Here is a 448547-nt window from a genome sequence, read left to right on the forward strand (position 1 = left end):
TCCTGTCGCTCGAAGTGCCGTCGGCGGCGGACGACCAGGCGGTGCCCGCAGGCGAGACCAAGACGCACTGCCAGCCCGGCATCCTGCCGGCCGCTGCGGCTGCCGCGCCGCTGCGGGGCTTCTCCGATCTCGTCGGCTGCGTGCAGAGCCGCATGCTGCCGACGCACGAGGTGCCGCCGCCACTCGGCCCGCCGCGGCTTCTCGTCACCTGAGTTTTCTCCGTTTTCGTTCATGACGCCCCGAGGGCATCGGCCGTGCGGCAGGAGTGATCCGCCGGGCACGCGATGTCCCGGCGGTCGCGGCGGGTGCCTGGAGGTCAGCCTCGGGCCGTGCCGTTGCCGGCGGCGTCCGTCCCTCCCGAGGAAGAAGACATGTCCATGGATCGTCGCAATTTTCTCTCCATCGGCCTCAGCGCCGCCGCCTGTTCGCTTGCCGGCCTGCCGGCCGCGGCCATGACCGGCGTCGGGGCGTCCGCCCAGCAGGCGCCCGACACTCTCGCCGGTCCGCCGCAGGATTTCGTCATCGATCCGATCTACATGCGCCAGATCGTGCCCTACGAGGGTCCCGGCCGCCCGGGCACGATCGTCGTGCGCACCAAGACGCGCTTCGTCTATCTCGTGCTGCAGAATGGCGAGGCGCTGCGCTACGGCTGCGGCATCGGCCGCGACGGCTTCTCCTGGTCGGGCGAGGCGACGGTGGCGCGCAAGGCCGTCTGGCCGGCCTGGTATCCGCCGCCCGAGATGCGCAAGCGCCAGCCGGAACTGCCGGTGATGATGGCGGGCGGCATCAAGAACCCGCTCGGCGCCCGCGCCCTCTATCTCTACCAGAACGGCGTCGACACGCTCTACCGCATCCACGGCACGACCGAAGCCTGGACCATGGGCCAGGCGGTCTCCTCCGGCTGCGTGCGGCTGATGAACGATGACATCATCGACCTCCACCAGCGCGTGCCGACGGGAACGCGGGTCATCGTGATCTGACCCGCGGTTCTGCGGTCGTCAGGTCCGTGGTGCGAGGCGAGGAGCCTTCCTCAGCTGCACGAGGACGGGGAGAGGAGGGCATCCTTCTGCAATCGTCCTTTTGCGGCAGGCGCAACGCCCCGGAGCATTGCGTCGCAGCGCTCCCTCTCGTCTTGGCCGGGCTTGTCCCGGCCATCCACGCCTTTGACGTTGCACAGGACGGCCAAGGCGTGGATGCCCGCGACGAGCGCGGGCATGACGCGGGGAGGGCAGGTCTGGAGGCTTCGGGGCTGGCATGAAAAAACCCGTCTTCTCGCGAAGGCGGGTTTTCTATCGGAAGGACGCGGTGGTTCAGCCCGCCTCGGCCAGCATCGAGAGCTGGCGCGGCGCTTCACCCGAGATGTCGGTGAGCGGCGTCGGATAATCGCCGGTGAAGCAATGGTCGGTGAATTGCGGGCGCGCCGGGTCGCGGCCCTCGTAGCCGACGGCCCGGTAGATACCGTCGACCGACAGGAAGGCGAGCGAATCGGCGCCGATATAGGCCCGCATCTCCTCGAGCGAATGGGTCGCGGCGAGCAGCTTGTCGCGCTCGGGCGTGTCGATGCCGTAGTAGTCCGGATGGGCGATCGGCGGGCTCGCGATGCGGAAGTGCACCTCGGTCGCCCCGGCATCGCGCATCATCTGCACGATCTTCACCGAGGTGGTGCCGCGCACGATGGAATCGTCGACGAGCACGATGCGCCGGCCCGCGACCACGCCGCGGTTGGCCGAATGCTTCATGCGCACGCCGATCTCGCGCACCGACTGGGTCGGCTGGATGAAGGTGCGCCCGACATAATGGTTGCGGATGATGCCGAGCTCATAGGGGATGTTGCAGGCCTGGGCATAGCCGATGGCCGCCGGCACGCCGGAATCGGGCACCGGCACCACGACGTCGGCCGAGGCCGGCGCCTCGCGCGCCAGCTGTTCGCCCATGCGCTTGCGAACTTCGTAGACATTGCGCCCGTGCACCATGGAATCGGGCCGGGCGAAGTAGATGTACTCGAAGATGCAGGGGCGCATCGGCTGGTCCGGGAAGGGCTTGATCGATTCGATCCCCTCCTCGGAGATGACGACGACCTCGCCGTTCTCGATATCACGCACGAACTTGGCGCCAATGATGTCGAGCGCGCAGGTCTCGGAGGCGAGGATGTAGCGCCCGTCGAGCTGCCCCAGCACCAGCGGGCGGATGCCGAGCGGGTCGCGCGCGCCGATGAGCTTCTTGTTGGTGAGGCCGACGAAGGAATAGGCTCCCTCGAGCCGCTGCAGCGCGTCGATGAACCGGTCCATGAAGCGGCCGCGGCGGCTGCGCGCGACAAGGTGCAGGATGACCTCGGTGTCGCTGGTCGACTGGCAGATGGCGCCGTCCTGCACCAGCTGGCGGCGCAGGGTGAGCGCATTGGTGAGATTGCCGTTGTGCGCCACCGCGAAGCCGCCGCCGTGCAGCTCGGCGAATAGCGGCTGCACGTTGCGCAGCGCCGTCTCGCCCGTCGTCGCATAGCGCACGTGGCCGATGGCGGCGGCGCCGGGCAGGCGGGCGATCACCGCCGCGTCGGAGAAATTGTCGCCGACGAGGCCGAGGCCCTTCTCCGCATGGAATTTCGTGCCGTCGTAGGAGACGATGCCGACCGCCTCCTGCCCGCGGTGCTGCAGCGCATGCAGGCCGAGCGCGGTGATCGCCGCCGCGTCAGGATGCCCGTAAATGCCGAACACCCCGCACTCCTCGTGCAGGGTATCCCCGTCGAAGTCGCTGTCCATCATGTCGTCCACCGCACGCACGGCAGCCCGCCGACCATGGGGTCATGGAGACGGGCGGTCACGCCTCATGTCGTGTCAAACCATTGTCGTTGCAATCCGCACTCACGTCATGCCGCATGTGCGAAAAGCGCGGGCTTCCTCAGTTGTTTCCCCCGGCCAGGGCGCGAATGCCCTGCCTGTCGCCCTGTTCGTAGCTGCCGGGCGTCTGCTGGGTGCGCTGCTCCGGCACCGCTTCGGCCGGCGGCTCCTCGGTCTCGCCTTCCGGCTTCGTCCGCTTGAGGCGCTGCAGGATCGCCGTTTCCGGATCGTCAGGCAGAAGGGCCATCAGGCTGTTGCCGGTCGACTGCAGGATGCCGCGCGTCTTGGCGTCGCGCGCCCATTCCGGCTGCATCTCGGGCGTGATCAGCCAGTTGAAGAAGAGGAAGGCGACGGCGCAGATCAGGAAGCCGCGGGCGGCGCCGAAGACGAAGCCGAGCGAGCGGTCCAGCGCGCCGATGCGCGAATCGAGCACGAGGTCCGACAGCTGCACCGTGATGAAGGACACGATGATCAGCGTGACGAGGAAGATGGCCGCGATGGCCACGACGAGCGCGATGGTCGGGTTCGAGATGTGCTGCTTCACGTAGGGCAGCAGCGCCGGATGCAGCATCAGCGCGGCAACCGCGGCAGCGCCCCAGGAGGCGATGGCGAGGACCTCGCGCGTGAACCCGCGCACGGTCGCCAGCAGGGCGGAGATCACGACGATGCCGAGGACGATGAGATCGAAAAGCGGAACTGGCATGAGCGCGCGCCGTTGAGCCTTGTCTTCGTTATGCCCTCGGCGCCTGATGCCGCTGGCCACGTTGCTGCCTCAGCGCGCTGTATAGCCCGCCGATGGGCTTTCGTCACCTGTCATGAACGAGCCGGGCATCCCTTTGCCGCGGCCCGGCCGCGACGTTGGCGACGAGATCCGCGATATGGGCCGTCCCGGTGAGGGCGAGCGACGCATCGCCCGCCTCGCGGATGGCCGCGGGCGTCACGGCGCGGCGGAAGCCGAGCTTGGCCGCCTCCTTGAGGCGCTGGGCGGCCTGGGCGACCGGCCGGACCGCGCCGGAGAGGCCGATCTCGCCGAAGAAGACCACCTCCGGCGGCAGCGGCCGGCCGGCGAGGGAGGACACGAGGGCGGCCGCCGCGGCGAGGTCCGCCGCCGGCTCCGTGATCTTCAGCCCGCCCGCGACGCTCAGATAGACGTCGTGCATGCCGAGCTTGAGGCCGCCGTGCGCCTCGAGCACGGCGAGCACCATGGCGAGGCGGTTCTGCTCCCAGCCGACCACGGCCCGCCGCGGCGTGCCGAGGGAGGTCGGGGCGACGAGCGCCTGGAACTCGACGAGGAGGGGGCGCGTGCCCTCCATGCCGGCGAAGACCGCCGCGCCGGGCGCCGCATGGTCGCGGCCGGCGAGGAAGAGGGCGGAGGGATTGGGCACTTCGGCAAGGCCGCTGCCCGTCATTTCGAAGACGCCGATCTCGTCTGTGGGGCCGAAACGGTTCTTGACCGCGCGCAGGATGCGGAAGTGGTGGCCGCTGTCGCCCTCGAAGGAGACGACCGCATCCACCATGTGCTCGACGACGCGCGGGCCGGCGATCTGCCCGTCCTTGGTCACGTGGCCGACGAGGATGACGCAGGTGCCGGTCGTCTTGGCGAAGCGGATGAGCGTCTGCGCGCTGCCGCGGACCTGCGTCACGGTACCCGGCGCCGCATCGACGAGGCCGCTCCACATGGTCTGGATCGAATCGATGACCACGAGCCGCGGCGCCGGCCCCTGCGACAAAGTGGCGACGATGTCCTCGACATTGGTCTGCGAGGCGAGTTCCACCGGCGCGTCGGTGAGGCCGAGCCGCTCGGCCCTGAGGCGCACCTGGCCGATGGCCTCTTCGCCCGAGATGTAGGCGATGCGGTGGCCGGCCCGCGCCAGGGCCGCGCAGGCCTGGATGAGCAGGGTCGACTTGCCGATGCCGGGGTCGCCCCCGATGAGGATGACCGAGCCCTCGACGAAGCCGCCGCCGGTCACGCGGTCGAGCTCGCCGATGCCGCTCGCCGCGCGCGGCGCCTGCGCTTCGCTGCCGGTGAGACCCTCGAGCGGGAAGACGCGCCCCTTCGCCCGCCCGCCCATCCGCGCCCCCGGAACGGGCATGGGCGGCGCGCTCGCCGTCTCCTCGGCGAGGCTGTTCCACGCCCCGCAGGCGTCGCACTTGCCCTGCCAGCGCGTATAGGAGGCGCCGCAGCTCTGGCAGATGAAGGACGGCGCGCGCTTGGCCATGGGACGCTCAATTCGCCGGATGGGAATGCAGGCGCGGCCGCTTGGCGCATGCGCGCCACGCTCCCTCCCTCCGCGAAGCGGTGGGGAGGGTCGGGGTGGGGGGCGCCTGCAGCTGAGTGCCGGCGAAACGCGCTCCGGGCCGAGGCCTGACGGCGGCGCTGGTCAAGGCGATGTATGGATCGCGAAACGAGCGGCGGAGGACGGCCTTCACGGTCTGGTTTCCTTCATGGCTTCAAAAGAAAGCTCTGTCGCGCTGTGGCGGCGACGCCCCCCACCCCTAGCCGCTCCCCACCGCCAGCGGGGGGAGGGGAAGCACTCCTGCCTTCGGCGTCCCTCTGGCTGCCAGCGGTTACTGGCCCGCCGGCAGGTAGCGGCGGTAGTACCGCTCGCCGAGGTCGGTCAGCATCTCGTAGCCGATGGTGCCGGCGCGCTTGCCGGCCTCGTCGACGGTGAGGCCGTTGCCGATGAGCGTGACCTTGTCGCCGCGCTGCACGGCGCCTTCGGGCACGGCGCTGACGTCGAGCGTGATCAGGTCCATCGAGATGCGCCCGGCAAACGGGCAGCGCACGCCCGCGACGAGCGCCTCGCCGCCGCTCTTGAGGTTGGTGCCGCTCGCCGTGCGCAGATAGCCGTCGGCATAGCCCACCGACAGCGTCGCGATGCGCCGCCGGCCCTGTGCCGTCCAGTGCCCGTTGTAACCCACCGTCTCGCCGTCCGGCGCCCAGCGCAGCTGGATGATGCGCGCCTCGAGCTGCACCACCGGGCGCATGGGATTGGCGCGCTCGGGCGTCGGGTTGCCGCCGTAGAGCGCGTAGCCCGGCCGCACCAGGTCGAAATGCGGCGCCTGCGGCAGGAAGATGCCGGAGGAGTTGGAGAGAGAGGCCGGCACGCCGGCAAAGCGCTCGCGCACATGCGTGAAGGCGGCGATCTGCCGGACGTTGATCGGATGCTCGGGTTCCTCGGCCGAGACGAGGTGGCTCATGACGAGGCTCGGCGTGAAGGCGCCGAGAAGCTCGGCGTCCTCGGCGAGCTGCAGCGCGGCCTCGGCCCTGAGGCCGAGGCGGTTCATGCCCGTGTCGACATGGATGGCCGCCGGCAGGCGGCCGGCGCCCGCCCGGCAGAAGGCTGCCCATTCCTCGACTTCCTCCTGCGAGCCCAGCACCGGCCGCAGGTCATGCGCCGGATAGGCGGCGGCGGTGCCGGGCAGGAGGCCGTTGAGCACGTAGATCACGGCATCCGGCGCCGCCGCGCGCGTGCGCCGCGCCTCGACGAGATGGGCGACGAAGAAGGTGCGGCAGCCGGCGGCGTAGAGCGCGGGGACCGCTTCGTCGATGCCCATGCCGTAGGCGTCGGCCTTGACGACGGCCGCCGTCTCGGCTCCGCCGGCCTTGGCGGCCAGGGTGCGCCAGTTGGCCACGAGGGCGGCCAGATCGATGGTGAGGAGCCCGCCTGCCTCGTCTTCGCCGATGGCGGGGCGCGGCTCGTTCGATGCACTGGTCACGATGTCCGGAGCCTCATGTGAATTTGGCCTCAGCGCCACTCAGAACTGCTCTGGCAGGCGGTCTTCCTGCGCGAGATTGCCGAAGCGCGTGACGTCGGCCTGGAACGACAGCTGCACGGTTCCGGTGGGGCCGTGGCGCTGCTTGCCGATGATGACCTCGGCCTTGCCGTGGGCCTGGTCCATCTCGGCCTGCCACTTGAAATGCTCCTCGGTGCCGGGCTTCGGCTCCTTGTTCTTGAGGTAATATTCCTCGCGGTAGACGAAGAGGACGACGTCGGCGTCCTGCTCAATCGAGCCCGATTCGCGCAGGTCCGACAACTGCGGCCGCTTGTCGTCCCGGTTCTCGACCTGGCGGGACAGCTGCGACAGGGCGACGATGGGCACGTGCAGCTCCTTGGCGAGCGCCTTCATGCCCGTCGTGATCTCGGTCAGCTCCTGCACGCGGTTCTCGCCCTTCTTGGACGAGCCGGAGAGGAGCTGCAGGTAGTCGACCACGAGGAGGTCGAGCCCGCGCTGGCGCTTGAGGCGCCGCGCCCTTGCCGCAAGCTGGGCGATGGACAGGCCGCCCGTCTGGTCGATGTAGAAGGGGATCGTCTGCATCTCCCGGGCGACGTCGCTGATCCGGTAGAACTCCTCCTCGCGGATGTCGCCGCGGCGGATCTTGTAGGAGGGGATGCCGGACTGCTCGGCGATGATGCGGTTGGCCAGCTGCTCGGCCGACATTTCGAGCGAGAAGAAGCCGACGATGCCGCCGTCCACCGCCTTCACCGCGCCGTCCGGCTGCTTCTCGCCGCGGTAGGCCTTGGCGATGTTGAAGGCGACGTTGGTGGCGAGCGAGGTCTTGCCCATGGCCGGGCGGCCGGCGAGGATGACGAGGTCCGACGGCTGCAGGCCGCCCATCATGCGGTCGAGGTCGTGCAGCCCGGTGGCGAGCCCGGAGAGCTTGCCCTCGCGCTTGTAGGCCGCGGCGGCGACGTCGATGGCCGCGGTGAGCGCATCGGCGAAGCGCTGGAAGCCGCCGTCGTAGCGGCCGGTCTCGGCCAGGCTGTAGAGCTTGCGCTCCGCATCCTCGATCTGGTCGCGGGGCGAGACGTCGACCGGCGCGTCATAGGCGACGTTGACCATGTCCTCGCCGATGCCGATGAGCTCGCGGCGGATCGCGAGGTCGTGGATCGTGCGGCCGTAGTCCTCGGCATTGATGATGGTGGTGGCCTCGGCGGCGAGCCGCGCGAGATATTGCGAGACGGTGAGGCCGCCGAGGTCGTGGTCGCCGAGGAAGGTCTTCAGCGTGATCGGCGTCGCGATCTTGCCCGCCTTGATGAGGCTCGACGTCACCTCGTAGATGCGCCGGTGCACCTCCTCGTGGAAATGGGCGGGCTCGAGAAAGTCGGAGACGCGGAAGAACGCCTCGTTGTTCACGAGGATCGCGCCGAGCAGCGCCTGCTCGGCGTCGATATTGTGCGGCGCAAGGCGGTAGCGCGGCTCATCGGGGCCGTCGAGCCGCGCTGCGAGTGAATTCACGGTTGCCATCGGTCTTCGGTCATCGAGTCGCTGGACGATGAGACTAACACGTCGGCGCGCCCGCCGAAGCCGCGCGGGCGCGAGGCGGCAAAAACGCGGTGCACAGTCCAGTAAAGCGGGGACGGCGTTAAGAAGTCGTTAACCTTTCGTTGACCGTGTCGCGCGGGTGACTCTGCCGCAGGGAGGCAGGGCATTGCCCATGACGCCGGCGTGTCAATGCAGGTGCGGGGGGCTCCCTCGTCATGGCCGGGCTTGTCCCGGCCATCCACGCCTTCGGGCTCGCGCAATCGTCAAAGGCGTGGATGCCCGCGACACGCGCGGGCATGACGGCAGGAAGGGACGGCTCCGGGTTTCAGCGGCCGTGGCCGTGGGGCTCCGCAGTCTCTTCCCCGTCCGCTACTCCCCGGCGAGCCTCAGCGGGCTGCGCTGGCCCTCGCGCCGGCGCAGCGCGGCCTCGCGCTCGGCGATGTAGGTGCGCGTCAGGGGCACGGTGTCGATCTTCTTGGCGAGCTGGATCTGGAACACCATCATGCCGTCGTGGCGGAAGGACATCTCCGAGCCCGCGAGATAGAAGTCCCACATCCGGGCGAAGCGCTCGTCGTAGAGCGCGACGGCCTCCTCCCGGCGGGCGTGGAAGCGCTGGCGCCAGGCCTTCAGCGTCTCGGCATAGTGCAGGCGCAGGATCTCGATATCCGTCACCATCAGGCCGGCGCGCTCGATGGCCGGCAGCACCTCCGACAGGGCCGGGATGTAGCCGCCGGGGAAGATGTACTTGGCGATCCAGGAATTGGTCGCGCCCGGCTCCTCCATGCGGCCGATGGAATGCAGCAGCATGACGCCGTCGTCGTCGAGGAGGCGCGCCGCCGTGTCGAAGAAGGTCTGGTAATAGGGCACGCCGACGTGCTCGAACATGCCGACCGAGACGATGCGGTCGAAGCGCTCCTCGACGGCGCGGTAGTCCTGCAGGCGGAAGCGCACCTTGTCGGTCAGGTTGCGCTCCTTGGCGCGCGCGCTCGCGACGCCGAGCTGCTCCTCTGACAGCGTGATGCCGACGACGTCGGCCTCCGCATAGGCGCCGAGATAGAGGCCGAGGCCGCCCCAGCCGCAGCCGATGTCGAGCACCTTGTGCCCCGGCTCGACGAGGAGCTTGGCCGTGATGTGCCGCTTCTTGGCGAGCTGCGCATCGTCGAGGCACTGGTCCGGCGTCTCGAAATAGGCGCAGGAATATTGTCTGTCGGCATCGAGGAAGAGGCTGTAGAGCCGCCCGTCGAGGTCGTAGTGGTGGGCGACGTTGCGCCGGGCCTGCGGCATCCGGTTCCACTGCATGATGCCGCGCAGCCACTTGCGCCAGCGCCGGACGAGGCGCACCGGCAGGGGCGGGCTCGCGAGGCGCAGGTTGATCATGCCGAGCGCGATGAGATCGGCGATGTCGCCCTTCTGCATCGTCAGGCGGCCGTTCATGTAGAGTTCGCCGAGGGCGAGGTCCGGGTTGGCGATCAGAGCCGCCACGTCCCGCCGGCCCGCGATGCGGATGCCGAGGGGAGGGCCGCTGCCGTCGCCGACGACGAAGGGCGGCGTGTCCGCCACCTGCACTTCGAGGGTGCCCTGCCGGATGAGGCGGCCAAGCAACGGTCGCAGCAACCTGTCCATACCTGCACCTCCTCCCGGCCTCGCGACCGTTGCAACTGTGCTGGAACGACAGAAAAAGGTTAGGAACGGTTGCCCAGAAAAGCAATGGGCGCCGATCACGGCGCCCATGAACTGTGAACATGGCTGAAGAAACGGGCGCAAAACCGGCGGCTTCATGCGCCGCCGGCCGCTGTTTCTTGGGCCTCGTCTTGCCTCAGACTTCCTCTTCGCCGGCGGCGTCGGCGAGCGCCGCGCCCACCTCGAGGCCGAGGTCGTCGAGGTTCGTCTCCTCACGCGTGAAGACGGCCTCGCCGCGCTGCTGGCGCTCGGCTTCCTCGGCGCTGCGGGCGACGTTGACGGTGATCGACACCTCGACCTCCGGGTGCAGCGCCACCGGCACGGTGTGGAGGCCGAGCGTCTTGATCGGCGCGTTGAGCACGATCTGCTGGCGCGAGACGGTGAAGCCGCCGGCCGTCAGCACCTCGGCGATGTCGCGCGTGGCGACCGAGCCGTAGAGCACGCCCGTCTCGCCGGCCTGGCGCAGGATGACGAAGCTCTCGCCGTTGAGCTTCTCGGCGACCTTCTCCGCCTCGCTCTTGAGCTCGAGGTTGCGGGCCTCGAGCTGGGCGCGCTGCTGTTCGAAGCGGGCCTTGTTGGCGGTGGTGGCGCGCAGCGCCTTGCCCTGCGGCAGGAGGAAATTGCGGGCGAAACCGTCGCGCACGCGCACGACCTCACCCATCTGGCCGAGCTTCGGCACGCGTTCGAGCAGGATGACTTCCATGGTGGTTCTCCTTACGTTTCAGGTTCGGTTCTGGCTGTCGGGAGCGACGGGCGGCGTGCCCGACGTGATCTGGTGTTCGGGCGGGCCGAAGAAGGCCGCCGCGACGCCGACGATGGCGAGCACCGGCAGCGCCCAGATGAGAAAGATGACGACGACGAGATAGACGAAGCTGAGGATCAGCGGCCGTCCGCCCTTGCCCATCGTCCAGCGGTGGATGGCCGCGAGGCCCTGCAGCGCGAAGGCGGCGGCGAGCGCGCCGGTGAGTGCCTGGGCGAGGACCCCGGCGAAGCCCGTCAGCATGAAGCCGCCGGCGAGCGCGAGCGCGAGCGCAAAGGGCGCCTGGCGCGGCAGCACCATCAGCGGCAGCGGCGGCCATGGCCGCGGCAGCCGGCCGGAGAGGCTCACCGCCTTGGCCGCGCCCCAGAGGTTGATGACCAGCATCGGCACGAAGGAGGCGGCGGCGGCAAGCGGCATCACGGCGACGATGGTGTCCACCGTCGCGACGGCCGAGAGGCCGCCGGGCAACTCGCCCGCGCCCTCGGCGGCGCCCTCGGCCCCGGCGCCGAGCTCCGCCCTCAGCACGGATTCGATGGCGCGGCGCATGGTCTCGACATAGGCCTCGTAGGACCAGCCGAGCGAGACGGCGCCGGCGAAGGTGACGAGCCCGGCGACCGCCGCCACCCACAGGAGCAGCCGGCCGATGGGGTACCATTCGGTGCGCCCGTCGCCCGTGGCGCGGCCGAGGAGGCCGAGATAGGCGAGCCACCAGGCGGGCAAGGCGACGCCGAGCGCGAAGGCCGGCGCAGCCGCCCAGCGCAGCGCGATGCCGATGGCGAGCGCGCCGACGGCGGCGGCGACGAGGCCGGCCCGGTGGTTCCAGCCAAGGGCTGCAATGATGACGGGAAGGGGGGCGACATAGGACAGCATCACCGCCAGCGGCGATCCGGTGATCACCACGGTGAAGAGGAGGGCCGATACGAGGCCGGCGCCTGCGCCTATGACGAGAGTGCTCATCATCGTCCTGCTGTCCCGCTGCCTTTCGCAGGGTTAGGGGCGGATCCGACGTCCGTCCCAGCAAACTCTCCACGAAAGCGTGACGGGAGAGCGACGGGGGTTTTCAGTTCGCTTGCTGCGTCCGGGCGGGCGAGGCGTCCACCCGGGCTTCATGCGCGGCACCCGGCGAGCCGGATGCCGCGTCGAACGTCACCTTACTTGATGACGTAGGGCAGCAGGCCCAGGAAGCGCGCGCGCTTGATGGCCTGGGCGAGCTCGCGCTGCTTCTTGGCCGAGACGGCCGTGATGCGCGAGGGCACGATCTTGCCGCGCTCGGAGATGTAGCGCGAGAGCAGGCGCGTGTCCTTGTAGTCGATGACCGGCGCGTTGGGGCCCGAGAACGGGCAGGTCTTGCGGCGGCGGAAGAAGGGGCGGCGGGGTGCGCTCGACATGGCTCAGTTCTCCTCGGACGCCGTTTCGTCTTCGCGGCGGTCGCGGCGCGGGCCGCGGTCGCCGCGGTCACCACGATCGCCCCGGTCACCGCGCGGGCCGCGGTCGAAACCGCCGTCGCGGTCGCGGCGCTCGTCGCGGTCGCGCTTCTGCATCATCGCCGAGGGGCCTTCCTCGTGCGCCTCGACCCGAAGGGTGATGAAGCGCAGGATGTCCTCGTTGATGCGCATCTGGCGCTCCATCTCGGCCACGGCCGCTGCCGGGGCGTCGATGTTGACCAGCGTGAAATGCGCCTTGCGGTTCTTCTTGATGCGGTAGGCGAGCGACTTGATGCCCCAGTACTCGGTCTTGCCGACGGAGCCGCCGTTCGTCTCGACGATGCCCTTGAACTGTTCGACGAGGGCCTCGACCTGCTGTGCGGAAATATCCTGGCGTGCCAGGAAGACGTGCTCGTAGAGAGCCATTGAGTGGCCTTTCCTTTACAACCGACGTTCTCTCCGGCGCTGAGCCCTTCGAGCCCTGTCGCCAAGGCCCGAGCGCGCTGTTCGAAGGCGGAGACACGGGACGCCGGGGCGGATGCCCCTCACGGGCCTCACCTCGGGAGCAGATCCCGTCGGCAAGGCACCGCCGTCCGTTCAGCCCCCGGCCGGAGCGAACGTGAAGCGGGGCCTTTAAGGGATTTTGAGGGGGATGGCAAGGGGGCGCTAAAGGGCGCAAAGCCAATCGACGCGGCTTTATGCGTCATCTCGCTCAATGATCTGCTCTCTCGGTCGAGCCTGCTACAGCGATGTCGCTGATTCCGGCGGTGGATTGGTGGTGGCGTTTAAAGATTCGTCGGTATTTGTCGAGGTATCGTCTCGCTTTATTTGCCCAAATAAAATGCTGACGGCGGCTGCCTCGATGTCAGGGTAATAAGATGGAACAACTATATCAAGCATCGGCCGTTCAATATTATCATCAGAATACCATCTTCTTGCTGTTCCGTTGCGATTCTTTCGTTTTCCTTTTTGAAAAATATCTCGGTACCTAAAGGGCGAAATTCCCATGAATGGGACGAAAGAAACTCTTTCGTGGCTCTCCTGTTCGATCTCGATCTCGTTGGCATGAAGTTCTTTTGCTCGGCTTTTTGGATAAGGTTCCATATAGACAACACGGTTTATGCCGCTTGCGATAATATGCTTGGTGCAGTTGTGGCAAGGAAAGGTTGTGCAATATAGTGTGCTACCTTTTATGCTTCTTCCTAGGCGTGCTGCGTCGCAGATGGCGCACATTTCAGCATGGACGACGCGCCCGTACTCGGTCAAATCCAGAATGGACGCGCCGAATAGCGCTCCTCTGCCGCGCTTAGCTTCTTCGCTTGTTATGGGTTTTTGTATAAGCTCTTCAACGATATGGGCGGGTGTTCCTATGCTCTTGGCTTTTCTTGACAAGAGTCCGTTGTCTAAAAAACGATTAACTAGATCGCGTAAAATTTCTTTTTTAACGAGTTCGTTTGGATCGTATCCAATTCTTACATCTCTAAAATCCGGCTCTTCCATATCCCAGTAGGTGCCGCCTGAGAATTTTGGAACCTCATTGCATCCCTGTGTGATAAGTTCACCATCTGTTGTGAAGATGGCGGCGCCGACTTGTCTGGACAAATCAGATGATCGCAACGAAGCTGATTTCGCTGCATACATTCCGTACTCATCTTTAGATGGAGAAATATCATTCCGCCCAAAGAAAGCATTTATAAAGCGCAAAATTGTGGAGTCCATTTCTCTCCGTTCTACTCCGGGAATGAATACGTCTGCCAAATGAAATGCTTCTCGTAGTTGCTGGCCATATGGTTCGGCCTCGCTCGCATCACGCTCAATCAACAGTTTGGCGCGTTCTGAGATTTCTTGTGGAGGTATAAGGCTGCCGCGCAACTTTGCTTCAATGCGTTGTGTTCGATCGTTTATCGACCCGTAGGCGGAAATCAGTATAAACTGCCTACCATATACATTCCTCAAAAAAATAACTTCGTCCGGCCTTTTTAGTTGGCGGATAATGTAAGCTTTTCCTTCTGGAACAGATTCGTCGTCGATAGTATGCTTCTTTCTAATTGCGGTAATCTCGTTAATTGCCATGGCAGACATTGCTGCGGCATTATCGTACTTTCGGCATAGAGAATTTGCATAATCCATCTTAAAATTGGTGACCGAAAAAAAGTCGTCCGATGTGGGCTCTAGAACTTCGGTTGGGAAATACCGCATAAGCTCTGTTAATTTTATCACTTCGGAATCGTATTGAACGCCTTTCAATGCGTTCACTAAGCTAGTCGTAATTTCATCTATATCAACGCCAATTGGCCCGGCTATACCAAAAATTAACTCTGGTCGACGAACAGTCTGAATGGTAGCAGTTGGCATCATCGTCTCCCCTGTGGATAAAGCCATCTACCGGTGGAATCGCGCACGCTGTATGATGTTGAAAAAACGATTCTTGGAAAAGGGTGCGCCATGAGCAACAATCAGCAAGGGTGGGAATTGGATTTCCACGCTATCCAAGCAACGGTTGAACGGGTCGCGCGACGGGTCAATGCTCACTTTGTGATCGATCCGGATAAGGCCGAGGAATTTCGGGCAGCTATTTCCAAGCGCGAAGAGAACCTAAATCAGGTTTACGGGGTTCTGCATGAGAATGTTAAGGCGTCTCGATGATCCCAGTCGCCTGAAATGGTAACATTACCAATTGCGGCTTTTGGGGCGCTTTGTGTCCCCTCAATAGGGGGCGGGTAAATTTGGGCTATTTAAGTCTGGTCTTCCGCTCCCTAAACCCCCGCCAATAATCCCCCGTCCCCTGTCGCACCACCACATCCTCCGCCCCGATCTCGAACGGCGTCAGCTCCGGCTCCGTCCGCAGCCGGATGTACAATTCCAAAAAATCCGTCTCCCGCATCAGCGCGAACAGGTCCTCGAACCGCTCGATGATGAAATGATCGCCAGCCGTCGTCGACGTAGTAGCCGGTGTACAGGATCCGGTTGACGTTCAGCGACGTCCGCGCGGGGCCGACGACCCCGATCTGCCCGCGGTCGTTCCCGCCTGCCCAGCCTATTTCCCCGGCGCAGCCGCCGCCGTCTCCCCTGGCGGCAAGATCCGGAACGTGAACGTCGTCACCTTTTCCCCTGGACCAAACGGCCCCGGAACCTCGTGGCTGACGGGCGGCAGGCTCTTGAGATAGGCCGCGATCGCCATGGCGTCGTCGGGCGTGAGATTGGCGAAGGCGTGCCAGGGCATGATCGGCGCGAGGATGCGGCCGTCCGGCCGCTCGCCGGTCTGGATCGCCGTCACGATCTGCTCCTTGGTCCAGCTGCCGATGCCGGTTTCGTTGTCGGGCGTGATGTTGCGGCCGACGAAGACGCCTTCGCCCGGAATCTCGAAGCCGACGTCGGAGCCGCCGAGAAAGCGCGACATGTCGGGTGAACCGAAGAGATAGCCCGGCGTGTGGCAGTCATTGCAGCCGCCGATGGTGACGAGATATTTGCCCCGCGCGACCTCAGCGTCCTCGGCGAGCGCCGGCAATGCCTGTGCGATGCCCGAGGCGGCCAGAAACACAAGAAGAATCCGTGACATGACTCTTCTCCCTCCGCTTGCCCGCGTCATGGCTGGGAAGGATAAAATTTAACATAAACTGAAATCTTCTTCCATGCCGGTAGCCGCAACCGGCCGGGCGTGCGTTACTTGAGATGCGACTTCGCCTGCGGAAACTCGCGCCAGTATTCGCCGGTCCCCCGTCGCACCACCACATCCTCCGGCCCGATCTCGAACGGCGTCAGCTCCGGCTCCGTCCGCAGCCGCGTGTACAATTCCAGAAAATCCGTCTGGCGCATGAGGGCGAACAGGTCCTCGAAGCGGTCGATGACGAAGTAGGTGGCCTGGAAGTCGTCGATGTAATAGCCGGTGCGCAGCACGCGTTCGAGGTCGAAGGCGAGGAAGTTGGCGGAGGGGTCCTCGACCACGTATTTCGCCTCGCCGTAGGAGGAGGCGATGCCGGCGCCGTAGGCCTTGATGCCCTCGGGCTTGCGGATGAGGCCGAACTCGATGGTGTACCAGTTGAGCCGGGCGAGGAACTTCACGCCCTTGTTGTCGCAGGCGACGAGCCCCGTGCGGCCGTATTCGCGCATGTAGTCGGCATAGGCCGGGTTCGTCAGTAGCGGCACGTGGCCGAAGACGTCGTGGAAGATGTCGGGTTCTTCGAGATAGTCGAGCTGCGCCCGGCTGCGGATGAAGGTGCCGGCCGGGAAGCGCCGGTCGGACAGCATCTGGAAGAAGGGGCGCGAGGGGATGAGGCCGGGCACGGCCACCACCTCCCAGCCGGTGAGGCGCCTCAGGCGCTCGTTCATGGCGCGGAAGTCCGGCACGCCCTCGGGGCCGATGCCGAGGGCGGCGAGCCCGTCGAGATATTCCTGGCAGATATGGCCTTCCAGCGTCTTGCGCTGGCGCTCGAAGAGGATGCCCCAGGTCGCGTGGTCCTCGGCGCTGTAGCGCTCCCAGTCCTGCGCGATGATGCAGTCTTCGACGCTCTGCGCGTTCAACACGGCGTGCGTGGACATCGCTTGCCTCCCTGACGTGCGGGAGCCGGCTACGGATGCGGCCTCGCGACAGGCTCCGCCGGCATAACGCACGAAGCGGCGTGGCAGGTCCGCCCGGCCCGCAGGACGTCCTTTTCGGATCATCGCGCCTTGCCCCCTCGGCGGCAAGGCTGCCCCCCGCGCGGCGGGATGGCTGGACGGCGCGACTTCGGCTAAACCCGTGAGAACAGGGCGGGGGCCCTTGCCGCACGCGAGCGGCCGGCGCCCGACGCCCGCCTGGAGAGCACGTCACCATGGCTTCCACTGTGAGACTGGGCGTCAACATCGATCACGTCGCCACCATCCGCAATGCGCGCGGCGGGGACCATCCCGATCCCGTGCGCGCGGCCCATGCCGCCGTCGCGGCCGGGGCGGACGGCATCACCGCGCATCTGCGCGAGGACCGGCGCCACATCCGCGACGAGGATATCGCGCGCCTCAAGGCCGAGCTGCCGGTGCCGCTCAATTTCGAGATGGCGGCGGAGGAGGAGATGGTGGCGATCGCCCTCGCCACCCTGCCGCACGCCGCCTGCCTGGTGCCGGAGAAGCGCGAGGAACGCACGACCGAGGGCGGTCTCGACATCGTGACCGGCTATGCGCATCTGCGGCCCATGGTCGCCGAACTGACCGGCGCCGGCATCCGCGTCTCGCTCTTCATCGAGCCGGACGAGGCCGTCCTGGAGACGGCGGCGGCGCTGCTCGCCCCGGTGGTCGAGCTGCACACCGGATCCTATGCCGAGGCGGTGCAGGCGGGGGACGAGGCGCGCATCGCCCACGAGCTCGAGCGCCTGCGCAGGGCGGCGGCGCGCGCCGCCCACTACCATATCGAGGTGCACGCCGGCCACGGGCTCACCACGGCCAATGTCGGGCCGGTCGCGGCGATCCCGGAGGTGGCCGAGCTCAACATCGGCCACTACATCATCGGCGAGGCCGTCTTCATCGGGCTCGAAGGGGCCGTGCGGGCCATGCGCGCGGCCATCGAGGCCGGGCGCGCCGGCGCGTAAGGGGTGCCATGATCATCGGCATAGGCTCCGATCTCTGCGACATCCGCCGCATCGAGCGCTCGCTGGCGCGCTTCGGCGAGCGCTTCACCCACCGCGTCTACACCGAGGGCGAGCGCGCGAAGAGCGACCGGCGGGCGGCGCGGGCCGCCTCCTATGCGCGGCGTTTCGCCGCCAAGGAGGCCTGCGCCAAGGCGCTCGGCACGGGCATGCGGCTCGGCGTCTTCTGGCGCGACATGGAGGTGGTCAACCTGCCCGGCGGGCGCCCCACCATGCGCCTGACCGGCGGCGCGCTGAAGCGGCTCGAGGAGATGACGCCGCCCGGCCACGAGGCGGTGGTGCACGTGTCGCTGACCGACGATCCGCCGCTGGCGCAGGCCTTCGTCATCATCGAGGCGCTGGCGCGGCCGGGTTGATCGTGCCACGCTCGCGCCGCAATCACATCCGCTATGGCCTGCGCCGGTTCGCGTTGCGGCGCGGGAGCGTATCGGCTAGACCGCAACGGATTCTTTGAACAGGCGCGGCCTGCGGCGGGCTTTCCGTCGGCCGTCACGAGCAATGGTTGGAGCCGCTCCACGTGGCGTCGAAAAACGTGGTCCGGTGAGGGTTCCCGAGAAGGCACGATCGATGGACGAGGCGCGCGTGGACGATACGAAGAAGAAAGCCGACCAGGGCGGCGTTCTCGAGACGGTCAAGGTCATCGTCCAGGCGCTGCTGATCGCCCTCGTGGTGCGCACCTTCCTGTTCCAGCCCTTCAACATCCCCTCGGGCTCGCTGATCCCGACCCTGCTGATCGGCGACTATCTCTTCGTCTCGAAATATTCCTACGGCTATTCGCGCTATTCCTTCCCCTTCGGGCCGCCGCTGTTCTCCGGCCGCATCTGGGGCTCGGAGCCCAAGCGCGGCGACATCGCCGTCTTCAAGCTGCCGAAGGACAATTCGACCGACTACATCAAGCGCGTCGTCGGCCTGCCGGGCGACACCATCCAGATGATCGACGGCGTGCTGCACATCAACGGCGAGGCGGTGAAGCGCGAGCGCGTCGGCAACTACGTCACGCAGGATTCCTGGGGCCGCGACATCGAGGTGCCGATGTACCGCGAGACGCTGCCCGGCGGCACCACCCATACCGTCATCGAGCGCGACGGCGACCGCGGCTACTGGGACAACACCTACGTCTACAAGGTGCAGCCCGGCCACTACTTCATGATGGGCGACAACCGCGACAATTCCACCGACAGCCGCGACGAGAACGCCGTCGGCCAGGTGCCCTTCGAGAACCTCGTCGGCCGCGCCGAGATCATCTTCTTCTCCATCGGGGAGGGAAGCGCCGGCTGGAAGGTGTGGGAATGGCCGTGGACGGTGCGCTGGGAGCGCATCTTCAACCCGGTGAAGTGAAAGACGGTGCAATAAGTTGGGCCGCAAATCCGCCGATACCGCCGCGCTCGAAGCGCAGCTCGCCTATTCCTTCGCCGACAAGGATCTCCTGAAGCGCGCGCTGACCCATGTCAGCGCCTCGCCCTCCGACAAGACGCGCTCCTACCAGCGCCTCGAGTTCCTGGGCGACAGGGTGCTCGGCCTGTCGGTCGCCGACATGCTGCTCGCCGCCTTCCCGGCGGCGGAGGAGGGCGAGCTGTCGCGCCGCCTCGCCGAGCTCGTGCGCAAGGAGAGCTGCGCCGAGGTCGCCCAGGCCTGGGACGTCGGGCCGCACCTGCACCTCGGCGACGGCGAGGTCTCCTCCGGTGCGCGCCGCAACCATGCTATCCTCGCCGACGTGTGCGAGGCCATCGTCGGCGCGGTCTTCCTCGATGGGGGCTACGACGCGGCGCGCGCGCTGGTCGAGCGGGCCTTCGCGGCGCGCCTGCATGCCCCACGCCGCCCGCTGCGCGACGCCAAGACGGCGCTGCAGGAGTGGGCGCAGGGGCGCGGCCTGCCGGCGCCGACCTATGAGCTCGTCGAGCGCTCCGGGCCGGACCATGCGCCCGAGTTCGTCATCGGCGTCAATGTCGAGGGCATGGTGCAGGCGCAAGGGCGCGGCACGGCCAAGCGCAATGCCGAGCAGGCTGCGGCCGAGGCCTTCCTGCTGCGCGAGAGGATCTGGACGGTGAATCAGGATGTCTGACGAGAACGCAGGCGAAAACGCTGCAGAAAACGCTTCTCCGGCAGGCGGGGCGACGCGCTGCGGCTTCGTGGCCCTGATCGGCGCGCCCAACGCCGGCAAGTCGACGCTCGTCAACGCCCTCGTCGGCACCAAGGTCTCCATCGTCTCGCGCAAGGTGCAGACGACGCGCGCCCTCGTGCGCGGCATCGCGCTCGAAGGCGAGAGCCAGATCATCTTCGTCGATACGCCGGGCATCTTCCGGCCCAAGCGCCGGCTCGACCGCGCCATGGTGACCTCGGCCTGGGGCGGGGCGGGGGACGCGGATGTCGTCTGCCTCCTCATCGACGCGCGCAAGGGCCTCGACGAGGAGAGTGAGGCCATCCTCGGCAAGCTCGCGGACATCCGCCAGCCGAAGGTGCTCATCCTCAACAAGGTCGACGTGGTGCAGAAGGAGAAGCTCCTCCAGCTCGCCGCCGACATCAACGCCCGCCAGCCCTTCGCCGAGACCTTCATGGTCTCGGCGCTGTCCGGCAGCGGCGTCGCCGGCATGCGCGCCAAGCTCGCCACCATGATGCCGCCGGGCCCCTGGCTCTACCCGGAAGACCAGGTGTCGGACGCGCCGCTGCGCATGCTCGCCGCCGAGATCACGCGCGAGAAGCTGTTCGAGCGCCTGCACGACGAGCTGCCCTATTCCTCCACGGTTGAGACCGAGCAGTGGCAGCAGATGAAGGACGGCTCGGTGCGCATCGAGCAGACGATCTACGTGGAGCGCGAGAGCCAGCGCAAGATCGTGCTCGGCAAGGGCGGCCAGGCCATCAAGACCATCGGCTCGCTCGCCCGGGCCGAGATCGCCGAGGTCGCCGAGACGAAGGTGCACCTGTTCCTCTTCGTCAAGGTGCGCGAGAATTGGAGCGACGATCCCGCCCGCTACCGCGAGATGGGGCTGGAGTTTCCGAAGGGCTGAGCCCCGCGGGGCGTGCCATCCGGGTGAGCCATGGAATGGCAGGACGAAGGCATCGTGCTCGGCGCCAGGCGCCACGGCGAGGCCAATGTCATCCTCGAGTTGATGACGGCGGCGCACGGCCGCCACATGGGCCTCGTGCGCGGCGGGCGCTCGCGCCGCCTGCAGCCCGTCCTGCAGCCGGGCAATAGCGTCGCCGTCGTCTGGCGCGCCCGCATCGAGGAGCACCTCGGCCTCTATGCGGTGGAGGCGACGGCCATGCGCGCCGCCCGCTTCATCGCATCCCCGCTCGCGCTCCACGGCCTCGGCACCCTGACGGCCCTGCTGCGCCTGATGCCGGAGCGCGACCCGCATCCCGGTCTCTATGAAGCGCTGACCGTGCTCATGGAGCACATGGACGATCCCGCCATCGCCCCGGCGCTCATCGTGCGCTTCGAGCTCGCCATGCTCGCCGAGCTCGGCTTCGGCCTCGACCTTTCGAGCTGCGCCGCCACCGGCGGCACGCAGGAGCTCGTCTATGTCTCGCCGAAGTCCGGCCGCGCCGTCTCGCGCGCGGCGGGCGAGCCCTACCGTGACCGGCTGCTGCCGCTGCCCTCCTTCCTGCGCGAGGGCGGCCTCGTCGACACGATCGGCACCGCCGACGTGCTCGCCGGCTTCCAGCTGACGGGGCTCTTCTTCGCCCGCCACGTCTACGAGCCGCGCGGCCTTACCGAGCCCGACGCCCGCCGGCGCCTGATCGAGTTTCTCGCGCGCGGCGAGGCGGCCGGACAGGACCCTCTCCCCACGAGCGGGGAGAGGGCAGGGTGAGGGGCGGCCATTCCCGCAAGGCCGATGTCTGCCTTGCTCCATCGGCCTTTGCCTCTTCCCTGGACCCGCTCCCTGCTGGCGGCAGGGCTATCGCCAGCGAACGAGCGACATTGATCCCTCCCTTCAGGGGAGGGTGGATCGGTCCGCAGGACCGAGACGGGTGGGGTCAAGGCCGGGAACGGTGCTTGCAATCTCAGCCGCGCGGCCCCCTCCGTCACCGCTTCGCGGTGCCACCTCTCCTGTGCGGGGGAGGATCAAGACCTCGACGTGCATATGCGATAGCTCGCCGCCGCTGGTGGGAGAGAGGACGCGGTTGCCCGGATCCCGCGAAGCAATGCTGCGGCAGCCGCAAACCACCCCGTCGCACTTGCGGTGCGGCGCCATGTTCGCTACCCGTTCCCCGAGAGAGGAATTGGGAATGGGCAAGCCTGTCGATCCGCCGTCCGGTGGCAGCATCGAGAACATCAATCTCAAGGACGCGCTCGAGGAGCGCTACCTCGCCTATGCGCTGTCCACCATCATGCACCGGGCGCTGCCCGATGCGCGCGACGGCCTGAAGCCGGTCCACCGGCGCATCCTCTACGGCATGCGTCTCCTGAGGCTCGACCCCGGCGCCGCCTTCAAGAAGTCCGCCCGCGTCGTCGGCGACGTCATGGGCCAGTTCCACCCGCACGGCGACCAGGCGATCTATGACGCGCTGGTGCGCCTGGCGCAGGATTTCGCCCAGCGCTACCCGCTGGTCGAGGGGCAGGGCAACTTCGGCAATATCGACGGCGATAACGCCGCGGCCATGCGCTACACCGAGGCGCGCATGACGGAGGTGGCGCGCCTTCTCCTGCAGGGCATCGACGAGGACGCCGTCGATTTCCGCGAGACCTACGACGAGGCCAACCGCGAGCCCATCGTCCTGCCGGCGGCCTTCCCGAACCTTCTCGCCAACGGCAGCCAGGGCATCGCCGTCGGCATGGCGACGTCGATCCCGCCGCACAATGTTGCCGAACTGTGCGATGCCGCGCTCTACCTCATCGGCCACCCGCGCGCGTCCTCGGAGCAACTCCTCACCTTCGTGCAGGGGCCGGACCTGCCGACCGGCGGCATCATTGTCGACGGGCGCGAATCGATCCTCGACGCCTACCGCACCGGCCGCGGCTCCTTCCGCGTGCGCGCGCGTTGGGAGAAGGAGGAGACGGGCCGCGGCGGCTGGGTCGCCGTGGTCACCGAGATTCCCTACGGCGTCGCCAAGGCCCGCCTCATCGAGAAGATCGCGGAGCTGCTGCAGGAGCGCAAGCTGCCGCTCCTCGCCGACGTGCGCGACGAATCGGCCGAGGACGTGCGCATCGTGCTCGAGCCGCGCGCCCGCACCGTCGATCCCGTCCTCCTGATGGAATCGCTCTTCCGGCTCACCGATCTCGAGAGCCGCGTGCCGCTCAACATGAATGTGCTGACGGCCGGCCAGGTGCCGCGCGTGCTCGGCCTGGCCGAGGCGCTGCGCGAGTGGCTCGATCACCGCCGCGAGGTGCTGCTGCGCCGTTCGCGCCACCGCCTCGGCGAGATCGAGCGCCGGCTCGAGATCCTCGGCGGCCTGCTCATCGTCTATCTCGACCTCGACAAGGTGATCCGCATCATCCGCGAGGAGGACGAGCCGAAGGCCGAGCTGATGAAGGTCTTCTCCCTCACCGAGGTGCAGGCCGACGCCATCCTCAACACCCGGCTGCGCTCCCTGCGCAAGCTGGAGGAGATGGAGCTGCGCAAGGAGTTCGACGAGCTCACCGCCGAGAAGAGCGGCATCGAGGACCTCATCGCCTCCGAGGACAAGCAGTGGAAGACGGTGGCCTGGGAGGTCCGCGAGGTCAAAAAGACCTTCGGGCCCGAGACCCCGCTGGGGCGCCGCCGCACCACCTTCGCCGTGGCGCCGGAGGCGGCCGCCATCGACCTCACGGAGGCCATGGTCGAGCGCGAGCCCGTCACGGTCGTCCTCTCCGAGAAGGGCTGGATCCGGGCGCTCAAGGGCCACGTGGCCGATTTCTCGACCCTGCAGTTCAAGGGCGACGACGCCCTCAAGGTGGCCTTCCACACGGAGACGACGGCCAAGATCCTGGTGCTCGCCAGCAACGGCAAGGTGTTCACGCTCGAGGCCTCGAAGCTGCCCGGCGGGCGCGGCTTCGGCGATCCGGTGCGCCTGATGGCCGATCTCGACGAGGGCGCGGATATCGTCGGCGCCTTCCCCTACCGGCCGGAGACGAAGCTGCTGCTGGTGTCGAGCGAGGGGCGCGGCTTCGTTGCCGCGGCCGATGCCGTCGTCGCCAACACCCGCAAGGGTAAGCAGGTGCTCAACGTCTCCGCACCCTACAAGGCGGCCGCCTGCGTGCCGGCGGAGGGCGACCATGTCGCCATCGTCGGCGAGAACCGCAAGCTGCTCGCCTTCCCGCTCGCGCAGGTGGCCGAGATGGCGCGCGGCCGCGGCGTGCGCCTGCAGAAATACAAGGACGGCGGCCTCTCGGACGTGAAGGTCTTCGCCCTCGCCGAGGGCCTGACTTGGAAGGACACCTCCGGCCGCACCTGGACGGTGGCCGGCGACGACCTGAAGGACTGGCTCGGCAACCGCGGCGATGCCGGCCGCCTGCCGCCGAAGGGCTTTCCGCGCAACAACAAGTTCGGCGGCTGACGGGCAGCGAAGATGCGCAGGTCGCGCCCCGTCAACCTGCCGGCGCCCTATCTGAAGCGCGTCGCGCTGGTGCCGGAGAAGGTCGGCGACTGGGCGGCCTATCCCTTCTGCCTGCCGATGTTCCGGGAGCGGGAATTCGAGATCGCCTTCACCCATCCCGTCACCGTCATCGTGGGCGAGAACGGGGTGGGCAAGTCGACGCTGCTGGAGGGCATCGCCGTCAAGGCCGGCTTCGGCCATTTCGGCGGCGCGACCGGCCACCGGCTCGGCAGCCACGACGATGAGGCGACGCTTTCCGACGCGCTCGCGCTCTCCTGGCTGCCGCGCATCACCCGCGGCTATTTCTTTCGCGCCGAGACCTTCTTCTCCCTCGTGCGCTACATGGTCGAGGCCGCGAAGGAGCCGCTGAGCGGCCCGCCGCCCGACTGGCTGGAGATGTCGCACGGCGAGGGCTTCCTCGCCTTCTTCCGCGAGCGCTGCGCGGGGCAGGGCGTCTATTTCTTCGACGAGCCGGAATCGGCCCTCTCGCCCTCGCGGCAGATCGAGTTCATGAAGATCCTGCGCGCCATGGAGCGGTCCGGCCGCTGCCAGGTGGTCATCGCCACCCACGCGCCGCTCCTCATGGCCTATCCGGGCGCCGACCTCAGGATGCTCACCCGCGCCGGCCTGTTCCCGACGCGCATCGAGGACACGGACCATTTCCGGGTCCTGCGCGAGTTCTTCCTCGACCCCGAGCTTTTCGTCGATTCGATGCTGGACGAGTGACGGCGGGGGCGGGACTGGAGAGTGACGCGCAGCCTCCCCGCATCACGGCCGGGCTCGTCCCGGCCATCCACGCCCTTCACCCCTGCGCGAGCGTCACGGCGTGGATGCCCGCGACGAGCGCGGGCATGACAGTGGAGACGGCTGCGCAAATGGAACAGGAAGAGTGAGGCACAACCTCTCCGCCCGTCACGGCCGGGCTCATCCTGGCCATCCTCGCTCTTCACCCCTGCGCGAACGTCACGGCGTGGATGCCCGCGACGAGCGCGGGCATGACAGTGGAGACGGCTGCGCAAAGGAAGCGGGAAGAGCGCGGCACAACCTCCCCGAGTCATAGCCGGGCTCGTCCCGGCCATCCACGCCTTTCGACCCTGCGCGGGCGTCGCGGCGTGGGTGCCCGCGACGAGCGGGCACAACGGTGGAGACGGCTGCGCAAAGGGAACGGGAGAAGTGGGGCACAACCTCCCCGCCCGTCATGGCCGGGCTCGTCCCGGCCATCCACGCCTTTCGACCCTGCGCGAGCGTGGATGGCGTGGATGCCCGCGACGAGCGCGGACATGACGGTGGAGACGGCTGCGCAAAGGGAGCGGGAAGAGCGTGGCACAACCTCCCCGCCCGTCATGGCCGGGCTCGTCCCGGCCATCCACGGCTTTCAACCCCGCGCGAGCGTCACGGCGTGGATGCCCGCGACGAGCGTGGGCATGACGGTGGAGACGGCTGCGCAAAGGAAGCGGGAAGAGCGTGGGGCACAACCTCTCCGTTCGTCATGGCCGGGCTTGTCCCGGCCATCCACGCCTTTCACCCCTGCACGAGCGTGGACGGCGTGGATGGCCGGGACAAGCGCGGGTATGACGGCGGAAGCGGTGGAAACGGCGAAATGGCGGAGACGGGGGAAGCGGTTCGAAAGGCCATGTGGCAGTCTTTCCCAATCCGCCTGCCTCACCCGTTTCCTCAATCCTCCGCCCACATGCGCGTCAGGTTCGCGGCGCATTTGGCAAGCAGGTCGTATTCCGGCGTCTTGCCGTGCTGTTCGAACAGCCGCGTGCGCGCAGTGTCGAGGTCGAAGAGCAGCTCCCGCCGCGCCCCGTCCCGCACGTAGCTGCGTGCCCAGCCGACGGCGGCGAGGCGCTCGCCGGTTCGCACCGGCTCGACCCGGTGCAGCGTCGTCGCGGGATAGGCGACGAGATGGCCGGCGGGCAGCTTGATCGCCTCCTCGCCCGCCGCGCTCTCGATGACGAGCTCGCCGCCCTCATAGGCCTGCGGATCGGCGAGGAAGAGCGTGAAGGACACGTCCGTGCGCAGCCCGTGCATGATCGGGTTGTCGACATGCGTGCCATAGGCCCGGCCGGCGCCGTAGCGGCTGAAGAGGATCGGAGTCAGCGCCTTGGGCCGGACCGCCGCCGCAAAGACGGGATTGGCGAGGATGCGCGCCGAGATCCTCTCGCGCAGGCCCCGCACGGCCGCGCCCTCCCGCGCCTGCTCGTTGTCCTTGACGAGCCGGGCGCTGCGGCCCGCCGTCGCACGCCCGTCCTCGAAGGGCAGGTGGGCCAGTGCTTCGCGGATCTGCGTGAGGTCTTCCGCCGTCAGGACATCGCCGATGAGGACGAGCATCTTTCATGTCTCCATTGACCGGAACGGGCATAGCAAATAGCTAAGATCATGAAAATGAATAGAAATTTTAATTTTAACAATTCCATTCTCTGAGCTGGAGAACAGCCATGATCAAGTCGCGGAAAGTCTGGGTCGGCCTCGGCGCGGCCGTGCTCGCCGGCGCCGGCGTCGGCGCCCCCGCCGAGGCGCAGCCGCTGGCGCGCGGCATCGAGCAGGCGGCGCCCGGCGAGGCGTCAGCGGCTCGCGATCTCGTCCTGCGCGTGGCGGAGAGCCACGCCGGCCATGCCGCGGCTGGGGATGGCGAAGGCGAGGGCGGCGGTGCCGAGCTGGCGCCGGACCTGCGCCTGACGCGCGATCTCGCCCTCATCAGCGGTCACCTGACCGTTGGCAACGAACTGGTCGAGGCGGGGCGCTGGAGCGAGGCGATGGTGCATTTCCTCCACCCGGCGGAGGAGCTCTACGGCGGCATCGCCGGCGATCTCAAGAGCTTCGGCATCCCGCCCTTCGCCGCGGCGCTCAAGGTGCTCGCCCAGACGGTGAAGGCGCAGAAGCAGGAGGCTTACGAGGGGGCGCTGAAGACGGTGCGCGATCGCCTCGCGGCCGCCGACGCGGCGGTGCAGGCGAAGACCGCCGACTGGCCGGGCCTGACGCTCGATGCCGTGCTCGAGGTGCTCAACACCGCCGGCGAGGAATACGAAGCGGCCATCGAGGACGGCAAGTTCAAGCTCGTGGTCGAGTATCAGGATTCGCGCGGCTTCATCCTTCAGGCCGAGCAGATGCTGGCGGCGGTCGCGCCCGACCTCGAGAAGAAGAACGCCGGGGCTTATGCCGCCCTGCAGCACGAGTTGGCCGAGCTGAAGAAGGCCTGGCCCAGTGCGGTCGCGCCGGGCAAGCCGGTGCTCGACGTCTCCGAGGTGCTCGGGCTCATCGCCAAGGCCGAGATCGAGATCGGCAAGCTGATGTGAGCGATGGCGCGCGCAGGCAGCAGATTCGGCGCAGCCTTTGATCGGGCGGTGCGGCGGCCGTGGCGCGCGGCCGCCGGCGCCTGCGCCGTCGTGTTCTGTGCCGGCCTGTCGGCGGCCGAGACGCCGCCGTCCGTAGCGGCCGATGTCCTCGCCGCCTTCGCCCGTCCTGCGCGGCGCCCCTCGGCGGAGGACGACGATGCGCGGCAGGTCGCGCTCGGGCAGGCGCTCTTCTTCGACACGCGCCTGTCGGGGGATGGCAGCCTCGCCTGCGCCTCCTGCCACGATCCGCAGCTCGGCTTCGCCGACGGCGTGCCGCTCGGCCGCGGCATCGCCGGCAGCCGCCTGCCGCGCCACACGCCGGCGCTGTGGAACCTCGCCTGGGGCCGCACCTTCTTCTGGGACGGGCGGGCGACGAGCCTGGAGAGCCAGTCGACCGGGCCCATCGAAAGCCCGGTCGAGATGGGCGCGAAGCTGGAGGAGGTGGTTGCCCGCCTCTCCGACGGTTCGGCGATGCGCGCGGCCTTCGCCGAGACCTTTCCCGAGCGCCCGGTGGTCGACGGGCTCAACCTGTCACGGGCGCTCGCCGCCTTCGAGCGCACGCTCGTCTCGCCGGAGACCCGCTTCGACCGCTTCGTGGCGGGCGAGCGCGATGCGCTGACGGCGGACGAGATCGCCGGCTTCCACCTCTTCACAGGCAAGGCCGGCTGCGTCGCCTGCCACAGCGGCTGGCGCTTCACCGACGAGGCCTTCCACGACATCGGCCTTCCCGGCGACGACCGCGGCCGCGGCGCCGCCCTCGGCCTTGCGGCGGCCGATCACGCCTTCAAGACGCCGAGCCTGCGCGAGATCGCCTGGACGGCGCCCTACATGCACGACGGCGCGCTGGCGACGCTGGAGGATGTCGTCGCCCATTACGAGCACGGCATCGTCGACCGGCCGACGCTGTCGGCCGACCTGCCCAAGGGGTTGTCGCTGAGCGAGGCGGAGCGGGATCAGCTCATCGCCTTCCTCGGCACCTTGTCGAGCGAGGATCCGCCGCGGTCGGCGTCGCTGCCGCCGCATGTGGAAGCGGCGCCGAGCAGCGCCGGGGCCGTGTCGGTCTCTACTATCGGCCAGGCCGGCAAGCGCTTCGCGCCGGATCACGTGCGCATCCGCGCGGGCGAGGGGCTCACCGTGGTCAACGACGACACCCGCACCCACAACGTGCGCGTCGACGACCCGCGCCTCACCTACAGTTCCGGCGCGCAGGAGCCCGGCGACAAGGTGGTCCTGTCCTTCGAGGAGCCCGGGCAGTTCCTGGTCACCTGCGGCATCCACCCCGAGATGCGTCTCACCGTCGAGGTCGCGCCGCAGGAGCCGGCGCCGAAATGAAAAGGGCGGGCCCGAGGCCCGCCCTTCCTGATCGGTCGTGTCGCGTGCTCAGCGCCGGCGGTCGAGCGCCACGACGCTCGCATAGGCGAGGGCCGACTTCAGCACCGTGCCGAGGATGAAGGGCACGAAACCGGCGGCGATCGCCTTCTCGAAGCCGATCAGCTGGGCGAGCCAGGCGACGCCCGGCACGAAGACGATGAGGTGGCCGACGAAGAGCGAGACCGCGAGCTTGCCGTAGTGGCGGTTCCAGCCCTGGTCGGCGAGCCAGCCGACGAAGGCGGCGGCGAGGAGGAAGCCCACGAGATAGCCGCCCGTCGGGCCCATGGCGTAGAGGAGCCCGGCATTGCCGCCGGCGAAGAGCGGCAGGCCGGCGAGGCCCTGCGCGAGGTAGGCCACCAGCGTCTCGCTCGCCAGGCGCCAGCCGCAGAGCGCGCCGACCAGCAGCACCGCATAGGTCTGCATCGTCATGGGCACCGGATACATCGGCACCTCGATCCAGGCCGAGGCCGCGATGAGCCAGCTGCCGAGGAGCACGACGGCGGCCCGGCGCAGGGCGGAGGAACCGACAAGACGCGCCAGGGGCGCGGCATGAGGGGTGGAGGTGGTGTACGACATCAAGGGACTCCCAATCGATGCCGCGACACTTCCTTGGCTGTGCGCCGTCGTCAAGCCCGTCGATGTGGGAAAGCTGGGGCAAGGGGCCGAAACCGGAGTGCGCCGTCGTGCCCCGGATGTTCGGCGGCATGCTGCTCATCGCGGCGCCTTCGGCGATTCATGCGCTGGTCCCCGGCTCGCATTCCGCTTCGCTGCATGTGTCCGGGGAACGGGCGTGTCGCGGGAACCCTCAGCCGAAGCGCACCCAGCCCTGCGGATAAAGCCGCTCCTGCGGCAGGAAGCGGGCCTTGTAGGCCATCTTGCGCGATCCCTCGACCCAGTAGCCGAGGTAGACGTAAGGCAGGCCGAGGCGCCGGGCCTTGGCGATATGGTCGAGGATCATGAAGCTGCCGAGGCTGCGCTCGCCATCATCGGGATCGTAGAAGGAATAGACCATCGACAGGCCGTCGCCGAGCACGTCGGTGAGCGCCACCCCCACGAGGTCGCCCGTGCCGCGGCCGTTGATGCCCGTATCCGGCCCGCGCCGCCGGTATTCGACGAGCCGCGTCGGCACGTGGCTGTCCTCCACCATCATGGCGTAGTCGAGCATCGTCATGTCCACCATGCCGCCGTCGGAATGGCGCGCCTCGAGATAGTGGCGGAACAGCGAATATTGCTCGGAGGTGGGGATCGGCTCGCCCATGGCGCCGACGAGGTCGGCATTGGCCCGGGCCACCCTTTTCAGGTTGCGCCCCGGCCGGAAGGCGTCGACGACGATGCGCACCGACACGCAGGCCTTGCAGTGCTCGCAGGCCGGGCGGTAGGCGATGGTCTGCGAGCGGCGGAAGCCGCCTTGTGTCAGGATGTCGTTGATCTCCGCGGCCCGCCGGCCGATGAGATGGGTGAAGACCTTTCGCTCTTCCCGCCCCGGCAGGTAGGGACAGGCCGAGGGCGCCGTCAGGTAGAACTGCGGCGCGTCGCGCGGTTGCGTCGTCACCTCGTTCCTCCCTCCGTCCGTTCATCGCCCGCGAGAGTATCCACTGACGATACCACTGCCCTGACGGCGCTCAAGCGCCGTTACCGCGCGTTCACGATCGTGAGCCCCGTGAGCACGTCGTGCAGCAGCCGCCGGTCGTCGCGCAGGAGGCCGACGAGGATGTCGATCACCAGCACCAGCCCGGTGCCGGCCGCGACATAGAAGAGGAGCGCGTGGACGGCCGCGGTGATGAAGTCGACCCGCGTACCGCCGGGGCCGATCACCCTGAGGCCGAGCATGCGCATGCCGATGGTCGACTGCCGGCTGCCGCCCACCGTGATCGCGCTGTAGAGCACGCCCGTGCCCGCCCCGACGAGCGGGAACAGGAACCAGGCGAGCCCGAAGGTGAAGACCCCGAGCACCGCAACGATGACGAACAGCATCACCATGAGCACGGCGATGACGCAGATGTCGACGAGATAGGCGAAGAGGCGTGGCGTCAGCACGCCTGCGGTGGCCTCGGGCGGCAGCGTCGGCATGTTCTCACTCATGGATCCCGTCCTGTCTTGAGGGAGGCGGCTGGTCGCGGTGCTTCACGGCGTCTCGCTCAGGCCGCGGGCATCGACCCGGCGCGGGGCGAGCCCGTCCGCCTCGAGCGCGGCGAGGATGGCGCGGGTGTGCTCGGCATCGCGCGTCTCGACCGTGAGGTCGATGGTGACCCCCTTGGCCGGGACATCGAGATAGAGGCGCCCGTGCGAGACTTCGAGGATATTGGCACCGAGTTCCCCCAGCCGGCTGGCGACGCGGCCGAGCAGCCCCGGCCTGTCACTCGTTGTAATGCGGAAGGAGACGATCCGTTCCGCCCGCTCAAGCTCGCGCACCATCACCGAGGCGAGGAGCCGTGCGTCGATGTTGCCGCCGCACAGGACGAGCCCCACCTTCCGGCCGCTGAAGCGCTCCGGCCGGGTGAACATGGCGGCGAGGCCGGCCGCACCCGCGCCCTCCGCCATGGTGCGCTGCTGGGTGGCATAGGCGTTGACCGCCCGCTCGATGGCCGCTTCCTCGACGAGGATGATCTCGCTCGCGAGCGCCCGCACGATCGGCAATGTCATCGTGCCCACGGTCTTGACCGCGATGCCCTCGGCCAGCGTCGGTCCGCCGATGGGCAGGTCGCTGCCGGCGATGGCATTGTGGAAGGACGGGTAGAGCAGGGCCTCGACGCCGACGACGTCGATCCCGGGCTTCAGCGCCTTCGCCGCCACGGCGATGCCGGAGAACAGGCCGCCGCCGCCGATGGGCACGACGAGCGTGTCGAGGTCCGGCATGTCGGCCAGCATCTCGAGCGCGATGGTGCCCTGGCCCGCCATGACGGCCGGATCGTCGTAGGGGTGGACGAAGACGAGCCCTTCCTCGGCGGCGATGGCCCGGGCCCGCTCGGCCGATTCGTACAGCGTCTCGCCGAAGAGGACGACGCGCGCCCCGTGCGCCCGGGTGTTCTCCACCTTCACGAGGGGCGTCGCCTCGGGCATCACGATGGTGGCGGGAATGCCGAGCCGCCGCGCGTGATAGGCGACCGCCTGGGCGTGATTGCCGGCGGACATGGCGATGACGCCGCGCCGGCGCTCGTCGTCGGTGAGGCGCGTCAGCTTCACCAGCGCGCCGCGCTCCTTGAAGGAGCCGGTCGCCTGCATGTTCTCATGCTTGACGAAGACCTCGGCGCCGGTGAGCGCCGACAGGCGCGGAGCGGGCATCATCGGGGTGCGCAGCACCTTTCCGGCGACGATGGCCGCCGCCGCTTCGACATCCGCGAGGGTGATGGCGTGCCGCTCAGCGGTCATTCCCGATACGTCCTCCAGCATGGCTTGCCAGCCGCTCCCTTAATCGACGCCGACCGCGCGGCCTATCGCAGATGCTGCGCGCGGTGGCTCATATCTCGCGCGGCACCAGGTGGCGTTCACCGAACAACCCGCCCGGCCGCAGCACGAGGAATAGCACGAGCAGGCAGTAGACCGCGATGTCGCGCAGCTCGATCGGCAGCGCCGCCGACCAAGCGGCCTCCACCGCGGCGATGACGAGCCCCCCGGCGAGCGCGCCGGCGACGGAGCCGATGCCGCCGACGACCGCCGCGACGAGCGCCTTCAGCCCGAGCGCCAGGCCGCCGGAAAAGCCGACGCCGCCATATTGCGCGACCATCAGGAAGCCCGCGAGCGCGGCAAGGCCTGTGGCGAGGGCGAAGGTGATCGAGAACAGCACGCGCCCGTCGATGCCGAAGAGGGCGGCGGCCACGGGATCGTCGGCATAGGCCCGCCAGGCGCGGCCGAAGCGCGTGCGCGCCAGGAGGAGCATGAGAAGCCCGGCCGCCAGCGCGCCCGTTGCCGTGACGAGGAGCGACATGGGCGTGACGGTGACGAGGAAATCGCGGGCGCCGGCGATGCCGAGCGTCGCATTCCAGACAGGCGGCACCCAGCGCCCGCTCTCGCCCTGGGCGAGGCGCAGGTATTCGGCGAGCGCGATGGAGAGCCCGACCGTCACGATCACGATCTGCTGGCCCTTGAGGCGCAGCAGCGGCGCCACGGCAAGCCGCCCCGCGACGAGCCCGTGCAGGGCTCCCGCCGTCACCGCGACCACGAGGCCCGACAGGAGGCCGGGCAGCGGCGTCACGGCGCCGCCGGCGACGGAGAGCGCGATGGTCAGCGTCGCCGCCATGCCGCCGAGCACGGCGAATTCGCCGAAGCCGAGCATGATGCGCCGCACGAGGCCGAAGATGAGCGCGTAGGAGGCGGCAAGGAGACCATAGATCGCCGCCATGGGCAGAGCGGCAAGGGCCTGCTGCAGGGCGTAGGCGAGGGGCGAGGGCAGCTGCAGCACGCGCGCCGAGGCCGCCCTCCGCTCCGGGTCGGCCGCGGCCGCCTCGGGCGTCTCGAGATAGAAGCGCTGCAGGAAATAGACCGAGGCGTCGTTGAGCGCGCCCCGCTCGGTCGTGATGCCGACGAGCCGCGCCTTGCCGGCGGCAAAGCCGGCCCCGGCGAAGCGGCAGGTGATGGCGCGCCGGCGCGTGCTGCGCGGGGTGTCGACTTCGTAATGGATCAGCACCTCGTTGCGGCCCGGCCCGGGGCGCGGCTCCGACAGGCGAAAGTTGGCGCCGTCGGCATTGAGGGCCGGGATCGCCTGCCGGCAGATGCGCGCCTGTTCCGCATCGACGCCGCGCCCGCAGCCCGCAAGGGCGAGGCAGGCGGCGAGGAACAGGAGGACGCGGCGCAGCATGGCCGCACTGTAGCGGGCGCCGCGCGCCGGGAAAGGGGCCTTTTAGAGCGCGCGGGCGAGCCTTTCCGCAACCCGGGGCGCGAAATACGTCAGGATGCCGTCGGCGCCGGCGCGCTTGAAGGCGAGGAGGCTCTCGACCATGGCCCGCTCGCCGTCGAGCCAGCCGTTGCGGGCCGCGGCCTCGATCATCGCGTATTCGCCCGACACCTGATAGGCGAAGGTCGGCACGCCGAACGTGTCCTTGGCCCGGCGCACGATGTCGAGATAGGGCAGGCCCGGCTTCACCATGATCATGTCGGCGCCTTCCTCGAGATCTGTTGCGATTTCGCGCATGGCCTCGTCGGAATTGGCCGGGTCCATCTGGTAGGTGCGCTTGTCGCCGACGAGCGTCGCGCTGGTGCCGATGGCGTCGCGGAACGGCCCGTAGAAGGCTGAGGCATATTTGGCGGCATAGGCCATGATCTGCACGTCCTGGAAGCCGGCCCCGTCGAGCGCGGCGCGGATCGCAGCGACGCGCCCGTCCATCATGTCGCTCGGGGCGATGATGTCGCAGCCGGCTTCGGCCTGCACCAGCGCCTGCCGCACGAGCAGGGCGACCGATTCATCGTTGAGGATGGTCTCGCCGGCGAGCACGCCGTCATGCCCATGGCTGGTATAGGGATCGAGCGCGACGTCGGTGACGATGCCGACCTCCGGCACGGCGCGCTTGATGGCGCGCACGGCCTGGCACACGAGGTTGTCGGGATTATGGGCCTCGCTGCCGGTCTCGTCGCGCAGGGCCGGGTCCGTATAGGGGAAGAGGGCGATCGCCGGGATGCCGAGCGCGGCCGCCCGCTCGGCGTCGCGCACGGCCATGTCGACCGACAGCCGCTCGACGCCCGGCATGGAGGCGACCGGCACGCGCAGCTTGTCGCCGGCGATGACGAAGAGCGGCCAGATGAGATCGTTCGTCGTCAGCACGTTCTCCTGTACCAGCCGACGGGCCCACGGCGCCTTGCGGTTGCGGCGCGGGCGCTTGACGGGCACCGGCAGGGCCGGCGCAGCGAGCGTCTCCCCGCCCGCACGCTTGCGCTCGTCGAGGGGGCTGACGGTCTTGGATGTCATGGTGTCGCTCTCGAAGTCTCGCTCGTGCCGCAGGTCGGGCGCTTCATGCAGGTCCGGCATGGCGCCGTCGCTGTCCATCGTGCCCCTTGCCCTAGCATGATCGCGCGGCGGCCCGGAAGACGTGCCGATGCCGCACAGGCATTCGCCGGACGCCGGGCCGTGCATTTTTCCCCGCCGTGCCCCGCGCCGGTGCGCGTTGACGCTCGGCACGGGTGCCGGCACCTTGCCCGTCGAAGACGTGCTCGATGCAAGAACTTATGGGAGGAGACGACGTGCAGTCCGATCAGGCGGCGGAAGCGGAAATCCTGTGCGAGCGGCGCGGCGCTGCCGGCGTCGTCACGCTCAACCGTCCGAAGGCGCTCAACGCGCTCACCCTCGGCATGGTGCGCGCCATGCGCGCCGCGCTCGACGCCTGGGAGAAGGATCCGGCCGTCACCCGCGTCGTCGTCACCGGGGCGGGCGGCAAGGCCTTCTGCGCCGGCGGCGACATCCGCCGGCTGCACGATCTCGGCCGGGAAGGGCGCATCGACGAGGCGCGTACCTTCTGGGGCGAGGAGTACAAGCTCAACGCCCGCATCAAGGGCTACGCGAAGCCCTATGTCGCGCTCATCGACGGCATCGTCATGGGCGGCGGCGTCGGCCTGTCCCTGCACGGCAGCCACCGGGTGGCGAGCGAGAAGCTGATGTTCGCCATGCCCGAGGTCGGCATCGGCTTCTTCCCGGATGTCGGCGCCACCTACGCCCTGCCGCGGCTGCCGGGGGCCGCCGGCACCTATCTCGCCGTGACGGGGGAGCGCATCGGCCTTGCCGATGCCTGCGCCCTCGGCATCGCCACCCACGCTGTCGCTTCGTCGGCCATGGTGCAGGTGCTGGACGACCTGTGCGCGGGCGGCGACATCGCGGCGGTGCTCGCCGCCCATGCCGTCGACCCCGGCGTATCGCCGCTCGCCGCTGAGCGGGCGATGATCGACCGCTGCTTCGCCGGAGCGGACATTCCCGACATCCTGAATCGATTGCTGAGCGAAACCGGCCAAGGCTCTGAAAATGCAGGCAGGCTGGCGGCGCTCATGCGCACCAAGTCGCCGACCAGCATGACGATCGCCCGCGAGCAGATGCGCCGCGGCGCCAGCCTCTCCTTTGCCGAGGCCATGCAGCTCGAATACCGGGTCGTGTCGCGCATCGCCGAGGGGCACGACTTCTACGAGGGCGTGCGTGCCGTGATCGTCGACAAGGACCAGGCGCCGAAATGGCGTCCGGAGCGCGTCGAGGAGGTGACAAGCGAGGCGATCGCGGCTTATTTCGCTCCATTACCGGAAGGCGACCTCGCCATCGATTGAGATGGCCGGCCCCTTCCGGGCGGAAAGGGGTGATGGCATGTTCCAGCGCAGCGGAGACGACGAGGCGCGTGGCGGCGGGCAGCCGGGCCGGCCGCCCGGCACCACGCGCGGGCTGCTCGACGCCATCGCCCTGCACGAGCGGGCTGCGGCCCTGCGCTGGGACCAGATGCTCGTCTGGTTCATGCGTGTCATGGCCTGCGCCTGGCTGGTGAAAGGCCTCGGCGCCTGGGCCGTGCTGCTCGGCTTTGGCCCGGGGGAGGGCGTCGCCTTCGAGGCGCGCTCGCTGTCCTTCCAGGCCACCATCATCTACTTCGCCGTCATCGACCTCGTGGCGGCCGTCGGCCTGTGGCTGACGAGCACGTGGGGCGGTGTGATGTGGCTTCTGGCCGTCACGAGCCACATCATCCTCGCCTTGTTCTTTCCGCGTATCGTCATGAGCAACGCCATGACGCTGAGCGCATTCGCCTCGCTCATCCTGCTTTATCTCGCGATTTCATGGAAAGCAGCGCGCCAGGAAGACTGATGTCTTGCGCGTGGCGCGCCTTCGTTTGCGGACTAATCGCAAGGCCAATGCGGCGACCGGCAATCTTTTCCCTTGCACCGGGCGTCGACGTCAGTTGCAATAAGCCGCAACCTGCAGCGAATGCGGGAAGGAGTATGCGAGGCATGTCCGCCGAGTAGCCGTAACGGTCAACGATTGTTGAGATTTGATTTACGACGTTTCGCAAAGATTTGATTCATCGTATTGTTTAAATTCGTCTTCATCGGCGCAGGCTATCGTACTCCTCATAAAAGGCTGGAAGATCGCAATCCGGCCTGCGTAACAGGCGATGGGGCGTATGATGGGGACTGTGATGAAAACGGTAGAGCCGACGCCGGTTCATTCCATAGACGCTGAAATCGGTCCGCTCTACTTGGAAGCTCTGACCCTCGTGGAGCGGCTGCACCGGCGTCTCCTGGACGTCATCAAGGACGAGTTCGAGCGCCGCGGGCGCACGGACGTCAATGCGGTGCAGGCTCTCCTGCTCTACAACATCGGCGACAAGGAGCTGACGGCGAGCGAGCTGCGCACCCGCGGCTACTATCTCGGCTCCAACGTGTCCTACAACGTGAAGAAGCTCGTCGAGATGGGCTACCTGCACCATGCACGCTCGCGGGTCGACCGTCGCTCGGTGCGCATCAGCCTGACCGATCGCGGGCGCGAAGTTCACGAGATCGTGTCCACGCTCTACGACAAGCACACGCGGACGATCGAGACGATCGGCGGCGTCACCGCCGAGGATTTCCGCAACCTCAACCAGGCCCTGGTGCGGCTCGAGCGCTACTGGACGGATCAGATCCGCTACCGGCTCTGACGTTCTCTTTCCCGCGGCTCGCAAGGCATCCGGCGGCTGGCACGGCCGCCGGATGTTGCATAATTGCAGCGCCCGGATTTTTGCGCGCGGCAGGGCCGAACCGTGGCGCCGCCTGCCACAAATTGGCCCGAGTGCTCCCCGACAGCTCACGCTTGATTAACCGTAGACGGTTTAATTAGGGTCAGTCGTCCGTACGGGCGGCGATGTGGCGGCGTTCTTGCGCGCCGCCGGCAGTCAGAGCGAATTCGACGATCGGGATCCCGCCAGTGCGCATTACGGTTTCCAAACTCAATGCCTCCGCCTTCGCCGGTGCCGTCGCCGTTGCGTGTGCCGCCCTGTCGGCTCCGGCCGCCGCCCAGCAGCCGATGGTGATCGCCTCGCAGGCCGAGTGGAGCCAGGGCTACGACGCGGCGCCGCGCATCCGCGTGCAGCGCTCCTTCATGCCCACCGTCTCGCACGAGGCGATCACGGGCACCGAGCAGGCCATTGCGCATTATCGCGACATCGCGGCGCGTGGCGGCTGGGGCCAGGTGTCGTCCAACCAGCGGCTGCGCGTCGGCGCCAAGGGCCCGGGCGTCGTCGCCCTGCGCGAGCGTCTCATCCTGTCCGGCGACCTCGAGCCGTCCGCCGGCAATTCGCCGGTGTTCGACACCTATGTCGAGGCCGCGGTGAAGCGCTTCCAGGCGCGGCACGGCCTCAATGCGACGGGCGTCGTCAACGGGCCGACCATCTCCGCGCTCAACGTGCCGGTCGATACCCGCCTGCGCCAGCTCGAGATCAATCTGGTGCGCCTGCGCGCCCTGTCGGGCGACCTCGGCGAGCGCTACGTGATCGTCAACATCCCGGCCGCGCTCGTCGAGACGGTCGAGGGCGGGCAGGTCGTCAGCCGTCACGCCGCCGGCGTCGGCAAGATCGACCGCCAGTCGCCGATCATGAACGCCAAGATCACCGAGATCAATTTCAACCCGTTCTGGACGGTGCCGGCCTCCATCATCCGCAAGGATCTCATCCCGAAGATGCGGCAGGACCCGAGCTACCTGTCGGACAACAAGATCCGCGTCTACAACGGTCAGGGTCAGGAAGTTCCGCCGCAGAGCATCAACTGGAACTCCGACGAGGCCACGCGCTACATGTTCCGCCAGGACCCCGGCGCGGACCTCAATTCGATGGGCTTCGTGCGCATCAACATTCCCAACCCGCACGGCGTCTACATGCACGACACGCCGGCCAAGGGCATCTTCGGCGACGACTTCCGCTTCGTCTCGTCGGGCTGCGTGCGCGTGCAGAACGTGCGCGACTACATCACCTGGCTGCTCAAGGAGACGTCCGGCTGGGATCGCGCGGCGATCGACCAGGCGATCGCCTCGGGCGAGCGAATCGACGCCCGCCTCGCTAGGCCGGTGAACGTCTACTGGACCTACATCACCGCCTGGGCGTCGCCGGACGGCATCGTGCAGTTCCGCGACGACGTCTACAACCGCGACGGCCTCGGCGTGCAGAACGTGATGGCCGCGGCCCAGGCGGAAGAGACCGAACCGGTCAACTGACCTCCCGTCCCGGTTCCCGAACAACGGCCCGCCCCTCGGCGGGCCGTTTGCTTTTGCGGCCCGCGCCCGTCCATGCAGCGGGTGCGACGCCGTTGAGCGTCCCGCGCCTGTTGGCGCCCGCCGAGCGAAGTGTTATGCACCTCTCGTGCGGGACGCGAGGACCCGCCCCCATATCGTAGGTCATCACACGAAAGGCTTGCGCCCCGGCTGGACGTCCCGTCCAGCGCCTCGGGAGGCGGGCGGCCCCCGATCGTCGGTGACCCGGATCAGGTGACCTGAAGTCGAGGTGAAGCCATGAGCGCGAGCAACGCCGTTCCGTCCCATCTGTCCAACAGCTTCTTCTCGGCCGGGCTGGCGGATGCCGACCCCGAGATCGCCCGTGCCGTCGCGCTCGAGCTCGGCCGCCAGCAGACCGAGATCGAGCTTATCGCCTCCGAGAACATCGTCTCGCGGGCGGTGCTCGAGGCGCAGGGCTCGGTGATGACGAACAAATATGCCGAGGGCTATCCCAAGCGCCGCTACTACGGCGGCTGCCAGTTCGTCGACATCGCCGAGGAGCTCGCCATCGAGCGCGCCTGCCGCCTGTTCGACTGCCGCTTCGCCAATGTGCAGCCCAATTCCGGCTCGCAGGCCAACCAGGCCGTGTTCATGGCGCTCGCCCAGCCGGGCGACGTGTTCATGGGCCTCGACCTCGCCGCGGGCGGGCACCTGACGCACGGGGCCAAGCCCAACATGTCGGGCAAGTGGTTCCGCCCGGTGCACTACACGGTGCGCGAGGACGACCAGCGCGTCGACATGGACGAGGTCGAGCGCCTCGCCCACGAGCACAAGCCCAGGATCATCGTCGCCGGCGGCTCGGCCTATTCGCGCCATTGGGACTTCGCCCGCTTCCGCCAGATCGCGGACGCTGTCGGCGCCTATTTCATGGTCGACATGGCCCATTTCGCGGGGCTCGTGGCCGGCGGGGCGCATCCCTCGCCGTTCCCGCACGCCCATGTGGTGACGACGACCACCCACAAGACGCTGCGCGGGCCCCGCGGCGGCATGATCCTCACCAATGACGAGGACCTCGCCAAGAAGATCAATTCCGCCATTTTTCCCGGCCTGCAGGGCGGCCCGCTCATGCACGTCATCGCCGCCAAGGCGGTGGCCTTCGGCGAGGCGCTCAGGCCCGAGTTCAAGGTCTATGCCCGCTCGGTGGTGGAGAACGCCAAGGTCCTCGCCGACACGATGGTGGAGGCGGGCTTCGCCGTCGTCTCCGGCGGCACGGACAACCACCTGATGCTCGTCGACATGCGCCCCAAGGGCCTCACCGGCAAGGCGGCCGAGGCGGCGCTCGGCCGCGCGCACATCACCTGCAACAAGAACGGCGTGCCCTTCGACACCGAGAAGCCGACGATCACCTCCGGCATCCGCCTCGGCACCCCGGCCTGCACGACGCGCGGCTTCGGCGTCGCCGAGTTCAGGCGTGTCGGCGAACTCATCGGCGAGGTACTCGCCGGGCTCGCCAAGAACGGCGAGGAGAACAACGCGGCGGTGGAGAATGCCGTGCGCGAGAAGGCTCACGAGCTGACGCGGCGGTTCCCTATCTATCCCTGAGGCCGCCACGGCCGGAGACGCGCCATGCGCTGCCCCTATTGCGGTAACCTCGACACGCAGGTGAAGGACTCGCGCCCGACGGACGACCATTCGGTCATCCGCCGGCGGCGCATCTGTCCCGACTGCGGCGGGCGTTTCACGACCTTCGAGCGCGTCCAGCTGCGCGAGCTCATGGTGGTGAAGCGCTCGGGCCGGCGCGTGCCCTTCGACCGCGACAAGCTGATGCAGTCCGTCTCCATCGCGCTGCGCAAGCGCTCGGTGGACGAGGAGCGGGTGGAGCGCATGATCAACGGCATCGTGCGCCAGCTCGAGAGCTCCGGCGAGACCGAGATCCCGAGTGAGAAGATCGGCGAACTCGTCATGGAAGGGCTGCGCAACCTCGACAGCGTGGCCTATGTCCGCTTCGCCTCGGTCTATCGCAATTTCCGCGAGGCCAAGGATTTCGAGGAGATCATTGGCGAGCTGGCCGGGGGGGAGATCATTCCCCTCAGGCGGGAGCACGAGGAAAGTTGACCGTGCCCGGACCAGCGGCCGCGCCGGAAGCCTTCTCCGCCGCGCCGTCTGCGCGTTCCCGAGAGATGCTCGATACGGGCTTCATGACGACGGCGCTCGCCCTCGGCGCGCGCAACCTCGGCCATGCCGCCCCCAACCCCTCCGTCGGTGCGGTCATCGTGGCTTCCACGGCCGCGGGCCCGCTCGTCGTCGGGCGCGGCGTGACCCATCCCGGCGGGCGCCCGCATGCCGAGCGCGTGGCGCTCGACCGGGCCGGCGAGGCGGCCCGCGGCGCGACCATGTATGTCACGCTGGAGCCGTGCTCCCACCACGGCCGCACGTCGCCCTGTTCCCAGGCCATCGTCGAGGCCGGCATCGCCCGGGTCGTCTCGGCGATCGAGGATGCCGATCCGCGCGTGCGCGGCCAGGGCCATGCCCAGCTGCGCGCTGCCGGCATCGCCGTCGAGATCGGCCTCGGCGAGGCGGAGGCCTTCCGCCAGCATCGCGGGCACTTCCTGCGCGTCACCGAGGGCCGGCCCGCCGTGCAGGTCAAGCTGGCGCAGACGGTGGACGGCATCGCCGCCCGGCCCGGCACGCGGCTCATGATCACCGGCCGCGCGGCGAACGACCGGGTGCACCTGATGCGTGCCCATGCCGATGCCATCATGGTCGGCGTTGGCACCGTGCTCGCCGACGATCCGCAGCTGACCGTGCGGCTGCCGGGCATGGACGAGCAGTCGCCCCTGCGCATCGTCGTCGACAGCGCCTTGCGCACGCCGGCGACGGCGGAGCTCGTGCGGACGGCGAGCGCGTGGCCGACCTGGATCGTCGCCACGGAGAACGCGCCGATCGCGGCGGAGCAGGTGCTGCGTGCTGCCGGCGTGGAGGTCATGCGCGTCGCCGCCGGGCCGGACGGGCGGGTGGATCTTGCCGCCATGCTGCAGCTCTTCGGCAGCCTCGGCCTGACGCGCATCCTGTGCGAGGGCGGGCCGGCCCTTGCGGAAGCGCTGGCGAGGGCCGATCTCGTCGACGAGGTGACGCTGATCACGGCCAGCCATGCCTATGACGGGCACGAGGCAGGCATCGCCGCGCTCGGCCCGGCGCTCGCGGCTGCGCTCGCGGGCGAGGGCGCGCTCGTGCGCTTCGGCGAGGCTCTGGCGGGCGAGGACCATCTGGCCTTTTGGGAAAGGACGCGTTGATGTTCACCGGCATCGTGACGGATGTGGGCGAGGTGATCGCCGCCGAGGACTTCCAGGGCACGCTGAGGCGCCTGCGCATCCATTCCGCCTACGATCCGGCCGGCATCGCCCTTGGCGCCTCCATCGCCTGCGGCGGTCCGTGCCTCACCGTCGTCGCGGTGGGCCCGCGCGAGGGCGGCTCGTGGTTCGAGGTCGATTGCGCCGCCGAGACGCTGGCGCGCACCACCGTGCCGCGCTGGCAGGCCGGCACGCGCGTCAATCTCGAGCGGGCGCTGAAGATCGGCGACGAGCTCGGCGGCCATATCGTGACCGGCCACGTCGACGGTGTCGGCGAGATCGTCGGCTGGGACGACATCACCGAGACCGGTGGGGCGGACGATCCCTGGGGGCCGAGCGCCCGGGTGACGGTGCGCGCGCCGCGCGCGCTCGCGCCCTTCATCGCCGAGAAGGGCTCGGTGACGCTCGACGGCACGTCGCTGACCGTCAACGGCGTTGCCGATGACACCTTCTCCGTGCTGCTCATCCCGCATACCATCGCGGTCACCACGTGGCGCGATCGCAAGGTGGGCGACGCGCTCAACATCGAGGTCGATCTGATGGCGCGCTATGCCGCCCGCCTTGCGGAGGCGCGAGCGGCGGGGTACTGACGCGAGCAAGATTTCCTGATCAACGAAGCCGCGGTCGCAACGGCCGCTGTCCCGACTGTCCGGGCGGGTTTCCCTCCCGCCGCGCAAGACGAAAAGAACATCATGGCCGGTCCACGCCAAGCCCAACTCCATGCTGCGCCCCTGCCGGGCGCCCGCGTCCTCGTCGTCGAGGCACGCTTCTACGACGAACTCGCCGACGAACTGCTGGCCGGCGCGCGCGCCGCCATCGCCGAGGCCGGCGCCGAGAGCCACATCATCACCGTGCCCGGTGCGCTCGAGGCTCCGGCCATGGTCGCCATCGCGCTCGATGCGGCCGAGGCCGCCGGCCGGCCCTTCGATGCGGTGGTCGTGCTCGGCTGCGTCATCCGCGGCGAGACCGGCCATTACGACATCGTCGCCGGCGAGAGCGCGCGCGCGCTGATGGACCTGTCGGTTTCGCGCCGCATCCCGCTCGGCAACGGCATCCTGACGGTGGAGAACGAGGCGCAGGCCTTCGCCCGCGCCCGTGTCGCGGAGATGAACAAGGGCGGCGGCGCGGCCGAGGCGGCGCTCGCCGTGCTGCGCCACAAGCGGGCGCTGGCGGAGGTATTGCGATGAGCCGCAGCGAGATGCGCAGCGCCGCCCGGCTCGCCGCCGTGCAGGCGCTCTACGAGATGGACATCGCCGGCACGGGTGTCATGGAGGCCGTCGCCGAGTTCGAGAACCACTGGATCGGCCGCGAGATCGAGGGCGTCACCTTCCGTGCGCCCGACGTGGACCTGTTCCGCGACCTCATCGCCGGCGTGGTGCGCGAGCAGAAGCTCGTGGACCGCCGCCTCGACGAGGCGCTCGCCAAGGGATGGCCGCTGAAGCGCGTCGAGGTGGTGCTGCGGGCCGTGCTGCGCGCCGGCGCCTACGAGCTCTTCTTCCGCAAGGACATCCCGGTCCGCGTCACCATCTCGGAATATGTCGACGTCGCCCGCGCCTTCTACGACGAGGACGAGCCGGGCCTCGTCAATGCCGTGCTCGACGCGCTGGCGCGCAGCGTCCGGGCGGCCGAGCTCGCGGCGCGCCCCTGAGGCGGGCATGGCGGGCGGCTCACCCTTCAGCGAAGACGAGCTGATCGCGCGCTTCCTCGCGCCGCTCGCCGGGGAGGGCGGCTTCGGCCTCAGGGACGACACGGCGCTCCTGTCGCTGCCGGAGGGCGAGGAACTCGTCCTGACGGTTGATGCCGTCGTCGCCGGGGTGCACTTCCTGCCGGACGATCCGCCGGCGTCCATCGCCCGCAAGGCCTTGCGGGTCAATCTCTCGGACCTCGCCGCCAAGGGGGCCGCGCCGCGCGGCTTCCTGCTCGTCCTTGCCCTGCCGCCCGGCTGGACGGAGGGGTGGATGGCCGATTTCGCCGCCGGCCTCGGCGAGGATGCGGCGGCCTATGGCTGTCCGCTGCTCGGCGGCGACACCGTGCGGACGCCCGGGCCCCTGACGCTGTCGATCACCGCCTTCGGTGCCGTGCCGCAGGGCACGATGGTGCCGCGCACGGGTGCGCACGAAGGTGACGCGGTGCTCGTCAGCGGCACCATCGGCGATGCCGCGCTCGGCCTCGCGCTCCACGCCGGCAAAGGCGGCGCCTGGGCGGCGGCCCTGACGGAGGAGGAGCGGGGCCACCTCGTCGACCGCTATCTCCACCCCCGGCCGCGGACCAATCTCGCCGCGGCCGTCCGGGCGAATGCGCGGGCGGCGATGGACGTTTCCGACGGTCTCGTCGGCGATTTCGCCAAGATGCTGCGTGCCGCCCGGCTCGGCGGCGAGATCGACCTTGCGCTTCTGCCCTTGTCCGCCGCCGCGCGCTCTGCGCTCGGCGCAGACGAGACCCTCGTCGAAGCCATCGCGACGGGCGGCGACGATTATGAAATCCTCTGCACGGTCCCCGAGAGCGGAATCGATGGGCTTGTGGAGGCTGCCCGCAGTGCCGGCACGCCGCTGACCCGGATCGGGACCGTGGGCGCCGCCGGTGGCGGGCTGACCATCCGCGACGGGGCGGGCGAGCGGCAGTTCGCCCGGGGCTCGTACGGGCATTTCTGAGGCGGTTGAAGCGAGGGCGGACGGTGGTTGAGATCGACGACAGGCTCGCCCGGCGCAACGCGATCATTCTGGCGGGAGCCCAGGCCTTCGGTGCCGCCAGCCCGCCCATCGTCGTTTCGCTCGGCGGCATCATCGGCGTATGGCTGGCGCCGGACAAGGCGCTGGCGACCCTGCCGGTGAGCCTGTTCAATCTCGGCGTCGCCGCCGGCACCATCCCCGCCGCCATGCTGATGCGCCACCTCGGCCGGCGCTCGGGCTATGTCGTCGGGGCGGTCCTCGGTGCGCTCGCGGGGCTCGTCGCGGCAGGCGGCATCTATGTCGGCGCCTTCCTGATCTTCTGCCTCGGCACGTTCCTCGCCGGCAACTACTCCTCCTTCGTCCAGAGCTACCGCTTCGCGGCCACGGACGGGGCGAGCTTCGCCTTCCGTCCGCGAGCCATCTCCTTCGTCATGGTGGGCGGGCTCATGGCAGCGGTCATCGGGCCGCAGGTCGCGATCCACACGCGCGACCTCTTCCCCGAGGCGCCGTTCGTCGGCAGCTTCCTCGGCCAGGGGGCGCTCGCGCTCATCGCCCTGCCCATCCTCTTCATGTTGCGGCCGGTGCCGATGCCGGCGGCTGCCCATGGCGGCGGCCGGCCCCTGTGGCAGATCGTGCGGGCGCCGCGCTTCATCGTGGCCGTCAGCGCCGGCACCGTCACCTATGCCCTGATGAGCTTCGTGATGACGGCCGCGCCGGTCGCCATGGTCGGCTGCGGCCATACGGTGGGGGAGGCGACGCTCGGCATCCAGTGGCACGTGCTCGCCATGTTCGGGCCGAGCTTCGTCACCGGCCGGCTCATCAACCGCATCGGCCACAGCGCCACCACCGCCCTCGGCCTGCTGCTCATCGCCGCGGCCGCGGGCGTCGCCCTGTCGGGGCTGGCGGTGGCGCATTTCTGGCTGGCGCTCGTCCTGCTCGGCGTCGGCTGGAACCTCGGCTTCATCGGCGCGACCGCCATGGTCACCGAATGCTATCGCCCGGAGGAGCGGGCCAAGGTGCAGGCCGCGAACGACTTCCTGATGTTCGGCACGGTTGCCGTCGCCTCCTTCTCCTCGGGCAAGCTGCTCGACGTCGCAGGCTGGGAGACGGTGAACTGGATCGTCTTCCCCCTCGTCACGCTCGTCCTCGTGATGATCGGTGCGCAGGAACTGGTGACCCGGCTGCGCGCGCGCCAGGTCTCCGCCTGAAGCATCAAACGGCCCAAAACGCCTCCAAACAGAAAAAAGCCGGGCTGCGCCACGTAAAGTCGTTTGCTTTGGCCCGGTTTTTTTGTTCACCTCAGCGTGAGCCCCAGAAAATGGCGAGGCTCGGGGGGTGAGACGTCGGCCATCCGGCCGTACGGCCGGAAACTGTGCGTGCAATCCTCCCGCTCACTAGGGATGGAAAAATGACCGCACTGATTTTGATCATAGCCGCGGGCGCGCTTTCTATCGTCTACGGCATCTATACCATTCAGTCCGTCATGGCGGCCGATGCCGGCAGCCAGCGCATGCAGGAAATCGCGAGTGCCATCCGTGAAGGTGCCCAGGCCTATCTGCGGCGCCAGTATTCGACGATCGGCATCGTCGGCGTCGTGCTCTTCCTCGCGCTCGCCTGGTATCTCGGGCTCACGGTGGCCATCGGCTTCGCGATCGGTGCGGTTCTTTCGGCAGCGGCCGGCTTCATCGGCATGAACGTGTCGGTGCGCGCCAACGTGCGCACCGCCCAGGCGGCCTCCCGCTCCCTTGCGGCGGGCCTCGACCTCGCCTTCAAGTCCGGCGCGGTCACGGGGATGCTCGTCGCCGGCCTCGCCCTTCTCGGCGTCGCCGGCTACTACACGGTGCTGACGCAGGCGATGGGCCTCACCGTCGCCGACCGCACGGTGGTCGATGCGCTCGTGGCGCTCGGCTTCGGCGCCTCTCTTATCTCGATCTTCGCTCGTCTCGGCGGCGGCATCTTCACCAAGGGCGCGGACGTCGGCGGCGACCTCGTCGGCAAGGTGGAGGCCGGCATCCCGGAGGACGATCCGCGCAATCCGGCGACCATCGCGGACAATGTGGGCGACAATGTCGGCGACTGCGCCGGCATGGCGGCGGACCTCTTCGAGACCTATGCCGTCACCATCGTCGCCACCATGGTGCTCGCCGCGATCTTCTTCGCCGGCCAGCCGGTGCTCGATTCCGTGCTGCTCTACCCGCTCGCCATCGGCGGCGTCTGCATCGTCACGTCCATCATCGGCACCTTCTTCGTCAAGCTCGGCGCCAACCAGTCGATCATGGGCGCGCTCTACAAGGGCTTCATCGCCACGGGCGTATTGTCGCTCGTCGCGCTCGCCATCGTCACCTGGCTCATCTTCGGCGGCTTCGGCACGACGCTGACCACCGGCGGCGGCACCAGCTTCACGGCGGGCGATCTGTTCTGGTGCGGGGCCATCGGCCTCGTCGTCACGGCCCTCATCGTCATCATCACCGAGTACTACACCGGCACCGACTACCGGCCCGTGAAGTCCATCGCCGCGGCCTCCGTCACCGGCCACGGCACCAATGTCATCCAGGGCCTCGCCGTCTCGCTCGAGTCGACGGCGCTGCCCGCCCTCGTCATTGTGGCCGGCATCGTGGCGACCTATTCGCTCGCCGGCCTCTTCGGTATCGCCATCGCCGTCACGGCGATGCTGGCGCTCGCCGGCTTCGTGGTCGCGCTCGATGCCTTCGGCCCGGTGACGGACAACGCCGGCGGCATCGCCGAGATGGCCGGCCTGCCGGGCGAGGTGCGCAAGTCCACCGATGCGCTCGATGCGGTCGGCAACACGACGAAGGCCGTCACCAAGGGCTATGCCATCGGCTCGGCCGGCCTCGGCGCCCTGGTGCTCTTCGCCGCCTACACCTCGGACCTCAACTTCTTCGTCGCCAATGCCGAGCGTTTTCCCTATTTCGCGGGCGTCTCGGTCGATTTCTCCCTGTCCAACCCCTATGTCGTCGTCGGCCTGCTGTTCGGCGGCCTCCTGCCGTTCCTCTTCGGCGGCATGGGCATGACGGCGGTGGGACGGGCCGGCGGCGCCGTGGTCGAGGAGGTGCGGCGCCAGTTCCGCGAGAAGCCCGGCATCATGGAGGGCAAGGACAGGCCGGACTACGGCCGCGCCGTCGACATGCTGACCAAGGCGGCCATCAAGGAGATGATCATCCCCTCGCTCCTGCCGGTGCTCTCGCCCATCGTCGCCTATGTCGTCGTGCTCGTCATCGCCGGCAAGAACAATGCCTTCGCGGCCGTCGGCGCCATGCTGCTCGGCGTCATCCTCACCGGCCTCTTCGTCGCCATCTCGATGACCTCGGGCGGCGGCGCCTGGGACAACGCCAAGAAATACATCGAGGAGGGACACCACGGCGGCAAGGGCTCGGATGCGCACAAGGCGGCCGTGACGGGCGACACGGTCGGCGACCCCTACAAGGACACCGCCGGCCCGGCCGTGAACCCGATGATCAAGATCACCAACATCGTCGCCCTGCTGCTGCTGGCGATCCTCGCGCATATGTAGGGAAGCGTCGCGCGCAAAAGAAAAACCCCGCGGCATCGCTGCCGCGGGGTTTCCTGTTCCCGGCAGGCGCCGCTCAGGCGCCGAAGGGGTTGAAGCTCGGCCCGCCGCCGCTGCCCGTCGCGCGCAGCAACTGGCCGATGAGCGACAGCTCCGAGCCGCTCGTGGGCGTCGTGCGGGTGATGAAGTCGAACACCACGCCGTCCTTGAGGCCGTAGTTGGCGACACGCTCGATCTTGAAGTTCCTGTCGAAATAGATGGCGAGCACGCGCTGCTCGACGAGCCGCGGGCGCATGAACTGCACCGGGCGCTCGAAGGTCTGGCTGATGTAGTAGAAGGTCTTGTTGCCGACCGTCGAGACGGTGGAGGGCGTGCCCATCCGCTCCAGCACCTTCTCAACGCTCGTGCCGGGCTTCATCTCGGCCACGACGCGCTCGTCGATCACATAGCCCTTGGTCAGGGTCTCGGTGGTGCTGCTGCAGGCTGCGAGCCCCATCGCCAATGTCGCGCCGACGAAACAACGCGCCGCGATGCGTTGGAAAGATAGAGACTTTCGCAATGCCATACCGTCCACCTGTGTTATGGGACCGGGGGCTCCGCCCCGGACTTGCGATGGGACCCGCCGATGCCGTAGCGCGCACGCGGGCCTTTTGCAAGGCGTGGTGAGAAGGTTAAGAAGGTCCGCATGATCTTGTCTTTTCTGCGTCGCCGGCGTCCCAACGACGTCATCGAGGACCTCTATCAACGGGTCGCCGGGGCGGCGCGCCAGCCCGCCCTGTTCCTGGAGCTCGGTTTTCCCGATACGGCGGAAGGCCGCTTCGAGGCGCTGGCGCTGCACGTCGCGCTCATCGTGCGGCGGCTCAACGCGCTGCCGGCGCCGGCGCCGGATGCCGGGCAGGATCTGGTCGACGTGATGTTCCGCGAGCTCGACCGCGCGCTGCGCGAGCTCGGCACCAGCGACCTTGCCGTGCCCAAGCGCATGAAGGCGCTCGCCGGCATCTTCAACGACCGCATGCGGCGCTATGCGGCCGCCGTCGATGCCGATGACGAGACGGAACTGCGGCGTCTCCTGGCGGTTCGTCTCGGTGAACCCGCCGAGCGCCACGCCGCGCTGGCCGCCTATGTGCGGGCGAGCGCGGCGCATCTCGACGGACTCAATTTCGATTCCCTGCTGCAGCAGTCGGCTCCGTTCCCGCCTGCCGCGCGATTCGGTGAAAGGACATGAACATGACCGCGGCGCCCGATGCGCTCCTGTCCCGCCCCGTCGCCGTTGCCGACATTCCGGCCTCCGGTCTCGAGGTCACGGTCGAGGCGAGCGACGCCGAGCGGGCGGAGCTTGCCAGACGCTTCGGCACCGGCCCCATCGCCAGGCTCGTCGGCTCGTTCAACCTGACGGGCACGAGCGAGCGCGTCCATGTGACGGGGACGGTCGAGGCGGGGGTGACGCAGACCTGCGTCGTTACGCTGGAGCCGTTCGCCAATAAGGTGTCCGAGGCGGTCGACGTCACCTTCATGTCGGCGCCGGCGCTCGAGCGCTGGCGCGCCGCCTTCGAGGTGCCGGAGGAGGACGAGACGCCCGCCGAGGACGAGCCCGACGAGATCCTCGGCGGGGCCGTCGATCTTGGCGCCGTCACGGTCGAGTTCTTCGCCCTCGGGCTCGATCCCTATCCCCGCAAGCCGGGTGCGCAGTTCGACTACGAGGGCGGCGACGAGGGCAAGACATCGCCCTTCGCCGTGTTGAAGAACCTGCCGCGGCGCGAGGAGGAATGAGCCCCGGCGGGCATTTTCGAGTTGCGGGTGACGTGCGCTTCGCTATTGTCCGCCGTCCCTCGCACATCGGGACGCATTTCGGGAGTTCGGGCTGAACCTATGTCACGACCGGTCACCATCGCACTCGACGCCATGGGTGGAGACCAGGGTGCCGCCGTTGTGATTCCGGGTGCGGCCATCGCCCTCGAGCGGCGGCCGGACCTGCGCTTCGTCATCTACGGCAACGAGGCCGCCGTTCAGCCGCTGCTCGATGCCCACCCCGCGCTCAAGGCCGTTTCCGAACTGCACCACACCGACGTTGCGGTGCGCATGGACGACAAGCCGAGCCAGGCGCTCAGGGCCGGGCGCTACAAATCGTCCATGTGGCGGGCCATCGAGGCGGTGAAGGACAAGCGCGCCGCCGTCGCTGTGTCCGCCGGCAACACCGGCGCGCTGATGGCGATGGCCACCTTCTGCCTCAAGCGGATGGCCAATGTGGACCGTCCCGCCATCGCCGCCCTGTGGCCGACGCTGCGCGGGGAGAGCGTCGTGCTCGATGTCGGCGCCACGATCGGCGCCGATGCGCAGCATCTCGTCGACCTCGCCGTCATGGGCGCCGCCCTCGCGCGCATCGTGCTCGACATCGAGCGGCCGACCGTCGGCCTCCTCAATGTCGGCGTCGAGGAGGTGAAGGGCAACGAGGCGGTCAAGGAGGCCGGCAAGCGCCTGCGCGAGGCCGACATCCGGCTCATCGACTACCGCGGCTTCGTCGAGGGCGACGACCTCGGCAAGGGCACGGTGGACGTGGTGGTGACGGAGGGCTTCGCCGGCAACATCGCCCTGAAGACGGCTGAAGGCACGGCCAAGCAGATCGCCCACTACCTGCGCGCCGCCATGGGCCGCACCCTGCTGGCGCGCATCGGCTATCTCTTCGCCAAGGGCGCCTTCGATGCGCTCAAGGAGAAGATGGATCCGCGCCGCTCCAACGGCGGTGTCTTCCTCGGCCTCGACGGCGTCGTCATCAAGAGCCACGGGGGCACCGACGCCCTCGGCTTTGCAAGTGCCGTCGAACTCGCTTACGACATGGCGCGCCACTCGCTCGCCGACACGATCCGCGAGACGATTGCGCAGGTGCACCCCTCGGCTGTGGCCGAGGCTTGAGGAGTTCTCTTAAAGTGTCCCGAATCCGGTCGGTCGTCCGCGGTTGCGGCTCCTATCTTCCCGAACGCGTTCTGACCAACGCCGAGCTCGCCGGAATGGTCGAGACCTCCGACGAGTGGATCGTTCAGCGCACGGGCATCCGCGAGCGGCGCATCGCTGCCGACGGCGAGACGACGTCGTCCCTCGGCCTTGCCGCGGCGAAGGCCGCCCTCGACGATGCCGGCCTCACGCCGGCCGACATCGACCTCATCATCTGCGCCACGTCGACGCCGGACTACACCTTCCCGGCAACCGCCACCCAGATCCAGTCCGCGCTCGGCATGGCCCACGGCGCGGCCTTCGACCTGCAGGCGGTGTGCTCGGGCTTCGTCTTCGGCGTCGCCACGGCCGACAAGTTCCTGACGTCCGGCTCGCACCGGCGCGCGCTCGTCATCGGCGCCGAGACCTTCTCCCACATCATCGACTGGCAGGACCGCACCACCTGCGTGCTCTTCGGCGACGGCGCCGGCGCCATCGTGCTCGAGGCCGGGGAGGGGGCGGGGACGAACGCCGATCGTGGCGTGCTGACCTCGCACCTGCGCTCCGACGGCCGCCATCGCGACAAGCTCTATGTCGACGGCGGGCCCGGCTCCAACCGTGAGGTCGGACATCTGCGCATGGAGGGCCGCGAGGTCTTCCGCCATGCCGTCGGCATGATCACGGACGTCATCGAGGATGCCTTCGAGGCCACCGGCACCACGGCCGAGGACCTCGACTGGTTCGTGCCCCACCAGGCCAACCGCCGCATCATCGACGCGAGCGCGCACAAGCTCGGCATCGCGCCCGAAAAGGTCGTGGTGACGGTGGACCGGCACGGCAACACCTCGGCCGCGTCGATCCCGCTGGCGCTCGCGGAGGCGCGGGCGGACGGGCGCATCAAGCAGGGCGACCTGGTCATGCTCGAGGCCATGGGCGGCGGATTCACCTGGGGCAGCGCCCTGGTTCGCTGGTAGCGCCGGGCCTCATCGTCCGCTTCGGGGCAGGCGTTTTCGTGCACGTCCTTCGTCAAACGAATGGGCGATTGCACCATTGACCGCGCCTGCCGCTGCCAATACCTTGCAAATTCATATAGATAATCCTGTTTTCTGAATCGGGGCGGGAAGGTGGTCATGGCCGGTCGCACGGTTACGCGCGCAGATCTCTGCGAGGCGGTCTATCAGAAGGTGGGGCTTTCCCGCACGGAATCGGCGTCGCTCGTCGAAATGGTGCTCTCCGAAGTCTGCGACTGCCTGGCGAGCGGCGAGACGGTAAAGCTGTCCTCGTTCGGCTCCTTCGTGGTGCGCGACAAGGGCCAGCGCATCGGCCGCAACCCCAAGACCGGGGTCGAGGTGCCGATCGAGCCGCGCCGGGTCATGGTGTTCAAGCCCTCGAACGTGCTGCGCGCCCGCATCAACGGCGAGCGCGTCGACGACGAGGAGTGAGCAGCCGCCGCATCGCGCCGAGGACCCGCGATGCGGCTGTGAGTATGCGGCAGGCGTCGCCGGCCTGGCAGGCGGGCGGGGCCGCAAGTGAGTAGGGGCGTGTTGTGGACAAAGGGCCGGACGCATTCCGGACGATCAGCGAGGTGGCGGAAGACCTCGATCTGCCACAGCACGTGCTGCGTTTCTGGGAAACGCGCTTTTCGCAGATCAAGCCGCTGAAGCGCGGCGGCGGCCGCCGCTACTACCGGCCGGACGATGTCGACCTCCTGCGCGGCATCCGTCACCTGCTCTACGGCGAGGGCTACACCATCAAGGGCGTCCAGCGCATCCTCAAGGAGGAGGGGGTGCGCTATGTGGAGACCATCTGGCGCCAGGACGGCACGGCACCCGCGCCGGTGCCGCGGGCCGACGCCGACAATGAGGACGACGCTCCCGAATACGCCGCTGCGCCCGAGGACGGGCCGTTTCTCTTCGACGACGGCTCGCTGGCTCAGACGCGAAAGGCACCGGCGCCCGCTGCTGCGATGCCGGCGGCGCGCAGCCCGGCCGCCGAGCCGGCACCCGCCCCGACGCCAACCGGAACCTCCGGCCTCACGGCAGCGCAACTCCGCGCCTTGCAGGCCGTATTGGCGGAACTGGCGGAATGCCGGCGTCTCCTCGAGGCCGCGCGCCACGGCCCCGACGGCGACGACTGAGCCTGAGCCGGTCAGCTCAGATAGCCGAGCAGCCACAGGATGATGATGATCGGCAGCGGAATGCCGATGATCCAAAGCAATGCTCCACGCAACATGGGGCTCTCCGTCTCGTTCTCTGGTCTGACAGAAAAGCCCGGCGGCACGGGATTTGTTCCTGCCCGCTGCGGGAAGCGGCAGGTCTCGAACGGCCACCGGCCGGCGGGACCGGCCAGGCCACGGCGTTCTCGTCGCTGGCTCGGACAGCTGGCCTGCGCCTGCCGGCCCGGGCGTTTCAGCCCACGCCGGTCTCGGTGTCCGCGGTGCGGCGGTTCAGAGCCCGCAGCAGGTCGAAGGCGAGGCGCGTCGCGACACCGTTGTCCATCAGGACCGGGAATTCGAATGGGGTGCCGGGGTCGAGGCGCAGCACCAGATCGCCGCTCGTCTCGTTCGCATCGAGCGTGAAGGAACGGACTTGCGTCGGCGCCGGGCCCGGCGGCCCATCCGGCGGGGATGCGTCGGCGCCGGCAACGAGGCGGCGCGCCTGGTTGGCGAGCGTGACGAGCACGCCGACGGGCATGCGCAGCTCCGTCCCGTCCTCGGCCCGAAGCATCACATCGCCGTTCGTCGTCCCCAGTTTCGCGCTGGCAATCTCTTTCACGATACCCTCGGCAAAATCGCTTGGTTCGAGCAATGCGCGGATCATAGCGAGCCCTCGGCCCGATGCTAGCCACGCGCCATTGCCGTAAAATGACGCAGGCGCGGAGGCCATCCCCGACGACCCGAAAGATCGTCGATGTCCCCATCATCGTTCCGCCTTCGGTCGTCACTCCACATGACAAGCGGCATGGCCCGATGCGGAATGCAGAACGTAGTAAATTCTGATTGCTTTATAACGCCACTCTCAGTTGTGTCATATAATAGCTGCCGTTGTTAAGTCGAATGGGTAATGGAATACAAGACAGGAGTACCTGATCCATGCCCAGCGGTATTCGCAGCTCTTCTCCGCCTCCGGCCTATTCGCTCGACCGGAATGATCCGGCCCAGTTCCGGGGCTGGTCGGACCGTCCACCAGCCTACAGCCCACCCGCCGCACAGCCGCGCGGGGCTGGAACGACCTCGGCCGACGCCGTCTGGCAGCAGAGAGGGCCGGTCGCGGGCGGAGGCATCCATCCGGCCGGCAGCCTCCGGGAATCGAACGTCTAGGAGGCCGGCGGCATCGTCGCCTGTGCCGCGGCAGTCGTCCGCGACAGGCTGCGCGATCGGGATATGCGGGGGCATCAGCGGCCCGCATATCCCTGCCGCTCGTGCGGCGGGAAACAGGCCGGAAACGAACGGCGAATGGACTGCGGATGCTTATGGATGGTTCGTGCCTCGAAACGGCACATAGACGCCGCTCGTCCCCCCTGGCCGCTCCTCGCGCGGGGACCGGCCGAAACCTCAAAATGAAGGAACACGACGGGTTTGAATGGTCGGAGCGGCGGGATTTGAACCCACGACCCCTAGTCCCCCAGACTAGTGCGCTAACCGGGCTGCGCTACGCTCCGACACCCGAAGGGCGTTGTTTCTCTAGGTGTTTCGTCGCGGGAATGCAAGCCCGGAGTTCTGGCGCCCAGCCGCGCCGGCGGCTCGCGTGACGCATCCGGCGTCGGAAAGCCCCGGAAAAGTCTCGGAACCCGTTCCGCTTCGAGGTCTGTGGATATCCCGCGCCGACGCGGGGGACGGGCGGAGGCTGCCGGGTGGCCTGCCGGCACGTTCATCGCCGCCCTGCGGCTGTCCGCGGCTCGCCCCGAGCCCCTTGGCTTCGCCGCAACGAACGCATCGTGCAGACACGGCGAATGGCAGCCGGAGACTATTACCAAAAAGTAATTCCTTTGTTCAGGAACCGTTCAGAACACTCCTCATAAACAAAAGGGGAGAAGAGGAGATGTTCATGAAAAAGATTGCCCTGGTTGTCGCATCTGCCGCCGTTCTTGTTTCAGGTGCGGCATTCGCCCAGCCCTATCCATCGCACCGCGGCCCCGATGTCCGCATCGAGCATCGCGATGTCCGGACGGAGCGTCGTGATGTGCGGATCGAGCGCCACGACCGGCATCCGCGGCATGTCGAGCCGCAGCATCGCCCCGGCAGGCCGCACTGGGCGAAGGGGCAGCGTTTCGAGTGGAAGAAGCATCGCCACCGTGAGATCCACGCCCGCGACTACCGCCGTTATCGCCTGCAGGAGCCGCCGCGCGGCCACCGCTGGGTCGAGGTCGACGGTCGCTTCATGATGGTCAATGTCGCAACCGGCATCATCGCGTCGATCTTCATGATGCACTGAAGCCGTCGCGCAGAACGCATGGAAAAGCCGCCCTCGGGCGGCTTTTCCTTTATGGCCTCGGCCCGTCCGTCACCGGCAGACGTGCCGGCGCCCGTCGTAGCCGAGATAGGTGCCCGTGCGCGGGTTGAAGGACTTGTACTTGCGCGAGCAATAGGCCACCCACGAGGAATCGTAGCGGCGCGGCGGGGAGGCGATGGCGCTGCTGGCAATCGCGCCCGCTGCGAGGCCGAAGATGCCCGCCGCCACCGCGGCGCCGGGGTCGTAGCCGTAGCCATAGCCGTAGCCGTAATACGGCCTGTAGTAGCCGCCGTAATAATAGGGCCGATAGCGGTAGCCCCCGTAGTACGGCCGGCCGTAATAGGGTCGGCCGTAGTAGGGGCGGCCGTAGTAGGGCCGGCCATAGTACTGGCCGCCATAATAGGGCCGCGCATAGGAGGGCCGGCCGTAATAGGCGGAGCCCCGCGGGCCATAATAGCCGCCGGTGACCTGCCCAAAGGGGGTTCCGGGCGGCACGCGGATCTGCGTGCCTCCTCCGCTCCACGCGCCCGGGCCTCCGATGTACCTGTTACCGGGGCGACCCCACTGGGTGTTCTCGATGAGCGTTGCGGCCGGCGCGGTGTCCATGCGAACGATCTGCGCGCTCGCAGGCATCGCAGGGAGCGCGAGCAGCGCTGCAACGGCCGTGATGGCGAGTGTCCTGCAGACGGGCATGGTGCGATCCTCCTCGCGGCAACTGCGGCGTCAAACGCCGGGGACAAGCCACCGGCCGACCGATTGCCTCGAGCGCCGATTGTCTCGGCCACGCTCCGGTGGCGCCCTTCTTCATGATAGAACGAACTGTGGCGGCAGGGCGAACGGGGGGATCACGTATGCGCGACCCTCCTGCAGACGGTGCGCGGGAGGGGGCGATGCGCGACGGCGTGATCCGTGCACGATGCGAGCGCATCCGGCGCCGGCGGCCTTCATGACGCACGCTTTTGCCGCGCCCGTGCGGCTCGGGTCTTCCCGGCCCGTGGCTGAATCCTCTAGGAATGATTCATGCAGGCGTTTCTGACGGATTATTGGCCGCACCTGTTCTTTGTCCTGAGCACGATGGCCGGCCTGGCCGCGGCCGCGCACGCGGCGATGACGAAGGACGAGGTGCGGGCGGCGATCGGCTGGGCGGGCGTCGCGATGCTGTCGCCGGTCTTCGGCGCCGCGCTCTATCTCGTTGCCGGCATCAACCGCGTGCGCCGGTCATCCGTCATGCGCAAGCGGGCGCGTACGCGCCGGGGGCGGGCCGCCGAGAACGAGGACAGCGCTGGCGACGCGCTGGCGCGCCTGCCGCTCGCGTCGCTGGCCCGGCTCGGCGACAACGTCTCCCAGTTCCCGCTGACGCTCGGCAACAAGGTCACCCCCCTCGTCGGCGGCGATGCGGCCTATCCCGAGATGATCGAGGCGATCCGGGGCGCCAGAAAATCGATCGCGCTCGCGACCTATATCTTCGACCACGATGCGGCGGGGCTCGCCTTCGTCGAGGCGCTCGTGGCGGCGAAGGAGCGCGGCGTCGCCGTGCGCGTGCTGATCGATGCGGTGGGCGCGCGCTATTCCAAGCCGCCGCTGCCGCTCCTGCTGCGCCAGCGCGGCGTCACCTCGGCGCTCTTCATGGGCAACATCATCGGCCTCAAGCTGCCCTATGCCAACCTGCGCAGCCACCGCAAGATCCTCGTGGTCGACGGCAAGGTCGGCTTCACCGGCGGCATGAACATCCGCGCCCATTTCCTCACCTCGGCCATGGGCGATCACACCGCGCGTGACACCCACTTCCGCTTCGACGGACCGGTGGTCGAGCACCTGCTCACCGTCTTCGCCGAGGACTGGCATTTCGTGACGCGGGAGCTGCTGGACGGGCCGATGTGGTTCGGGCGGGCGGCCCGGCTGGCGGGCGGGACGGAGGTGGCGGCGAGGGCGATTCCCTCCGGGCCGGACCACACGCTCGAATCGAACCACGCCATGATCATGGGCGCGCTCGCCGCCGCCGAGCGCCGGGTCATGATCTCCTCGCCCTATTTCCTGCCCGACCAGCAACTCGTCGGCGCCTTCGGCGTCGCGGCTCGCCGCGGCATCGAGGTCGACATCGTCATTCCCGACAGCAACAACCTGCGCCTCGTCGACTATGCCATGACGGCCCAGCTCGACCAGGTGCTGCGGCGAGGCTGCCGCGTCTGGCGTGCCCGCGGCGTCTTCGACCATTCCAAGCTCATGACGGTCGACGGCGTATGGAGCTACATCGGCTCGTCCAACCTCGATCCGCGCAGCCTCCGGCTCAATTTCGAGCTCGACGTGGAGGTGCACGACCCGGCGCTCGCCAGCTGGATCGAGGAGCACATCAGCGAGCGGATGGCCGATGCCGTCCCCGAAACCCTGCAGAGCCTCGCAGCGCGACCGCTGGCGGAGCGGCTGCGCAACCGGGTGGTGTGGCTGGCGTCGCCCTACCTGTGACGGCGTGCAGCGCGCGCCAGCGCACATCGTCCCGGGGCGTGGCGCTGCATGGTTCTTCCACGGCCGGCGCCGCTGCCGGCAAGAAAGGGGAGAGAAGCCATGATGATGCGCGAAGCCGCCCGCATAGCCCTGGAAGAGCTGCGTGAGACGGACGACGTTGCCTGGACGCATGCGGCCACCCAGCACCGCCACGTGCTGACGGAAGCCCTGCGCCTTGCCGCCCTGCGCCCTTGCGAGGCGCATCTCGTCGGCATCATCCAGGAGATCGACGAGGAGATCGGCTTCCCCACCGCCAAGGCCATCGCCTGCGCCGTGATGCGCGCCTTCCAGGGGCGGTGCGAGGAGGATCCGTTCGGCCGGATCTGAAACGCTGGAAAATTCGCAATGTCAGAATGTTACCCGCGAAGGCGGAATCAGGATGCGAGCTCGCGCCGGCTCGCTTCCTCCCGCGGCGTTGCGGCCGCAATGCCCCAGATGAGCCCGAGAAGCAGGTAGAAGTGGCGCCAGTGGTCGCTGTCGATCTGGATGCCTTGCAGCGCGGTGATGAAGAACACGCTCCAGATGGGCAGGAAGTGGCGCTGAAGCGGTCCGCGCCGCAGCGTCGTGCGCCAGCCGACGAAGAAGGTCGTCAGGATGAGCACCAGATAGGTGATGCCGCCGAGCCAGCCGTAGGACGCGAAGGCGTTGAGGAACACGTTGTGCGGCGCTGCGCCGTACATCTCGGAGGAAAACCGCAGGGGCCCGAAGCCGTTCGGCAGGTCGAGCAGGATCGGAAGGCTGCGGATCTGCCCGCCGAAGCGCCCGGTCGGGCCCATGTCGTAGGATTGCAGGCCCGCGCGTTGGGCGACCAGTTCGCCGATCTCGCCGCTGGAGAGGGCCGCGAGCACCACGACGACGACGGCGGCCGAGAGCATCGCCACCTGGCCCACGAGCCGCGAGCGCTGGCCGCTGCTGCGGCTCGTCAGATAGATGAGCAGCATGAGCAGGCCGACGCTGCCGATGGCATTGATCCAGGCGCCGCGCGACAGCGTCAGCAGCAGCGCCAGCGTCGGCACGGACAGTTTGATCAGGCTGACGAGGAGCCGGCCGCGCCCCGTCATGATGTCCTGCACCATGAAGGCGACGGCGAGCGTCAGGTAGGGCCCGAGCACGTTCGGGTCCTTGAAGGTGCCCGAGGCGCGGCCGTAGAGCGAGAAATGGGCGCCGAGGCCGGCGATGTTCAGGTAGCCGGCGATGCCGGCGATCGCCGCCACCCAGGCCGAGGCGACGAAGCCGCCGCGGATGGCGTTCAGCCGCTCGTCGCCGTCCTGGCACAGGATGGTGGCGAAGAAGATCGCCGTGACCATCAGATAGATCGAGATGGCGACGAAGGTGACCGACTTGTGGTGGTCGAGATAGGGAATGAGCGAGAAGACGCCGCCGAGATTGAAGACGAGCAGCAGAACGATGAGCGGCACGACGAGCCGTGGCAGCCGGATGCCGCCCGTGACCATGAAGCCGGCGAGGGCAACGAGGAACATCGCCTCATAGGGCGACGGCTCGATGATGGCCAGGGAGCCCGAGAAGGCGAGCAGCCACAGGAGCGCATGCTGCAGCCGGCGCGTGGAGATGCGCAGGCCGGCCGCGCCCGCGGCGGTGGTGTCGTCCGCGGCCGTCAATAGGCGTTCTCCGACTTGAGGAGGGCAGGCGGCGTCTTCAGGAGGATCACCAGGTCGAAGAGCACCGACCAGTTCTCGATGTAGAACAGGTCGTGCTCGACGCGGCGCTGGATCTTCTCCTCCGTGTCGGTCTCGCCGCGCCAGCCGTTGATCTGCGCCCAGCCGGTGATGCCGGGCTTGACCTTGTGGCGGGCGAAATAGCCGTCGACGACCTTGTCGTAGAGCCGGTTCTCGGCCTTGGCGTGCAGCGCGTGCGGGCGCGGCCCGACCAGCGAGAGGTTGCCCTTGAAGACGACATTGAAGAGCTGCGGCAGTTCGTCGAGCGAGGTCTTGCGGATGATGCGGCCGACGCGGGTGACGCGCGGGTCCCCCTTGGTGACGAGCCGCGCGGCCGTGGCATCGCTCTGGTCCACGTACATCGAGCGGAACTTGAAGACCTCGATGAGCTCGTTGTTGAAGCCGTACCGCTTCTGGCGGAAGAGCACCGGCCCGGGGGAATCGAGCTTCACCGCAAGCGCCGTGAGAAGCAGCAGCGGCGACAGCAGCATGAGCAGGATGGCGCCCACGACCTTGTCGAAGAGCCACTTGAGCACAAGGTCCCAATCGGCGATCGGCTTGTCGAAGACGTCGAGCACCGGCACCGAGCCGATGTAGGAATAGGCGCGCGGGCGCAGCCTGAGCTGGCTCATGTGGGCAGCGAGCCGGATGTCCGTCGGCAGCACCCACAGCTTGCGCAGCATCTGCAGGATGCGCGCCTCGGCCGTGATCGGCAGCGTGAAGATGATGAGGTCGACCTGCGTGCGCCGGGCGAAGGTGACGAGATCGTCGACCGTGCCGAGCTTGGGATAGCCGGCCACGACATCGGGCGAGCGGTCGTCGCTGCGGTCGTCGAAGAAGCCGCAGATGCGCACGCCCGTGTCGCGCTGCGCCGCCAGGGCCTCGATGAGCCGCTCGGCCGCCTCTCCGCCGCCGACGATGACGGTGCGCCGGTCGAGCCGGCCGGCACGCGTCAGATGCGTCACGGCGAGGCCGAGGACGAGCCGGACGAGGAAGAGCCCGGCAAGCCCGGAGCCGTACCAGCCGAGCAGCCAGACCCGGGAGTACTCCTCGCTCGTCTTGGTGAAGAAGAGGGCCGCGACGGCGAGGAGGAAGATGACGCTCCAGCTCGCCAGGACCCGGAAGGCCTGCGTCAGGACGGAGCGCATTGCCCCGATATGATACAGGCCCGCCGCCTGCAGCGCTGCGACCGTCGCGAGGGCGAAGACCGGCAGGAGCCCGAGGTAGGAGAGGGGATAGCCGTGGTTCGGCGCGATATAGATCGCGAGCGCGGCGTAGCCCGTGGCGAGAACCACGGCGATGTCGGCGAGGCGGGCCGCACCCGTGATGATCACGGGCGAATAGGTCGGCCGCACGGGCAGCGCCGCCATGCGCTCGGCGAGCGGCGACAGGCGTGGCTCCTTCTCGTCCGCGGAAGCGGGCCCAGGCTGTGCCGGTTCGGCCGCGGCGGCGTGGTCGAGCAGATCGCGAATATCAAAATTGGACATGCTTGAACTTCGGCAGGACAAAAGGGAGGTCTCGCCGAGGCAATCGCAAGTTGTATGCCACCGCTCGGGCGGGGCCCATTCCCGCGGCGATGGCCTAGCACGGGCGTCTGGCGAATGTCTTAACGCAGGGCCGCGCGGTAGGCGTCGAGCACCGAGGCGACCATCTGCGGCAGCGAGAAGCGCTCGCGCACGAAGGCGCGCAGCGCGGCGTCCTCGGCCTGGGCTTCGGCCTCCGGCATGTCGAGGCGGCGACGCAGCGCGCCAGCAAGGGCTTCGGGCGCATCGGCGGGGACGAGACGGCCCGCCTGCGGCCCGAAGATTTCGGGGATGCCGCCGACAGCGGTCGCGACGAGCGGCATCGCGGCGGCCGTGGCTTCCAGCACGACATAGGGCAGGGACTCGGCCCGGGACGGCACGACCATCACCCGCGCCAGCGCGAGCGCCTCGCGGATCGGCATGGGCCGCTGGAAGGTCACGGCCTCGCCGAGCCCGCGGTCCGCGGCATGGGCGCGGATGGCCTCCTCGTCCGGGCCGGCGCCGACGAAGACGGCGGTGAGCTGGCGGCCTTCGGTGCGCAGCTGCGCCAGCGCGTCGATCAGCGTGTCGATGCCCTTGAGGTGGCGAAGCTCGCCGATATAGAGCACGTCTCGCGTGCCGGAACGTGGCACCTCGTCGAACTCGGCCTCGTGGAGGCCGTTGTAGACGACGGCGGAACGGGCCGCGAGGGAGCCGAGCGCCTCGGCGGCGAGCCGTGCGATATAGGCGCTCTCGAACAGGAAGAAGTCGGTCCTGCGGGCAAGGGCGCGCTCGGCGGCCATGTAGAGCCGGTGCTGCGCCGTGCCCGGCGGGTAGTGGAAGCTGCCGCCATGCGGCGTATAGACGCGCGCGGGACGGCGCCTGTCGGTCCGCGCGGCCAGCCGGGCGTAGAGGCCGCCCTTGGCGCCGTGGCCGTGCACCACGTCGGGTCCGAGATGGGACACGAGCGCGCGCACGCGCAGGGCGCCCGCAAGGTCGCCGAGCCCCGGCAGGCGCGCCATGGGCAGGCGCGTGACGCCGAGCGAGAGATCGCCGCCGAGCGCGGCGAGGGTTGCTTCCGCCCGCTCGCCGCCGGTCGTGGCGTCGCAGACGATGCCCACCCGGTGGCCGAGCTGCGCCTGCCCGCGCGCGAGGTCGACGACGTGGCGGAACAGGCCGCCGACGGGCGCGCGCAGGACGTGCAGGATGCGCAGGGATGCGGGATCGGGCATGGTGTTTCGTCCGGGCTGGCGGCGGCTCAGAACCACCGCTCCTTGATGACGATGGTGTCGCCCGGCTTGATCGGATAGGTCGCCGGCAGCGGCCCGGTGACGGCCTTGCCCGGCGCCTGGCGGGTGACGAGCGCTTCGCTCTCCACCGCGCGGGGGGTGAAGCCGCCGGCGATGGCGGCGGCGGTCTGCACCGTCATGCCGGCCACGAAGGGATATTGGCCGGGATTGCGCACCTCGCCGAGGATGAAGAACGGCCGGTAGGCCTCGACGTCCACGCTGACCGACGGTTCGCGCACATAGCCGGCGGCGAGCTTGCGTTCGATGGCCTTGGCGAGCTGCTGCGTCGTCAGGCCACGCGCCGGGATGGTGCCGACGAGCGGCATGGCGATCTTGCCCGAGGCATCCACGGTATAGATATTGGACAGGCTGTCCTGCCCGAAGACGATGATGCGCAGGCGGTCGCCGCTGTCGAGCGTGTAGACCTGCGGACGGGGCACCGCCTCCACCGTCATCGGTTCACGCGACGTCTGGGTACAGGCGCCGAGCGAGGCGCAGAGGAGGGCGAGGGCGATGGCCGGAAAGCGCGACATGTGACCGTCATCGGAAACTGCAGGACGAGACGCATCTAACGCCGCTATGGTTAACAAAAGTTGATTTTTGCGTATGCCGATGGCCTTTGCCGTCCATCAGGCTGGCTTAACCTGGCGGCAACGCCTTGTGTGCAACGTTGAGGCGTTGCTTTTTCGTATTTTGAGGCGCCGATGTCGAAGGAAGTCGCGGCCGGGGGGGCTCCGGCCGGCGGGGACGATCTCGATCTGGGGGTGATCTGGCGCGCGCTGGTGCGGCGCCGGATGTGGATCGCGTTGCCGACCCTTCTCGCCTTCGTCGGGGCGTTCCTGATCGTCAATCTCATCACGCCGCGCTACAAGGCAGAGACGAGCGTTCTCCTCGTCAGCGGCGACACCTTCTACACGCGCCCGGAAGGCGGTGCCGGTGCCGCTTCCCAGTTCGACGAGGAAGCGGTGCAGAGCGAGGTGCAGGTCATCATGTCGCGCGATCTGGCGCGCGACGTCATCGGCAAGCTCGGCCTCGTCGGCAATCCCGAGTTCGACCCGGATGCGCGGGTGCTCGGCCTCAGCCAGCGCGTCATGCAGTGGATCGGCCTCGGCGGCTCGGGCAAGGCGCGCCCGCCAGAGGAGCGGGTGCTCGCCACCTACTACCAGCGTCTCAATGTCTTCCCGCTGCCGCGATCGCGGGTCGTGGCCATCGAGTTCTCGTCGGCCGACCCGGACCTCGCCGCCCGCGCCGCCAACACGATCGCCGAATCCTATCTCGACTTCCAGCGCGCCGTGAAGCAGAGCGCGACGCAGGCCGCCTCCCAATGGCTGGCCGAAACCATCGAGCCGCTGCGCAAGCAGGTCGCCGAGGCCGAGGCGAAGGTGGAGGATTTCCGCGCCCGCCACGGCCTCATGAGCGGCAGTGCCGGCGAGGTGACGCTGCCGGCCCAGCAGCTCGCCGAGCTCTCGGCGCAACTCTCCGCCGCCCGCTCGGTCCAGGCCGAGGCCGAGGCGAAGGCGCGTCTGATCCGCGACATGATCGCCTCCGGCCGGGTTTTCGACATTCCCGATGTCGCCAACAACGAATTCATCCGTCGCCTCCTGGAACAGCGCATCGCGCTGCGGGCGCAACTCGCCCTCGAGGAGCGGACGCTTCTGCCGGCCCACCCGCGCATCAAGCAGCTCAACGCCCAGATCGCGGACCTGGAAAACCAGCTCCGGCAGGAGGCCCAGCGCACCGTGCGTTCGCTGGAGAACGAGGCGAGCCTCGCCGCTGCGCGCGTCGAAAGCGTGCAGAAGGCCTTCGACACCCAGAGCGCCGTGGCCGCGAAGGCCAAGGAATCGGAGGTGGAGCTGCGTGCGCTCGAGCGCGAGGCGCGCACCCAGCGCGAGCAGCTCGAGACCTACCTGACCCGCTATCGCGAGGCGCAGGCGCGCGAAGTGGAGAACGCGAGCCCAGCGGATGCGCGCATCGTCTCGCGCGCCGTGGTGCCGGGCACGCCGAACTTCCCAAAGAAGGTGCCGATCATCGCCATCGTCACCCTGGTGGCCTTCTCGCTGGCGGCGACGCTCGTCATCGCGCTGGAACTCCTGTCCGGGCGGGCCTTCGTCCCGGCGGCCGCACCGCTGGCCTATCTGCCGCCGGCGCAGGCCGTCTCCGAGCCGCCGCGCGTCGAGCCCGCTCCCGCCGCGCCGCCCGTGGCGGACGAGCCGGTCGTTGCAGCGGCCGAAGCGCAGGCGCCTCCGCAGCCGCGCGATGAGGGGAGTGCTGCCGCGACGGCGGAGGCAGGCGCGGCCTCCGGAGCGCTGGCGCCGCTGCTGGCACGGCTCGGTGATCGTCCCGCGGAGGGACGGGGCCGGCGCGTGCTGGTGACGGAGGCCGCGGCCGGTGCCGGCGCCGCGCCGCTCGCGCGCACGCTGGCCGATGACCGCGTCAGGACCGAACGCACGATTCTGCTCGACCTGACGGCGGAGGGAGCGGCGCGCGGCGCCGGACGCCCCGGCCTCGCCGAGCTAGCGTCGGGCAGCGCTTCCTTTTCCGACGTCATCGGGCGTGATGCCGGCACCCGGTTGCACCACGTCTCGGCCGGCACGAACCTCGCCGCTGCCCTCGCCGCGAAGCCCGGCGCGCTCGAATTGCCGCTGCTCGCCCTCGACCAGACCTACGAGTGGGTGATTCTCGTCGTCGATGCGGCGGGTCTCGAGGCGCTCGCCGCGCATGTCCTGCCGCATGTCGACCATGCGGTGCTCGTCTCGGAAGAGGCCGAGCAGGCCGAGGCGACGCGCGCGGCCTACGGGCGCCTCGCCGATGCGAAGGCGCGCGACATCATCGTCGTCGTGCCGCAGGCGGACGGCGCGCGCGCCGCAGCCTGACGGCATCCTGTCAGGCTGCGGGAGAGGGCTTCAGCCGCTGGTAGAGCGCCGACAGTCTTTCCGACTGCTTGACGCGACGCTTGGCCCAGACCGCGGCCTTGAGCGGCGGGGCAAGGAGCCGTCCCTTCGCCGACACGGGGACGATGCCGTCGCGCAGCTCCATCACCTCCTTGCAGAAGACGCGCTTGTACGGCAGGTCGCCGACGCCGAGATCGAAATGCGTGAAGCCTTCGGCGGTCATCGCCTCGATCATGTAGACGAACAGGACCTCCGCCGGGCTCGAGCGCGAGATCTCCGGCCGCTGGTCGAAGGAGTGGAACATCACGCTGATATGCGTGCCCCAGACGGTGCCCGCCCGCGTCGCGACGATCTCGTCGCCGATGAGCAGGGCGTAGAGCCGGAGCGGCGGCGGGCTGCCGTCGGGCTGCGGCAGGCAGGCGGCCAGCAGAAAGGCCTGGATGCCCGGATCGGCGAAGGGATTGGCGATCTTCTGCGCGGCGAAGCGCTCGGCCTTCTGGGCGAGGAAGGCGGCAAGCGCGCGCCGCACGTCCTCCTCGCTCTCCATCAGGCGGGGAACGAATGCCCCGCGCTCCGACAGGGCCCGTTCCTTCGACTTGAAGACGCGACGGCGCTTGGGGCTCAGGATGCGCGTGCGCGCCTCGGCGGCCGGGAAGTCGACGGTGAGCTGATAGCCGTTGCTCGGGCTCGGCTGGGACATGACGGCGGCGAGCGCGTTCTCCTGTCCGTGCCAGGCCTGTGGCTGATGGCGGAAGGTGAAGAGGTCGATGCCGGCAGCCCGGCCGGCCCGCTGCAGCACTTCTGCCCATTCGTCCGCGGACGGCGCGGCCCCGTGGGCCAGGAGCGGCATGTGGAAATTGGCATGGCCGGCGCCCGGCATGGTCGCCATCGTCAGTCCCAGGCGGGAGAAGACGTCGAGCGGCAGCAGCGCCCGCACCGTGCCGGCGCCGTCGCGCACCCTAAGGAGCATCCGCTTCGGCCGCCGGCTCTCCTGCCAGCAATGGTCGTAGGCGCTGACCCAGGCATGGGACTGGTAGGGCGACATGAGCGCCTTGCGCTCGAAGTCGCGCCAGCAGGAGGCGATGGCCGCCGGATCGTCGAGGACGTCGACCTCAAGGCCGACGCTTGCGTCCTGCACTGCCGCCGGGGCATCGTCGAAGACGTCGAGGGTAGTCGTCATCGCTCCCATTCCTGCAAAGACCTGTTCCAGAATGACGCAATATTCCGCATCCGCGCCGGTGCGCGGGCGGTTCTGTCCTTCCTCTAGCAAGGAAACGGCCAAGGAAGCATGAATCTACGCAGCATGATCATCAGCTTCGGGATGCAGGCGATCAGCCTGACGGGGGCGGACCGCTGGCTGGCCGGCGCGGCGCGGGGCAGGGGGGCGATCCTGATGCTGCACCATGTGCGCCCGGATGCCGGCCGCGGCTTTGCGCCCAATGCCCTTCTGGAGGTGACGCCCGGCTTTCTCGACGAGGTGCTGACGCTCGCGAAGGCGGAGGGCTTCTGCTTCGTGCCTCTCGACGAGGTGCCGGAGCGGCTCGCCGATCCGCGTCCCGACGCCGCGCCCTTCCTGGCGCTGACCTTCGACGACGGCTACCGCGACAATGTCGTCCATGCGCAGCCGGTCCTCGAACGGCACGGCGCCCCCTGGACGGTCTTCGTCACCAGCGGTTTCGCCGACCGCACGGCACGGCTGTGGTGGCTGGAGCTGGAGGAGGCCGTGCGCCGTCTCGATCACGTGGCGGTCGACGATGGTGACCTCGCCTTCGCCCATCCGGCCCGGACCGATGCCGAAAAGAGCGCGGCCTTCGAGCAGCTCTACTGGGCGCTGCGACGCGGACCGGAAGAGCGGCTGCTCGCGGTCATCGCGGGTCTTGCCGAGCGGGCGGGCGTCGATGGCCGTGCGCTCGTCGAGGAACTCTGCCTCGACTGGGCGGAGATCGCGGCGCTGGCGCGCGTGCCGGGCGTCACCATCGGCGCCCACACGCTGACCCATCCGATGCTGGCGAAACACGATGCGGCGCGGGCGCGCGAGGAGATCGAGCGCTCCCGGGCCATCATCGCCGAGCGTGTCGGGCAGCCGGTGCGGCACTTCGCCTATCCCGTCGGCGATCCGACGTCGGCGGGACCGCGGGAATTCGCCATCACCCGGGAGGCCGGCTTCGCGACCGCCGTGACGACGCGTCCGGGCCATCTCTTCGTGGAGCACGCGCAGCATCTGACCGCGCTGCCGCGCGTGTCCCTCAATGGCCTCTACCAGACGAGGGCGGCGGCGCGGGCGCTCCTGTCGGGCGTGCCCTTCCTCTTGTGGAACCGGGGGCGCAAGCTCGACGTCGCTTGAACAGGTCTGCGCAAGGGATTCTCAAGTCTCGCTTTTGTCCTTGCGCTCCATCCATCGCACCAGCGGCAGCAGGGGAATGATCCAGCCGATGCCGACAACGGCGTAGAAGAGGAGCTCGACGCCCTTCGCCATCTCGGGCAGGCGGCTCTGCGCGAGTGCCATGACGACGAGCGCATAGACGCAGACGAAGATCAGCATCGCGATGGTGCCGACGAGCTTGCGTGTGCGCCGTTGCATGGGGGCTCCTCATCCGGTTCCAGGGTGCGGCGGTGCGGCTCGTTGTGCCGCCGCCTGCAAAGGCCTATGTCTCGCGGGACGAACGAGGCCGCAAGGGCCTTGCAGCCGCAGGAAGTAGACAGTTTCACGCGCCATGAACAGTGCCGTTTCCATTTCCGTCCCGCAGGTCGACCGGGAGGCCTCGCGCCGCATGGCGCCGGTCCGGGCATGGCTCTGGCTGCTCGCCGGCCTCGTGCTCGTCATGATCCTCGTCGGCGGCGCGACGCGCCTCACGGATTCCGGCCTGTCGATCACCGAATGGAAGCCGGTCACCGGCGCCCTCCTGCCGATGAGCGAGGAGGCCTGGCAGCGCGAGTTCGACCTCTACCGCCAGATCCCGCAATACGAGCTCGTCAACAAGGGCATGACGCTCGCCGAGTTCAAGTCGATCTATCTGTGGGAGTGGGGGCATCGCCAGCTCGGCCGCTTCATCGGGCTCGCCTTCTTCCTGCCGCTCGCGTTCTTCGCCTGGCGTGGGCAGGTGCGCGGGCGCCTGCTGCTGACCATCGCCGCCATCGGCGCCATGGGCGGGCTGCAGGCCACTGTCGGCTGGATCATGGTGGCCTCCGGCCTGAAGCCGGGCATGACGGCGGTCGCGCCGGTCAAGCTCATGCTGCACATGCTCATCGCCTGCGGCATCCTCGGCGCCCTCGTCTGGGTCGCGACCGGCCTCGGCCGCTTTGCGCCGGAGCATGCGCCGGCGCGCCTCAGGCGCACCGCCTCCCTGCTGATCGGTCTCACCGTGCTGCAGATCGCCCTCGGCGCGATCGTCGCCGGGCTCGACGCGGGCCTCTCCTACAACACCTGGCCGCTGATGGACGGGCGCCTCGTGCCCGCCGTCGGCACGCTCTTCCCGATCACGCCGTGGGCGGAGAACTTCGTCGAGAGCATCGCCCTCGTGCAGTTCAACCACCGCCTGGGCGCCTATGTGCTGCTCGCTCTCGCCCTGTGGCATGCGGTGGACGCTTTGCGCAGCATGCCGGGGAGCGCGACGGCGCGACGGGCCACGCTGCTCGCGGCGCTCGTCGTCGCCCAGGCGCTCGTCGGCATCACCACCCTGCTGCTCGTCGTGCCTTTGTGGGCCGCGCTGCTGCACCAGGGTCTCGCCGTGCTGCTGCTCGGCGCCTGCGTCCATCACCGGCGCCGGATGCCCGAGCTGGCGCCGCTCGCGGTGCCGGCCCGGGCCTGAGGCCGCGAGCCTTTTCCGCTGTGCGCCGCCGCGCCGGCAGGCTGGTGCAAGCCTTTCCCCGTTAATCCTCGGGCGACATCCCATCGGATGTCGACGGCTTTAGTCCGAATGGATGAGTCGTGTGCTCGCGCACGTCCGCGGGCGGCGGTCGCGCTCAGGATAAAGCTGCGTTAAGGTTCGCTTCAGGCGGACGACGGCCGTGGCTGATGGAGGGCACGTCGATGGCGGGCATGGTGACGATCTTCCACGCGGGTTTGTGGCCCGGGATCGCTGCATCCTGCATCTGCATGGCCGAGCTCGCGGAGGGCGCGACGCGCCGGCGCACGGGCCGCCCGCACTCAGCTGCACGCGAACTCTTCCAGCCGCGGCCGGTTGTCGCCACGGTGTCCGAGGCGGGCCGCCGCATCCGGCCGCCCGCCGATTCCAGCTATCACTGCTGAGGAGGCGGCGGCTCAGGAGGCCGCCGCCAGCGCCTGGTCGATGTCGGCGATGATGTCCGCCGCGTCCTCCAGCCCGATCGACAGGCGCACCACATTGCCCGCAACACCTGCCTTCGCCCGTTCCTGCGGCGGCATGTTGCGGTGCGTGGTCGTCGCCGGATGGATGGCGAGCGAGCGCGTCTCGCCGATATTGGCGATGTGCGAGAAGAGCTTCAGCGCCGCGATGAAGCGCGTCGCAGCCTGGTCCCCGCCCTTGAGCGCCACCGTGAAGACCGAGCCTGCCCCCTCCGGGCTGTAGCGGTCGGCGATCGCCTTGCCGGGATGGCCCTCGATGGAGGGATAGCTCACCTCCGCCACGGCCGGGTGGGCGGCAAGGTGCTGCGCCACGGCCTTGGCATTGGCGCAGTGGCGCGCCATGCGCAACGGGAGCGTCTCAATTCCGGTCAGCGTCAGGAAGGCGGTGGCCGGCGAGATGCCCGGGCCGAGGTCGCGCAGGCCATAGAGGCGGGCCGCGACGGCAAAGGCGTTCTTAGGGAAGGCCTCGGCGAGCACGATGCCTTCGTAGTCGCCCCAGGGCGCCGAGATGAGCGGGTAGCGCGCGTCGCCCGCCCAGTCGAAGCTGCCACCGTCGACGATGATGCCGCCGATGACCTGCCCGTGGCCGCCGAGGAACTTCGACGTCGAATGGAAGACGATGTCGGCCCCGTGCTCGAACGGCCGGATGAGATAGGGGCTCGCCAGCGTGTTGTCGACGATGAGCGGCACCTTGTGGCGCTTGGCGATGGCCGAGATCGCCTGAAGGTCCACGACGCTGCCGCAGGGATTGACGATGGATTCGACGACGATCGCCTTCGTCTTCCCCGTCACGGCGGCCGCGATGCTGGCGGGGTCGGTCGGGTCGGCGAAATGGACCTTGAGGCCATGGCGCTGCTCGAGGCGGCGCATGAGGCCGAGCGAGCCGCCGAAGAGGCGGCTGGCGGCGACATATTCGTCGCCGCTTTCCATGAGCGTCAGGAGGATGACGAGGAGTGCCGCCTGGCCGGAGCCGATGGCGACCGATAGGGTGCCGCCCTCGAGATCAGAGACGCGGCGCTCCAGCGCCGCCGTCGTCGGGTTGCTGCCGCGCGAATAGGAGAAGCCGATCTTGCGCAGGGCGAAGATGTCGGCCGCCTCCTCGGGATCGTCGAAGACGAAGCCGTTCGTCAGGTAGATCGGCGTGGTGCGGGCCCCCGTCGCCGGGTCGGGCGCCGCACCCGCATGCACCGCCCGCGTGGCAAAGCCCGTCTTGTTACACTCAACGCTCATGGGTCACGCTCCGCAACGGGCAGGCTCAGGCCGACAGGGCCTGGTCGAGGTCGGCGATGAGATCGGCCGGGTCTTCGAGGCCGATGGACAGGCGCACCACGTCCGGCCCGGCGCCGGCCGCCACCTTCTGCTCGTCGCTGAGCTGGCGGTGGGTGGTCGAGGCTGGGTGGATGACGAGCGAACGCGTGTCGCCGATATTGGCGAGGTGCGAGAAGAGCTGCAGCTTCGAGACGAGGTTGACGCCCGCCTCATAGCCGCCCTTGAGGCCGAAGGTGAAGACGGCGCCGGCGCCCTTCGGGCAGTAGCGCCTGGCGAGCGTGTAATAGCGGTCGCCCTCGAGGCCGGGATAGCTCACCCAGGCGATGGCCGGATGGGAGGCGAGGTGCTGCGCCACCGTGAGCGTCGAATCCGACACGCGCTGCATGCGCAGCGGCAGGGTCTCGATGCCGTTGAGGATGAGGAAGGCGTTGAAGGGCGACAAAGCCGGGCCGAGGTCGCGCAGGCCGAGCACGCGCGTCGCGATGGCGAAGGCGAAGTTGCCGAAGGTCTCGCCCAGCACCATGCCGCCGTATTCCGGCCGCGGCTTCGACAGCATCGGATAGCGCTCGTCGCCGACCCAGTTGAAGGTCCCGCCGTCGACGATGAGGCCGGCGATGGAATTGCCGTGGCCGCCGAGGAACTTGGTGGCCGAATGGACGACGATGTCGGCCCCGTGCTCGAAGGGGCGCCACAGATAGGGCGTCGCCATCGTGTTGTCGACGATGAGCGGGATGTTGGCCCGCTTGGCGATGGCCGAGATGGCGGCGATGTCGACGATGACGCCGCCCGGGTTGGCGATCGACTCGACGAAGATCGCCTTGGTCTTGGGCGTCAGGGCCCGCTCGAAGGTGGACAGGTCGTCCGGGTCGGCCCACACCACGTTCCAGCCGAAGCTCTTGTAGGAATGGTTGAACTGGTTGATCGAGCCGCCATAGAGCTTCTTCGAGGCGATGAACTCGTCGCCCGGCTGCAGCAGGGCGTGGAAGGTCAGGAACTCCGCCGCATGGCCGGAAGCGACGGCGAGCGCCGCCGTGCCGCCCTCGAGCGCCGCTACGCGCTCCTCCAGCACCGCGCAGGTCGGGTTGCCGATGCGCGTGTAGATGTTGCCGAAGGCCTGCAGGCCGAAGAGCGAGGCCGCGTGGTCGACGTCGTCGAAGACGAAGGAGGTCGTCTGGTAGATGGGCGTGGCGCGCGCGCCGGTCGCCGGATCGGGCTGGGCACCGGCGTGGATGGCAAGCGTATTGAACCCGGGCACACGGTCGGCCATGGAACATCTCCTCCGGCATTCGCTTTAAAAGGCGTTCGTTCGTAATAACGAACGACGCGTTTGCCGTCAACGAGGAGGAGAGAACGAGGAGCCGTGTGTACGCTGTCCGCTCAGATCTTCTCGCCGGGCAAGCGGCTGGCCTGCTTCACCCAGGCGGCGAACTGCTCTTCATCGAGACCGCCCTCGTGGATGTCGAGATAGCGCACGTCCTTGTGCTTGGACGCGCCGGGCGGAACGGGATCGAGCGACGCGCCGCGGAAGAATGTCACCTTCACGTATTTCGTGAAGCAATGAAAGCTCAGGAACCAGCCCTGGCCCTCCACGCCGTAGAAGGGTGAGTTCCACTTAACGGCCTTCGTGACGCCCGGGACGGCCCGCACGATCAGCGTGTCGAGGCGGCGGCCGAGCTCGCTCTTCCAGCCCGGCATGGCCGCGATATAGGCCTCTATGGGGGCATCGCCGTATCCCTTGGGGATCTGGGGATTGCCCCCGGAGAGAAGAACGACCCCGCCCGGCTGCGCCGCTTCCGTTGCAGCCCCGGTGGCGGTCTTCGTCCTTGCCGTTTTCGCAGGCTTGGCCGCTTTCGCAGGTTTGGCGGGGGGCTTCGTCATCCGTTCACTGCTCCTGCGGGATGTGGCGCATGGTACGCCACCGCGCGGCATGGGGCTGCACGAACATGTAGAGGCCCGTGGGAAACAGCAGGAAGAGCGGGACGAGCGCCAGGAGATAGACCCAGAAGCGCGGCTCCGTGCCGCCCCACATGGCGACGACGTTGGCGATGAAGCCCACGGTGAAAGCAACCGACAGCCACCGGTGGAAACGGCGGATCGACGCGCTCCAGTTCATCGGGAGGTCCTTTTTTTCTTCCGGGACGGCTTCGACGGCCGGCGGCCTCTGCCTCAATCGATCCGCGTCAGGACTTCTTCCAGCGCCGAGAGGAACCGCGGCCAGCCCGCCATGGCACCCCGGTAATAGGGCTGCTGATCCGGCCGGAAGCCCGTCTGCTCCATGCGCAGGTGGGTGCCGGTCTCCGTCGGCGTCAGCGTCCAGGTGACGACGCTCTCGAGGTCCTTGGTGTCCCACCTATAGGACAGCCGCTTGTCGGGCTCGACGGTCTCGACCCGGCAGTCGACCGCGCCCCAGTCGGCGGTGAGGTTGAAGCGGTGGTTCACCACCGGCTTGAAGTCGTTCTTCATGAGCCATTCCTCGATGAGGTGCGGCTGTGTGAGGGCGCGCCAGAGCTTTTCCGGCGGATAGGGGAATTCCCGTTCGACGACGACGGAAAGGCGTTCGGTGGCTGTGTCGCTCATTGGTCCATTCTCTTGAGCAGGTCTTCAAGGTCATCGAACCTGGCCTGCCAGAAACCCGACATCTGCCTGGTCCAGTCAACCAGCGGGGCGAGGGCGGCGCGCTGCGCGCTGTAATGCGTCTGGCGGCCCTCGTGACGGTCGCGCACCAGCCCCGCCCGCTTCAGGATCCCGAGATGTTTCGAGACCGCCGGCTGGGAGACCCCCGCCTTGGCCGTCAGCGCGGCGACCGTCTGGTCTCCGTCGCGGCACAGCCGCTCGAAGATGGCGCGCCGCGTCGGATCGGCGAGCGTCCTGAAGAGGAGGTCGTGGGCTTGCGATGTCACGATCGATAACTTTCCAGCTATGAATAATCCATAACTGGCGGGCTATGGATGAGTCAATGGGCTCCCTGGCCGAGGGCGCTGGCGCGTGCTCGATGGGGATGCTTCCGGCGAAGGCAGGCCGTCGATCCGCCGGGAATTGCCCTGGCGGGTCATTGGCGATTGGAAAGGGTGGGAAGGGGAACGGCTCTGCCGGAGCGTTCCGCCGTTCGCTCGAACGAACGGCCTATCGGTCGCCCGGCTTGAAGATGGTGCGCTTCTGGAAGCCCTTGTCGGCCATGGCCGGCTTCTTGGCCGAGATGATGCGCGAATTGATCCCCTGCCAGCCGATCTCGCCTGAGAGGCGCCCGTATTCGATCTTCGGGCAGCGGTTCATGACCACCTTGAGCCCCCGCGCCTCGGCCCGCTCGGCGGCCGCATCGTTGCGCACCGACAGCTGCATCCAGATGACCCTGGGCAGCGGCGAGAGCGCCAGCGCCTCGTCCGTCACCGGGCCCGCGGCCTCGGAGTTGCGGAAGATCTCAACCATGTCGACCGGGTGGGGAATGTCCGCGAGGCGGCCGTAGACCGTCTTGCCGAGCAGGGTCTTGCCGGCGAGGCCCGGGTTGATCGGGATGACGTCGTAGCCCCGTTCGAGGAGGTATTTCGTGACGATATAGCTCGGCCGGGCCGGATTGGCCGAGGCGCCGACGAGCGCGATCGTCTTCACGCTCTTCAGGATATCGCGGATATAGGCATCGGAATAGTTGTCATGCTCCACGGCGCCGGGCGCCGCGGCCCGGGTGGAGGAGGGGGCGTTCGGGATCATCGGCCCTGCCAGTTCGGTTCGCGTTTCTCGATGAAGGCGCCGATGCCCTCTTCGGCATCGCGCGCCAGCATGTTCTCCACCATCACGGCGCTGGCGTGCCGATAGGCGTCGCTCAGGCCCATCTCGAGCTGTTCGTAGAAGGCGCGCTTGCCGATCTTCAGGGTCAGCGGCGACTTGGCGGCGATGGTGCGCGCCATGGCGAGCGCCGCCGCGAGCGCCTCGCCTTCAGCGACCACGCGGTTGACGAGGCCGAAGCGCGCCGCGTCCTGCGCGTCGACCATCTCTCCCGTCAGCAGCATCTCCATGGCGTGCTTGCGCGGGACGTTGCGCGACAGCGCGACCATCGGCGTCGAGCAGAAGAGGCCGATGTGGACGCCCGGCGTGCAGAACCGTGCCGCCGCCCCCGCGACGGCGAGGTCGCAGCTCGCCACCAGCTGGCAGCCGGCCGCGGTCGCAACGCCCTCGACGGCGGCGATCACTGGCTGCGGCAGGCGCACGATGCGCTGCATCATGGCCGAGCAGGTGCCGAGCACTTCCGTGAAATAGGCGCGTCCACGGTCGGGATCCGCGCGGCGGGCGGTCATCTCCTTGAGGTCGTGCCCCGCCGAGAAGACCGGGCCCGCGGCCGCAAGGACGACGACGCGCACGTCCTGCCGGCTGGCGATGCCGTCAAGCTCCTCGCTGACGGCGGCCATCAGCGCCTCGCTCAGGCTGTTGCGGGCCTTCGGCCGGTTGAGCGTGAGGAGTGCGATGCCCTCCTCGGGCTCCTCCACGAGGAGCGCGGGCGTGTCGATCGTCGTCTCGGTATTCATGCATTCCTCGCCGGGCGCGGGCGCCGAAGGCCGGTTTGCCGATCTGCCTATTGTCGGCGGCGTCACGGCATGCTGCAACCAAGGCAATATGGTCGAGATCCATGAAACGGGAAGGGGGATGCGCGCATGGCGGCATGGGCAGAGTTGCAGCCGGTGATGAGCGTGGCCGAGCTCGAGGCGTTCCTGGACAGGGAATTTCCCCAGATCCACGCCGGCGGGCGCATCTATGGCGTCGAGGCGGTGGGGCCGATGTCGGCGCGCCTGCGCTGCGCCTATGACGAGCGCCACATCCGCCCGGGCGGCACCATCTCGGGGCCGACCATCATGGCGCTCGCCGATCTTGCTCTCTACGTCGCCATCCTCGGCGCCATCGGCCCGGTCGGCCTCGCCGTCACCACCAACCTGTCCTTCAACTTCCTGCGCAAGCCCGGCCGGCGCGACCTTCTCGCCGACTGCCGCCTGCTCAAGCTCGGCAAGCGCCTCGCCGTCGGCGAGGTCACCATCTTCTCGGACGGGGAGGAGGAGCCCGTCGCCCATGCGACAGGGACCTATTCCATCCCGCCGCGGTGAAGAAAATTGCGGTATTATAATACCATTATAGGTAAGTTATTGATATTTAACGGGTTGTCCGCGTTGACGCCTCGCCACCGCGCTTGACGCGGGCGCCGGCCTCATGTAGAGCACGCCCACCTTGAACGGCGCTGCCCCGTGCGGCGCCGTTGCAGTGTTCCCGCGGGGTCCTCGAGAAGGTCTCCGCATCATCTCGGAAGAGACCCATGAAGACCTATTCGGCAAAGCCGGCCGACGTCGAGAAGAAGTGGGTGCTCATCGATGCGAAGGGCCTCGTCGTCGGCCGCCTCGCCTCGATCATCGCCATGCGCCTGCGTGGCAAGCACAAGCCCTCCTTCACGCCTCACGTCGACTGCGGCGACAACGTCATCGTCATCAACGCGGACAAGGTGGTGCTCACCGGCCGCAAGCGTGAGCAGAAGGTGTACTACCACCACACCGGCTATCCGGGTGGCATCAAGGAGCGCACCGCCAAGTTCATCCTCGAGGGCCGCTTCCCCGAGCGCGTCGTCGAGAAGGCGGTGGAGCGCATGCTCCCGCGCGGCCCCCTGGGCCGCAAGCAGCTCGGCAACCTGCGCGTCTACGGCGGTTCGCAGCATCCGCACGAGGCTCAGCAGCCCGAGGCGCTGGACGTCGCCGCGCTCAATTCGAAGAACGTGAGGAGCGCCTGATCATGGCCGAGACCCTCCAGAGCCTTTCCGATCTCGGCCAGGCGGTTGCCCCGCAGGCCGTGTCCGAGGCGCCCGTGCACGAGCAGAAGCTCGACAAGCTCGGCCGCGCCTATGCCACCGGCAAGCGCAAGGACGCCATCGCGCGCGTCTGGATCAAGCCCGGCGCCGGCAAGATCGTCGTCAACGACCGTGAGCTCGACGTCTATTTCGCGCGTCCGGTGCTGCGCATGATCCTGCAGCAGCCGCTCGTGCTGACCGAGCGCGTCGGCCAGTACGACGTGATGGTCAACGTCACCGGCGGCGGCCTCTCCGGCCAGGCCGGTGCTGTGCGCCACGGCCTCGCCAAGGCGCTGACCCACTACGAGCCGGAGCTGCGCTCCGTCCTCAAGAAGCAGGGCTTCCTGACGCGCGACAGCCGCGTCGTCGAGCGCAAGAAGTACGGCCGCGCCAAGGCCCGCCGTTCCTTCCAGTTCTCGAAGCGCTGATCGCCTCGCGTTTCACGCTTTCCACGCGAAAAGGGCGGCCCTCGGGCCGCCCTTTTGTTTTCGGCTCTCGCCTGTGCGCACCAGGCGACTCATCGCCTATCCGCCGGCGGCCCCATCCCCATGGCATTGATCACGTCCTGCGGCACCCGGTAGTCGCGGTAGAGCTGGGCGCTCGAGCGCAGGCCGCAGGCCTCGCGCTGGACGACGAGGTGCCACAGCGCGGTGCCCGCCTGCCGCACCAGCCGTTTCCGGTCGGCGTCGGTGCCTCTGCCGGCATCGCAGGCCTCGATGGCGGCGAGCGCGGCTTCGAGCGCCCGCCCCAGACGCCCGAGGGCGGAGGCGCTTTCCTGCAGCATCTCCTGCTGCAGGGCGTCATAGGCCATGCCGGTTGTATCGGCGCGGGAGGTGAGGCGAGGGGGACGCAGGCTCATCGGCTGCCCGGCTCACATTGCCTTTATCGCTGCCGCATCACTTCGCGGCCACCGGCCGCTGCTCCCGCAGTTCGAAGCGCCCGGTCGGCCCGCCGGCCTCGCGCCAGGCGGCGAAGCCGCCGCCGAGATGGGCGACGGGCTTGAGCCCCATCCGCGCGGCGGTCGCCGCGCCGAGCGCCGAGCGCCAGCCGCCGGCACAGAAGAAGATGAAGCGCTTGTCCTGCGAGAAGACCGACTTGTGATAGGGGCTCTCCGGGTCGATCCAGAACTCCAGCATGCCGCGCGGGCAATGGAAGGCGCCGGGAATGGTGCCCTCGCGCTCCAGCTCGCGCGGGTCGCGCAGGTCCACGAAGACGACGTCGTCGCGGCCGTGCAGGGCGATGGCCGCCGGCGCGTCGAGGGTCTCGACCGCGCGCTCGGCCTCGGCGAGCATCTTTTTGTAACCCAGGGTGATGTTCTGCGGCATCGTCTCGATCCTCCCGTCGCCCGCGGCTGGCACGCCATGCTAGCGCGGTCGCCTCTTCCTTGGGGAGATCGCGGCGCGCAGATTGTTCCCGCACCGGCCATCGGGCACGATGTTCGTGATTGGACATCTATATGGGGATGGCACGTGGAGGTTTTCAGCCCGGCGGACTATGTCGCCCTCGGCTTTTTCGTCGTCGCCTGGATCGGCTACAAGATCGTCGTCGAGCACTCGCGCTTCGCCGAGCAGAGCCTCAACGTGATGATGAACAACTATCGCCACGTCTGGATGGCGCGGATGCTCGAGCGCGAGTTGCGCATCGTCGACACCACCATCATGGCGACGCTGCAGAACGGCACCGCCTTCTTCGCCTCGACCTCGCTCATCGTCATCGGCGGCGCGCTCGCCCTGCTGCGTTCGACAGACGAGGTGCTCACCCTCGTCGCCGACCTGCCCTTCGGCCTGCAGACCACACGCATCGCCTGGGAGCTGAAGGTCATCGGCATCGTCATCATCTTCGGTTACGCCTTCTTCAAGTTCTCCTGGTCCTACCGCCTGTTCAACTATGCCGCGATCCTCATCGGCGCGACGCCGGCGGCGGAGAAGGACAGGGCCGCAGATGCCGCGGCCCGGGCGGCCGCCGCGCGGGCGGGGCAGATGGCGGTCGTCGCGGGGCGCCACTTCAACCGCGGCCAGCGCGCCTTTTTCTTCGCGCTCGCCTATCTCGGTTGGTTCCTCAGCCCCTATCTCTTCTTCTTCTCGACGGCCGCGGTGCTCGTCGTCATGGCGCGGCGCCAGTTCTCGTCGGAGGCGCGGGCCGCGCTCGACGTGCGGGAACGCGATTGACGCGGCGGCCCGGGAGGGGCAGGCAGGAGCGATGACAGCCGATGCGACTCGCGACGCCGAAATCGCCACCCTCATGCTCACGCTCGCCGCTGAATGCGGACCGGGCAAGACGCTCGACCCCACCGCGGTCGCCCGCGCCCACGCCGGCCCGCACCCGGATGCCTGGGGCCCGCTGATGCAGCCCGTCCGGCGCGTCGCCGTGGCCCTCGCGCACGAGGGACGCCTCGTCATCTACCGCAAGGGCAAGCCGGTCGACCCTGACGACTTCCGCGGCATCTACCGCATCGGGCTGCCGCGCGTGGAGTGATCGTTTCCAATACCGCAGCGCGACGGGCGCGGCGCGTGCGCTGATTCCCTCTCCCGCTGGGCGGGGAGGCTCCCGCCCTCGATCCGCGCCGGGGATCATCCCCTGGGAAGCAGCGTCGGCGTGTAGCCCATCAGGCGGTAGGCCACGAGGCCGACCCATTCCTTGGCCGAGAGGTCCGCGAGGCGTAGCCCCTCCGAGAAGGTGCGGAAGGGGCGATAAAAGTCGTCCGGCTTGCCGTCGGCGTGGAAGTCGACGGGATAGGGCACCACATCGAAGCCGACGGCCTCGAAGCAGCCGACGGCACGCGGCATGTGATAGGCCGAGGTGACGAGCAGCCAGCGCTCGCCCGGCCGCGGCTGCACCAGGTCGCGGGTGAAGAGCGCATTCTCCCGCGTGTTGCGGGAGCGGTCCTCGTAGAGGACATTCTCCGTCCGCATGCCGACGGCCGTGAACAGCGCCCGCGCCGCATCGGCCTCCGTATATTCCTCTTCCGTCAGCAGGCTGGCCGAGCCGCCGGTGAAGACGATGCGGGCCTCGGGCAGAAGGCGCGCGAGCTCGATCGTCGCCGTCATGCGCGCGGCGGCATCGGTGAACTTGATCTGATGGCGGTTCATGCCGATGGCGCCGCCGAGCACGATGACGCCGGCGACGGGCTCGCCATCGAGGCGCGGCACGGCCGCGAAGCGGTCCTCGAGGACCCGCATCGAGATGCGGGCGAGCGGCGAGGCCCCGACGATCAGGAAGCCGATGATGCCGATGGCCACGAGGCCGCGGCCGAGGCGGCGGTAGCGCGAGAAGAGCAGCACGAGCCCGATAAGCGTGATGACGGTCAGCACGTTGCTCGGCGTGACGAAGAACCAGAAGATCTTCGAGAGATAGAAAAACATGGCTGCCCCGTATTGCCCGCCTGGTGCCCGCGATCAGCGGGTCTCGCTCAGCCGCCGCAGCAGCCGCTCGACATGGATGGTGCGCTCGGCCACCTCCCTGAGCTCGCAGCCCGCCTCGAAGACCGCCGCGCGCGGTGAGGCGGGGAACGCCTGCGAGATGAAGCTGCAGTTGAGGTCCGCATAGCTCTCCCAGGCCTGCTGCACGGCCGTGAAATGGGTGCGTGCCGCCCCGTCGAGCTTGCCGTCGAGGGCGGCGATCGCGCTCGTCATGCGCTCGCGCCAGACGGCGACCTCACGGCGTGAGCAGGCGATCTCCGCCGCGCGGCGATCGCCCTCGTCGCGCCGCGCGCAGACGAGCGCGATGGAGCCGATGCAGGCCGACGGGGCGCGGCCGCTCTCGCCGAGGCACTGGGCCATCGCGTCACGATCGGCGGCGATGACCTCACCGGCGCTTTTCAGCTCCGTCGCAGCCGCGGGGGCGGGAAGTCCCACCGCGGCGAGCGCGAGAAGGCCGGCAACCGCCGCGGCGGTGCGTCGGCCAGATCTCGGCATGGGAGGCTGCGGCATCGAATCCCGTTCCTGCATGGTGGGATCATGGCGTCAGGCTGCAGCCCCGCGTCAAGCGGCGATGCCTGCGCCGGACTGGCGAGAAGCCGCAGCGCCGGGCGAGAAGGATCTAGGCAACCGCCGCCGCTCGCGCCTCAGGCGGCCTTGTCCCAGGCGGGCGCCCAGGAGGGATCGATCATGCGCCCGTCGGGCCTGGCGAGGGCGCTGATGCGCGCCATCTCGTCCTCGTCGAGCGCAAAGTCGAAGATGTCGATGTTCTGCGCGATGCGCTCGCGGTTGGCGGATTTCGGGATGGCGACGACGCCCGGCTGCTGGACGTGCCAGCGCAGCACCACCTGGGCCGGCGTCTTGCCGTGCCGCTCGGCGATCTCGATGACCGCACGCTCGTCGAGCAGCTGGCCGCGGCCGAGCGGGCAATAGGCCGTGAAGGCGAGGCCGTGGCGACGGCAGGCGTCGAGGACCTTCGACTGGTCGAGGTAGGGGTGATATTCGCACTGGTTGGCCACCAGCGGCTCGTCCGAGCGCGCCACCGCCTCGTCGAGGAGCGCGACGGGGAAGTTGGAGACGCCGATGTGGCGCGTGAGCCCGTCGCGCCTCGCCCGGCCGAGCGCCTTGATCGTCTCCTTCAGCGGGATGCTGGCGTTCGGCCAGTGGATGAGCAGCAGGTCGACCGCGTCGAGGCCGAGGCGCCTGAGGCTCGCTTCGGCCGAGCGCATCACGTTGCTCTCCGAGAGGTCCTCGTACCAGACCTTCGTCGTCACGAAGAGCTTGTCGCGGGAGATGCCGGAGGCGCGGATGCCCTGGCCCACGGCCTCCTCGTTGCCGTAGCGGGCGGCGGTGTCGATGTGGCGGTAGCCCGCCTCGATCGCCCACTGGACGGCAGCGATGCAGGCGTCATTCGTTGCTTCCCAGGTGCCGAGCCCGAGAGCGGGAATGGCGGCGCCGTTGGCTTCGACGAGCGGAGCGGTCATGCGGGATACCTCGTTCGTTCGGACGTCGGTTGCGGGGCCGGCCGCGGGCGCGGCTCAGCCGGCGGCCTTGCTGTTGCGCAGCGCCTCGGCCTGAGCATAGAAGCGCTTTTCCCACTCTTTGTGATTGTCGAGCCCCTCGCGGATGAAGGGCGTGAAGACAGCGATGTTGAGCAGCAGCCAGTTGACGAGGTTCGCCGGGAAGCGCAGCGGCTTGACGAAGTCGACAAAGAGCACGACGCGCGTCTTGTCCGTGTGGTTCCAGGCCTCGTGGTTGTAGGCGTCGTCGAAGACGAGCGCCTTGCCCTCTTCCCAGTGGCAGATCTGCTTGTCGACGCGGATGGCGAGCTTGTCGCGCGGCTCGGGCACGATGAGGCCGAGGTGCAGGCGCAGCACGCCGTTGTAGGGCCCGCGGTGCGCCGGCAGGTGCTTGCCGGGCTCGAAGATGGAGAACATCGCCGTCTTGAGGCCCGGGATCTTCTGCACGATGCGCCAGGTCTCGGGGCACTGCTTGATGTTCTGCTCCGACGTGAGGCCGTAGCCGGCGAGGAAGAAGGTCTTCCACCCCGTGTCCTTGCTGATGGTCTTCACGTCCGTCGAGATGTCCTGGAAAGACGGCAGGTCCGCCTGGCGCACCAGCACCTTCTCCAGTTCGGTGCGGATGAGGGGCCACTCGCGCTCGATCTCCGCCACCCAGGGGAAGGTGGCATTGTCGTAGACGGGCGGGTTGCCGACCTTGGAATAGTTGAGGTTGAGCTTCTCGGCCCAGGCGACGATGCCCATGAGCACGCGCGTGACGAGGCTCGGCCGGTCCATGGGGGCGATGCCCTCGGTGCCGAAGGTCTGCGTCGCGCCGCCGGCCGTGGCCGTGGAGGTGTGGGCTTCCTGCTTCAAAGTTCCTGCTCCCGGTCCTGGGTGCCCCGCGCCAATGGTCTTGCGGTTTCGACCGCGCTCAACCGTAGTTAGCTAATGACAGCCGCCGTTGGCCGCAACGGCCCTGAATGCGATTCTACCGTCCGCTGCATGCAAAAGAAGCGGGGCCGACAGCAGATTGGAGCTGTTCGAAACAGCAACGAGCGCTCGCGCCCGCCGCTGCGACCGCGGGCAGTTCGATCGTCGGCGATGGCGATTTTATGACGGGAGAACTGCCGCGCTGATGCAGGCTGACGATCAGCCAATACTTTGAAAGCGCTGTCTCTAGTTTGAAAGCGCTTGTGTTCCACTCTGCAAGGTCATGGCCGGGCTCGTCCCGGCCATCCACGTCTTTGACGTTGCTCTTTGTCTTAAAAGCGTGGATGCCCGCGACAGGCGCGGGCATGACGCGGGGAGCCGCCGCACGTCATGGCCGATTGCAGCGCGGCGGTTGTGATTCGCGCCCGCCGCCGCTACTTCGTCTTCTCGAAGAGCTCGCGGCCGATGAGCATGCGGCGGATCTCGCTGGTGCCGGCGCCGATCTCGTAGAGCTTGGCGTCGCGCAGCAGGCGGCCGGTCGCATAATCGTTGATGTAGCCGTTGCCGCCGAGGAGCTGGATGGCGTCGAGGGCGCATTGCGTCGCCTTCTCGGCGGCGTAGAGGATGGCGCCGGCCGCGTCCTCGCGTGTCGTCTCGCCCCGGTCGCACGCCTTCGCCACGGCGTAGACGTAAGCCTTGCAGGCGTTCATCGTCACATACATGTCGGCGAGCTTGCCCTGCACGAGCTGGAACGAGCCGATCGGCTGGCCGAACTGCTTGCGCTCGTGGACATAGGGCATCGCCACGTCGAGGCAGGCCTGCATGATGCCGATCGGCCCGGCCGCCAGCACCACGCGCTCGTAGTCGAGGCCCGACATCAGCACGTTGACGCCCTTGCCGACGCTGCCGAGCACGTTCTCCTCGGGCACTTCGCAGTCCTCGAACACGAGTTCGCAGGTGTCGGAGCCGCGCATGCCGAGCTTGTCGAGCTTCTGGGCGGTGGAGAAGCCCTTCATGCCCTTCTCGATGAGGAAGGCGGTGATGCCGCGCGACCCGGCCTCGGGGTCCGTCTTGGCATAGACGACGAGCGTCTCGGCGACGGGCCCGTTGGTGATCCACATCTTGTTGCCGTTGAGGACATAGCGGTCGCCGCGCTTCTCCGCCCGCGTCTTCATCGAGACGACGTCGGAGCCTGCGCCGGGCTCCGACATCGCGAGCGCGCCGACGTGCTCCCCGGAGATGAGCTTGGGCAGGTAGCGGCGCTTCTGCTCGGCCGTGCCGTTGCGGCGGATCTGGTTGACGCAGAGGTTGGAATGGGCGCCGTAGCTGAGGCCAACCGAAGCGGAGGCGCGGGAGACCTCCTCCATCGCCACGCAATGTTCCAGATAGCCGAGGCCGGCCCCGCCGAACTCCTCCTCCACGGTGATGCCGTGCAGGCCGAGCGCGCCCATCTCGGGCCACAGGTCGCGCGGGAAGGTGTTGGTGCGGTCGATCTCCTCGGCGCGCGGGGCGATCTTGTCCTGCGCGAAGGCGTGCACCGTCTCGCGGATGGCGTCGGCCGTCTCGCCGAGGTCGAAGTTGAAGTCCTGCGGACGGTTGCTGAGCATGGCGGCCTCCTCCTCTGATCTTGGTCCCTCTTATACGCGCATGGGCGGAAGCCTGTCAGCGCACTGGGCCGTGCGCCGATGCCAAGCCGGCGCCTCGGCCTCGCGCACACCCATTAGCCCGTCATTAAGCGGGCGCTGCTAGCGTCCAGCCATCTTTATGTCGAAAGCCCCGGAGCGCCCTTGCAACCGTCCCCGCAGCATCTCGAGCCGAAGGCTCCCGCGGGATGGCGCCGCGTGGCACAAAGGCTCGCCTCGCGCCAGGTGCTGTCGGCGGCGACCACGCTCGCCATTCGCGTCGCCTCGGCGGGTATCGGCTACGTGGTGCAGTTCGCGCTGGCGCGGGCCCTCGGCGCGTCGGAATACGGCATCTTCGCCCTCGCGTGGCTGTGGGTGACGATCGGCGGTTTCGCCGGCTGCTTCGGCTTCAGCCAGACGGTGGTGCGCTTCCTGCCGCGCTATCGGCAGAAGGGCGACATGGCCCTGCACGACGCCTTCCTCACCGTCGGGCGGCGGGTCGTCGCCCTCGTCTCCGGCGTTCTCGCCCTTGTCGGCGCCGCCGTGACGCTTCTTGCCGGCGGCTGGGCCGGCGGGGTTGCGCCCTTCCTCATCGCGGCCGCCTGCGTGCCCGTCTTCGCCTATGCCGACCTGCTCGAGGGCACGGCACGCTCGCGCGGCTGGCTCGGCCTCGCCTTCATCCCGCCCTACATCCTGCGGCAGCTCCTCGTGCTCGGCCTGGTCGCCGGTGCCTACGGCCTCGGCTGGCCGGGCACGGCCGTCACGGCGATGGCCGCCACTTTCGTCGCGCTCGTCATCGCGGCGGCCGTCCAGCACGTCCTCCTCACGCGCCGGCTGCCCAAGGCGGACGTGCCGAAGAAGAACCTGCGCCGCGTGCTGCCGCTGTGGCTGCGCTCGGGTGGGCTCCTCTTTCTCGCCGACGGCGCGCGGCTCCTGCGCACCTATGGCGACACCATCGTGCTCAGCGCCTTCCTGCCGCCGGCGGCGGTCGGCATCTACTTCGCCGCGACCCGTGTCGCCTCGGTGCTGGGCTTCGTCGAATATTCCGTCAGCGCCGCGATGGGCTACCGCTTCGCCACCATGGCGGCGAGCGGCGACCGGCATGCCCTCGCGCGCCGCGCGGTCCATGCGGCCGTCGTCACGCTGGTGCCGGTGCTCGTCGGCGGCCTCGTGCTGTGGCTCATCGGCGGCTTCGTCCTCGGCCTGTTCGGCGAGGCCTTCGTGGCCGGCACGGCGGTGCTGCCGCTGCTCATCGCCGCGCAGGTGCTCCGCGCCGCGGTCGGGCCGGCCGACGACCTGCTCAACGTGCTCGGGCGCGAGCGCTGGACCTTCATCGGCCAGCTCGCCGGGCTCGTCGTCAATGTCGCGACGGGGCTCGCCCTGGTGCCGGTCCTCGGCATCGTGGGGGCGGGGCTCGCCTCCCTCGCCGCCATGGCGGCGACGACGGCCATCCTCGGCATCGGCGCGTGGCTCCTTCTCGGCGGTCACCTGCGCGGCGGGACGGCATCGGGCGGCCGTATCGGGCCGGGGGGGCAAGCGTGATCGGGGGATCGGGACTGAGGAGCATGCCGGGTTCGGGGGAGGGAATGATGAGAGTCGCATTTCACGGAAGCACGCATCCGCCCAATGCCACCTACCGATGCGTCATGACGACGGTGGCGGACCTGCTGCCGCACCGCGAAGCCTGGGAGAGGCTGGCGAAGTCGGCGGTCGAGCCCAATCCGTTCTATGAGCCGGACGCCTTGCTGGCGGCCGCCCGCTATGTCGAGGGGGGCACGCTCTGGGTCGTCGCCATCTGGCGCGACGGGAGGGAAGGGGGCGAACTCGCCGGGCTGTTCCCGCTGCAGTTCGGCGCCCTGAGGCAGGGCGTCCTCTGGCCGCTGCCGAGCCTCTACGTCAACCACATGTTCTCCGCCACCAGCGCGCCCCTGATCTCCGAAAGCGATCCGGAAGGCGTGTGGGAAGCCTTCCTCGGTGATCTCGGCAACCTCTGCCGGGGCGGCGCGGTCCTCAAGTGCCCCCGCCTGCCGCGCGGGCGCGGCGCGTCGATCGCGCTCGAGAACGTCATGGCCAGGCAGGGCCTCAGCCACGCATGGCTGTACGGATACACGCGGCCGGCCGTCGAGAGCGACCTCTCCTACGACGCCTATGCCGCGCGCTATTCGCCCAAGCGCCGGCGCAACCTGCGCCGCGCCGAGCAGCTTCTGGCATCCCAGGGGGAGGTGACCTTCCACAGCGTCCGGGGGCCGGGGCCCGAGGCGGCGCGCGCCTATGCGGATTTCCTCGCCCTCGAGGCGGCCGGCTGGAAGGGGGCCGCAGGCACCGCCCTCGCCAAGAGCGAGGCCACCCAGGGTTTCGGCGAGCACCTGTTCGGGCCGCAGCGCGTGGCCGATGGCGTCGCCTTCGACGTGCTGGCCGTCGCCGGCCGGGCCGTGGCGATCAACGTCAATCTCGTGCGTGGCGGCGTCGTCTATGCGGCCAAGAGCGCCTATGACGAGAGCCTGTCGCAGGCGAGCCCGGGCACGCTGCTCGATCTTCACCTCCTGCGCCGCACGCTGGACGAGAAGGCTTACGCGCGGCTCGATTCCTGCGCCCAGCCCAACCATCCGCTCGCCGCCTACTGGCTGGAGGAGCAGGAGGTCGGTGCCGTATTCCTCGCCACGACGGCGAGCACGCCGCGCTGGTATTTCGACATGATGCTCCTCACCGTGCGCCAGACACGGCGCCTGCGCGAGCAGGCGAAGGAGCTGATCGAGCGCTTCTGGCAGTAGGCGACGGAAGGCGGGCCGGCGCGCCGGCCCGCGAGCGCCCGCCGGCCGGTCCTCAGAGCTCGCCCGCCTTGAACTTTTCCCACATGTCCGCCGTGCCGTAGAAGGCGTTGCGGTCGACGTCGCCCGTCACGCCCGGTACGCGGCCCGTGGTGGTGAACTGCCAGAAGCTCCAGCGCCGGCCGTTGTAGCGTTCCTCCGGCTCGGCGGCGACGGAGCGCAGCCAGAAGTGATAGCCCGGCAGCTCGTTCTCCAGCACCTCCTGGTGGAAGGTGATGTCGGTGTAGATGATGGGCCGCTTGCCCGTATGCGCCTCGAGCTCGGCCAGCATCAGCCGGATCTTTTCGAGCGCCACCTCGCGCGGCACCTTCTGCGGGCAGGTCTTGGAATGGCCGTTCCACTCGACGTCGAGGACGGGCGGCAGCGCGTCGGGGTCGTTCGGGATGTGTTGGCGGAACCACTGCGCCTGCTCGTGCGCCGGGCGGCACCAGTAGACGAAGTGATAGGCGCCGCGGGGGATGCCGGCCGCACGCGCTCCCGCCCAGTTCTTGTAGAAGCTCGGGTCGATGTGGTCGCCGCCCTCGGTCGCCTTGATGAAGACGAACTGGGTGCCGGCGCGCCGCACGGCCGCCCAGTCGATCTCGCCCTGCCAGCGCGACACGTCGATGCCCTGGATCGGGTAGCGGTGCGCCTTGGCAACGCCGGGATGCGGCTTGCGATCGCCCTTGTCGGGATAGAACGTGTCGATGGAGGAGCAGGCGACGAGGGCGAGGGCGGTGAGGGAGGTGACGGCGAGGCGGCGGAGCATCGGGCGGCGGGCGCTCATTGGAAGGGACATGCCGCGACGATTCGTTTCAATAGATTGACGAACCCTTTACGACAGCCCGAACCACAGGGTGGCGATCCCCAAAAAGGCGAAGAACCCGATCACGTCCGTCGTCGTCGTCACGAAGGGGCCTGACGATACGGCGGGGTCGACCCCGAGCCGGTTCAGGGTCAGCGGGATGAGGATGCCGCCCAGCGCCGCCACCGACAAGACGGTGAGGATGGCGAGGCCGATGACGAAGCCGAGGTCGCGGATGCCGAACCACATCACCGCCACCGTGCCGAGGATGATGGCGAAGCCGACGCCGTTGCAGATGCCGACCGCGACCTCGCGGCGGATGATGCGCCAGGTGTTGGAGCGGCGTAGCTCCTGCGTCGCGAGCGCGCGCACCGTCACCGTCATCGTCTGCGTGCCGGCATTGCCGCCGATGGAGGCGACGATCGGCATGAGGACGGCGAGCACAACCATCTGCTGGATCGAGGCCTCGAACAGGTGGATGACATTGGCCGCCACGATGGCCGTGATGAGATTGGCGAAGAGCCACGGAAAGCGGCTGCGCACCGTGTACCAGATGGTATCCGACAGCTCCTCGTCGCCCTTGACGCCACCGAGCGCCTTGAGGTCCTCGTCCGCCTCCTCCTCGATGACGTCGACGATATCGTCGATCATCATCACGCCGACGAGGCGCTTGGCCTCGTCGACGACGGCGCAGGAGACGAGGTTGTAGCGCTGGAACAGCCGCGCCGCCTTCTCCTGGTCGTCGGTCGCCTCGATGAGGTGCTGGTCCTCGTTCATGACGTCGCTGATCTTCACCGGCCGCTTGGTGCGCAGAAGGCGGTCGAGCGGCACCGTGCCGATCAGCTGGTAGGAAGGGTCGACGACGAAGATCTCGTAGAAGGTGTCGGGCAGGTCCTCGGTGTCGCGCATGTAGTCGATGGTCTGCCCCACCGTCCAGAACGGCGGCACGGCGATGAACTCCGTCTGCATGCGCCGCCCGGCCGAATCCTCCGGATAGTCCAGCGAGCGCTGCAGCGCCACGCGCTCGGGCGGCGGCAGTTGCCCGAGCACCTCGGCCTTGTCGGCCTCGTCGAGGTCCTCGAGAATGTAGACGGCATCGTCGACGTCGAGCTCGCGCACGCCCTCGGCGATGTTGGCGTTCGGGATGCTCTCGAGCAGCTCCTCGCGGATCGCGTCGTCGACCTCGGTGAGGGCCGCGAAGTCGAAGTCGCTGCCGAGCAGCGCGACGAGCCGCGGGCGGTCGTCATAGTCGAGCGCCTCGATGAGGGCGCCGAGATCGGCCTCGTGGAGCGGGGCGGCGAGGCGGCGCAGATCTTCGGCATCGCCGTCGGCAATGGCCTCGGAGACGCTTCCCAGGAAGCTCGGATTGACGTTGCCTTCCTCGTCCCGGAACGCGAGCGCCTCGGGCGCCGTCTCGTGCTCGACGTTCACCATGCTGATCCGCCCGCTGGTGTGAGGTTCGACGCCCTTCTAGGTGCGGTCCCTGCGGAAGACAACCGCCCACACGCGGCTTTGTTGCACGATCGAGGCCCTGTGGCCCGGCTGCCTCACGGGCGAAGGCGGCGTCTCACAGGCCGAGCTGCGGCCCGCGCGGCGCCGTGCCGCCGACGACGAGCACCCAATAGTCGCGCCCGCCCGCCCGGGCACGGGCGAAGCCGATGTTAGTCGCGCCCGCCCGCCCGGGCACGGGCGAAGCCGATGTGGGAGGCGGGGTTCTGCAGCATGTTCCGGCGGTGCTCCGGCGAGCGGCGCCAGTCCTCCATCGCTTCCTCGAGGGAGCGCTGTCCCATGGCGATGTTCTCCGCCCCGTGCGTGAAACGCCGCCCGGTCCCGTCCATGCGGCTCCAGAACGAGCCGGCGGCCTCGTGCGAGAGCACATCCTTCTCGGCCATGGCGCGGGCCTGCTGCCGCGCCGCCGCATTGAGCGCCTCGTCCGGCGTCACCGGCCCGAGGCCGCTCGCGGCACGAAAGCGCGAAACCGCGCCCGCTGCCGCCGGGGCGGCCTCCGAGGAAACGGTTTCGACGCTCTGGCGCTTGGAGGCGGCCATGGTGCAGGCACTGAGCGCGAGGGCGAGCGAAACGAGCAGGGCAGGGATCTTCATGAAGGTCATCGGCAGGGTGGGGAGGGAGGAGAGCCCCGATCCATGTCCGACGTTGCCGGCCTCTTTGTGGCAAGGCTCGGCGAAAACGCGGGCCTGCGGGAAGCCGTCGGCTCACCGATGAACGGCAGGGGAGAAAAATGTGGTGGCCGGCTGCACGGGCGTTGGCCGGCCAGTCCTCCGACTGGAGCTCAAAATTCTCAGGTGATTGAAAAATGATCGGCGACTTGTGATCGGTTGTCCGCGGCTGGCTAGCCAACGGTTCGAATGGTCAGTGTGAGACTGCTTTCGTCTTCCTCAATTTCCGCATCGAGGTAATCGATTGCATCTTGATTCATGTAAAGAAAGTGAATGATTCGCCCATAGGCCGCGTCAGGAATGTCGGTGGCTATTTCCGCCATCGCGCGACTCTTGTCGTCGGTCTTCTTCCAAAAGATTATGGCGTCCATGACTTCGTCGAACGTCATAAGTGCAGCCCCTCGGAATGCTGAACTGGTTCTCGCGTTGATCTGTCCCGGCCGTCGAGCGGGGCAAGGACCGGTCCCGTCAAGCCGCCGACCGTTCGGACCTTGCGCAGGGCCTGAGGAGCAATCTCGATCAGCCCGGCCATGGTCATGGCGCCGTCCACCTCATCGGGCAGCCCGAGAGGCTGAACGCGGAACCCGGCCTCATGAAAGCGTGGCAGCCACCAGGTCTCGAACACCGCGGAGACGGCCTGCAATCCGTTCCGCAGGCCATATTCCTGCAGGGCAGCCATGAGTTCCATGTTGACGCGGCCGCCGCGAAACTCCTTCACCACGAAGAAGCGCGACCACTCCATGATGTCGGGGCCCTGGGGGATGCCGCGCTCGGCTGCCAGATGCGGAAAGACCTCCGACAGCATATGCGACCGGGTTGTGGGAAATAATCTATGTCCACCGGCTATTCTGCCGTTTTCGATGGCAAGGAAATAGACCGTGTCCGCGGTGTCATAGCTGTCTTGTTCGATGCCGTTTCCTCTGTCCAGGTTCTGCCATTTTCGTTCATCGACGAAGATCTCGTGCCGGATGCGGTATGACCTTTCTATCATATCGCCGTATTTGTGCCTGTTTATCGCGTCTACGACGTGGATCACGGGTATCCCTTTTCCGCTGCGTTGTTCGCACGGAGAGGGAATCATAAAATTTATGGTTAATTAATTGTACTTGTATGCAACCTAGGGGTAGATGCAGCGCCGCTGCATGGCCATGACCACGGCCTGGGCCTTGGTGTTGGCGCCGAGTTTCTCGGCTGCGGTGCGAATGTGGTGGCCGATGGTCCTCGGCGTCAGCCCGAGGATTTCTCCGACCTCCAGAACCGTCTTGCCCCATGCGGTCAGCAGCAGCACGTCCTTCTCGCGGTCTGTCAGCTGAACCGACTGGGCCTTTCTCGTCTCGTCGACGACCCGGAGCCGTTCGGCCGCATACATCGTCAGAAGATGCAATCCGCGCCTTGCTTCACCCGTCAGCGACAGCGACGCGCCGGCGAACGAGGCGCATCCGGTGCCGTCGAAGCCGTGCAGGGGGACGCTCCAGCCTTCCTTCAAACCATAGTCGCGCGCCGACGTCATGACGGTCCTGGACCGCCCCCTCGGGATCGGGCAGTCGCTCCAGAAGAAAGGGTCGTTCGTCTTGAAGCAATGCTCCGCGACTGGATCGCTGTCGATGAGGCGGTGCCGAGTATAGAAGTCGTACCACGGATCGGACCACCGCTTTGCGTAGATCATGTCGCGGAAGTTCTGATATTTATTGGGTATTCTGGTGAAGATGAAGTATGTGGCGCCATAGCGCTCCGCGAACTGCACGACACCGTTCATGATGGTATCGGTGTCGGTCGTCGATTCCAGGTCCTCGATCGATCTAAGGACTTCGGCGGCAACTGCTTCTCTGGGCATCCGACCATCCCCCTCCGGGGCTGGAACGGCCCCGAGGCTGCTCTTAATTTTGCCGCATTTTATTAACGCCGTATTGATGTGGAATTCACGGGCGCAGCCACGCGGGGCAGGGGCGTTCTTGCGCCGGGCCGGTTTCGGCTTGTTATGACGTGCAAGATCAGAGCGTAGGGGGCGGGAGTGGCCGGGAATTGGCGGGAACGCGCGTCCTCGGGGCGCCCGAAGGGACCGCGCTTCAGGCGGACCTGACCGGGACCTTCAAGAGGCCGTTCCCGGAACAGGTCGCGTTCTTCCACGGGCAAGCTCGCCAATCTCGTGCCGACAAGCACGTGGCGCGACCTGGAGCGCGAGGCGCACGATTCGACCTTCATGGTGCCGGCGCCATGAAGGCGGACCTGCTCGCCGACCTCGCCGCGACCGTCGACAAGGCGGTCACGCAGGGGCTCACCCTCCGGCTGGCGTGCGCCATGTGATGCGCTCCCATGGCGATGCTGGGCGGGAGGAAGCACGCGGGCAGCGGGCCGTGACGGCGAACAATGTGCTGCGGCAAGCTTCGGCGGTCACCTTCCGGTGTGGCTTGCATCGCTTTTCTCGACCGTTTCCGCTCGAGGCAGCAGGGTCGGGTTTCGAGAATCCTCCGCCGGTCAGCGGCCGGGAGATGCGGTGCCTGCGATGAGTGAGTCTGCGAAGAGCGCGACACGCGTCATGGACTTCATGATGCCTGGCGAGCGGAATGCTCTAGGTGTGAACGCCGTCATTCGGCCGGGGCCGGAACCCGACCGTCTTCGGGACCGACGGCCGGCGCTATGTCGGTCTGCGGCGGCTCGGGCACTGCGCCTTCGGCGGGCGCTGCCCGACCGTTGGCCGGCGGCGCGCCCGGGTCCTGCGGCGCTGCTTCCGGGACCGTGGCGCTGGTGACGGGGTCGCTCGGCATCGGCTCCGGCGTCACCGAGCCGTCGGCGGCCGCGACGCGCCAGACCGTGTTGCCGGCGTCGTCGGCGATGAGCAGCGCGCCGGTGCCGTCGATGGCGAGGCCGACCGGCCGGCCGCGCGCCTCGTCGCCCTCGAGGAAGCCGGTCACGACGTCCCGGGCCATGCCGGCCGGGCGGCCGTTCTCGAAGGGAATGTAGACGACCTTGTAGCCGTTGAAGGCTCTGCGGTTCCAGCTGCCCCGGTGCCCGACGAAAGCGCCGTTGCGATAAGCCTCCGGCATCGCCGAATTGTTGGTGAAGGCGAGGCCGAGGGCTGCGACGTGGCTGGAGAGCGCATAGTCCGGCTTGATCGCCTTTTCGACGAGATCCGGACGCGGCGGCACGACCCGTTCGTCGACATGCTGCCCGAAATAGCTCCAGGGCCAGCCGTAGAAGCCGCCGTCCCGCACCGAGGTCAGATAGTCGGGCACGAGGTTGGGGCCGAGCTCGTCGCGCTCGTTGACTACCGTCCACAATTCCCCTGTTTCGGGATGGATGTTGAGCCCGTTGGGATTGCGCAGGCCGGACGCGAAGATGCGCGCCGCGCCGGTCACGCGGTCGACCTGCCAGATCGCCGCGCGCCCTTTCTCGGCCTCCAGCCCGCGCTCGCCGGCATTGGAGTTGGAGCCGACGGAGGCGTAGAGAAAGCGGCCGTCCGGGCTGAGCGCGAGGTCCTTGGTCCAGTGATGGTTGATCGGGCCGCCGGGAAGCGGCGTCAGCACGGTCGGCCGCGCGTCGATCGCCGTCTCGCCGAGCCGGTAGGGATAGGCCAGGATGGCGTCGGCGGCGGCGACGTAGAGCGTGTCCTCGTACCACGCCACGCCGAAGGGCGAGTTGAGGCCGGTCAAAAGGTCGACGCGTTCATCGACCACGCCGTCGCGGTTGGTGTCGCGCAGGAGCGTGATGAGGTTCGTTTCCTTTTCGTCGCCGCCGCCACCGGCGGCCATGTCCATGATGAAGTCGCGAATGATGTCCTTCGGGCGGTTGAGCGGCTTGTCCGGAGGCGCCTTGGACTGGACGACGAGCACGTCGCCGTTGGGCAGCGTGTGCACGGTGCGCGGATTGGCGAGATCCGTCGCATAGGGCGTGGCGACTAGATCCTCGGGGACGGCCGGCTTCTCGCCTTCATGCCAGCCCACGACTTCCGCCACCTTGAGGTCCGGAAGCAGGTCGTTCCGCGGCGCGGGCAGGACGGGGTCGGGACCGTATTGCTGCGACACGTCGAAATTCTCGTCGCCGCAGCCGGAGATCAGGAGAGCGGCACCGACGATTGTGGAGAGGGCGAAAGTTCTAGACATGACGCGCTCCCCAGCGTCCGAACAGTCCGGTGACCAACATGGCGAAGACGGTCAGGATCGACACCGTCATTCCCCAGGGGACAACCGCCGTCCACCCGTCGGCTGTGTGGATGAAATTGTTGAGCGTGGCGAGCAGCAGCACGACGATGCCGCCGCTCACCGCCGGCCAGGAGAGCCATATCCGGCGGAAGGCCCAGTCGAGCAGGAGGGCGATTGCCGCGAGGATGCCGAAAACCAGCCCCGCAAACAGCAACCATTCGGAGAAGTGGAGCCAGAGCAGGTTCAGCGTGTGCCAGTAGGCGATGTCGGTCAGAACCGTGAGGCTGAAGCAGGCGATCGGAAATGAAAGAAGGACGGCGTGGACCAGATCCATCGCCGAGGCCCGCGCGGGCCATGGGCGGTCGTACGTCATCGGCTCACCTGCCGTGTGGTTTCGGTCTAAAGGGGGATACTAATGGGAGCCGCTTTTGTTCCCGTCATCTTCGCATCAACGGGCGGCCGGCGAAAAAACCAGACGGTGCAGTACAGCAGATCGGCGACACGGCTATGTTTTCGATCGTTCTGCTCTACGTGCTTGCTGCGACCGTAATTTGCACTTTGCGCCCGGGCCGCGAGCAGCGGACCTGCGAGGCGCGATCGGCGCCGTCAACGTGAGCAGCTGAACGAGGGCAGCCTGCCACTCCGGCTTGCGCGCCAGAGCGGTGGAATCCACCACAGTTGCAGCTGGCCCGGCCAAAACAAAAACGGCGATCCCTTGCGGGATCGCCGTTCGGAGCCTTCGGCTCGAAATCGTGGTGCGGTCGAGAGGACTCGAACCTCCACTCCTCTCGGAACTACCACCTCAAGGTAGCGCGTCTACCAGTTCCGCCACGACCGCAACCGCTTCGTGGAGACGTCCGTCTCCGGAAGCGGGCTGGGATGTAACAGATCGATGTCGGCTCCACAAGTGCCCCGTTGCGGCCTGTGCAAAAACTCCCCACAGGTGCTGCACGGGCCAGCTCCAGCGGCGCTCTCCCCGGCGTTTTCCTCGTTCCCTCAGGCTATTCCGCCGGGACTGCGGGGCAGTGCCGCTACTTTCGAACTTGTCGAACGCCAAATCCCGCCCCACTTTCTGCGGCGGAGCCGCGCGGTTGCGTCGGCTTGCCACGGGATGGGGACGACGTTCGTTGCTGAAGGCGAGAGACGAGTTGGGCGGCCTGATGCTGCCGCAGGCGGGCGCACCGCCCGTCGAATGGCGCATCAGCGACGGCTATGTCGGCTATGAGGAGGCCGTGGCGGCGATGGAGGCGCGCGTCGCGGCGATCGCGGCGGGCGAGGCGGCCGAATGCGTCTGGCTGCTGGAGCATCCGCCGCTCTATACCGCCGGGACCTCGGCCAACGACGCCGATCTCGTCGAGCCGGGGCGTTTCCCCGTCTTCCGCTCCGGCCGCGGTGGCCAGTTCACCTATCACGGGCCCGGCCAGCGCGTGGCCTATGTCATGCTCGACCTCTCGCGGCGCACGCAGGACCTGAGGGCCTTCGTCGCGGCGCTGGAGGCCTGGCTGATCGCCACGCTCGACGGCTTCAACGTGCGCGGCGAGCGGCGCGAGGACCGTGTCGGCGTCTGGGTGCGCCGGCCGGAGAAGGGCGCGGCGGCTGAGGACAAGATCGCCGCCATCGGCATCCGCGTGCGCCGCTGGGTCACCTTCCACGGCATCAGCCTCAACGTGGAGCCGGACCTTTCGCATTTCTCCGGCATCGTGCCTTGCGGCGTGCGCCAGCACGGCGTCACGAGCCTCGTCGATCTCGGCATCCCCGTCACCATGCCGGAGGTGGATGCCGCGCTCAGGGCGAGCTTCGAGGACATCTTCGGGCCGGCCGTTCCCGTCCCGGCCTGAAGCCGGCCCGTCCGTCGGTCCCGGAAACACCCTCTCCAAATGCGCCTTGGCATCGGCGCACGTTGCCGGATCGCGGGCACGGCGCCATAGTCCGGCCAACGGCCCGCACTGCGGGCGACAGCCGTTGGGGAGGGACGCGTGCCGGCCATCGAGAGCGCGATCGATTCGACATCCGCCGATTTTCGCGCCAATGCCGCCGCCTGGGCCGAGCTCAGGGCGGAACTCGACGCCCGGCGGGCCGAGGTGGCGGCCGGCGGGCCGGCGAAGGCGCGCGAGCGGCACCTGGCGCGCGGCAAGCTCCTGCCGCGCGAGCGCGTCATGCGCCTCATCGATCCAGGTTCGCCCTTCCTCGAGATCGCGCCGCTTGCGGCCTTCGGCATGTATGGCGATGCCATCCACGGCGCCGGGCTGATCGCGGGCATCGGCCGGGTCGAGGGCCGTGAGGTCATGATCGTGTGCAACGATTCGACCATCAAGGGCGGCACCTACTACCCGATGACGGTGAAGAAGCACCTGCGCGCCCAGGAGATCGCGCGCGAGAACAGGCTGCCCTGCATCTATCTGGTCGATTCGGGCGGGGCCAACCTGCCGCACCAGACGGAGGTGTTCCCCGACCGGGAGCATTTCGGCCGCATCTTCTACAACCAGGCGACGCTGTCCTCGCTCGGCATCCCGCAGATCGCCGTCGTCATGGGCTCGTGCACGGCCGGCGGCGCCTATGTGCCGGCCATGTCCGACGAGACCATCATCGTGCGCCGGCAGGGCACCATCTTCCTTGGCGGCCCGCCGCTGGTGAAGGCGGCGACCGGCGAGGTCGTCTCGGCCGAAGACCTCGGCGGGGCCGACGTGCACGCCCGCCAGTCCGGCGTCGCCGACCATTACGCGGTGGACGACGTGCATGCGCTCGCGCTCGCGCGCCGCATCGTCGCCAATCTCAACACGATGAAGAAGAGCGACATCGCCCTGACGACGCCGGCCGAGCCCGTCTACGACCCGGCCGAGCTCGAGGGCCTCGTGCCCACCGACCTCAAGAAGCAGTACGACATCCGCGAGGTCATCGCCCGGCTCGTCGACGGTTCCGAGTTCGACGAGTTCAAGCGCCTCTACGGCACGACGCTGGTGACCGGCTTTGCCCGCATCTGGGGTGTCCCCGTCGGCATCATCGCCAACAATGGCATTCTTTTCTCCGAATCGGCGCTGAAGGGCGCCCATTTCATCGAATTGTGCTGCCAGCGCCGCATCCCGCTGCTCTTCCTGCAGAACATCTCCGGCTTCATGGTGGGGCGGCAGTACGAGGCCGGCGGCATCGCCAAGGACGGGGCGAAGCTCGTCACGGCGGTGGCCTGCGCCCGCGTGCCCAAGATCACGGTGCTCGTCGGCGGCTCCTTCGGCGCCGGCAACTACGGCATGTGCGGGCGGGCCTATTCGCCGCGCTTCCTCTTCACCTGGCCCAACAGCCGCATCTCGGTGATGGGCGGCGAGCAGGCGGCGAGCGTGCTCGCCACCGTCAGGCGCGACAACATCGAGGCCGAGGGCAAGACGTGGAGCGCGGAGGAGGAGGAGGCCTTCAAGGCGCCCATCCGCGACCGCTACGAGGAGGAGGGCAACCCCTACCACGCCACCGCGCGCCTGTGGGACGACGGCATCATCCTGCCCTCCGAGACGCGCCGCGTGCTGGGCCTCGCCTTCTCTGCCTGCCTCAACGCCCCGGTCGAGGAAACGCGTTTCGGCGTGTTCCGGATGTGAAGGTGCAAACGGCGCCCTCTCTTCGCAGGCGGGGAGAAGGAGCGACCGTCCGGCACCGTCCTCGCACGGCCGTGCATTCCCTCTCCACATTGCCGGCATTCCGCCTGCCGGCCTCCACATTGCCGCTGTGACCGGCTAGTCTTCCTCCCATTAAACCGTTTCAGATCGGACAAGCGCCGCAGGAGCGGCCGGGGACAGGGAGACGTCGCATGGCATCGAAGGGCAAGGTGGCACTCATCACGGGGGCGGGATCCGGCGTCGGGCGAGGGGTGGCGCTCGCCTTCCTGAAGGACGGCTACAGCGTCGTCCTCGCCGGCCGCCGCAAGGAGGCGCTGGAGGAGACGATCCGCCTCGCGGGTGTTCCCGCCGACCAGGCGCTCGCGGTGTCCACCGATGTGACCGATCCGGCCTCCGTCAAGGCGCTCTTCGCCGCCTGCAAGGAGCGCTTCGGGCGGCTCGACGTGCTGTTCAACAACGCCGGTGTCTCGGCGCCGGGCCTGCCGCTCGAGGACCTGACCTTCGAGCAGTGGAAGGCGGTGGTCGATACCAACCTGACCGGGCCCTTCCTGTGCACGCAGGAGGCCTTCAAGCTGATGAAGGACCAGAGCCCGCGCGGCGGGCGCATCATCAACAACGGTTCCATCTCGGCCTATGCGCCGCGGCCGAATTCCGCGCCCTATACGGCGACGAAGCACGCGATCTCGGGCCTCACGCGCTCGACGTCGCTCGACGGGCGCAAGTACGACATCGCCTGCGGGCAGATCGACATCGGCAATGCGGCGACCGACATGGCCGCCAAGATGGCCGAAGGCGTGCCGCAGGCGGACGGCTCCATCAGGAAGGAGCCGCTGATGGACGTGACCCACGTGGCCAACGCGGTGCTGCACATGGCGAGCTTGCCGCTCGAGGCCAATGTCCTCTTCATGAACGTGATGGCGACGAAGATGCCCTTCGTCGGCCGCGGGTGAGCGGCACGAGGCCCGTTGCGCCCGCCGGGGGCTTCCCGCGGCGGGCCGGGCAGGGTAAGCGGGGGCGTCCGTTTCTCTGACCTTCAGGAGTGAACATGTCTTCGATCGAACGCATCGGCGTCGGCCCGCGCATGAGCGAGGCGGTGGCCTTCGGCAATCTCGTCTTCCTCTCCGGCGAGGTCGCGGACGACACCTCGCAGGACACGGCCGGCCAGACGCGCCAGATCCTCGCCCAGATCGACGAGACGCTGAAGAAGGCCGGCACCGACAAGACCAAGATCCTCAAGGCCAACATCTGGCTGGCCGACATGGCCGATTTCGCCAAGATGAACGAGGTGTGGGACGCCTGGGTGCCGCAGGGCAACACGCCGGCCCGCGCCACCGTCGAGGCCAAGCTCGCGACCCCGGCCTACCGGGTCGAGATCATGGTGGTCGCGGCGCGCTGAGCCCCGGCCAGCGGCTGAGAACGAAAGGCGCGGCGCCCCGGTGCCGCGCCTTTTCTTTGGGGCGCATCGCCCTTGCCGCGGCGCGGCAGCTTCATCAGACTGTCAGAATGTCGGGCTAGGAGCAGCGCCTCACTCGGCCCCCTCATTGCAGAAGATGCCGCAACCGACCGGAGGCAAGGTGCAGGCCGACGTCGCCCGTCTGAGGCACCGCTACGCGCGGCAGGTCACGATGCGGCTCGTCGCGAGCGACGAGCGGCTTCGCGACGCCTTTGCCGCGGTCCCGCGCGAGCGCTTCGTGGGACCAGGCCCCTGGCGCCTCGTGACGCCGTTCGGCAGCGAGATGACGCCCGATGCCGACCTGCGGCACGTCTATTCCGACATCGCGATCGAGTGCCATCCGGTGCGCGGCAGGGACGATGGCGAGCCCTCGCTGCACGCCCTCGGCATCGCGGCCCTCGGCCTTGGCGCCGGCCAGGCCGTCGCCCATGCCGGCTGTGGCACGGGCTACTACAGTGCGGTCATGGCCGAGCTCGTGGGCGGCGCCGGCCGCGTGGACGCCCATGAGGACGACCGCGTGCTCGCGGAGCGGGCAAGGTCCGCCCTCGCGCCGTGGCCGCAGGCGAGCGTGACGGAAATGCCGTCGGCGTCGTTGCCGGCCTACGACGCGGTCTATTGCGAGGCGGCCGGAACCGGCCCCGACGAGGCGTGGCTCGCGGCGGTGAAGGACGGCGGACGGATCGTCTTTCCGCTGACGGACGCCTTCGGGCGCGGCGCGCTCGTCTGCCTGTCGCGCCGGGGCGACGTCTTTGCCGTCGCGCCGCTCGCGCGCGTCACCGTCACGCCGCCGGCCTTGCCGGGCGGCGCCGGGGTCGATGCGCGTCTCGCCGAGGCTTCGGCAGCCGGCAGGCTCATGTCCGTTCGGGCGCTCTACCGGGGGGCGCCGTCCGTCTCCGATCCGGCGGTCGTCCGGGGCGACGGCTGGTGGCTTTCCTCGCGCCCGCTTGATCTCTAGCGCAGCCGCCGGACGCAATTCCGACAACTTTTCGTCGATCCGCCGGAACCAACGGCTCCGTTCGGGTGTTGATCTGGCGAACGTGGATAGCGAGGCGTGAACATGCATCCACGGTTCGAAAACGGAAAGCACGCGAACCAGGCCGACCTGAGCGCGCGCGCCCGAAGCGGCGCGTCGTGAAGGGACCGTGTGTCCCCGCGAAAGGTCAGCAGAAGAGAGGATTCCGTCATGCGAACCAAGTTCGGTATCACTGTTGCAACCGCAGCCCTGCTGCTGGCTGTGCCGGCGGTCGCCCAGACCACGGCTCCGGCGACTCCCGAGCCGACTCCCCCGGCCACCCAGCCGCAAGCGCCTGGCGCTGCGCCTGAGAGCGCGCCGAGCACTGCGCCGAACATGCAGGGCGGCACTGAGATGAAGGCGCCGGATACATCGGCCGCCGCCCCGGCCACGGGTGCTCCGGCCGGCTTCGTGACCGCGCAGGCCGAATCCCAGTGGATGGTCTCGAAACTGATGGGCAAGTCCGTGGTCGGCATGGATGACAAGACCATCGGCGAGATCAACGACGTCGTGCTCGATCAGGAAGGCAAGGCCGACGCGGCCGTGATCGGCGTCGGCGGCTTCCTCGGCATCGGCCAGAAGAATGTCGCCATTCCGTTCACGGAGCTGCAGGTGACGAAGGACGCCGAGGGCGATGTCGAGAAGATCACGCTGTCGGCCACCCGCGAGCAGCTTGAGCAGGCCCCGGCCTTCAAGACCCTCGCGGACATTCGCTCCGAGCAGGATCGGATGAGCACGGGTTCCACCCGTCCGGCCGATCCGACTGCCCCGCCGGCGCCGGCCGCGCCGCCGCCGGCCGCGCCTCCGCAGTAAGCGCAGGTGAGGTGAGGCGCGTGTCATCCCACGCGCCGGCACCGGGCGGCCCGCTTCGGCGGGCCGCCTTTTTGCGTCCGGCGGGCGTTGCGTCGGTCAGGGTCGCGTCTAGGATGAGGCAACGAATTGCGGCGAGCGGGGGGTGCGATGTCGCGGGCTGGCTTGAGCGAGCGGGTGACGCAGGGCAGGGGCGCCACGGCGGCGGATGTCGTGGTGCGCGACGTCAGGCTGCTCGATCTCGTGACGGGTGATCTCGTCCCGACGGATATCGCGCTCTGCGGCGATACGATCGTCGGGACCTACGACCGTTACGACGGACGCGAGATCATCGAGGGCGGCGGGCGCATCGCCGTTCCCGGCTTCATCGACACCCACTGCCATGTCGAATCGTCGCTCGTGATGCCGCAGGAGTTCGAGCGCTGCGTCCTGCCGCACGGTGTGACGAGCGCGGTCTGCGACCCCCACGAGATGGCGAACGTGCTCGGCGCCCCGGCGTTCGATTTCTTCCTCGCCTCGGCCGAGCGCATGGTGATGGACCTCTTCGTGCAGTTGTCGAGCTGCGTGCCGGCGACCGCGCTGGAGACCTCGGGTGCGCGGCTCGATGCCGATGATCTCCTGCCCTACTGGGCCCATCCGAAGGTCATCGGGCTCGCCGAGTTCATGAACTTTCCCGGCGTCCTCGCCCTCGATCCCGCCTGCACCGCCAAGCTGCAGGCCTTCGCCAACGGCCATATCGATGGCCATGCGCCCCTGCTCAGTGGCAAGGATCTCAACGGCTATTGCGCCGCGGGCATCCGCACCGAGCATGAGGCGACGAGCGCCGAGGAGGCGCTCGAGAAGATCCGCAAGGGCATGACCGTGCTCATCCGCGAGGGCTCGGTGTCGAAGGATCTCCATGCGCTCGCGCCGCTGCTCACCCTCGCGACCTCGCCGTTCCTCGCCTTCTGCACCGACGACCGCAACCCGCTCGACATCGCGGAGGAGGGGCATATCGACTTCCTCATCCGCAGCGCCATTGCCCTCGGCGTGCCGCCGCTTGCCGCCTATCGCTCGGCCTCGCTGACGGCCGCGGCTGCCTTCGGGCTCGTCGACCGCGGCATGATCGCCCCCGGCAGGCGGGCCGACATCGTCCTCCTCGACCATCTCGAGGAATGCCGCGTGTCGGATGTGATCGTCGGTGGGCGGCTCGTGCGGCCGGAGCTGTTTGCCGAGTGCGAGCCGGTGGCGCCGATCGGCCTTGCCAGCATGAAGGCACGCGAGGTCTCCGCGACGGACTTCGCCATCGCCGGCGCGGCGGGCGAACATCCGGTCATCGGCGTCATTCCCGGCAAGATCATCACGCAGCGGCTGAGCCTGGCCGTGCCCGAGCGCGACGGTGCCCTTGTCGCCGATCCGGCCGCCGACATCGCCAAGGTCGCGGTCGTCGCCCGCCACGGGCGCAACGACAATATCGGCCGCGGCTTCGTCTCGGGTTTCGGTTTGCAGCGCGGCGCCATCGCCTCTTCCGTCGGTCACGACAGCCACAACATCTGCGTCGTCGGCGTCGATGACGCGGATATGGCGCTCGCCGTCAACCGGCTCGGCGCCATCCGCGGCGGCTTCGTCGTCGTCGAGGGCGGAGCGGTGCGCGCGGAGCTGCCCCTGCCGGTCGCCGGCCTGATGAGCGACCGGCCCTACGAGGAGGTGCATGCCGGCCTCGGCCCGCTGCGCGCGGCGGCCAAGGCGCTCGGCGTGACGTTGCCGGAGCCCTTCCTGCAGGTCGCCTTCCTGCCCCTGCCGGTGATCCCGCATCTCAAGATCAGCGACTTCGGCCTCGTCGACGTGGACCGGATGGAACTGGTGGGGCAGTAGGTAATCGGCGGTCGGCAATCGTCGAAGCGACTGCCTAATGCCGACCGCCGCCTTAATGATATGGATCGGCCGCGTCGCGCAGCCCGTCGCCCATGAAGTTGAAGGCGAGGACGACGATGATGACGGGGGCGATGGGCCACAGCAGCCACGGGTAGAGGTTCACCGCCGCAAGGTTCTGCGCCTCGTTGAGCAGCACGCCCCAGCTCGTGATCGGCGGCCTGAGGCCGAGGCCGAGGAATGACAGCGCCGTCTCGCCCAGGATCATCGAGGGGATGGACAGCGTCGCCGAGGCGATGAGGTGGCTCATGAAGTTGGGGATGAGGTGGCGGCCGATGATGCGGGCCCGCGAGGCGCCCATGAGCTCCGCCGCCTTGACGAAATCCTCCTCGCGCAGGGCGAGCAGCTTCGAGCGCACCGCGCGGGCAAGGCCCGGCCAGTCGAGTAGGCCGAGGATGATGGTGATGCCGAAGAAGACGAGCAGCGGGCTCCAGTTCGGCGGCAGGGCGGCCGACAGCGCGAGCCACAGGGGCAGCTCCGGCAGCGAGCGCAGGATCTCGATGAGGCGCTGGATGGCGTTGTCCACCCAGCCGCCCAGATAGCCGGCGATGCCGCCGAAGAACAGGCCGAGCGCGAACGACACCGCGATGCCGACGATGCCGATGGTGAGCGAGATGCGCGCCCCGTAGACGATGCGCGAGAACACGTCGCGTCCCAGCCTGTCCGTGCCGAGCAGGAAGAACGTGCCGCCGTCCGGCGGGCAGACGAGATGGAAGCGCGCATCGAACAGCCCCCAGAAGCGGTAGGGCTCGCCGGAGCAGAAGAAGCGCAGCCGCTGCGGGCGGCTCGTGTCGATGTCGTAGTCGCGGGTGAAGGTCTCGAGGTTGAACCTGAAGCTGTAGGGATAGACGAAGGGGCCGACGAGCGAGCCCTCGTGAAAGAGATGCACCCGCTGCGGCGGCGCATAGAGGAAGTCGCCGTTGCGCTGCGCCTGCCCGTAGGGCGCGATCACCTCGACGAAGGGAATGGCCGCATAGAGGGCGATGAGGACGAAGGCCGAGATGACGGCCAGCCTGTGCCGGCGGAACTTCCACCAGATGAGGGTCAGCGAGGAGGCGCGGAAGAAGCGCTCGTCCTCGCGGCCACCGGGCTCGCTCGCGCCGGGATCAAACGGTGCGTCGTCGACGAAATGCGCACTGCGGCGGCGGGAGGGCATTTCGCTCACATTCGTCATCTCAGCGCTGTCCGAGGCGGATGCGCGGATCGAGCCACGCGAGCAGGAGATCGGAGATCAACATGCCCACGACGGTGAGCACCGCGACGAACATGAGGATGAAGCCGGCGAGGAACTGGTCCTGCGACTTGAGGGCCGCGAGCAGGATCGGCCCGACCGTCGGCAGGCTGAGCACGAGCGACACCAGCACCGAGCCGGAGACAAGGTTGGGCAGGAGGTTGCCGATGTCGGCGATGAAGGGGTTGAGAGCCATGCGGAAGGGATATTTCAGCAGCGCCCGCGTCTGCGGCAGGCCCTTGGCCGTGGCGGTGACGTAATATTGCTTCGACAATTCGTCGAGGAGGTTGGCGCGCATGCGCCGGATCATCGCCGCCGTGCCGGACAGGCCGATGACGATGGTCGGCACGATGAGGTGCTGCAGCAGCGAGCCCACCTTGGCGAGGCTCCACGGCTCGTTGGCGTAATGGGCGTCGAACAGGCCGCCGATGGAAATGCCGAACCAGCGGTTCATGTAGTAGAGCAGCACGAGCGCCAGCAGGAAGTTCGGCGTGGCAAGGCCGATATAGCCGACGAAGGTGGCGAGGTAGTCGCCGAAGGAATATTGCCGCGTCGCCGAATAGATGGCGATGGGGATGGCCACCACATGCACGAAGATCACGGTGGTGAAGTTGACGAGCAGCGTCAGCCACAGCGCGTCGCCGACCACCTGATTGACCGGGCGGTCATACTCGAAGGACCAGCCCCAGTCGCCCTGCAGCAGGCCGGAGAAGCCGTTGGGGCCCGGCCAGACGCCGATCCAGACGAGGTATTGCTCCCAGACGGGCCTGTCGAGGCCGTATTGCTTGATCAGGAACTCGGCCTTGGCCATGGCCGCCGCCTCGCCCTGGGCGCGCAGCTCGGCGATCTGGTTGGTCAGGAAGTCGCCGGGCGGCAGCTTGATGATGACGAAGATGAGAAGGCTGATGACGAGCAGCGTCAGCGCCATCGTGACCAGCCGGCGAGCGACGAAGCCGATCATTGCACCGCCGCCACGCGCCGGTCGGCACGGTCCCAGAACATCTCATCGACCCGGTAGATGCCGATGAGCGCCGTGGGCTCCCAGCTGTAGAGCGCCTTGTCCGGAAAGTTGGCGAGGCCGTTGCGCAGCACGATGGGCTGGATCGCGCCCGCCACCGTGCCGATCGTCCACTGGTTCTCCGCATGCAGCGCGAGCATCTCGCGCCAGATGCGGGCCTGCTCGGCAGCGTCGGTCGTGTGCAGCCACTCCTTGTAGAGGCCGAGCAGCTCCTTGGGCTTGTCCATGTCGCAGGCTTCGCCGACCTTGCCGTGCGTCTCCACATACTGCCCCCACTTGGGCCAGGACAGGTGATACTGGCTGATGGGGGCGAGCTCGCCAGGTGGCATCGCGGGGGTCGGGATGGCGTTGTCGAGACCTGGGGCGGCGGTCATCACCGGCAGGCCGGAATAGGCGCGGTTGCGCAGCACGGTCCGGTCCTGCGGCTTGATGAAGAGCTTGACCCCGATCTCGCGCCAGAACTCGCCGATGAGCTGCAGGGTGTCGACGAGCATCGTCATGTCGCCCTCGACCTCGACGACGATCTCGAGCAGGCGCCCGTCCGGCAGGAGGCGCAGGCCCGAGCCGTCGCGCTGGTCGAGGCCGATCTCGTCGAGCAGGCGGTTGGCCTCGTCCGGATCGTAGGTGCCGTAGAGCTTGCGGAACGGCTCCTCGAACAGGTGCGAGCCCTCGCGCACCGTGTTGTTGCCCTCCATGCCGAGGCCGAAGAACAGGGCGTTGTTGACGGTGCGCCGATCGATGCCGAGCGAGAGCGCCCGGCGGAAGCGCACGTCCCTGTTCAGGTCGCGCCACACGGGGTCGGCGGTATTGAGGTTGGGGTAGAGCACGACCTCGGAGCCGCGGGCGATGGGCCACAGCAGCGTGCGGTAGCCCTTGGCCTTCTCGCCCTGCTTGAGCACGGGAATGTCCGCCATGGTCAGGCCGCGCGCGAGGACGTCGACCTCGCCGGCATTGGCCTTGGCGGCGAGCAGCCCGCTCGAGGCGATGTCGACATAGACCTTGTCGACGTAGGGCAGCTGCTGCCCGGCCTTGTCGATGCGGTGGTAATAGGGGTTGCGCGAGAAGACGAAGCGGCTCGTCGGCCCCGCGTTGTCGACCTTCCAGGGGTCGAGGGTCGGCAGCTCGGGATCGGAGAAGTCCGACATGGAATCGACGCGGTTGTGCAGCGCGGCCCAGGACTTCAGCTTCTGCCGCGAGGCGGCCTGCGCGAGCGTCTCCGGGTCGGTGTAGCGCGCATGGAAGCGCTTCAGGAAATGCGCCGGCCGGTAGATATGCGGGTCGAGCGGCTTGGCGAGCGTCGGCAGGAAGCGGGGGTTGGGCTTCGACCACGTGTAGCGCACGGTGGTCTCGTCCAGCACCTCGAAGGTCGGCGGCTTGTCGTCGACCAGCATGAAATCCGGCGGCCCGGCCGGCATGAGGTAGCGGTTCAGCGCCACGTCCTCCCACCAGTAGCGGAAGTCCTCGGCGGTGAAGGGCTGCCCGTCCGACCACCGGTGCCCCTTGCGCAGGTGCAGGGTGAAGCGCCGGCCGTCCTCAACCTCATAGGAGGCGAGGATGTCCGGCACGAGGTTGAGGTCCTCGTCGTAGCCGACGAGCCGGGCATAGGCGATGACCGACAGGTAGCGGATGTCGCGTGCCTTGGCGGCCAAGGTGGTGATGGCGCCGCCCGGCTGGCCCGTGACGCGGCCGCGTGCCTCGAGGTCGACGACCAGAGGCTCCTGCGGCACCCGCTCCGCGACCGGCGGCAAGCGGCCGTCCTCGACGGCCTTTTCAAAGAGCGGCGTCTCCTTGAGGCCCGGCGCGGCCCCGCCCGCACCGGGACCGGCGATGGCCGCGGCGAGGCAGAGGGCGAGGCCCGCCACCGCGCGGCGTAGGGGAGCGGCCGGGAACCCGAGTGCCGTCATGCCGCAATCCTCGCGCTTGCATCGGTGACGCGCACGAGGTGGCCGGGCTCGACCTCCATCATCTCGCCGGGGCTGTCCGCCGTCAGCCGGTAGGGCTCCGGCCATTCGGAGGGATGCGAGAACCGGTCGCTGCGCAGCTTGGCGAAGTCGAGCGGATGGTTGAGGTCCGGGCTCGGCACGGCGGCCAGGAGCGCCTGCGTGTAGGGATGCAGCGGCCGCCTGAAGAGCGACTGCTTCGGCGCCTGCTCCACGATGCGGCCGCGGCACATCACGGCGATGTCATCGGCGATGTAGTCGACGACCGCGAGATTGTGCGACACGAAGAGATAGGACAGGCCGAGCGCCGCCTGCAGGTCCTTGAGCAGGTTGAGAATCTGCGCCTGCACCGAGACGTCGAGCGCCGACACCGGCTCGTCGCACAGCAGCACCCGCGGCGACAGCGCGAGCGCGCGCGCGATGCCGAGGCGCTGGCGCTGCCCGCCGGAGAAGGAATGCGGATAGCGGCGCAGGTGCTGCTTCTCGAGGCCGACGAGCGAGATCAGCATCTTCGCCTTGGCGAAATGCTCCTGCGGCGAGCCGATGCCGTGGATGACGAGCGGCTCCGTCAGGAGCTCGTAGACCGTCATGCGCGGGTTGAGCGACGAGAACGGATCCTGGAAGACGAACTGCACCGCCCGGCGATAGGCGAAGAGATCGTCGCCCGCGAGCGCATGCACGTCGCGCGGGCCGTCGCCGTCGTCGAAGAAGACGCGTCCCTCGTCGGGCGCGATGGCGCGCATGATCATCTTCGACAGCGTGGTCTTGCCGCAGCCGGATTCGCCGACGAGACCGAGCGTCGTGCCCGGCGTCAGCTTGAGGCTGACGTGATTGACGGCGTGGACCTTGCGCGTCGCGCCCGAGAACCAGCCGCTGCGCAGGGTGAAGGTCTTCGACACCTCCTCGACGGCGAGCACGGGCCCGCGCGGCGCCGGCCGCTCGATGCGGGGGGCGGAGGCGATGATGTCGCCGCTCGCGACCTCGCGCAGCGGCGTCAGCCGCTCGCCGGGGGCCATGTCGAAGCGCGGCACGGCGCGCATCAGCGCCTTGAGGTAGGGATGCTGCGGGTTGCGGAAGAGTTCGTCGCGCGGGCCGGATTCGACGATGCGGCCGCGGTACATCACGACCACCTCGTCGGCGACATTGGCGACGACGCCGAGATCATGGGTGATCATCAGCACCGCCATGCCGGTCTCGGCCTGCAATTCGCGGATGAGATCGAGGATCTGCGCCTGCGTCGTCACGTCGAGCGCCGTCGTCGGCTCGTCGGCGATGAGGAGCGCGGGCTTGCAGATGAGCGCCATGGCGATCATCGCCCGCTGGCGCATGCCGCCCGACAGCTCGAAGGGATAGGTGACGAAGGTGCGCTTCGGGTCGGGAAAGCCGACGCGGGCAAAGACGTTCTCGGCCTCGGCGCGCGCCTCCTGCGGCGTGACGTTGCGGTGCAGCAGCAGCGCTTCGCTCACCTGGTCCCCTACGGTGTGCAGGGGGGACAGCGACGTCATCGGCTCCTGGAAGATCATGGCCATGCGCCCGCCGCGCAGGGCGCGCATCGCGTCGCCCCCGGGATCGAGCTGCGCGATGTCGACGGGCGCGCCGTGCTGCGGCTCGTCGAGGAGGATGTTGCCCGCCGCGATGCGCCCTTTCTTGGACAGGATGCGCATGATCGCCTGGGCGGTCACCGACTTGCCGGAGCCGGATTCCCCGACGAGGGCGACGGTGCTGCCGGCCGGGATGTCGAAGGAGATGCCGTCGAGCGCACGAAAGCGTCCGCCGCCGTCACTCGCGAAATCGACGGCGAGATCGCGGACACTGAGCAGTATGCGGTTCCTTTGCTCCCGTCCCGGCGTCATGCAGCTCCTCCCGAAGCCACCCCTGCATGGCAGGTTTCAACACTAAAGCGCCACGCGCCAAAGTGAAAACGTCTTTCTTCCTGTAAGCCGGCTGCGGGACCGAAATATGCAAGCCGCGGGCAAGGCCCGTCAGGACAGGGGCGCCGTGCGGCGTCCCCCAAAGTCGCCGAATATGTCGATTGCTGAAACCGGGGCGACGGCGCCGCTGTTCCGCAAGGTGGTCAGAAGCCGCTCGCAGAACCGCCACACGGCCTCGTCGTGCACGGCGTGATGGGTGAGGAGGCCGATGGGCTCGTCCGCATCGGCGATGCCGCCCGCACGCCGCAGGATGGCCTTGGCAAGGCCCGCAAGCAGGCGCGCCGGCTCGGCGAGGCTGCGCGTGCCGTGCCAGTCGATGGGGTCGAGATGGGTGTTGACGAGCGGCAGGCCTGCCATGTCCGGCGCCGTCCGGTCGCCGAAGAGCGACAGGCCCGCATAGCCCGCGCGGGCGAGGGCGGGGGCGAGCGCCGGAACGCAGCGGTTCCAGGGCGGCACGAAGACCGGCACCAGCTTCTCGCCGAAGACGGCCCGCGCCATGGCGAGGCCGCTGCGCAATTCGCGCTCCATCTCAGTCAGGTCGCGGTGAGGGCCGAACTCGGCCTTCTTCTCGCCGGCCGGGGCATGGTCGGCATGGGCAAAGCCGTGCACCAGCACGCTCGCCTGCGGGGCCATCGCGAGGCGCACGGCAAGGCCGTGCCCCGCCTGCGACGGGATCGCCGCGATCGCCACCGGCACGCCGGCCTGCCCGGAGAGGGCGAGCAGCCTGTCGAGAGCCGGCGTCGGCTGGACGGCATCATCGTCGCGCCACCACAGGCCGAGGCGCCGCCCGGTCCGCGCGAGGACGTCGAGCGCCTCGTCGAGTTCGGCCCAGGCGCGGTCCTCGTCGCGGTTCTCGTCACGGCTGACGATGCCCGGCGCAGCGGCTGGACTCCCGCCTGCACAGAGCCTTTCGATGATCGTCGTCATCCGTTCGACCCCGTCGAGCGCGACGGCGAGCGCCTGGGGCCGTGGCCGCGGGAGCGCCCGGGTGATGGCCTCCGCCAGCCGCTCGCCGGTGAGCGCCGCCTGCGGCACCAGTTCGGCGATGCCTGAGGCGGCGAGGTGCTCGGCCCGCTGGCGCTGCTCGGTTTCGTTGCCTTCCTCGAAGGGGACGAGCACGGCCCGCGCCCGCGTGCGGATGAGGTCCGTCACCGTGTTGTAGCCGGCGAGGCTGACGGAGGCGGCGCAGCGCGCGAGCAGGGCCCTGAAGTCGGGGCGGGCGCGCTCGATGCTGCAACTGACCGGGGCGGCCATTGCAAGCTCGTCGAACAGCGCCGGGGCCACGCCCTGGCCGATGAGCAGGCGGAAGGGGCGCTCCGGCAGCAGGCCGGCCGCCGCGATCGCCGCGCGGTAGAGCGGCATGGCCGCGGCGCTGGCGCCGCCGGAGACGAGGATGAAATCGCCCTCCGGCAGGGCATCCGTCGCGGGCGCCTGCGGGCGGTCGGCGCCCTCGTCGACATAGCCGGTGTAATGGAGGAGCGGTCGCAGTCTGTCGCTCACCGGCCAGGATGCCGAGAGCGGCAGGACGGCCTCGTCGCCATGCACGAGCACGCCGTCATAGGCCGCGAGAAGCCGCGCCTCGGCCTCTGCGATGCGCTCGGCGCGCGCCGGCGCCACCAGCACGTCGCGCACCGAGGCGAGCAGAAGCGGCGCCGGCTTCAGGGTACGCGCTGCTTGAATCAATCTGATGAATTCCGCCGCCAACATCCTGCGGCCGAAGGGAAAAAGCTCGGTGATGACGACGTCTGGCCGCCCCTCCGTCACTGCCTTTGCCAGACGCTCGGCCCGCTCCTGCATCAGGGCCGGCGAGGCCTTGTTGCCCTCGGCGTCGAGCAGGGTGCGGAAATCGACACCGTCCGAGCGCAGCGACGGCAATTGCAGCAGCGTGACGCCGTCGAGCCGCACGAGCGGCGCCGGCATGCCGCCGGAGGCGAGGGTGACGTGGTGGCCGGCACGGGCGAGGCCGCGGGCGAGCGCCGCCATGCGGGTGAGATGCCCGGCGCCGAGGAGATGGGTGACGGCAATGAGGACGTGGCGCTTCAAGGCCGCACTCCGATGGCGGAAAGGGCATCCGCAATGATCATGGCGGCATGGCCGAGGGAGCGCTCGCCCTGCACGAAACGGCGCGCCGCTGCCGCCATGCGCTCGCGCCGCGCGCCGTCCTCGATGAGGCCGGCGACCGCCGCCGCGAAGGCATCCGCATCGCGCGCCGGGGTGAGAAGTCCCGTCTCGCCGCGGCGGACGACGCTCGCAACGCCGCCTTCGTCGCCCGCGACGACCGGGCAGCCCTCGGCCTGCGCCTCGAGCAGCACCATGCCGTAGGCCTCGTTGACGGCCGGCCAGACGAAGAGGTCGGCACCGGCATAGAGGCGGGCGAGGGCGCCCGCATCGTCCACGCGCCCGGCAAGGCGCACCCGTTCGCCGAAGGGCGCGAAGAGCGCCTCGACCTCGGCCCGCGCCGGGCCGTCGCCGACGACGGTGAGCTGCCACGGCCGCTCGCCGAGCCTGCCGAGCGCTTCCGCGAGAAGGCGATAGCTCGCCAGCTTGTCGCCGGGCCGCATCATCGCCACGGTGAGCAGGCGGATCTGTTCCCCTCCCCCTTGCGGGAAGGGGTTAGGGGTGGGGGTGCTGCCGGAAGATGGCGGTTTTCCAGGCTGCGCCACCCCCCTCCCTAACCCTCCCCCACAAGGGGGGAGGAAATCTGTTCCGACGAACGGCGGCAGGTCGACCAGGTCCTGTCCCGCAGGGCGCGCGGCCTCGAGCGACGGCCGGTCGTTCTGCGTCATGACGAAGATGAGGCGCGCGGCGTCGAGGGCACGCTCGGCCCCCTCGTGCCCCAGCGCCCACGGTCCGCCGGCGCGCTTGGCCGCCCGTGAGCCTTCCGCGACGACATAGGGGATGCCGAGTGCCGCGGCCACGCGCGGCCCGGTCCAATCGGGCGCCTTGTAATAGACGTGGTAGGTGAACCACGCGCGCGGCCGCGCGGCGGGGGGACGTGTTCCATATTCGGCGACGAGCCGCTCCGCCTCGCGCTCGCCCTCGGCCCGCAGCCGCTCTTGAATCTTCTTGTCACCCGCCCCGTCGAAGGTTCTGAGGCGACAGGCGATTTCCGGCCCGTAGCCGGCCCGTTCCAGCGCTGCGAGAAGGAGCTGCGCCATGCGGCGGTCGCCGGACGGCGTCGCATCGTCCGGCGCCTTGAGCGGAGCGTAGAAGGCCACGGGCCCGCCGCTCACGGCCGCGCCTCCTCCTCGGCGACGGGGACCTCGGCAGGCTTCTCGCCGAGGCTCGTGCGCAGGAGCGCCGCGACCTGGTCGATGCCGCCATCGGCCGAGAAGTCGTCGCGCAGGCGGTTGAAGGCGGCCGTCCCCAGCCGATGGCGCGCCTCAGGGTCGCGCGCGAGCAGGTTGAGGGCGTTGGCGAGCGCCTCCCAGTCGCCCGGCGGCGTCAGCCAGCCTTCGCGGTCGTGGCGGATGAATTCGGGAATGCCGGAAAAGTCGGTGGGGATGACGGCAAGGCCCTGGCTCGCCGCCTCCATGACGACGTTGGGCAGCCCGTCGCGGTCGCCGCTCTTCGCCTCCTTGGCCGGCAGCACGAAGATGTCGGCCTTGCGCATGAGGTTGATCACGTCGGGTTGCGCCTTGGCGCCGAGGAAGATGACCTTGTCGGCGATGCCCTTGGCCGCCGCCTGCTGCTTGAGATTCGCGAGCATCTCGCCGCCGCCGATATGGGCGAAGCGCCAGTGGAGCCCCTCCGGCAGCGCGGCGAGGGCGGTGAGGAGATCGTCGTAGCCCTTCTTCGCCACCGCCCGCCCGACGGAGATGATCCGCACAGGGTCGGCCGCATCGCTGCCGTCGCGCGCCGGGCGTTCGGCCGGCGGGGCGGGAAAGCGCGAGAGGTCGAGCCCATGGTAGACGAGGCGGACACGGCCGCCGTCCGGCGCGAGCGCGGCGAGGTGCCGGTGTCCCGTCTCGGTGCACGTGACGCCCCAGCTGCTCTCGGCGATCTTCTCGCGCTTCTCCCACTCCGGCGTTGTCCAGATGTCCTTGGCATGGGCCGAGAAGCTGAAGGAGAGGCCGCGGAGCAGGCTCGCATAGCGCACGACCGAGGCGGGCGTGTGCAGGTAGTGGACATGGAGATGGCGGATGTCGGCCGGCAGTTCACGGGCCATGACGAGCGCCTGCCCGAGGCGCCGGCCGCGGTTGGGCGTGAAGTCGCGCTTCAGGTCGCGCCAGAAGGCGGTGAGGAGCTGGCCGAGCCGGGGATTGGCGAGGGCGGCGAGGGCCCCGCGCAGGACCCGGAGCGGCTCCTGGTAGAGATATTCGGGCAGGTAGGCGACGGGCGCCGCGATCTGCCGGTGCATCGGATGGCTGACGCGCTCGGTCGGGTGGCGCAGGGACCAGATCGCGAGGCTGAGGCCGCGCTGCTCGAGCCCGAGGATCTCCTGGGCGATGAAGGTCTCGGACAGGCGCGGATAGCCCTTCACCACGATGGCGATGCGCGCCGGCGGCAAGGCGCCGTGAGGAGAACCGGACATCGTCATCTGGGCTTATTCGGCGGCCTGCGTCATGGCTCGCGCGGCGCGCCGCTCCAGCCAGGAGGAGAAGCGCTGCTGGATGACGTCGAGCCCGTCGAGAAGGCCCGGCACCGTCACCTCCGACGGCCTCTTCTGTGCGACAAGCCGGTCGATGGCGCGCGCCATGCGGTCGGGGTCGCGATGGCCGTCCTCGTGGACGAGCACGTTGACGAGGCCGAGCCGCTCGGCCTCGACGGCGCGGATATATTGCTCGAGCCGCGGGCTGGTGCGCGGCACGATCAGCGTCGGCTTGTCGAGCGACAACACCTCGCAGAACGTGTTGTAGCCGCCCATGGCGACGACGGCCGTGGCGCGGCTCATCAGCACCTCGAGCTTGGTGTCGAAGGCGATGGCGTCGAGCTTCGGGTTGCGGGCGATGCGCTCCATGAAGCCGCGCCGGGTGTCACGGTTGATGAAGGGGCCGAAGACGACAACCGCCGGGATATCCGGCGGCGTGGAGCTCTCATAGGCGGAGATCGCCCAGTCGATGAGGTCGTCCCCGTCGCCGCCACCGCCCGTCGTGACGAGCACGAAAGGGCCTTTCGTCATCTTGGGATAGCGCGTCAGGCCGGGCTCCTGCGGCACGCTGCGGCGCAGGTAGCCGGTGTAGGTGATGCGCTCGGCGATGTGCTCGCCGAGCGGCAGCGCCGCCAGCGGCTCGTAGATCTCGCGCAGGCCGTAGACCCACACCTCGTCGTAGTAGCGCTCCAGCACCTCGGCGGCGCCCTTGCGCTCCCACTCCGGCACGAGGAGGGCGGGCTCGTCCATCACGTCGCGCACGCCGAGCACGATGCGCGCGCCCGTGCCCTGCAGGCGCTCCAGCGCCGGCACGATCTCGCCGCGGAACCCCGTCGGCTCCTTGTCCACGATGACGAGGTCCGGCCGGAAGGTGCGGGCCGTCTGCTCGATGATGGCGCTGCGCAGGCCGATGGCATCCTCGAGATGCACATGCAGATTGAGGCTGCGGTAGTCCCCGTCCGGCTGCTTCACGACGCCGGGCACGCGCACGTAGTCGACGCCCGAGCCGAACTCGAAATTGCCGATGACGGGTGAGCCCGAGATGATGACCACGGACACGCCCGGCCGCTCGGCGACGAGCGCATTGGCGATGGCGCGCGAGCGCCTCAGATGCCCCAGGCCGAACGTGTCATGGCTGTAGATGAGGACACGCGCGTGCTGGCCGTCTTGATCGGCATGCGGGCTGTACCCATCTTGCCCGGGGTTCAGCGACAAGGTGCCCGTCTCTGCTGCCCGCATCGGCAGCCTCCTGATCAGTCTCGATTAATGTGGCCATGGGGGACAAGGGCCGTTTGCGCCCTCATCTCTTTCTTTTAGCATGCAGCCGGGCGCGCGTCCCCGTCCTCGACAGATGCCCACCATGGGCCTATGTCGCGGACAGTGGCAACGCCCGCGCCTTGAATCAAGGAGAAAGGCTTGGACAAGAGCCTGTTTCGCTACATTTGGCGATTTTCCAAGCGTGAACAGCTCGCGATCTTCGCGGTCGTCATCGCCTCCTTGCCATTCTATTTCTGGTCGCTGGAGCTGCCGAAGCGCATCGTCAACGAGGCGATTCAGGGCGGTGCGTTCACGGAAGGCAACGGCGAGGTCCGTTTCTTCATCATCTCCTTCGACCTGCCGCGCCTCATGGGAGGGGGCACGGTCGAGCTGTTCGAGGGATTCTCGGTCGATCAGCTCGGCCTGCTCTTCGGCCTGTCGACGCTGTTCCTCACCCTCGTTCTCATCAACGGCGCCTTCAAATATGTGATCAACGTCGCCAAGGGGGCGCTCGGCGAGCGGATGCTGCGCCGGCTGCGATTCGACCTCTTCGCGACGACGCTGCGCTTCACCCCCTCGACCCTGCGCACGGTGAAGTCATCCGAGACGGCGACCATCATCAAGGACGAGGTCGAGCCCATCGGCGGCTTCATCGGCGATGCCTTCGTCCAGCCGCTGTTCCTCGGCACCCAGGCCGCGACGGCGATGGCCTTCATCCTCATTCAGAACATCTGGCTCGGCCTTCTCGCCGCGGCCGTGGTGGGGGTGCAGTTCGTCATCATCCCGCGCATGCGGCGGGTCCAGCTGCGCCTCGGCAAGGAGCGGCAGATCGCCTCGCGCAAGCTCGCCGGGCGCATCGCCGAGATCGTCGACGGCATGGAGGCCGTGCACGTCCATGACGCCACCGCCTGGGAAAAGGCGGAGATCGGCGACCGGCTCCATCATCTCTTCGACCTGCGCTTCCGCATCTACAAGTGGAAGTTCATGGTCAAGTTCATCAACAACCTTCTCGCGCAGATCACGCCCTTCCTCTTCTATGCCATCGGCGGCTATCTCGCGCTCAAGGGCCAGCTGGACATCGGCCAGCTCGTCGCCGTCATCGGCGCCTACCGCGACCTGCCGCCGCCGCTGAAGGAGCTGATCGACTGGGACCAGCAGCGCCTCGACGTGCAGATCAAGTACGACCAGATCATCCAGCAGTTCTTGCCCGACAAGCTCGTGCCGCTCGACGTCTTCGCGGCGCGGGAGAAGGAGGACGGGCCGCTCGCGGGCCCCATCGCCGCCGAGCGGCTGCGCGTCGCGGATCCTCACGGCTCGCCGCTCGTCGAGGAGTTCTCCTTCGAACTGCCCTTCCCGGTGCGGATCGCGCTCATCGGCAACGGCGGTCCGGGGCCGAGCACGCTCGCGCGGGTGCTCGCCCGCCGGCACGACGAATATGCCGGGCGCGTCACGATCGGCGGGCGCGACCTCGGGCGCATTCCCGAGGGCCAGCTCGGCCGCCACCTCGCCTATGCGGGGCCGGAGCCGGCCCTGTTTCCCGGATCGCTGAGGGAAAACCTCATCTATGGCCTGCGCAACCGGCCCGTCAGGCGTCTTCCCGACGAGGGGCCGCAGGCGCGCCGGCGGCGCATGGAGGCCGAGCGCACGGGCAATCCCGTCGACCGGCTCGAGGACGAGTGGATCGACTACGAGCGCCTGGGCGTCGAGGATGCCGACGGTCTCGACGGCGTGCTGCTCGGGGCCCTCGGCAGGATCGGCATGCGCGAGGACGTCTACCGCTTCGGCCTGCTCGGCCGGGTGTCCAGCCAGCGCATGCCCGACCTCGCGGAGAAGGTCGTCGAGGCCCGCCACCGGCTGCGCAGCACGCTCGCCGAGCAGGGCCTCGAAAATCTCGTCGAGCCGTTCGATCCCGGCCGCTACAACGCCCAGGCCAGCATCGGCGAGAACCTCCTGTTCGGCGTCGCCGTGGGGCCGGCCTTCACGGGGCGGGGGCGGGCGGTCAATCCGGTGGTGCGCAAGGCGCTCGACCGCGGGGCGCTGATGGACGACCTCGTTGCCATCGGTGCGCGCATCACCGAGACGATGACCGAGATCTTCCGCGACCTGCCGCCCGGCCATCCGCTCTTCGAGCAGTTCTCCTTCATCGACGCCGACGAACTGCCGGAGTTCGAGGACATCCTGCGCCGCGTCGCGGCCAAGGGCCTCAAGGCCCTCAACGGGGAGGACCGCTCGCGGCTCCTCGCGCTCGCGCTCGATTACATCGAGCCGCGCCACCGCCTCGGCCTGCTCGACGATCGGCTCAGGCAGGCCATCGTCGCGGCGCGCGTCATCTTCCGCAAGGAGCTCGACGGCTCCATCTGGGCGCGCCAGCTCGATCTCTACGACCCCGAGCTGGTGTGCGACGCCGCGCCCCTGCGCGAGAACCTGCTCTTCGGCCGCATCGCGCACGGCATCGCCGATGCCCAGTCGCGCGTCATGCGCGTGGTCAGCGCCGTCGTCGACGAGCTCGGCCTGCGCGAGGAGGTGGAGAAGGTGGGGCTCGGCTTCCAGGTGGGTCCCGGCGGGCGGCTTCTCGCGCCGCATCAGCGTGCCGGCGTCAATCTGGTGCGCTGTCTCGTCAAGAAGCCTGACATATTCGTTCTCGACGGCGGTCTTGCGGCCTATGGTGAGGAACAGGCGCGGCATATCCGCGAAGGCCTGCTCGCCGCCTTCGAGAACCGCTGCTTCGTCGCGGTGCTGCGGGACGAGGGGCAGGCCGAGGGGTTCGATGCGCTCATCGCCTTCGACGGGGCGCGGGCGGAGCTTCGGCGGCGCCCGGCGACCGCGCCCGAGGGAGAGGACGCCGATGCCGCCGCGGCCAATGTTGCAGGGGGACATGGATGACGCTTGATTCGGAAGTTCAATCGCTGCGGCAGGTGCCGATGTTCCGGGACATCGATCCCGCGCGGCTCAAGCTCCTCGCCTTCACCGGCGAGCGGGTGCATTTTTCCGCCGGCCAGCCGTTCTTCCGGCAGGGGGATGCGGCCGACGCCGCCTATGTCATCCTCGACGGCCAGGCGGACGTGACGCTCGACACGCCGTCCGGGCCGCTGAAGGTCGCGGAGCTCGCCCGCAACGACATCGTCGGCGAGATGGGCATCCTGTCCGACACGCCGCGCTCGGCGACGGTGACGGCGGCGGTGCCGATCGTCGCGCTGCGCATCGACAAGAGGGTTTTTCTCGAATTGCTCAACCAGTTCCCGCAGATGTCCATCGCCGTCATGTGGGAGCTCGCCAAGCGGCTGGAGCGCACCAACGCGCGCCTCGCGCAGAGCAATTCCTGAAGGCGCCGGCCGTTCGCCTCGGCATCCGCCGGCGCTAATATGGACGCGGCGAGGGCAATTGGCGGGTCGAACGCATGGCCGTCGGTGATCTGGGCACAGCCAGCACGCGTTCCGCGGGGCGACGGCTCGGCGCGCTCGGCGCCTTCGGGCGCCTGCCGGAGCGCGCGCAGCGCATCGTCGACGGCGAAACGCGCGAGGCCGAGGTGCTCTCGGCCTGGCTCGTCGTGGCCATCGCCGTCTTCTTCAACGTGCTCTACGCCGTCTCGCCCAAGGCGCTCGACGCCATCGGCGCCTTCCGGCCCGTGCCCGTCGTCGGCGGCATCTTCCTCGTTCTGGGCCTCGTCCGCGTCGCGCTCGCCCGCCGCGGGCGGATGCGCGGCTGGCTGGTGCCCGCCTTCACGGTCATCGACTTCGCGCTGCTCTACGGCCTCATCTGGTCCTTCCACCTGCAGTACCAACAGCCGGCGGCCTTCTATCTCAAGGCGCCGACCTTCCTCCTGGTCTTCCTCTTCATCGCCATCAGGGCGCTGCGCTTCGAACCGCGCCTCGTCATCTTCGCGGGCGTCGTCGCCGCTGTCGGCTGGGCGGGGATGACGGCCTATGCCTTCGATGCGGCCGGCGCGGATGTGGACGCCCCCGCGGTGACGCGCGACTTCGTCACCTACATGACCTCGAACAGCATCCTCCTCGGCGCCGAGGTGGAGAAGATCGTCGCCATCCTTCTCTTCACCGGTGTCCTCGCCATCGCCATCGCACGCGGCCGTCGCCAGTTGCTGACGGCCGCGCTCGGCCTTTCCGCGACGGCGGAGCTGTCCCGTTTCTTCGACCCCACCATCGCCCGGCGCATCACGAGCGGCGACGCGCTCGCCCCCGGGCGTGGCGAGATGGTCGAGGCGGCGGTGCTCGTCGCCGACATCCGCGGTTTCACCCGTTTCGTCGCCGATCATCCGCCGGACGAGGTGATGCGCCTGCTCATCGCCTACCAGCAGCGCATGGGCGCGATCATCGCCTCGCACGGCGGGGCGATCGACAAGTTCCTCGGCGACGGCATCCTGGCCACCTTCGGCTGCACGGGTGTCTCGCCGACCCCGACGGCCGATGCGCTGCGGGCGGTCCTCGCCCTGGCCGACGAGGCGGCGCGCTTCAGCCATGCCTTCGCCGCGGCCGGCGGGCGCAAGGTCGACGTCGGCTTTGCGGTGGTCTCCGGCCGCGTCCTGTTCGGTACCGTCGGCAACGACGGCCGGCTGGAGTACACCGTGATCGGCGAGCCCGTGAACCTGGCCGCCAAGCTCGAGAAGCACAACAAGATCGGCTGCACGTGCGCGGTCACGGATGCGGCGACGCTCGCCAGGGCCGAGGCCGAGGGGTTCGCCGCGGCGGCTGCCTTCCGGCTGGTACCGGGCGTTGCGGTCGAGGGCGTGGCGGGGCCGGTCGATCTCGCCGTCATGGATCGCGCCGCTGCGGAGGGAAGCGCGTGACCGCGGCCGAGGTTGCAAGGGGCGAGAGCACCGGCAAGGGCGTGGACCGGGGCACGGGGAAGGGCCGGGGAAGCGGGCGGCGCCTGCTGCCGTCGCTCGCGCGTCTGCGCCTGGCCTCCGGGCTCGTCCTCTTCGCCTTCGTCCTCCTGCACTTCCTCAACCACGCCCTCGGGCTCGTCAGCATCGCGGTGATGGACGTCGTGCAGACGTGGCGCTGGGCGCTCTGGCGATCACCGCCGGGCACCATCCTGCTCTACGGCGCCTTTGCCGTGCACATCGCCCTCGGCGTCCGCGCGCTCTTCCGCCGCCGCACCTGGCGCATGCCGTTGAACGACGCCCTGCAGATCGGCCTCGGCTTCGCCATTCCTGTGCTGCTCGTCGGGCACATTCTCGGCACCCGCGGCATGCATGTCGCTGCCGGGGTGGACGACTTCTACGAGCCGGTGCTGCGGCGGCTGTGGCCGGATGGTGCCGTCAGCCAGTCGCTGCTCGTCGTCATCGTCTGGGGCCATGCCTCGATCGGCCTCTACCACTGGCTGCGGCCGAAGGCGTGGTTCCCGGCGGCAGCGCCGTGGCTCCTTTCCATCGCCACGGCGCTGCCCCTGCTCGCGCTCGCCGGCTGGATCGAGGCCGCCCGCCGATTGGAGCTGCTGGAGCGCGGCAGGCAGGTACCACGCTGGCCGAGCGAGGAAGCCGCAGCCTTGGCGGAGTGGTTCGCGCAGGCCGGAAACCATCTCGTCTTCGCCTTCCTGGGTGCCGTGGGGCTCGGCCTCATCGCCGTGCGGGTGGCGACGCGCCTCAGGGCCAAGGTCAGGATCAGCTACGGCGGCGGGCGGCGGGTGCGGGCAAGGCCCGGGCCGACCCTGCTCGAGATCAGCCGCATGAACGGCGTGCCGCATGTCTCGATCTGCGGCGGGCGAGGGCGCTGCACCACCTGCCGTGTCCTCGTCACGGCCGGCGGCGAGACGCTGCCGCCGCGCGGCACCCTGGAGGAGACGGTGCTCGCCCGCATCGACGCGCCGCCCGACGTGCGGCTCGCCTGCCAGATCAGGCCGACGGCCGATCTCGGCGTCCATCTTCTGGTGCCGGCCGAGGGCGCCGACGCCGGCCAGCGCGATCCCTATCGCTGGGGCGTCGAGCGGCGCATCACCGTGCTCTTCGCCGACCTGCGCGGCTTCACCTCGCTCGCGGAGGGGATGTATCCCTACGATACCGTCTTCCTGCTCAATTCCTATTTCGAGGCGATGACCGCGGTCATCGAGCGGCACGGCGGCACCGTCGACAAGTTCCTCGGCGACGGCATCATGGCCCTCTTCGGCACCCGGCCGGAGCGCGACGCCGGTGCCCGCGCCGCCCTTGCCTCGGCCGGCGAGATGCTGGCCGCGCTTGAAGATCTCAACGCCGAATTCGCCGGCCTCGTGCCGGCACCGCTGCGCATGGGGCTCGGCATCCACACCGGCCCGGCCGTGCTCGGCCGCGTCGGCGGCATGCGCCGCGGCGGCGAGCGCGAGCTGACGGCCCTCGGCGATACCGTCAACACGGCGAGCCGGCTGGAGGAGATGACGAAGGAGTTCCGCTGCCTCCTCGTCACGTCGGAGGACACGCTGAAGGCTGCCGGCATCGAATGCCCGGGCGGCGACTTCCGTCAGGTCCCGGTGCGCGGCCGCAGTGAGACCATCGCCGTCTGGATCGCCGACCGCCGCGAGACGATCGGCGATATCCTCACCGTCACGATCTGACGAGGAGCCACTCGTCGTGCGCCACGGCGTCGATGCCGGCGACATCCTGTGCCTCGGTCGCGGCGCCGGCCTCCGTCACCCTGTGGGCGCGCCAGCCGGCGAAGGCGGCGAGCGCCCGGCGCGTTGCGCCGGCAACGTCGGTTTCGCCGCTCTCCGCGAGCACGCGGGGGTGGAAGGAGGCGATGACGGCGACGTTCGCGTGCGCCACGAGGGGGGGCGATGGCCGGCAGGAGCGCGTACTCGGCCCCTTCGAGGTCGATCTTGATGACGCGGCGGGGGGAGGGCGGCAGCCGCTCCGCGAGCGCGGCGGGCGTCAGGGCCTCGGCCTGCCAGGTGGTATCGGCGCCGGCGAGCAGCAGGCTCGACATGGAATCGCCGGGCTTGCGCCGGGCACCGAAGGTGACGGTGCCACCGTCCGGATGGATCGCCTTCGGCACCACCGTGACGCGCGCGGCCAGCTCGGGATTGACGGCGAGGTTGCGGCCGAGCTGGTCGAGCGCGGCGGGATCGGCCTCGACCGCCACCACGCGCGCGCCGCGCGCGGCCGCCTGCAGCGTCGTCGGCCCGACCCAGGCGCCGAGGTCGACGAAGAGCGTTGAGGCGTCGACGAGCGTGTCGATGAGGCGGCGGGTGCCGGGCTCCCAGTTGTCGGCGGCAACGCGCTCCCAGAAGGTGGGCTGGTCGTCGGCGAGCGCGATGCGCCGGTCGCCGAGCACGACGCTGCGCCCTGTCGTCACCTTCACGCCGCCTTGTCGTTGAGATGGCAGGCGGACACGCGCCCCGGCCCGATGGGCTTGAGCGCCGGCCGCTCCGTGCGGCAGCGGTCGAAGGCATAGGGGCAGCGCGGGTGGAAATGGCAGCCGCTGGGCGGCGACAGCGGCGAGGGCAGCTCGCCCTTCAGCGCCGAGAAGGTCTTCTTCTTCGGCTCGAGCCGCGGCACCTCCTCGAGCAGCGCCCGCGTATAGGGGTGGTTCGGCGTGCGGAACAGCTCCTCCGCCGGCGCGAGCTCGACGATGCGGCCGAGATACATCACGGCGACGCGATCGGCGATGTGCTCGACGACGCCGAGGTCGTGGCTGACGAAGAGATAGGTGAGGGAGAGTTCCTCCCTGAGCTTCATGAAGAGGTTGAGCACCTGCGCCTGGATCGACACGTCGAGCGCCGCGGTCGATTCATCGCAGACGATCACCTTGGGCTTTACCGCGAGCGCCCGGGCGATGCCGATGCGCGCGCGCTGGCCGCCCGAGAACTGGTGCGGATAGCGCCGGCGCGTGGCGGGGTCGAGGCCGACGCGGGTCATCACGTCGCAGACGTAGTCCTCGACCTCGGCGCGCGAGACGAGGCCGTGCACCACCGGCGCCTCGCCGATGATGTCGATGACGCGCAGGCGCGGGTTGAGCGAGGCCATCGGGTCCTGGAAGACCATCTGCACCGCGAGGTCCACCTTGCGCCGCGCCGCGCCCGAGAGCTTCGCGACATCCGCGCCCTCGTAGGAGACGCTGCCGGCGCTCGGGTCGAGGATGCCGGCGACGACGCGCCCGAGGGTGGACTTGCCGCAGCCGGATTCGCCGACGAGGCCGACGACCTCGCCCGGGGCGATGGCAAGGTCGATGCCGTCGACGGCATGCACCACCTGCTCATGGCGCCGCGCGCCGAAGAGGTTGGCGATCTTCTCGGCGGCGTCGAGCTTCCGGACGAAGCGCTTGGAGACGCCGTCGAGCGCGAGGATGGGGGCGGCGGTCACGCGGCGGCCTCCACGGGAATGAGGGGATGGAAGCAGCGGAAGGCGCGGGCATCGCCCGCATGCGTCACGCCGGGCGGGTTCTTGCAGACGGCATCCGCCCGCGGGCAGCGCGGCGCGAAGGCGCATCCCGGCGGCAGGCTGGCGAGAGAGGGCGTCATGCCGGGGATCTGCGCCAGCGGCTCGCCGCGCTTGTTGCGGCTCGGCACGGAGCCGATGAGGCCGTTGGTATAGGGATGGGCCGGCCGCTCGAGCACGTCGGCGACGTGGCCCTCCTCGACGATGCGCCCGGCGTACATGACGGCGACGCGGTCGGCGAGGCCGGCGACGACGGACAGGTCATGCGTGATCCAGACGAGCGCCGTGCCGCTCTCGGCGGCGAGCTGCTGCACCTCGGAGAGGATCTGCGCCTGGATGGTGACGTCGAGCGCCGTCGTCGGCTCGTCGGCGACGAGGACGGCCGGGCGGTGCAGCAGCGCGATGGCGATGGCGACCCGCTGGCGCATGCCACCGGAGAACTGGTGCGGATAGGAGACGAGCCGCTCCTCGGGCGAGGGGATGCCGACCTTGGCGAGCGCATCGCGGGCGCGATCCCGCGCGGCCCGCTCCGACACCTTCTCATGGGCGCGGATGGCCTCGATCATCTGCGTGTCGACGCGCAGGACCGGGTTCAGCGTCGTCATCGGGTCCTGGAAGATCATCGCGATATTGCGGCCGCGCAGGCGGCGCAGCTCGGCCTCGCTCTTCTTCGTCAGGTCTTCGCCGTTGAGGAGGATGGCGCCCGAGGCGATGCGTCCCGGCGCGTCGATGAGGCCGAGCACGGCAAGGCCGGTGACCGACTTGCCGGAGCCGGATTCGCCGACGAGCCCGAGCACCTCGCCGGCATGGACGTCGAAGCTGACGCCGTTGACGGCGGTGAGCACCCCCTCGCGGGCCGAGAACTCCACGACGAGGTCGCGGACGGAAAGGACGGGTTGGCTCATCGCGACAGCCTCGGGTTCAGGACATCGCGCAGCCGGTCGCCGACGAGGTTGATGGCGACGATGGCGGCGACGAGGGCGATGCCGGGGAAGGTCGAGATCCAGTACTTGCCGGACAGGAGATAGTCGTAGCCCTTGGCGATGAGCATGCCGAGCGACGGCTCCGTCACCGGCACGCCGACGCCGAGGAACGACAAGGTGGATTCGAGCGCGATCGCATGCGCCACCTGCACCGTCGCCACCACGATCAGCGGCGGCAGGCAGTTGGGCAGGAGATGGCGGAAGACGATGCGGTTCTTCGGCAGGGCGAGGCAGCGCGCCGCCTCGATATAGTCGCGCCGCCGCTCGACGAGGGCCGAGCCGCGCACCGTGCGCGCGTAATAGGCCCACTGCACGATGACGAGGGCGATGATCACCTTGTCGACGCCGCGCCCGAAGACGGCGAGCAGCACGAGGGCGACGAGGATGGCCGGGAAGGAGAGCTGCAGGTCGACGACGCGCATGACGAAATTGTCGATGCGCCCGCCGGCATAGGCGGCGATGACGCCGACCGAGGCGCCGACGGCGCAGGCGATGACGACGGAGATGGCGCCGACGCCGAGCGAGATCCTGAGGCCGTAGAGGATGGCCGACAGCAGGTCGCGGCCCTGCTCGTCCGTGCCGAGCCAGTAGGTGTAGCCGGCAAGGCTCTCCGATCCCGGCGGCAGGGTGCCGTCCATGATGTCGAGCTGCGCGAGGTCGTAGGGGTTCTGCGGCGCGATGAAGGACGCCGCGAGCGCCAGGATGACCAGCACAACGAGGCCGGCAAGGCCGATGACGGCGAGCGGGCTCTCGAAGAAGGCGGCGACGTGGCGCAGCAGCAGGCTCTCGCCCTTGTCGGTCGGGCGGGCGGCGGCTGCGGGCGCGGGGGTGGCGGCCTGTTCGCTCATGCCTTGGCCTCCTCGAGGCGCACGCGCGGGTCGATGGCGGCGTAGATGAGATCGACGATGAGGTTGATGATCACGAACATCACGACGGTGAGCATGAGGTAGGCGACGATCACCGGCCGGTCGAGCCGCCCGATGGAGTCGATGAGCAGCTTGCCGATGCCGGGATAGGCGAAGACCGTCTCGGTGACGACGGCGAAGGCGATCATCGAGCCGAGCTCGAGGCCGAGCACCGTGACGACCGGGATGAGGATGTTCTTCAAGACGTGCACGCCGATGACGCGCGACTGGGACAGGCCCTTGGCGCGGGCGAAGCGGATGTAGTCCTGCAGCATCACCTCGCGCGTGCCGGCGCGGGTGAGGCGGATGACGAGCGCCATCTTGTAGAGGGCGAGGTTGAGCGCCGGCAGGATGAGATGGGAGAGCCCGTCGAGGGTGAGGAAGCTCACCGGCACGCCGAGGAGCTCGCGCGTCGTGCCGCGCCCGCCGGCCGGGAACCAGCCGAGCATGACGGAGAACAGCAGCACCAGCATCAGCCCCTGCCAGAAGTTCGGCAGGCTGAAGCCGAGGATCGAGCCGGCCATGATGGAATGGCCGCCGAGCGACTGCGGCTTGAGGCCGGCATAGAGGCCGAGCGGGATGCCGATGAAGACGGCGATGACGAGGGCGGTCAGCGCCAGCTCGAGCGTCGCCGGCAGGCGGTTGAGGATCAGCGTCAGCGCCGGCTCGTTGTAGACGAAGGAGCGGCCCAGGTCGCCGTGCAGCGCGTTCCAGACGAAGAGGCCGTATTGCTCGTAGAGCGGCCTGTCGAGACCGAGGCGCTGCGTGATCGCCTCCAGTTCCTGCTGGTCCGCCTGGGGGCTCGCGAGGATGGCGACGGGGTCGCCCACCGCATAGACGGCGATGAACACGAGCGTCGCCATGACGGCCAGCACGAGTGCCGCCTGGCCCAGGCGTCGGATGACGTAGACGAGCATTGTCGTTGACCTTGCAAAAAAGCGGTGCCCGGCCGGCAAGCGATGGCTCGCCGGTCGGGTCCGGTCATCAGCCTCGTACGGCCGATGTTACTGCGCCGGCTTGACCTCGGTCACCAGCGTATACTGGTCGACGCGCGGGGTGTAGCTCAGCGTCTTCTTGAACGCCCAGGGCGTCACCTCGAAGTGCAGCGGCAGGAGGGCGTAGTCGTCCATGGCGATCTTGGACGCCTTCTGCAGCAGCTCCTCGCGCTTGGCGTCGTCGATGGTGCGCTGCGCCTCCATCACGAGGGCGTCGACCTCCGCGTTCGAATAGCGGCCGCGGTTGGTGTGGCCGCCGCCCGTGTCCTTGTTCGGCGTCACGACGAGGGCGTTGAGGGAGTTGGACATCTCGCCCGAATCCGCGCCCCAGCCGGCGAGGTACGCCGAGAACTCGTGCTTGTTGCGGCGCGAGAAGAAGGTCGAGGCCGTCATGGCGTCGATGTTGGTCTTGATGCCGACGCGCGTGAACATCTGCGCCACCGCCTGCGCCACCTTCTCGTCATTGATGTAGCGGTCGTTCGGCGTGCCGATGGTCAGTTCGAAGCCGTTCGGGTAGCCGGCCTCGGCGAGCAGCTTCTTCGACGCCTCGGGATCGTAGGCGACGGGCTTCGCATCCTTCGTGGTGCCGAAGAGCGGGTAGGGCAGCAGCTCGCCGGCGGCCTGGGCGACGCCGCCCATGATGCGCTCGACGATGGCCTCGCGGTTGATGGCCTTCGACAGGGCCTCACGCACGCGCACGTCCTTGAAGGGGTTCTTGTCCGTGCCCTTCACGCCCGGCGTCTTGTCCTCGAACTGGTCGAGGTGGATGTAGATGATGCGGTTCGACAGGCCCTCGACGAGGGTGAAGCCGGCACCCTTGATCTTGTCGAAGTCCTGGATCGGCGGGTTCTCGATCATGTCGACGTCGCCGGCGAGCAGGGCCGCGACGCGCGGGCCGGCGCTGGTGATCGGCCGCATGACGACGCGCTGCCATACGGGCTTCTCGCCCCAATAGCCCTCGTTGGCCTCGAGGATGATATGCGTGCCGCGCGTATATTCCTTCAGCTTGAACGGGCCGGTGCCCACGGCCTTCGCCGGGTCGTTGAAGTCCGAAGACTTCGGCGGCGTGCCCATGTTCTCGCAGCCGTCCTTGCCGTACTTGACGTCGCCCGCCCCGAAGACGGCGGCGGAGAGGATGCCGAGCGTCGTCATGTTGTTGGGGAAGAGCGGCTGCGGCGTCGCCGTCTTGACGCGGATGGTCAGCGGATCCGGCGTCTCGATCGACTCGATGCCGCGCGTGAATACCGTGAACGACGAGGGCGAGTTCTCGACCAGCGGCACCCGGCACATGGTGTAGACGTAGTCCCGCGCCGTGAAGGCCTCGCCGTTCGAGAACTTCACGTCCGGCCGGAGCTTGATCTCCCATGTCGTGTCGTCGACCGCCTTCCACGATTCGGCGAGCGCCGGCAGCAGCTTCTGGTTGGCGTCGGTGGCGATGAGGGATTCGAAGATGTGGCGGCGCAGGGCGTTGTTCTGGCCGACGTTGTGGAAGTGTGGGTCGATGGAGGTCGCCTCGGAGGCGACGCCGACCTTCAGCTCCTTGGTGTCCTGCGCGGCGGCCGGTTGCGCCATGGCGACGGCGAGCGGCAGCAGGGCATAGGCTGCGGGTTTCAGTTTTTTCATTCCCGTTCTCCTCTGGGTGGATGCGCACCACAATAACGAAAACGCGCGGGGAGCGGCAGCACCCCGCCGACGTGGCTTGCTCATCTGGGGCCCGATGCTATTATTCATTCTTGGCATTGTCACCGCCAAAAAGAATAACGAGATTGCATAGAACTATGCCATCCGAGGATAGCGAAAGCCGATCATCGCGACCCAGCCTGCGCGAGCTCGAGGTGCTCCACGCGCTGATCGCCACCGGCAAGACGACCGCAGCCGGCCAGCGCCTCGGCATCTCCCAGCCCGCCGTCTCGCGCGCCGTGGCGGCCCTCGAGGAGCGGGTCGGGCGGGTGCTGTTCTCGCGCGATGGCGGGCGCCTCGTGCCGACGGCCGATGCGCTCGCGCTGGAGGCGGAGGCGGCGCCGATCCTCGCCGGCCTCGCGCGGCTCGAGAACTGGCCGCGGGCGCCGCGGGCGCAGAGCCTCCTGCGCATCTCCGCCGCCCCGACCGTGGCCCATCACTTCCTCGCGCCGCTCCTTGCCCGTTTCGTGGCCGCGGAGCCCGAGACGCGCGTCGTGGTCGAGATCGGCCGCGGCGGCGACGTCCTTGCGGCGGTGGCGGCCGGCAGCGTCGATGTGGGCATCGGCATGCTGGAGACGCCGGTCGCCCACCTCGGGGTCAGGGCCGAGCCTTTCCGCCGCTCGAAGGCCAAGTGCATCATGTGGCCGGACCATCGGCTCGCGCGGCTTCCCGTCGTCCGCCCGATCGACATCGGCAGCGAGCCGCTCATCGTCGTCACCCGGCGCTTCGCGGCGCGGGCGCTGTTCGACAGGGCTTTTACCGATGTCGGCATCGAGCCGAACATCGTCGCGGAGGCGACGACCTCGACCTTCGTGATGGAGATGGTGCGCAGCAGGGCGGGCATCTCGGTGCTCAACCCCTTCCCCATGTCCCTGAGCGACGATCCGAGCTTCGTCTACAGGCCGTTCCTGCCGGAAATCACCTACGAGATGGCCTTCCTCCTGCCCGCGACGGGCGCCGCTCCGCCGGCCGCCCGCCGCTTCGTCGATCTCGTCCGCGCCGAGCAGCCGGACGATCCCTTCACGGTCGCCCTGCGCTGAGGCGGCCCCTGCCGGAGTTCATGATGTCCAGTCCCGCGATCACCGAGATCCTCGCCAGCCTCGTCGCCTTCGACACGACGAGCCGCAACTCCAACCTCGACCTCATCGCCTGGGTCGAGGACTATCTCGCCTCCCACGGCATCGCGAGCGAGCGCATCTACGACGCGACGGGCACCAAGGCCAACCTCTGGGCCACCATCGGGCCGGCGGAGCAGGCGGGCTACATCCTCTCCGGTCATACCGACGTCGTGCCCGTGGACGGGCAGGAGTGGACGGACGATCCCTTCGCTCTCGTCCTGCGAGACGGCCGGGCCTACGGCCGCGGCGCCTGCGACATGAAGGGCTTTCTCGCCGCCTGCCTGTCGCGGGTGCCGGCGATGAAGGCGGCCGCGCTCGCCCGGCCCATCCATCTCGCCTTCTCCTACGACGAGGAGGTGGGCTGCGTCGGCGTGCGCGGCATCGTCGAGAAGCTGGCGAAGGCCGAGGTCAAGCCGCTCGGCTGCTTCGTCGGCGAGCCGACCTCGATGAACGTGGTCATCGGCCACAAGGGCAAGCGCAGCCTGAAGGTGCGCGTGCGCGGCAAGGGCTGCCATTCCTCGCTCGCGCCGCAGGGCGTCAATGCGGTGGAGTGGGGCGCCCGGCTCGTCGCCCATATCCGCGCGATCGCCGACCGCTTCGCCGTGAGCGGCGCCCGCGATGCGCTCTACGACGTGCCCTACACCACCGCCCATGTCGGCATCTTTGCGGGCGGCACGGCGCTCAACATCGTCCCCGACGAGAGCGAGATGGTCTTCGAGATCCGCGCCATCGGTGCCGACGATCCCGATGCCGTCGTCGCGGAAATCGAGGCCTATGCGAGGCGCGAGCTGGAGCCGGCCATGCAGGCCGTCGATCCGCAAAGCGGCTTCGACTTCGACGTCTTCGCCGGCTTTCCGGGGCTCGACACGGCGCCGGGCGACGAGGTCGTCACGCTCGCCAAGCGTCTTGCCGGCCGCAACGAGCACGGCAAGGTGGCCTACGGCACCGAGGCCGGCCTCTTCCAGGCGGTCGCCGGCGTGCCGTCCGTGGTCATCGGGCCGGGCTCCATCGGCGAGGCACACAAGCCGGACGAGTATATCGAGATCGCCCAGCTCGAGGCCTGCGGCGCCTTCGTCGACCGGCTCATCGCCCATTGCACCGAGGTGCATTGAGGGCCAGTCCTGCTTCACAGCGGTCATGCCCGCGCCTGTCGCGGGCATCCATGTCTGGAAAGCTGAGCAGGATCGAACGCGTGGATGGCCGGGACGAGCCCGGCCATGACGAGGCCTCCGTTCGTCGGGGGCCCTCGATCCCCAGCGCCTCGCGGCCTTCGCCGAGGTTCAGAAATCCCGCCCGTTGAACGGCGTCAGCTTCAGGCTGCCGACATCGATGCCGTCCAGGCAGCGCGCGTTGACGGCCACCATCTCGCTGCCGTCGGGCGCCTTGCCGCGCGCGAAGGATTCGATGCCGCAGTGGCGGCAGCGCAGGTGATGGATGACCTTGCGGTTGAACTGGTAGTCCTCGAGCGCATCCTCGCCGGAGAGGAGCCGGAACCGGTCCGGCGTGACGAAGGTCGGCAGGAGGCCGCGCTTGCTGCAATGCGAGCAATTGCAGGAGACGACGGTCTCGAGATCCGTCGTCGCCTCGTAGCGCACCGTGCCGCAGTGGCATCCGCCCTGATAGGTCTGCATCGTCGCTCCTGCCGGCTGTCCGATCGTCAGGGCGCGACTATGCCACCCGTGGCGAGGATCGCAAGGCGGAGGAGGGCACCGTCACATCATCCCGTCGGCATCCGCCGCCCCGTCGGGCCGGCCGACGCTGACATAGAGGAAGCCGCGGCGGGCCATCTCGCCGGCGCGGTAGATGTTGCGCAGGTCGACGACGACGGGCGCCTTCATCAGTCCCTTGACCCGGTCGAGGTCGAGCGCGCGGAAGGCGTTCCATTCCGTGACGATGACGAGCGCATCCGCGCCTTGGACGCAGTCATAGGCGCTGTCGCAATAGGTGACGCGGTCGAGCAGGCCTTGCGCCTGCTCCATGCCCTCGGGATCGTAGGCGCGGATCGCCGCCCCGCCGTCCTGCAGCGCAGTGATGATCGACAGCGCCGGCGCCTCGCGCATGTCGTCGGTGTTGGGCTTGAAGGTGAGGCCGAGCACGGCCACGGTCTTGCCGCGCACCGAGCCGCCGCAGGCCGCGATCACCTTGCGCGCCATGGCGCGCTTGCGCTGGTCGTTGACGGCCGCGACCGTCTCGACGATGCGCATGGGCGAATCCGCGTCCTGCGCCGTCTTGATCAGCGCGAGCGTGTCCTTGGGGAAGCACGAGCCGCCGTAGCCCGGCCCGGCATGCAGGAACTTGCCGCCGATGCGGTTGTCGAGGCCGATGCCGCGCGCCACCTCCTGCACGTTGGCGCCCACCTTCTCGCACAGGTCCGCGATCTCGTTGATGAAGGTGATCTTGGTGGCGAGGAAGGCGTTGGCCGCGTATTTCGTCAGCTCCGCCGTGCGCCGGCCGGTATAGAGGATCGGCGCCTGGTTGAGGTAGAGCGGGCGGTAGACCTCGGCCATCACCTTGCGGGCGCGCTCGTCATCGGTGCCGATGACGATGCGGTCGGGCCGCTTGAAATCGGCGATGGCCGCGCCCTCGCGCAGGAATTCCGGATTGGAGACGACGGCGAAATCGGCGTCCGGCCGCGTCTCGCGCACGATGCGCTCCACCTCGTCGCCCGTGCCGACCGGCACCGTCGACTTGGTGACGATCACGGTGTAGCCGTCCATGACCTTCGCGATCTCGCGCGCCGCCTGGTAGACGTAGGAGAGGTCGGCGTGGCCGTCGCCGCGTCGCGAGGGCGTGCCGACCGCGATGAAGACGGCGTCGGCCGAGCGCACGGCTTCCGTCAGGTCGGAGGCGAAGGACAGGCGCCCTTCCTTGACATTGGTGGCGACGAGATCATCGAGCCCCGGCTCGAAGATCGGGATGTCGCCCTGCATCAGGGCCTCGATCTTGGCCGGGTCCTTGTCGACGCAGGTCACCACATGGCCGAAATCGGCGAAACAGGCACCGGAGACGAGGCCGACATAGCCGGAACCGATCATTGCGACGCGCATCGAGACACCCTGGTGGTGGAGCGGAAGATCGCCGAGGGCTTTAAAGCCTCGGCGGGCGAGGAGCAAGGAACCCCACGGTTTGACAGGGGCCCGGTCGCTGCGCAAAAGAGCGTCAAACGGAGAAGGCATGATGACGGATCCTGTCCTGGTCGAGGTCACCCGCGGGAATGTCGTGGAATCGGCGCATCGCGGCGCGCTCGCCGTGGTCGACGCCGATGGGGCGGACGTGCTCGTCCTCGGCGATGCCGACCGGCCGGTCTTCCCGCGCTCTGCGGTCAAGGTCATCCAGGCGCTGCCGCTCGTCGAGAGCGGCGCGGCGGACCGCTACGGCCTGACCGAGGCGGAGCTCGCGCTCGCCTGCGCCTCCCACTCCGGCGAGCCGCTGCACGCCGAGACCGCCGCGCGCATGCTCGCCAAGGCGGGGCGCGAGCCGGCCTGCCTCGAATGCGGCACCCACTGGCCCCTCGGGGCGGAGGCGACGCGGGCGCTCGCCCGCAGCGGGGCGGAGCCGACGGCCCTGCACAACAACTGCTCCGGCAAGCACGCCGGCTTCATCTGCACGGCCTGCGCGCTCGACGTCGATCCTGCCGGCTATGTCGCGCCCGATCACGTCATCCAGCGCGAGGTCAAGGCCGCCATGGAGGCCCTGACGGGTTTCGCCCACAGCGAGGAACTGCGCGGCATCGACGGCTGCGCCATCCCGACCTATGCCGTGCCGCTCAGGGCGCTCGCCCGCGCCTTCGCCCGGCTCGGCGCCGGGACCGGCCTCACGCGTGAGCGCGCCGCCGCCTTCGCCCGCCTGCGCGCCGCCGTCGCCCGCCATCCCTTCATGGTCGCTGGCACCGGCTGCTTCGACACCATCCTCATGGAGGCGCTGCGCGAGCGCGCCTTCGTCAAGGTGGGGGCCGAGGGCGTCTATTGCGCCGCCTTTCCCGAGCTCGGCCTCGGCCTTGCGCTCAAGTGCGACGATGGCGCTGCGCGCGCCGCCGAGGTCGCCATGGCGGCGCTGACGGGGCGCTTCCTGACCTTGTCGAACGAGGAGGGGCAGGCCGTCTCCGCCCTGTCGCGGCCGCCGATCCGCAACCGCAACGGCCTCGTCGTCGGCACCATGCGGCCGGCGGCGGCGCTCGCCGGGGCCTGATGCGTCACGCGACGGCATTTCCGGCCACCACGATGCCGGTTGCCCGCGCATCCGGCTTGGCCGTCAGGTCGCCCGTGACGGCCTTGTCGTATTCGTAGCCGACGACGGCGCCCTCGCGCGCGCCGGAGATGACGTTGCCCGAGATCACGGCGCTGCGCTCCTTCGGCACGAGGCTGACGCGGATGCCGGTCCGCGCGTTGCGCACGACGTTGCCGGTCACGGTGATGTTGCGCATGGCCCAGGACCAGCCGACGCTGATGCCCTTGTCCTCCGCATCCTCGATGACATTGCCGGTGACGCTCGCCTCGGCCTCGACGTGAATGCCGGTGCCGCCGGCGAGCACGCCGTCATAGGAGCGGGGACGGTGGCGCAGGCCGCGCAGCAGGTTGCCGCTGCACACCGAGAGCCGGCCGCCGTGGTCGAGGTTGGTCATGGAGATGCCGCTCATCGCCTCCTCGACCACGTTGTTGGCGATGATCGTACCTTCGAAGGCGAATTCGGCCCACAGCGCCGTCTCGCCGAGGCGGGCGCAGTTGTTGCCGATGATCTGGCAGGCCGAGCCGGAGTTGTTGCGAATGGCGGACAGGGCGCAGTCGCGCACCGTGTTGCCGCTCACGAGGACGCCGCCCGCCCGGAAGATGCTGATGCCGTTGCCATATTCGCCCGTGCCGCCGGCATCGGTGGCGATGTGCGAGATCCGGTTGCCGGAGACGATGGTGCCGTCGTCGCCCTTCTCCGAACGCCAGACCTGGATGCCGTTGCTGCCGCAGCGGGTCACCGTGTTGGCGGTGATCGAGAGGCCGGTCGCATCGATGGAGAACAGGGCCGAATGGCTGGCCTCGGAGAAGGCCGAGCTGGTGACGCGGCCGCCGCAGCCCGTGAGATAAAGCGCGATGCCGCCGGCCTTCTCGAAGCGGCAGCCGTCGATCTCGACCTCGCGCACGCCCTCGAGCGCCACGAGGCCGGCGCGATCGGGCAGCGGGCGAGAGAGCCCGTCGAGGCGCAGCCCGAGGAGGGCGATGGACTGGGCGTTCCGCGCCGTGAGCATCGGCCCGCTGCCGGCATGGACGAAGGTGGTGAGGCCGAGCGCGCCGACGAGCCGCGCTCCATCGGACAGCGCCACCCCGGCGATGCGATAGCGCCCCGGAGGGACGAGGAGCGGCGCGCCCCGCCGGGCCGCCTCCGCAAGCGCCGCCGCGAGCCGGGCGGACTGGTCCTCGTCCGTGTTGGGCCGCAGGCCGAACTGGAGCGCCGAAAGGCCGAGGGCGGCGGCCATGCCGTCAGCCTCGCGGCCGATCGCGGGGCCCGCCGCGAGCGGCGCGGCGCCGGCGAGGGCGGCGGTCATCAGGATGAGGCGGCGGCTTTCGTCCATGGGCTCGTGTCCTTTCGGGGCCATGGACACAAGATTCGTGCCGGCCGCATTGTCCCGGATCAGGACATTCGCCGGCGGGCACTTTCCCGGGCAAGGACAACGGCGGCCGTCTCGAGGGCCCGGGCCATGGCGGCGAGGGTGGGACGCCGGGCCTTGGCCGGGGCGTCAGCGATGGAATTCCTGCGCTTCGGGCGCGGCGTCGGGCTGCTCGCCCAGGCGCTCGGCATCGGCACGTGGATGAAGACGACCGGCACGGACGGGCGCTTTTCCTGAAGCTGGCCGAGCGCCGTGAAATAGCTCGCGTTGCACAGATAGCGGCCGGCGTCGATGGAGCGACGGACGGGCATGCCGGTGCCCGCCATCGCCACCTTCAGACGTGCGAGAGGGGCCGGCGAGCGCCGCACCAGCGGAGCGCCCTTCGCGAGCGCCGCGCCGCGACGGGTCTTGCCCGAGGCGTCGGGGGCCGTCCTGTTGGCCTTGTTGACGGCGCGCGTCTCCACCCGCACGTGGCGGGCGCGGGCGGCGACGCCGAGCATCAGGACCGCCCGCGGCCGCGCGGCGTGCAGCCGTGTCGGCAAAGCCTTGCCCAGGATGGCGTAGCGCGTTCGGAAGACGTGGTGCTCCGCCCTGATGCCGAGCCGGGCGAGGCGCCGGCTGCCGCCGACGCGCTCGGCGAGCACCGCCGTCGGGTTGACCGGCACACGCGGGAAGGGCCCGAAGCCGGTGATGAGAATGTCGCAGCGCTTGTTCCGTTTGCCCATCTCACATTGCCCACATCGCGTTGCCTGCGTCACAGCCCCAGAATGGATGCGATCTCGTCGGCCGCCACGGTCGCCGCCAGCTTTCCCGCCGCGACCTCGGCCTCGAGCGCCGGCACGCGCTTGCGCACCTGTGGATCGGCGCGCAGGCGCGCGTGCAGCCGGTCCTCCACCATGGCCCACATCCACTTCACCTCCTGGGCGCGGCGCTTCTGCTGCAGTTCGCCCGTCGCCGTCATGCGCTCGCGGTGGTCGGCCACCTTCTCCCACAGGGCGTCCAGCCCGACATTGGCGAGGCCGGAGATGGTGATGACCGGCGGCGACCAGGTCGGGCTCGCCGGCGCCAGGATATGCAGGGCGGCGCGGTAGTCGGCCGCCGCGACCTTGGCGCGCGTCGCACCCTCGCCATCGGCCTTGTTGACGGCGATCATGTCCGCCATCTCGACGATGCCCTTCTTGATGCCCTGCAATTCGTCGCCGGCGCCCGGCAGCATCAGCACGAGGAAGAAGTCCGTGAGGTCGGCCACCGCCGTCTCCGACTGGCCGACGCCCACCGTCTCGACGAGGATGACGTCGAAGCCCGCCGCCTCGCACAGGAGCATCGTCTCGCGGGTCTTCGCCGCGACCCCGCCGAGCGTGCCGGAGGCGGGGGAGGGGCGGATGAAGGCGTTCTCGTCCACCGCGAGCCGCGCCATGCGCGTCTTGTCGCCGAGGATCGAGCCGCCGCTGCGCTGCGAGGAAGGGTCGACGGCGAGCACGGCCACCTTGTGGCCCGCCGCCGTCAGGTTGGAGCCGAGGGTGTCGATGGTGGTCGACTTGCCGACGCCCGGCACGCCCGTGATGCCGACGCGCACGGCCCCGCCGGTGCGCGGCAGCACCGTCTGGATGAGCTCGCGCGCCAGCGCCTGATGATCGCCGCGGCGCGATTCGACGAGCGTGATGGCACGCGCCAGCGCCGCGCGCTCGCCCCTGGCGAGGCGTGCGGCGAGATCGGGCAAAGCTGAACGGTCGAGGCGTGTCATGTCACGTTATAGTTGCCACAGATTCGCGCATCGGGGTGGGGTGAATTCCGCAAACGGAACTCTGCGGGGCCGGGCGAACCGTCGCAGACCGGCCTTTGCCACCTTTTGCCCTATCTTCGCCCACAATCGAACGCCAAAAGGGACCCGTCCCAGAAGCCCGGCAACCGAAGCCCGTTCATGCCCCATCGTTTGTCCCGCCGCACCCTGCTGCGCCTTGCGCTCGTCAATGCCGGCGCCGTGACGCTCGCCGGCTGCTCCAGCGCCATCGGCGCCTTCGGCGGCGACAGCGCGCCGGCGTCCGCCCTCGGATCGTCGCCGATGGGCGCACGTGGCGGCCCTGTCGTCTATGCCGTCACGACACGCGCGCCGGTGAACGGGGCGAGCGAGCGGCCGTGGTTCGGCTCCGCCCGCGCCGGCGGCACGCGCGCCGTCGCCGTGCGCTTCGATCCGCCGCCGGAGACGTTCTTCGGCCGCATCGGCTCGACGCTCTCGGGCGACTGGCGCATCAACGCCGTCGAGGCCCTCGGCAACAACGATCCCGTCGCGGCGCTGACGCTGGAGGCGGGCGGGCGCGACGTGCTGGTCTATGTCCACGGCTACAACCAGAGCTTCGAGCGGGCGGCGATCGACGCGGCGGAGCTGACGCGCGCCATCGGCTTCTCCGGGGCGACGGTCAGCTTCTCCTGGCCGTCGAAGGAGGGGCTGCTCGACTACGGCTATGACCGCGAGAGCGCGCTGTGGTCGCGCGATGCCTTCCAGGACCTGCTCGAGGCGCTGGTGCGCAACGCCATGGTCGGCCGCGTCCACATCGTCGCGCACAGCATGGGCACGCTCCTGACGCTGGAGACGCTGCGCCAGCTCTGGGCGGTGAGCGGCAGCCCGGATGTCGCCGCCCGTTTCGGCGCCATCGTCCTTGCTTCGCCGGACATCGACGTCGACCTCTTCGCCACCGGCGTGAAGCGCATTGGCCCGCTGGCGAAGCACATCACGGTCATCTCCAGCGTCAACGACCGGGCGCTCGCCGTCTCGAGCCGCCTTGCCGGCGGCGTCTCGCGCGTCGGCGCCGCCGACCGGGCGGTGCTGGAGCCGCTCGGCGTCAAGATCGCGGATGCCTCGGACTATGGCTGGGGCATCATCCGGCACGACCTCTTCCTGACGAACAAGGACGTGCGCGGCGTGATCAAGCGGGCCGTGGAGCGCCGGACCTGGGATTGATGTGAAGTCGCTCAGACGAGCGCGAGCCGGCCGAAGCCGGGCAGCTTCAGCGCGGGCCGGCGCAGGTCGAGCCCGGCGACGAGGCCGAAGAGGTTGATCTCGAGGCCCTCGACCCAGGCGAGGGTGATGCCGAAAAGGCCGCCGAGGGCGAACTGGAAGCCGGTGCCGCTCGGGGCGAAGCCGGCATAGACCATCTCGACATGGTAGTCCTTGCCGAGCGCCGTCGGCGGCAGGGCGACCCCGAGCTGCGGCACGCGCGCGATGACATGGGCGACGAAGCTGTTCGAGTTCGGCCCCGGCCAGACGCGGTAGTGGCCCTGCTCGCGAAAGGGATAGTCGGCGATCGCCGCCCGCACGGCGGGCAGCAGCGCCGCCGCCGCCTCGCCTTCGATGGCGGCGACGAGCTCCGGCATGTTCCCGTACCAGCGCCCGTCCGCCGCCCAGCCGTCGCGCCGCACGGGCGAGCCCCAGCCCACCTTGTCGTAGCGCTCGTAGGGCGCGGCGCCCGCCTCCTTGACGACGAGCCAGGTGTGATGCGCCACGGCGCCTTTCCAGCGCCCGGTGCGGGCCGCGTAGATGTGGATGACGGCCGGGCTGTCGGCGACCGGCGCCGGCAGGAGGCCGCTGCTCGTCCAGTCGGCGCGGCTCCATGACTGGGGATGTTCGTGGGTCATCCACATGAGCGCATGCGCGCCGAGCGGCAGCAGGAAGACGAGGAAGAAGGCCGCGAGGGCAAGGCGCATGAGACGCATGAACAACCGGATGCCGCCCGCGGCAGGAGCTGTCAATTCACGGGACGGCGAGGGCGGGGCGCCGTCTTCCGGGCGAGGGTGAGGCGAGCAGTATTCGCTGGTATCCTGCCGTCATCGGGCTGGGGAGCCTCGCCTGCCGGGCCGCCGGCAGAGTTCCACCCGTCGCAGGAGCCCAAGTCATGCAAAGACGAGCGCTCGTCGCCTTGCTCGCAGCTTGTGCTTTCAACGTCGCCTTCGCCTCGGCCCAGGAGGCCGAGGTCGAGACGCCGGCACAGCTCTACGGCAAGCTCTTCGAGGAAGTACAGCTCAACCGCGTCTTCCCGGATGGAAAGACCTTCGTCGATGCCGTGCCGAAGGAGCCGCCCGCCACCATCGTGCAGCGCTATGAGGAGGAGCGGGGCAAGTCCGGCTTCGATCTTTCGGCTTTCGTCGCGGCCCATTTCACGCTGCCGGAAGCGCCGAGCGACGCCTATCGCTCGGATGCGAGCGGCGACGTCTGCAGCCACATCGACGCGCTGTGGGAGGTGCTGCAGCGCAAGCCGGACGTGACGGAGCAATATTCCTCCCTGCTGCCGCTGCCGGCGCCCTATGTCGTGCCGGGTGGCCGCTTCCGCGAGATCTACTACTGGGATTCCTATTTCACGATGCTCGGCCTCGAGGAGAGCGGCCGGCACGACCTCGCCCGGCACATGGTCGACAACTTCGCCAGCCTGATCGAGCGCTTCGGCCATATCCCGAACGGCAACCGCACCTATTACGTCAGCCGCTCGCAGCCGCCGTTCTTCGGCCTCATGGTGGACCTCGTCGCCGCGCACAGTGCCGACCGCACGGCGGTCCACACGACCTTCCTGCCGGCGCTCGCCAAGGAATATGCCTTCTGGATGGAGGGCGCGGATACGTTGGCGCCGGGCGAGGCGCACCGTCGGGTGGTGCGTCTTCCCGACGGCACCCTGCTCAACCGCTATTGGGACGACCGCGACCGCCCGCGCGATGAATCCTACCGCGAGGATGTCGAGACGGCGCGCGGCTCCAACCGGCCGCAGCCGGAGGTCTACCGGCATCTGCGCGCCGCCGCCGAGAGCGGCTGGGACTTCAGCTCGCGCTGGCTGGAAGATGGCAACCGCCTGCCGACCATCCGCACCACGGATGTCGTGCCGGTCGACCTCAACAGCCTGCTCTACCGGCTGGAAACCGTCCTCGCCGAGGCCTACGAGGCCGACCGCAAGCCGGAGAAGGCGGCCGAGATCCGGGCCCGCGCCGAGCTGCGCAAGGCGGCCGTCCAGCGCCACGTCTGGGACGATGAGAAGACCATTTTCGCCGATTATCTCTGGCGCGAGGACCGGCGCATCGACGCGGTCACCGCCGCCGCGCTCTATCCGCTGTTCACCGGCATCGCCACCCCTGAACAGGCCGGCGAGGTGGCGAAGGCGGTGAGGGCGGATCTCCTCAAGCCCGGCGGCCTCGTGACGACGACGGTGGCGACGGGCGAGCAGTGGGACGCGCCGAACGGCTGGGCGCCGCTGCAGTGGATCGCCATCAAGGGCCTTGCCGACTACGGCGAAACGGACCTCGCCCGCACCATCGCCGAGCGCTTCGCCAGCAAGGCGGTGGCGGCCTGGCGCGCCACCGGCAAGCTCATGGAGAAGTACAACGTGGTCGACGAGCAACTCGTCACCGGCGGCGGCGAATATCCGACCCAGGACGGCTTCGGCTGGACCAACGGCGTGCTGCGCAAGATCCTGGTGCTCTATCCGGACGCGGTGAAGGAGCGCGACGCCGTGGCCGGCTGCGCCAGCCGCGCCGCCAACGACAACCGGCCGCCGGCACGGCAGCCGGCGACGGCGCAGTAGGGAAGGGCGGCACCCGCAAGGCGCCCGCACGTCAGGCCGCGGTAATGTGGCCGCGGCAGACCCTCTCGGCAGCAGGGCCCCGATGCACGGGGCCCGTGCAACCGACAGGGTGTTTTCATGACGTCCGCTGCCTTCCGGCGTGCCGCTTCCGCCGGTGCGCCTTCAGTCCGCGAGCAATCCGCCGCGGATCGCTTCGCCCCGCCGCTCACCGTCCGGGCGGGCAGCTTCGCCCTTGCGGGCTATCTGCGCCTCGTGGCGCGCACGACCCGCTTCGACGCGCGTCTGGGGCCGCAGCCCGAGGGCGCTGCGATCTTCGCCATGTGGCATGGCCAGCAGCTTCTCTCCTTCGCCGCACGCATGGACGAACGGCCGGTGGCGGCGCTTGTCTCCACCCACCGCGATGGTGCCCTCATCGGCGCCGTCTGCGCGCGCCTCGGCCTCTCCGTCATCCACGGATCGGGGGCGGAGGATCCGCGGCAGGCCCGGCGCAAGCGGGGCGCCCCCGCTTTCCGCGCCATGCTGCGGGCGCTCGCCGACGGCACCAGTGTCGCTCTGACCGCGGACGTGCCGAAGCGCGCCCGTATCTGCGGGCCCGGCATCATCCGTCTCGCGCTGCATTCCGGCCGGCCGATCTATCCGCTCGCGGTGGTGACCAGCCGGCGCATCGACCTCGCCAATTGGGACCGGGCCAGCATCCCGCTGCCCTTCGGTCGCGGTGCCATCGTCATCGGCGAGCCGGTGCAGGTTCCGTCCGACGCGGCGGCCGGCCACTGCGAGGACCTGCGCCGCCGGCTCGAAACCGCGCTGGATGACGCCATCGCGGCGGCTTACGGCGTCATCGGCCACCGCGATCCGGGCGCCGGCCTCATTCACGACACGGCGGGGGAGCGGGAGGCTGCAACCGGGCCATCACGGCGCGCGTTTCATGTTTATCGATAAATCTGATTGCTGCCGAAGCCCGTCGGGACTAGCGTCGGCGGACATTGTCACCGGGTGGGAATGGGCGATGCCTACGGTTCAAATCTACAGCCGGCGCCTGTCGCTGGTCACCGCAGTCCTGCAATGGCTCGTGCCTCTCGCATGGATCGCCATTGCGACGGTGGCGACCATGCATGGCGATCCTGAATTGCCGGGTGGCCCGGCGGATGCGAGCCAGTTGCAGCTTTCCAGCAAGATCGCCTTTGTCGTGCTGACCAGCATTGCGCCGCTGCTCCTCGGCTTGATGCTGCGGGAACTGCACCAGCTGCTGCTGCTCTATGCGGCGGGTGAGGTGTTCACGGCGCCGGCGGTTGTGCGCATCCACCGCATGGGTGTCCTCCTCGTCGCCTATTCCCTGGCCGACCAGGTCGCATTCCTGGCGGCGGGCCTCGTCCTCTATTTCACCGAGCGGCTCACCGAGGTGCCGCTCGTCTACCAGCTTCATCTCGGCGAACTGTTCATCGGGCTCGTCGTCATCCTGCTCGGCCGCATCATGGGCATGGCCTGCCGCATGCAGGACGAACTGAGCCTGACGGTGTGAGCCGGGCGATGGCGATCATTGTCAACCTCGATGTCATGCTCGCAAAGCGCAAGATGCGCCTCGGCGATCTGGCGGCTGCCGTCGGCATCTCGATTCAGAACCTCTCCGTGCTCAAGACCGGCAAGGCCCGCGCCATCCGCTTCTCGACGCTCGACGCGCTCTGCCGGCATCTCGACTGCCAGCCGGGCGACATTCTCGAATTCGTGGATGACGGCTGTCCTCAGCCGATCGACGATGATTGATTTCACGTTTATCGAGAAAAATTAATTGACAAACATGTTATTCGCCCTAGGTTGACGGGAGCGTTTCTGCGATCCCGACTTGGGGAGGTGCATGCCATGATCCGTGAGAGGCGAGCGGCCGATGCCACCGGGCGTGCCGTCCGGCAAGGAAGGCTCGGCGCCCTTGGCTGGCCGGCGGGGGTAATGGGCGTGGTCGCCCTCGCCGCATTGGCTATCGCTGTCGAGCGGTCGGCGCCGCAGGACGAGGCGCTGGTCGCCGCTGCAGTTCGCGCCGCCTTGGCGCGCGATATGGAAGGGCGCCTCGCGCTCTCTCCTTCACCGGCCTTCGCCGCCCTTGAGGCGCGGCACCCGGGCCTCTGGTTCCGCGCCTGCGACGACAACGGCGAATGCCTGTCCTACGGCCCGGTGCCGGACACGCTGGCTCCGCCTGAAGCCGGCGGAGGCAAGACGGGGCAGCCCCATGTCGGCGGCGTGACCATCGCCGCCGGCGTCGCACGGCAAACCGGGTTGCGAGGGCTCGGTCTCGCCACCCTGCGCGTCATGCTCGAGGCCCTCACGACCGTCGGCGGCATGGGCACAGGCGAGCATGCGAAATACCGGCTCTACTCTTATGCGCATCACCCGGCGGGAATGTAGGGGCGGCACAGCCAGCCGGGCCACGTCGGGTCTTCCCGACCGCTCCCAGCTCCAGGATACATTGATGGCGTCTGGCGATGTCGTCCGGCACGAGGGCCGCCACTGCGAGGACCTGCGCAGTTAGCTTGAAGCCGCGCTCGATGACGCCATGGCCGACGGTGCGATCGCCCATCGCGATCCGGTCGCCGGCCTCGTGGCTCGTGCCCGCTACTCCGCTGCCTGCTTCGGCTCGTAGCCGAGGCGACGGTTGAGCTCCTTGATGAGCTTCTCGGCCGCTTCGGCGATCACCGTGCCCGGCGGGAAGATGGCCGAGGCGCCGGCCTTGGTCACGGCCTCGTAGTCCTGCGGCGGCACGACGCCGCCGACGACGATCATGATGTCCGGCCGGCCCTGTTTCTCGAGTTCCGCCTTCAGCTCCGGCACCAGCGTCAGGTGGCCGGCGGCGAGCGAGGAGACGCCGACGATGTGCACGTCGTTCTCCACCGCCTGGCGGGCGGCCTCCGCCGGGGTCGCGAACAGCGGGCCGATATCGACGTCGAAGCCGAGGTCGGCGAAGGCCGAGGCGATCACCTTCTGGCCGCGGTCGTGCCCGTCCTGGCCCATCTTGGCGACGAGGATGCGCGGCCGGCGGCCGTCGTCATGCTCGAAAGCTTCCACGAGGGCGAGAACACGCTCGACGGCATCGCTCATCGCGCCGACCTCCCGTTTGTAGACGCCGGAGATGGCCTTGATCTCCGCCCGGTGGCGGCCCCAGACCTTCTCCAGTGCCGCGGAAATCTCGCCGACCGTCGCCTTGGCCCGGGCGGCATCGACGGCAAGGGCGAGCAGGTTGCCCTCGCCGGTGTCGGCGGCCTTCGTCAGGGCCGCGAGCGCCGCCTCCACCGCCGGGGCGTCGCGCTCGGCCCGCAGGCGCTTGAGCTTGTCGATCTGCGCCGCGCGCACGGCCGAATTGTCGACCTTCAGCACCTCGATCGGCGGCTCGTCGTCCGGGCGGAAGCGGTTGACGCCGATGACGGCCTGCTGGCCGGAATCGATGCGCGCCTGCGTGCGCGCCGCCGCCTCCTCGATGCGCAGCTTGGGGATGCCGGCCTCGATGGCCTTGGCCATGCCGCCGAGCTCCTCCACCTCGCGGATGTGGGCCCAGGCCCGCGCGGCGAGCTCGCCCGTCAGCCGCTCCACGTAGTAGGAGCCGCCCCACGGGTCGATGATCCGCGTCGTGCCGCTCTCCTGCTGCAGGAAGAGCTGGGTGTTGCGCGCGATGCGGGCGGAAAAGTCCGTCGGCAGCGCGAGCGCCTCGTCGAGGGCGTTGGTGTGCAGCGACTGGGTGTGCCCCTGCGTCGCCGCCATGGCCTCGATGGCCGTGCGCGTGACGTTGTTGAACACGTCCTGCGCCGTCAGCGACCAGCCGGAGGTCTGGCAATGGGTCCTGAGCGCCAGCGACTTGTCGTTCTTCGGCGAGAAGTCCTTGACGAGCTTCGCCCACAGGAGGCGCGCGGCCCGGAGCTTCGCCACCTCCATGAAGAAGTTCATGCCGATGGCCCAGAAGAAGCTGAGCCGCGGCGCGAACTGGTCGATGGTGAGCCCGGCGGCCAAGCCGGCGCGGATATATTCGACGCCGTCGGCGAGCGTATAGGCGAGCTCGAGGTCCTGCGTCGCCCCCGCCTCCTGCATGTGGTAGCCGGAGATGGAGATGGAGTTGAACTTCGGCATATGCGCCGAGGTGAAGGCGAAGATGTCCGAGATGATGCGCATCGACCCCCTGGGCGGGTAGATGTAGGTGTTGCGCACCATGAATTCCTTGAGGATGTCGTTCTGGATGGTGCCCGCGAGCTTCTCGGGCGGCACCCCCTGTTCCTCGGCCGCGACGATGTAGAGCGCCAGCACCGGCAGCACGGCGCCGTTCATGGTCATCGACACGCTCATCTCGTCGAGCGGGATGCCCGCGAACAGCGTGCGCATGTCGTAGATGGAATCGATGGCGACCCCGGCCATGCCGACGTCGCCGGCGACGCGCGGGTGGTCGCTGTCATAGCCGCGGTGGGTGGCGAGGTCGAAGGCCACCGACAGGCCCTTCTGCCCGGCGGCGAGGTTGCGCCGGTAGAAGGCGTTGGAATCCTCGGCCGTGGAGAAGCCGGCATACTGGCGCACGGTCCACGGCTGGTTGACGTACATGGTGGGGTAGGGGCCGCGCAGGAAGGGCGGCAGGCCCGGGAAGGTGTCGAGGAAGTCGAGCCCCTTGCGGTCCCCTTCGCCGTAGTGCGGCTTGACGAGGATGCCCTCGGGCGTCAGCCACGGCTCGCCGGCCGGCGATCCCATCGGCGCGGTCACATCGGCCAATGCCATCGTCGAGAAGTCGGGGATGCGCGAACCGTTGTCAGGCGCCTTCATCATCATGGTCCCCTGCGTTCAGCCTGCCAGTAGCCGGAGCAGCCGCGGGTGGGTGTCCGCCAGGTGCCGCTTCCCCGTCCATCCTCGACGCGCCCCGTGGCGGTGAGGGTGTCGGCGCCGCGCCGGATGCGGACATTGACACGCCCGCGGGGGTCGATGCGGCCGGACAGGTCCACCGCGGGGGCACCCGGCTGGGGCGTGTACTGCACGATGCCGCCCGCCACCCCGACGGGATAGCGAAAGGCACGGTCGCAGTTGCCGGCCTCCGTCACCACCAGCACGCTCCAGCTGCCGTCGAATTTCGTCGTCTGGGCCAGCGCTGCACCGTCCGCCAGCAGACCGCCTGCGCCGAGCGCCAGAGCCAGCCATCCCGCAGGACGCATGGATGCCTCCTGTCATCTCGCGGATGCTCTCATGCGCCCTCGTCCATTGCCTCGGCGAAAGCCCGCGACAGGAGCGCGAGAACATCGCACCCAACGAAAATATAGTCCGAGACCCCGGAAACTCGAAGGGCGGCCTCCAGTTCCCCCGGTCGGCCGGCGAGATAGAGGTGCCTTGCGCCGGCGGCCTTGAGCGCCTTGGCGGCGGCTGCGGCCTCGCGGGCATAGACCTCGTCGGACGAGCACAGGCAGGCGAGCGCCGCGCCGGACGCGCGGAAGGCGGCGGCGAGGGCCTCCAGCGACGGAAAACCGTCGTTTGTCACCACTTCGATGCCGCCGGCCTCGAAAAAATTCCGGGCGAAGGTGGCACGTGCCGTGAAGGCGGCCAGCGGTCCGAGATTGGCGAGGAAGACGGACGGGCGACGGCCGCGGCGGGCAAGCGCGTCATCGCTCGCATCGCGCAGGGCCTCGAACGGTTCTGCGTCCCGCACCGACGGCAGCGGCTCGGCCTCCAGCGCCGCTTCGGCGGGCAGGGCAGGACCGGCCTCGCTCGGCGCCGGCATGAGGACGCTGACCGGCGCCTCGCCGAGATGCGGGAACTCGCTCGTGCCGGTGATCGGCGCCCTGCGCGTGGCGATGTCGCGGCTGGCCTTTCCGCGCGTTTCGGCGATGCGTGCCTGCTCGTGGCCGGCGGCGAGGCTCGCGAGAATGCCGCCCTCCCGCTCGATGGCCTGGAACAGGCCCCAGGCGTTCTCGCAGAGCGCCTCCGTCAGCGCCTCGAAGGCGCCGGAGCCGGCGGCGGGGTCGGTGACGCGCCACAGGTTCGATTCCTCGGCGAGGATGAGCTGCGTGTTGCGGGCCATGCGCCGGGCGAAGCCGTCGGGCAGGCCGAGCGCGGCGGTGAAGGGCAGCACCGTGATGCCGTCCGCGCCGCCGAGGGCGCCGGAGAAGGTGGCGACCGTCGCCCGCAGCATGTTGACCCAGGGATCGCGCTTCGTCCCCATGCGCCAGGCGGTCTCGGCATCGAGGCGGATCGGCCGCGGTGCGAGGCCGCAGGCCTCTTCCACCCGCGCCCACAGGCGGCGCAAAGCGCGGAACTTGGCGAGGGTGAAGAAGGCGTCCGCATCCGCCGGCATGAGGAAGGAGAGGAGCGGGGCTGCCTCTTCCGGGGCGATGCCGGCCTCTTCCAGCACGCGCAGATAGAGGACGCCGGTCGCGAGCGCGGCCGCGAGCTCCTGCGCCGGCCCGGCGCCGGCCTCGTGCCAGGCGCGCGTGTCGACGCGCACGAGGCCGCGCGCGAAGCCCCGGCCGCGGAGGTCCGCGACCGTGCCGGTCAGCCGTGCCGCGAGCTCCGGCCAGGCGAGCGGCAGGCGGCCCGTGCGGGCGAAGTCGCCGACCGGATCGAGGCCGAAGTCGATGTCGAGGCCGGAGGCCGGCAGGCCGCACCGTCCGACGTGCTCGGCGACGATGGTCGCGACGCGGCGGCCGTCGAAGGGCGCCGTCTCCAGCCTGAGGCGCACGAGTTCGAGCAGCACGCCCGACAGCGCGGCCGCCAAGGAATCGGCATCCGCCAGCGCCAGGCCGAAGCCGCGTGCCGTCGCCGAGCCGGCGAGGGCGAGCACGAGCCCGCTTGCGCCCCCTTCGAGGTCGGCGAGCGCCAGCCGGTTGGCCTCGGCGGGATCGGGATGGTCGATGCGCTGCAGGACCTGCCACGGTCCGGCCTCGGCTCGCCCGAGGGGCGCGCGCGCCGCCTCGGCCTTGCCGTAGAGCGGCTCGACGACGATGCCTTCGCGGCTGCGGGAAACGAGCTTCTTCTCGAAATCCGCCCCCTTCAGGGCGCGTTCGACCTGGGCGAGCCAGTCGTCGCGGGTGGCCCGGGGAAATGCGGCGGCGAGCTCAAGGTCTTCGATCACGCGTTGCGGCCTCGTGCGAAGCGATGGAACGGCGCTGAGATTGCCACGGGCGATGCCGCCTCACCACCCTTCCTTGGTCGCATCGATGCCCATACCGCCTGGGCAGATGCGGAACGCCCGGAAATCGCCCTCAGAGATGCACTTCCCAATCGAGCCGCTCGATGCCGCTCGTGTCGATGGCGGCCGCCGCCTCGCGCACGCTGCGGCTCCCGATCATCCGGTCGGGCGCGATGTCGGCGAGGGGTGCCAGCACGAAGGCCCGCTCGCCGATATAGGGGTGGGGAACGTGCAGATGCGGCTCGTCGATCACCTCGTCGCCGTAGAACAGGATGTCGATGTCGATGATGCGCGGTCCCCAGCGCTCGCGCCGCACGCGGCCGGCCTCCCGCTCGACCCTGAGCGCCGTTTCGAGAAGCGTGCGCGGCTCGAGCGTGGTCTCGACGGCGATGCAGATGTTGAGGAAGGACGGCTGGTCCGTCTGGCCCCACGGCGCCGTGCGGTAATAGGCCGAATGGCGGGTCACGCGCACGCCGGGCGTCGCGTGCAGGGCGGCCACCGCGCAGTCGATCTGCACGCGCAGGTCGCCGATGTTGGAGCCGAGCCCGAGGATGGCCTCGACCGGGGTCGCGCGCTGCGGGACGGAGCTAGTCATGGCGTGTGCGCCCGATGGTGACGGCGACGGTCTCGAAGATGGCGTCGATCGGCGCGTGCGGCTTCTCGATGGTGACCTCGAGCCGCTCGATGCGCGTGAAGCGCGCCATGATGGCATCGGCAATGGCGCCGGCGGCGGCCTCGATCAGGTCGAAATGCCGGCTGGAGAAAGCCGCGCGGGCCACCTCGACCATCTCGGCATAATTGAGGGTGTCCTCGAGCCTGTCGGAGCGCTGCGCCGCGGCGAGCGGCAGCTCGGCCGTCAGGTGCAGGATGAAGGGCTGCCCGAGCACCCGTTCCTCCGGCATGACGCCGTGGGTGCCGCGCAGGGCGAGGCCGCGGACGGTGATGCGATCACTCATGATGACTAGGCCTTCGCTATGGCATCGGCGACGCTCAGCGCCTGCACATGGGCGACGACGTCGTGCACCCGCACGATCTCGCAGCCGGCAGCCGCGGCGATGAGATGGGCGGCCAGCGTGCCGGGCAGGCGCTCGTCCGGCACCGTGCTCACGATATGGCCGATGAAGGACTTGCGCGAGGCGCCGACGAGCATCGGCAGGCCGAAATCTTCGCGCAGCTCGGCGAGGTGGCGCAGCACGACGAGGTTTTGCTGCGGCGTCTTGCCGAAGCCGATGCCGGGGTCGAGCACGATGTCGGTGCGTGCGATACCGGCCCGGGCGGCGATGTCGAGCGTGCGCGCGAAGAAGGCCCGCATGTCGGTGAGGATGTCGATCGCCGCATCGGCTCCCGGCCGGTTGTGCATGGCGATGACGGGCACGCCGTGCTCGGCTGCGACCCGTGCCATGTCGGGGTCGCCCTGCAGGCCCCAGATGTCGTTGATGATGCGCGCGCCGGCGGCGACGGCGGCTGCCGCGACCTCGGCCTTCGTCGTGTCGACGGAGATGGGCGTCGCGTTCTCGGCCACGAAGCGCTCGAGCACCGGCATCAGCCGCGCCAGCTCTTCGGTCGCGCTGATGGGCGTGTGGCCGGGCCGGCTCGATTCGGCGCCGATGTCGATGAAGTCCGCCCCCTCCTCGGCGAGGGCGCGGCAATGCATGAGCGCCGCGTCCACCGTCGGCAGGCGTCCGCCGTCATAGAAGGAATCGGGCGTGACGTTGACGATGCCCATGATACGCGGGCGACCGACGAGGGGAACGCCGGCAAGTTGCCGGCGGCTGAGCACTTCTGTCATGCCCGCTGCGTGACGCCGTCACGGCCGCCTGTCAAGCCGGTTGCGGCGGTTGCCAGGGTTTTGCGCGCGCCGCCGTTGCAGCTGGCGCCGCGGCGCGCGCTCGTTCCCTCAGACGAACTGCGACAGGCCGGGCACGGCGCCGACGATGGGCCCCATCACGTCCTCGCCCGCCTTCTCGCGGCCATAGGCGAAGAGCTCGCGGCCGAGGGCCTGCATCTGCCCCATCGACAGGCCCGCCGAGGTCAGCTGGCCGCCGAGCGCCATGATGCCGCCGCCCATCAGGCCGCCGACCATGCCGGCAAGACCCCCCTTGCCGTTGCCGCTGGCTTCGGCCATCGCGGTCTCGGCGCCGGGCAGGGCGGCGATGAGCTGGCGCACCTCCGTCTCGGGGCCTTCCTTGAGCAGGAAGTTGAGGACGATTGCGATGGCCTTGCGCGCCGTTCCCGCGTCGAGGCCGACCTTTTCAGCTATGCGTGCGACGAGTTCGTCCATCGTAGGCTCCTGTGTCGGAAGGTGGGCGCATCTTTCGCGCCGCCGCCGCGAAAAGCAAGCAGATAGTTTATATCGAAACCATCTCCCCAACGTGCCGGCCCGGCGCATTTCGCCGCCTCGTCGGCGCTCCCGTTGTGGAAAGGCGGCGCCCGATCTCCTATAAGCTGAATCGGCGTTGCAGGCGCCGATGGACGAGACGCGAGGGATGGCACGACCCATGGCGGAAGAAGGCACCATTCTCATCGGCATGGCCACCGGCGACGCCCACAAGGACGCTCCCAAATACGAGGAACTGCTGCTGCGCCTCGCCAACCGCCACGGCCTCGTGACCGGCGCGACCGGCACCGGCAAGACGGTGACGCTGCAGGTGCTCGCCGAGGGCTTCTCCAATGCCGGCGTGCCGGTCTTCGCCGCCGACATCAAGGGCGACCTCTCCGGCGTCGCCGCCATGGGCGAGGGCAAGGAGCCCTTCGTCAAGCGCGCCGCCGACATCGGCGTCACCTATGCCGCCGACAGCTTCCCCGTCACCTTCTGGGACCTCTTCGGCGAGAGCGGCCATCCGGTCCGCGCCACGGTCTCGGAGATGGGGCCGTTGCTGCTCGCCCGGCTGCTCGACCTCAACGACACCCAGGAAGGCGTCCTCAACATCGCCTTCCGTGTCGCGGACGAGCAGGGCCTGCTGCTGCTCGATCTCAAGGACCTGCGCGCCATCCTCGCCTATGTGGCGGAGAACGCGAGCGCGCTGTCGGCGCAATACGGCAATGTCTCAACCCAGTCGGTCGGCGCCATCCAGCGCCAGCTCCTCGTGCTGGAAAACCAGAAGGGCGACTTCTTCTTCGGGGAGCCGGCGCTCGTCATCTCCGACCTGATGCGGACCGACCGCGATGGCCGCGGCGTCATCAACATCCTGGCCGCCGACAAGTTGATGAACAACCCGCGGCTCTACGCCACCTTCCTCTTATGGCTGCTGTCGGAGCTGTTCGAGCAACTGCCCGAGGTGGGCGATCTCGACAAGCCGAAGCTCGTCTTCTTCTTCGACGAGGCGCACATGCTGTTCTCCGACGCGCCCAAGGCGCTGGTGGAGGCGGTGGAGCGGGTGGTGCGGCTCATCCGCTCGAAGGGCGTCGGCGTCTATTTCGTCACCCAGAACCCGCTCGATGTGCCGGAGACGGTGCTCGCCCAGCTCGGCAACCGCGTCCAGCACGCCCTGCGCGCCTTCACCCCGCGCGACCAGCGCGCCGTGCGCGCCGCGGCCGGCACCTTCCGCCAGAACCCGGCCTTCGACACCGAGAAGGCCATCATCGAGCTCGGCGTCGGCGAGGCGCTGGTGTCGGTGCTCGAAGGCAAGGGCGCGCCCTCCGTGGTGGAGCGCACGCTGATCGCGCCGCCGTCGGCCCGCGTCGGCCCGCTGACGCAGCAGGAGCGCGAGCGCCTCATCGCGGCCAGCCCGCTCAAGGGCCGCTACGACGACGCCGTCGACCGCGAATCGGCCTACGAGATCCTGACGAAGCGCGCTGCGGAGGCCGCGGCCGCCAAGCAGGCCCCGCAGCAGGCCGGCGCCGGCAGCGAGGGCGGCGTGCTCGACACGCTCGGCGGCATTCTCGGCGGCGGCGGCCAGCCGGCCGGCAGGGGCGGGCGCCGCACCGTCACCGTCACGGAGCGGGTCATCACCAACGTCGCCTCCTCGGCGGCACGCACCATCGGCACCCAGCTCGGCCGCGCCATTCTGCGCGGCATCCTTGGCTCCATGACCAAGCGCTGAGCACCTTTCGTTCCATCATTCCAGGCGGCCCATCGGGCCGCTTCCGCCGTGGAGGGCATCGATGTCGCATCTCGACCAGGTACTCGCGAGGATCGACGAGGATCTCGGCGCTTCGCTCAACCGTCTCTTCGGCCTCCTGCGCATTCCCTCCATCTCGACCGATCCGGCCTACAAGGAGGAGTGCCGCAAGGCGGCCGAATGGCTCACGGCCGACCTCGAAGGCCTCGGCTTTGCGGCCGGCTTGCGCGAGACGCCGGGCCACCCGGTGGTCCTCGCCCACCAGCGCCGCGAGGGCGCGCCGCATGTGCTGTTCTACGGCCACTATGACGTGCAGCCGGTCGATCCGCTCGACCTCTGGGAGACGCCGCCCTTCGAGCCGCGCCTCGCCGAGCTGCCGGGCGGGCGCAAGATCATCGTGGCTCGCGGCGCCTGCGACGACAAGGGCCAGGTGATGACCTTCATCGAGGCCTGCCGGGCGTGGAAGGCGGTCACCGGCTCGCTGCCGGTCGGCATCACCGTCCTGCTCGAAGGCGAGGAGGAGGACGGCTCCCGCAACCTGCCGGCCTTCGTCGAGGCGACGAAGGAGGAGCTCGCCTGCGACGTCGCCCTCGTCTGCGACACGGGCATGTGGGACCGCGAGACGCCGGCCATCACCGCCTCGCTGCGCGGCATGCTCTATGAAGAGCTGACCGTGCGCGCGGCCGACCGCGACCTGCATTCGGGCCTCTTCGGCGGCGCGGCGCAGAACCCCATCCGCGTGCTCGCCCGCATCATCGCCTCGCTGCACGACGCGGACGGCCGGGTCACCGTGCCGGGCTTCTACGAGGGCGTCGCCGAAACGCCGCCGGAGGTGCTGGAGCAGTGGAAGGCGCTCAATCTCACGGCCGAGGAATTCCTCGGCGGCGTCGGCCTCAAATATCCGGCGGGCGAGAAGGGGCGGCTCCTCATCGAGCAGATCCAGTCCCGCCCCACCTGCGACGTCAACGGCATCATCGGCGGCTATACGGGCGAGGGCACCAAGACCGTCATCGCCGCCGAGGCGCGGGCCAAGATCTCCTTCCGCCTCGTCGGCGACCAGAACCCGGACGCGATCCGCGATTCCTTCCGCGATTTCGTGCGCCGGCAGCTGCCCGAGGACTGCTCGGTGGAGTTCATCGCCCACAAGGGCTCGCGCGCCGTCGCGCTGCCCTATGACGGGCCGGTGCTCAACAAGGCGCGCAAGGCGCTCGCCGCGGAATGGGGCAGGGATCCGGTCACCATCGGCTCGGGCGGCTCGATCCCCGTCGTCGGCGACTTCAAGCGCACGCTCGGCGTCGATTCGCTCCTCGTCGGCTTCGGCCTCGACGACGACCGGGTGCATTCGCCCAACGAGAAATACGACATGACGAGCTTCCACAAGGGCATCCGCTCCTGGGCGCGCATCCTCGCCGAACTGGCGCAATAGGGCAGCTGACGCGATAGGGAAGGGGCACCGCCGCTTCCACCGTCCTGCCCGCGCCTGTCGCACGGCCGTCCGGCTGGAGCGCGGGATCGTGGAAGAATGGCACACCCTCCCCGCCCGTCCTGGCCGCGCCTGTCCCTCGGCTGTCCGGCTGGAGCGCGGTACCGTGGAAGAATGGCACACCCTCCCCGCGCGTCCTGGCCGCGCTTGTCGCGGCCATCCACGCCTTTCGATCTCGCGCAGGCTTCGCGGCGTGGATGCCCGCGACGAGCGCGGGCATGACGGTGGAGATGGCGCAATGGGGGAAGGGGCCCCGCCGCTTCCACTGTCCTGGCCGTGCCTGTCCCGCAGCTGTCGGACCGGCGCGCGGGACCGTTGGAAGAACGGCACAACCTTCCCGCCCGTCATGGCCGCGCTTGTCCCTCGACTGTCTGGCTGGAGCGCGGGACCGTTGGAAGAACGGTGCAACCTTCCCGCCCGGTCCTGGCCGCGCTTGTCGCGGCCATCCACGCCCTTTCGGTCTCGCGCAGGCTTCGCGGCGTGGATGCCCGCGACAAGCGCGGGCATGACGGTGGAGGTGGCGCAATGGGGAAGGGGCCCCGCCGTTTCCACTGTCTTAGCCGTGCCTGTCCCGCAGCTGTCGGACCGGCGCGCGGGACCGTTGGAAGAACGGCACAACCTCGCCCGTCCTGGCCGCGCCTGTCCCTCGGCTGTCCGGCTGGAGCGCGGGACCGTGGGAAGAACGGTGCAACCTCGCCCGCCCGTCATGGCCGCGCTTGTCGCGGCCATCCACGCCTTTCGGTCTCGCGCAGGCTCTGCGGCGTGGATGCCCGCGACAAGCGCGGGCATGACGGTGGAGGTGGTCGGAAGGTCATTTAAACGTCGTGTGTCCCGCCGGCGCCTTAGACTGGTGCGTGTTCAATGGCGTCGATGGCCGGCAGACGGGCCGAGAGGCGGCTTCGCGGCCCCACGCTACACCAGCCCGGTCAAATCGCGGACGATCGCGACGGGGCGCTGGTCGGCATATTCGTCCGGCGCGCCGGCGCGGTTGACCCAGAAGGCGCGGAAGCCGAAGCGCGTCGCGCCCGCCACGTCCCAGCGGTTGCTCGAGACGAAGGCGACCTGCGCCGGCTCGATGCGGAACCGGCGTGTCACGAGCGCATAGGCCGCCGGGCTCGTCTTGAACACGCGCACCTCGTCGACGGACAGGACCGCATCGAGGTGTCCGCCGATGCCGGCCGAGGCGACGGCATCGGCGAGCATCGACCTTTCGCCGTTCGAGAGGATCGCCGTCGCAAGCCCTCTGGCCTTGAGGGCGGCGAGCACGGCCGGCGCTTCCTGATAGGCGTCGAGCACCCGATAGGCGCCGAGGAGCTTGTCGGCGATGGCGGGATCGACGGACGGGAAGCGCGCGAGCGCATGGTCGAGCGCCTCGCGCGTGAGCTGCCAGAAATCCCGGAAGCCGCCGTAGAGCGACAGCACCCAGGAATATTCGAGCTGCTTGGCGCGCCAGACATCCGACAGCGCCTGCGCGTCCGGGCCGATCGCCCCGGCATGCCGCGCCACGGCGGCATGCACGTCGAACAGCGTGCCGTAGGCGTCGAAGACGACGACGCTCGCGCCCGGCGCAGCCTCATCGAGAAGAGCCATGCGCGTTCCCCTCCGCTTTCATTGGCGACGGCCGGCAGGATGGCGCCCCGCGACCACATCACGCAAGCGTGGTGGACGCTTCAGCGATATTCATTGGAGGATGAGCCTTCAGACCATTGACGGCGCGCGGGGCGGGGCGTTCGATGGGACAAGAACACTGACGTATTGGAGCATGATGATGTCCGGGCAATCGCAGCCTTGGTATAGCGAGACATGGACCTGGTTCGACGGCGGCTGGCACGAGGGCAATCCGCCGCTCATGGGGCCGCGCAGCCACGCCTTCTGGCAGGGCACCTCCGTCTTCGACGGCGCCCGCGTCTTCGAGGGCGTGATGCCGGACATCGACAGCCATGCCGCGCGCGTCAACCGCTCGGCAAAGACGCTCGGGCTGAAGCCGACCATGGCGCCGGAGGCGATCGTCGAGCTCGCACGCGAGGGTGCGCGCAAGTTCGGGCCGGGCGCGGAGCTCTACGTCAAGCCGATGTACTGGGCCGAGGCGGACGGGCCGGCGGTGATCGCGCCCGATCCGGAATCGACCCGCTTCTGCCTCTGCCTCTTCGTGGCGCCGATGCCGAAGCCCGGCGGCATCACGCTGACCAAGGCGAGCTATCGCCGCCCGACGCTGGAGACGATGCCGACGGATGCCAAGGCCGGCTGCCTCTATCCCAACAACGCCCGCGCCGTCCTCGAGGCGAAGCGCAAGGGCTTCGACAATGCCCTCGTGCTCGACATGCTCGGCAATGTCGCCGAGACGGCCACCACGAACGTCTTCATGGCGCGCGACGGCGAGGTGCTGACGCCGGCGCCCAACGGCACCTTCCTCAACGGCATCACGCGCCAGCGCGTCATCAGGCTGCTGCGCGAGGCGGGCGTGACGGTGCACGAGACGACGCTGCGCTACGACGATTTCGTGGACGCGGACGAGATCTTCCTCTCGGGCAATTATTCCAAGGTCATGCCCGTGCTCAGGATCGACGAGCGCGAGCTGCAGCCCGGCCCCTTCTATCGCCAGGCGCGCGAGCTCTACTGGGCCTTCGCCCATGCCGGCGAGAAGGTCGGCGGATAACGTCATCCTGAAGTGACGCGTTCCCTCCGCATCCCTAGGTTCTCGTCGGGGATGCCGGAGGTGGACATGCGGATCTTGGCGGGCCTGTCGTTTCTTCTCATCGCTCTCGTTTCCGTCCCGGCGCGAGCCGAGGAGGTCGATCTCGAGCTGGTGCTGGCGGCCGACGGCTCGGGCTCCATCGACGACGACGAACTCACCCTGCAGCGCGAGGGCTGGGCGAGCGCGCTGACGAGCAACGACGTCCTTGCCGCCATCGGCAGCGGCCTCATCGGCGCCATCGCCGTCGCCTATGTGGAATGGGGTGGCCCGCAATCGCAGGTGACCGTCGTCGACTGGCAGGTCATCCGCGATCCGGCGACCGCCGAGGCCTTCGCGCACAAGCTGCGCACGCGCCCGCGCGGCGCCTATGGCTACAACTCGATCTCCAACGCCATCGACTATTCCGTGCGCCTCGTCGAGGAGAGCGGCTTTTCGGGCATGCGCAAGGTCATCGACGTCTCGGGCGACGGCCCCAACATCGGCGGGCGGCCCCTGGCCGAGGCCCGGGCGGAGGCCCTGGCGAAGGGCTTCACCATCAATGCCCTCGCCATCCGCCGGCCGGGCGGACGCCCCGGCGGGCCGGGCGGCATGTCGCTGGAGACCTATTACGGCGAGCAGCTGATCGGCGGGCCCGGCGCCTTCGTCGAGATCGCCGACGAAACGCGCCCCTTCGCCGTTGCAGCCCGGCGCAAGCTCGTCGCCGAGATCGCCGACAGCAGCGGCGCGACGCGTCACGCCACCCTTGAGTCGGTGCCTTAAGCCTTAGCCGATCAGGTTGAATCAACCTGATCGGCGGATCCGTCTCTCACCTAAGTTAGAGACCCGTTTTACTGTTCAGCTTGCGATGCAAGCTGAACGGAAGGGGCTCTAGACGCGCCGCAGCGGCACGCGCATCAGCCTGAGCCCGGCGAGCAGCGTCGCTCCATAGGCGAGCGCGCCGGCCGCCGCGACGAGGACGATCAGCGCCTGCGGCCGCCAGGGCAGGGCGGCGGGCAGCAGGCCATCGCCCCAACGCTCGGCCGCGAGCGCCGCAAGGCCGAGCACGGCGCAGGCGATGACGATGGCTGAAATGGCGCGGCCGAGCTCGCGGCTCGGCGCCGTCCATTCGCGGCGCTTCGCCAGCACGAAGAGCAGGAGCACGTTGACCCAGGCGCCGACGGCCGTGGCAAGGGCGAGGCCGGGCGCCGCCATGGAGCCGACGAGCAGGAATTTCAGCGCCACGTTGACGGCGACGGCCGACAGGGACGCGATGACCGGCGTCGTGGTGTCGGCGCGGGAATAGAAGCTCGCCACCGCGGAGCGGATGAGGACCACAGCCGGCAGGCCGGTGGCATAGGCGGCGAGCACGGCGCCCGCCGCCGCGGCATCCTCGGCGGTGAAGGCGCCGCGGCCGAACAGCGCCTGCATGATGAGGTCGGGCACCGCGAGGAAGGCGACGGCGCAGGGGGCGGCGAGCACGAGGGTGAAGATGGCGGCCCGGTTCTGCGCGCCGTGCGCGCCCGCGACGTCCCCGCCGGCAATGCGCCGGCTCATCTCCGGCAGCAGGACGGTGCCGGCGGCGATGCCGACGACGCCGACTGGCAGCTGGTAGAGGCGGTCGGCATAATAGAGCGAGGAGATCGCGCCGGTCGGCAGCATGGCGGCGATGATGGTGTCGGCGAACATGGCGATCTGCACGCCGGCCGAGCCGATGACGGCCGGCCCGAGCACCTTGAAGAAGGCGACCATGTCGGCATCGAAGCGCGGCACGGCAAAGCGCGGCGCGAGGCCGGCGCGCTTTGCGTCCCAGCAGACGAGCGCAAGCTCCAGCACGCCCGCCGCCGCGACGCCCCAGGCAGCGGCATGGCCGGCCGTCGGGAAGAGGAAGGCGAGGCCCATCGCCACGATGAGCGACAGGTTGAGGAGGATGGGCGCCCCGGCCGCGGCGGCGAAGCGGTCGGCGGCGTTGAGCACGCCCGAGACGAGCGTCACCAGCGCGATGAAGAGCAGATAGGGAAAGGTGATGCGCGTCAGCGTCACCGTCAGCTCGAACTTCGCCGGCTCGTCCCGGAAGCCCGGCGCCATCAGGTCGATGAACTGCGGCATGAGGGCGAGCGCCGCGGCGAGCAGCGCGAGCTGCACGAGCGTGAGCAGCGAGAACACCCGGTCGGCGAAGCGGCGGGCGGCCTCCGCACCGTCCGTGGTCAGAATGCGCGCATAGGCGGGAATGAAGGCGGCGTTGAAGGCCCCCTCGCCGAAGATGGCGCGGAAGTGGTTCGGCAGCCGGAGCGCCACGAAGAAGGCATCGGCGACGAGGCCGGCACCCATCACCGCGGCGAAGACGACGTCGCGGGCAAAGCCGGTGAGGCGCGAGAGCAGCGTGAAGCCGCCGACGGACAGGAGCTTCTTCAGCATCCGCGCCGCTCGTCGCGCAGGACGGCCGCCGCGCCCGGCCGATACTCCGCCCCGGCGGGCGTGGTGCCGACATGTTCCCCGAAGAGGCCGAGCGACATCAGCTGAATTCCGGAAAGGGACGCGAGGGAAACGGTCGACAGGCACCTGCCGGCGTGGCCTGGCGCACCCGTCGGACGAGCGGTGCGGCCAGGGCCGCTCTTATCGGTTTCGATCGTGGCAGAAAAGCGGGAAAGATTCACTCTCTCCAGGGGCGGGCGGCTACTCGCCGCTCCTCTGCTTCAGGATCTCCCTGAGGGACCACGCCTCGCCGTCGACGCTGCCGCGCAGGTCGTCGATCCTCCAGCTGCCGTCCTCCAGGATAAGGACATAGCGCACCACGGCGTCGGCGGCCCGGGCGCGCTCCGTGAAGCGACCCGTGAGCGTCACCGCGAGAAGGGCGGTGGCATCCGTCCGCGCCTCGCTCGCCACGGTGAAGGACTTCACGTCCGGGTCCTGCGAATTGGTGACGGGATCGAAGTCGAGCACCGGCTCGTCGTTCGCTTCGGCAATGGCTTCGGCCTTGCGCCACAAGGCGTCGAGCGCGCTCGAGAAGTTCCTGCGCCGCACGGCTTCGTCGAAGAGGAACATGCCGCCCTCGTCGCCCTGGCCCTGGGCGGCGCGGTCGTAGATCGCCCTGACGACGGCGTCCGGCTCACCGGCTGCGGCCATGGCCGGGGCGGAGGAGACGAGGGCCACCGCCGCGAGGAAGGTGCGCCGGCTGAGACCGACCATGTTCATGCTGGATATCCGTTCGGGGTGAGAATGCGCCGCGATCATGCCGCAACGGCCGCGCGCTGCAACGGCATTCTTTCCTTTTCGGGCTTGAAGCCGGGTGGCCATATGCCTAGCCATGATGAGGCCGGCGGCTGCTTTTCGATGAATGCCGGGCTGCTTCACCAAGGACTTGCCGCATGTCGAGAACACGAATCGGGTTGGCCGCCCTCACGGCGCTCCTCATTGCCGCATCCCCGGCGGTGGCCGAGGAGCCGGCCTGTGCCGCCGCTGCCGCCGGGCAGGCGCTGAAACTGCTGAAGTTCCACACCAACGGTGACGATCGCGCCGCGGTCTTCGCCGACCGCGTGAAGTCGCTCGGCACCATCAAGGCGCTGCGGGGCAAGGGCCGTCTCGACGTCATCGAGGTGCCCGGCGCCGTCTACAAGGCCGATTACCGCATGCGCCTCATCTATGCGCAGATCCCGGGCGAATGCGTCCTGATGGGCCAGGAGATCCTCGAGGCGAGCGATCCCTATTGAGGTCCGTAAAAAGAAAACGGGGCCCGGCGGGCCCCGTTCGCGATGCGAATCGGCGCATCCCTCAGCGGGTGGCGGCCTCGTACATCTCCGTCACGTATTCCCAGTTCACCAGGTTGTCGATGAACGCCTTGAGATAGTCGGGGCGACGGTTGCGATAGTCGATGTAATAGGAATGTTCCCACACGTCGCAGCCGAGAATCGGCTTGGCGCCGTGCACCAGCGGGTTCTCGCCGTTCGGCGTCTTCATGACGAGGATCTTGCCGTCCTTGACGGCGAGCCAGCACCAGCCGGAGCCGAACTGCGTGGCGCCCGCCTGGGCAAAATCTTCCTTCATCTTCTCGACGGAGCCGAGATCCTCGATGATCTTCTTCTCGAGATTGCCGGGGATGGCGCCGCCGCCGTTCGGCTTCATCCACTTCCAGAAGTGGATGTGGTTGTAGTGCTGGCCGGCATTGTTGAAGAGGCCCTGATTCTTGCCGAAGGAGCCGACGACGACTTCCTCCACCGATTTGCCGGCGAGGTCCGTGCCCTCGAGCAGCTTGTTGCCGTTGTCGACATAGGCCTTGTGGTGCTTGTCGTGGTGATACTCCAGCGTCTCCTTGGACATGTAGGGCTGGAGGGCGTCGTAGGCATAGGGAAGATCGGGGAGGGTGAAGGACATCGTTATCTCCTTTGCTTCCGCATCGAGGAATCCGGGACGCGTGCCGGTGGACGCGCCGCAGGCCAGGACCACAGCCGTCGACGAATTGCCTCAGCGGTCGACGGTCATGCTGGCCTCCCGTGGGGTGCGGGTAGCCGTGGAAGAGCCCACCCGGTCTACTTAGGGACGGTCGGCGCACGGGGCAAGCGCGCGCTGCGCAGAGCGCCACGAGTTGGCAGCATGAGCGCGAGGCTTTACTGTGCGCCGAAGAAGTATGGCGTAGACTGAAATGAAAGTTGTCGTGTGATGGTTGCCGTAATCCTCGTCGTTGCAGGTGTTCTCGTCGCCGGCGGTTTCTACGCGGTGATGGCCGGTGCCGAAGTCATCGTGCTCGAGCGCGGATGGTCGATGGTGATCGCCGGCAGCGTCTTCGCCGCCGCCGGCTTCGTTCTGGCGGCCATTGCGCTTCTGATGCGCGACCTGCGCCGGCTCGCTGCGGGCCTCGAGTTCCTTCCGGCCCGCGAGTCGTCGCCGGGCCGGGCGGCGGAGCAGCCGTTCGACGACGAGGCGGATTTTCGTCCTGTCGTCGTCCCCGGCGTGCCGATAGCACCCTCCGCCGCCGCCGGTGCGGCCGCGCCGACCCTCGGGGGAAAGGCATGGGCGGAGGAGGAGACGCGGGAGGCGGAGGCGGCCGAGGAGCCGGGCTTCGAGACGATGCGACCGTTCCCCTCGCGCCGATTCGAGGATCGACTGGCCGTCGAGGAAGAACGGGAAGAACCGGAAGAGCGGGAGGAGCCGGTCTCCGCCGCAGCCCCGGACCAGCCTGCACTGGCAGAGGAGGAGCCGGCCCAGCCCTCGCGCACCGGCAAACTGGACGATCCGTTCGCCCGCTTCGATTTCTCGCGGGATTTCTTCGCCACGGAGCGTCAGACGGCCAGGGCCGAATCGCAGGAGGCCGGCGAGGAGCAGACGGAAGAGCCCCGCCTGTCGACCTTCGGCACAGCGCCCCAGGTGTCGGAGGAGCCCGAAGCGGCCGAGCCGGAGCCCGAGGCCGCGCCCGCTCCGAAGCGGGAGGAGACGCTGCCGCAACTGCCGTCCTGGCTGCGCCGCTCGGAGGACAGGGGCGAAGCGAAGGGGTTCGAGGCGCCGGCGGCAACCTGGCCGCAACAGGAGCGTGAGGCCCCTCCTGCGCCGGCCGCTGACGAGGAAACGCCGGAACAGGCCGAGGACGGGCTCGAAGCGGACCGCGCCGAGGAGGTCCCGGCCGAGCGGGGTGAGCCGGAGGAGCGTGAGGGGGCCGAGGAGGCCGCGCCCGCCGGGGAGGAGGCCGACGCCGCCACGGCCGCGCCGACGGTCGTCGGCACCTACAGCGCCGGCGGCAATCTCTACGTGATGTACTCCGACGGCTCCATCGAGGCCGAGACCGGCCGCGGCGTCTTCAAGTTCGCCTCGCTCGACGAACTGAAGAACTACATCGCCACCGGAGAGGGTGGGCAGCTGCAGTCGTCGGGCCAGCCGGCGCCCAAGAACGATTGATGGGCGATTGATGGACGATCGACCGCCGGCTCGCCTCAGGCACGCCGGCGATCGGTTCCTTCGGGGCCGCTCAGTCGGCCGGGCCCGTCGCGACCGGGCAATCGGCCCGGCTGCCCCATTCCGCCCATGAGCCGTCGTAGAGCGCGGCGGGCGGCCTGCCCAACGCATCGAGCGCGAGCCACAGGATGGCCGCCGAAACACCCGAGCCGCAGCTGGTGATGACCGGCCGGTCGAGGCTGACGCCGGCGGCCTCGAACACGGGCCGGATATCCTCCGGCGCCTTCAGCCTTCCCTGCTCGACGAGGCGGGCATGCGGCACGTTGAAACTGCCGGGCATGCGGCCGGGGCGCACGCCCGGGCGAGGCTCCGGCGCCTCGCCGCGGAAGCGTTCCGGCGAGCGGGCGTCGACGATCTGGGCCGAGCGATCGGTGAGCGCGGCGCGCACGCCCGCGACATCGGCGACACCCTGCGGCGCCCGCGCCGTGAACGACCGCCGCGGCGGCTGCGCCGGCTCGGCGTCGACGGGCCGCCGCTCGGCCAGCCACTTCGGGAAGCCGCCGTCGAGGATCTTCACGTCCTGCGCGCCGAAGGCCCGGAACATCCACCACACCCGCGCCGCGGCGAGCAGCCCCGCGCCGTCGTAGACCACGATGCGCATGCCGTCGCCGATGCCGAGCGCGCCGACGGCGTCCGCGAACCGTTCCGCCGTCGGCATCATGTGCGGCAGGTCGGTGGTCTCGTCGCGGATCGCCTCGATGTCGAAATGGACCGCGCCGGGGATGTGCGCGGCGCGATATTCGGCGGCGCCGTCGCGGTTGTCCGTCGGCAGATACCAGGAGGCATCGACGATGGCGATGTCCGGCGCGCCGAGATGCTCGGCGAGCCAAGCGGTAGAAACGAAATGGGGCGAAGGCAGCTTGGTCTCGCTCATGGCCTGGTCCTCTGCGTTACGGCCGTGATCAGGCGAGCGCGATGCGCACGCGCCGGTTCTGCCGGCCCTTCTTCTCGATGGCGGTGATGGCGACCGCGCCGATCTCGCCGGTGCTCTTCACATGCGTGCCGCCGCAGGGCTGCAGATCGAGCCCCGCGATCTCGACGAGCCGCACGGTGCCCGAGCCCATCGGCGGCTTGACGGACATGGTCTTGACGAGACCGGGATTGGCGAGGAGCTCCTCGTCCGTGATCCAGCGCTCGCTCACCGGCGCATCCCGCGCGATCATCTCGTTGAGCTTGACGCCGATCTCGTCCTTGTCGAGGCCGGCATCGGGGATGTCGAAGTCGAGCCGGCCCTCGCCGTCGCCGATTGAGCCGCCCGTGACCGGAAAGGGCAGGGCGACCGAGAGCAGGTGCAGCGCGGTATGCACGCGCATGCGCGCATGGCGGACGTCCCAGTCGAGGCGCAGGCCGACGGTGTCGCCGACGGCCGGGAGACGCCCCTCGGCCGCCGGCACATGCGCGATCGTCGACCGGTCGGGGCCGTAGACGGCATTGGCGATGGCGATCTCCTCGCCGCCGGGCAGCGTCATCCAGCCGATGTCGCCGGGCTGACCGCCGCCCTGGGCATAGAAGATGGTGCGGTCGAGGATGATGCCACCGTTGTCGGCGATGCCGACGACGGTCGCCTCGGCCGTTTTGGCATAGGGATCGTCCCGGAACAGAAGGGTCGTCTTGCTCATCGCGCGCCTCCGCAGAACAGGTCGCGCGACCGTAGGCGGCGCCCCTGGCCGCCGCAAGCCCGCCGGGAACACGGCCGCACCCCCGAGCCATGCATGGTCCGGGGGCGAGGCGCTGGCGGCCCGCTGCATGCCGGATTTGTAGGCTGCGGGCGGAATGAAGGAACATTGATCGGCATGCAGCCCCCGGGTCATGATCTGTATCAAGGCCGCAACGGTGTTCCGGGTCTACGACGACGTTCAGCTGGTGACGCCGGCTGTCCCTCGGAAAGAATCGCGGCCTGCGGCAGCGGGTGCTGCCGAGGCGGATGTCCTGGCGGTAGATCTCAGGAGGTTTCGGATGAGCCTGCCCCGTCTCGGTCGTCTCGCGCTGCTCGCGGTGTTTCTCGCGACGCCCGGCTGGCTGCCGCCCGGTGAGGCGGTCTTCGGTGCCGGGGCCGCGCAGGCGCAGGGCGCCCTCGAGACGCTGCTCAACCGCCTGCGCCGCAACAGCCTGCCGGAGGGCATCGCCAGAGCCAATGGCCGCATCGAGGCCGAGCAGGTCGACGTCTCGGCCAAATATGCCGGCCGCCTCGCCGAGGTTCTCGTCGAGGAGGGCGACATGGTCGATGCCGGCACCGTCATCGCCCGCATGGACGATTCCGAATACCGGGCCCAGTTGCGCGGCGCCGAGGCGCAGGTGCTGCGGGCCGTCAAGGCGAAGGCCGAGGCCGAGGCGCTGATCGCCCAGCGCGAGAGCGACCGCCTGCTCGCCAAGGCCGAGCTCGACAGGGCCGAGGAGCTCTTCACAAAGGGCCATTTCTCGCAGGAGCGGCTCGACCAGCGGCGCAGCCAGATGAAGGCGGCCGATGCCGCGCTCAACGCCGCCCAGGCCTCGCGCGACCAGGCCGCCGCCGCCATCGAGGCGGCGAAGGCGGACGTTGCCCGGCTCGAGACGGTGCTCGCCGACATGGTGCTGAAGGCGCCCCGGCGCGGGCGCGTGCAGTACAAGCTGGCGCGTGGCGGCGAGGTGGTGGCCGCCGGCGCGCGCATCGTCACGCTGCTCGACCTTACGGACGTCTATATGACGGTCTTCCTGCCCGCGCGCGATGCTGGCAGGGTCATCCTCGGCGACGAGGCGCGCATCATCCTCGACCCCATCCCGCACTATGTGGTGCCGGCGCGGGTCTCCTTCGTCGCGGCCGATGCGCAGTTCACGCCCAAGGCCGTCGAGACGGCCGACGAGCGCGAGAAGCTGATGTTCCGCGTCAAGATCCGCATCGATCCCAACCTGCTCAAGCAATACGAGCCGCAGGTGAAGACGGGCGTGCGCGGCATCGGCTTCGTTCGCACCATCAAGGATGCCGGCTGGCCGACGGACCTCGCCATCCGGCTGCCGGACTGAGCCCCGCCGTCCGGGAGCCTTCCCATGGACCTTGCCAGCCCTTCCGCAGCCCCCGCCGTCACCGGCGCGGATGCTGTCGTCACCCTGCGCGGCGTCACCCACCGCTACGGCAAGGTGCACGCCCTCGACGACGTCTCGCTGTCCATTCCCGCCGGCTGCATGGCCGGGCTGATCGGCCCCGACGGGGTCGGCAAGTCGACGCTGCTCGCGCTCGCTGCCGGGGTGCGCAGGATCCAGGAGGGGGAGGTGAGGGTGCTCGGCGGCGACATGGCCGATGCCGGGCACCGCAGGGCGAGCGGCGCGCGCATCGCCTACATGCCCCAGGGCCTCGGCCGCAACCTCTACCCCACCCTTTCGGTCTACGAGAATCTCGACTTCTTCGGCCGCCTCTTCGGGCAGGGCACCGAGGAGCGCGAGACGCGCATCGCCGAGCTCCTCGCGGCGACTGGCCTCGACCCGTTTCCCGACCGGCCGGCGGGCAAGCTGTCGGGCGGCATGAAGCAGAAGCTCAGCCTGTGCTGCGCGCTGATCCACGATCCCGACCTCATCATCCTCGACGAGCCGACGACCGGCGTCGATCCGCTGTCGCGGCGCCAGTTCTGGGACCTTATCGAGCGCATCAGGCAGCGCCGGCCGGGCATGAGCGTCATCGTCGCCACCGCCTATATGGAGGAGGCGGAGCGCTTCGACTGGCTCGCCGCCATCGACGACGGCAGGGTGATCGCCACCGGCTCGCCGGACGAGGTGCGCGCGCGGGCGGGGACGGACACGCTCGAAGCCGCCTTCATCGCCCTCCTGCCCGAGGAGAAGCGCCGCCAGCACGAGCCGGTCGTCGTGCGCCCGCGCGTCGCGAGCGACGGCCCGCCGGCCATCGAGGCGGAGGGCCTGACCTGCCGCTTCGGCGACTTCACGGCCGTCGACAATGTCAGCTTCCGCATCGCGCGCGGGGAGATCTTCGGTTTCCTCGGCTCCAACGGCTGCGGCAAGTCGACGACGATGAAGATGCTGACCGGCCTCCTGCCGGCGAGCGAGGGCTGGGCCAAGCTGTTCGGCGAGACCCTCGATGCGGGCGACCTCGAGACGCGCCGGCGCGTCGGCTACATGTCCCAGTCCTTCTCGCTCTACGGCGAACTGACCGTGCGGCAGAACCTCGAGCTGCACGCCCATCTCTTCCACCTCCCGGCCGACAGGGTCGCGCCGCGGGTCGACGAGATGCTGCAGCGTTTCGACCTTGCCGATGTCGCCGACGAGCGCCCCGAAAGCCTGCCGCTCGGCATCCGCCAGCGCCTGCAGCTCGCCGTCGCGGTGATCCACGGGCCGGAGATGCTGATCCTCGACGAGCCGACGTCGGGCGTCGACCCGGTGGCGCGGGATGCCTTCTGGCGCTTCCTCATCGACCTGTCGCGCGACGAGGGCGTCACGATCTTCATCTCCACCCATTTCATGAACGAGGCCGAGCGCTGCGACCGCATCTCGCTGATGCATGCGGGCAAGGTGCTCGACGTGGGCACGCCGCAGGAGCTGGCGGAACGGCACGGCGGCGGCGACATCGAGGAGGCCTTCGTCGCCTGCCTCGCGGAGGCCGCGGGCATCGACCTCTCTGCCGAGGACGCACAGGAGGCGCCGGTCGCGCTGCCGGCGGCCACGGGGCATGCGCAAGGCGCGCGCTCCTTCGACCTGCGCCGGCTCTGGGCCTATGCCCGGCGCGAGGCGATGGAGCTGCTGCGCGACCCCATCCGCCTCGCCTTCGCGCTGCTCGGCCCGATCATCCTCATGATCACCTTCGGCTACGGCATCTCCTTCGACGTCGAGAAGCTCACCTTCGCCGCCCTCGACCAGGACCGGTCGCTGGAGAGCCGGCAACTGCTCGAGAGCTTCTCCGGCTCCCGCTATTTCGACGAGCGGGCGCCGATCGCCAATGCCGCCGAGGTGGTGGACCGCCTGAAGAGCGGCGAGCTCAAGCTCGCCATCGAGATCCCCGCCGGCTTCGGGCGCGACCTCGTCTCCGGCCGGCAGCCGGAGGTCGGCGTGTGGCTCGACGGCGCCATGCCCTTCCGGGCCGAGACGACGCGCGGCTACGTCAGCGGGCTGGCGCTGCAATATCTCGAGACGCAGGCGCACGAGCGCGGCGGCGGTTCCCTCAGCGTCCTGCCGGCCGATATCGAGACGCGCTTTCGCTACAACCAGGCCTTCAGGAGCATCTACGCCATCGTGCCGAGCGTCATCATGCTGATGCTCGTGCTGATCCCGGCGATCATGACGGCGGTCGGTGTGGTGCGCGAGAAGGAGACCGGCTCCATCGCCAACTTCCGCGCGACGCCCGTCACCAGGTTCGAGTTCCTCGTCGGCAAGCAGCTGCCCTATGTCGTCATCGCGGCCGTGAGCTTCGTCACGCTGCTTGCGCTCGCGCTGCTGCTGTTCGGCGTGCCGGTGAAGGGCTCGCTGCCGACGCTGCTTTTCGCGACCCTGCTCTACATCCTGGCGACGACCGGCTTCGGCCTCTTCGTCTCGTGCTTCACGCGCACCCAGGTCGCGGCGGTCTTCGCCACCTCGATCATCGCCATCATCCCGGCGGTGAACTTCTCCGGCCTTCTCGTGCCGGTCTCCTCGCTGTCCGGCAGCGCCCGCTTCATCGGGCTCGCCTTCCCGGCGGCGTGGTACCAGCCGGTGAGCGTCGGCACCTTCACCAAGAGCCTCGGCTTCGCCGACCTGTGGCCCAACCTCGTCATGCTGGCGCTGTTCGGCATCGGCTTCATCGTCGCGTCGCAGGTCGCGCTCGCCAAGCAGGAGCCGTGAGATGAGCGGGCAATCGAAACGGCATCGCCTGTCGGCGCGCGGCATCGGCGGCCATGTCGCCAATGTCCTGCGCCTTGCGGTGAAGGAATTGCGCAGCATCCGGGCCGACCCGGTCCTCGTCGCGCTCATCCTCTACACCTTCACCTTCGCCATCTACTCGGTGGCGACGGGCGCGAAGACGGAGGCGGAGAACATGGCCATCGCGGTCGTCGACGAGGACCGCTCGTCCTTGTCGCGCCGGCTGCAGGACGCCTTCCTGCCGCCCCTGTTCAAGACGCCGGTCGAGATCGGCGCCGGCGGCATCGACGCGGCCATGGATGCGGGGCGCTTCGTCTTCGTGCTCGTCATTCCGCCGCGCTTCGAGGCGGATCTCCTCGCCGGGCGTCATCCCGAGCTGCAGGTCAATGTCGATGCGACGGCCATGACCCAGGCGGGCAACGGCGCCGTCTACGTGCAGAACATCCTGACGAACGAGATCACAGCCTTCCTTCAGCGGCGGGAGGGCAGCGCCATCCTGCCGGTCAACGTCGTCGTGCGGGCGATGTTCAATCCAAACCTGACCTCGTCCTGGTTCACCTCGGTGATGCAGGTGATCAACAACATCACCATGCTCGCCGTCATCCTGACCGGGGCCGCGCTGATCCGCGAGCGCGAGCACGGTACCGTCGAGCACCTGCTCGTCATGCCGGTGACGCCCGTCGAGATCATGCTCGCCAAGATCCTGGCGAACGGCCTCGTCATCGTGGCGGCCGCTTTCGTGTCGCTGATTGTCGTGGTCGAGTGGCTGCTCGCCGTGCCGATCGCCGGATCGATCCTGCTCTTCCTTGCAGGGGCGGTGCTCTACCAGTTCTCGGTCGCGGCACTCGGCATCCTGATCGCCACCTTCTCGACCTCGATGGCCCAGTTCGGGCTGCTCGCCATCCCGGTGCTCATCGTGCTCAACCTCCTGTCGGGCTCGACGACGCCGATGGAAAGCATGCCGGAGTGGCTGCAGTATGTGATGCAGATTTCGCCGACGACGCATTTCGTCGCCTTCTCGCAGGCGGTGCTCTATCGCGGGGCGGGGCTCAGGATCGTGCTGCCGCAGATGCTGGCCCTCGCCGCCATCGGCGTCGTCTATTTCGCCGTCTCGCTCGGCCGCTTCCGCAAGGTGATCTTCAACGCCGGCTAGTGCGGGGTGAATTCAGGCTCGCGTGGAACGCTTTGCTCGATCCATCCCTTTCGCAAGTCGGGTGTTCCCGACTTGCGCATATAAGTGTGGAACTCGGGCAAGCCCGAGTTCCATCGGAGGGTGGATCGCGCCGTCCGGAGTCGGATTTATCCGACTTCGGCATTTCACGTATCGAACTCGGGCAGGCCCGCGTTCGAAGGCGTGAGACGGGTGGGGTCAAGGCCGGGAACGGCGCTCTTGATACCAACCGCGTGGCCGCCTCCGTCGCCGCCATCGAACTCGGGCTTGCCCGAGTTCGACATTTGGAAATCGAAGTCGGGCGAGCCCGACTTCGCAGCGCCACCTCCCCCGTGCGGGGGAGGATCAGCGCGCAGCAATTTGAAGCCACTATGCCTTGAGTTCCGGCTGCGGCGACGGGGCCGTCGCCGCCGGAAGGCTCAGGCGAGGTCGAGGACGACCCGGCCGTCGATGGCGCCGGCTTCCATGCGCTCGAAGACATCGTTGACGTTGTCGAGCCGGTCCCAGGAGAAATGGGCCGCGACGGCGCCGTCGCCGGCGAAGGCGAGCGCCTCCTCGAGGTCCTGGCGCGTGCCGACGATGGAGCCGCGCACGGTGATGCGCTTCAGCACCGTGTCGAAGATCGGTATGGCGAAGCGGCCGGGCGGCAGGCCGACGAGAGCCATGGTGCCGTGCGGGCGCAGCACACCGAAGGCCTGCTCGAAGGCGGCGGGCGAGACCGCCGTCACGAGGACGCCGTGCACGCCACCGACGCGCTGCTGGAGCTCGGCGACAGGGTCGCTCTCGCGTGCGTCGATGGCGATCTCCGCGCCCAGCGACCTGGCGAGCTCCAGCTTGTCGGGATGCACGTCGATGGCCGCGACATGCATGCCCATGGCGCGCGCATACTGCACGGCCATGTGCCCGAGCCCGCCGATGCCGGAGATCGCCACCCATTCGCCGGGCTTCACCTCCGTCTCCTTGAGGCCCTTGTAGACCGTGACCCCGGCGCAGAGCACCGGCGCGGCCGGCCCCCAGGCGAGGTTTTCCGGCAGCCGGCCGACGTAGTTCGGGTCGGCGAGGGCATATTCGGCGAAGCTGCCGTTGACGGAATAGCCGGTGTTCTGCTGCTTGCCGCACAGGGTCTCCCAGCCGGTGCGGCAATGGGGGCAGTAGCCGCAGGCCGTGTGCAGCCAGGGAACGCCGACGCGGTCGCCCTCCTTCACGCGCTTCACGTCGCGCCCCACGGCGGCGACCGTGCCGACGCCCTCGTGGCCGGGAATGAACGGAAGCGTCGGCTTGACCGGCCAGTCGCCCTTCACCGCGTGCAGGTCGGTGTGGCAGACGCCCGTCGCCGCGATCTTGACGAGGATCTGGTCCGGCCGCGGCTCCGGCACCGTCCATTCCTCGATGGCGAGAGGCTCGCCGAACACCCGCGCTATGGCGGCTTTCATCTTGGGCATGGCACACTCCTTCGGTTGAACCCTGCGGGTGAGAGGCGGGCGAGGCCGCGGCCTCGAGAACGATCGCGGCGGCTTCCGGGTTGTCGTCACATTGAAGCGGATCATGTCTGAGAGCCGCGATCATGCGTCGGCACGGCCGGGGTCTGCTTTGTGCGAGATCAAACGATGGGGTTGCCAGGCGTGCCATTGTGCGGCGCAGCGCGGAAATGCCCGACGTGAAGGCCTGCGGTCGGGCTGGACAGAGGAACGCGAGATGAACGATCCCCGTCACCCCCGGACCTCGACGGCACACACGTGTCGCGACGAAAGCCTGGGACTGGAGGGCTACCGCGCCCTGGACCGCATGCGCGAGGCGCTGACGGGGGCGATGACCGGCGGAATCTCGCCGACCTCGCTGGCGCTTGCCCTGTTCGACTGGTCGATCCATCTCGCCGCGGCGCCGGGCAAGCGGCTGGAGCTCATCGACAAGGCGGTGCGCAAGACCGGGCGCATCGCCGCTCATGCCGCCGCGGCGGCAACCCAGCCCGACACGCCGCCCTGCATCGAGCCGCTGCCCGGCGATCATCGCTTCCGCGCCGAGGGCTGGCGCAAGCCGCCGTTCAGCCTGTGGGCCCAGGCCTTCCTGCTGCAGCAGCAATGGTGGCACAACGTCACCCGCGAGGTGCCCGGGGTGAGCCCGCACCACGAGGAGGTCGTCTCCTTCGCCGTGCGCCAGGTGCTCGACATGTTCTCGCCGTCGAACCTCCCGCTGATGAACCCGGAGGTGCTGGAGAAGACGATCGAGACCGCCGGCGCCAACTATCTCGAAGGCTTCTCGAACTTCGTCGAGGACGTCACCCGCCAGGCGACCGGACAGGTTCCCGTCGGGGCGGACGCCTTCCAGCCGGGCCGCGACGTCGCGGTCACTCCGGGCAAGGTCGTCTTCCGCAACCACCTGATCGAGCTCATCCAGTACGCGCCGGCGACAGAGACGGTGCTGGCCGAGCCGGTGCTGATCGTGCCGGCGTGGATCATGAAGTACTACATCCTCGACCTCTCGCCGGAGAACTCGCTCGTCCGCTATCTCGTCGGGCAGGGACACACGGTCTTCTGCATCTCCTGGCGCAATCCCGACGCCGCGGACCGCGACCTCTCGATGGACGACTACCGGCGGATGGGGGTGATGGCGGCGCTCGACGCCATCAATGCCATCGTGCCCGACGTGAAGGTCAACGCGGTCGGCTATTGCCTCGGCGGCACGCTCCTGTCGATCGCCGCGGCGGCCATGGCCCATGGCGGTGACGATCGTCTCGCCTCGATGACGCTGCTCGCCGCGCAGACGGACTTCACCGAGCCGGGCGAGCTGGCGCTCTTCATCGACCACAGCCAGATGCACTTCCTCGACAGCATGATGTGGAACAGGGGCTATCTCTCCGCCGACCAGATGGCGGGCGCCTTCCAGCTCCTGCGCTCCAACGACCTCGTCTGGTCGCGGCACATTCGCGAATATCTGATGGGTGAACGCGCGCCCATGTTCGACATCATGGCCTGGAACGCCGACACGACCCGCATGCCCTACCGCATGCACGCCGAATATCTGCAGCGCCTCTACATCGACAACGAGCTGGCGAGCGGCCGCTTCATGGTCGAGGGGCGCCCGGCGGCCCTGCAGAACATCCGCGTGCCGATGTTCGTCGTCGGCACGGAGCGCGACCACGTGGCGCCGTGGCGCTCCGTCTACAAGGTGCACCAGCTCTGCGACACCGACATCACCTTCGTCCTGACGAGCGGCGGCCACAATGCGGGGATCGTCAGCGAGCCGGGGCATGCCGGCCGCACCTTCCGCACCGGCCTCAAGGAGGCCTCCGCGCTCTACCTCGGCCCGGACGAGTGGCTGGCGGCGGCGACGGTGAAGGAGGGCTCCTGGTGGACGGACTGGGCGGCCTGGCTCGCGGAGCGGTCGGTGGGCGAGCGGGTCGCGCCGCCGGCGATGGGGGCACCGCGCAAGGGCTATCCGCCCCTCGCCGATGCCCCGGGCACCTACATCTTCCAGAGGTGATGCGGCATGAGCGATTTCCTGCGCAACCGCACTTTCGAGGAGCTGCGTCCGGGCGACCGCGCCTCGCTGGTGCGTGTCGTCGGCCGTGACGACATCGACCTGTTCGCGGCCGTCTCGGGCGACGTCAACCCGGCCCATCTCGACGCGGCCTTCGCGGCGACCGACATGTTCGGCCACGTCGTCGCGCACGGCATGTGGACGGCGGCGCTGGTCTCGGCCGTGCTCGGCACAGAGCTTCCCGGCCCGGGCACGATCTACCTCGGGCAGGAGCTGAAGTTCCTGAAGCCGGTCGCCCCCGGCGACACCATCACCGCGCGGGTGAGCGTGCGGGAGAAGCGCCCCGAGAAGCGCATCGTCCTTCTCGACACCGTCTGCACCAACCAGCGGGGCGAGGAGGTCCTGAGCGGCGTCGCGACGGTGATCGCGCCCGAGCGGCGAATCGAATGGCCGCGCAAGCGCCTGCCGGATGTCTCGCTGCGGCGGCACGACCGCTACGAGGAATTCGTGGCCAAGGCGCGCAAGGCGCCGCAGGTCCGCGCGGCCATCGTCCATCCCTGCTCCGTCGCCGCCATGAAGGCGGCCGTCGAGGTGCGGGACGAGGGCCTGCTGGAGCCGCTCCTGATCGGGCCGGAAGCGAAGATCCGCGCCACGGCGGAGGCGGCGCAGGTATCGCTCGACGGCATCACGCTCGAAGCCGTGCCGCACAGCCACGCGGCGGCCGCGCGTGCCGTCGAGCTCGCCGTCGCCGGCGCGGTGTCCGTCCTCGTCAAGGGCAGCCTGCACACGGACGAGCTGCTCGGCGCGGTCGTGGCGCCGTCCTCAGGCCTCAGGACCGAGCGCCGCATCAGCCATGTCTACGCCATGGATGTGCCGGCCTACGACAAGCCGCTCATCGTCACCGACGCGGCGGTCAACATCCAGCCGACGCTCGACCACAAGCGGGACATCTGCCAGAACGCCGTCGACCTTCTGCGCGTCCTCGGCATGGAGGTGCCGCTCGTCGCCGTGCTCGCCGCCGTCGAGACGGTCAATCCCAAGATGCCGTCGACGCTCGACGCGGCGGCGCTGACCGTGATGGCGGCCCGCGGCCAGATCACCGGCGCCCGCGTCGACGGGCCGCTCGCCTTCGACAATGCCATCAGCCCGGATGCCGCGCGCACGAAGGGCATCGTCTCGCCCGTCGCCGGCCGGGCCGACATCCTGCTGGTGCCGGACCTCGAGGCCGGCAACATGCTGGCCAAGCAGCTCATCTATTTCGCCGGCGCGACGGCCGCCGGGCTCGTCCTCGGCGCCCGCGTGCCGATCGTCCTGACGAGCAGGTCCGATCCCCTCTCGGCGCGGATCGCCTCGGCGGCGCTCGCCAGGCTCGCTGCGGCGCCTCGCCCCCCGCAGGGAGTGGGCGCATGACGGGCGATCTTCTCGTCACCTTCAACGCCGGCTCGTCCACGATCAAGATCGGCCTGTTCGAGGCCGGCGCGGGGAGGGCGCGGCGCATCGCCCGGGGCGTCATCGACCTGCGCCGCGCGCCGCCGATGTTCCGGCTCGACGAGGGGCCGCAGCCCTTCGAAACGGCGCTAGCGGCGCCCGCCGAGGACGTGCGGGGCCTTCTGGCCGAGACCTTCGGCCTCGTCGGCCGGCATGTCGACCTCGGCCGGGTGAGGGCGGCGGGCATCCGGGTGGTGCACGGCGGCGGCACCTTCACCGGGCCGGTCCTTATCGACGACGATGTCGTCGATAAGCTCGACGAACTGACAATTCTGGCGCCGCTGCACCAGCCGCAGAGCCTGCGCATCATCCGCGGCATCCGGCACCTGCGGCCCACGCTGCCGCTGTGTGCCAGTTTCGACACCGCCTTTCACCAGAGCCAGGCCGATATCGTGCGCCGCTTCGCCTTGCCGCGGGCGCTCCACGACGAGGGAATCAGGCGCTACGGCTTCCATGGCCTGTCTTACAAGTTCATCGCTGGCGAACTCGCCCGCCGCGTGCCCGAGAAGGCCGCCGGCAAGGTCGTCGTCGCCCATCTCGGCAGCGGCGCCAGCCTTTGCGCACTCGAGGGCGGCGTGAGCCGGGACACGAGCATGGGCTTCTCGACGCTCGACGGCATTCCCATGGCGACGCGCTGCGGCGCGCTCGATCCGGGTGTCCTCCTCCATCTCATGGGGCAGAAGGGGATGCCGCTCGCCGCCGTCGAGGACCTTCTCTACCATCGCTCGGGCCTTCTCGGCGTCTCCGGCATCAGCGCCGACAGCCGCGTTCTCCTCGACAGCCGGGATGTGCGGGCCGAGGAGGCGATCGCGCTCTTCAGCTTCCGCATCGCGGGCGAGATCGGGCGCCTCGCCGTGACGCTCGGCGGCCTCGACGGTGTCGTCTTCACCGCGGGCATCGGCGAGAATCAGCCGCGCATCCGCGCCGAGGTCTGCGCGCGGCTGGCCTGGCTCGGTCTCGCGCTCGATATGGGCGCCAATGCCGCCAACGCCCCGCGCATCAGCACGGAAGACAGCCGCATCGCCGCCTTCGTCATCCCGACCGACGAGGAGCAGGTGATCGCGGATGAGACCCTGGCCGTCATCGGCGGTGCGGACGGGCAGGGCGGCGGGCCCGCCGGGCGCGATTCCCTCCAAGCGTGATTCTCAAATCACCCCTATCGCCTTGCGAACAGCGCACGTGGGGCCATCCCATCCGGGAGGTGATCACCGGGGCCGCGATGAGAATCGGCAGGGCGGCAAAGCTCACCTGATGAGAGCTGCCGAGCGGGGCTTCAAATCCTGATCAAGATCGGCGGGAGGTTCTCGTGTGATCCTGCGTCGAGCTACATACAATCTCGCGCGCCACATGCCGCCAAAGACATGCCCACGTCAGTCACGACGGAGGCCGGCGCGAATCTAAGGCGATCGGCGCGATCTGAGGCATCACAACGATTTTGGGAGGAAGAAGGTGGCTCCCCGAGCAGGATTCGAGACCTCGACGGGTATGGGCCTAACTATTTGAAAAAACAGCAGGTAGTCGGTGCCGACGGGCGTAAATGTTATCCATAATGTTACACGTTCGGCTCCCCGGCGGGCGCCCTTGGCATCACAAAATGACCTGCCGACGCCGCGCCGCCGGCAGGCCGGAAGAGGGCAGTAGGCGCTGTCAGGGGGACCGACTGCGCCGCCTCTCGATCAGCGTCTCCATCGCCCTGTCGATGCGCTCACCCAGCCGTTCGATAGCGGCCGCCATGCGCTCCTCGCTCGCAACGAGGCGCTTTTCGACGCGCGCCACGGCCTCTGCCGAAACAAACGTCTTGGCCGCCTCGAGCTTGTCGGCCGCGACCTCCTCCTTGAGCTTGTCGACCCGGCTGTGCAGGTCCCGGATCGACGACCGGCCATCACGCCAGACCCACACAATCGGCGCGGCCGCCGCGGTGAGGACGCCGGCGAGAAGCGCGATCTCCTGCCATTCGACCGTTGGCCCAAGCGCCATCATCGTCCCCCCATGACGCTCTTGAGCGTGTGACCGCCGCCGTAGATCGTCAGCCAGATGCCGCTGAAGGCGAGCAGGTGCTCGTAAGGAACGAGCGGGATCGGCACGGGCGCGAAGACGCTCGCGAGCGGCCCAAGCATCGCATTCCACAGCCACATGCCGATGAGCAGCCAGCTCATGGCGGGGCGCCAGCCGGAGTGCCACATACCCTTGGCGCCTTCGTCCGTGGCGAGCGCAGCTTGCGCCTTGCTCGCCTGAAGCATGTATTCGGCCCAGCGGTCGCCCTGTTCGGCTTCGACCTGGCGCACAACGCCGCTTGCGCCCGGCTGGGCGAGCGCATCGGCTACAGCTTCCGGCGTCGCCTCGACGCCGAGGGCTTCCGCCACGGCCGTGCCGATGATGCCGCCGATCGTAGCGCCGGCCGGGCCGCCAAGTGCGGTGCCGAGGACCGGGGCGCCTGCCTTGATGAGGGTGCCAGCAAGATCTGCCCACTGCATGGTCAGCCCTCCATCGCCGCGGCGGAAAGCGCGCGGGCCCGCTGCGCTTGGATGGGCGTGGGCCGTTGTCGAGCTGTTCGGGCACCGGCGGCTTGCCGGGCGCATCCGTGAGGAGGAGCGGTTCGGCGCCAAGATGCTGCGCATCGACATTCCCGTGAAAGGCGATCCCGCCGTCAACGGCTGGACGACGCAGTTCTACGGCGGCGCGGCCATCTTTTCCGTCACGTTCACGGACGAGGCCGCGGTGATGCGGATCAATCGACCCTACGAGCCGTACCGGGCGCAACTGACGGTACGCGAGGGCTTCGCCGATCCGGACGACGAAATGAGCGTCGCCGGCGACGACGAACTCTGAGGTCCGCTATGCCGCTTCCCCGCCGTCACCAGCGTAGCCGCGCCAAGGGCGCCCGACTTCCCGAGGGCGTCGTCTATGTCGGAAGGCCCTCGAAATGGGGCAGCCCGTTCGACATCCGCTCGCCCGCGGTCACCGCCATGCTCAATCACGCCATCGAGCGGACGAAGGAGCAGTACCGCAGCGCGCCGCGCCAGTGGCGCCGGCGGATGCCGCGGACGGCCAAGAACCGCCAGTGGGCAGCCAAGGAGCTGTATCGCAGCTGGTTGCTCGGGACGCTCCACGAATTGCCGGAGCCCATCCGGGCCGCGTTGCCGGCGCAACTGCCGGTGCCGCCCTCGATCGAGGAGATGGCGGCCGAGCTCGGAGGGCGGGAAATCGCCTGCTGGTGCGCCGTGGACGCTCCGTGCCACGGCGACGTGCTGCGGCTCGGGGCCAAGGCGGGTCGCCTCGCGATCACCATCAACTCGCCGCCGCCAGACATCTACGGTGTCACGCCGTCCGACCTTAAAGAGCGGCTGCCGCCGATGTTCCTCGGGAGGTAACCGTGACCGAGCTCCTCCCGCCCGACCACATCTTCGCCGGCCTGCGAGCCGCGGGATACCGGACGATCTACATCGATCCGCCGTGGAAATTCTCGTCGGGCCCTAGCCGAAACCCGCGCCGCCACTACCCGACTATGAACGTCGAGGACATCAAGGCGTTGCCCGTGTCCGACCTGGCCCATCCAGACGGCTGCCGCCTGCTCATGTGGATCACGGTGCCGCTGTTGCACCGCATGCGTGAGGTGCTGGACGCCTACGGCTTCCGCTACTCCTCGGCGCGCGTCTGGGCGAAGCTCTGGCCGTCGGAAGACGAGATGTTCATCTACCCGAATTCGCTGGCCCGGGGCACGGGCTACGAGGTCATCGGCAACTGCGAGCTCCTCGTCATCGGCAAGCGCCATCGCCCAAAGCGGCTCGGCAACATCAAGCCCGCTTCGCTCTTCTTCGCCCGCCGGCGCGAGCACAGCCGCAAGCCCGACATGATCCGCGACGAGATCGCGCGCCTCTATGAGGGCCCGCGGGTCGAGATCTTCGCGCGCACGCAGCATCCGGGCTTCGACGTCTGGGGCAGCGAGACGATGAAATTTACGCCGCTGCCCACCTTATGATCCTGCTGCTAGCGCCGCGCCAATCTGTGGATATGGCTTGCCGCCATCGATTCACAAAAGCGCTTCATTGACGCCGTCCTGGCAATCGCATCCTGAGCCTCTCCGCAGCGTGCCGGTGCTGACAGCCGCGACGTCCGGCATAGGCGCTCGCGTTTGCCTACGATGGCATTTCGGCTCCGAGTCCTGTAAGCGCGCCATTTCTGAAAGTTCGGCGAGCCCGAAGTTCACGACATGAAATTCATTTCTTGACGTTCAGATTTTGAATAATTATCAGGGCCACCGTTTGGATGGCGCTGGGCTGATGAATAAGATCCCCACGGAAGTTGACCTTGAGCTCCTGTCCTCGCTCGAGCGCGGGGAAGTGGTGACGCAGTTGTCTTTGTCGCGTCGAATCGGCGTCTCGATCGGGCTCGTGAACGCGTTGTTGAAACGCGCGATCAGAAAGGGGTACGTGAAGGCAAGGGCAGCGCCATACAAACGTTATGTGTACTATCTGACGCCGAGCGGCTTTTCGGAGAAGAGCCGCCTCGTGGCAGACTATCTCGATATCTCTCTCCGTTTCTTCCGAGATGCGCGCGCGCAGTATGCCGATGGGCTCCGGTGGCTCGAGGTTCGTGGGTGGCGACGCGTGGTTCTGGTGGGTGGGGGTGAGTTGGCCGAGATCGCGATCCTTGCTGTGCGTGACAATGAGGGTGAGGTCGTCGCAGTCGTGGACGCAGAAACGAATCGTAGCCGCGTAGCGGGCGTTCCGGTGGTTCGAGCGCTTGACGAGGTGGGGACCTACGATGCGGTGGTGGTGACCGACAGCCGTTGTCCCCAAGCGACGTACAATTTCCTCGTTGAGAAGGTTGGTTCGGAGCGGGTCCTTGCCCCAGCGTTGCTGAGAGTCTCCGAACTTGGCGCCGGGAAGAAAGGCGCTGAAGAGCCCGACCGGAACCATGAGTTGCCTTCGAGCGACAGTGCAGTGTCGCAGATATGAAGGGCGTGACCGCCCGGGTGCGACGTCGGTGCGCTGGCATGTGACAAGCTCTTGTCATTCTTAGCGAACGCGACGGGCGAGCTTGCCGGTCGCGAGTAGATGCAACGGACGGTGTCGCCCGACCTGCGATGCCGAGCAGCAGTGATGTTTAGAGAAGGCAAATGCGAGTACTGATCATTTTCGGCACCAGGCCCGAGGCCATCAAAATGGCACCCTTGGTCACGAAGCTGTCGCAGACGGACGGTGTCGAGGTCGGCATCTGCGTTACGGCCCAACATCGGCAGATGCTCGACCAGGTGCTCGAACTGTTCGGAATTCAGCCGCACTATGATCTGGACATCATGCGCGATGGTCAGGGCTTGGGCTACATCACGGCGGAAGTGATTACTCGTCTGAAGGCGGTATTCGCGAGCTTCCGGCCTGACTGGGTGATCGTCCAAGGAGATACATCGACCACCTTCGCGGGGGCCTTGGCCGCCTTCTACGAGAAGGTGAAGGTCGCTCACGTCGAAGCTGGACTGCGGACTGGCAACATCGAGTCGCCTTGGCCAGAGGAGATGAACCGCATCCTCACGACGCGGCTGTCGGCGCTTCATTTTGCGCCAACCGAGGATGCGCGCGGCAATCTGGAGCGCGAAGGGGTGCCGGGAGACCGGATCGTGGTGACCGGAAATACCGTCATCGATGCGCTCTTTCAGACGCTCGAGAAGATCGACGCAGATGCAGGCTTGCGGTCGAAACTGGACGACCGGTTTCCATTTCTCTCGGATCTGAGGGGGCGCAAGCTGATCCTGGCGACGGGACATCGACGTGAGAACTTCGGCGGCGGGCTGGAACGCATGTGCCGAGCGCTGGCGAGACTTGCCGACCGGGAGGACGTTGTCGTCGCGTACCCGGTGCATCTGAACCCTGTGGTTCAGGAGGCTGCCAACAAAGTTCTGCATGGAAGAACGAACGTCCATCTGCTTCCGCCGCAGGACTACTTGCCGTTTGTCCGCCTGATGCGCAGCGCCCACTTCATCATCAGCGATTCCGGCGGAATCCAGGAGGAAGCCCCCTCGATCGGCAAGCCCGTTTTAGTTACTAGGGACACCACGGAGCGGCCGGAGGCCGTCGCCGCCGGAACAGTGGCGTTGGTGGGGACTGACGTGGACGCTATTGTGCGCAAGGCGTCCCAACTGCTCGACGATCCGAGGGCCTACGAAGCGATGAGCTTTGCCCACAATCCCTATGGAGATGGGCATGCATCGGAGCGCATCACCGAGCGGATCCTTCAGGAAGGCTTGTGAGCTGTTGATCATTTCACAAGGCCAACGCTCCGCCTCGAACAGAATTAGCTCTCGGGTGGCTGTAGGAATGAGTTTCAATGAATAGTCAGGCGCCAATAGGTCTTGTGAATCCGCATGCGGTCCCGAGTATCGCCTTTGGGGAGATTATGCGGACAGCAGCCCGCAATCGTGGCCTGATTGCAGCCTTGATCCTCCGAGAGGTGGCAAGCCGCTACCGTGGATCTGGGCTTGGACTGATATGGGCGGTGCTGAACCCGCTCATTATGGTTGGGATTTACACCTTTGTGTTCGGGGTCGCTTTCAAGGCGCGCTGGGCAGGAGGAACGGGAGCCACGGTCGAATTTGCATTGCTGCTCTTCTGCGGATTGATCGTCTATAATGTTTTGTCTGAGTGCCTTGTGCGCGCCCCGGTACTTATTACAAGTAATCCAAATTACGTTAAGAAGGTAATATTCCCGCTGGAGGTGCTTCCATTTGTTCTGGTCGGCGCGGCTCTGTTTAATGCGCTGGTCAGTTTTGGCGTTTGGTTTGCCATCTGCAGCTTCTTCTTCCGGCTTCCGAACGCCACGATAATATTTGTACCCTTGGCCCTGGTACCGCTGGCCGTCCTGGCACTCGGGGTCGGATGGCTACTGGCATCGCTGGGTGTATTCGTGCGCGATCTGGCGCAAGTCGTACCGTTTGTGGCCACCATGTTGCTGTTTCTTTCGCCGGTCTTCTATCCGGTTGCAGCTTTGCCGGAGGTCATCCGGCCGTTCGTTTATTTCAACCCCTTAACGCTCCCAATCGAAACGGTTCGGCAGTTGTTGTTCCTGGGGGGCGCAATAAACTGGCCGGCGTGGGCAGTTTTTTGCATTGGTAGCACCCTATTCTGTTATGCGAGCTTTGTATGGTTCCAAAAAACCAGAAAGGGCTTTGCCGATGTCGTCTAATGGAATGGCGATCCGAGTCGACGGTGTCAGCAAGGTTTACAACCTCTACGGCAATCCGCGCGATCGGCTAAAACAGTTCGTCTATCCCCGGGTCAGGAAGGCGCTTGGCGCCGCGCCGAGGGCCTACTACCGGGAGTTCTGGGCGCTACGTGACATATCGTTCGAGGTGGAGCAGGGAGAGGCCGTCGGGATTGTCGGGCGCAACGGGAGCGGCAAGAGCACGCTGCTGCAAATCATCACCGGCACATTAGCGCCGACGGCAGGTAGTGTATCGGTCAATGGCAGGGTGGCGGGCCTGCTCGAGCTGGGCGCGGGCTTCAACCCAGAGTTCTCCGGACGTGAGAACGTCTTCATGTCGGGTGCTCTTTTGGGTCTCTCCCGCCGCGAGATCGAGGAGAAGTTCGACGATGTGGCGGCGTTTGCTGATATCGGGGAGCACCTGGATCAGCCGACAAAAACCTACTCCAGCGGGATGCTCGTTCGGCTGGCGTTTGCGGTGCATGTTCAACTCAAACCTGACATCCTGATCGTTGACGAGGCGCTCGCAGTTGGCGACGCGCTCTTTCAGAAGCGATGCTTCAGCAAGATCGCATCACTACGTGATCAAGGTGTGACGCTTCTATTCGTGTCGCATGACCAGGAGACTGTGCGCACGCTAACGAATAGGGCGCTCCTGCTGCGTGAAGGAAGGGCGGTGACCTTTGGTCCTTCGGCGGACGTGATATTCGCTTATCGACGGCAATTGCATGAGGAAGAGGTTCAGGCCTTCACCTCGGGCTTTGGTCGGCAGAGGGCTCCCAGTGCCGCGGTGGATCCAGTCGACCCGAATGATGCCCTCAATAACTCAGGCGTGGACACGGTGGACCCTCCTGACCCTCGCAATGAAGTCACGAGACAGTTCGGTACCTACGACGTAGAGGTGCGAAAGGTTGAGGTGCTGGGGGAGGGGGGTGAGGCGAAGCCAGTATATTATCCGGGAGACCGGCAGGAGATCCGCATTACGTTGGTCGCAAATAAGAAGATAAAGAACCTAAATGTCTTTATTAGGATCCGAAATAAGGAAGGTGTGAAAATCTATTCTTGGGGGACGATGAATCAAGACCAGTGGCTACGTTCGTCCGGTGCTCAGGAGCCGCTTTTCTGGGAACGGCAATTCGAAGCCGGGGAGGAGTTTTCGGTCAAAATTCATCACGATTGTCCGTTGGGGCCAAACCTCTACGAAGTGCAAGCGGGTGTGGCGCAAGAGAAGGATCTGGAATACGGCGAGCAGAAGATCCTCCACTGGGTGGACGAAGCTGCCTTTTTCACTATGGCAATCAAGCGCCTGGAGTATTTTTTCGGCGGGATAAACGATCTGCGTGCAACGGCGGAGTGCGTTTGATGGCGGCGTTCGATTACGGTCAGGTCTATGATGAATATTGGAAGCGTCCGGATCGAATGGGGAGCCACAGCTTCAGCGATCCGATGACCATTGCGCGCACCATCGTTCGCGTCACGGGGCCGACCCGCGTCCTTGATATCGGGACAGGCATGGGCGGCCTGGTGCTGGCTCTCTTGAGGTGCGGATGTGATGCTCAGGGCATCGATGCATCAACGGTAGCCGTCGAGCAGGCGAATCTGAAGGCGCCAGGGCGATATCGTGTTGCTTCGGCATTGGACCTACCCTTTGACGATGATGCTTTTCCCACCGTCGTCTCCACCGATTTTCTGGAACATCTTGATGAGGCCGACGTCGCTCAGGTGCTCAAGGAGATGTGGCGCGTTTGCTCGGATACGTTGTATCTCCGCGTGGCCACGGCTCAGGATCGTGACAATCATTGGCACCTTACGGTGCGCCCGCGAGTCTGGTGGGAAGAGCAGCTGATCTTGGCAGGGTTCCGCAAGCATCCGATGCAACTGGACGTCATCGGATACGACGAGATCGAAACGGAAGGGGACACCGTAACGCTGGTCATGCAGAAAATACCCGCCGCCGTGGGTGACCAGTATCCCATCGACGTTCTCAGGGAAGAGCGTCAGCTGCACATGGATATGACGCGTGAGCCGGGCCGGCGGTCTGACGCGCACATCATTCGTTACAAGCTTGCCCGCGATCTTATTCGCCCTGGTGATACGGTTCTCGATATAGCGTGCGGTCTCGGCTATGGCGCCGCCCTGCTGTCATTTGGTTCGGGCGCAGCGCGCATTATTGGGGTCGACAACAGTGAATTTGCCATCGATTACGCGCGCGGCAATTTTGGCGATGATCCGCGCCTGGAGTTTCGGTGCGAAGATGGAGCCGAACTGAGCTGGCTCGGCGACGCGTCGGTGGATTACGTCGTGTCGATGGAGACGCTCGAGCACCTGCCCGATCCGGACAGGTTTCTGTCGGCCATCGCGCGCGTGTTGAAGCCGGCCGGTCGCATATTCGTCAGCGTGCCCAACATGTGGGTGGACGAACATGGTCGAGACCCCAACCCGCATCATCTGCATGTCTATGATCTGGATAAGCTGAAGACCCAGCTGAGTGCTCATTTCGAGCTCGAAGGGGTTTGGGAGCAGACCGCCGGCGGCGCCTTCAAGCTGCCGAACGGTAAGCGGCGCTTGCGCAAGGTAGATCTGGCCGCGTCTGACATCCCCGATCCGGAATGGTGGCTGTGTGCCGCGATCAAGTCGCCCAGGGCAAAGCGGGCGACCGATACCTATGTCGAAACTGTCCACGCGCGATCCGAGGCGTCGGGTCATGTCGCGGATTTCGCTGCCTGGTACGACAATCCCTATCTTGTTTCCGGCCTGGTCAATCGAGGTTCACGGATTCAAGACCGAGCGACGCTGATCGGGGTTGCGAGGGAGGTTGTCGGAAGCTCGTCACCGGAGAGTGCAGATCGAGGCGCCGCTCTTTGCGTCCTGAGCTACGCTGCGCTCGAGGACATGGAATCGTCCGGCAGGACGGCGGGGGCGGATAGGAGTGACATCGAGGCGTTGATTGGGCTGGTCGCGGACTACCTGTCCGTCGTGAGCAGCAACCCACACGTGGCGCGTTGGCAGATATCCTTGGCGTACGTCGTCGGGGCGTTGCAGACGGCACGCGGCGATCTTCGGGCAGCGGAGGCGGCATACCGCCGATGCGTGGGATGCGATCCGAAAGTCTTCAGCCCACTCATCGCGACAAAGACTCTCGCTGCCAGTCTGGCTCTGGCTGATTTCGAACTGGCGCGTGACGATCGGGAAGCTGCGCGCCGAACACTGATCCGAGCAGTGGAAGGGGCAGTCGCCGTTGTCGGGCAAGACTGGCCGAATGTCATCGGCAGTGTCGAGACCCCTCTGACATTCGGCTTTCTGGAACTGGCCGATGTCTGCGACCTTGCGGCGAAGTGTGCTTTTCAGCTCGAGGCTTTATCTCGCGGTTGGAGCAAGCCATTTGGGCGTATCCGGGCCGGAATCTCTCATCAGGACCGCTTCGAGGAGATGCGGCGCGCCAATCGGCATCTCGAAGAGGTCATAGCGGCCCAGCAGACGGCGATTGCCGATCTCAGCGCTGAATTGGCGATCCGATCGTCCAGGGCCGAAGCTGAATTAGCGACGGCGGCACCGAGCGTTGGCGGCGCGGGGACGGCTATCGGGAAATTCGTGCATATACTGAAGACCGAGGGTGCAGGACAGGCGTTGGCTCGAACATACAGGTTCTCTAGGTCCCGTATTGGATCGCGTCTGCCCCATGTTCGCCGGCTGCGGTACTACTCGATCAAGTTCGCCGAGCATGCTCGGTCACGAGGCGTGGTGTCGGCATCGAGACATGCCGTGAGCAAGATCATTTCATCTACGCCGTATGTTCGCAGGCTGCGCTCACAGCGTGCTGCCAGAGAGTTCGAGGAGGTTATGTCGCGGGCGACCGAGCCGCGGCGCCTTATTCGGCCAGCAATCACGTCTCATCCGCCCTTTGCCATGCTGGTCAAGGACTTCCATGACGGTGGGTTGGAAAAGGTCGTCATAGATCTGACGCGCCAATTTGCCAGGCAGGGAATTTCTTGTCCCATTCTGGTGAGTGGATCGGCAGGGCGGGCCGCAACGGCGGCTATCGAGCTTGGATGCGACGTCCGGGTGTTTAATGGCGATGTAGACAAGATGGAGGCTTGCGCTCGCGATCTCGGGCTGACGGTCATCTTCTCGCATCATTGCTATGAAGGATGGGACCGACTTACCGCGGGCGGGCATCGGATCGTCGAAGTCATCCATAACGCCTATCATTGGCAGCAAAACGACGCTTGGCTCGCGGATCTTCGCGCCCGATATGTCAGCGGCTATATCGCCGTCTCGGAGTTTGTTCAGAATTATTCGGCGGCTCGTCTCTCGATTCCAGCAAAAGACATTTCGGTTATCGAGAACGGCTTGTCCCGGGAGGGCTTAATTCGGCCGCCACTGGCTCGCGTGGTTACAGAGCGCAGGGCGACTATCGGGAGGCCGTTGCTGGTGCACGTAGCCAATGCGCACCCGCAGAAGAACCATCTTGCGATCCTGGATGCCTTCGACATCGTGAGACGGAGTCACCCGGCAGCAGAACTCGCGTTCGCCGGGGTCATCGATCAGGCGTCTGACCTGGGGCGAGCCTTGGTTGACAGGATTGCTGCCGGTGACATGGCAGACAGCGTTCAGTTCACGGGTTCTTTGAGCCGAAGGGATCTTTCACGTCTCTTGACCCGTGCCCATGTGGGGCTGCTGCCATCGATGCTGGAAGGGTTCAGCATTGCATCGCTTGAGTACACGTACTTCGGCTTGCCCGCCGTGCTTTCCACCACGGGCGCCGCGCAGCGACTCGCCGATGGATACCATCATATTGCGCTTGCTCCGCACGCCGCGTTGTCCCCCGACGAACTGACGCCGGACGCGATCGAGGGTGCGAGCGTGGCGCCGTCGCCCCAGGTAGGCGCGTCGATCGCTCAGTCCACCCTGAGCATTCTGGCTGACTATGAGAGCTACTCTACTCGGGCCCTGGAGGCGGGTTTGGACTGGCAGTCGTATTCGATCGAGTCGACCGGCGAGCGTTATCTGAGCGTTGTGGGGGAAATGGCGAAATGAGCTCGCTGGATGGTGTCGAGATCGCGATTGTTGCACCTTGTCCGCGGGCGGACCTCGCACACGAAGGTTGGATGAGCCGGATCAGGGCGATCGACCGTCAGTTCAACGGCCGCAAGCGCGTCTACCTGAATTTTTCCGAGCATCACCCTTCGGCCCCAAGTGGGCTCACTTGGCATGCTGCGGAGCGAGCCGAAATCCTGCTGCGACCGGGCAGTCCGGCGTGTGAGCAGCTTGTCGCACGGGTCGTGCAGACTGTACGCGTCGTTTATGTACACACGCTGCATCTGGCTGAGTTCATGTTGCCGCACCTTCCATCGGGGAAGTTGTGCGTCGACATTCACGGGATTACACCCGAAGAAGAAGTGATGATGGGGCGTCCCGAGCTTCGACCCAAGTATGAGGCAGTCGAGCGACAGGTGTTGGCAGAGGCCAAGCACTGCATTTGCGTCAGCAATGCGATGATCGCGCATTACGCCGAGAAGTATCCGACGCTTAATCCTAATTGGATCACGATCCCAATCATTGAGGCCTATCCGGAAGAGCCCGGCGCTGGACGTCGGACGCCGCCGGATGGCGAACCGCCGGCTGCGATCTACAGCGGCGGCACGCAGGCTTGGCAGAATATCGACGCGATGCTCAGCCTTGCGAAAAATCGAGGGCGTGAGGTTTCCTTCCGCTTCCTATCACACGATTTCGAATTGATCCGTCGGCGTGCCGCGGAGATGGAGGCAGAAGCCGAGTTCGCCTATTGCAGCAAGGTCGACTTGCCCGCTGCATACCGCTCCGCCGACTTCGGCTTGGTGTTGCGTGACGACACGGCCGTCAATCGGGTCTCGTGTCCCACAAAGCTGGTGGAGTACCTCCAGTTCGGGGTGGTCCCGATCGTTCGTTCGCCGGCTCTCGGTGATTTCGCGGAGCTGGGATTCGCCTATGTGACCGAGGAAGAGTTTGCCTCCGGCTTCTTCCCCGATGCGGCGAGCCGCGAGTGGATGATCGAACGGAACTTGGAAGTGATCTGGGCGCTCGCGGACCGTTTCCGAAAAGGCATCGCGGCGTTGCATGCATCGATCTGGAATATGTCTGAAGTGGACGGTAGTCTGACACCGGCCTGAGGGGAGGCTGGTGGTCTTGGCCGTTGCTGCGGCCGTCTGTGGCTGACTGCGGTTGTAGCGCTCTGCCACGGAGAACCAAAAGGGGGGGGGAATGTTGCAGCGCATTCGGCGGCTGCTCGGACACTTAGAGCAGGTGGACCCGGGCGACGCAGTGGTGAATTCGTTCGCGAGCCTCAGGGAATTCCGCCGCAGCGTCCTCGATCGCCATGTCCGTTTTCCATGTGATGCGATCGAGATCGGTGCTTATGCGGCGCCGACCGTGTCGCACGACGAGGCTAACATCAGGTTCATCGATTTCTTCTCGACGGAAGAGCTCCGGGCGAAGGCGCGACAGGCAGGTGGCGATCCAGATGCCGTCGTGGAGGTCGATTACGTCTGCCGGGATGATAATTACGATATGGTGGTCAAGGACCAGTTCGACGTCGTGATCGCCAACCACGTATTCGAGCATGTCGATCACGCGATACGCTGGCTCCAGACCACGCGGCGAATGCTACGATCCGGAGGGGTCCTGTTCCTGGTTTTGCCCGACAAGAAGTATAGCTTTGATAAATTCCGGCCAGATACTCCATTCAGTCATATCCTGTTTGAATATCTTGCGGACGGTCAAGATGTTTCGGCCATTCATAACTTCGAGACTGCGTTATATTATGACTTGGAGTACATCGGAAAGCAGAACGATCCCCAAAAGAAGCTGGACCTGGAAAGTTTGAGACGGGCAATCGCACCGAGCCATCCTGGCGTTCATCGGCATGTTTTCCTGGCCGAGACATTCGAGGATCGGATCATGCAGCCATTGCTGTTTACGGGCGTGGTTGATTTCGACCTGCTTGAGGTCGAAATGTGCAGGCAATTTGGAGAGTTTGCTGTTGTCCTTCGAGCCGGCGCGAGCGCCGAGAAGCACCCGCCAGACGGGTTGTTTCAGCCTGCGGTCGATAGCGTAACGTCTTAGCCAACCTCTCTCGCGTCTCCTCGTCCCGACTGCAAGGCGATGGTATCGCCAGCAGGCGGGCAGTGCGACTTGGGAGATGTGGAGCATCCGCAGTGTGGTAATTGGACAGGTCAACGTGCTGTGCGTGTTCTCGTTCTGACATCGCGTGACATCTATGGGAATAGCGGTGAAGCTACCCTGATGCGCGGGAAAGAAGCCGCCCTGAAAACGATGGGCTGCTCCGTGACTTATCTCGGCTGCCGTTGGCAGTTACCAAACGAACCGGCCGATGAGAGCATCGTTCATCGGTTCGCGACGTGGCAGTGGCTGCTCAATCCACTAGGATGTTATGCCCGACTGAAGTCCCTCGTGGACGCTTGGCGTCCGGATGTCCTAGTCGTATCCGGACATTGGCTGAAATTTCACCCTTGGGTGATCGGGCGAATAAAGCGGCATCGGCCGATGGTCGTTTCGCTCGATCTGCAGGGAGCTATAGAGGAGTGGAGCGAGTACTCGCTCCTGCTCGGGAGCCGGACACTTTCCCGAGCATTCCGATGGCTGATCGGTTTCCACGAAGCCGAGCTTCTGCGGTATGTCGATGTGATCGAGGTGGTATCGCCGAACTTCAAGCGTTACGTGCAGGCAAAGTATCCTCGATTCGAGGGGGATATCGTCATCGTTCCTTGTGGTGTAACCGACGTATTCGACGATGCCGTCTATCGAGAGTTGCGGAGCAAGTGGCGCAGAAGATTGAAGATCGATCCAAACGAGACGGCGGCAATCTATTCCGGCGGCCTATCACGATGGCAACGCGTCGACGATGTGGTTACTTTTGCGCGCAAGAATCAGTGGCTAAAAGTATTTCTTTTAACAAATGGCGACCTTGGTCAGTCGAGGGAAGAGCTGCCGCCTAACGTTCGAACCGGCTCCCTGCCGCGCGAGGAGGCGATCGAGGCCTTATGCGCCTTCGACTACGGTTTCCTGCTGCGCTACGACGACCTAACGAACCACGTCGCTTTTCCAAATAAGGCGTCGGAGTACCTCAATGCGAGACTGAAGATTGTCATCGATTCTCGAAACTTAGGTTGCGTTCTTCCGGAGTTCTCGCACGCGTTCATCTCCGTCGATGAGGTGGCTCAGATTGATCATCACAACGTGAAGCCTGCCTACTCGATCAGCAGTATTCGGTACCAAGAAACCGTGTGGCGATTGCTGGTTGCATATCGGGTGGCTTACGGACGGCTAGGCGCGCCAGTGACGGGCGGAAGGCAGCCTGGGTCGGGAGAAGCGGCACCGGTGGGTTGACCGATAAAGGCTAGTCTCCCATTGGCCGGATGTCGGGCCCTGAAGCTCCGCCAAGTCGGGGCAGGTTGTCAGTTTGGATTTCGACTGAACGAACAGCTCATTCATCTCAGACTGTCGCGGGTGCGTTGAACGCGATCTTTTTAAGCCACTGCCGCTTCTGCTCCAGCGACGGGCCGGCGCCGTATTTCGGCCTGATCCACTTATGCCCCATCAGGCTCGCGATCACCTTCTCGGGCGCCTCGACGGCCGTCAGGCGGTCCTCGAAGGTGTGCCGCAGCGAGTAGGCCGAGTGGTTGTCGCTTGGCAGCAGATTGTGCTCGGCGAGGTATTTGTTCACCACCGCCGAGAAGCTGTCGGGCTTGTCCCGGTATCGGGGAAAGCCGTCGGGGAAGGCACTGGCCGCCGCGAGCGCCACGCCGACGAGGGGAATGTCGCGATTGGACTGGTCGGTCTTCATCCTGCGCCCGTCTGGACGGACCTGCACATGCGGCACCTTGGCGCCAAGCTGAATCGTCTGCTTTGTTAGATTCGTCACCTCGGAAAGGCGCAGCCCCGTCTCGACGACGATATAGAGTGCGGCACGGGCTTCCGGATTGAGGCCCGCGAGGGCGCCTTCGTGCAGGATGTTGTTCTGCACGAAGGCGATATCGAACGCGTCACGATGGCCGTCGTCATCGGCGAACCGGAGCTCGCCAAATGGCGCCCCGATTCCGAGCCGGAGACGCTTGTCGAGGGTCTTGAGCATCCTGTTGAGATGCCCGATGTCCTTGTTGGCCGTGCCCCACTTCAGGTTTTCGCGCTCGACCTTCTCCTGCCACCAGTCCCGGAAATCGAGTGCGTCGTTGCGGGTGATCTCCGTGACGGGCTTGTCGGTGATCTTGGCGATGAGGTTCTCGATGGCCCGCTTCTTCGGATTGCGCCATTTGCGCATCTGGTTCTCCGACATGCCCGCCAGCGCATCCTTTTCGAGGCGCTCGTACTCTTTCAGCAAGCCCGATAGGCGCAGCACCGGCCGCTCCGCACCTCCGAGGGCACCGGCCACAGCAACCTCGTCTTCAACCAGGCCGCGACCTTCCAGGGCTTCGATTCGGCGCATGAGCTCGTCGGCCGATCGGTCGGCGATGAGCGCGACCATGTCGACGTATTCAAGACCCATGGCCCGCGATCGCTGCCGGGCGGCTTCGTATCGCTGGCGCGCCTCGTCGCGGCGTCCCTCAAGCAGTCCATGCCAATAGGTTTCGAGATCCGAGTTGATTCGAGTCGCAACCCGCGCCGCGCGGCGGCCGGATGGATCATCGCTGACGGCAATGCGCGTCGAAACGCGCACGAGCACCCGCCTGTCGAACTGCGCATAGACGTCTGGAACCCGGCGCACATAGGTCCATATGCCGCCGCGCTTCGTGAGGAAACGCCCCGCCATGCCGCCCCCAAAAGCAAGCCCACGTTAGCCGCATGTTACACAGTTTTGTTACACAGCGGCAGGCCGCGGATCAAGGCGATCGGCGCGATCTGAGGCGTCACAACGATTTTGGGAGGAAGAAGGTGGCTCCCCGAGCAGGACTCGAACCTGCGACCATTCGATTAACAGTCGAACGCTCTACCAACTGAGCTATCGGGGATCACGGCCGGTTGACTATATCATGACAGGCGCGCCTGCAACCCCTTTTCGCGCCCGTCACCAGGCTGTGGATTGACGGGGAGGGCACCCCGAAAACGGATGTTGCGGAAGGGCCCGCGCCTTTGGTATGAACCCGCGGCGAGGCCTCGTGGCGGAGTGGTTACGCAGAGGACTGCAAATCCTTGCACCCCGGTTCGATTCCGGGCGAGGCCTCCACATCCGGCGATACCGCTTTCGGGATCGAACCCGCCGGCCCGATGCCAGCGGGAACGCTGCCCGGGGCGTTCCGCCGGCAGCGCTCCTGAAAGGTCCCCCGATGCTCGATTTCGCCCAAGCCCGCCGCACCATGGTGGACTGCCAGGTCAGAACCTTCGACGTGGTGGACCATGCGTTGCTGAGCGTCCTCGAGGAGGTGCCGCGCGAGCGTTTCGTGCCGGCCGGCGAGGAAGCCACCGCCTATTCCGACCGGGCCCTCACCCTGGCGCGGTTCGCCGACGGCACGGCGCGCGTGATGCTGGCGCCGATGGTGCTCGCCCGCATGGTTCAGGCCCTCGACATCGAGCCCGGCAGCCGCATCCTCGATGTGGCCGGCGGCACGGGCTATTCGAGCGCCGTGATGGAACGCCTCGGCGGCGAGGTCGTCATGGTCGAGAGCGACCCGGCCCTGGCCGAGCGTGCGAAGGCTCTCCTGGCCGACCTCGGCTGTGAGGTCCCGGTCCATGTGGGGCCGGTCGCCGAAGGCCATGCCGCAGGCGCGCCCTATGATCTGATTCTCGTGAACGGGGCCTATGAGGCCGTTCCGGACACGTTGCTGGCCCAGCTCGCCGAAGGTGGCAGGCTCGCCGCGGTCGATGCCTCGGAAGGGGCGGGCCGGGTCGTGCTTTTCCAGCGCGCGGGGGAGGCGGTGGGCTGCCGGCGCCTGTTCGATGCGTCGGCGCCGGTGGTCGAGGGGCTGCGGCGCGCGCCGTCCTTCCAGTTTTGACGGTTTCCCAACCTTCCGGCGTGTGTCGCATTTTTGCGGCACAATCAGAAAAGTTGGCGCGCGCGTCCGCGTCAGCAGTTCTCGCTGCCGGATCCGGGCTGTATGCTCGCCCCCGAGCGTTCGCAGGGGCTGGCACGTTCGACAAAGGATTCTGAGGTGCTTTTCAGGCCTCGACATGACGGGAAGGTGGCCGTGATTCGACATTCGAAGACCACCGGGGCGAAGTGGCTGAAGCTTGCGGCACTGTCCGGTACCATCCTCGCATCCTGCGCCACCGCGCAGGCGGAGACGATGTCCGGCGCGCTGGCAAAGGCTTACGAGAACAACCCGTCGCTGAACGTCCAGCGCGCGCAGGTGCGCATCACGGACGAGAACGTGCCGCGGGCCAAGGGTGGCTGGCGCCCGTCTATCAACGCGCAGGGCACTATCGGTGCCCTTTCCCTGAATTCGCGGACGCCCAACGTGGGCCGCTCGAACGACGATCTCTTCCGCCGCTCCATCGGTATCGAGGTGCAGCAGATGATCTTCGACAGCGGGCGCACCCTCAACAACGTGCGTGCGTCCGAATCGCAGGTCTTCGGGGCCCGCGAGACCCTTCGCAACACCGAGCAGAGCGTGCTGCTCGACGGCGTCATCGCCTACATGAACGTGCTGCGCGACACGGCCGTCTACAACCTGCAGACCAACAACGTCGAGGTGCTGCAGGAGCAGCTGCGCCAGACGAAGGACCGGTTCGACGTCGGCGAGGTGACGCGCACGGACGTCGCCCAGGCCGAGGCGGCGCTGGCGGCCGGGCGCGCCCAGCAGAGCGTGGCCCAGGCCAATCTCAGGTCCAGCATCGCGACCTACCGGCAGGTGATCGGCGTCGAGCCCAAGCAGCTCGGGCCCGGCATCTCGGCCGAGAAATACCTGCCGAAGACGGTGGACCAGGCCGTCGCCCTCGGCCTGCAGCGCCATCCGGCGATCGCCTCCGCGCAGCACAGCGTCGACACGGCCGAGCTGCAGGTGAAGGCGACGGAGGCGCAGCTCCTGCCGGACTTCCGCGTCGCGGCGGGCGTGTCGCAGAGCTGGGACCAGAACATCTCCGGCGACCGGCGCACGAGCGCCTCGATCATCGGCACGCTGAACGTCCCGATCTACGAGGGCGGCGTGGTCTATGCGCAGACCCGGCAGGCCAAGGAGACGGCCGGCCAGGCGCGCATTCAGGTCGATCTCATCCGCGACCAGGTGCGTCAGCAGGTCATCGCCACCTGGTCGCAGCTGGAGGCGGCCAAGCAGCAGATCACGGCGGCGCAGGCGCAGGTGGAGGCCAACCAGGTCGCGCTCGAGGGCGTCCGCGAGGAGGCCAAGGTCGGCCAGCGCACGACCCTCGACGTCCTCAACGCCCAGCAGGCGCTGCTCAATTCCCGCGTCGAGCTGGTCACGGCCCAGCGCGACCGCATCGTCGCCTCCTACGGCGTCCTCTCGGCTGTCGGCCGCCTTGCGGCTCCGACGCTCGGTCTCAGGGTCGCGGCCTACGATCCGAAGATCCACTTCGAGCAGGTCAAGGACAAGTGGATCGGTCTCGACACGCCGAGCGGCAAGTAGCAGCGGTGGTATTTAGCGGCCGAAAATGCCGCTAAATCCTGTGGTCTTCGGGGCGGGGCGCTTGCCTCGCCCTTTGTGCGTGAAATACTCGGCTGACGGAGACGGACGTGATTCTCGCGTCCGACAATTGATCGGTGCGACGCATGAATTCGGCGAGCCCCAAGCTGCAGGACCCTGCGAAGACGCCCGAGCCGACGATGGACGAGATTCTCGCATCCATCCGGCGTATCATCACGGAGGACCAGCCCTCGGCTGCGCCGGCCCCCCGGGCCCCCGCGGCGGAGGAGCGCGGCCCCCGCCAGGAAGGCGCGCGTCCTGAAAGCGTCCGGCCCGAGAACGCGCGTCGGGAAGTCCCCGGCCGCGAGCGGGCACGCCGGGACGAATCCTTCCTGCCGGAGCCGCCGCGCAGGCCCGCTGCAGCGGAGGAGGCCATGGCCGCTCTCCGCCCGGCGGCCCCGGGGCCCGTGCCGACCGTGACGCCGCCGGCCGCGTCGGCCGGAGGCGAGGGCCTCTCGCGCGCCGCCATCGAGCGCAGCATCGCCGAGGAGGCCATGCCGTCGCTGGTCGCCTCGCTTTCGGCAGCGCTCCCGCCGCGGCAGCCCGAGCCTGCGACGGCTCCGCGGGAGGCGAGGGATGACCTGCTCTCGCCCCAGGCCGGCGCCAGCGTCGCCTCCTCCTTCGAGGCCCTGACGTCGAACGTCTCCGGCCAGGGAGCGCGCACGCTGGAGGATCTGGTGCGCGAGATGCTGCGCCCCATGCTCAAGGCCTGGCTCGACGACAACCTTCCGGCCCTCGTCGAGCGGCTCGTGCGCCAGGAGATCGAGCGCGTGGCGCGCGGCGGCCGGCGCTGAGCCTTCCTGCGTCGCCCGGCGCCTGATCGGCCGCTCCGCCCGGTCGGCGATTGACTTATGCCCTCCGCTTCGCTTTCTACCAGTCGGTTCCCCGCGCCGGCCCCCGCCGGCGCGCGCAAATGGTTTGGGTGATGGACAAGACTTTCGAGCCGGGCGCCGTCGAGGCGCGGATTTCCGCCGTGTGGGAGAAGGAAGGGGCGTTTCGCGCCGGGCGCGAGGACCGCGCCGGCGCGCCGCCCTATTGCATCGTCATTCCCCCGCCGAACGTTACCGGCTCGCTGCACATGGGCCATGCGCTCAACAACACGCTGCAGGACGTGCTCTGCCGCTTCGAGCGCATGCGCGGCAAGGACGTGCTGTGGCAGCCCGGCATGGATCACGCCGGCATCGCCACGCAGATGGTGGTCGAGCGTCAGCTCATGGAGCGGCAGGAGCCGTCCCGTCGGGACCTCGGGCGCGAGCGCTTCGTCGAGCGCGTCTGGGCGTGGAAGGAGCAGTCCGGCGGCGCCATCATCAACCAGCTGAAGCGCCTCGGCGCCTCCTGTGACTGGTCGCGCGAGCGCTTCACGATGGACGAGGGGCTGTCGCAGGCCGTCGTCAAGGTCTTCGTCGCCCTGCACGCCGAGGGGCTGATCTACAAGGACAAGCGCCTCGTCAACTGGGACCCGCGCTTCCTCACCGCCATCTCGGACCTCGAGGTGCAGCAGGTCGAGGTCAAGGGCCATCTCTGGCACATCCGCTACCCCGTCGAGGGGGAGGCGGGACGCTTCATCACGGTCGCGACGACCAGGCCGGAGACCATGCTGGGCGACACGGCCGTCGCGGTCCATCCCGAGGATGAGCGTTACCGCGATCTCATCGGCAAGAATGTCGTGCTGCCGCTCGTCGGCCGGCGCATCCCGATCGTTGCCGACGCCTATTCCGATCCGGAAAAGGGCACCGGTGCCGTCAAGATCACGCCGGCGCACGATTTCAACGACTTCGACGTCGGCAAGCGCCACGGCCTCCGGCTCGTCAACGTGCTCGGCCCGGAGGCCGAGATCACGGTGCGCGACAATGAGGCCTTCCTCGAGGGCTCTGAGGCCGGCGCCGATCTCGAGGCGGTGCTCGCGCTTCATGGGCTCGACCGTTTCGAGGCGCGCAAGCGCATCGTCGCCATGCTGGAGGAGCGGGAACTCCTCGCGGCGATCGAGCCGCACACCCACATGGTGCCGCACGGCGACCGTTCCGGCGTGGTCATCGAACCCTGGCTGACGGACCAGTGGTATCTCGACGTCAAGCCGCTCGCCGAGAAGGCGCTCGCCGCCGTGCGCGCCGGCAAGACGCGCTTCGTCCCGGAGACGTGGGAGAAGACCTACTTCCAGTGGCTTGAGAACATCGAGCCGTGGTGCATCTCGCGCCAGCTCTGGTGGGGCCATCAGATCCCGGCGTGGTACGGGCCGGATGGCCATGTCTTCGTCGCCGCGGGTGAGGACGAGGCAAGGTCCGCCGCGGCCCGCCATTACGGCAGCGAAGTGTCGCTCACCCGCGACGAGGACGTGCTCGACACCTGGTTCTCCTCCGCGCTGTGGCCCTTCTCGACGCTCGGCTGGCCGGACAAGACGCCGGAGCTCGCCCGCTATTATCCGACCAGCACGCTCGTCACCGGCTTCGACATCATCTTCTTCTGGGTCGCCCGGATGATGATGATGGGCATCCATTTCATGGACGACGTGCCCTTCCGCGACGTCTACATCCACGCCCTCGTCCGCGACGAGAAGGGGGCGAAGATGTCGAAGTCCAAGGGCAATGTCATCGACCCGCTCGACCTCGTCGAGAAATACGGCGCCGATGCCCTGCGCTTCACGCTCGCCGCCATGGCGGCGCAGGGACGCGACATCAAGCTTTCGACGCAACGGGTTGAAGGATATCGCAATTTCGCGACCAAGATCTGGAATGCGGCGCGCTTTGCCGAGATGAACGGCTGCGTGCGTGTGGCGGCTTTCACGCCGGACCAGGCGACACTGACGCTCAACCGCTGGATCCTCGGCGAGTGCGGCGCCGCCGCCGGCGCCGTGACGGCTGCGCTCGAGGCGTTCAAGTTCAACGAGGCGGCGGGCGCGGCCTACCGCTTCGTCTGGAACCTCTTCTGCGACTGGTATCTCGAGCTCGCCAAGCCCGTCCTGCAGGGCGAGGACGGCCCCGCCAAGGACGAGACGCGGGCGACGATCGCCTTCGTCCTCGACGAGATCTGCAAGCTGCTGCATCCCTTCATGCCCTTCCTCACCGAGGAGCTGTGGGCCATCAAGGGCGAGGAGGGGCCCGCGCGCGAGACGATCCTGGCGCTCGCCTCGTGGCCTGCGGCCAAGCCGGCAGGCGATGCCGAGGCGGAGGCCGAGATCGGCTGGATCATCGACCTCGTGTCCGACATCCGCTCCGCCCGGGCGGAGACGAACGTGCCGGCCGGCGCGCAGGTGCCGCTCGTCTTCGTCGGCGCCTCCGCCGGGACGCGGGCGCGCGTCAACCGCTGGGAGGATGTGCTGCGCCGTCTCGCCCGCCTGGGCGACATCAGCTATGCCGAGGCGGTGCCCGGGGGCAGCATCCAGCTCATCGTCCGCGGCGAGGTGGCGGCCCTGCCGCTCGCCGGCCTCGTCGATCTTGCGGCCGAGCGTGTCCGCCTCGAGAAGGAGCTCGGCAAGCTCGATGCGGATATCGCCCGCATCGACGCCAAGCTCGCCAATGCGGATTTCATCGCCCGCGCGCCGGAAGAGGTCGTGGAAGAGCAGAAGGAGCGCCGGGAAGCCGCGCTCCTGCGCCAGGGCAAGATCCGCGAGGCGCTCGCCCGCCTCGCCGGCGCCGCATAACCATTAAGGTTAATTTCCCCTCAATTTTATGTGACTTCAGCGCAACAGGCCGTGACGATCATCGATCGCCACGGCCTGCGCGTTGCGGCTGCCGCGAAGCCGCCATAAACGAGTCGCACCTCTTTACGCACAGCAAATCCTTGAAAGTGCTGCGGTTTGGCTGCGGGGTCCAAGGTTCTGGCAAGCAATTGCCGGGAATGGTGGGCTCGTGCGTGCCTCTTGGCATCACCGCAGGCTTCTGGGAAAGAATTGCCTCGCAAGGGGCAGGGCGAACAGGGAGTGCGTTGCCGGATGGACGCGCGCGTCTTCGATAAGGCGAAGCTGCCCAGCCGTCATGTGACGGAGGGGCCCGCGCGTGCGCCCCATCGCTCCTACTATTACGCCATGGGCCTGACGGAGCGGCAGATCCACCAGCCCTTCGTCGGCGTCGCCAGCTGCTGGAACGAGGCGGCTCCCTGCAACATCGCCCTGATGCGCCAGGCCCAGGCGGTGAAGAAGGGTGTCGCGTCCGCCGGCGGCACGCCGCGCGAGTTCTGCACCATCACCGTCACCGACGGCATCGCCATGGGCCACCAGGGCATGAAGTCCTCGCTCGTCTCGCGCGAGGTCATCGCCGACTCGGTCGAGCTCACCATGCGCGGCCACTGCTATGACGCGCTCGTCGGCCTCGCCGGCTGCGACAAGTCGCTGCCCGGCATGATGATGGCCATGGTGCGCCTCAACGTCCCGTCGATCTTCATCTACGGCGGCTCCATCCTGCCGGGCAACTTTCGCGGCAAGCCCGTCACCGTGCAGGACGTCTTCGAGGCCGTCGGCCGCCATTCCGTCGGCAACATGTCGGATGACGACCTGGCCGAGCTGGAGCAGGTGGCCTGCCCCTCGGCCGGGGCCTGCGGCGCCCAGTTCACCGCCAACACCATGGCGACCGTGTCGGAGGCCATCGGCCTCGCGCTGCCTTATTCGGCCGGCGCCCCGGCGCCCTACGAGATCCGCGACAGCTTCTGCATGACCGCGGGCGAGATGATCATGGAGCTCGTCGCGAGGCAGATCCGCCCGCGCGACATCGTCACCCTGAAGGCGCTGGAGAATGCGGCGACCGTGGTGGCCGCCTCGGGCGGCTCCACCAATGCGGCGCTGCATCTGCCGGCCATCGCCCACGAGGCCGGCATCAAGTTCGACCTCTTCGACGTCGCCGAGATCTTCCGCCGCACGCCCTATATCGCCGATCTCAAGCCCGGCGGGCGCTATGTCGCCAAGGACATGTTCGAGATCGGCGGCATTCCGCTCCTGATGAAGACGCTGCTCGACCACGGCTTCCTGCACGGCGACTGCATGACCGTGACGGGCCGCACGATCGCGGAAAACCTCGCCTCGGTGCGCTGGAACGACGAGCAGGACGTGGTGCGTCCCGCCGACGAGCCGCTGTCGCCCACGGGCGGCGTCGTCGGCCTCAGCGGCAATCTCGCGCCGGACGGCGCCATCGTGAAGGTGGCCGGCATGGACGAGGACAGCCTCGACTTTGCCGGGCCGGCCCGCTGCTTCGACAGCGAGGAGGCCTGTTTCGAGGCGGTGAAGAACCGCGCCTACGAAGAAGGCGACGTGCTCGTCATCCGCTACGAGGGGCCGCGCGGCGGCCCCGGCATGCGCGAGATGCTGGCCACGACGGCGGCCCTCTACGGACAGGGCATGGGCGACAAGGTGGCGCTCATCACGGACGGGCGTTTCTCCGGCGCGACGCGTGGCCTGTGCATCGGCCATGTCGGGCCGGAGGCGGCCGTCGGCGGACCGATCGGCTTGCTGCGCGACGGCGACATCATCGAGATCGATGCCGTGGCCGGCAGGCTGGATGTGCGGGTGTCCGAGGCTGAGATGGCGCGTCGGCGCGCCGTCTGGACCCCGCGCGAGACGGACTATGGCTCGGGGGCACTCTGGAAATATGCGCAGACGGTCGGGCCGGCGCGCGGCGGCGCCGTGACCCACCCAGGCGCCTTCGAAGAAAAGCACTGCTATGCTGACCAGTAGAGTACTCGCGTACGGGCTCGGCGCCCTCGTCTTCGCCGCCGCCATGCCGACGGCCATGGCGCTCGACGGCCCGCGCTCGGCCGCCGCCCCCGTGATCGGCGCCTCGCCGACCGATGCCTTCAAGTCGGTGCGTGACGCCTTCAAGACCGGCATCCGCGACTACAATGCCGGCGACAAGGTGGGCGCCGTGCGTGCCCTCGAATATGCGGCGACGCAGGGCCACACCATGGCACTGTGGAAGCTCGGCCGCATGTATGCCGAGGGCGACGGCGTCGGCCACGACGACCTCAAGGCCTTCGAGTATTTCTCGAAGATCGCCGACCAATATGCCGACGAGAGCCCGGCCTCGGCGAACGCGCGCTTCGTCTCCAGCGCCTTCGTCGCGCTCGGCGGCTATTTCCTCGAGGGCATCTCCGGCAGCTACGTCAAACGCGACGTCGGCCGCGCGGTGGACATGTTCTACTACGCCGCCTCCTATTACGGCGATCCGGACGCCCAGTACGGCCTCGCGCGCCTCTATCTCGAGGGGCTCGGCGTCGACAAGGACAGCCGCCAGGCGGCGCGCTGGCTGCACCTTTCCGCGGAGAAGGGCCATCACGCCGCGCAGGCGCTGCTCGGCAACCTGCTCATCCTCGGCGATGGCGTGCCGCGGCAGGGCGCCCGCGGCCTGATGTGGCTGACGATGGCCCGCGAAGCGGCCGATCCGCAGAAGGACAGCTGGATCATCGACCTGCACGACAGGGCCTTCTCGTCCGCGAGCGAGAGCGACCGGCAGGCAGCGCTCGCCTACATGCAGCAATATCTCAGCAAGCACCGCTAGAGCCCGTTCCGATCAGATTGCATCGCAATCTGATCGGTAAAACGGTCTCTTTCTTAGTGTTTAGAGCCAGATCCTATCAGGTTGATCCAACCTGATAGGATCTGGCTCTAAGGGATTCTGCTGATTCAGCCTTCCGGGACCGGCTCGTTCTCCGCGAGCCGCGTCCGATGGTAGGCGTAGAGTCGCGCGTGGCGGGCCCCGGCGGGGCTTCGTGAGACCTCCTCCAGAAGCTCCTGCGCCGATGTCCGGCCGTTGATGGCGGCCGCGATGGCGGCATCGTGTTGCCGGCGGAAATCGTCGAAACCGGCATCCTTCCCATCCGGCCCCGAGACGAGGGCATAAAGCCGCGTTGCCTCGCCGCGGCCGCGCAGGCGCACCTCGTCGACGAGGACGAAGGTGAAGGCCGGCGCTGCGGCCACGACCTCGCCCGAGACGAGGATCGGCTCCCCGTAGACCTTGCTCGTCTGCTCGATGCGCGCGGCGGCGTTCACGGTGTCGCCGACGGCGGAATAGTCGAAGCGGTGCCGCGAGCCGAGGTTGCCGACGCAGGCTGGCCCGGTATGGATGCCGATGCCCACGGCGAGCGGCGGCAGGCCCTCCTGCGCCAGGGTCGGGGCGAGGCGGCCGATCGCCGCCTGCATGGCGAGCGCTGCCTTGAGCGCCTTCGCCACATGGTCCGGCACGTCGAGCGGCGCGTTCCAGAAGGCCATGAGGCCGTCGCCGAGAAACTTGTCGATCGTGCCGCCGTGGCGCATCACCTCGTCGGTGAGCGGCGTGTGCACGGTATTGAGGAAGGTGACGACCTCCCGCGCGTCGAGCCGCTCGGCACGGCTGGTGAAGCCGCGGATGTCGGCGAAGAGCACGGTTATCGGCCGGATCTCGCCGCCGAGCGCCAGGCGCCCCGGCTCGCGCGCCAGCGCCGCCACCACCTCCGGCGACAGGTAGCGCGCGAAGGCCTGGCGGATCCATCGCCGCTCCGCCTCCGTGCGGCGCAGTGCGATGGCGATGGCGGTGGCGAAGGAGGCCGCCGTACCGGCGAGTGGCCAGACCGGATCGATGAGCATCGCCCAGCGCGAGAAGGCGAGCCAGCTCGCTGCGGCGACGGTCGCGGCAAGGCCGAGGAAGCCGAGGGCGCTGACGAGGGGGCGCACGCGCAAGGCGAGGGCCGCGGCAAGGGCACTGAAGGTGAGAAGCGCGGCCACCTCGATGCCCGGCGCATAGTCCGGCCGCATCAGGCGGGCACCCGAAAGGACGTGCTCGATGAATTCCGCGTGGATGTCGACGCCGGGCACCGCGGCTTCGAGCGGCGTCGCACGCACGTCGGCAAGGGCGGCGGCGCTCGTACCGACGAGGACGATGGCGCCGGAAAGCGCGGCCGTGTCGGCGGAGCCGTCCAGCAGGCGCCAGGCGGCGAGGCGGCGCTCCGGCCGCGTGCCGGCGTAGTGGATGCGCAGCGCGCCGTCCGCCTCGGTGGCGATGGTGGCGTCGCCGATGCGCACGGCCGCAATCCCTGTCTGGCGTCCGAAAGCGGTTTCGCCGCTCGCGTTCGAGGCGCGCACGAGGATGGTCGATGCCCCTTGCGCGACGCGCAGCGCCTCGCTCGCCAGGCTCGGCACCAGCGCATCGCCGAGCGCCATGAGCGTCGGCACGCGCCGCACGACGAGGTCGCGGTCCGGCACCCAGTTGAGTGCCCCGAGGCCGGCTGCCGGCTTGGTGAAGAGCGGCAGGGAGGGAATGACGCCCGGAAAGCGCGGCACGAAGTTCAGGGGGTCGTCGCCCGCCGTGGCAAAGCCCGCCTTCGGCGCGAGCGGCGTCTCGCCCGGCGCGTTCGTCAGGGTGAGGCTCATGACGACCGGGGCGGAGGCGACGGCCTCGGCCAGCCGCTCGTCGCCCGGCGCCTCCGGCCCGCCGGTCCGCTCCGGCTCCGACAGGAGGATGTCGAAGGCGACGGCGGCGGCACCGGCAGCCTGCAGCCGGTCCACGATCGCGGCGAGGCGCGCCCGCGGCCAGGGCCACTGGCCGAGCCGGGCGAGGCTCTCGTCGTCGATGTCGACGATGCGCACGGGCAGGGTGGGGTCGTAGGGTCGCGGGGACAGCCGCTGATAGCTGTCGAAGGTGATGTCGCGCACCGCGCGCACGGGCATGGGCGCCGACAGGATGAGGGCGGCGGTGGCGACCACCGGCACGAGCACGGCGGCCCAGCCGCCGGGCCGCAGGTGGCGGCGTGCACCTTGATGTGCGTCCGTCGGCGTCACGCCGCTGTCCTGCATGAGCGATCTCCGTCTACGGGAGGGAATGTCGCAGTCGGGCATGCGCAAGGCAAATCGCGCCGCTCCCTCGTGCAATGTATGCGTCGCGGGTTATAGTCCCTCGCAGGGTGGGGGGCATGCGATGGCAAGGTGCACGATTGCCACGGTGGCGGCGCTGGCTGCCGGCTGGCTCGCGGCGGCCTATGGGCCCGCGGCGGCTGAGACGGACATCGGGGCCGCCGTCATCGCCGAGCGCCAGGTGTCGGGCAGCCTCAACGGGCGGGTGCGGACGGTCGCCGTCGGTTCGGACGTCTTCGCCGACGAGGTCATCCGCACCGGCCGGGACAGCGCGGCCCGCCTCGTCTTCCGCGACGAGACGCATTTGATGATGACGGCCAATGCCGTCGTCACGCTCGACCGCTTCGTCTTCAATCCCGACCGGACGGCGACCGAAGCCGTGGTGCGCGCCACGCGCGGCGCCTTCCGCTGGGTGAGCGGTGCCTCGCCCTCCGGTGCCTATGAGATCCGCACCCCGATCGCGACCATCGGCGTGCGCGGCACGGTCTTCGATCTTCTCGTCGAGGCCGCCCGCGTCACGGTGGTGCTGCAGGAGGGAGCGGTCGAGGTCTGCACGCTCGCGGGCCGCTGCGTCGACGTGGTGCGGCCCGGCGACGTGGTCGTCGTCACCCGGGCCGGCCTCGCCGGGCCGGTGGCCGGCACGCCGAACACCTTCGACTTCTTCGAGGCCTGCCTGCAGAGCAGCAACCGGGCCCTGTGCCGGCAGGTGGAAGAGGTGCCGTCACGGCAGCCGATCTACTGGCTCGACCGCAACGGGCCGGCGGCGCCCGGCTCCTCCTCGACGGAAACGGGCGGAGGAGGCTCGTCGCAGGGCGGCAATCGCGGCGGCGGCGGTCAAGGTGGCCAGAGTAGCGGCACCCAGGGAGGCGGCAATCAGGGCGGCGGCACCCAGGGAGGCGGCACGCAGGGAAGCGGCGCACCGGGGAGCAACGGCCCGTGAACGGCCGCGCTTACAAGTCGAATTCGGCCATGACGGGCACGTGGTCGGACGGCTTGTCCCAGCCGCGCGTGTGCTTGACCACGGTGACGCTCCTGAGCCGGTCGGCCGCCTGCGGCGACAGGAGCAGGTGGTCGATGCGGATGCCGTTGTTCTTCTGCCACGCCCCCGCCTGATAGTCCCAGAAAGTGTAGAGGCCCGCGGCATCGGTGGTGGAGCGCAGGGCATCATAGAGGCCGAGGTTGAGCAGGCTGCGGAACTTCTCCCGCGTCGGCGGCAGGAAGAGCGCGTCGTTCACCCACAGCTCCGGCCTTGCCGCATCCTTCGGCTCGGGGATAACGTTGAAGTCGCCCGCGATCACGAAGGGCTCCTCCTCGGCGAGACGGGCCCGGGCGTGGGCGTGGAGCCGGTCCATCCAGGCGAGCTTGTAGCTGTACTTCTCGGACGGCACGGGGTTGCCGTTCGGCAGGTAGATGGCGGCGATGCGCGCCGCGCCCTTCTCGCCCGGCACGAGCGCCTCGACGAAGCGCGCCTGCCCGTCCTCGTCATCGCCCGGCAGGCGGAGCCGGATGTCCTCCAGCGGCCGCTTGGAGAGGATGGCGACGCCGTTGAAGCTCTTCTGCCCGCACAGCGCGATGTTGTAGCCGGTGCCGTCGAGCTCGAGCCGCGGGAAGGCCTCCTCCTGGCACTTCAGCTCCTGCAGGCAGACGACATCGGGCGCTTCCTCCTTCAGGAAGCGCTGCAGATGCTCCAGCCGCTGCTTGATGGAATTGACGTTCCAGGTAGCGATCCGCATGGCGTGTCGGCTCCGGCGAAGGGATGTTGCCTCATCGTCATGGAGATGTGACACGGGAGGGGCGGCACCGCAATCACGCGAAGGCGAGGGGTGGGGGATGGACCGGTCGTCGTGGCATCAACCGATCGATGCCTATTGCGAGCGCATCGATCCGAGCTTCTGGTCCGAGCCCGTCAATGCCCTGACGAACGGCGCCTTCATCATCGCGGCGATCGCGGCGGCGGTGCTTTGGCTGCGGGCGCCGCGGCGGGACTGGCTGGTCGCGGTCCTGATCGTGCTGGCCTTTGCCGTGGGCGTCGGCTCCTTCCTCTTCCACACGGTCGCGACGCGCTGGGCGGCGCTCGCCGATGTCGTGCCCATCGCGCTGTTCATCATCGTCTATTTCTTCCTCGCCATGCGGCGCTACCTTGAGCTGCCGCTGTGGGCGGCGCTCGCCGTCACGGTGCTGTTCCAGGCGTTTTCGATGACCGTGCCGGGCCTGTGGCTCGACTTCGCCCGCGCGCGGTTCGGCTACGACCCGCTCAACGGCTCGGCGGGCTATCTGCCGGCCGCCGCCGCGATGATCGTGGTCGGGATCCTCGCATGGCGCGGCAGGCCGGCCGTCGGGCGCGCGCTCGTCGGCATCGGCGGCCTCTTCGTCGTCTCGCTGACCTTCCGCAGCATCGATTCGCTCGTCTGCGGCGCGCTGCCGCTCGGCACCCACTTCCTGTGGCACCTCGCCAATGCGCTCGTGCTGTTCCTGCTGCTGCGGGTTGCGTTACGCTCGCAGGCCTGACGGCTGCCAGCACCGTGGGGCAGCTATTGGAACCACGGAGCTGGCGCGCTTCTGTCGCCGCCGGCGTCAGCCGGCCCCGGCAACGGCCCTGATACCGTCGATGACGAACTGGACCGCGAGGGCGGCGAGGATGACGCCGAGCAGCCGCGTGAGCACGATGTTACCCGTTGTGCCGAGCAGGCGCGAGATGCCGTTGGCGAGATAGAAGACGACGAGGCAGAGCGCCAGCACCGCGGCGATCATGGTGAGCAGCAGGACGAGCCGCACCGGCTCGCCGCCCGCCTGGCCGGCGAGGAGGATCGTGGCGGTGATGGCGCCGGGGCCGGCAAGCAGGGGGATGGCGAGCGGAAAGGCCGCGACGTTGCGGATGTGATCCTCCGTGATCGCCGTCTCGGCCGTCGCGGCCTTGCGCGCCGTCCTCAGCTCGAACACCATCTCGAAGGCGATCCAGAACAGCAGCAGCCCGCCGGCGATGCGGAAGGCCGGCAGGCCGATGCCGAGCGCCCGCAGGAGGAAGTCGCCGCCGAGGCCGAAGAAGGCCATGATGCCGAAGGCGATGATGCATGCGCGCACGGCGACGCGCCGGCTCTCCGCCGCCGTCATGCCGCGCGTCAGGCTGAGGAAGATCGGTGCAAGGCCCGGCGGATCGAGCGTGACGAGCAGCGTGACGAGTGCCGACGAGATGAATTCCTGCACGATGCCCCCGCATTCTGCCGCTTTTCACGCCCGATTGTGCCGTCGCCGCCGAGGCTTGCGCAAGGCAGTTGGCGCTCCTGCGCGACCATGCTTCGAGACTTTCGCCGGCCGGCGTCGCAGAAACATCCAAAACCACAACTAAGTGGCTGATTCTGATCGTGGATCAGTCACGGGGCGCGGCGCTTTCGCCTATGGCATTTTGGGACCGTATGGGCTAGACCCAATGAGACTCATTCCGCCGCGACATCCCCGCCGGCGGAGCATTCACTGCGGACGAGCACCTTGGCGGATCAAGACGACATCGAGAACGGCGGCAGCGACCGCGAGCCGCCCGGCGGCGATATCAAGCCGGTCTCCATCATCGACGAAATGAAGCGCAGCTATCTCGATTACGCCATGAGCGTGATCGTGAGCCGTGCCCTGCCGGACGTGCGCGACGGCCTCAAGCCCGTGCACCGGCGCATCCTCTTCTCGATGCACGAGAACGGCTACACGCCGGACAAGCCCTATCGCAAGTCGGCTCGCATCGTCGGTGACGTGATCGGTAAGTATCACCCGCACGGCGACCAGTCGATCTACGACGCCCTCGTGCGCATGGCGCAGGACTTCTCCATGCGCCTGCCGCTCGTCGACGGGCAGGGCAACTTCGGCTCGGTGGACGGCGACCCGCCGGCGGCCATGCGCTACACCGAGTCGCGGCTCGCCAAGGCGGCGATGTCCCTGCTCGAGGACATCGACAAGGACACCGTCGATTTCAACGACAACTACGACAACACGGAGCGGGAGCCGTCGGTCCTGCCGGCGCGTTTCCCGAACCTGCTCGTCAACGGCGCCGGCGGCATCGCCGTCGGCATGGCCACCAACATCCCGCCGCACAATCTCGGCGAGGTGGTCGATGCCTGCGTCGCCTATATCGACCGGCCCGAGATCACCGACGAGGACCTGATCGAGATCGTGCCCGGCCCGGATTTCCCGACCGCGGCGACGATCCTTGGCCGCTCGGGCATCCGCTCGGCCTACACGACCGGGCGCGGCTCCATCATCATGCGTGCCAGGAGCACGGTGGAGGAGGTGCGCAAGGACCGCGAGGCGATCGTCGTCACCGAGATCCCCTACCAGGTGAACAAGGCGGCGCTGATCGAGAAGATCGCCGATCTCGTGCGCGAGAAGCGCATCGAGGGCATCTCGGACCTGCGCGACGAATCCGACCGCGACGGCATGCGCATCGTCATCGAGCTGAAGCGCGATGCGGTGGCCGACGTCGTCCTCAACCAGCTCTACCGCTACACGCCGATGCAGACGAGCTTCGGCGCCAACATGGTGGCGCTGAACGGCGGCCGGCCGGAGGTGATGACGCTGCGCGACATGATCGTCGCCTTCGTCGACTTCCGCGAGGAGGTGGTCTCCCGCCGCACCAAGTTCCTGCTCAACAAGGCGCGCGACCGCGCCCACGTGTTGGCGGGCCTCGCCATCGCCGTCGCCAATATCGACGAGGTCATCCACCTCATCCGCACGGCGCCGGACCCGAACTCGGCGCGCGAGGCGCTGATGGCGCGCGACTGGCCGGCCGGCGACGTCGCGCCGCTCATCGCCTTGATCGACGATCCGCGCCACCGGGTGAGCGAGAACGGCACCTACCGCCTGTCGGAGACGCAGGCGCGCGCCATCCTCGACCTACGCCTGCAACGCCTCACGGCCCTCGGCCGCGACGAGATCGCCGACGAGCTCAACAAGCTCGCCGAGGAGATCAGCGACTACCTCGACATCCTGCGCTCGCGCGCGCGCATCATGGGCATCGTGAAGGACGAGCTCGCCGCCGTGCGTGATGCCTTCGCCACCCCGCGCAAGACCGAGATCCTCGACTGGGCGGCGGACGTCGAGGACGAGGACCTCATCCAGCGCGAGGACATGGTCGTCACCGTCAGCCATGCCGGCTACATCAAGCGCGTGCCGCTGACGACCTACCGGGCCCAGCGGCGCGGCGGCAAGGGCCGCAGCGGCATGCAGACGCGCGACGAGGATTTCGTCTCGCGCCTCTTCGTCGCCAACACGCACACGCCGGTGCTCTTCTTCTCCTCGCACGGCCAGGTCTACAAGGAGAAGGTGTGGCGCCTGCCGCTCGCGGCGCCGAACGCCCGGGGCAAGGCCCTCATCAACATGCTGCCGCTCGACGAGGGCGAGCGCATCACCACCATCATGCCCCTGCCGGAGGACGAGGCGAGCTGGGCCTCGCTCGACGTGATGTTCGCCACGGCGCGCGGCAACGTCAGGCGCAACAAGCTGTCCGACTTCGTGCAGGTGAACCGCGCCGGCAAGATCGCCATGAAGCTCGACGAGGGCGATTCCATCGTCGACGTGCAGATCTGCACCGAGCATGACGACGTGCTGCTGACGACGGCGCTCGGCCAGTGCATCCGCTTCCCGGTGCCGGAGGTGCGCGTCTTCAAGGGCCGTGATTCCACCGGCGTGCGCGGCATCTCGCTCGGCGACGGCGACAAGGTCATCTCGCTCGCCATCCTGCGCCACATGGATGCGACGGCGGACGAGCGCGCGGCCTATCTCAAGCTCGCCAATGCAGCGCGCCGCGCCGCCAACGGCGATGGCGCCGAGGAAGAGGCGGATGTGGAGGAAGGCTCGGCCGACAGCGCCCTGCCGCAGGAGCGCTATGCGCTTATGGGCGCGGCCGAGCAGTTCATCCTCACCATCTCGGAGAACGGCTACGGCAAGCGCTCCTCGGCCTACGAGTACCGGGTCACCGGCCGCGGCGGCAAGGGCATCGTGGCGATGGCGGTCAACGGCCGCAACGGCTCGCTGGTCGCGTCCTTCCCCGTCGAGGGGAGCGACCAGATCATGCTGGTGACCGACGGTGGCCAGCTCATCCGCTGCCCGGTCGAAGGCATCCGCATCGTCGGCCGCTCCAGCCAGGGCGTCATCGTCTTCAACACGGCGGAAGACGAGCGCGTCGTCTCCGTCGAAGGCATCAGCGACGAGGGCGAGGACGTGGACGACGTCGGGGAGGCCGCGCCGGAGGCGTGAGATGCTGCCCGCCTTCCCGTGCGGGGATCAGGCCGGAAGGGGTTCGGAGCCGCCGGCTGTGACGATCTGATTTCGAGACAAGGAAAAGGGGGCCCGGGCGGGCCCCCTTTTTGCTAGATCTCGAATAGCCGTCCCAGTTCGCCGATTTCCTCCAGATCTTGAAGCAAGGCCGGCGCTTCCGCTGCGTCTTCCGCCAGTTCCGCTGAAGCGCTTGCTTCGCCCTCGATGACCCCGCCGTCCGAAGCGCTGGCATCTTGTTCTGGCTGGGCTGTATAGCTTGGAACCGCGACGCCGTTCTGAGTCAATTCTTCCCCGAGGATGCCGAGGAATTCTGCCGAGTTCAATTTTCCGGCGCCAAGTTCTCCAAGGGTGTATGAGCCATCTGGCGAAACAGCTATCTCGTTTGTGCTTACAATGTCCGTCGAGACTCCTGGGTTGAGCATGAGCTCTGCAAGCGGATACCCTTTTCCGTTGCTCCCTTCCTGTCCCAATGCGGTCAAGATGCTCGGATTGCGATTATCGGGTCCGGACGCCCAGATGAGCTTTCCTCCTCCCGCCTCGTTGATCTGCTTGGTCAGATTGTCCACCAGCTTGTAGCCATCGACGCCTCCGTTCAGGCGGTTGTTCAAGCTGCTTCCGTTCAGATGGACCATCGTGCGGTTTGCGTAGGTGCCATCGGCCTGCTGGCGTGTCAGGACCACCAGGGCGGAACAGGATGTCAATCGATTGGTCTCCAGTACCGTGTTGGCGTCGTTCGCGGTCGCCCAGTAATTTATCGGGACGTACGCAGCATCCGTGTCGCCATTCCGCTTGGCCCTGGCGGGCGTATTGACGGCGCCGGTGAACAGATCGTTCTGAGCTCCGCTATTTATTCCCTGGCTCGAATGGGACAAGGCCAATTGGCCCGCTGCCGACCACGCATTTGGATTTGTCGACGATATTCCCGATGACTGATTGCTGAAATGATTTGAATATTGGGCGTGTCTTGATATGGTCATGTCTTTCATGATCGGATCCTGCTAAATTGACATGCGAATAGCAATTATTATTATGTAGAATTAAGCTTGTTGGGCGTGAAGTATAGCGCTTAAAAATCAGCCGGGAACCATTTGCTTGCGTAAAAACTGACTATTCGATGTTGCCCGCTGTCTGGACTTGCGGATGGCTGCCAGGCTGTGCGGCCGGTAGGGGCAGCACCGCTTCGGACGCGCGCCCGTGAGGCGCGGGCGCGCCCGACCGGTGCCGGATCAGCTTGCCCTCTCCATCAGGTCGCGAGGCAGGGGAACCTCAATCGTTTTCGAGATCCTTGCGGATGCCGGCGAGCTTCTCGCGGGTCGCTGCCGAGACCTGCGGGAAGCCGAGGTCGAGCTTGCGCATCTCGCTGATGATGGCGGCCATGACGGTGACGCGGGTGAACCACTTGTCGTCCGCCGGCACCACGTACCAGGGCGCCGCCTCGGTCGCCGTGGCGCGGATGGCGGCCTCGTAGGCCTGCATGTAGGCGTCCCAGTGCTGGCGTTCGTCGACGTCCTTGGCGTCGAACTTCCAGTTCTTCGACGGGTCGTCGATGCGGGCGATGAGGCGCTTCTTCTGCTCCTCCTTCGACACGTTGAGGAAGAACTTCAGGACCTTCGTGCCGTTGCGCGACAGGTAGTCCTCGAAGAGGCGGATGTCCTTCAGCCGCTGGTCCCAGATCGCCTCCGTGACGAGGTGCTTCGGCAGCCGCTGGCGGGCGAGGATCTCCGGGTGCACCCGCACCACCAGCACCTCTTCGTAGTACGAGCGGTTGAAGATGCCGATGCGGCCGCGCTCCGGCAGCCGGCAGGTGGTGCGCCACAGGAAATCGTGGTCGAGCTCCTCCTCGGAGGGGGCCTTGAACGGATGCACCTGGCAGCCCTGCGGATTGATGCCGGACATCACGTGCTTGATCGCCCCGTCCTTGCCGGCGGCGTCCATCGCCTGGAAGATGAGGAGGATGGACCATTCGTTCTGGGCGAAGAGCTTTTCCTGCATCTCGCGCATGTGGGAGATGCCCTCGTCGAGCTTTTCCTTCGCCGCGGCCTTGCTGATGTCGAAGCCGTTGGTGTCGTGCGGGTCGTATTTCGACAGCCGGAACTTGCTTCCGTCGGTGATGCGGAAGGGGGCGAGGAGGGCATCGATATCCGGCATGGGCGACTCCCGCGGCAGGAAAGGGCTAGGATAACGGGCCCGGCCGGTTTATCCAGCGCAGGGCGCCGCCAGGGAGATTCCATGTCCGTTCGCACCGCTCTCTATGCCGGCTCGTTCGATCCCGTCACCAACGGGCATCTCGATGTCGTGCGCAACGCCTGCCGCCTCGTCGACAGGCTCGTCATCGCCATCGGCATCCATCCGGGCAAGGCGCCGCTGTTTGCCGCCGAGGAACGGGCGGAGATGCTGGAGGAGGAGTGCGGGCCGCTGGCGCAGGAGCAGGGGGCCGAGCTCGCCGTCGTCACCTTCTCCGATCTCGTGGTGGAGGCGGCGCGCCGCAACGGCGCGAGCCTGCTCATCCGCGGGCTGCGCGACGGCACGGATCTCGATTACGAGATGCAGATGGCGGGCATGAACGAGGTCCTGGCGCCCGACGTGCAGACCGTCTTCCTGCCGGCTTCTCCCATCGTGCGCCCCATCACCGCCACGCTCGTGCGCCAGATCGCGGCCATGGGCGGCGATGTCTCGCGCTTCGTGCCCCACCGGGTGGCCGCCCGCCTTCAACGACGTTTCGCCGGCGGCTGAGCCGGCCCGGATCAGGAGAGCCTCATGCCGCGTTTGCTGCTCGCGCTTGCCGCGTTCATGTCCCTCATCGTCGCGCCCGCGCTCGTCACGCCGGCCATGGCGCAGGCGAAGCTCGACCCCGAGAACACGATCTATCTCGACACCAAGGACGGGCGCGTCACCATCCGCCTCAGGCCGGACCTCGCGCCGATGCATGTCGAGCAGATCAAGAAGCTGACGCGGGCCGGCTTCTATGACGGCATCGTCTTCCACCGCGTCATCGACGGCTTCATGGCCCAGACGGGCGACCCGACGGGCACGGGCACCGGCGGTTCGCAGCTGCCGGACCTGCCGGCCGAGTTCTCCAACGCGCCCTTCAAGCGCGGCACGCTCGGCATGGCGCGGGCGCAGGACCCCAACTCCGCCAACTCGCAGTTCTTCATCTGCTTCGACGACGCGTCCTTCCTCAACGGCCAGTACACCGTCTTCGGCGAGGTCGTCTCGGGCATGGAGGTGGTCGACAAGATCAAGAAGGGCAGCCAGGCCCGCAACGGCACGGTCGACAACCCGGACAAGATCGTCCGCATGCAGGTCGCCGCGGACGCCAAGTAAAACCGCCATAAAGACCCGAACGCCGGACCGAGGCGATCCACGGCTCGTTCAACCAGGAGACAAGAGATGACGACCGATCCCGAAAACACCATCGTCATGGAGACCACGAAGGGCCGCGTCGTCATCGCGCTGCGGCCGGACCTGGCGCCGAACCACGTGGCGCGCATCAAGGAGCTGGCGCGGGCCGGCTTCTATGACGGCATCGTCTTCCACCGGGTCATCGACGGCTTCATGGCCCAGGTCGGCTGCCCGCACGGCACCGGCACCGGCGGCTCCGACCTGCCGGACCTGAAGGCCGAGTTCAACGCGGAGCCGCACGTGCGCGGCACCTGCTCGATGGCCCGCACGCAGAACCCCAACTCGGCCAATTCGCAGTTCTTCATCTGCTTCGACGACGCGCGCTTCCTCGACCGGCAGTACACCGTCTGGGGCAAGGTCGTCGAAGGCATGGAGAACGTCGACCAGCTGAAGCGCGGCGAGCCCGTGCGCGACCCCGACAGCATCGTCTCGATGCGCGTCGCGGCCGACGCGGCGTGACGTCACGAAGCCTGGAGCCAAAGGGCGTGCCATTTGGCTCCAGGCAAGAGCCGCGTCATGGCCGGGCTTGTCCCGGCCATCCACGCCTTGTCGTCAGCTGCGCGAGGCTTCGAAGCGTGGATGCCCGCGACAGGCGCGGGCATGACGGGGCCTTCATGACGGGGCTGGGTGAGCAGGACCGTCTCCGCATGTGCAACGATGCACTGGCAAGCCTGCTCCTTACCGCTTAAGTCCTGCCGCGAAGAACCTTCGTTTCACCCAGGAAGAACCGTTGCGCGTCGATCTGTTCGACTTCGAACTGCCCGATGAGAGCATCGCCCTGCGGCCGGCGAGCCCGCGCGACAGCGCGCGCATGCTCGTGGTGCGTCCCGACGGCGGCAGGCTGCTCGAGGATCGGATCGTGCGCGAGCTGCCGGACCTGCTGACGCCGGGCGATGTGCTTGTCCTCAACGACACCCGCGTCATCCCGGCGCGGCTTGCCGGCATCCGCGTGCGCGGGGAGGCCGTCTCCCATGTCGAGGTGACGCTCCACAAGCGTGAGGGCGCCGATCTCTGGCGCGCCTTCGCCCGTCCCGGCAAGCGCCTCAAGGTAGGCGACCGCATCCGCTTCGGCGAGGAGAGCGAGAGCATGGCCTGCCTGCTCGCCGCCCTCGACGCGGAGGTGGAAGAGAAGAGCGACGGCGGCGAGGTGCTGCTGCGCTTCGCCTTCTCGGGGCCGGCGCTCGACGAGGCGATCGCCCGCCTCGGCCACATGCCGCTGCCGCCCTACATCGCCTCGAAGCGGCCCGACGATGCCGCAGACCTCAGGGACTACCAGACCATCTACGCCCGTCACGACGGCGCCGTCGCCGCGCCGACCGCGGGCCTTCACTTCACCGACGCGTTGTTCTCCGCGCTCGATACGCGCGGCATCGCGCGGCGCTTCGTGACGCTCCACGTCGGCGCCGGCACCTTCCTGCCGGTCAAGGCGGAGGATACGCGCGATCATCGCATGCACGCCGAATGGGGCACCATCGATGCCGCGACGGCCGCGGCGCTGAACGCCGCGCGTGCCGAGGGGCGGCGCATCGTCGCCGTCGGCACGACGGCCCTGCGCCTGCTCGAGAGCGCCGTGCGCCCCGATGGCACCTTCGAGGCCTGGAGCGGGGACACCGCGATCTTCATCACGCCCGGCTACCGCTTCCGCGCCGTCGACGTGTTGATGACCAATTTCCACCTGCCGCGCTCGACGCTCTTCATGCTGGTCTGTGCCTTCGCCGGCATGGAGACGATGAAGGCGGCCTATGCCCACGCCATTGCGGCCGGCTATCGCTTCTATTCCTACGGCGATGCCAGCCTGCTCTTCCGCGCGCCGGAGACGCCAGCATGACCGTTTCCTTCACCTTCACCCCCGGCAAGACGAGCGGCGCCGCCCGTACGGGCGAGATCCGCATGCCGCGGGGCGTCATCCGCACGCCGGCCTTCATGCCCGTCGGCACGGCGGCGACCGTCAAGGCCATGTATCCCGACCAGGTGAAGGCGCTGGGGGCCGATGTCGTCCTCGGCAACACCTACCACCTCATGCTCCGCCCGGGGGCGGAGCGGGTGGCCGCGCTCGGCGGCCTGCACAAATTCATGAACTGGCCCTATCCGATCCTCACGGATTCCGGCGGCTTCCAGGTCATGTCGCTGGCGCAACTGCGCAAGATCGACGAGAACGGCGTCACCTTCCAGTCGCATCTCGACGGCTCGACGCATGTCCTCACGCCCGAGCGCTCCATCGAGATCCAGGGTCTGCTCGGCTCCGACATCCAGATGCAGCTCGACGAATGCGTGAAGCTGCCGTGTGAGGAGGTGGTGGCGGAGAAGGCGATGCAGCTCTCCCTGCGCTGGGCCGAGCGCTGCAAGGTCGCCTTCGGCACGCAGCCCGAGCGGGCGCTGTTCGGCATCGTGCAGGGCGGTGAGGTGCCGCGCCTGCGCATCGAGAGCGCGCGCGAGCTCGCCGACATGGGGCTCGACGGCTACGCCATCGGCGGCCTTGCCGTCGGCGAGCCGCAGCACGTCATGCTCGCCATGATCGAAACCGTGATGCCCCATCTGCCGGCCGGCAAGCCGCGCTACCTCATGGGGGTCGGCACGCCGGACGACATCGTCGAAGCCGTGCGCCGCGGCATCGACATGTTCGACTGCGTCATGCCCACGCGGGCCGGCCGGCACGGCCTCGCCTATACCCGCTTCGGCCGCATCAACCTGCGCAACGCCTGCCATGCCGAGGATTCGCGGCCGCTCGACCCGGATTCCAAGTGCCCGGCGTCGAACACCTACAGCCGCGCCTATCTGCACCACCTCGTCAAGGCGGGCGAGATCCTCGGTATGATGCTGCTGACGTGGAACAATCTCGCCTATTACCAGGACCTCATGTCTGGCCTGCGCCGCGCCATCGCGGACGACCGTCTCGACGACTTCATCGCCGAGACGAAGGCGGGCTGGGCGCGCGGCGAGAAGGGCGGGGACGCCGCCGGCGGCTGAGCCGCCTCACCAGGCCGGCGAGGCTGGCGTCACGAAGAAGCCGTCGTCGGCCTCTGTCGCCCCGCTCATCGCCGCCGCCATCGTCTCCTCGATGCGCCGGGCGATGCCGATGCGGTAGTGCATCGGATCCCAATAGTTGCTGTCCTCGCGTGTCACCGCGGAGGAGCGCCGGAAATCGAGCAGCAGCGCGCCGCGGCGCTGCGCGATCTCGGCGAGCGCCGCCTTGCAGGCCATGTCCTCCGCCACGGCCTTGCTGCCCGGCCGCGGCTGCGCCGCGATATGCACCGGAGGCAGCACGATCATCTTGCGCGTCGCCTGCGGCGCGCGGGCGAGCATCGCATCGAGCCACGCGAGGGCCGGAAAGCGCCAGTTTTCGCGTTCCGCCTCGCTCACCGTCTCGGCGGGCACGACGGGCGTAACCGCCTCGGGGGCATGCCCCTGCCAGATGTGCATGCGCGCCCGAGAAAGGTCGTAGCTATCCTCCGGCGGCACGAAGACCTCGTAGCCGTCGCTGCGGATGCGCTCGTCCATGAGGCCGAGCCGGTAGGCCGCCACGCGCAGGGCGATCTCGAGGTTCTTGGAGTTGAAAAGATAGGCCCAGTCGTTGAGCCGGTCGTCGTCATAGAGCCAGGGCGGGAAGGGGCGTGGCGTCAGGCGCTTCGCTTCGCTGTCGGCGTCGCGGTCGCACCATGGCGCATCGACGCCGAAGACGAGCATCTCCGGCGCCGGCACATGGCGCAGGAAGAGATCGGCGATCTGCATCTGCTCCCACGGCGTGGCGGCATTCATGGCAAGATTGGCGAAGCGCCCGCCGAGGAGCGCATCAAGGCGCTGCGGATCGAGGAGGCGCACCGTCGACGTGCCGAAGACCGCAGAGGAATAGCGCCCGCTGCGCACGATCTGCGGATAGACGTAGCGCTGGTTGATGTCCATCAGCGGGCCGGGTCCGCCCGCGCCGCGCGTGACGCCGTAGGGATCGAAGCCGGCGATGACGCCATAGGTGAGGGCAGCGAGCGCAAGCGCGGCGAGGAGGAAGGTGAGGCTGAAGCGCCTCGCGACCGTCTCGTCCTTCGCGCCGCCAGATCCGCCCGGCGGCATGCTTGCGCCTGATGTCATCTGTCATCCCTTGCCGGTCAGGGACTTGGCGGTGGTGAGCGCGCTGGGGCTCGAACCCAGGACCTACTGATTAAAAGTCAGTTGCTCTACCGGCTGAGCTACGCGCTCGCTCTGGTCCGCCTCAGATACGGGGAACGCCCGGGGCGGTCAACCACCTTGGCCCTTTGCTGCAGAGCTTTCGAGATCGAGTCCACCGCTGCGCAGGAAGCCCTCGAGCCAGTGGATGTCGTAAAGCCCGTTCTGGATGTCCTGGTTGCGCACCAGCGTGCGGAACAGCGGCAGCGTCGTGTCGATGCCGTCGACGACGAACTCGTCGAGCGCGCGGCGCAGGCGCATCAGGCATTCGTTGCGCGAGCGGCCGTGCACGATGAGCTTGCCGACGAGCGAATCGTAGTGTGGCGGGATGCGGTAGCCTTGGTAGACCGCCGAATCGACGCGCACGCCGAGACCGCCGGGCGGGTGGTAGTAGGTGATCGTGCCGGGCGACGGGCGGAAGGTCGCCGGATGCTCCGCATTGATGCGGCACTCGATGGCGTGGCCCTCGATCTGCACATCCTCCTGGCGGATCGACAGGGGATGGCCGGCGGCGATGCGGATCTGCTCGATCACGAGGTCGATGCCGGTGATCATCTCCGTCACCGGATGCTCCACCTGGATGCGGGTGTTCATCTCGATGAAGTAGAATTCGCCGTTCTCGTAGAGGAACTCGACCGTGCCCGCTCCGAGATAGCCGAGCCCCTTCATCGCATCGGCCACGATGGCACCGATGCGATCGCGCTCGGCGCGGTTGAGGGCGGGCGAGGGGCCTTCCTCCCACACCTTCTGGTGTCGGCGCTGCAGCGAGCAGTCGCGCTCGCCGAGGTGAATGGCGCCGCCCTGGCCGTCGCCGAGCACCTGCAGCTCGATGTGCCGCGGCTTCTCGAGATATTTCTCGATATAGACGGCATCGTCGCCGAAGGCGGCCTTCGCCTCCGTGCGCGCCGTCTGCAGGGCATGCGGCAGCTCGTCGGCGTTGCGCGCCACCTTCATGCCGCGCCCGCCGCCGCCGGCCGCCGCCTTGATGAGGACGGGAAAGCCGATCTCGGCCGCGACGCGCCGGGCCTCGTCGTCATCGTTGATGCCACCCTCCGAGCCCGGTACGCAGGGGATGCCGAGGCGCTTTGCCGTGCGCTTGGCCTCGATCTTGTCGCCCATCAGCCGGATGTGCTCGGCCTTGGGGCCGATGAAGGTGATGTTGTGGTCGTTCAGCATCTCGGCGAAGCGGGCGTTCTCAGAGAGAAAGCCGTAGCCGGGATGGACCGCGTCGGCGCCCGTAATCTCGCAGGCGGAGATGAGCGCCGGCATGTTGAGATAGCTGTCGCGGGCCGTGGGCGGGCCGATGCACACGCTCTCGTCAGCGAGGCGCACGTGCATGGCGTCGGCATCGGCCGTCGAATGCACGGCGACGGTGGCGATGCCGAGCTCCTTGCAGGCCCGAAGGATGCGCAGGGCGATTTCGCCGCGATTGGCGATGAGGACCTTGTCGAACATGCGGGGAGCCTTACTCGATGACGAGGAGCGGCTCGCCATACTCCACCGGCTGCCCGTCCTCGACCAGGATCGCCGTGACCGTGCCGGAGCGTGGCGCCAGGATGTCGTTGAAGGTCTTCATGGCCTCGACGAGGAGCAGCTTGTCGCCGGCCTCGACGCGCGCGCCCACCTCCACGAAGGGCTTGGCCTCCGGCGAGGGGCGGCGATAGGCGGTGCCGACCATCGGCGAGGTGACGGCGCCGGGGTGGTCGGCGCCGGGCTTGCCGGCGGGCGCCGCCACCGCGGCTGCGACAGGCGCAGGAGAGGGGGCGGGATTGGATGCGACGACGGGGGCGGCCACGGGAACCGACACATGGGCCGTCAGGTGGCGCGCGACGCGGATGCGCAGGTCGCCCTTTTCCACCTCGATCTCGGAAAGATCGGTGTCGGCGATCAGCTGCGCGAGCTCGCGCACGAGGCTCGGGTCGATCGGGTTCTGTTTTGCGGTGGCCATCGTCTGAATGTCCGTTCGATCAGTTGCCATCGGCACCGTGGCGCTGCCGCAGGATGCGCACGATGGCGTCGAGGGCGAGCTCGTAGCTCACCGGGCCGAAGCCGCAGATGACGCCGGCGCAGACGGGCGCGATGGTGGAGTGATGTCGAAAGGCCTCTCGGGCGTGCACGTTCGACAGGTGGACCTCGATCGCCACCGCATCGACGGCCTTGATGGCATCGCGCAGGGCAATGGAGGTGTGGGTGTAGGCCGCGGCATTGAGGATGATGCCGGCGCCGGCAAGGCCCGCCTCGTGGATGAAGCCGACGAGCTCACCCTCCACGTTCGACTGCCTGCAGGTGACCTCGGCGTCGAGGCGCGCGCCGAGCTCGACGAGGCGCTGCTCGATCGCGGCCAGCGTCAGGGAGCCGTAGGTCTGCGGCTCGCGAACACCGAGGAGGTTGAGATTGGGACCGTTGATGATGTGAACGGCGACCATGGGCTCTCTATGCCGTGGCGGACGGCGCGGCCGGGACGGCGCGCGAACCCGGCCCTCTTAGCGCGAAGCGCGTGGGAAAGAAAGACTTTGCGCGCGAAAGCCGCCTTGCTGCACCCGCTGCTTTGCGATGCCGTGCTCAGCACTCGCTCTTGCCGCAGCTGCGCATGGCGGCGATGCGCTGCTTGATGGGTTCGGCACCGACCGCGCCGGGGATGATCGCGTCGCCGATGACGAAGGCCGGGGTGCCGGTCAGGGACAGCTTGTCGCCGAGCTCCAGCGTCTCGGACAGCGCCTCGCGGATCTTGGGCGATTCCAGGTCCTTCTGCAGGCGTGCGAGGTCGAGCCCCATCTCCTTGGCGACGGCCATCGCCCGGTCCTTGCCGACCCGGCCGCGCGAGTTCATGAGGCGGGTGTGGAACTCGAAGTACTTCTCGCCGTCGAGCTGCTCCCGGACGGCGAGGGCGACGACGGACGCATCGACCGAATCGGGCCCGAGGATCGGCAGGTCACGCAGCACGACGCGCAGCTTCGGGTCGGCCTTCGTCAAAGCCATGACATCCCCGACGGCGCGCTTGCAGTAGCCGCAGTTGTAGTCGAAGAACTCGACAAGCGTGACGTCGCCCTCGGGATTGCCGACGACGATGCCGTGCGGCGACTGCGTCAGCGCCTCGGAATGGCTGGCGAGTGCCTGCTTCTGGGCATCCTCCTGCGCCTGCTGCTGCCGCCGCTCGAGCTCGACCAGCGCCTCCTGCAGCACCTCCGGGTTCTGGATGAGATATTCGCGGATGATCTTCTCGATGCCCGCCCGGTCCTGCGTGGAGATGTTGTCCGTCTGCGCCGAGGCGCCGAAGGCCGTGAGGCCGGTGGCGAGCCCGCAGGCGAAGAGGACGGGAGCGAACGAGCGAAGAGCGATCATGTCGGGTTCCTGAAACGGGGTAGGCGCAGCTTTCCGGCTCAGGGAGCACGGAAGGACGCCAAGATCAATTCACCAGCGCGTCACTGCGCCAACACCTCGTCATTTCTGGGGCATCCGGACCGCGGGGGGCAAACGGCCGCAGGCGAGCCTCCGTCGGCGAGCGCCTTGATTCGCGCCCGCGGCGTTGCCATCGGCGCGATGGACGGCTAAGCCGCCCAAGGGCCGAGTAATCGGCGAGACCTGATCCGAGAACCTGTCCATGCCGCTCCCTTCCTTGCCCGCCCGTCTCAGTCGCGTGTCGTCGTTCCTCGCCATGGACGTGCTCGCCGCCGCCAGGACGAAGGAGCGCGCAGGCGGGGACGTGGTGCACATGGAGGTCGGGCAGCCGTCGGCGCCGGCGCCGCGCCGGGTGCGGGAGGCCGCGCGCGCGGCGCTCGACATCGGGCAGATCGGCTACACGGAGGCGCTCGGCCTGCCGTCGCTGCGCGAGCGCATCGCGCGGCACTATCGTGACGCCTATGGCGTTGATGTCGCTCCGGAGCGCGTCGTCGCCACGACCGGTTCCTCGGCGGGCTTCGTGCTCGCCTTCCTCGCCCTGTTCGAGCCGGGCGCGCGCGTCGCCATCACGGCGCCCGGCTATCCGGCCTATCGCAACATCTTCGCGGCGCTCGGCATCGAGCCCGTCGACATCGCCGTCGATGCCGCAAGCGGCTGGGTGATGACGGCCGAGGCGGTGGAGCGGGCGCACCGGGAGGCGCCGCTCGCCGGCGTGCTGGTGATGAGCCCGGCCAATCCCTCCGGCACCATGATGGGGCGCGAGGCGCTCGCCCGCCTCGCCGACACCTGCCGACGCTCCGGCATCTGGTTCATCTCCGACGAGATCTATCACGGGCTGACCTACGACGCGCCGGCCGAGACGGCGCTCGCCGTCCATGACGACGCCCTGATCGTCAACTCGTTCTCCAAATATTACTGCATGACGGGCTGGCGCATCGGCTGGCTCGTGGTGCCCCATGCCCTCGTGCGCCCGGTCGAGACGCTGGCGCAGAACCTCTACATCTCGCCGCCCTATCTCAGCCAGGTGGCGGCCGAGGCGGCCTTCGACGCCGTCGAGGAACTCGAGGCGATCAAGGCCGGCTATGCGGCCAATCGCGCCTTCCTGCTCGAGGAGCTGGCGGCAATCGGCCTCGGCGAGGGGCCGCCCGTCGACGGGGCGTTCTACATCTACCGCGACGTCGCACGCTTCACGAACGATTCGCTCGCCTTCTGCCGCCGCATGCTGGAGGAGACGGGCGTCGCGGCGACGCCGGGCCTCGATTTCGACCCGGACAGGGGCGCGCGGTTCGTTCGCTTCTCCTTTGCCGGCTCGATGGAGGATTGCCGCCAGACGGTGGCGAGGCTGCGCGCCTGGCTGCGCTGAGGGCGCCGCCCGCCGCTCGGGCGCTGCGCCACCTGCAGCTTTTCGCCGCCGTCAGCTCATCAGCGACAGGCCGTGCCGGTGCAGGGCCTTGAGATGCTGCTGGACCGCGCGGCGCGCGCGTTTGACATCCTCGGCTTCGAGTGCGTCGACGATGGCGAGATGGTCGCCAAAGGATTTCTCGCGCCGGCCGCTCCAGCGCATCTCGCCGAACAGGCGCGTGGCGATGCGCAGCGAGCGGATGGTCTGCCGCAGGGCGCTGTTGCCGCAATGATCCGTATAGAGGCCCTGCACGGCCTCCTCGATCTGCAGGACGGTCTCCGGCGGAACCTTGCGCTCCGCCCTGGCGCTTTCGATCTCGGCGCGCACGCAGCAGAGCGCCGACTGATGCACGCGCCCGATGGCCAGGGTGGCCGCCTCCGGCTCCAGGAACTCGAGCACCTTCAGGCTCTGGAGGTATTCGATGAGGTCCACCTGGCGAACCACGAAGGAACGGTTCGAAGCCTTGGCGACCAGGCCCTCGCCCTCGAGGCGCTGCAACGCTTCCCGGAGCGGCGTGCGCGAAATGCCGAGCATGTCGGCGATGCGCGCCTCGACGATGATCTCACCACCCTTGAGCCGGTGTTGATAGATCATCTCCGAAACGGCGCGATGTGCCAAACATGAAAGGCTGGAATCAGCCTCTGCAACTGTACTGGATTCGTTAGTTTGCATATAGTCACCATTCAGCTGTCGAAAAGCTGTCAATGGTCGTTCAGATAACATTCAGGATTGGCGCCGGCGCGTCAGTCTGTGCTGGATTGCGGCCAAAAATACCTCAAAGAATGCATGATCGCGTGGGATCGATATATCAGCTTTCCTTGCCGGTCATGACCATATGGGCGAGGCCGTCGGCGTCGAGGCCGGCAACGGGCCGGTCGATGACCTTGCGGCCGCTCTTGAGGATGGCGACGCGCGTCGCCACCGCGGTGACGTCGGCCATGTTGTGGCTGATGAGCACGACGGTGCGGCCTTCGGCGTTGAGCTTGCGGATGAGGTCGAGCACCAGCGCCGTTTCCTTCACGCCGAGCGCCGCCGTCGGCTCGTCCATGATGACGACCTGCGCATCCCAGTGCAGGGCGCGCGAGATGGCGACCGCCTGGCGCTGGCCGCCGGACAGGCGCTCGACCGGCCGGTGCATGTCGTCGACCGCGACCGAAAGGCGGCCGAGATAGCCCTTGGCCAGGTCCTCCATGCGCCGCTTGTCCAGGATGTGGACGAAGGGCAGCAGCGGGCGCGTCAGTTCCGCCCCCATGAAGACGTTCTGGACGATCGACAGGCGCGGGGCGAGGGCGAGGTCCTGGTAGATCGTGGCGATGCCCTTCGCCAGCGCATCCTGCGGCGAGCGGAAGCTGACCGTCTTGCCGTCGAGCGTGATGGCGCCGGCGGAAGGCTCCTGCGCGCCGGAGATGATGCGCACCAGCGAGGACTTGCCGGCACCGTTGTCGCCGCAGATGGCGAGCACTTCGCCCCGTCCGATGTCGAGGTCGATGCCCTTGAGCGCGGCGACCGCGCCGTAGGACTTCTCGATGCCGCGCAGGGAAAGGACGGGCGCCATGGTTCTCGCCGTTGGGGTTGGGCGCGGCCGGCGGTTGCGGCCGCGCGGGTCAGCTTGCGGACTTACTTGATGAATTCCTTGACGTTCGTGGCGTCCACGAGCGTCGCGTCGGTGAAGAGATAGGGGCCCGCCGTCACCGTGTCCTTCGGCTGCTTCTTGACGACGATGGTGTCGATCGCCTCGACGGCGGAGCGGCCCATGCCCTCGAAGGGGATGGCGACGGTCGCCATCAGCATGCTCTCCGGATCGGCGATGCGGCGGTAGGTCTCGGGGCCGCCGTCGATGGAGACGAGCACGATGTCGCCCTTCTTGAGGCCCTGGGCCTGCATCAGGTCGTCGATGATGTAGGCCTGTCCGTCGAAGGAGGCCCAGATGCCGTTGATCTGGCCCTGGTTCTTGAGCAGCAGCGCCTGCATGCCGTTGCGCACGTCGTCGCGCCAGCTCTGCGTGCGCGCCATGCTGTGCTTGCCGATCTCCTTGACGGCCGTGTTCTCGGACAGGACGACGTCGAGCACCTTGCCGCGGATGCGCGTGCCGACATTGCCCTCGAAGCGCTGGGTGAGGACGTTGCCGCGGTAGCCGAGCTGGCCGAGCAGGTAGAGCGCCGCGTCGGCACCCACCTTGTATTCGTTCACCTGCACGTCCATCAGCGTGTGCGGGCTCGTGCCGGCCATGACGGTGATGACGGGCACGCCCGCCTTGCTGGCAGCTTCGAGCTGAGCGTCCGCCTCCACGGGCTTGCCCATGGCGATGACGATGGCGTCGACCTTCCGCGCGATCAGTGCATCGAGCTGCTCGGCATGTTTCGGCAGCGCGCCTTCGGAATTGAGCAGGGTGACGTTCCAGCCCTTCGCCTTGGCGGCCTCCGCCGCGGCGTTGGCGACGCGCGCATGCGTCTCCGACGACATCTGGAAGGCGACGATGCCGAGCTCGAAAGCCATGGCGGCATTGGCGGACAGTGCCAGCAGCGCCCCGGCTGCGGCGGCGATGAGAGACGTCTTCTTCATGGTTCCTCTCCCCAGCCCCGATCGATCCTCGATCAGTTGATCTTGGCGCAAACTCCCTACAGCTTAAACGCAGCTTTCTTCAGCGCCGTGGCAGACAGTGCAACGGAAACGATGATGATGAGCCCGAGCACGATGTCCTGCACGTAATAGGCGGCGCCCATCAGCACGAGCCCGTTGCCCAGCACCTTGAGGGTGAGCGCGGCCACGAGCGTGCCCGGCACGTTGGCTCGGCCCGGCTCGAACATGGTCATGCCGAGGAGCACCGCGGCGATGGCATAGAGGAAATAATCACCCGCCATGTTCGGCGCGGCCGAGGACAGGCTCGCCGTGAGGAGCACGGCGGTGACGCCGGCGAGAAGGCCCGAGAGGGCGAGGCCGAGGCGCTTCATGCGCCCGGTCGCGATGCCGGCGAGCCGGGCCGCCTCGTCCGCCTCGCCCGTCGCCGTCATGTGCACGCCCGTGCGGGTGCATTTGACGAGGAACAGCGCCCCGCCGACGACGAGGGCGAGCCAGATCACGAGGTGGGGGACGCCGAGCATGCTGCCGCGCGCGATGCCCGTGAACTCCGACGGCCAGCGCCCGACGAAGGCGACGCCCTGGGTGATCATGAAGGCGAAGCCCTTGGCGATCGCCGCGGTGCCGAGCGTGGCGATGAGCGAGGGCACCTTGAGCCGCGTGACGGCGATACCGTTGAAGAGGCCGGCACCGAAGGCGACGAGAAGGCCGGCCGCGACGGCGAGGAGCGGGGACTGGCCCGCCTGGATCAGCGCCCCCGTCACCACCGCGGCGAGGCTCGCCACCTCCGCCACCGACAGGTCGAGCTCCGACGTGATCAGCGCCAGCGTGAAGCCGATGGCGAGGATGGCGAGGAAGCTCGTCTCCTTGAGCACGTTGAGAAGGTTGGTCGGCGCCGCGAAATTCGGCGCAAAGGCGACGAAGAACAGCGCGAGGGCGAGCCCGGCGACAGCGGTGCCGTAGGTTTCGAGGAAGGAGCGCATCAGCGGTCGATCGCGCGGGCGATGCCGGCAAGGCGGCGGCGGGGAAGGGGCGCGAAGGCGGGAGACATTCTGCGGACGGCGGCTCGGCGGGCGCTGAGGCTGGCGGAGCGGGCATCGTTAGCAGACTGGGGATGCCCCGCAAGCAGAAAGGGCACGAATTGTGTGCGCCGCGCGCATGAATTGTGTGGCCGGCCGGCGTTACGTCGGCGTCTCGAGATGCGCGAGATCCGTCGTCAGCGGCGCCAGCATGGGGACGGCGCGCCGGAACTGCGCATGGAGCGCGTCATAGAACGGGCGCCGGTCGCCGCGCGGCAGGTGGCGGTGGGCGGGCCGGGCCATGCCCGCCTGTGCCGCGGAAAGATCGGGATAGGTGCCGGCGGCGACATGGGCGAGGGCGGCGGCGCCGACGAGGCCGGGCTCGCCCGCCGCGCCGACGACCACGGGCCGGTCGCAGACGTCCGCCTTCACCTGCGCCCACAGCCGGTTGGCCGCTGCGCCGCCGCCGAAGCGGATCTCGCTGCAGGTGATGCCGGCCGCAGCCTCCGCACGGGCCAGGACCTCGCGGTTGAGCAAAGCGATGCCCTCGATCAGCGCCCAGGCGAGGTCGCCCGCCCCGTGGCGGCGGTTGAGGCCGAGGAAGGCGCCGCGCATGGCCGGGTTCCAGTAGGGCGTTCGCTCGCCCTGCAGGAAGGGCAGGAAAAGCACCGGCGCCCGATCCCGCGGCAGGGCAAGCAGCGCCTCGAAGATGGCGGGGACGTCGGCGTCCTCGCCGCGCCAGCCGGCGAGCAGCTCCGCCAGCCAGCGCGCCGTGTCGGCGCCGTTCTGGCCGGGGCCGCCGATCTGGTTGAGGCCGTCGCCCCAGTCGATCGTCAGGAGCCCCTCGGCCGTCCGGTCCGCCGGGCTCATCAGGCCGAGCACCTCGGTGGTGCCGGAGATGTTGTAGGCAAAGCCCGGCCGCATGGCGCCGAGGCCGACGACCGCCGCCCACGTATCGTGCGAGCCGCAGACGACGGGCCGTCCCGCAAGCCGGGCGAGCGCCCCGCCCACATCCTCGCGGATGGTGCCGACCGTCGCACCCGGCGGCAGGAGCGGCGGCAGGACCGCATCGCTGATGCCGGCGCCCGCGAACAGGCTCGCCGCCTCTGCGCTTGCCGCACAGGCTGCCAGGCGCGCGGCGGAGATGGCATCGCTCGCCACGACACCAGTGAGGCGGGCGTTGATGAAGTCCTTCGGATCGACCACCCGCGCCAGCCGGCCGTAGGCCGACGGCGCGTGGCGCTGCAGCCAGGCGAGGCGGGCGAGCGGGTGGAAGGCGTTGACGTGCGCGGTCTCGGGATGGGCGGCATCGAGGCGCGTGCGCAGCTCCTCCGCGATCTCGGCCGCGCGCGCATCCCGCCACGTGATGGCGGCGTGGACGGGCGCCCCGGCCGCATCGAGGAAGACCTGCGTGCGCGTGACGCCGCACACGGCGACGGCCGTCGCGCCGGCGAAGGCTTCCGGCGCCGCGCGCGCGAGCTGCTCGGCCGCCGTGGCGAAAAGGTCCCACCAGGCGTCGGGGGCAATGCCACCGTCCTCGTGCTCGCCGGGCGAGGCGAGGGTGACGTCGTGCCGGATGGCGCCGGCTTCGTCGACGAGGGCGAGGCGGAAATGCGAGCCGCCGATGTCGCAGGCGAGGACGAGCGGCATCGCGGCTCAGCCCGCGAGGGTCTTGTCGATGACCTCGACGAGCGTTTCCGGAGCCTGGGCGCCGGAGACCCCGTAGCGCCCGTCGAAGATGAAGAACGGCACGCCGGAGATGCCCAGGCGCGCCGCGGTCGCGATCTCCTCCCGCACCGCGTCCTTGTCGTCCTCCGTCGCGAGCCTTGCCCGGACGTCCGCGGGATCGAGGCCGCCGCTCGCCGCGGCCTCCGTGAGGACGGCGTGGTCGCCGATGTCACGGCCGGCGAGGAAATAGTCAGAGAACAGGCGTTCGACGACCGCGTCCTGGCGGCCGAGCGGCTGGGCCCAGCGGATCAGCCGGTGCGCATCGAGCGTGTTGGGCGAACGCTCGATCGCCTCGAAACGGAAGGCGATGCCCGTGTCCGCGGCGGCGGCGCGGACGTTGTCATGCAGGGCGGCGATGCGTTCATCGTCGCCGAACTTGCGCCTGAGGTACTCCTTCCGGTCGATGCCGCCGGAGGGGATGGTCGGGTCGAGCTGGAACGGGCGCCAGTTGACGGTCACCGCGACATCCGGGCGCTGCGCGAGCGCGGCAGCGAGCCGCCGCTTGCCGATGAAGCACCACGGGCAGACCACGTCGGAGACGACGTCGATGACGAGGCTGGCGGAGGGCTCGGCCATGGCTTGTCCTTTCAGGCGGCCGGCGGCTCGGCTGCCTCGGATATCGCGAGAATGCGGGCGTCGAGGCTGTCGACCCGGTAGGGCAGGCGCCGCCAGCCATCGGCGAGGGCCGCGCCGTCCGGCCTCTCGAACCGGCCGACAGGCGCGATTTCGGTTGCGCCACCGCGCACCTCCAGATGGCCGCCGACGCCGCGGCGGGTATCGAGCAGCGGCTGGCCGTTCATCATCGGGCCCGGCTGCGGGCCGAGCATGAGGGCCGGCTGGCCGTTGCCGCTGCGCACGGCGCATAGCAGCGCGAGCTCGCCGATGTCGAGCACGTCGACGATATGGGCTTCGCCGGCGGCATCGGACGGCTCGGCGCGGAACGGCACCTGGTGGACGAAGGCGACCCGCCGGCGCCGGTCGCGCAAGAGGCCGCTTGCGGCCAGCGGCTGCTCCAGCCAGGCGGGCGCGACGAGGAGCGCCTGCGGATCACCGACCAGCCGGTCCGCGAGCGGTCGGCTGTCGAACAGCGCCTGCATGGTCAGCGGCGCGCCGCTGATGAGCGCGGCGGCGAGGCCGCAGGCGAGGCCGGCGAGATCGTCCGGCGCCAGCAGCGAGATGATCTGCTGGCCCGCACCCAGCTTTCCCGCCAGGACGAAGGGCAGGGCGCTCGCGACCAGCGAGGCCTCGCTGCGCAACAGGGGCGTGAGCCGGTCCGGACCGCTGAAGGTGATGACGCCGGGCGAAGCTGCGGCCGGGGCGGGCACCGGGTCCTCCGTCTCGGCCAGCACCTTGTCGAGCGCGACCACGCCGTCCGGCACCTTGTCGCCGAAGGCGGCGATGAAGCGCAGGCCGAAATAGCGCGCCGCGATGTGCCGGGCCATGTCGGCCGGCCGCATGCCCGCAAGCCGGCCGATGGTGAGCAGCGCCTGGACGCCCGAGGCCTCGCAGGCTTGGGCGAGGGCCGGCGCGTCCCAGCCGAGCGGCAGCAGCGTCGGGCAGAAGCCGGCGCGCATGGTGGCGAGAATGGCGATGCAGGCCTCGGGGCCGGAGGGCATCAGGATGCCGACGGCGGCCTTGGGGTCGAGCCGCACATTGCCGAGCACGGCCGCAAGGCGCGCCGACATCCGGTCCGCCGCTGCAAGGCGCATCTCCTCGCCGAGGATGCTCGCAACCGGTTCCGAGGAGGGCAGGGAGGCGAATGCCGGCCGCTCCGGCGAGCGGCGGGCCGAGCCGGTGAGGAGGCGGGTCAGGCTGAGGCGCGCCCAGATCTCGTCGTCGAGGGCGGCCACTCGCTCCTGCGCTTCACTGCGTGTTGCCGTCACTCAGCCTTGTTTCCCTTTTACGAATCGAGCGCTCCATCATGCGCATCTTGGCCGATTGTTGCCAACGAAAGGTCACCGGCCGGTGTCGTGTCTCGCTTTCAGGGCCGTAGAGCGCCTTCCAGCCCGCTGGCGCCCGGCGGCGGAACACGATAAAGGAGTGCGCGAGTCGTGTCATTCAATCGCCTCATTCGGCGCGGAATGCAGCGTCTCCTCGCGTGATGGTCGTTTCGCCGGCCGCAGCGGAGATCGTTCCGCCACCGAGCCAGTCCAACGGGCGCCGCGCCCGTCGAACCGTGAAAGAGGAATTCTAATGGGCCTCATGACGAACAACGCGGCGAAGCGCACGCCGCTCGCGATGGTTGCGGTCGTCGCAGCCGCAGCGACTGGCCTTCTGCCGGGTCTTGCCCATGCACAGCAGCAGCAGCCGGCGCCGCAGCAGCCCCAGCAACAACAACAACAGCAGCAGCAGCAGGGGCCGGCGATCGTGCAGGTCAAGCCGGAGCCGTCCCAGACGGACTGGACCAAGGTCTGCGGTCAGGACCAGGGCGCCAACAAGGAAGTCTGCTACACGACGCGTGACTTCGTGTCCGACCAGGGCCAGCCGGTCCTGGCCGTGGCGGTCTACGAGGTCAAGGGCGACCCGACGCGCATCGTGCGCTTCCTGATGCCGCTCGGCCTGCTCCTGCGCCCGGGCGTGCGCTTCACCGTCGATCAGAACCAGGCGACCCCCGGCCAGTACGCCATCTGCTTCCCGAACGGCTGCTTCGCCGAGGCGCAGGTGAAGGACGACTTCATCGGCCAGATGAAGAAGGGCAACACCCTCAACGTCAGCGTGCAGAACCAGATGGCGAACGAGGTGACCTTCGCCATCCCGCTCGCCGGCTTCACCAAGGCCTATGACGGCGCGCCGATCGACCCGAAGGTGCTCGAAGAGCAGCAGCGCAAGCTGCAGGAAGAGCTGCAGAAGCGCTCCGAGGAGCTGCGCAAGCGCCTCGAGCAGCAGCAGGGTGCCGCCGGCGCCAATGGCGCCGCCCCGGCCAACGGGCAGAAGCCGGCCCAGTAAGGGCTCGCTCGGATCGCACAAGACAAAGGCGCCGGTCATCCCGGCGCCTTTTCATTTGGCCTCTGGCTGGCCTCTTGAGGGCGGAAGCGCGTCGGCCTAGTTGTCGAAGCTGTACCGCACCCGGTAGTTGCCCTCGGCCGTGCGCTCGAAGATCTCGTCGACCTGCGGATGGCGTATCGGCTCCTGCGAGTGGTCGGGCTCGAGGTTCTGCTCCGAGACATAGGCGATGTATTCCGTCTCGTCGTTCTCGGCGAACAGGTGATAGAAGGGCTGGTCCTTGGCAGGACGCTGCCCCTCGGGAATGGCGAGCCACCATTCCTCGGTATTGTCGAAGGTCGGGTCGACATCGAAGACCACGCCCCGGAAGGGATAGATCCGGTGCCGCACGACCTGGCCGATGCCGAACTTTGCTGAACGCGTCTTCATGGTGCTTTCTGTCCCGTCTCCTAGGACATATAGAGGGGGGCAGGCGCCGTCAACGCGGTGCAGCAATGGCTAACTTTCGGCAGCAATGCGGTTTTTTCACAAATTGTAGAGCGCACGCCGGTCGGGGTCCTTGTCGGCGACCGCACGCGCGAGATCGACGATCACCTTGGCCTGCTTCCAGGTGGCGTCGTCCTGCATCTTGCCGTCGATCATCACGGCGCCGGTGCCGTCCGGCATCGCCGCGAGGATGCGCTGCGCGAAGGCGACTTCCTTCGCATCGGGGCTGAACACCCGCTTGGCGATGGCGATCTGCGACGGGTGCAGCGACCATGCCCCCGCGCAGCCGAGCAGGAAGGCGTTGCGGAACTGGCTCTCGCAGGCCGCCTCGTCTGAAAAGTCGCCGAAGGGGCCGTAGAAGGCCTTGAGCCCGTTGGCCTGGCAGGCATCGACTATGCGGGCGATGGTGTAGTGCCAGGGGTCCTGCTGGGCGCTGGCCCGCTCGGCGCCTTCTTCCCCGCGGTCGGCGAGCACCCGGTAGTCCGGATGGCCGCCGCCGACGCGCGTGGTCTTCATGCCGCGGGAGGCGGCAAGGTCCGCCGGGCCGAGGCTCATGCCGTGGAGGCGCGGGGAGGCGGCGGCGATGTCGTCGACGTTCTTGACGCCTTCCGCCGTCTCCAGGATGGCGTGGATCAGGATGGGCCGGCCGATGCCGTGCCGCGCCTCGAGCTGGGCGAGCAGCTGGTCGAGGTAGTGGATGTCCCACGGGCCTTCCACCTTCGGCAGCATCACGACGTCGAGCTTCTGCCCCACGGTCGCGACGATGGCCATGACGTCGTCGAGCATCCAGGGGCTGTTGAGGGCGTTAATGCGCACCCACAGGCCCGTCGTCCCGAAATCGCAGCGCTCGGCCAGTTCGATGAAGCCGGTGCGCGCGGCCTCCTTGGCATCGGCGGGGATGGCATCCTCGAGGTTGCCGAGCAGCACGTCCACCTCGCCGACGATCTCGGGCACCTTGGCGCGCACCTTCTCGATGTGCGGCGGGATGAAATGGATCATCCGCTCGAGCCGCGTCGGCAGCTCCCGGAAGGGCTGCGGCGCGCCGAGCGCCAGCGGGCGATAGAAGTTGCGCGGCAGTTTCATGTCGTCTCCACCCCTCGGATCGCCGGTTCCCGGCATTCATGCTGCAGTGCAATAGATACCAGTTGCACCGCGTCGTCCATTGGCCGGAGGGCGAATGAACGAAGGTGGGCCGGTCGCTTCTCCCGCCCGACGCCGGCCAGCGCGGGGCTTCCCGTGCATGGGGCCCCTGCGCCTGCGGCGGTTGTGCTGCCGGCCCCGCACGTTATGCCTTGAGCCTCGGGGCGGGCGCCACGCCGCCCGCCGGGAGCCCTCGATGACGGACCTTGCCGCGCTGATCAGCCTCGTTGCGCCCTTCTTCGGGCTCATCGCGCTCGGCTTCTATTGCGGCAAGCGGGTCCATATTCCCGAGGGCGGGCTCGCGTGGATGCAGTTCTTCCTCATCTACGTCGCGCTGCCGCCGCTGTTCTACCGGCTCATCGTCAACACGCCGATCGAGGAGCTCGCCAACTGGCCCTTCATCGCGGCGACGACCCTGTGCACCTTCAGCGCCTTTGCGATCTCGTTCTCGACGGGAATGGCGACGTCGCGCGGCGACATCTCGCAGGCGACCCTGCGCGGGCTCGCGGGCGCCTATTCCAACATCGGCTACATGGGGCCGCCGCTCGTGCTCGCCGCCCTCGGCAGCGGAGCGAGCGCTCCGGTGGCGCTGATCTTCGTCTTCGACAACATCCTGCTCTTCACGCTCGTGCCGTTCCTGATGACCATCGGCGGCGCCGACAAGCGCAGCTTCGCCGAGACGACGCGGGCCGTGGTCTGGCGGGTGGTGACGCACCCGTTCAACCTCGCCACCGCCGCCGGCGTCGCGGCGAGCTATTTCAGGCTCACGCTGCCGGACTTCGCCGACAAGATGGTGACCTGGCTCGCCGGGGCGGCCGCGCCCTGCGCGCTCTTCATCCTCGGGGTGACGGTGGCGCTCAGGCCGCTCGGGCGCCTGCCGCTCGAGGTGCCAGCCCACGTCGTCGTCAAGCTCATCATCCACCCGCTGCTGGTCTGGGTGGTTCTTTCGGCCTTCGGCGATTTCGATCCGGTCTGGGTCTATGCGGCGGTGCTGATGGCGGCGCTGCCGCCGGCCCTCAACATCTTCGTCCTGTCGACGCAGTACCGCATCGGCCTGGAACGCGCCTCGGCGGCCATCCTCGTCGGCACCGTCACCTCCATGGTGACGCTGACGGGCTTTCTCTGGCTCATCAAGACGGGCAGGATGCCTCACGATCTGTTTCCGTCGTGAGGGGCAATATATGGCGCATCTGCCGCTCGAGGGCCTCGTCGTCCTCGATTTCTCGACCCTGCTGCCGGGGCCGCTGGCGACCCTGATGCTTGCCGAGGCCGGGGCCGAGGTGATCAAGGTGGAAAAGCCGCAGGGCGACGACATGCGGCACTTCCCGCCGCGGCTCGGCGAGACTTCGGCGCCCTTCGCCGTCCTCAACGCCGGCAAGCGCAGTATCGCCCTCGACCTGAAGGACCCTGACCAGCGGGCGGCGCTGCGCCCCCTCGTCGAGCGGGCGGATATCCTCGTCGAGCAGTTCCGCCCGGGCGTCATGGCGAAGCTCGGCCTCGGCTACGAGGCGCTGAAGGTCATCAACCCGCGCCTCGTCTATTGCTCCATCACCGGCTTCGGGCAGGAGGGGCCGCGGGCGCAGGAGGCGGGCCACGACCTCAACTATGCCGCCGTGGCGGGGCTCCTGTCGCTCAGCCCCGGCACGACGCGGAGCCCGACGGTGCCGCCGATGCTGGCGGCCGACATCGGCGGCGGCTCGCTGCCGGCGGTGCTCAACATCCTCCTTGCCCTGCGCCAGCGCGACCTCACCGGCGAGGGCATGCATCTCGACATCGCCATGAGCGACGCCATGTTCACCTTCGCCTGGTACGGCCTCGCCCAGGGTCACGCCACCGGCCGCTTTCCGGGGGCGGGGGAGAATGTCCTCGCCGGCGGCTCGCCGCGCTACGGCCTCTATGCCACCCGCGACGGGCGCTTCCTCGCCGTGGGGGCCCTGGAACAGAAGTTCTGGGACACCTTCTGCGGCGCGCTCGACCTGCCGGAGGCCCTCCGGGACGACCGGCGCGATCCGGCGGCGACGCGTGCGGCGATCGCCGAGCGCATCGCCGCGCAGGACGCGGACGAGTGGCATCGGCGGCTTACCCCGCTCGACTGCTGCTGCACGGTCGTGGCGAGCCTCGACGAGGCGGTGCGCGACCCGCATTTCACCGCTCGCGGCCTCATGGGAGCGACCGCGGCGACGCCCGACGGCAGCCGCATTCCGCTCGCCGCCGTGCCCATCGACCCGCAGCTGCGCCGCGCCCGCGGCGAGCCGCGCCCGGTGCCGGCGCTCGAGCCCGGGTCACAATAGCGGGTCGGCGGCCCCGGCGCGGGACATCAGCCGCGGCAGGCGGGCGTGCGGGGCGAGCCCCTCGCGCATGACGAAGCGGCGCAGCGGCCCGATGAGATCGAGCGCGATGAGGCCGGCCCCGCGCAGGAGGTCGGCCGGGAGGAAATGCGCGAGCAGCGTCCGGTTCAGCGCGTCGACGCCCGTCGTCCTGAGGCGCACGTCGAGCCGCCGGCCGCGTTCGTAGGCTCCGAGGGCTTCCGGGCTGCCGATGTCGAGGCCGCGCGTGCGCGCATCGACCACGGCATCGCGCAGATTGGCGACGTCCCGCATGCCGAGGTTGAGGCCCTGCGCGCCGATGGGCGGAAAGACGTGGGCCGCCTCGCCGGCGACGGCGATGCGATCGGCGGTGAAACGCGCGACCGAAAGGCCGCTCATCGGCACGCGCCCGCGCCCGCCCTCGACGCGCATGCGCCCGAGCATGGACCGCGCCTGCCGCTCGACGGCGAGCGCGAAGCCTTCGTCGTCGCGCGCCGCGAGCGTCTCCGCCTGCTCGGGGCTGCACACCCACACGAGGCTGGAGCGCAGCCCCGGCAGCGGCACCAGCGTGAAGGGCCCCGAGCGGGTGTGGAACTCCGTCGAGGTGTCGCGGTGGTCGCGGCTGTGCGCGAGGATCGCGGTCAGCGCCGTCTGCGGATAGGACCATTCGCGGATGTCGATGCCCGCGTCGGCCCGCATGCGCGAGTTGCGTCCGTCGGCCGCCACGACGAGGGGCGCCCGGAGGATGCGGCCGTCGTCCAGGCTCACTTCGGCGAAGTCGGCACCGGCCGTGAAGGCGGTGGCGGACGCGGCCACGCGCGCGAGCCCACGGGTGTTGTCGGCGAGGGCGGCAAGGCCCGCGACCAGCGTCGCGTTCTCGATGTTGTAGCCGAAGGCGTCGAGGCCGATCTCGCCGGCGTTGAAGGTCACCGGCGGCGGGCGGAAGAGGTTGTCCGTCGCATCGACGAGGCGCATGTGCGCCATGGGGGCCGCCTGCATCTGCAGGCCGTGCCAGGCGCCGATGGCGTCGAGCAGGCGGATGGAGGCATCGAGCAGCGCCACCGTGCGTCCGTCGCGCGCCGTGCGCACCTCGCCGACGAGCGTGGTGCGGAGGCCTTCCTGCGCCAATGCGATGGCGAGGGCGAGGCCGGCCGGGCCGGGGCCGACGACGATGACATCGGCATCCGCCGCCGGGGCTTTCCGTTTCGCCATCGCACTCCTCCAGCTCTGCTGCGCCTTGCGCCGCAACTCCGTCTCTGGGCTACCGCAAGGTGGGCGCTGATGCCAGAGGGCCGGCTGCCGCATGCCACTGCAGCAGGATTGTCGCGGCTTCCGGGCCATGCTTTCCTGCCCGGCAGTGCCTCATCCCGACGGAGCTCACACGCATGTTCGAATGGGTGGCCAATCCCGCCGGCTGGGCCGCGCTCGTCACGCTCTCGGCCATGGAGATCGTGCTCGGCATCGACAATGTCGTATTCATCTCCGTGCTGGTGTCGAAGCTGCCGCGCGACCAGGCGGAGCGGGCCCGCCGCATCGGCCTCCTGCTCGCGCTCGTCTTCCGCGTGGCCCTGCTCTTCGCGCTCACGGCCATCATGCGCCTGACGGAGCCGGTCTTCACCATCCTCGGCAACGGCTTCTCGTGGCGCGACATCATCCTCATCGCCGGTGGCGCCTTTCTCATCGCCAAGGCCACCCACGAGATCCATGCCGAGATGGAAGGCCCGGACGAAACCGAGCGGCGCGGCACGGCGCCCGGCGCCTTCACGGCGGCCGTGGCGCAGATCACGGTCATCGACCTCGTCTTCTCGGTCGATTCCATCGTCACGGCCATCGGCATGGCGCAGGACGTGTCGATCATGATCATCGCCGTCGTCATCGCCATGGCGGTGATGTATGCGGCCTCCGGCCCCGTCAGCCGCTTCATCGCCCATCATCCGACCACGAAGATGCTGGCGCTGTCCTTCCTCATCCTCATCGGCGTGTCGCTGGTGGCCGAGGGCGGCGAGATCCATATCCCGCGCGGCTACATCTATTCGGCCATGGCCTTCGCCGCGGCGGTCGAGGCGATCAACGTCATGGCCGGCCGCAAGCGGCGCAAGCACGCCAGGGGGCGCGGGGAGGCCTGATCAGAGCGTGGCGAGCGCCCGGCTCGCCGCGTCGCGCGCCGCCGCAACGCTGGCGGCATAGCGCACGAGCGGCACCTTCAGCCCCTCATGCGCCAGCACCCTCCTGACGGAGGAGCTGGCGCCGGCAATATAGAGCCGGGCCCCGCGCCGCGTCGTCTCCTGAGCGATCGACAGGAGCGCGCGGGCCGCCGTCGAATCGGCGAAGGGCACCTCCGACAGGTCGAGCACCAGCGCCTTGGGACGGCTGCCGATGCGCTCGAGGATGGCGCCGACATTGCCGGCGGCGCCGAAGAAGAGCGGACCGGCGATGCCGTAGACGACGATGTCCGGATCGGCGACGCGGCCGCTGTCGTAGACCTCCCTTGCGCCGGCCGGCGCATCCGCCTCGTCCTCCATGCCGAGCGAGGCGTGCCGCTCCACGGCGACGAGCTCGCCCATGCGGTGCATGAAGAGGAAGCTGCCGAGCACGACGCCGACGGCGATGCCCTCCGTCAGGTCGCGGAAGACGGTGAGGAGGAAGGTGGCGAGCAGCACCACGGCCTCGCCGCGCGACCGGGTGAGGATCGACGCGAAGGCGTGCCGCTCGGCCATGTTCCAGGCCACCACGGCGAGCACGGCCCCGAGCGCCGCCAGCGGCACATAGGCGGCGAGCGGTGCCGCCACCAGCATGAAGACGAGCAGGAAGAGCGCGTGCAGCATGCCGGAGACGGGCCCGACAGCCCCGGCGCGCACGTTCGTCGCCGTGCGGGCGATGGTGCCCGTCGCGGTGAGGCCGCCGAAGAGCGGCGAGGCGATGTTGGCGATGCCCTGCGCCACGAGCTCGCAGTTCGAGCGGTGGCGCCGCCCCGTCATGCCGTCGGCGACCACCGCCGACAGGAGCGATTCGATGCCGCCGAGCAGCGCGAGCGCCAGCGCATCCGGCAGGACGGTGAGCACCTTGTCGAGCGACAGGGCCGGCATGCTCGGTGCCGGCAGGCCGCGCGGCACCTCGCCGAAGCGCGAGCCGATGGTCTCGACCGGCAGGCCGAAGGCCCAGGAGGCGAGGGTGGCCGCAAGCACCACGATGAGGAAGGCCGGCAGCCGCGCATCGATGCGGCGCACGAGGATGATGAGGCCGATCGAGGCGACGGCGAGGGCGATGGTCGCCCCGCTCGCCGTCTCGCGCACCTGCCACAGCGCCTCGACCTTCGGCAGGAGGGCCGCAGGCTCGGGCCCGGCCAGCGTCAGGCCGAGGAGCTCCTTGAACTGGCTCGCCAGGATGATGACGGCGATGCCGGCGCTGAAGCCGACCGTCACCGGATGCGGGATGTACTTGATGTAGGTCCCGAGCCGAAGAAAGCCGATGAGGACGAGCACGAGGCCGGCGATCATCGTGGCGAGCAGGAAGCCGTCATAGCCGTGGCGCTCGATGGTGGCGGCCACGAGCACGATGAAGGCGCCGGCAGGACCGCCGATCTGGAAACGGCTGCCGCCGAAGGCGGAGATGAGAAAGCCGCCGATGATGGCGGTGGCGAGGCCCTTGTCGGGGCTCACCCCGCAGGCGATGGCGATCGCCATCGACAGGGGCAGGGCGACGATGGCGACGGTCAGGCCCGCCAGCGCGTCGGCGCGCAGCTGCGGCAGGCCGTAGCCCTCGCGCAGCACGGTGACGAGCTTGGGCGTGAACAGGTCCCGCAGGCTGGGAGACGGCCTCGGAGACGGTCTCGATGACGTTTTTGCCTGCTGAAGCATGGGGTTTGGCCCTGACGCAAATTACAAAATGTATTTGTAGTATATAAGCCGGGAGCCGCATTGCCTACGACGGCATTGCATATCTAACATGCAATGCAACACGAGGGATGGAAGCCGTGAAAGCAATCCGCATTCACCGCCACGGCGGGCCAGAGGTGCTCGCCTATGAGGACGTCGACATTGGCCAGCCGGGTCCCGGCGAGGTCCGCGTGCGCAACATGGCGATCGGCCTCAACTTTATCGACGTCTATTTCCGCACCGGCGCCTACAAGCCGCCGGGCCTGCCGTTCACGCCCGGCAACGAAGGGGCAGGCGAGGTGGTGGCGGTGGGCGAGGGCGTCGGCGATTTCGCTCCGGGCGACCGCGTCGCCTATGCCGCGACGCTCGGCTCCTACGCCGAGGAGCGGATCGTGCCGGCCCATTTCCTGGTGCACCTGCCCGGCGCCATCGACTTCGAGACGGGCGCGGCCATGATGCTGAAGGGCCTGACGGCGCAATATCTGCTGCGCCGCACCTTCCGGGTCGAGGCCGGCCACACCATCCTCGTCCATGCGGCGGCGGGTGGTGTCGGCCTCATCCTGACCCAGTGGGCGAAGCACCTCGGCGCGACGGTCATCGGCACCGCCGGCTCGCCGGACAAGGCCGAGCTCGCACGGCAGAACGGCTGCGACCACGTCATCGACTACCGCAAGGAGGACTTCGTCGCGCGGGTGAAGGAGATCACGGGCGGCGAGGGCTGCCACGTCGTCTATGACGGCGTCGGCAAGGCGACCTTCCCGGGCTCGCTCGATTGCCTGCGCCGCTTCGGCTATTTCGTCAGCTTCGGCTCGGCCTCGGGGCCCATCGAGGCCTTCGACATCCTGCTCCTGGCGCAGAAGGGCTCGCTCTTCGCCACCCGGCCGACGCTGTTCACGCATCTGGCCACGCACGAGGACGTGGTCGAGATGAGCAACGATCTCTTCCATGTGGTCGAGAGCGGTGTCGTCAAGATCCCGATCCACACCCGCATGCCGCTCGCCGAGGCGGCCGAGGCGCACCGCCGCCTCGAGGCGCGGCAGACGACCGGGGCGACGGTGCTCCTGCCTGAGTAGAGCTTCATTGGCACGGATCCTGCCTCCTCGGGCGGGGCGAGATACGGGGCAGGGCGGCGTGACGGAGTTGGGCGCAACAGCGGGCGCGGGGGCGGATGAGACGGGGCCGCCGCTCATCGCCATGCACGGCATCACCAAGGTCTTTGGCTCGCTCGTTGCCAACGACCACATCGACCTCGCCATCCGGGCGGGGGAAATCCATGCCCTGCTCGGCGAGAACGGCGCCGGCAAGTCGACGCTCGTCAAGATCCTCTACGGCCTGCTCGAGCCGACGGAGGGCGAGATCCGCTGGCGCGGCGAGCCGGTGCGCCTCGCCGGGCCGCAGGAGGCGCGCTCCCTCGGCATCGGCATGGTCTTCCAGCATTTCTCGCTGTTCGAGAACCTGACGGTGGCGGAGAACATCGCCGCCGCCATGCCGCCTGATCTGTCGCTCGCCGAGGTTGCCGCGAAGGCGCGGGACGTGTCGGGCCAGTACGGCCTGTCCGTCGACCTCGACCGGCCGGTGTGGACGCTCTCGGCCGGCGAGCGCCAGCGCATCGAGATCATCCGCTGCCTGCTGCAGGACCCGCGGCTGATCGTGCTCGACGAGCCGACCTCGGTGCTGACGCCGCAGGAGGCGGACCGGCTGTTCGTGACGCTGGAGCGCCTGGCGGCGAGCGGCTGCGCCATCCTCTACATCTCGCATCGCCTCGAGGAGGTGCGGCGGCTGTGCTCCTCGGCCACGATCCTGCGCGCCGGCCGCGTCGTCGCCACCATCGACCCGCGCGCCGTCAGCGCCCGCGAGATCGCCGGCCTGATGGTCGGCACCGCCCTGCACGACGTGGTCGCCGGGCGTGGTGCCGCCGAAGGGGCGCCGCGGCTCGTCGTACGCGGCCTCTCGCTCGCCTCAGAGAAGGCGCACGGCCAGGCGCTGCGAGACATCGAGCTTGCCGTGCGGGCGGGCGAGGTCCTCGGCATCGCCGGGGTTGCCGGCAACGGCCAGGGGGAGCTTTTCGCGGCCCTCTCCGGCGAGCGCCTCGCCCATGGACCAGACGTTGTCGCCATCGATGGCAAGCCCGTCGGGCATCTCGGCGTGACCGAGCGGCGGCGGCTGGGCGCCGCCTTCGTGCCGGAGGAGCGGCTCGGCCACGGTGCGGTGCCCGATCACCGCCTCGCGGAGAACACCCTGCTCTCGCGCCATGGCACCGGCGGCCTCGTCTCGCGCGGCTTCGTGCTCGCCGATGCGACGCGGGCGCTGGCGACGCGCATCATCGAGACTTTCGACGTGCGCAAGGAGGGCGCGGACCCGCGCGCCCGCACCCTTTCCGGCGGCAATCTGCAGAAATTCGTCGTCGGCCGCGAGATCCTGCGCGAGCCGGGCGTGCTCGTCGTCAACCAGCCCACCTGGGGCGTGGATGCGGGCGCCGCCGCGCTCATCCGCCAGGCGCTGGTCGATCTCGCCCGCAGTGGCAGCGCCGTCCTCATCATCAGCCAGGATCTCGACGAATTGTTCGAGATGGCCGACCGCATCGCCGTCATCCACGCCGGCGAACTGAGCGCGCCGGAGGCGACAGGCGACCTCACCCGCGAGACGGTCGGCCTGCTCATGACGGGCGCCGCGGCACCGAAGGGGACCGTCCATGCGCATTGAGCTGCAGCAGCGCCAGGCGCCCTCGGCCATCGCGCGGCTCCTGGCGCCCGTGCTGGCGCTGGCCGCCGCCTTCCTGCTCGGCGGCGTCGTCGTCGCGGCCATGGGCCGCTCGCCGCTCGCCGCGCTCGACGTTTATGTGCTGCAGCCCTTGTCCGACCCGTGGGCGCTGCAGGAGATGGTGGTGAAGGCGACGCCGCTGGTGCTCATCGCCGTCGGCCTGTCCTTCTGCTTCCGGGCCAACCTGTGGAACATCGGCGCCGAGGGCCAGTTCGTCGTCGGCGCCATCTGCGGCAGCACCGTCGCGCTCGCCACGCACGGCACGGAGGCGGGCGCCTGGGTGCTGCCGGCGATGCTGCTGCTCGGCACGCTCGGCGGCATGGCCTGGGCGAGCGTGCCCGCCTTCCTGCGCGCGCGCTTCGGCGTCAGCGAGATCCTGACCAGCCTGATGCTCGTCTACGTGGCCGAGCTGATCCTCGACTATCTGGTGCGCGGGCCCTGGCGCGATCCCAAGGGCTTCAACTTCCCCCAGTCCGTCACCTTCGACGAGGCGGCGACGCTGCCCTTCCTCACCGACGGGGGGCGCCTGCATGTCGGCATCCTCATGGCGCTCGTCGCCGTCGTCGTCGCCTTTGTCGTGATGGGCCACACCATCTTCGGCTACCGCCTCAGGGTCACGGGCGAAGCGCCTCGCGCCGCACGCTTTTCCGGCTTCAGCGAGCCGCGCACGACCTTCATCGTCTTCGCCATTTCCGGCGGCCTCGCCGGGCTTGCCGGCATCGTCGAGGTCGCTGGCCAGATCGGCCAGCTGAAGCCGTCGATCTCGCCGGGCTACGGCTTCACGGCGATCATCGTCGCCTTCCTCGGGCGCCTCAACCCCTTCGGCATCCTGCTCGCCGGCCTCGTCATGGCCCTGACCTTCATCGGCGGCGAGGCGGCGCAGATCACGCTGCGCCTGCCGTTCGACCTTACGCGCACCTTCCAGGGCATCCTGCTGTTCTGCGTCCTGGGTGCCGACGCGCTCGTCACCTATCGCGTGCGGCTCGTGCGCGGGGCGCCGGCACAGGCGGCCGGGAGGGCGGCATGAGCATCGTCGAGGCCATTCTCCTCACCATCGTCACGGCCTCGACGCCGCTCCTCATCGCGGCGCTCGGAGAGCTTGTCACCGAGCGGTCCGGCGTCCTCAACCTCGGCGTCGAGGGCATGATGGCGATGGGCGCGGCCTGCGGCTTCGCGGGCGCCATCCTGTTCGATTCGACCCTTCTCGGCGTCCTCTGCGGCATCCTCGCCGGTGGCCTGACGGCGGCGCTCTTCGCCTTCGCCGTGCTCGGCCTCGCCGCCAACCAGGTCGCCTCGGGCCTGGCGCTGACCATCTTCGGCCTCGGCCTGTCCGGGCTCATCGGTGCGCCCTTCATCGGTGCCCGGCGTGATCCCATCACGCATCTGCACATCCCGGGCCTCACGGACCTGCCGCTCGTCGGGCGCCTGTTCTTCGGCCAGGACGCCTTCGTCTACGCCTCGCTCCTCTTGTGCCTCGGCGTCGGCTGGTTCCTGTTCCGCACCCGCAAGGGCCTTCTCCTGCGGGCGGTGGGCGAGAACCAGACCTCGGCCCATTCCCTCGGCCTGCCGGTGCTGCGGGTGCGCCTGCTCGCCATCCTCTTCGGCGGCGCCTGCGCCGGTCTCGCGGGGGCCTATCTTTCGCTCGTCTACACACGCTTCTGGTCGCCGGGCATGACCTCCGGGCGCGGCTGGATCGCGGTCGCGCTCGTCGTCTTCGCCGCCTGGCGGCCCGACTGGGCCTTGTTCGGCGCCTATCTCTTCGGGGCGGCGACGGTGCTGCAGCTCCATGCGCAGGCGGCGGCGATCGGCATCCCGTCCCAGGCGCTGTCGGCCCTGCCGTATCTTGCGACGATCGTCGCGCTCGTCGTCCTCTCGCTCGGCCGGCGGCGCGACACCGGCGCCCCGGGTTCGCTCGGCGCACCTTTCGTGCCGGACCGATAGCTTGCTAAATTCGTCCGTCCCGCCATGCCGGAGAGGGGACGTCGCAGGGGGCGGCGTCCTGCGGGGCGGACAAGGCCAGCCCCCATTCGAGTGACAGGGACCCACGATGAAGCGTCTATTCACCCATCTTCTGGCGACGGCGGCACTGGCGCTCGTCGCCGGTTCCGCCAGCGCGCAGGACAAGCTCAAGGTCGGCTTCATCTATGTGGGGCCGGTCGGTGATCACGGCTGGAGCTACCAGCACGATGTCGGCCGCAAGGCCATCGAGGAAGCGCTCGGCGACAAGGTCGAGACGAGCTACGTCGAGAGCGTGCCGGAGGCCGATTCCGAGCGCGCCATCGAGCAGCTCGCCCGCACCGGCCACAAGCTCATCTTCACCACCTCCTTCGGCTTCATGGAGCCGACGCTGAAGGTGGCCAGGAAATATCCGGACGTGAAGTTCGAGCACGCCACCGGCATCAAGCGCGCCGACAACGTCTCCACCTATGCGGCGAAGTTCCACGAGGGCCGCTACGTCATCGGCCAGATCGCGGCCAAGATGTCGAAGACCGGCGTCATCGGCTATGTCGGCGCCTATCCGATCCCCGAGGTCGTCTCCGGCATCAATGCCTATTTCCTCGGCGCCCAGTCGGTGCGGCCGGACATCAAGATCAAGGTGGTCTGGGCCAATTCCTGGTACGACCCGGGCAAGGAGGCCGATGCCGCCAAGGCGCTGCTCGACCAGGGCGTCGACGTGATGGCCCAGCACACCGACAGCCCGGCGCCCCTGCAGGCGGCCGAGGCGCGCGGCCTCTTCGGCTTCGGCCAGGCGTCGGACATGATCCGCTTCGCGCCCAAGACGCAGCTGACCGCCATCGTCGACAACTGGAACGACTATTACGTCGCCCGCACCAAGGCCGTGCTCGACGGCACCTGGAAGTCCGAGGACACCTGGGGCGGCCTCGACAGCGGCATGGTGAAGATGGCGCCCTACACCAACATGCCGGACGACGTGAAGAAGATGGCCGAGGAGACGGAGGAGGCGATCCGCACCGGCAAGCTCAACCCCTTCAAGTGCCCCGTCCTCAAGCAGGACGGCAGCGAGGTGGAATGCCAGGGCGGTACGGCTTTGTCCGACGAGCAGGTGCTCGGCATGAACTTCTACGTCAAGGGTATCGAGGACAAGCTGCCCCAGTAAGCGGCGGCACCGTCTCCACGAGGAACGGCCGGCGCGGTTGCGCCGGCCGTTCGCGTTTGTAACGGAGGAATCAGCCGGCGATCTTGCCGCCGCCCTGCTTCGTGATGGCGACGATCGACGGGCGCGGCGGCATGCCGTCCTCGAAATCCGGCCAGCGCGTCGCCGGATCGTCGAAGGTCGAGATGCGGCCGAAGGCCGACCAGTCCTTGCCGTCGTCGCCGGGGTGCTGCACGGCGACGAAGAAGGTGGTGAGGTCCGGCGTCGGCATGGGGCCGCAGAGCTCGGCGCCGGCCGGGCAGCGGAAGAACAGCTTGGAGGTGCCGCGCGCCGCGCCTTCCGTGTCGACGGCGAAGAGCCCGTCGGCGCGGCCGGTGCTCTTCTCCGACATGCCGTCGGTCGACACCCACAGGCGCCCCTCGCTGTCGATGGCGCAGTTGTCCGGCATGCCGAACCAGCCGTCCTTGCTCGTCGCCGAGGAGAAGGTGGCGCCGACGTCGGCGATCGACGGATCGCCGCATTTGACGAGGATTTCCCAGGTGAACTTGCGCGCCGCGTGGTCGCCGCCCTCCGGCAGCATCTCGATGATGTGGCCGAACTCGTTGTTGGCGCGCGGGTTGGCGGCGTCGACCTGCTCGGTCTTGCGGCTCGTGTTGTTGGTCAGGATCACGTAGACCTTGTCGGTCTGCGGGTTGGCCTCGACGTCCTCCGGCCGGTCCATCTTGGTGGCGCCGAGGAGGTCGGCGGCGCGGCGCGCCTCGATGACGACATCCGCCTGGCTGGCAAAGCCGTTCGCCGCCGTCAGCGGCCCTTCGCCGAAGACGAGCGGCAGCCATTCGCCGGTGCCGTCGGCGTCATAGCGGGCGACATGGAGCGTGCCCCTGTCGAGCAGGTCCATGTTGGCGGCGCGGTCGGCCGGATCGACCCGGCCTTCGGTGACGAACTTGTAGACGTAGTCGAAGCGCTCGTCGTCGCCCTGGTAGACGACGAAGCGTCCGTCCTTGTTGACGATGTTCGCCGCGCCCTCGTGCTTGAAGCGGCCCATGGCCGTGCGCTTCTTCGGCACCGAGGTGGGGTCGAGCGGGTCGATCTCCACCACCCAGCCGAAGCGGTTCGATTCGTTCGGCTCCTTGGCGAGGTCGAAGCGGTCGTAGTGCTGGCCCCAGTTGTAGGAATTGCCGGGCACGCCGTAGCGCTTCAGCGCCGCCTCCTCGGGGTGGCCGTCGGCCTTGCCCCAGAAGTAGCCGTTGAAGTTCTCCTCGCACGTCAGCCAGGTGCCCCAGGGCGTGATGCCGCCGGCGCAGTTGTTGAGCATGCCGCGCACCCTGCGCCCCTCGGCATCGTAGGAGGTCTTCATGCGCTCGGCGCCGGCGGCGGGGCCGGTGATCTCCATCTCCGTCTCGGCGGTGATGCGGCGCGCATATTTCGAATCCGGCACCACCTGCCACTTGCCGTCCACCTTGCGGACCTCGATGACCGAGCCGCCGTGCGCCATCATCTCGATGTCGACGAGCGCCTTCGTCATGTCCTTGAAACGGACGTCCTTGGTGTGCTGGGGCGGGATGCCCGGGAACATCAGCTCCTCGTTGGTGTATTCGTGGTTCACGACGAGGAGGCCGTGCGCCGACGGGTCGGCGGCGTCGGGCAGGGGGATGTAGCCGAGGAAGTCGTTGTTGTAGCCGAACTGCCCGGCCTGCGCCTCGGCGCTCTGGCTCTTCGGATCGAACGCCGGCGCGCCGGGCAGCACGGGGTCGCCCCAGCGGATGAGGATGTCGGCGTCATAGCCCTCGGCGACATGGTGCCGCTCGTCGACACCCGCCGCCGGCTCCTTGAAGCGGAAGGCCGAGGCGTCGGTCTCGGCGCGCGCCTTTTCGGCCGTGGCGAGCGCCAGCGGCGAGACGGTGGCCGAAATGGCGGTGACGGCCAGCGCCCCGCGCATCAGGTCGCGGCGGCTGAAGCGCCGGGCGATGATCTCGCCCATGCTGGGATTGTCGCTCGTGTTGCGGCCGAGGTTCTCTGATTCCTCGTAAGCCTGGGAGCGGGTCAGCTCAGCGTCGGTCATCCTGGGATCCCCCGATGGAAAATCAGCCGCTCACAGTTAGGGCCGGGGCATGTCCGACGGATGACACTACGTCCCGCGATCCACTGTAACCGATGACGCCCGCAGACGACGTTTCTCCATCGGCCATGGCGCCTGCGAGACCGAGGCCACGGTGGAGAAGGACCCTGAAACGAAACAGCCGGGGCCCGAAGACCCCGGCTGCCGTATTCCGGTGCGGGCGGCCGGAAGGGCCCCCCGCGCTGCATCAGACCGAGTAGTACATGTCGAACTCGACCGGGTGCGGCGTGTGCTCGAAGCGGATGACGTCCTGCATCTTGAGTTCGATATAGGCGTCGATGAAGTCGTCGCTGAACACGCCGCCGGCCTTGAGGAAGGCGCGGTCCTTGTCGAGGGACTGCAGGGCCTCGCGCAGGCTGGCGCAGACGGTCGGGATCTTCTTCAGCTCGCGCGGCGGCAGGTCGTAGAGGTCCTTGTCCATCGCCGAGCCGGGGTCGATCTTGTTCAGGATGCCGTCGAGGCCGGCCATGAGCAGGGCCGCGAAGCCGAGGTAGGGGTTCGCCGTCGGGTCGGGGAAACGCACCTCGACGCGCTTGGCCTTCGGCGAGTTCGTCCACGGAATGCGGCAGGAGGCCGAGCGGTTGCGCGAGGAATAGGCGAGCAGCACCGGCGCCTCGAAGCCCGGGACCAGACGCTTGTAGGAGTTGGTCGACGGGTTGGTGAAGGCGTTGATGGCCTTGGCGTGCTTGATGATGCCGCCGATGTACCACAGGCATTCCTGGCTGAGGTCGGCATATTTGTTGCCGGCGAACAGCGGCTTGCCGCCCTTCCAGATCGACTGGTGCACGTGCATGCCCGAGCCGTTGTCGCCGTAGACCGGCTTCGGCATGAAGGTGGCCGACTTGCCGTAGCTCTGGGCGACGTTGTGGATGCAGTACTTGTAGACCTGCATCTGGTCGGCCATCAGCGTCAGCGTGTCGAACTTCATGCCGAGTTCGTGCTGGGCCGAGGCCACCTCATGGTGGTGCTTCTCGACCTTGACGCCCATGGCAGCCATGGCCGCGAGCATCTCGCCGCGCATGTCCTGGCCGGCATCGAGCGGCGGGACCGGGAAGTAGCCGCCCTTGGTCGGGATGCGGTGGCCGAGGTTGCCGCCCTCGTAGTCCGTGTCGCCGTTGATCGGCAGCTCGGCCGCATCGAGCTTGAAGCCCGTGTTGTAGGGGGTGGCCATGAACTTGACGTCGTCGAAGACGAAGAACTCGGCTTCGGGGCCGACGTAGATGGTGTCACCGAGGCCAGTCGACTGCAGGAAGGCCTCGGCCTTCTTGGCGATGCCGCGCGGGTCGCGGTTGTAGGCCTCGCCCGTGGTCGGCTCGAGAACGTCGCAGACGATGGAGAGCGTCGCGGCCGAGAAGAACGGGTCGACGGTGGCGGTGGCCGGGTCCGGCATGAGCAGCATGTCGGATTCGTTGATGGCCTTCCAGCCGGCGATCGAAGAGCCGTCGAACATCGTGCCTTCGGCGAAGATTTCTTCGTCGATCATCGACACATCGAAGGTGACGTGCTGCCACTTGCCACGCGGATCGGTAAAGCGGAAGTCGACATACTTGATGTCTTCGTCCTTGATCAGCTTGAGCACGTCCTTAGCGCTCTTCATCATTATCATCCTCTAGTGGAACTGGCCGTCAGCGGCCCGTGGGGTGGCGTAGGTTGGATCAAATCGCGTCCGTGCCGGTCTCGCCGGTGCGGATGCGGATGACCTCCTCGACCGTGGATACAAAAATCTTGCCATCTCCGATCCGGCCCGTCTGGGCCGCCTTGCGGATGGCCTCGACCGCCCGGTCGACCATCTCGTCGGCAAGCACGATCTCGATCTTCACCTTGGGCAGGAAGTCGACGACGTATTCGGCGCCGCGGTAGAGCTCGGTATGGCCCTTCTGGCGGCCGAAACCCTTGGCTTCGATGACGGTGATACCCTGCAGGCCGACGTCCTGAAGCGCCTCCTTCACCTCGTCGAGCTTGAAGGGTTTGATGATCGCTTCGATCTTCTTCATGCCGTGCAGCCTCCGCAGGATCAGTCAGTGCAAACAGCTCGTGTGGCTCTTACCATCAAAGCCGATCGGCCTGCCACGGGGAATTGGCCGTTCCCTGCCGCGCAATGTTGCAGCCGGACGACATTTGGAGGCTAAAAATTGTGCAGATGCTACTTTTTTCATCGACTCCCGCGAGGGGGCTGCCATCGCGGCGGCAGGATGCCCGATGCTTGAGCTGTTGACCTGCGCCGAGATGGCTGCGGCGGATGGGCGCACCATCGCGGGTGGTACGCCGGGCATCGTGCTGATGGAGCGGGCCGGGCAGGCCGTGGCCGAGCGGGTGCTCGCGCGGGCCGCAGGGCCGCGGCGCATCGCCGTCCTGTGCGGCCCCGGCAACAATGGCGGCGACGGCTTCGTCGTCGCGCGCCTGCTCGCGGCGGCCGGCCATGACGTCGCCGTCCACGCCCTCGTGCCGCCGGACCGGCTGACGGGAGACGCCGCCGAGGCGGCCCGCGGCTGGGAAGGCGAGATCCTGCCGCTCGCAGGCTGGCGCGCCGACGGTGTCGACATCGTCGTCGACGCCATGTTCGGCGCCGGGCTCGCCCGCGACATCGCCGCACCGCTTGACGCGGTGATCGCGGCGGTGAATGCCGCCGGCGCCCATGTCGTCGCGGTCGACGTCCCCTCCGGCATCGACGGCGACACCGGCGCCGTGCGGGGCTGCGCCATCCAGGCGGACGAGACGGTGACCTTTGCCCGGCGCAAGCCCGGCCATCTGCTGATGCCGGGACGCGGACATTGCGGCCCTGTCCATGTTGCGGACATCGGCATCACCGATGCGACGGTGGCGGGGCTCGATGTGCGGACGGCCGCGAACGCTCCCGGCCTTTGGCGGGGTGAACTGCCGCGCCCGGATGCGGCGGGCCATAAATACAAGCGCGGCCATCTCGTCGTCGCCTCCGGCGGGCCGGCGCGGACGGGGGCTGCGCGTCTCGCCGCGCGGGCCGGCCTGAGGGCCGGGGCGGGGCTCGTGACGGTCGCCTCGCCGCCGTCGGCCGTCGCCGTCAATGCGGCGCAACTGACCGCCGTCATGGTGCGCGCCGTCGACGGGGCGGAAGGGCTCGCCGACCTGCTGAGCGATGCGCGCTTCTCGGCGCTCGTTCTCGGGCCGGCGCTGGGCATCGGCGAGGAGACGCGCCGCATGGTCGAGGTGGCCGCCGCCGCGCGCCGGCACCTCGTGCTCGATGCGGATGCGCTGACGAGCTTTTCGAATAATCTCGCCGGTCTGTGGCAGGTGGTGACCTCCGCCGCGCCGGCCGGCATCGTGCTGACCCCGCACGAGGGCGAGTTCGCCCGGCTCTTCGGCGAGGCCGAGGGCGTCGCGCAGGCGCGGTCCAAGCTGGAGCGGGCCCGTGCCGCCGCCGCCGCGAGCGGGGCCGTCGTCGTGCTCAAGGGCCCCGATACGGTGATCGCCGCGCCGGACGGACGCGCCGCCATCAACGAGAACGCCCCGCCGTGGCTGGCGACGGCCGGGACGGGCGACGTGCTCGCCGGCATCATCGGCGGCCTCATGGCCCAGGAGATGCCGGCCTTCGCGGCCGCCTGCGCCGGCGTGTGGATGCACGGAGCTGCGGCCACCGCCTTCGGGCCGGGCCTCATCGCCGAGGACCTGCCGGAGATGCTGCCGCAGGTGTGGCGGACGCTGCTGGATTAGCCTTCGTTTTCAGCGGGAAGGGCCGGCTTTTTGAGTTGCCGCCTCACGTCACCTCATACCAGGTGGCGAGGCCGGCCGGCAGCCGGTCGAGGATGGCCGAGCCGATCAGCCAGCGGCCGGGATTGTCGGCGACGAAGGCGATCCGCACCGTGCGCCCGGGCGGCACGGCGAAGGTGTCGAGCCAGTAGGGCTCCCAGCCGTCGTCGAGCGGATGCAGCAGCCGCACATGATGCCCGTGGATGTGCAGGGCCTGCACGAAGGCGGTCTCGTTGGTGAAGGCCAGCACGGCCGGCCTGCCGCGCGGCACGCGCAGCAGCGGCTCGCGCTGGTCGGTGAAGGCGGCGCCGTTGACCTGCCAGAGGCGCGTGACATCGGCATCGGTCGCGGGCCGGGCCGGGTCGAGGCCGCCGCTGATCACCGCCTCGGCGCGCAGGGCGGCGGCAAGGTCGATGGCGGCCGGCAGGTCCGGCGCCGGCAGCGCCGGCCGTGGCGCATCGGCATGCGGCGATGGGGCACGGGTCGCCGCGAAGGTGACGAGCGGCACCGCCGACGTGCCGAACAGGCCGCTGACGGCGGCGCCTTCGCCTGGCGTGACGACGACGTCGAGCCGGGCGCCGGGCAGCAGCGTCAGCGTCGCGCGGGCTGGGGCGAAGGGCTCCGTGGCGATGCTGTCGACGGCGATGACCTCCGCCTCCATGGCGTCGAAGCGCAGGGTGAAGATGCGCGCGTTCGCGGCATTGACGAGGCGCAGCCGCGCCCTGCCGCGCTGCGGCAGCGTCACCGCCTGCGGCGGCGTCACGCCGTTCACCGTCAGCCAGTTGCCGAGCCGGCCGGCAAAGCCTGCGTCCTCCGCCGTGCCGAAGCTCGCCCGCAGGGCGCCGCTCTCCTCGAGCGCCCAGTCCGACAGGACGACGGTCACGTCCTCGTCCACGGCGATCAGTTCCGTCTCAGGGACCACGAGCGTGCCGTAGAGCCCGCGGGCGGACTGCTCGGCGGCATGGGCGAGGGTGGCCGGGCGCAGGAGAAATGTGCCCGGCCGGGCGGGCGTCAGGGTGAGGGTGCGCTCGGCGCCGGGCGGGACCGCATCCCCTGCGAGCGGCGCTGCCCCGTCGAGCGCATTGTCGACCCTCAGGCCGAGGATATGCATCGAGACCGGCTGCGGCAGACCGTTGGTGAGGCGCAGCGCCAGGGGCTCGCCGAGGGGCGCGCGCAGCCGTGCCCCTGCGGCATCGCCGGTGAAGCTCCACAGGTCCGCGGCTCCCGCGGCGGAGGGGTTGAGCTCGACCGTCGCCGGCGCGGCGGCAAGGCGGGCGCCGCCTCCGGCAGCGGGCTGGGCGCAGGCCCTGCGCGCGGTGCCCGCGAGCAGCGCAAGGCCGCCGAGCCCCTTCACGAATGTGCGACGGGCCATGCCCACGGCAGGGGGGAGGGAGGAGATCGTCTTTTCGTCGAATTGCGCCATGGAGACCGTCGCCGCGTCGGGAGGCTCAGATCTAGCGCGAAGCGGTGTCCGGAACGAGGGAGCGGCGGCACTTTTTCGCTCCCTTCGCGCGGCTCCGCCGGAGTGCAGGGCACAAAAGGCGGCGCGCGTCATTTTTTTGCTGCATCACGCTTCTGTCATGATATAGAGCCCCGTCCCGGAAGGGGTCTTGCCCGCAAGGCGAGGCTCCGGTTGCGGGCGTGGCGGAATTGGTAGACGCGCTGGATTTAGGTTCCAGTGACGACAAGTCGTGGGGGTTCGAGGCCCTCCGCCCGCACCATGCGCCTTGGTGAGGTTCGGCGCGGCCGACCCTTGTGAATGATCATTCAGAGCGAACGGAATAGAGCTGTAAAGATGCAGGCGACGCAAACCCTGTCCGAGGGGCTCAAACGCGAGTTCAAGGTGGTCGTGCCGGCCGCCGATCTGGAAACGAAGCTCACGGGCGAGCTGGCCGGACTGAAAGATCGTGTCCGCATCAACGGCTTCCGCCCGGGCAAGGTGCCGCTGACGCACCTGCGCCGGCTCTATGGCCGTGCCGTGATGGCGGATGTGGTGCAGAGCGCCGTCAACGACGCCAACCGCCAGATCGTCGAGGAGCATTCGCTCAAGCTCGCCCAGGAGCCTCAGGTCACGTTCCCCGAGAACAAGGACGAGATCGAGGCCGTGATGGAGGCGAAGGCGGATCTTGCCTTCACCGTCGCGCTCGAGGTCCTGCCGCAGATCGAGATCAAGGACTTCTCCGGCATCGAGCTGACCAAGGAGGTCGCCGAGATCGGCGACGCCGAGGTCGACGAGGCGCTGGAGCGGATGGCCAAGCAGAACCGCAGCTTCTCCTCGAAGGACGGCGCCGCGGAGACGGGCGACCGCCTGACGGTCGACTTCGTCGGCACCATCGACGGTGAGGCCTTCGAGGGCGGCACCGCCGAGGACATCAAGGTCGAGATCGGCTCGAACTCCTTCATCCCGGGCTTCGAGGAGCAGCTCGTCGGCGCCAAGGCCGGCGAAGACCGCACCGTCGACGTCTCCTTCCCCGAGAACTACCTGGCGCCGAACCTCGCCGGCAAGGCCGCGTCCTTCGCCGTGAAGGTCAAGGACGTCGAGGCTCCCGACGCGCTCAAGATCGACGACGAGCTCGCCAAGGGCTTCGGCATGGAGTCGCTCGACAAGCTCAAGGACGCCGTGCGCGAGGCCATCGGGCGCGACTTCGCCGCCCAGTCCCGGCGCAAGCTGAAGCGCATCCTGCTCGACGCCCTCGACGAGCAGTACACCTTCGACCTGCCGCCGAGCCTCGTCGAGCAGGAATTCGCCGGCGTGTGGAACCAGGTCGAAGCCGAGATGAAGCAGTCCGGCAAGACCTTCGCCGACGAGGACACGACCGAGGAGGAGGCGCGCGCCGAATATCGCCGCATCGCCGAGCGTCGCGTGCGACTCGGTCTGGTCCTTGCGGAAATCGGCGAGAAGGCCGATGTAAAGATCACGGACGACGAGGTGACCCAGGCTGTCATCGAGCGCGCCCGCCAGTTCCCCGGCCAGGAGAAGGCCGTGTGGGACTACTATCGCAAGAACCCGCAGGCGCTCGCCGAGATCCGCGCCCCGATCTTCGAGGAGAAGGTGGTCGACCACCTCCTCGGCCAGGTCAAGGTGACGGAGAAGGCGGTGTCGCGCGAGGCTCTGTTCTCGGACGACGAGGACGGCGAGGCTGGCGCGGACGAGGGCAAGAAGGCCAAGAAGGCCTCCAAGTCCAAGAAAAAGGCGTAACAGGCTATCCTGCGGGCGATTCGCTGCAGGATCGCCCGCAGGGTCGGTTCACGGCCGCGGGCATTCGGAACCGACGAGGAAGACGATGAGGGATCCGTTAGAGGTCTATAACAACACGCTCGTGCCGATGGTGGTGGAGCAGTCCAACCGCGGCGAGCGTGCGTTCGATATCTATTCCCGCCTCCTGCGCGAGCGAATCATCTTCCTCACCGGCCCGGTGGAGGATTACTCGGCCTCGCTCATCGTGGCGCAGCTGCTGTTCCTCGAGGCGGAGAACCCGAAGAAGGAAATCTCCTTCTACATCAACTCCCCGGGCGGGGTGGTGACGTCGGGACTGTCCATCTACGACACGATGCAGTTCATCCGTTGTCCCGTTTCGACCCTGTGCATCGGCCAGGCGGCCTCCATGGGCTCGCTCCTTCTCGCTGCGGGCGAGGCCGGACAGCGTTTCGCACTGCCGAATGCGCGCATCATGGTGCACCAGCCGTCGGGCGGCTTCCAGGGCCAGGCGACGGACATTCTCATCCACGCGCGCGAGATCGAGGCGCTGAAGCGCCGCCTCAACGAGATCTACGTGAAGCACACGGGCAAGGATCTCGTCTCCATCGAGCAGGCTCTGGAGCGCGATTTCTTCATGACCGCCGATGCGGCCCGCGACTTCGGCCTCATCGACCAGGTGCTGGCGACGCGCCCGGAGGTGGCGGCCTGATCGAGGTTGTCCCCAAGGGCGGGGCGGGGGACGGGCGCCGGCTCCGGCGTGCCGTCCCATTTCTGTTGATCGGCATGCGGCACCATGTTTGCATGGTAGCCGTCATCGAATGAATCGGCGCGCTGGCGCCGGGCGAAGATCGCGGAATTACCCTTTCTTAGATCGACGCCTATATGAAGATGTGATGACGCTCGTACCGCGTGGTGCGGCACGGGCGGATCGAGCGGAGACGGACCATGAGCAAGACCAGCGGTGGCGACGCCAAGAGCACGCTCTACTGCTCATTCTGCGGCAAGAGCCAGCACGAGGTCCGCAAGCTCATCGCTGGACCGACCGTGTTCATCTGCGACGAGTGTGTGGAACTGTGCATGGACATCATCCGCGAGGAATCCAAGTCCTCGCTGGTGAAATCCCGCGACGGCGTGCCGACGCCGAAGGAGATCAGCAAGGTCCTCGACGATTACGTGATCGGCCAGGACCATGCCAAGAAGGTGCTCTCCGTCGCGGTGCACAACCACTACAAGCGCCTCGCGCATGCGACGAAGCACAACGACGTCGAACTGGCGAAGTCGAACATCCTGCTCGTCGGGCCGACCGGCTCGGGCAAGACGCTGCTCGCCCAGACGCTGGCGCGCATCCTCGACGTGCCGTTCACGATGGCGGATGCGACCACCCTGACGGAGGCCGGCTACGTCGGCGAGGATGTCGAGAACATCATTCTCAAGCTGCTTCAGGCCTCGGACTACAACGTCGAGCGCGCCCAGCGCGGCATCGTCTACATCGACGAGATCGACAAGATCTCGCGCAAGTCCGACAATCCCTCGATCACCCGCGACGTGTCGGGCGAGGGCGTGCAGCAGGCGCTCCTGAAGATCATGGAGGGCACGGTGGCCTCGGTGCCGCCCCAGGGCGGGCGCAAGCATCCGCAGCAGGAGTTCCTGCAGGTCGACACCACCAACATCCTCTTCATCTGCGGCGGCGCCTTCGCCGGGCTCGAGCGTATCATCAGCGCCCGCGGCAAGGGCACCTCGATCGGCTTCGGCGCGACCGTGCAGGCCCCGGACGACCGGCGCACGGGCGAGATCTTCCGTGAGGTCGAGCCGGAGGATCTGCTGAAGTTCGGCCTCATCCCCGAGTTCGTCGGCCGCCTGCCGGTCATCGCGACGCTGGAGGATCTCGACGAGGCCGCCCTGACGACGATCCTCAAGGAGCCGAAGAACGCGCTGGTCAAGCAGTACCAGCGGCTCTTCGACATGGAGAACGTCGAGCTCACCTTCTCGGACGAGGCGCTCGGGCTCATCGCCCGCAAGGCGATCGAGCGCAAGACCGGCGCTCGCGGCCTGAGGTCCATCATGGAGGGCATCCTGCTCGACACCATGTATGACCTGCCCGGCCTCGAGGGCGTGGAGCAGATCGTCATCAGCCCGGAGGTGGTCGAGGGCAAGGCCAAGCCCTTGTTCATCTACGCGGATCGACAGGCGGAAACGAGCGCCAGCGCCTGACACGCGCTCGCTCGCCGGTTGCACGGAGCAGGGCCGATCACCGTTTTGCGAGCAGGCCCTGCGTCCTTTCTTGAAACACACGGCACGGGACGCCACCTAACGCCCAACACCCGGTGCCGGCATGCTCTTGAAAGAGGTGCCGGCAAGGTGTGTCGGGGCAGCCGCCGCGGCGGTGAGCGCGCCCGACAATCCGTCCGCTGTCGGCCCATCGGGGCGGGGGCGGGCGCAATGGAAAGGAACTGAGGGCTATGACCAATTCCAAGCCCCGCCAGCCGGCCATTCCGGGCACTGTTGCCGTTTATCCGGTCTTGCCCCTGCGCGATATCGTCGTCTTCCCGCACATGATCGTGCCGCTCTTCGTCGGCCGCGAGAAGTCGATCCGCGCGCTCGAGGAAGTGGTCAAGAACGACGGGCACATCCTGCTCGCGACGCAGATCAACGCCTCTGACGACGACCCGGCGACGGACGCAATCTACCAGGTCGGCACCGTGGCGAGCGTGCTGCAGCTCCTCAAGCTGCCCGACGGCACCGTGAAGGTCCTCGTCGAGGGTGCCGGCCGCGCCAAGGTGCGCCAGTACACCCGCAGCGACGACTACTACGAGGCCGAGGCCGAGGTGCTGGCCGAATCCGCCGGCAATGCGGTGGAGACGGAGGCGCTCGCCCGCTCCGTGGTCTCGGAGTTCGAGAACTACGTCAAGCTGAACAAGAAGGTTTCGCCCGAGGTCGTCTCCGCGGTGACGCAGATCGACGATCCCTCGAAGCTCGCCGACACGGTCGCCTCGCACCTCGCCGTCAAGATCGCCGACAAGCAGGCGATCCTCGAGACGACGTCGGTCGCAGAGCGGCTCGAGAAGGCCCTCGGCCTGATGGAGAGCGAGATCTCCGTCCTGCAGGTGGAAAAGCGCATCCGCACGCGCGTCAAGCGCCAGATGGAGAAGACCCAGCGCGAGTACTACCTCAACGAGCAGATGAAGGCGATCCAGAAGGAGCTCGGCGACGAGGATGGTCGCGACGAGCTCGCCGAGCTGGAGGAGCGCATCGAGAAGACGAAGCTGACCAAGGAGGCGCGCGAGAAGGCGCAGGGCGAGCTGAAGAAGCTGCGCCAGATGTCTCCCATGTCGGCCGAGGCGACGGTGGTGCGCAACTACCTCGACTGGCTGCTCGGCATCCCGTGGGGCAAGCGCTCGCGCGTCAAGAAGGACCTGAACCTTGCCCAGGAGGTGCTGGACACCGACCACTTCGGCCTCGACAAGGTCAAGGAGCGCATCGTCGAGTATCTCGCCGTTCAGCAGCGCGCCAACAAGCTGACGGGCCCGATCCTGTGCCTCGTCGGCCCTCCCGGCGTCGGCAAGACCTCGCTCGGCAAGTCCATCGCCAAGGCGACGGGGCGCGAGTTCGTGCGCATGTCGCTCGGCGGCGTGCGTGACGAGGCCGAGATCCGCGGTCACCGGCGCACCTACATCGGCTCGCTGCCCGGCAAGATCATCCAGTCGATGCGCAAGGCCAAGACGTCCAATCCGCTCATCCTGCTCGACGAGATCGACAAGCTGGGCATGGACTTCCGCGGCGATCCGGCCTCGGCTCTGCTCGAGGTGCTGGATCCTGAGCAGAACTCGTCCTTCAACGATCATTACCTCGAGGTCGACTACGACCTGTCGAACGTGATGTTCGTGACGACGGCGAACACGCTCAATATCCCGCCGGCCCTGCTCGACCGTATGGAGGTGATCCGCATCGCCGGCTACACGGAAGAGGAGAAGGCGGAGATCGCCCGGCGGCATCTCATTCCCAACGCCGTCGGCAAGCATGGCCTGCAGCCGAAGGAATGGGAGGTCGACGACGCCGGCCTGCTCACCCTGGTTCGCCGCTACACGCGCGAGGCGGGCGTGCGCAATCTCGAGCGTGAGATCGCCAACCTGATCCGCAAGGCGGTGAAGGAGATCATCCTCACCAAGAAGAAGAAGATCACCGTCACGGCCGACAACATCTCCGACTACCTCGGCGCGCCGAAGTTCCGCTACGGCGAGATCGAGGCGGAGGACCAGGTGGGCACGGTCACGGGCCTCGCCTGGACGGAGGTCGGCGGCGAGCTCCTGACGATCGAAGGCATCATGATGCCCGGCAAGGGCAAGATGACCGTCACCGGCAACCTGCGGGACGTGATGAAGGAATCGATCTCCGCGGCGGCGTCCTACGTCCGCTCGCGTGCGGTCGACTTCGGCATCGAGCCCCCGCTGTTCGAGCGGCGTGACATCCACGTGCACGTTCCCGAGGGGGCGACCCCGAAGGACGGTCCGTCGGCCGGCATCGCCATGGCGACCGCCATCGTCTCGACGCTCACGGGCATCCCGGTGCGCCGCGACGTCGCCATGACGGGTGAGGTCACCCTGCGCGGACGGGTGCTGCCGATCGGCGGCCTCAAGGAGAAGCTCCTCGCCGCCTTGCGCGGCGGCATCAAGAAGGTGCTGATCCCCGAGGACAACGCCAAGGATCTGGCGGACATCCCGGCTTCGGTGAAGAACGGCCTCGAGATCGTCCCCGTGTCGCGCATGGAGCAGGTGCTCGGCCATGCCCTGGTGCGCCAGCCCGAGGCGATCGTCTGGGACGAGGAGGCCGCCTCCAGGAAGGCTGCGGTCGCCGCCGGTGACGAGGACGGCACGGGTCTCGTCGCTCACTGAACGGGACCTCGACGACTGAAATGAAGGAGGCGGGACCAGCGGTCCCGCCTTTTTCGTTGAGGAGCCGCGATTCGCTTGCAGGCCAAGGGAAACGCCGCATCGGACCTTCCGGGCCGAATTTGGGCACCTTCAGCGCCCGATAAGGATGCTTTTTTGTGGTTTTGCGGCCTGTAACCGTTGCATTTCTTGGGATTCTGCGGCATCGGGGTTGAGCGTGCCGCCGCTGTTGCGGGCGGGCGTGTCCGCGCCATGTGGCGCATTCGGTTCGCAGCTGTGACGGCGCGAATGTAAGGAGGACAACATGAACAAAGGTGAACTCGTCTCGGCCGTCGCCGAGAAGGCGGGCCTCACGAAGACCCAGGCCACCGAGGCGATCGACGCGGCGATTGACGCCATCACGGGCGCTCTGAAGAAGGGCGACGAAGTGAAGCTGGTCGGGTTCGGCACCTTTGCGGTCGCCGATCGTGCGGCTGGCACGGCGCGCAATCCGCGTACGGGCGAGACGATCCCCGTGCCGGCGTCCAAGGCGCCCAAGTTCAAGGCCGGCGCTGCCCTCAAGGACGCTGTCAACGGCAAGTGATGTTGCGGGGCGAGCCGATCGCCCGAGGCTGCTCCGCCGTTCGCGATCGCGGATGGGTCCAGAGCCCTTGCGGCAGGCGCGGCTCGCCCCTAAACACTAAGGTTCCAGGACGCCGCAGTCATGGGCGGTTAGCTCAGTCGGTAGAGCATCTCGTTTACACCGAGAGGGTCGGCGGTTCGAGCCCGTCACCGCCCACCATTCAGGTCTCCGGACCCTTCGTCCCGTCCGTCCGCCGGAAGACCGTCCGTCCCGGATCGTGCCACGGGCCATCTGTGATTTCTCCAGTCGGTCGGGGCGTTGAATATGGGGCACACCACCCCATATCCCTTACGCGGTGTTTTGTGACCTCCGCGGCGAGCCCTGATCGCATCCACGCCCCCCAGGATTGCGGTCGGGGCTTCGCTATGTCTGCGCCCCGCGCGACGCGCCCCGGCCGGCTCGGCCGCTTCCTCCCTGTCCGTTCCTGATCCGCTTGCTGCCTCAGGTGACGATTCCGCTCACCGCGATTCGTCGGCCATGGCTGCCGGCGACACGGTGCTCCCCGTCCTGCATTTGGTTTGCAGGGGAGGGGCTGCACGGGCGCGAAAAACGATCAACGTCGCGCGTCGCCGGCGCCGTTCCGGCAGCGGCTGCGACGTCGGTGTGCGGGTGCGCCGGCCGTCCTGCCGTGATTCATGCCGGGAAAACTCCGGCGTGAATCACCTGATCGCGCCGCTTCCAGCGAAGAGCGGTTGCGGCGACGGCCGGCCTTATCGCTGTCCACAGGCGCGAGCGGCTGTTCCGAAGGGTTTTCATGAGGATGGGGCCAAGGCGCTTGACAGGGCGGGATGGGGGTCTTAATTCAGCGCCACCACAGCGAACGAAGCGTTCGCCGCGGGGGTGTAGCTCAGTTGGTTAGAGCGCCGGCCTGTCACGCCGGAGGCCGCGGGTTCGAGCCCCGTCACTCCCGCCACTTTCTTTCCCTGAAAATCAAAGCCTCGAGATCCGGACGCCGAACCGCGTCATCCGTGAGATCGCGGCGGGCGGCACCTGGCACCAGCGTGCATGTTTTGTCCGTAGCCGGTGTCGACCGGTCGACGCCCGCGCCTGTCTGCCTGTCTGCGCGGCTCCCGCCGATCGCGGATGGCAGGAAGCCCAACCCCTCCCGTTTCCGCGCAGTTCACCGCCCGGCTTCCTCGCCGGGCGGTTGCCTCTTTCGTCGATGGCCTCAGGGCGTCGTGATGAGCTTGTAGCCGCGGCCGTTCATGCAGCTGTGCATCGTCTTGCCGGCATCGCTGCTCGCCAGGGCCCGCTGGCGGCATTCCGTCAGGACCCTGTTGGCGCGGCGTTCGTCCGAACTCCCGGGCTGGATGACGCGCCCGTCGCTGCGAACCCAGACTTGCCGCTGGGCAGCTGTCGTATTGCATGCGCCAAGTGCAATGACGCCGAGCAGGACGAAAAATCGAAGCATGAAAACCTCCCTAGCTGTAATCGGACTCCGCTTCAGTCGCCGAAAAGCACTTGCGACCTTGGCAGGAGGTATTTCCTATCATGTTTTGATATGATAGCCTTGTCTACGTTTCCGATGACGTAAAGTTGGCAATCGATTACTAAATTCGATTGTCATAAAAATTTATAACAATTTTATATGTCGCGGAAGCGAGAGGGAAGACTGCGGCTTCGGCTGCGCAACATGGGGCGTTGACATGATGCATGCCAATTCGATGAAGCAGCGGCAGCTGCTGATCGCAGCGAGTATTGCTACCCTCATGGCTTTTGCTGTCCCGGCAAATGCACAAGACTTGGGAGGCTTGGGAGATGCTCTCGGTGGAGCGGTTGGCGGACTGGGTGACGCCGTCGGCGGCGTCGGCGACGCGCTCGGTGGCTCTCTCGGCGGTGCGGTGAGCGGCGTCGGTGATGCCGTCAGCGGCCTCGGCGATGCGCTGGGTGGCACCTCGGGCGGCACGTCCGGGGGCTCGCTCGGTGGTGCCGTCGGCGGTCTCGGCAATTCCGTCGGGGATGCGCTCGGCGGCGTCGGCGGGTCCCTGGGCGGCGTGGATGTCGGTCTCGGCGCCAGCGTCGGCAGCGTTGCCAGTGTCGGGGCTGGTGCGAGCCTCGATGACGGCGGCCTCAATGCCGGTATCGGGCTCGGGATTCTCGGGCTCACCACGGCGGGCGTCGGCGTTTCCGCCACGCCGGATGACGGGATCAATGCCGGCATCGGCGTGAACGCGCTCGGCACCAATGGCCTCAATGCCGGTGCGGGGGCCAGCCTTGCTTCATCGAGTGGCGTCAATGCTGGCGTCGGCGTTGGCATCGGCGGCACCAGCGGCATCAACGTCGGGCTCAATATCGGCCTCGGCGGCGGAGGCCCCGGCGGGCCGGGCGGCCCCGGTGGTCCGGGTGGCCCTGGCGGCCCTGGCGGTCCGGGAGGTCCTGGTGGTCCCGGCGGACCCGGTGTGGGTGGGCCCGGTGTCGGCGGTCCCGCCGGCAGTGTCTCGGCAGCCATGTCCGGGATGAGCCAGCAGCAGGTCGCGGCGCTGAAGAAGCGCTGCTCCAGCATTCTCTCGTCCTATGCGGAGTTCGACGACGAACTCGTCAACCTGTGCAAGGTGCTTCAGCGCATCTGACGCATGGCGAAGGAATGGCGAAGGACAGGCGCGGGCCGCTGGGCCCGCGCAACGGCCGGGGCCGGCTCCAGGGCCGGCTCCGGTGGATGACTTCTCCTGTCGGAATTCCGGGGCTTCGGGCATCCTGCCCGGCTGTTCCGTCCCTCTTGCCCCCGCCTCGCTTCCGAGGCGGGTTTTTTGCGCGCCGCCTGCGACCGGCCTCGTCGCGACCGCCGCGTTCCTGACCCCGTGGCGCCACCTTTCCGGCCAATTGAAACAATTTTAGCGGCCTGTCGTTCGACGGGAGGGCTCAAGACATGGAGAAGACCCATGCGAAAAGTTCTCCTGACCACCGTGGCCGCGCTCGCCCTGGGCCTCGGCCCGGTCTATGCGCAGGCGCAGCGGCCGCTGCCGGAAGGGGGCGGCGATACGGGTTCGCCCCAGTCCGGACCCGGCACCGGCGGATCGGGCGGCACCGTCGCGCCCGGCGGCTCCGGCGCCTCGGGGCCTGCGATGAAACGCCAGCCCGGCGCGGGCTCGGTCCAGCCTCCTTCCGCGGCCGGTGAGGGCGTGCGCGGCGAGGCACAGGAGCGGCGGCAGGGTGCCCCGCGAATGGAAGGGCAGCGTACACCGGGTGCCGGCGAGCAGCCGAGCCGGGCCGAGCGTCAGCAGCGCCCGGGTTCGGCGCAGGGCGGCGTGCAGATGGACGAGCAGGATCGGGCGCGGCAAGGCGCCGATATCAAGCAGCGCGACGACACGCGCGGCGCCGTCCGCGAGCGCGGGACGACGGATGCGCCTTCGGGCAGCGCCGGCACGCGCGGCAGCGACACCGACGTGGATACCACCGGTAGCGTCGGCACCAATGTCGAGATCAGTACCGAGCACCGGCGGACGATCCGCGAAACCATCACCAGCGAGCGTGTCGAGCCCGTGCGGGACGTGAACTTCACGATCTCGGTCGGCCAGGCGATCCCGCGGACCGTGGAACTGCATCCCCTGCCGCCACGTGTGGTGGAGATCGTCCCGCAGTACCGCGAGTACGTCTATTTCGTGCTGGCGGATGGCCGGATCGTCATCGTCGATCCCCGGTCCTATGAGATCGTCTACATCGTGACCGCCTGACCCGGTGTGTCGATCGTGTACGACGCCCGCCCGGCATGCCGGGCGGGCGCCGTGCCGAAATGTCCCATCCGCACGGGCGGTCAAGCGAGGATCAGGCGGATCGCAGGGGCGGCGGTTGCGTGAGCGTTGCGTCGCGGTGCCGAAAGCCGGGAACATGGCTGCTATGCGGCACCGCAGCACTTGCGCCCGCGGAGCGCCTGCGATAAGCCTCGGCCGCAAATGCGAAACGGTCCAAGGTAGCGGATTGCAGGCGTTTTTCGCCGCTCCGCCTCGCTCGGGCCGGCTTCGTGCTGAGCGAGAAATCCGTCCAAGAGCCCGCCGTCCCGGCGACGGGCCACGATACCGCGGGTGCCGGATGCAGAGCCTTCTTGCCGACTATCTGCCGCTCGTCATCTTCATCGGTGTGTCGCTGGTGATCGGGGTGGCGCTGCTTGTGTCGCCGTTCATCGTGGCATATTCGCGGCCTGACGCCGAGAAGCTGTCGGCCTACGAGTGCGGCTTCAACGCCTTCGACGACGCGCGCATGAAGTTCGATGTGCGATTCTACCTCGTCGCCATCCTCTTCATCATCTTCGACCTCGAGGTCGCCTTCCTCTTTCCGTGGGCCGTGGCCTTCGGCGACCTCGGCTGGTTCGGCTTCTGGTCCATGATGCTGTTCCTCGGCGTCCTGACCGTCGGCTTTATCTACGAGTGGAGAAAGGGAGCCCTCGAATGGGATTGATCGGCGAAGCGAGCGGCCCGGCCGTCGCGCCGGCGGCCAGGGGCATCATCGACCCGCGTACGGGCAAGCCCGTGGGCTCGGATGATTCCTTCTTCCTCGGCCTCAACGACGAGCTGGCGGACAAGGGTTTCCTCGTCACCTCGACGGACGAGCTCATCCAGTGGGCCCGCACCGGCTCGCTGATGTGGATGACCTTCGGCCTTGCCTGCTGCGCCGTGGAGATGATGCAGCTGTCGATGCCGCGCTACGACGTCGAGCGCTTCGGCTTCGCTCCGCGCGCCAGCCCGCGCCAGTCGGACGTGATGATCGTCGCCGGCACGCTCACCAACAAGATGGCGCCCGCCCTGCGCAAGGTCTACGACCAGATGCCGGAGCCGCGCTACGTCATCTCGATGGGCTCGTGCGCCAACGGCGGCGGCTACTACCATTATTCCTATTCGGTCGTGCGCGGTTGCGACCGGGTGGTGCCGGTCGACATCTATGTCCCGGGCTGCCCGCCGACCGCCGAAGCGCTGCTCTACGGCGTCCTTCTTCTGCAGAAGAAGATCCGCCGCACCGGCACCATCGAGCGCTGAGGGGGGAAGGCGATGAGCGTCAACCTGACCGAGCTCGGTGAACATATCCTCGCATCGCTGCCGGGTGCGGCGAAGGCGGCGGGCGTCGGCTTCGACGAACTGACGATCTACGCCGAGGCGGGTGAGATCGTCCGCGTGCTGACCTTCCTGCGCGACGACGCGCGCTGCCGCTTCGTCAACTTCACGGACCTGTGCGGCGTCGACTATCCGGTGCGCGAGAAACGCTTCGACGTCGTCTACCACCTCCTGTCGCCGCACCATAACACCCGCATCCGCGTGAAGGTGGAGGCCGACGAGGCGACGCCCGTGCCCTCCGCCATCGGCGTCTTCCCGGCCGCCAACTGGTTCGAGCGCGAGGCCTACGACCTCTACGGCATCCTGTTCTCCGGCCATCCGGACCTGCGCCGCATCCTCACCGACTACGGCTTCGAGGGCCATCCGCTGCGCAAGGACTTTCCGCTCACCGGCTTCGTCGAGGTGCGCTACGACGACGAGGAGAAGCGGGTGGTCTACGAGCCGGTGCGGCTCAACCAGGAATTCCGCAACTTCGACTTTCTCTCGCCGTGGGAGGGCACCGACTACGTGCTGCCCGGCGACGAGAAGGCCAAGGGGTGACGGCAATGGTCAGTCGGCAGTCGGCAGTCGTGACCGGGGAGGGGCGGTGCGATGGATATCCAGTCGTATCGCGATCTTCGCGTGTGGCGCGAGGCTATGGAACTCGCGGAAGGCTGCTATCGGCTGACCGGTGGTTTCCCCAAGGACGAACTCTTCGGGATGACGGCTCAGATCAGACGGGCTGGCGTTTCGATTCCCGCGAATATCGCGGAAGGATATGGGCGGGGGAGTGCCGGCGCGTACGTGCACTTTCTCAAAGTCGCGCAGGGATCTCTGAAAGAGCTGGAGACGCATCTGCTCCTTGCCGAGAGAGTGGGTTTGGCGGAAGGCGCGGCGATTACAAGCCTGCTCGAAGCCTGCGACTCCGTCGGGAAGATGTTGCGGTCGTTGATCCGAGCGATCGAACGAGGGCAGAACGCGTGACCTTCGACTGTCTACTGCCGATTGCCGACTGCCCCGACGCAAACGCCACATGCCAGGCGCAACGCCATGACTGAGCATCAGATCCGCAATTTCTCGATCAACTTCGGCCCGCAGCATCCGGCGGCGCACGGCGTGCTGCGCCTCGTGCTCGAGCTCGACGGCGAGGTGGTGGAGCGCGTCGACCCGCATATCGGCCTCCTGCACCGGGGCACCGAGAAGCTGATCGAGGCCAAGACCTACCTGCAGGCGGTGCCCTATTTCGACCGGCTCGACTATGTCGCGCCGATGAACCAGGAGCATGCCTACGCGCTCGCCGTCGAGAAGCTGCTCGGCATCACGGTGCCGCGGCGCGGCCAGCTCATCCGCGTGCTCTATTCGGAGATCGGGCGTCTCCTCTCGCACCTTCTCAACGTGACCACGCAGGCCATGGACGTCGGCGCGCTCACGCCGCCGCTCTGGGGCTTCGAGGAGCGCGAGAAGCTGATGATCTTCTATGAGCGGGCCTCGGGCGCGCGCATGCACGCGGCCTATGTGCGCCCCGGCGGCGTGCACCAGGACCTGCCCAACAAGCTCATCGACGATATCTGGGACTTCTGCGATCCCTTCCTCAAGGTCTGCGACGACCTCGAAGGGCTGCTCACCGACAACCGCATCTTCAAGCAGCGCAACGTCGACATCGGCGTGGTCTCGCTCGACGAGTGCTGGGCCTGGGGCTTCTCCGGCGTCATGGTGCGCGGCTCGGGCGCGGCGTGGGACCTGCGCAAGGCGCAGCCCTACGAGTGCTACGAAGAGCTCGATTTCGACATCCCGGTCGGCAAGAACGGCGACTGCTACGACCGTTACTGCATCCGCATGGAAGAGATGCGGCAGTCCATCCGCATCATGAAGCAGTGCCTCGAGAAGCTGCGCTTGCCCGAAGGGCAGGGCCCGGTCTCGACGAGCGACCACAAGGTCGTGCCGCCCAAGCGCGGCGAGATGAAGCGCTCGATGGAAGCGCTCATCCACCACTTCAAGCTCTATACGGAAGGCTACCACGTTCCCGCGGGCGACGTTTACGCCGCCGTCGAGGCGCCCAAGGGCGAATTCGGCGTCTATCTGGTGTCGGACGGCACCAACAAGCCGTATCGCTGCAAGATTAAGGCGCCGGGCTTCGCCCATCTGCAGGCCATGGATTTCATGTGTCGCGGCCACATGCTGGCCGACGTCTCGGCCGTGCTCGGCTCGCTCGACATCGTGTTCGGCGAGGTCGACCGCTGATGGCTTCGGCGCCGGCCATAGAAGGGACGGGCCCCGTGGCCTACGCATCCGGCTGGACTCCGTCGGAGCGTACGCGCCGCAAGGTGCTCGAGCCGCTGCGCCGGCGCGTCCTGGGGCCGCTCTTCACCCGTCTCGGCTACGACCTTCTGCCGGCCGTGCCGGAATGGGAGCACCGGCCCCTGTCGCGCCGCGAGGTCGACCGCCTCGTGCGCGGTGCCGCCCACCATATCGCCGTCGATCTGGAAGCCGCAGGCATCGCGGTGCCGGAGGACATGGAAGGCCTGGTGCGCGCCTTCTATGAAGACATCTGCCAGTGCCCCGTCCGCCAGAAGCACGGGGGCAACGGCTTCAACGGCGCGCTCGAGCTCTTCGTCGCCGCGCGGGCGCTCGCTCCCGACGTCATCATCGAATCGGGCGTCTTCCGCGGCCTGACGACCTGGGTGCTGCGCAAGGCCTGCCCCGAGGCGCGGATCTTCTGCTTTGACGCGGTCTTCGCCAATCTGCAGCACCGCGACCCGGCGGCCACCTATCACGAGGCCGATTGGTCGGGCTACGACTTCGGCGGGCTCGACCTGTCGCGCGCGCTCGCCTTCTTCGACGATCACATCGACCAGGCGCGGCGCATCATCGAGGCGGGGGAGCGCGGCCTTCGCCACCTCGTCTTCGACGACAATACCGCCGCCCATTGCATCCACGCCCATGGCGGCCCGGCCTTTCCGACCGTCGACATGGTGCTCGCCGACGACCTCGCGACGGAGCCGGTGCGCTGGCTGCGCAACGGGCGCGAGTTCGTCTACGAGGCGGACGCCTCCGTCATCGAAGCCGTCCGCGAGCGGGTCGAGACGGTGCGCAATTTCGATGATCTCCATGGCGTTACCGGCTATTCGCCGGCGCGCCTGACCTATGTGAAGCTCAAGGACAGGCGGATCTGATGGCTGTTCGTCGTCTCGCCCCCAAGGAATTCCAGCCCGACAGCTTCGCCTTCTCGGCGGAGAATGCGATCTGGGCCGGGCAGCAGATCGCGAAATATCCCGAAGGCCGGCAGGCCTCGGCGGTGATCGCGCTGTTGTGGAAGGCGCAGGAGCAGGCCGGCGGCTGGCTGCCCGAACCGGCGATCCGTACCGTCGCCGACCTTCTCAAGATGCCCTACATCCGGGTGCTCGAGGTCGCGACCTTCTACACCATGTTCAACCTGGAGCCCGTCGGCCGCCATCTCGTGCAGCTGTGCGGCACGACGCCCTGCATGCTGCGCGGCGCCGAGCAGCTCAAGGACGTCTTGAAGCGCAGGGTCGGCGACGAGAAGCACGTCAGTGCCGACGGCAAGTTCTCGTGGATGGAGGTCGAGTGCCTCGGCGCCTGCTGCAACGCGCCGATGGTGCAGATCAACAACGACTACTACGAGGATCTGACGCCGGAGAGCCTCGAGAAGCTGCTCGACGATCTCGCCGCCGGCAAGCCGGTGAAGCCCGGCCCGCAGAACGGCCGGCGCGCCTCCGAGCCGGAGGGTGCCATCACCACCTTGAGCGATCCTTCGCTGTTCGACGGCTCCCAGATCGGCGCCTGGCGCCAGCGCTTCGAGGCCGAGGCGGCCGAGAAGGCGCGCGCCGAGGCGGAGGCTGCCGCCGCAGCGCCGGAGGCGGCGAAGACGCCCGAGCCCGCCAAGCCGAAGGAGACGCGCGCCGAGGAGAAGGCCGCCGACCGTCCCGAGGTACGCGTGGCCGAAGGCAAGGCGCCGATCGCGGCGGCCGCCAAGGCGGATGCGGCCGAGGGCGTGGCGGACGAGCACAAGCCCGTCCTCCTCACCAAGGCGCGCGACGACGGCCCGGACGACCTCAAGCTCATCCACGGTGTCGGGCCGAAGCTCGCGACCATGCTGAACGAGCTCGGCATCTACCACTTCGATCAGATCGCCGCCTGGAACGAGATGAATCTCGCCTGGGTCGACCAGCACCTCGGCGCCTTCCGCGGGCGCGCGGTGCGCGACAAGTGGATCGAGCAGGCCAGGAAGCTCGCCACGGGCTGGCGCCCGGCGAGCGACGTCGGCGAGAAGCCGGAGGAGTGAGCGGCCATGCTGTCTGACAAGGACCGCATTTTCACCAATCTCTACGGGCTTCACAGCCCTGGCCTCGAGGCCGCGAAGATGCGCGGCGCGTGGGACGGCACCAAGTTCCTGCTGCAGCAGGGGCGCGACTGGATCATCGAGGAGATGAAGAAGTCGGGCCTGCGCGGGCGCGGCGGCGCCGGCTTCCCCACCGGCCTCAAGTGGTCGTTCATGCCCAAGCAGTCCGACGGGCGCCCGCACTACCTCGTCGTCAACGCCGACGAGTCGGAGCCGGGCACCTGCAAGGACCGCGAGATCATGCGCCATGATCCGCACCTCCTGGTCGAGGGCTGCCTCATCGCCTCCTTCGCCATGGGTGCCAACGCGGCCTACATCTACATCCGCGGCGAGTACATCGCCGAGCGCGAGGCGCTGCAGCGGGCGGTGGACGAGGCCTACGAGGCGCGCCTCATCGGCAAGGACAACGTCCACGGCTATCCCTTCGACCTCTACGTGCACCACGGCGCCGGCGCCTATATCTGCGGCGAGGAGACGGCGCTGCTCGAGAGCCTCGAGGGCAAGAAGGGCATGCCGCGGCTGAAGCCGCCGTTCCCGGCCAACATGGGCCTCTACGGCTGCCCGACGACGGTGAACAACGTCGAGTCGATCGCCGTCGCCGGCACCATCCTGCGCCGCGGCGCCTCCTGGTTCGCGAGCCTCGGCCGGCCGAACAACGTCGGCACGAAGCTCTTCTGCGTCTCCGGCCACGTCAACAAGCCGTGCAACGTGGAAGAGGAGATGGGCATCACCTTCCGTGAGCTCATCGACCGGCATTGCGGCGGCATCCGCGGCGGCTGGGACAACCTGCTCGCCGTCATCCCCGGCGGCTCCTCGGTGCCCTGCGTGCCGGCCGAGCAGATCATCGACTGCCCGATGGACTTCGATTCCCTCAGGAACCTGAAGTCCGGCCTCGGCACCGCCGCGGTCATCGTCATGGACAGGTCCACCGACATCGTCCGGGCGATCGCGCGGCTCAGTTATTTCTACAAGCACGAGAGCTGCGGCCAGTGCACGCCCTGCCGCGAGGGCACGGGCTGGATGTGGCGCGTGCTGACGCGCATGGCCGAGGGCCGGGCGCAGAAGCGCGAGATCGACATGCTCCTCGACGTGACCTACCAGGTCGAGGGCCACACGATCTGCGCGCTCGGCGATGCCGCGGCCTGGCCGGTGCAGGGCCTCATCCGCCATTTCCGCCACGAGATCGAGAAGCGCATCGACGATTATGCGGCCAACCCGCATTCGGATGCGGTTCTGCAGGCAGCTGAGTGATTGATCACGTCCGGGCGGCTCGCCGTCGGACGGGAAAGGACGAAGTAGCGATGGCCAAGCTCATCGTCGACGGCAACGAGATCGAGGTGCCTGCGGAGTTCACCATCCTGCAGGCCTGCGAGGAGGCGGGCGCCGAAGTGCCGCGCTTCTGCTTCCATGAGCGGCTGTCGATCGCCGGCAACTGCCGCATGTGCCTTGTCGAGGTGAAGGGCTCGCCGAAGCCCGTCGCCTCCTGCGCCATGTCGGTGCGCGACCTGAGGCCCGGCCCCAACGGCGAGCCGCCGGTCGTCAACACCCGCACGCCGCTCGTCAAGAAGGCGCGCGAGGGCGTGATGGAGTTCCTGCTTATCAACCACCCGCTCGACTGCCCGATCTGCGACCAGGGCGGGGAATGCGACCTGCAGGACCAGGCCATGGCCTACGGCGTCGATTCCTCGCGCTTCGCCGAGAACAAGCGCGCCGTCGAGGACAAGTACATCGGCCCGCTGGTCAAGACCTCCATGAACCGGTGCATCCACTGCACCCGCTGCATCCGCTTCACCACCGAGGTCGCCGGCGTGCCGGACCTCGGCGCCATCGGCCGCGGCGAGGACATGGAGATCACGACCTATCTCGAGCACGCCATGGGCTCGGAGCTGCAGGGCAACGTGATCGACCTGTGCCCGGTAGGCGCGCTGACCTCGAAGCCCTACGCCTTCAAGGCGCGGCCCTGGGAACTGTCGAAGACCGAATCCGTCGACGTGATGGATGCGATCGGCTCGGCCATCCGTGTCGATGCCCGCGGGCGCGAAGTCATGCGCTTCCTGCCGCGCGTCAACGAGTTCATCAACGAGGAATGGATCTCGGACAAGACGCGCTTCGTCTGGGACGGCCTCAGGACCCAGCGCCTCGACCGCCCCTATGTGCGGGAGAACGGACGGCTGCGTCCGGCGAGCTGGAACGAGGCCTTCGCCCTCATCGCCGAAAAGGTCAATGCGGCGAAGAGCGAGCGCATCGGCGCCATCGTCGGCGACCTTGCCGCCGTCGAGGAGACCTACGCCCTCAAGCTCCTCATGGAGAAGCTCGGCGTTCCCAACATCGACTGCCGCCAGGACGGCGCGCGGCTCGACCCGGCGCTCGGGCGCGCGACCTATCTCTTCAACACGACCATTGCCGGCATCGAGGATGCCGATGCGGTGCTGCTCATCGGCACCAATCCGCGCAAGGAAGCGCCGGTGCTCAACGCCCGCATCCGCAAGCGCTGGCGCCTGCTGCGCACGCCCATCGGCGTGATCGGCGAGAATGTCGATCTGACCTACGAATATTCCTATCTCGGCGCCGGCGCGCAGACGCTGGCCGATCTCGCGGCCGGCAACGGCGCCTTCCTCGAGGTGCTGAGCAAGGCCGAGCGGCCGCTCATCATCGTGGGGCAGGGGGCCTTGGCGCGTGAGGACGGCATGGCCGTGCTCGCGGCGGCGGCGAAGCTCGCCAAGGCCGTCGGTGCCCTCGGCGAGGAGTGGAACGGCTTCTCGGTGCTGCACACCGCCGCGGCGCGGGCCGGCGCGCTCGACCTCGGCTTCGTGCCGAAGGCGGACGGCCTCGACGTTGCCGGGATGCTGGCGCCGGGCGCGCTCGACGTCCTCTTCCTTCTCGGTGCCGACGAGGTCGACGTGCCGGAAGGCGCCTTCGTCGTCTACCAGGGCACGCACGGCGACCGCGGCGCCCACAGGGCCGACGTCATCCTGCCGGGTGCGACCTACACCGAAAAGACCGGCATCTACGTCAACACCGAGGGGCGCCCGCAGCTCGCCAACCGGGCGGTGTTCCCGCCGGGTGACGCGCGGGAGGACTGGGCGATCCTGCGTGCTCTGTCCGATGTCCTCGGCAAGCGCCTGCCGTTCGATTCGCTTGCGGCGCTGCGCGAGCAGCTCTTCGCCGCGCATCCCCATCTCGCCGCCATCGGCGAGATTGCGCCGGCGGACGGCGCCGGCATCGAGGCGCTCGCCGGCAAGGGCGGCGCGCTCGCCGATGCGCCGCTTACCTCGCCGATCGTCGATTTCTACCTCACCAACCCCATCGCGCGCGCTTCCGCCGTCATGGCCGAGTGCTCGGCTCTGGCCGGCGGGGCGCTGAAGCAGGCAGCAGAGTAAGGACCACGCCCGATGGAATGGCTGACCACGGTTGCGATCATTCTCGGCAAGAGCCTGCTCCTGCTGGTCGCGCTGCTCGTCTTCATCGCCTACATCCTCTATGCCGACCGCAAGGTCTGGGCGGCGGTGCAGCTGCGCCGCGGACCCAACGTGGTGGGGCCGTGGGGACTGCTGCAGTCCTTCGCCGACCTGCTGAAGTTCGTGCTGAAGGAGCCGGTGATCCCGGCGGGCGCCAACAAGGGGCTGTTCCTGCTCGCGCCGCTCGTCACCTGCGTGCTGGCGCTGGCCGCCTGGGCGGTCATCCCGGTGGCGGACGGCTGGGCGATCGCCGACATCAACGTCGGCATCCTCTACATCTTCGCCATCTCCTCGCTCGGCGTCTACGGCGTCCTGATGGGCGGCTGGGCGTCGAACTCGAAGTATCCCTTCCTCGGCGCGCTGCGCTCCGCCGCGCAGATGGTGTCCTACGAGGTCTCGATCGGCTTCGTCATCATCACCGTCTTGCTCTGCGTCGGCTCGCTCAATCTCACGGAGATCGTGCGCGCGCAGGAGGTGAGGGGGCTCGCGACGATGCTCGGCGTGCCGTGGCTGACGGTGCTGAACTGGTACTGGCTGCCGCTGTTCCCGATGTTCGTCATCTTCTTCATCTCGGCGCTCGCCGAGACGAACCGCCCGCCCTTCGACCTGCCCGAGGCGGAATCGGAACTGGTGGCCGGCTTCATGGTGGAATACGCCTCGACGCCGTACCTCCTGTTCATGCTCGGCGAATACGTGGCCATCATGACCATGTGCTCGCTGACGACGATCCTCTTCCTCGGCGGCTGGACCGCGCCGGTGGCGCTGCCGCCGTTCACGTGGATCCCGGGCGTCGTGTGGTTCGTCGTCAAGGTCTGCTTCGTCTTCTTCATGTTCGCCATGGTGAAGGCGATGGTGCCGCGCTACCGCTACGACCAGCTGATGCGGCTGGGCTGGAAGGTGTTCCTGCCCCTGTCGCTCGCTGCCGTCATCATCGTCGCGGCCGTGCTGCAGGTCACGGGTTGGGTGCCGGCCTCGTGAGGCCGGCAAGAGAAAGGGACGGAGCCGGATCATGAGGCTCGATCAGGCCGCAAAGGCGCTCTTCCTGAAGGAGTTCGTGTCGGCGTTCTTCCTGTCGATGCGCTATTTCTTCAAGCCGAAGGCGACGCTCAACTATCCCTTCGAGAAGGGGATCCTGAGCCCGCGCTTCCGCGGCGAGCACGCGTTGCGCCGTTATCCCAACGGCGAGGAGCGCTGCATCGCCTGTAAGCTGTGCGAGGCCATCTGCCCGGCCCAGGCCATCACCATCGAGGCCGGGCCGCGCCGCAACGACGGCACGCGCCGCACGACGCGTTACGACATCGACATGGTGAAGTGCATCTACTGCGGCTTCTGCCAGGAGGCCTGCCCGGTCGATGCCATCGTCGAGGGACCGAACTTCGAATTCGCGGTGGAGACCCGCGAGGAGCTCTACTACGACAAGGACAAGCTCCTCGACAACGGCGCCCGCTGGGAGCGCGAGATCGCCCGCAACATCGCGATGGACGCACCCTACAGGTGAGGTCGCGGTGAGGTTGTTCGTGAGGGATTCGGTGTCTATAGACGCCATGCCCGGGGGCTTGGGGCCCGTGGGCGACAGGACGGGATACGGGGCATGACGGTCGCAGCGGCCTTCTTCTATCTCTTTTCGTGCGTGTGCGTGGCGTCGGCCTTCATGGTCATCGCCTCGCGCAACCCCGTGCATTCGGTGCTCTTCCTGATCCTGGCCTTCGTCAACGCGGCGGGCCTGTTCATCCTGATGGGCGCCGAGTTCCTGGCGATGATCCTCGTCGTCGTCTATGTCGGCGCGGTCGCGGTGCTCTTCCTCTTCGTCGTCATGATGCTCGACGTCGACTTCGCGGAGCTGCGCCAGGGCTTCCTGCAATATCTGCCGGTCGGCGCCCTCATCGGCGTGATCTTCCTCATCGAGCTCGTGCTCGTCGTCGGCTCGATGGCGATCGATCCGGAGCTCGTGAAGACGCCGGTCGCGGCCATCCCTCCCGTCAGCGAGATGACGAACACCGCGGCGCTCGGCCAGGTGCTCTACACGCGCTACCTCTACTTCTTCCAGGCGTCGGGCCTCGTGCTGCTCGTCGCCATGATCGGCGCCATCGTGCTCACGCTGCGCCACAAGCCGGGCGTCAGGCGCCAGGACGTTGCCCAGCAGGTGGCGCGCACGCGCGACACCGCCATCGAAGTGCGGAAGGTGCCCTTCCGCGAGGGCGTGTGAGTGAGGCCGGAGAGACAGACATGACCATCGGGCTCGCGCATTATCTCACCGTCGCCGCCGTGCTGTTCACCCTCGGCGTGCTCGGCATCTTCATCAACCGCAAGAACGTCATCGTCATCCTGATGTCGGTCGAGCTCATCCTGCTCGCGGTCAACATCAATCTCGTCGCCTTCTCGACCTTCATGGGCGACATCGTCGGGCAGGTCTTCGCCCTGCTCGTGCTGACCGTGGCGGCCGCCGAGGCGGCCATCGGGCTTGCCATCCTCGTCGTCTACTTCCGCAACCGCGGCACCATCGCGGTTGAGGACATCAACATGATGAAGGGCTGAGGCCGCGATCATGTATCACGCGATCGTCTTCCTGCCGCTTGCCGGCTTCCTGATCGCTGGCCTCGCCGGCCGGTTCATCGGCGCGCGGGCAAGCGAGGTCGTCACGACCTCCGGCCTGTTCGTCTCCTGCCTCCTGTCGTGGATCGCCTTCTTCGACGTCGGCTTCGGCGACGGGGCGACGCGTGTTGCGGTGGCCAACTGGATGATCTCCGGCGACCTCGTGGTCGACTGGGCCTTCCGCATCGACACGCTCACGGCCGTGATGCTGATCGTCGTGACAACGGTCTCCTCGCTCGTCCATCTCTATTCCATCGGCTATATGCACGAGGATCCGGCGAGGCCGCGCTTCTTCGCCTATCTCTCGCTGTTCACCTTCGCCATGCTGATGCTGGTGACGGCCGACAACCTGGTGCAGATGTTCTTCGGCTGGGAGGGCGTCGGCCTCGCGAGCTACCTGCTCATCGGCTTCTGGTACGAGAAGCCCTCGGCCAATGCCGCGGCCATCAAGGCCTTCGTCGTCAACCGCATCGGTGACTTCGGCTTCCTGCTCGGCATCTTCCTCGTCTTCGTGCTGTTCGGAGCGGTCACCTTCGACGGCATCTTCCCGCGCGTGGCGGAATTCAACGAGGCGACCTTCCGCTTCCTCGGCTACGAGTGGCACGCGCTGACGCTGGCGAGCCTCCTGCTCTTCATGGGCGCCATGGGCAAGTCGGCGCAGTTCCTGCTGCACACCTGGCTGCCGGACGCGATGGAAGGCCCGACGCCGGTCTCCGCGCTCATCCATGCGGCGACGATGGTGACGGCCGGCGTGTTCATGGTCGCGCGCATGTCGCCGGTGTTCGAATATGCCCCGACGGCGCTGTCGGTCGTCACGGTGGTCGGCGGCATCACCGCCTTCTTCGCCGCGACCGTCGGCCTCGTGCAGAACGACATCAAGCGCGTCATCGCCTATTCGACCTGCTCGCAGCTCGGCTACATGTTCGTCGCCCTCGGCGTCGGCGCCTACGGGGCGGGCATCTTCCACCTCTTCACGCACGCCTTCTTCAAGGCGCTGCTGTTCCTCGGCGCCGGCTCGGTCATCCATGCGATGCACCATGAGCAGGACATGCGCCACATGGGTGGCCTCAGGAAGCACATCCCCTTCACCGCCGCCATGATGACGATCGGCACGCTGGCGCTGACGGGCTTCCCCTTCACGGCGGGCTACTTCTCGAAGGATGCCATCATCGAGGCGGCCTACGCCTCGCACACGCCGGGCGCCAACTTCGCCTTCCTCGCCACGGTCATCGCGGCGCTGTTCACCTCCTTCTACTCCTGGCGCCTCTATTTCATGACCTTCGAGGGCCCGGCCAAGTGGGGCGCGCACGCCTCGACGCCGCCGCTGCACGAGGGCGTCGCCCATGCCGGCACGGCGGCCGAAGGCGGCCATGGCCACGATGTGGAGCCGCCGGCGGCCGCGCCGCACGCCCATCACGGGCACGATGACCACGCGCACGGCCACGGCGACCACACGCCGCACGAGAGCCCGCTCACCATGCTCGTCCCGCTCGCCGTCCTGGCGACCGGCGCGCTCGTTGCCGGCTTCGCCTTCAAGGAAGTCTTCATCGGCCACGACTACGACCACTTCTGGAAGGGCGCGCTCTTCACCGGTGCCGACAACCACATCCTGCATGAGATGCACGAAGTGCCCGGCTGGGTCGTCGCCTCGCCCTTCGTGATGATGGTGCTGGGCTTCCTCATCGCGCTGTGGTTCTACGTCATCAACCCGCGCATGCCGGCCATCCTTGCGGGGCAGCAGCCGCTCCTCTACCGGTTCCTGCTCAACAAGTGGTACTTCGACGAGATCTACGACTTCCTGTTCGTGCGTCCGGCGATGTGGCTCGGCCGCTTCCTCTGGAAGAAGGGTGACGGCTGGCTCATCGACGGCTTCGGGCCGGACGGCGTCTCCGCCCGTGTCGTCGACGTCACCAACCGCGTCGTGCGCCTGCAGACCGGCTACGTCTACCACTACGCCTTCGCGATGCTCGTCGGTGTCGCGGCTCTCGTCACCTGGTACCTCATCGGGGGCACGCACTGATGTTCGGCCTCGGTCTCCTTTCCGGTCTCCTCATCCTGCCGCTCGTCGGTGCCGCCTTCATCCTCATGGTGCGCGGCAGCGAGGAGGCGGTGCGTTCCAACGCCCGCTCCGCGGCGCTGGTGACGACGCTCGCGACCTTCGTCCTCTCGCTCCTCGCCTGGGGACGGTTCGACACGGCGAGCGCCGCCTTCCAGCTCACCGAGGACCATGCCTGGCTGACGGAGGCCATCCGCTTCCGCCTCGGCGTCGACGGCTTCTCGATGCCGTTCGTCCTGCTGACGACCTTCCTGATGCCCTTCTGCATCCTGGCGTCTTGGACCTCGATCGAGAAGCGCGTGAAGGAGTACATGGTCGCCTTCCTCGTGCTCGAGACGACGATGATCGGCGTCTTCGTGGCGCAGGACCTCGTCCTCTTCTACCTGTTCTTCGAGGCCGGCCTCATTCCGATGTTCCTCATCATCGGCATCTGGGGCGGCAAGCGGCGCATCTACGCCAGCTTCAAGTTCTTCCTCTACACGCTGCTCGGCTCGGTGCTGATGCTCATCGCCATCATGGCGATGTACTGGGACGCCGGCACGACGGACATCGCGGCGCTGCTCAAGCACCCCTTCGCCCCCGCGATGCAGACGTGGCTATGGCTCGCCTTCTTCGCCTCCTTCGCGGTGAAGATGCCCATGTGGCCGGTCCACACCTGGCTGCCGGACGCTCACGTCGAGGCACCGACGGCGGGGTCGGTCATCCTTGCCGGCATCCTCCTCAAGATGGGCGGCTACGGCTTCATCCGCTTCTCCATCCCGATGTTCCCGGAGGCCTCGGCCGATTTCGCGCCGCTCGTCTTCGCCCTGTCCGTCATCGCGATCATCTACACCTCGCTGGTCGCGCTGATGCAGGAGGACATCAAGAAGCTCATCGCCTATTCGTCGGTCGCCCACATGGGCTTCGTGACCATGGGCATCTTCACGATGACCACCCAGGGCATCCAGGGCGCCATGTTCCAGATGGTCAGCCACGGCCTCGTCTCGGGCGCGCTCTTCCTCTGCGTCGGCGTGATCTACGACCGCATGCACACGCGCGAGATCGCGGCCTATGGCGGCCTCGTGCAGCGCATGCCGCGCTATGCGGTGGTGTTCATGGTCTTCACCATGGCCAATGTCGGCCTGCCGGGCACCTCGGGCTTCATCGGCGAGTTCCTGTCGCTCGCCGGCGCCTTCAAGGCCAATCCCTGGGTCGCGGTGCTCGCCACCTCGGGCGTCATCTTCTCGGCCGCCTATGCCCTGTGGCTCTACCGCCGCGTGGTCTTCGGCGTGATCGAGAAGGACAACCTGAAGACGATCACCGATCTCAACACCCGCGAGATGGTCGTTCTCGTGCCGCTGCTCGTGCTGGTCATCTGGTACGGCCTGCAGCCCGGCGCCATTCTCGATGTCTTCGCCGCTCCGACGGCGGAACTGCTCAAGTCCACCGAGGCCGCGCTGGCAACCGCCAAGTCCGTGGCCCTGACGCTTCACTGAGGTTCAGCCGATGGCCGCCGTCCCGATGTTCGCGCTCGCTCCGGCCCTGCCGGAGATCGTCCTGGCTGCCGCCGCGCTCCTTCTCGTGCTCATCGGCGCGCTGAGGGGCGAGCGTGCTGCCGGCCTGATCGAGGCGCTCACGCTCGTCGCCATTCTCGCCGCCGGCTTCTTCGTGGTGACGCAGGGCGGCGAGCGGGTGGAGACCTTCGGCGGCTCCTTCGTCGTCGACGGCTTCGCGCGCTTCGCCAAGGTGCTGACGCTGGTCGGCTCGGCCGCGGCCTTGCTGATGTCGGGCGACTACCTGCGCCGGGCGGGCATCAACCGCTTCGAGTATCCCATCCTCATCCTGCTGGCGACGACCGGCATGATGATGATGATCTCGGCCAACGACCTCATCGCGCTCTATCTCGGCCTCGAGCTGCAGAGCCTCTCGCTCTACGTCGTCGCCGCCATCGACCGCGACAATGCCCGTTCGAGCGAGGCCGGCCTCAAGTATTTCGTGCTCGGCGCCCTGTCCTCGGGCATGCTGCTCTACGGCGCCTCGCTGATCTACGGCTTCACCGGCACGGTCTCCTTCACCGGCATCGCCCAGGCCCTGCAGGGCGAGGGGCACACCGGCGCGATCTTCGGCCTCGTCTTCATCGCCGCCGGCCTCGCCTTCAAGATCTCGGCGGTGCCCTTCCACATGTGGACGCCGGACGTCTACGAGGGCGCGCCTACGCCGGTCGCCGCCTTCTTTGCCGCCGCACCGAAGATGGCCGCGATGGCGCTCACCGTGCGCGTCTTCATCACGGCCTTCCCGGGCATCGTCGACGAATGGCGGCAGATCATCGTCTTCGTCGCCATCGCCTCCATGACGCTCGGCTCCTTCGCCGCCATCGGGCAGCGCAACATCAAGCGCCTCATGGCCTACTCGTCCATCGGCCACATGGGCTACGCGCTCGTCGGCCTCGCCGCCGGCACCGCGGAGGGCGTGCAGAGCGTGCTCGTCTACATGGCGATCTATCTCGTCATGACGCTCGGCACCTTCGCCTTCATCCTGTCCATGCGGCGGGAGGAGGGGCCCGTCGAGGGGATCTACGATCTCGCCGGCCTTGCCCGCACGCAGCCCTATGCGGCCTACGGCCTGACGCTCCTGTTCTTCTCGCTCGCGGGCATCCCCCCGCTCGCCGGCTTCCTCGCCAAGTGGTACGTCTTCGCGGCCGCCGTCGAGGCGCAGCTCTATTCGCTCGCCGTCATCGGCGTGCTCGCCAGCGTCGTCGGCGCCTACTACTACATCCGCATCGTCAAGATCATGCACTTCGACGAGCCGGCCGGTGCCGCCTTCGTCCCCATGGCGGCGGGCCAGAAGGTGATCTTCGCGCTTGCCAGCATCCTCATCGTCGTCCTGATGCTGCCCGGCGCGCCGGGGCCGCTGAACGGCGCCGCGCTCGCCGCCGCCCGCTCGCTGTTCTGACGGGGCCGGCGTCACGGACGTGGAACGCGGGATCATCTCGCAGGAGGCGCGCGAGGCCGGCTTCGATGCCGTGATGCTGGCGACGACCACCTCGACCAACGACGAGGCTCTCGAGCGGGCCTCGTCGCAAGGGGCGGATCGCCTCTGGGTCGTGGCGCGCGAGCAGACGAGCGGCCGCGGCCGCCATGGCCGGCAATGGGCCTCGCCACCCGGAAATCTCTACGCCAGCCTTGTCCTGAGCGAACCGTGCGATCCGCCGAAGGCGCCGCAGCTCGGCTTCGTCGCGGGCCTCGCCCTGCACGACGCGGTCGCGGGCGTCACCGGGCTCGCGGCGCCACGGCTGGTGCTCAAATGGCCGAACGACCTGCTGATGGATGGCGGCAAGCTGTCCGGCCTCATTCTCGAGGGGCACAGGCTCGGGCCGGACAGGCATTTTGCCGTTATCATCGGCATGGGCCTCAACGTTGCCCACAAGCCGGCCGATACACCTTATCCGGCGCGCTGCCTCGCCGAGGCCGTCGGAACGGTGGACGTGAGCGACGTTTTCCGCGCATTGTCGGCGAGTTTCGCCTATAGGCTGAGGCAGTGGGACCGGGGGCTCGGCTTCGCGCTGACGCGCGAATCCTGGCTCGCCCGCGCCGCCGGCATCGGCGGGCCGGCGCGGGTGCGCTTGCCGGGCGGCGAGCTCAGCGGCACCTTCGCCGGGCTCGACAGCGCCGGCCGGCTGCTGCTCGATACCCCGGACGGGCGGCGGACGATCGATGCGGGAGATCTTTATCTCGGTCTCGCCGACACGGCATCCTGAGGATGCGACTGAAGGAGGATTGAGAGGGCATGGCCTCACGCGATGACGACGGCCTCGTATTCGTAGCGCTCGGCGGTCTCGGCGAGATCGGCATGAACGCCGGCCTCTACGGCTTCGGGCCGGCGCGCCGGCGCAAATGGCTGCTCGTCGACTGCGGCATCGCCTTCGCGGGCGAGGACGTGCCGGGCGTCGATCTCATCTTCCCCGACATCCGCTTCCTCGAGGAGGAGCGGGACAACCTCGTCGGCATCGTCATCACCCACGCGCACGAGGACCATATCGGCGGCCTCGCCGAGCTGTGGCCGCGCCTTGGCGCGCCCGTGGTGTGCACGCCCTTCGCGGCGGGGCTCCTGGAGGTCCGCCGCCTCGGCGAGCCCGGCGCGCCCAAGATCCCGCTGACCGTGGTGGAGCAGGGCGGTCGCGTCACCCTCGGGCCCTTCGACATCGAATTCGTCGCCGTCGGCCATTCGATCCCGGAATCGAATGCGCTCGCCATCCGCACGCCGCTCGGCACCGTCGTCCACACCGGTGACTGGAAGCTCGACCCGCATCCCGGCGTCGGCCGGCCGACGGACGAGAAGCGGCTCACGGAAATCGGCGACGAGGGCGTGCTCGCGCTCATCTGCGATTCGACCAACGTCCTGCGGGATGGCGTCAGTCCCAGCGAGGCGGACGTCGCCAAGACCCTGATCGAGGTCATCCGCGAGGCGCCGGAGCGCGTGGCCGTGACGACCTTCGCCTCCAATGTCGCGCGCCTGCGCGCCGTGGCCGAGGCGGCCGCGGCCTGCGACCGCGAGGTCGTCGTCTTCGGCCGGGCGATGGACCGCGTCGTCGATGTCGCGACGGAGCGCGGCTATCTCGCCGGCCTGCCGCCGTTCCGCTCCGCCGAGACCTTCGGCTACCTGCCGCGCAACAAGGTGGTGGCGCTGCTCACGGGCAGCCAGGGCGAGCCGCGGGCGGCGCTCGCCCGCGTCGCGAACGACGAGCATCCCGACATCGCGCTCTCGGCCGGCGACCGCGTCGTCTTCTCCTCGCGCACCATTCCCGGCAACGAAAAGGCGGTCGGCCGCATCATCAACAATCTCGTCACGCGCGGCATCGATGTCGTCACCGACCGGGACGCGCTCGTCCACGTCTCCGGCCACCCGCGCCGCGGCGAGCTCGCCGCCATGTATCGCTGGGTGCAGCCGAAGGCGCTCGTGCCGGCGCACGGCGAGGCCCTGCACCTCACGGAGCAGGCGAAATTCGCCCGCGCCGAGGGCATCCAGTCCGTCGTGCGGGCCATGAATGGCGAGATGGTTCTGCTCGCGCCCGGCAAGCCGGCCGTCGTGGACGACGTGCCCGTCGGCCGCCTCTACAAGGACGGGATGATCGTCGTCAGCGCCGGCGAGGCCACCATCGGCGAGCGGCGCAAGCTCGCCTTCGCCGGCGTCGTCTCCGTCGCCATCGCCCTCGACGCCAAGGGCGAGATCGTCGGCGAGGCGCAGGTGGAAGTCACCGGCCTGCCGCCGGCGACGCGCGAGGGCGAGCCGATGCTCGAGCTCGTCGCCGATGCGGTGGCGGACGTGCTCGACGGGCTGCCCAAGGCGCGCCGACGCGACCCCGATGCGGTGGCGAATGCCGTCGAGCGCGCGGTGCGGGCGGAAGTGCGCCATGCCTGGGGCAAAAAGCCAACGTGCCACGTGCACGTGATCGTCGTATGAGGTGAGGGTTCCGTCAGCCGGGAGAGCCTCATGATCGGCCGCCTCAACCACGTCGCCATCGCCGTCCGCGATCTCGAAAGCGCCTGCGCCGTCTACAGGGACACCCTCGGAGCACGCCTGTCGCCGGCGGTGCCGCAACCCGAGCATGGTGTCACCACGGTCTTCATCGAGCTGCCGAACACCAAGATCGAGCTGCTCGCGCCCCTGGGCGCCGATTCGCCGATCGCCCGCTTCCTGGAGCGCAATGCCGACGGCGGCATCCACCACATCTGCTACGAGGTGGACGACATCCTCGCCGCGCGCGACCGGCTGGTGGAGAAGGGCGCGCGCGTGCTCGGCAGCGGCGAGCCGAAGATCGGCGCGCACGGCAAGCCGGTGCTCTTTCTCCACCCCAAGGACTTTTGCGGCACGCTCGTCGAGCTGGAGCAGGCCTGACCTGCTGTCTCCAAGCCCTAAGAAAAAGACCGAGCGAAGCGAGTAGACCCGATGACCATCGCGACCTGGCTGGCCCTCTATTTCATCATCTGGTGGACGGTTCTCTTCGCCGTCCTGCCCTTCGGCGTGCGCAGCCAGGTCGAATCGGGCGAGGTGACGAGCGGCACGGAGCCAGGCGCGCCGGCGCGGCCGCAGCTCCTGAGGAAGGTGCTGGCGACGACCGTCGTGTCAGCCATCGTCCTCGCGCTCGTGAAGGTCGCGCTGGCGCTCATCGAATTGTGACCGGGGGACGGGGGAAGCGCGGTTGGTTGCGCGTGAAACCGTAGATTCCAACAAAAAAGCAAGGCTGACGCCTTGCTGTTGGAGTTTCTTCTCGAACCCGTAACGCCTGTTCATTCGGAACAATGGGGTGCTCTCGCACCTCTCGACGCCGCTTGGGCTTCCTCCCGAGACCTGGACCGCAGTTCCTGCTCTGTGAATAGTGGCAGGGACTTTCGATCGGGTAACAATGCATAGTCGATCGTTCACCACTTGTCACCCATTTGTGCAGGGGCTGCCCGCATTTTTTGCATGGTGTTGTCACACATGAGTCGGAAGGCGGTGGGACGGTCGGCGAATCGCAAAGCCAGCCTTGTCTTTTGCCGTGCGGCGGTGTTGTCTCAGCAAACGACTCGCTTCCCCTTCCACACAAGCCCGGTTGCCGGTTTCTCATGCGTCTCAGCCGCTATTTCCTGCCCACGCTCCGCGAAGATCCCAAAGAGGCGGAGATCGTTTCCCATCGCCTGATGCTGCGGGCGGGGCTCATCCGGCAGCAATCGGCGGGGATCTATTCCTGGCTGCCGATCGGCCTCAAGGTCCTGAACAAGATTTCGGCAATCGTGCGCGAGGAGCAGAACCGCTCCGGCGCGGTCGAACTCTTGATGCCGACCATCCAGTCGGCCGACCTGTGGCGTGAATCGAGCCGCTACGACGCCTACGGCAAGGAGATGCTGCGCATCACCGACCGGCACGAGCGCGAGATGCTCTACGGGCCGACGAACGAGGAGATGATCACGGACATCTTCCGGTCCTACGTGCGCTCCTACAAGGACCTGCCGCTCAACCTCTACCACATCCAGTGGAAGTTCCGGGACGAGATCAGGCCGCGCTTCGGCACCATGCGCTCGCGCGAGTTCCTGATGAAGGATGCCTATTCCTTCGACATCGACCAGGCCGGCGCGCGCCATTCCTACAACAGGATGTTCGTGGCCTATCTGCGCACCTTTGCCCGCCTCGGCCTCAAGGCCATCCCGATGCAGGCGGATACGGGCCCCATCGGCGGTGACCTCAGCCACGAGTTCATCATCCTGGCCTCGACGGGCGAGAGCGAGGTGTTCTGCCACCGCGACTTCCTCGATTTCCCGATCCCGACCGCGGATACGGATTTCGACGACATCGCCGGCCTGCAGACGATCGTCGACAAGTGGACGTCGCTCTATGCCGCGACCTCCGAGAAGCACGACGAGGCCGCCTTCGCCGCCATTCCGAATGACCGGAAGGTGTCGGCGCGCGGCATCGAGGTCGGCCACATCTTCTATTTCGGCACGAAATATTCCCTGCCGATGAAGGCGACGGTCACGGGGCCGGACGGCCAGGAGCATCCCGTGCACATGGGCTCCTACGGCATCGGCCCGTCGCGCCTCGTCGCCGCCATCATCGAGGCGAGCCACGACGAGGCCGGCATCGTCTGGCCGGATCCGATCGCACCCTTCGACGTCTCGCTCATCAACATCAAGGTGGGCGACACGGCGACGGACGAGGCCTGCGCGCATCTCTACCGGGCGCTCGCCCTGCGCGGCCTCGACGTGCTCTACGACGACCGGGACGAGCGTCCCGGCGCCAAGTTCGCCACGGCCGACCTCGTCGGCATGCCGTGGCAGATCCTCGTCGGCCCCAAGGGCCTTGCCGACGGCAAGGTGGAGGTGAAGCGCCGCGCCACGGGTGAGCGCGAGCTTCTGTCGATCGAGGATGCCGTGACGCGGATCGCGGGCTGACGGCGAGGCAGGGGCGGGGAGCGGCATGAGCGGACGCGCGGCCGAGAGCGGTTCGACGAGACCCTTTGCGCTCTTCGAGTGGCTGCTCGCGGCCCGCTATCTGCGGGCGCGCCGGCGCGAAGGCTTCATCTCCGTTATTGCCGGCTTCTCCTTCCTCGGCATCATGCTCGGGGTCGCGACGCTGATCGTCGTGATGTCGGTGATGAACGGCTTTCGCAAGGAGCTGCTCGACAAGATCGTCGGCGTGAACGGCCACATGTTCATCCAGCCGATCGATTCCCCGCTGACCGATTTCGACGCCGTGTCGAAGCGGCTCGCCGACCTCTCGGGGGTGAAGCTCGTCGTGCCGATGGTGGAGGGCCAGGCGCTCGTCTCCTCCACAGCGGCCTCCGGCGGCGCCCTGGTGCGCGGGGTGCGCGAGGCCGACATCGCCAGCATTCCCTTCATCGCCGATACCATCCGGCAGGGCACGCTGCGCGATTTCGACGAGAAGGGCGGCGTCGCCATCGGCCGGCGCATGGCCGAATATCTCGGCCTTCGCGTCGGCGATTCGCTCACCATCGTCTCGCCGCGCGGCGCCGCGACGGCCTTCGGCACCGCGCCGCGCATCAAGGCCTACCCCATCGTCGCGGTGTTCGAGATCGGCATGTCCGAGTTCGACAACACCTTCGTCTACATGCCGCTCGGGGAGGCGCAGGCCTATTTCAACCGGGATGGCGACGTCAGCGTCATCGAGGTCTTCCTTCACAATGCCGATGACGTCGGCGCCATGCGCCCGCGCATCGAGGAAGCCGCCGGCCGGCCGATCATGATCACCGACTGGCGCCAGCGGAACCGCACCTTCTTCGGCGCGCTCGAGGTCGAGCGCAACGTGATGTTCCTCATCCTCACGCTGATCGTTCTGGTGGCGGCTCTCAACATCGTCTCGGGCCTCATCATGCTGGTGAAGGACAAGAGCGAGGACATCGCCATCCTGCGCACGATGGGGGCGACGCGCGGCTCCGTGATGCGGGTGTTCCTCATCACCGGCGCCTCCATCGGCATCGTGGGCACGCTCGCCGGCTTCCTGCTCGGCCTGACGCTCGCGTGGAACGTGGAGGCGATCCGCAGCTTCCTGTCGCAGCTGACGAGCTCCAACCTCTTCCCGGCCGAGCTCTACTTCCTCAGCCGCTTGCCGGCCGAGATCGACCCGGGCGAGGTGACGACCGTGGTGCTCATGGCGATCGTCCTGTCGCTCGTGGCAACGCTCTACCCGAGTTGGCGGGCGGCGCGCCTCGACCCCGTCGAAGCCCTGCGCTACGGGTGAGACGGCATGACGACGCCCCAGACGCCGGCCCTGTTCCTCTCCAAGATCGAGCGCCGCTACCCGCAGGGCGAGACGATGCTCGACATCCTGCGCGGTGCGGACCTCGCCGTCTGGCCGGGCGAGATCGTCGCGCTCGTCGCACCGTCGGGCACCGGCAAGTCGACGCTGCTGCACATCGCCGGCCTCCTGGAGCATCCCGACAGCGGCGAGGTCTATGTCGGCGGCGAGCCGACGACCGGGCTCGACGATGCGGGGCGCACGCGCCTGAGGCGTCTCGACATCGGTTTCGTCTACCAGTTCCACCACCTCCTGCCGGAGTTCTCGGCGCTTGAGAATGTCGCCCTGCCGCAGCTCATCCGTGGCCTGGCGCGCAGGGAGGCCGAGGCCCGCGCCGCCGAGGTGCTGAGCTTCCTCGGCCTCGGCGAGCGCCTCGTCCACCGGCCGGCCGAGCTCTCCGGCGGCGAGCAGCAGCGCGTCGCCATCGCCCGCGCCGTCGCCAACGCACCGCGGGTGCTCCTCGCCGACGAGCCGACCGGCAACCTCGACCCGAAGACGTCGGACTACGTCTTCTCGATGCTGGTCGCGCTGGTGCGCGCCTCGCGCCTCGCGGCCGTGATCGCGACACACAACCTCGACCTTGCCGCGCGGATGGACCGGCGCGTCACCATCCGCGACGGCCTCGTGGTCAGCCTCGACTGAACCGCGAGGCGCAGGCCGCGATGCGCCGGCACCAGCACCGGCGAACCACCCGATCCCCCAGGACATCTCCACATTGCCTCACCGGCCGTCAGGCGCTCCTATGTCGGCAGGGGGACGCTCGGTCGCCCGCCATTCGACAGGAGGCACGCGATGCCAGCAGCCACGGTTTGGTCACCCGCCGATGTGCGGCCCGTCGCGGCCGACCGGCTGAAGATCTTCGCACTCGTCGGCTCGCAGGATCTCGGTCAGGCGGTTGCGCGGCTCATCGGGCAGGAGCCGGCCCGGCACGAGGAGCGGGATTTCGAGGATGGCGAGCACAAGGCGCGGCCGCTGGAGCCCGTTTCCGGCGCCGATGTCTACGTGATCCACTCGCTGCACGGCGGCCCCGAGCAAAGCGCCAACGACAAGCTGTGCCGGCTGCTCTTCTTCATCGGCGCGCTCAAGGATGCGGGGGCGGCGCGCGTCACGGCCGTCACGCCCTATCTCTGCTACGGGCGCAAGGAGCGGCGCACCAAGGCGCTCGATCCAGTGATCACCCGCTACATCGCAGCCCTCTTCGAGGCCGTGGGGACGGATGCGGTCGTGGCGCTCGACGTGCACAGCGAAACCGCCTTCGAGAATGCCTTCCGTCGGCCGGCGGTGGCGCTCACGGCGGCGCCGCTGCTCGTCGGACACCTTGCCGCGAGCCTCGGGGACGAGCCGCTGTGCGTCGTCTCGCCGGATCTCGGCGGCGGCAAGCGGGCCGACCTGTTCCGCGACGTGCTGGAGGCGATGACGGGCCGGGTGGCCGGCAAGGCCTTCGCGGAGAAGCGGCGCAGCGGCGGCGTCGTCTCGGGCGATCTCTTCGTCGGCGACGTCGCGGGCGCCACCTGCATCATCGTCGACGATCTCGTCAGCACGGGCGGCACTCTGGCGCGTGCGGCGAAGGCGGCCCGGGCGGGCGGCGCGCGGAGCGTCATCGCCTGCGTGACGCACGGCCTCTTCATGCCCGGCGCCGAAACGGCCCTCGCGGATCCCGCCATCGACCGCATCGTGGCGAGCGACAGCGTGCCGCCGTTCCGCCTGCCGGATGGGCCGGTGCGTGACAAGCTCGACATCGTGCCGATCGCGCCGCTCGTCGCCGAGACGATCGCGCGGATGCATACGGGCCGGACGCTCAGCGACCTGTTCGTCTACTGAGGATGCGCTCAAGCCGTCCTGCATCGGCAAGGGCAAGATCGATGTAGGTGCGCGCGAGGCGTGGCCATTTCTCCGGCGTGCGGGGATCGGCATCGAGAAGGTGGGCGATGGCGAGGCGCGCCCGCAGCAGGGCCCGGTGGCTGCGGTAGAACAGAAAGAGGCCGCTGCCGCTGCGGTCGCCGAGCGGCCGCGCGAGGCGCCGGTGCAGCGCTTCTCCCGCCCAGCGCACGCCGAGCCGCTCGCATTCGAGATGGAGGAAGGCTATCTCGTCGAGCGGGTCGAGCGCGCGCAGCTGCGCTGAGAACTCGAGGCAGTCGATGACGACGACGGGATCGCTCAGCCAGATGTGCTCAGGTCTGAGGTCTCCATGCGCCTCGACGATGCGGTGCGCGCGCCGGCCGATGATGTCCGGCCGCCGGGCAAGGAAGGCGCGCTGCGCGCGGCAGATGCGCGCGATCGCGCCTTCCGGCAGGTGAAAGCGCGGATCGCGCAGGAGCTGCTCGTTCTCGAGCAGGGCTCGCCGCCAGCGCGCCAGATGCACGGCGGGAGCGACGGGAAGGCGGCGGACCCGCCGGTAGAACGTCGCGAGCCGAGCCGCGAGTCGCTCTGCGTCCGCCCGCGTCAGGCGCTGCTCGCGGGCGCGAGTCTCGAGCGTATGGCGCTCGTCCAGGCGGCGCATGAGGACGAGCCAGTCGACGATCGTTCCGACCGCGCCGAAGGACAGGCCGTCCGGCGTCCGCCTGAGCGGCAGGACCTCCAGATAGACATCGGGGGCAAGGCGGCGGTTGAGCGCCAGCTCGGTGCGGCAGGCTGCCGCCCGCTGGTCGATGGTCGAAAAATCGAGATAGGCGGACCGCACGGGCTTCTTGAGCTTGTAGACGTGCTGCTCGGTCAGGAACAGCCAGGACATGTGCGTCTCGTGCGCCTCGACCGTGCATGCGGGCAGGGCGAGGCACTCCGGCTGGCAGAGGAAGCGCACCTTGTCCGCAAGCGGAACATCCGGCGCGGGCTCGGCCTTGAGGCGCGATGTCGAAGGCGCGAACATGCGCTAAGGTTATACACCGCCCCGCCTGCGGCGTTGACGTCGATCAAGGCGAGATGGCCCGTGAGGCGCCATTGTCGCCAGCCAAGGGCACCCTTCGGGGCCGGTGCGGCGGGCCGCCAGCGGGCGCCGCACCGGTTGCCGTAAGGCGGGTTGTCCGCGAGGAGCCTGTCCGAGGTGTGCGGATGGATGCTGCCGGTGCCCTGCTCACCGACCTCTACCAGCTGAACATGCTCCAGGCCCCTCGACGAGGAGGAGATCGCGGCCATGCTGGCGGCCGGCGCCCCCATCGACGGCTTCGGCATCGGCACCAGCCTGACGACCTCTTCCGACGCACCGGCGCTCGACTGCGCCTACAAGCTGCAGGAATACGCCGGGGTCGCGCGGCGCAAGCTCTCGGCCGGCAAGGCCACCTGGCCCGGACGCAAGCAGGTCTGGCGCAGCCATGGCGCCGATGGGCGGATCGCCGGCGACATCCTCTCTGTGGTGGACGATGACCAGCCCGGCACACCGCTGCTTGTGCCCGTCATGCGCGGCGGCAGGCGCATCGCACCGCAGTCGACGCTCGCCGCGATGCGCACGTTTGCGGCCGAGGCCCTGTCCCGCCTGCCAAACGACCTGCGCCGGCTCGATCCGGCGCCGGCCTATCCGGTCACGGTTGCGCCGAAGCTTCATGCGCTCGCCGAGGCTGTCGACCGGCGGCTCGCCGCATCGCAGGGAGGGGCGGGCTCGGACGCGGGAACCAGAAACGGGAGTTGCCGATGAGATCGCCTTCCAAGGCCAAGACGCCGACTGCCAAGACGCCGAGTACCAAGATGCCGACACGAAAGCCGCCCGAGAAGCCGGCCTCCGAGGAGGCTGAAAGGCGGCGGCGGCTTGAGGAACAACTCGAAGAAGGGCTCAAGGGAACCTTCCCGGCATCCGACCCGGTTTCGGTGACGGAGCCGGCGCCGACGCGGCCGGGCAACAACGGCCATTGAGGTCCGCGAGCTGAATCGCCCCCGGGGCTGAGAAGGAAGGGACCGCCTGCGGCTGGCGCGGGCGGTCCTGGGATCGTCGTTGCGGGGCCGCCGGCGTGGGCGGTCACGCGTTCGTCAGCAGCCGCTCGATCTCGTAGACGGGGTGCTTGGTCAGGTCCTTCCCGACCTCGGCGAGCAGCGTCGCGCGCATGTCGTCGGCGAGGCATTCGCGCATGGCGGCCAGCATGCGCGGCGGCGCAACGAGCACGAGGCCGGGCGGATGCATCGCCTTGTGCAGGGATTCGAGCGTCCGCATCGTCTCTTCGGCGAACTGCACCTTGGCCTCGCGGTGCCAGTCCGTGCCGTCGACGGCGCTCGCCGGGCCGGCGGCATTCTGCGTGCGGCCGGGCCGATCGGTGCCGGTCGTCGCATTGGCACCGTTCTCGGGAGCTTCCGCATGGCGCTCGACCTTGAGGTTGGGAAAGACCTCGTCGCCCTCGTTGCGCAGGAAGAGGGCCTTGCGGGCATCGCACACGACGACGAGGGCATCGTGGGGGAGGGAAAGCTGCATGAGAAGCTCCAGCTGCGAAAAGTGACGCTGCCGATAGTCGAGCACCTGCAGGAGCGTTCATTGATCGACCGCAACCTGGCGTCGAAATCGCACATGCGCCTGCGCCGTTGATCTGTCGCAATGCCCGGCGGCTCCCTCCGTGCCAGCGTTGCAAGGTCCCGCGCCTGCGAAGGCAGACCTCGCGGATTGCGCCGGGCGGTCCATTGCCGAACGGGAGGCGAGCGGTGGAACAGACAGCCAGGGACGTCATGGCGACGGACGTGGTGAGCGTCCGCCCCGACACCAGCGTGCGGCACGCCGCCGAGATCATGCTGGCGCGGGGGCTGAGCGGCCTGCCGGTGATCGACGACGACGGCCGGCTCGCCGGCGTCATCACCGAGGGCGACCTCATGCGCCGGGCCGAGCTGCGCGATGCGCTGGGATCCGCAGAGACGTCGGGCGCATCGGAGCCGGACAGGAGCCGCGACTACGTCACCGGCCACAGCTGGCGTGTCGGCGACGTGATGAGCACCCCCGCCGTCGCGGTGGAGGAGACGACGCCGCTGGGCGAGATCGCAGCGCTGTTCGACCGGCGGGCCATCAAGCGCGTGCCGGTGCTGCGCGCGGGCGTGCTCGTCGGCATCGTCAGCCGGTCGGACCTGCTGCGGGGCATCGTCACGGCCGCGCCGGACCGCACGGCCGCCGGCGACGCCGCCATCCGCCTCGGCATCGTCACGCGGCTGCGCCACGATCTCGGGCTCGCGGAGCCTCTGCCCGACGTCGTCGTGACGCGCGGCATCGTCCACCTGTCCGGCATCGTCCGCTCCGAGACGGAGCGCGCGGCGGTGCGCGTCGTCGCGGAAGGTGTCCGTGGCGTGGCCGGCGTCGACGACCGTCTCGTCGTGCAGCCGCAGGAGCCGTCCGGACCTGAAGCGGCATGAAGGCAGAGAAGGAGGCGACATGGCGCCCATCCTCACGGTGACGCTCAGTCCGACCATCGACATGGCGAGCGAGGCCGAGGTCGTGCGGCCGACGCACAAGGTGCGCACGGCGCAGGAGCGGTTCGATCCCGGTGGCGGCGGCATCAACGTCGCCCGTGTCATCGCGATGCTCGGCGGCACGGTCGAGGCGGCCTATCTCGCCGGCGGCATCACCGGCGCGCTGCTCGACCAGCTCGTCGCGCCGACCGGCATCGAGGGCAGGCCCTTTCCGATCGCCGGGGCGACACGGGTCAGCTACACGGTGCACGAGCGCAGCACCGGGCTCGAATACCGCTTCGTCGCATCAGGGCCCGAGGTGAGCACGCGGGAGCTCGAGCCCTGCCTTGCCCTCCTGCGCAAGACCGACAGCCGCTGGATCGTCGCGAGCGGCAGCCTGCCGCGCGGCTTGCCGCTGGAGACGTTCGCCAGGATGGCGGATATCGCCGCGCAGCGCGGCGCACGCTTCGTCCTCGACAGTTCGGGGGAGGCGCTGGCGGCGACACTCGACCGTTCCCGCGTCTTCCTGGTCAAGCCGAGCCGGGGCGAGCTCGAGCAGTTCGTCGGCCATCCGCTCGACGAGATGGGCGTGCGCGAGGCCGCGCTCGCGCTGGTACGGCGCGGCGCGGCCGAGATGGTGGCCGTGACGCTCGGGGCCGGCGGGGCGGTGCTGGCGAGCAAGGCTGGCATCACGCGCGTGCCGGCGCTGCATGTGCCCGTGCGCTCCGCCGTGGGTGCCGGCGACAGCTTTCTCGGGGCCATGACCTTCGCCCTCGCTGCGGACCGCTCGCCCGAGGAGGCCCTGCGCCTCGCCATCGCGGCCGGGGCGGCCGCAGTGCTGACGCCGGGCACCACCTTGTGCCGGCGCGAGGACGTGCTGCGCCTCTATGCCGAGGCCGAGGCGTGCGAAACAGCCGGCTGATTTGATCACCCTCAAGGCCCCGGCTTCGCTGTCGGCCGAGGCTATGCCTGTCCGGGCCGCCGGGAGGCCCGGGAAGGGGGAGTGGAGCGATGACGAAGCAATCCCCGCCGGTCATCTGGTTCGAGGACCTCTCCCGCGCCGACGTGGCGCGGGTCGGAGGCAAGAACGCCTCGCTCGGCGAGATGGTCCGGGCGCTCGCTCCGAAGGGCATTCGCGTGCCGGGCGGCTTTGCCACCACGGCCGACGCCTTCCGCGACTATCTCGCAGCGAACGGGCTCGGGGCGCCGATCGCGGATCACCTCGCGGCGCTTGCTTCCGGCAAGCAGACATTGGCGGAGACGGGCCAGGCCGTCCGCAGCCTCATCCTGCACGGCGACTGGCCGGCCGCGACGCAGGAGGCGATCATCGCCGCCTACCGCCGCTTGTGCGCCGAGAGCGGCCGCGCCGACATCGACGTCGCCGTTCGCTCGAGCGCCACGGCCGAAGACCTGCCCGAGGCGAGCTTCGCGGGACAGCAGGAGACCTTCCTCAACATCCGTGGCGAGGCGGCGCTCGTCGAGGCCTGCCGCCGCTGCTACGCCTCGCTCTTCACCGACCGCGCCATCAGCTACCGCCAGGCCAAGGGCTTCGACCACATGCAGGTGGCGCTCTCCGTCGGCGTGCAGCGCATGGTGCGCTCCGACATCGGCGGCGCCGGCGTCATGTTCTCCATCGACACGGAGACGGGTTTCGACAAGGTCGTGCGCATCGATGCCGCCTGGGGCCTCGGCGAGACCGTGGTGCAGGGCAGCGTCGGGCCTGACGAGTACCAGGTGTTCAAGCCGCTCCTCGCCGATCCCGCGCTGTCGCCGATCATCGACAAGACCTGCGGGGACAAGGCGCACAAGCTCATCTATGGCGGCGGCGAGACGCCGACCCGCCTCGTGCCCGCGTCGAAGGCCGAGCGGGCCGCCTTCGTGCTCGACGATGTCGAGATCCTGACCCTCGCGCGCTGGGCCGTCGCCATCGAGACCCACTACGGCTGCCCGATGGACATCGAATGGGCCAGGGACGGCGAGACCGGCGAGCTCTTCGTCGTCCAGGCAAGGCCCGAGACGGTGCAGGCCCGGCGCCGCGCCGATGCCTTCCGCACCTTCCGCATCACCCGCAAGGGTCGCAAGCTTTCCTCCGGCCTCGCCATCGGCGACGCGGTCGTCTCCGGTTGGATCTGCCTCATCGAAAGCGCCCGCGACATCGCACGTTTCGTCGACGGCAGCATTCTCGTCACCGGGACGACCGATCCCGACTGGGTGCCGGTCATGAAGCGGGCCGCGGCGATCGTCACGGACAGGGGCGGGCGCACCTCCCACGCGGCCATCATCAGCCGCGAGCTCGGACTGCCGGCCATCGTCGGGACGGGCAACGCGACGGAACTGCTCCACGACGGCCAGGAGGTGACGGTGTCCTGCGCCGAGGGCGACGAGGGCTTCGTCTACGAGGGCACAGCCGATGTGGAGGCGGAGACGCTCGACATCGGCGCCCTCCCGCAGACCGCCACCCAGGTCATGCTCAACCTCGCCAACCCTGCGGCGGCCTTCCGCTGGTGGCGCCTGCCGGCCGACGGCGTCGGGCTGGCGCGCATGGAATTCGTCATCAGCAACGCCATCCGCGTCCATCCGATGGCGCTCGTGCGCTACGACGAACTGCGCGACGAGACGGCCCGGCGCGAGATCGCCGCGCTCACGGCCGGCTATGGCGACCGCACGGACTATTTCGTCGACCGGCTGTCGCGCGGGCTCGCGCGGCTTGCCGCCAGCTTCCACCCCAAGCCGGTCATCATCCGCACGAGCGACTTCAAGACCAACGAATATGCCGGCCTCGTCGGCGGCGCCGGGTTCGAGCCGCACGAGGAAAACCCGATGATCGGCCTGCGCGGCGCCTCGCGCTACTACTCGCCGCACTATCGGGAGGGCTTTGCGCTCGAATGTCGTGCCATCCGGCGCCTGCGCAACGAAATGGGCTTCCGGAACGTTATCGTCATGATCCCGTTCTGCCGTTCGCCCGCCGAGGCCGACGCGGTCCTCGCCGTCATGGCGGAGAACGGGCTCAGGCGTGGCGAGGACGGGCTGGAGGTCTACGTGATGTGCGAGATCCCCTCCAACGTCATCCTGGCGCGGGAGTTCGCCGCACGTTTCGACGGCTTCTCCATCGGCTCCAACGACCTCACCCAGCTCACGCTCGGTGTCGACCGGGATTCGGCGGAGCTCGCCCCGCTGTTCGACGAGGAGGACGCGGCGGTGAAGTGGATGATCGCGCGCGTCATCGGCGAAGCGCGTGCCGCGGGCGCGAAGATCGGCCTGTGCGGCCAGGCGCCGAGCGACAATCCGGCCTTTGCCGCCTTTCTCGTCGAGGCCGGCATCCATTCCCTGTCCGTGAGCCCCGACAGCTTCGTCGCCGTCAAGCAGGCGGTTGCCGCTGCAGAGCGCCGGCACGGACACAACGAGGAGGCACGATGATGAAGGTTGGCGACATCATGACCCTGGGCGCGGCGACGGTGCGTCCCGACACGCCGCTCCTCGAAGCCGCGCAGCTGATGCTGCACCACGGCATCAGTGGCGTGCCTGTCGTTGACGCGGACGGACGGCTCGTCGGCATGGTGACCGAGCGCGACCTGCTGCGGCGGGCGGAGACCGGCACCGAGCACAGGCGCCCGCGCTGGCTCACCTTCCTCATGGATCCGGCGGCGCGGGCGGAGGACTATGTGCGCAGCCACGGCCGCAAGGTGTCCGACGTCATGTCGCACGACCCCGAGAGCGTCGCCCCCGACGCTCCGCTCACCGATGCGGTGGAATTGATGGAGCGGCGCGGCTTCAAGCGGCTGCCGATCGTGCGCGACGGCAAGGTCATCGGCATCGTGAGCCGAGCCAATTTCCTGCGCGTCCTGGCGCGCCGGCTCGAGGACGCGGCAGAGGCCACGGCCGAGGACATGGACATCCGCCGGCGCATCCTCGACGAGGTCGATCGCCAGGGCTGGGTGTCGAATTCGTCGCTCGACGTCGTGGTCAACGCCGGCAAGGTCGAGCTCGACGGCACGGTCGACGACGAGCGCGTGCGCGATGCCGTCCGCGTCTTGGCCGAGAACGAGCCGGGCGTCAGCGGGGTGGTGGATCGCCTGCGCGTCCAGCGCCCCATGACGCAATGGCCCATCTGACGGCGGTTCCCGCGACATCGCGCTATCGGTTCCGGGGGCCAGCGATCCGCCGGTCTCGAGGGCGGCCGAGGCGTCGGGTGCTTCGGTGACATCCGCCACGAACCGATTGCTTCCCCGTGCGCAGGCGAGCGCCCGCGCTCCGGCTGCTTCGCGCCGCCATCCCTGAAGGCACGCCGCACGGAGCGCCGGCGACGGTAATGATTTATTGACTCAAACACGCGCCGGGACTTGAACAAACAGTGAATAACGGTGAACATAAGACGAACAAGAGGAGCGAGACATGTTCAAAACCGTTGTCACCTCACTTGTCGAGATCGCATCGCTCGGCGTTTTCGTCACCATGATCGGCGTCTGGGCCACGGTTGCCAGCGCGCCTCCCGTCTGATCGAAAGACCGTCCACAGCCGGTCGGGCGCCGACCCTCGACGGCGCCGACCGGTCAAGGCGATACTGCGGCGCTCCCGAGCGATCGGATGGATCAGCAGCGAGTCGCCGGGGCCGAAGGGACGAGGACGGAACGAACGATGGGCAGCATCCTGAGCAGCGTCGGCTTCGTGCATCTTCACGTGCACTCGTCCTATTCGCTGCTCGAGAGCGCCCTGACCGTCACGACCCTCGGCAAGCTCGCCGCCGCCGACAAGATGCCGGCGCTTGCCCTGACCGACACCAACAATCTCTTCGGCGGACTGGAGTTCTCGGAGAAGCTGAAGGGCCTCGGCATCCAGCCCATCGCCGGCGTGCAGCTGTCGGTCGCCTTCGAGGAGCAGGATCCGGCCCAGCGCAGCGTCCACGCCCGCGATTTTCCCCACATCGTCCTTCTGGCCCAGGACGAGGAGGGGTACGGCAACCTGATGCGGCTCACGAGCTGGACCTATCTCGATACCGATCCCAGCGAGAAACCGCATGTGCCGCTCGACCGGGTCCTCGCCAACAGCCGAGGCCTCATCGCGCTGACCGGCGGCTTCGGCGGCCCCCTCGACCAGGCCCTGCGCGAGGGACGGTCCGAAAATGCCGAGGCGCGGCTCAAGGCCTTGCGCGGCGCCTTCGACGGGCGGCTCTATGTGGAATTGCAGCGCCACGGCCTGCCCGAGCAGGCTGCTGCCGAGCCTGAGCTGCTGCGGCTCGCCTATGACCTCGGCCTGCCGATCGTCGCCACCAACGAGCCCTTCTTCGCCAAACAGGACGACTATGAGGCCCATGACGCGCTGCTGGCGATCGCGGCCGGGCGGCTCATGTCGGACGAGAACCGGCGCCGCGTCACGCCGCAGCACGACTTCAAGACGCGCGCGCAAATGGCTGATCTGTTTTCGGATTTGCCGGAGGCGCTGTCATCGAGCGTCGAGATTGCCATGCGCTGCGCCTACCGCATCCGCACGCGCAAGCCGATCCTGCCGCGGTTCGATGCCGGCACAGAGGGCGCCGAGAGCGACGAGGGCGCGGAACTGCGCCGCCAGGCGGTGGAGGGGCTGAAGCGCCGCCTCGATGCGCACGGCCCGGCGCCCGACCTGACGGTGGCGGATTACGAGGAGCGGCTCGACTTCGAGCTCTCGGTCATCGAGCGCATGAAGTATCCCGGCTACTTCCTCATCGTGTCGGACTTCATCAAATGGGCGAAGGCGCACGACATCCCCGTCGGGCCGGGGCGCGGCTCGGGCGCCGGCTCGCTCGTCGCCTATGCCCTCACCATTACCGACCTCGATCCGCTGCGCTTCGGCCTGCTGTTCGAGCGCTTCCTCAACCCCGAGCGCGTGTCGATGCCGGACTTCGACATCGACTTCTGCCAGGACCGGCGCGAGGAGGTGATCGGCTACGTCCAGAAGCGCTACGGCGAGGACAAGGTCGCGCAGATCATCACCTTCGGCACCTTGCTCGCCCGCGGCGTGATGCGCGACGTCGGCCGCGTGCTGGAGATGCCCTACGGCCAGGTCGACAAGCTCACCAAGCTCGTGCCGCAGAATCCGGCCAATCCGGTGACGCTCAAGAAGGCCATCGAGGACGAGCCGCGCCTGCAGGCTGCCGCCGAGGAGGAGCCCGTCGTCGGCCGCATGCTGGCCATCGCCGAGAAGCTGGAAGGCCTGCACCGGCACGCCTCGACCCATGCCGCCGGCATCGTCATCGGCGACCGGCCGCTCGAGGAGCTGGTGCCGCTCTATCGCGATCCGCGCTCGGGCATGCGCGTCACCCAGTTCAACATGAAGTGGGTGGAGCAGGCCGGCCTCGTGAAGTTCGACTTCCTCGGCCTCAAGACGCTGACGGTGCTGACGACGGCGGTCAATTTCGTGCGCCAGCGCGGCATCGACCTCGACCTGTCGCGCATCCCGCTCGACGACCGCACCACCTTCGAGCTCCTCGGCCGCGGCGAGACGGTCGGCGTGTTCCAGGTGGAAAGTGCGGGCATGCGCAAGGCCCTCGTCGACATGCGCGCCGATCGGCTGGAGGACCTCATCGCCCTCGTCGCCCTCTACCGGCCGGGCCCGATGGCCAACATCCCGGTCTATTGCGACCGCAAGCACGGGCGCGGCGAAGCCTCCGAGAAATGGTACCTGCACCCGAAGCTGGAGCCGATCCTGAAGGAGACCTTCGGCATCATCATCTACCAGGAGCAGGTGATGCAGGTGGCGCAGGCGCTGTCGGGCTATTCGCTCGGCGAGGCCGATCTCCTGCGCCGCGCCATGGGCAAGAAGATCAAGGCGGAGATGGACGCCCAGCGCGTGCGCTTCGTCGAGGGCGCGCTGAAAAGCGGCCTTACGAAAGACCTTGCCGACGAGATCTTCGACCTGCTCGCGAAGTTCGCCGACTACGGCTTCAACAAGAGCCACGCGGCGGCCTATGCGCTGGTTGCCTACCAGACGGGCTATCTCAAGGCCAACTACACCGTCGAGTTCCTGGCCGCCTCCATGGCGCTCGACATGGACAACACGGACAAGCTGTCGGAATTCCGCCGCGAGGCCGAGCGTCTCGGCATCCGTGTCGAGCCGCCGTCCATCAACCGCTCGGGCGTCTCCTTCGAGGTCGACCACGACGGCGTGGGCCCGGGCATCATCCGCTACGCGCTCGCCGCGACCAAGGGCGTCGGGCGCCAGGCGGTTGAAAGCATCATTGCAGCACGCGGCGACAAGCCTTTCACGAGCCTGTCTGATTTCGCCTCGCGCATCAATCCGCGCCTCGTCAACAAGCGCACCCTGGAGGCGCTGATCGCGGCGGGCGCCTTCGACGAGCTGGAGCCTGACCGGGCGCGCGCGACGGCGGCGATCGACGCCATGATGGCGCTCGCATCGCGCATGGCGGCGGCGGCCACCGACGGTCAGGCGGACATCTTCGGCGGCCTTGCCGCCGGCCCCGAGTCGCTGCGCATCCCGCCCTACGAGCCGTGGGTGCCGGCCGTGCGGCTGCAGAAGGAATATGACGCGGTCGGCTTCTTCCTGTCGGGCCACCCGCTCGACGGGTACGAGGAGATGCTCGAGCGGCTGCGCGTGCAGCGCTGGGTGGATTTCGCCAAGGCGGTGAAGGCCGGCGCGACCATGGGCCGGCTGGCGGCAACGGTGCTCGACCGGACCGAGCGGCGCACCAAGAGCGGCAGCAAGATGGGCATCGTCATGCTCTCGGACCAGACCGGCCATTTCGAGGCCATCGTCTTCTCGGAGGGGCTGCAGCGCTTCCGCGATCTGCTGGAGCCAGGGCGGGCAGTGGTGCTCGTGGTGCAGGCCTCGGTCGAGGGGGAGGACGTGCGCGCCCGCATCCAGTCCGTCGAACCGCTCGACGAGGCCATTGCCCAGCATCAGAAGGGCATGCGCATCTATCTCCGCGACGAAGTTCCGCTCGCCAGTGTCAGCGAGCGCCTGAAGCAGCGCGGCGAGGGCGAGGTGTCGATGGTGCTCATCCTCGACAATGCGCAGGAGGTGGAGCTGCGCCTGCCCGGGCGCTATCTCGCCACCCCGCAGATTGCCGGCGCCCTGCGCGCCGTGCCGGGCGTGGTGCACGTCGAGCTGCAATAGACGCCGTAGCCGTTGTTCGGCAGGACTGGCAGGATCCATGCGGTGATACCCCGCCGGTATCAGGTCATGCGCTGGTGCTCGGCTCTCGCCTGCGCCTCGCGCATGCGGGCCGGGAAACGAGGGCCTGACCGGGAGATCCTCATTCCCCGGACGCATGCAGTGGAGCGCAGCGGAACGGAATGCGAGCCGGGGTCCAGCGCATGATGCCGAGCCGCAGGCTCTCCTGATCCCCACACTTCCCTGCATCCGCCCCGATGGCGGAATGCTCGCGCCTGCCGCCATCGCCCTTTGGCACGAGATCCCCCGCGAAAATTGCCACGCGTGAAGCGCCCGAAGGCTTGCGTCACGGCCGCCGCACCCGTATAAGCGCCGCCATCCCACACGCGGAGAACGCTCGAAGAGCATCCGGTGGCCGGCGGCAGCGCCGGTCGCAGCTCCGCGGAGGCTTAACCGGAGAAACTGTAATGGCGCTTCCCGATTTCTCGATGCGTCAGCTGCTTGAGGCTGGCGCGCATTTCGGACACCAGTCCCACCGTTGGAACCCGAAGATGGAATCCTACATCTTCGGCGCCCGCAACGGCATCCACATCATCGACCTCGCCCAGACGGTGCCGGCGCTCTACCGCGCGCTGCAGGCGATCTCGGACACGGTCGCGGCCGGCGGTCGCGTGCTGATGGTCGGCACCAAGCGCCAGGCGGCCGATGCCGTCGCCGATGCGGCCAAGCGCTCGGCCCAGTACTACGTCAACTCCCGCTGGCTCGGCGGCATGCTGACCAACTGGAAGACCATCTCGGCCTCCATCCAGCGCCTGCGCAAGGTCGAGGAGATGCTCGCCGGTGGCGCGCAGGGCCTGACCAAGAAGGAGCGCCTGATGCTGTCGCGCGAGCGCGACAAGCTCGAGCGCGCCCTCGGCGGCATCAAGGACATGGGCGGCACGCCGAACCTGCTCTTCGTGATCGACACGAACAAGGAGCAGCTCGCCATCAAGGAGGCGCAGCGCCTCGGCATTCCGGTGGCCGCGATCGTCGACACGAACTGCGATCCCGACGGCATCACCTATGCGGTGCCGGCCAACGATGACGCGGGCCGTGCGATCGCGCTCTACTGCGACCTCGTCGCCCGTGCGGCGATCGACGGCATCTCGCGCAGCCAGGGCGACTTCGGCATCGACATCGGCGCTTCCGAGGCTCCGCTCGTCGAGGATCTGCCGGCCGAGACCGAGCAGCCGGGCGAGGCTTTCGAGCTGCTCGACGCCCCGCGCGGCGCTCCCGACGACCTGACCAAGATCACGGGTGTCGGCCCGCAGCTCGAGAAGTCCCTGAACGAAGCCGGCATCTTCCACTACTGGCAGATCGCCGCCATGGGCGAGGCCGATGTCGCCAAGCTCGATGCCGAGCTCAAGCTCAACGGCCGCATCGAGCGCGACGGCTGGGTGGCGCTCGCCCGCACCCTGATCGAGGCCGCGTGACCTCGTCGCAATTCCGTGCCGCTTTGGCGGCATGATGATGTCTGGGACATGGTGCGGCCTGGCGCTTCGGTGCCGGGCCGTGCCGCATCGACGATTAAGAGGACGAAATGGCTAATATCACCGCAGCGATGGTCAAGGAGCTCCGCGACAAGACCGGCGCGGGCATGATGGACTGCAAGACGGCGCTCGCGGAGACCAACGGTGACGTGGAGGCCGCGGTCGACTGGCTGCGCAAGAAGGGTCTCGCCAAGGCGGCCAAGAAGTCGGGCCGCGTCGCGGCCGAGGGCCTCGTGGCGCTCGCCATCGAGGGCACCAAGGGCGTCGTCGTCGAGGTGAATGCCGAGACCGACTTCGTTGCGCGCAACGATCAGTTCCAGGCGCTCGCCGCCAACATCGCCCGTGTCGGCCTCACCGTCGGCGACGATGTCGAGGCCATCAAGGCCGCGGCCTATCCGGGCGGCGGCACGGTGGCCGACGCCATCGCCAACGCCATCGCCACCATCGGCGAGAACATGACGCTGCGCCGCGCGGCCGGCGTCTCGGTGCCGCAGGGCGTCGTCGCCTCCTACATCCACAACGCCTCGGGCGAGGGCCTCGGCCGCATCGGCGTGCTCGTCGGCCTCAACTCGGCCGGCAAGACCGATGAGCTTGCCGCGCTCGGCCGCCAGATCGCCATGCACATCGCCGCGGCGAGCCCCTTGGCGCTCGACCCGGCCGGCCTCGATCCGGCGACGGTGGAGCGCGAGAAGGCGATCCTCGGCGAGAAGCATGCCGGCAAGCCGGCCAACGTGATCGAGAAGATCGTCGAGAGCGGCCTCAAGACCTACTACAAGGAGGTCTGCCTCCTCGACCAGGCCTTCATCCACGATCCGTCGAAGACGGTCGCCCAGGCGCTCAAGGAAGCCGAGGGCAAGGTGGGCGCGCCCGTTTCGCTGACGGGGTTCGTGCGCTACAGCCTCGGCGAGGGCATCGAGAAAGAGGAAACCGACTTTGCCGCCGAAGTGGCGGCAGCGGTCGGCAGCTGAGGCCGGAATTTCCAGAAACGGCGGCGCCAAGCGCCGCCGTTTTTGTAAGATGAGACGGTCAAGGGCATGTTCGCCGGCGCGGGGCCGAATGGCACGGCGGCGGGAATGCTCGGCCACACGAGTTGCGACGCCTGCTGAGGTCCGGTCGGATCGGAGCAGGCCCTGGCGGAGGCTTAAGGGACGATGGCTGGCAAACGGGCGCTGATCAAACTGTCGGGTGAGGCACTGGCGGGGCCGGGCGGAGCCGGCATCCATGGCGAAACCCTGACCGCGCTCGCCAACGACATCGCCACGGCCGCGCGCGTCGGCCACGAGATCGCCGTCGTCGTCGGCGGCGGCAACTTCTTCCGCGGCGTGCAGGGCCTCGCCAAGGGCCTCGACCGGCCCACCGCCGATTCCATCGGCATGCTCGGCACGGTCATGAACGCCCTGGCGCTGGAGCACGCCATCGAATCGGCCGGCGTGCCCGCGCGCGCCATGTCGGCCGTGCCGATGCCCTCCCTGTGCGAGAGCTACGCGCGCAAGCGCGCCCTCGACCACATGGCTCACGGCAAGGTCGTCATCCTCGGCGGCGGCACCAGCAATCCCTATTTCACGACCGATACGGGCGCGGCCCTGCGCGCCGCCGAGCTGTCGTGCACGCTGCTCATGAAGGCGACGAACGTCGACGGCGTCTACACGGCCGACCCCAAGACGGACCCGACCGCCACCCGCTTCGAGCGCCTGACCCACGACGAGGCCATCGCCCGCAATCTCAAGGTGATGGACACCGCCGCCTTTGCCCTGGCGCGCGAGGCCGGGCTCACCATCGTCGTCTTCTCCCTGCAGGAGCCGGGCTCGATCGGGGCCGTGCTCGAGGGCGGGGGACGGGCCACCGTCGTTGTTCCTTCCGCGTGAAGCGCACACGCCCGTGTTCACCGATTCGAGACGAAGGTCTTGACCCGGAGGCCCGGGCGCGCTCAACGTCGCCGCGATATCTTGCAGGGAGCGAGCAAAAACAATGAGCCAGACATACGACCTCGCCGACATCAAGCGTCGCATGCAGGGTGCCGTTCAGTCCCTGAAGCATGATCTCGGCGGACTGCGCACCGGCCGCGCCTCGGCCAGCCTTGTCGAGCCCATCCAGGTTGACGCCTACGGCAGCCTGATGCCCATCAACCAGGTCGCGACCATCAGCGTCCCGGAGCCGCGCCTCCTCAGCGTGCAGGTGTGGGACCGCGGCATGGTCTCGGCCGTCGAGAAGGCCATCCGCGATTCCGACCTCGGCCTCAATCCGCAGACGGAAGGGCAGGTGATCCGCCTGCGTATTCCCGAGATGAACGAGCAGCGCCGCAAGGAGATGGTCAAGGTCGCCCACAAATATGCGGAGGAATCGCGCATCGCGGTGCGCCACGTCCGCCGTGACGGCCTCGACACGCTGAAGAAGCTCGAGAAGGACGGCGACATGAGCCAGGACGACCAGGCCCGCGAGGCCGACCTCGTCCAGAAGGCGACCGACCAGGCGATCGCCGAGATCGACCAGCTCCTCGCCGCCAAGGAAAAGGAAATCATGCAGGTTTGATCTGCGTGAGGGGGGCGGCGGCGCGGTGCGACGTCGAGCCGATGGCGCCGTGAGGACGGGTCGATGACGGTAGTGACCGAGCCGGCAACGGCAGCGGAAGATGTGCGGGCGGCGGCAGGCGAGGCCGGCGTGCCGGCGCATGTCGCCATCATCATGGATGGCAACGGCCGCTGGGCGCAGAAGCGCCACCTGCCGCGGGCCGAGGGCCATCGGCGCGGCGTGGAGGCGCTGCGCCGCGCCGTGCGTGCGGCCGCCGCGCGGGGCATCCGCTATCTGACCATCTACAGCTTCTCGTCCGAGAACTGGCGCAGGCCGGCGAGCGAGATCGCCGACCTCATGAACCTCCTCAAGCTCTTCGTGCGACGGGACCTTGCCGAGCTGCACCGGGCCAACATCCGCGTCCGCATCCTCGGCGAGCGGGCCGATCTCAAGCCCGATATCGCGGCCCTGCTCGACGAGGCGGAGAGCATCACGCGCGACAACACCGGCCTGACGCTGGTCGTGGCGTTCAACTACGGCTCGCGGCAGGAGATCGTCCGTGCCGCCCGGCGCATCGCCGAGGATGTCGCCGCCGGCCGCCTCGCCCCCGACGCCATCGACGCCGATGCCGTCGCTGCCCGGCTCGACCTTGCCGGCGTGCCGGATCCGGACCTCATCATCCGCACCTCGGGCGAGCAGCGCCTGTCGAACTTCCTGCTCTGGCAGGCGGCCTATGCCGAGCTCGTCTTCCTGCCGGTGCTGTGGCCCGATTTCGACGAGGCCGCCTTCGACGAAGCCCTTGCGGAATTCGCCCGGCGCGAGCGGCGTTACGGCGGCCTGACGGCGAGCGCCTGAGCGTCATGGCTTCTCCAGAGCCGCGACCGCCGGCCACGCCCCGCAGCATCGGTTCCTTCCTCTCATCCGAGCTCGGCCGGCGCACCCTGTCCGGCATTGCCCTCGTCGCCGTGGCGCTCGGCACCGCGTGGTGGGGCGGACTTGCCTTCGACATCCTCTGGGCCCTGGCGGGCGCGCTCGTCTGCCGCGAATGGGTGGCGCTGTCGCCGGCGCGCGCGGAGACCGTCCTGGGGCTCGGCGGTGCCGCGGCCGTGGCCGTCGCCAGCGTCGTTCTGTCGGTGAGCGGCCACCTGCCGTCTGCCTTGACCGCGCTTGCGGTGGGGGCCGCCGGCCTTGCCGCCCTCGGGCGTGATCGCACCTCGCGCCTGTGGGCGCTGGCGGGCCTCATCTATGCGGCCGTCATCGGGCTCGTGCCCGTCGCCGCCCGGGCCCTGCCGGAGGTCGGCCTCGTCGTCATCCTGTGGATGTTCGCCGTCGTCTGGATGACGGATATCGCCGCCTATTTCACTGGGCGCAGCCTCGGCGGGCCGAAGCTGTGGCCGAGCGTCAGCCCCAAGAAGACGTGGTCCGGCTTTCTCGGCGGGCTGGCGGCGGGCAGCCTCGCCGGCATGGCGGTCGTCGCCGTCGCCCAGGGCAACGGCATCGCCGAGGGCGCGCCGCTCTGGATGGTCGGCTGCGGCTCGGCCGTTGCTTCCGCGTTCGGCCAATTGGGCGATCTCGCCGAATCCGCGCTGAAGCGCCGGGCGGGAGTGAAGGATTCCGGGCACATCATTCCGGGCCACGGCGGGGTGATGGACCGCCTCGACGCCTTCTGGGCGGTGGCGCTGCTCGTCGGCCTGGGGCTTGTCGTCAGTTCCGCCGTCCGGGCTCCGGCGCTCTGAGGCGGCGGCGATGGCGACACGTCTCACCATTCTCGGTGCCAGCGGTTCCGTCGGCCGGGCAGTGGCCGATGTGGTCGCCGCCCATCCCGGGCGCTTCGAAGTCGAGGCCGTCGTCGCCGGCCGCGATGCGCGGGCTCTCGCCGACGTGGCGTTGCGGCTGCGCGCGCGCTGTGCCGTGCTGGCGGACGGCGAGGGCGGGGCGGCCCTGGCGGAGGCCCTGTCCGGCAGCGGCATCGCGAGCGGGGCGGGCGAGGAGGCGGTGCTCGAGGCGGTCGACCGGGACTGCGATCTCGTCGTCGCCGCGATCGCCGGCACGGCGGGGCTCCGCCCGACCCATCGCGCGCTCCGCCCCGGCCGCCGCATCGCGCTCGCCAACAAGGAATGCCTCGTCAGCGCCGGTGCCGCCTTCATGCGCGATGCCGCGGCAGCCGGCGCCACCATCCTGCCGCTCGATTCCGAGCACAACGCTCTTTTCCAGGCGCTCGGTGGCGCTGCCCTCGATGACGTGGAGGCGATGACCCTCACGGCCTCCGGCGGCCCTTTTCGCGACTGGCCGGCGAAGGCCATTGCCGAGGCGACGCCGCAGGAGGCGCTGAAGCACCCCAACTGGTCGATGGGGGCGAAGATCACCGTCGATTCCGCCGGGCTCATGAACAAGGGCCTCGAACTGATCGAGGCCCACCACCTCTTCGGCCTTCCGGCCGCGCGGCTCAGGGCGGTGGTGCATCCGCAGTCGATCGTCCATGGCATCGTGCATTTCCGGGACGGGTCGCTTTCGGCCGGCCTCGCGGTGCCCGACATGCGGGTGCCGGTGGCGCATTGCCTCGCCTGGCCCGAGCGCGTCGAAACAGAGGTCCCGCGGCTCGATCTTGCCGCAATGGGCTGCCTTACTTTCGCCGAACCCGACACGGCACGCTTTCCCGCGCTGCGGCTGGCGCGCGAGGCCCTGGAGCAGGGCGGGGCCGCGCCGACGGTGCTCAACGCGGCCAACGAGGTCGCGGTGGAGGCTTTCCTTGCGGGACGCATCAGGTTCGGCGATATCGCCCGCCTCGTCGAGGCGGTATGCACGCACGAGGGCGTGGGCGCCGCGCCGGCGGGGATCGACGAAGCGCTCGCGGTGGACTTTGCCGCGCGGGAACGAGCCCGCGCGCTTTTGCAGCAATCACGCTGAACGGGCGCAAGCGAGCCCGGCGAGGAGTGGACGATGGACATAGCGGGCACGGTGATCGGCGCGGGGTGGGGGCTCCTGAGCTATGTGGTCCCCTTCCTGTTCGTGCTGACGATCGTGGTCTTCTTCCACGAGCTCGGCCACTTCTGGGTCGCCCGCCGCTGCGGCGTCGCCGTCCAGGCCTTCTCCATCGGCTTCGGCCGGGAGCTCGTCGGCTGGACGGACCGGCACGGCACGCGCTGGCGCATCTCGGCGATCCCGCTCGGCGGCTATGTGAGATTCGCCGGCGATGCCAACAGCGCCAGCATGCCGGACCGCGGCGCGCTCGACACCATGTCCGAGGTCGAGCGGCGCGGCAGCTTCTACCACAAGGGCGTCGGCGCCCGCGCGGCGATCGTGGCCGCCGGCCCCATCGCCAACTTCCTGCTCGCCATCGCCATCTTCACCGCGAGCGTCTACTTCGGCGGCCGGGCCATCCTCCTGCCGCGCGTCGACGCGGTTGAGGCGGGCAGCGCCGCCGAGCGCGCCGGCGTCCGGCCGGGCGATCTCGTGCTCTCCATCGACGGGCGTCCCATGGAGAGCTTCGCCGACATGCAGCGCATCATCAGCGCCCGCCCGGGCGAGGCGCTGACCGTCACCGTCGAGCGGGACGGCAGCGAAGTGACGCTGACGGCGACACCAGACCTGCGCGAGATGACGACGCCGTTCGGCAAGCAGCGCATCGGGCTTCTCGGCCTGCGCGCCTCCCGTGACCCTGGCGATTGGACCGTCAGGCAATACGGCATCGTTGATTCTCTGCGGATAGGGTTAACAGATACTTGGTACATCGTGGAACGTACCGGCGATTATGTCGGAAAGCTCCTGACGGGCCGCGAATCGACCGATCAGCTCTCGGGGCCGATCCGCATCGCACAGGTTTCCGGAGAGGTCGCCTCGATGGGCGGACTTGCCGGCCTCATCAACCTGGCGGCCATCCTATCTGTCTCTATTGGCTTGATAAATCTCGTTCCGGTGCCGATGCTCGATGGCGGCCATCTGCTGTTCTACGCCATCGAGGCCGTGCGCGGACGCCCGCTCAGCGAGCAGGCGCAGGAGATCGGCTTCAGAATCGGGCTTGCCTTGGTGCTCATGCTCATGCTCTTCGTGACGTGGAATGATCTGCAGCATCTGGGCGCCGCTTTCGGTCTCGGGGCGACGTGACCGACGGGCAACGCTTGCTCGAAAAATGCGCGCCCGGCGCCTTCGGCCCGTTTGCAGACCGGCGTAAACTCTGTAGAAGCGTCTTCGACCCATACTCCGGGCAATCGAGACGGTTCGTTCGGGAAAGAATAAAGAGGGTAGGCACCTGATGACGCGGAATGTGAACAACCGCCGGGCCAGAGTGGCGCGCCGCCTGACGGGCGTGCTCCTTGCCAGCGTGGCCATCGTTGCGAGCGCCCAGGTTGCCACCGCCCAGTCGGCACGCAGCCCGCGTGCGGGCGCACAGACGGCGACTGTCGGCGCTCCGCTCATCAACCGCGTGGTGTTCCAGGGCAACAAGAAGCTGAAGTCCGAGCAACTCGGCCCCGAGATGCAGACCCAGGCGCGCACGCCCTTCAGCCAGTCGGTTGTCGACGGCGACATCGAGCGCATCCGCGAGATCTACCGCCGTGGCGGCCGCAGCCTCGCCAAGGTCGACGCGCGCGTGGTGTCGCTGTCCAACGACCGGGTCGACGTCGTCTTCACCATCGACGAGGGCGACAAGACCGGCGTCAAGGAAATCAACTTCGTCGGCAACAATGCCTTCTCGTCGTCGAGGCTGCGCAACCTGATGACGACGACGGAAATGAATTTCCTGTCGTTCCTCAAGAACACCGACGTCTACGATCCCGATCGCATCTCCACCGATCTCGAGCTGATCCGCCGTTACTACCTCAAGAACGGCTACGCCGATTTCCGCGTCGTTTCCGCGGATGCGGTGTTCGACGAGGCGCGCGAGGGCTACATCGTCACCATCGCGGTCGACGAGGGCCAGCAGTATCGTGTCAGCGGCGTCACGGTCGATTCGACTGTTCCGGAAGTGCAGGCCGCGGAGCTGCAGCGGCTCGCGCGTCTTTCCTCGGGCGACGTCTACAACGCCGAGGCCGTCGAGAAGACCCTCACCAACATGACGACCGAGCTCGGTCGGCGCGGCTACCCGTTCATGGTCGTGCGTCCGCGCGGCACGCGCGATCCGGCCTCGCACACGATCGCCATCGACTACGTCGTGGAAGAGGGGCCACGGGTCTACATCGAGCGCATCAACGTGCGCGGCAATACCCGCTCGCGCGACTACGTCATCCGCCGCGAGTTCGATATCGGCGAGGGTGACGCCTACAACCAGGTGCTGATCGACCGCGCCGTGCGGCGCCTCAACAACCTCGGTTACTTCAAGAACGTCCGCATCACCAACGAGCCCGGCTCGACGCCGGATCGCGTCGTGGTCAACGTGGATGTCGAGGATCAGTCCACGGGCCAGTTCTCCGTGTCGGGCGGCTATTCGACCTCCGACGGCTTCATCGGCGAGGTGGCTGTCTCCGAGTCGAACTTCCTCGGCCGCGGCCAGTATGTCCGCCTCGCCGGCACCTGGGGCCAGCGCACGCAGGGCGTCGAGTTCTCCTTCACGGAGCCTTACTTCCTCGACCAGCGCATGGCCTTCGGTGTCGACCTGTTCTCGAAGTACACCGACAACACCAACTATTCGCGCTACGAGAACCGCGTGACCGGCGGCCAGCTGCGCCTCGGCCTGCCGATCACCGAAGAGGTCACGCTGACGCTGCGCTACTCGCTGTATCAGTCGGAGCTCAAGATCCCGAATACCTATTCCAAGCCGTATAACGACTGCTCGATTCCGCTGCCCGGCCTGACGCCGCTGATTCCGGGCACAGGGGTTGCTCAGTATCCGGAGTGCACATGGAACGGAGAAGCCTCAATCGCGGTTAAGGAAGCCGTTGGAACGACCTGGACGTCGCTCGTTGGCGCCACGCTGTCGTACAACACTCTCGATAACATCCGCGATCCGCGTTCCGGTTTTTATGCCGAGATCAAGCCCGAGGTCGCCGGACTTGGCGGTGACTCGCGCTTCATCCGTGCCACGGCCGAGGCCCGCTACTACCATGAGCTGTTCGACGACGTCGTCGGCATGATCAAGGTGCAGGGCGGTCACATCCGTGCCTTCGGCGGCAACGACCTGCGCATCGTCGACAACTTCTTCCTCGGCCCGTCGCTGGTGCGCGGCTTCGCCCCGTCCGGCATGGGCCCGCGCGACATGACCGGCGACTACCGCGCTAACGCCCTCGGCGGCACCACCTATTTCGGCGGCACGCTCGAGGTGCAGTTCCCGATCTTCGGTCTGCCGCGTGAATTCGGCCTGCGCGGTGCCGTCTTCGCGGACGCCGGTACCCTGTTCGGCTATGAAGGCCAGCGGTACTTCGATCTGAATGGCAATGGCTCGATCAATTGCGCTGGATTTGCCGGATACAATCCGAATGCGGAGCCTGAGTGCCTCAACGTCGAGGACAGCAAGAAGATCCGCTCCTCCGTCGGCGTGAGCCTGCTCTGGCAGTCGCCGCTCGGGCCGCTGCGCTTCGACTACGCCTTCGTGCTGTCGAAGGCGACAGGGGACCAGACCCAGGCCTTCCGCTTCTCGGGTGGCACGAGCTTCTGATGCTCTCCTCGAAGCGGCCCGCAAGGGCCGCTTCTGTTTCAGGCGAAAGATATTTCTGGCGATGTCGGATCCGGTGTTCTTCGTCCAGGCCGTGCGCCCGACGCTCGCCGAGGTGGCGTCTCTCACCGGCGTGACGCTGCCTGCGGGCGCGGACCCGCAGATGGTGCTGAGCGGGGTCTCGCCGCTCGAAAGCGCGGCGCAGGGTGATCTCGCCTATATGGACAACCCGCGCTATGCCGCCGCGCTCGATGTGACGCAGGCGAGTGCCTGTTTCGTCTCGAAGCGCTTTGCCGCGCGCGTGCCTGCCGGCTGCGTGGCGCTCGTGGTCGCCGAGCCTTACCGCGCCTTCGCCAAGGTGCTCACGGCGATGTATCCGGCGGCGGCGCGGCCGGGCTCGCAGTTCGGTGCCGACGGCATCTCGCCCGGCGCCTATGTGCATCCCCAGGCGCGGCTCGAGCCGGGCGTCGTCGTCGATCCGGGGGCGAGCGTCGGCCCGGGAGCGGAGATCGGCTCCGGCACGGTCATCTCGTCGAATGCCGTGGTCGGCCCCGGCGTCCGCATCGGCCGCAACAGCTCCATCGGCCCCGGCGTCGTGCTGCAGCACGCGCTCGTCGGCAACCGCGTCATCCTGCACGCGGGCGCCAAGATCGGGCAGGACGGCTTCGGCTTCGCCATGAGCGCCCAGGGCCATCTCAAGGTGCCGCAGATCGGGCGCGTCATCATCCAGGACGACGTCGAGATCGGTGCCAACACCACCGTCGACCGGGGCGCCAGCCGCGACACCGTGATCGGCGAGGGCACGAAGATCGACAACCTGGTGCAGATTGGTCATAACGTCGTCATCGGCCGCCATTGCGTCATCGTCTCGCAGGTCGGCATCGCGGGCAGCGCCACGTTGGAGGACTTCGTCGTCCTCGGCGGCCAGGTCGGTGTCGTCGGGCACGTTCGCATCGGCATGGGCGCGCAGATCGCGGCGACGAGCAATGTCGCGACCGACGTGCCGGCGGGGGTCAAGTGGGGCGGCTCGCCCGCCAAGCCCATGCGGGCCTGGCTGCGCGAGGTGATGACGTTGAAGAGCCTGGCGGCACGACGCGGCGGCGACGCCGGCGAAGGATAAGGAACCACGGCGGGCGCCCGGCGCCTGCGTTGTGCGGGGAGACAACCATACATGAACGATGCGACCACGGGCCTCGAGGCTGCCGACATCGTGCAGATCCTGAGCTATCTGCCGCACCGTTACCCCTTCTTGCTCATCGACCGCATCATCGAGATGAAGGGCGACGAGAGCTGCATCGGCATCAAGAACGTCACCTACAACGAGCCGCAGTTCATGGGGCATTTCCCCAGCCGCCCCATGTTTCCCGGCGTGTTCATGATCGAGGGCATGGCCCAGACCGCCGGCGCCATGTGCGTCGCCTCCAAGCTCGCGCAGAAGGCGCGGCCCAAGGAGGTCTATTTCATGACCATCGACAAGGCCAAGTTCCGCAAGCCGGTCGGCCCGGGCGACACGGTGGAGTACCACATGACCAAACTCGCCAACCGCCGCAACATGTGGTGGTATCGCGGTGAGGCGAAGGTCAATGGCGTGCTCGTCTGCGAGGCTGAAGTCAGCGCCATGCTGGTCGTAGAGTAGGTTGATGTCGCAGATTCATCCGACGGCGATTGTCGAGGACGGTGCGCGCCTCGGCGAGGGTGTGCGTATCGGTCCCTATTGCCACGTCGGCCCCGAGGTGTCGCTGGGGGACGGCTGCGAACTCGTCAGCCACGCGGTGGTCGCCGGCCGTACCCGCATCGGGGCCCGCACGCGGATATTCCCCTTCGCCTCCATCGGCCATCAGCCGCAGGACCTGAAGTATCACGGCGAGCCCTCGACGCTCGAGGTCGGCAGCGACTGCATCATCCGGGAGGGCGTCACGCTCAATCCCGGCACCGAGGGCGGGGGCATGAAGACGGTCATCGGCGACCGCTGCGCCTTCCTCGCCAACTCGCACGTCGGGCACGACTGCGAGGTCGGCAGCAATGTGATCCTGTCGAACAACGTCATGCTGGCGGGCCACGTGACCGTGGGCAACTACGTCATCATCGGCGGCGGGGCGGCGGTCATCCAGTTCGCGCGCGTTGGCGCGCACGCCTTCGTCGGCGGCATGTCGGGGCTGGAGAACGACCTCATCCCCTATGGCATGGCCATGGGCAACCGGGCCCATCTGTCGGGCCTTAACATCGTCGGCATGCAGCGCCGCGGCTTCTCGCGCGAGGACATCCACACCGTCCGGCGCGCCTACCGCCTGCTCTTTGCGGATGAAGGCAGCCTGCGCGAGCGCGTGGAGGACGTGGCGGCGGAGTTCCAGAACCACGCCGTCGTGCACGAGATCCTCGACTTCATCCGCGAGGGCGGCAAGCGCTCCATCTGCACCCCGCGGGCTTCCGAAGAGAGCTGACCATGGCTGCTGGCGCGCCGGTCGCCCTGCTCGCCGGCGGCGGGGCCCTGCCGGGCCTGCTCCGCGCAGCCTTGCTCCGGCGCGATCGGAGCGTCCGGGTCCTCGCCCTGCGCGGCTTCGCCGAGCGGGCGCTGGCCCGTCAGGCCGACGTCGTCGTCGATATCCTCGATTACAAACGCATCTTCGCCCAGCTCGAAGCCTGGGCGCCGGCCGAGGTGGTGCTCGTCGGCACCGTGCATCGGCCCAAGCCCACGGCCTTTGCCGGGGCTCTCGCTGCATTCAGGAACCGGGACGAGATCGCCGCAATCTTGGGGGCGGGCGACGACGGCCTGCTCGCCGGCGTCATCCGTCTCCTGGAGGAGCGCGGCCTCACGGTGGGCGGCATCGATCGGCTGGCGCCGGAGCTGCTCGCCGGGGCGGGCGTTCTCGGCGCCGTGGCGCCCGATGAGCCGGGCCTTGCGGCCGCGGCGACGGGGCAGGGGGTGCTCGAGGCGTTGTCGCCGTTCGACGTCGGGCAGGCGGTGGTCGTCGCCGCGCAGCGTGTCGTCGCCATCGAGGGGCCGGAGGGCACCGATGCGATGCTCGCCCGTGCGCGCCGCCTGCGGCGCAGCCCGCGCCTGCGCGCCATCCATGGCGGCGTGCTGGTCAAGATGGCGAAGGTCGGCCAGGACCTGCGCGTCGACCTGCCGACCATCGGGCCGCGCACCGTCGCCTGTGCGGCGCGGGCCGGCCTTGCCGGCATCGCCATCGGCGCCGGTGCGACGCTGATCGTCGACGGGCCCGGCACGATCGCCGAGGCGGACCGGCGCGGCCTCTTCCTCCTCGGCATCGAGCGACGGCACGACAGGATCGAGACCTGATGCAGCAGCAGGCCGGATTGCACGTCTTCATCGTCGCCGGGGAGGAATCGGGCGATCAGCTCGGCTTCAAGCTCATGCGCTCGCTGCGGGCCCGGCATCCGGACATCCGCTTTTCCGGCGTCGGCGGCCACGCCATGGCGGGCGAGGGGCTGACGAGCCTCTTCCCGCTCGACGACATCGCCGTCATGGGTTTCACCGCCGTCATCGGCCGCCTCAGAACGATCATCGACCGCGTGCATCGCACGGTCGATGCCGCCGTGGCGGCCCGGCCGGATATCCTCGTCATCATCGACAGCCCCGATTTCACCCATGCGGTGGCGAAGAGGGTGCGCAAGCGCCTGCCCGACCTGCCGGTGGTCGACTATGTCAGCCCGAGCGTCTGGGCCTGGCGCCCCGGCCGCGCCCGCAAGATGCGCGCCTATGTCGACCACGTATTGGCGCTGCTGCCCTTCGAGCCGGCGGCCCACGCGCGTCTCGGCGGCCCCCAATGCAGCTATGTCGGCCATCCGCTCATCGAGCGGCTGGCCGAGCTGCGCCCGGCAAGCGGGGAGCGGCCGGCCCTTGCCGAAGGGGCGCCCGCGACGGTTCTGGTGCTGCCGGGCAGCCGCCGCTCCGAGGTGTCCCGGCTCATGCCGGTCTTTCGCGAGACCTTGCCGCTGGTCGAGACGGCGAGCCGGCGGCCGCTGCATTGGCTGATGCCGGTCGTCCCGCACCTCGCCGATGAGATCGAGGCCGCCGTCGCCGCCTGGCCCGTAAAGCCGCAGATCGTCCACGGCGCCGCGGCCAAGCTGGCGGCCTTCCGGCAGGCCCACGCGGCCCTCGCCGCCTCCGGCACGGTCACCTTGGAGCTTGCTTTGTCCGGCGTGCCGATGGTGGTCGCCTACAAGGTGGGCTGGCTCGAATCCCAGGTGCGCCACTTCCTCACCGTGTCGACCATCACCCTCGCCAATCTCATCCTCGGCGAGAGCGCCATCCCCGAGCGTCTGCAATGGGACTGCACGCCCGAGAAGCTTGCCGGCACGCTCGCGCCGCTGATCGAGGAAGGGCCGGAAAGGCAGGCCCAGCTCGCCGCGCTCGCCCGCCTCGATGCGGCGATGCGCATCGGTGACGAGGAGCCGAGCGAGAGGGCCGCGCGCATCGTGCTCGCCGTCGCCGGGCGCTGAGCAGCGAGAAACGCAGGCAAGGAGAACGAAGGCATGAAAAAAGGGCCCCGTGAGGGGCCCTTTCGTTTGTCCGAACCGCTCAGGAGCGCTGGGCGATCGGGGTGTAGTCGCGCTGCGGCGCGCCGGTGTAGAGCTGGCGCGGACGGCCGATCTTCTGGGACGGATCCTCGATCATCTCCTTCCACTGCGCGATCCAGCCGACGGTGCGGGCCAGAGCGAACAGCACGGTGAACATGGAGGTGGGGAAGCCCATCGCCTTCAGCGTGATGCCCGAGTAGAAGTCGATGTTCGGATAGAGCTTCTTCTCGATGAAATATTCGTCGTGCAGGGCGATGCGCTCGAGCTCCATGGCGACATCGAGCAGCGGGTCGTCCTTGATGCCGAGCTCGTTCAGCACCTCGTGCGTCGTGCGCTGCATGATCTTGGCCCGCGGGTCGTAGTTCTTGTAGACCCGGTGACCGAAGCCCATGAGGCGGAACGGATCGTTCTTGTCCTTCGCGCGGGCGATGAACTCGGGGATCCGGTCGGGCGTGCCGATCTCTTCCAGCATCTTGAGCGCCGCCTCGTTGGCGCCCCCGTGAGCCGGGCCCCACAGGCAGGCAACGCCCGCCGCGATGCAGGCGAAGGGATTGGCGCCCGAGGAACCGGCGAGCCTCACCGTCGAGGTGGAGGCATTCTGCTCGTGGTCGGCATGCAGGATGAAGATGCGGTCCATCGCCCGGGCGAGCACCGGGTTCGGCACGTATTCCTCGCACGGCACGCCGAAGCACATGTGCAGGAAGTTCGACGTGTAGTCGAGGTTGTTCTTCGGATACATGAACGGCTGGCCGATGGAATATTTATAGGCCATGGCCGCAAGCGTCGGCACCTTCGCGATCATGCGCATGGAGGCGATCATGCGCTGCTGCGGATCGGAGATGTCGGTGGAGTCGTGATAGAAGGCCGAGAGGGCGCCGACGGAGGCTACGAGGATCGCCATCGGGTGGGCGTCGCGGCGGAAGCCCTGGAAGAACCGCGTCATCTGCTCGTGCACCATCGTATGGCGCGTCACGCGGTAGTCGAAATCGGCCTTCTGGCTCGCCGTGGGCAGCTCCCCGTAGAGGAGGAGGTAGCAGGTTTCCAGGAAGTCGCCGTGCTCGGCGAGCTGCTCGATCGGGTAGCCGCGGTAGAGAAGCACGCCCTCGTCACCGTCGATATAGGTGATCTTGGACTCGCAGCTCGCGGTCGAGGTGAAACCCGGATCGTAAGTGAACATCCCGGCATTTTTGTAGAGCGGCGCGATGTCGACGACGCTCGGCCCAATCGTTCCCTCTCGCACGGCAAGGTCGATATTCTTGCCGTCGATGGAGAACGTGCCCGTTCCTGCGCTCATGGATGCATCCCCTTTCTTCGGGTAAAGCGCACAGGACAACGGCTCATCGGCAGGGGGCTGACCCCTTGGCTGTGATTGCCTTTCCGCTCCGCCGTCCCGCGGTTTTCGATCCGATCGAGATAAGATCGAGGCCTGCGTATCGCATTCGCGGCATGCGTTCAAGCAGCGCCGGAAGCGGGACTTGTCGGGCGACAATGCCGGCGCCGCAACCCTTGGGGCAAGTCGTTGCTGCGCCGCATCAAAGTGTCTGGTCGAGGCCCGTCAGCGGGCCTGGTCGCGCAGCCGCGCCAGGCTCTCCTCGCGGCCGAGCACCTCCATGACGTCGAACAGGCCGGGCGAGGTGGAGCGCCCCGTCAGCGCCGCCCTGAGTGGCTGCGCCATCAGGCCGAGCTTGACGCCCGCCTCCTCGGCGGCCGCGCGCACGGCGGCCTCCGTTTCCCCCGGCGTCCACGCGTCGAGGCCCTCGAGGCGACGCAGCACCTGCCCGAGCCGCCCCCGGGCGGCATCATCGAGAATGCCGCGCGCCTTGTCGTCGAGCGCGAGGGGGCGCGACGCATAAAGATAGGAGGCGCTGTCGAGGAGCTCGATCAGCGTCTTGGCGCGCTCCTTGAGGCCGGGCATGGCGGCGAGCAGCTTCTCCCGCAGGGACGGCTCCAGCGACGCGCCGAGGCCGCGGGCCGGGCCGATCTCCGGCAGCAGCGCCTCGATGGCCTGGAGAAGCTCTTCGTCCGGCGCGAGCCGCATGTAATGGCCGTTGAGGTTCTCCAGCTTGGCGAAATCGAAGCGGGCGGGCGAGCGGCCGATGCTGGTGAGGTTGAAGGCCGCGGTCATCTCCTCGGTGGAGAAGACCTCCTGGTCGCCGTGGCTCCAGCCGAGGCGCACGAGATAGTTGCGCAGGGCCGCCGGCAGGTAGCCCATGGACCGGTAGGCGTCGATGCCGAGCGCCCCGTGCCGCTTGGACAGCTTGGCGCCGTCCGGCCCGTGGATGAGCGGGATATGCGCCATCACCGGCACCGCCCAGCCGAGCGCCTCATAGATCTGCGTCTGCCGCGCCGCGTTCGTCAGATGGTCGTCGCCGCGGATGATGTGGGTGACGCCCATGTCGTGGTCGTCGACGACGACGGCAAGCATGTAGGTCGGCGTGCCGTCGGAGCGCAGCAGAACGAGGTCGTCGAGGTCCTTGTTCTGCCACGTCACGCGGCCCTGGACCTGATCGTCCACCACGGTCTCGCCGGTCTGCGGTGCCTTGAGGCGGATGACGGGCTTGACGCCGGCGGGCGCCTCGGCGGGATCGCGGTCGCGCCAGCGCCCGTCGTAGCGCATCGGCCGCCCCTCCTTGCGGGCGAGCGCGCGCATCTCCTCGAGCTCCTCGGGCGTGGCGTAGCAGTAATAGGCCTTGCCCCGGCGCAGCAGCTCCTCCGCCACTTCGCGATGACGCGCGGCGCGCGCGAACTGGTGCACGACCTCGCCGTCCCAGTCGAGGCCGAGCCAGGTCATGCCGTCGAGGATCGCCTGGATCGCGGCCTCGGTGGAGCGTTCCCGGTCGGTATCCTCGATGCGCAGCAGCATCTTGCCGCCGTGGTGGCGGGCGAAGAGCCAGTTGAACAGGGCCGTGCGGGCGCCGCCGATGTGGAGGAAGCCCGTGGGCGAAGGCGCGAAGCGGGTGACGACCGTGCCTGACATGGGTGTTCGGAACTCTCGGAAGGTGGCGGTGACGAATCGATGCGAGCTTGCCGCATGCCGCGTGCTGCTCGCAAAATCCGGCGACTTGATGGTTCAATGCGGCGGGCGCTCGTGTAGCATGACCTGCCGTCAGACGTAAGGAATTCCTCGCTCCGCATGCCGTCGGACCGATCCCGCCAGGCCCGTGCCGTTGCCGCCGTGCTCGATCGCGCGACCGGCGGACGCGGCGCCGTTCTGGCTGGTGGCCTGTCCCTTGCCGATGTCGGCTCGTTTCTTACCCGCTGCCTCGACGAGGAGGGCACGCACCGGCGCCTGTTCCCCTGGGCGGCGGTGAGCTTCGGCATCGGGGTGCTGCTCTATTTCGCGGCCGACCGCGAGCCGAGCGTCTGGGCGCCTGTCGTGGCGCTTGCCGTCACCGTCGGGGTGGCAGCCGTTTCGCGACGCTATGCGGCCTTCGTCGCGGCGGTTGCCGCCGCCTTTCTCTTTGCCGGCTTCCTCGCCGGTGCGGCCCGGACGGCCCGGGTGGAGGCACCGGTGCTCGCCCGCGTGACCATCGCGCCGCTCATCGGCTTCGTCGAAAGCGTGGAGGAGCGGCCGCAGGGGCCGCGCGCCGTCGTGCGCGTCGAGACGCTCGGCAATCTCGGCGACGGCGAGCGCCCGGCGCGGGTGCGGGTGTCGATGCGCGAGCCGGCCCGGCTGCGCGCCGGCGACTTCATCAAGGCCACCGCCCGCCTGATGCCGCCGCCCGGGGCGGCCTGGCCGGGCGGCTACGATTTCACGCGCGACGCCTTCTTCCGCGGCATCGGCGCCGTGGGCTCTCTTGTGGGGCGTGTCGAGATCGGTGCCCCGCCACGGCCACCGGACTGGCGCCTGGGCCTTGCGACATGGCTCGATGAGACGCGCAATGCGCTGACGGCGCGCATCGCCCGTGCCGCGGGCGGGCAGGAGGGGGCGGTCTCGGCCGCGCTCGTCACCGGCAAGCGCGGCCTCATCACCGAGGACACCAACGAGGCCCTGCGCGCCGCCGGCCTCTATCACATCGTGTCGATCTCCGGCCTGCACATGGCGCTGGCCGCCGGCACGGTGTTCTGGGCCGTGCGCGCGCTCCTCGCGCTCTTTCCGGCCATCGCCCTCACGTGGCCGATCAAGAAGATCGCCGCCGCGACGGCCATGGCGGGGGCCGTGGGCTACTGCCTGTTCTCGGGCGCCGACGTCGCCACCCAGCGGGCGCTGATCATGACGCTGACCATGCTCGGCGCCATCCTCGCCGACCGGCCGGCGCTCTCGATGCGCAATCTCGCCTTCGCCGCCATCCTGTGCCTCGCCCTCGAGCCGGAGGCGGTGCTCGGGCCGAGCTTCCAGATGTCGTTCTCGGCGGTCGCCTGCCTCGTGGCGCTGGCGGAATGGCAGGCGGCCCGCGCGGGCAGGGGCGAGGCGTCGCTCGGCCCGGTCGCGCGCGTCCTGCGCCATGCCTGGCGGTGGACCGTCGCCCTCGTCGTGACGACGCTCGTCGCCTCCCTGGCGACGGGGGCCTATGGCGCCTATCATTTCCAGACCGCCATGCCGCTGAGCGTCGTCGGCAACGGCATCGCGCTACCCTTCGTCTCCTTCATCGTCATGCCGGCGGCGGTGCTCGGGGTGCTGCTCAATCCCTTCGGCCTCGACGCGCCCATCTGGTGGCTGATGGGGCAGGGCACGGCCATCGTGCTCGCCGTCTCCCATGCCATGCAGGACTGGCGCCTGTCCGTGGTGGCGATACCGGCCTTTCCGGGCAGCGCGCTCATCCTCTTCTCGCTGGCGCTGCTCGTCCTGACCATCTGCATCTCGCCGCTGCGCTGGCTCGCCGCCGTGCCCGCAGCCGCCGCCCTCGCCATCGCCGCCGGAGCTGCGCGGCCCGACATCTTCGTCGACCGCAACGGTGCGAGCGCGGCCGTCCGGGGGACGGAGGGTCGCCTCGCCGTGCTCGGCCGCGCCTCGTCCTTCGTCGTCGCGCAATGGCTGCGCGCAGACGGCGATGCGAGGCAGCCGGGCGACGAAAGCCTCAAAAGCGGTGTCTTCTGCGACCGCGACGGCTGCACCATGCAGGCGGTCGACGGCCGCATGGTCGCCCTGGTGCGCCGCCCCTCGGCCTTCGTCGAGGACTGCCGGCGGGCCGACATCCTCGTCACGGCGCTCACCGTCCCGCCCGGCTGTGCAGCGCCCGTGGTGATCGACCGCACGAAGCTGCGCGAGAACGGCGCAATGGCCGTCATCCTCGGGAATGGCGGCAGCGATCGGCTCATCGGCCAGTTGCCCTCCGACGAGCGCCGCGCCTGGATGCAGGCGCTTCCTTCACGACCGTTGCGCCAGACGACCGGCGCCGCGACGGGCCGGCCACCATCACCGACAGCCGATGAGACGGGCGGGGAGGATCAGGAGCCCGACGTCAGTAGCGACGCAGCAGATTGACGAGCTTGCCCTGGATGCGCACCCGGTCGGGGCCGAGCACGCGCGTCTCGTAGGCCGGGTTGGCCGCCTCGAGCGCGATGGAGGAGCCGCGGCGCCTCAGGCGCTTCAGCGTCGCTTCCTCGTCATCGATCAAGGCGACGACGATATCGCCCGTATTCGCCGTATCCTGCTTGCGGATGACGACCGTATCGCCGTCGAGAATGCCGGCCTCGATCATCGAGTCGCCGCGCACCTCGAGCGCGAAGTGCTCGCCGCTGCCCAGCATGTCCGGTGGCAGCGAAACGGTGTGGCTGCGGCTCTGGATGGCGGAAATGGGCGTGCCGGCCGCGATCCGGCCCATGACGGGGATCGCCACCGTCTGGACCGCGGGTTCGACCGCCTGGGGCGCCGGCGCGCGCACCTTGCCGAGCCCGCCCTCGACGACGCTTGGGTTGAAGCGGCCGCGCGGGGCAGCGGCGACGCCGTCGGGCAGGCGCAGCACCTCGAGCGCCCGGGCGCGGTTCGGAAGCCGGCGAATGAAGCCGCGCTCCTCCAGCGCCACGATGAGGCGATGGATGCCGGATTTCGACTTGAGGTCGAGCGCTTCCTTCATCTCGTCGAAGGACGGCGGCACGCCGGTCTCACGCAGGCGTTCGTGGATGAAACGCAGGAGTTCGTGCTGTTTGCGCGTCAGCATGGCCGGCGATCTCGCTCCCCCTCGTCGAATCGCATTGTCGATGCGAGTCGAAAACAAATCATGAACGAGATTAGACGTTCTCGGTGTGTTCCGCAAGTTCAACCGACGCGGGAAACTCAGAGCCGGATGATGCGGCAGGGCTCGCCCGCCCGGGCGGCGGGGGCATGGGGCGCACGCACGACGAGCGCCTCGGCCTCCGCCATCAGGCGCAGCATGGAGCTGTCCTGGCGCGGGAAGGGGCTGGCGACGAGGGTGCCGTCGTCGGCCGTCGCGAGGCGGGCGCGCAGATAGTCCTGCCGCTCGTCATTGGCCGGCAAATCGGTGCCGAGCCGGGCCGGCAGGGTCGCGATTTCGGCCGCATCCGGATCGCCGCTCAGCGCCCGCACGAGCGGCGCGAGGACGATGAGCGAGCACACGATGCTGGAGACGGGATTGCCCGGCAGGCCGAGCACGGCCATGGCGCCGAGGCGCCCGTGCATCAGGGGCTTGCCCGGGCGCATGGCGATGCGCCAGAAGCCGAGCTGCCACCCCTGCGCCGAAAGGGCGCGCTGCACGAGATCGTGATCGCCCACCGAGGCGCCGCCGAGCGTCACGAGGACGTCGGCCCCAGCCTCCTTGGCCGCATCGATCGCGGCAGACAGCACGGCAAGATCGTCCCCCGCGATGCCGAGGTCGATGGCCTCGGCGCCGGCCCCTTCGGCGATGGCCGCGACGGCATAGGTGTTGGAGGCGACGATCTGGTCGGGGCCGGTCGGCTCGCCGGGGCGGACGAGTTCGTCTCCCGTTGCGAGAATGGCGACGCGCGGCCGCCGCACCACCGGCAGCGTGGCGTGACCCATGGCCGCGGCGAGCGCGACCGCCGAGGGGCCGAGCCGCCGGCCGGCCTGCAGCAGGACCTCGCCTTCGCGGAAATCGAGCCCGGCCTCGCGCACGAAGCGCCCCGCCGCCACCGTGGACAGCGCTTCGACCCAATCCCCCTCGGCGCGGGCATTCTCCTGGATCAGGATGGCGTCGGCGCCCGCCGGCACGGGCGCGCCCGTGAAGATGCGCACGCATTGGCCGGACCCGACCGCGCCCTCAAAGGCATGGCCGGCGGCACTGGTGCCGATCAGCGAGAGGCGCGCGGGAACGGCCGCGACATCGGCGGCACGCACGGCATAGCCGTCCATCGCCGAGGCGGCGAAGGGCGGCTGGGTGCGCAGGGCGGCAACGTCCGCGGCGAGCGTGCGGCCCGCGGCCCGGTGCAGCGTCACCGTCTCCTGCTCGCGGACAGGGCTCGCGCCGGCGAGGATGCCGGCGAGCGCATCGGCGACCGGCGTCAGGGCCAAGCTGGCCTCCTCATGCTGGCCTCCTCATGCCGTCTTCTCCGCATCCGGCCGGTCGCCGGCGCGGAAATCGCCGGACTTGCCGCCGCTCTTGGCGAGAAGGCGGATGCCCTCGATGCGCATGGCCCGGTCGGCGGCCTTCACCATGTCGTAGATGGTGAGGCAGGCGACGGAGACGGCGGTCAGCGCCTCCATCTCGACGCCGGTCTGACCCGTGACGCGCGCCTCGCCCGTCACGCGTACGCCCGGAAGCGCCTCGTCGATGGTGCAGTCGACCTTCACCTTGGTCAGGTTCAGCGGATGGCAGAGGGGGATGAGCTCGTGCGTCCGCTTCGCCGCCATGATGCCGGCGATGCGGGCCGTGGCGAGCACGTCGCCCTTCTTGGCTTCGCCCGAGCGGATGAGGGCGAGCGTCTCCGGCAGCATGACGACATGGCCCTCCGCCTGCGCGACGCGCTGCGTCACGGCCTTGTCGCCCACGTCGACCATGTTGGCCTTGCCCGAGGCGTCGACATGCGTGAGCCGAGTCATGCCGCCTCGGCCTCACCGAAGAGGAGGGCGCGGGTCGCGGCCGCCACGTCCGTCTGGCGCATCAGGCTTTCGCCGACGAGGAAGGTGCGGATGCCGACGCCCGCAAGCCGCGTGATGTCGGCATGGGTGAAGATGCCGCTCTCGCCGACGACGATGTGCCCCGAGGGGATGCGCGGCGCCAGCGCCTCACTGACGGCGAGCGACGTCTCGAAGGTGCGCAGGTCGCGGTTGTTGATGCCGATCATGCGCACGTCGAGGGCCAGCGCGCGGTCGAGCTCCTCGGCATCGTGCACCTCGACGAGGACGTCCATCGTAAGTTCCTCTGCCGCGGCAACGAGGGCGCGCGCCTCTTCGTCGCTGACGGAGGCCATGATGACGAGGATGCAGTCGGCGCCCCACGTGCGCGCTTCGTAGACCTGATAGGGCTCGAACAGGAAGTCCTTGCGCAGGGCGGGCAGGCCGGAGGCCGCGCGCGCCGCGCCGAGATAATCCGGATGGCCCTGGAAGGAGGGGCCGTCCGTCAGCACCGACAGGCAGCTCGCGCCGCCGTCCGCATAGGCCTTCGCCAGCGCCGGCGGGTCGAAATCGGCGCGGATGAGACCCTTCGACGGGCTCGCCTTCTTGATCTCCGCGATGAGGGCCGGCCGGTCCTCGGCCAGATGGGCCTCGACGGCGGCAAGGAACGGGCGCGGGGCCGGGGCGGCATGGGCGAGGCGCACCATCTCCTCGTGCGGGATGCGGGCCTTCGCCGCCGCGATCTCGCGGCGCTTGTAGGCTTCGATCTTCGCCAGAATGTCGCTCATGGGGCCCTCAGGCATTCGACGCTGCAACGAGCCGCTCGAGCGTAGCGCGTGCGGCGCCGCTGTCGAGGGCGGCCTCGGCGGCGGCAACGCCCTCCTTGAGATCGGCGGCCTTGCCGGCGACCACGAGGCCGGCGGCGGCATTGAGCACGGCGATGTCGCGGTAGGGCGTCTTCTCCCCGGCGAGCACCGCGCGCAGCGCGGCCGCATTGTGCTCGGCCTCGCCGCCGCGCAGGTCGGCGATCGACGCCCGGACAAGCCCGACATCCTCCGGCGTGACGGTGAAGCGGCGGATGCGCCCGTCCTCCAGCGCCACCACCGAGGTCGGCCCGGTCGTCGTCATCTCGTCGAGCCCGTCGGATCCGTGCACGGCCCAGACGCGCTGCGCGCCGAGGGCGGCGAGCACCTCGACGAGCGGCTGGAGCCAGCTCTCGGAATAGACGCCGAGCAGCTGGTGGCGCACGCCGGCCGGATTGGCGAGCGGCCCGATGAGGTTGAAGACGGTGCGGGTGCCGAGTTCGACGCGCACCGGCGCCACATGGCGCATGGAGGCGTGGTGGGTGGGCGCGAACATGAAGCCGACGCCGGCCGCGGCAAGGCAGCGCTCGATACCGGCCGGGTCGAGCCCCACCTTGACGTCGAGCGCGGCGAGCACGTCGGCGGCGCCGGATTTCGACGAGGCGGCCCGGTTGCCGTGCTTGGCGACCGGCACGCCGCAGGCGGCGGCGATGATGGAGGCGAGCGTCGAGACGTTGTAGCTGCCCGAGTTGTCGCCGCCGGTGCCGACGATGTCGATGGCGCCCGCCGGGGCGCTGACGCGCACCATGCGTGCGCGCAGCGCCTCGACCGCGCCGGCGATCTCGTCCACCGTTTCGCCGCGCACGCGCAGCGCCATCAGGAAGGCGCCGCTCTGGGCCGGCGTCACCTCGCCCGAGAGCAGGGTGTCGAAGGCCTGGCGGGCCTCCTCGCGACTCAGCGAGACACCGGTGGCGACTTTGGCGATGAAGGGTTTGAAGGCGTCCATCGGTGTTCCGTCAGCTCGTTCTTGCGGGGCGCCCGGTCTCGTTCCAGCGCGCGGCGATATCGAGGAAATTGCGCATCATGGTCGCGCCATGCTCCGAGAGGATGCTCTCGGGGTGGAACTGCACGCCGTGGAGCGGCAGCCGGCGGTGCGCCATGGCCATCACGAGGCCGTCCTCGCTCTCGGCGGTGACGGCAAGGTCGGCCGGGCAGGTCTCGCGCGCCACGATGAGCGAGTGGTAGCGCGTGGCCTCGAACGGGCCGTTGATGCCGCGGAAGAGGCCCTCTCCCTTGTGATGCACGCGCGAGATCTTGCCGTGCATCGGCAAGGGCGCGCGCACCACCTCGCCGCCGAAGGCCTGGCCCATGGCCTGCAGGCCGAGGCAGACGCCGAACATCGGCACGCTCGGTGCGGCCTTCTCGATGAGCTCGAGGCAGATGCCCGCCTCGTTGGGCGTGCACGGGCCGGGGGAGAGGACGATGGCGTCGGGGTCGAGCGCCAGCACCTCGTCGGCGGTGATGGCGTCGTTGCGGCGCACGTCGATCTCGGGGCCGAGCGCCCCGATGAGATGCACGAGATTCCAGGTGAAGGAATCGTAGTTGTCGACGAGGAGGATGCGGAACATGCGCGTGGCTTTCTGAGAGACAAAGCTTTGCCCGTCGGGGCAGTGGTGGGTCAAGCCTCCAGAAGCCGGCGCCATCGCTCCCGCCGCATCATTGCCCCCGTCGCGCGCGCATGGCGAAGCGCACCGCATCCTCGGCGGCGCGGAACTGGGCCTTCGCCTTGCTGATGCATTCCTGCTGCTCGAACTCCGGGTCGGAATCATAGACGATGCCGGCGCCGGCCTGCACGGCCATGCGGCCGTCCTTCACCACGGCGGTGCGCAGCACGATGCAGGTATCCATCTCGCCGTCGGCGCCGAAATAGCCGATGCAGCCGGCATAGGCGCCGCGCTTCTCCTTCTCCAGTTCGTCGATGATCTCCATGGCCCGCACCTTGGGCGCGCCGGAGACCGTGCCGGCCGGAAAGCCGGCGACGAGGGCGTCGAGCGCGTCGTGGCGCGGATCGAGCCGTCCCTCGACATTGGAGACGATGTGCATCACCTGGCTGTAATATTCGAGGAAGAAGCTGTCGGTGACCGTCACCGAGCCGATCTCGCTGACGCGGCCGACATCGTTGCGGCCGAGGTCGAGCAGCATGAGATGCTCGGCCCGTTCCTTCGGGTCCGCCAGCAGCTCCTCGGCGAGCGCCTTGTCCTCCTCGGGCGTCGCCCCGCGCCGGCGCGTGCCGGCGATGGGCCGGATCGTCACCTTGCCCTCGCGTACCCGCACGAGGATCTCCGGGCTCGAGCAGACGATCTGGAAGTCGAGAAAGTCGAGATAGCAGAGGAAGGGCGAAGGGTTGAGCCGGCGCAGCGAGCGGTAGAGCGACAGCGCCGGCAGCGTGAACGGCGCCTCGAAACGCTGCGACAGCACCACCTGGAAGATGTCGCCGGCGCGGATATATTCCTTCGCCCGCGCCACCATGGCCTTGAATTCGTCCGGCGTGGTGTTGGAGACGGGCGCCGGCGCCGCGATGGCGGCGGGGTCGAAGCGCGCATCGTGGGGCAGGGGGCGCTCCAGCGCCTCGAGCGTCGCATCGAGCCGCGCCAGCGCCGCCTCGTAGGCCGCGCGGGCGGAGACGCCCTCCTTCGGCCGCACGGGCGTGACGAGCGAGAGCTCGTCCCTGACGGCGTCGAAGACCACCATGACGGTGGGGCGCACCAAGACCGCATCCGGCAGGCAGAGGGCATCGGCCGGCTGGTGCGGCAGGCGCTCCATCAGCCGCACCATGTCGTAGCCGAGATAGCCGAAGATGCCGGCCGCCATCGGCGGCAGGTCGCCCGCGAGCGGGATGCGGCTCTCGGCGATGAGGGCCCTCAGGCTGTCGAGCGGGGCCGCTGCCTCCGGCACGAAGTCCTGCGGCCGGTTGAGGGCGTCCCGGTTGATCTCGGCTCGCCCATCCCGGCAGCGCCAGATGAGGTCGGGCCTGAGGCCGATCATCGAATAGCGGCCGCGCACGGCGCCGCCTTCGACCGATTCGAGCAGGAAGGCGGGCGCCTGCCCGCCGTCCGTGAGCTTGAGGAAGGCTGCGACCGGCGTCTCGAGATCCGCGACCAGCGTCGCGCTCACGACGCTTGCCGCGCCTTTCTCGTAGCCGGCGGCGAAATCCTCGAAGGAAGGGGTCGGCTGCATGGCGCCTCAGAACTCGCCGCTGGTGCCCAGCGCCGTGCGCAGGGCCTGCTGGTTGATGCGCACGTTGAGCTCGCTCTGCAGGCTGGCGACATATTCGCCGAGGATGTCGTCCGTCATCGCCGTCGCGAGCTGGCCCTGCAGGCGCTCCGCCTCCTGGGTCGAGGTCACGAACTCCGGCACCGTCGCCGCCGTCACCTTGAAGACGACGCGGCGGTCGCCGTCGCCGATCCCGGCCGAGGCGGCCTTGCCGGCGTGGACGGAGAAGGCCTGGGTCACGACATTGGCCGGCAGGCCGTCCTGGGCCTGGCCGCGGGCGAGGCCTTCCGCGGTCCTTGCCTCGAGCGAGAGCTCGGCGGCGATGGCCTCGATGGTTTCGCCCTGGTCGAGCCGGGTGACGATCTCCTGCGCCTTGTCCGACAGGCGCCGGGCGATCTCGTCGACCCGCCACTGGGCGGCGACGTCGGCGCGCACCTCGTCGAGCGTGCGGTCGCGCGTGCCCTCCACATTGGTCACGTCGTACCAGAGATAGCCGCCGTCGGCGAGGCGCAGCGCCTCGTTGTCGGCACCGATATCGGTCTCGAAGGCCGAGCGCAGCAGCACCTCGCGCTCGGGAATGTCGGCGACGGGCTGTCCGTCCTTGCCGTTGCCGCCCTGGTCGAGCGGGCCGATCGTGCGCTCGTTCAGCGAGAATTCCCGCGCGATCTCGGTGAGCGGCTTGCCGGCGATGCGCTGGTCCTCGATGCGGTCGTGGGTCTCATCGAGGAGCGAGCGGGCGCGCTCGATGGCGATCTCCCGCTTGAGCTCGTCGGCGACCTCCGCGAAGGGCCGCACCGCGGCGGGCGTGACCTCGGCAGCACGCACGAGCACGATGCCGAAGCGGCCGCTGACCGGCGTGCTCACGTCTCCGGCGGAGAGGGCGAAGGCCGCTTCCGCCACCGCCGGATCGATCATCTGCTCGCGGGTGAAGGTGCCGATCTCGATGTCCTCCGGCCGCACGCCGCGCTCGGTGGCGATGTCGGCGAGGGACGCGCCGGCGAGGATCTTCTCGCGCGCGGCATTCGCCTCCTCCTGCGAGGGGAAGGACAGCTGCTGCAGCTTGCGGGTTTCGGGCGTCGTGAAGCGGCGGGCCTTCACCTCCTCGTAGCGCGCCGTGGCGTCCGCGTCGGACACCTCGCCGGGCTTGGCGAGATCCTCTGGTCGCAGCGACAGGATGGAGACCGTGCGGTATTCCGGCGCGCGGAAGGCGGCCTTGCGTTCGTCGAAGAAGGCCTGCAGCGCGGCATCGTCAGGCGCGCCGACGTCGCCGGCGAGCGCGGCGGGCAGCTCGACATAGGCGATGCTGCGCCGCTCGGCGCCGTAGCGGTAGACGGCCTCGCGCATCGCGAGCGGCGGCACGATGGCGCCGGTGAGCGCATCGGCCAGCTGGCGGCGGGCGAGGACGGCCTGCTGCTCGGTGATGAAGCCCTGCTCGGTCAGGCCGTTGGCGCGCAGGATGCTGTCGAAGGCGAAGCGGTCGAACTGGCCGCTGGCGTTGCGGAAGGCCGGATCCTTGACGACGGCTTCGCCCGCCGTGTCGCGCGAGACGGCGAGGCCGAGCTCGGATGCGCGCTCGTCGAGCGCCGCTTCCGCGATCAGGCGGCCGAGGAGCTGCTGCTCGAGGCCGAGCGCGCGCGCCTGGTCGGCGGTGATCGAGCGGCCGAAGCGGCGCGAGAGCTGCTGCAGCTCGTTCTGGTAGGCGGTGCGCACCTGCTCGACGCCGATTTCACGGTCGCCGACCGTGGCGACGGTGTTGACGCCATAGCCGCGGAAGACGTCGCCGATGCCCCAGATCGCAAACGACAGGATGAGAAGGCCGAAGAGGATGCCCACGATGAGCTTGCCGAGCCAGCTCTTGCCGAGATTGCGAAAACCCTGAAGCATGTCGATCCGGTTCCAGTCCCTGAGGTTTCAGGAGGGCGGTGGCCCCCGCGAAGGCGGCGGATCATAGATAGACACACCGCCTCCCGCAATGTCGCGCGTTGCCGAGCTTTCCGTCCTCTGTTAGTCCACCCCCAAACGGAGGCAGGACCGGATGACGACGGAACGACCGCGCCCGCTCGTGGCGGGCAACTGGAAGATGAACGGCACGCGTGCCGCCACCAAGACCTTCGCCGCGATTCTCGAGGGCTGCGACGCGGCCCTGCGCAGCAAGGTCGACCTCCTCGTCTGCGCGCCGGCGACGCTGACCTATGTCTTTGCCGTCGCGGCCGTCGGCACGCCCGTCAAGGTCGGCGGGCAGGACTGCCATGCCGCCACCCACGGCGCGCATACCGGCGACATCTCGGCGGCGATGCTGGCCGACGTCGGCGCGAGCTACGTCATCGTCGGCCATTCGGAACGGCGCACGGACCACCGTGAAACCGACGAGATGGTCAAGGCCAAGGCCCGGGCCGCGATCACGGCGGGGCTGACGCCGATCGTCTGCGTGGGCGAGACGCGCGAGGAGCGCGACGCCGGTCGTGCGCTGGCGGTCGTCGGCGCCCAGCTTGCCGGGTCGATGCCCGAGGAAGCGGCGCGCGAGCCGGTGGTCGTGGCCTACGAGCCGGTCTGGGCCATCGGCACCGGGCTGACGCCGACGGTGGCCGACGTCGCCGAGATGCACGGCTTCATCCGCCAGAGCCTCGTCGACCGCTTCGGCGCGGCCGGCCGCAACATGCGCCTGCTCTACGGCGGCTCGGTCAAGCCGGGCAATGCGCGCGAGCTCCTCGGCGTCGCCGAGGTCGACGGTGCTCTCGTCGGCGGCGCCAGCCTCGTCGCGGAGGATTTCCTGGCGATCGCGCGTGCCTATATGGAGTGACGGACCGATCGTCCGCGGACGCGGCGATGCGTCCTTTGATCCGCGGCGCGGGCTGTGCTAAAGGCCGCGCCAATTGAGTTTGCCGCCGCGCCCGGCTTGTCGCCGCGCGGCCCTGGAACAGAGCATGCTGACCGTCCTCATCGTCGTTCATCTCATCATCGTGCTGGCGCTCGTCGGCGTCGTGCTGCTCCAGCGCTCCGAAGGCGGAGGCCTCGGCATGGGTGGGGGCGGCGTCTCCGGCTTCATGACCGGCCGCGGCCAGGCGAACGTGCTGACGCGCACGACCGCGATTCTCGCCGCCGCCTTCTTCGTGACGAGCCTGCTCCTGTCCGTGCTCGCCGGCTATCAGGGCGCCCCGAGCTCCGTCATCGACCGCGTCGCGCCCGGTTCCGGCCAGAACGGCCCCTCGGCGCCGGCTTCCGGCCCGGGCGTCCTCGAGGAGCTGCAGCGCCTGCAGGGCGGCCCGGCGCAAGGCGCAGGCCAGGCACCGTCACAGCAGCCGCCAGCCCCGCCGGCGGGGCCACAGGTGCCGAGCTCCCAGTAATCGGCAGCAGCGAGGGCCGGGGTTCCGGCCCTCTCTTTTTGTGGGAACGCCTGGCGCGCGCAGCAGGTTGGCGCGTGGCGGGGAGGTCTTTGTTGATTCCGGTTGCCGCTTGTACGAGCCGCATTCCCGAATCGCGCAGTTCGGAGTAAACGAGAGTCCCCATGGCACGATACGTTTTCATCACCGGCGGCGTGGTGTCGTCCTTGGGCAAGGGCCTTGCTTCGGCGGCCCTCGGTGCGCTCCTGCAGGCGCGTGGCTACAAGGTCCGGCTGCGCAAGCTCGACCCCTACCTCAACGTCGATCCGGGGACGATGAGCCCCTACCAGCACGGCGAGGTCTTCGTGACCGACGACGGCGCGGAGACGGACCTCGACCTCGGCCATTACGAGCGCTTCACCGGGCGCCCGTGCACCCGTGACGACAACATCACGACGGGCCGCATCTATCTGGACATCCTGACCAAGGAGCGGCGCGGCGACTATCTCGGCGCCACCATCCAGGTCATTCCGCACGTGACGAACGCCATCAAGGAATTCGTCATGCGCGGCAACGAGGACTACGACTTCGTCCTCGTCGAGATCGGCGGCACGGTGGGCGACATCGAGAGCCAGCCGTTCCTCGAGGCGATCCGCCAGCTCGGCCAGGAGCTGCCGCGCAATCACGCCATTTTCGTGCACCTCACGCTGCTGCCCTTCATCCCCTCGGCCGGGGAGCTGAAGACGAAGCCGACCCAGCACTCGGTGGCGGAGCTGCGCTCCATCGGCATCCAGCCGCACATCCTGCTCTGCCGCACCGACAGGCCGATCCCGAAGGAGGAGCGGCGCAAGCTCTCGCTCTTCTGCAACGTGCGCGAGAGCGCCGTGATCGAGGCGCGCGACGTCTCCTCCATCTACGACGTGCCGATCGCCTACCACGAGGAAGGGCTCGACGACGAGGTGCTCGCCGCCTTCGGCATCGAGGGGGCGCCGGCGCCCGACATCTCGCGCTGGAAGGCGATCTCCGAGCGCGTGCGCACGCCGGAAGGCGAGGTGACCATCGCCATCGTCGGCAAGTACACCGGCCTCAAGGACGCCTACAAGTCGCTCATCGAGGCGCTGCAGCACGGCGGCATCGCCAATCGCGTGAAGGTCAACCTCGACTGGATCGAGAGCGAGATCTTCGAGCGCGAGGATCCGGCGCCGTTCCTGGAGCACGTGCACGGCATCCTCGTGCCCGGCGGCTTCGGCTATCGCGGCGCCGAGGGCAAGATCAAGGCGGCCGCCTTCGCACGGGAACGCAAGCTGCCCTATTTCGGCATCTGCTTCGGCATGCAGATGGCGGTGATCGAGGCGACGCGCTCGCTCGCCGGCGTCAGCGCCGCGAGCTCGACCGAATTCGGCCCGACGAGCGAGCCTGTGGTCGGCATCCTGACCGAATGGCTGAAGGGCAACGAGCTCGAGCGGCGCACGGCCGAGGGCGACCTCGGCGGCACCATGCGCCTCGGCGCCTACGAGGCCCAGCTCGCCCCCGGCAGCAAGGTGGCGAACATCTACGGCCGCACCCAGATCTCCGAGCGCCATCGCCACCGCTACGAGGTGAACATGGAGTACCGCCAGCGGCTGGAGGCGAAGGGCCTCGTCTTCTCCGGCGTCTCGCCGGACGGGCTCCTGCCGGAGATCGTCGAGTTCGCCGACCATCCCTGGTTCATCGGCGTCCAGTTCCATCCGGAGCTGAAGTCGCGGCCGTTCGAGCCGCATCCGCTCTTCAAGAGCTTCGTCGCGGCGGCCCTGGAGCAGAGCCGCCTCGTCTGACAATTCACGGCCAGGGCTGGCGGCAGGGAAACGGGGCTGGGGGCGCCGATGGTGTTTGAATCGATCAACAATCTGCCGGATTTTCTGGTCGACTACCTCATCGCGCTCGTCCTCGTCCTCGTCTATATCGGCATCTACACCTTCATCACCGCGCACAACGAATTCGCGCTCATCCGCCGCGACGTCGCGGCGGCCAGCCTGTCGCTCGGGCTCAGCATCGTCGGCTTCGCGCTGCCGCTGTCGAGCGCCGTGGTGCACGCGCGCACCTGGCCGGACCTCGTGGTCTGGGGCCTCGTCGCCATGATCGTGCAGATCAGCGCCTACTGGCTCGTGCGCCTCGCGATGCCAAACCTCTCCCAGCGCATCGCCAACAACGAGATCGCGGCGGCGCTTTTCCTCGGCGCGGCCTCGCTGGCCGCCGGCATCCTCAATGCCGGCGCCATGACGTTCTGAATGACCTTCCGAGGCCGGGCGGACGCAATTCGGCCTTTCTCCTGCGCCATCGAGCGCCTTTCTTCACCTCTTGTCTTCACCTCCTGGGGCGGGAAACATGAGCGCCAACGCAACCGTCAAGGTCGGCAACGTCTCCTTCGGCAATCACCTGCCGCTGGCGATCGTCGCTGGGCCATGCCAGCTGGAGAGCCGGGCCCATGCGCTGGAGATGGCGACGGCGCTGAAGGAGATCTGCTCCCGCCTCGGCCTCGGCCTCGTCTTCAAGACCTCTTTCGACAAGGCCAACCGCACCTCCGCCGGCGCGGCCCGCGGCGTCGGCCTTGAGGCCGCCCTGCCGATCTTCGCCGAGATCCGCGAGAGCCTCGGCCTGCCGGTCCTGACCGACGTGCACGACGCGGCCCAGTGCGCACCCATCGCGGAGGCGGTCGACGTGCTGCAGATCCCGGCCTTCCTGTGCCGGCAGACCGACCTTCTCGTCGCGGCCGCGAAGACGGGCCGGGCGGTCAACATCAAGAAGGGCCAGTTCCTCGCGCCGTGGGACATGGCGAACGTCGCCGCCAAGGTCACGGGCGCCGGCAATCCCGACGTCCTGGTGACCGAGCGCGGCGTCTCCTTCGGCTACAACACGCTCGTCTCCGACATGCGGGCGCTGCCGATCATGGCCGAGACGACGGGCGCGCCCGTCATCTTCGACGCCACCCATTCTGTGCAGCAGCCCGGCGGCAAGGGCACGTCCTCCGGCGGGCAGCGCGAGTTCGTGCCCGTGCTGGCACGCGCCGCCGTGGCCGTCGGCGTCGCCGGCCTCTTCATCGAGAGCCATGAGGACCCGGACCGCGCACCGTCCGATGGCCCCAACATGGTGCCGCTGAACGAGATGGAAGGCCTTCTGGCGGAGCTGAAGGCTTTCGATTCCCTAGCAAAGAAGCGTGCTGACAGCTGAGGTTAGCCTGAAAGACTGATTCGCTTTGTGAAAAGCGCGCCGCTGCCGGACTTCCATAGCCGGACTTGCAGTGGCGCGTTTTTTGTCGTGTATATGACGCGTCGGCCTGGGGTGCCGCACGGCAGTGCGGCTGAGATCATACCCATCGAACCTGTCTGGATCATGCCAGCGTAGGGAGCAGCCGGTGAGTGCAGAAGCATCATCGCGACCGGATAAAGTCATCATCATCGGCGGAGGGGTCATCGGCCTCTCCATCGCCTGGCGTCTCGCCACGCAAGGCGTCGACGTCGACCTGTTCGAGGCTGGCCGCTGCGGCACGGGCGCGAGCCATGCCGCCGCCGGCATGCTGGCCGCCTGCGCCGAAGTGGAGCCGGGCGAGGAGCCGCTCCTGCCTCTCAACCGCGCGAGCCAGGCGCTGTGGCCCGACTTTGCCCGAGAACTGGAGGCGGCGAGCGGCCTTGCCGTCGATCTGCGCACCGAAGGCACGCTCGTCTGTGCCTTCTCGGCCGACGACCAGGCGCGGCTGAAGCACCATCTCGCTCTGCAGGAGCGGCTCGGCCTGCCTGTTTCATGGCTCGATGCCGCCGAGGTGCGGCGCCGCGAGCCGTTTCTCAGCCCCGGCGTCGTCGGCGGCCTGTGGAGCCCCGAGGACCATCAGGTCGACAACCGCAAGCTGGCCGCCGCCCTGCATGTGGCCGCCGGGCGGGCCGGTGTGGCGATCCACGAGGACAGCCCGGTCGAATCGGTCGTCGTCGAAGACAGGCGAGCGCGCGGCGTCGTTACCCGCGGCCGGCGGATCGATGCCGACGCCGTCATCCTTGCCGCCGGCGCCTGGTCGCGGCGGATCGAGGGCCTGCCGCGGGCCGCCTTGCCGCCGGTGCGGCCCGTCAAGGGCCAGCTGGTGGCGGTCCAGATGGATCCGGCCGCTCCCGTCCTCAGCCATGTGACCTGGGTGCCGGGCGCCTATCTCGTGCCGCGCCGCGACGGGCGCCTCATCATCGGCGCCACGGTGGAGGAGAAGGGGTTCGACACCCGCATGACGGCCGGCGGCCTCCTCGCGCTCCTCGACGCCGCCTGGCGGGCCCTGCCGGTCATCGAGGAACTGCCGATCGCCGAGACCTGGGCCGGCCTCAGGCCCGGCAGCCGCGACGACGCGCCGATCCTCGGGCCGGGTGAGCTTGCGGGCCTCGTCTACGCCACCGGCCACCACCGCAACGGCATCCTGCTCACGCCGGTCACCGCCGCCGTGGTCGCCGACTATGTCCTCACCGGGCGGCTCGCCGATGTGGCGCGCCCCTTCACCCTTGCGCGCTTTCAGGCGCGCGCCGATGCGCCGAGCGAGGTTTCGTCATGACGAAAGCATCCTCCGTCGCGCTGCCGCGCATCCGCGTCAACGGCGCGGATGAGCCGCTGGCGGCCGCGACAATCGCCGAATTTCTTACGCAGCGCGGGATCGACCCAACCGGCCGCGGCGTCGCGGTCGCGCTCAACGGCGCGGTCGTGCCGCGCGCGCGATGGCAGGACCAGCCGCTGCACGACGGCGATAGCGTCGAGATCGTCCATGCACGCCAGGGAGGCTGAGATGAACGTCGTCGAACAGGGCGCGCGGGCGGCCGATCCGCTCGTCATCGCCGGGCGCAGCTTTTCCTCCCGGCTCTTCCTCGGCACGGCCGGCTATCCCAACCAGAAGGTGATGCTGGACGCGATCGCCGCGAGCGGCACCGAGCTCGTCACCGCCTCCATCCGCCGGCTCGACCTGTCGAGCCCCGAGGAGGGCCTCGTCGACCTCATCGCCGGCCGTGCCGACCTCCTGCCGAACACGGCCGGATGCCAGACGGCGCGCGACGCCGTCCTGACGGCGGAGCTGGCGCGCGAGGCGCTGGAGACGAACTGGGTGAAGCTCGAGATCATCGGCGATCGGGAGCTGCTCTATCCCGATGTCGAGGAACTCCTCAGCGCCACCGACGAGCTGGTGCGCAAGGGCTTCGTCGTCATGGTCTATTGCAACGACGATCCCGTCACCTGCCGCAAGCTCGCCGATCTCGGCGCCGCCGCCGTCATGCCGCTCGGCTCGCCCATCGGCTCGGGCCTCGGCATCGCCAATCCGCACCTCATCGAGCTCATCGCGGCGCGCTCGCCCGTGCCGGTGGTGCTCGACGCCGGCATCGGCACGGCCTCGGATGCGGCGCTCGCCATGGAGCTGGGCTGCGCCGCGGTCCTCCTCAACACGGCGGTATCGAAGGCGAACGATCCCGTCGCCATGGCGCGCGCCATGCGCCACGCCGTCGAGGCGGGCCGGCTCGCCCACCGGGCCGGGCGCATCCCGAGGCGCCGCTATGCCGAGCCCTCGAGCCCGCAGTTCGGGCTCGTCGGATCCTGAGCCGTGGCCCTGCCGCAGCCGCCGCTGCTGCTCGTCACCGATCGCCGGCAGGCGAGGGGTGACCTCGTTGCCGTCGTCCAAGCAGCGGTGGCCGGCGGCTGCCGCTGGGTGAGCCTGCGCGAAAAGGATCTGCCGGAAGACGAGCAGGTCGCTCTGGCGCTGCGCTTGAGGGATGCGCTGCCAGAGGACGTCTGTTTGATGGTGCATGGCTCGGCGGAGGTGGCGCGGCAGGCTGGGCTCGGCGGCGTGCATCTGGCGGCCGGCGGTGACGCGAGGAGAGCGCGGGAGATGCTGGGCCGGGCATACTCCCTCCCCCCTTGCGGGGGAGGGTTGGGGAGGGGGGTGCCGCCTGGAGGGCCGCCATCACCTCTCGCCACGCCCCCCACCCCCAGCCCCTCCCCGCAAGGGGGAGGGGAGCAGGGCGTGCCGGGCCTCTTCGGCGCTCCCCATGCGCTGATCGGCATGTCCGTCCATTCGCCTGGCGAGGCGCGCGCGCTCGACCGCGAAACCGTCGACTACGCGATCGCCGGCCCCTTCGCCGAAACCGCGAGCAAGCCCGGCTACGGCCCCGCGCTGGGCGTCGATGGTCTTGCCGCCATCGTCCGCGCCAGCCCCGTGCCCGTGATCGCCATCGGCGGCATCGACGCGGCCAACGTAGCCGATTGCCTTGCCGCGGGCGCCGCCGGCATCGCCGTCATGGGCTCCGTCATGCGGGCGGCGGATCCGGCCGCGGAAATGGCGCGGCTCGTCGCGGCGCTGGCCGGCGCTCAGCCGCGCGGCCGGTAGGGCGGCACGCCCTGGTCGGGCAAAAAGAGGCCCGCAGGCGGCGCGCCGGTCTGCCAGAAGACGTCGATCGGGATGCCGCCTCGCGGGAACCAGTAGCCGCCCACGCGCATCCAGCGCGGTGCGAGCAGCTCCGACAATCGCTTGCCGATATAGACCGTGCAGTCCTCGTGGAAGGCGCCGTGGTTGCGGAACGAGAACATGAACAGCTTCAGCGACTTCGATTCGACCAGCCACTCCCCGGGGACATAGTCGATGACGACGATGCCGAAGTCCGGCTGGCCGGTGACCGGGCAGATCGAGGTGAACTCGGGGCAGGTGAAGCGCGCCACGTAATCCGTGTCGGGATGCGGGTTCGGCACACGGTCGAGCACCGCCTCCTCGGGCGAGGCGGGCAGGGACGCCGGCTTGCCCAGCTGCAGCGATTCGTGCTGTTGCGCCATATGTCGATCCTCGTGTCGTCCTCATGCCCCCGCGGCGAGGGCTGTCGCACCAGTGTCGCGCCGGCGCAAGAAAAAATGCACCCTGTCGCCTCCGCCGATCGATGGTGGGCCGCCAGCCGATTGCCACTGTTCCACGCGATGCTCTAAAAGCCGGTGCCACGGCAGAGCCCCGTGACGAGCCAGGGAGAAAGAGCCCCATGACCGCCATTATCGACATCGTCGCCCGCGAGATCCTCGACAGCCGCGGCAACCCGACGGTGGAAGTCGACGTGATCCTCGAGGACGGCTCCATGGGCCGCGCCGCCGTGCCGTCCGGCGCCTCGACCGGCGCCCACGAGGCGGTGGAGCTGCGCGACGGCGACAAGGGCCGCTACGGCGGCAAGGGCGTCCTCAAGGCCGTGGCCGCGGTCAACCGCGACATCTTCGACGCCATCGGCGGCATGGACGCCGAGGACCAGGTCAAGATCGACGAGACGATGATTGCCCTCGACGGCACGCCGAACAAGGCCAAGCTCGGTGCCAACGCCATTCTCGGCGTCTCGCTCGCCGTCGCCAAGGCGGCCGCCGAGGCTGCCGGCCTGCCGCTCTATCGCTATGTCGGCGGCACCTCGGCGCGCATCCTGCCGGTGCCGATGATGAACATCGTCAATGGCGGCGCCCATGCCGACAATCCCATCGACTTCCAGGAATTCATGGTCATGCCGGTCGGCGCGCCGACCTTCGCGGATGCGGTGCGCACCGGCTCGGAGATCTTCCACACGCTCAAGAAGGCGCTGAAGGACGCCGGCCACAACACCAATGTCGGCGACGAGGGCGGCTTCGCCCCCAACCTGCCGTCGGCGGAGGCCGCGCTCGACTTCGTCATGAAGGCGATCGAGGCCGCGGGCTACAAGCCGGGCGAGGACGTGATGCTGGCGCTCGACTGCGCCGCCACCGAGTTCTTCAAGAACGGCGCCTATGTCTACGAGGGCGAGGGCACGACGCGCGATCCCGAGGCCCAGGCGAAGTACCTCGCCAAGCTCGTCGCCGACTATCCGATCGCCTCGATCGAGGACGGCATGGCCGAGGACGACTGGGCGGGCTGGAAGGCCCTGACCGACCTCGTCGGGACGAAGTGCCAGCTCGTCGGCGATGACCTCTTCGTCACCAACGTCAAGCGCCTCGCCGAGGGCATCGAGAAGGGCACGGCCAATTCCATCCTCGTCAAGGTCAACCAGATCGGCTCGCTCACCGAGACGCTCGCCGCCGTCGACATGGCCCATCGCGCCGGCTACACGGCGGTGATGTCGCACCGCTCCGGCGAGACCGAGGACGCGACCATCGCCGACCTCGCGGTCGCGACCAACTGCGGGCAGATCAAGACCGGCTCGCTCGCCCGTTCCGACCGGCTCGCCAAGTACAACCAGCTCATCCGCATCGAGGAGGAGCTCGGCAAGCAGGCGGTCTACGCGGGGCGCACGGCGCTGAAGGCGCGCCGCTGACATTACCGGTCACCGTTGACGAAGGGCGCCGTTCCAACCGGAGCGGCGCCCTTAATGCATCCTTAACCATGGGCTTCCATGCTCGCCCCATGGTCATTCGCAAGCGCCTCCGCTCGGTCCTCATTCCGCTCGTGCTCTACGGCGTGTCGAGCGCCGTGGTCGGCTATTTCGTCGTCCATGCGCACAGCGGCGCGCGCGGGCTCGAGGCCAGGCAGTCGTTCGAGGCGCAGATCGCCGAGCTCAAGGGCGAGCTTGCGGATATCAAGGAGCGCCGCGGCGAGTGGGAGACGCGCATCGCCCTCATGCGCGCCCAGTCGGTGGACCGGGACATTCTGGAGGAACTGGCGCGTGAAGAGCTCGGTTTCGTGCATCCCAACGATGTCGTCGTGATGTTGCCGGCCCAAAAGCGATAAAGGGCGCCGAAATGCTGAGGCCGAAGGCAGTCAAGCCCGCTTAACCGAAGCCCGGTTAACTGCAAAAACCGCACTGTTATCAGCCGGTTAGTTTCAAACGTATCCATTTATCCTGCGCCGATGGGGCTCGCCTTCGGCGCGCGGCTGCGCTACAACACCGCTCAACAACCCCTTGGGAGGATGTTCATGGCCGTAGCCGCTCGTAAGGCATCGCGCTCCGATGCCGCGCCATCTGCCGTAAAATCGCGCACTGCAAGAAAGACGCAGTCGCCAGCCCAGAAGAAGGGCGCGGCGGGCTTCACGAAGGACCAGGATCTCTTCGCCTATCGCGAGATGTTGCTGATCCGCCGCTTCGAAGAGAAGGCGGGGCAGATGTACGGCATGGGCCTCATCGGCGGCTTCTGCCATCTCTACATCGGCCAGGAAGCCGTCGTCGTCGGCATGCAGATGGCCACGAAGGAAGGCGACCAGGTCATCACCGGCTACCGTGACCACGGCCACATGCTGGCCTGCGGCATGGATTCGAAGGGCGTCATGGCCGAGCTTACGGGCCGCCGCGGAGGATACTCCAAGGGCAAGGGCGGCTCGATGCACATGTTCTCCAAGGAGAAGCACTTCTACGGCGGGCACGGCATCGTCGGCGCCCAGGTCTCGCTCGGCACCGGCATCGCCTTCGCCAACCGCTACCGAAAGAACGGCAACGTCTGCCTGACCTATTTCGGCGACGGCGCGGCCAACCAGGGCCAGGTGTACGAGAGCTTCAACATGGCCGAGCTGTGGAAGCTGCCGGTCGTCTTCGTCATCGAGAACAACCGCTACGCCATGGGCACCTCGGTCTCCCGCGCCTCCGCGCAGACCGATTTCTCCAAGCGCGGCGCCTCCTTCAACATTCCCGGCGAGCAGGTGGACGGCATGGACGTGCGTGCCGTCATGGCCGCTGGCGAGCGCGCCATCGAATGGGCTCGGTCCGGCAAGGGCCCCTACATCCTGGAAATGCAGACCTACCGCTACCGCGGCCACTCCATGTCCGATCCGGCGAAGTATCGCTCGAAGGACGAGGTGCAGCGCATGCGCGAGGAGCACGACCCGATCGAGCAGGTGCGCCGCCGCCTGATCGATCAGTGGAAGCTCAGCGAGGACGAGCTGAAGGCCGTCGACGCCAAGGTGCGTGAGATCGTCAACGAGGCGGCCGAGTTCGCCACGAACGATCAAGAGCCCGACGTCGCCGAGCTCTACACCGACATCCTGAAGTAGGCCGGCCGCCCCGTCGCCGTCTCCGCCCGGTGCGGATGCGGCCCGGCGGGGCAGTGCCGCCGCTTCGATCGCCCGCAATGCTTCGCTCCGAGATCGCCCCATGCCCATCGATATCCTGATGCCCGCGCTTTCCCCCACGATGGAGAGCGGCAAACTGTCCAAATGGCTCAAGAAGGAAGGTGACAGCGTCAAGTCCGGCGACGTGATCGCCGAGATCGAGACGGACAAGGCCACCATGGAGGTGGAGGCCGTCGACGAGGGCGTCCTCGCCAAGATCCTGGTCGGCGAAGGCACCGAGGACGTGGCCGTCAACACGCCGATCGCCGTCATCGCCGGCGAGGGCGAGGATGCAGGCAGCGTCGCCAACAGCACCGCTGCCACCCCCGCGGCGCCTGCGCAGGCGCCGGCCGGCGAGGCCCCGCAGGTCTCGTCCAAGCAGCACGAGGCCCCCGTCTCGGCCGTCGCGGCGCCCCCGGTGGTGAGCGCCCAGCCCGATCCCGAGGTGCCCGCCGGCACCGAGATGGTGAAGATGACCGTGCGCGAGGCGCTGCGCGACGCCATGGCCGAGGAGATGCGCCGCGACGAAGCCGTCTTCGTCATGGGCGAGGAGGTCGCCGAATACCAGGGCGCCTACAAGGTCACGCAGGGCCTCCTGCAGGAGTTCGGCGCCGACCGCGTGGTCGACACGCCGATCACCGAGCACGGCTTCGCCGGCCTCGGCGTCGGCGCGGCCTTCACGGGCCTCAAGCCGATCGTCGAGTTCATGACCTTCAACTTCGCCATGCAGGCGATCGACCAGATCATCAACTCGGCGGCGAAGACGCTCTACATGTCGGGCGGCCAGCTCGGTTGCCCCATCGTCTTCCGCGGCCCCAACGGCGCCGCCGCCCGCGTCGCGGCCCAGCACAGCCAGGACTACGCCGCCTGGTACAGCCACATCCCGGGCCTGAAGGTCGTCGCGCCCTATACGGCGGCCGACGCCAAGGGCCTGCTCAAGGCGGCGATCCGCGATCCCAACCCGGTCATCTTCCTCGAGAACGAGATCCTCTACGGCCACAGCTTCGAGGTGCCGAAGCTCGATGACTACGTCCTGCCCATCGGCAAGGCGCGCATCGCCCGCGCCGGCTCGCACGTCACCCTCGTCGCCTGGTCCATCGGCATGACCTATGCCCTGAAGGCCGCCGAGGAGCTGGCCAAGGAGGGCATCGAGGCCGAGGTCATCGATCTGCGCACCATCCGCCCGATGGACACCGACACGATCATCGAATCGGTGAAGAAGACGGGCCGCTGCGTCACGGTGGAAGAGGGCTGGCAGCAGTCCGGCGTCGGCGCCGAGATCGCCGCGCGCGTCATGGAGCGCGCCTTCGACTATCTCGATGCGCCGGTGCTGCGCGTTTCGGGCAAGGACGTGCCGATGCCCTACGCCGCCAATCTCGAGAAGCTTGCCCTGCCGTCGGTGGCCGATGTGGTCGCCGCGGTCAAGGCCGTCGCTTACGTCTGACGCGGGGAGGGGCCCATGCCGATCAACATCCTGATGCCCGCCCTGTCGCCGACGATGGAGAAGGGCAATCTCGCCAAGTGGCTCAAGAAGGAAGGGGATGCCGTCAAGTCCGGCGACATCCTCGCCGAGATCGAGACGGACAAGGCCACCATGGAGGTGGAGGCCGTCGACGAGGGCGTGCTGGCGAAGATCGTGGTGCCCGAGGGCACCAGCGACGTGCCGGTGAACGACGTCATCGCCGTTCTCGCCGCCGAGGGCGAGGACCCGAAGGCGGTTTCCGCCTCGGGCGGCGCGCCGGCCAAGGAAGCTCCTAAGGAAGCTGCCAAGGAACCCGCCAAGGCCGAGGCGCCCAAGGCTGAAGAGCCCAAGGCGGAGCCCGCCAGGGCCGAAGCGCCGGCCCCGGCCGCCAAGGCCGGCCCCGCGCCGGTCGCCGACGGCAACCGCGTCTTCGCCTCGCCGCTCGCGCGGCGCCTCGCGAAGGAGGCGGGGATCGACATCGCCGCCATCGCCGGTTCCGGCCCGCACGGGCGCGTCGTCGAGCGGGACGTGAAATCCGCGCTCGCCGGCGGCGCCAAGCCCGCGGCGGCGGCCGCCCCCGGCGCGGCCCCGGCCCCCAAGACGGCACCTGCGCCCGCTCCGGCCGGCATGGTCGACGAGCAGGTCAAGAAGCTCTTCGAGCCCGGCTCCTACGAGGAGGTGCCGCACGATTCCATGCGCAAGACGATTGCGCGCCGCCTGACGGAATCGAAGCAGACCATCCCGCACTTCTACCTGTCGGTGGATTGCGAGCTCGACGCGCTGCTCGCGCTGCGCGAGCAGATCAACGCCGCCGCGCCGAAGGACAAGGACGGCAAGCCGGCCTACAAGGTCTCGGTCAACGACTTCGTCATCAAGGCGCTGGCCCTGTCGCTGATGCGCGTGCCGGACGCCAACGTCTCGTGGACAGACAGCGCCATGCTGCGCCACAAGCAGGCGGATGTCGGCGTGGCGGTCTCCATCCCCGGCGGCCTCATTACGCCCGTGGTGCGCAAGGCCGAGACGAAGTCGCTGTCCACCATCTCCAACGAGATGAAGGACTACGCGGCGAGGGCCCGCGCCCGCAAGCTCAAGCCCGAGGAATACCAGGGCGGCTCCACCGCCGTGTCGAACCTCGGCATGTTCGGCATCCGGGACTTCTCGGCCGTCATCAACCCGCCGCACGCGACCATCCTCGCCGTCGGCGCGGGTGAGAAGCGGGTCATCGTCAAGAATGACGCGCCCGCCGTCGCCACGGTGATGACGGTGACGCTGTCCACCGATCACCGCGCGGTCGACGGTGCGCTCGGCGCCGAGCTGATCGCCGCGTTCAAGCAGCTCATCGAGAACCCGATGGGGCTGCTGGTCTGAACCCGCCTCGCCGTTGCCATGCCCCCTCCCTGCGGGGAGGGGAATAGCGGGAGTTCCCATGTCCAGCTACGACATCATCATCATCGGCGCCGGTCCCGGCGGCTACGTCACCGCCATCCGCGCCGCGCAGCTCGGCTTCAAGACGGCGGTGGTCGAGCGCGAGCACCTCGGCGGCATCTGCCTCAACTGGGGCTGCATCCCCACCAAGGCGCTGCTGCGCTCGGCCGAGATCTACCACTACGCCACCCATGCCAAGGATTACGGCCTCGTGCTCGAGGGCACGATGAAGGTGGATACGGCGGCGGTGGTGAAGCGCTCGCGCGGCGTTTCCAGCCAGCTCAACACCGGCGTCGGCTTCCTGCTCAAGAAGAACAAGGTCGACGTCATCTGGGGCGAGGCCAACATCACCAAGCCGGGCGAGGTCGTCGTCAAGGCGCCGACGAAGTCGGTCCAGGGCGCGCCCATCGAGGCGCCCAAGGGTGCGCAGCCGCCCGGCACCTATCAGGCCAAGCACATCATCGTCGCCACCGGCGCGCGCCCGCGCGTGCTGCCCGGCCTCGAGCCGGACAAGAAGCTGGTGTGGACCTATTTCGAGGCCATGGTGCCCGAGAAGATGCCGAAGTCGCTGCTCGTCGTCGGCTCCGGCGCCATCGGCATCGAATTCGCCTCCTTCTACCGCACCATGGGCGCCGAGGTCACGGTGGTCGAGGTGCTGCCGCAGATCCTGCCCGTCGAGGACGCCGAGATCGCCGGCGTCGCGCGCAAGCGCTTCGAGAAGCAGGGCATCAAGATCCTGACCGGCGCCAAGGTGACGAAGCTCGACAAGGCGGCCGACAGCGTCACCGCCCATATCGAGGACGAGAAGGGCGCCAAGCAGACGATCACGGTCGATCGTGTCATCTCCGCCGTCGGCGTCGTCGGCAACATCGAGAATCTCGGCCTCGACAAGCTCGGGGTGAAGACCGAGCGCGGCTGCGTCGTCACCGACGGGCTCGGCCGCACCAACGTGCCGGGCATCTACGCCATCGGCGACGTCGCCGGCCCGCCGATGCTTGCCCACAAGGCCGAGCACGAGGGCGTCATCTGCGTCGAGACCATCAAGGGCCTGCCGACGCACGCCATGGACAAGGCGATGATCCCGGGTTGCACCTATTGCCACCCGCAGGTCGCCTCCGTCGGCCTCACCGAGGCGAAGGCCAAGGAGGCGGGCTACGATGTGCGCGTCGGCCGCTTCCCCTTCATGGGCAACGGCAAGGCGATCGCCCTCGGCGAGCCGGACGGCCTCGTCAAGACGATCTTCGACAAGAAGACCGGACGCCTCCTCGGTGCCCACATGGTCGGCGCGGAGGTGACGGAGCTCATCCAGGGCTTCGTCATCGCCATGAACCTGGAGACGACGGAGGAGGAGCTCATCCACGCCGTCTTCCCGCACCCGACTTTGTCGGAGATGATGCACGAATCCGTGCTCGACGCTTACGGACGCGTCATCCACGTATGAGGAACGTGCGCACCGCACGATGAGCGGCGCGTACAGAACTTCTACCGACTTCTTGCTGTCGAGACGAAGAGGAGCGATCCTTGGTCGCGCTCTTTTTCTCGATTGCAAGGGGGCATTCATGCAAGGGGTCGGTATTCTTGGAGTTCAAGGCGTCAATCTTCTCTGGCTCATTCTTATCGGTATTCTGGCGGGCTTCATCGCCGAGAAGGTGATGAACCGCAACCACGGTCTCCTCACCAATCTCATCGTCGGCCTCATAGGCGCCCTGATCGGGCCCTCGATCCTCGGCGCGCTTGGCCTGATGCCGGCAGGCAGAAGCCTGGTGGTCAGCCTCGTCGTGGCGACGATCGGCGCCATCGTGCTCCTGTTCCTGCTCAGCCTCATCAGGCGGCGCTGGTAGCGTAAAAATCGTACGGTCATGAACGGTCTGAGGATCTGCGCGAGGAGGATGTTTCGCATCCTGCTCGCGGAGCCGTGCTTCGATAATGGGCGCTTTGCCGCGCCCGGATCGGCTTGCCTACTTGCGATACGGCCTGCAAATACATAACCAAGAGAGGTCGTCCGCCAGGGACGACCCCGCGGAGATGTCTGATGGCCGTCGTTCTCGACCTGCTCAATAGCGACCCACGCCCGCGCCACCCGGAGAAGGCCCACCGGCCGGACCAGCCGGTGATGCGCAAGCCGGACTGGATCCGTGTGAAGGCGCCGGGTTCGCCCAAATGGGCCGAGACCAACCGCATCGTGCGCGAGAACAAGCTCGTCACCGTCTGCGAGGAGGCGGGCTGCCCCAACATCGGCGAGTGCTGGGAGAAGAAGCACGCGACCTTCATGATCATGGGGGATACGTGCACGCGCGCCTGCGCCTTCTGCAATGTCAAGACCGGCATGCCCCAGCCGCTCGACAGGGACGAGCCGGAGGGCGTCGCCAAGGCCGTCGAGAAGCTCGGCCTCAGCCACGTCGTCATCACCTCGGTCGACCGTGACGATCTCGCCGACGGCGGCGCGCAGCATTTCGCCGAGGTCATCGCCGCCATCCGCGCCCGCTCGCCGAAGACGACCATCGAGGTGCTGACGCCGGACTTCCTGCGCAAGGAAGGCGCGCTCGAGGTCGTGGTGAAGGCGCGGCCGGACGTGTTCAACCACAATCTCGAGACGGTACCGTCGAAGTACCTCAAGGTGCGGCCCGGCGCCCGCTACTTCCATTCGGTGCGCCTGCTGCAGCAGGTGAAGGAGCTCGATCCGACCATCTTCACGAAGTCCGGCATCATGGTCGGCCTCGGCGAGGAGCGGAACGAGGTGCTGCAGCTCATGGACGACCTGAGGGCGGCCGACGTCGACTTCCTCACCGTCGGCCAGTACCTGCAGCCGACGAAGAAGCACCATCCCATCGTCCGCTTCGTCACGCCGGACGAGTTCAAGGCCTATGAGACGACGGCCTATGCCAAGGGCTTCCTCATGGTGTCGTCGAGCCCGCTGACGCGCTCCTCGCACCATGCCGGCGAGGATTTCGAGCGGCTGAAGGCAGCACGCGCGGCCAAGCTGGGCGCCTGACGGGGCATCATGCCGTCATTTCGCAACAAGCGTCGCGTGCCGCACACTCCGGCACAGATGTTCGACCTCGTGGCGGATGTGGAGCGCTACCCCGCATTCCTGCCGCTGTGCGAGGCGCTGCGCGTGCGCCGGCGCGCCGCGAGCGGCGAGGGGGTGGAGACCCTCGTCGCCGACATGACGGTCGGCTACAGGGCCATCCGCGAGACCTTCACGAGCCGCGTCACCCTCGACAGGCCGCGCATGCGCATTCTCGTCGAATATGTCGACGGGCCCTTCCGCCATCTCGAGAACCGCTGGGCCTTCCATCACCTCGACAACGGCGGCTGCGAGGTGGATTTCTTCATTTCCTACGAGTTCAAGAGCATGGCGCTCGGCCTCGTCATGGGCGCGGTCTTCGAGCGCGCCTTCCACAAGTTCGCGGAAGCGTTCGAGGAGCGGGCCCGCGACGTCTACGGCCGGGGCGGAAGCGTGGCTGCCCGCGCCTGAAGCCAGGTCAAGCCCCGGCGCAGGCCTCTTCGAGCATCGTGAGGGCCACCGCCACCGACAATCGCCGCACCTCGGAGCGGCCGATGTCGCCGAAGCGCTCCTCCCGGTGGAGGACCTTGCCGGTGCGCATGGCGACGGCGAAATGAACGAGGCCGACCGGCTTTGCGGCGCTGCCGCCGCCGGGGCCCGCGATACCGGTGACGGCAACGGCGAGATCGGCCCGCGAGCGGGCGAGGGCGCCCGTCGCCATGGCCCGCGCCACCGGCTCGCTGACGGCGCCGTGTCCGGCGATCAGATCCGCATCGACGCCGATGGCCTCGATCTTCGCCTCGTTGGAATAGGTGACGAAGCCGCGCTCGACGACGTCGGACGATCCGGCGATGGCCGTGAGCGCGCCGGCGACGAGCCCGCCGGTGCAGGATTCGGCCGTGGCGATCTTCAGGCCGCGCTGGCGGCAGGCCGCAAGCAGGGCCTCCGCCTGGGCGAGAATGGCTCCGTCGATCATGCCTGTCCCTCCGGGGATGCCGGCAGGCGCACCGTGGCGCTCGCCTGGGCGGCGATGCCCTCGCGCCGGCCGGTGAAGCCGAGCCCTTCCGAGGTCGTCGCCTTCACGGAAACCTGCCCCGTGCCGATGGCGAGGATCTCGGCGATCCGTGCGCGGATGGCCTCGCGATGCGGCCCGATGCGGGGCCGCTCGCAGACGACGATGACGTCGACATTGTCGATGATGCCGCCGCGCCGGCGCACGCGCTCGCGGGCATCGCGCAGGAAGAGGTCGGAGGATGCGCTCTTCCACTGCGGGTCGGACGGGGGGAAATGGGTGCCGATGTCGCCGTCCGCGATGGCGCCGAGCAAAGCATCGGTCAGGGCATGCAGCACCACGTCGCCATCCGAATGGGCGACGATGCCGCGTTCGTGCGCGATGGCGATGCCGCCGATCATGATGTGATCGCCCTCGCCGAAGGTGTGCACGTCATAGCCGATGCCGAAGCGCACGGTCATGTCGTGCCGGGCCGACAGGCGCCGTTCCGCCTCAACGAAGTCCTCGCCGGTCGTCAGTTTCACGTTGCGCGCCTCTCCGGGAAAGATGTGGACGGTGCCGCCCGCCCATTCGGCGATGGCGCCGTCGTCGGTGAAGCCGTCGATGGCCTGCTCGGCTGCCGCGCGATGGGCGGCGAGGAGCGCCGGGAAGGCGAAGGCCTGCGGCGTCTGTACCGTGCGCAGCATGGCCCTGTCCGGCGTTTCGGCCACGCAGCCGTCGGCGCCGACGACCTTGACCGTATCCGTCACCGAGAGACCGGGCACGGCCGCGCCGTAGAGCTCGGCGGCGGCGATCGCCCGGTCGATGAGCTGCGGCGAGAGGAACGGGCGCGCCGCGTCGTGCACGAGGACGATGTCCGGGGCGCGGCCCATGTGGCCTGCGAGCGCCTCGAGCCCCGCATGGACCGAAGCCTGCCGCGTCGCGCCGCCGAAGCCCGCCGGCAGCAGCTTGCCGTCATGGTCCAGGGAACGCGCGATCTCCTCGTAGATGGCGTGGTCGTCGGGATGGATGACGCACAGGACCTTGGCGATGGCCGGATGGCGCAGCGTCGCCTCGAGGCTGTGGGCGACGAGCGGCCGCCCCGCCAGCGGCCGGTACTGCTTGGGCAGCGCGTGCGGGCGCGCCCGGGTGCCGCGACCGGCGGCGACGATGATGGCTGCAACGAGCGGCATCGAACGGCTCTCGACCTCTCCCCGACCATCCACCCCACTTTGGGGCACGACGAGTCCCGGCCGTTCTGATAAGGCGGCGGGGCGCTGAGCGCAAATGCACCGGGCTGCGTCGAACGGGCCTATTGTGCAGCGCAAGATTATGCGCAATTTTGATGCAATGCTGTGCATGATCAAGAAATAGGCAGATGACTTTAGCAATCGGCCCTGTCGCAATCGACGGACGTGCCTTTCTCGCCCCCATGTCGGGCGTGACCGATGTCGGGCTGCGCCGGCTGGCGCGCCGTTTCGGCGCCTCGCTCGTGGTGTCCGAGATGGTGGCCTCGCAGGAGCTGGCCCGCGGCGACGAGGAAGCGCGCATGCGGGCCGAAGGCGAGGGCGTCTTGCCGCACGTGGTGCAGATCGCCGGCTGCGATCCGCACTGGATGGCGGAGGGGGCCCGCGTTGCCGCGGAGGCGGGCGCCGACATCATCGACATCAACATGGGCTGCCCGGCGAAGAAGGTGACGGGCGGCTGGGCCGGCTCGGCGCTGATGCGCGACCTCGACCATGCCATGCGGCTGGTGGAGGCGGTCGTCGCCGCCGTCCGCGTGCCTGTCACCCTGAAGATGCGGCTCGGCTGGGACGACGCGAGCCGCAATGCACCGGAGCTCGCCCGCCGCGCCGAGGCGGCCGGCGTACGCCTCGTCACCGTGCACGGGCGCACGCGCCAGCAGTTCTACAAGGGCAGCGCCGACTGGGCGGCGGTCGCGGCCGTGCGCGCCGCCACGTCCCTGCCGCTCGTCGTCAACGGCGACATCACCGATGCGGCAGACGCCCGCGAGGCCCTGCGGCTGTCGGGCGCCGATGCCGTCATGGTCGGCCGCGCCGCCGTCGGCCGGCCCTGGCTCGTCGGCGAGATCGCCCGCGACCTTGCGGGGGATGCGGACCGGCCGGGCGCGGCGCCCGATGCCGAGACGAGGGGCGCGGCCGCCGTCGAGCATTACGAGACCCTTCTCTCGCTCTATGGCCGCGAGATGGGCCTCAGGCACGCCCGCAAGCATCTTGCAGCCTATGCCGAACATGCCATCGCGCTCGGCAGCGCGCGCGCCCGCATCGAGCGGGCGCGGATCGTCACGTCCGAGACCCCCCAACATGTCATCGCGGCCCTGCGCGCCATGTTCGCCGACGTGCCGCTCGAGGATGCCGCATGAACGCCCAGGAGATCTTCGCGAGCGAAGAGTTGCCGCTCATGAACAGAGGCTTCGAACAGGACGGCGATGCAATCGTCAATGTCCTGCCGCTTCCCGTCATCACTGTTGATGCCGAGGGGCTCATCACCCAGGCCAACATCGCCGCCGAGAGCTTCTTCGAGACGGGGCTCAACCTCCTGCGCCGGCAGCGCCTCAGCGAGCTCCTGCCGTTCGGCTCGCCGGTCATCGCGCTCGTCGAGGAGGTGCGCCAGCGCGGGGCCAGCGTCAGCGAATACCGGGTCGACATCGGTTCGCCGCGTCTCGGCGGCTCGCGCATCGTCGACGTTTTCGCGACGCCCCTCGCCGAGCCGCGCGGCCGCGTCGTCCTGATGCTGCAAGAACGGACAATTGCCGAAAAAATGGACAGGCAGCTGACCCATCGCGGCGCGGCCCGGTCCATCACCGCGCTGGGCTCCATGCTGGCGCACGAGATCAAGAACCCGCTCTCCGGCATCCGCGGCGCCGCACAATTGCTGGAGGCGACTGCGAACGAAGGCGACCGCCTGCTCACGCGCCTCATCTGCGACGAGAGCGACCGTATCGTGAAGCTCGTCGAGCGCATGGAGGTCTTCGGCGAGGAGCGGCCGATCGAGCGCGGCCCGGTCAACATCCACGACGTGCTCGACCACGTGAAGCGGCTGGCGACCTCGGGCTTCGCGCGCCACATTCGCTTCGTCGAGGAATACGACCCGTCGCTGCCGCCGCTCTACGGCAACCGCGACCAGCTCATCCAGGTGCTGCTCAACCTCGTGAAGAACGCGGCCGAAGCGATCGGGCCGGACGCCGTCGACGGCGAGATCACGCTGGCCACCGCCTTCCGCCCGGGCGTGCGCATGCAGATCCGCGGCTCGGAGGAGCGCCTCAGCCTGCCGCTCGAGATCCGCGTGCGCGACAACGGCCCGGGCGTGCCGCAGGACCTCCTGCCGAACCTCTTCGATCCCTTCGTGACCACCAAGGCGCAGGGAACTGGCCTCGGTCTTGCTTTGGTCGCCAAGGTCATCGGCGATCATGGCGGCATCGTCGAGTGCGAATCCGCCCCGCGGCGCACGACCTTCCGCCTGCTGATGCCGATGCTTCTCGCCCACGACGGGCGGGCAACAAGGACATGATGGGATAACGAGATGCAGCGCGGCAGCGTTCTAGTAGCAGACGACGATGCAGCAATCCGTACGGTCCTCAATCAGGCGCTGTCGCGCGCCGGCTACGACGTACGCTCCACCGGCCAGGCGGCGACGCTGTGGCGCTGGGTTTCGCAGGGTGAGGGCGACCTCGTCATCACCGACGTCGTGATGCCGGACGAGAATGCCTTCGACCTCCTGCCGCGCATCAAGAAGATCCGGCCGGAGCTGCCGATCATCGTCATGAGCGCGCAGAACACGTTCATGACCGCGATCCGCGCCTCCGAGCGCGGCGCCTATGAATACCTGCCCAAGCCCTTCGACCTGAAGGAGCTCGTCGCCATCGTCGGCCGCGCCCTGTCGCGCCCCCGCGGGGCCGCGGTCTCGGCGCACGGCATGGAGGGCGAGGACATCCCCCTCGTCGGCCGTTCCCCGGCCATGCAGGAGATCTATCGCGCGCTGGCGCGCCTGATGCCGACGGACCTCACCGTGATGATCACCGGTGAGTCGGGCACCGGCAAGGAACTGGTGGCGCGCGCTCTGCACGACTACGGCAAGCGCCGCAACGGGCCCTTCGTCGCCGTGAACATGGCCGCCATCCCGCGCGACCTCATCGAATCGGAGCTCTTCGGCCACGAGAAGGGGGCCTTCACCGGTGCCACCGGCCGCAACGCCGGGCGCTTCGAGCAGGCGGAGGGCGGCACGCTCTTCCTCGACGAGATCGGCGACATGCCCATGGAGGCGCAGACGCGGCTCCTGCGCGTGCTGCAGCAGGGCGAGTACACGACCGTCGGCGGCCGGGTGCCGATCAAGACCAACGTGCGTATCATCGCGGCCACCAACAAGGACCTCAGGGTCTCCATCAACCAGGGCCTGTTCCGGGAGGATCTCTACTTCCGCCTCAACGTCGTGCCGCTGCGCCTGCCGCCGCTGCGCGAGCGCAGCGAGGACATTCCCGACCTCGCGCGCCACTTCTTCGGCATGATCGAGAAGGAGGGGCTGGCGCGGAAGCAGATCGACGCCGAGGCCCTCGACAAGCTCAAGCGCTATCGCTGGCCGGGCAACGTGCGCGAGCTCGAGAACCTCGTGCGCCGTCTCGCCGCGCTCTATCCGCAGGAGACGATCACCGCGCCGATCATCGACGCCGAGCTGGAGCCCGTCGGCGCGCTCGCTGCCGATGACGCGATCGCGACGGCGGCGCCCGCGAGCCTGTCGGAGGCCGTCGAGCAGCATCTTGCCGCCTATTTCGCCGAGTTCCCCGACCGGCTGCCGCCGCCCGGCCTCTATCACCGCATCCTGAGGCAGATCGAGCCGCCGCTGATCGGCGCCGCGCTTGCCGCCACCCGCGGCAACCAGATCAAGGCGGCGGAGCTGCTCGGTCTCAATCGCAACACATTGCGGAAGAAAATTCGCGACCTCGACATGCAGGTGATCCGCAGCACGCGATGAGCGCTCCCTGCGCTCTGTCATATTTTGACAACACTGTTGTCTTGATGCATCACAGGGGCAGTCGAGTCGCTTGCTGAGCCGTTCGGCTCGAAGATTCGAGGCCTCGTGACGTCAACATCGAACCAGGGCACCCGCAGCACGGTGCGCGACGAGAAGGGCTCGGCGCGCGTCTCCGGGCTGGTCGGCACCATCGCCGTGGTCACGGCGCTGGCGAGCGCGCTCATTACCTTTCTGGTGCTCGCCGGGCTCACGCCCATCCTGCCGACGCACGAGGTCGTCGTCTGGGCGCTGTTCATCAATGTCGTCCTCGTCATCGCGCTCGTCGCGATCGTCCTGTGGGACACGTGGAGCCTGTTTCGCGCACGGCGCCGGGGTGCCGCCGCGGCGGGGCTGCACGTGCGCATCGTCTCGTTGTTCAGCCTCGTCGCGGCCTTCCCGGCCGTGCTCGTCGCCATCGTCGCCACCGTGACGCTGGAGCGGGGGCTCGATCCCTGGTTCACGGGCTCGCTCAAGGCGCTGATGACGAACACGCTCGACATCGCCAGGGCCTATCGCGACAGCCAGTGCCGCTCGCTGGTGCGCGAGACCTACCTGATGGCCGACGACCTCAACCGCGCCAAGCCGATGTTCGACGTCGACCGGCGGCTCTACCGGGATTTCATGACCTCCCGGGCGCTCTATCTCGGCTTTCCGGTCGCCATGCTGTTGAAGCAGGACGGCGAGGTCCTGGAGCGCATCGAGGCCAAGCAGCTCGAGGGCCTCACGCTGCCGGACAAGGAGGTGCTGGCGGGGGCGAGCCCGACCGACGCCGACTGCCTCATCACGAGCAACAGCAATATCTTCCGCGCCGTCATCAAGCTCCCCTCCTATGACGATGCGGTGCTGTTCGTGGCGCGGGCCGTCGATCCGCGCGCCGTCTCCTTTCCGGGGGAGGCGGAGGCAGGCGTCGCCTATTACCAGGCGCTCGAGGCGAAGAAGGCCGGCATCCAGATCGCCTTCGCCTCGATGTTCGCGCTCGTCGCGCTCATCGTCCTCCTGTCGGCGGTGTGGCTCGGCCTCAGCTTCGCCAACCGCCTCGTCGCGCCGATCCGCCGCCTCATCCACGCCACGGACCAGGTGGCGACCGGCAATTTCTATGTCCAGGTGCCGATCCGCCGCGCGGAGGGCGACCTTGCCCATCTCGGTGCCACGTTCAACAAGATGACGAGCGAGCTGCGCCAGCAGCACGACAGCCTCACCGAGGCGAGCGATGTGCTCGACAAGCGCCGGCGCTTCACCGAGGCGGTGCTCGCCGGCGTCTCCGCGGGCGTGGTGGGCACCGATGCGCGCGGCCGCATCACCATCGTCAATCCTTCGACGGAGCAGTTGCTGCGCCAGCCGGCGTCGCGCCTCGTCGGCCGCCCCGTGGCCGAGGCGGTGCCGGAGCTCGCGGAGCTTGTCGAGGAGGCCCTCACCAGCCGCCACCGGCAGTTCGTGCAGGGGCAGATCTCCATCAACCGCGACGGGCGCGACCGCATGCTCACGGTGCGCGTCACCAGCGAGCAGGCAGTCGGCCAGGACAAGGGCTTCGTCGTCACGCTCGACGACATCACCGACCTCGTCACTGCCCAGCGCACCTCTGCCTGGGCGGACGTCGCGCGGCGCATCGCGCACGAGATCAAGAACCCGCTGACGCCCATCCAGCTCTCGGCGGAACGCATCCGGCGCAAGTACGGCAAGGTCATCGTCAGCGACCGGGAGGTCTTCGACCAGTGCGTCGCGACCATCGTGCGCCAGGTGGACGACATCAAGCGCATGGTCGACGAGTTCTCGTCCTTCGCGCGCATGCCCAAGCCGTCGCTCGCCCGCGACGACGTGGTGGAGACGGTGCGGCAGGTCGTCTTCCTGATGCGCGTCGGCAATCCCGAGATCACCTTCGAGGAGCGCTACGAGCCCGAATCCATCGCCGCGCGCTTCGACCGGCGCCTCATCTCCCAGGCGGTGACGAACATCGTCAAGAACGCCACCGAGGCGGTGCTCGCCGTGCCGGAGGAGGAGCGCGGGCCGGGCCGCATCGCCGTCGCCGTCACGATCGAGGACGGCGGGCGGGTCGTCATCGACATCGCCGACAACGGCAAGGGCTTCCCGCGCGAGGGGCGCCAGCGGCTGCTGGAACCCTACATGACGACGCGAGAAGGGGGCACGGGCCTCGGCCTCGCCATCGTCGGCAAGATTCTCGAAGACCACGGCGGCGGCATCGAGCTCATCGATGCACCGCCGGACGAGCGCGGGCGCTCCGGCGCGCGCGTCAGACTGTGGTTTCCCATGACCGACGCGGCCGAAGGCTCCCCCGATGAGGGCGGGCCTGCGAGAGCCGCGGCATTGCATACGGGGCAGGAAGGATGAGCGCAGACATCCTGGTCGTTGACGACGAGGCCGACATTCGCGAGCTCGTCGCCGGAATTCTGGAGGACGAGGGGCACCGCACGCGCACCGCCGGCAGCTCGGACGAGGCGCTGGGCAGCATCGAGCAGCGGCGGCCGCACCTCGTCTTCCTCGACATCTGGCTGCAGGGCAGCCGGCTCGACGGACTGCAGGTTCTCGACAACATCAAGGAGAACCATCCGGAATTGCCGGTGATCATGATCTCCGGCCACGGCAACATCGAGACGGCCGTCTCCGCCATCAAGCGCGGCGCCTACGATTTCATCGAGAAGCCCTTCAAGGCCGACCGGCTGGTGCTCGTCGCCGAGCGTGCGCTCGAGGCCTCGCGCCTCAAGCGGGAGATCAAGGAGCTGCGCACGCGCTCGGTCCAGGCAAGCCGCATCGTCGGGCGCTCGGCCGCCATCAACCAGCTGCGGCAGGTGGTGGAGCGCACGGCGCCAACGAACGCGCGCGTCCTCATCAGCGGCGCGCCAGGCGCCGGCAAGGAGCTGACGGCGCGCACGCTGCATGGCCTCTCCAGCCGGGCGAACGGGCCCTTCGTCGTCATCAACGCGGCGACGATCACGCCCGAGAACATGGAGAGCGAGCTCTTCGGCGTGGAGGCCGGCGAGGGCAGGGCGCGGCGCACCGGCGCGCTCGAGGAGGCCCACGGCGGCACGCTCTACATCGACGAGATCGCCGACATGCCGCGCGAGACGCAGAACCGCATCCTGCGCGTTCTCGTGGACCAGAACTTCCAGCGCGTCGGCGGTGCGACGCGCGTCCATGTCGACGTGCGCATCATCTCCTCGACGAGCCACGATCTCACCGAGGCCATCTCCGCCGGCCGGTTCCGCGAGGACCTCTTCCACCGCCTCAGCGTCGTGCCGATCCGCGTGCCCTCGCTCGCCGAGCGGCGCGAGGACGTGCCGGAGCTCGTCGAGTTCTTCATGGAGCAGATCTCGTCGGCGACGGGCCTTGCCAGGCGCCTCATCGCCGAGGACGCCATGGCGGTGCTGCAGACGCACGACTGGCCGGGCAACGTGCGCCAGCTGCGCAACAACGTCGAACGGCTGATGATCCTCGCCGGCGGCGATCCGGACGTGTCGGTCACCGCCGAGATGCTGCCGGCCGAGATCGGCTCGCTCGTGCCGACGACGCCGGCCGGCGCCGGCGGCGAGAAGCTGATGAGCCTGCCGCTGCGCGATGCGCGCGAGATCTTCGAGCGCGAATATCTCATCGCCCAGATCAACCGCTTCTCGGGCAACATCTCGCGCACCGCCGAGTTCATCGGCATGGAGCGCTCAGCCCTGCATCGCAAGCTCAAGTCGCTGGGAATCGGCTCGTGAGCAGAATGGAAAGGCGCGTTCCGCCAACGCCAGGTCGCGCTCGGCCTCAGGCGCGCGCTCCATTCCACGGCGGAACTCGCCTAAAACGGCAATAAACAAACTTAATGCGCGCAAGACCACTTGCGCGTAAAGTCCTATGCCTTTGTAATGATATCAACCGGTCTTGATATGCCCTGGGCCTGGGACGATTCTCTCCAGCGGGCAAGAACAACAAAAGCGCGCCGAGGACCGGCGGCGGCACGGCTGACGAGGCTCAACAATGGCGGGCGAACGCACGCAGAACCTGCAAGACACTTTTCTCAACAACGTCCGTAAGAACAAGGTTCCGCTGACGATCTTCCTCGTCAATGGCGTGAAGCTGCAGGGCGTCGTGACCTGGTTCGACAACTTCTGCGTCCTTCTGCGCCGGGATGGCCATTCGCAGCTTGTCTACAAGCATGCGATCTCGACGATCATGCCGGGCCATCCGATTCAGCTCTTCGAGCAGGGCGACGAGGGCGGCGAAAAGGCCTGACTTGACCGAACCGAAAAACCGAAAGGGCGCGCTTGCCGCGCACCTGACCGAGCCTGAGAAGACCGTCGCCTCGGGGACCGCGACCTTCGTCGTCGGTCCTTATCCTGCGCGCAAGGCACGCGTGCGGGAGGAGGGCGGAGCGAACCTGCGGGATCCGCAGGCGCGGCTCGACGAAGCGGCGGGCCTCGCGCGCGCCATCGACCTCGACGTCGTCGAGGCCTTCATCGTGACGCTCGACGACGTGCGCCCGTCGACCTATCTCGGCAAGGGCAAGGTCGAGGAGCTGACCGGGGCCATCAAGGCCTCCGACATCGGCCTCGTGGTGATGGATTGCGCCCTGTCGCCGGTGCAGCAGCGCAACCTGGAGCGGGCCTGGGGGTGCAAGGTCATCGACCGCACCGGCCTCATTCTCGAGATCTTCGGCCGCAGGGCCCAGACACGCGAGGGCGCGCTCCAGGTCGAGCTGGCGCATCTGGCCTATCAGAAGAGCCGGCTGGTGCGCTCGTGGACGCACCTCGAACGCCAGCGCGGTGGCTTCGGCTTCCTCGGCGGCCCGGGCGAGACGCAGATCGAGGCGGACCGGCGCATCATCCAGGAGCGCATGACACGGATCGAGCGCGACCTCGAACAGGTCAAGCGCACCCGCTCGCTGCACCGCGCCAGCCGCCGGCGCGTGCCCTATCCCGTCATCGCGCTGGTCGGCTACACCAATGCCGGCAAGTCGACGCTGTTCAACCGGCTGACCACCGCCTCGGTGATGGCCGAGGACATGCTGTTCGCGACGCTCGACCCGACGGCGCGCGCCATCACCCTGCCGCACGGCGAGAAGGCCATCCTCTCCGATACCGTCGGCTTCATCTCGGACCTGCCGACCATGCTCGTCGCCGCCTTCCGCGCGACGCTGGAGGATGTCGTCGAGGCCGACGTGCTCCTGCACGTGCGCGACGTGTCGCACGAGGACACCGAGGCCCAGGCGGCCGACGTCGAGACCATCCTGCGCGAGCTCGGCATCGACGAAGCGCGCCAGCGCAGCCTCATCGAGGTCTGGAACAAGGCGGACCTGCTCGACGATGCGGGCCGCGAGCGCCTCGCCACGCTCGCCGTGCGCAAGGGCGACGGGCAGCCCGTGCTCGTGTCGGCCCAGACGGGATACGGCATCGACACCCTGCTCGCCGAGATCGAGGCGCGCATCGCCGCCGGCCGCCCCGTATACCAGGTGGACCTCGCCCCGACGGAAGGGGCGACGCTCAACTGGCTCTATGAAGAGGCCGAAATCCTCAAGCGCGAGGAGGGCGAGGACGGGCACATCGCGCTGACCATCCGCCTGTCGCCCGACAAGGAGGCACGCCTGACCCGGCGCTGCCCCGGCGCGCGGCGGGTTGCGGCCTGAGCCTCACGCGCCCTCGCGTTCCCTGCGCTTGGCTTCCTGCCAGATGTCCTCCATGTCCTCGAGGGAGACGTCGGACATGGAAGCGCCTTTGTCTTCAACGACTTGCTCGATGAAGCGGAATCGGCGCTCGAACTTGGCATTGGTGCCGCGCAGCGCCGCCTCGGGGTCGATGTCGAGATGGCGGGCGAGATTGGCGACGGCGAACAGCAGGTCGCCGATCTCATCCTGCTGAGCCGCCCGGTCGGCCGAATCGAGCGTCTCCTCCACCTCGCGCAGCTCTTCGCGGATCTTGTCGACGACGGCCCGCCGCTCGGTCCAGTCGAAGCCGACCGTCGCCGCCTTGCGCTGCAGCTTCTCGGCCCGCGTCAGCGCGGGCAGCACCTTCGGCACGTCGGCGAGGAGGCCCCGCGGCGCGTCCTCCTCCTCGCCCGCGGCGGAGCGCTCGCGGCGGCGTTCGTCCTTCTCCTGCCGCTTGATGTCGTGCCAGAGCGCCTTCACCGCCTCCGGGGCGAGATCGCGCGCCTCGCCGAAGACATGCGGATGGCGGCGGATGAGCTTGGCGGTGATCGCCTGGACGACGTCGCCGAAGGCGAACAGCCCCTCTTCCTCCGCCATGCGGGCATGGAACACGACCTGCAGCAGGAGATCGCCGAGCTCGTCGCGCAGGTCGAGGAAATCCCGACGCTCGATCGCGTCGGCCACCTCGTAGGCCTCCTCGATCGTATAGGGCACGATGGTATCGAAGGATTGTTCGAGGTCCCAGGGGCAGCCGGTGCCCGGCGTGCGCAGCGCCGCCATGATGGCAAGGAGCACCTCGATATCGCGGGATGGTGTCATGTCGAGCCTCGGGGTCGGGCGGCAGCGGCCGATGGGGGCCCTCAATAGCAGAATTTTCGGCCGGTGCCCCTGTTCGGCTCCACACGGTGGGTGACAGTAATATTTCAGGCAGGGACGAGCGTCCGCACGGCATTTTCAGGGCGGGGGCCGGCAGCGGCGTGAAAGGAAAACCTATTCCGCTGCGCCTGGGCTATCGTCACGCCATCGTGCCGGCAAAGCTGTCCTTGTGCGGTACGTTGAAAAGAACATGTCGGCCGTTATAGAGGACGATAAGATCGGCTGTGCGCCGCCGTCCCGATGCGGCGGATTTTCGGAGGAGTGGAGCAGATGAAACGAGTTTTCCGCGCAGGGCTCATGGGAGTGGCTGCCGCCGTGGCGTTGTCCGGCAGCGCCCTTGCGGCAGATTATCCGACGAAGCCGATCGAGATGATCGTCGCCTTCGCGCCGGGCGGCGGCACCGACGTTGCCGCCCGCTCGATCGCGAGCTTCATGGAGAAGCACCTCGGCGGCGGCGCGCGCATCGCCGTCATCAACAAGCCCGGCGCCGGCGGCGAGATCGGCTGGACGGCGGTCGCCCAGGCCAAGCCCGATGGCTACACCATCGGCTTCATCAACGTGCCGGCCATCAATGCGCTCGTCGTCGAGGGCAAGGCCAAGTTCAAGATGGACGACTTCCAGCCCATCGCGAACCTCGTCTACGACCCGGGCGTGCTCGTCGTCGGCAAGAACAGCCCGTACCAGTCCGTGAAGGACCTCGTCGAGGCGGCCAAGGCGAAGCCCGGCTCGATCGCCATCGGCACCTCCGGCGCCGTCGGCTCGTCCGAGCACATCACCATCCTCAATTTCGAGCGCCTGGCCGACGTCAAGCTGACGCACGCGCCCTTCGGCGGCACGGCGCCGGTGCGCCAGGCGGTGCTCGGCGGCCACATCCCCGCGGCGACGATGAATCTCAGCGAGGCGCTGCAGCTCTCGCGCGAGGGCGAGATCCGCGTCATCGGCGTCATGAGCGAGGAGCGGTCGGACTATCTGAAGGACGCGCCGACCTTCCGCGAGCAGGGCTATGACGTCGTGGCCGGGTCCTCGCGCGGCATCGCCGCGCCCAAGGGCATGCCCGCCGACATCGTCGCCCAGCTGGAAGCGGCGGTCGACAAGGCCCTGAACGATCCGGAATACCTCGAGGCGGCCAAGAAGGCGGAGATCCCGCTGCACTATCTCGCCTCGGGCGACTACAAGGCCTTCCTCGACAAGAGCACCGCCGACCTCGAGGCGACCTGGAAGGTCTCGCCGTGGCGGTGACGGCCGGTCCCTCTCGACGCATCGTCGAGATCGTGTTCGCGGCGGCGCTCATCGCCGTCGCGGGTGCGGTATTCGTCCTCTCGGCCGATTATCCGGCCGAGAGCGCGGCCTTCCCGCGCGTGCTGGCGGCACTGCTCGCCTTGTGCGCCGTCGTGGTCACCGTGCGCCAGCTCCGGCACGGCGCCGAAGCCGGCGGGCAGCCGTTCTTCGCCCATCTGCCGCGCTTCCTGCTCGCGGTCGTGATCCTCGTCGCCTATGTCGCGGCCATCGGCGTCGCCGGCTACCTGCTGCCGAGCTTCGCGCTCGCCGTCGGCCTGCCGTTCGTGCTCGGCTATCGGCGCCTCGCGCTCACCGTCCCGCTCGCCCTCGGCACGCTCGCCGCGATCGTGCTCATCTTCAATGTCGTTCTCGAGCGGCCCCTGCCGCCCGACGTCCTGATGCACCTGTGGGAGACGGTGCGGTGATCGATGCCCTTGTCCACGCCCTGCCACACGTCTTCGCGCCGGCCAATCTCCTCGCCGTCGTCATCGGCTCCATCGCCGGCCTCGTCGTCGGCGCCTTGCCCGGCCTCACGGTGACGACGGGCATCGCCATCCTCATTCCCATCACCTTCGGGCTCGATCCGCTGTTCGCGCTCGGCATGATGGCCGGCATGTACAATGCCGGCAGCTATGGCGGTGCCATTCCCGCCATCCTCATGCGCGTGCCCGGCACGCCGGCCTCCGTCGCCACCATCCTCGACGGCTACGAGATGACGAAGCGGGGCGAAGCCGCCTATGCGCTGCAGGTCGCGGTCGTCTCCGGCGTCATCGGCAGCGCCCTCTCGGCCATCGCGCTCATCCTCTTCGCGCCGCCGCTCGTCAAGGTGAGCCTGCTGTTCGGGCCGGCGGAATATTTCTGGCTGGCGATGCTCGGCCTTGCCACCATCTCGGCGCTGCTCGGCGACGACCTCGTCAAGGGTGTCACCGCCTCGCTCATCGGCCTCCTCATCGGCACGGTCGGGCAGGACCTGACGAGCGGCACGGAGCGCTTCACCTTCGGCAGCCTCGAGCTGATGGACGGTTTCAGCATCGTGGTGCTGCTGACCGGGCTCTTCGCTTTGCCGCCGGTCTTCCAGATGGCGGAGGAATCGATCAAGGAAGGCATGTCGGCCGCGGCCCTGAAATTCAGGAAGCAGCGCTCCGTCCTGCGCGAATGGCGCTATTTCCTGCCCGTCTGGCTGCGCAGCTCCGCCATTGGCGTCTTCATCGGCATCATGCCGGGCGCCGCCGGCAGCATGTCGTCCTTCCTCGCCTATAACGACGCCAAGCGCGTGGCGCGCAGCCCGGAAACCTTCGGGCAGGGCAACCCGGAGGGTGTCGCGGCCTCGGAGGCCGGCAACGGCGCGGACAATGCCGCCGCGCTCATTCCGGCCCTGTCGCTCGGCATTCCGGGCTCGGGCGTCGCGGCCATCATTCTCGGCGGGCTGCTGGTCCACGGCCTCAGGCCCGGGCCGCAGCTCTTCCGCGACCATCCGGACGTCGTCTACGGCTTCATGCTGCAGATGCTCCTGTCCGCCTTCCTGCTGCTCGTCGTCGGCGGCCTTGCCGCGACGCGCATCTTCGGCCAGGTGCTGCGGCTGCCGCGCGTGGTGCTGGCGCCGCTGATCATCCTCTTCGTCGCCATCGGCGTCTATGCCGTCAACAACGCGATGTTCGATCTCTACATCCTCGTCGGCGTTGGGCTCGTCGCCTATGTGATGGAGAAGCTGGGCTATCCGCAGGCGCCCGTCGTGCTCGGGCTCATCCTCGGACCGATGGCCGAGAGCCAGCTGCGGCTCTCGCTCACCATCTCCCAGGGCAACCCGGCCGTGCTGGTGTCGTCCTGGGTGTCGATCATCATCGCGCTGCTGACCGCCCTCGTGCTGGTGACGCCGCTCTACCGGGCCTGGCGCGAGCGGCAGCGCAAGCCGGCGGCGGCCTGAAGGCCGCCGCTCGGCCCGCTCAGCCCGAGGCGAGGGCGTAGTCGAGCGGTATCTCGGTCGTCGACTTGATCTCCTCCATGGCGAACATGGAGGAGACGTCGGTGAGGTCGACGCGGCTGATGAGCTTCTTGTACACCGCGTCATAGGCCGCGATGTCGGTGACGAGGGCGCGCAGCAGATAGTCGATCTCGCCGCTCATGCGGTAGACGTCGACGATCTCCGGAATATCGGCCACGGCCTTCTGGAACTTCTCGAGCCAGGCGAGCGTGTGCTGGCTGGTGCGCACCGCGATGAACACCGTGACGCCGGCGTTGAGCTGCTTGCGGTCGAGCAGGGCGACGCGCTTGCGGATGATGCCGGCCCGCTCCAGCTTCTGGATGCGCCGCCAGCACGGCGTGGGCGAGAGGCCCGCCCGCTCCGCGATCTCGGCGATGGAGAGGGTCGCATCGCCCTGCAGGGCGGCAAGGATGCGACGGTCGAATTCGTCGATCGCCATGGGCTGTCCGCCTGCTATGCCTTGCCCGCCGGCCAGCCGTGCCGGGCGCGCTGCAGCAGTTCGTCCTTCGACAGGCCGTCGAGGCCGAGCACGGGCAGGAGGTCGTTCTCGGCCCGGAAATCGCGCCCCCAGATGGCCGAGACGAGCGTGATCGCCGCCGCATGCACCGAGGTGTCGACGCCCGCGATCTTGCCCACCGCCTCGGCGAAGACGAGACCGTAGGGCACATCCTCGAGGATGAAGCGCGTATCGAGCGAGGTCGGCCCGGGCGGGCCGCCGCGCCGCGCATGGATCGTCCGCGCGATCTCGGCGAGGTCCGTCATCGGTACGTCGAAGGAGCGGTGGAAATGCTCCTCGATGGGATGGATCGTCAGGCCGAAGGCGCCGGCGACGGCGAGCCGCTCGTGGTCCAGCGTCGTGATCAGCCGGCTGACGGAATCCGTCATGTAATGGTACTGCGGCCAGTTCTCGCCGCGTTCGATGCGCGTGAGATTGCCGAGCGCCAGCCCGAGATGGGCCACCGGGTTGATGTTGATGAGCGAGGTGGCGAGCACGTCGGATTGCGCGAGAAAGCGGTCGCCGAAGAGCGTCCGGCAGGTCTCGATGCCGACGGCGGCCTGCGAGACGGGCAGGGTGGCGACATGCAGGCTGGTGCGCACCGTCATGATCGCGACCTCGGTGCCGCTGCGCCGGCGCGCCGTCAGCACCGTGGTGCCCCAGGTGGCGATCGGCACCTCGACGCCCCGCTCGGCGAGGAGACGCGACAGGTAGAGCGCGCTCAGCGAGCACAGCGAGCTGATGATCACCACCTGGCCCGGCCGGATGTGCGGGGCCGCCGCCTCCATCACGGTGCGATGCCCGTTGCCGGGAACGGCCACGAGGATGACGTCGGCATCCGCCACCGCCCCGGCCGCGCTCGAAGCGACCTCCGGCCGGCACTCGCCCTCGATCTTGCCGCTGTAGCGCAGGCTCTCCCCCGCCGCGAGCTCGCGCGTGCCCGCGCCCGACGGCGACCAGAGCACCGGCACATGGCCGTGGTGGGCGAGCCAGGCGGCGGTGGCAAGACCGATGCCCCCGGTCCCGAGAATGGCAACCTTCATGTCGTCTCCCGAAAGATTCCTTGTACACACCGGCGCATTTCCGGCGCCGGCTGCCGATCATAGCGCGGTGCGCGGGAAATCCTGCCCCAATTTGCCGGGCTGTGGAGCATGCAATTTCGGGTGGTTATTTGAGCGCCCGCCTTCGCGCAAAACGGTTCCCGCGCCCGCTAGCGATTGAGGCGGGCCGCGAGCGCATGGCCGGCAAAGACGGCGCAGAGCGACAGGAGGACGACGGCGGCCAGATAGAGCGCGGCGACCCCGGGGCGGTCGAGGAGGAGGATGAGCGTATCGAGGCTCATGGCCGAGAAGGTGGTCAGCCCGCCGCACAGTCCGCCCATGACGAACTGGCGCCCGGCCGGGCTGATAATGATGCGCCCGTCGGGGCCCGTAAGGGTCGCGAAGAAGCCGATCACGAACGAGCCCGCGACATTGACGATGCCGGTCGTGCTGTAGGGCGGGACGACGGGCCACGCCCCGGTGCCGACGGCGACGAGAAGGCGCAGCAGCGACCCGAGGGCCGCGCCGCAACCGACGGCGAGATAGATGCGGATGGTCTCGCGCCGCGTCATCGCCCGTGCCTCACCGTGCGAGGCCTGCTGCGGCCAGAAAGCCTGCGCCGGTGGCGGCGAGGCAGGCGAGGGCCGAGGCCACGACGTTGAAGGCCGCGCCGCGCTGCTCGCCGTCGAGCGAGAGATTGAGTGTCTGCAGGGAGAACGAGGAGACGGTGGTATAGCCGCCGCAGAACCCGACGATGAAGAACGCGCGAAACGCTTCGCCCGCAAAGACACCGCCGTGCCTCTGGCCAAGCCCGGCGAGAAAGCCGATGAGGGCGGAGCCGGAGACGTTCACCGCGAAGGTGCCCCAGGGAAAGGTCTCGCCGACCCGGCGGCCGACCGCGCCGGAGACGAAGAAGCGGGACGTGCCGCCGAAAAAGCCGCCGAGCAGCACGAGGAGACAGGCCTGAAGGCTCATGGCGAGGCTCACGGCGTCGAATCGTCTGCCGCGCCGGCGCTGCCGCCGTAGCGCACCACCGTGACCTTCTCGAGCGTGACGAGGCAGCTGCTCGTATAGGCATCGAGCAGGGGCAGGAAGCTCTGGATCTTCTCGTCGCTGTCGACGATCTCGATGACGACCGGCAGGTCCTGCGACAGCCGCAGGATCTTGGCCGTGTGGAGAATGCTGGAGCGGCCGAAGCCCAGTGGTCCGCGCAGCACCGTGGCCCCGGCCAAGCCCGCCTCGCGGGCTTTCAGCACGATATCCTCGTAGAGCGGGCGACCATTGGCGCGGTCGTCCTCGCCGATGAAGATCCTGAGCAGCGTGGCCTTCTGCGATATCTGCACGGCAAATCCTCCGAACAGGACTGCAACGGATTATCGGCGCAGGAAGGAGTTCCGCACCGGGCTGGTACGGGACAATCGGCTGCGCAGCGGTTGGGAGGGGCGGGCCGGCGGGATACGCCGGGCGCTGTGCTGTTCGTTCACGTGGATCCGCATGGCTCGCTCCCTTCTGTCGTCAACAGTCGGACGGCCCGATGCGGAAGGAGAATGGACACGTTCCCACCGCGCTTGAGGCGCCCGGTAGGAGTCATCAGCCTCTGCGGCGGTTACGGGGGACCCCATCCCCTGCGGTCTCCTTGATAGCCAACCCGCTGGAGAGGCACAAGAGACCTGCCGGACGGCTCTGGCGCGATCGCCTCCATCAAACGCGATCCGTTCGCATTCAAAGGATGGATTATTGTTCCATATAAATCGGTTACCAATCGTTGTTTCAGCATCACTTGACCTGATGACGTGACTCTCTTTCCGACGCTTGCGCGACATCAAATACGCCGGCGCGCCGGGTGCTAAGCATATGTCGAAGGGCCGGGCGGCGTTGGGCCGCACGAGGCCCTGGTTGAGCCGCGCCGGCGCGATGCTAATGTCGCCGGTGAATGGGAGGCGGTGCGTGCACATGGGGCGCAGGCGGCACGGGACACGGACGCGACGCTGGATAGCGCTCGTCGCGGCCTATCTCTTCGTGCTGCAGTCGCTTCTCACCGGCCTTGCCGTCGAGGCCCATGCCGTCCCCGGCCCGGACGGCGACGTCGCCTTCATGCTCTGCGCCCCCGGCGCCATGGACATGCAGCAGGACGAGGGCGCCCCCGCAACCGACGGGCGCTTCAACTGCTGCATCGCCGGATGTTCCCTGGCGGGCAGCGCCGTGCCGCCGGCAGCGAACGCCTTCACTCCCGTCGCCTACCGCATCGAGGACCGCATCGCCTTCGCGAACCATCGCGACGAGCCGCGCGGCTTCCTCGCCTGGCATTCTCCCGCCTGTCCACGCGGGCCGCCGGCCGCTGCCTGAACGGGCCACAGCGCCCGTCCCCCTGTCCCATCGCAACGCCTTCCCACCCGAAGCGCCACGTTGCGTGTCTTCCCGGAACAGCGCCGGCCAGCACGGCCGGCAAGGCAGGCATCCATGTTCAGAACCGTTTCGAGGCTGCTCGCGGCAGCCGTCGTCATCGCTTGTCCGCTCGCGGCGGGCGCGGCCCCTACCGAAATCACCGATGCGCTCGGCCGCAAGGTCACGGTCGAGCTTCCCGTCGCGCGTGTCGCCGTCAACTTCAACTTCGAGGAATTCACGGCCGTGGCCGGGCTCGAAGGCTGGCGCCGCGTCGTCGGCATCTCGCGTGCGCCGTGGGAAGGCTGGCGACCGGCCATCTTCTCCCGCTACAAGGCGGTCATCCCCAACCTCGCCGACATGCCCGATATCGGCCACACCGACGACGGCAGCTTCAGCGCCGAGAAGGTGATCGGCCTGAAGCCCGACGTCCTTCTCATGTCCGAATGGGCCTACAAGGCGCTGACGACGGCCCGCGACCAGATCGAGGGCGCCGGCATCCCCATCGTCGTCATCGACTACAACGCCCAGGAGCTCGACCGGCATGTCGCCTCGACGCGGGCCATCGGCCGGATCATGGGGGCCGAGGAGCGCGCGGAAGAGCTCGCCGACCTCTATCAGCGCGAATATGCCGACGTCATGGCCAGGGTGGAGCGGGCCAGAAGCGAGCGGGCCGGCAAGCCACGCCCCAAGGTCTATGTGGAACTGGGGCAGGGCGGCGCCGACACCGTGGGCAACACCTACAACGGCACCATGTGGGGCCGGATCATCACGCTCCTCGGCGCCGAGAACCTCGCCGAGGGCCGGCTGCCGGGGCCGTGGGGGCAGCTCAATCCCGAGACCGTCATCGCCGAGGACCCGGACCTCATCCTCATTGCCGGCTCGTCCTGGGTGAACCGGCCGAAGGCCGTGCGCACCGGCTATGACATGACGCCGGACGGCACGCGCGCCACCCTGCGCCCCTATGCCGAACGGGCCGGCTGGTCCGACCTTGCCGCCATCCGCGAGGGGCGGATCGCCGCCATCGAGCACGGCCTGTGCCGCACGCTCTACGACTTCGTCGCGATGCAGTTCATCGGCAAGCTGCTCTATCCCGCCGCCTTCGCCGACGTCGATCCGGTCGGGGCCTTCCGGGATTACCACGAGAAGTACCTGCCGATCCCCTTCAGCGGCACCTGGATGCTGGACTACGGCCATGACTGACGTGCTCCTCGCGCCGCTGGCGCAACCCCGGGCCGAAGGCATCGCGGCCCTGCACGGCGCCATCGCGCGGCGCCGCGCCATGGTCCTCCTCGCCGGCAGCCTCGGGCTCGTCGCGAGCCTCGTCCTCGATGTCGCGACCGGCCCGGCCTTCCTCTCGCCGGCCGATGTCGTGCGCTCCCTCGCCGGCATGGCGGGAGAGCGTTCGGTCGATGCCATCGTGTGGTCGATCCGGCTGCCCGTCGCCTTCGTCGCGCTCGTCGTCGGCGCGGCGCTCGGGCTGTCGGGGGCGATCATGCAGACCATCCTCAACAATCCGCTGGCGTCGAGCTATACGCTCGGCGTCTCGGCGGGCGCGGGCTTCGGCGCCGCGCTCGTCATCGTCATCGGCGTCGCGCTGCCCGTGCCGGAGGCCTATGCCGTTCCCGTCATGGCCTTCCTCTTCGCCGGGCTGGCCTGTGCCGGCGTCTACGCCATCGGCCAGACGCGCGACGCCTCGCCCGAGATGCTGGTGCTCGGCGGCATCGCGCTCCTCTTCCTGTTCCAGGCGCTGCTGTCGCTCCTCCAGTTCGTGGCCTCGCCCGAGGCCCTGCAGCAGATCGTCTTCTGGCTGTTCGGCAGCCTGCAGAAGGCGACATGGGGCAAGCTCGCCATCATCCTCCTTGTGCTCGTCGCCTGTGTGCCCTGCCTCATGCGCGATGCCTGGCGGCTCACGGCGCTCAAGCTCGGCGACGAGCGCGCCCGCGGCCTCGGCGTCGACGTGCGGCGGCTGCGCCTGCGCTGCTTCGCTCTCGTCTCGGCGCTGACCGGCGTCGCGGTGGCCTTCGTCGGCACCATCGGCTTCATCGGCCTCGTCGCGCCGCATGTGGCGCGCATGCTGGTGGGGGAGGACCAGCGCAGCTTCCTGCCGGCATCCGCGCTCTTCGGCGCGCTTCTCCTGTCGCTCGCCTCGATTGCCAGCAAGACCGTGCTGCCGGGCGCGATCGTGCCGATCGGCATCGTCACCTCGCTCGTCGGCGTGCCCTTCTTCGTGTGGCTGACGGTATCCTGCCGGAGGGCCTTCTGGTGAAAGTCGCCATTTCGCAGCTCGCCGTGCGCTACGGCGCGACACAGGTCATCGATGGGCTCGACCTTTCGGCCGGGCCCGGCGAGATCCTCGCCATCCTCGGGCCGAACGGCTCGGGCAAGTCCTCCCTTGTGAAGGCCGTGGCCGGCCTCGTGCCGCACGCCGGGTCCATCACCTTCGACGGCGAGGCCCGGCGGCCGGGGCGCATCGGCTACATGCCGCAGGACATCGGCGCACGCGCCGCGCTGACGGTGCTGGAGACGGTGCTGCTTGGCCGGCTCGGGCGGCTCGGCCTGCGGGTCGGGGAGGCGGACCTCGCCGCGGTGGACGCCGTCCTCACCGAGCTCGGCCTCCACCGCCTCGCCGCGCGCTATCTGGGCGAGCTCAGCGGCGGCCAGCGCCAGCTCGTCTTCCTCGCCCAGGCGCTTGCGGCCGAGCCGCGCCTGCTGATGCTCGACGAGCCCATCAGCGCGCTCGACGTGCGCCACCAGCTCGAGGTGCTGGAGATCGTCCGGCGCCTCACCGTCGCGCGGCGGCTGACGACGCTCGTCGTGCTGCACGACCTCAACATGGCGGCCCGCTTCGCCGATGCGGTGGCCGTCATACGCAACGGCCGGCTGGCGCGCTTCGGCGCCCCGGCCGACGTCATCGACGAGGCCATGCTGGCCCAGGTCTTCGGCGTCGAGGCCTCCGTCGCCCTCGCCGGCGACGGACGCCCCAACGTCACGCCGCTGCGGGCATCGAGGCACTGATCAGGACGCTGCATGCCGCGCGCGTGGCATCGCGGCAGGGCGCCGGTAGCGGATGAAGCAGGCGCCGGCGGCGTCGATCTCGACGCTGGCGTCGACCCTGAACACCTCGGCGAGGCGCCGGCGCGTCAGGATGTCGGCGGGCGTGCCGAGGGCGACGAGGCGGCCCGCCTGCATGACGGCGATACGGTCGCAGAACATCGCCGCGTGGTTGAGGTCGTGCAGCGCCGCGACCACGGTGAGATCCTGCGAGCGCACGAGGTCGAGCAGGCCGATCTGGTGCTCGATGTCGAGGTGGTTGGTCGGCTCGTCGAGAATGAGGATGCGCGGCTCCTGCGCGAGCGCGCGGGCGATGTGGAGCCGCTGGCGCTCGCCGCCGGACAGGGTCTGCCAGGAGCGGGACGCAAGATGCGCCATGTCGACATCCGCCATCGCCTTGTCGACGATCGCGTCGTCGCGCGAGGACCAGGGGGAGAGGGCGCTCAGATGCGGCGTGCGGCCGAGGGCGACGGCTTCGCGGGCCGTCAGGCGTTCGCCCGTTTCGGCCTGCTGCTCGACGAGGGCGATCCGATGCGCGAGATCGCGGCGGCTCATGCGGCCAAGGGGCTTGCCGGCGAGCGTGACGGTACCCGAGGCCGGCGCGCGCAGGCCGGCCAGCATGGCGATGAGGCTCGTCTTGCCGGAGCCGTTCGGCCCGACGAGGCCGAGGAACTCGCCCGGCCTTACGTCGAGCGACACCCGGTCGACGATGGCCCGCCGTCCGGCCCGCCAGACGAGGTCCTGTGCGCTCAGCATCATCGGGCAACGGGCCTGTGAATGAGGATCATCGCGAAGGCGGGCGCCCCGACGAGCGCCGTCATGACGCCGATGGGCAGGACCTGGCCGGGAATGACCGTGCGGGACAGGACGTCCGCCGCGATCATGAAGGTCGCCCCGATGAGGGCCGAGGCGGGCAGCAGCCGCCCGTGCCGCACGCCGACGACGAGGCGCGCCGCGTGCGGAATGACGAGCCCGACGAAGCCGATCGAGCCGACGATGCTCACCATGGTCGCCGTCATGAAGGCACAGGCGGCGATGAGCACCGCATAGACGCGCTTCACCGGCACGCCGAGCGACGCCGCGGACCGGGAGCCGAAGGCGAAGGCATCGAGGGCGCGCGCATGGGCGAGGCAGATGAGGAGCCCGCCGAGCGCCACGGGCACGGCGAGCGACACGTCGGGCCAGCGCACGCCTGACAGGTTGCCGAGCAGCCAGAACATGATGCCGCGCGCCTGGTCGGCCGTCGCCGATTTCGTGACGACGAAGGAGGTGAGGGCGTTGAAGAGCTGGGAGCCGGCGATCCCCGCGAGGATGATGGCCGCCGGGCCCCGTCCGGCCCCGAGCGCGAGCAGCGCGACGAGGCCGAAGGCGAGGAGCGCTCCGGCGAAGGCGCCGAGCGACAGCGATACGAAGCCGGAGCCGAGGCCGAGGATGGCGACGGCGACCGCCCCGCTCGATGCGCCCGCCGAGATGCCGAGGATATACGGGTCGGCAAGCGCGTTGCGGAGCAGGGACTGGAGCACGACGCCGCACAAGGCGAGCGAGGCGCCGCAGCAGGCGGCGACGAGGGCGCGCGCGATGCGGTAGTTCCAGACGATGCCCTCGTCGATGGGATCGAGCGCATGGCCCGCGCCCCACAGGCGGTTGGCCACGGTCTTGGCGACGGTCTCCACCGGAATGGACGTCTCGCCCACGGCCGCGCCGAGCGCGAGTGCCGCCGCCAGGGTCGCGGCGGCGACGAGCCCGCCGGCGACGAAGCGCAAAGGTGCGAGCGCCGGCCTCGCTTGACTCGCGTCGACCTCCGCCGAGGGTAACGGTAGCGACGTCACTTGGCGGGACCGGACGCAACGAGACCGGACTTCTCGAGCGCCTCGGCGAGCACCTCGATGCCCTCGATCGTGCGGATCGTCGGGTTCATCGCCTGGGCGTCCATGACGACGACGCGGCCGTCCTTCACCGCCGGCATGAGGCGCGCGACCGGATCGGTCTCGAGGAACTTCAGCTTCACGGCGATGTCGTCGGCCGGGTAGCGGCGCCGGTCCATCCGGCCGGCGACGAGGACCGTCGGATTGGCCCGCGCGATCGTCTCCCAGCCGACCGTCGGCCATTCCTCCTCGCTGTCGATGACGTTGCGGATCCCGAGCGTCGCCATGATGTAGCCCGGTGCGCCGCTCAGCCCCGCGACATAGGGGTCGATGTCGAGCTCGGCGCTGGAGAACCAGAAGACGGCCGATACCTTGCCGTCGAGCGAGGCGATCTTCTGCCGGGCCGCCGCTTCGCGCGCCTTCAGTTCGGCGATCAGTTCGTCCGCACGCTCCTTGACGTCGAAGATGCGGGCGAGATCGTCGATCTCCTGATAGATCAGGTCCATGGTGAACTTGGCGGTGCGCACGCCGTCGCCGCCGCTCGAATTGTCCTTGCCGATGCAGTCGGCCGGGGACGTGTAGACCGGGATGCCGAGCTCGGCGAACTGCTCGGGCGTCGCGACCACGCCCTGCGGGCCGATCTGCCACTGGAACTGCGTCGTGACGAGGTCCGGCTTCGCGCCGAGCACGCTCTCGAAGCTCGGATCATTGTCGGCAAGCCGCGGGATGGTGGCATTGACTTCCTCGTAGCCCTCGATCACCGGCCCGAGCCACACCGCCGTACCGACGACCTTCTCGGCAAGGCCGAGGAGGTAGAGGATTTCCGTCGCGCTCTGGCCGACGGAGACGGTCCGTGCCGGCGCACGGGTGAAGGTGAGGTCGCGGCCGCAATTCGTCACCGTCAGCGGATATTGCGTCTGCCCGGCGACCGCGGGTGGGGCAAGCGCGAAGACGGCGGCTGCACCGCAGGCCCCGAGGAAGGGGCGAAGGAATTCGGACAAGGTCATGGTCCCTCTCGGAAAACAGGCCATTCCGGTTCGCCGCTGGTCCCGTTCGGGACCGGCGCAGGCGGTCAGGAAGGCGCCGTAGCTGAAATTGGCAACGTTATAACATTTCATTACGTCGTGCCGTACACCGGCGCAAGACCGTGTGCACGGCGTTCGCGCCATGCGCTGGCGGCCGGGCAACGGATGGAAGGAGCGGATCGTGGCATCGCTTCAGTCCCAGGCGAGCGCGCCGCCGTTCTGGTATTCGATGACGCGGGTCTCGAAGAAGTTCTTCTCCTTCTTGAGGTCCATCGCCTCGCTCATCCAGGGAAACGGGTTCGGCGTCTCGGGAAACACCGGCGGGAGGCCGAGCTGAGCGCAGCGGCGGTTGGCGATGAAGTGCATGTACTGCTCGCACAGCGCCGCGTTCAGCCCGAGGAAGCCGCGCGGCATCGTGTCCCGACCGTAGGCCGCCTCGAGCTCGGCCGCTTGCTTCAGCATGGTCCTGAGCTCGTCCTGGAAGGCGCCGGTCCACAGATGCGGGTTCTCGTGCCTGATCTGGTTGATGACGTCGATGCCGAAGTTCAGATGGATCGACTCGTCGCGCAGGATGTACTGGTACTGCTCGGCGATGCCGACCATCTTGTTGCGCCGGCCGAGCGACAGGATCTGCGCGAAGCCGGTGTAGAACCACATCCCCTCGAAGACGACGTAGAAGGCCACGAGATCGCGCAGGAAGGCCCGGTCGGCCTCCGGCGTCCCCGTCTCGAAGGCGGGGTCGTCGAGGCTCTGCGTGTGGCCGAGCGCCCAGGCCGCCTTGTCGGTGATCGACGGCACCTCGCGGTACATGTTGAAGAGTTCGCCCTCGTCGAGCCCGAGGCTCTCGACGATGTACTGGAAGGTATGCGTATGCACCGCCTCCTCGAAGGCCTGCCGCAGGAGATACTGGCGGCACTCGGGATTGGTGAGATGGCGGTAGATCGCCAGCACGATGTTATTGGCGACCAGGCTCTCGGAGGCGGCGAAGAAGCCGAGGTTGCGCTTCACCATGCGCCGCTCGTCCTCGGTGAGGCCGTCGCGCGACTTCCACAACGCGATGTCTGCCTGCATGGAGACCTCGGTCGGCATCCAGTGATTGTTGCAGGCCGCGAGATATTTCTCCCAGGCCCAGCGGTACTTGAGCGGCAGCAGCTGGTTCACGTCGGCGCGCGCGTTGATCATCCGCTTGTCGTCGACGGTGACGCGGGCGGCGCCGCGTTCGATGGCGCCGAGGCCGGTGGCGTCCGCCAGCGCTCCGGCGGCGGGATCAACGGTGCGCGCGGCCGCTGCCGCGGGGGTCTGCCAGTCGAGCATGGCCCTGTCTCCTTGTCTTGCCGTCACTGGCAGGCTTCGCAGCCGGGATCGTCGATGGAGCACGCCCTGGCGCCGTTCGATGCGGGACGGGCGACGGGCGCGGCCGAGACCGCGTTGAGCCGGCCGTCGACGCCCTTCAACGTCGATTTCTCGACATGGGTGGCCGAGCGCGAGCGCAGGTAATAGGTCGTCTTGAGGCCGCGCCGCCAGGCGAGGCGGTAGGTCTCGTCGAGCTGCCGCCCGGAAGGATTGGCGACATAGAGGTTGAGCGACTGCGCCTGGTCGATCCATTTCTGCCGGCGGGCCGCCGCCTCGACCAGCCAGGAGGGCGCGATCTCGAACGCCGTGGCATAGAGCGCCTTGAGATCGTCCGGGATGCGGTCGATCTGCCCGAGGCTGCCGTCGTAATATTTGAGATCGGAAATCATCACCGCGTCCCACAGGCCGCGCGCCTTGAGGTCACGCACGAGCGCCGCGTTCACGACGGTGAAGTCGCCCGACATGTTGGATTTGACGAACAGGTTCTGGTAGGCGGGCTCGATCGACTGCGACACGCCGCAGATGTTGGAGATGGTCGCCGTCGGGGCGATGGCCAGGCAGTTCGAATTGCGCATGCCGATGCGCGTCACGCGCGCGCGCAAGGCTGGCCAGTCGAGCCGCATGCTGCGGTCGAGGTCGAGCCGACCGCGCGCCTCGGCCAGCCGTTCGATGCTGTCGATCGGCAGGATGCCCTGCGACCACAGCGAGCCCTCGAAGCTCGGATAGCGACCGCGCTCGGCGGCAAGATCGACCGAGGCCGAGATCGCCTCGAAGCTGAGCGCCTCCATGCTTTCGTCGGCAAAGCGCACAGCCTCCTGGGATGCGTAGGGGATGCGCAGCCTCTGCAGCGCGTCCTGGAAGCCCATGATGCCGAGGCCGACGGGGCGGTGCCGCAGGTTCGAGCGCCGCGCCTCCGGGATCGTGTAGAAATTGATGTCGATGACGTTGTCGAGCATGCGCATCGCCGTCTTGACGGTCTGCGCGAGACGCTCGCGGTCGAGACCATCGGCGGTGACGTGCGCGGCGAGATTCACCGAGCCGAGGTTGCACACGGCGACCTCGTCGTCCGACGTGTTCAGCGTGATCTCGGTGCACAGGTTCGAGGAATGCACGACGCCGGCATGGCCCTGCGGCGAGCGGATGTTGCACGAGTCCTTGAAGGTGATCCACGGGTGGCCGGTCTCGAAGAGCATGGTCAGCATGCGCCGCCACAGGTCGACGGCGCGGAGCTGCTTCCACACCTTCATCCCGCCGCGCGCGGCCTTCTCTTCGTAGGCCTCGTAGGCGGCCTTGAAGGCCGGCCCGTAGAGGTCATGCAGGTCCGGCGTCTCGTCTGGCGAGAAGAGCGTCCACGGCCCGTCCGCCTCGACGCGCTCCATGAACAGGTCCGGCACCCAGTTGGCCGTGTTCATGTCATGGGTGCGGCGGCGTTCGTCGCCCGTGTTCTTCCTCAGGTCGAGGAATTCCTCGATGTCGATGTGCCAGGTCTCCAGATAGGCGCAGACCGCGCCCTTGCGCTTGCCGCCCTGGTTGACCGCGATGGCGGTGTCATTCGCCACCTTGAGGAAGGGCACGACGCCCTGGCTCTCGCCGTTGGTGCCTTTGATGTGGGCGCCGAGCCCGCGCACCCGTGTCCAGTCGTTGCCGAGCCCGCCGGAATATTTGGCGAGCAGTGCATTGTCCCTGATCGCCTTGAAGATGCCGTCGAGATCGTCCGGCACGGTGGTGAGAAAGCACGAGGAGAGCTGCGGCCTCGGCGTGCCGGCGTTGAACAGCGTTGGCGTCGAGGCCATGAAATCGAAGGACGACAGCAGCCGGTAGAAGTCGATCGCCCGCGCCTCGCGGTCGGTTTCGCGCAGGGCGAGCCCCATGGCCACGCGCATGAAGAAGGCCTGCGGCAGCTCGAAGCGGGTGCCGTGCGCGTGCAGGAAATATCGGTCGTAGAGCGTCTGCAGGCCGAGATAGTCGAACTGGAGATCGCGCTCGGGCTCGATCGCCGCCGCAAGCCGGTCGAGGTCGAAGCGGCCGAGTTCCGGGTCGATCAGCTCCTGCGCGATGCCGGCCTTCACATAGGCGCGGAAATAATCGCCGTAGCGCTGCGCCATCTCCGCCTGCGTCGCCTGCGCGGGACGACCGGCGAGAAAGGTGAGTGCCTCGCGGCGCAGCTTGTCGAGGAGGAGGCGCGCCGACACCTTGGCATAGTCGGGCTCCGTCTCGATCAGGGTGCGGGCCGCGAGGATCGGGGCAAGGGCGAGTTCGTCGGACGAGATGCCGTCATAGAGATTGCGGCGCGTCTCGGCGAGGATGGCTCCGGCGTCGACCCCGTCGAGCCCCTCGGCCGCCTCTTTGACGAGCGCTTCAAGCCTTTCCGCGTCGAGAGGTATCAGCGCCCCGTCCACCGCTGTCATGCGCAGCGGAGCCGCGGATGCCTCGGCGCCGCCAGCATGCGCCAGCGTCGCGGCGCGCTCCCTGGCCCGCTCCTCACGATAGAGGACATAGGCGCGCGCCACCTTGTGGTGCTCGCCCCGCATCAGGGCGAGCTCGACCTGATCCTGGATGTCCTCGATATGGAACGTGCGGCCGGCGTCGGCCCGCCGAGTGAGGCTGGCGACGATCTGCTCCGTCAGCTCCGCGACGATGTCGTGCACCCGGCGCGAGGTCGCGGCATGGCTGCCCTCGACGGCGAGGAAGGCCTTCGTCAGCGCGACCGCGATCTTCGAGGGATCGAACGGCGTCACCGCGCCGTTGCGGCGGATGACACGATAGGACGGCTCGAATGCCGTGGCGGACGCGACCGGCTGGGCGGCATGCGGCCCGCGGGATGGACGTTCGGTTTCAAGGGACAAAGACACCGGCTTCAAACCCCATCTGCTGGGGGCAAAGGCCGGGCGGATGCTAGGATGGCGTCGACGGCTCACGCCGTGGTCCCGACGACCCAAGCGATCCACCGGGACACCCCGCCCGAGGACGTTTCGTTCCAGTCACGGCAGGTCTCCTGGCTCGCGGGTCGTCGCCTCCGTCCGGCCTTCCCGGAGCCTCACGGGCTCCAGTGACACGAGATGGACGGTGGCTCGCCGCTCACAGTTGCGGGGGCAGCTCCGGCTTGGCCGCTAGGCGCACCGGATTCCCTCTTAGCTCTCGCTTCAGGACGATTCGAGAGACCATGACTACCAGATATTGTGCCGATCATGGGCTGCGGCGTCAATATCTTGCTGGGCACTCTTCCCCAGCCGTGGCGGCGAGCCGGGGGGCAGTGCGGTCGTCGTTCCGACGCAGTGGCATGGGTCTCCGGCGGTGCGCTGCGGCACATCCCGGCAGCGCCGGCCGAATGATAACTTTCAGCCCCCGGCCGCAATTGGTACATTTTGAAACCAGTGAGGCAGCATGCCGTGTCGCTCGATATCCGCGTTCTTGGAGATCTGACGGTCCTTCGCGCCGGCGAGGCCGTGTCCCTGCCGCCGTCGCGCAAGACGCGGGCGCTGCTGGCCTATCTCGCCATGACCGACAGGCCGCAGCGGCGCGAGCGGCTGTGCGAGATGTTCTGGGAAATCCCGGACGACCCGCGCGGCGCGCTGCGCTGGAGCCTGTCGAAGATCCGCCAGATCGTCGAGAACGGCGAGGGCGGCGTTCTGGAGGCCGACCGCAACACGGTCTATCTCAACAAGGACGGCCTGGTCCTCGATGCGGCGCCGCTGCGCGGCCTCGGCATCCGCGATTTCGAGGCGCTCGGCACCGAAAGCCTGGAGGCGCTCGCCGGCGCCTTCCGCGGCCGCTTCCTCGATGATCTCTCGCTGCCGCGCTGCCCGGAGTTCGAGGCCTGGCGCATCGCCGTCGGCGACGAGCTCGACGTCACGCGCCTGCGTCTCCTGCGCATCCTGATCGACCGTCTGGCGGACGAGCCGGAGCGCGCGCTCGTCCACGCCCGCATGTTGCAGGCCCTCGAGCCCGACGACGAGACGGTGCGCACGGACATCCGCCGGCTCGGAGAGGCTGCCCGCCGGATCGCGATGGTCCAGCCGCGGCAGGCCGGGGAGGGCGAGGCTGCGCCTGTCGAGGCCCGCGAGGAGAGGGAGGCGGAGCCGCAGGGCCCGGCCGCAGCCACGCCGCTGGCCCAGGAAATCCGTCGCTGCGCGACGCCCGACGGCGTGCGGTTGGCCTATGCGTTGAGCGGCCAGGGGCCGCCCCTCGTCCGCGCCGCCCACTGGATGTCGCATCTGGAGCGCGACTGGGACAGCCCGGTGTGGAAGCACTGGATGGAGGGGCTCTCGGCCAATTTCCGGCTGGTGCGCTACGACCAGCGCGGCAACGGCCTGTCGGACCGCGACCCGGCCGATCTCACCTTCGAGGCGATGATCGCCGATCTCGAGAGCATCATCGACGCCGCGGGCCTGCGCCGCGTCTTCCTGCTCGGCATCTCGCACGGGTGCGCCACGTCGATCGCCTATGCCGCGCGCCATCCCGAGCGCGTGGCCGGCATGGTGCTCTACGGCGGCTTCAGCCAGGGCTGGCGCAGGCGCGGGGACCCGCGCGAGGTGGCGCGCCGCGAGGCGATGAGTGCCCTGATGCGGGAGGGCTGGGGACAGGACGATCCGGTCTTCCGCCAGATGTTCACCTCCATGTTCATCCCCGAAGCGACGCCCGAGCAGAAGGACTGGTACAACGAGCTGCAGCGGGACACCGTCTCGCCCGAGGTGGCGCACCGGATCTTCGAGGAAGGCGGCGAGATCGACGTGACGGATCTCCTGCCGCGGATCCGCGTGCCGACGCTCGTCATGCATGCCACCCGTGACGCGGTGATCCCCTTCGAGCACGGCAAGGCGCTCGCCGCCAGCATCCCGGGTGCGCGCTTCCTCGCGCTCGACAGCGCCAACCACGTGCTCCTGGCGCACGAGCCGGCCTTCGCCACCTTTCTCGAGGAGACGCGCCGCTTCCTTGCCGATCCGGAAGAGACCCAAAAACTCTCGCAGCCGCCGGCGCGCCTTGGTATCGACCGGTCCCGCCAGTACGTCACGGTGCTGGCCGCCGAGGTCGTCAGCCCGCTCGATGCCGTCGAGACCGTCGATCCCGAGACGGCGGAGCGCGAGCTGCAGCCGATCTACGACCGGCTGGTGGCGGTGATCGAGGAGCACGGCGGCGTCGTCACGGCCAATCTCGACGGCATGGTCAGCGCGACCTTCGGGCTGGCACGGGCGACGGAGGACCACGCCTTCCTCGCCTGCCGGGCGGCGCTTGCGGCACGGCTCGCTGTCGAGGAACTGTCGCAGGGCGGCGCGCGGCTGAGGGCCGGGATCGACACGGGCGAGGTCATCGTGCGCCAGACGCCCGGACCGGACGGCATCCGGGTCGAGGTGAACGGCGTCGCCCCGCGGTCCGCGAACCGCCTGATGCGCGCGCTGCGGCGAGCGACCATCGCCGCGACGGCCCGCGCGCGGACGGCAGCCGGCGGCTATCTCCAGATGCAGCGGATGCGCCATGCCGAACATCCGCAACTCGGGCGGGACGAGCGGGCCTACGAGCTCGTCAGCGAGAACCACGCCCTGTCCCGCTGGCATCTCAGGGCCAATCGCGGGCTGACCGGCCTCGTCGCGCGCGAGGCCGAGCTCAAGAGCCTCATCACGGCCTGGCGGCGCGTGCGCGAGGGCCATGGGCAGGTCGTCGGCATCGTTGCCGATCCCGGCCTCGGCAAGTCGCGCCTTGCGCACGAGTTCCTCGCCCTCGACGAGGTCGCCGGCTTTGCCGTTCTCGAAAGCGGCGGCCATGAATTCGATGCGAGCGTCTCGCTCGGCGTCGCCAAGAAGCTGCTCCTGTCCGCCTGCGGCATCCGCGGCGAGGACACGCTGGAGGAGGCGCGCGACCGCTTCCTGCGCCGGCAGGCCGAGCTTGCGCTCGACCCGGGCCACGTCGCGCCGCTGTCCTTCCTCGCCGACATGCCGGTCGAGGACGAGGCCTGGCACAGGCTCGATGCGCGCGAGCGGACGGCCCGCGTCTGCGCGGCGATGAGCGCCTTCCTCATCGCCGTGAGCCGGCAGGCGCCGCTCGCCCTGCTGGTGGAGGATCTGCACTGGATCGATGCGGAGAGCGAGGCCATCGTGAACCGCCTCGTCGATGCGATCGGCGCCAACCGCATCATGCTCATCGCCACCTATCGGCCGCACTACCGGCACGGCTGGGCACGCAGGGGCTCGTTCCAGCAGATCAGGCTGGAGCGTTTCGTGCGCGAGGAGATGGACGCGTTCCTGACGGCGCTGCTCGGCTCCGACCCGAGCCTCGGGGACCTGCGCGCGCTTCTGACCGAGCGGGCCGAGGGCACGCCGCTGTTCCTCGAGGAGATGGTGCGGGCGCTGGCCGCGAGCGGCGCCCTCATCGGCCAGCCCGGCCACTTCGAGGCGAGAAGCCCCGTCACCGACGTGGTCGTCCCCTCATCGGTGCAGTCGGTTATCGCCGCCCGCATCCAGCAGCTCGGCGATATGGAGCGCCAGGTGCTGCAGGTTGCCGCCGTCATCGGCCGCAACGTGCCGCGCCCGCTGCTGCAGCACCTTATGGCCGGGGCCGACCTCGATGCGGCGCTCACCCGCCTGCAGGAGCTCGAATTCCTCTTCGAGGTGCAGAGCTTCCCGCATGTGGAATACACCTTCAAGCACGCCCTGACCCTCAACGTCGCCTACGATTCCCTGCTGCTGGAAGACCGCAGGCAGCTGCACCACAGCGTCTTTGCGGCGATGGAACGGCTCTATGCCGGCTCGCTGGCTCACCACATCGAGCAGCTGTCCGAACATGCATTTCGCGCCGAGCAGTGGGAGCCGGCCGCACACTACCTGCTGCTCGCCGCGGGCCGGGCCGAGGAGCGTTCGGCCTATGCGGCGGCGGCGCAGTTCCTCGAGAAGGCGCGCAAGGCCGTGGCGGCCCTGCCGCGGACGCCGGAGACGCTCGCCCAGGCGATCGACCTGCGCGTGCGCATGCGCCCGGCCTACGGGGCGCTCGGCGAATATCACAAGGCGCTCGGCCCGCTGCTGGAGGCGCGCCAGCTCGCGATGGAGCTAGGGGATCCGCAGCGCATCTCCGACGTTCTCCTCCATCTGAGCTATCTCAACAGCTCGCACGGCCGCTTCGAGGAGGCGCTGGAGCCTGCCGAAACACTCAACCGCGCGGCGACGGCCAACGGCGTCGAGCGCTGCATCAGCGAGTCCGACCTCGCCGCCGCGCAGGCCCTCATCCTGCGCAGCAAGGCGCGGCAGGTGCTGGAGCGCCTTGCCCCGCACGAGGAACGCTTCACCAGGCTCTGGCGCCTGGAGCGCTTCGGGCAGATCGGCGCGCGATCGGTCTGGTATCTCGGCCATCGCGCCCAGGCGCAGGCCCGCCTCGGCCTGTTCGATGAGGCCGACCGGACGCTCGCCGAGCTGCGCCAGGTGGTCAGCGAGGTGGCGCGGCCCGTCGACAGCTGCGCGGAAGTCTATTTCACCGGCGTCGTCGAGGTCCTGCGCGGTCCCGACGCGCAGGTGGTGAAGCGCCTGCGGCAGACCGTGTCGGAGGCAAGCAGCAGCGGGCGGCTGCTTGTGCAGGGATGGCTGCTCGCCATTCTCGGCCACGCGGAATTCATGCTGGGCGAGCTGGAGACGGCCTATGCCACGCTCGAGAAGGCCATCACCGAGGCCGAGCGGATAGACCTGCCGCAGTTCGAATGTCACGCCCGGGCCGTGCTGGCCGGCCTGCGCGCACGCCTGGGCGAGCCGGAGGCCGCGGCCAATCTCGGCCATGCGCTCGAACTCGCCCGCCGGCGCGACGACCCGTGGAGCGAGATCGTCGTACTGCGCGGCTTCGCCGAGTTGAAGCCGGCGCGGTCCGCCGTGAACTGGCTGGAAGAGGCCTGCGCCCTCGCACGGCGGCGCGAGCTGCGGCCTGAGCTCGCCCGTTCGCTGCGCGCCCTTGGCCTCACCCAGCGCAGGATCGATCCCGCTCTCGCCGCCGCCACCCTCGCGGAGGCCGACGCGCTCTATGGCGAGATGGGCCTGCGCGAGCGCGTCACCGGCGCTTCGGGGCAGAGGACGGTGGAAAGAGCCGCCGAGGATCACGCCGCGACGGCAATAACGACGTAGCGTCGCCCGGGGACCGGGCGAGGTCGCGCCGCATCACGCGGCTTGCGACCGGGCAGCGGCTGCGCCCGCCAGCGCGACATGGCGTGCGATGCGCTCCGCGACCAACGCCTCGTGGGTCACGGGACCCATGTGCCCGGCGCCGGCCACCACCTCCAGCGTCGTGACCGCAAGGCGCGAGGCGAGTTCCTCGGCGATGAGCCGCGTGGGCGCCGGCGCATGTTCGCCGCGCAGGAGGAGAACCTGGAAGCGGAAGCCGAGATAGCGGCTGATCGCTGTCGGTTCGTGGATGAGGGCGCGAAAGTCGAGGCTCGCCTTCGGCAGGTAGCCGACGAGCTTCGCCTGCAGGTCCGGCCGCATCGTGCCGAAGGCGCCGGCGCCGTTCCAGTAATCGACGAAGCGCTCCGCCGCCGCCCGGTAGGAGCCTTCGGCGAGGCCCATGCGGATGGCGCCAGCGATCGCCTGGATCTCTCGAAGCGCCGCCCCGCCGGGCGCGCCCATCGTCCTCAGGAGGTGGAAGGCGGACGGCTCGTAGAGGCTGAGGCTCGCCAGCCGCGCGGGGCGCTGAGCGGCGATGTGGAGTGCGAGGCCCCCGCCATAGGAATGGCCGACGAGATGCACCGGCCCCTCGAGGCGGTCGATCAGCGCGATGATGTTCGCTGCCTCGTCCGCCAGGGAGAAGATTGCATGGCCTTCCCACACGCCGCCCCCGTCGGAGCCGATGAGATCGGGCGCGACGAGGCGATGGTCGGGGGCGAGGCGCTCTGCCAGCCTGCGCCACTGCCGGCCGCCGCCGCCGGAACAGTGCAGGGCGACGACGTGGCCGGCAGGGTGGTCGAGGTGCGATGCGATCGTCATCGGAGGCCGTTCCTCAGTACCCGTCGCGCCCGGCGGGGCCATGTTTGCTGAAGGCCGTCACGTCGTCGATCTGCGAGCGGTCGATGCCGACGTCCAAGAGCAGGTAGTCGGGCAGTTCGTGGAGGTCCCGTCGGGCCTGCCGCAGGCGCATGAAGCGGCGCATGTCGGCCAAGGCTCCCGCCACGATGCGAAGAGACGGAAAGCGGGCATGCCGGCTGGCGTGAAACGGCGTGACATGGTCGAGGGCACTCATGGTCGTCTCCATTCTTCGGGGCGCTGGAGGGCGCCGATGCGACACTTGTCCGGGTTGAACGTGAGCGTGACCGTTGAAGAGAGCGTCGGTTTCAGCGGTATGACTGTTGGATTTCTTCTCCTCACGCCGCGGTGCGGCGGCGCACGCCCAGATGGCATGCGATGTGCGCGGCAAGCGCCTCGGCATCCGCTCCGACGCCGTCGATGAAGCTCGAGTTGCGCCGGCGCATGAAGTTGAGGCCGAGCACGTAAAGCCCGGGGAGCGGGCAGATGCCGCCGTCGTGGACGATCTCGCCGCGGGCATCGAGAACCGGCATGTGCAGCCACGGATAGCTGCGCCGGTAGCCCGTGGCCCAGACGACGGTCCTTATGCCCGCCCGGTCGAGGTCGATCTCGGCACCGCCATCGTGAAGCAGGATCGGCTCGGCCGGCTCGTGCGCTGTCGCCCGGCGGAAGGTTCCGTTCTCGACCATTTCGTCGATGCTGTTCAGGATGCGGATGAGGCGCAGGTCCGCCGCGGCCGTGGTTTGCGACAGGTCGCCGGCAAAGCGCATGCGCCGGCCGCGGGCCCCGGTTGCCCGTCCCACGAGCTGCACACCCCTGCGCTGCAGGATCGCGAGATCGATCGAGCGATGGTCGGGGCTGCCGACGAGCTGCAGCGACGGCTCTTCGCGCAGGGTGGCCGCCGGGTGCATCTCCGCCTTCGCCTTGCGCAGGCTGCCGAGCCGGTCGAGCCACCACAGGATGTCGTGCCCGCGGTAGCGGCGCGGCAGCCGCGTGTGATGGCCGACGGAGAGCGTGACGGGCCGCCCCGAGGCGTGGATCTCCTCGGCGAGCTGGATGCCGCTCGCCGAGGCGCCGAGCACGAGGACACCACCTTCGGGAAGCTGGTCGGCTCGGCGATAGTCGCGCGGCACGACCTGCGCCATATGCCGCGCCAGGCGCGATGCCATGGCGGGTACACGCGGCAGGTCGCAGTGGCCGGTGGCTATCACCAGGCCGCGCGCGGCCCATTCCCCCGCGTCCGTGACGATGCGGTATCCGGCGCCCACGCGCCGTGCGGATCTGACATCGACGCCGATTTCGACGGGCGCTGCGATGCGCAGCGCATAGTCCTCCAGAAACCGCACCGTCTCCGGCATGGTCATGAAGCCGTCGGGATCCGGCCCGTCGTAGCCGCCGCCCGGAAGCCGTGTCATCCAGTTCGGCGTCAGGAGCCTGAGCGAATCCCAGCGCTCGCTGCGCCAGCGTTCGCCGACACGTCCCCGTTCCAGGACGACATGGTCGATGCCGCGCGTGCTCAGGCAGCGGCTCATGGCGAGGCCGGCCTGGCCGGCGCCGATGATGACGATATCGGTGTAACGCATGAGATGCGGGCCCCGCGGAAAATCGCCGGCCCCATGGCAATGGCGCCGGCGAGGGGGAGGGTGCTTGTCGCGAATGCGTCAGGCGCTGACGCCGACGGTGACCGGCACGCCGTTGGTGAGCACGTCGAACACGGCCGAGCGGGCACGCGCCTGCGCCACGATCTCCTCGAGCTTTTCCTTCGGCGCGTCGCCGGCGACGGTGATCTGCGCGCGGATGCCCTCGTAGCCGTTGCGGACCTCCTTCGACAGGCCGAGGATGCCGCGCAGGTCGATGTCGCCCTCGACGGTCGCCTCCACCTTGTGCAGCGTGACGCCGCGAGCGGCCGCGATATTGGCGATGCCCGAGATGAGGCAGGCGGCAAGCGCGCTCAGGAGAAATTCGACGGGCGTCGGGCCCTGGTCCGCCCCGCACAGGACGGCCGGATGGTCGCCATGGGCCTCGTGGGCGGTGGCGTGGGACTGCTCGGCGCCGGCGCCGAAGAAGTCCTTCATCGTGCTGACGCTGTGCGTGCCCGATACCCAGCGGCTGCGGGCGCGGAAGCGGAACCGCGCCAGTTCCGGCTGCCCGGCCACGGCATTGATGGTGGCGAACAGCGTCGGCGTGTCGACGCCGTTGCGCGGCGGCGGCGGCTCCTTCCGGGCCGGCTTGTCCATCGTCATGGCAGTGGTGTGCGTCGTGGTGTGCATGTCGCGCTCCGGGGTGGGGAGGAACTGGCGGCCGGGTCTCGCCGCGGCCGTCGTCATGTCTCGGCCATCGCCGTGTGACGCGCCGTGTGAACAAGGGTGGAAAATGCGACGTCCCGCCGGCCTCGGGAGGCGGAATCGTTGGAATTCAGGTCGCGGCCCGCAATGCGTGAAAAAAGGGAGCGGCGAGGGCCGCTCCCCTTTTCCTGGTTCGCCGGAGGGGACGCCAAGCCCCTGGGCGCCGCCTCAGGCCTTTGCGCGCGCCCATAGCGGCAGGAGGCTGTCGGGATCGGGACAGGCACCGGGATCGTGGCCGATGCCCGCCGCAGCAAGGCGCGCGCTGAGCGAGCCGTCCTTCCAGGCGGCGAGCGTATCCGAGCAGCCGCCCACGTGCCGACCGCCGACGAAGACCTGCGGGATGGTCGGCGAACCGATGCGCGCCCTCAGCGCCTTGCGGATTTCCCCGTCCATGGCGTTTCTCTGCCGTTCGGGCGCATCGATGTCGATCGATCGGTAGGCGATGCCGGCGCGGTCGAACAGCTTCCGGATGCTCCAGCAGAACTCGCACCACGTCAGGGCGAACATGACGACCGGATGGTCGGGATCGCCGATGGCCTCGTCGACGAAGGCATGGGCCGCCGGGTCGATGCTGACCTCGCCGGTAGTCGCCGGAGAGGCCGCGAAGGACGGTGGCCGGTCGAAGCGGTAGCCGGGCGTCGAATGGGAGATCTCCTCCTCCTCCGGCGACATGTCCTCCGCGATGTGGTCGAACAGGATGGTGCTCAGATAGCGCTCGCCCGTGTCGGGCAGCATGCACAGGACGTTCCGGCCCGGCCCGGCCCGGCGCGCCACCTCGATGGCGCCGGCGAGCGTCGCCCCGCCGGAGATGCCGGCGAGGATGCCTTCGTCCGTGGCGAGCCGGCGGGCGGCTGCGAGGGCACTGTCGCCGGAGACGGGCACGATCTCGTCGACGAGGCCCTCGGCCATCGCCTTGCCGACGATTTGCGGGATGAAATCCGGGCTCCAGCCCTGCATCGGATGGGGGCGGAAGCGCGTGTGCGCCCGGGTCGGCATGCCGCGCTCGTCGAAGTTCTGTGTGATGCCGCTCGACAGGAGCGTGGAATTGTCCGGCTCGCAGACGACGATGCGCGTCTGTGGCCGCTCGCGCCGGAGCACGCTCGCCACGCCCGCGAGCGTGCCGCCGGTTCCCGTGCCCGTGACCCAGTAGTCGAGCGGGCGGTCGCGGAAGGCGTCGAGGATCTCGCGCGCCGTCGTGCGGGCATGGATGGCGGCATTGACCGGCGTCTCGAACTGCCGGCACAGGAACCAGCCGTGCGTCTCGGCCAGCTCGATCGCTTTGGCGAGCATGCCGCTGCCGCGCTCGACCGCCGGCGTCAGCACCACCCGCGCGCCGAAGAAGCGCATCAGCTTGCGCCGCTCGAGGCTCGCGTTCTCCGGCATCACGATGACGAGCGGATAGCCCTTGCGGGCACAGACCATGGCAAGGCCGATGCCCGTGTTGCCGCTTGTCGCTTCCACCACCGTCTGGCCCGGCTGCAGCGCGCCGGTCCGCTCGGCCTCGGCGATGACCGCCGAGGCCAGCCGGTCCTTGACCGAGCCGCCCGGATTGAACGCCTCGAGCTTGGCGAAGAGCGCGCCGCCGCCCTCGTGAATGCGGGTGAGGCGAACGACGGGCGTGTTGCCGATCGTGTCGAGGATGCTCTCGTAAGGCGCTGATGTCATTGCCATCATCCTTGTCTGGGGAGTCGATGTCGAAGGGGGGCTCAACGGCTCGGCGACGGGGCCGGCGCGAGGCCGCTCGGGGTGGCCTTGCCGCGTGTCGTCGCGCCCGCGGCCAGCATGGCGATGGTGCCGAGATTGGCGACGCCGGCCGCGAAGGCGATGAGGAAGGCGGGCGTGTAGCTGGCGAAGCCGTCGTAGGCGAGGCCGCCGAGATAGCCGCCGACGCCCATCCCGGCCCAGGCCACCATCATCACCGTGCCGAGGGCCTGGCCGAAGCGCTCGGCCGGGACGAATTCGCGCACGCACAGGATGAGGCAGGTCATGTTGCCGGCGAAGCCGAAGCCGAACACCGCCGAGAGCGCGAGAAGGCTGATCTGGTTGTCGAGGAGGGGATAGATCGCGACGCATGCCGTCTGCATGAACGAGGCCGTCGCATAGGCGGGCAGGTTGCCGATCCGGTCGGCGAGGAGGCCGAAGGCGACGCGCCCGACGGTGCCGAACAGCATCGCCACGAGCAGGCTCGTCGATCCGAGATCGGACGAGCCGCAGACCGCGGTGACGAAGCTGGCGAGGTGCACGAGCGGAAAGCCCATGCAGGCGCAGCACAGGAAGGCCGCGGCCGCAAGCAGCAGGACGGGCGAGGGGCGGCCATCGCCGCTTGATCCCGTTCCGGCAGCCTGTAACGGCGGAGCCATGGCGACCGGCGGGCGGCGGACAGCCGGCATGAGGAGGCCGAGCGCCACCAGGGTCGCTGCGGCGAGAATCGCATAGGCCGGCCGCCAGCCGACGCTGTCGATGAGCAGGTTGGCCGTGTAGGGCATGACGCCCTGGCCGAGCGCGCCGCCCGCGGTGACGATGCCCATGGCGAGGCCGCGGCGGCGCTCGAACCACAGGGCGGTGACCGACAGCACGGGCGCGTAGAGACACGCGAAGCCGAGCCCGCCGAGCACGAGGCTCGCGGCATAGAGATGCCAGAGCGACTGCGCGAAGGTGAAGGCGCCGAGCGCGGCGACCATCGCGGCCGAGCCGCAGGCGAGGAGAATGCGGGCGTCGAGCCGGTCGGACAGGCGCCCCCAGAAGAGTCCGCCCAGCGCCATGCCGACCGTGGACAGCGTATAGGCGAGGCTGAGGTCCGCCCGCGACCAGCCGAACTCGGCCTCGAGCGGCCGGATGAAGACCGACGGCAGCGCGAGGGCGCCGAAGCCGAAGGCCATGGCGGTCGTTGCGCCGGCCGCGGCCAGGAGGGCACGCAACGGCACCGGAGCGGCCTTGCCGCTGGGGGTGCCGGGCACGGATTGCTGCATCTGCATGGGGTCCTGCTCCCGAGGAGTGGTCCCCTTTCAATCGGGGCTCCACATGGAAGCCGGCGTGTAAGCGAGCGTGGAAAGGCGTCCTGCGACCGTGGGAATGCGGGGAATTCAGGCCCTTTCGGGGTGCGAACGCTCGCTTCGGGGCGCGGCGCGGCTCTCCTCATGGCCTCCCGGTCCGCCGAAACTGTGCATTCCATGCAAAGTTTGGACATTTCCGCTCGCGCGAATGCGGCTAATTCCTGCTATGCCGGGTTGAGAGTTCCGTTGCGTTTCTTTGGCCGGCCGGGCGGCTCTTCGGCTGGCCGTTTCCGCTTGCAAGGAAAATCAGCAACAGGCACGGGCGCGGCCGTGGGGACGGTGCGTCGCCGGTGCAGGGATGCTGTGAACTCGGGGTTGGGGGGATGAATTTGCGTTGCAGCCACGCCATGCGCGTGTCCTTGCTCCTGTCGACGGTCGCGACATCGGCGCTCGTTGCAACCGGGGCGGGCGCGCAGACGTTCACGGTCTCGACGGCCGAGACGACGCCGTTCAATCCGGCCTCGCTCGCCTTTCCCTCCGGCACCATCAACGTGACGTCGACCGGCTCCATCATCACGGAATTCGGCGGCAATCACGCCATCCAGCCCTATGTGGCGGGCGGGACGAACGGGCGCTGGGACGTGAACGTCGACGGCCTTGTCAGGTCGAGCGTTGCGGGCGGGTCGACGATCTACGCGATCTGGCTGCGCAACGGCGGCGACATATCGGTCGGGACGACCGGCGTCGTCGAGAGCACCGACACGGCGATCATGGTGGATGCCGCTGGCACGTCCAACGTGGTCAATGACGGCCGCATCGCCGCGCCATCGGTGGCGGTGTCCCTGCAGGGCGGCGGCTCTGTCCTCAACAACGGCTATATCCTCGGCGGCGTCGTTTCGGCATCGACCGGCGTTGCGGGATCCATCGTCAATTCCGCTTCGGGAACGATCGAAACGACTGGCAGCTTCGGCCTGCATCTCAACGCCGGCGGCGTGCTGGACAATGCCGGAACGGTCAATGTCACCAATTCCGTGACGGGCCTCTGGTCGCACGCCAGCACGACCTTCACCAACAGCGGCACGTTCAGAAGCCTGGGCGGCGCCTATGCCGGCCAGGTGTCCGCCGCCCTGTTCCAGACGGGCAATATCGTCGCGTCGAACACGGGGACGATCTACGGGCGGGATCTCGGCCTGTTCGGCCATCAGAACGGTACCTTCAGCCTCACGAACAGCGGCAGCATCACCGCTGAGACGCTCGATGCGGTCATCGTGCGCTTTGCCACAGGCGACGTCGACATCACCCAGACCGGGGGACAGATCCTGGCGGGGCGCAATGGCATCGCCGTGCGCGAGGGCCAGGCGAGCACGGTCGATATCAGCGGTGGCCTCATCGAGGCCGGGCGTGCGAATGCGGCCGGCGCCGGCATTCTCTTCAATGCCAATGCCGGGCCGGCGGTGCTGCGCATCGCGAATGCGACCGTTTCGGCGCCGACGACCGCGATCCAGGCCCTCGGGACACAGATCGACGCGACGCTCTTCGCGGGCAGCGTCATCAACGGGGCCATCAGCTTCGATGCCTTCGACGACAAGCTGACCATCCATGCGGGAGCCGCCGTGAACGGCGCCATCGACGGCGGCGGCGGCGTCGACGAGCTCACCCTCACGGGAAGCGGCGCGGGGCTACTCGGAAGTGTCGCGAATTTCGAGAGCCTGCGGGTGACCGGCGGCCGATGGACGCTGAACGGAACCTATGCCTTCTCGGGGGGCGTCGAGGTCGTCAGCGGCAGCATCGCCGCCAATGGCTCTCTTGGAGCACCCGTGACCGTGTCCGCCGGCGCGACGCTCGGCGGCTCGGGGACGGTGGGCACGACGACGATCGCGTCGGGCGGGACGCTGGCGCCGGGCAATTCCATCGGCACGCTGACGGTCAACGGCGACCTCACCTTCGAGGCCGGGTCGCACTTCGCGGTCGAGGTCGACCCGGCCGGCTCGGCAAGCGATGAGGTCGTCGTCTCGGGCACGGCCACGATCAACGGCGGCACCGTCGCCCACATCGGCTATGTCGGCAATTACCGCCCCTTCGCCACCTACCGCATCCTCACCGCCGGCACCGGCCTGTCCGGCGCCTTCGATGCGGTGACCACGGACTTCGCCTTCCTCACGCCCGACCTCGTCTATGACTACGGCGCCTTTACCGTCGACCTGACCCTTGCCCGCAACGACGTGCGCTTCATCGACAAGGCGACGACGCGCAACCAGATCGCCACGGCGGGCGGGGCCGAGAGCCTCGGAGCAGGCCAGGCGGTCTATGACGCGGTCGCCGGCCTGCCGGACGATGCGGCCTTGATCGGGGCGGCCTTCGACAGCCTGTCGGGCGAGGTGCATGCGAGCGCGCGCACCGTGCTCGTCGAGGACAGCCGCATGGTGCGGCAGGCCGCCAACGAGCGCCTGCGCGCGGCGCTCGCCGGGGCCGGCACGCCGGCCCTGCCGGTGATGGCTTATGCCGGGGGTGGTCCGGTGACGACGGCGCCGATGGGCGCGGACCTTGCGCTGTGGGGCCAGGGCTTCGGCTCCTGGGGCCACAGCGACGGCGACGGCAATGCGGCGAAGCTGACGCGCTCCCTCGGCGGCTTCCTCCTTGGCGCCGATGCGGCGCTCGCCGGCAACCTGCGCCTCGGCGTCCTCGGCGGCTACAGCCGCAGCGCCTTCGACGTGACGGGACGGTCTTCGTCGGGCTCGGCCGACAACTACCACCTCGGGCTCTACGGCGGCGGAGCGTGGGCGCTTGGGGCGGGCGAGCTCGGGCTTCGGGCCGGTCTCGCCTACAGCTGGCACGACATCGACACGCGCCGCCAGGTGAGCGTCGGTTCGCTCGGCGACCGGCCGCAGGCGGATTATGGCGCCGGCACGCTGCAGGCCTTCGGCGAGATGGGCTACCGCTTCGCGCTCGGGCCGGCGGCGCTGGAGCCCTTCGCCGGTCTCGCCTATGTCGGGGTCGACACCGACGCCTTCGCGGAGGCGGGCGACTTCGGCACCGCCGGCGCGGCGCTCACCGGGGCGGGACGCGCGACCCAGACGGGCTTTGCGACGCTCGGATTGAGGGCGGCGGGCGAGGTGGACCTCAGCACGGCGCGGCTGACGCTCACCGGCACGCTCGGCTGGCGCCATGCCTTCGGCGATGTCGCGGCGCTGGCGACGAACGTCTTTGCCGGCGGCGTGCCGTTCACGGTGGCGGGCCCGGCGATCGCGCGCGATGCGGCGCTGCTCGAGGCGGGCTTTGCCCTTCACCTCTCCGACAGCGCCCGCCTTTCCATCGCCTACGAGGGCCAGATCGCCGACACCGCCCAGGACCATGGGTTTTCGGCGCGGCTGTCGGCGCGGTTCTGAGGGATCAGCGCGGCAGCCGATCCGGCCTTTCTGCGTGACACAGCGGATGCGATCAATGTACAGTCAATTGATCGCATCAGCTGGCATGACCGACCGATGAAAGACTGGGCCTCCGAGCTCGCCCGCAGCGGCGCTCCCCGCTACATGGCCATTGCCGACCTCATTGCGCGTGACCTGAAGAGCGGGCGCCTGCAGCCGGGCGACCGCCTGCCGCCGCAGCGGGAGCTGGCGAGCCGCCTGAAGATCGACTTCACGACCGTGGCGCGCGGCTATGTCGAGGCGCAGAAGCGGGGGCTCGTCGTCTCGCATGTCGGCCGTGGCACCTTCGTCCGCGAACCGTCCGGCGGCACCGGGCGGGCTTCCTTGCGGCGCGATGCGTCCGATCCGCATCGCGATACCGCGGCCGACCTGTCGATGAACCTGCCGCCCGAGCCTGACGATCCCGATCTCCTCGCCCGGATGCGCGAGGGATTGAGCGCGGTTTCGGCCAGCCTCGTCCCGCTGCTGCGCTACCAGGCCTTCGGTGGCGACGGGAGGGACAAGGATGCCGCGGCGGCCTGGCTCGCGCGGCGCGGCCTCACCTGTCCGCACGAGCGCATCTTCATCACGCCCGGCGCGCATCCGACGCTCCTTGCCCTCCTCGCCGTCCTGGCGAAGCCGGGTGAGGGGATCCTGTCGGAGGAGATCACCTATCCCGGCGTGCGCTCCATCGCAGCCCAGCTGGGGCTCGACCTCGCCGGCCTGCCCACGGATGACGAGGGCATCATTCCCGAGGCTTTCGCCGAGGCCTGCGAGCGCCTGCGCCCGAAGGCGCTCTACCTCAACCCGACCCTGCAGAACCCGACGACGCTCACCATCCCGCTCAGGCGGCGCGAGGCGATCTGCGCCGTGGCGCAGCGGTATCGCGTGCCGATCATCGAGGACGACGCCTACGGCTTCATCCCGCAGCAGGCGCCGCAGGCCATGGCGGCGATGGCGCCGGACCTGACTTGGCATATCGGCGGGCTGTCGAAAGCGATCGGCGCCGGCCTGCGCCTCGCCTATGTGGCGGCGCCGGCTGCAAGGGCCGCCTGGCCCTTCGTCAGCGCCATGCGCGCCGGCAATGTCATGGCCTCGCCCCTGACGGCGGCGCTCGCCACGCGCTGGATCGAGGACGGCACGGCGGACGGGATCCTCGCCTTCATCCGCAGCGAGGCGGCGGCCCGGCAACGGATCGCCGCCGAGATCCTGCCCGCGGGAACCTTCCGGGCCGACCCGCTCAGCTTCAATCTCTGGATGCCGCTGCCCGAGGGATGGAGCCGCTCGGCCTTCATCGGGCACATGCACGCCACCGGCATCGGCGTCGTCGCGAGCGACGCCTTCACCGTCGCGGGGCCGCCGCGGGAGTTCGTGCGCGTCTCTCTCGGCGGACCGATCGGCCGCGAGCGCCTGCGCGAGGGGCTGGCCTTCATGGCCCATTCCCTCGCCGGGCCGCCGGAACTGTCCTCCACCTTCTTCTGACGGCTGCGGCTCGGAACGGCGGCATGCCTCTGCCCGGCCGGCAAATTGCCGCATGGATATGCAGTCAAACGCGATGTATGAATTGCAAATGAATGCATTCAATGCCTGCGCCGGCTTCCTGCGACACGCCCCGTTCCAAAGGCCCCGGCGCCGACCGGAGGACGAGTGATGTCTCCCAAGGACGAGTGGCCGCCGATCTCCCCTTACAAGACCGGCTTGCGCGGCCTGTGCCCGCGTTGCGGCCAGGGGCATCTCTTCGACGGCTTCCTGACCCTGCGCCGGGAGTGCGAGGTCTGCGGGCTCGACTATTCGTTCGCCGATCCGGCAGACGGGCCCGCCTTCTTCGTGATGTGCTTCGCCTGCATCCCGAGCGTCGTCTTCGCGCTGTGGCTGGAAGTCGCCTACAGCGCGCCGCTCTGGGTGCATCTCGTGACGACGCTGCCGGTCATGCTCCTGACCTGCATCCCGCCGTTGCGGCCGCTCAAGGGGTGGCTGGTCGCCAGCCAGTTCTTCTACAAGGCGGAAGAGGGGCGGCTGGACGTCTCGCGCTCCTGAGCGGGATGCGTCGTCCGTTCGCGCGGTGCGCCGGCTCCGCGCCGGCGTCGCTCAGCCCGGCAGGGTCACGACCATGGCGCCGTTGCGCGTCGCGACGACGGTATGCTCGAACTGCACGGTCGGCGCGCGCGGCTCGCTGAACAGTGTCCAGGGATCGTCGCCGTCTTCAGCCCATTCCGCCCCCATGGAGAGGAACGGCTCGACGGTGAACACCAGTCCTTCCGTCATCGTGCGGCGTTCCGACCGGTCGGGCCAGGTGGCGACCTCCGTCGGCTCTTCGTGCAGGGACCGGCCCACGCCGTGGCTGGCGAGGTTCCGCACGAGCGTGTAGCGGTTCTTGCGCGCGAATTCACCGATCGCCTGCCCGATGCCCGCAAGCGGCCTGTCGGCGCCCACCTGCCGGATGCCTGCCCACATGGCGCGCCGCCCGTCCCGGCACAGGCGTTCCAGCGCTTTCGAGGCCGGTGGCACGGGGAAGGATGCGCCCGTGTCGGCGAAGATGCCGTCCTTCTCGGCGGAAACATCGATATTGACGAGGTCGCCGGCCGCGATCCGGCGCTGCCCGGGGATGCCGTGGGCGATCTCCTCGTTGACGCTGATGCAGGTCGCGCCGGGAAAGCCGTAGCACAGCTCCGGCGCAGGGCGGGCGCCCGCCCGTTGCAGAAGCCCGCGACCGATCGCATCGAGCTCCGCCGTCGTCATGCCGGGCTCGATGGCCGCCCCCATCGCCTCGAGCGTGTTGGCGACGATGCGGCCGATCTCCCGCAGCTTGTCGAGTTCATCCTCGTTCGAAACGGTCATGCTGCCTCGTGGCGTGCCGGGCGGCGAACGGAACTGCCGGCAGGGCAGGCGCGGCTTGCATCGGCTCGTTCGTCTCTAGGGCAAATGGCGGCTGCGTCGGCAGCCTCGACGGTGCGTGCATAGACACTGCGGCGCGGCGCGGCAAGCCCGTTTGCCGGGCGTCGGCCGCGTGCCGCGCAGGCTCACGGGCCCTCGTGCCTCAGCCGATGGACGCGAATTTCTCCACGAGCTTCGTCGGCCCGGAGACGATGAGCAGGTCCCCGGTCTCGACGGTGGTTTCCGGCGTGGCATAGGTGAAGTCGGTCCGTGGACGCTTCACGCCGACGATGGTCACGCCGTATTTGCTGCGGATGGCGGCCTCTGCCAGCGTCTTGCCCGCGGCCTCGCGCGGGGCTTTCGTCTTGGCGATGGCGAAGCCGTCGTCGAATTCGATGAAGTCGATCATCTTGCCGGTGACGAGATGAGCCACCCGTTCGCCCATCGCGGCTTCCGGATAGACGACATGGTGCGCCCCGGTTCGCTCCAGGATGCGGCCGTGCCGGGCGTTCACGGCCTTTGCCCAGATGTCCGGCACGCCGAGTTCCGACAGCGCGAGGACCGTGAGGACGCTCGCCTCGATGTCGCTGCCGATGCCGACGACCGCATGGGCGTAGTCCTGCACGCCGAGGCGGCGCAGGGCATCGGTATTGCTGCTGTCGGCCTCGACGACGAGCGTAAGCCGGCTCGCCCAGCTTTGGACGAGCTCCGCACTCTCGTCGATGCCGAGCACGTCGTGCCCGAGGTGGATGAGCGACTGGGCGACGGCGCTGCCGAAGCGCCCGAGGCCGATCACGACGACGCCGTTGTCGTGGGAGGTGCTGCTCTTAGCCAACGATTGGGCGCTCCTCTGGATAGCGGAAGGGAACATGCCGCTCCTGCAGCGCAAGGGCGCTCGCGAGCGTGATCGTGCCGACGCGGCCGACGAACATCAGGACGATGACGACGAGCTGTCCCGCCGCCGGCAGGTCGCCGGTGATGCCGGTGGACAGGCCGACCGTCGCGAAGGCGGAAATGACCTCGAAGGTGATGTCGTGCAGCGGAAAATCCGTGATGCTGAGCAGCGTGAGGATGCCGAGCGTGATCAGCGCCGTCGCCAGCAGCACGACCGTGAGAGCCTGGCGCTGGACATGGGTGCCGATGCGCCGGCGGAAGGCGGTCGTGTCGTTCTGCCCGCGCACTTCCGCCCAGACAACGAAGCCGAGCAGGAAGAAGGTCGTCACCTTGATGCCCCCGGCCGTTCCGGCGCTGCCGCCGCCGATCAGCATGAGGGCGAATGTAACCGTCAGCGTCTCGAGGCGCATGCTGCCCACATCGATGCTGTTGAACCCCGCGGTGCGGGTCATGACCGAATGGCTGGCGGCATTGAGGAGCTTCTCCGGCCAGGCGAAGGGGCCGAGGGTCGCCGGATTGTTCCACTCGTATCCGACGACGGCCACGAGGCCGACGAGAAGCAGAAGGGCCGTGCCGAAGATCGTGATCTTCGTGTGGATCGACCAGCGGGCCGGCTGCCGCAGGCCGCGCCACAGCTCGAACAGCACGGGAAAGCCGAGCCCGCCGATGACGACCGCCGCCATGATCGGGACGAGGAAAAGCGCATCCGCGGCGAAGCCGGAGAGGCTGTCGGAATAGGTCGAGAAGCCCGCGTTGTTGAAGGCCGAGACGGCCTGGAAGAGCCCGTGCCACAGGGCCTCGCTCCAGGGCGCGCCGTAGCCATAGTGGAGGCGCAGCGTGAGGACGGCGGTCACGAGGAGCTCGACCGAGATGGTCACGATGAAGATGAGGCGCAGGACGCCGGCGACGTCGCCGAGCGTCAGGCTCTTCGTCTCCGCCTGGGCGATGATGCGGCGGGTGAGCCCCAGCCTGCGGGTGACCAACAGGCCGAGCAGCGAGGCGCTGGTCATGATCCCGAAGCCGCCGACCTGGATCAGGAGGAGGATGACGGCCTGGCCGAAGGGCGACCAATAGGTCGGCGTGTCCTGGACGATGAGGCCGGTGACGCAGATGGCGGAGGTGGCGGTGAACAGCGCCGTCAGGAACGGCGCCCCCGTGTCGCCGGGGTGGGACAGCGGCAGCATCAGCAGCAGGGTGCCGACGAGGATGGCGAGCAGGAAGGCGAGCGGCACGAGCCGCGCGGGATGCTGAATCGGATGTTGCAAGTCGAGCCCTGTCGTCCACCGGCGGCGAAGCGTTTCCCGCGCCCGGCGTAGCGCACGGACCCGCCTGCGGTCCAGCCCGGATCGTCACGAACACCGCTCCCCCGCCGTGATCGAGGGCAGACAGGCAGGTTATGCGATCGGCGGTTCGGGTAGGACGATCCTGTGCTGCGCAAAGCCGCCTGTTGCCTCGCCACCGCGCCGGGCCCGACTATGCCGCAAACGTCGGTGCGCGCGGCACTGGCAATGGCGAGGTCCAGGGCTGGTTCACGAAGAACAGGCGTGCGGCCTGTGCGAGATTCGGTGGCTGTGGATCACATTTGGAGGCATCACCAACATGGATCGAATGTCGCTCGAAGATATTGCGCAGCGCTGGATGCAGTTCTGGCAGGGCGGATCGCTTGCGTCCTTCGGCGATCTGCATGCGCCTCATTTCATCGACCACAGTGCCGCTGGACGCGCGGCGGATCGCGAGGGATTGCTGCAGGGGATTCGCGATCTCTATGCAGCCTTCCCGGATTTTCACGCGGACATCGATTTGCTTGCCGTCGACGTATCGAAGGGGCTGGTGACCATACGCTGGTCGGCGACCGGCCATATGCACGGCCGGTTCCTCGACGCGGAGCCGACGGGGCGCCTTGTAGGCTTCTCCGGCATCGAGATCATCCGGGTGCGGGAGGGGCAGGTCGTCGACCGCTGGGGCGAGTGGGACGAGCCGTCCATTCGCGAGCAGATCGGCGCAGCACCACGCGCGTGACAGGGTAGGGCATGCCACGCCCTGCCGCCGCGACACGGCTTGCCTCTGGCTACACAGCGCCGCCGACGGCGGGAGCGTCGTCCGAGGCCTGCCGCCCGGCCTTCGGGTCACCGGCAGGGCGGCTGACGGCAATGGCCTCGCCGATGACCTCGGCATCGCCGATATGGTTGACCAGCGTCAGGACCAGCCGCGACCAGACCTTCAGGCTTTCGGCCTCGCTCAAGCCGTCGTGCAGGCGGACGAGCCGCTCGTAGATGTCGTCGGGGCTGGACAGGTTGGGGGTGGTGATCAGTTGCGCCATGTCTCTCCTCGCATATCTGCCTCGCCTCCCATATCCGCCTCGCCACCCTTGGCACGAGCGAGAGCCGCTGCGATCTTCACCGCATCCGGCCGTTTCCAGCGCGCGGCGACATATTGGTCGGGACGCACCAGGCAGGCGCCGCCTTCCTCCAGCGACAGGCGGTCCGCGGCCACGCCCGCGACGGAAATGACGCGCAGCCCGGCCGGCACCTCGCCCCGCCCGCCGCGGGTCAGCAGCACGAAGTCGTTGCCCAGCTGATCCAGCAGCCAGCCGTCGCCGTGCGGGGCGTCCAGCACCGGGCTGCCGGGGGGCACGCCGCCGGCCCAGTCGTCCTCGTCCGGGATCGAGAGCCGGCTCGCGGGATAGCTCACCGGTGTGGACAGCCGGCCCGAGTTCACGAAGGGCCGGGCGAAGGCATGGTCATGCGCCAGTTCCAGCACCGCATCGCGCAACGCCTGGCTCGCCGTCGACTTCGGCGTCAGGAAATCGGTCGAGCGGGTCGAGTTCAGGATGTTCTCGTCCGCCGTGACGATCGCCTCCTCATTATAGGTCTCGATCAGATCCTCGCCGGCCTCGCCGCGCAGGACGAGATCGAGCTTCCAGCCGAGGTTGTCGATGTCGGCGAAGCCGCCGTTGCAGCCCCGGGCCCCGAAGGGCGAGACGAGATGCGCCGCATCCCCGGCGAAGATGGTCCGGGCGTGAACGAAGCGCGCCATGCGGCGGCACTGGAAGGTGTAGACGCTGTACCATTCGCGCTCGAAGGCGACGTCCTCGCCCAGCATGGCGCGGATATAGGGCTCCACGTTCTCGGGGCGGATGGCCGCCTCGCGATCGATGTTCCAGCCGAGCTGGAAGTCGAGCCGCCAGACGTCGTCGGGTTGGCGGTGCATCAACGCCGACTTGCCGGGATTGAAGGGCGGATCGAACCAGAACCAGCGCTCGCAAGGCATCTCGCGGTTCTTCATCCGGATGTCGGCGATCAGGAAGTTGTCCTCGAAGACGCGACCCTCGAAATCGAGCCCCAACCGATCGCGCACGGTCGAGCGCGAGCCGTCGCAGGCGATCAGCCATTCCGTCCGGAGCCTGTAGCGGCCGCCGGCGGTCGCGATCTCCAGCGCGACACCGTCGTTCGCGGGCGTGACGCCCTCGACCGTGTGGCCCCAGCGGATCTCGACATTGGGCAGGACGCGGAGACCGTCGAGCAGATATTCCTCGAGGTAATATTGCTGGATGTTGATGAAGCCGGGACGCTTCTGGCCCTTCACCGGCAGCATGTCGAACTGGTAGACGGGGGTATCGCCCGCGCCCCAGAAGACCTTGCCGACATTCCAGGTCACGCCCTTTTCGACGACCGGGTCGCCCACGCCGAGGCGGTCGAGAATGTCCAGCGAGCGCTTGGAGAAGCAGATCGCCTTGGAGCAATGGGCGATGAAGTCGAGCCGAGTCACGACCGTCACCGGGTGCCCACGGCGGCCGAGGTCGAGCGCCATGGCGAGGCCCACCGGCCCGGCGCCCACGATGACGACGCGGGCGCGGTCCTCGGGCACGGCAGGGGCAGGGGTGGCGCCGATCTTCTTGTACACGGGGATGCCCTGAGGATTCACCATCATGTCCTCCCGACCCGCCGGTCAGCCCTGCAGCTTGGCCCAGACCTCGCGATCGCGCTCGGCCGTCCAGATGCGCGGATGCTCGATGCCGTCGTATTCGTCCCACAGGCGCTGCACGTCGAAGGGCAGGCAATGCTCGAAGATCGGCCATGAGCCGAACTCGGGCGCGAGGGCGTCGCGGGTAGCCTCGAAGGCTTCCTTCAAACTGCCGCCTGCCTTGTGGACGCGGCCGACGTTCTCGATCATGCCGTTCAGGAACTTGCGGGTCTGTTCGACCGCCGCATCGGTCTCCGCGACGCCGCGCGCCACCGCACCACGCCCGCCGATCAGGTTCTCGGCCCGGTAGGCCTTGACGTTGTCGAGCGTCTTGCCGACCCAGTCGAAGTGATAGGCATCGCCCGTGTAGAGCGCGGCCTTGGCCTCGACGAGGTCGCCCGCATAGAGCGTGCGCGTCTTGTCATGCCATACGGTGATGTCGCCGCCGGTATGGCCGCGGCCCAGGAAGCGCAGCTCGAGCTGGCCGCGCCCGCCGCCGAGCTCGATGTCGTACTCGTTCTCGAAGGTGATGGTGGGCCAGGTCAGGCCGGGCACCTCTTCGGCATTCTTGGCGAGGCGCGGCATGCGGCCGAACTCGCTCTTCCAGTCCTCTTCGCCGCGCTCGGCCACCAGGTCGCGCGAGGCGCGGGACATGATGATGTCCTGCGCCTCGAAGGCACTGGCGCCCAGCACGCGCACGGCGTGATAGTGGGTGAGGATGAGATAGCGGACCGGCTTGTCCGTGTGCTCGCGCAGGATCTTCAGCCAGTCGCGCGAGGCCGCCGGCGTGGCGCGCGACTCGATGGCGACGACGAAATCCTCCCCCTCGACGGCGCCGACATTGGGATCGCCCTCGGCAGTCAGCGCATAGACGCCGTCGGCGAGAATCTCGAGCGTGTCGGTCTTGCGGGCGGTGTCGGCCGAGGATGCGAACGGCTTGCCCATGGTTGTCTCCTCTTCCATGCTTCCGGCTGGAATGTCTTCGAAATAATTTCTAATGAAACGATCTTGGGCTGTATGTCATTAGGTCTGACGACAGCGACCGGCGCCTTGCGACGGCGAGGGAGGAGAAGGGACCCATGTCTTCGGCCGGCTTGATCGACCCGGACCGCGCCGCGGCCTTGCTCGATGCGCGCGACCCGGCGGTGTTTTCGGACCGCCTGCTCGAGGCCGCGCAGACGGTCGCCGGGATCGAGGAGCTCTTCGCCTTTCGCGTCGGCGAGGGTGCGCCCGAGACGCTGGCCTTGTCCAGCGAGCTGGCCGAAGCACCCGAGCGGGCGGGGGCCTATGCGCGACGCTTTCATCGCAGCGACCCCGCCGTTTCCGCGCGCCTCGCGGCACGCCAGGGAACCGGCTTCGTCTGCCGCATTCCCGCCGCTGCGATCGCGCTCGGCACCTACCGCAAGCTCTGTTTCGAGCGCCCGCGCTTCTCGGAGAAGATCTGCTTCGGCTGGCGCGCGCCCGCGCACAGCCTCGTGGTGAACTTCTACCTGCGCCGGACAGGGGCCGAGGTGGACATGGCGCAGCTCGGCGCGCTGGCGCAGGTCGCCATCACCGGACTGACACGCCTGATGCGACAGCGCGCCGAGGGTGCTCCGCTCGTGCAGCAGGTGGAGCGCCGCCTGGCCGAAGCCCATCGCAGGCTGACCCCGCGCGAGCGCGAGGTCTGCGCCCGCACGCTCGCCGGCCGGACGGCTCGCGAGATCGGCGAGGAGCTGGGGCTGGGGGTCGGGACGGTGCTGACCTATCGCCAGCGCGCCTATCAGAAGCTCGGCGTATCGAAGGCGAATGACCTGCTCGCCGCCGTCATGGGGTGAAGGCACGGCGCTCGCGTCAAGGCACCGGAAGGCGGCGGTGGCGGTCACCCGCACGATTTCCTGCGGGCGCGGATCGCCAGGTTTTTCAAGTAGTTATGCATTTTCGCCCGCTCCATCGTTGCGGCTTGTCACCGCGCCTCGGAAAGAGTGTTGTTGCAATTGAAACGAAAAATGAGGTAGGAGAGTCGCACCACGACGATCTGCCGCCGCGCCGCCGAGGCGTGCCTGCGAGCGCAGACAGACCGGGGAGATACGATGCCGATGGCCGGGAAGCCGTTGCGCAGCTGGGTGCCGGCTGCGAACGCGGACGATTGCGATTTTCCCATTCAGAACCTGCCCTATGGCGTGTTTTCCACGCAGGGCGGGGCGCCGCGCTGCGGTGTCGCCATCGGCGACATGATCGTCGATCTGGCGGCGTGCGAGGCGCGGGGGCTTATCGAGGCCGGCGGCACCTTTGCGCAGCCGCAGTTGAACGAGTTCATCGCGCTCGGGCGCGGCAAGTGGGACGAGGTGCGCGCCAGACTGACGGAGCTCCTCGCCGAAGGCGGCGACGAGAGCCTGCCGCTCGTCCCCATGGCGGGGGCCCGGATGCACCTGCCGATCCGGGTGACCGAGTTCACCGATTTCTATGCCTCGAAGAACCACGCCTTCAACGTGGGCGTGCTGTTCCGCGGGCCCGAGAATGCGCTGCCGCCGCAATGGACGCACATGCCGATCGGCTACAACGGGCGGGCGTCCTCGGTCGTGGTCTCGGGCACGCCGATCCGGCGGCCGATGGGACAGGTCAGGGGAGAGGACGGGCCGGTCTGGAGCCGCTGCCGGCGGCTGGATCTCGAGCTGGAGCTCGGCGCCATCGTCGGCGTCGACAGCCACATGGGCGAGCGTGTCAGCGTCGAGGAGGCCGAGGCGATGATCTTCGGCTATGTGCTGCTGAACGACTGGTCCGCCCGCGACATCCAGGCCTGGGAATACCAGCCCCTCGGCCCTTTCCAGTCGAAGGCGCTCGGGACCACGATCGGCGCCTGGGTGGTGACCCAGGCTGCGCTCGAACCGTTCCGCTGCCAGGGGGCCGAACGGGTGGCCCCGCTGTTGCCCTATCTGCGGGAGGAGCGTCCCGGCTTCTATGACCTCATCGTCGGCTGGATCATGAACGGCCAGACGATGGGGCGGACGAACTACAACGTCATGTACTATTCGAGCGCCCAGCAACTGGCGCATCACACGGTATCGGGCTGTCCGATGCGGGTGGGGGACCTCATCGGCTCGGGCACGATCTCCGGCCCGACCATCGGCGAGACCGGGGCGCTCCTGGAGATGACGCAGGGCGGAAAGAACCCCGTCGAGGTCAACGGCGAGGAGCGCACCTTCATCGAGGACGGCGACGAGATCGGCCTCTACGCCTACGCTCGCGGCGATGGCTACCGCATCGGTTTCGGCCCCTGCACGGGCCGCATCCTGCCGGCGCAGGAGTGACGGCGATGGCTGCCGCACGGGTGCTGCTGCACGACTACTGGCGCTCATCCGCCTCCTTTCGGGTCCGGATCGCCCTAGCGCTGAAGGGCATCGCCTATGAGCGCGCTCCGGTGGATCTGGTCGCGGGGGTGCAGCACGGCGCGGCGCATCGGGTGCTGAACCCGCAGGGGCTGGTGCCCGTGCTGGAGATCGACGGCCTTCGGCTGACACAGTCGCTGGCGATCCTCGAATATCTGGAGGAGACCCGGCCCGAGCCGCCGCTGCTGCCGCGGGAGGCAGGCGCGCGGGCGCATGTGCGGGCGCTCGCCCTGGCGGTGGCCTGCGAGATCCATCCGGTTTCGAACCTCGCCGTGCTGGCCCGGGTGGAGCGGCTGGCAAGCGCCGAGGCCCGCGCTGCCTGGAACCGCGACAACATCGCCGAAGGCCTGACCACGTTCGAGCAGATGTTGGACCATCCGGGCTTCACCGGCCGCTTCTGCCACGGTGAGCAGCCGGGCCTCGCCGACTGCGTGCTCATCCCGCAGCTCTACAACGCGGCGCGCTGGGGCGTCGCCTTCGATCATCTGCCCCGCATCCAAGCCGCGGCGCGCGCCTGCGAGGCCGTGCCCGCCTTTGCCGAAGCACATCCGGACAATTTCAACCCTTCGCGGGAGACGAAGGGCATTCAGGGAGAGAAACCATGAAATCGCTGAAGCTGGCTCTCACCGGGCTCATCCTGTCGTCGGCGCCCCTGATGGCGGAAGAGCTCATCATGTCATCGTGGCTGCCGCCCAAGCATCCCATCGTCGTCAACGCCTTCGAGCCCTGGGCCAAGGAGGTGGAGAAGGTCACCGGGGGGCGGGTGACCGTGAAGATCATGGGCAAGCCGCTCGGCAGCCCGCCGGCGCATTTCGACATGGCGCGCGACGGCATCGCCGACATCACCTACGGTCTGCATTCCTTCACCGAGGACGACCGCTTCAAGCGCGCGCGCCTGGGGCAGTTCAGCTTCCTCGGCGACGATGCCGTCGCCAATTCCAAGGCCTACTGGACGATCTACGGCGGCAAGCTGGATGCGGCAAGCGAGCACAAGGGCACGCATCTCCTCGGCCTCTTCATGCACGGCCCCGGCCTGCTGCACAACAACAAGCGCAAGATCGAGAAGCCGGACGACATGGCCGGCCTGAAGCTGCGCGTGCCGGGCGGCTATGTCGGCGATCTCGTCTCGTCGCTGAAGGCGACGCCGCTCTTCATGTCCTCGCCGGAGGTCTACGAGAAGCTGTCGCGCGGCGTGATCGACGGGGTGGCCTTCACCTATGAGGCGATGACGGCCTTCAACCTCGTCGACTACATCAAATATTCGATGACCGTGCCGGGCGGCATCTACAACACCACCTGGTTCTTCGTCATCAACGAGGGCAAGTGGAACAGCCTGTCGGAGAAGGACCGCGCCGCCATCGATGCGATCTCGGGCGAAGCCTTCGCCGAACGCGTCGGTCAGGCATGGAACAATGCCGACGTCGTCGCCAAGGAGAAGGTGGGCGACAAGGTGCTCTTCTACAAGGCCGGCCCCGAGGTGGTCGCGGCCCTGCGCGAGGCGGCCGCCGGGCTGGAAAAGACGTGGGCGGACAGCCTCGGCAACGACTATGACGGCGCCGCCGCCCTGGCCGAATTCCGCCAGATGACCGGGGTCGGGAGCGAATGAGCCGTTCCGGACCCATGGCCGGTGATCCGCCCCCGGACATGATCCCGGGGCGGAGCCAGCATCGGCAGGCGGGCTGGTATCGCCTGCTGGCGGGCATCGCGGCGCTGCTGATCATGATGCTGATCGGCGTCACCTGCGTCGACGTGATCGGCCGCTATCTGCTGAACCGGCCTTTCGGCGGCGCCTATGAGCTGACGCAGATGCTGCTCGCGGCGCTCGTCTTCATGGCGCTGCCGCTGACCAGCGCCGACGGCGGCCATGTCGAGGTGGACCTCGCGCTGCATCTCTTCCCGCGTGGCTTCCAGCGCCTGCTGGGCCGGCTTGCCGGTCTCGTCTCGGCGGTAGTGCTCGTCTATTTCGCCTGGCGGCTGATCGAGATCGGCTTGGACCAGCTGCGCGGGGGCACGCGCAGCGCCTCGCTGGCCCTGCCGATGGCGCCGCTCGCCTTCCTGGCGGCGGCGAGCTGCGCGGTCTCGGCCCTCGTCATGGTCTTGCGGCGGGAGGAGCCATGACCATTTCCCTGATCGCCTTCGCCATCCTGCTCGTCTTGGTCTTCGCGCGCATTCCCATTGCCTTCGCGATGGCCCTCGTCGGGGGCGTCGGCTTCGCGCTGCTGCGCGGCTGGGGCCCGGCGGGCGCCATGGTCGGCAACGCGGTCTTCGAGACCGGGCTCAACTATTCGCTGTCCGTGGTGCCGCTGTTCATCTTCATGGGCAACGTGCTGGCTGGATCGGGCATCGCCCAGGGCCTGTTCTCCGCCGCGGACCGGGTCTTCGGGCGGATGCGCGGCGGGCTCGCCATGGCCACGGTCCTGTCCTGCGGCGGCTTTTCGGCGGTCTGCGGGTCGTCCCTCGCCACAGCGGCGACGATGTCCAAGGTGACGATGCCGTCGATGCGCCGCTTCGGCTATGCCGACAGCCTGGCGACCGGTGCCATCGCAGCGGGCGGCACGCTCGGCATCCTGATCCCGCCCTCGGTCGTGCTGATCATCTTCGGCCTCCTGACCGAGGCCGATATCGGCAAGCTGTTCCTCGCGGGCATCATCCCTGGCGTCGTCGGCATCGTCGGCCACCTGCTCGCCGTGATGGTCGCGGTGCGGCTCAACCCGGAACAGGCGCCGCCGGTGCGCGAGGTGCATCCGATGACACGGCGCGATGCGATCAGCGTCGCCGCGGTGCTGGCGCTCTTCGCCTTCATCATGACGGGCATCTATGGCGGGCTCTTCACGCCCATCGAGGCCGCCGGCATGGGCGCCGCCGCCGCGCTGGTGATCGCCTTTGCGACCGGCGGGCTGACCCGTGCCGCGCTATGGCGGGCGTTTCTCGACAGCGCCACCGCCTCGGCGATGATCTTCGCCATCATCATCGGGGCCGAGATCTTCAGCAATTTCGTGACCTTCGCGGGCCTGCCCGGCAGCCTGTCGGCCATGGTCGAGAATCTGGGCCTGTCACCCTGGGCGGTGCTGCTCGCCATCGTGCTGATCTACATCGTCCTCGGCTGCTTCCTCGAAAGCCTGTCGATGATCCTGCTCACGGTGCCGGTCTTCTATCCGCTCGTCTCGGAGCTCGATTTCGGGCTCGCCATCCTGCAGGACCCGGACGCCGTCCTGATCTGGTTCGCCATCATCGTCGTCGTGGTGACCGAGATCAGCCTCATCACGCCCCCGATCGGCATGAATGTCTTCGTCCTGCGCTCGGTGCTGCCCGACGTGCCGCTACGCACCATCTTCCGCGGGGTCTACGTCTTCTGGATGGCCGACATCGTCCGCCTGGCGCTGATCATCGGCCTGCCGGTGCTGTCGCTCTATCTCGTCACCTGACCCGGGGCAGGGCGGTTGATTTCGGTCAAGGCGCCAAGCATCCCTACCATCCGAACTGTCTGTCTCTTCCGGCGGTCCTCATGCGCATCGAGCTCTTCTTTCCCTATCGCCTTGCGGTCGTCGCCGAGGCCTTCTCGCGCCAGCTCGCCGCCGTCTACGGCCGTGAGCACGGGCTCTCGCGCGAGGAATGGCGGCTGCTCTTCCTCCTGGAGGACGCCGGGGTGCTCGATTCGCTGCAGCTGTCGCAGCGCACGTCGCTCGGCAAGGTGCAGGTCAGCCGCGCCGCCTCGCGGCTGGAAGAGAAGGGGCTGATCACGCGCGAGGTGCTGGGGTCGGACCGGCGGCTGCGCAATTACGCCATCACCGATGCGGGGCGGGATCTGTTCCAGCGGGCCTTCGGCGGGGTCGAGGCCCGCGCGCAGGAGATCCTCAATGCCATGCCTGCCCGCGATCGCGCCGCGCTCGAGCAGGGCATCACCGCGCTGGACCAGGCGATCGCCGCGGTGACGGAGCCCGAACGGGGCCGCGGCGCCAGTTTCCCGCGCCCGGGGCAATCGCCCCGCGAGGAATGAGGGTCAGCCGCCGCGCGCGATCAGGCGGTCGAGGGCCCTGTCCAGTCCCGCCGCCTCGGGGCCGAGTTCGGCGAGGAGTTCGGCCTGGAACGCCTCGGCGATCCGGCCGAGGCGGCCCATCAGCTCCTGCCCGTCCGGGGTCAGTTCCAGCGCGATCAGGCGGCCGTCGCCGGCGTGGCCGGACTTGCGCACGAGGCCGGCCTGTTCGAGGCGCGATGCGGCCCGGCTGACGATCGACTTGTCGAGATTCACCTTCACATTGATGTCGCGCACGCTGACCGCGCCCGAGCGGTTCAGATGCGCCAGCACCCGCCACTCCGGGATGGTCAGCCCCGCCTCGGCGCCATACAGCGCGGCGAAGCGGCGGCTGACCTGGGCGGCCGCGACCGACAGGCGGTAGGGCAGAAATCCCTCCAGATCGAACGACATGCGCTGCTCCTCTTTCACGGAAGATGAGCAGAGATTCGTTGCGTCGACAACAAAAACACGGGTCGGCCAGGAAGGGCGTTGACATCGTTGCATCAGCAACGATAATTCGTTGTAACTGCAACGAACATGTTCCGCACAGGAGGAGCGACGATGACGAAGCATGAGCTGCCGCGCGGCATGGTGCGGGCCACGATCACCACCGGCACGCACGAGGGCTACATGCCCGGCTTCGGCAACGACTTCGAGACCGAGGCGCTGCCCGGCGCGCTGCCGCAGGGGCAGAACTCGCCGCAGAAATGCAATTACGGCCTTTATGCCGAGCAGCTCTCCGGCACAGCCTTCACCGCGCCGCGCGGCCAGAACGAGCGGACCTGGTGCTATCGCATCCGCCCCTCCGTCCGCCACACCGGCGCCTTCGCCGCGATTTCGGTGCCTTACTGGAAGACCGCGCCGAACGTCCTGCCCGAGGTCATCAGCCTCGGTCAGTATCGCTGGGATCCGGTGCCGCTGCCCGCTGCGGACGAGGACCTGACCTGGATCACCGGCATGCGCACGATGACCACGGCGGGCGACGTGAACACCCAGGTCGGCATGGCGAGCCACATCTACCTCGTCACGCGCTCGATGCAGGATGAGTACTTCTTCTCGGCCGACAGCGAGCTCCTGATCGTGCCCCAGGAGGGCCGGCTGCGCTTCTGCACCGAGCTCGGCGTCATCGACATTGAGCCGAAGGAGATCGCCATCATCCCGCGCGGCCTCGTCTATCGCGTCGAGGTGCTGGAGGGGCCGGCGCGCGGCTTCGTGTGCGAGAACTACGGCCAGAAGTTCGACCTGCCGGGCCGCGGCCCGATCGGCGCCAACTGCCTCGCGAACCCGCGTGATTTCAAGACGCCCGTCGCCGCCTTCGAGGACCGCGAGGTGCGCTCGCGGGTCATCATCAAGTGGTGCGGCCGCTTCCACGAGACCTGGATCGACCATTCACCGCTCGACGTGGTCGCGTGGCACGGCAACTACTGTCCCTGCAAATACGACCTGCGCACCTACAGCCCGGTCGGCGCCATCCTGTTCGACCATCCGGACCCGTCGATCTTCACCGTGCTGACGGCGCCTTCGGGGCAGGAGGGAACGGCCAATATCGACTTCGTGCTGTTCCGCGAACGCTGGATGGTGGCCGAGCACAGCTTCCGCCCGCCCTGGTATCACAAGAACATCATGTCCGAGCTGATGGGCAACATCTACGGCATCTACGACGCCAAGCCCCAGGGCTTCGCGCCGGGCGGCATGAGCCTGCACAACTGCATGCTGCCGCACGGGCCGGATCGCAACGCCTTCGAGGGCGCCTCGAATGCCGAATTGAAGCCCGAGAAGTTGGACGAGACCATGAGCTTCATGTTCGAGACCCGCTTTCCGCAGCATCTGACGGAATTCGCCGCGAAAGAGGCGCCGATGCAGCAGGACTACATCGAGGTCTGGCACCAGCTCGAGAAGAAGTTCGACGGCACCCCCGGCGTGAAGTGACGGCGCGCCCCGGCGCCCGAGCCGGAAGACGGGCGCCGGGGCGGGGCTCAGTTCAGGTGACGCTTGAACCAGTCGATGGTGCGCTCCCACGCGAGCTTGGCCGCCGCTTCGTCGTAGCGCGGCGTCGAATCGTTGTGAAATCCGTGGTTGGTGCCCGGATAGACATGCGCTTCATAGGTCTTGCCGTGCTGCTTCAGCGCCGCCTCGTAGGCCGGCCAGCCGGCGTTGACATTGTCGTCGTGCTCGGCGAAGTGCAGCAGAAGCGGCGCGTTGATCTTGGGCACATCCTCCACCGGGGCCTGCCGGCCGTAGAAGGGGACCGCCGCCGCGAGCTCCGGATAGGCCACGGCGGCCGCGTTCGACACGCCCCCTCCGTAGCAGAAGCCGATGACGCCGACCTTGTCGGTGGTCAGCTCGTTGTCGTCCAGGAATTCGATCGCCGCGAAGAAGTCGTTCATCAGCTTCATCGGGTCGACCTGGCGCTGCAGTTCGCGCCCCTTCTCGTCGTTGCCGGGATAGCCGCCGACAGACGTCAGCCCGTCGGGCGCGAGCGCCACGAAACCTTCCTTGGCCAGCCGGCGCGCAACATCCTCGATATAGGGATTGAGGCCGCGGTTCTCGTGCACCACGACCACCCCCGGCACCGGGCCCGTGGCCTTCGACGGTCGCACCAGATAGCCGCGCACCTCACCGTGCCCGTTGGGGGAGGGATAGGTGATATATTCCGCAACGATGTCGGGATCGGTGAAGGCGACCTGCTGGGCCAGGGCATAATCCGGGCTGAGCATGCCGAGAAGCGTTGCGGCCGTCATGCCTCCGACCGCGAACTTGCCCGCCCTGTCGAGGAATTCACGCTTGGTGATCCGCCCGTGAGCATAGAAGTCGTAGAGCTCGAGCAGCTCCTGCGGAAAGTCTTTCGCTGTCAGTCGCACCGTGGTGCCCTCCCTGAAATTGCCGGCGCATGATAGAGCGTTCCGGACAGGCGGGAGGTCACGCTTGCGCTACCGTCGCGGCCGTCCTTCAGCGCTGGCGGCTCTCGCGCCAGGCGGCGAACTCGGCCCTGGTGCCTTCCTCGGTCGGCGGATAGAGCCCGAGGATCGAGCGTCCCTCCAGCACCTTCTCCATGACGAAATCCTCGAAGGCCGTCATCTCCGCCGCCTCCGCGGCGATCTCGGAAGCGAGATGCCGCGGCACGACGACGACGCCCTCGCTGTCGCCCACCACGACATCGCCGGGCCAGACCGGCACGTCGCCGCAGCCGATGGGCACGTTGATGTCGAGAGCCTGGTGCAGGGTGAGGTTCGTCGGCGCCGAGGGGCGGTGGTGATAGGCGGGGAAGGGCAGGCGCGCGATCTCGGGTGAATCGCGGAAGCCGCCGTCGGTGACGATGCCGGCGACGCCGCGCTTCATGAGCCGCGACACGAGGATGGAACCGGCGGAGGCCGCCCGCGCATCCTTGCGGCTGTCGATGACGAAGACGGCCCCCGGCGGGCATTCCTCGACGGCCTTGCGCTGCGGATGGCTGCGGTCCTGGAAGACCGTGAGCGGATTGAGGTCCTCGCGCGCCGGGATGTAGCGCAGCGTGTAGGCCTCGCCGACCATGTTCGGCAGGTCGGGATTGAGCGGGCGCACATCCTGGATGAACTGGTTGCGCAGGCCGCGCTTGAAGAGGGCCGTGCACAGGGTCGCCGTGCTGACGGTCTTGAAAATCTCGCGAACGGTCGGGTCCAGCGTATTCATCGAGAATGTCTCCGGGATCGGCCAATCCAAGGGCAGGGCGGGGTCGGCCGCCGGTCCTTGCCCGTCGCAACGGAAAGGGTCTTCATCGCATTGGCGAGCGGTGAAGCGACTGCTTCAGCCTGCCAGCAATGTACGGGACTAGAGCACTAATGCATTAGTGCGTCAATCGGGGAAACATGCTATCCCTGCTCCGATGACACCTGGGGCGTATGGTATGGACGAGGAAACCGCGTTTGCCGCAGGCCGGAGCCGGGAGCGCCTGCGCGGCGCCGGGCAGCTCTTCGATCTCCTGCGCACCGAAATCATGTCGCTCAAGCTCGCGCCGGGCACGGTGCTGTCGCGGCTCGAGCTGCAGGAGCGCTTCGGGCTGAGCTCGACGCCCATCCGCGATGCGCTGATGCGCCTGCAGGAGGAGGGCCTCGTCGACATCTTCCCGCAGCACGCGACGCTGGTGAGCCGCATCGACCTGCGGCGGGCGCGCGAGGCGCAGTTCCTGCGCCGGTCCGTGGAGATCGAGATCGTGCGGCTTCTGGCAGCGGCGCCCGATGAGCAGCTGGTCGGGCAACTGCGCAGCATCATCCGCCAGCAGGAGGCCTTCGCCGGCCTCGATGAGCAAGAGGCCTTCACCGCGCGCGACGAGCTGTTCCACCGGGTCCTCTACGAGGCGGCCGATGTGGCCGACCTGTGGCAGGTGGTCCGCCGCCAGGGCGGGCACATCGACCGCCTGCGCCGCCTCAACCTGCCGGTCGCCGGCAAGATGCAGGAGATCGTCCGCGACCATGCCGCCGTCGTCGACGCCGTCGCGAAGGGCGAACCACGCGCGGCCGAGGAGGCCATGCGCGCGCACCTGTCGCGCTCGCTCGGCTTCGCCGACAGGCTGCGTGATGCGCATCCCGATTACTTCAGCGATTGAAGCGCCGTCGTCAGGCTGTCGCCCGCCGCACGATCTCGAAGCCGATGTCGATGGTCTTTTCCGGCACCTCGACGCCGTTCAGCCGGGCGAGCAGCGCCGATGCCGCCCGCTCGCCAAGGAGCGCCCGGTCGACGCGCACGGTGGTCAGCGGCGGCAGCGTATGCGCGGCGAAGACCTGGTCACCGAACCCGATGACGGCGACGTCCTCCGGCACCCGAAGGCCGCGCGCCTGGGCCTCGATGAGCACGCCGTGGGCGAGAAGGTCCGAACTGCAGAAGATGACGCCATCCCGGAAGGCCTGCTCGTCGACGAGGCGCGCCAGCGCCAGGCGCCCGCGCTCGATGCTGGCCCCGCCCTCGAAACAGACCTCGGGCACGCTTGCAAAGCCGGCCTCGATGAGCGCCCGGGCGAAAGCATCCTTGCGGCGCAGCGCCCGCTCATCTCCGGCCGAGACATTGGCGGCGCGCCTGTAGCCGTTCTCCCTGACGAAGGCGGCGACCGCTTTGCCGGCTTCCGTATGGGAGAAGCCGACGCAGGTGTCGATGGGCGTTTCGGTGACGTCCCACACCTCGACGACCGGGATGCCGGCCCCGAGCAGCATGTGGCGGCAGGGGTCGGAATGGCGGATGCCGGTGAGCAGCACGGCGTCGGGCCGCCGCGTGAGCAGCTTGGCCACGAGCTCCTGCTCCTCGTCCTGGGAGAAGCCTGTCTCCGACATCAGCAGCTGGTAGCCCGAGGCGCGGACGGCCTGGGAGAAATGCTGCATCAGGCTCGAATAGACGATGTTGGTGATCGACGGGATCAGCGCCGCGATCAGCTTGCTGCGCTTGGAGGCCAGCGCGCCGGCGACGAGATTGGGCACGTAGCCCGTGACGGCAATGGCGTGGCGGATGCGCGCCAGGGTGGCGGGTGACACCTTGTCCGGCTCGTTCAGCGCCCGCGAGACCGTGACCTGCGAGACACCGGCGAGGCGGGCGACCGTTTCCATCGTCACGGGGCGGGGGGAACGGTCCTCCTTGTCGGTAACGCGCTGATTCTTCAACACGATGCTGTCCTGATGGGATCCACAGGCATCGTTCTAGAGCATTTGCGGGGCCAAGTTGACCGGAAAATGCTCCGCCCCTGCGCCGCCGCCCGCCCGGCGGACGGCAGCGCAGGTATCGGCATATCAGACGGCGCCGTGGGCCTCGAGATAGAGCGCATAGAGCGAATGGCTGCTCGCCATGTAGAGGCGGTTGCCCTTCGGACCGCCGAAGGCGAGGTTGGCGCAGCGCTCCGGCAGGCGGATGAAGCCGATCGGCTTGCCCTGCGGGTTGAACACCATCACGCCGTCGAGGTTTTCCGGCCGGCCCTTCAGCCTGTGCGCCCTGCGCCCGCTCACCTCCTCGGGTTCGGCCTCGAGGGCGCCGTTGCTGCCGTAGCCGCACCAGAGGTTGCCGTCCCGGTCGACCTTGAAGCCGTCGAGCGCCCCGAAATCCGCGGCGTCCACCAGCTTCGTCTTGTTCGATACCGTCCCCTCGGCCGAGACGTCATAGCTCCAGATGCTGCGGTTGGGCGTGCCCTTCCATTCCACCACATAGAGCTTCTTCTCATCCGGCGAGAAGGCGAGCCCGTTGGGGTTGACGAGGTCGGTGATCACCGCGCCGAGCGTGCCGTCGCCGGCGATGCGATAGACGTTGGTCGTCGCCTGCTCCGGCTGGGCACGCTCGCCCTCGTAATTGCCGTTGATGCCGAACAGGGGATCGGTGAACCAGATGGTGCCGTCGGATTTGACGACGACGTCGTTCGGCGCGTTGAGCCGCTTGCCGTCGAAACGGTCGGCGAGCACCGTGATCGTGCCGTCCTTCTCGGTGCGCACGACGCGGCGCGTCAGCGAATGCTCGCAGGTGATGAGGCGCCCTTCGCGGTCGCGCGTGTTGCCGTTGGCGAAATTGGCCGGCTCGCGGAAGACGGTGAAGCTGCCGTCCGCCTCGTCATATTTCATGATGCGGTTGTTGGGGATGTCGGAGACGAGCAGATAACCCCCGTCCGGGAAATAGGCCGGCCCCTCGGCCCAGCGCATGCCGGTGGCGACCTGCTCCACCGTGCTGGCGTAGACGCGATATTTCGCGAAGCTCGGATCCAGGATCTCGATGGCGGGATCGGGATAGCGCTGGTTGGGCGTGAAGGGAAAGGACTGGGCCGCAGCCTTGCCGGCCGCGACCACGAGCCCCGCGCTTCCCATCGACAGAAGCCTTCGACGTGACACCTTCATGCGCACTCCCTCCCACTTTCTCGTTGTGAAGAGTTGCAGCCCGACGCAGATCGTCAGGCTTCGGCCGCGGCAGCCATCCGGGCCCGCCGTGCGCCGGCGCGGGCAATCGCGACCGACGCCGTCACGGAGGCGAGGATCAGGACCCACAGCAGCATCGCGATCCAGCTCTTGGTGAAGAAGATCGTCAGCGTGCCGAAGGATTCGAGGCTCTTGACGAAATAGACCTCCGCCGACGGGCCGAGGATGAAGCCGATGACGAAGGGCGCCATGTCGAGCCGCAGCTTGTAGATGAGCCAGCCGAAGACGCCGAAGGCGAGCATGGTCCACACGTCGAACATGACGCCGCTGTTGATGGTGTAGGCCCCGACCACGCACATCATGAGGATGATGGGCAGGAGCAGGTACTTGGGCACCATCACCACCCGCGCGATGGGGCGGATGGCGAAGAGCATGACGAGGACCATGCACAGATTGGCGAACAGCATGGCAATGACGATGGCCTGCCACACGCCCGGATTGTCGCCGATGAAGAGCGGCCCGACCTGGATGCCCTGCAGGGTGAAGGCGCCGATCAGGATGGCCGTCGTCGCATCCCCCGGAATGCCCAGCGACAGGAGCGGGATGAGTGCCCCGCCGGTGAGGCCGTTGTTGGCGCTCTCGGAGGCGATGATGCCGCTCGGAGCGCCCTTGCCGAAGGCATCCGGCTCCTTGCGGTTAAAGGTCTTCTCCTGGCTGTAGGCGAGGATCGAGGCCGCGCTGCCGCCGATGCCGGGCAGGAGGCCGACGAAGGTGCCGATGGCCGAGGAGCGCAGGAGGTTCACCCACTGGCCCCGGAAGACCGAGAGGCGGAACGGCTTGCCCGAGGCGAGCAGCAGCTTCTTCGTCGCCGCGTCCTCGCGCACGCCGTGCTCGGCCTCGATCAGCACGGCCGTGAGGCCGAAGACGCCGATGAGGACCGGCAGCAGCGAGAAGCCGCTCTCGAGCCAAGTCTCCAGGAAGCCGGGCACAAGCCGGATGTCGCCGTTGCCGCCGTTGTTGATGTCGTAGACGCCGACGAGGCTGACGAACATGCCGAGCACGCCGCTGAACAGGCCCGTCAGCATGCCGCTGCCGAGCGCCGCCAGCAGAGTCAGGGCAAGCAGGATGATGAGGAATTTCTCGACGAAGGAGAACTTGATGGCGAAGTCGGCGAGCGGCGGCGCGAAGAGATAGAGCACCACGAGGCTGAAAAGCCCGCCGAAGAGGGAGGCGCAGATGCCGATCTTCAGCGCCCGCTCGCCTTCGCCCCTGCGCGCCATCGGATAGCCGTCGAAGGTGGTGGCGATCGAGGAGGGGGTGCCGGGGATGTTGAGCAGCACCGCCGGCACAAGCCCGCCGGAAATGCCGCCGACGTAAAGGCCGAGAAGGAATGCAAGGCCGGTGCCCAGCCCCATCGAATAGGTCAGCGGCAGGCAGACGGCCACCGCCATGGTCGCCGTCAGCCCCGGGATGGCGCCGAAGAAGATGCCGATCACCGTGCCGGCGGCGACCAGCCCGAAGAAGGCAGGCGAGATGAGCGCGAGGACATCCATGGCAGATCCCGGTCAGGGCAGGGAGACGTCGAACAGGCGGAAGAGGACGAGCCAGGCGACGAGCGGCGCCAGCACCGCGACGACGGCGGCGAGCATGAGATGCCGCCGGCTGCGCTCGTGCAGGTAGAGCACCGACATGGCGAACAGGAACGGCATGGAGGCGCTCAGGAAGCCGAAGCCGCGGTTGGGCCAGCGCCAGCCGATCTCGTTCATGGCGAGGAAATAGACCGCCGTCAGCACCAGGGTGCCGAAGAAGCGCAGCCCGTCCATGTCGGTTGGCCAGCCGATGCCGCCGGCGAGCGCGGCGCGGATCTCATGGCGCCGGGCGACGGCGAGCACGGCCCCCATGAGGACGAGCAGCGTGCCGACGATGGTCGGAAAGACGAGATGCGACGTCGAAAAGTCGATGGTCACATCGAGCAGGGACGGAGCGGACATGGCATCCCCCGACGATAGCGGCTCCCGGCCGCCCGCCTGGGGCGCGCCGGGTTCGGTAGCGGACCGGGCTCAGTTCTTGGCGGCGATGGCCTCGATCACCTGCCGATAGTTGCCGTCCTTGGTCTTGAGATAGGCTGCCGCCTCCTGCGAGGGCAGGAAATGCGGAATGAAGAACGAGCTCTTCAGGGTCTTCTGGATGTCGCCCTTGGCGTAGATGGCGGCGAGCGCTTCGTCGATGGCCTTCACCATCTCGTCCGGCATGTCCTTGTTGTAGAGAAGGAAGAAATCCTTGTCGAAGACGAAGTCCTGCTGGCCGTCGAGGGTAACGCGCATCGCCGGGGTGACGTATTGCAGCAACTGCTCGCGGCTCGTCTGGCCGAAGCCCGCCTCCGGCGCCTCCTCGATGATCTCGCGGCTTGCCGTGAGCCAGAGGAAGCGCATGGCCTTCTGGTCGTCGTCCGGCAGGCGCGTGAACTGCTCGTTGGCCTGAACCGAGCCGTTGATGACCTCCACCTGGCCGTCGAAGAGCTGCTGGTTCTTGTCCGCCTGAGAGCCGCTGTTGACCGCGACGATATTGGCCTCGGACCCCGGCTTGGCGAGGCGGGCGGCGTTCTTCAGGGCCGAATAGCCGATCTCGGAGACGCCGCCGGCCTGGATGCCGACGCGGATGCGGGTGCCGTCCGCCGCCGCCTTCAGGAGATCGTCCACGCTCTGGTAGGGCGACTGCTTCGGCACCAGATAGGCGTTGCCGGGATTGACCGACACGACCGGGCCGACCTTGTAGGCGCTGAAGATGTCGGAAAAGCCGCGCACGCCATAGAGATGGCTGAGGTAGGACTGATCGTGGTGGAACATGACCGTCGTGCCGCGCGGGTCGCGCCCCACCGCCTTGAAGGCTTCGGAGATACCCACCGCATCCACCTTCACTTTTATGCCGAGATGCGCCGACAGCGCTTCGGCGATGATGGAGGCGTTCTGGTAGGTGTCGCCGCTGACGGCGTTGGAGCCGATCACCATGCGGATCGCATCGGGCAGCGGCTGTGCGCCGGCGGATAGCGGCATGAAGCCTGCGGCGGCAAGGCCGCCAATGAGGCCGAGCACGGAGAATTGACGCCTGTTCACGGGTTTCCCTCCCTCGATCAGAAGCGTGTGACGTTGAGCGGCCGCCTTGAGCGGCGCATCGGTTCTTGCTGTTATGAATGCGCTTCCATTCAACCTTTCCCACATCCCTCGTGGAGTGTCAACACTCACGGCATCGTAGCTATGTGCCGGGATTTTCGCGGCCGAGTTCGTCGCTGCTTCCGTTTGACAGGTCACTATGAATGCGCATACATGACCAGACGATATGCGACTGGCGGGAGGCGATCGGTCATGGCGGATGGGCGGAGGAAATCGGCTGAAGAGCTGCGCAGCGCGCGCTGGTTCGCACCGGACGATCTGCGCAGCTTCGGCCACCGCTCGCGGCTGATGCAGATGGGGCTCGGCCCCGAGGACTGGGAGGGGAGGCCGATCATCGGCATCCTCAACACCTGGTCGGAGATGAACCCCTGCCATGCCCATTTCCGCTCGCGCGCCGAGGATGTGAAGCGCGGCGTGCACCAGCGGGGCGGCCTGCCGGTCGAACTGCCGGCCCTGTCGCTCGACGAATCCTACACCAAGCCCACCTCGATGCTTTACCGCAACCTCCTCGCCATCGAGACGGAGGAGCAGATCCGCTCCCATCCCCTCGACGGCGTGGTGCTGATGGGCGGCTGCGACAAGACCACGCCCGGCCTCGTGATGGGGGCTTTGTCGGCCGGCGTGCCGATGATCTTCCTGCCGGCCGGACCGATGCTGCGCGGCAACCATGCCGGCAAGGTCCTCGGCTCGGGCTCGGACGCGTGGAAATACTGGGACGAGCGGCGGGCCGGCAACATCGGGCCGGAGGAATGGCTCGGCATCGAGGGCGGCATCGCCCGTTCCTACGGCCATTGCATGACCATGGGCACGGCCTCGACGATGACGGCGATCGCCGAGGCGATGGGGCTTTGCCTGCCAGGCGCGTCCTCCATTCCGGCCCCTGATTCCGGCCACATCCGCATGGCGACGGAATGCGGGCGGCGCATCGTCGACATGGTGTGGGAGGATCTGACGCCGGACAGGATCGTCACGCCAGCTGCCGTCCGCAATGCCGCGGTGGTCGCCATGGCGATGGGCTGCTCCACCAATGCCGTCGTCCACCTGATCGCCATGGCGCGGCGCGCGCGCGTGGACTTCGGCCTCGACGACCTCGACGCGCTCGGCCGCACGACGCCGCTCATCGCCAATGTCCGGCCGGCGGGCAAGGACTACCTCATGGAGGACTTCTATTACGCCGGCGGCCTGCGGGCCCTCATGCACGAGCTCGGCGACAGGCTCGACCGCGATGCCGTCACCGTCAGCGGCAAGAGGCTGGGCGAGACGCTGGAGGGAGCCAAGGTCTACAACAGCGATGTCATCCGCCCGCTGTCGAACCCTGTCTATCACGAGGGCTCGCTCGCCGTGCTGCGCGGCAACCTCTGCCCGGACGGCGCCGTCATCAAGCCGGCCGCCTGCGACCCGCGCTTTGAGCGGCACGAGGGGCCGGCGCTGGTCTTCGACAGCTATCCCGAGATGAAGAAGGCGGTCGAGGACGAGAACCTCGACGTCACCCCCGATCATGTCCTGGTGCTGAGGAATGCGGGTCCGCTCGGCGGGCCGGGCTTTCCCGAATGGGGCATGCTGCCCATCCCCAAGGCGCTCATCAAGCAGGGCCACCGGGACATGCTGCGCATCTCCGACGCCCGCATGTCCGGCACCTCCTATGGGGCGTGCATCCTTCATGTCGCGCCCGAATCCTTCGTCGGCGGGCCGCTCGCGCTGCTGCAGACCGGGGACATCGTCCGCCTCGACCTTCCCGCCCGCCGTCTCGACATGTTCGTCGGCGAGGAGGAGCTTGCCCGCCGCCGGGCGGCGTGGGTACAGCCGCAGCCGCGCTACGGGCGGGGCTATGGCTGGATGTTCTCCCGCCACGTCACGCAGGCGAACGAAGGCTGCGATTTCGACTATCTTGCCGCCGAATTCGGCCCGGCCGCCGGCGAGCCGGACATCTACTGACGATTTGACGATGACGAGCGTGGGCGCCGGCCGGAACCGCGCCTGTCGCCGACGAAGAGGGTAGGGACCATGGACACCAGCCACGCGCAACTGCGCCAAGCATTGACCGGCATTTCCGGCATCCTCGTCACGCCCTTCGATGCGGATGGCGAACTGGCGCCGACGCGGCAGAAGCCCCTCGTCGACCGGGCGCTCGCCGCCGGCGTGCACATTCCGGTCGCCAACGGCAACACGGGCGAGTTCTACGCCCTGACGGTAGAGGAGGCGGAGGTCATGGTCCGCGCCGCCGCCGAGCACGTGGACGGACGCGCGCCGCTCCTGGCGGGCATCGGGCGCGGCATCAAGGATGCCTGCCGCCTGGCCAGGGCCTCGGCCGCCGCCGGAGCGGCGGCGCTGATGATCCATCAGCCGCCGGATCCCTTCGTCGCGCCGCGCGGCATCGCGGATTACGTCGAGCGCGTGCGCGACGCGGCCGGCGGCCTGCCGCTCGTGCTCTACCTGCGCAACGATGCCATCGGCACCGGCGCCATCGCGCGGCTCTGCGCCATCGAGGGCGTCGTCGGCGTCAAATGGGCAACGCCCAACCCGCAGAAGCTCGCCGAGGCGATTGCCGCCTCGCCCGAGCACATCGTCTGGGTCGGCGGGCTCGCGGAGGTGTGGGCGCCGGCCTTCTATGCCGTCGGCGCGCGTGGCTTCACCTCGGGTCTCATCAACGTCTGGCCGGAGCGCTCCGTGGCCATCCACGCGGCGCTGGAGGCCGGCGACTATGCTGGGGCGAGACGGCTGATCGCCGGCATGAAGGCCTTCGAGGACATCAGGGCCGAGGAGATGAGCGGCGCCAACGTCACCGGCGTCAAGGCCGCGCTGCAGCTCATCGGCCGCGACTGCGGCGCCACTCGTCCGCCATCGGCCTGGCCGCTTACCGAAAGCCAGAGCGCGGCGCTCGCGGCCTTCCTGCGCGCGAACGGGCTTCTGGCCTGACAGGGCGCGCCCGGCGATCCAGCGTTCAGACGATGCCGCCGCCGCCCGAGGCGACGGCCGGGCGCTCCTCGGCCACCCTGCGACGATAGCCGCTCGCCCGATAGGCGGCGATCGGATCGATGGCGCCGCCGGTCCGGCGCCGCGCCTCGGCCAAGATGGGCTCGACGTCGGTGCGGAAGGCGGCCTTCAGCATCTCGGAAGCCATCAGCGCGTCGTTGTCCTCCTGGAATGCATCAAGGGCGGCCCGGTCGACGATCAGCGCCTGGGCATAAGCGCGCCGGATCTCATTGGCGCTGCGCATCAGGCTCTCGATCGGGTCGGTGACATTGTGCGACTGGTCGATCATGTGCGCCGGGGCGAAGCCCTCGGTGCGCCGCTCCTCCGCATCGACCAGCTCGTTGAAGACGAGGAAGAGCCGGAACGGATCGATGGAGCCCGTGTCGAGGTCGTCGTCGCCGTATTTTGAATCGTTGAAGTGGAAGCCGCCGAGCTTCCCGAACTGGATGAGACGGGCGACGATCATCTCGATGTTGACGTTCGGCGCATGGTGCCCGAGGTCGACGAGGCAGAAGGCCTTCTCGCCGAGCTCCGTGGCGATGAGGTAGTTGGTGCCCCAGTCCTGCACGACCGTTGAATAGAAGGCCGGCTCGTACATCTTGTGCTCGGTGAAGAGCCGCCAGTCCGCCGGCAGGTGGCCATAAATCGCCTTCATGGAATCGAGATAGCGCTCGAAGCTCCGGGTGAAATGCGACTGGCCCGGGAAGTTGGAGCCGTCGCCGATCCACACTGTCAGCGCCTTGGAGTCGAGCGCGCGCCCGATCTCGATGCATTCGATATTGTGCTCGACCGCCTGCCGCCGCGTCGCCGCGTCGGTATGGCTGAGAGAGCCGAACTTGTAGCTCTTCTCCTGCCCCGGCACGTCGGAGAAGGTGTTGGAGTTCATCGCATCGAAACCGAGACCCAGCGCATCCGCATGGGCCTTGAGGCGGCGCGGATCATCCACCTTGTCCCACGGGATGTGCAGGGAGACGGTCGGCGTGGCGCGCGTCAGCTGATGGATGACGGCGCAGTCGTCGAGCTTGTCGAAGATGCCGCGCGGCTCGCCGGGACCGGGAAAACGGGCAAAGCGCGTGCCGCCGGTGCCGACGCCCCAGGAAGGCACGGCGACGTGGAACCGGGCGACCTTCTGCGTGATGGCCTCGATGTCGATGCCGCCGCGGGCGAGCTTTTCGCCGAGCGCCGCGTAATCGGCCTTCAGCGCAGCCGCGCGCCTGTCGTTGTCGGCGGCGACCACGTCGGCCGCGATGCACTGTTCCGTCATGATGTCCTCCCGCGCGTCTTTGGTGTCTTTAGAAAGATGTTACGGCCGACCTGGCTGGGGATGGCCGCCATCCCCTTTCCCCGCCGCAAGTCGGGTTTACCCGAATTGCGCAAGAAGAATGCGGAACTCGGGCAGGCCCGAGTTCCTTTGCGGGGAGAGGGAGCCGCCGCGTCTCTATCCATTCGCCGCGATCACCGCGTGAACGACGTCGCGTTGCCCGCATCCACGTTGATGATGTTGCCGGTCGACTTCGCCGAGGCGTCCGAGGCGAGGAAGTAGATCGCCTCGGCGATGTCCTCGGGGAAGACGTTGAGCTTCAGGAGCGAGCGCTTGCGATAGTGCTCCTCCAGCTCGTCCGCGGCGAGGTTGGAGGAGGCGGCGCGCTGCTCGCGCCATTCGCCCGACCAGATCTTGGAGCCGCGCAGCACCGCATCCGGATTGACCGTGTTGACGCGGATACCGACCTCCGCCCCTTCGAGCGCCAGGCAGCGGGCGAGGTGGATCTCGGCCGCCTTCGCCGTGCAATAGGCCGCAGCATTGGGAGAGGAGGCGAGGCCGTTCTTCGACGAGACGAAGACGACGTTGCCGCCGAGCCCCTGGCGGCGGAAGAGGCGGAAGGCTTCGCGCGAGACGAGGAAATAGCCCGTCGCCAGGATGTCGATATTGCGGTTCCACATGGCGAGGTCGGTCTCCTCCACTGGGGCGGAGGAGGCGATGCCGGCATTCGAGACGAGGATGTCGACACCGCCGAATTCGATGCAGGCGCTGCGGAAGGCGGCGATCACCTCCTCCTCGCGGGTGACGTCCAGCTTCACGCCGCGCACGGCATCGCGGCTGAAGCGGCCGGCAAATTCGTCGACCGTCGCGTTCAACCCTGCCGCGTCGATATCCGCGAGCACGATCGAGGCGCCTTCGCCGGCGAGGCGCTCGGCCGTGGCGCGCCCGATGCCGCCGGCGCCCCCGGTGATGAAGGCGACGCGGCCGGCGAGGCTCCTGGGCTTCGGCATGCGCTGGAGCTTCGCTTCCTCCAGCAGCCAGTATTCGATGTCGAAGGCCTCCTGCTCCGGCAGGCCCTGATATTCCGACACCGCGGAGGCGCCGCGCATGACGTTGATGGCGTTGACGTAGAACTCGCCGGCGATGCGCGCGGTCGCCTTGTCGCGCGCGAAGGACAGCATGCCGACGCCGGGCACGAGGAAGATCACCGGGTTGGGATCGCGCATCTTCGGGCTGTCCGGCCGCCGGCAGGTCTCGTAATAGCGCGTGTAGTCGGCACGATAGGCGTCGAGCGCTTCATCGAGCCTGGCGACGACGGCGTCGATGTCGGGCGCCCGCGGATCGAAATCGAGCACCAGCGGGCGGATCTTCGTGCGCAGGAAATGGTCCGGGCAGCTCGTGCCGAGCGCGGCCAGCGGCCTTAGGGCGGCTGAATTGACGAAATCGAGCACCGCCTCCTGATCGTCGAAATGGCCGAGCTTGCGCTCCGCCTTGCCGATGCGCCCGCGGATCTCGGGCATCAGCCGCGCCGCGATCGCCCGCCGCTCGGCCGGCGGCAGGCTCGTGGTGACCATGCCGCCGAAGGCGGGCTGGCCCGCCGTCCTCTCGGCGAACCAGGCGATGGCCTTGTTGATGATGCGGAGCGTGAGTTCGTAGGCGTCCTTCGCCGTATCCGCCCATGTGAAGAGGCCGTGGCTTTCGAGCACGACGCCCTTGGCGCGCGGGTTGGCGCGGGCGAAGGCCTCGAGGTCGAGGCCGAGCTGGAAGCCCGGGCGCCGCCACGGCAGCCAGCCGATTTCCTCGCCGAAGATCTCCTGCGTCAGGGCGCGCGAGTTCTTCGATGCGGCGATGGCGATGATCGCGTCCGGATGCATGTGGTCGACGTGCCGGTAGGGCAGGAAGCCGTGCAGCGGCGTGTCGATGGAGGCGGCGCGCGGGTTGAGGTTGAAGGTGGCGTGCGGCAGGAGGCCGACCATGCGGTCCTCGTCCTCGATGTCCTTGTAGAGGTCCTTCAGCGCCGTGAGCTTGTCGAGATAGAGCGTGGCGAAACCGTCGCGCTTCATGGTGCCGACGTCGCCGCCGGACCCCTTGACCCACAGCACCTCGATCTTTTCGCCCGTCAGCGGGTCCGTCTCCATCACCTTGGCCGAGGTGTTGCCGCCGCCGTAGTTGGTGATCCGCTTGTCGGCGCCGAGCAGGTTGGAGCGGTAGAGCAGCAGCCCCGGCTCGTCGAGGCCGGCCGCCGCGGCATCGTCCCAGAGGTTGTCCAGCAGCTTCGTCTTCGGTGCGATGTCCACGGGGGTCCTCGTGCCTTCTCGGGGGTGGGCGAACGGCCTCGAAATTCGGGCGGAAGCATCGGCACGCCCCCCGGCCTTGTCAACCAGATTCGATCATAAACGATCATGAACAATCATATTGCAGCGCAACAAGATCGATTGTGATTGACGCTAGCTCGAAAATGGTTGAGCCTCGCCTCCGGCTTGCGCGAAGCTGAATGGTCTTCGATCGTTCCCGTTCCCTTTTCGCGCAGCTCCATGAGGCACTATGCACGAACGTGAGAGGCACCGGATCATTCTGAGCGCGGTTCAGGAGAAGCCGGTGGCGACCATCCAGGATCTCGTCGAGCTCACCTCCGCCTCGGAGGCGACGATCCGCCGCGACATCGCGGCGCTGCATGTGCAGGGCCGCTTGAGGCGCGTGCGCGGCGGGGCGGAAGCGCTCAATCCGGCGCATATCGGCAGCCTCGCGGCCAAGCCCTTCCGCGTATCCGAGGGCGAGCACCTGGCGCAGAAGCGGGCGATCGCCCGCGAGGCCGTGGCGCTGTGCACGGACGGCGACCCCATCATCCTCAACGGCGGCACCACCACCTTCCAGATGGTGCACTATCTGACGAGCCGGCGCCTGCAGGTCTTCACCAATTCCTTCGCCATCGCGGAGCATCTGGTGAAGCATTCGAAGAACCAGGTGACCTTGCCGGGCGGGGCGATCTACCGCGACCAGAGCATCATCCTGTCGCCCTTCGACAATGACGTGACGCGCAACTTCTATGCCCGGCGCATGTTCATGGGCGCGCAGGGCGTCGGGCCGATCGGCGTCATGGAGCGGGACGCGCTCATCATCCAGGCCGAGCAGAAGCTGATCAACCAGGCGGACGAGCTGGTGCTGATGGTCGATTCGAGCAAGTTCTCGCGCCGCTCCAGCCTCATCCTCTGCCCGCTCGAGCGGGTCTCGACGCTGATCACAGACGACGGCATCCCGGATGCCGCCCGCGCCATGATCGAGGATGCGGGCATCAGGCTCATCGTCGCCGCAACGACGGCGGCGGAACAGGCGGTGGAACCCTCGTCGGCTGCGTGACGCCGGCGAAACAACAAGGGCCAATGGGAGGAAAACGATGAAATTGTTCGCCAAACTCGCCCTCGGCACGGCGCTCGGGCTCGCCCTCGTCACGGGTGCGGCCAGCGCCGAGACGGTCAAGATCGGCCTCGTGGTCAAGTCCCTCGGCAACGGCTTCTTCGAGGCCGCCAACAAGGGCGCGCAGGAGGCGGCCAAGGAGCTCGGCGACGTCGAGGTGATCTACACCGGGCCGACGAGCACGACCGCCGAGGGCCAGATCGAGGTCATCAATGCCCTCATTGCCCAGAAGGTCGACGCCATCGCCGTCTCGGCCAACGATCCCGACGCCGTCGTGCCGGCGCTGAAGAAGGCCATGCAGCGCGGCATCAAGGTGATTTCGTGGGATTCGGCGGTTGGCAAGGACGGACGCATCCTGCACCTCAATCCGTCCTCCAACGAGCTCATCGGCAACATGTGCCTGAAGCTCGCCGCCGCGCATCTGCCGGACGGCAAGGGCGATTTCGCCATTCTCTCGGCCACCACCACCTCGACGAACCAGAACACCTGGATCGCCGAAATGAAGAAGCAGCTGCCGAAATATCCGGGCCTCAACCTCGTCACCACGGTCTATGGCGACGACCTCGCCGACAAGAGCTACCGTGAGGCGCAGGGGCTCCTCTCCACCCATCCCAACGTCAAGGTCATCGTCGCCCCGACGACGGTCGGCGTGCTCGCCGCCTCGCAGGCGGTGAAGGATGCCGGCAAGATCGGCGAGGTCTTCGTCACCGGTCTCGGCCTGCCGTCCGAGATGGCCGGCGCCGTGCATTCCGGCGCGACGAAGGAATTCGCCATCTGGAACCCGATCGACCTCGGCTATTCGGCGACGCAGCTCGCCTACCGCCTCGTGAAGAAGGAAAGCGACGGCAAGCCGGACTCCGAGATCGACGCCGGCCGCATGGGCAAGATCAAGATCGGCGCCGACGGCGAGGCCGCCATGGCCGACCCCTTCGTCTACGACAAGAGCAACGTCGACGCGTTCGCCAAGATCTTCTGATCGGGCGGGGCTGAGGCTCCGGCAGGCCGAAGCCGTAGCCGGTCGGAACCCTCTCCCCGCACGCGGGGAGAGGAGCTGGCCACCGGCGCTCCATTTGCTCCTCTGATCACGCATTACGCGGCAGGACTGTCCATGTCGGTCGTTCAAGTGGTCGCCGAGCCGGCCCATCCCCTCCTGGAGATGCGCGGCATCTCGAAGTCCTTCCCGGGCGTCAAGGCGCTCGACGGGGTCGATGTCGCTCTTTACGCCGGCACCGTCACCGCGCTCATCGGGGAGAACGGCGCCGGCAAGTCGACGCTGGTCAAGGTTCTCACCGGCATCTACCAGCCGGACGCCGGCGACATCCTCATCGACGGGGCGCCCGTCCGCCTTGCCGATGCCCAGGCCGCGATGCGCGCGGGCATCACCGCCATCCACCAGGAGACGGTGCTGTTCGACGAACTGACGGTAGCCGAGAACATCTTTCTCGGCCACGCGCCGAAGACACGCCTCGGCCTCGTCGACTGGGCGGCGATGCGGGCGCGGGCCGGGGCGCTGCTGCACTCCATCGACGCGCCGATCAGCCCCTATGCGCGGCTGAAGGACCTCTCCATCGCCCAGCGCCATCTCGTCGCCATCGCGCGGGCGCTCTCCGTCGAGGCGCGGGTCGTCATCATGGACGAGCCGACGGCGGCGCTCTCCTACAAGGAGGTGGAGGACCTTTTCCGCATCATCGAGCGGCTGAAGGGACAGGGAAAGGCGATCCTCTTCATCAGCCACAAGTTCGAGGAGGTCTACGAGATCGCGGAACGCTTCGTGGTCTTCCGCGACGGCCGCTCGGTCGGCGCGGGGCGTCTCGCCGAGACGGGCCAGGACGAGATCGTGCGCATGATGGTCGGCCGGTCGGTCGAGCACGTCTTCCCGAAGGTGGAGGTCGCCATCGGCGGGCCGGTGCTCGAGGTTGCGGGCTATTCGCACCCGACCGAATTCGCCGACATCTCCTTCACGCTGAGGCGTGGCGAGATCCTCGGCCTCTACGGCCTCGTCGGCGCCGGGCGCTCCGAGTTCTGCCAGGCGCTGTTCGGCATCACCCGCCCGAGCGCCGGGCGCCTCGCGCTGGAGGGCAGGGCGCTCACCGTCCGCTCGCCGCAGGATGCGATCGCAGCCGGCATCGTCTACGTGCCGGAGGAGCGCGGGCGGCACGGAGCCGTGCTGCCGATGCCGATCTTCCAGAACGTCTCCATGGCCGTGCTCGGCCGGACGACGCGGGCGGGCTTCCTGCGCCTCGCCGAGGAATTCGCGCTCGCCCGCCGCTATGCCGAGCGGCTCGACCTGCGCGCGGCGGCGCTGTCCGTGCCGGTCGGCACGCTGTCGGGCGGCAACCAGCAGAAGGTCGTCATCGCCAAGTGGCTGGCGACATTGCCGAAGGTCATCATCCTCGACGAGCCGACGAAGGGCATCGACATCGGCTCCAAGGCTGCCGTGCACGCCTTCATGAGCGAGCTCGCGGCCGAGGGCCTGTCGGTGATCATGGTCTCGTCGGAACTGCCCGAGATCCTCGGCATGTCGGACCGGGTGATGGTGATGCGCGAGGGCCGCCTGACGGGCATCTGGGAGCGCGACGGGCTCGACGCCGAGACCCTGGTGCGCGCCGCAACGGGCAATGCGTGAGGGCAAGACAGCCATGACTGAGACGGGCCAGCTCAAACATCTCCGCCGTCATGGCCGCGCTTGTCGCGGGCATCCACGCCTCGCCGGCTACGCGACATCAACGGCGTGGATGGCCGCGACAAGCGCGGCCATGACGGACGGAGGGGGCCGCTCTTCCCCTTCGATTGCGCCAGGCGGATGGCCGGGACGGGCCCTGCCATGACGAAAGGCTGCCGGCTACGGAAAAGGAGCAAAGGCACGGCATGATGATGAGCCGCATCCTGAAATACCGGGAGCTCCTGCTGGGGGCGATCATCCTCGCCCTCATCGCGGCCTTCAGCCTGCGCGCACCCGGATTCGCAACACCGAGAAACCTCGCCGGCATCTTCAACGACACCTCGATCCTCATCATCCTGGCGCTCGGCCAGATGGCGGTGATCCTGACGAAGTCGATCGACCTCTCGGTCGCGGCCAATCTCGCCTTCACCGGCATGGCGGTGGCGATGCTGAACGCCGCCTATCCCGGCATCCCGCTGCCGCTGCTGATCGGGGCGGCGATGGCGATCGGCGCCGTGCTCGGCGCCGTCAACGGCTTCATGGTGTGGATCATCGGCATTCCCCCGATCGTCGCCACGCTCGGCACGCTCACCATCTATCGCGGCCTTGCCTTCGTCCTCTCCGGCGGGGCGTGGGTCAACCAGACGCAGATGACGAGCGCCTTTCTCGACACGCCGCGCATTCCGCTCCTCGGCCTGCCGCTCAACGGCTGGACGGCGCTGCTCGTCATCGCCGTCATCGCCGTCATCTTCATGCGCACGGGCTTCGGCCGGGCGCTCTACGCCTCGGGCGGCAACCCGACGGCGGCGCTCTATGCCGGCATCGACGTGGGGCGCACGCGCTTCTTCGCCTTCGTCCTGTCGGGGACGCTCGCCGGGCTCTGCGGCTATCTCTGGGTGGCGCGCTACGCCGTTGCCTATGTCGACATCGCCGCCGGCTTCGAGCTCGACACGGTGGCGGCCTGCGTCATCGGCGGCATCTCGACGCTCGGGGGCATCGGCTCCGTGGCCGGGGCGGTGCTCGGGGCGCTCTTCCTCGGCGTCATCAAGAACGCACTGCCGGTGATCGACATCTCGCCCTTCTGGCAGATGGCCATCTCCGGCCTCGTCATCATCATCGCCGTGCTCTTCAACGCCCGGCAGGAGCGGCGCAAGGGACGGCTCATCCTGCGCGATGCGGCCCGCAGTCCCGCGCCTGCCGCAGCGGAGGGAGCCGCCGCATGAGCACCATGCCTCTCGACAAGCCAACCGTGCGCCGCATCCCAGACAAGCTGTCGACACCCGCGGCGCGCCTCCTCGGCAGCTGGGAGAGCCTGCTGGCGGCCGTGGCCATCGCGATCTTCTTCGCCAATTCGCTGGCCTCGCCGCATTTCCTCGATCCGTGGAACCTGTCGGACGCCACCTACAACTTCACCGAGAAGGCGATGATCGCCTTCGCCATGACGCTGCTCATCATCTCCGGCGAGATCGACCTGTCGGTTGCCGCCATCATCGCGCTCGCCTCGACCGCCATGGGAGCGGCGGCGCAGATGGGCTTCGGCGCGCCGGCGCTCGTGGGCATCGGGCTCGGCGCCGGGCTCCTGTGCGGGGCCTTCAACGGCCTGCTCGTGGCGCGCATCGGCCTGCCGTCGATCGTCGTCACCATCGGCACCATGAGCCTCTTCCGCGGCATTGCGCAGATCGTGCTGGGCGACAAGGCCTACGGCGGCTATCCGGCCGACTTCGCCTGGTTCGGCCAGGGCTACATGTCCGATCTCTCGTGGTGGCCGTCATGGCCCGGCTTCGAGGTGGTGACCTTCGAGATGGTCGCCTTTCTCGTCTTCGCGATCCTCTTCGGCGTGCTGCTGCACATGACCGCCTTCGGCCGGCGCATCTACGCCATCGGCAACAACGCCTTCGCCGCCGAGTTCTCGGGCATCCCGGTCAGGCGCACCAAGTTCGTTCTCTTCCTCCTGACGGGCCTCATGAGCGGGGTCGCGGCCGTGTGCCTTACCTCGCGCCTCGGCTCGACGCGCCATTCGATCGCGGCAGGCTGGGAGCTCGAGATTATCACCATGACGGTGCTCGGCGGCGTCAGCATCCTCGGCGGCTCCGGCAGCATCGGCGGCGTCGTGCTCGCGGCCGTCGTCATGGGGCTCGTCACCTTCGGCCTCGGGCTGCTCAACGTGCCCGGCATCGTCATGTCGATCTTCACGGGCCTCCTGCTCATCCTCGTGATCGCGCTGCCCATCGTCGTCCGCCGTCTCAGGGCCTCGTCATGACCGGAAAAGAGAAATTCGCCTTCAAGATGCAGCTCAACCCGGGCATGGAGGCGGAATACCGCCGCCGGCACGACGCCATCTGGCCGGAGCTCGTGGCGCTGCTGAAGGAAGCGGGCATCGAGGACTATTCCATCCACCTCGACCCGGAGACGAACATCCTCTTCGGCGTGCTGTGGCGGCGGGAGGGCCACGGCATGGACGATCTGCCGGGCCATCCCGTCATGCAGCGCTGGTGGGCCCACATGGCCGACATCATGGCGACGAATGCCGACCATTCGCCAGTGGCGAAGCCGCTCGTCACCGTCTTTCACATGGCCTGACCCATGCAGGTTGCGGTGCTCGACGTCGGCAAGACGAACGTCAAGGCGGTCGTGGTCGACACGGCGACCGGCCGTGAACTGGCGGCGCGCACCCGGCCCAACCGGGTGCTGACGGAGGGGCCTTATCCCCATTTCGATGTCGATGGCATCTTCGCCTTCTTTCTCGAAGCGCTGCGGGACCTCCACGGCGCCTTCGGCTTCGAGGCGATCTCGGTGACCGCTCATGGGGCATGCGGCGCGCTGCTGACCGACGAAGGCCTGGCGCTGCCGGTGCTCGACTACGAACATCGCTATCCGGCCGACATCGACGCGGCCTATGACGCGATCCGGCCGCCGTTTGCCGAAACCTTCTCGCCCCGCCTGCCGGGCGGCCTCAACCTCGGCGCCCAGCTCCATTTTCTCAAGACCGCCTTTCCCGAGGCCTTCGCACGGGCGCGCACCATCGTCACCTGGCCGCAATACTGGGGCTGGCGGCTGACGGGCGTCGCCGCCTGCGACGTCACCTCGCTCGGCTGCCACACGGACCTGTGGCGGCCGCACGAAGGCCGCTTCTCGTCACTCGTCGAGCGGCTCGGCATCGCCGGCCGGCTCGCGCCCGTGCGGCGCCCGTCGGACGTCCTCGGCTCGGTTGCGGCCGACATCGCGCGCCACATCGGCCTCGATCGGCCGGTGCCGGTCCATTGCGGCATCCACGATTCCAACGCCTCGCTGCTGCCGCATCTCAGCCACGAGCCGCCGTTCGCGGTCGTCTCGACGGGAACCTGGGTCGTGACCTTCGCCGTCGGCGGCGATCTCGCCCGGCTCGATCCGGCGCGCGACACGCTGGCCAATGTCGATGCATTCGGCCGCGCCGTGCCCTCCGCCCGTTTCATGGGCGGGCGCGAATTCGAGATCCTGACCGGCGGAAGCGGGCAGGGGACGTCCGCCGCCCTGGCGCGCGTCATCGGCGCGCCCATCCTCGTCATGCCCGGGGTGGTGGCCGGCTGCGGGCCGTTCCCACGGGCGACCGCCCGGCTCGCCGACGCCCTGCAGGGTCTCGACGCGGACGAGGCCCATGTGGCGGCCTCGCTGTACACGGCCATGATGACGAAGACCTGCCTCGATCTGACCGGTGCCGCCGGGCCGGTCATCGTGGAAGGGCCGTTCGCCCGCAACCGGCTCTTCTGCGAGGCGCTGGCCGACGCGGCGGGCCGTCCCGTCATGCCGATGGCGGGGGCGACGGGCACCAGCGTCGGTGCGGCCCTGCTGGCGACAGGCGCGCCGATGACGCCACCCGTGCCCGAAGCCGTCGTCGCGCCCGGCTCGCTGCCGGCCGGGTTTGCATCCTATCGAACCGAGTGGGAGCAGGCGGCGCAGGCACGGTAGATGAGCCCCTTGGCTACTCCTCGAAGCGACCCGTGTTGTCCCGGTCGCGCTCATATCGTCTCGTGAGCGGAAACGGGGGCAGCCATGCCTCGCGGCGGATGATCCAGCTTTCGTAGGTCGGCGTCAGCTGGTCGGGGGTATCGAGTGCGCCTAGATTCACTTCGACTTCATCGCCGGTGCGCGCGAAAACGGACGAGCCGCAGCGGGGGCAGAAGAACCGCCCGGCATAGTCCCGCGTTTCGCCGTCGATCGTCACGGCATCCTGAGGGAATATGGCGGACGCTTGGAAAAGCGCCCCATGATGCTTGCGGCAGTCGAGGCAGTGGCAAAGGCCCACTCGGTAGGGGCGCCCCGATGCCACAAGTCGGACATTGCCGCACAGGCAACCGCCGGTGAACCGGTCCATGCCGTGTCTCCTTCAGATCCAACGGCTCGTCTGTCTACAACGAACGCGGTCAGCCGTCGATGAAGGGCCTTCCATCCGGGACGATGGATCGTCGATGTGCGGGATGGCCACCGTCCTTCACGCCTCGACATTGCTCAGGCTGCGCGACGGATAGCGCAGTGACACGTCGAACGGGTTGAGGCCGGCGGCCAGCGTGGCCGCCTCCGCCTGCAGGATGTGCACCACGCTCGGCAGGCGCTGCGGCCCGAGCCGCTCGGCGAGCGTGCCGACGCTGAGCGCCGCCACGGGCCGGCCCTGGGCGTCGATGACCGGCACGCCGACGCCCGCCATGCCGGGGATGAGGCCGGTGTTGAGGTTGACCCAGCCCTGGCGCCGCGCCTCGGCGAGCGCCGTCCTGAGCCCCGCCTCGTCGAGAAAGCCGCGGTCGAGAAGGCGCGGGACGTTGAAGCGGATGACCTCCTCCTGCTCCGCCTCCGGCAGGTGGGCGAGAATGGCGAGGCTGCCCTGGCCGAGGCCGAGCGGCACCCGCCCGCCGATATCGCCGGTGAAGGAGCGGATGGGGAAGGGCCCCTCGACGCGGTCGAGGCAGACGGCATCATAGCCGTGCCGCACCAGGAGGAAGATCGTGTCGCTCAAGGTGGCGGCGAGGCGCAGCAGCACCGGCCGGGCGAGGTCGCGGATGCCGCTGGCCTGTCCGGCCTTGGCCGCCAGCACGAAGAAGTCGAGCGACAGGCGATAGCGCTTGCCGCCTGCCACCTGCTCGACGAAGCCCTCCGCCATCAGGTCCTGCAGCGCCCGGTGCGCCGTCGGCTGGCTGCAACGGGCCGCCTCGGCGATGTCCTTCAGCCGCATCCCGTCGGCATCGCTGGTGGCGACGATGCGCAGCAGGCCAAGCGCGCGGCGGAGGCTGGAGGTGGTCGGCGCTTCTTCCGTCATTCGCCACCTGAAACAAGCGAAGGATATAAACGACAGAAATTTCACATATCAGAATTATGTCAACATAAATTCATATGAATGAAATTTGTCATTGACCCGGATCTGCCTCATGCCGCCTCCTTGCAGCAGTTCGAAGGTGTGAGGCAGGGCAGGGCGGGGCATGGGTTTCCTGACGCTCGAAGGAGTGAGCAAGGTCTACGGCGGGCTCGCCGCCGTGCGCGATGTCGATCTGGCGGTGGCCAGGGGCGAATTCGTCTCGCTGCTCGGCCCCTCCGGCTGCGGCAAGACGACGACCCTGCAGATGATCGCCGGGCTGGTGGAGCCGACCGGCGGGCGCATTGGCCTCGACGGGCGCGACATCACCCGCGAGAAGCCGAACCGTCGTGGCCTCGGTGTCGTCTTCCAGAGCTATGCGCTCTTTCCGCACATGACGGTGGCCGAGAACGTCGCCTTCGGCCTCGAGATGCGCAAGGTGCCGCGCGCCGAGCGCGACAGGCGCGTCGCCGAGATGCTCGCGCTCGTCCACCTCGCCAATCTGGCGGAGCGCTATCCGCGCCAGCTCTCCGGCGGCCAGCGCCAGCGCGTCGCCATCGCGCGCGCCCTCGTCATCGCCCCGCCCGTGCTGCTGCTCGACGAGCCCTTGTCCAACCTTGACGCCAAGCTGCGCGAGGAAATGCAGTTCGAGCTGCGGCGCATCCAGCGCAGCGTCGGCACCACCACCATCATGGTGACGCACGATCAGGCCGAGGCCTTGTCCATCAGCGACCGCGTCGTGGTGATGGAAGCCGGGCGCATGACGCAGATCGACGCGCCCTATCGCCTCTATGAGCAGCCGGCGACGGCCTTCATCTCGACCTTCGTCGGCAAGATGAACCGGCTTGCCGGGGTCTGGCGCGACGGCGGCGTGGCGGTCGCCGGCACGGTGCTGGCGAGCGCGCCGGCCGACGTCGCCGCCGGGGCGGCGGTGACGGCCTCGATCCGCCCCGAGAAGCTCCACCTGCGCCCTATGGGCGAGGGACGCCTCGCCGGGCGGGTGGCGAGCCGCTTCTTCCTCGGCGGGCACTGGCTCCTCACGGTCGGGACCGAGGCCGGAGACATCCTGGTGTCGGTGCCGAACACGGGTGAGGAGCCGGCGCGCGAGGGCGAGCCGGTCGGTCTCGACTGGGCGCCGGCCAGCCTGCGCGTCGAAGCCGACGCCGGGGCCGCCGCATGAGCCGGTCGGTCGCCACGCCCTTGATGCTCGCGTCGCCCGGCGCGGTGCTGTTCGCCGGGCTCGTCATCGTCCCGCTCGTGCTGACGCTGATCCTGTCCTTCCTCGCCTATGATCACGCGACCGGCATCAAGGACAGCTGGACGCTGGCGCATTACGTGCACGTGCTGTCCGACAGCTACTATCTCGGCATCTTCTGGCGCACGCTGCGCCTTGCGGCGCTGACGACGCTGATCTGCGCCCTCATCGGCGCACCGGAGGCCTACATCCTCTCGCGCATGCGGAGCCCGTGGCGCTCCGTCTTCCTGCTCGTCATCATCGGGCCGCTGCTCGTGTCGGTCGTCGTGCGGGCTTTCGGCTGGAGCATGCTGCTCGGCTCCACCGGCCTCGTGAACGCGGCGCTCCACGCCATCGGCCTCGGCCCGGTGCGGCTGCTCTATACCGAGACGGCGATCGTCATCGCCCTCGTCCACGTCATGCTGCCGTTCATGGTCATCCCCGTGTGGACGGCGCTGCAGAAGCTCGACCCCATGATCGAGGCCGCGGCCTGGACGCTCGGAGCCTCTCGCTTCTCCGCCCTGCGCCGCGTGGTCATGCCGCAGGTGTCCATGGGACTTCTCTCCGGCAGCCTCATCGTCTTCGGGCTGTCGGCGAGCGCCTTCGCCATTCCGGGCCTGCTCGGCGGACGGCGGCTCAAGATGGCGGCGACGCTCGTTTATGACGAATACATGCACGAGCTCAACTGGCCGCTGGGTGCCGCCATCGCCATCCTCGTGCTCGTTGCCAACCTCGTCATCATGCTCGCCTACAACAGGGCCGTCGAAGCGCGTGCCCGCCGCATGCTCGGGTGAGGCCATGCAGAAGAACGGCCCCGTCGCGCTCCTCTTTCACGCCCTCGTCGTCGCCTTCGTCCTGGCGCCGCTCGTCGTCATCTGCCTCGTGGCGTTTACGCCCGAGAACACGCTGACGATGCCGACCACCGCGTTCTCGCTACGCTGGTTCCGGGCCGTGTTCGAGCATCCCGATTTCGTCACCGCCTTCGGCAACTCGCTGTGGCTCGCCACGATTGCCGCCAGCATCTCCGTCGCGATCGCGGTGCCGGCGGGCCTCGCCATCGACCGCTACCGCTTTCCCGGCCGCGATGCGCTCAACGGGCTTTTTCTCTCGCCGCTCATCATCCCGCACCTCGTGCTCGGCGTCGCTTTCCTGAGGCTCTTCGCCCTCATCGGCGCCACCGGCTCCTTCGCCTGGCTGGTGCTGAGCCACGTCATCATCGTCACGCCCTACGTGCTGCGCCTCGTGCTCGCGGCGCTGTCGGGGCTCGACCGCAGCGCCGAGCAGGCGGCGATGACGCTGGGCGCCTCGCGCTTCACGGTCTTCCGGCGCGTCACCGCGCCGATGATCCTGCCCGGCATCAGCGGCGGCTGGCTCATCGCCTTCATCAACAGCTTCGACGAACTGACGATGTCGATCTTCGTGACCTCGCCCGCCACCGTGACCCTGCCGGTGCGCATGTACATGTACGCCACCGAATCCATCGACCCGATGATGGCCGCGGTCTCGGCGCTGATGATCGCGCTCACCGCCCTCGCCATGCTGGCGCTCGACCGCGTCTTCGGTCTCGACAAGATCCTCGTCGGCGAGAAGTGAGGCGCGGCATGTCCCTCTTTCACCGCATCGCCCGCAGCGACCATGCGCCGGTCCGGTTCCTGCTCGACGGCGTGCCCTGCGAGGGCCGCGAGGGCGACACCCTGCTCACCGCCATCCTGACCCATGTCGACAAGGTGCGCGTCAGCGACTTCTCCGGCGCACCGCGGGCCGGCTTCTGCCAGATGGGCGCCTGCCAGGATTGCTGGGTAACGCTGGCGGACGGCGAGCGCGTACGTGCCTGCACCACGCCGCTCGCGGCCGGCATGTCCGTCGTGACGGGAGCCGCCGCATGAGCCGCCCGCAGCCGCTCGTCGTCGGTGCCGGCCCCGCCGGCGTGCGCGCCGCCGAGACGCTCGTGAGGGCGGGCCTTCGCCCGCTCGTCGTCGACGAGGCGCCTGCCTGCGGCGGCCAGATCTATCGCCGTCCGCTCGTGAAGGACGAACGCGATGCGCGCGCGCTCTACGGGTCGGAAGCCGGCAAGGCGCAGCGCCTGCACGGCGCCTTCGCCGCTCTGGCGGACCGCATCGATCACTGGCCCCGCGCGCTCGTCTGGAACCTGCGCGACGGCCGCGCCGATATCGCCGTCGCCGGCGAGAGCCGCGCGGTCGCCTATGATGGGCTCATCCTCGCCACGGGCGCGAGCGACCGCGTGCTGCCCGTGCCAGGCTGGACGCTACCCGGTGTCTTCACCCTCGGCGGGGCGCAGGTCGCCTTGAAGGCACAGGGCTGCGCCATCGGCCAGCGCGTCGTCTTCGCCGGCTCCGGGCCGCTGCTCTATCTCGTCGCCTGGCAGTACTTGAAGGCGGGCGTCAAGGTGGCCGCGGTGCTCGACGCCGCGCCGTTCGCGGCCAAGCGCCACCTGCTGCGCGGGCTGGCGCTCGCACCCGACATCGTCCTGCGCGGCATGCGCTTTGCCGCCGAACTGCGGCTCAATGGCGTGTTGCTGCGCCATGGCATCTGCGATCTCGCCTTGGAGGGCGAGGGCAGGGTCGCCGGCGTGCGCTGGCGCGAGGGCAGGCGGGAGCGGCACCTCTTCTGCGACGGCGTCGGCTATGGCCTGTCGCTCCGCTCTGAGACGCAGCTCGCCGATCTTGCCGGGTGCGCCTTCGCCTTCAACCAGCGCGACCGGGCCTTCCTGCCGCAACGGGACTCGTCCAGCCGCACCAGTGTCCGCGGCGTCTATATCGCCGGCGACGGCGCCGGCATTGCCGGGGCGGATGCGGCGGAGCTCGCCGGCGAGCGGGCGGCGCTGGCGCTCCTCGAGGACCGCGGCCTGCCGCATGCGCCGGAGCGGGCGGCGGACCTGGAACGAAAGCTCGCCCGGATTGGCCGTTTCCGCGACGTGCTGGAGGCTGCCTTCCCCTTTCCCGCCCAATGGGCGGCGCGCGTGAAGGACGAAACCGTCGTCTGCCGCTGCGAGGAGGTGAGCGCCCGTGCCCTGCGCAACGCGGTGCACGACTTTTCGCTCGACGAGATCAACCGCCTCAAGGCCGTCAGCCGCATCGGCATGGGCCGCTGCCAGGGCCGCTTCTGCGGCGCGGCGGCGGCCGAACTTCTCGCTGTCGAGACGGGACGCGGCGTCGAGGCCGTCGGGCGGCTCAGAAGCCAGCCGCCGGTCAAGCCGGTGCCGCTCACGCTGATGCCGCGGGAGGCCGCGGAATGAGCCCACGCCTTCACGTCGATGTCGCCGTGATCGGCGGCGGGCTCGTCGGCAGCTCGGCGGCGCTGGCCCTCAGCCAGATGGGCATGCGCGTGGCGCTGCTCGACCGGCGCTATTGCGGCGCGCAGGCGAGCGGGGTCAACTACGGCGGCGTGCGCCGGCAGGGCCGGCCGCCCGAGCAGTTGCCCCTGTCCCAGCGTGCCCATGCCGTCTGGCCGCGGCTCAAGGCCCTCATCGGCATCGACGGGGAGTTTCTGCGCTCGGGCCATCTCAAGCTCGCGATGAGCGAGGCCGACATGGCGTCGCTGGAGGCTTACGCGGCAAAGGTCGCCGACTGCGGCCTCGACCTCGAACTTCTCGGCCACAACGAGCTGCACCGGCGCTTTCCGTGGCTCGGCGACGCGGTCGGCGGCTCCTTCTGCGCGGGGGACGGTCATGCCAATCCGCGCCTCGTGGCGACCGGCTTTGCCGCCGCCGCCCGCCGCGCCGGCGTCCACGTCCTCGAGAACGCGCCCGTCACGGGCGTTGCCCGCAATGGCGCGGGCTTTGCGCTGGAGGCGGGGGAGGGGCTGAAGCTCACGGCCGGCACCGTCATCAACAGCGCCGGCGCCTGGGCCGATCGTTTCGCGGCCAGCTTCGGAGAGCCGGTGCCGCTCCGGCGCATCTATCCCTCCATGGTGGTGACGGAGCCGCTCGCGCCGGTGCTCACCGTCAACATCGGCATGGAGGGGGGCGGCATCTACGCCCGGCAGGTGGAGCGCGGCAACTGCATCGTCGGCGGCGAGCGGGCCGAGGCGCTGGCGGATGCGGACTTCTCGCGCCCCCGTTCGGACGGTGCGCTCGCCATCATGAGCCGTGCCGCCGCGCTCTTTCCCGGCCTTGCGAAGGCCCAGGCCATCCGCTTCTGGAGCGGCACCGAGGCCGAGATGCCGGACAGGAATCCGGTCATCGGCCCGAGCCTAACGACGCCCGGCCTCATCCACGCCTTCGGCTTCTCCGGCGCCGGCTTCCAGATCGCGCCGGGCGTCGGCCAGGTGCTGGCGGAGCTCGTCCGCGACGGCCGGACCACGACGCCGATCGAGGCCTTTTCCATCGCCCGCTTTGCGGCGGGCGCATCGACCGACCGCACCACCCTCGGCTCGGGTGCGGGTGAGGAGCAAGAGCCGCAAAGAAGGGGAGCCTGACAGTGATGACGAACCGCACCATCCTCTTGGCCGGGGCCGCGGCCCTCGCCCTCGGCTACGCCACCGCCGTGTCGGCCGAGACGAAGACGCTCTACGTCGGCATGAACGGCGGCAATTTCGAGCGCACCTATACCCAGGCCGTCTTCCCGGATTTCGAGAAGGCCAACGACGTCAAGATCGTCGTCGTGCCGGGCACCTCGTCCGACATCCTCGCCAAGGCGACGGCTGCCAAGGACAAGCCGCAGATGCATGTCATGTTCCTCGACGACGGCGTCATGGTGCGTGCCGTCGGAGCGGGGCTGTGCGAGAAGCTGAAGCCGAGCCCGGAGCTCGACGAGATCCTGCCCAACGCGCGGCTCAAGGGCGACATGGCGGCGGGCGTCGACCTCGGCATGACGGGCCTTGCCTACAACAAGAAGCTGTTCGACGAGAACGGCTGGGCGGCGCCGACCTCGTGGATGGACCTCGCCGACCCGAAGTTTCAGGGCAAGGTCGTCTTCCAGTCCGCCGCCGCCTCGTCCTTCGGCCTGCACGCCTTCCTGATGTTCAACCGCATCCAGGGCGGCAGCGAGGACAACGTCGAGCCCGGCTTCGAGAAGTTCCGCGACACCATTGGCAAGAACGTCATCGAATTCATCCCGAACTCGTCCAAGATCTCGGAAATGGTGCAGACGGGCGAAGCCGCCATCTTCCCGCTGACGCCGACCTCGGTCGCGACGCTGAAGGACAAGGGTATCCCCGTCGAATACGCCCAGCCGAAGGAAGGCTCGGTGGTGCTGATGGTGGCCGAATGCGTCATCGCCGGCAATTCGGAGCCTGAGCTCGCCCAGAAGCTCGCCGCCTATCTTTTGTCCGCCGAGGCCCAGTCGAACGCGCTCGCCGCCGGCAATATCGTGCCGTCGAACCCCAAGGCGAAGGCGCGCACGCCGGAGGCGGAGAAGAAGCTCGAGACCTTCCACGGCTACATGAAGACCGCCGTGACGCTCGACTGGGACGTGATCAACGCCAAGCGGCCGGAGTGGAACAGCCGCTGGAACAAGACGATCGAACAGTAGGACACGCTGCCGCCCCGTTTCATCGAGGGGCTTTGCCTGTGGCATGCCCGCGCTCGGCGCGGGCATGCCAGGCTGGTCACGCCGATCCGATGGCGGCGACTGGGCGGGGGAGGGGGCCTCTTATCGCGACTTGCCGAAGGTGCCGAGCTGCACGTCGAGCAGGGCCGGGTCGACCTTGGCTTCGAGTTCGTCGAACATGCTGTCGGCGAAGTCGATCAGGCGGTCCGAAGCGGCGAGGGCCGCGTCGACATCCCGCCGAAGGACCGGCTCGACGAGGTCGAGGTGCCGGTCGATCGTCGTGAGAAGAGCCTCGGGTCCGCCGATCTCCGCGAAATGCAATCCGCCGATGCGCCGGGACACGGTGTGCAACGGCCGCAACGTGCGGTCGAGAAACGGTTCTTCCGCCGCATCCATCAGGGTGCGGTCGAGCAGCCTGTCGTAGGTGTTGAACTCCTCCAGCTCCATTTCCGCACGGCGGCTGCGCAGCTGATGGGCGATGTGCAGCATCTGGTTGCGGGTGTTGCCGCTCGCATTCATGGCTGCGAGGCGGACGACGAACCGGTCCATGTCGCGCCGCAGCTGCAGCAGCCGCCGATCGCGCGTCAGGTCGATCGGGCTGATCCTGAGGCCGTCACGGGGGCGGATCTGGATGAGCGTCTCGGCCGCGAGGCGCCGGACCGCCTGGTGCACGGGCGTGCGGCCGATGCCGATCTGGACCTGTAGCTCCTGCATGCGCACGTCCGCCCCCGGCTTGAGGATGCGGTGCACGATCAGGTCCTCGATACGGTCGTAGGCGATCTCGGCGAGGCTCGCCTGGCGGCCCGAGCCGTCACTCTCGATCACTTGCGCAGCATCCATTCCGTCCACCATCCACCCGGCTCTCGGGTCCCGTCGAGGTATCGTCGGGCAACCCTTCCGCCCGTTCTGATGTGCCGGCCCAGGCGCCAGCATGCTTCATATAGGCTTGCATATGCAGAAATGCAGTGATATTTCACGAAATGTCAAATGACCAATAACGCTGGCCGCGCTGCCGCAGCCGGCCAGTTTCCCAGGGAGTGAGCCGAATGTTCAGCCGCCGCACAGCTCTTGCCGGGTTCTCCGCCGCCATCGCGGGAGCCGCTGTCGCCCGTCCTGCCCTTGCCCAGTCGGCAACGACCCTGCGCTTCCAGACGCACCATGCGCCCACGTCGCTGCAGGGCGCAGCCCTTCTGCGCATGGCCGAGCGCATCAAGGAAATGTCGGCAGGCAGCCTCGTCGTCGAGATGCACACCAACAGCTCGATCGTGAAGGCCTCGGAGGCGTTCGAATCCTCGTCCATCGGCATCATCGACGGCGATGCGACGGGGGCGGGCTACATCACGGGCAAGGACCCGGCCTTCCAGTTCTTCGGCGACGTGATGGGCGGCTACGAGGATCCCTACCAGATCCTTGGCTGGTTCAAGCACGGCGGCGGGCGGGAGCTTGCGGACGAGCTCTATCCCAAGTTCGGCATGCATCTCATCGGCATCTTCGTCGCGACGCCCGAGTCCCTCGGCTCCACCAAGCCGCTGAGAGGCATCGAGGACCTCAAGGGCTGGAAGTTCCGCTCCCCGCCGGGCATGGAATCGGAGATCTTCACCAAGCTCGGATCCGGCCCCGTCGTGATGCCCTTCGGCGAGGTCTTCACCGCGATGAGCACCGGCGCCGTCTCGGGCGCGGATGCCTCGACCCTCGCGGTCAACAAGGGCCTCGGCCTCTATGACGTCGGCAAGCACGCCACCTATCCCGGCTTCCATTCGATGCCCATCGAGCACGTGTGCGTGAACCTCGAGAAGTGGAAGGCGCTGCCGGAGGACCAGCAGCGGATCTTCGAGGCGGCGGTGGACCAGATCGCGATCGAGGTGCCGACGCGCTCGACCATCGCCGACCAGAAGGCGGCCGCCGAGCTCCGGGAGGCCGGCGTCTCCCTGTACGACTGGTCGAGCGAGGACCGGGCGCAGTTCCGCAAGGTCGCGCAGGAGGTCTGGCTCGACTGGGCCGGCCGCAGCCCGATGGCCAAGAAAACCTTCGACAGCCATGTCGCCTACATGAAGCAGCTCGGCATCATCGCCTGAGCGGGCGCCGTCCGCCGATCAGGTGCCGGCCGTAGTGGTGCCGGCACCTGCCCTTGCGTCCCCAGGGAACCTGCGCAGCGATGTCGACCGATCCCGACCATCGCGACCACATGAACGACCGCGGCCCGCTCGTCTGGCCGGCCTGGCTCTTCATGGTGATCGTCGCCGCCACCGCCTACGAGATCGTGGCGCGCTACTTCCTCAGCGCGCCGACGATCTGGGCCAACGAGCTGACGCTCTTCGTCGCCTCGATCGCCTTCCTGTGCGCCGGGCTCTACGTCATGAGCCGCGACGAGCATCTGAGGATCACCATCTTCTACGACCTCGCCCCGCACTGGCTGCGGCGGGTGTTCGACTTCGTCAACCTCGCCTGCGTCGTCGTGTTCTGCGGCAGCGTCGCCTGGTTCGGCTTTCCCAGCTCCTGGCGCTCGCTCGTGACGTGGGAGCGGTTCGGAACCGCCTGGAACCCGCCCATTCCCGCCGTCGTCAAGCCGCTCATCGTCGTCGTCGCCGCGCTGATGGTGCTGCTCGCCGTCCGCAACTTCTGGCGCGGTCGCCGTCCGTCGGACAGCGCCGACGCCGGCACGCTCTAGCCGGCCGGGATCGCCCATGTCCGTCGAGCTGATCTCGTTCATCCTCCTTTTCGGCGTCTTCGCCCTCATGGCGATCGGCGTGCCGTTGTCCTTCGCCGCCGGCGCGCTCGCCATTCTCATCGGGCTCGCCAAGTTCGGCACGCCCGCCATCGCCATCGCGCACAAGACCATCTACGGCCTCGCCACCGAATATGTCCTCGTGTCGGTGCCGATGTTCATCCTGATGGCATCGCTGCTCGAGCGCTCGCGCCTCGCCCGCGACCTCTATGATGCGCTGAACAGCATCTTCGGCCGGCTGCGCGGCGGGGTTGCCATCATCACGCTGCTCATCTCCGTGATCCTCGCCGCCATGAGCGGCATCATCGGCGGCGAGATCGTGCTGCTCGGCCTCGTCGCCCTGCCGCAGATGCTGCGCCTGAAGTACGACCAGAAGCTCGCCATCGGCGTCGTCTGCGCCGGCGGCTCGCTCGGCACCATGATCCCGCCCTCGATCGTGCTGATCGTCTACGGCCTCGCCGCCGACGTCTCGGTCCAGAAGCTGTTCATCGCGTCCGTGATGCCCGGCGTGATGCTGGCGAGCCTCTATCTCATCTACGTGGTCGTGAAATGCCGGCTCGATCCCGCCGCCGCGCCGGATACGGCAAGCGTCACCGTCGCCCCGCTCGACTGGCGCAAGGTCGCCTCCGGCCTCGTGCCGGCCGCGGTGCTCATCATCACGGTGTTCGGCTGCATCTACGGCGGCGTCACCTCGGTCACGGAGGCGGCGGGCATCGCAGTCGCCATCACGCTCGCCATCGTCGCGGTGCGCGGCGAATTCACGATGCAGATGCTGAGCCAGTCGCTGATCCAGACCCTGCGGGCCTGCGGCATCATTCTCTGGGTCACCTTCGGCGCAGCCGTCCTCATCGCCGTCTACAACCTGTCCGGCGGCCAGCGCTTCGTCACGGATTTCATCGCGGGCCTGAACATCTCGCCGCTCGTGACCGTCCTCGTGATGATGGCGATCTTCATCTTCCTCGGCTGCTTCATGGACTGGATCGGCATCCTGCTGCTGTGCATGCCGATCTTCGTGCCGATCATCACCACCCTCGGCTACGACCCGATCTGGTTCGGCGTCCTCTTCTCGGTGACGATGCAGGTCTCCTTCCTGTCGCCTCCGTTCGGCCCGGCCGCCTTCTATCTGAAGAGCGTGACCCCGCCACACATCACGCTGCAGCAGATCTTCGCCTCGCTGTGGCCGTTCATGCTGATCCAGCTCGCCGTCCTCGGCCTTCTCCTCGCCTTCCCCGACATCGCGCTCTGGCTGCCGCGGGTCACGGGCTGACCTCGCCGCCGGAGCCGGCAACAACGGACCTCTCCATGAAGATCACCAGCATCGAAACCTTGCGGACGCAGGAGTTCTCCAACGTCCTGTGGGTGCGCGTCGGCACGGACGCCGGCATCATCGGCCTCGGCGAGACCTTCTACGGCGCCGGTGCCGTGGAAGCCCATATCCACGACACGCTGGCCCAGCGCCTCTTGGGGCGCAATCCGCTGCACATCGAGGCGCTCAACCGGGAGATGGTCAATCTGCCCATGGCGCAGTCCTCGACCGGCACGGAGTACCGCGCGGCCTCGGCGCTCGACATCGCCCTGTGGGATCTCTTCGGCAAGGTTTGCGGCCAGCCCGTGCACCAGATGCTCGGCGGCCTCACGCGCGACAAGCTGCGCGTCTACAACACCTGCGCCGGCTACCGATATGTCCGCTCGACGAACATCCGCCCCGTCTCCAACTGGAGCCTGGGCGATGCGGAAGGACCCTACGAGGATCTCGACGCCTTCATGAACCGGGCCGACGTGCTCGCCGAGAGCCTGCTCGCCGAGGGCATCACGGCCATGAAGATCTGGCCCTTCGACCCGGCGGCGCAGGAGACGGGCGGCCTCGACATCAGCGCCGCGCAGATGAAGGCGGCGCTCGAGCCCTTCGAGAAGATCCGCAAGGCCGTCGGCGACAGGATGGACATCATGGTCGAGTTCCACTCGCTGTGGAATCTGCCGACCGCGCTCAAGATCGCCCGTGCGCTCGAACCCTACAAGCCGACCTGGTTCGAGGATCCGATCCGCATGAATTCGCCGCAGGCGCTCGCCGAATACGCCCGTTCGACGGACGTATGGGTCTGTGCATCCGAGACGCTCGGCTCGCGCTGGTCGTACAAGGAGTATCTCGACAGGGATGCCGCCCATGTGGTGATGGTCGACCTGTGCTGGACGGGTGGCCTGACGGAGGGGCGCAAGATCGCCGCCATGGCGGAGACCTACCACCGGCCGTTCGCGCCGCACGACTGCATCGGCCCCGTCGGCTTCGCCGCCGCCGTCCACGCCTCCTTCAGCCAGCCGAACACGCTGATCCAGGAATCGGTTCGCGCCTTCTATCGGGGCTGGTACAACGAGCTCGTCACCGCCGTGCCGCGGATCGAGAACGGCTACGTCTATCCAATGGAAGGGGAGGGGCTCGGCCTCGAGCTGCGGCCCGAGGTGTTCGAGCGGCCCGACCTGACCGTGCGCCGCAGCACGCTCTGAGGAAGATCCCGACATGTCGACACAGCTCTTCAGCCTCGCCGGCCGCACCGCGCTCGTCACCGGCTCCTCGCGCGGCCTCGGCTTCGCCATCGCACGCGGCCTTGCGGAAGCGGGCGCCGCCGTCGTCCTCAACGGCACCGACGCCGGCCGCACCGAACGGGCGGCGGCCGAGCTCGCGGGCGCCGGCCATTCGACGAGGGCGCTCGCCTTCGACGTCACCGACGACGCCGCGGTCGCGGCGGCTTTCAAAACGCTTGATGACGAAGGCGTCGCCATCGACATCCTCGTCAACAACGCCGGCATCCAGTTCCGCAAGCCCATGGTGGAGCTCGACGTCGCGGACTGGCGGCGGGTGATCGAGACCAACCTCACCAGCGCCTTCCTGGTGGGTCGTGCGGCAGCGCGGCGCATGATCGCGCGCGGCGGGGGCGGCAAGGTCATCAACATCGGCTCGCTCACCAGCGAGGTCGCTCGCGCCACCGTGGCGCCCTACACGGCGGCGAAGGGCGGCATCAAGCTCCTGACGCGCTCGATGGCCGCGGAATGGGCCGAACACGGCATCCAGGCCAATGCCATCGGTCCCGGCTACATGCTCACCGACATGAACCAGGCGCTGATCGAAAACCGCGACTTCGACGCCTGGGTCAAGAGCCGCACGCCGGCCCGTCGCTGGGGCCGGCCGGAGGAGCTGATCGGTGCCGCCGTCTTCCTCGCCTCACCGGCCTCGGACTATGTCAACGGCCAGATCATCTACGTCGACGGCGGTATGCTCGCCGTCCTGTGAGCCGGCGGAAAGGCAAGCCATGCGCGCCCTCGTCATCCACGCCCCGCACGACCTGCGTCTCGAAGCTGTCCCGACGGCGCCGCTCGGCCCGCACGACGTCCTCGTGCGGATCGCGGCCGGCGGCATTTGCGGCTCGGACCTGCATTATTTTCACCACGGCGGCTTCGGCACGGTGCGCCTGAAGGAGCCGATGGTGCTCGGCCACGAGGTGGCCGGGACGATCGCGGCGGTCGGGGCGGGGGTGACCCGCGTCGCTCCGGGCGACAAGGTCGCCGTCAACCCGAGCGCCCCCTGTAGCCATTGCCGCTATTGCCGGATGGGCCTTCGCAACCAGTGCCTCGACATGCGCTTCTACGGCAGCGCCATGCGCTTTCCCCACGTGCAGGGCGCCTTCCGCGAGGAGATGGTGGTGCCGGAGGGGCAGGCCGTGAAGATGGCCGCGGGCGTCGACATCGCGCTCGCCGCCATGTGCGAGCCGTTCGCGGTGGCGCTGCATGCGGTGGCGCAGGCCGGGGACCTCGCCGGCAGGCGGGTTCTCGTGTCCGGCTGCGGACCGATCGGCTGCCTCGTGATCATCGCCGCACGGCGTGCCGCGGCGGCTGAGATCGTCGCGACCGACATCGCGCCGGCGGCCCTCGCCATCGCCGGCGAAGTCGGGGCGGGCCGGCTCGTCGACGTCTCCGCCGGCACGGCGGAACTCGCGGATCTCGCCGCCGACAAGGGCCAGGTCGATGTCGTCTTCGAGTGTTCCGGCAATCCGCAAGCCATTGCGGGGGCCATCGAGGTCGCGCGCCCCGGCGGCACCATCGTGACGGTCGGCCTCGGCGGCGACGTTCCGCTGCCGATGAATGCGATCGTCGCCAAGGAGCTCTTGCTGCGCGGCAGTTTCCGCTTCGACAGCGAGTTCGATCTCGCCGCCAGGCTCGTCTCGCAGGGGAGCGTCGATCTCTCCCCGCTGCTGACGGCGACCTTCCCGGTCGAGGAAGCGGGCGCCGCCTTCGCCCATGCCTCCGACCGCAGCCGTGCGATGAAGGTGCAGATCCGTTTCGGCGACGACTTTTGACAATCCAGCAGAAAGTAACCGGATGAAGATCGTCTTCCACGGGGACAACGCCCGCAATTTCCGCGACGGCTTCGAGGCGATGCTGGCGGGTGCCCACGATATCGTCGAGCTGTCCGATGCGCTTGCCGGGGAGGGCGAGCGCGACCATTTCCGCACAGCCGACGTCATCGTCGGCATCCGCCTCGACGCCTCCATGCCGCGGCCGGAGCGCCTGCGGCTCTATCATGCGCCGTCGGCCGGCACGGACATGATCGACCGTTCATTGCTGCCGGCCGGCGCCGCGCTGTGCAACTGCTTCGGCCACGAGCACGCGATCGCCGAATATGTGATGACCGCGCTCCTCCTGCGCCACGTGCCCATTCCTGAGGCGGACAGGCGGCTGCGTCAGGGCGACTGGTCCTATTGGGCCGGGCGGCCGACGGGGCTGCGCACCGAACTCGGCGGCAGCACCATCGGGCTTCTCGGCTTTGGGCACATCGGCAAGGCCATCGCAGAGCGCGCCAAGGCCTTCGGCATGCGCGTGAGCGTCGCCAATCGCAGCCCTGTCGCGGCCGGCCCCCTGGTTGACAAAGCCTATCGTCTCAACGATCTCGCCGCCTTCATGGCCTCAGCGGACGTGATCGTGGTGTCGCTTCCGCTCCTGCCGGAAACCGCAGGCCTCGTCGGCCGCGCGGCCCTGGCCGCCATGCGTCCCGATGCGCTGATCGTGAATGTCGGTCGCGGTCCGGTGATCGATGAGGCCGCCCTCTACGAGGCGCTGGACAGCCGCAGGATCGGCGGCGCGATCATCGACACCTGGTATCGCTACCCGACCGCGGAAGAGCCCGGGCCCGCCCCGGGCCACCTGGCTTTCCAGGACCTCGGCAACATCGTGATGACACCCCATATGTCCGGTTGGACGACGGGCACCATCCGCCGCCGCATGCAGACGATCGCCGACAATATCCGCCGTCTGGCGCAGGGCGAGCCGTTCATGAACCGCGCCTGAGCGACGGGCACAGCGGCGCGTCACGGCAAGCCATTCGCGAGATGACATCGCGAACGGCCCCGCCCTGCACAGGCCTCGCGGCCCGACCACGGGCCGCCGGGAAAGAACCGTGCATTGCGCGATCAACAGGCCGTTCGCGGCAAATATGCGCATGCCCCTCGGCAAGCTGCTTTCAAATGTGGTAGGTTCACGCGTCCAATGATGGAATAGCAGCTGTTCGTCGCCGCTCAGTAACGTGGGGATTTGGCTGTCACCTGAAACTCAGAAACGAATTGGATGACGTTTTGCATATTTTGGTACGGGACAACAATGTCGACCAGGCCCTGAGGGCGCTCAAGAAGAAGATGCAGCGGGAAGGAATCTTCCGCGAGATGAAGAAGCGGAGGGCCTACGAGAAACCCTCCGAGCGGCGGGCACGGGAAAAGGCCGAGGCCGTCCGGCGCAGTCGCAAGCTGGCGCGCAAGCAGGCCATCCGTGAAGGGCTTATCGCAGCACCGAAGCCGAAGCCCCGCCCCGTCAGGGCCCGATAGCGGCCGAGCCGGGGCTGTGCGCAGACAAGGCTTCTGAAGGTCGGCCCCGGCGGATCACTCGCCCAGGGCGGGTGATCCGTGACATGGGCCGCACGAATATCCGAACGGGCTTCTCATCTTCGGTTCGCCGGCGGCGCCGGTCGTCACGCGATTGACCGGGACGGCGGCCGTGCCTCGGCACCCTCGAGCGGGGCGAGGAGGGGCGCCGCAACCTGGTCGCTGACGACGATGCAGTTGCGACCCTGGCTCTTCGCCCGGTAAAGCGCCGCATCCGCTGCGGCGAAAAGGCCCTCGCCGTCCTCGACATGCAGCGGCATGACGGCGACACCGATGGACGCCGTGATGTCGTCCAGCACGCCGTCCTGCCAGGTCACGCTCATGCCGCGCACGGCATCGAGCAGGTTGGTCATCCGCTTCAGCGCCGTCTCGAGGTCGACCTCGGGCAGCAAGAGGAGAAACTCCTCGCCTCCGAGCCGGCCGACGATGTCGCTCTTGCGCACCTGCTTGCGCAGGATTTCGCCAAGCTCGCGCAGGACCGCGTCCCCCGCCTCGTGGCTGCAGGTGTCGTTGATGCGCTTGAAATGGTCGATGTCGAGAATGGCGAGCGACAGCGGCTTGCCGCTGCGTGTGCAGCGGGCGATCTCCTGCACCAGGGCCTCCTCGAGGAAGCGGCGGTTGTGCAGCCCGGTGAGGGGATCCCGCAGCGCCTGGCTGCGCAGCTGCTCGCGCAGCTCGATATTGGCAATGGCGAGCGAAACCTGCTCCGACAGCATCGTCGCGAGCTGCATGGCCGCCTCGTTGCACGCTGCCTCCCCGCGCTCGCGGTAGAGCAGCCCGAGCAGGTTGTTCTGGGCGATGAGCGGCTGGCATACGAAACCGGCCGGCGGCGTTTCGCAGCAGCCTGTGATATGGGCGCAGACAAGGCCCCGGCTTGCATCCGAGGTCGGGAAGGTCTGCCCGCGGCGCAGGGCCCAGCACAGATCGGGGTGGAAGGAGGCGCAGTCCGCGACGGGCTCGCCCCAGCACGCACCGCGCGTCGCAAGATCCCGCGCCGCGTTGAGGACATAGAGCGCGCCGGCTTCGTCCGGGAAGAGGCGGCTCGCATAGCTCCGCACCGCGGCGAACACCTCTTCGAGCTTGTGGCAGGATTGCAGAACGCCGCTGAGCTCCGTCAGCAGCGCGATCTCCTTCGTGCGGGCTTCGGCGGCGTGCAGGGAGGCGGTCAGCCGCTCGTTGGCATCCTGCAGCTTGCTGGCATGGTCGCGTCGCTCCGCCTCGACGAGCAGCGCATCCGTCTTGTCCTGGATGACCCACAGGATGTCGCCCCGGCCATTGCGACCGCCGGCGACGAGAGGCCGTCCGTAGGCGTCGACGGGAAAGGTCGAGCCGTCGGCGCGCCGCATGGTGAGCTCGACGCCCGCCGCCCCGGAGGCGCGGATCTTGCCGAGGGCGGCCTCGAAGGCCTCGACGTCACGCGGCGCGACGAGAAGCGTCTCGATGTCGAGCCCCGCCAGCTTCTCGGCGTCCACGTCGCACAGTTCGGCGATCCGGCGGTTGCCGCGCAGCACGCGTCTGCCGTCGGTGAAGAGAATGCCGGCGAGCGGGTTCTCGACGAGGGCGCGCTGCTCGGCGTCGAGCGTTTCGAGGCTGCCGGACAGACGGCGCGAGCGCATCACGGTGAGCGAGAGCAGCGCCAGCAAGGCACTGATGATCGAGCCGCTGGCCAGGACGACATTGGGCGCCATCCGGTCGACTTCGTAGGTCGAGCCGGGCCGGGCGGCGAACTGGAGCATCCACACCCGCTCGCCGACGACGAGGGCACGCTCCGCCGAAATTCCAAGCGCCGAGACGGCAACGGGCGTTACGAGCCGGAGGTTGGCCTCGAGGCTGTCGTACATCAGGGTCGCAACCGCCGCCGGATCCTCCGGTTCGTCGGTCATGACGCCTTCGGCGGTCGCCCGCGCGTAGCCGCGATCGATGATGCGGATGTGCATCTGCTGCAGGGTCCGCGCATCGAGCACGCCGCGCATCAGGTCGTTGACCCGGTAGACCGCGGCGACGTAGCCGCGCAGGGCCGCATGCCGCTGGGCGACCGTCTGCACGGGCTCACCGACGCGGTAGATGGGCGCGCGCAGGATGAAGCCCTGTCCGCCGGTCGTGTCCTGCACCAGCTTCACCGGCGGCGTCGCGACGATACGCCCGCTTTCAGCCGCGCGACGCAGGGAATCGAGCTGCAACGGGTTGGCCCCGGCATCGAAGCCCACGGAATTCTCGTTGCCCTGCAGCGGCTCGACCAGCTCCACCACGTTATAGGCCTGTCGCTGCCCCTCCGGGTGAACGTGAAAGCCCGGCTGCCCGCGTGGATCGAGGCTCGTGTCCGAACGGACCTCGGCAAGGAAGGCGTCGAGGTCGGCCGGCGCGACATGGCGCAAGGCCTGCAGCGCCTGGAAGCCCGGATAGCGGCGCTCGAGATCGAGGACACCGACGTAGCGGCGGAACTGGGCGCGGTCCACACGGCCCACGGAAGCATAGAGGCCCTGCATGCTGACCAGCACTTCCCCGTGTGCGCGCAGGCGCTGTCCGATTGCATCCGTAGTGGCCGCGGCGTCGGCCGCAAAACGCTGGCGCATGTCGGCGGCCATCATGCGCTCGGTGACCGTGCGGGCCGTGAAGGTTGCAGCCAGCCCCACCACGAGTACGGCGGCGGCGACGACGCCGCTCCGATAGGTCGCAGGTATCAGATGGTCTTTTCCCACCACTCGCTTTTCCGGCCAATGTCGCAGATTACGCCACGGGATGAAGCACTATGGGCGACGAACATTGACACTTGGTTGAGCGCCGCCTCGCGGCCATGAGGCCATGCGGACGAGCATCAGGATGTCGAACCGTCGCGTCCTGGTCGCCGCTTGACATGCAGGTATTTACCTGCATATTTCATTCTCACGGACGGGTGAAGCGGATGGACGCGGACAAGGTTTTCAAGGCGCTCGGGGACCCGACACGCAGGAGGCTGCTGGACCTTCTTTGCGAAAGGAACGGGCAAACGCTCGGGCAGCTCTGCGAAAAGCTGGACATGGCCCGGCAATCCGCCACGCAGCACCTCGACATATTGGAGGCGGCCAATCTGGTGAGCACGGTCAGGCGCGGCCGGGAAAAGCTGCATTTCATCAATCCCGTGCCGCTCCACGAGGTCTACGAGCGGTGGGTCCGGAAATTCGAACGCCAGCGGCTCAGCCTGCTGCACGACCTGAAGAAAGAGCTCGAAGGAGAATAGCAATGACCAGGGAGACGACCAGCTTCATCTACGTGACCTACATTCTCTCGACACCGGAAAAGGTGTTCGAGGCCATCACGAAACCGGAGGTCGCACGGCGCTACTGGGGCCACGAGAACGTTTCCGACTGGAAGGCCGGATCGACATGGAAGCATATCCGCGCCAATGACGAGCGGACCGTCGAGCTCGTCGGCAAGGTCATGGAGGTCTCGCCGCCGTCCCGCCTCGTCATCACCTGGGCGAATGCCTCGCAGGCGGCCGATCCGGCAAGCCACAGCCGGGTCACCTTCGAGATCGAGACAT

At 68.4% G+C, this 448547-nt stretch carries 409 protein-coding genes, 8 tRNA genes, 1 pseudogene and 3 riboswitches (2 of these 421 cut by a window edge); of the genes and pseudogenes, 245 read left to right on the plus strand and 173 right to left on the minus strand.

Going from position 1 to position 448547, the window contains the following annotated elements; all coding sequences use genetic code 11:
* Positions 1 to 212: the 3' portion of a hypothetical protein gene (locus tag GGR16_RS04310; protein WP_183315798.1), read on the plus strand. The gene continues 181 nt to the left of window position 1, outside the view; only the last 212 of its 393 coding nucleotides appear in the window; the start codon falls outside the window, past its left edge; it ends in the stop codon at positions 210 to 212.
* A gap of 159 nt (positions 213 to 371) precedes the next feature.
* Positions 372 to 980 carry a L,D-transpeptidase gene (locus GGR16_RS04315; RefSeq protein WP_019400462.1) on the plus strand — a complete coding sequence of 203 codons (609 nt, stop codon included), beginning with the start codon at positions 372 to 374 and terminating at the stop codon, positions 978 to 980.
* A gap of 330 nt (positions 981 to 1310) precedes the next feature.
* On the opposite strand, the gene purF is transcribed toward GGR16_RS04315, so the two are convergent.
* The 11 genes from purF to GGR16_RS04370 form a co-directional block, all read right to left on the minus strand.
* Positions 1311 to 2759 carry an amidophosphoribosyltransferase gene (gene purF / locus GGR16_RS04320; protein WP_040404223.1) on the minus strand — a complete coding sequence of 483 codons (1449 nt, stop codon included), beginning with the start codon at positions 2757 to 2759 and terminating at the stop codon, positions 1311 to 1313.
* Positions 2760 to 2895: 136 nt separating this feature from the next.
* Positions 2896 to 3537: a CvpA family protein gene (locus GGR16_RS04325; RefSeq protein ID WP_019401923.1), complete on the minus strand. Its 642-nt coding sequence runs from the start codon at positions 3535 to 3537 to the stop codon at positions 2896 to 2898.
* 103 nt (positions 3538 to 3640) lie between these two features.
* Positions 3641 to 5053 (minus strand): DNA repair protein RadA, encoded by a 1413-nt coding sequence (radA, locus tag GGR16_RS04330; RefSeq protein WP_019401922.1) that lies wholly within the window; start codon positions 5051 to 5053, stop codon positions 3641 to 3643.
* A 349-nt stretch (positions 5054 to 5402) separates the two neighbouring features.
* On the minus strand, positions 5403 to 6554 hold the full coding sequence (gene alr, locus GGR16_RS04335; protein ID WP_183315799.1) for an alanine racemase: 1152 nt from the start codon (positions 6552 to 6554) through the stop codon (positions 5403 to 5405).
* 39 nt (positions 6555 to 6593) lie between these two features.
* Complete coding sequence (locus tag GGR16_RS04340) at positions 6594 to 8084, minus strand: replicative DNA helicase (RefSeq protein ID WP_019404160.1); 1491 nt, start codon at positions 8082 to 8084, stop codon at positions 6594 to 6596.
* Between the two features lie 387 nt (positions 8085 to 8471).
* Entirely contained in the window at positions 8472 to 9725 is a 1254-nt protein-coding gene (locus GGR16_RS04345) for a cyclopropane fatty acid synthase (RefSeq protein WP_183315800.1), read from the minus strand.
* Between the two features lie 193 nt (positions 9726 to 9918).
* Complete coding sequence (gene rplI / locus GGR16_RS04350; RefSeq protein ID WP_019404162.1) at positions 9919 to 10485, minus strand: 50S ribosomal protein L9; 567 nt, start codon at positions 10483 to 10485, stop codon at positions 9919 to 9921.
* A gap of 18 nt (positions 10486 to 10503) precedes the next feature.
* The gene (locus GGR16_RS04355; RefSeq protein WP_040405394.1) at positions 10504 to 11502 is read right to left on the minus strand and encodes a DUF2232 domain-containing protein; all 999 of its coding nucleotides are present in this window, start codon (positions 11500 to 11502) and stop codon (positions 10504 to 10506) included.
* A gap of 191 nt (positions 11503 to 11693) precedes the next feature.
* The gene (gene rpsR / locus GGR16_RS04360) at positions 11694 to 11930 is read right to left on the minus strand and encodes a 30S ribosomal protein S18 (protein WP_019404164.1); all 237 of its coding nucleotides are present in this window, start codon (positions 11928 to 11930) and stop codon (positions 11694 to 11696) included.
* A 3-nt stretch (positions 11931 to 11933) separates the two neighbouring features.
* A complete protein-coding gene (gene rpsF / locus GGR16_RS04365) occupies positions 11934 to 12392 on the minus strand; it encodes a 30S ribosomal protein S6 (RefSeq protein WP_019404165.1) in 459 nt (152 codons plus the stop codon).
* Positions 12393 to 12707: 315 nt separating this feature from the next.
* A complete protein-coding gene (locus GGR16_RS04370) occupies positions 12708 to 14321 on the minus strand; it encodes an anti-phage dCTP deaminase (RefSeq protein ID WP_210289407.1) in 1614 nt (537 codons plus the stop codon).
* 33 nt (positions 14322 to 14354) lie between these two features.
* Here GGR16_RS04370 and GGR16_RS04375 point away from each other — a divergent pair, with 33 nt between their 5' ends.
* Positions 14355 to 14612: a hypothetical protein gene (locus tag GGR16_RS04375; RefSeq protein WP_183315802.1), complete on the plus strand. Its 258-nt coding sequence runs from the start codon at positions 14355 to 14357 to the stop codon at positions 14610 to 14612.
* Between the two features lie 391 nt (positions 14613 to 15003).
* Here the strand turns inward: GGR16_RS04375 and GGR16_RS04380 are convergent, their stop codons facing one another.
* Together GGR16_RS04380 and phhA are read right to left on the minus strand one after the other, a co-directional pair.
* Positions 15004 to 15525 (minus strand): c-type cytochrome, encoded by a 522-nt coding sequence (locus GGR16_RS04380; protein WP_183315803.1) that lies wholly within the window; start codon positions 15523 to 15525, stop codon positions 15004 to 15006.
* A 104-nt stretch (positions 15526 to 15629) separates the two neighbouring features.
* Positions 15630 to 16505 (minus strand): phenylalanine 4-monooxygenase, encoded by an 876-nt coding sequence (gene phhA, locus GGR16_RS04385; protein ID WP_183315805.1) that lies wholly within the window; start codon positions 16503 to 16505, stop codon positions 15630 to 15632.
* A gap of 272 nt (positions 16506 to 16777) precedes the next feature.
* Between phhA and GGR16_RS04390 the strand changes: the two genes are divergently transcribed.
* The 8 genes from GGR16_RS04390 (at position 16778) to GGR16_RS04425 (ending at position 24823) form a co-directional block, all read left to right on the plus strand.
* Complete coding sequence (locus tag GGR16_RS04390; RefSeq protein ID WP_183315807.1) at positions 16778 to 17527, plus strand: pyridoxine 5'-phosphate synthase; 750 nt, start codon at positions 16778 to 16780, stop codon at positions 17525 to 17527.
* A gap of 8 nt (positions 17528 to 17535) precedes the next feature.
* Entirely contained in the window at positions 17536 to 17940 is a 405-nt protein-coding gene (acpS, locus tag GGR16_RS04395; RefSeq protein WP_055460565.1) for a holo-ACP synthase, read from the plus strand.
* A gap of 211 nt (positions 17941 to 18151) precedes the next feature.
* Complete coding sequence (gene lepB / locus GGR16_RS04400) at positions 18152 to 18922, plus strand: signal peptidase I (protein ID WP_019404170.1); 771 nt, start codon at positions 18152 to 18154, stop codon at positions 18920 to 18922.
* A gap of 16 nt (positions 18923 to 18938) precedes the next feature.
* Positions 18939 to 19646, plus strand: coding sequence for a ribonuclease III (gene rnc / locus GGR16_RS04405; protein ID WP_053193865.1), 708 nt, complete (start codon positions 18939 to 18941; stop codon positions 19644 to 19646).
* Positions 19639 to 20589: a GTPase Era gene (gene era, locus GGR16_RS04410; RefSeq protein WP_019404172.1), complete on the plus strand. Its 951-nt coding sequence runs from the start codon at positions 19639 to 19641 to the stop codon at positions 20587 to 20589. The genes rnc and era overlap by 8 nt, the downstream gene beginning before the upstream one ends.
* A 30-nt stretch (positions 20590 to 20619) precedes the next feature.
* Positions 20620 to 21393: a DNA repair protein RecO gene (gene recO / locus GGR16_RS04415; RefSeq protein ID WP_183315809.1), complete on the plus strand. Its 774-nt coding sequence runs from the start codon at positions 20620 to 20622 to the stop codon at positions 21391 to 21393.
* Between the two features lie 418 nt (positions 21394 to 21811).
* A complete protein-coding gene (parC, locus tag GGR16_RS04420; RefSeq protein WP_183315810.1) occupies positions 21812 to 24058 on the plus strand; it encodes a DNA topoisomerase IV subunit A in 2247 nt (748 codons plus the stop codon).
* A gap of 12 nt (positions 24059 to 24070) precedes the next feature.
* A complete protein-coding gene (locus GGR16_RS04425; RefSeq protein WP_019404175.1) occupies positions 24071 to 24823 on the plus strand; it encodes an AAA family ATPase in 753 nt (250 codons plus the stop codon).
* A gap of 948 nt (positions 24824 to 25771) precedes the next feature.
* Here the strand turns inward: GGR16_RS04425 and GGR16_RS04430 are convergent.
* Positions 25772 to 26431, minus strand: coding sequence for a Fe2+-dependent dioxygenase (locus GGR16_RS04430; RefSeq protein ID WP_019402309.1), 660 nt, complete (start codon positions 26429 to 26431; stop codon positions 25772 to 25774).
* Between the two features lie 107 nt (positions 26432 to 26538).
* Between GGR16_RS04430 and GGR16_RS04435 the strand changes: the two genes are divergently transcribed.
* Together GGR16_RS04435 and GGR16_RS04440 are read left to right on the plus strand one after the other, a co-directional pair.
* Positions 26539 to 27396 (plus strand): hypothetical protein, encoded by an 858-nt coding sequence (locus tag GGR16_RS04435; RefSeq protein WP_053193868.1) that lies wholly within the window; start codon positions 26539 to 26541, stop codon positions 27394 to 27396.
* Between the two features lie 3 nt (positions 27397 to 27399).
* Positions 27400 to 28767, plus strand: coding sequence for a cytochrome c peroxidase (locus GGR16_RS04440; protein ID WP_019401197.1), 1368 nt, complete (start codon positions 27400 to 27402; stop codon positions 28765 to 28767).
* Between the two features lie 48 nt (positions 28768 to 28815).
* Here the strand turns inward: GGR16_RS04440 and GGR16_RS04445 are convergent, their stop codons facing one another.
* The 6 genes from GGR16_RS04445 to hemB all read right to left on the minus strand — a co-directional run bounded on the left by GGR16_RS04445 (position 28816) and on the right by hemB (position 34783).
* Positions 28816 to 29382: a biotin transporter BioY gene (locus GGR16_RS04445; RefSeq protein WP_183315811.1), complete on the minus strand. Its 567-nt coding sequence runs from the start codon at positions 29380 to 29382 to the stop codon at positions 28816 to 28818.
* A gap of 229 nt (positions 29383 to 29611) precedes the next feature.
* On the minus strand, positions 29612 to 30358 hold the full coding sequence (locus GGR16_RS04450) for an arginyltransferase (RefSeq protein WP_019401195.1): 747 nt from the start codon (positions 30356 to 30358) through the stop codon (positions 29612 to 29614).
* A gap of 80 nt (positions 30359 to 30438) precedes the next feature.
* Positions 30439 to 30888 (minus strand): RDD family protein, encoded by a 450-nt coding sequence (locus GGR16_RS04455; protein WP_183315812.1) that lies wholly within the window; start codon positions 30886 to 30888, stop codon positions 30439 to 30441.
* 42 nt (positions 30889 to 30930) lie between these two features.
* A complete protein-coding gene (locus GGR16_RS04460; protein WP_183315813.1) occupies positions 30931 to 32175 on the minus strand; it encodes a threonine ammonia-lyase in 1245 nt (414 codons plus the stop codon).
* A gap of 88 nt (positions 32176 to 32263) precedes the next feature.
* Positions 32264 to 33601 carry a branched-chain amino acid ABC transporter permease gene (locus GGR16_RS04465; RefSeq protein WP_053193871.1) on the minus strand — a complete coding sequence of 446 codons (1338 nt, stop codon included), beginning with the start codon at positions 33599 to 33601 and terminating at the stop codon, positions 32264 to 32266.
* A gap of 42 nt (positions 33602 to 33643) precedes the next feature.
* Entirely contained in the window at positions 33644 to 34783 is a 1140-nt protein-coding gene (gene hemB, locus GGR16_RS04470; protein WP_246372809.1) for a porphobilinogen synthase, read from the minus strand.
* 194 nt (positions 34784 to 34977) lie between these two features.
* Between hemB and GGR16_RS04475 the strand changes: the two genes are divergently transcribed.
* From GGR16_RS04475 to GGR16_RS04535, 13 genes and pseudogenes are all read left to right on the plus strand, one after another.
* Positions 34978 to 36042, plus strand: coding sequence for an enoyl-CoA hydratase/isomerase family protein (locus GGR16_RS04475; protein WP_343059543.1), 1065 nt, complete (start codon positions 34978 to 34980; stop codon positions 36040 to 36042).
* Positions 36043 to 36079: 37 nt separating this feature from the next.
* Positions 36080 to 36565 (plus strand): DUF6163 family protein, encoded by a 486-nt coding sequence (locus GGR16_RS04480; protein WP_183315814.1) that lies wholly within the window; start codon positions 36080 to 36082, stop codon positions 36563 to 36565.
* Positions 36566 to 36896: 331 nt separating this feature from the next.
* The gene (gene ldtR / locus GGR16_RS04485) at positions 36897 to 37397 is read left to right on the plus strand and encodes a transcriptional regulator LdtR (protein ID WP_026014968.1); all 501 of its coding nucleotides are present in this window, start codon (positions 36897 to 36899) and stop codon (positions 37395 to 37397) included.
* Between the two features lie 266 nt (positions 37398 to 37663).
* Complete coding sequence (locus GGR16_RS04490) at positions 37664 to 38944, plus strand: L,D-transpeptidase family protein (RefSeq protein WP_183315816.1); 1281 nt, start codon at positions 37664 to 37666, stop codon at positions 38942 to 38944.
* 294 nt (positions 38945 to 39238) lie between these two features.
* Positions 39239 to 40543 carry a serine hydroxymethyltransferase gene (glyA, locus tag GGR16_RS04495; RefSeq protein WP_055460582.1) on the plus strand — a complete coding sequence of 435 codons (1305 nt, stop codon included), beginning with the start codon at positions 39239 to 39241 and terminating at the stop codon, positions 40541 to 40543.
* A 24-nt stretch (positions 40544 to 40567) separates the two neighbouring features.
* Positions 40568 to 41118: pseudogene (nrdR, locus tag GGR16_RS04500) on the plus strand (transcriptional regulator NrdR); the annotation flags it as partial.
* A 3-nt stretch (positions 41119 to 41121) separates the two neighbouring features.
* Complete coding sequence (gene ribD / locus GGR16_RS04505) at positions 41122 to 42234, plus strand: bifunctional diaminohydroxyphosphoribosylaminopyrimidine deaminase/5-amino-6-(5-phosphoribosylamino)uracil reductase RibD (RefSeq protein ID WP_183316338.1); 1113 nt, start codon at positions 41122 to 41124, stop codon at positions 42232 to 42234.
* The gene (locus GGR16_RS04510) at positions 42234 to 42881 is read left to right on the plus strand and encodes a riboflavin synthase (protein WP_183315817.1); all 648 of its coding nucleotides are present in this window, start codon (positions 42234 to 42236) and stop codon (positions 42879 to 42881) included. Before ribD ends, GGR16_RS04510 begins: the two co-directional genes overlap by 1 nt.
* Positions 42882 to 42983: 102 nt before the next feature.
* Positions 42984 to 43478: a 6,7-dimethyl-8-ribityllumazine synthase gene (gene ribH, locus GGR16_RS04515; protein ID WP_019401182.1), complete on the plus strand. Its 495-nt coding sequence runs from the start codon at positions 42984 to 42986 to the stop codon at positions 43476 to 43478.
* Complete coding sequence (nusB, locus tag GGR16_RS04520; protein WP_019401181.1) at positions 43475 to 43939, plus strand: transcription antitermination factor NusB; 465 nt, start codon at positions 43475 to 43477, stop codon at positions 43937 to 43939. Before ribH ends, nusB begins: the two co-directional genes overlap by 4 nt.
* Before the next feature lie 7 nt (positions 43940 to 43946).
* Complete coding sequence (gene thiL, locus GGR16_RS04525) at positions 43947 to 44942, plus strand: thiamine-phosphate kinase (RefSeq protein WP_183315818.1); 996 nt, start codon at positions 43947 to 43949, stop codon at positions 44940 to 44942.
* A 23-nt stretch (positions 44943 to 44965) separates the two neighbouring features.
* Positions 44966 to 46168 carry an MFS transporter gene (locus GGR16_RS04530; RefSeq protein WP_183315819.1) on the plus strand — a complete coding sequence of 401 codons (1203 nt, stop codon included), beginning with the start codon at positions 44966 to 44968 and terminating at the stop codon, positions 46166 to 46168.
* Between the two features lie 200 nt (positions 46169 to 46368).
* On the plus strand, positions 46369 to 48492 hold the full coding sequence (locus GGR16_RS04535; RefSeq protein ID WP_019401178.1) for a sodium-translocating pyrophosphatase: 2124 nt from the start codon (positions 46369 to 46371) through the stop codon (positions 48490 to 48492).
* A 73-nt stretch (positions 48493 to 48565) separates the two neighbouring features.
* On the opposite strand, the gene GGR16_RS04540 is transcribed toward GGR16_RS04535, so the two are convergent.
* Positions 48566 to 48985: an outer membrane protein assembly factor BamE gene (locus tag GGR16_RS04540; RefSeq protein WP_019401177.1), complete on the minus strand. Its 420-nt coding sequence runs from the start codon at positions 48983 to 48985 to the stop codon at positions 48566 to 48568.
* Positions 48986 to 49174: 189 nt separating this feature from the next.
* Between GGR16_RS04540 and GGR16_RS04545 the strand changes: the two genes are divergently transcribed.
* The 6 genes from GGR16_RS04545 (at position 49175) to GGR16_RS04570 (ending at position 53554) form a co-directional block, all read left to right on the plus strand.
* Entirely contained in the window at positions 49175 to 49714 is a 540-nt protein-coding gene (locus GGR16_RS04545; protein WP_019401176.1) for a ubiquinol-cytochrome C chaperone family protein, read from the plus strand.
* A gap of 2 nt (positions 49715 to 49716) precedes the next feature.
* Positions 49717 to 50259 carry a YceD family protein gene (locus GGR16_RS04550; RefSeq protein WP_183315820.1) on the plus strand — a complete coding sequence of 181 codons (543 nt, stop codon included), beginning with the start codon at positions 49717 to 49719 and terminating at the stop codon, positions 50257 to 50259.
* Positions 50260 to 50358: 99 nt separating this feature from the next.
* Positions 50359 to 51399: a phosphate acyltransferase PlsX gene (gene plsX / locus GGR16_RS04555; RefSeq protein ID WP_183315821.1), complete on the plus strand. Its 1041-nt coding sequence runs from the start codon at positions 50359 to 50361 to the stop codon at positions 51397 to 51399.
* 14 nt (positions 51400 to 51413) lie between these two features.
* Positions 51414 to 52391 (plus strand): beta-ketoacyl-ACP synthase III, encoded by a 978-nt coding sequence (locus GGR16_RS04560; protein WP_019401173.1) that lies wholly within the window; start codon positions 51414 to 51416, stop codon positions 52389 to 52391.
* Between the two features lie 156 nt (positions 52392 to 52547).
* Positions 52548 to 52859 (plus strand): integration host factor subunit alpha, encoded by a 312-nt coding sequence (locus GGR16_RS04565; RefSeq protein ID WP_019401172.1) that lies wholly within the window; start codon positions 52548 to 52550, stop codon positions 52857 to 52859.
* A gap of 104 nt (positions 52860 to 52963) precedes the next feature.
* Entirely contained in the window at positions 52964 to 53554 is a 591-nt protein-coding gene (locus GGR16_RS04570) for a MerR family transcriptional regulator (protein ID WP_183315822.1), read from the plus strand.
* An 11-nt stretch (positions 53555 to 53565) separates the two neighbouring features.
* Here GGR16_RS04570 and GGR16_RS26400 read toward each other — a convergent pair whose 3' ends face one another.
* The 3 genes from GGR16_RS26400 to GGR16_RS04580 all read right to left on the minus strand — a co-directional run bounded on the left by GGR16_RS26400 (position 53566) and on the right by GGR16_RS04580 (position 55077).
* Entirely contained in the window at positions 53566 to 53697 is a 132-nt protein-coding gene (locus tag GGR16_RS26400) for a hypothetical protein (protein ID WP_256374255.1), read from the minus strand.
* Between the two features lie 128 nt (positions 53698 to 53825).
* Entirely contained in the window at positions 53826 to 54236 is a 411-nt protein-coding gene (locus GGR16_RS04575) for a hypothetical protein (RefSeq protein WP_183315823.1), read from the minus strand.
* Positions 54237 to 54999: 763 nt separating this feature from the next.
* Positions 55000 to 55077: transfer RNA gene (locus GGR16_RS04580), tRNA-Pro, on the minus strand.
* 386 nt (positions 55078 to 55463) lie between these two features.
* Between GGR16_RS04580 and GGR16_RS04585 the strand changes: the two genes are divergently transcribed.
* The gene (locus GGR16_RS04585; RefSeq protein ID WP_085952994.1) at positions 55464 to 55850 is read left to right on the plus strand and encodes an RcnB family protein; all 387 of its coding nucleotides are present in this window, start codon (positions 55464 to 55466) and stop codon (positions 55848 to 55850) included.
* 69 nt (positions 55851 to 55919) lie between these two features.
* On the opposite strand, the gene GGR16_RS04590 is transcribed toward GGR16_RS04585, so the two are convergent.
* Positions 55920 to 56561, minus strand: coding sequence for a BA14K family protein (locus GGR16_RS04590; protein WP_019401167.1), 642 nt, complete (start codon positions 56559 to 56561; stop codon positions 55920 to 55922).
* A gap of 327 nt (positions 56562 to 56888) precedes the next feature.
* Between GGR16_RS04590 and GGR16_RS04595 the strand changes: the two genes are divergently transcribed.
* Together GGR16_RS04595 and GGR16_RS04600 are read left to right on the plus strand one after the other, a co-directional pair.
* Positions 56889 to 58331 (plus strand): phospholipase D-like domain-containing protein, encoded by a 1443-nt coding sequence (locus GGR16_RS04595; RefSeq protein WP_019401166.1) that lies wholly within the window; start codon positions 56889 to 56891, stop codon positions 58329 to 58331.
* Between the two features lie 99 nt (positions 58332 to 58430).
* Positions 58431 to 58697, plus strand: coding sequence for a hypothetical protein (locus GGR16_RS04600; protein ID WP_019401165.1), 267 nt, complete (start codon positions 58431 to 58433; stop codon positions 58695 to 58697).
* Between the two features lie 47 nt (positions 58698 to 58744).
* Here GGR16_RS04600 and GGR16_RS04605 read toward each other — a convergent pair whose 3' ends face one another.
* The 4 genes from GGR16_RS04605 to GGR16_RS04620 form a co-directional block, all read right to left on the minus strand.
* Complete coding sequence (locus GGR16_RS04605) at positions 58745 to 59989, minus strand: O-antigen ligase family protein (protein ID WP_183315824.1); 1245 nt, start codon at positions 59987 to 59989, stop codon at positions 58745 to 58747.
* The gene (locus tag GGR16_RS04610; RefSeq protein ID WP_183315825.1) at positions 59986 to 61533 is read right to left on the minus strand and encodes an undecaprenyl-phosphate glucose phosphotransferase; all 1548 of its coding nucleotides are present in this window, start codon (positions 61531 to 61533) and stop codon (positions 59986 to 59988) included. The genes GGR16_RS04605 and GGR16_RS04610 overlap by 4 nt, the downstream gene beginning before the upstream one ends.
* Positions 61534 to 61652: 119 nt before the next feature.
* On the minus strand, positions 61653 to 62780 hold the full coding sequence (locus tag GGR16_RS04615) for a glycosyltransferase family 4 protein (RefSeq protein ID WP_183315827.1): 1128 nt from the start codon (positions 62778 to 62780) through the stop codon (positions 61653 to 61655).
* A gap of 26 nt (positions 62781 to 62806) precedes the next feature.
* A complete protein-coding gene (locus tag GGR16_RS04620) occupies positions 62807 to 63370 on the minus strand; it encodes a polysaccharide biosynthesis/export family protein (RefSeq protein WP_053193874.1) in 564 nt (187 codons plus the stop codon).
* Between the two features lie 171 nt (positions 63371 to 63541).
* On the opposite strand from GGR16_RS04620, the gene GGR16_RS04625 reads away from it, so the two are divergent.
* A complete protein-coding gene (locus GGR16_RS04625) occupies positions 63542 to 65710 on the plus strand; it encodes a GumC family protein (RefSeq protein WP_183315828.1) in 2169 nt (722 codons plus the stop codon).
* Between the two features lie 10 nt (positions 65711 to 65720).
* Here GGR16_RS04625 and GGR16_RS04630 read toward each other — a convergent pair whose 3' ends face one another.
* Positions 65721 to 66908 (minus strand): GNAT family N-acetyltransferase, encoded by a 1188-nt coding sequence (locus GGR16_RS04630; RefSeq protein WP_183315829.1) that lies wholly within the window; start codon positions 66906 to 66908, stop codon positions 65721 to 65723.
* 108 nt (positions 66909 to 67016) lie between these two features.
* On the opposite strand from GGR16_RS04630, the gene GGR16_RS04635 reads away from it, so the two are divergent.
* On the plus strand, positions 67017 to 68072 hold the full coding sequence (locus GGR16_RS04635) for a polysaccharide deacetylase family protein (RefSeq protein WP_183315830.1): 1056 nt from the start codon (positions 67017 to 67019) through the stop codon (positions 68070 to 68072).
* Positions 68073 to 68093: 21 nt separating this feature from the next.
* Here GGR16_RS04635 and GGR16_RS04640 read toward each other — a convergent pair whose 3' ends face one another.
* On the minus strand, positions 68094 to 68309 hold the full coding sequence (locus tag GGR16_RS04640) for a DUF2842 domain-containing protein (protein WP_019401853.1): 216 nt from the start codon (positions 68307 to 68309) through the stop codon (positions 68094 to 68096).
* Between the two features lie 133 nt (positions 68310 to 68442).
* Between GGR16_RS04640 and GGR16_RS04645 the strand changes: the two genes are divergently transcribed.
* Positions 68443 to 69537, plus strand: coding sequence for a COX15/CtaA family protein (locus tag GGR16_RS04645; RefSeq protein WP_183315831.1), 1095 nt, complete (start codon positions 68443 to 68445; stop codon positions 69535 to 69537).
* A 230-nt stretch (positions 69538 to 69767) separates the two neighbouring features.
* Positions 69768 to 69977, plus strand: coding sequence for a hypothetical protein (locus GGR16_RS04650; RefSeq protein WP_183315832.1), 210 nt, complete (start codon positions 69768 to 69770; stop codon positions 69975 to 69977).
* A 12-nt stretch (positions 69978 to 69989) separates the two neighbouring features.
* Here GGR16_RS04650 and GGR16_RS04655 read toward each other — a convergent pair whose 3' ends face one another.
* The 8 genes from GGR16_RS04655 to GGR16_RS04690 all read right to left on the minus strand — a co-directional run bounded on the left by GGR16_RS04655 (position 69990) and on the right by GGR16_RS04690 (position 75838).
* Positions 69990 to 71282 carry an O-acetylhomoserine aminocarboxypropyltransferase/cysteine synthase family protein gene (locus GGR16_RS04655; protein WP_183315833.1) on the minus strand — a complete coding sequence of 431 codons (1293 nt, stop codon included), beginning with the start codon at positions 71280 to 71282 and terminating at the stop codon, positions 69990 to 69992.
* A gap of 25 nt (positions 71283 to 71307) precedes the next feature.
* The gene (locus tag GGR16_RS04660; RefSeq protein WP_183315834.1) at positions 71308 to 72588 is read right to left on the minus strand and encodes an O-acetylhomoserine aminocarboxypropyltransferase; all 1281 of its coding nucleotides are present in this window, start codon (positions 72586 to 72588) and stop codon (positions 71308 to 71310) included.
* Between the two features lie 110 nt (positions 72589 to 72698).
* Positions 72699 to 73199: a DUF1801 domain-containing protein gene (locus tag GGR16_RS04665; protein WP_183315835.1), complete on the minus strand. Its 501-nt coding sequence runs from the start codon at positions 73197 to 73199 to the stop codon at positions 72699 to 72701.
* 4 nt (positions 73200 to 73203) lie between these two features.
* Positions 73204 to 73434: a hypothetical protein gene (locus GGR16_RS04670; protein WP_183315836.1), complete on the minus strand. Its 231-nt coding sequence runs from the start codon at positions 73432 to 73434 to the stop codon at positions 73204 to 73206.
* Between the two features lie 53 nt (positions 73435 to 73487).
* Positions 73488 to 73898, minus strand: coding sequence for an SRPBCC family protein (locus tag GGR16_RS04675; protein ID WP_019400126.1), 411 nt, complete (start codon positions 73896 to 73898; stop codon positions 73488 to 73490).
* Complete coding sequence (locus tag GGR16_RS04680) at positions 73895 to 74221, minus strand: ArsR/SmtB family transcription factor (RefSeq protein ID WP_019400125.1); 327 nt, start codon at positions 74219 to 74221, stop codon at positions 73895 to 73897. Before GGR16_RS04680 ends, GGR16_RS04675 begins: the two co-directional genes overlap by 4 nt.
* A gap of 223 nt (positions 74222 to 74444) precedes the next feature.
* Positions 74445 to 75026, minus strand: a complete 582-nt coding sequence (locus GGR16_RS04685) for a CoA-binding protein (protein ID WP_019400124.1) — start codon at positions 75024 to 75026, stop codon at positions 74445 to 74447.
* On the minus strand, positions 75023 to 75838 hold the full coding sequence (locus GGR16_RS04690) for an enoyl-CoA hydratase (protein WP_183315837.1): 816 nt from the start codon (positions 75836 to 75838) through the stop codon (positions 75023 to 75025). The genes GGR16_RS04685 and GGR16_RS04690 overlap by 4 nt, the downstream gene beginning before the upstream one ends.
* Between GGR16_RS04690 and GGR16_RS04695 the strand changes: the two genes are divergently transcribed.
* From GGR16_RS04695 to rpsI, 4 genes are all read left to right on the plus strand, one after another.
* Positions 75813 to 75995 carry a hypothetical protein gene (locus GGR16_RS04695; RefSeq protein ID WP_156332784.1) on the plus strand — a complete coding sequence of 61 codons (183 nt, stop codon included), beginning with the start codon at positions 75813 to 75815 and terminating at the stop codon, positions 75993 to 75995. The genes GGR16_RS04690 and GGR16_RS04695 overlap by 26 nt on opposite strands.
* A complete protein-coding gene (locus GGR16_RS04700) occupies positions 75965 to 76408 on the plus strand; it encodes a PaaI family thioesterase (RefSeq protein WP_019400122.1) in 444 nt (147 codons plus the stop codon). Before GGR16_RS04695 ends, GGR16_RS04700 begins: the two co-directional genes overlap by 31 nt.
* A 206-nt stretch (positions 76409 to 76614) precedes the next feature.
* Positions 76615 to 77079 (plus strand): 50S ribosomal protein L13, encoded by a 465-nt coding sequence (gene rplM / locus GGR16_RS04705; RefSeq protein WP_019400121.1) that lies wholly within the window; start codon positions 76615 to 76617, stop codon positions 77077 to 77079.
* 2 nt (positions 77080 to 77081) lie between these two features.
* The gene (gene rpsI / locus GGR16_RS04710) at positions 77082 to 77564 is read left to right on the plus strand and encodes a 30S ribosomal protein S9 (protein ID WP_019400120.1); all 483 of its coding nucleotides are present in this window, start codon (positions 77082 to 77084) and stop codon (positions 77562 to 77564) included.
* Between the two features lie 89 nt (positions 77565 to 77653).
* Here the strand turns inward: rpsI and GGR16_RS04715 are convergent, their stop codons facing one another.
* Both GGR16_RS04715 and GGR16_RS04720 read right to left on the minus strand, forming a co-directional pair.
* On the minus strand, positions 77654 to 77995 hold the full coding sequence (locus tag GGR16_RS04715; RefSeq protein ID WP_246372811.1) for a DUF6665 family protein: 342 nt from the start codon (positions 77993 to 77995) through the stop codon (positions 77654 to 77656).
* A 37-nt stretch (positions 77996 to 78032) separates the two neighbouring features.
* Positions 78033 to 78461: a rhodanese-like domain-containing protein gene (locus GGR16_RS04720; RefSeq protein ID WP_019400118.1), complete on the minus strand. Its 429-nt coding sequence runs from the start codon at positions 78459 to 78461 to the stop codon at positions 78033 to 78035.
* Positions 78462 to 78605: 144 nt separating this feature from the next.
* On the opposite strand from GGR16_RS04720, the gene GGR16_RS04725 reads away from it, so the two are divergent.
* Together GGR16_RS04725 and GGR16_RS04730 are read left to right on the plus strand one after the other, a co-directional pair.
* On the plus strand, positions 78606 to 79304 hold the full coding sequence (locus tag GGR16_RS04725) for a DUF599 family protein (protein ID WP_183315839.1): 699 nt from the start codon (positions 78606 to 78608) through the stop codon (positions 79302 to 79304).
* A gap of 31 nt (positions 79305 to 79335) precedes the next feature.
* Entirely contained in the window at positions 79336 to 79611 is a 276-nt protein-coding gene (locus GGR16_RS04730) for a DUF3253 domain-containing protein (protein WP_019400116.1), read from the plus strand.
* A gap of 95 nt (positions 79612 to 79706) precedes the next feature.
* Here GGR16_RS04730 and GGR16_RS04735 read toward each other — a convergent pair whose 3' ends face one another.
* The 5 genes from GGR16_RS04735 to GGR16_RS04755 form a co-directional block, all read right to left on the minus strand.
* Positions 79707 to 80498 (minus strand): YdcF family protein, encoded by a 792-nt coding sequence (locus GGR16_RS04735; protein WP_183315840.1) that lies wholly within the window; start codon positions 80496 to 80498, stop codon positions 79707 to 79709.
* A gap of 33 nt (positions 80499 to 80531) precedes the next feature.
* The gene (locus tag GGR16_RS04740; protein ID WP_183315842.1) at positions 80532 to 81050 is read right to left on the minus strand and encodes a lysozyme inhibitor LprI family protein; all 519 of its coding nucleotides are present in this window, start codon (positions 81048 to 81050) and stop codon (positions 80532 to 80534) included.
* Between the two features lie 149 nt (positions 81051 to 81199).
* Positions 81200 to 82036, minus strand: coding sequence for an aldo/keto reductase (locus GGR16_RS04745; RefSeq protein WP_183315843.1), 837 nt, complete (start codon positions 82034 to 82036; stop codon positions 81200 to 81202).
* Positions 82037 to 82090: 54 nt separating this feature from the next.
* Positions 82091 to 82927, minus strand: a complete 837-nt coding sequence (olsC, locus tag GGR16_RS04750) for an ornithine lipid ester-linked acyl 2-hydroxylase OlsC (RefSeq protein ID WP_183315844.1) — start codon at positions 82925 to 82927, stop codon at positions 82091 to 82093.
* Positions 82928 to 83418: 491 nt separating this feature from the next.
* Positions 83419 to 84591, minus strand: a complete 1173-nt coding sequence (locus GGR16_RS04755) for an isovaleryl-CoA dehydrogenase (RefSeq protein WP_019400111.1) — start codon at positions 84589 to 84591, stop codon at positions 83419 to 83421.
* Positions 84592 to 84825: 234 nt separating this feature from the next.
* On the opposite strand from GGR16_RS04755, the gene GGR16_RS04760 reads away from it, so the two are divergent.
* Both GGR16_RS04760 and GGR16_RS04765 read left to right on the plus strand, forming a co-directional pair.
* Positions 84826 to 86148, plus strand: coding sequence for an oligosaccharide flippase family protein (locus tag GGR16_RS04760; protein ID WP_183315845.1), 1323 nt, complete (start codon positions 84826 to 84828; stop codon positions 86146 to 86148).
* Positions 86149 to 86195: 47 nt separating this feature from the next.
* Positions 86196 to 87377 carry a GNAT family N-acetyltransferase gene (locus GGR16_RS04765; RefSeq protein WP_183315846.1) on the plus strand — a complete coding sequence of 394 codons (1182 nt, stop codon included), beginning with the start codon at positions 86196 to 86198 and terminating at the stop codon, positions 87375 to 87377.
* Between the two features lie 52 nt (positions 87378 to 87429).
* Here GGR16_RS04765 and GGR16_RS04770 read toward each other — a convergent pair whose 3' ends face one another.
* The 3 genes from GGR16_RS04770 to GGR16_RS04780 all read right to left on the minus strand — a co-directional run bounded on the left by GGR16_RS04770 (position 87430) and on the right by GGR16_RS04780 (position 90320).
* The gene (locus tag GGR16_RS04770; RefSeq protein WP_156332786.1) at positions 87430 to 88212 is read right to left on the minus strand and encodes a glycoside hydrolase family 25 protein; all 783 of its coding nucleotides are present in this window, start codon (positions 88210 to 88212) and stop codon (positions 87430 to 87432) included.
* A gap of 36 nt (positions 88213 to 88248) precedes the next feature.
* Positions 88249 to 89652, minus strand: coding sequence for a magnesium transporter (mgtE, locus tag GGR16_RS04775; protein ID WP_019401979.1), 1404 nt, complete (start codon positions 89650 to 89652; stop codon positions 88249 to 88251).
* Positions 89653 to 89879: 227 nt separating this feature from the next.
* Positions 89880 to 90320 (minus strand): CAP domain-containing protein, encoded by a 441-nt coding sequence (locus tag GGR16_RS04780; RefSeq protein ID WP_183315848.1) that lies wholly within the window; start codon positions 90318 to 90320, stop codon positions 89880 to 89882.
* A 42-nt stretch (positions 90321 to 90362) separates the two neighbouring features.
* Here GGR16_RS04780 and GGR16_RS04785 point away from each other — a divergent pair, with 42 nt between their 5' ends.
* Positions 90363 to 90536 (plus strand): hypothetical protein, encoded by a 174-nt coding sequence (locus GGR16_RS04785; protein ID WP_156332787.1) that lies wholly within the window; start codon positions 90363 to 90365, stop codon positions 90534 to 90536.
* Positions 90537 to 90568: 32 nt separating this feature from the next.
* Here GGR16_RS04785 and GGR16_RS04790 read toward each other — a convergent pair whose 3' ends face one another.
* The 6 genes from GGR16_RS04790 to GGR16_RS04815 all read right to left on the minus strand — a co-directional run bounded on the left by GGR16_RS04790 (position 90569) and on the right by GGR16_RS04815 (position 95372).
* Positions 90569 to 90784: a hypothetical protein gene (locus tag GGR16_RS04790; RefSeq protein WP_183315850.1), complete on the minus strand. Its 216-nt coding sequence runs from the start codon at positions 90782 to 90784 to the stop codon at positions 90569 to 90571.
* On the minus strand, positions 90781 to 91431 hold the full coding sequence (locus GGR16_RS04795) for a GNAT family N-acetyltransferase (RefSeq protein WP_183315851.1): 651 nt from the start codon (positions 91429 to 91431) through the stop codon (positions 90781 to 90783). The genes GGR16_RS04790 and GGR16_RS04795 overlap by 4 nt, the downstream gene beginning before the upstream one ends.
* A gap of 81 nt (positions 91432 to 91512) precedes the next feature.
* Entirely contained in the window at positions 91513 to 92229 is a 717-nt protein-coding gene (locus GGR16_RS04800) for a helix-turn-helix transcriptional regulator (RefSeq protein ID WP_019401975.1), read from the minus strand.
* 751 nt (positions 92230 to 92980) lie between these two features.
* Positions 92981 to 94495, minus strand: a complete 1515-nt coding sequence (locus GGR16_RS04805; RefSeq protein WP_183315853.1) for a PQQ-dependent sugar dehydrogenase — start codon at positions 94493 to 94495, stop codon at positions 92981 to 92983.
* Positions 94488 to 94907, minus strand: a complete 420-nt coding sequence (locus GGR16_RS04810; RefSeq protein ID WP_026015106.1) for a DUF2231 domain-containing protein — start codon at positions 94905 to 94907, stop codon at positions 94488 to 94490. Before GGR16_RS04810 ends, GGR16_RS04805 begins: the two co-directional genes overlap by 8 nt.
* A gap of 380 nt (positions 94908 to 95287) precedes the next feature.
* Positions 95288 to 95372 (minus strand) — tRNA-Leu (locus GGR16_RS04815).
* A gap of 322 nt (positions 95373 to 95694) precedes the next feature.
* Here GGR16_RS04815 and lipB point away from each other — a divergent pair.
* From lipB to ade, 7 genes are all read left to right on the plus strand, one after another.
* Positions 95695 to 96372, plus strand: coding sequence for a lipoyl(octanoyl) transferase LipB (lipB, locus tag GGR16_RS04820; protein WP_019401972.1), 678 nt, complete (start codon positions 95695 to 95697; stop codon positions 96370 to 96372).
* Between the two features lie 138 nt (positions 96373 to 96510).
* On the plus strand, positions 96511 to 98118 hold the full coding sequence (locus GGR16_RS04825; RefSeq protein ID WP_183315854.1) for a carboxyl transferase domain-containing protein: 1608 nt from the start codon (positions 96511 to 96513) through the stop codon (positions 98116 to 98118).
* A 209-nt stretch (positions 98119 to 98327) separates the two neighbouring features.
* Entirely contained in the window at positions 98328 to 99086 is a 759-nt protein-coding gene (locus tag GGR16_RS04830; RefSeq protein ID WP_019401425.1) for an SDR family oxidoreductase, read from the plus strand.
* 95 nt (positions 99087 to 99181) lie between these two features.
* Positions 99182 to 99532, plus strand: coding sequence for a RidA family protein (locus tag GGR16_RS04835; RefSeq protein ID WP_019401424.1), 351 nt, complete (start codon positions 99182 to 99184; stop codon positions 99530 to 99532).
* Between the two features lie 178 nt (positions 99533 to 99710).
* On the plus strand, positions 99711 to 100544 hold the full coding sequence (locus GGR16_RS04840) for a protein-L-isoaspartate(D-aspartate) O-methyltransferase (RefSeq protein WP_183315855.1): 834 nt from the start codon (positions 99711 to 99713) through the stop codon (positions 100542 to 100544).
* Positions 100545 to 100772: 228 nt separating this feature from the next.
* Positions 100773 to 101414, plus strand: coding sequence for a PRC-barrel domain-containing protein (locus GGR16_RS04845; RefSeq protein ID WP_082312555.1), 642 nt, complete (start codon positions 100773 to 100775; stop codon positions 101412 to 101414).
* A 147-nt stretch (positions 101415 to 101561) separates the two neighbouring features.
* Entirely contained in the window at positions 101562 to 103265 is a 1704-nt protein-coding gene (ade, locus tag GGR16_RS04850) for an adenine deaminase (RefSeq protein WP_183315856.1), read from the plus strand.
* Between the two features lie 52 nt (positions 103266 to 103317).
* Here ade and GGR16_RS04855 read toward each other — a convergent pair whose 3' ends face one another.
* The 8 genes from GGR16_RS04855 to GGR16_RS04890 all read right to left on the minus strand — a co-directional run bounded on the left by GGR16_RS04855 (position 103318) and on the right by GGR16_RS04890 (position 115272).
* Positions 103318 to 104478 carry an ABC transporter permease gene (locus tag GGR16_RS04855; protein WP_210289470.1) on the minus strand — a complete coding sequence of 387 codons (1161 nt, stop codon included), beginning with the start codon at positions 104476 to 104478 and terminating at the stop codon, positions 103318 to 103320.
* 19 nt (positions 104479 to 104497) lie between these two features.
* A complete protein-coding gene (locus tag GGR16_RS04860; protein WP_019401419.1) occupies positions 104498 to 105514 on the minus strand; it encodes an ABC transporter permease in 1017 nt (338 codons plus the stop codon).
* Entirely contained in the window at positions 105511 to 107475 is a 1965-nt protein-coding gene (locus GGR16_RS04865; RefSeq protein ID WP_183315858.1) for an ABC transporter substrate-binding protein, read from the minus strand. Before GGR16_RS04865 ends, GGR16_RS04860 begins: the two co-directional genes overlap by 4 nt.
* Positions 107472 to 109364 (minus strand): ABC transporter ATP-binding protein, encoded by a 1893-nt coding sequence (locus tag GGR16_RS04870; RefSeq protein WP_183315859.1) that lies wholly within the window; start codon positions 109362 to 109364, stop codon positions 107472 to 107474. Before GGR16_RS04870 ends, GGR16_RS04865 begins: the two co-directional genes overlap by 4 nt.
* Positions 109365 to 109493: 129 nt before the next feature.
* Complete coding sequence (locus GGR16_RS04875) at positions 109494 to 111485, minus strand: glycosyltransferase (RefSeq protein ID WP_183315860.1); 1992 nt, start codon at positions 111483 to 111485, stop codon at positions 109494 to 109496.
* On the minus strand, positions 111482 to 112675 hold the full coding sequence (locus tag GGR16_RS26500; RefSeq protein WP_343059549.1) for a glycosyltransferase family 4 protein: 1194 nt from the start codon (positions 112673 to 112675) through the stop codon (positions 111482 to 111484). Before GGR16_RS26500 ends, GGR16_RS04875 begins: the two co-directional genes overlap by 4 nt.
* Entirely contained in the window at positions 112672 to 113976 is a 1305-nt protein-coding gene (locus tag GGR16_RS04885; RefSeq protein WP_183316342.1) for a glycosyltransferase, read from the minus strand. Before GGR16_RS04885 ends, GGR16_RS26500 begins: the two co-directional genes overlap by 4 nt.
* 12 nt (positions 113977 to 113988) lie before the next feature.
* Complete coding sequence (locus tag GGR16_RS04890) at positions 113989 to 115272, minus strand: glycosyltransferase family protein (RefSeq protein WP_019401289.1); 1284 nt, start codon at positions 115270 to 115272, stop codon at positions 113989 to 113991.
* 177 nt (positions 115273 to 115449) lie between these two features.
* Between GGR16_RS04890 and GGR16_RS04895 the strand changes: the two genes are divergently transcribed.
* The 4 genes from GGR16_RS04895 to GGR16_RS26405 all read left to right on the plus strand — a co-directional run bounded on the left by GGR16_RS04895 (position 115450) and on the right by GGR16_RS26405 (position 121830).
* Positions 115450 to 118173, plus strand: coding sequence for an ABC transporter ATP-binding protein/permease (locus GGR16_RS04895; protein ID WP_183315861.1), 2724 nt, complete (start codon positions 115450 to 115452; stop codon positions 118171 to 118173).
* Positions 118170 to 118613 (plus strand): Crp/Fnr family transcriptional regulator, encoded by a 444-nt coding sequence (locus GGR16_RS04900; protein ID WP_183315862.1) that lies wholly within the window; start codon positions 118170 to 118172, stop codon positions 118611 to 118613. The genes GGR16_RS04895 and GGR16_RS04900 overlap by 4 nt, the downstream gene beginning before the upstream one ends.
* 74 nt (positions 118614 to 118687) lie before the next feature.
* Positions 118688 to 120091, plus strand: coding sequence for an adenylate/guanylate cyclase domain-containing protein (locus GGR16_RS04905; protein ID WP_183315863.1), 1404 nt, complete (start codon positions 118688 to 118690; stop codon positions 120089 to 120091).
* The gene (locus tag GGR16_RS26405; protein ID WP_183315864.1) at positions 120088 to 121830 is read left to right on the plus strand and encodes an adenylate/guanylate cyclase domain-containing protein; all 1743 of its coding nucleotides are present in this window, start codon (positions 120088 to 120090) and stop codon (positions 121828 to 121830) included. Before GGR16_RS04905 ends, GGR16_RS26405 begins: the two co-directional genes overlap by 4 nt.
* Here GGR16_RS26405 and GGR16_RS04915 read toward each other — a convergent pair.
* The 6 genes from GGR16_RS04915 to GGR16_RS04940 all read right to left on the minus strand — a co-directional run bounded on the left by GGR16_RS04915 (position 121737) and on the right by GGR16_RS04940 (position 128155).
* Complete coding sequence (locus tag GGR16_RS04915) at positions 121737 to 122573, minus strand: FkbM family methyltransferase (RefSeq protein WP_183315865.1); 837 nt, start codon at positions 122571 to 122573, stop codon at positions 121737 to 121739. The genes GGR16_RS26405 and GGR16_RS04915 overlap by 94 nt on opposite strands.
* Positions 122570 to 123574 carry an ABC transporter ATP-binding protein gene (locus GGR16_RS04920; RefSeq protein ID WP_156332790.1) on the minus strand — a complete coding sequence of 335 codons (1005 nt, stop codon included), beginning with the start codon at positions 123572 to 123574 and terminating at the stop codon, positions 122570 to 122572. Before GGR16_RS04920 ends, GGR16_RS04915 begins: the two co-directional genes overlap by 4 nt.
* Positions 123571 to 124554: an ABC transporter ATP-binding protein gene (locus GGR16_RS04925; protein ID WP_019401282.1), complete on the minus strand. Its 984-nt coding sequence runs from the start codon at positions 124552 to 124554 to the stop codon at positions 123571 to 123573. Before GGR16_RS04925 ends, GGR16_RS04920 begins: the two co-directional genes overlap by 4 nt.
* Entirely contained in the window at positions 124551 to 125480 is a 930-nt protein-coding gene (locus GGR16_RS04930) for an ABC transporter permease (protein ID WP_055458431.1), read from the minus strand. Before GGR16_RS04930 ends, GGR16_RS04925 begins: the two co-directional genes overlap by 4 nt.
* Entirely contained in the window at positions 125477 to 126454 is a 978-nt protein-coding gene (locus GGR16_RS04935; protein WP_019401280.1) for an ABC transporter permease, read from the minus strand. The genes GGR16_RS04930 and GGR16_RS04935 overlap by 4 nt, the downstream gene beginning before the upstream one ends.
* Before the next feature lie 87 nt (positions 126455 to 126541).
* Complete coding sequence (locus GGR16_RS04940) at positions 126542 to 128155, minus strand: ABC transporter substrate-binding protein (protein WP_019401279.1); 1614 nt, start codon at positions 128153 to 128155, stop codon at positions 126542 to 126544.
* A 155-nt stretch (positions 128156 to 128310) separates the two neighbouring features.
* On the opposite strand from GGR16_RS04940, the gene GGR16_RS04945 reads away from it, so the two are divergent.
* Together GGR16_RS04945 and argE are read left to right on the plus strand one after the other, a co-directional pair.
* Entirely contained in the window at positions 128311 to 129252 is a 942-nt protein-coding gene (locus GGR16_RS04945; protein WP_246372815.1) for a LysR family transcriptional regulator, read from the plus strand.
* Positions 129253 to 129272: 20 nt separating this feature from the next.
* Positions 129273 to 130442: an acetylornithine deacetylase gene (gene argE, locus GGR16_RS04950; RefSeq protein ID WP_183315867.1), complete on the plus strand. Its 1170-nt coding sequence runs from the start codon at positions 129273 to 129275 to the stop codon at positions 130440 to 130442.
* Positions 130443 to 130610: 168 nt separating this feature from the next.
* On the opposite strand, the gene GGR16_RS04955 is transcribed toward argE, so the two are convergent.
* Positions 130611 to 130961: a GFA family protein gene (locus tag GGR16_RS04955; RefSeq protein WP_019401276.1), complete on the minus strand. Its 351-nt coding sequence runs from the start codon at positions 130959 to 130961 to the stop codon at positions 130611 to 130613.
* An 81-nt stretch (positions 130962 to 131042) separates the two neighbouring features.
* Positions 131043 to 132377 carry a UDP-glucose dehydrogenase family protein gene (locus GGR16_RS04960; RefSeq protein ID WP_183315868.1) on the minus strand — a complete coding sequence of 445 codons (1335 nt, stop codon included), beginning with the start codon at positions 132375 to 132377 and terminating at the stop codon, positions 131043 to 131045.
* 130 nt (positions 132378 to 132507) lie between these two features.
* Between GGR16_RS04960 and GGR16_RS04965 the strand changes: the two genes are divergently transcribed.
* Positions 132508 to 133518: an asparaginase gene (locus tag GGR16_RS04965; RefSeq protein ID WP_183315869.1), complete on the plus strand. Its 1011-nt coding sequence runs from the start codon at positions 132508 to 132510 to the stop codon at positions 133516 to 133518.
* Positions 133519 to 133522: 4 nt separating this feature from the next.
* Here GGR16_RS04965 and GGR16_RS04970 read toward each other — a convergent pair whose 3' ends face one another.
* The 3 genes from GGR16_RS04970 to meaB are packed head-to-tail and all read right to left on the minus strand — an operon-like array spanning position 133523 to position 136670.
* Positions 133523 to 134890, minus strand: a complete 1368-nt coding sequence (locus GGR16_RS04970; protein ID WP_183315870.1) for a TIGR03808 family TAT-translocated repetitive protein — start codon at positions 134888 to 134890, stop codon at positions 133523 to 133525.
* Between the two features lie 59 nt (positions 134891 to 134949).
* Entirely contained in the window at positions 134950 to 135651 is a 702-nt protein-coding gene (locus GGR16_RS04975; protein WP_183315871.1) for a pyroglutamyl-peptidase I, read from the minus strand.
* 29 nt (positions 135652 to 135680) lie between these two features.
* Positions 135681 to 136670, minus strand: a complete 990-nt coding sequence (gene meaB, locus GGR16_RS04980) for a methylmalonyl Co-A mutase-associated GTPase MeaB (RefSeq protein ID WP_183315872.1) — start codon at positions 136668 to 136670, stop codon at positions 135681 to 135683.
* A gap of 177 nt (positions 136671 to 136847) precedes the next feature.
* Here meaB and GGR16_RS04985 point away from each other — a divergent pair, with 177 nt between their 5' ends.
* Positions 136848 to 137885 carry an alpha/beta hydrolase gene (locus tag GGR16_RS04985; RefSeq protein ID WP_183315873.1) on the plus strand — a complete coding sequence of 346 codons (1038 nt, stop codon included), beginning with the start codon at positions 136848 to 136850 and terminating at the stop codon, positions 137883 to 137885.
* Positions 137886 to 137896: 11 nt separating this feature from the next.
* On the opposite strand, the gene GGR16_RS04990 is transcribed toward GGR16_RS04985, so the two are convergent.
* Entirely contained in the window at positions 137897 to 138637 is a 741-nt protein-coding gene (locus GGR16_RS04990) for a DUF3750 domain-containing protein (protein ID WP_246372816.1), read from the minus strand.
* A gap of 179 nt (positions 138638 to 138816) precedes the next feature.
* Between GGR16_RS04990 and treF the strand changes: the two genes are divergently transcribed.
* The 5 genes from treF to GGR16_RS05015 all read left to right on the plus strand — a co-directional run bounded on the left by treF (position 138817) and on the right by GGR16_RS05015 (position 142884).
* Complete coding sequence (gene treF / locus GGR16_RS04995) at positions 138817 to 140487, plus strand: alpha,alpha-trehalase TreF (protein WP_183315875.1); 1671 nt, start codon at positions 138817 to 138819, stop codon at positions 140485 to 140487.
* A 117-nt stretch (positions 140488 to 140604) separates the two neighbouring features.
* Entirely contained in the window at positions 140605 to 141426 is an 822-nt protein-coding gene (locus GGR16_RS05000; protein ID WP_183315876.1) for a lysophospholipid acyltransferase family protein, read from the plus strand.
* Between the two features lie 67 nt (positions 141427 to 141493).
* On the plus strand, positions 141494 to 142006 hold the full coding sequence (locus GGR16_RS05005) for a DUF2975 domain-containing protein (protein ID WP_183315877.1): 513 nt from the start codon (positions 141494 to 141496) through the stop codon (positions 142004 to 142006).
* Positions 142007 to 142014: 8 nt separating this feature from the next.
* Positions 142015 to 142248: a helix-turn-helix domain-containing protein gene (locus GGR16_RS05010; protein ID WP_019401265.1), complete on the plus strand. Its 234-nt coding sequence runs from the start codon at positions 142015 to 142017 to the stop codon at positions 142246 to 142248.
* A gap of 96 nt (positions 142249 to 142344) precedes the next feature.
* Positions 142345 to 142884, plus strand: a complete 540-nt coding sequence (locus GGR16_RS05015; RefSeq protein WP_183315878.1) for a hypothetical protein — start codon at positions 142345 to 142347, stop codon at positions 142882 to 142884.
* Between the two features lie 207 nt (positions 142885 to 143091).
* Here the strand turns inward: GGR16_RS05015 and scpA are convergent, their stop codons facing one another.
* From scpA to GGR16_RS05050, 7 genes are all read right to left on the minus strand, one after another.
* Positions 143092 to 145278: a methylmalonyl-CoA mutase gene (scpA, locus tag GGR16_RS05020; RefSeq protein WP_183315879.1), complete on the minus strand. Its 2187-nt coding sequence runs from the start codon at positions 145276 to 145278 to the stop codon at positions 143092 to 143094.
* A complete protein-coding gene (locus GGR16_RS05025; protein WP_019401262.1) occupies positions 145275 to 145655 on the minus strand; it encodes a hypothetical protein in 381 nt (126 codons plus the stop codon). Before GGR16_RS05025 ends, scpA begins: the two co-directional genes overlap by 4 nt.
* 29 nt (positions 145656 to 145684) lie before the next feature.
* Positions 145685 to 147562 carry a methylmalonyl-CoA mutase family protein gene (locus GGR16_RS05030; RefSeq protein ID WP_183316343.1) on the minus strand — a complete coding sequence of 626 codons (1878 nt, stop codon included), beginning with the start codon at positions 147560 to 147562 and terminating at the stop codon, positions 145685 to 145687.
* Positions 147563 to 147695: 133 nt separating this feature from the next.
* Positions 147696 to 148217, minus strand: coding sequence for a 2-amino-4-hydroxy-6-hydroxymethyldihydropteridine diphosphokinase (folK, locus tag GGR16_RS05035; protein ID WP_183315880.1), 522 nt, complete (start codon positions 148215 to 148217; stop codon positions 147696 to 147698).
* Complete coding sequence (gene folB / locus GGR16_RS05040; protein WP_019401259.1) at positions 148210 to 148578, minus strand: dihydroneopterin aldolase; 369 nt, start codon at positions 148576 to 148578, stop codon at positions 148210 to 148212. The genes folK and folB overlap by 8 nt, the downstream gene beginning before the upstream one ends.
* Before the next feature lie 5 nt (positions 148579 to 148583).
* On the minus strand, positions 148584 to 149411 hold the full coding sequence (folP, locus tag GGR16_RS05045) for a dihydropteroate synthase (protein ID WP_183315881.1): 828 nt from the start codon (positions 149409 to 149411) through the stop codon (positions 148584 to 148586).
* A gap of 108 nt (positions 149412 to 149519) precedes the next feature.
* A complete protein-coding gene (locus GGR16_RS05050) occupies positions 149520 to 149903 on the minus strand; it encodes a DUF2267 domain-containing protein (protein WP_183315882.1) in 384 nt (127 codons plus the stop codon).
* 217 nt (positions 149904 to 150120) lie between these two features.
* Here GGR16_RS05050 and GGR16_RS05055 point away from each other — a divergent pair, with 217 nt between their 5' ends.
* Both GGR16_RS05055 and GGR16_RS05060 read left to right on the plus strand, forming a co-directional pair.
* On the plus strand, positions 150121 to 151665 hold the full coding sequence (locus GGR16_RS05055; RefSeq protein ID WP_183316344.1) for a helicase HerA-like domain-containing protein: 1545 nt from the start codon (positions 150121 to 150123) through the stop codon (positions 151663 to 151665).
* A gap of 61 nt (positions 151666 to 151726) precedes the next feature.
* Positions 151727 to 153109, plus strand: coding sequence for a dipeptidase (locus GGR16_RS05060; protein ID WP_019401255.1), 1383 nt, complete (start codon positions 151727 to 151729; stop codon positions 153107 to 153109).
* Between the two features lie 969 nt (positions 153110 to 154078).
* Here the strand turns inward: GGR16_RS05060 and GGR16_RS05065 are convergent.
* Positions 154079 to 154756, minus strand: a complete 678-nt coding sequence (locus GGR16_RS05065) for a haloacid dehalogenase type II (protein ID WP_183315883.1) — start codon at positions 154754 to 154756, stop codon at positions 154079 to 154081.
* 172 nt (positions 154757 to 154928) lie between these two features.
* On the opposite strand from GGR16_RS05065, the gene GGR16_RS05070 reads away from it, so the two are divergent.
* Positions 154929 to 155822 (plus strand): branched-chain amino acid aminotransferase, encoded by an 894-nt coding sequence (locus tag GGR16_RS05070; protein ID WP_210289411.1) that lies wholly within the window; start codon positions 154929 to 154931, stop codon positions 155820 to 155822.
* A gap of 66 nt (positions 155823 to 155888) precedes the next feature.
* Complete coding sequence (locus tag GGR16_RS05075; protein ID WP_246372817.1) at positions 155889 to 156620, plus strand: DUF1194 domain-containing protein; 732 nt, start codon at positions 155889 to 155891, stop codon at positions 156618 to 156620.
* Between the two features lie 108 nt (positions 156621 to 156728).
* Here GGR16_RS05075 and murJ read toward each other — a convergent pair whose 3' ends face one another.
* Both murJ and GGR16_RS05085 read right to left on the minus strand, forming a co-directional pair.
* Entirely contained in the window at positions 156729 to 158255 is a 1527-nt protein-coding gene (gene murJ, locus GGR16_RS05080) for a murein biosynthesis integral membrane protein MurJ (protein WP_183315885.1), read from the minus strand.
* 258 nt (positions 158256 to 158513) lie between these two features.
* Positions 158514 to 159032 carry a YqhG/Tai3 family protein gene (locus GGR16_RS05085; RefSeq protein WP_019400189.1) on the minus strand — a complete coding sequence of 173 codons (519 nt, stop codon included), beginning with the start codon at positions 159030 to 159032 and terminating at the stop codon, positions 158514 to 158516.
* Between the two features lie 173 nt (positions 159033 to 159205).
* Between GGR16_RS05085 and GGR16_RS05090 the strand changes: the two genes are divergently transcribed.
* On the plus strand, positions 159206 to 159547 hold the full coding sequence (locus GGR16_RS05090; protein ID WP_246372819.1) for a hypothetical protein: 342 nt from the start codon (positions 159206 to 159208) through the stop codon (positions 159545 to 159547).
* Positions 159548 to 159608: 61 nt separating this feature from the next.
* On the opposite strand, the gene GGR16_RS05095 is transcribed toward GGR16_RS05090, so the two are convergent.
* On the minus strand, positions 159609 to 160208 hold the full coding sequence (locus tag GGR16_RS05095) for a superoxide dismutase (protein ID WP_019400191.1): 600 nt from the start codon (positions 160206 to 160208) through the stop codon (positions 159609 to 159611).
* A 285-nt stretch (positions 160209 to 160493) separates the two neighbouring features.
* Between GGR16_RS05095 and GGR16_RS05100 the strand changes: the two genes are divergently transcribed.
* A complete protein-coding gene (locus GGR16_RS05100) occupies positions 160494 to 161723 on the plus strand; it encodes a hypothetical protein (protein ID WP_183315886.1) in 1230 nt (409 codons plus the stop codon).
* A 70-nt stretch (positions 161724 to 161793) separates the two neighbouring features.
* Here the strand turns inward: GGR16_RS05100 and sseA are convergent, their stop codons facing one another.
* On the minus strand, positions 161794 to 162654 hold the full coding sequence (gene sseA, locus GGR16_RS05105) for a 3-mercaptopyruvate sulfurtransferase (protein WP_183315887.1): 861 nt from the start codon (positions 162652 to 162654) through the stop codon (positions 161794 to 161796).
* A gap of 28 nt (positions 162655 to 162682) precedes the next feature.
* Positions 162683 to 163399 carry an alanyl-tRNA editing protein gene (locus GGR16_RS05110; protein ID WP_019400194.1) on the minus strand — a complete coding sequence of 239 codons (717 nt, stop codon included), beginning with the start codon at positions 163397 to 163399 and terminating at the stop codon, positions 162683 to 162685.
* A gap of 337 nt (positions 163400 to 163736) precedes the next feature.
* Between GGR16_RS05110 and GGR16_RS05115 the strand changes: the two genes are divergently transcribed.
* The 3 genes from GGR16_RS05115 to GGR16_RS05125 are packed head-to-tail and all read left to right on the plus strand — an operon-like array spanning position 163737 to position 168747.
* Positions 163737 to 164780, plus strand: coding sequence for an HlyD family secretion protein (locus GGR16_RS05115; protein WP_183315888.1), 1044 nt, complete (start codon positions 163737 to 163739; stop codon positions 164778 to 164780).
* A gap of 24 nt (positions 164781 to 164804) precedes the next feature.
* Positions 164805 to 167576 carry a ribosome-associated ATPase/putative transporter RbbA gene (gene rbbA / locus GGR16_RS05120; protein ID WP_183315889.1) on the plus strand — a complete coding sequence of 924 codons (2772 nt, stop codon included), beginning with the start codon at positions 164805 to 164807 and terminating at the stop codon, positions 167574 to 167576.
* A 1-nt stretch (position 167577) separates the two neighbouring features.
* Complete coding sequence (locus tag GGR16_RS05125) at positions 167578 to 168747, plus strand: ABC transporter permease (RefSeq protein ID WP_019400197.1); 1170 nt, start codon at positions 167578 to 167580, stop codon at positions 168745 to 168747.
* Between the two features lie 437 nt (positions 168748 to 169184).
* Here the strand turns inward: GGR16_RS05125 and GGR16_RS05130 are convergent, their stop codons facing one another.
* Positions 169185 to 170207, minus strand: coding sequence for a zinc-dependent alcohol dehydrogenase (locus tag GGR16_RS05130; RefSeq protein ID WP_183315890.1), 1023 nt, complete (start codon positions 170205 to 170207; stop codon positions 169185 to 169187).
* Between the two features lie 253 nt (positions 170208 to 170460).
* On the opposite strand from GGR16_RS05130, the gene GGR16_RS05135 reads away from it, so the two are divergent.
* The 3 genes from GGR16_RS05135 to GGR16_RS05145 are packed head-to-tail and all read left to right on the plus strand — an operon-like array spanning position 170461 to position 174872.
* Positions 170461 to 172245, plus strand: coding sequence for a PHA/PHB synthase family protein (locus GGR16_RS05135; RefSeq protein WP_183315891.1), 1785 nt, complete (start codon positions 170461 to 170463; stop codon positions 172243 to 172245).
* 6 nt (positions 172246 to 172251) lie between these two features.
* Positions 172252 to 173652 carry a bifunctional enoyl-CoA hydratase/phosphate acetyltransferase gene (locus GGR16_RS05140; RefSeq protein ID WP_183315892.1) on the plus strand — a complete coding sequence of 467 codons (1401 nt, stop codon included), beginning with the start codon at positions 172252 to 172254 and terminating at the stop codon, positions 173650 to 173652.
* Positions 173649 to 174872: an acetate/propionate family kinase gene (locus tag GGR16_RS05145; RefSeq protein ID WP_019400201.1), complete on the plus strand. Its 1224-nt coding sequence runs from the start codon at positions 173649 to 173651 to the stop codon at positions 174870 to 174872. The genes GGR16_RS05140 and GGR16_RS05145 overlap by 4 nt, the downstream gene beginning before the upstream one ends.
* A 505-nt stretch (positions 174873 to 175377) precedes the next feature.
* Here GGR16_RS05145 and GGR16_RS05150 read toward each other — a convergent pair.
* Positions 175378 to 175707, minus strand: coding sequence for a hypothetical protein (locus GGR16_RS05150; RefSeq protein ID WP_183315893.1), 330 nt, complete (start codon positions 175705 to 175707; stop codon positions 175378 to 175380).
* A complete protein-coding gene (locus GGR16_RS05155) occupies positions 175707 to 176204 on the minus strand; it encodes a 3TM-type holin (protein WP_183315894.1) in 498 nt (165 codons plus the stop codon). Before GGR16_RS05155 ends, GGR16_RS05150 begins: the two co-directional genes overlap by 1 nt.
* A gap of 133 nt (positions 176205 to 176337) precedes the next feature.
* Between GGR16_RS05155 and GGR16_RS05160 the strand changes: the two genes are divergently transcribed.
* The 11 genes from GGR16_RS05160 to GGR16_RS05210 all read left to right on the plus strand — a co-directional run bounded on the left by GGR16_RS05160 (position 176338) and on the right by GGR16_RS05210 (position 189312).
* On the plus strand, positions 176338 to 176559 hold the full coding sequence (locus tag GGR16_RS05160; RefSeq protein WP_183315895.1) for a hypothetical protein: 222 nt from the start codon (positions 176338 to 176340) through the stop codon (positions 176557 to 176559).
* A gap of 8 nt (positions 176560 to 176567) precedes the next feature.
* Positions 176568 to 177101, plus strand: a complete 534-nt coding sequence (locus GGR16_RS05165; protein ID WP_183315896.1) for a DUF4326 domain-containing protein — start codon at positions 176568 to 176570, stop codon at positions 177099 to 177101.
* A 2-nt stretch (positions 177102 to 177103) separates the two neighbouring features.
* A complete protein-coding gene (locus GGR16_RS05170) occupies positions 177104 to 177709 on the plus strand; it encodes an MT-A70 family methyltransferase (RefSeq protein WP_183315897.1) in 606 nt (201 codons plus the stop codon).
* Between the two features lie 301 nt (positions 177710 to 178010).
* Positions 178011 to 178688 (plus strand): winged helix-turn-helix transcriptional regulator, encoded by a 678-nt coding sequence (locus GGR16_RS05175; protein WP_246372821.1) that lies wholly within the window; start codon positions 178011 to 178013, stop codon positions 178686 to 178688.
* A gap of 161 nt (positions 178689 to 178849) precedes the next feature.
* Complete coding sequence (gene wecB, locus GGR16_RS05180; RefSeq protein ID WP_183315898.1) at positions 178850 to 179977, plus strand: non-hydrolyzing UDP-N-acetylglucosamine 2-epimerase; 1128 nt, start codon at positions 178850 to 178852, stop codon at positions 179975 to 179977.
* Between the two features lie 77 nt (positions 179978 to 180054).
* Positions 180055 to 180909, plus strand: a complete 855-nt coding sequence (locus GGR16_RS05185) for an ABC transporter permease (RefSeq protein WP_183315899.1) — start codon at positions 180055 to 180057, stop codon at positions 180907 to 180909.
* Between the two features lie 4 nt (positions 180910 to 180913).
* Complete coding sequence (locus tag GGR16_RS05190; protein ID WP_246372823.1) at positions 180914 to 182290, plus strand: ABC transporter ATP-binding protein; 1377 nt, start codon at positions 180914 to 180916, stop codon at positions 182288 to 182290.
* Positions 182290 to 185964 carry a methyltransferase domain-containing protein gene (locus GGR16_RS05195; protein WP_183315900.1) on the plus strand — a complete coding sequence of 1225 codons (3675 nt, stop codon included), beginning with the start codon at positions 182290 to 182292 and terminating at the stop codon, positions 185962 to 185964. Before GGR16_RS05190 ends, GGR16_RS05195 begins: the two co-directional genes overlap by 1 nt.
* Positions 185961 to 187076, plus strand: a complete 1116-nt coding sequence (locus tag GGR16_RS05200; protein ID WP_183315901.1) for a glycosyltransferase family protein — start codon at positions 185961 to 185963, stop codon at positions 187074 to 187076. The genes GGR16_RS05195 and GGR16_RS05200 overlap by 4 nt, the downstream gene beginning before the upstream one ends.
* A 91-nt stretch (positions 187077 to 187167) precedes the next feature.
* On the plus strand, positions 187168 to 188028 hold the full coding sequence (locus GGR16_RS05205; protein ID WP_183315902.1) for a class I SAM-dependent methyltransferase: 861 nt from the start codon (positions 187168 to 187170) through the stop codon (positions 188026 to 188028).
* A gap of 180 nt (positions 188029 to 188208) precedes the next feature.
* Positions 188209 to 189312: a glycosyltransferase gene (locus tag GGR16_RS05210; protein WP_343059568.1), complete on the plus strand. Its 1104-nt coding sequence runs from the start codon at positions 188209 to 188211 to the stop codon at positions 189310 to 189312.
* A 106-nt stretch (positions 189313 to 189418) separates the two neighbouring features.
* Here GGR16_RS05210 and GGR16_RS05215 read toward each other — a convergent pair whose 3' ends face one another.
* Together GGR16_RS05215 and GGR16_RS05220 are read right to left on the minus strand one after the other, a co-directional pair.
* Positions 189419 to 190732 (minus strand): tyrosine-type recombinase/integrase, encoded by a 1314-nt coding sequence (locus tag GGR16_RS05215; RefSeq protein ID WP_183315904.1) that lies wholly within the window; start codon positions 190730 to 190732, stop codon positions 189419 to 189421.
* Between the two features lie 123 nt (positions 190733 to 190855).
* Positions 190856 to 190931 (minus strand) — tRNA-Asn (locus GGR16_RS05220).
* A 141-nt stretch (positions 190932 to 191072) separates the two neighbouring features.
* Between GGR16_RS05220 and GGR16_RS05225 the strand changes: the two genes are divergently transcribed.
* The 7 genes from GGR16_RS05225 (at position 191073) to GGR16_RS05255 (ending at position 200035) form a co-directional block, all read left to right on the plus strand.
* Positions 191073 to 191146: transfer RNA gene (locus GGR16_RS05225), tRNA-Cys, on the plus strand.
* Between the two features lie 100 nt (positions 191147 to 191246).
* Positions 191247 to 191912: a protein-L-isoaspartate O-methyltransferase family protein gene (locus tag GGR16_RS05230; RefSeq protein WP_019400202.1), complete on the plus strand. Its 666-nt coding sequence runs from the start codon at positions 191247 to 191249 to the stop codon at positions 191910 to 191912.
* Between the two features lie 192 nt (positions 191913 to 192104).
* Entirely contained in the window at positions 192105 to 193499 is a 1395-nt protein-coding gene (locus GGR16_RS05235) for a TolC family outer membrane protein (RefSeq protein WP_082312561.1), read from the plus strand.
* A gap of 143 nt (positions 193500 to 193642) precedes the next feature.
* A complete protein-coding gene (locus GGR16_RS05240; protein WP_183315905.1) occupies positions 193643 to 194350 on the plus strand; it encodes a PopZ family protein in 708 nt (235 codons plus the stop codon).
* Between the two features lie 128 nt (positions 194351 to 194478).
* Positions 194479 to 197193, plus strand: coding sequence for a valine--tRNA ligase (locus tag GGR16_RS05245; protein ID WP_183316349.1), 2715 nt, complete (start codon positions 194479 to 194481; stop codon positions 197191 to 197193).
* A 291-nt stretch (positions 197194 to 197484) separates the two neighbouring features.
* On the plus strand, positions 197485 to 199215 hold the full coding sequence (gene ilvD, locus GGR16_RS05250) for a dihydroxy-acid dehydratase (protein ID WP_019402686.1): 1731 nt from the start codon (positions 197485 to 197487) through the stop codon (positions 199213 to 199215).
* Positions 199202 to 200035, plus strand: a complete 834-nt coding sequence (locus GGR16_RS05255) for a tetratricopeptide repeat protein (RefSeq protein WP_019402687.1) — start codon at positions 199202 to 199204, stop codon at positions 200033 to 200035. Before ilvD ends, GGR16_RS05255 begins: the two co-directional genes overlap by 14 nt.
* Before the next feature lie 125 nt (positions 200036 to 200160).
* Here GGR16_RS05255 and GGR16_RS05260 read toward each other — a convergent pair whose 3' ends face one another.
* A complete protein-coding gene (locus tag GGR16_RS05260; protein ID WP_183315906.1) occupies positions 200161 to 202305 on the minus strand; it encodes a CHASE2 domain-containing protein in 2145 nt (714 codons plus the stop codon).
* A 121-nt stretch (positions 202306 to 202426) separates the two neighbouring features.
* On the opposite strand from GGR16_RS05260, the gene GGR16_RS05265 reads away from it, so the two are divergent.
* Complete coding sequence (locus tag GGR16_RS05265) at positions 202427 to 203302, plus strand: FecR family protein (protein WP_183315907.1); 876 nt, start codon at positions 202427 to 202429, stop codon at positions 203300 to 203302.
* Between the two features lie 10 nt (positions 203303 to 203312).
* Here GGR16_RS05265 and xth read toward each other — a convergent pair whose 3' ends face one another.
* On the minus strand, positions 203313 to 204095 hold the full coding sequence (gene xth, locus GGR16_RS05270; RefSeq protein ID WP_183315908.1) for an exodeoxyribonuclease III: 783 nt from the start codon (positions 204093 to 204095) through the stop codon (positions 203313 to 203315).
* 97 nt (positions 204096 to 204192) lie between these two features.
* On the opposite strand from xth, the gene GGR16_RS05275 reads away from it, so the two are divergent.
* Positions 204193 to 204870 carry a ceramidase domain-containing protein gene (locus GGR16_RS05275; RefSeq protein ID WP_019402691.1) on the plus strand — a complete coding sequence of 226 codons (678 nt, stop codon included), beginning with the start codon at positions 204193 to 204195 and terminating at the stop codon, positions 204868 to 204870.
* A gap of 66 nt (positions 204871 to 204936) precedes the next feature.
* Here GGR16_RS05275 and GGR16_RS05280 read toward each other — a convergent pair whose 3' ends face one another.
* The gene (locus GGR16_RS05280; protein WP_026015223.1) at positions 204937 to 205569 is read right to left on the minus strand and encodes a MarC family protein; all 633 of its coding nucleotides are present in this window, start codon (positions 205567 to 205569) and stop codon (positions 204937 to 204939) included.
* 279 nt (positions 205570 to 205848) lie between these two features.
* On the opposite strand from GGR16_RS05280, the gene gyrA reads away from it, so the two are divergent.
* Positions 205849 to 208602, plus strand: a complete 2754-nt coding sequence (gene gyrA / locus GGR16_RS05285) for a DNA gyrase subunit A (RefSeq protein ID WP_019402693.1) — start codon at positions 205849 to 205851, stop codon at positions 208600 to 208602.
* Positions 208603 to 208715: 113 nt separating this feature from the next.
* Here gyrA and GGR16_RS05290 read toward each other — a convergent pair whose 3' ends face one another.
* Together GGR16_RS05290 and GGR16_RS05295 are read right to left on the minus strand one after the other, a co-directional pair.
* Positions 208716 to 209609: a hypothetical protein gene (locus GGR16_RS05290; protein WP_156332794.1), complete on the minus strand. Its 894-nt coding sequence runs from the start codon at positions 209607 to 209609 to the stop codon at positions 208716 to 208718.
* Between the two features lie 280 nt (positions 209610 to 209889).
* Entirely contained in the window at positions 209890 to 210771 is an 882-nt protein-coding gene (locus tag GGR16_RS05295; protein ID WP_183315909.1) for a polyphosphate kinase 2 family protein, read from the minus strand.
* Positions 210772 to 210852: 81 nt separating this feature from the next.
* On the opposite strand from GGR16_RS05295, the gene coaD reads away from it, so the two are divergent.
* From coaD to tgt, 5 genes are all read left to right on the plus strand, one after another.
* Positions 210853 to 211356: a pantetheine-phosphate adenylyltransferase gene (gene coaD, locus GGR16_RS05300; protein ID WP_019402695.1), complete on the plus strand. Its 504-nt coding sequence runs from the start codon at positions 210853 to 210855 to the stop codon at positions 211354 to 211356.
* 24 nt (positions 211357 to 211380) lie between these two features.
* On the plus strand, positions 211381 to 211947 hold the full coding sequence (locus GGR16_RS05305; protein ID WP_019402696.1) for a peptidylprolyl isomerase: 567 nt from the start codon (positions 211381 to 211383) through the stop codon (positions 211945 to 211947).
* A gap of 66 nt (positions 211948 to 212013) precedes the next feature.
* The gene (locus tag GGR16_RS05310) at positions 212014 to 212484 is read left to right on the plus strand and encodes a peptidylprolyl isomerase (protein ID WP_019402697.1); all 471 of its coding nucleotides are present in this window, start codon (positions 212014 to 212016) and stop codon (positions 212482 to 212484) included.
* Between the two features lie 271 nt (positions 212485 to 212755).
* Entirely contained in the window at positions 212756 to 213853 is a 1098-nt protein-coding gene (queA, locus tag GGR16_RS05315) for a tRNA preQ1(34) S-adenosylmethionine ribosyltransferase-isomerase QueA (RefSeq protein ID WP_183315910.1), read from the plus strand.
* Entirely contained in the window at positions 213850 to 214992 is a 1143-nt protein-coding gene (gene tgt / locus GGR16_RS05320; RefSeq protein ID WP_183315911.1) for a tRNA guanosine(34) transglycosylase Tgt, read from the plus strand. Before queA ends, tgt begins: the two co-directional genes overlap by 4 nt.
* Before the next feature lie 6 nt (positions 214993 to 214998).
* Here the strand turns inward: tgt and GGR16_RS05325 are convergent, their stop codons facing one another.
* The 6 genes from GGR16_RS05325 to GGR16_RS05350 all read right to left on the minus strand — a co-directional run bounded on the left by GGR16_RS05325 (position 214999) and on the right by GGR16_RS05350 (position 219525).
* Complete coding sequence (locus tag GGR16_RS05325) at positions 214999 to 216108, minus strand: hypothetical protein (RefSeq protein ID WP_183315912.1); 1110 nt, start codon at positions 216106 to 216108, stop codon at positions 214999 to 215001.
* Between the two features lie 32 nt (positions 216109 to 216140).
* Positions 216141 to 216216, minus strand: a tRNA-Lys gene (locus tag GGR16_RS05330).
* 39 nt (positions 216217 to 216255) lie between these two features.
* A complete protein-coding gene (accC, locus tag GGR16_RS05335) occupies positions 216256 to 217638 on the minus strand; it encodes an acetyl-CoA carboxylase biotin carboxylase subunit (RefSeq protein ID WP_183315913.1) in 1383 nt (460 codons plus the stop codon).
* 10 nt (positions 217639 to 217648) lie between these two features.
* Positions 217649 to 218131: an acetyl-CoA carboxylase biotin carboxyl carrier protein gene (gene accB, locus GGR16_RS05340; protein WP_019402702.1), complete on the minus strand. Its 483-nt coding sequence runs from the start codon at positions 218129 to 218131 to the stop codon at positions 217649 to 217651.
* 19 nt (positions 218132 to 218150) lie between these two features.
* On the minus strand, positions 218151 to 218609 hold the full coding sequence (aroQ, locus tag GGR16_RS05345; protein ID WP_019402703.1) for a type II 3-dehydroquinate dehydratase: 459 nt from the start codon (positions 218607 to 218609) through the stop codon (positions 218151 to 218153).
* Between the two features lie 136 nt (positions 218610 to 218745).
* On the minus strand, positions 218746 to 219525 hold the full coding sequence (locus GGR16_RS05350) for a DsbA family protein (RefSeq protein ID WP_019402704.1): 780 nt from the start codon (positions 219523 to 219525) through the stop codon (positions 218746 to 218748).
* Positions 219526 to 219784: 259 nt separating this feature from the next.
* Between GGR16_RS05350 and GGR16_RS05355 the strand changes: the two genes are divergently transcribed.
* Positions 219785 to 220945, plus strand: a complete 1161-nt coding sequence (locus GGR16_RS05355; RefSeq protein ID WP_183315914.1) for a pyridoxal phosphate-dependent aminotransferase — start codon at positions 219785 to 219787, stop codon at positions 220943 to 220945.
* 51 nt (positions 220946 to 220996) lie between these two features.
* Here GGR16_RS05355 and GGR16_RS05360 read toward each other — a convergent pair whose 3' ends face one another.
* The 8 genes from GGR16_RS05360 to GGR16_RS05395 form a co-directional block, all read right to left on the minus strand.
* Positions 220997 to 221578: a GntR family transcriptional regulator gene (locus tag GGR16_RS05360; protein WP_246372827.1), complete on the minus strand. Its 582-nt coding sequence runs from the start codon at positions 221576 to 221578 to the stop codon at positions 220997 to 220999.
* A gap of 214 nt (positions 221579 to 221792) precedes the next feature.
* Positions 221793 to 222539 (minus strand): ATP-binding cassette domain-containing protein, encoded by a 747-nt coding sequence (locus GGR16_RS05365; RefSeq protein ID WP_019402708.1) that lies wholly within the window; start codon positions 222537 to 222539, stop codon positions 221793 to 221795.
* A 62-nt stretch (positions 222540 to 222601) separates the two neighbouring features.
* Positions 222602 to 223546 (minus strand): sugar ABC transporter substrate-binding protein, encoded by a 945-nt coding sequence (locus tag GGR16_RS05370; protein WP_183315915.1) that lies wholly within the window; start codon positions 223544 to 223546, stop codon positions 222602 to 222604.
* A gap of 56 nt (positions 223547 to 223602) precedes the next feature.
* Positions 223603 to 224544: an ABC transporter permease gene (locus tag GGR16_RS05375; protein ID WP_183315916.1), complete on the minus strand. Its 942-nt coding sequence runs from the start codon at positions 224542 to 224544 to the stop codon at positions 223603 to 223605.
* A 198-nt stretch (positions 224545 to 224742) separates the two neighbouring features.
* The gene (locus GGR16_RS05380; RefSeq protein WP_183315917.1) at positions 224743 to 226230 is read right to left on the minus strand and encodes a xylulokinase; all 1488 of its coding nucleotides are present in this window, start codon (positions 226228 to 226230) and stop codon (positions 224743 to 224745) included.
* Between the two features lie 6 nt (positions 226231 to 226236).
* On the minus strand, positions 226237 to 226884 hold the full coding sequence (locus GGR16_RS05385) for a DsbA family oxidoreductase (RefSeq protein WP_183315918.1): 648 nt from the start codon (positions 226882 to 226884) through the stop codon (positions 226237 to 226239).
* Positions 226885 to 226895: 11 nt separating this feature from the next.
* Entirely contained in the window at positions 226896 to 228158 is a 1263-nt protein-coding gene (locus tag GGR16_RS05390; RefSeq protein WP_019402713.1) for an AMP-binding protein, read from the minus strand.
* Between the two features lie 13 nt (positions 228159 to 228171).
* On the minus strand, positions 228172 to 228366 hold the full coding sequence (locus GGR16_RS05395; RefSeq protein WP_156332797.1) for a hypothetical protein: 195 nt from the start codon (positions 228364 to 228366) through the stop codon (positions 228172 to 228174).
* Positions 228367 to 228501: 135 nt separating this feature from the next.
* On the opposite strand from GGR16_RS05395, the gene GGR16_RS05400 reads away from it, so the two are divergent.
* On the plus strand, positions 228502 to 229254 hold the full coding sequence (locus tag GGR16_RS05400; RefSeq protein ID WP_019402714.1) for an invasion associated locus B family protein: 753 nt from the start codon (positions 228502 to 228504) through the stop codon (positions 229252 to 229254).
* A 96-nt stretch (positions 229255 to 229350) separates the two neighbouring features.
* Here GGR16_RS05400 and hspQ read toward each other — a convergent pair whose 3' ends face one another.
* The gene (hspQ, locus tag GGR16_RS05405) at positions 229351 to 229680 is read right to left on the minus strand and encodes a heat shock protein HspQ (protein ID WP_019402715.1); all 330 of its coding nucleotides are present in this window, start codon (positions 229678 to 229680) and stop codon (positions 229351 to 229353) included.
* Between the two features lie 96 nt (positions 229681 to 229776).
* Positions 229777 to 230820 carry an HpcH/HpaI aldolase/citrate lyase family protein gene (locus GGR16_RS05410; protein ID WP_183315919.1) on the minus strand — a complete coding sequence of 348 codons (1044 nt, stop codon included), beginning with the start codon at positions 230818 to 230820 and terminating at the stop codon, positions 229777 to 229779.
* Between the two features lie 253 nt (positions 230821 to 231073).
* Between GGR16_RS05410 and GGR16_RS05415 the strand changes: the two genes are divergently transcribed.
* Together GGR16_RS05415 and GGR16_RS05420 are read left to right on the plus strand one after the other, a co-directional pair.
* On the plus strand, positions 231074 to 232048 hold the full coding sequence (locus GGR16_RS05415) for an AEC family transporter (RefSeq protein WP_053193905.1): 975 nt from the start codon (positions 231074 to 231076) through the stop codon (positions 232046 to 232048).
* 10 nt (positions 232049 to 232058) lie between these two features.
* On the plus strand, positions 232059 to 233168 hold the full coding sequence (locus GGR16_RS05420) for a CaiB/BaiF CoA transferase family protein (protein WP_053193908.1): 1110 nt from the start codon (positions 232059 to 232061) through the stop codon (positions 233166 to 233168).
* Here the strand turns inward: GGR16_RS05420 and GGR16_RS05425 are convergent.
* Positions 233160 to 234395 (minus strand): UbiH/UbiF family hydroxylase, encoded by a 1236-nt coding sequence (locus tag GGR16_RS05425; RefSeq protein WP_183315920.1) that lies wholly within the window; start codon positions 234393 to 234395, stop codon positions 233160 to 233162. The two genes, GGR16_RS05420 and GGR16_RS05425, sit on opposite strands and share 9 nt — an antisense overlap.
* 173 nt (positions 234396 to 234568) lie before the next feature.
* On the opposite strand from GGR16_RS05425, the gene GGR16_RS05430 reads away from it, so the two are divergent.
* Positions 234569 to 235309, plus strand: a complete 741-nt coding sequence (locus GGR16_RS05430; RefSeq protein ID WP_183315921.1) for a TerC family protein — start codon at positions 234569 to 234571, stop codon at positions 235307 to 235309.
* On the opposite strand, the gene GGR16_RS05435 is transcribed toward GGR16_RS05430, so the two are convergent.
* Complete coding sequence (locus GGR16_RS05435) at positions 235310 to 237040, minus strand: SulP family inorganic anion transporter (RefSeq protein WP_210289413.1); 1731 nt, start codon at positions 237038 to 237040, stop codon at positions 235310 to 235312.
* Positions 237041 to 237156: 116 nt separating this feature from the next.
* Here GGR16_RS05435 and GGR16_RS05440 point away from each other — a divergent pair, with 116 nt between their 5' ends.
* From GGR16_RS05440 to GGR16_RS05460, 5 genes are all read left to right on the plus strand, one after another.
* On the plus strand, positions 237157 to 238131 hold the full coding sequence (locus tag GGR16_RS05440; protein WP_026015325.1) for a quinone oxidoreductase family protein: 975 nt from the start codon (positions 237157 to 237159) through the stop codon (positions 238129 to 238131).
* A gap of 121 nt (positions 238132 to 238252) precedes the next feature.
* Positions 238253 to 239761, plus strand: coding sequence for an ABC transporter ATP-binding protein (locus tag GGR16_RS05445; RefSeq protein ID WP_183316352.1), 1509 nt, complete (start codon positions 238253 to 238255; stop codon positions 239759 to 239761).
* Positions 239751 to 240845 (plus strand): ABC transporter permease, encoded by a 1095-nt coding sequence (locus GGR16_RS05450; RefSeq protein ID WP_019403293.1) that lies wholly within the window; start codon positions 239751 to 239753, stop codon positions 240843 to 240845. Before GGR16_RS05445 ends, GGR16_RS05450 begins: the two co-directional genes overlap by 11 nt.
* Positions 240842 to 241759: an ABC transporter permease gene (locus GGR16_RS05455; protein WP_183315922.1), complete on the plus strand. Its 918-nt coding sequence runs from the start codon at positions 240842 to 240844 to the stop codon at positions 241757 to 241759. Before GGR16_RS05450 ends, GGR16_RS05455 begins: the two co-directional genes overlap by 4 nt.
* Before the next feature lie 106 nt (positions 241760 to 241865).
* Entirely contained in the window at positions 241866 to 242936 is a 1071-nt protein-coding gene (locus GGR16_RS05460) for a BMP family ABC transporter substrate-binding protein (RefSeq protein WP_183315923.1), read from the plus strand.
* A 70-nt stretch (positions 242937 to 243006) separates the two neighbouring features.
* On the opposite strand, the gene GGR16_RS05465 is transcribed toward GGR16_RS05460, so the two are convergent.
* The 3 genes from GGR16_RS05465 to GGR16_RS05475 form a co-directional block, all read right to left on the minus strand.
* Positions 243007 to 244995, minus strand: a complete 1989-nt coding sequence (locus tag GGR16_RS05465; RefSeq protein WP_183315924.1) for a PhoX family protein — start codon at positions 244993 to 244995, stop codon at positions 243007 to 243009.
* Positions 244996 to 245239: 244 nt separating this feature from the next.
* A complete protein-coding gene (glnA, locus tag GGR16_RS05470; RefSeq protein ID WP_026015324.1) occupies positions 245240 to 246649 on the minus strand; it encodes a type I glutamate--ammonia ligase in 1410 nt (469 codons plus the stop codon).
* A gap of 58 nt (positions 246650 to 246707) precedes the next feature.
* Positions 246708 to 247046: a P-II family nitrogen regulator gene (locus tag GGR16_RS05475; RefSeq protein WP_019403288.1), complete on the minus strand. Its 339-nt coding sequence runs from the start codon at positions 247044 to 247046 to the stop codon at positions 246708 to 246710.
* A 205-nt stretch (positions 247047 to 247251) separates the two neighbouring features.
* Here GGR16_RS05475 and GGR16_RS05480 point away from each other — a divergent pair, with 205 nt between their 5' ends.
* Positions 247252 to 248739, plus strand: a complete 1488-nt coding sequence (locus GGR16_RS05480; protein ID WP_183315925.1) for an NAD(P)H-hydrate dehydratase — start codon at positions 247252 to 247254, stop codon at positions 248737 to 248739.
* 43 nt (positions 248740 to 248782) lie between these two features.
* On the opposite strand, the gene GGR16_RS05485 is transcribed toward GGR16_RS05480, so the two are convergent.
* On the minus strand, positions 248783 to 250198 hold the full coding sequence (locus tag GGR16_RS05485) for a multicopper oxidase family protein (protein WP_183315926.1): 1416 nt from the start codon (positions 250196 to 250198) through the stop codon (positions 248783 to 248785).
* A 212-nt stretch (positions 250199 to 250410) separates the two neighbouring features.
* Between GGR16_RS05485 and GGR16_RS05490 the strand changes: the two genes are divergently transcribed.
* The 8 genes from GGR16_RS05490 to GGR16_RS05525 all read left to right on the plus strand — a co-directional run bounded on the left by GGR16_RS05490 (position 250411) and on the right by GGR16_RS05525 (position 258395).
* Positions 250411 to 250496, plus strand: a tRNA-Leu gene (locus GGR16_RS05490).
* Positions 250497 to 250570: 74 nt separating this feature from the next.
* Positions 250571 to 251974, plus strand: coding sequence for a trigger factor (tig, locus tag GGR16_RS05495; protein WP_019403285.1), 1404 nt, complete (start codon positions 250571 to 250573; stop codon positions 251972 to 251974).
* 85 nt (positions 251975 to 252059) lie between these two features.
* The gene (locus GGR16_RS05500; RefSeq protein ID WP_019403284.1) at positions 252060 to 252683 is read left to right on the plus strand and encodes an ATP-dependent Clp protease proteolytic subunit; all 624 of its coding nucleotides are present in this window, start codon (positions 252060 to 252062) and stop codon (positions 252681 to 252683) included.
* Between the two features lie 236 nt (positions 252684 to 252919).
* Positions 252920 to 254185: an ATP-dependent Clp protease ATP-binding subunit ClpX gene (gene clpX, locus GGR16_RS05505; RefSeq protein ID WP_019403283.1), complete on the plus strand. Its 1266-nt coding sequence runs from the start codon at positions 252920 to 252922 to the stop codon at positions 254183 to 254185.
* 248 nt (positions 254186 to 254433) lie between these two features.
* The gene (gene lon / locus GGR16_RS05510; RefSeq protein ID WP_019403282.1) at positions 254434 to 256863 is read left to right on the plus strand and encodes an endopeptidase La; all 2430 of its coding nucleotides are present in this window, start codon (positions 254434 to 254436) and stop codon (positions 256861 to 256863) included.
* Positions 256864 to 257164: 301 nt separating this feature from the next.
* Positions 257165 to 257443: an HU family DNA-binding protein gene (locus tag GGR16_RS05515; protein ID WP_019403281.1), complete on the plus strand. Its 279-nt coding sequence runs from the start codon at positions 257165 to 257167 to the stop codon at positions 257441 to 257443.
* 122 nt (positions 257444 to 257565) lie between these two features.
* Positions 257566 to 257641, plus strand: a tRNA-Val gene (locus tag GGR16_RS05520).
* 677 nt (positions 257642 to 258318) lie between these two features.
* Positions 258319 to 258395: transfer RNA gene (locus GGR16_RS05525), tRNA-Asp, on the plus strand.
* A 255-nt stretch (positions 258396 to 258650) separates the two neighbouring features.
* On the opposite strand, the gene GGR16_RS05530 is transcribed toward GGR16_RS05525, so the two are convergent.
* Positions 258651 to 258893: a hypothetical protein gene (locus tag GGR16_RS05530; RefSeq protein ID WP_183315927.1), complete on the minus strand. Its 243-nt coding sequence runs from the start codon at positions 258891 to 258893 to the stop codon at positions 258651 to 258653.
* Positions 258894 to 259128: 235 nt separating this feature from the next.
* Between GGR16_RS05530 and GGR16_RS05535 the strand changes: the two genes are divergently transcribed.
* The 26 genes from GGR16_RS05535 (at position 259129) to GGR16_RS05660 (ending at position 286060) form a co-directional block, all read left to right on the plus strand.
* A complete protein-coding gene (locus GGR16_RS05535) occupies positions 259129 to 260052 on the plus strand; it encodes a hypothetical protein (protein WP_183315928.1) in 924 nt (307 codons plus the stop codon).
* A 309-nt stretch (positions 260053 to 260361) separates the two neighbouring features.
* Positions 260362 to 261153 carry a DUF1236 domain-containing protein gene (locus tag GGR16_RS05540; RefSeq protein WP_019403277.1) on the plus strand — a complete coding sequence of 264 codons (792 nt, stop codon included), beginning with the start codon at positions 260362 to 260364 and terminating at the stop codon, positions 261151 to 261153.
* 355 nt (positions 261154 to 261508) lie between these two features.
* Entirely contained in the window at positions 261509 to 261874 is a 366-nt protein-coding gene (locus GGR16_RS05545) for an NADH-quinone oxidoreductase subunit A (RefSeq protein WP_019403276.1), read from the plus strand.
* Positions 261865 to 262449: a NuoB/complex I 20 kDa subunit family protein gene (locus tag GGR16_RS05550; RefSeq protein ID WP_026015322.1), complete on the plus strand. Its 585-nt coding sequence runs from the start codon at positions 261865 to 261867 to the stop codon at positions 262447 to 262449. The genes GGR16_RS05545 and GGR16_RS05550 overlap by 10 nt, the downstream gene beginning before the upstream one ends.
* A gap of 12 nt (positions 262450 to 262461) precedes the next feature.
* Positions 262462 to 263064, plus strand: coding sequence for an NADH-quinone oxidoreductase subunit C (locus GGR16_RS05555; RefSeq protein ID WP_183315929.1), 603 nt, complete (start codon positions 262462 to 262464; stop codon positions 263062 to 263064).
* Positions 263065 to 263115: 51 nt separating this feature from the next.
* The gene (locus tag GGR16_RS05560; protein ID WP_183315930.1) at positions 263116 to 263487 is read left to right on the plus strand and encodes a four helix bundle protein; all 372 of its coding nucleotides are present in this window, start codon (positions 263116 to 263118) and stop codon (positions 263485 to 263487) included.
* Positions 263488 to 263553: 66 nt separating this feature from the next.
* Positions 263554 to 264744: an NADH-quinone oxidoreductase subunit D gene (locus tag GGR16_RS05565; RefSeq protein ID WP_183315931.1), complete on the plus strand. Its 1191-nt coding sequence runs from the start codon at positions 263554 to 263556 to the stop codon at positions 264742 to 264744.
* Positions 264745 to 264779: 35 nt separating this feature from the next.
* Complete coding sequence (locus tag GGR16_RS05570; RefSeq protein WP_183315932.1) at positions 264780 to 265676, plus strand: hypothetical protein; 897 nt, start codon at positions 264780 to 264782, stop codon at positions 265674 to 265676.
* Positions 265676 to 266806, plus strand: a complete 1131-nt coding sequence (nuoE, locus tag GGR16_RS05575) for an NADH-quinone oxidoreductase subunit NuoE (protein WP_183315933.1) — start codon at positions 265676 to 265678, stop codon at positions 266804 to 266806. The genes GGR16_RS05570 and nuoE overlap by 1 nt, the downstream gene beginning before the upstream one ends.
* 6 nt (positions 266807 to 266812) lie before the next feature.
* Positions 266813 to 268114, plus strand: coding sequence for an NADH-quinone oxidoreductase subunit NuoF (nuoF, locus tag GGR16_RS05580; protein ID WP_183315934.1), 1302 nt, complete (start codon positions 266813 to 266815; stop codon positions 268112 to 268114).
* Between the two features lie 50 nt (positions 268115 to 268164).
* On the plus strand, positions 268165 to 270243 hold the full coding sequence (gene nuoG, locus GGR16_RS05585; protein WP_183315935.1) for an NADH-quinone oxidoreductase subunit NuoG: 2079 nt from the start codon (positions 268165 to 268167) through the stop codon (positions 270241 to 270243).
* 12 nt (positions 270244 to 270255) lie between these two features.
* Positions 270256 to 271299: an NADH-quinone oxidoreductase subunit NuoH gene (gene nuoH, locus GGR16_RS05590; RefSeq protein WP_183315936.1), complete on the plus strand. Its 1044-nt coding sequence runs from the start codon at positions 270256 to 270258 to the stop codon at positions 271297 to 271299.
* A gap of 31 nt (positions 271300 to 271330) precedes the next feature.
* Complete coding sequence (nuoI, locus tag GGR16_RS05595) at positions 271331 to 271819, plus strand: NADH-quinone oxidoreductase subunit NuoI (protein WP_019403266.1); 489 nt, start codon at positions 271331 to 271333, stop codon at positions 271817 to 271819.
* A 93-nt stretch (positions 271820 to 271912) separates the two neighbouring features.
* Entirely contained in the window at positions 271913 to 272527 is a 615-nt protein-coding gene (locus tag GGR16_RS05600) for an NADH-quinone oxidoreductase subunit J (protein ID WP_019403265.1), read from the plus strand.
* A 20-nt stretch (positions 272528 to 272547) separates the two neighbouring features.
* Positions 272548 to 272856, plus strand: a complete 309-nt coding sequence (gene nuoK / locus GGR16_RS05605) for an NADH-quinone oxidoreductase subunit NuoK (RefSeq protein ID WP_019403264.1) — start codon at positions 272548 to 272550, stop codon at positions 272854 to 272856.
* Between the two features lie 10 nt (positions 272857 to 272866).
* Positions 272867 to 274933, plus strand: coding sequence for an NADH-quinone oxidoreductase subunit L (gene nuoL / locus GGR16_RS05610; protein ID WP_183315937.1), 2067 nt, complete (start codon positions 272867 to 272869; stop codon positions 274931 to 274933).
* A complete protein-coding gene (locus GGR16_RS05615; protein WP_183315938.1) occupies positions 274933 to 276444 on the plus strand; it encodes an NADH-quinone oxidoreductase subunit M in 1512 nt (503 codons plus the stop codon). The genes nuoL and GGR16_RS05615 overlap by 1 nt, the downstream gene beginning before the upstream one ends.
* A gap of 10 nt (positions 276445 to 276454) precedes the next feature.
* Positions 276455 to 277900: an NADH-quinone oxidoreductase subunit NuoN gene (nuoN, locus tag GGR16_RS05620; protein ID WP_183315939.1), complete on the plus strand. Its 1446-nt coding sequence runs from the start codon at positions 276455 to 276457 to the stop codon at positions 277898 to 277900.
* A gap of 19 nt (positions 277901 to 277919) precedes the next feature.
* Positions 277920 to 278705, plus strand: a complete 786-nt coding sequence (locus tag GGR16_RS05625) for a biotin--[acetyl-CoA-carboxylase] ligase (RefSeq protein ID WP_245303212.1) — start codon at positions 277920 to 277922, stop codon at positions 278703 to 278705.
* A 29-nt stretch (positions 278706 to 278734) separates the two neighbouring features.
* Positions 278735 to 280408, plus strand: a complete 1674-nt coding sequence (locus GGR16_RS05630; RefSeq protein WP_183315940.1) for a ribonuclease J — start codon at positions 278735 to 278737, stop codon at positions 280406 to 280408.
* Positions 280409 to 280438: 30 nt separating this feature from the next.
* Entirely contained in the window at positions 280439 to 280843 is a 405-nt protein-coding gene (mce, locus tag GGR16_RS05635; RefSeq protein WP_183315941.1) for a methylmalonyl-CoA epimerase, read from the plus strand.
* Between the two features lie 51 nt (positions 280844 to 280894).
* On the plus strand, positions 280895 to 281125 hold the full coding sequence (locus GGR16_RS05640) for a DUF1467 family protein (protein WP_019403682.1): 231 nt from the start codon (positions 280895 to 280897) through the stop codon (positions 281123 to 281125).
* Positions 281126 to 281553: 428 nt separating this feature from the next.
* The gene (gene proS, locus GGR16_RS05645; protein ID WP_183315942.1) at positions 281554 to 282876 is read left to right on the plus strand and encodes a proline--tRNA ligase; all 1323 of its coding nucleotides are present in this window, start codon (positions 281554 to 281556) and stop codon (positions 282874 to 282876) included.
* A 25-nt stretch (positions 282877 to 282901) separates the two neighbouring features.
* Positions 282902 to 284182, plus strand: coding sequence for a lipoprotein-releasing ABC transporter permease subunit (locus GGR16_RS05650; RefSeq protein ID WP_053193916.1), 1281 nt, complete (start codon positions 282902 to 282904; stop codon positions 284180 to 284182).
* A gap of 6 nt (positions 284183 to 284188) precedes the next feature.
* Positions 284189 to 284881 carry an ABC transporter ATP-binding protein gene (locus GGR16_RS05655; protein ID WP_019403679.1) on the plus strand — a complete coding sequence of 231 codons (693 nt, stop codon included), beginning with the start codon at positions 284189 to 284191 and terminating at the stop codon, positions 284879 to 284881.
* A gap of 150 nt (positions 284882 to 285031) precedes the next feature.
* Positions 285032 to 286060 carry a ribose-phosphate diphosphokinase gene (locus GGR16_RS05660; protein WP_183315943.1) on the plus strand — a complete coding sequence of 343 codons (1029 nt, stop codon included), beginning with the start codon at positions 285032 to 285034 and terminating at the stop codon, positions 286058 to 286060.
* On the opposite strand, the gene GGR16_RS05665 is transcribed toward GGR16_RS05660, so the two are convergent.
* Positions 286038 to 287105, minus strand: a complete 1068-nt coding sequence (locus tag GGR16_RS05665) for a hypothetical protein (protein WP_183315944.1) — start codon at positions 287103 to 287105, stop codon at positions 286038 to 286040. The two genes, GGR16_RS05660 and GGR16_RS05665, sit on opposite strands and share 23 nt — an antisense overlap.
* Positions 287106 to 287369: 264 nt before the next feature.
* Here GGR16_RS05665 and GGR16_RS05670 point away from each other — a divergent pair, with 264 nt between their 5' ends.
* Positions 287370 to 287867 carry a beta/alpha barrel domain-containing protein gene (locus GGR16_RS05670; RefSeq protein ID WP_019403676.1) on the plus strand — a complete coding sequence of 166 codons (498 nt, stop codon included), beginning with the start codon at positions 287370 to 287372 and terminating at the stop codon, positions 287865 to 287867.
* A complete protein-coding gene (locus GGR16_RS05675) occupies positions 287864 to 288082 on the plus strand; it encodes a hypothetical protein (protein WP_019403675.1) in 219 nt (72 codons plus the stop codon). Before GGR16_RS05670 ends, GGR16_RS05675 begins: the two co-directional genes overlap by 4 nt.
* Before the next feature lie 103 nt (positions 288083 to 288185).
* On the opposite strand, the gene GGR16_RS05680 is transcribed toward GGR16_RS05675, so the two are convergent.
* Positions 288186 to 288632 carry a host attachment protein gene (locus GGR16_RS05680; RefSeq protein WP_183315945.1) on the minus strand — a complete coding sequence of 149 codons (447 nt, stop codon included), beginning with the start codon at positions 288630 to 288632 and terminating at the stop codon, positions 288186 to 288188.
* A 224-nt stretch (positions 288633 to 288856) separates the two neighbouring features.
* On the opposite strand from GGR16_RS05680, the gene GGR16_RS05685 reads away from it, so the two are divergent.
* The 19 genes from GGR16_RS05685 to lpxB all read left to right on the plus strand — a co-directional run bounded on the left by GGR16_RS05685 (position 288857) and on the right by lpxB (position 312778).
* Entirely contained in the window at positions 288857 to 289552 is a 696-nt protein-coding gene (locus tag GGR16_RS05685) for a CBS domain-containing protein (RefSeq protein WP_343059581.1), read from the plus strand.
* Between the two features lie 19 nt (positions 289553 to 289571).
* Positions 289572 to 290510, plus strand: coding sequence for a 1-phosphofructokinase family hexose kinase (locus GGR16_RS05690; protein WP_183315946.1), 939 nt, complete (start codon positions 289572 to 289574; stop codon positions 290508 to 290510).
* Between the two features lie 89 nt (positions 290511 to 290599).
* A complete protein-coding gene (gene ppsA / locus GGR16_RS05695; protein WP_019403671.1) occupies positions 290600 to 293005 on the plus strand; it encodes a phosphoenolpyruvate synthase in 2406 nt (801 codons plus the stop codon).
* Positions 293002 to 293700, plus strand: a complete 699-nt coding sequence (locus tag GGR16_RS05700) for a CBS domain-containing protein (protein ID WP_019403670.1) — start codon at positions 293002 to 293004, stop codon at positions 293698 to 293700. Before ppsA ends, GGR16_RS05700 begins: the two co-directional genes overlap by 4 nt.
* A gap of 523 nt (positions 293701 to 294223) precedes the next feature.
* Positions 294224 to 297694, plus strand: a complete 3471-nt coding sequence (gene dnaE, locus GGR16_RS05705; protein ID WP_183315947.1) for a DNA polymerase III subunit alpha — start codon at positions 294224 to 294226, stop codon at positions 297692 to 297694.
* A gap of 464 nt (positions 297695 to 298158) precedes the next feature.
* Positions 298159 to 299163 carry a 30S ribosomal protein S2 gene (locus GGR16_RS05710; protein WP_019403667.1) on the plus strand — a complete coding sequence of 335 codons (1005 nt, stop codon included), beginning with the start codon at positions 298159 to 298161 and terminating at the stop codon, positions 299161 to 299163.
* 107 nt (positions 299164 to 299270) lie between these two features.
* A complete protein-coding gene (gene tsf / locus GGR16_RS05715) occupies positions 299271 to 300188 on the plus strand; it encodes a translation elongation factor Ts (protein WP_026015396.1) in 918 nt (305 codons plus the stop codon).
* Between the two features lie 183 nt (positions 300189 to 300371).
* The gene (gene pyrH / locus GGR16_RS05720) at positions 300372 to 301085 is read left to right on the plus strand and encodes a UMP kinase (protein WP_019403665.1); all 714 of its coding nucleotides are present in this window, start codon (positions 300372 to 300374) and stop codon (positions 301083 to 301085) included.
* A 103-nt stretch (positions 301086 to 301188) separates the two neighbouring features.
* Positions 301189 to 301749 carry a ribosome recycling factor gene (frr, locus tag GGR16_RS05725; protein ID WP_019403664.1) on the plus strand — a complete coding sequence of 187 codons (561 nt, stop codon included), beginning with the start codon at positions 301189 to 301191 and terminating at the stop codon, positions 301747 to 301749.
* A 63-nt stretch (positions 301750 to 301812) separates the two neighbouring features.
* Complete coding sequence (locus GGR16_RS05730) at positions 301813 to 302583, plus strand: isoprenyl transferase (RefSeq protein WP_019403663.1); 771 nt, start codon at positions 301813 to 301815, stop codon at positions 302581 to 302583.
* A 5-nt stretch (positions 302584 to 302588) separates the two neighbouring features.
* On the plus strand, positions 302589 to 303464 hold the full coding sequence (locus GGR16_RS05735; RefSeq protein WP_183315948.1) for a phosphatidate cytidylyltransferase: 876 nt from the start codon (positions 302589 to 302591) through the stop codon (positions 303462 to 303464).
* Between the two features lie 10 nt (positions 303465 to 303474).
* On the plus strand, positions 303475 to 304635 hold the full coding sequence (gene dxr / locus GGR16_RS05740; RefSeq protein ID WP_183315949.1) for a 1-deoxy-D-xylulose-5-phosphate reductoisomerase: 1161 nt from the start codon (positions 303475 to 303477) through the stop codon (positions 304633 to 304635).
* A gap of 33 nt (positions 304636 to 304668) precedes the next feature.
* Entirely contained in the window at positions 304669 to 305832 is a 1164-nt protein-coding gene (rseP, locus tag GGR16_RS05745; RefSeq protein WP_019403660.1) for an RIP metalloprotease RseP, read from the plus strand.
* 148 nt (positions 305833 to 305980) lie between these two features.
* Positions 305981 to 308317 carry an outer membrane protein assembly factor BamA gene (gene bamA, locus GGR16_RS05750; protein WP_183315950.1) on the plus strand — a complete coding sequence of 779 codons (2337 nt, stop codon included), beginning with the start codon at positions 305981 to 305983 and terminating at the stop codon, positions 308315 to 308317.
* A 61-nt stretch (positions 308318 to 308378) separates the two neighbouring features.
* Complete coding sequence (gene lpxD, locus GGR16_RS05755) at positions 308379 to 309434, plus strand: UDP-3-O-(3-hydroxymyristoyl)glucosamine N-acyltransferase (protein ID WP_183315951.1); 1056 nt, start codon at positions 308379 to 308381, stop codon at positions 309432 to 309434.
* A 51-nt stretch (positions 309435 to 309485) separates the two neighbouring features.
* A complete protein-coding gene (gene fabZ / locus GGR16_RS05760) occupies positions 309486 to 309950 on the plus strand; it encodes a 3-hydroxyacyl-ACP dehydratase FabZ (RefSeq protein WP_183315952.1) in 465 nt (154 codons plus the stop codon).
* A gap of 4 nt (positions 309951 to 309954) precedes the next feature.
* A complete protein-coding gene (lpxA, locus tag GGR16_RS05765) occupies positions 309955 to 310755 on the plus strand; it encodes an acyl-ACP--UDP-N-acetylglucosamine O-acyltransferase (protein WP_019403656.1) in 801 nt (266 codons plus the stop codon).
* Between the two features lie 2 nt (positions 310756 to 310757).
* Positions 310758 to 311615: an LpxI family protein gene (locus GGR16_RS05770; protein WP_183315953.1), complete on the plus strand. Its 858-nt coding sequence runs from the start codon at positions 310758 to 310760 to the stop codon at positions 311613 to 311615.
* Positions 311615 to 312778 carry a lipid-A-disaccharide synthase gene (gene lpxB / locus GGR16_RS05775; protein WP_183315954.1) on the plus strand — a complete coding sequence of 388 codons (1164 nt, stop codon included), beginning with the start codon at positions 311615 to 311617 and terminating at the stop codon, positions 312776 to 312778. The genes GGR16_RS05770 and lpxB overlap by 1 nt, the downstream gene beginning before the upstream one ends.
* A gap of 79 nt (positions 312779 to 312857) precedes the next feature.
* On the opposite strand, the gene gltA is transcribed toward lpxB, so the two are convergent.
* Positions 312858 to 314150 (minus strand): citrate synthase, encoded by a 1293-nt coding sequence (gltA, locus tag GGR16_RS05780; protein WP_019403653.1) that lies wholly within the window; start codon positions 314148 to 314150, stop codon positions 312858 to 312860.
* 261 nt (positions 314151 to 314411) lie between these two features.
* Positions 314412 to 315833, minus strand: coding sequence for a glutamate--tRNA ligase (gene gltX / locus GGR16_RS05785; RefSeq protein ID WP_183315955.1), 1422 nt, complete (start codon positions 315831 to 315833; stop codon positions 314412 to 314414).
* A gap of 156 nt (positions 315834 to 315989) precedes the next feature.
* Between gltX and GGR16_RS05790 the strand changes: the two genes are divergently transcribed.
* Positions 315990 to 318281 carry a ComEC/Rec2 family competence protein gene (locus GGR16_RS05790; RefSeq protein WP_183315956.1) on the plus strand — a complete coding sequence of 764 codons (2292 nt, stop codon included), beginning with the start codon at positions 315990 to 315992 and terminating at the stop codon, positions 318279 to 318281.
* On the opposite strand, the gene lexA is transcribed toward GGR16_RS05790, so the two are convergent.
* The 8 genes from lexA to GGR16_RS05830 form a co-directional block, all read right to left on the minus strand.
* Entirely contained in the window at positions 318259 to 318957 is a 699-nt protein-coding gene (gene lexA, locus GGR16_RS05795; RefSeq protein WP_019403650.1) for a transcriptional repressor LexA, read from the minus strand. The two genes, GGR16_RS05790 and lexA, sit on opposite strands and share 23 nt — an antisense overlap.
* A gap of 116 nt (positions 318958 to 319073) precedes the next feature.
* Positions 319074 to 320285 (minus strand): molybdopterin molybdotransferase MoeA, encoded by a 1212-nt coding sequence (locus GGR16_RS05800; RefSeq protein ID WP_183315957.1) that lies wholly within the window; start codon positions 320283 to 320285, stop codon positions 319074 to 319076.
* 24 nt (positions 320286 to 320309) lie between these two features.
* A complete protein-coding gene (moaC, locus tag GGR16_RS05805) occupies positions 320310 to 320813 on the minus strand; it encodes a cyclic pyranopterin monophosphate synthase MoaC (RefSeq protein WP_183315958.1) in 504 nt (167 codons plus the stop codon).
* Positions 320810 to 321616, minus strand: a complete 807-nt coding sequence (gene trpC / locus GGR16_RS05810) for an indole-3-glycerol phosphate synthase TrpC (protein ID WP_183315959.1) — start codon at positions 321614 to 321616, stop codon at positions 320810 to 320812. Before trpC ends, moaC begins: the two co-directional genes overlap by 4 nt.
* A gap of 7 nt (positions 321617 to 321623) precedes the next feature.
* Positions 321624 to 322637, minus strand: a complete 1014-nt coding sequence (gene trpD, locus GGR16_RS05815; RefSeq protein ID WP_183315960.1) for an anthranilate phosphoribosyltransferase — start codon at positions 322635 to 322637, stop codon at positions 321624 to 321626.
* Positions 322638 to 322647: 10 nt separating this feature from the next.
* Positions 322648 to 323259, minus strand: coding sequence for an anthranilate synthase component II (locus GGR16_RS05820; protein WP_019403645.1), 612 nt, complete (start codon positions 323257 to 323259; stop codon positions 322648 to 322650).
* Between the two features lie 88 nt (positions 323260 to 323347).
* Positions 323348 to 324868, minus strand: a complete 1521-nt coding sequence (gene trpE, locus GGR16_RS05825) for an anthranilate synthase component I (RefSeq protein WP_183315961.1) — start codon at positions 324866 to 324868, stop codon at positions 323348 to 323350.
* A 6-nt stretch (positions 324869 to 324874) separates the two neighbouring features.
* On the minus strand, positions 324875 to 326788 hold the full coding sequence (locus GGR16_RS05830; protein ID WP_183315962.1) for a peptidylprolyl isomerase: 1914 nt from the start codon (positions 326786 to 326788) through the stop codon (positions 324875 to 324877).
* Between the two features lie 151 nt (positions 326789 to 326939).
* Between GGR16_RS05830 and tpiA the strand changes: the two genes are divergently transcribed.
* The 9 genes from tpiA to GGR16_RS26060 all read left to right on the plus strand — a co-directional run bounded on the left by tpiA (position 326940) and on the right by GGR16_RS26060 (position 334597).
* Positions 326940 to 327704 carry a triose-phosphate isomerase gene (tpiA, locus tag GGR16_RS05835; RefSeq protein ID WP_019403642.1) on the plus strand — a complete coding sequence of 255 codons (765 nt, stop codon included), beginning with the start codon at positions 326940 to 326942 and terminating at the stop codon, positions 327702 to 327704.
* A 124-nt stretch (positions 327705 to 327828) separates the two neighbouring features.
* A complete protein-coding gene (gene secG / locus GGR16_RS05840) occupies positions 327829 to 328248 on the plus strand; it encodes a preprotein translocase subunit SecG (protein WP_019403641.1) in 420 nt (139 codons plus the stop codon).
* 161 nt (positions 328249 to 328409) lie between these two features.
* Positions 328410 to 330038, plus strand: coding sequence for a CTP synthase (pyrG, locus tag GGR16_RS05845; protein WP_019403640.1), 1629 nt, complete (start codon positions 328410 to 328412; stop codon positions 330036 to 330038).
* A 48-nt stretch (positions 330039 to 330086) separates the two neighbouring features.
* Positions 330087 to 330491 (plus strand): DUF350 domain-containing protein, encoded by a 405-nt coding sequence (locus GGR16_RS05850; RefSeq protein ID WP_019403639.1) that lies wholly within the window; start codon positions 330087 to 330089, stop codon positions 330489 to 330491.
* 97 nt (positions 330492 to 330588) lie between these two features.
* The gene (gene kdsA, locus GGR16_RS05855) at positions 330589 to 331431 is read left to right on the plus strand and encodes a 3-deoxy-8-phosphooctulonate synthase (RefSeq protein ID WP_183315963.1); all 843 of its coding nucleotides are present in this window, start codon (positions 330589 to 330591) and stop codon (positions 331429 to 331431) included.
* Between the two features lie 97 nt (positions 331432 to 331528).
* Positions 331529 to 331627: riboswitch (TPP riboswitch) on the plus strand.
* On the plus strand, positions 331616 to 332785 hold the full coding sequence (gene thiO, locus GGR16_RS05860) for a glycine oxidase ThiO (protein ID WP_183315964.1): 1170 nt from the start codon (positions 331616 to 331618) through the stop codon (positions 332783 to 332785). (Overlaps the previous riboswitch by 12 nt.)
* Positions 332782 to 333012 (plus strand): sulfur carrier protein ThiS, encoded by a 231-nt coding sequence (gene thiS, locus GGR16_RS05865; RefSeq protein WP_183315965.1) that lies wholly within the window; start codon positions 332782 to 332784, stop codon positions 333010 to 333012. The genes thiO and thiS overlap by 4 nt, the downstream gene beginning before the upstream one ends.
* A gap of 1 nt (position 333013) precedes the next feature.
* The gene (gene thiG / locus GGR16_RS05870; RefSeq protein ID WP_183315966.1) at positions 333014 to 333811 is read left to right on the plus strand and encodes a thiazole synthase; all 798 of its coding nucleotides are present in this window, start codon (positions 333014 to 333016) and stop codon (positions 333809 to 333811) included.
* A gap of 3 nt (positions 333812 to 333814) precedes the next feature.
* A complete protein-coding gene (locus tag GGR16_RS26060; RefSeq protein ID WP_210289414.1) occupies positions 333815 to 334597 on the plus strand; it encodes a thiamine phosphate synthase in 783 nt (260 codons plus the stop codon).
* On the opposite strand, the gene queF is transcribed toward GGR16_RS26060, so the two are convergent.
* Positions 334579 to 335037, minus strand: coding sequence for a preQ(1) synthase (queF, locus tag GGR16_RS05885; RefSeq protein ID WP_183315967.1), 459 nt, complete (start codon positions 335035 to 335037; stop codon positions 334579 to 334581). The genes GGR16_RS26060 and queF overlap by 19 nt on opposite strands.
* Positions 335038 to 335234: 197 nt before the next feature.
* Here queF and eno point away from each other — a divergent pair, with 197 nt between their 5' ends.
* The 9 genes from eno to GGR16_RS05930 all read left to right on the plus strand — a co-directional run bounded on the left by eno (position 335235) and on the right by GGR16_RS05930 (position 344607).
* Positions 335235 to 336518: a phosphopyruvate hydratase gene (eno, locus tag GGR16_RS05890; protein ID WP_183315968.1), complete on the plus strand. Its 1284-nt coding sequence runs from the start codon at positions 335235 to 335237 to the stop codon at positions 336516 to 336518.
* A gap of 89 nt (positions 336519 to 336607) precedes the next feature.
* Positions 336608 to 336931 (plus strand): FtsB family cell division protein, encoded by a 324-nt coding sequence (locus GGR16_RS05895; RefSeq protein WP_019400289.1) that lies wholly within the window; start codon positions 336608 to 336610, stop codon positions 336929 to 336931.
* 186 nt (positions 336932 to 337117) lie between these two features.
* Entirely contained in the window at positions 337118 to 338185 is a 1068-nt protein-coding gene (gene pdhA, locus GGR16_RS05900) for a pyruvate dehydrogenase (acetyl-transferring) E1 component subunit alpha (protein ID WP_183315969.1), read from the plus strand.
* A 100-nt stretch (positions 338186 to 338285) separates the two neighbouring features.
* Entirely contained in the window at positions 338286 to 339686 is a 1401-nt protein-coding gene (locus GGR16_RS05905; RefSeq protein ID WP_183315970.1) for a pyruvate dehydrogenase complex E1 component subunit beta, read from the plus strand.
* Between the two features lie 15 nt (positions 339687 to 339701).
* The gene (locus tag GGR16_RS05910) at positions 339702 to 341072 is read left to right on the plus strand and encodes a pyruvate dehydrogenase complex dihydrolipoamide acetyltransferase (protein WP_183315971.1); all 1371 of its coding nucleotides are present in this window, start codon (positions 339702 to 339704) and stop codon (positions 341070 to 341072) included.
* Between the two features lie 58 nt (positions 341073 to 341130).
* A complete protein-coding gene (lpdA, locus tag GGR16_RS05915; RefSeq protein WP_183315972.1) occupies positions 341131 to 342570 on the plus strand; it encodes a dihydrolipoyl dehydrogenase in 1440 nt (479 codons plus the stop codon).
* A 118-nt stretch (positions 342571 to 342688) separates the two neighbouring features.
* Positions 342689 to 342970, plus strand: a complete 282-nt coding sequence (locus GGR16_RS05920; RefSeq protein ID WP_019400294.1) for a GlsB/YeaQ/YmgE family stress response membrane protein — start codon at positions 342689 to 342691, stop codon at positions 342968 to 342970.
* A gap of 191 nt (positions 342971 to 343161) precedes the next feature.
* Positions 343162 to 344121 (plus strand): lipoyl synthase, encoded by a 960-nt coding sequence (gene lipA, locus GGR16_RS05925; protein ID WP_019400295.1) that lies wholly within the window; start codon positions 343162 to 343164, stop codon positions 344119 to 344121.
* Positions 344122 to 344130: 9 nt separating this feature from the next.
* Positions 344131 to 344607: a type II toxin-antitoxin system RatA family toxin gene (locus GGR16_RS05930; protein WP_026014792.1), complete on the plus strand. Its 477-nt coding sequence runs from the start codon at positions 344131 to 344133 to the stop codon at positions 344605 to 344607.
* 7 nt (positions 344608 to 344614) lie between these two features.
* Here GGR16_RS05930 and GGR16_RS05935 read toward each other — a convergent pair whose 3' ends face one another.
* Both GGR16_RS05935 and GGR16_RS05940 read right to left on the minus strand, forming a co-directional pair.
* On the minus strand, positions 344615 to 345112 hold the full coding sequence (locus tag GGR16_RS05935) for a CinA family protein (RefSeq protein WP_183315973.1): 498 nt from the start codon (positions 345110 to 345112) through the stop codon (positions 344615 to 344617).
* Positions 345109 to 346320, minus strand: a complete 1212-nt coding sequence (locus GGR16_RS05940; RefSeq protein WP_183315974.1) for a bifunctional 2-C-methyl-D-erythritol 4-phosphate cytidylyltransferase/2-C-methyl-D-erythritol 2,4-cyclodiphosphate synthase — start codon at positions 346318 to 346320, stop codon at positions 345109 to 345111. The genes GGR16_RS05935 and GGR16_RS05940 overlap by 4 nt, the downstream gene beginning before the upstream one ends.
* Positions 346321 to 346505: 185 nt before the next feature.
* On the opposite strand from GGR16_RS05940, the gene dusB reads away from it, so the two are divergent.
* The 7 genes from dusB (at position 346506) to hflX (ending at position 355772) form a co-directional block, all read left to right on the plus strand.
* Positions 346506 to 347510, plus strand: coding sequence for a tRNA dihydrouridine synthase DusB (dusB, locus tag GGR16_RS05945; RefSeq protein ID WP_183315975.1), 1005 nt, complete (start codon positions 346506 to 346508; stop codon positions 347508 to 347510).
* Between the two features lie 38 nt (positions 347511 to 347548).
* Entirely contained in the window at positions 347549 to 348658 is a 1110-nt protein-coding gene (locus tag GGR16_RS05950; protein WP_026015297.1) for a two-component system sensor histidine kinase NtrB, read from the plus strand.
* A gap of 12 nt (positions 348659 to 348670) precedes the next feature.
* Positions 348671 to 350116 (plus strand): nitrogen regulation protein NR(I), encoded by a 1446-nt coding sequence (gene ntrC / locus GGR16_RS05955; RefSeq protein WP_019403111.1) that lies wholly within the window; start codon positions 348671 to 348673, stop codon positions 350114 to 350116.
* A 105-nt stretch (positions 350117 to 350221) separates the two neighbouring features.
* Positions 350222 to 352501, plus strand: a complete 2280-nt coding sequence (locus tag GGR16_RS05960; protein ID WP_183315976.1) for a sensor histidine kinase NtrY-like — start codon at positions 350222 to 350224, stop codon at positions 352499 to 352501.
* A complete protein-coding gene (ntrX, locus tag GGR16_RS05965) occupies positions 352498 to 353868 on the plus strand; it encodes a nitrogen assimilation response regulator NtrX (RefSeq protein ID WP_019403113.1) in 1371 nt (456 codons plus the stop codon). Before GGR16_RS05960 ends, ntrX begins: the two co-directional genes overlap by 4 nt.
* 259 nt (positions 353869 to 354127) lie before the next feature.
* Positions 354128 to 354382: an RNA chaperone Hfq gene (gene hfq, locus GGR16_RS05970; protein WP_019403114.1), complete on the plus strand. Its 255-nt coding sequence runs from the start codon at positions 354128 to 354130 to the stop codon at positions 354380 to 354382.
* Between the two features lies 1 nt (position 354383).
* Positions 354384 to 355772, plus strand: coding sequence for a GTPase HflX (gene hflX, locus GGR16_RS05975; RefSeq protein WP_183315977.1), 1389 nt, complete (start codon positions 354384 to 354386; stop codon positions 355770 to 355772).
* A 3-nt stretch (positions 355773 to 355775) separates the two neighbouring features.
* Here the strand turns inward: hflX and mazG are convergent, their stop codons facing one another.
* Positions 355776 to 356609: a nucleoside triphosphate pyrophosphohydrolase gene (gene mazG, locus GGR16_RS05980; RefSeq protein WP_183315978.1), complete on the minus strand. Its 834-nt coding sequence runs from the start codon at positions 356607 to 356609 to the stop codon at positions 355776 to 355778.
* 327 nt (positions 356610 to 356936) lie between these two features.
* Between mazG and GGR16_RS05985 the strand changes: the two genes are divergently transcribed.
* The 3 genes from GGR16_RS05985 to GGR16_RS05995 are packed head-to-tail and all read left to right on the plus strand — an operon-like array spanning position 356937 to position 359868.
* On the plus strand, positions 356937 to 357905 hold the full coding sequence (locus tag GGR16_RS05985) for a Bug family tripartite tricarboxylate transporter substrate binding protein (RefSeq protein WP_245258918.1): 969 nt from the start codon (positions 356937 to 356939) through the stop codon (positions 357903 to 357905).
* Positions 357896 to 358369 carry a tripartite tricarboxylate transporter TctB family protein gene (locus tag GGR16_RS05990; RefSeq protein WP_183315979.1) on the plus strand — a complete coding sequence of 158 codons (474 nt, stop codon included), beginning with the start codon at positions 357896 to 357898 and terminating at the stop codon, positions 358367 to 358369. Before GGR16_RS05985 ends, GGR16_RS05990 begins: the two co-directional genes overlap by 10 nt.
* On the plus strand, positions 358366 to 359868 hold the full coding sequence (locus tag GGR16_RS05995) for a tripartite tricarboxylate transporter permease (RefSeq protein ID WP_183315980.1): 1503 nt from the start codon (positions 358366 to 358368) through the stop codon (positions 359866 to 359868). Before GGR16_RS05990 ends, GGR16_RS05995 begins: the two co-directional genes overlap by 4 nt.
* Positions 359869 to 359887: 19 nt before the next feature.
* On the opposite strand, the gene GGR16_RS06000 is transcribed toward GGR16_RS05995, so the two are convergent.
* From GGR16_RS06000 to GGR16_RS06020, 5 genes are all read right to left on the minus strand, one after another.
* Positions 359888 to 360358, minus strand: coding sequence for an Lrp/AsnC family transcriptional regulator (locus tag GGR16_RS06000; protein WP_026015299.1), 471 nt, complete (start codon positions 360356 to 360358; stop codon positions 359888 to 359890).
* 20 nt (positions 360359 to 360378) lie between these two features.
* Complete coding sequence (locus GGR16_RS06005) at positions 360379 to 361464, minus strand: NAD/NADP-dependent octopine/nopaline dehydrogenase family protein (RefSeq protein WP_019403121.1); 1086 nt, start codon at positions 361462 to 361464, stop codon at positions 360379 to 360381.
* A 167-nt stretch (positions 361465 to 361631) separates the two neighbouring features.
* Entirely contained in the window at positions 361632 to 362033 is a 402-nt protein-coding gene (locus tag GGR16_RS06010; protein ID WP_183315981.1) for a CrcB family protein, read from the minus strand.
* Positions 362034 to 362043: 10 nt separating this feature from the next.
* Positions 362044 to 362436 (minus strand): fluoride efflux transporter CrcB, encoded by a 393-nt coding sequence (gene crcB, locus GGR16_RS06015; RefSeq protein WP_183315982.1) that lies wholly within the window; start codon positions 362434 to 362436, stop codon positions 362044 to 362046.
* 8 nt (positions 362437 to 362444) lie between these two features.
* Positions 362445 to 362804 (minus strand): DUF190 domain-containing protein, encoded by a 360-nt coding sequence (locus GGR16_RS06020; protein ID WP_019403124.1) that lies wholly within the window; start codon positions 362802 to 362804, stop codon positions 362445 to 362447.
* A gap of 231 nt (positions 362805 to 363035) precedes the next feature.
* Positions 363036 to 363096, minus strand: a riboswitch (Fluoride riboswitch).
* A 318-nt stretch (positions 363097 to 363414) separates the two neighbouring features.
* Here GGR16_RS06020 and GGR16_RS06025 point away from each other — a divergent pair.
* The 4 genes from GGR16_RS06025 to GGR16_RS06040 all read left to right on the plus strand — a co-directional run bounded on the left by GGR16_RS06025 (position 363415) and on the right by GGR16_RS06040 (position 366861).
* Positions 363415 to 363807, plus strand: a complete 393-nt coding sequence (locus GGR16_RS06025; protein WP_183315983.1) for a hypothetical protein — start codon at positions 363415 to 363417, stop codon at positions 363805 to 363807.
* Between the two features lie 114 nt (positions 363808 to 363921).
* Complete coding sequence (locus GGR16_RS06030) at positions 363922 to 365046, plus strand: ABC transporter substrate-binding protein (protein WP_183315984.1); 1125 nt, start codon at positions 363922 to 363924, stop codon at positions 365044 to 365046.
* Positions 365039 to 366112: a FecCD family ABC transporter permease gene (locus tag GGR16_RS06035; protein ID WP_019403127.1), complete on the plus strand. Its 1074-nt coding sequence runs from the start codon at positions 365039 to 365041 to the stop codon at positions 366110 to 366112. Before GGR16_RS06030 ends, GGR16_RS06035 begins: the two co-directional genes overlap by 8 nt.
* Positions 366109 to 366861, plus strand: coding sequence for an ATP-binding cassette domain-containing protein (locus GGR16_RS06040; protein WP_183315985.1), 753 nt, complete (start codon positions 366109 to 366111; stop codon positions 366859 to 366861). The genes GGR16_RS06035 and GGR16_RS06040 overlap by 4 nt, the downstream gene beginning before the upstream one ends.
* Here GGR16_RS06040 and GGR16_RS06045 read toward each other — a convergent pair whose 3' ends face one another.
* The 5 genes from GGR16_RS06045 to GGR16_RS06065 all read right to left on the minus strand — a co-directional run bounded on the left by GGR16_RS06045 (position 366862) and on the right by GGR16_RS06065 (position 373992).
* Positions 366862 to 367656 carry an ABC transporter ATP-binding protein gene (locus tag GGR16_RS06045; RefSeq protein WP_183315986.1) on the minus strand — a complete coding sequence of 265 codons (795 nt, stop codon included), beginning with the start codon at positions 367654 to 367656 and terminating at the stop codon, positions 366862 to 366864.
* Positions 367653 to 368660 (minus strand): FecCD family ABC transporter permease, encoded by a 1008-nt coding sequence (locus tag GGR16_RS06050; RefSeq protein WP_183315987.1) that lies wholly within the window; start codon positions 368658 to 368660, stop codon positions 367653 to 367655. The genes GGR16_RS06045 and GGR16_RS06050 overlap by 4 nt, the downstream gene beginning before the upstream one ends.
* A 62-nt stretch (positions 368661 to 368722) precedes the next feature.
* On the minus strand, positions 368723 to 369769 hold the full coding sequence (locus GGR16_RS06055; protein ID WP_183315988.1) for an ABC transporter substrate-binding protein: 1047 nt from the start codon (positions 369767 to 369769) through the stop codon (positions 368723 to 368725).
* 210 nt (positions 369770 to 369979) lie between these two features.
* Positions 369980 to 371101, minus strand: a complete 1122-nt coding sequence (locus GGR16_RS06060) for a ribonucleotide-diphosphate reductase subunit beta (protein WP_183315989.1) — start codon at positions 371099 to 371101, stop codon at positions 369980 to 369982.
* Positions 371102 to 371124: 23 nt separating this feature from the next.
* Positions 371125 to 373992: a ribonucleoside-diphosphate reductase subunit alpha gene (locus tag GGR16_RS06065; RefSeq protein ID WP_183315990.1), complete on the minus strand. Its 2868-nt coding sequence runs from the start codon at positions 373990 to 373992 to the stop codon at positions 371125 to 371127.
* A gap of 116 nt (positions 373993 to 374108) precedes the next feature.
* A riboswitch (cobalamin riboswitch) is annotated at positions 374109 to 374321 on the minus strand.
* Between the two features lie 208 nt (positions 374322 to 374529).
* On the opposite strand from GGR16_RS06065, the gene GGR16_RS06070 reads away from it, so the two are divergent.
* On the plus strand, positions 374530 to 379233 hold the full coding sequence (locus GGR16_RS06070; protein ID WP_183315991.1) for an alpha/beta fold hydrolase: 4704 nt from the start codon (positions 374530 to 374532) through the stop codon (positions 379231 to 379233).
* 33 nt (positions 379234 to 379266) lie between these two features.
* Here the strand turns inward: GGR16_RS06070 and GGR16_RS06075 are convergent, their stop codons facing one another.
* From GGR16_RS06075 to GGR16_RS06100, 6 genes are all read right to left on the minus strand, one after another.
* Positions 379267 to 380088, minus strand: a complete 822-nt coding sequence (locus tag GGR16_RS06075) for an alpha/beta fold hydrolase (protein WP_183315992.1) — start codon at positions 380086 to 380088, stop codon at positions 379267 to 379269.
* 13 nt (positions 380089 to 380101) lie between these two features.
* Positions 380102 to 380341: a DUF1127 domain-containing protein gene (locus GGR16_RS06080; protein ID WP_183315993.1), complete on the minus strand. Its 240-nt coding sequence runs from the start codon at positions 380339 to 380341 to the stop codon at positions 380102 to 380104.
* A 121-nt stretch (positions 380342 to 380462) separates the two neighbouring features.
* Positions 380463 to 381707, minus strand: coding sequence for an NAD(P)-binding domain-containing protein (locus GGR16_RS06085; RefSeq protein WP_183315994.1), 1245 nt, complete (start codon positions 381705 to 381707; stop codon positions 380463 to 380465).
* Between the two features lie 78 nt (positions 381708 to 381785).
* The gene (locus GGR16_RS06090; protein WP_026015303.1) at positions 381786 to 382394 is read right to left on the minus strand and encodes an OsmC family protein; all 609 of its coding nucleotides are present in this window, start codon (positions 382392 to 382394) and stop codon (positions 381786 to 381788) included.
* A 243-nt stretch (positions 382395 to 382637) separates the two neighbouring features.
* Positions 382638 to 384134, minus strand: a complete 1497-nt coding sequence (cysK, locus tag GGR16_RS06095; protein WP_183315995.1) for a cysteine synthase A — start codon at positions 384132 to 384134, stop codon at positions 382638 to 382640.
* A gap of 41 nt (positions 384135 to 384175) precedes the next feature.
* Complete coding sequence (locus GGR16_RS06100; RefSeq protein ID WP_183315996.1) at positions 384176 to 385444, minus strand: MFS transporter; 1269 nt, start codon at positions 385442 to 385444, stop codon at positions 384176 to 384178.
* 425 nt (positions 385445 to 385869) lie between these two features.
* Between GGR16_RS06100 and GGR16_RS06105 the strand changes: the two genes are divergently transcribed.
* The 3 genes from GGR16_RS06105 (at position 385870) to GGR16_RS06115 (ending at position 390903) form a co-directional block, all read left to right on the plus strand.
* Positions 385870 to 388848, plus strand: coding sequence for an autotransporter outer membrane beta-barrel domain-containing protein (locus GGR16_RS06105; RefSeq protein ID WP_183315997.1), 2979 nt, complete (start codon positions 385870 to 385872; stop codon positions 388846 to 388848).
* A 96-nt stretch (positions 388849 to 388944) separates the two neighbouring features.
* Positions 388945 to 390348, plus strand: coding sequence for an aminotransferase-like domain-containing protein (locus GGR16_RS06110; protein ID WP_183315998.1), 1404 nt, complete (start codon positions 388945 to 388947; stop codon positions 390346 to 390348).
* 168 nt (positions 390349 to 390516) lie between these two features.
* A complete protein-coding gene (locus GGR16_RS06115) occupies positions 390517 to 390903 on the plus strand; it encodes a DUF983 domain-containing protein (protein WP_183315999.1) in 387 nt (128 codons plus the stop codon).
* Positions 390904 to 390954: 51 nt separating this feature from the next.
* Here GGR16_RS06115 and map read toward each other — a convergent pair whose 3' ends face one another.
* From map to GGR16_RS06130, 3 genes are all read right to left on the minus strand, one after another.
* Positions 390955 to 391704, minus strand: a complete 750-nt coding sequence (gene map, locus GGR16_RS06120; RefSeq protein WP_019403145.1) for a type I methionyl aminopeptidase — start codon at positions 391702 to 391704, stop codon at positions 390955 to 390957.
* Positions 391705 to 391903: 199 nt separating this feature from the next.
* On the minus strand, positions 391904 to 392575 hold the full coding sequence (locus GGR16_RS06125) for a potassium channel family protein (protein WP_183316000.1): 672 nt from the start codon (positions 392573 to 392575) through the stop codon (positions 391904 to 391906).
* On the minus strand, positions 392568 to 393899 hold the full coding sequence (locus GGR16_RS06130) for a TrkH family potassium uptake protein (RefSeq protein WP_183316001.1): 1332 nt from the start codon (positions 393897 to 393899) through the stop codon (positions 392568 to 392570). Before GGR16_RS06130 ends, GGR16_RS06125 begins: the two co-directional genes overlap by 8 nt.
* A gap of 343 nt (positions 393900 to 394242) precedes the next feature.
* On the opposite strand from GGR16_RS06130, the gene GGR16_RS06135 reads away from it, so the two are divergent.
* Positions 394243 to 394653 (plus strand): ester cyclase, encoded by a 411-nt coding sequence (locus tag GGR16_RS06135; protein WP_183316002.1) that lies wholly within the window; start codon positions 394243 to 394245, stop codon positions 394651 to 394653.
* 49 nt (positions 394654 to 394702) lie between these two features.
* On the opposite strand, the gene GGR16_RS06140 is transcribed toward GGR16_RS06135, so the two are convergent.
* From GGR16_RS06140 to GGR16_RS06150, 3 genes are read right to left on the minus strand one after another with little or no spacing between them, the layout of a single operon-like run.
* Positions 394703 to 394954 (minus strand): DUF2783 domain-containing protein, encoded by a 252-nt coding sequence (locus GGR16_RS06140; protein WP_183316003.1) that lies wholly within the window; start codon positions 394952 to 394954, stop codon positions 394703 to 394705.
* Complete coding sequence (locus GGR16_RS06145) at positions 394942 to 396561, minus strand: FAD-dependent oxidoreductase (protein WP_183316004.1); 1620 nt, start codon at positions 396559 to 396561, stop codon at positions 394942 to 394944. The genes GGR16_RS06140 and GGR16_RS06145 overlap by 13 nt, the downstream gene beginning before the upstream one ends.
* Positions 396562 to 396582: 21 nt before the next feature.
* Positions 396583 to 397542: an MBL fold metallo-hydrolase gene (locus GGR16_RS06150; RefSeq protein WP_183316005.1), complete on the minus strand. Its 960-nt coding sequence runs from the start codon at positions 397540 to 397542 to the stop codon at positions 396583 to 396585.
* A gap of 134 nt (positions 397543 to 397676) precedes the next feature.
* Between GGR16_RS06150 and GGR16_RS06155 the strand changes: the two genes are divergently transcribed.
* From GGR16_RS06155 to GGR16_RS06185, 7 genes are all read left to right on the plus strand, one after another.
* A complete protein-coding gene (locus GGR16_RS06155; protein WP_183316006.1) occupies positions 397677 to 398414 on the plus strand; it encodes a LuxR C-terminal-related transcriptional regulator in 738 nt (245 codons plus the stop codon).
* Positions 398415 to 398675: 261 nt separating this feature from the next.
* Positions 398676 to 399887 (plus strand): fumarylacetoacetase, encoded by a 1212-nt coding sequence (gene fahA, locus GGR16_RS06160; protein ID WP_183316007.1) that lies wholly within the window; start codon positions 398676 to 398678, stop codon positions 399885 to 399887.
* A 5-nt stretch (positions 399888 to 399892) separates the two neighbouring features.
* The gene (gene maiA, locus GGR16_RS06165; RefSeq protein WP_183316008.1) at positions 399893 to 400570 is read left to right on the plus strand and encodes a maleylacetoacetate isomerase; all 678 of its coding nucleotides are present in this window, start codon (positions 399893 to 399895) and stop codon (positions 400568 to 400570) included.
* Positions 400567 to 401571, plus strand: a complete 1005-nt coding sequence (locus GGR16_RS06170; protein WP_183316009.1) for a TRAP transporter substrate-binding protein — start codon at positions 400567 to 400569, stop codon at positions 401569 to 401571. Before maiA ends, GGR16_RS06170 begins: the two co-directional genes overlap by 4 nt.
* Complete coding sequence (locus GGR16_RS06175) at positions 401568 to 402083, plus strand: TRAP transporter small permease (RefSeq protein WP_246372832.1); 516 nt, start codon at positions 401568 to 401570, stop codon at positions 402081 to 402083. Before GGR16_RS06170 ends, GGR16_RS06175 begins: the two co-directional genes overlap by 4 nt.
* Positions 402080 to 403390 carry a TRAP transporter large permease gene (locus tag GGR16_RS06180; protein ID WP_183316010.1) on the plus strand — a complete coding sequence of 437 codons (1311 nt, stop codon included), beginning with the start codon at positions 402080 to 402082 and terminating at the stop codon, positions 403388 to 403390. The genes GGR16_RS06175 and GGR16_RS06180 overlap by 4 nt, the downstream gene beginning before the upstream one ends.
* Positions 403391 to 403470: 80 nt before the next feature.
* On the plus strand, positions 403471 to 403962 hold the full coding sequence (locus GGR16_RS06185) for a MarR family winged helix-turn-helix transcriptional regulator (protein ID WP_183316011.1): 492 nt from the start codon (positions 403471 to 403473) through the stop codon (positions 403960 to 403962).
* Positions 403963 to 403965: 3 nt separating this feature from the next.
* On the opposite strand, the gene GGR16_RS06190 is transcribed toward GGR16_RS06185, so the two are convergent.
* On the minus strand, positions 403966 to 404391 hold the full coding sequence (locus GGR16_RS06190) for a MarR family winged helix-turn-helix transcriptional regulator (protein ID WP_183316012.1): 426 nt from the start codon (positions 404389 to 404391) through the stop codon (positions 403966 to 403968).
* A gap of 150 nt (positions 404392 to 404541) precedes the next feature.
* Here GGR16_RS06190 and hmgA point away from each other — a divergent pair, with 150 nt between their 5' ends.
* A complete protein-coding gene (gene hmgA, locus GGR16_RS06195; protein WP_183316013.1) occupies positions 404542 to 405909 on the plus strand; it encodes a homogentisate 1,2-dioxygenase in 1368 nt (455 codons plus the stop codon).
* 47 nt (positions 405910 to 405956) lie between these two features.
* On the opposite strand, the gene yghX is transcribed toward hmgA, so the two are convergent.
* Together yghX and GGR16_RS06205 are read right to left on the minus strand one after the other, a co-directional pair.
* Positions 405957 to 406841, minus strand: a complete 885-nt coding sequence (yghX, locus tag GGR16_RS06200) for a YghX family hydrolase (protein ID WP_019403163.1) — start codon at positions 406839 to 406841, stop codon at positions 405957 to 405959.
* An 88-nt stretch (positions 406842 to 406929) separates the two neighbouring features.
* The gene (locus tag GGR16_RS06205) at positions 406930 to 407649 is read right to left on the minus strand and encodes a ribonuclease activity regulator RraA (protein WP_019403164.1); all 720 of its coding nucleotides are present in this window, start codon (positions 407647 to 407649) and stop codon (positions 406930 to 406932) included.
* A 214-nt stretch (positions 407650 to 407863) separates the two neighbouring features.
* On the opposite strand from GGR16_RS06205, the gene GGR16_RS06210 reads away from it, so the two are divergent.
* Positions 407864 to 408562: a GntR family transcriptional regulator gene (locus tag GGR16_RS06210; RefSeq protein WP_019403165.1), complete on the plus strand. Its 699-nt coding sequence runs from the start codon at positions 407864 to 407866 to the stop codon at positions 408560 to 408562.
* Positions 408563 to 408572: 10 nt separating this feature from the next.
* On the opposite strand, the gene GGR16_RS06215 is transcribed toward GGR16_RS06210, so the two are convergent.
* The 5 genes from GGR16_RS06215 to GGR16_RS06235 all read right to left on the minus strand — a co-directional run bounded on the left by GGR16_RS06215 (position 408573) and on the right by GGR16_RS06235 (position 413947).
* Complete coding sequence (locus GGR16_RS06215; RefSeq protein ID WP_245258919.1) at positions 408573 to 409607, minus strand: LacI family DNA-binding transcriptional regulator; 1035 nt, start codon at positions 409605 to 409607, stop codon at positions 408573 to 408575.
* A 123-nt stretch (positions 409608 to 409730) separates the two neighbouring features.
* On the minus strand, positions 409731 to 410816 hold the full coding sequence (locus GGR16_RS06220) for an SMP-30/gluconolactonase/LRE family protein (RefSeq protein ID WP_183316014.1): 1086 nt from the start codon (positions 410814 to 410816) through the stop codon (positions 409731 to 409733).
* 53 nt (positions 410817 to 410869) lie between these two features.
* Positions 410870 to 412387 (minus strand): tripartite tricarboxylate transporter permease, encoded by a 1518-nt coding sequence (locus tag GGR16_RS06225; protein WP_019403168.1) that lies wholly within the window; start codon positions 412385 to 412387, stop codon positions 410870 to 410872.
* A gap of 12 nt (positions 412388 to 412399) precedes the next feature.
* Positions 412400 to 412825, minus strand: a complete 426-nt coding sequence (locus tag GGR16_RS06230; protein ID WP_183316015.1) for a tripartite tricarboxylate transporter TctB family protein — start codon at positions 412823 to 412825, stop codon at positions 412400 to 412402.
* Positions 412826 to 412894: 69 nt separating this feature from the next.
* Positions 412895 to 413947 carry an ABC transporter substrate-binding protein gene (locus GGR16_RS06235; protein ID WP_343059593.1) on the minus strand — a complete coding sequence of 351 codons (1053 nt, stop codon included), beginning with the start codon at positions 413945 to 413947 and terminating at the stop codon, positions 412895 to 412897.
* A 249-nt stretch (positions 413948 to 414196) separates the two neighbouring features.
* On the opposite strand from GGR16_RS06235, the gene araD reads away from it, so the two are divergent.
* Positions 414197 to 415939: an L-arabinonate dehydratase gene (araD, locus tag GGR16_RS06240; RefSeq protein WP_183316016.1), complete on the plus strand. Its 1743-nt coding sequence runs from the start codon at positions 414197 to 414199 to the stop codon at positions 415937 to 415939.
* A gap of 69 nt (positions 415940 to 416008) precedes the next feature.
* Complete coding sequence (locus tag GGR16_RS06245) at positions 416009 to 416920, plus strand: dihydrodipicolinate synthase family protein (protein ID WP_053193934.1); 912 nt, start codon at positions 416009 to 416011, stop codon at positions 416918 to 416920.
* 25 nt (positions 416921 to 416945) lie between these two features.
* On the opposite strand, the gene rhaI is transcribed toward GGR16_RS06245, so the two are convergent.
* Positions 416946 to 418241, minus strand: a complete 1296-nt coding sequence (gene rhaI, locus GGR16_RS06250; RefSeq protein ID WP_183316017.1) for an L-rhamnose catabolism isomerase — start codon at positions 418239 to 418241, stop codon at positions 416946 to 416948.
* A 191-nt stretch (positions 418242 to 418432) separates the two neighbouring features.
* Positions 418433 to 420529: a bifunctional rhamnulose-1-phosphate aldolase/short-chain dehydrogenase gene (locus GGR16_RS06255; RefSeq protein ID WP_183316357.1), complete on the minus strand. Its 2097-nt coding sequence runs from the start codon at positions 420527 to 420529 to the stop codon at positions 418433 to 418435.
* A gap of 253 nt (positions 420530 to 420782) precedes the next feature.
* Here GGR16_RS06255 and GGR16_RS06260 point away from each other — a divergent pair, with 253 nt between their 5' ends.
* From GGR16_RS06260 to GGR16_RS06290, 7 genes are all read left to right on the plus strand, one after another.
* Positions 420783 to 421595 carry a DeoR/GlpR family DNA-binding transcription regulator gene (locus GGR16_RS06260; protein ID WP_019404178.1) on the plus strand — a complete coding sequence of 271 codons (813 nt, stop codon included), beginning with the start codon at positions 420783 to 420785 and terminating at the stop codon, positions 421593 to 421595.
* A gap of 37 nt (positions 421596 to 421632) precedes the next feature.
* Positions 421633 to 422628, plus strand: a complete 996-nt coding sequence (rhaS, locus tag GGR16_RS06265; RefSeq protein WP_183316018.1) for a rhamnose ABC transporter substrate-binding protein — start codon at positions 421633 to 421635, stop codon at positions 422626 to 422628.
* A gap of 132 nt (positions 422629 to 422760) precedes the next feature.
* The gene (locus GGR16_RS06270; RefSeq protein WP_183316019.1) at positions 422761 to 424278 is read left to right on the plus strand and encodes a sugar ABC transporter ATP-binding protein; all 1518 of its coding nucleotides are present in this window, start codon (positions 422761 to 422763) and stop codon (positions 424276 to 424278) included.
* A gap of 248 nt (positions 424279 to 424526) precedes the next feature.
* The gene (locus GGR16_RS06275; protein ID WP_183316358.1) at positions 424527 to 425537 is read left to right on the plus strand and encodes an ABC transporter permease; all 1011 of its coding nucleotides are present in this window, start codon (positions 424527 to 424529) and stop codon (positions 425535 to 425537) included.
* The gene (locus GGR16_RS06280) at positions 425534 to 426574 is read left to right on the plus strand and encodes an ABC transporter permease (RefSeq protein ID WP_183316020.1); all 1041 of its coding nucleotides are present in this window, start codon (positions 425534 to 425536) and stop codon (positions 426572 to 426574) included. The genes GGR16_RS06275 and GGR16_RS06280 overlap by 4 nt, the downstream gene beginning before the upstream one ends.
* Complete coding sequence (gene rhaM / locus GGR16_RS06285) at positions 426571 to 426894, plus strand: L-rhamnose mutarotase (RefSeq protein WP_019404813.1); 324 nt, start codon at positions 426571 to 426573, stop codon at positions 426892 to 426894. Before GGR16_RS06280 ends, rhaM begins: the two co-directional genes overlap by 4 nt.
* Positions 426895 to 426897: 3 nt before the next feature.
* On the plus strand, positions 426898 to 428259 hold the full coding sequence (locus GGR16_RS06290; RefSeq protein ID WP_183316021.1) for an FGGY-family carbohydrate kinase: 1362 nt from the start codon (positions 426898 to 426900) through the stop codon (positions 428257 to 428259).
* Positions 428260 to 428272: 13 nt separating this feature from the next.
* Here the strand turns inward: GGR16_RS06290 and GGR16_RS06295 are convergent, their stop codons facing one another.
* Entirely contained in the window at positions 428273 to 428665 is a 393-nt protein-coding gene (locus GGR16_RS06295; RefSeq protein WP_183316022.1) for a GFA family protein, read from the minus strand.
* A 117-nt stretch (positions 428666 to 428782) separates the two neighbouring features.
* Positions 428783 to 429601 (minus strand): IclR family transcriptional regulator, encoded by an 819-nt coding sequence (locus GGR16_RS06300; protein ID WP_183316023.1) that lies wholly within the window; start codon positions 429599 to 429601, stop codon positions 428783 to 428785.
* A gap of 160 nt (positions 429602 to 429761) precedes the next feature.
* Between GGR16_RS06300 and GGR16_RS06305 the strand changes: the two genes are divergently transcribed.
* From GGR16_RS06305 to GGR16_RS06335, 7 genes are read left to right on the plus strand one after another with little or no spacing between them, the layout of a single operon-like run.
* Complete coding sequence (locus GGR16_RS06305) at positions 429762 to 430814, plus strand: ABC transporter ATP-binding protein (RefSeq protein WP_019404809.1); 1053 nt, start codon at positions 429762 to 429764, stop codon at positions 430812 to 430814.
* Positions 430811 to 431662 (plus strand): ABC transporter permease, encoded by an 852-nt coding sequence (locus tag GGR16_RS06310; protein WP_183316024.1) that lies wholly within the window; start codon positions 430811 to 430813, stop codon positions 431660 to 431662. Before GGR16_RS06305 ends, GGR16_RS06310 begins: the two co-directional genes overlap by 4 nt.
* A 4-nt stretch (positions 431663 to 431666) precedes the next feature.
* Entirely contained in the window at positions 431667 to 432461 is a 795-nt protein-coding gene (locus GGR16_RS06315; protein WP_055458179.1) for an ABC transporter permease, read from the plus strand.
* Between the two features lie 8 nt (positions 432462 to 432469).
* On the plus strand, positions 432470 to 432754 hold the full coding sequence (locus GGR16_RS06320; protein ID WP_183316025.1) for a (2Fe-2S)-binding protein: 285 nt from the start codon (positions 432470 to 432472) through the stop codon (positions 432752 to 432754).
* Positions 432751 to 434124 carry an FAD/NAD(P)-dependent oxidoreductase gene (locus tag GGR16_RS06325; RefSeq protein ID WP_183316026.1) on the plus strand — a complete coding sequence of 458 codons (1374 nt, stop codon included), beginning with the start codon at positions 432751 to 432753 and terminating at the stop codon, positions 434122 to 434124. The genes GGR16_RS06320 and GGR16_RS06325 overlap by 4 nt, the downstream gene beginning before the upstream one ends.
* On the plus strand, positions 434121 to 435305 hold the full coding sequence (locus tag GGR16_RS06330) for an NAD(P)/FAD-dependent oxidoreductase (protein ID WP_183316027.1): 1185 nt from the start codon (positions 434121 to 434123) through the stop codon (positions 435303 to 435305). Before GGR16_RS06325 ends, GGR16_RS06330 begins: the two co-directional genes overlap by 4 nt.
* 5 nt (positions 435306 to 435310) lie before the next feature.
* A complete protein-coding gene (locus tag GGR16_RS06335; RefSeq protein WP_183316028.1) occupies positions 435311 to 436360 on the plus strand; it encodes an ABC transporter substrate-binding protein in 1050 nt (349 codons plus the stop codon).
* 120 nt (positions 436361 to 436480) lie between these two features.
* Here GGR16_RS06335 and GGR16_RS06340 read toward each other — a convergent pair whose 3' ends face one another.
* Complete coding sequence (locus GGR16_RS06340) at positions 436481 to 437218, minus strand: GntR family transcriptional regulator (protein WP_019404802.1); 738 nt, start codon at positions 437216 to 437218, stop codon at positions 436481 to 436483.
* Positions 437219 to 437424: 206 nt separating this feature from the next.
* Between GGR16_RS06340 and GGR16_RS06345 the strand changes: the two genes are divergently transcribed.
* The 8 genes from GGR16_RS06345 (at position 437425) to rpsU (ending at position 444970) form a co-directional block, all read left to right on the plus strand.
* Positions 437425 to 438453, plus strand: coding sequence for a TRAP transporter substrate-binding protein (locus GGR16_RS06345; RefSeq protein WP_019404801.1), 1029 nt, complete (start codon positions 437425 to 437427; stop codon positions 438451 to 438453).
* Positions 438454 to 438533: 80 nt separating this feature from the next.
* Positions 438534 to 439046: a TRAP transporter small permease subunit gene (locus tag GGR16_RS06350; RefSeq protein ID WP_183316029.1), complete on the plus strand. Its 513-nt coding sequence runs from the start codon at positions 438534 to 438536 to the stop codon at positions 439044 to 439046.
* Between the two features lie 16 nt (positions 439047 to 439062).
* A complete protein-coding gene (locus GGR16_RS06355) occupies positions 439063 to 440370 on the plus strand; it encodes a TRAP transporter large permease (RefSeq protein WP_183316030.1) in 1308 nt (435 codons plus the stop codon).
* A gap of 35 nt (positions 440371 to 440405) precedes the next feature.
* A complete protein-coding gene (locus tag GGR16_RS06360; RefSeq protein ID WP_019404798.1) occupies positions 440406 to 441605 on the plus strand; it encodes a mandelate racemase/muconate lactonizing enzyme family protein in 1200 nt (399 codons plus the stop codon).
* A gap of 13 nt (positions 441606 to 441618) precedes the next feature.
* Complete coding sequence (locus tag GGR16_RS06365; protein WP_183316031.1) at positions 441619 to 442389, plus strand: SDR family oxidoreductase; 771 nt, start codon at positions 441619 to 441621, stop codon at positions 442387 to 442389.
* Between the two features lie 19 nt (positions 442390 to 442408).
* On the plus strand, positions 442409 to 443452 hold the full coding sequence (locus tag GGR16_RS06370) for an L-idonate 5-dehydrogenase (RefSeq protein WP_183316032.1): 1044 nt from the start codon (positions 442409 to 442411) through the stop codon (positions 443450 to 443452).
* 22 nt (positions 443453 to 443474) lie between these two features.
* The gene (locus GGR16_RS06375) at positions 443475 to 444440 is read left to right on the plus strand and encodes a 2-hydroxyacid dehydrogenase (protein WP_183316033.1); all 966 of its coding nucleotides are present in this window, start codon (positions 443475 to 443477) and stop codon (positions 444438 to 444440) included.
* Between the two features lie 284 nt (positions 444441 to 444724).
* Complete coding sequence (gene rpsU, locus GGR16_RS06380) at positions 444725 to 444970, plus strand: 30S ribosomal protein S21 (RefSeq protein WP_183316359.1); 246 nt, start codon at positions 444725 to 444727, stop codon at positions 444968 to 444970.
* Positions 444971 to 445113: 143 nt separating this feature from the next.
* On the opposite strand, the gene GGR16_RS06385 is transcribed toward rpsU, so the two are convergent.
* Positions 445114 to 447729 (minus strand): diguanylate cyclase, encoded by a 2616-nt coding sequence (locus GGR16_RS06385; protein ID WP_183316034.1) that lies wholly within the window; start codon positions 447727 to 447729, stop codon positions 445114 to 445116.
* A gap of 200 nt (positions 447730 to 447929) precedes the next feature.
* Between GGR16_RS06385 and GGR16_RS06390 the strand changes: the two genes are divergently transcribed.
* A complete protein-coding gene (locus GGR16_RS06390) occupies positions 447930 to 448244 on the plus strand; it encodes an ArsR/SmtB family transcription factor (protein ID WP_183316035.1) in 315 nt (104 codons plus the stop codon).
* 2 nt (positions 448245 to 448246) lie between these two features.
* Positions 448247 to 448547, plus strand: the 5' portion of a protein-coding gene (locus GGR16_RS06395; RefSeq protein ID WP_183316036.1) for an SRPBCC family protein. Its footprint extends 164 nt past the window's final position; the window shows 301 of its 465 coding nt (coding positions 1–301); it begins with the start codon at positions 448247 to 448249; the stop codon falls past the right edge of the window.

Origin of the sequence: Chelatococcus caeni, from assembly GCF_014196925.1 — a bacterium.
Taxonomy (GTDB): domain Bacteria; phylum Pseudomonadota; class Alphaproteobacteria; order Rhizobiales; family Beijerinckiaceae; genus Chelatococcus_A; species Chelatococcus_A caeni.

Excerpts from the sequence above, each read along its gene's own strand:
- GGR16_RS04315 (WP_019400462.1), top strand. The coding sequence starts at position 372 with ATGTCCATGGATCGTCGCAATTTTCTCTCCATCGGCCTCAGCGCCGCC.
- purF (WP_040404223.1), bottom strand. The coding sequence starts at position 2,759 with ATGATGGACAGCGACTTCGACGGGGATACCCTGCACGAGGAGTGCGGG.
- GGR16_RS04325 (WP_019401923.1), bottom strand. The coding sequence starts at position 3,537 with ATGCCAGTTCCGCTTTTCGATCTCATCGTCCTCGGCATCGTCGTGATC.
- radA (WP_019401922.1), bottom strand. The coding sequence starts at position 5,053 with ATGGCCAAGCGCGCGCCGTCCTTCATCTGCCAGAGCTGCGGCGCCTCC.
- GGR16_RS04340 (WP_019404160.1), bottom strand. The coding sequence starts at position 8,084 with ATGGCAACCGTGAATTCACTCGCAGCGCGGCTCGACGGCCCCGATGAG.
- GGR16_RS04345 (WP_183315800.1), bottom strand. The coding sequence starts at position 9,725 with ATGGACAGGTTGCTGCGACCGTTGCTTGGCCGCCTCATCCGGCAGGGC.
- rplI (WP_019404162.1), bottom strand. The coding sequence starts at position 10,485 with ATGGAAGTCATCCTGCTCGAACGCGTGCCGAAGCTCGGCCAGATGGGT.
- GGR16_RS04355 (WP_040405394.1), bottom strand. The coding sequence starts at position 11,502 with ATGATGAGCACTCTCGTCATAGGCGCAGGCGCCGGCCTCGTATCGGCC.
- rpsR (WP_019404164.1), bottom strand. The coding sequence starts at position 11,930 with ATGTCGAGCGCACCCCGCCGCCCCTTCTTCCGCCGCCGCAAGACCTGC.
- rpsF (WP_019404165.1), bottom strand. The coding sequence starts at position 12,392 with ATGGCTCTCTACGAGCACGTCTTCCTGGCACGCCAGGATATTTCCGCA.
- GGR16_RS04370 (WP_210289407.1), bottom strand. The coding sequence starts at position 14,321 with ATGCCAACTGCTACCATTCAGACTGTTCGTCGACCAGAGTTAATTTTT.
- GGR16_RS04380 (WP_183315803.1), bottom strand. The coding sequence starts at position 15,525 with ATGTCACGGATTCTTCTTGTGTTTCTGGCCGCCTCGGGCATCGCACAG.
- phhA (WP_183315805.1), bottom strand. The coding sequence starts at position 16,505 with ATGTCCACGCACGCCGTGTTGAACGCGCAGAGCGTCGAAGACTGCATC.
- GGR16_RS04390 (WP_183315807.1), top strand. The coding sequence starts at position 16,778 with ATGGCTTCCACTGTGAGACTGGGCGTCAACATCGATCACGTCGCCACC.
- acpS (WP_055460565.1), top strand. The coding sequence starts at position 17,536 with ATGATCATCGGCATAGGCTCCGATCTCTGCGACATCCGCCGCATCGAG.
- lepB (WP_019404170.1), top strand. The coding sequence starts at position 18,152 with ATGGACGAGGCGCGCGTGGACGATACGAAGAAGAAAGCCGACCAGGGC.
- era (WP_019404172.1), top strand. The coding sequence starts at position 19,639 with ATGTCTGACGAGAACGCAGGCGAAAACGCTGCAGAAAACGCTTCTCCG.
- recO (WP_183315809.1), top strand. The coding sequence starts at position 20,620 with ATGGAATGGCAGGACGAAGGCATCGTGCTCGGCGCCAGGCGCCACGGC.
- parC (WP_183315810.1), top strand. The coding sequence starts at position 21,812 with ATGGGCAAGCCTGTCGATCCGCCGTCCGGTGGCAGCATCGAGAACATC.
- GGR16_RS04425 (WP_019404175.1), top strand. The coding sequence starts at position 24,071 with ATGCGCAGGTCGCGCCCCGTCAACCTGCCGGCGCCCTATCTGAAGCGC.
- GGR16_RS04430 (WP_019402309.1), bottom strand. The coding sequence starts at position 26,431 with ATGCTCGTCCTCATCGGCGATGTCCTGACGGCGGAAGACCTCACGCAG.
- GGR16_RS04435 (WP_053193868.1), top strand. The coding sequence starts at position 26,539 with ATGATCAAGTCGCGGAAAGTCTGGGTCGGCCTCGGCGCGGCCGTGCTC.
- GGR16_RS04440 (WP_019401197.1), top strand. The coding sequence starts at position 27,400 with ATGGCGCGCGCAGGCAGCAGATTCGGCGCAGCCTTTGATCGGGCGGTG.
- GGR16_RS04445 (WP_183315811.1), bottom strand. The coding sequence starts at position 29,382 with ATGTCGTACACCACCTCCACCCCTCATGCCGCGCCCCTGGCGCGTCTT.
- GGR16_RS04455 (WP_183315812.1), bottom strand. The coding sequence starts at position 30,888 with ATGAGTGAGAACATGCCGACGCTGCCGCCCGAGGCCACCGCAGGCGTG.
- GGR16_RS04460 (WP_183315813.1), bottom strand. The coding sequence starts at position 32,175 with ATGACCGCTGAGCGGCACGCCATCACCCTCGCGGATGTCGAAGCGGCG.
- GGR16_RS04465 (WP_053193871.1), bottom strand. The coding sequence starts at position 33,601 with ATGCTGCGCCGCGTCCTCCTGTTCCTCGCCGCCTGCCTCGCCCTTGCG.
- hemB (WP_246372809.1), bottom strand. The coding sequence starts at position 34,783 with ATGGACAGCGACGGCGCCATGCCGGACCTGCATGAAGCGCCCGACCTG.
- GGR16_RS04480 (WP_183315814.1), top strand. The coding sequence starts at position 36,080 with ATGTTCCAGCGCAGCGGAGACGACGAGGCGCGTGGCGGCGGGCAGCCG.
- ldtR (WP_026014968.1), top strand. The coding sequence starts at position 36,897 with ATGAAAACGGTAGAGCCGACGCCGGTTCATTCCATAGACGCTGAAATC.
- glyA (WP_055460582.1), top strand. The coding sequence starts at position 39,239 with ATGAGCGCGAGCAACGCCGTTCCGTCCCATCTGTCCAACAGCTTCTTC.
- ribD (WP_183316338.1), top strand. The coding sequence starts at position 41,122 with ATGCTCGATACGGGCTTCATGACGACGGCGCTCGCCCTCGGCGCGCGC.
- GGR16_RS04510 (WP_183315817.1), top strand. The coding sequence starts at position 42,234 with ATGTTCACCGGCATCGTGACGGATGTGGGCGAGGTGATCGCCGCCGAG.
- ribH (WP_019401182.1), top strand. The coding sequence starts at position 42,984 with ATGGCCGGTCCACGCCAAGCCCAACTCCATGCTGCGCCCCTGCCGGGC.
- nusB (WP_019401181.1), top strand. The coding sequence starts at position 43,475 with ATGAGCCGCAGCGAGATGCGCAGCGCCGCCCGGCTCGCCGCCGTGCAG.
- thiL (WP_183315818.1), top strand. The coding sequence starts at position 43,947 with ATGGCGGGCGGCTCACCCTTCAGCGAAGACGAGCTGATCGCGCGCTTC.
- GGR16_RS04535 (WP_019401178.1), top strand. The coding sequence starts at position 46,369 with ATGACCGCACTGATTTTGATCATAGCCGCGGGCGCGCTTTCTATCGTC.
- GGR16_RS04540 (WP_019401177.1), bottom strand. The coding sequence starts at position 48,985 with ATGGGGCTCGCAGCCTGCAGCAGCACCACCGAGACCCTGACCAAGGGC.
- GGR16_RS04545 (WP_019401176.1), top strand. The coding sequence starts at position 49,175 with ATGATCTTGTCTTTTCTGCGTCGCCGGCGTCCCAACGACGTCATCGAG.
- GGR16_RS04550 (WP_183315820.1), top strand. The coding sequence starts at position 49,717 with ATGACCGCGGCGCCCGATGCGCTCCTGTCCCGCCCCGTCGCCGTTGCC.
- plsX (WP_183315821.1), top strand. The coding sequence starts at position 50,359 with ATGTCACGACCGGTCACCATCGCACTCGACGCCATGGGTGGAGACCAG.
- GGR16_RS04565 (WP_019401172.1), top strand. The coding sequence starts at position 52,548 with ATGGCCGGTCGCACGGTTACGCGCGCAGATCTCTGCGAGGCGGTCTAT.
- GGR16_RS04575 (WP_183315823.1), bottom strand. The coding sequence starts at position 54,236 with ATGATCCGCGCATTGCTCGAACCAAGCGATTTTGCCGAGGGTATCGTG.
- GGR16_RS04585 (WP_085952994.1), top strand. The coding sequence starts at position 55,464 with ATGAAAAAGATTGCCCTGGTTGTCGCATCTGCCGCCGTTCTTGTTTCA.
- GGR16_RS04590 (WP_019401167.1), bottom strand. The coding sequence starts at position 56,561 with ATGCCCGTCTGCAGGACACTCGCCATCACGGCCGTTGCAGCGCTGCTC.
- GGR16_RS04595 (WP_019401166.1), top strand. The coding sequence starts at position 56,889 with ATGCAGGCGTTTCTGACGGATTATTGGCCGCACCTGTTCTTTGTCCTG.
- GGR16_RS04600 (WP_019401165.1), top strand. The coding sequence starts at position 58,431 with ATGATGATGCGCGAAGCCGCCCGCATAGCCCTGGAAGAGCTGCGTGAG.
- GGR16_RS04610 (WP_183315825.1), bottom strand. The coding sequence starts at position 61,533 with ATGTCCAATTTTGATATTCGCGATCTGCTCGACCACGCCGCCGCGGCC.
- GGR16_RS04615 (WP_183315827.1), bottom strand. The coding sequence starts at position 62,780 with ATGCCCGATCCCGCATCCCTGCGCATCCTGCACGTCCTGCGCGCGCCC.
- GGR16_RS04620 (WP_053193874.1), bottom strand. The coding sequence starts at position 63,370 with ATGTCGCGCTTTCCGGCCATCGCCCTCGCCCTCCTCTGCGCCTCGCTC.
- GGR16_RS04625 (WP_183315828.1), top strand. The coding sequence starts at position 63,542 with ATGTCGAAGGAAGTCGCGGCCGGGGGGGCTCCGGCCGGCGGGGACGAT.
- GGR16_RS04630 (WP_183315829.1), bottom strand. The coding sequence starts at position 66,908 with ATGACGACTACCCTCGACGTCTTCGACGATGCCCCGGCGGCAGTGCAG.
- GGR16_RS04635 (WP_183315830.1), top strand. The coding sequence starts at position 67,017 with ATGAATCTACGCAGCATGATCATCAGCTTCGGGATGCAGGCGATCAGC.
- GGR16_RS04640 (WP_019401853.1), bottom strand. The coding sequence starts at position 68,309 with ATGCAACGGCGCACACGCAAGCTCGTCGGCACCATCGCGATGCTGATC.
- GGR16_RS04645 (WP_183315831.1), top strand. The coding sequence starts at position 68,443 with ATGAACAGTGCCGTTTCCATTTCCGTCCCGCAGGTCGACCGGGAGGCC.
- GGR16_RS04650 (WP_183315832.1), top strand. The coding sequence starts at position 69,768 with ATGGTGACGATCTTCCACGCGGGTTTGTGGCCCGGGATCGCTGCATCC.
- GGR16_RS04655 (WP_183315833.1), bottom strand. The coding sequence starts at position 71,282 with ATGAGCGTTGAGTGTAACAAGACGGGCTTTGCCACGCGGGCGGTGCAT.
- GGR16_RS04660 (WP_183315834.1), bottom strand. The coding sequence starts at position 72,588 with ATGGCCGACCGTGTGCCCGGGTTCAATACGCTTGCCATCCACGCCGGT.
- GGR16_RS04665 (WP_183315835.1), bottom strand. The coding sequence starts at position 73,199 with ATGACGAAGCCCCCCGCCAAACCTGCGAAAGCGGCCAAGCCTGCGAAA.
- GGR16_RS04670 (WP_183315836.1), bottom strand. The coding sequence starts at position 73,434 with ATGAACTGGAGCGCGTCGATCCGCCGTTTCCACCGGTGGCTGTCGGTT.
- GGR16_RS04675 (WP_019400126.1), bottom strand. The coding sequence starts at position 73,898 with ATGAGCGACACAGCCACCGAACGCCTTTCCGTCGTCGTCGAACGGGAA.
- GGR16_RS04685 (WP_019400124.1), bottom strand. The coding sequence starts at position 75,026 with ATGATCCCGAACGCCCCCTCCTCCACCCGGGCCGCGGCGCCCGGCGCC.
- GGR16_RS04690 (WP_183315837.1), bottom strand. The coding sequence starts at position 75,838 with ATGAATACCGAGACGACGATCGACACGCCCGCGCTCCTCGTGGAGGAG.
- GGR16_RS04700 (WP_019400122.1), top strand. The coding sequence starts at position 75,965 with ATGGCGGCATGGGCAGAGTTGCAGCCGGTGATGAGCGTGGCCGAGCTC.
- rplM (WP_019400121.1), top strand. The coding sequence starts at position 76,615 with ATGAAGACCTATTCGGCAAAGCCGGCCGACGTCGAGAAGAAGTGGGTG.
- rpsI (WP_019400120.1), top strand. The coding sequence starts at position 77,082 with ATGGCCGAGACCCTCCAGAGCCTTTCCGATCTCGGCCAGGCGGTTGCC.
- GGR16_RS04715 (WP_246372811.1), bottom strand. The coding sequence starts at position 77,995 with ATGAGCCTGCGTCCCCCTCGCCTCACCTCCCGCGCCGATACAACCGGC.
- GGR16_RS04720 (WP_019400118.1), bottom strand. The coding sequence starts at position 78,461 with ATGCCGCAGAACATCACCCTGGGTTACAAAAAGATGCTCGCCGAGGCC.
- GGR16_RS04730 (WP_019400116.1), top strand. The coding sequence starts at position 79,336 with ATGACAGCCGATGCGACTCGCGACGCCGAAATCGCCACCCTCATGCTC.
- GGR16_RS04735 (WP_183315840.1), bottom strand. The coding sequence starts at position 80,498 with ATGTTTTTCTATCTCTCGAAGATCTTCTGGTTCTTCGTCACGCCGAGC.
- GGR16_RS04740 (WP_183315842.1), bottom strand. The coding sequence starts at position 81,050 with ATGCCGAGATCTGGCCGACGCACCGCCGCGGCGGTTGCCGGCCTTCTC.
- GGR16_RS04745 (WP_183315843.1), bottom strand. The coding sequence starts at position 82,036 with ATGACCGCTCCGCTCGTCGAAGCCAACGGCGCCGCCATTCCCGCTCTC.
- GGR16_RS04755 (WP_019400111.1), bottom strand. The coding sequence starts at position 84,591 with ATGCTCAGCAACCGTCCGCAGGACTTCAACTTCGACCTCGGCGAGACG.
- GGR16_RS04765 (WP_183315846.1), top strand. The coding sequence starts at position 86,196 with ATGAGAGTCGCATTTCACGGAAGCACGCATCCGCCCAATGCCACCTAC.
- GGR16_RS04770 (WP_156332786.1), bottom strand. The coding sequence starts at position 88,212 with ATGTCCCTTCCAATGAGCGCCCGCCGCCCGATGCTCCGCCGCCTCGCC.
- mgtE (WP_019401979.1), bottom strand. The coding sequence starts at position 89,652 with ATGGTGAACGTCGAGCACGAGACGGCGCCCGAGGCGCTCGCGTTCCGG.
- GGR16_RS04780 (WP_183315848.1), bottom strand. The coding sequence starts at position 90,320 with ATGAAGATCCCTGCCCTGCTCGTTTCGCTCGCCCTCGCGCTCAGTGCC.
- GGR16_RS04785 (WP_156332787.1), top strand. The coding sequence starts at position 90,363 with ATGTCCGACGTTGCCGGCCTCTTTGTGGCAAGGCTCGGCGAAAACGCG.
- GGR16_RS04790 (WP_183315850.1), bottom strand. The coding sequence starts at position 90,784 with ATGACGTTCGACGAAGTCATGGACGCCATAATCTTTTGGAAGAAGACC.
- GGR16_RS04800 (WP_019401975.1), bottom strand. The coding sequence starts at position 92,229 with ATGCCCAGAGAAGCAGTTGCCGCCGAAGTCCTTAGATCGATCGAGGAC.
- GGR16_RS04805 (WP_183315853.1), bottom strand. The coding sequence starts at position 94,495 with ATGTCTAGAACTTTCGCCCTCTCCACAATCGTCGGTGCCGCTCTCCTG.
- GGR16_RS04810 (WP_026015106.1), bottom strand. The coding sequence starts at position 94,907 with ATGACGTACGACCGCCCATGGCCCGCGCGGGCCTCGGCGATGGATCTG.
- lipB (WP_019401972.1), top strand. The coding sequence starts at position 95,695 with ATGCTGCCGCAGGCGGGCGCACCGCCCGTCGAATGGCGCATCAGCGAC.
- GGR16_RS04830 (WP_019401425.1), top strand. The coding sequence starts at position 98,328 with ATGGCATCGAAGGGCAAGGTGGCACTCATCACGGGGGCGGGATCCGGC.
- GGR16_RS04835 (WP_019401424.1), top strand. The coding sequence starts at position 99,182 with ATGTCTTCGATCGAACGCATCGGCGTCGGCCCGCGCATGAGCGAGGCG.
- GGR16_RS04845 (WP_082312555.1), top strand. The coding sequence starts at position 100,773 with ATGCGAACCAAGTTCGGTATCACTGTTGCAACCGCAGCCCTGCTGCTG.
- ade (WP_183315856.1), top strand. The coding sequence starts at position 101,562 with ATGTCGCGGGCTGGCTTGAGCGAGCGGGTGACGCAGGGCAGGGGCGCC.
- GGR16_RS04855 (WP_210289470.1), bottom strand. The coding sequence starts at position 104,478 with ATGCCCTCCCGCCGCCGCAGTGCGCATTTCGTCGACGACGCACCGTTT.
- GGR16_RS04860 (WP_019401419.1), bottom strand. The coding sequence starts at position 105,514 with ATGATCGGCTTCGTCGCTCGCCGGCTGGTCACGATGGCGCTGACGCTG.
- GGR16_RS04865 (WP_183315858.1), bottom strand. The coding sequence starts at position 107,475 with ATGACGGCACTCGGGTTCCCGGCCGCTCCCCTACGCCGCGCGGTGGCG.
- GGR16_RS04870 (WP_183315859.1), bottom strand. The coding sequence starts at position 109,364 with ATGACGCCGGGACGGGAGCAAAGGAACCGCATACTGCTCAGTGTCCGC.
- GGR16_RS04885 (WP_183316342.1), bottom strand. The coding sequence starts at position 113,976 with ATGTCCGGTTCTCCTCACGGCGCCTTGCCGCCGGCGCGCATCGCCATC.
- GGR16_RS04890 (WP_019401289.1), bottom strand. The coding sequence starts at position 115,272 with ATGCGGGCAGCAGAGACGGGCACCTTGTCGCTGAACCCCGGGCAAGAT.
- GGR16_RS04900 (WP_183315862.1), top strand. The coding sequence starts at position 118,170 with ATGACGCTTGATTCGGAAGTTCAATCGCTGCGGCAGGTGCCGATGTTC.
- GGR16_RS04905 (WP_183315863.1), top strand. The coding sequence starts at position 118,688 with ATGGCCGTCGGTGATCTGGGCACAGCCAGCACGCGTTCCGCGGGGCGA.
- GGR16_RS04925 (WP_019401282.1), bottom strand. The coding sequence starts at position 124,554 with ATGAGCCAACCCGTCCTTTCCGTCCGCGACCTCGTCGTGGAGTTCTCG.
- GGR16_RS04930 (WP_055458431.1), bottom strand. The coding sequence starts at position 125,480 with ATGAGCGAACAGGCCGCCACCCCCGCGCCCGCAGCCGCCGCCCGCCCG.
- GGR16_RS04935 (WP_019401280.1), bottom strand. The coding sequence starts at position 126,454 with ATGCTCGTCTACGTCATCCGACGCCTGGGCCAGGCGGCACTCGTGCTG.
- GGR16_RS04940 (WP_019401279.1), bottom strand. The coding sequence starts at position 128,155 with ATGAAAAAACTGAAACCCGCAGCCTATGCCCTGCTGCCGCTCGCCGTC.
- GGR16_RS04945 (WP_246372815.1), top strand. The coding sequence starts at position 128,311 with ATGCCATCCGAGGATAGCGAAAGCCGATCATCGCGACCCAGCCTGCGC.
- argE (WP_183315867.1), top strand. The coding sequence starts at position 129,273 with ATGATGTCCAGTCCCGCGATCACCGAGATCCTCGCCAGCCTCGTCGCC.
- GGR16_RS04955 (WP_019401276.1), bottom strand. The coding sequence starts at position 130,961 with ATGCAGACCTATCAGGGCGGATGCCACTGCGGCACGGTGCGCTACGAG.
- GGR16_RS04960 (WP_183315868.1), bottom strand. The coding sequence starts at position 132,377 with ATGCGCGTCGCAATGATCGGTTCCGGCTATGTCGGCCTCGTCTCCGGT.
- GGR16_RS04965 (WP_183315869.1), top strand. The coding sequence starts at position 132,508 with ATGACGGATCCTGTCCTGGTCGAGGTCACCCGCGGGAATGTCGTGGAA.
- GGR16_RS04970 (WP_183315870.1), bottom strand. The coding sequence starts at position 134,890 with ATGGACGAAAGCCGCCGCCTCATCCTGATGACCGCCGCCCTCGCCGGC.
- GGR16_RS04975 (WP_183315871.1), bottom strand. The coding sequence starts at position 135,651 with ATGGGCAAACGGAACAAGCGCTGCGACATTCTCATCACCGGCTTCGGG.
- meaB (WP_183315872.1), bottom strand. The coding sequence starts at position 136,670 with ATGACACGCCTCGACCGTTCAGCTTTGCCCGATCTCGCCGCACGCCTC.
- GGR16_RS04985 (WP_183315873.1), top strand. The coding sequence starts at position 136,848 with ATGCCCCATCGTTTGTCCCGCCGCACCCTGCTGCGCCTTGCGCTCGTC.
- GGR16_RS04990 (WP_246372816.1), bottom strand. The coding sequence starts at position 138,637 with ATGCGTCTCATGCGCCTTGCCCTCGCGGCCTTCTTCCTCGTCTTCCTG.
- treF (WP_183315875.1), top strand. The coding sequence starts at position 138,817 with ATGCAAAGACGAGCGCTCGTCGCCTTGCTCGCAGCTTGTGCTTTCAAC.
- GGR16_RS05000 (WP_183315876.1), top strand. The coding sequence starts at position 140,605 with ATGACGTCCGCTGCCTTCCGGCGTGCCGCTTCCGCCGGTGCGCCTTCA.
- GGR16_RS05005 (WP_183315877.1), top strand. The coding sequence starts at position 141,494 with ATGCCTACGGTTCAAATCTACAGCCGGCGCCTGTCGCTGGTCACCGCA.
- GGR16_RS05010 (WP_019401265.1), top strand. The coding sequence starts at position 142,015 with ATGGCGATCATTGTCAACCTCGATGTCATGCTCGCAAAGCGCAAGATG.
- GGR16_RS05015 (WP_183315878.1), top strand. The coding sequence starts at position 142,345 with ATGATCCGTGAGAGGCGAGCGGCCGATGCCACCGGGCGTGCCGTCCGG.
- scpA (WP_183315879.1), bottom strand. The coding sequence starts at position 145,278 with ATGATGATGAAGGCGCCTGACAACGGTTCGCGCATCCCCGACTTCTCG.
- GGR16_RS05025 (WP_019401262.1), bottom strand. The coding sequence starts at position 145,655 with ATGCGTCCTGCGGGATGGCTGGCTCTGGCGCTCGGCGCAGGCGGTCTG.
- folK (WP_183315880.1), bottom strand. The coding sequence starts at position 148,217 with ATGACTAGCTCCGTCCCGCAGCGCGCGACCCCGGTCGAGGCCATCCTC.
- folB (WP_019401259.1), bottom strand. The coding sequence starts at position 148,578 with ATGAGTGATCGCATCACCGTCCGCGGCCTCGCCCTGCGCGGCACCCAC.
- folP (WP_183315881.1), bottom strand. The coding sequence starts at position 149,411 with ATGACAGAAGTGCTCAGCCGCCGGCAACTTGCCGGCGTTCCCCTCGTC.
- GGR16_RS05050 (WP_183315882.1), bottom strand. The coding sequence starts at position 149,903 with ATGGACGAACTCGTCGCACGCATAGCTGAAAAGGTCGGCCTCGACGCG.
- GGR16_RS05055 (WP_183316344.1), top strand. The coding sequence starts at position 150,121 with ATGGCGGAAGAAGGCACCATTCTCATCGGCATGGCCACCGGCGACGCC.
- GGR16_RS05060 (WP_019401255.1), top strand. The coding sequence starts at position 151,727 with ATGTCGCATCTCGACCAGGTACTCGCGAGGATCGACGAGGATCTCGGC.
- GGR16_RS05065 (WP_183315883.1), bottom strand. The coding sequence starts at position 154,756 with ATGGCTCTTCTCGATGAGGCTGCGCCGGGCGCGAGCGTCGTCGTCTTC.
- GGR16_RS05070 (WP_210289411.1), top strand. The coding sequence starts at position 154,929 with ATGATGATGTCCGGGCAATCGCAGCCTTGGTATAGCGAGACATGGACC.
- GGR16_RS05075 (WP_246372817.1), top strand. The coding sequence starts at position 155,889 with ATGCGGATCTTGGCGGGCCTGTCGTTTCTTCTCATCGCTCTCGTTTCC.
- murJ (WP_183315885.1), bottom strand. The coding sequence starts at position 158,255 with ATGCTGAAGAAGCTCCTGTCCGTCGGCGGCTTCACGCTGCTCTCGCGC.
- GGR16_RS05085 (WP_019400189.1), bottom strand. The coding sequence starts at position 159,032 with ATGAACATGGTCGGTCTCAGCCGGCGCACCTTCCTCGCGGCGGTGGCC.
- GGR16_RS05090 (WP_246372819.1), top strand. The coding sequence starts at position 159,206 with ATGTCGAGAACACGAATCGGGTTGGCCGCCCTCACGGCGCTCCTCATT.
- GGR16_RS05095 (WP_019400191.1), bottom strand. The coding sequence starts at position 160,208 with ATGTCCTTCACCCTCCCCGATCTTCCCTATGCCTACGACGCCCTCCAG.
- GGR16_RS05100 (WP_183315886.1), top strand. The coding sequence starts at position 160,494 with ATGGTTGCCGTAATCCTCGTCGTTGCAGGTGTTCTCGTCGCCGGCGGT.
- sseA (WP_183315887.1), bottom strand. The coding sequence starts at position 162,654 with ATGAGCGAGACCAAGCTGCCTTCGCCCCATTTCGTTTCTACCGCTTGG.
- GGR16_RS05110 (WP_019400194.1), bottom strand. The coding sequence starts at position 163,399 with ATGAGCAAGACGACCCTTCTGTTCCGGGACGATCCCTATGCCAAAACG.
- GGR16_RS05115 (WP_183315888.1), top strand. The coding sequence starts at position 163,737 with ATGAGCCTGCCCCGTCTCGGTCGTCTCGCGCTGCTCGCGGTGTTTCTC.
- rbbA (WP_183315889.1), top strand. The coding sequence starts at position 164,805 with ATGGACCTTGCCAGCCCTTCCGCAGCCCCCGCCGTCACCGGCGCGGAT.
- GGR16_RS05125 (WP_019400197.1), top strand. The coding sequence starts at position 167,578 with ATGAGCGGGCAATCGAAACGGCATCGCCTGTCGGCGCGCGGCATCGGC.
- GGR16_RS05130 (WP_183315890.1), bottom strand. The coding sequence starts at position 170,207 with ATGCCCAAGATGAAAGCCGCCATAGCGCGGGTGTTCGGCGAGCCTCTC.
- GGR16_RS05135 (WP_183315891.1), top strand. The coding sequence starts at position 170,461 with ATGAACGATCCCCGTCACCCCCGGACCTCGACGGCACACACGTGTCGC.
- GGR16_RS05140 (WP_183315892.1), top strand. The coding sequence starts at position 172,252 with ATGAGCGATTTCCTGCGCAACCGCACTTTCGAGGAGCTGCGTCCGGGC.
- GGR16_RS05145 (WP_019400201.1), top strand. The coding sequence starts at position 173,649 with ATGACGGGCGATCTTCTCGTCACCTTCAACGCCGGCTCGTCCACGATC.
- GGR16_RS05150 (WP_183315893.1), bottom strand. The coding sequence starts at position 175,707 with ATGGCGCTTGGGCCAACGGTCGAATGGCAGGAGATCGCGCTTCTCGCC.
- GGR16_RS05155 (WP_183315894.1), bottom strand. The coding sequence starts at position 176,204 with ATGCAGTGGGCAGATCTTGCTGGCACCCTCATCAAGGCAGGCGCCCCG.
- GGR16_RS05160 (WP_183315895.1), top strand. The coding sequence starts at position 176,338 with ATGCTGCGCATCGACATTCCCGTGAAAGGCGATCCCGCCGTCAACGGC.
- GGR16_RS05165 (WP_183315896.1), top strand. The coding sequence starts at position 176,568 with ATGCCGCTTCCCCGCCGTCACCAGCGTAGCCGCGCCAAGGGCGCCCGA.
- GGR16_RS05175 (WP_246372821.1), top strand. The coding sequence starts at position 178,011 with ATGAATAAGATCCCCACGGAAGTTGACCTTGAGCTCCTGTCCTCGCTC.
- wecB (WP_183315898.1), top strand. The coding sequence starts at position 178,850 with ATGCGAGTACTGATCATTTTCGGCACCAGGCCCGAGGCCATCAAAATG.
- GGR16_RS05185 (WP_183315899.1), top strand. The coding sequence starts at position 180,055 with ATGAATAGTCAGGCGCCAATAGGTCTTGTGAATCCGCATGCGGTCCCG.
- GGR16_RS05190 (WP_246372823.1), top strand. The coding sequence starts at position 180,914 with ATGGCGATCCGAGTCGACGGTGTCAGCAAGGTTTACAACCTCTACGGC.
- GGR16_RS05195 (WP_183315900.1), top strand. The coding sequence starts at position 182,290 with ATGGCGGCGTTCGATTACGGTCAGGTCTATGATGAATATTGGAAGCGT.
- GGR16_RS05200 (WP_183315901.1), top strand. The coding sequence starts at position 185,961 with ATGAGCTCGCTGGATGGTGTCGAGATCGCGATTGTTGCACCTTGTCCG.
- GGR16_RS05205 (WP_183315902.1), top strand. The coding sequence starts at position 187,168 with ATGTTGCAGCGCATTCGGCGGCTGCTCGGACACTTAGAGCAGGTGGAC.
- GGR16_RS05210 (WP_343059568.1), top strand. The coding sequence starts at position 188,209 with ATGCGCGGGAAAGAAGCCGCCCTGAAAACGATGGGCTGCTCCGTGACT.
- GGR16_RS05215 (WP_183315904.1), bottom strand. The coding sequence starts at position 190,732 with ATGGCGGGGCGTTTCCTCACGAAGCGCGGCGGCATATGGACCTATGTG.
- GGR16_RS05230 (WP_019400202.1), top strand. The coding sequence starts at position 191,247 with ATGCTCGATTTCGCCCAAGCCCGCCGCACCATGGTGGACTGCCAGGTC.
- GGR16_RS05240 (WP_183315905.1), top strand. The coding sequence starts at position 193,643 with ATGAATTCGGCGAGCCCCAAGCTGCAGGACCCTGCGAAGACGCCCGAG.
- ilvD (WP_019402686.1), top strand. The coding sequence starts at position 197,485 with ATGGACGCGCGCGTCTTCGATAAGGCGAAGCTGCCCAGCCGTCATGTG.
- GGR16_RS05255 (WP_019402687.1), top strand. The coding sequence starts at position 199,202 with ATGCTGACCAGTAGAGTACTCGCGTACGGGCTCGGCGCCCTCGTCTTC.
- GGR16_RS05260 (WP_183315906.1), bottom strand. The coding sequence starts at position 202,305 with ATGCAGGACAGCGGCGTGACGCCGACGGACGCACATCAAGGTGCACGC.
- GGR16_RS05265 (WP_183315907.1), top strand. The coding sequence starts at position 202,427 with ATGGCAAGGTGCACGATTGCCACGGTGGCGGCGCTGGCTGCCGGCTGG.
- xth (WP_183315908.1), bottom strand. The coding sequence starts at position 204,095 with ATGCGGATCGCTACCTGGAACGTCAATTCCATCAAGCAGCGGCTGGAG.
- GGR16_RS05275 (WP_019402691.1), top strand. The coding sequence starts at position 204,193 with ATGGACCGGTCGTCGTGGCATCAACCGATCGATGCCTATTGCGAGCGC.
- GGR16_RS05290 (WP_156332794.1), bottom strand. The coding sequence starts at position 209,609 with ATGAAAGACATGACCATATCAAGACACGCCCAATATTCAAATCATTTC.
- GGR16_RS05295 (WP_183315909.1), bottom strand. The coding sequence starts at position 210,771 with ATGCCGGATATCGATGCCCTCCTCGCCCCCTTCCGCATCACCGACGGA.
- coaD (WP_019402695.1), top strand. The coding sequence starts at position 210,853 with ATGTCCGTTCGCACCGCTCTCTATGCCGGCTCGTTCGATCCCGTCACC.
- GGR16_RS05305 (WP_019402696.1), top strand. The coding sequence starts at position 211,381 with ATGCCGCGTTTGCTGCTCGCGCTTGCCGCGTTCATGTCCCTCATCGTC.
- GGR16_RS05310 (WP_019402697.1), top strand. The coding sequence starts at position 212,014 with ATGACGACCGATCCCGAAAACACCATCGTCATGGAGACCACGAAGGGC.
- tgt (WP_183315911.1), top strand. The coding sequence starts at position 213,850 with ATGACCGTTTCCTTCACCTTCACCCCCGGCAAGACGAGCGGCGCCGCC.
- GGR16_RS05325 (WP_183315912.1), bottom strand. The coding sequence starts at position 216,108 with ATGACATCAGGCGCAAGCATGCCGCCGGGCGGATCTGGCGGCGCGAAG.
- accC (WP_183315913.1), bottom strand. The coding sequence starts at position 217,638 with ATGTTCGACAAGGTCCTCATCGCCAATCGCGGCGAAATCGCCCTGCGC.
- accB (WP_019402702.1), bottom strand. The coding sequence starts at position 218,131 with ATGGCCACCGCAAAACAGAACCCGATCGACCCGAGCCTCGTGCGCGAG.
- aroQ (WP_019402703.1), bottom strand. The coding sequence starts at position 218,609 with ATGGTCGCCGTTCACATCATCAACGGTCCCAATCTCAACCTCCTCGGT.
- GGR16_RS05350 (WP_019402704.1), bottom strand. The coding sequence starts at position 219,525 with ATGATCGCTCTTCGCTCGTTCGCTCCCGTCCTCTTCGCCTGCGGGCTC.
- GGR16_RS05355 (WP_183315914.1), top strand. The coding sequence starts at position 219,785 with ATGCCGCTCCCTTCCTTGCCCGCCCGTCTCAGTCGCGTGTCGTCGTTC.
- GGR16_RS05360 (WP_246372827.1), bottom strand. The coding sequence starts at position 221,578 with ATGATCTATCAACACCGGCTCAAGGGTGGTGAGATCATCGTCGAGGCG.
- GGR16_RS05365 (WP_019402708.1), bottom strand. The coding sequence starts at position 222,539 with ATGGCGCCCGTCCTTTCCCTGCGCGGCATCGAGAAGTCCTACGGCGCG.
- GGR16_RS05370 (WP_183315915.1), bottom strand. The coding sequence starts at position 223,546 with ATGAAGAAGACGTCTCTCATCGCCGCCGCAGCCGGGGCGCTGCTGGCA.
- GGR16_RS05375 (WP_183315916.1), bottom strand. The coding sequence starts at position 224,544 with ATGCGCTCCTTCCTCGAAACCTACGGCACCGCTGTCGCCGGGCTCGCC.
- GGR16_RS05380 (WP_183315917.1), bottom strand. The coding sequence starts at position 226,230 with ATGCCGCTCGTCCTCGCCTGCGACATCGGCGGCTCGCATTTCCGCCTC.
- GGR16_RS05385 (WP_183315918.1), bottom strand. The coding sequence starts at position 226,884 with ATGGCCGAGCCCTCCGCCAGCCTCGTCATCGACGTCGTCTCCGACGTG.
- GGR16_RS05395 (WP_156332797.1), bottom strand. The coding sequence starts at position 228,366 with ATGACACGACTCGCGCACTCCTTTATCGTGTTCCGCCGCCGGGCGCCA.
- GGR16_RS05400 (WP_019402714.1), top strand. The coding sequence starts at position 228,502 with ATGGGCCTCATGACGAACAACGCGGCGAAGCGCACGCCGCTCGCGATG.
- hspQ (WP_019402715.1), bottom strand. The coding sequence starts at position 229,680 with ATGAAGACGCGTTCAGCAAAGTTCGGCATCGGCCAGGTCGTGCGGCAC.
- GGR16_RS05410 (WP_183315919.1), bottom strand. The coding sequence starts at position 230,820 with ATGAAACTGCCGCGCAACTTCTATCGCCCGCTGGCGCTCGGCGCGCCG.
- GGR16_RS05415 (WP_053193905.1), top strand. The coding sequence starts at position 231,074 with ATGACGGACCTTGCCGCGCTGATCAGCCTCGTTGCGCCCTTCTTCGGG.
- GGR16_RS05420 (WP_053193908.1), top strand. The coding sequence starts at position 232,059 with ATGGCGCATCTGCCGCTCGAGGGCCTCGTCGTCCTCGATTTCTCGACC.
- GGR16_RS05425 (WP_183315920.1), bottom strand. The coding sequence starts at position 234,395 with ATGGCGAAACGGAAAGCCCCGGCGGCGGATGCCGATGTCATCGTCGTC.
- GGR16_RS05430 (WP_183315921.1), top strand. The coding sequence starts at position 234,569 with ATGTTCGAATGGGTGGCCAATCCCGCCGGCTGGGCCGCGCTCGTCACG.
- GGR16_RS05435 (WP_210289413.1), bottom strand. The coding sequence starts at position 237,040 with ATGCTTCAGCAGGCAAAAACGTCATCGAGACCGTCTCCGAGGCCGTCT.
- GGR16_RS05445 (WP_183316352.1), top strand. The coding sequence starts at position 238,253 with ATGCACGGCATCACCAAGGTCTTTGGCTCGCTCGTTGCCAACGACCAC.
- GGR16_RS05450 (WP_019403293.1), top strand. The coding sequence starts at position 239,751 with ATGCGCATTGAGCTGCAGCAGCGCCAGGCGCCCTCGGCCATCGCGCGG.
- GGR16_RS05455 (WP_183315922.1), top strand. The coding sequence starts at position 240,842 with ATGAGCATCGTCGAGGCCATTCTCCTCACCATCGTCACGGCCTCGACG.
- GGR16_RS05460 (WP_183315923.1), top strand. The coding sequence starts at position 241,866 with ATGAAGCGTCTATTCACCCATCTTCTGGCGACGGCGGCACTGGCGCTC.
- GGR16_RS05465 (WP_183315924.1), bottom strand. The coding sequence starts at position 244,995 with ATGACCGACGCTGAGCTGACCCGCTCCCAGGCTTACGAGGAATCAGAG.
- glnA (WP_026015324.1), bottom strand. The coding sequence starts at position 246,649 with ATGAAGAGCGCTAAGGACGTGCTCAAGCTGATCAAGGACGAAGACATC.
- GGR16_RS05475 (WP_019403288.1), bottom strand. The coding sequence starts at position 247,046 with ATGAAGAAGATCGAAGCGATCATCAAACCCTTCAAGCTCGACGAGGTG.
- GGR16_RS05480 (WP_183315925.1), top strand. The coding sequence starts at position 247,252 with ATGCTTGAGCTGTTGACCTGCGCCGAGATGGCTGCGGCGGATGGGCGC.
- GGR16_RS05485 (WP_183315926.1), bottom strand. The coding sequence starts at position 250,198 with ATGGCGCAATTCGACGAAAAGACGATCTCCTCCCTCCCCCCTGCCGTG.
- tig (WP_019403285.1), top strand. The coding sequence starts at position 250,571 with ATGCAGGCGACGCAAACCCTGTCCGAGGGGCTCAAACGCGAGTTCAAG.
- GGR16_RS05500 (WP_019403284.1), top strand. The coding sequence starts at position 252,060 with ATGAGGGATCCGTTAGAGGTCTATAACAACACGCTCGTGCCGATGGTG.
- clpX (WP_019403283.1), top strand. The coding sequence starts at position 252,920 with ATGAGCAAGACCAGCGGTGGCGACGCCAAGAGCACGCTCTACTGCTCA.
- lon (WP_019403282.1), top strand. The coding sequence starts at position 254,434 with ATGACCAATTCCAAGCCCCGCCAGCCGGCCATTCCGGGCACTGTTGCC.
- GGR16_RS05515 (WP_019403281.1), top strand. The coding sequence starts at position 257,165 with ATGAACAAAGGTGAACTCGTCTCGGCCGTCGCCGAGAAGGCGGGCCTC.
- GGR16_RS05530 (WP_183315927.1), bottom strand. The coding sequence starts at position 258,893 with ATGCTTCGATTTTTCGTCCTGCTCGGCGTCATTGCACTTGGCGCATGC.
- GGR16_RS05535 (WP_183315928.1), top strand. The coding sequence starts at position 259,129 with ATGATGCATGCCAATTCGATGAAGCAGCGGCAGCTGCTGATCGCAGCG.
- GGR16_RS05540 (WP_019403277.1), top strand. The coding sequence starts at position 260,362 with ATGCGAAAAGTTCTCCTGACCACCGTGGCCGCGCTCGCCCTGGGCCTC.
- GGR16_RS05545 (WP_019403276.1), top strand. The coding sequence starts at position 261,509 with ATGCAGAGCCTTCTTGCCGACTATCTGCCGCTCGTCATCTTCATCGGT.
- GGR16_RS05550 (WP_026015322.1), top strand. The coding sequence starts at position 261,865 with ATGGGATTGATCGGCGAAGCGAGCGGCCCGGCCGTCGCGCCGGCGGCC.
- GGR16_RS05555 (WP_183315929.1), top strand. The coding sequence starts at position 262,462 with ATGAGCGTCAACCTGACCGAGCTCGGTGAACATATCCTCGCATCGCTG.
- GGR16_RS05560 (WP_183315930.1), top strand. The coding sequence starts at position 263,116 with ATGGATATCCAGTCGTATCGCGATCTTCGCGTGTGGCGCGAGGCTATG.
- GGR16_RS05565 (WP_183315931.1), top strand. The coding sequence starts at position 263,554 with ATGACTGAGCATCAGATCCGCAATTTCTCGATCAACTTCGGCCCGCAG.
- nuoE (WP_183315933.1), top strand. The coding sequence starts at position 265,676 with ATGGCTGTTCGTCGTCTCGCCCCCAAGGAATTCCAGCCCGACAGCTTC.
- nuoF (WP_183315934.1), top strand. The coding sequence starts at position 266,813 with ATGCTGTCTGACAAGGACCGCATTTTCACCAATCTCTACGGGCTTCAC.
- nuoG (WP_183315935.1), top strand. The coding sequence starts at position 268,165 with ATGGCCAAGCTCATCGTCGACGGCAACGAGATCGAGGTGCCTGCGGAG.
- nuoH (WP_183315936.1), top strand. The coding sequence starts at position 270,256 with ATGGAATGGCTGACCACGGTTGCGATCATTCTCGGCAAGAGCCTGCTC.
- nuoI (WP_019403266.1), top strand. The coding sequence starts at position 271,331 with ATGAGGCTCGATCAGGCCGCAAAGGCGCTCTTCCTGAAGGAGTTCGTG.
- GGR16_RS05600 (WP_019403265.1), top strand. The coding sequence starts at position 271,913 with ATGACGGTCGCAGCGGCCTTCTTCTATCTCTTTTCGTGCGTGTGCGTG.
- nuoK (WP_019403264.1), top strand. The coding sequence starts at position 272,548 with ATGACCATCGGGCTCGCGCATTATCTCACCGTCGCCGCCGTGCTGTTC.
- nuoL (WP_183315937.1), top strand. The coding sequence starts at position 272,867 with ATGTATCACGCGATCGTCTTCCTGCCGCTTGCCGGCTTCCTGATCGCT.
- GGR16_RS05615 (WP_183315938.1), top strand. The coding sequence starts at position 274,933 with ATGTTCGGCCTCGGTCTCCTTTCCGGTCTCCTCATCCTGCCGCTCGTC.
- nuoN (WP_183315939.1), top strand. The coding sequence starts at position 276,455 with ATGGCCGCCGTCCCGATGTTCGCGCTCGCTCCGGCCCTGCCGGAGATC.
- GGR16_RS05630 (WP_183315940.1), top strand. The coding sequence starts at position 278,735 with ATGGCCTCACGCGATGACGACGGCCTCGTATTCGTAGCGCTCGGCGGT.
- mce (WP_183315941.1), top strand. The coding sequence starts at position 280,439 with ATGATCGGCCGCCTCAACCACGTCGCCATCGCCGTCCGCGATCTCGAA.
- GGR16_RS05640 (WP_019403682.1), top strand. The coding sequence starts at position 280,895 with ATGACCATCGCGACCTGGCTGGCCCTCTATTTCATCATCTGGTGGACG.
- proS (WP_183315942.1), top strand. The coding sequence starts at position 281,554 with ATGCGTCTCAGCCGCTATTTCCTGCCCACGCTCCGCGAAGATCCCAAA.
- GGR16_RS05650 (WP_053193916.1), top strand. The coding sequence starts at position 282,902 with ATGAGCGGACGCGCGGCCGAGAGCGGTTCGACGAGACCCTTTGCGCTC.
- GGR16_RS05655 (WP_019403679.1), top strand. The coding sequence starts at position 284,189 with ATGACGACGCCCCAGACGCCGGCCCTGTTCCTCTCCAAGATCGAGCGC.
- GGR16_RS05660 (WP_183315943.1), top strand. The coding sequence starts at position 285,032 with ATGCCAGCAGCCACGGTTTGGTCACCCGCCGATGTGCGGCCCGTCGCG.
- GGR16_RS05665 (WP_183315944.1), bottom strand. The coding sequence starts at position 287,105 with ATGTTCGCGCCTTCGACATCGCGCCTCAAGGCCGAGCCCGCGCCGGAT.
- GGR16_RS05670 (WP_019403676.1), top strand. The coding sequence starts at position 287,370 with ATGCTGGCGGCCGGCGCCCCCATCGACGGCTTCGGCATCGGCACCAGC.
- GGR16_RS05675 (WP_019403675.1), top strand. The coding sequence starts at position 287,864 with ATGAGATCGCCTTCCAAGGCCAAGACGCCGACTGCCAAGACGCCGAGT.
- GGR16_RS05680 (WP_183315945.1), bottom strand. The coding sequence starts at position 288,632 with ATGCAGCTTTCCCTCCCCCACGATGCCCTCGTCGTCGTGTGCGATGCC.
- GGR16_RS05690 (WP_183315946.1), top strand. The coding sequence starts at position 289,572 with ATGGCGCCCATCCTCACGGTGACGCTCAGTCCGACCATCGACATGGCG.
- ppsA (WP_019403671.1), top strand. The coding sequence starts at position 290,600 with ATGACGAAGCAATCCCCGCCGGTCATCTGGTTCGAGGACCTCTCCCGC.
- GGR16_RS05700 (WP_019403670.1), top strand. The coding sequence starts at position 293,002 with ATGATGAAGGTTGGCGACATCATGACCCTGGGCGCGGCGACGGTGCGT.
- dnaE (WP_183315947.1), top strand. The coding sequence starts at position 294,224 with ATGGGCAGCATCCTGAGCAGCGTCGGCTTCGTGCATCTTCACGTGCAC.
- GGR16_RS05710 (WP_019403667.1), top strand. The coding sequence starts at position 298,159 with ATGGCGCTTCCCGATTTCTCGATGCGTCAGCTGCTTGAGGCTGGCGCG.
- tsf (WP_026015396.1), top strand. The coding sequence starts at position 299,271 with ATGGCTAATATCACCGCAGCGATGGTCAAGGAGCTCCGCGACAAGACC.
- pyrH (WP_019403665.1), top strand. The coding sequence starts at position 300,372 with ATGGCTGGCAAACGGGCGCTGATCAAACTGTCGGGTGAGGCACTGGCG.
- frr (WP_019403664.1), top strand. The coding sequence starts at position 301,189 with ATGAGCCAGACATACGACCTCGCCGACATCAAGCGTCGCATGCAGGGT.
- GGR16_RS05730 (WP_019403663.1), top strand. The coding sequence starts at position 301,813 with ATGACGGTAGTGACCGAGCCGGCAACGGCAGCGGAAGATGTGCGGGCG.
- GGR16_RS05735 (WP_183315948.1), top strand. The coding sequence starts at position 302,589 with ATGGCTTCTCCAGAGCCGCGACCGCCGGCCACGCCCCGCAGCATCGGT.
- dxr (WP_183315949.1), top strand. The coding sequence starts at position 303,475 with ATGGCGACACGTCTCACCATTCTCGGTGCCAGCGGTTCCGTCGGCCGG.
- rseP (WP_019403660.1), top strand. The coding sequence starts at position 304,669 with ATGGACATAGCGGGCACGGTGATCGGCGCGGGGTGGGGGCTCCTGAGC.
- bamA (WP_183315950.1), top strand. The coding sequence starts at position 305,981 with ATGACGCGGAATGTGAACAACCGCCGGGCCAGAGTGGCGCGCCGCCTG.
- lpxD (WP_183315951.1), top strand. The coding sequence starts at position 308,379 with ATGTCGGATCCGGTGTTCTTCGTCCAGGCCGTGCGCCCGACGCTCGCC.
- fabZ (WP_183315952.1), top strand. The coding sequence starts at position 309,486 with ATGAACGATGCGACCACGGGCCTCGAGGCTGCCGACATCGTGCAGATC.
- lpxA (WP_019403656.1), top strand. The coding sequence starts at position 309,955 with ATGTCGCAGATTCATCCGACGGCGATTGTCGAGGACGGTGCGCGCCTC.
- GGR16_RS05770 (WP_183315953.1), top strand. The coding sequence starts at position 310,758 with ATGGCTGCTGGCGCGCCGGTCGCCCTGCTCGCCGGCGGCGGGGCCCTG.
- lpxB (WP_183315954.1), top strand. The coding sequence starts at position 311,615 with ATGCAGCAGCAGGCCGGATTGCACGTCTTCATCGTCGCCGGGGAGGAA.
- gltA (WP_019403653.1), bottom strand. The coding sequence starts at position 314,150 with ATGAGCGCAGGAACGGGCACGTTCTCCATCGACGGCAAGAATATCGAC.
- gltX (WP_183315955.1), bottom strand. The coding sequence starts at position 315,833 with ATGTCAGGCACGGTCGTCACCCGCTTCGCGCCTTCGCCCACGGGCTTC.
- GGR16_RS05790 (WP_183315956.1), top strand. The coding sequence starts at position 315,990 with ATGCCGTCGGACCGATCCCGCCAGGCCCGTGCCGTTGCCGCCGTGCTC.
- lexA (WP_019403650.1), bottom strand. The coding sequence starts at position 318,957 with ATGCTGACGCGCAAACAGCACGAACTCCTGCGTTTCATCCACGAACGC.
- moaC (WP_183315958.1), bottom strand. The coding sequence starts at position 320,813 with ATGACTCGGCTCACGCATGTCGACGCCTCGGGCAAGGCCAACATGGTC.
- trpC (WP_183315959.1), bottom strand. The coding sequence starts at position 321,616 with ATGAGCGACATTCTGGCGAAGATCGAAGCCTACAAGCGCCGCGAGATC.
- trpD (WP_183315960.1), bottom strand. The coding sequence starts at position 322,637 with ATGGACGCCTTCAAACCCTTCATCGCCAAAGTCGCCACCGGTGTCTCG.
- GGR16_RS05820 (WP_019403645.1), bottom strand. The coding sequence starts at position 323,259 with ATGTTCCGCATCCTCCTCGTCGACAACTACGATTCCTTCACCTGGAAT.
- trpE (WP_183315961.1), bottom strand. The coding sequence starts at position 324,868 with ATGCAGCCGACCCCTTCCTTCGAGGATTTCGCCGCCGGCTACGAGAAA.
- GGR16_RS05830 (WP_183315962.1), bottom strand. The coding sequence starts at position 326,788 with ATGCTTCAGGGTTTTCGCAATCTCGGCAAGAGCTGGCTCGGCAAGCTC.
- tpiA (WP_019403642.1), top strand. The coding sequence starts at position 326,940 with ATGACGACGGAACGACCGCGCCCGCTCGTGGCGGGCAACTGGAAGATG.
- secG (WP_019403641.1), top strand. The coding sequence starts at position 327,829 with ATGCTGACCGTCCTCATCGTCGTTCATCTCATCATCGTGCTGGCGCTC.
- pyrG (WP_019403640.1), top strand. The coding sequence starts at position 328,410 with ATGGCACGATACGTTTTCATCACCGGCGGCGTGGTGTCGTCCTTGGGC.
- GGR16_RS05850 (WP_019403639.1), top strand. The coding sequence starts at position 330,087 with ATGGTGTTTGAATCGATCAACAATCTGCCGGATTTTCTGGTCGACTAC.
- kdsA (WP_183315963.1), top strand. The coding sequence starts at position 330,589 with ATGAGCGCCAACGCAACCGTCAAGGTCGGCAACGTCTCCTTCGGCAAT.
- thiS (WP_183315965.1), top strand. The coding sequence starts at position 332,782 with ATGACGAAAGCATCCTCCGTCGCGCTGCCGCGCATCCGCGTCAACGGC.
- thiG (WP_183315966.1), top strand. The coding sequence starts at position 333,014 with ATGAACGTCGTCGAACAGGGCGCGCGGGCGGCCGATCCGCTCGTCATC.
- queF (WP_183315967.1), bottom strand. The coding sequence starts at position 335,037 with ATGGCGCAACAGCACGAATCGCTGCAGCTGGGCAAGCCGGCGTCCCTG.
- eno (WP_183315968.1), top strand. The coding sequence starts at position 335,235 with ATGACCGCCATTATCGACATCGTCGCCCGCGAGATCCTCGACAGCCGC.
- GGR16_RS05895 (WP_019400289.1), top strand. The coding sequence starts at position 336,608 with ATGGTCATTCGCAAGCGCCTCCGCTCGGTCCTCATTCCGCTCGTGCTC.
- pdhA (WP_183315969.1), top strand. The coding sequence starts at position 337,118 with ATGGCCGTAGCCGCTCGTAAGGCATCGCGCTCCGATGCCGCGCCATCT.
- GGR16_RS05905 (WP_183315970.1), top strand. The coding sequence starts at position 338,286 with ATGCCCATCGATATCCTGATGCCCGCGCTTTCCCCCACGATGGAGAGC.
- GGR16_RS05910 (WP_183315971.1), top strand. The coding sequence starts at position 339,702 with ATGCCGATCAACATCCTGATGCCCGCCCTGTCGCCGACGATGGAGAAG.
- lpdA (WP_183315972.1), top strand. The coding sequence starts at position 341,131 with ATGTCCAGCTACGACATCATCATCATCGGCGCCGGTCCCGGCGGCTAC.
- GGR16_RS05920 (WP_019400294.1), top strand. The coding sequence starts at position 342,689 with ATGCAAGGGGTCGGTATTCTTGGAGTTCAAGGCGTCAATCTTCTCTGG.
- lipA (WP_019400295.1), top strand. The coding sequence starts at position 343,162 with ATGGCCGTCGTTCTCGACCTGCTCAATAGCGACCCACGCCCGCGCCAC.
- GGR16_RS05930 (WP_026014792.1), top strand. The coding sequence starts at position 344,131 with ATGCCGTCATTTCGCAACAAGCGTCGCGTGCCGCACACTCCGGCACAG.
- GGR16_RS05935 (WP_183315973.1), bottom strand. The coding sequence starts at position 345,112 with ATGATCGACGGAGCCATTCTCGCCCAGGCGGAGGCCCTGCTTGCGGCC.
- GGR16_RS05940 (WP_183315974.1), bottom strand. The coding sequence starts at position 346,320 with ATGCCGCTCGTTGCAGCCATCATCGTCGCCGCCGGTCGCGGCACCCGG.
- dusB (WP_183315975.1), top strand. The coding sequence starts at position 346,506 with ATGACTTTAGCAATCGGCCCTGTCGCAATCGACGGACGTGCCTTTCTC.
- GGR16_RS05950 (WP_026015297.1), top strand. The coding sequence starts at position 347,549 with ATGAACAGAGGCTTCGAACAGGACGGCGATGCAATCGTCAATGTCCTG.
- ntrC (WP_019403111.1), top strand. The coding sequence starts at position 348,671 with ATGCAGCGCGGCAGCGTTCTAGTAGCAGACGACGATGCAGCAATCCGT.
- ntrX (WP_019403113.1), top strand. The coding sequence starts at position 352,498 with ATGAGCGCAGACATCCTGGTCGTTGACGACGAGGCCGACATTCGCGAG.
- hfq (WP_019403114.1), top strand. The coding sequence starts at position 354,128 with ATGGCGGGCGAACGCACGCAGAACCTGCAAGACACTTTTCTCAACAAC.
- mazG (WP_183315978.1), bottom strand. The coding sequence starts at position 356,609 with ATGACACCATCCCGCGATATCGAGGTGCTCCTTGCCATCATGGCGGCG.
- GGR16_RS05985 (WP_245258918.1), top strand. The coding sequence starts at position 356,937 with ATGAAACGAGTTTTCCGCGCAGGGCTCATGGGAGTGGCTGCCGCCGTG.
- GGR16_RS06005 (WP_019403121.1), bottom strand. The coding sequence starts at position 361,464 with ATGAAGGTTGCCATTCTCGGGACCGGGGGCATCGGTCTTGCCACCGCC.
- GGR16_RS06010 (WP_183315981.1), bottom strand. The coding sequence starts at position 362,033 with ATGACGCGGCGCGAGACCATCCGCATCTATCTCGCCGTCGGTTGCGGC.
- crcB (WP_183315982.1), bottom strand. The coding sequence starts at position 362,436 with ATGAGCCTTCAGGCCTGTCTCCTCGTGCTGCTCGGCGGCTTTTTCGGC.
- GGR16_RS06025 (WP_183315983.1), top strand. The coding sequence starts at position 363,415 with ATGGGGCGCAGGCGGCACGGGACACGGACGCGACGCTGGATAGCGCTC.
- GGR16_RS06030 (WP_183315984.1), top strand. The coding sequence starts at position 363,922 with ATGTTCAGAACCGTTTCGAGGCTGCTCGCGGCAGCCGTCGTCATCGCT.
- GGR16_RS06035 (WP_019403127.1), top strand. The coding sequence starts at position 365,039 with ATGACTGACGTGCTCCTCGCGCCGCTGGCGCAACCCCGGGCCGAAGGC.
- GGR16_RS06045 (WP_183315986.1), bottom strand. The coding sequence starts at position 367,656 with ATGATGCTGAGCGCACAGGACCTCGTCTGGCGGGCCGGACGGCGGGCC.
- GGR16_RS06055 (WP_183315988.1), bottom strand. The coding sequence starts at position 369,769 with ATGACCTTGTCCGAATTCCTTCGCCCCTTCCTCGGGGCCTGCGGTGCA.
- GGR16_RS06060 (WP_183315989.1), bottom strand. The coding sequence starts at position 371,101 with ATGCTCGACTGGCAGACCCCCGCGGCAGCGGCCGCGCGCACCGTTGAT.
- GGR16_RS06075 (WP_183315992.1), bottom strand. The coding sequence starts at position 380,088 with ATGACGATCGCATCGCACCTCGACCACCCTGCCGGCCACGTCGTCGCC.
- GGR16_RS06080 (WP_183315993.1), bottom strand. The coding sequence starts at position 380,341 with ATGAGTGCCCTCGACCATGTCACGCCGTTTCACGCCAGCCGGCATGCC.
- GGR16_RS06085 (WP_183315994.1), bottom strand. The coding sequence starts at position 381,707 with ATGCGTTACACCGATATCGTCATCATCGGCGCCGGCCAGGCCGGCCTC.
- GGR16_RS06090 (WP_026015303.1), bottom strand. The coding sequence starts at position 382,394 with ATGCACACCACGACGCACACCACTGCCATGACGATGGACAAGCCGGCC.
- cysK (WP_183315995.1), bottom strand. The coding sequence starts at position 384,134 with ATGACATCAGCGCCTTACGAGAGCATCCTCGACACGATCGGCAACACG.
- GGR16_RS06100 (WP_183315996.1), bottom strand. The coding sequence starts at position 385,444 with ATGCAGATGCAGCAATCCGTGCCCGGCACCCCCAGCGGCAAGGCCGCT.
- GGR16_RS06105 (WP_183315997.1), top strand. The coding sequence starts at position 385,870 with ATGCGCGTGTCCTTGCTCCTGTCGACGGTCGCGACATCGGCGCTCGTT.
- GGR16_RS06110 (WP_183315998.1), top strand. The coding sequence starts at position 388,945 with ATGAAAGACTGGGCCTCCGAGCTCGCCCGCAGCGGCGCTCCCCGCTAC.
- GGR16_RS06115 (WP_183315999.1), top strand. The coding sequence starts at position 390,517 with ATGTCTCCCAAGGACGAGTGGCCGCCGATCTCCCCTTACAAGACCGGC.
- map (WP_019403145.1), bottom strand. The coding sequence starts at position 391,704 with ATGACCGTTTCGAACGAGGATGAACTCGACAAGCTGCGGGAGATCGGC.
- GGR16_RS06135 (WP_183316002.1), top strand. The coding sequence starts at position 394,243 with ATGTCGCTCGAAGATATTGCGCAGCGCTGGATGCAGTTCTGGCAGGGC.
- GGR16_RS06140 (WP_183316003.1), bottom strand. The coding sequence starts at position 394,954 with ATGGCGCAACTGATCACCACCCCCAACCTGTCCAGCCCCGACGACATC.
- GGR16_RS06145 (WP_183316004.1), bottom strand. The coding sequence starts at position 396,561 with ATGGTGAATCCTCAGGGCATCCCCGTGTACAAGAAGATCGGCGCCACC.
- GGR16_RS06150 (WP_183316005.1), bottom strand. The coding sequence starts at position 397,542 with ATGGGCAAGCCGTTCGCATCCTCGGCCGACACCGCCCGCAAGACCGAC.
- GGR16_RS06155 (WP_183316006.1), top strand. The coding sequence starts at position 397,677 with ATGTCTTCGGCCGGCTTGATCGACCCGGACCGCGCCGCGGCCTTGCTC.
- fahA (WP_183316007.1), top strand. The coding sequence starts at position 398,676 with ATGGCCGGGAAGCCGTTGCGCAGCTGGGTGCCGGCTGCGAACGCGGAC.
- maiA (WP_183316008.1), top strand. The coding sequence starts at position 399,893 with ATGGCTGCCGCACGGGTGCTGCTGCACGACTACTGGCGCTCATCCGCC.
- GGR16_RS06170 (WP_183316009.1), top strand. The coding sequence starts at position 400,567 with ATGAAATCGCTGAAGCTGGCTCTCACCGGGCTCATCCTGTCGTCGGCG.
- GGR16_RS06175 (WP_246372832.1), top strand. The coding sequence starts at position 401,568 with ATGAGCCGTTCCGGACCCATGGCCGGTGATCCGCCCCCGGACATGATC.
- GGR16_RS06180 (WP_183316010.1), top strand. The coding sequence starts at position 402,080 with ATGACCATTTCCCTGATCGCCTTCGCCATCCTGCTCGTCTTGGTCTTC.
- GGR16_RS06185 (WP_183316011.1), top strand. The coding sequence starts at position 403,471 with ATGCGCATCGAGCTCTTCTTTCCCTATCGCCTTGCGGTCGTCGCCGAG.
- GGR16_RS06190 (WP_183316012.1), bottom strand. The coding sequence starts at position 404,391 with ATGTCGTTCGATCTGGAGGGATTTCTGCCCTACCGCCTGTCGGTCGCG.
- hmgA (WP_183316013.1), top strand. The coding sequence starts at position 404,542 with ATGACGAAGCATGAGCTGCCGCGCGGCATGGTGCGGGCCACGATCACC.
- GGR16_RS06205 (WP_019403164.1), bottom strand. The coding sequence starts at position 407,649 with ATGAATACGCTGGACCCGACCGTTCGCGAGATTTTCAAGACCGTCAGC.
- GGR16_RS06210 (WP_019403165.1), top strand. The coding sequence starts at position 407,864 with ATGGACGAGGAAACCGCGTTTGCCGCAGGCCGGAGCCGGGAGCGCCTG.
- GGR16_RS06220 (WP_183316014.1), bottom strand. The coding sequence starts at position 410,816 with ATGAAGGTGTCACGTCGAAGGCTTCTGTCGATGGGAAGCGCGGGGCTC.
- GGR16_RS06225 (WP_019403168.1), bottom strand. The coding sequence starts at position 412,387 with ATGGATGTCCTCGCGCTCATCTCGCCTGCCTTCTTCGGGCTGGTCGCC.
- GGR16_RS06230 (WP_183316015.1), bottom strand. The coding sequence starts at position 412,825 with ATGTCCGCTCCGTCCCTGCTCGATGTGACCATCGACTTTTCGACGTCG.
- araD (WP_183316016.1), top strand. The coding sequence starts at position 414,197 with ATGGCGGATGGGCGGAGGAAATCGGCTGAAGAGCTGCGCAGCGCGCGC.
- GGR16_RS06245 (WP_053193934.1), top strand. The coding sequence starts at position 416,009 with ATGGACACCAGCCACGCGCAACTGCGCCAAGCATTGACCGGCATTTCC.
- rhaI (WP_183316017.1), bottom strand. The coding sequence starts at position 418,241 with ATGACGGAACAGTGCATCGCGGCCGACGTGGTCGCCGCCGACAACGAC.
- GGR16_RS06260 (WP_019404178.1), top strand. The coding sequence starts at position 420,783 with ATGCACGAACGTGAGAGGCACCGGATCATTCTGAGCGCGGTTCAGGAG.
- rhaS (WP_183316018.1), top strand. The coding sequence starts at position 421,633 with ATGAAATTGTTCGCCAAACTCGCCCTCGGCACGGCGCTCGGGCTCGCC.
- GGR16_RS06270 (WP_183316019.1), top strand. The coding sequence starts at position 422,761 with ATGTCGGTCGTTCAAGTGGTCGCCGAGCCGGCCCATCCCCTCCTGGAG.
- GGR16_RS06275 (WP_183316358.1), top strand. The coding sequence starts at position 424,527 with ATGAGCCGCATCCTGAAATACCGGGAGCTCCTGCTGGGGGCGATCATC.
- GGR16_RS06280 (WP_183316020.1), top strand. The coding sequence starts at position 425,534 with ATGAGCACCATGCCTCTCGACAAGCCAACCGTGCGCCGCATCCCAGAC.
- rhaM (WP_019404813.1), top strand. The coding sequence starts at position 426,571 with ATGACCGGAAAAGAGAAATTCGCCTTCAAGATGCAGCTCAACCCGGGC.
- GGR16_RS06290 (WP_183316021.1), top strand. The coding sequence starts at position 426,898 with ATGCAGGTTGCGGTGCTCGACGTCGGCAAGACGAACGTCAAGGCGGTC.
- GGR16_RS06295 (WP_183316022.1), bottom strand. The coding sequence starts at position 428,665 with ATGGACCGGTTCACCGGCGGTTGCCTGTGCGGCAATGTCCGACTTGTG.
- GGR16_RS06300 (WP_183316023.1), bottom strand. The coding sequence starts at position 429,601 with ATGACGGAAGAAGCGCCGACCACCTCCAGCCTCCGCCGCGCGCTTGGC.
- GGR16_RS06305 (WP_019404809.1), top strand. The coding sequence starts at position 429,762 with ATGGGTTTCCTGACGCTCGAAGGAGTGAGCAAGGTCTACGGCGGGCTC.
- GGR16_RS06310 (WP_183316024.1), top strand. The coding sequence starts at position 430,811 with ATGAGCCGGTCGGTCGCCACGCCCTTGATGCTCGCGTCGCCCGGCGCG.
- GGR16_RS06315 (WP_055458179.1), top strand. The coding sequence starts at position 431,667 with ATGCAGAAGAACGGCCCCGTCGCGCTCCTCTTTCACGCCCTCGTCGTC.
- GGR16_RS06320 (WP_183316025.1), top strand. The coding sequence starts at position 432,470 with ATGTCCCTCTTTCACCGCATCGCCCGCAGCGACCATGCGCCGGTCCGG.
- GGR16_RS06325 (WP_183316026.1), top strand. The coding sequence starts at position 432,751 with ATGAGCCGCCCGCAGCCGCTCGTCGTCGGTGCCGGCCCCGCCGGCGTG.
- GGR16_RS06330 (WP_183316027.1), top strand. The coding sequence starts at position 434,121 with ATGAGCCCACGCCTTCACGTCGATGTCGCCGTGATCGGCGGCGGGCTC.
- GGR16_RS06335 (WP_183316028.1), top strand. The coding sequence starts at position 435,311 with ATGACGAACCGCACCATCCTCTTGGCCGGGGCCGCGGCCCTCGCCCTC.
- GGR16_RS06340 (WP_019404802.1), bottom strand. The coding sequence starts at position 437,218 with ATGGATGCTGCGCAAGTGATCGAGAGTGACGGCTCGGGCCGCCAGGCG.
- GGR16_RS06345 (WP_019404801.1), top strand. The coding sequence starts at position 437,425 with ATGTTCAGCCGCCGCACAGCTCTTGCCGGGTTCTCCGCCGCCATCGCG.
- GGR16_RS06350 (WP_183316029.1), top strand. The coding sequence starts at position 438,534 with ATGTCGACCGATCCCGACCATCGCGACCACATGAACGACCGCGGCCCG.
- GGR16_RS06355 (WP_183316030.1), top strand. The coding sequence starts at position 439,063 with ATGTCCGTCGAGCTGATCTCGTTCATCCTCCTTTTCGGCGTCTTCGCC.
- GGR16_RS06360 (WP_019404798.1), top strand. The coding sequence starts at position 440,406 with ATGAAGATCACCAGCATCGAAACCTTGCGGACGCAGGAGTTCTCCAAC.
- GGR16_RS06365 (WP_183316031.1), top strand. The coding sequence starts at position 441,619 with ATGTCGACACAGCTCTTCAGCCTCGCCGGCCGCACCGCGCTCGTCACC.
- GGR16_RS06370 (WP_183316032.1), top strand. The coding sequence starts at position 442,409 with ATGCGCGCCCTCGTCATCCACGCCCCGCACGACCTGCGTCTCGAAGCT.
- GGR16_RS06375 (WP_183316033.1), top strand. The coding sequence starts at position 443,475 with ATGAAGATCGTCTTCCACGGGGACAACGCCCGCAATTTCCGCGACGGC.
- GGR16_RS06390 (WP_183316035.1), top strand. The coding sequence starts at position 447,930 with ATGGACGCGGACAAGGTTTTCAAGGCGCTCGGGGACCCGACACGCAGG.